416 protein-coding genes, 1 tRNA gene and 3 pseudogenes (2 of these 420 running past the window's edge) are annotated in these 451101 nt (G+C 67.7%); 153 read left to right on the forward strand and 267 right to left on the reverse strand.

The genetic code is table 11. The features are described 5' to 3' along the window. Positions 1-11 carry the 5' portion of a THUMP domain-containing class I SAM-dependent RNA methyltransferase gene (locus E5P2_RS25535; RefSeq protein ID WP_162569888.1) on the reverse strand. The gene continues 1216 nt to the left of window position 1, outside the view, so the window shows 11 of its 1227 coding nt (coding positions 1-11); its start codon is at positions 9-11; its stop codon lies beyond the left edge, outside the window. A 109-nt stretch (positions 12-120) separates the two neighbouring features. On the opposite strand from E5P2_RS25535, the gene E5P2_RS25540 reads away from it, so the two are divergent. The 7 genes from E5P2_RS25540 to E5P2_RS25570 all read left to right on the forward strand — a co-directional run bounded on the left by E5P2_RS25540 (position 121) and on the right by E5P2_RS25570 (position 6881). Continuing rightward, positions 121-789 (forward strand): response regulator, encoded by a 669-nt coding sequence (locus E5P2_RS25540; protein WP_162569889.1) that lies wholly within the window; start codon positions 121-123, stop codon positions 787-789. After that, the gene (locus E5P2_RS25545; RefSeq protein WP_162569890.1) at positions 789-2636 is read left to right on the forward strand and encodes a sensor histidine kinase; all 1848 of its coding nucleotides are present in this window, start codon (positions 789-791) and stop codon (positions 2634-2636) included. The genes E5P2_RS25540 and E5P2_RS25545 overlap by 1 nt, the downstream gene beginning before the upstream one ends. Positions 2637-2752: 116 nt before the next feature. Then, entirely contained in the window at positions 2753-3100 is a 348-nt protein-coding gene (locus E5P2_RS25550; protein WP_162569891.1) for a hypothetical protein, read from the forward strand. A gap of 54 nt (positions 3101-3154) precedes the next feature. Next, the gene (locus tag E5P2_RS25555) at positions 3155-4927 is read left to right on the forward strand and encodes a hybrid sensor histidine kinase/response regulator (protein ID WP_162569892.1); all 1773 of its coding nucleotides are present in this window, start codon (positions 3155-3157) and stop codon (positions 4925-4927) included. Between the two features lie 21 nt (positions 4928-4948). Next, positions 4949-5536: a cytochrome b gene (locus tag E5P2_RS25560; RefSeq protein WP_162569893.1), complete on the forward strand. Its 588-nt coding sequence runs from the start codon at positions 4949-4951 to the stop codon at positions 5534-5536. A gap of 182 nt (positions 5537-5718) precedes the next feature. Beyond that, a complete protein-coding gene (locus E5P2_RS25565) occupies positions 5719-6219 on the forward strand; it encodes a YceI family protein (protein ID WP_162570664.1) in 501 nt (166 codons plus the stop codon). A gap of 44 nt (positions 6220-6263) precedes the next feature. Then, positions 6264-6881, forward strand: coding sequence for a YceI family protein (locus E5P2_RS25570; RefSeq protein WP_162570665.1), 618 nt, complete (start codon positions 6264-6266; stop codon positions 6879-6881). Positions 6882-6893: 12 nt separating this feature from the next. Here the strand turns inward: E5P2_RS25570 and E5P2_RS25575 are convergent, their stop codons facing one another. The 7 genes from E5P2_RS25575 to argS all read right to left on the reverse strand — a co-directional run bounded on the left by E5P2_RS25575 (position 6894) and on the right by argS (position 14842). Continuing rightward, a complete protein-coding gene (locus E5P2_RS25575; RefSeq protein ID WP_162569894.1) occupies positions 6894-8492 on the reverse strand; it encodes a phospholipase D family protein in 1599 nt (532 codons plus the stop codon). A gap of 11 nt (positions 8493-8503) precedes the next feature. Further along, positions 8504-10102, reverse strand: coding sequence for an RNA polymerase factor sigma-54 (locus E5P2_RS25580; RefSeq protein WP_162569895.1), 1599 nt, complete (start codon positions 10100-10102; stop codon positions 8504-8506). 13 nt (positions 10103-10115) lie between these two features. Beyond that, positions 10116-10910, reverse strand: coding sequence for an LPS export ABC transporter ATP-binding protein (lptB, locus tag E5P2_RS25585; RefSeq protein WP_162569896.1), 795 nt, complete (start codon positions 10908-10910; stop codon positions 10116-10118). Continuing rightward, positions 10907-11614 carry a lipopolysaccharide transport periplasmic protein LptA gene (gene lptA / locus E5P2_RS25590; protein ID WP_162569897.1) on the reverse strand — a complete coding sequence of 236 codons (708 nt, stop codon included), beginning with the start codon at positions 11612-11614 and terminating at the stop codon, positions 10907-10909. Before lptA ends, lptB begins: the two co-directional genes overlap by 4 nt. A gap of 105 nt (positions 11615-11719) precedes the next feature. Continuing rightward, positions 11720-12367, reverse strand: coding sequence for a thiol:disulfide interchange protein DsbA/DsbL (locus tag E5P2_RS25595; protein ID WP_162569898.1), 648 nt, complete (start codon positions 12365-12367; stop codon positions 11720-11722). Between the two features lie 83 nt (positions 12368-12450). After that, positions 12451-13152 (reverse strand): SPOR domain-containing protein, encoded by a 702-nt coding sequence (locus E5P2_RS25600; RefSeq protein ID WP_162569899.1) that lies wholly within the window; start codon positions 13150-13152, stop codon positions 12451-12453. A gap of 16 nt (positions 13153-13168) precedes the next feature. Beyond that, complete coding sequence (argS, locus tag E5P2_RS25605; protein WP_162569900.1) at positions 13169-14842, reverse strand: arginine--tRNA ligase; 1674 nt, start codon at positions 14840-14842, stop codon at positions 13169-13171. A 130-nt stretch (positions 14843-14972) separates the two neighbouring features. Here argS and E5P2_RS25610 point away from each other — a divergent pair, with 130 nt between their 5' ends. Beyond that, positions 14973-15290, forward strand: a complete 318-nt coding sequence (locus tag E5P2_RS25610) for a PsiF family protein (RefSeq protein ID WP_162569901.1) — start codon at positions 14973-14975, stop codon at positions 15288-15290. Positions 15291-15360: 70 nt separating this feature from the next. On the opposite strand, the gene E5P2_RS25615 is transcribed toward E5P2_RS25610, so the two are convergent. From E5P2_RS25615 to E5P2_RS25640, 6 genes are read right to left on the reverse strand one after another with little or no spacing between them, the layout of a single operon-like run. Continuing rightward, on the reverse strand, positions 15361-17397 hold the full coding sequence (locus tag E5P2_RS25615) for a fused MFS/spermidine synthase (protein ID WP_162569902.1): 2037 nt from the start codon (positions 17395-17397) through the stop codon (positions 15361-15363). A gap of 6 nt (positions 17398-17403) precedes the next feature. After that, positions 17404-17862 (reverse strand): DUF2214 family protein, encoded by a 459-nt coding sequence (locus tag E5P2_RS25620; protein ID WP_162569903.1) that lies wholly within the window; start codon positions 17860-17862, stop codon positions 17404-17406. Then, positions 17859-18818 (reverse strand): LysR family transcriptional regulator, encoded by a 960-nt coding sequence (locus E5P2_RS25625; RefSeq protein WP_162569904.1) that lies wholly within the window; start codon positions 18816-18818, stop codon positions 17859-17861. Before E5P2_RS25625 ends, E5P2_RS25620 begins: the two co-directional genes overlap by 4 nt. Positions 18819-18865: 47 nt before the next feature. Then, on the reverse strand, positions 18866-19846 hold the full coding sequence (locus E5P2_RS25630; protein ID WP_162569905.1) for a Bug family tripartite tricarboxylate transporter substrate binding protein: 981 nt from the start codon (positions 19844-19846) through the stop codon (positions 18866-18868). A 3-nt stretch (positions 19847-19849) separates the two neighbouring features. Next, on the reverse strand, positions 19850-21052 hold the full coding sequence (locus tag E5P2_RS25635; protein WP_162569906.1) for a CaiB/BaiF CoA transferase family protein: 1203 nt from the start codon (positions 21050-21052) through the stop codon (positions 19850-19852). Beyond that, positions 21045-21977, reverse strand: coding sequence for a hydroxymethylglutaryl-CoA lyase (locus E5P2_RS25640; RefSeq protein ID WP_162569907.1), 933 nt, complete (start codon positions 21975-21977; stop codon positions 21045-21047). Before E5P2_RS25640 ends, E5P2_RS25635 begins: the two co-directional genes overlap by 8 nt. A 108-nt stretch (positions 21978-22085) precedes the next feature. Between E5P2_RS25640 and E5P2_RS25645 the strand changes: the two genes are divergently transcribed. Both E5P2_RS25645 and E5P2_RS25650 read left to right on the forward strand, forming a co-directional pair. Beyond that, positions 22086-22826 (forward strand): IclR family transcriptional regulator, encoded by a 741-nt coding sequence (locus E5P2_RS25645; RefSeq protein WP_162569908.1) that lies wholly within the window; start codon positions 22086-22088, stop codon positions 22824-22826. Between the two features lie 122 nt (positions 22827-22948). Then, positions 22949-25126, forward strand: a complete 2178-nt coding sequence (locus tag E5P2_RS25650; RefSeq protein WP_162569909.1) for a malate synthase G — start codon at positions 22949-22951, stop codon at positions 25124-25126. On the opposite strand, the gene E5P2_RS25655 is transcribed toward E5P2_RS25650, so the two are convergent. Continuing rightward, the gene (locus E5P2_RS25655; RefSeq protein WP_162569910.1) at positions 25047-25733 is read right to left on the reverse strand and encodes a hypothetical protein; all 687 of its coding nucleotides are present in this window, start codon (positions 25731-25733) and stop codon (positions 25047-25049) included. The two genes, E5P2_RS25650 and E5P2_RS25655, sit on opposite strands and share 80 nt — an antisense overlap. A 130-nt stretch (positions 25734-25863) precedes the next feature. Between E5P2_RS25655 and E5P2_RS25660 the strand changes: the two genes are divergently transcribed. Next, complete coding sequence (locus E5P2_RS25660) at positions 25864-26712, forward strand: helix-turn-helix domain-containing protein (RefSeq protein ID WP_162569911.1); 849 nt, start codon at positions 25864-25866, stop codon at positions 26710-26712. On the opposite strand, the gene E5P2_RS25665 is transcribed toward E5P2_RS25660, so the two are convergent. The 5 genes from E5P2_RS25665 to E5P2_RS25685 form a co-directional block, all read right to left on the reverse strand. Further along, the gene (locus E5P2_RS25665; RefSeq protein ID WP_162569912.1) at positions 26672-28306 is read right to left on the reverse strand and encodes a hybrid sensor histidine kinase/response regulator; all 1635 of its coding nucleotides are present in this window, start codon (positions 28304-28306) and stop codon (positions 26672-26674) included. The genes E5P2_RS25660 and E5P2_RS25665 overlap by 41 nt on opposite strands. Before the next feature lie 115 nt (positions 28307-28421). Next, complete coding sequence (locus E5P2_RS25670; RefSeq protein WP_162569913.1) at positions 28422-28898, reverse strand: oxidoreductase; 477 nt, start codon at positions 28896-28898, stop codon at positions 28422-28424. 100 nt (positions 28899-28998) lie between these two features. Further along, positions 28999-30024: an SDR family oxidoreductase gene (locus tag E5P2_RS25675; RefSeq protein ID WP_332107559.1), complete on the reverse strand. Its 1026-nt coding sequence runs from the start codon at positions 30022-30024 to the stop codon at positions 28999-29001. A gap of 207 nt (positions 30025-30231) precedes the next feature. Beyond that, the gene (locus tag E5P2_RS25680; RefSeq protein ID WP_162569915.1) at positions 30232-30507 is read right to left on the reverse strand and encodes a hypothetical protein; all 276 of its coding nucleotides are present in this window, start codon (positions 30505-30507) and stop codon (positions 30232-30234) included. Positions 30508-30876: 369 nt separating this feature from the next. Then, positions 30877-31737, reverse strand: coding sequence for a ProQ/FINO family protein (locus tag E5P2_RS25685; RefSeq protein ID WP_232080849.1), 861 nt, complete (start codon positions 31735-31737; stop codon positions 30877-30879). Between the two features lie 82 nt (positions 31738-31819). Between E5P2_RS25685 and E5P2_RS25690 the strand changes: the two genes are divergently transcribed. Further along, a complete protein-coding gene (locus tag E5P2_RS25690) occupies positions 31820-32413 on the forward strand; it encodes a fasciclin domain-containing protein (protein WP_162569916.1) in 594 nt (197 codons plus the stop codon). Positions 32414-32425: 12 nt separating this feature from the next. On the opposite strand, the gene E5P2_RS25695 is transcribed toward E5P2_RS25690, so the two are convergent. After that, positions 32426-33349: a LysR substrate-binding domain-containing protein gene (locus E5P2_RS25695; RefSeq protein ID WP_162569917.1), complete on the reverse strand. Its 924-nt coding sequence runs from the start codon at positions 33347-33349 to the stop codon at positions 32426-32428. Positions 33350-33431: 82 nt separating this feature from the next. On the opposite strand from E5P2_RS25695, the gene E5P2_RS25700 reads away from it, so the two are divergent. The 3 genes from E5P2_RS25700 (at position 33432) to E5P2_RS25710 (ending at position 35209) form a co-directional block, all read left to right on the forward strand. After that, positions 33432-33671 (forward strand): DUF2917 domain-containing protein, encoded by a 240-nt coding sequence (locus E5P2_RS25700; RefSeq protein WP_162569918.1) that lies wholly within the window; start codon positions 33432-33434, stop codon positions 33669-33671. Positions 33672-33733: 62 nt separating this feature from the next. Beyond that, on the forward strand, positions 33734-34993 hold the full coding sequence (locus tag E5P2_RS25705) for a 6-phosphofructokinase (protein ID WP_162569919.1): 1260 nt from the start codon (positions 33734-33736) through the stop codon (positions 34991-34993). Next, a complete protein-coding gene (locus E5P2_RS25710) occupies positions 34994-35209 on the forward strand; it encodes a cysteine-rich CWC family protein (RefSeq protein ID WP_162569920.1) in 216 nt (71 codons plus the stop codon). Here the strand turns inward: E5P2_RS25710 and E5P2_RS25715 are convergent. Continuing rightward, a complete protein-coding gene (locus tag E5P2_RS25715; RefSeq protein ID WP_162569921.1) occupies positions 35206-36483 on the reverse strand; it encodes a zinc-binding metallopeptidase family protein in 1278 nt (425 codons plus the stop codon). The two genes, E5P2_RS25710 and E5P2_RS25715, sit on opposite strands and share 4 nt — an antisense overlap. Before the next feature lie 88 nt (positions 36484-36571). On the opposite strand from E5P2_RS25715, the gene E5P2_RS25720 reads away from it, so the two are divergent. Beyond that, on the forward strand, positions 36572-38041 hold the full coding sequence (locus E5P2_RS25720; protein WP_162569922.1) for an MFS transporter: 1470 nt from the start codon (positions 36572-36574) through the stop codon (positions 38039-38041). A 146-nt stretch (positions 38042-38187) separates the two neighbouring features. After that, entirely contained in the window at positions 38188-38952 is a 765-nt protein-coding gene (locus tag E5P2_RS25725; protein ID WP_162569923.1) for a class II glutamine amidotransferase, read from the forward strand. Positions 38953-38956: 4 nt separating this feature from the next. Here the strand turns inward: E5P2_RS25725 and gshB are convergent, their stop codons facing one another. The 8 genes from gshB to leuS all read right to left on the reverse strand — a co-directional run bounded on the left by gshB (position 38957) and on the right by leuS (position 50278). Next, entirely contained in the window at positions 38957-39910 is a 954-nt protein-coding gene (gene gshB, locus E5P2_RS25730; protein WP_174259904.1) for a glutathione synthase, read from the reverse strand. Then, positions 39910-41178 carry a benzoate/H(+) symporter BenE family transporter gene (locus tag E5P2_RS25735; protein WP_162569924.1) on the reverse strand — a complete coding sequence of 423 codons (1269 nt, stop codon included), beginning with the start codon at positions 41176-41178 and terminating at the stop codon, positions 39910-39912. The genes gshB and E5P2_RS25735 overlap by 1 nt, the downstream gene beginning before the upstream one ends. Positions 41179-41209: 31 nt before the next feature. Continuing rightward, a complete protein-coding gene (locus E5P2_RS25740; protein WP_162569925.1) occupies positions 41210-43078 on the reverse strand; it encodes a potassium transporter Kup in 1869 nt (622 codons plus the stop codon). 156 nt (positions 43079-43234) lie between these two features. Next, positions 43235-44530: a glutamate--cysteine ligase gene (gene gshA / locus E5P2_RS25745; RefSeq protein ID WP_162569926.1), complete on the reverse strand. Its 1296-nt coding sequence runs from the start codon at positions 44528-44530 to the stop codon at positions 43235-43237. 133 nt (positions 44531-44663) lie between these two features. Continuing rightward, positions 44664-45956 (reverse strand): glutamate-5-semialdehyde dehydrogenase, encoded by a 1293-nt coding sequence (locus tag E5P2_RS25750; protein ID WP_162569927.1) that lies wholly within the window; start codon positions 45954-45956, stop codon positions 44664-44666. 91 nt (positions 45957-46047) lie between these two features. Beyond that, on the reverse strand, positions 46048-47109 hold the full coding sequence (gene holA, locus E5P2_RS25755) for a DNA polymerase III subunit delta (protein WP_162569928.1): 1062 nt from the start codon (positions 47107-47109) through the stop codon (positions 46048-46050). Then, on the reverse strand, positions 47109-47618 hold the full coding sequence (locus E5P2_RS25760; protein WP_162569929.1) for an LPS-assembly lipoprotein LptE: 510 nt from the start codon (positions 47616-47618) through the stop codon (positions 47109-47111). The genes holA and E5P2_RS25760 overlap by 1 nt, the downstream gene beginning before the upstream one ends. A gap of 5 nt (positions 47619-47623) precedes the next feature. Beyond that, a complete protein-coding gene (gene leuS / locus E5P2_RS25765) occupies positions 47624-50278 on the reverse strand; it encodes a leucine--tRNA ligase (protein ID WP_162569930.1) in 2655 nt (884 codons plus the stop codon). Positions 50279-50419: 141 nt separating this feature from the next. Here leuS and glgX point away from each other — a divergent pair, with 141 nt between their 5' ends. The 12 genes and pseudogenes from glgX (at position 50420) to E5P2_RS25825 (ending at position 66053) form a co-directional block, all read left to right on the forward strand. Beyond that, a complete protein-coding gene (glgX, locus tag E5P2_RS25770; protein WP_162569931.1) occupies positions 50420-52456 on the forward strand; it encodes a glycogen debranching protein GlgX in 2037 nt (678 codons plus the stop codon). Positions 52457-52521: 65 nt separating this feature from the next. Beyond that, positions 52522-53820 (forward strand): glucose-1-phosphate adenylyltransferase, encoded by a 1299-nt coding sequence (glgC, locus tag E5P2_RS25775; protein ID WP_162569932.1) that lies wholly within the window; start codon positions 52522-52524, stop codon positions 53818-53820. Between the two features lie 4 nt (positions 53821-53824). Then, positions 53825-55288 (forward strand): glycogen synthase GlgA, encoded by a 1464-nt coding sequence (gene glgA / locus E5P2_RS25780; RefSeq protein ID WP_162569933.1) that lies wholly within the window; start codon positions 53825-53827, stop codon positions 55286-55288. A gap of 32 nt (positions 55289-55320) precedes the next feature. Next, entirely contained in the window at positions 55321-57801 is a 2481-nt protein-coding gene (locus tag E5P2_RS25785) for a glycogen/starch/alpha-glucan phosphorylase (RefSeq protein WP_162570668.1), read from the forward strand. Between the two features lie 125 nt (positions 57802-57926). Then, positions 57927-58018, forward strand: a tRNA-Sec gene (locus tag E5P2_RS25790). 46 nt (positions 58019-58064) lie between these two features. Next, a complete protein-coding gene (selA, locus tag E5P2_RS25795) occupies positions 58065-59489 on the forward strand; it encodes an L-seryl-tRNA(Sec) selenium transferase (protein ID WP_162569934.1) in 1425 nt (474 codons plus the stop codon). Continuing rightward, entirely contained in the window at positions 59486-61252 is a 1767-nt protein-coding gene (selB, locus tag E5P2_RS25800; protein WP_162569935.1) for a selenocysteine-specific translation elongation factor, read from the forward strand. Before selA ends, selB begins: the two co-directional genes overlap by 4 nt. Continuing rightward, the gene (locus E5P2_RS25805) at positions 61249-62154 is read left to right on the forward strand and encodes an NAD(P)/FAD-dependent oxidoreductase (protein ID WP_162569936.1); all 906 of its coding nucleotides are present in this window, start codon (positions 61249-61251) and stop codon (positions 62152-62154) included. Before selB ends, E5P2_RS25805 begins: the two co-directional genes overlap by 4 nt. 99 nt (positions 62155-62253) lie before the next feature. Continuing rightward, positions 62254-63234: a Bug family tripartite tricarboxylate transporter substrate binding protein gene (locus E5P2_RS25810; protein WP_162569937.1), complete on the forward strand. Its 981-nt coding sequence runs from the start codon at positions 62254-62256 to the stop codon at positions 63232-63234. Positions 63235-63332: 98 nt separating this feature from the next. Further along, positions 63333-63650: a UGSC family (seleno)protein gene (locus E5P2_RS25815; protein ID WP_162569938.1), complete on the forward strand. Its 318-nt coding sequence runs from the start codon at positions 63333-63335 to the stop codon at positions 63648-63650. Between the two features lie 12 nt (positions 63651-63662). After that, positions 63663-65045: pseudogene (locus E5P2_RS25820) on the forward strand (hypothetical protein); the annotation flags it as partial. 30 nt (positions 65046-65075) lie between these two features. Then, positions 65076-66053: a Bug family tripartite tricarboxylate transporter substrate binding protein gene (locus E5P2_RS25825; protein ID WP_162569940.1), complete on the forward strand. Its 978-nt coding sequence runs from the start codon at positions 65076-65078 to the stop codon at positions 66051-66053. Positions 66054-66076: 23 nt separating this feature from the next. On the opposite strand, the gene E5P2_RS25830 is transcribed toward E5P2_RS25825, so the two are convergent. Both E5P2_RS25830 and E5P2_RS25835 read right to left on the reverse strand, forming a co-directional pair. Continuing rightward, entirely contained in the window at positions 66077-66862 is a 786-nt protein-coding gene (locus tag E5P2_RS25830; protein ID WP_162569941.1) for an SDR family NAD(P)-dependent oxidoreductase, read from the reverse strand. 7 nt (positions 66863-66869) lie between these two features. Further along, positions 66870-67649, reverse strand: coding sequence for an SDR family NAD(P)-dependent oxidoreductase (locus E5P2_RS25835; RefSeq protein WP_162569942.1), 780 nt, complete (start codon positions 67647-67649; stop codon positions 66870-66872). A 147-nt stretch (positions 67650-67796) separates the two neighbouring features. On the opposite strand from E5P2_RS25835, the gene E5P2_RS25840 reads away from it, so the two are divergent. Further along, positions 67797-68906: a transglutaminase-like domain-containing protein gene (locus E5P2_RS25840; RefSeq protein ID WP_162569943.1), complete on the forward strand. Its 1110-nt coding sequence runs from the start codon at positions 67797-67799 to the stop codon at positions 68904-68906. Between the two features lie 22 nt (positions 68907-68928). Here the strand turns inward: E5P2_RS25840 and E5P2_RS25845 are convergent, their stop codons facing one another. From E5P2_RS25845 to E5P2_RS25865, 5 genes are all read right to left on the reverse strand, one after another. Next, complete coding sequence (locus E5P2_RS25845) at positions 68929-69834, reverse strand: LysR family transcriptional regulator (protein WP_232080850.1); 906 nt, start codon at positions 69832-69834, stop codon at positions 68929-68931. Between the two features lie 184 nt (positions 69835-70018). Further along, positions 70019-70465 carry an ExbD/TolR family protein gene (locus tag E5P2_RS25850; protein WP_162569945.1) on the reverse strand — a complete coding sequence of 149 codons (447 nt, stop codon included), beginning with the start codon at positions 70463-70465 and terminating at the stop codon, positions 70019-70021. A gap of 23 nt (positions 70466-70488) precedes the next feature. Next, on the reverse strand, positions 70489-71184 hold the full coding sequence (locus tag E5P2_RS25855; protein WP_162569946.1) for a MotA/TolQ/ExbB proton channel family protein: 696 nt from the start codon (positions 71182-71184) through the stop codon (positions 70489-70491). Position 71185: 1 nt separating this feature from the next. Then, positions 71186-71986: a 4-hydroxy-tetrahydrodipicolinate reductase gene (gene dapB / locus E5P2_RS25860; RefSeq protein WP_443083564.1), complete on the reverse strand. Its 801-nt coding sequence runs from the start codon at positions 71984-71986 to the stop codon at positions 71186-71188. 96 nt (positions 71987-72082) lie between these two features. Further along, positions 72083-72637 carry an outer membrane protein assembly factor BamE gene (locus tag E5P2_RS25865; protein ID WP_162569948.1) on the reverse strand — a complete coding sequence of 185 codons (555 nt, stop codon included), beginning with the start codon at positions 72635-72637 and terminating at the stop codon, positions 72083-72085. An 85-nt stretch (positions 72638-72722) separates the two neighbouring features. On the opposite strand from E5P2_RS25865, the gene fur reads away from it, so the two are divergent. Beyond that, positions 72723-73142 carry a ferric iron uptake transcriptional regulator gene (gene fur / locus E5P2_RS25870; RefSeq protein WP_162569949.1) on the forward strand — a complete coding sequence of 140 codons (420 nt, stop codon included), beginning with the start codon at positions 72723-72725 and terminating at the stop codon, positions 73140-73142. Here fur and hprK read toward each other — a convergent pair. The 4 genes from hprK to E5P2_RS25890 form a co-directional block, all read right to left on the reverse strand. Then, a complete protein-coding gene (hprK, locus tag E5P2_RS25875) occupies positions 73139-74098 on the reverse strand; it encodes an HPr(Ser) kinase/phosphatase (RefSeq protein ID WP_162569950.1) in 960 nt (319 codons plus the stop codon). The genes fur and hprK overlap by 4 nt on opposite strands. Positions 74099-74126: 28 nt before the next feature. Continuing rightward, positions 74127-74594, reverse strand: a complete 468-nt coding sequence (locus E5P2_RS25880; protein WP_162569951.1) for a PTS sugar transporter subunit IIA — start codon at positions 74592-74594, stop codon at positions 74127-74129. Between the two features lie 94 nt (positions 74595-74688). Beyond that, positions 74689-75018 carry a ribosome hibernation-promoting factor, HPF/YfiA family gene (gene hpf, locus E5P2_RS25885; protein WP_162569952.1) on the reverse strand — a complete coding sequence of 110 codons (330 nt, stop codon included), beginning with the start codon at positions 75016-75018 and terminating at the stop codon, positions 74689-74691. Positions 75019-75241: 223 nt separating this feature from the next. Beyond that, positions 75242-77350 (reverse strand): ATP-dependent helicase, encoded by a 2109-nt coding sequence (locus tag E5P2_RS25890; protein WP_162569953.1) that lies wholly within the window; start codon positions 77348-77350, stop codon positions 75242-75244. Positions 77351-77531: 181 nt separating this feature from the next. Between E5P2_RS25890 and corA the strand changes: the two genes are divergently transcribed. Both corA and E5P2_RS25900 read left to right on the forward strand, forming a co-directional pair. Then, positions 77532-78518: a magnesium/cobalt transporter CorA gene (corA, locus tag E5P2_RS25895; protein WP_162569954.1), complete on the forward strand. Its 987-nt coding sequence runs from the start codon at positions 77532-77534 to the stop codon at positions 78516-78518. Positions 78519-78725: 207 nt separating this feature from the next. Next, entirely contained in the window at positions 78726-79697 is a 972-nt protein-coding gene (locus E5P2_RS25900) for a PDR/VanB family oxidoreductase (protein ID WP_162569955.1), read from the forward strand. A gap of 118 nt (positions 79698-79815) precedes the next feature. Here the strand turns inward: E5P2_RS25900 and E5P2_RS25905 are convergent, their stop codons facing one another. The 5 genes from E5P2_RS25905 to E5P2_RS25930 form a co-directional block, all read right to left on the reverse strand. Continuing rightward, a complete protein-coding gene (locus E5P2_RS25905) occupies positions 79816-80514 on the reverse strand; it encodes a Crp/Fnr family transcriptional regulator (RefSeq protein WP_232080851.1) in 699 nt (232 codons plus the stop codon). 266 nt (positions 80515-80780) lie between these two features. Next, complete coding sequence (locus tag E5P2_RS38305) at positions 80781-81278, reverse strand: bacteriohemerythrin (RefSeq protein ID WP_332107561.1); 498 nt, start codon at positions 81276-81278, stop codon at positions 80781-80783. 57 nt (positions 81279-81335) lie between these two features. After that, positions 81336-82325, reverse strand: coding sequence for a Bug family tripartite tricarboxylate transporter substrate binding protein (locus E5P2_RS25920; RefSeq protein WP_162569959.1), 990 nt, complete (start codon positions 82323-82325; stop codon positions 81336-81338). A 116-nt stretch (positions 82326-82441) separates the two neighbouring features. Beyond that, entirely contained in the window at positions 82442-83632 is a 1191-nt protein-coding gene (locus E5P2_RS25925) for a Rieske 2Fe-2S domain-containing protein (protein WP_232080852.1), read from the reverse strand. Beyond that, complete coding sequence (locus tag E5P2_RS25930) at positions 83633-84496, reverse strand: fumarylacetoacetate hydrolase family protein (RefSeq protein ID WP_162569960.1); 864 nt, start codon at positions 84494-84496, stop codon at positions 83633-83635. A 378-nt stretch (positions 84497-84874) separates the two neighbouring features. On the opposite strand from E5P2_RS25930, the gene E5P2_RS25935 reads away from it, so the two are divergent. Then, positions 84875-85990 (forward strand): porin, encoded by a 1116-nt coding sequence (locus E5P2_RS25935; protein ID WP_162570670.1) that lies wholly within the window; start codon positions 84875-84877, stop codon positions 85988-85990. A gap of 158 nt (positions 85991-86148) precedes the next feature. Continuing rightward, positions 86149-87687, forward strand: a complete 1539-nt coding sequence (locus tag E5P2_RS25940; protein WP_162570671.1) for an acetolactate synthase large subunit — start codon at positions 86149-86151, stop codon at positions 87685-87687. Positions 87688-87784: 97 nt separating this feature from the next. Here E5P2_RS25940 and E5P2_RS25945 read toward each other — a convergent pair whose 3' ends face one another. The 10 genes from E5P2_RS25945 to E5P2_RS25990 all read right to left on the reverse strand — a co-directional run bounded on the left by E5P2_RS25945 (position 87785) and on the right by E5P2_RS25990 (position 99089). Next, the gene (locus E5P2_RS25945) at positions 87785-88549 is read right to left on the reverse strand and encodes a 5'-methylthioadenosine/adenosylhomocysteine nucleosidase (protein ID WP_162569961.1); all 765 of its coding nucleotides are present in this window, start codon (positions 88547-88549) and stop codon (positions 87785-87787) included. Between the two features lie 123 nt (positions 88550-88672). Continuing rightward, positions 88673-90292 (reverse strand): ABC transporter substrate-binding protein, encoded by a 1620-nt coding sequence (locus E5P2_RS25950; RefSeq protein WP_162569962.1) that lies wholly within the window; start codon positions 90290-90292, stop codon positions 88673-88675. A gap of 14 nt (positions 90293-90306) precedes the next feature. After that, a complete protein-coding gene (locus tag E5P2_RS25955; RefSeq protein ID WP_162569963.1) occupies positions 90307-91344 on the reverse strand; it encodes a dipeptide ABC transporter ATP-binding protein in 1038 nt (345 codons plus the stop codon). Then, positions 91341-92351, reverse strand: coding sequence for an ABC transporter ATP-binding protein (locus E5P2_RS25960; RefSeq protein WP_162569964.1), 1011 nt, complete (start codon positions 92349-92351; stop codon positions 91341-91343). Before E5P2_RS25960 ends, E5P2_RS25955 begins: the two co-directional genes overlap by 4 nt. Next, positions 92348-93256: an ABC transporter permease subunit gene (locus tag E5P2_RS25965; protein WP_162569965.1), complete on the reverse strand. Its 909-nt coding sequence runs from the start codon at positions 93254-93256 to the stop codon at positions 92348-92350. Before E5P2_RS25965 ends, E5P2_RS25960 begins: the two co-directional genes overlap by 4 nt. Continuing rightward, on the reverse strand, positions 93253-94263 hold the full coding sequence (locus E5P2_RS25970; protein WP_162569966.1) for an ABC transporter permease subunit: 1011 nt from the start codon (positions 94261-94263) through the stop codon (positions 93253-93255). The genes E5P2_RS25965 and E5P2_RS25970 overlap by 4 nt, the downstream gene beginning before the upstream one ends. A gap of 53 nt (positions 94264-94316) precedes the next feature. After that, positions 94317-95999, reverse strand: coding sequence for a long-chain-fatty-acid--CoA ligase (locus tag E5P2_RS25975; RefSeq protein WP_162569967.1), 1683 nt, complete (start codon positions 95997-95999; stop codon positions 94317-94319). Then, complete coding sequence (locus E5P2_RS25980; protein WP_162569968.1) at positions 95999-97486, reverse strand: NAD(P)(+) transhydrogenase (Re/Si-specific) subunit beta; 1488 nt, start codon at positions 97484-97486, stop codon at positions 95999-96001. Before E5P2_RS25980 ends, E5P2_RS25975 begins: the two co-directional genes overlap by 1 nt. Positions 97487-97624: 138 nt before the next feature. Then, on the reverse strand, positions 97625-97945 hold the full coding sequence (locus E5P2_RS25985; protein WP_162569969.1) for an NAD(P) transhydrogenase subunit alpha: 321 nt from the start codon (positions 97943-97945) through the stop codon (positions 97625-97627). 13 nt (positions 97946-97958) lie between these two features. Continuing rightward, entirely contained in the window at positions 97959-99089 is a 1131-nt protein-coding gene (locus E5P2_RS25990; protein ID WP_162569970.1) for a Re/Si-specific NAD(P)(+) transhydrogenase subunit alpha, read from the reverse strand. A gap of 201 nt (positions 99090-99290) precedes the next feature. Between E5P2_RS25990 and E5P2_RS25995 the strand changes: the two genes are divergently transcribed. From E5P2_RS25995 to E5P2_RS26005, 3 genes are all read left to right on the forward strand, one after another. Continuing rightward, a complete protein-coding gene (locus E5P2_RS25995; protein WP_162570672.1) occupies positions 99291-100019 on the forward strand; it encodes a response regulator transcription factor in 729 nt (242 codons plus the stop codon). Between the two features lie 95 nt (positions 100020-100114). Beyond that, positions 100115-100540: a DUF4019 domain-containing protein gene (locus E5P2_RS26000; protein WP_232080853.1), complete on the forward strand. Its 426-nt coding sequence runs from the start codon at positions 100115-100117 to the stop codon at positions 100538-100540. 16 nt (positions 100541-100556) lie between these two features. Then, positions 100557-101039 carry an NUDIX hydrolase gene (locus E5P2_RS26005; protein ID WP_162569972.1) on the forward strand — a complete coding sequence of 161 codons (483 nt, stop codon included), beginning with the start codon at positions 100557-100559 and terminating at the stop codon, positions 101037-101039. Here E5P2_RS26005 and mnmA read toward each other — a convergent pair. Then, positions 101036-102160 (reverse strand): tRNA 2-thiouridine(34) synthase MnmA, encoded by a 1125-nt coding sequence (gene mnmA / locus E5P2_RS26010; RefSeq protein WP_162569973.1) that lies wholly within the window; start codon positions 102158-102160, stop codon positions 101036-101038. The two genes, E5P2_RS26005 and mnmA, sit on opposite strands and share 4 nt — an antisense overlap. Positions 102161-102282: 122 nt before the next feature. Here mnmA and E5P2_RS26015 point away from each other — a divergent pair, with 122 nt between their 5' ends. Both E5P2_RS26015 and E5P2_RS26020 read left to right on the forward strand, forming a co-directional pair. Then, positions 102283-104022: a long-chain-fatty-acid--CoA ligase gene (locus E5P2_RS26015; protein ID WP_162569974.1), complete on the forward strand. Its 1740-nt coding sequence runs from the start codon at positions 102283-102285 to the stop codon at positions 104020-104022. Next, positions 104019-105656: a WS/DGAT/MGAT family O-acyltransferase gene (locus E5P2_RS26020; RefSeq protein WP_162569975.1), complete on the forward strand. Its 1638-nt coding sequence runs from the start codon at positions 104019-104021 to the stop codon at positions 105654-105656. The genes E5P2_RS26015 and E5P2_RS26020 overlap by 4 nt, the downstream gene beginning before the upstream one ends. Positions 105657-105669: 13 nt before the next feature. Here E5P2_RS26020 and E5P2_RS26025 read toward each other — a convergent pair whose 3' ends face one another. The 7 genes from E5P2_RS26025 to E5P2_RS26055 all read right to left on the reverse strand — a co-directional run bounded on the left by E5P2_RS26025 (position 105670) and on the right by E5P2_RS26055 (position 112093). Continuing rightward, positions 105670-106650: an LLM class flavin-dependent oxidoreductase gene (locus E5P2_RS26025; RefSeq protein WP_162569976.1), complete on the reverse strand. Its 981-nt coding sequence runs from the start codon at positions 106648-106650 to the stop codon at positions 105670-105672. A gap of 43 nt (positions 106651-106693) precedes the next feature. Continuing rightward, positions 106694-107494 carry a DUF1266 domain-containing protein gene (locus E5P2_RS26030; RefSeq protein WP_162569977.1) on the reverse strand — a complete coding sequence of 267 codons (801 nt, stop codon included), beginning with the start codon at positions 107492-107494 and terminating at the stop codon, positions 106694-106696. A gap of 134 nt (positions 107495-107628) precedes the next feature. Then, positions 107629-108612: a Bug family tripartite tricarboxylate transporter substrate binding protein gene (locus E5P2_RS26035; protein ID WP_162570673.1), complete on the reverse strand. Its 984-nt coding sequence runs from the start codon at positions 108610-108612 to the stop codon at positions 107629-107631. Positions 108613-108646: 34 nt separating this feature from the next. Continuing rightward, complete coding sequence (locus E5P2_RS26040) at positions 108647-109654, reverse strand: Ldh family oxidoreductase (protein ID WP_162569978.1); 1008 nt, start codon at positions 109652-109654, stop codon at positions 108647-108649. After that, a complete protein-coding gene (locus E5P2_RS26045; RefSeq protein WP_162569979.1) occupies positions 109651-110580 on the reverse strand; it encodes a hydroxyacid dehydrogenase in 930 nt (309 codons plus the stop codon). Before E5P2_RS26045 ends, E5P2_RS26040 begins: the two co-directional genes overlap by 4 nt. Before the next feature lie 10 nt (positions 110581-110590). Beyond that, on the reverse strand, positions 110591-111766 hold the full coding sequence (locus E5P2_RS26050) for a UxaA family hydrolase (RefSeq protein ID WP_162569980.1): 1176 nt from the start codon (positions 111764-111766) through the stop codon (positions 110591-110593). Between the two features lie 45 nt (positions 111767-111811). Then, on the reverse strand, positions 111812-112093 hold the full coding sequence (locus E5P2_RS26055) for a flagellar biosynthesis protein FlgA (RefSeq protein ID WP_162569981.1): 282 nt from the start codon (positions 112091-112093) through the stop codon (positions 111812-111814). A gap of 122 nt (positions 112094-112215) precedes the next feature. Between E5P2_RS26055 and E5P2_RS26060 the strand changes: the two genes are divergently transcribed. The 3 genes from E5P2_RS26060 to E5P2_RS26070 all read left to right on the forward strand — a co-directional run bounded on the left by E5P2_RS26060 (position 112216) and on the right by E5P2_RS26070 (position 115211). Continuing rightward, positions 112216-112986, forward strand: a complete 771-nt coding sequence (locus E5P2_RS26060) for a GntR family transcriptional regulator (protein ID WP_162569982.1) — start codon at positions 112216-112218, stop codon at positions 112984-112986. A gap of 162 nt (positions 112987-113148) precedes the next feature. Further along, on the forward strand, positions 113149-113895 hold the full coding sequence (locus E5P2_RS26065) for an NADPH-dependent F420 reductase (RefSeq protein ID WP_197908554.1): 747 nt from the start codon (positions 113149-113151) through the stop codon (positions 113893-113895). Next, positions 113892-115211 (forward strand): NTP/NDP exchange transporter, encoded by a 1320-nt coding sequence (locus E5P2_RS26070; RefSeq protein ID WP_162569984.1) that lies wholly within the window; start codon positions 113892-113894, stop codon positions 115209-115211. Before E5P2_RS26065 ends, E5P2_RS26070 begins: the two co-directional genes overlap by 4 nt. A gap of 7 nt (positions 115212-115218) precedes the next feature. Here E5P2_RS26070 and ssb read toward each other — a convergent pair whose 3' ends face one another. After that, positions 115219-115743 carry a single-stranded DNA-binding protein gene (ssb, locus tag E5P2_RS26075; RefSeq protein WP_162569985.1) on the reverse strand — a complete coding sequence of 175 codons (525 nt, stop codon included), beginning with the start codon at positions 115741-115743 and terminating at the stop codon, positions 115219-115221. A gap of 86 nt (positions 115744-115829) precedes the next feature. Between ssb and E5P2_RS26080 the strand changes: the two genes are divergently transcribed. Then, a complete protein-coding gene (locus tag E5P2_RS26080; RefSeq protein ID WP_162569986.1) occupies positions 115830-117248 on the forward strand; it encodes a chloride channel protein in 1419 nt (472 codons plus the stop codon). Beyond that, positions 117202-117804, forward strand: coding sequence for a hypothetical protein (locus tag E5P2_RS26085; RefSeq protein WP_162569987.1), 603 nt, complete (start codon positions 117202-117204; stop codon positions 117802-117804). Before E5P2_RS26080 ends, E5P2_RS26085 begins: the two co-directional genes overlap by 47 nt. Here E5P2_RS26085 and E5P2_RS26090 read toward each other — a convergent pair. Next, positions 117792-118844 carry a DNA methyltransferase gene (locus tag E5P2_RS26090; RefSeq protein ID WP_232080854.1) on the reverse strand — a complete coding sequence of 351 codons (1053 nt, stop codon included), beginning with the start codon at positions 118842-118844 and terminating at the stop codon, positions 117792-117794. The two genes, E5P2_RS26085 and E5P2_RS26090, sit on opposite strands and share 13 nt — an antisense overlap. Before the next feature lie 266 nt (positions 118845-119110). On the opposite strand from E5P2_RS26090, the gene uvrA reads away from it, so the two are divergent. Beyond that, complete coding sequence (uvrA, locus tag E5P2_RS26095) at positions 119111-122134, forward strand: excinuclease ABC subunit UvrA (protein WP_162569989.1); 3024 nt, start codon at positions 119111-119113, stop codon at positions 122132-122134. Here uvrA and E5P2_RS26100 read toward each other — a convergent pair. The 4 genes from E5P2_RS26100 to E5P2_RS26115 are packed head-to-tail and all read right to left on the reverse strand — an operon-like array spanning position 122107 to position 125369. Continuing rightward, positions 122107-122340 (reverse strand): hypothetical protein, encoded by a 234-nt coding sequence (locus tag E5P2_RS26100; RefSeq protein WP_162569990.1) that lies wholly within the window; start codon positions 122338-122340, stop codon positions 122107-122109. The two genes, uvrA and E5P2_RS26100, sit on opposite strands and share 28 nt — an antisense overlap. Positions 122341-122354: 14 nt before the next feature. After that, positions 122355-122576 carry a hypothetical protein gene (locus tag E5P2_RS26105; RefSeq protein ID WP_162569991.1) on the reverse strand — a complete coding sequence of 74 codons (222 nt, stop codon included), beginning with the start codon at positions 122574-122576 and terminating at the stop codon, positions 122355-122357. Between the two features lies 1 nt (position 122577). After that, positions 122578-123924 carry a tetratricopeptide repeat protein gene (locus tag E5P2_RS26110; RefSeq protein ID WP_162569992.1) on the reverse strand — a complete coding sequence of 449 codons (1347 nt, stop codon included), beginning with the start codon at positions 123922-123924 and terminating at the stop codon, positions 122578-122580. Further along, a complete protein-coding gene (locus E5P2_RS26115; protein ID WP_162569993.1) occupies positions 123921-125369 on the reverse strand; it encodes an FAD-binding oxidoreductase in 1449 nt (482 codons plus the stop codon). The genes E5P2_RS26110 and E5P2_RS26115 overlap by 4 nt, the downstream gene beginning before the upstream one ends. A gap of 189 nt (positions 125370-125558) precedes the next feature. On the opposite strand from E5P2_RS26115, the gene E5P2_RS26120 reads away from it, so the two are divergent. Genes E5P2_RS26120 through E5P2_RS26130 form a run of 3 tightly spaced genes read left to right on the forward strand, consistent with a single transcriptional unit; the run spans position 125559 to position 129570 of the window. Further along, positions 125559-126269, forward strand: coding sequence for a response regulator (locus E5P2_RS26120; protein WP_162569994.1), 711 nt, complete (start codon positions 125559-125561; stop codon positions 126267-126269). 5 nt (positions 126270-126274) lie between these two features. Then, positions 126275-127249 (forward strand): ABC transporter substrate-binding protein, encoded by a 975-nt coding sequence (locus tag E5P2_RS26125; protein WP_162569995.1) that lies wholly within the window; start codon positions 126275-126277, stop codon positions 127247-127249. Continuing rightward, positions 127246-129570 (forward strand): hybrid sensor histidine kinase/response regulator, encoded by a 2325-nt coding sequence (locus E5P2_RS26130; protein WP_162569996.1) that lies wholly within the window; start codon positions 127246-127248, stop codon positions 129568-129570. The genes E5P2_RS26125 and E5P2_RS26130 overlap by 4 nt, the downstream gene beginning before the upstream one ends. 19 nt (positions 129571-129589) lie before the next feature. Here E5P2_RS26130 and E5P2_RS26135 read toward each other — a convergent pair whose 3' ends face one another. The 3 genes from E5P2_RS26135 to E5P2_RS26145 all read right to left on the reverse strand — a co-directional run bounded on the left by E5P2_RS26135 (position 129590) and on the right by E5P2_RS26145 (position 132391). Beyond that, positions 129590-130828 carry an MFS transporter gene (locus tag E5P2_RS26135; RefSeq protein ID WP_162569997.1) on the reverse strand — a complete coding sequence of 413 codons (1239 nt, stop codon included), beginning with the start codon at positions 130826-130828 and terminating at the stop codon, positions 129590-129592. A 23-nt stretch (positions 130829-130851) separates the two neighbouring features. Continuing rightward, on the reverse strand, positions 130852-131598 hold the full coding sequence (locus tag E5P2_RS26140) for an SDR family NAD(P)-dependent oxidoreductase (protein WP_162569998.1): 747 nt from the start codon (positions 131596-131598) through the stop codon (positions 130852-130854). A 175-nt stretch (positions 131599-131773) separates the two neighbouring features. Beyond that, positions 131774-132391 (reverse strand): TetR/AcrR family transcriptional regulator, encoded by a 618-nt coding sequence (locus tag E5P2_RS26145; RefSeq protein ID WP_162569999.1) that lies wholly within the window; start codon positions 132389-132391, stop codon positions 131774-131776. Between the two features lie 155 nt (positions 132392-132546). On the opposite strand from E5P2_RS26145, the gene atpE reads away from it, so the two are divergent. Then, a complete protein-coding gene (gene atpE, locus E5P2_RS26150) occupies positions 132547-132792 on the forward strand; it encodes a F0F1 ATP synthase subunit C (RefSeq protein ID WP_162570000.1) in 246 nt (81 codons plus the stop codon). A gap of 42 nt (positions 132793-132834) precedes the next feature. Here the strand turns inward: atpE and E5P2_RS26155 are convergent, their stop codons facing one another. Further along, positions 132835-133947 (reverse strand): NADH:flavin oxidoreductase/NADH oxidase, encoded by a 1113-nt coding sequence (locus E5P2_RS26155; RefSeq protein ID WP_162570001.1) that lies wholly within the window; start codon positions 133945-133947, stop codon positions 132835-132837. A gap of 145 nt (positions 133948-134092) precedes the next feature. Between E5P2_RS26155 and E5P2_RS26160 the strand changes: the two genes are divergently transcribed. After that, positions 134093-134716 carry a TetR/AcrR family transcriptional regulator gene (locus E5P2_RS26160; RefSeq protein ID WP_162570002.1) on the forward strand — a complete coding sequence of 208 codons (624 nt, stop codon included), beginning with the start codon at positions 134093-134095 and terminating at the stop codon, positions 134714-134716. A gap of 96 nt (positions 134717-134812) precedes the next feature. On the opposite strand, the gene E5P2_RS26165 is transcribed toward E5P2_RS26160, so the two are convergent. Next, positions 134813-135538, reverse strand: coding sequence for a protein-S-isoprenylcysteine O-methyltransferase (locus tag E5P2_RS26165; protein ID WP_162570003.1), 726 nt, complete (start codon positions 135536-135538; stop codon positions 134813-134815). Then, positions 135504-135989, reverse strand: coding sequence for a DinB family protein (locus E5P2_RS26170; RefSeq protein ID WP_162570004.1), 486 nt, complete (start codon positions 135987-135989; stop codon positions 135504-135506). The genes E5P2_RS26165 and E5P2_RS26170 overlap by 35 nt, the downstream gene beginning before the upstream one ends. 381 nt (positions 135990-136370) lie before the next feature. Between E5P2_RS26170 and tnpB the strand changes: the two genes are divergently transcribed. Further along, positions 136371-136784 (forward strand): IS66 family insertion sequence element accessory protein TnpB, encoded by a 414-nt coding sequence (tnpB, locus tag E5P2_RS26175; protein WP_162570005.1) that lies wholly within the window; start codon positions 136371-136373, stop codon positions 136782-136784. Between the two features lie 164 nt (positions 136785-136948). Here tnpB and E5P2_RS26180 read toward each other — a convergent pair whose 3' ends face one another. Further along, entirely contained in the window at positions 136949-138163 is a 1215-nt protein-coding gene (locus E5P2_RS26180) for an MFS transporter (RefSeq protein ID WP_162570006.1), read from the reverse strand. Positions 138164-138264: 101 nt separating this feature from the next. Between E5P2_RS26180 and E5P2_RS38390 the strand changes: the two are divergent. The 4 genes and pseudogenes from E5P2_RS38390 to E5P2_RS38395 form a co-directional block, all read left to right on the forward strand. Next, a pseudogene (locus E5P2_RS38390) lies at positions 138265-138669 on the forward strand (IS110-like element ISCARN28 family transposase); the annotation flags it as partial. A gap of 426 nt (positions 138670-139095) precedes the next feature. Continuing rightward, positions 139096-139296 (forward strand): hypothetical protein, encoded by a 201-nt coding sequence (locus tag E5P2_RS26190; protein WP_162570007.1) that lies wholly within the window; start codon positions 139096-139098, stop codon positions 139294-139296. A 149-nt stretch (positions 139297-139445) separates the two neighbouring features. Next, positions 139446-140036, forward strand: coding sequence for an undecaprenyl-diphosphatase (locus E5P2_RS26195; RefSeq protein WP_162570008.1), 591 nt, complete (start codon positions 139446-139448; stop codon positions 140034-140036). 136 nt (positions 140037-140172) lie between these two features. Then, positions 140173-140319 (forward strand): annotated as a pseudogene (locus E5P2_RS38395) (PIN domain-containing protein); the annotation flags it as partial. 282 nt (positions 140320-140601) lie between these two features. Here the strand turns inward: E5P2_RS38395 and E5P2_RS26205 are convergent. From E5P2_RS26205 to E5P2_RS26240, 8 genes are all read right to left on the reverse strand, one after another. Next, positions 140602-141420: a DUF2182 domain-containing protein gene (locus E5P2_RS26205; RefSeq protein WP_162570009.1), complete on the reverse strand. Its 819-nt coding sequence runs from the start codon at positions 141418-141420 to the stop codon at positions 140602-140604. Positions 141421-141429: 9 nt separating this feature from the next. Further along, a complete protein-coding gene (locus tag E5P2_RS26210; protein WP_162570010.1) occupies positions 141430-142032 on the reverse strand; it encodes a DUF1326 domain-containing protein in 603 nt (200 codons plus the stop codon). 305 nt (positions 142033-142337) lie between these two features. Continuing rightward, entirely contained in the window at positions 142338-143486 is a 1149-nt protein-coding gene (locus E5P2_RS26215) for a pyridoxal phosphate-dependent aminotransferase (RefSeq protein ID WP_162570011.1), read from the reverse strand. A gap of 68 nt (positions 143487-143554) precedes the next feature. Next, complete coding sequence (locus tag E5P2_RS26220; RefSeq protein WP_232080855.1) at positions 143555-144163, reverse strand: RraA family protein; 609 nt, start codon at positions 144161-144163, stop codon at positions 143555-143557. A 29-nt stretch (positions 144164-144192) separates the two neighbouring features. Further along, entirely contained in the window at positions 144193-144879 is a 687-nt protein-coding gene (locus E5P2_RS26225; RefSeq protein ID WP_162570013.1) for an RraA family protein, read from the reverse strand. 33 nt (positions 144880-144912) lie between these two features. Continuing rightward, the gene (locus tag E5P2_RS26230) at positions 144913-145581 is read right to left on the reverse strand and encodes an RraA family protein (protein ID WP_162570014.1); all 669 of its coding nucleotides are present in this window, start codon (positions 145579-145581) and stop codon (positions 144913-144915) included. Positions 145582-145620: 39 nt separating this feature from the next. After that, positions 145621-146520, reverse strand: a complete 900-nt coding sequence (locus tag E5P2_RS26235; RefSeq protein ID WP_443083534.1) for an amino acid ABC transporter substrate-binding protein — start codon at positions 146518-146520, stop codon at positions 145621-145623. Positions 146521-146574: 54 nt separating this feature from the next. Continuing rightward, complete coding sequence (locus E5P2_RS26240; RefSeq protein ID WP_162570015.1) at positions 146575-147555, reverse strand: Bug family tripartite tricarboxylate transporter substrate binding protein; 981 nt, start codon at positions 147553-147555, stop codon at positions 146575-146577. A gap of 193 nt (positions 147556-147748) precedes the next feature. Between E5P2_RS26240 and E5P2_RS26245 the strand changes: the two genes are divergently transcribed. Then, positions 147749-148663 carry a LysR family transcriptional regulator gene (locus E5P2_RS26245; protein WP_162570016.1) on the forward strand — a complete coding sequence of 305 codons (915 nt, stop codon included), beginning with the start codon at positions 147749-147751 and terminating at the stop codon, positions 148661-148663. Between the two features lie 75 nt (positions 148664-148738). Beyond that, on the forward strand, positions 148739-149098 hold the full coding sequence (locus E5P2_RS26250) for a hypothetical protein (RefSeq protein ID WP_443083535.1): 360 nt from the start codon (positions 148739-148741) through the stop codon (positions 149096-149098). Between the two features lie 13 nt (positions 149099-149111). Here the strand turns inward: E5P2_RS26250 and E5P2_RS26255 are convergent, their stop codons facing one another. The 7 genes from E5P2_RS26255 to E5P2_RS26285 form a co-directional block, all read right to left on the reverse strand. Further along, positions 149112-150209, reverse strand: coding sequence for an ABC transporter substrate-binding protein (locus E5P2_RS26255; RefSeq protein ID WP_162570017.1), 1098 nt, complete (start codon positions 150207-150209; stop codon positions 149112-149114). Positions 150210-150294: 85 nt separating this feature from the next. Continuing rightward, complete coding sequence (locus E5P2_RS26260; protein WP_162570018.1) at positions 150295-151182, reverse strand: ABC transporter permease; 888 nt, start codon at positions 151180-151182, stop codon at positions 150295-150297. Positions 151183-151197: 15 nt separating this feature from the next. Further along, a complete protein-coding gene (locus E5P2_RS26265; protein WP_162570019.1) occupies positions 151198-151992 on the reverse strand; it encodes an ABC transporter ATP-binding protein in 795 nt (264 codons plus the stop codon). Beyond that, on the reverse strand, positions 151989-152780 hold the full coding sequence (locus E5P2_RS26270; RefSeq protein ID WP_162570020.1) for an alpha/beta fold hydrolase: 792 nt from the start codon (positions 152778-152780) through the stop codon (positions 151989-151991). The genes E5P2_RS26265 and E5P2_RS26270 overlap by 4 nt, the downstream gene beginning before the upstream one ends. Further along, positions 152777-153184 (reverse strand): VOC family protein, encoded by a 408-nt coding sequence (locus E5P2_RS26275; RefSeq protein ID WP_162570021.1) that lies wholly within the window; start codon positions 153182-153184, stop codon positions 152777-152779. The genes E5P2_RS26270 and E5P2_RS26275 overlap by 4 nt, the downstream gene beginning before the upstream one ends. A 4-nt stretch (positions 153185-153188) precedes the next feature. Then, positions 153189-154790, reverse strand: coding sequence for an FAD-dependent monooxygenase (locus E5P2_RS26280; protein WP_162570022.1), 1602 nt, complete (start codon positions 154788-154790; stop codon positions 153189-153191). 2 nt (positions 154791-154792) lie between these two features. Then, positions 154793-155362, reverse strand: coding sequence for a GAF domain-containing protein (locus E5P2_RS26285; RefSeq protein ID WP_162570023.1), 570 nt, complete (start codon positions 155360-155362; stop codon positions 154793-154795). Between the two features lie 73 nt (positions 155363-155435). Between E5P2_RS26285 and E5P2_RS26290 the strand changes: the two genes are divergently transcribed. Beyond that, positions 155436-156407: a LysR family transcriptional regulator gene (locus tag E5P2_RS26290; RefSeq protein WP_162570024.1), complete on the forward strand. Its 972-nt coding sequence runs from the start codon at positions 155436-155438 to the stop codon at positions 156405-156407. A 19-nt stretch (positions 156408-156426) separates the two neighbouring features. On the opposite strand, the gene E5P2_RS38400 is transcribed toward E5P2_RS26290, so the two are convergent. From E5P2_RS38400 to E5P2_RS26305, 3 genes are all read right to left on the reverse strand, one after another. Next, positions 156427-156750, reverse strand: coding sequence for a hypothetical protein (locus E5P2_RS38400; protein WP_443083536.1), 324 nt, complete (start codon positions 156748-156750; stop codon positions 156427-156429). 98 nt (positions 156751-156848) lie between these two features. Continuing rightward, positions 156849-157196: an NIPSNAP family protein gene (locus E5P2_RS26300; protein ID WP_162570025.1), complete on the reverse strand. Its 348-nt coding sequence runs from the start codon at positions 157194-157196 to the stop codon at positions 156849-156851. A gap of 5 nt (positions 157197-157201) precedes the next feature. Beyond that, positions 157202-158176 carry a tripartite tricarboxylate transporter substrate binding protein gene (locus tag E5P2_RS26305; RefSeq protein WP_162570026.1) on the reverse strand — a complete coding sequence of 325 codons (975 nt, stop codon included), beginning with the start codon at positions 158174-158176 and terminating at the stop codon, positions 157202-157204. A gap of 68 nt (positions 158177-158244) precedes the next feature. Between E5P2_RS26305 and E5P2_RS26310 the strand changes: the two genes are divergently transcribed. Then, positions 158245-159174: a LysR family transcriptional regulator gene (locus E5P2_RS26310; protein WP_162570027.1), complete on the forward strand. Its 930-nt coding sequence runs from the start codon at positions 158245-158247 to the stop codon at positions 159172-159174. Positions 159175-159203: 29 nt separating this feature from the next. Here the strand turns inward: E5P2_RS26310 and E5P2_RS26315 are convergent, their stop codons facing one another. Genes E5P2_RS26315 through E5P2_RS26330 form a run of 4 tightly spaced genes read right to left on the reverse strand, consistent with a single transcriptional unit; the run spans position 159204 to position 163443 of the window. Continuing rightward, positions 159204-159758 carry a hypothetical protein gene (locus E5P2_RS26315; protein ID WP_162570028.1) on the reverse strand — a complete coding sequence of 185 codons (555 nt, stop codon included), beginning with the start codon at positions 159756-159758 and terminating at the stop codon, positions 159204-159206. Beyond that, entirely contained in the window at positions 159755-161890 is a 2136-nt protein-coding gene (locus E5P2_RS26320; protein ID WP_162570029.1) for an acetate--CoA ligase family protein, read from the reverse strand. Before E5P2_RS26320 ends, E5P2_RS26315 begins: the two co-directional genes overlap by 4 nt. A 7-nt stretch (positions 161891-161897) precedes the next feature. Then, positions 161898-162689, reverse strand: coding sequence for an enoyl-CoA hydratase/isomerase family protein (locus tag E5P2_RS26325; RefSeq protein WP_162570030.1), 792 nt, complete (start codon positions 162687-162689; stop codon positions 161898-161900). 4 nt (positions 162690-162693) lie between these two features. After that, positions 162694-163443, reverse strand: coding sequence for an SDR family oxidoreductase (locus tag E5P2_RS26330; protein ID WP_162570031.1), 750 nt, complete (start codon positions 163441-163443; stop codon positions 162694-162696). Between the two features lie 130 nt (positions 163444-163573). Here E5P2_RS26330 and E5P2_RS26335 point away from each other — a divergent pair, with 130 nt between their 5' ends. Then, positions 163574-164053, forward strand: coding sequence for a group II truncated hemoglobin (locus E5P2_RS26335; RefSeq protein ID WP_162570032.1), 480 nt, complete (start codon positions 163574-163576; stop codon positions 164051-164053). A gap of 163 nt (positions 164054-164216) precedes the next feature. On the opposite strand, the gene bluB is transcribed toward E5P2_RS26335, so the two are convergent. Both bluB and E5P2_RS26345 read right to left on the reverse strand, forming a co-directional pair. Continuing rightward, positions 164217-164876 (reverse strand): 5,6-dimethylbenzimidazole synthase, encoded by a 660-nt coding sequence (bluB, locus tag E5P2_RS26340; RefSeq protein ID WP_162570033.1) that lies wholly within the window; start codon positions 164874-164876, stop codon positions 164217-164219. 148 nt (positions 164877-165024) lie between these two features. After that, positions 165025-165288, reverse strand: coding sequence for a DUF1272 domain-containing protein (locus E5P2_RS26345; RefSeq protein ID WP_162570034.1), 264 nt, complete (start codon positions 165286-165288; stop codon positions 165025-165027). A 136-nt stretch (positions 165289-165424) separates the two neighbouring features. Here E5P2_RS26345 and E5P2_RS26350 point away from each other — a divergent pair, with 136 nt between their 5' ends. Beyond that, entirely contained in the window at positions 165425-166216 is a 792-nt protein-coding gene (locus tag E5P2_RS26350) for a hydroxyacylglutathione hydrolase (protein ID WP_162570035.1), read from the forward strand. A gap of 46 nt (positions 166217-166262) precedes the next feature. Here the strand turns inward: E5P2_RS26350 and E5P2_RS26355 are convergent, their stop codons facing one another. The 6 genes from E5P2_RS26355 to gtdA all read right to left on the reverse strand — a co-directional run bounded on the left by E5P2_RS26355 (position 166263) and on the right by gtdA (position 172620). Beyond that, the gene (locus E5P2_RS26355; RefSeq protein ID WP_162570036.1) at positions 166263-167144 is read right to left on the reverse strand and encodes an acyl-CoA thioesterase; all 882 of its coding nucleotides are present in this window, start codon (positions 167142-167144) and stop codon (positions 166263-166265) included. A gap of 2 nt (positions 167145-167146) precedes the next feature. Next, positions 167147-168499 carry an FAD-dependent oxidoreductase gene (locus E5P2_RS26360; protein ID WP_162570037.1) on the reverse strand — a complete coding sequence of 451 codons (1353 nt, stop codon included), beginning with the start codon at positions 168497-168499 and terminating at the stop codon, positions 167147-167149. Then, entirely contained in the window at positions 168496-169476 is a 981-nt protein-coding gene (locus tag E5P2_RS26365) for a Bug family tripartite tricarboxylate transporter substrate binding protein (protein ID WP_162570038.1), read from the reverse strand. The genes E5P2_RS26360 and E5P2_RS26365 overlap by 4 nt, the downstream gene beginning before the upstream one ends. Positions 169477-169529: 53 nt before the next feature. Continuing rightward, positions 169530-170750, reverse strand: coding sequence for a 3-hydroxybenzoate 6-monooxygenase (locus E5P2_RS26370; protein ID WP_162570039.1), 1221 nt, complete (start codon positions 170748-170750; stop codon positions 169530-169532). A 26-nt stretch (positions 170751-170776) separates the two neighbouring features. Further along, complete coding sequence (locus E5P2_RS26375) at positions 170777-171481, reverse strand: fumarylacetoacetate hydrolase family protein (RefSeq protein ID WP_162570040.1); 705 nt, start codon at positions 171479-171481, stop codon at positions 170777-170779. Positions 171482-171549: 68 nt separating this feature from the next. Further along, on the reverse strand, positions 171550-172620 hold the full coding sequence (gtdA, locus tag E5P2_RS26380) for a gentisate 1,2-dioxygenase (protein WP_162570041.1): 1071 nt from the start codon (positions 172618-172620) through the stop codon (positions 171550-171552). Between the two features lie 135 nt (positions 172621-172755). On the opposite strand from gtdA, the gene E5P2_RS26385 reads away from it, so the two are divergent. Together E5P2_RS26385 and E5P2_RS26390 are read left to right on the forward strand one after the other, a co-directional pair. Further along, positions 172756-173670: a LysR family transcriptional regulator gene (locus tag E5P2_RS26385; RefSeq protein WP_162570042.1), complete on the forward strand. Its 915-nt coding sequence runs from the start codon at positions 172756-172758 to the stop codon at positions 173668-173670. Between the two features lie 41 nt (positions 173671-173711). Further along, positions 173712-174176 carry an acyl-CoA thioesterase gene (locus tag E5P2_RS26390; RefSeq protein WP_162570043.1) on the forward strand — a complete coding sequence of 155 codons (465 nt, stop codon included), beginning with the start codon at positions 173712-173714 and terminating at the stop codon, positions 174174-174176. Between the two features lie 38 nt (positions 174177-174214). Here E5P2_RS26390 and fahA read toward each other — a convergent pair whose 3' ends face one another. Genes fahA through E5P2_RS26415 form a run of 5 tightly spaced genes read right to left on the reverse strand, consistent with a single transcriptional unit; the run spans position 174215 to position 179679 of the window. Further along, entirely contained in the window at positions 174215-175489 is a 1275-nt protein-coding gene (gene fahA, locus E5P2_RS26395; protein ID WP_162570044.1) for a fumarylacetoacetase, read from the reverse strand. Next, on the reverse strand, positions 175486-176793 hold the full coding sequence (hmgA, locus tag E5P2_RS26400) for a homogentisate 1,2-dioxygenase (RefSeq protein WP_162570045.1): 1308 nt from the start codon (positions 176791-176793) through the stop codon (positions 175486-175488). Before hmgA ends, fahA begins: the two co-directional genes overlap by 4 nt. 16 nt (positions 176794-176809) lie before the next feature. After that, a complete protein-coding gene (locus E5P2_RS26405) occupies positions 176810-177001 on the reverse strand; it encodes a DUF2783 domain-containing protein (protein WP_162570046.1) in 192 nt (63 codons plus the stop codon). A gap of 10 nt (positions 177002-177011) precedes the next feature. Further along, complete coding sequence (locus tag E5P2_RS26410) at positions 177012-178697, reverse strand: FAD-dependent oxidoreductase (protein ID WP_232080856.1); 1686 nt, start codon at positions 178695-178697, stop codon at positions 177012-177014. A 22-nt stretch (positions 178698-178719) separates the two neighbouring features. Then, complete coding sequence (locus E5P2_RS26415) at positions 178720-179679, reverse strand: MBL fold metallo-hydrolase (protein WP_162570048.1); 960 nt, start codon at positions 179677-179679, stop codon at positions 178720-178722. Positions 179680-179803: 124 nt separating this feature from the next. Between E5P2_RS26415 and E5P2_RS26420 the strand changes: the two genes are divergently transcribed. Further along, complete coding sequence (locus E5P2_RS26420; RefSeq protein ID WP_162570049.1) at positions 179804-180628, forward strand: IclR family transcriptional regulator; 825 nt, start codon at positions 179804-179806, stop codon at positions 180626-180628. Positions 180629-180672: 44 nt separating this feature from the next. Here the strand turns inward: E5P2_RS26420 and E5P2_RS26425 are convergent, their stop codons facing one another. From E5P2_RS26425 to tsaB, 6 genes are all read right to left on the reverse strand, one after another. Beyond that, on the reverse strand, positions 180673-181020 hold the full coding sequence (locus tag E5P2_RS26425) for a GFA family protein (RefSeq protein WP_162570050.1): 348 nt from the start codon (positions 181018-181020) through the stop codon (positions 180673-180675). 19 nt (positions 181021-181039) lie between these two features. Then, positions 181040-181684: a LysE family translocator gene (locus E5P2_RS26430; RefSeq protein WP_162570051.1), complete on the reverse strand. Its 645-nt coding sequence runs from the start codon at positions 181682-181684 to the stop codon at positions 181040-181042. Positions 181685-181754: 70 nt separating this feature from the next. Continuing rightward, complete coding sequence (gene pyrF / locus E5P2_RS26435) at positions 181755-182585, reverse strand: orotidine-5'-phosphate decarboxylase (RefSeq protein WP_162570052.1); 831 nt, start codon at positions 182583-182585, stop codon at positions 181755-181757. A 41-nt stretch (positions 182586-182626) separates the two neighbouring features. After that, entirely contained in the window at positions 182627-183382 is a 756-nt protein-coding gene (locus E5P2_RS26440; protein ID WP_162570053.1) for a uracil-DNA glycosylase family protein, read from the reverse strand. Further along, complete coding sequence (locus E5P2_RS26445; RefSeq protein WP_162570054.1) at positions 183379-183963, reverse strand: GNAT family N-acetyltransferase; 585 nt, start codon at positions 183961-183963, stop codon at positions 183379-183381. The genes E5P2_RS26440 and E5P2_RS26445 overlap by 4 nt, the downstream gene beginning before the upstream one ends. Further along, a complete protein-coding gene (gene tsaB / locus E5P2_RS26450) occupies positions 183960-184655 on the reverse strand; it encodes a tRNA (adenosine(37)-N6)-threonylcarbamoyltransferase complex dimerization subunit type 1 TsaB (protein WP_162570055.1) in 696 nt (231 codons plus the stop codon). The genes E5P2_RS26445 and tsaB overlap by 4 nt, the downstream gene beginning before the upstream one ends. A 117-nt stretch (positions 184656-184772) precedes the next feature. Here tsaB and dacB point away from each other — a divergent pair, with 117 nt between their 5' ends. Next, the gene (gene dacB, locus E5P2_RS26455) at positions 184773-186212 is read left to right on the forward strand and encodes a D-alanyl-D-alanine carboxypeptidase/D-alanyl-D-alanine endopeptidase (protein ID WP_162570056.1); all 1440 of its coding nucleotides are present in this window, start codon (positions 184773-184775) and stop codon (positions 186210-186212) included. A gap of 131 nt (positions 186213-186343) precedes the next feature. Further along, positions 186344-187708 (forward strand): lipase family protein, encoded by a 1365-nt coding sequence (locus E5P2_RS26460; protein WP_162570057.1) that lies wholly within the window; start codon positions 186344-186346, stop codon positions 187706-187708. 140 nt (positions 187709-187848) lie between these two features. Here the strand turns inward: E5P2_RS26460 and E5P2_RS26465 are convergent, their stop codons facing one another. Genes E5P2_RS26465 through purE form a run of 3 tightly spaced genes read right to left on the reverse strand, consistent with a single transcriptional unit; the run spans position 187849 to position 190614 of the window. After that, positions 187849-188847, reverse strand: coding sequence for an L-threonylcarbamoyladenylate synthase (locus E5P2_RS26465; RefSeq protein ID WP_162570058.1), 999 nt, complete (start codon positions 188845-188847; stop codon positions 187849-187851). Between the two features lie 49 nt (positions 188848-188896). Next, positions 188897-190063 carry a 5-(carboxyamino)imidazole ribonucleotide synthase gene (locus E5P2_RS26470; protein ID WP_162570059.1) on the reverse strand — a complete coding sequence of 389 codons (1167 nt, stop codon included), beginning with the start codon at positions 190061-190063 and terminating at the stop codon, positions 188897-188899. After that, positions 190060-190614, reverse strand: a complete 555-nt coding sequence (gene purE, locus E5P2_RS26475; RefSeq protein WP_162570060.1) for a 5-(carboxyamino)imidazole ribonucleotide mutase — start codon at positions 190612-190614, stop codon at positions 190060-190062. Before purE ends, E5P2_RS26470 begins: the two co-directional genes overlap by 4 nt. A 36-nt stretch (positions 190615-190650) precedes the next feature. Between purE and E5P2_RS26480 the strand changes: the two genes are divergently transcribed. Further along, a complete protein-coding gene (locus E5P2_RS26480; RefSeq protein ID WP_162570061.1) occupies positions 190651-191571 on the forward strand; it encodes a tetratricopeptide repeat protein in 921 nt (306 codons plus the stop codon). Positions 191572-191728: 157 nt separating this feature from the next. Beyond that, on the forward strand, positions 191729-192178 hold the full coding sequence (locus E5P2_RS26485; protein ID WP_162570062.1) for an META domain-containing protein: 450 nt from the start codon (positions 191729-191731) through the stop codon (positions 192176-192178). Here E5P2_RS26485 and E5P2_RS26490 read toward each other — a convergent pair. The 11 genes from E5P2_RS26490 to def form a co-directional block, all read right to left on the reverse strand. Next, positions 192168-193073, reverse strand: coding sequence for a phosphoribosylaminoimidazolesuccinocarboxamide synthase (locus E5P2_RS26490; protein ID WP_162570063.1), 906 nt, complete (start codon positions 193071-193073; stop codon positions 192168-192170). The two genes, E5P2_RS26485 and E5P2_RS26490, sit on opposite strands and share 11 nt — an antisense overlap. 94 nt (positions 193074-193167) lie before the next feature. Next, positions 193168-194232 carry a class II fructose-bisphosphate aldolase gene (fba, locus tag E5P2_RS26495; RefSeq protein WP_162570064.1) on the reverse strand — a complete coding sequence of 355 codons (1065 nt, stop codon included), beginning with the start codon at positions 194230-194232 and terminating at the stop codon, positions 193168-193170. Next, positions 194130-194642: an alpha/beta hydrolase gene (locus E5P2_RS37895; protein ID WP_232080857.1), complete on the reverse strand. Its 513-nt coding sequence runs from the start codon at positions 194640-194642 to the stop codon at positions 194130-194132. Before E5P2_RS37895 ends, fba begins: the two co-directional genes overlap by 103 nt. Next, positions 194554-194940 (reverse strand): alpha/beta hydrolase, encoded by a 387-nt coding sequence (locus E5P2_RS37900; RefSeq protein WP_232080858.1) that lies wholly within the window; start codon positions 194938-194940, stop codon positions 194554-194556. The genes E5P2_RS37895 and E5P2_RS37900 overlap by 89 nt, the downstream gene beginning before the upstream one ends. 53 nt (positions 194941-194993) lie before the next feature. Further along, positions 194994-196442, reverse strand: coding sequence for a pyruvate kinase (gene pyk, locus E5P2_RS26505; RefSeq protein WP_162570065.1), 1449 nt, complete (start codon positions 196440-196442; stop codon positions 194994-194996). 185 nt (positions 196443-196627) lie between these two features. Next, a complete protein-coding gene (locus E5P2_RS26510; protein WP_162570066.1) occupies positions 196628-197818 on the reverse strand; it encodes a phosphoglycerate kinase in 1191 nt (396 codons plus the stop codon). 113 nt (positions 197819-197931) lie between these two features. After that, positions 197932-198267 (reverse strand): AzlD domain-containing protein, encoded by a 336-nt coding sequence (locus E5P2_RS26515; RefSeq protein ID WP_162570067.1) that lies wholly within the window; start codon positions 198265-198267, stop codon positions 197932-197934. An 8-nt stretch (positions 198268-198275) separates the two neighbouring features. Continuing rightward, positions 198276-199016, reverse strand: coding sequence for an AzlC family ABC transporter permease (locus E5P2_RS26520; RefSeq protein WP_162570068.1), 741 nt, complete (start codon positions 199014-199016; stop codon positions 198276-198278). After that, complete coding sequence (fmt, locus tag E5P2_RS26525) at positions 199016-199966, reverse strand: methionyl-tRNA formyltransferase (protein ID WP_162570069.1); 951 nt, start codon at positions 199964-199966, stop codon at positions 199016-199018. The genes E5P2_RS26520 and fmt overlap by 1 nt, the downstream gene beginning before the upstream one ends. A 13-nt stretch (positions 199967-199979) precedes the next feature. Continuing rightward, on the reverse strand, positions 199980-200471 hold the full coding sequence (locus E5P2_RS26530) for a hypothetical protein (RefSeq protein ID WP_232080859.1): 492 nt from the start codon (positions 200469-200471) through the stop codon (positions 199980-199982). A gap of 2 nt (positions 200472-200473) precedes the next feature. Beyond that, positions 200474-200998 (reverse strand): peptide deformylase, encoded by a 525-nt coding sequence (gene def / locus E5P2_RS26535; protein WP_162570070.1) that lies wholly within the window; start codon positions 200996-200998, stop codon positions 200474-200476. Between the two features lie 162 nt (positions 200999-201160). Here def and E5P2_RS26540 point away from each other — a divergent pair, with 162 nt between their 5' ends. The 3 genes from E5P2_RS26540 (at position 201161) to E5P2_RS26550 (ending at position 204115) form a co-directional block, all read left to right on the forward strand. Next, positions 201161-202375, forward strand: a complete 1215-nt coding sequence (locus tag E5P2_RS26540; RefSeq protein ID WP_162570071.1) for a LysM peptidoglycan-binding domain-containing protein — start codon at positions 201161-201163, stop codon at positions 202373-202375. Between the two features lie 16 nt (positions 202376-202391). Further along, entirely contained in the window at positions 202392-203534 is a 1143-nt protein-coding gene (gene dprA, locus E5P2_RS26545) for a DNA-processing protein DprA (protein WP_162570072.1), read from the forward strand. A gap of 65 nt (positions 203535-203599) precedes the next feature. Further along, positions 203600-204115, forward strand: a complete 516-nt coding sequence (locus E5P2_RS26550; protein WP_162570073.1) for a DUF494 family protein — start codon at positions 203600-203602, stop codon at positions 204113-204115. 124 nt (positions 204116-204239) lie between these two features. Here the strand turns inward: E5P2_RS26550 and E5P2_RS26555 are convergent, their stop codons facing one another. The 9 genes from E5P2_RS26555 to E5P2_RS26595 form a co-directional block, all read right to left on the reverse strand. Further along, the gene (locus E5P2_RS26555) at positions 204240-206675 is read right to left on the reverse strand and encodes a DUF1631 family protein (protein WP_162570074.1); all 2436 of its coding nucleotides are present in this window, start codon (positions 206673-206675) and stop codon (positions 204240-204242) included. Positions 206676-206811: 136 nt separating this feature from the next. Further along, a complete protein-coding gene (secF, locus tag E5P2_RS26560; protein WP_162570075.1) occupies positions 206812-207765 on the reverse strand; it encodes a protein translocase subunit SecF in 954 nt (317 codons plus the stop codon). Between the two features lie 12 nt (positions 207766-207777). Then, complete coding sequence (secD, locus tag E5P2_RS26565; protein WP_162570076.1) at positions 207778-209655, reverse strand: protein translocase subunit SecD; 1878 nt, start codon at positions 209653-209655, stop codon at positions 207778-207780. 295 nt (positions 209656-209950) lie between these two features. Beyond that, positions 209951-210283 carry a preprotein translocase subunit YajC gene (gene yajC / locus E5P2_RS26570; RefSeq protein WP_162570077.1) on the reverse strand — a complete coding sequence of 111 codons (333 nt, stop codon included), beginning with the start codon at positions 210281-210283 and terminating at the stop codon, positions 209951-209953. 504 nt (positions 210284-210787) lie between these two features. After that, the gene (locus E5P2_RS26575; RefSeq protein WP_162570078.1) at positions 210788-211558 is read right to left on the reverse strand and encodes an enoyl-CoA hydratase/isomerase family protein; all 771 of its coding nucleotides are present in this window, start codon (positions 211556-211558) and stop codon (positions 210788-210790) included. Beyond that, positions 211555-213546 (reverse strand): acetyl-CoA carboxylase biotin carboxylase subunit, encoded by a 1992-nt coding sequence (locus E5P2_RS26580; RefSeq protein WP_162570079.1) that lies wholly within the window; start codon positions 213544-213546, stop codon positions 211555-211557. The genes E5P2_RS26575 and E5P2_RS26580 overlap by 4 nt, the downstream gene beginning before the upstream one ends. Positions 213547-213594: 48 nt before the next feature. Then, the gene (locus E5P2_RS26585) at positions 213595-215211 is read right to left on the reverse strand and encodes an acyl-CoA carboxylase subunit beta (protein WP_162570080.1); all 1617 of its coding nucleotides are present in this window, start codon (positions 215209-215211) and stop codon (positions 213595-213597) included. Positions 215212-215221: 10 nt separating this feature from the next. Beyond that, the gene (locus E5P2_RS26590; protein WP_162570081.1) at positions 215222-216130 is read right to left on the reverse strand and encodes a phosphatidylglycerol lysyltransferase domain-containing protein; all 909 of its coding nucleotides are present in this window, start codon (positions 216128-216130) and stop codon (positions 215222-215224) included. Then, a complete protein-coding gene (locus E5P2_RS26595; RefSeq protein ID WP_162570082.1) occupies positions 216127-216933 on the reverse strand; it encodes a TIGR03084 family metal-binding protein in 807 nt (268 codons plus the stop codon). The genes E5P2_RS26590 and E5P2_RS26595 overlap by 4 nt, the downstream gene beginning before the upstream one ends. Before the next feature lie 192 nt (positions 216934-217125). Between E5P2_RS26595 and E5P2_RS26600 the strand changes: the two genes are divergently transcribed. Then, positions 217126-218928, forward strand: coding sequence for an acyclic terpene utilization AtuA family protein (locus E5P2_RS26600; protein WP_269475703.1), 1803 nt, complete (start codon positions 217126-217128; stop codon positions 218926-218928). Between the two features lie 34 nt (positions 218929-218962). Here E5P2_RS26600 and E5P2_RS26605 read toward each other — a convergent pair whose 3' ends face one another. Further along, positions 218963-220492, reverse strand: a complete 1530-nt coding sequence (locus E5P2_RS26605) for an acyl-CoA carboxylase subunit beta (protein ID WP_162570083.1) — start codon at positions 220490-220492, stop codon at positions 218963-218965. A gap of 87 nt (positions 220493-220579) precedes the next feature. Between E5P2_RS26605 and E5P2_RS26610 the strand changes: the two genes are divergently transcribed. Then, on the forward strand, positions 220580-222202 hold the full coding sequence (locus E5P2_RS26610; RefSeq protein ID WP_174262702.1) for an AMP-binding protein: 1623 nt from the start codon (positions 220580-220582) through the stop codon (positions 222200-222202). Here the strand turns inward: E5P2_RS26610 and E5P2_RS26615 are convergent, their stop codons facing one another. From E5P2_RS26615 to E5P2_RS26635, 5 genes are read right to left on the reverse strand one after another with little or no spacing between them, the layout of a single operon-like run. Then, positions 222203-223057: a helix-turn-helix domain-containing protein gene (locus tag E5P2_RS26615; protein ID WP_162570084.1), complete on the reverse strand. Its 855-nt coding sequence runs from the start codon at positions 223055-223057 to the stop codon at positions 222203-222205. A gap of 33 nt (positions 223058-223090) precedes the next feature. Then, entirely contained in the window at positions 223091-224293 is a 1203-nt protein-coding gene (locus tag E5P2_RS26620; protein WP_162570085.1) for an acyl-CoA dehydrogenase family protein, read from the reverse strand. 29 nt (positions 224294-224322) lie between these two features. Then, complete coding sequence (locus E5P2_RS26625; protein ID WP_232080860.1) at positions 224323-225366, reverse strand: phosphotransferase; 1044 nt, start codon at positions 225364-225366, stop codon at positions 224323-224325. A 14-nt stretch (positions 225367-225380) separates the two neighbouring features. Beyond that, the gene (locus tag E5P2_RS26630) at positions 225381-226961 is read right to left on the reverse strand and encodes an acyl-CoA carboxylase subunit beta (RefSeq protein WP_162570087.1); all 1581 of its coding nucleotides are present in this window, start codon (positions 226959-226961) and stop codon (positions 225381-225383) included. Further along, a complete protein-coding gene (locus tag E5P2_RS26635; RefSeq protein WP_162570088.1) occupies positions 226958-228589 on the reverse strand; it encodes an AMP-binding protein in 1632 nt (543 codons plus the stop codon). Before E5P2_RS26635 ends, E5P2_RS26630 begins: the two co-directional genes overlap by 4 nt. Positions 228590-228732: 143 nt before the next feature. On the opposite strand from E5P2_RS26635, the gene E5P2_RS26640 reads away from it, so the two are divergent. Next, the gene (locus E5P2_RS26640; protein ID WP_162570089.1) at positions 228733-229410 is read left to right on the forward strand and encodes a GntR family transcriptional regulator; all 678 of its coding nucleotides are present in this window, start codon (positions 228733-228735) and stop codon (positions 229408-229410) included. Here E5P2_RS26640 and E5P2_RS26645 read toward each other — a convergent pair. Next, complete coding sequence (locus E5P2_RS26645; RefSeq protein WP_162570090.1) at positions 229407-231536, reverse strand: 3-hydroxyacyl-CoA dehydrogenase NAD-binding domain-containing protein; 2130 nt, start codon at positions 231534-231536, stop codon at positions 229407-229409. The genes E5P2_RS26640 and E5P2_RS26645 overlap by 4 nt on opposite strands. Before the next feature lie 121 nt (positions 231537-231657). Here E5P2_RS26645 and E5P2_RS26650 point away from each other — a divergent pair, with 121 nt between their 5' ends. Genes E5P2_RS26650 through E5P2_RS26670 form a run of 5 tightly spaced genes read left to right on the forward strand, consistent with a single transcriptional unit; the run spans position 231658 to position 239193 of the window. Further along, positions 231658-235239 carry an indolepyruvate ferredoxin oxidoreductase family protein gene (locus E5P2_RS26650; RefSeq protein ID WP_162570091.1) on the forward strand — a complete coding sequence of 1194 codons (3582 nt, stop codon included), beginning with the start codon at positions 231658-231660 and terminating at the stop codon, positions 235237-235239. A 29-nt stretch (positions 235240-235268) separates the two neighbouring features. Continuing rightward, entirely contained in the window at positions 235269-236408 is a 1140-nt protein-coding gene (locus E5P2_RS26655; protein WP_162570092.1) for a CaiB/BaiF CoA transferase family protein, read from the forward strand. 31 nt (positions 236409-236439) lie between these two features. Next, positions 236440-237588, forward strand: coding sequence for an acyl-CoA dehydrogenase family protein (locus E5P2_RS26660; RefSeq protein ID WP_162570093.1), 1149 nt, complete (start codon positions 236440-236442; stop codon positions 237586-237588). Next, a complete protein-coding gene (locus tag E5P2_RS26665; RefSeq protein ID WP_232080861.1) occupies positions 237585-238391 on the forward strand; it encodes an enoyl-CoA hydratase/isomerase family protein in 807 nt (268 codons plus the stop codon). The genes E5P2_RS26660 and E5P2_RS26665 overlap by 4 nt, the downstream gene beginning before the upstream one ends. After that, positions 238378-239193 (forward strand): enoyl-CoA hydratase, encoded by an 816-nt coding sequence (locus E5P2_RS26670; protein ID WP_162570095.1) that lies wholly within the window; start codon positions 238378-238380, stop codon positions 239191-239193. The genes E5P2_RS26665 and E5P2_RS26670 overlap by 14 nt, the downstream gene beginning before the upstream one ends. Here E5P2_RS26670 and E5P2_RS26675 read toward each other — a convergent pair. From E5P2_RS26675 to E5P2_RS26710, 8 genes are read right to left on the reverse strand one after another with little or no spacing between them, the layout of a single operon-like run. Next, positions 239183-241906, reverse strand: a complete 2724-nt coding sequence (locus E5P2_RS26675) for a LuxR C-terminal-related transcriptional regulator (RefSeq protein ID WP_162570096.1) — start codon at positions 241904-241906, stop codon at positions 239183-239185. The two genes, E5P2_RS26670 and E5P2_RS26675, sit on opposite strands and share 11 nt — an antisense overlap. Before the next feature lie 33 nt (positions 241907-241939). Then, on the reverse strand, positions 241940-243052 hold the full coding sequence (locus E5P2_RS26680) for an enolase C-terminal domain-like protein (protein ID WP_162570097.1): 1113 nt from the start codon (positions 243050-243052) through the stop codon (positions 241940-241942). 50 nt (positions 243053-243102) lie between these two features. Further along, complete coding sequence (locus E5P2_RS26685) at positions 243103-244188, reverse strand: mandelate racemase/muconate lactonizing enzyme family protein (protein WP_162570098.1); 1086 nt, start codon at positions 244186-244188, stop codon at positions 243103-243105. Further along, positions 244185-245174: an NAD(P)-dependent oxidoreductase gene (locus tag E5P2_RS26690; RefSeq protein ID WP_162570099.1), complete on the reverse strand. Its 990-nt coding sequence runs from the start codon at positions 245172-245174 to the stop codon at positions 244185-244187. The genes E5P2_RS26685 and E5P2_RS26690 overlap by 4 nt, the downstream gene beginning before the upstream one ends. Then, a complete protein-coding gene (locus E5P2_RS26695; RefSeq protein ID WP_162570100.1) occupies positions 245171-245917 on the reverse strand; it encodes an ABC transporter ATP-binding protein in 747 nt (248 codons plus the stop codon). The genes E5P2_RS26690 and E5P2_RS26695 overlap by 4 nt, the downstream gene beginning before the upstream one ends. Further along, on the reverse strand, positions 245914-247749 hold the full coding sequence (locus E5P2_RS26700; RefSeq protein ID WP_162570101.1) for a branched-chain amino acid ABC transporter ATP-binding protein/permease: 1836 nt from the start codon (positions 247747-247749) through the stop codon (positions 245914-245916). Before E5P2_RS26700 ends, E5P2_RS26695 begins: the two co-directional genes overlap by 4 nt. 4 nt (positions 247750-247753) lie before the next feature. Next, on the reverse strand, positions 247754-248647 hold the full coding sequence (locus E5P2_RS26705; RefSeq protein WP_162570102.1) for a branched-chain amino acid ABC transporter permease: 894 nt from the start codon (positions 248645-248647) through the stop codon (positions 247754-247756). Between the two features lies 1 nt (position 248648). Continuing rightward, positions 248649-249905 carry an ABC transporter substrate-binding protein gene (locus E5P2_RS26710; protein ID WP_162570103.1) on the reverse strand — a complete coding sequence of 419 codons (1257 nt, stop codon included), beginning with the start codon at positions 249903-249905 and terminating at the stop codon, positions 248649-248651. Positions 249906-250051: 146 nt separating this feature from the next. Between E5P2_RS26710 and E5P2_RS26715 the strand changes: the two genes are divergently transcribed. Then, positions 250052-250723 (forward strand): Crp/Fnr family transcriptional regulator, encoded by a 672-nt coding sequence (locus tag E5P2_RS26715; protein WP_162570104.1) that lies wholly within the window; start codon positions 250052-250054, stop codon positions 250721-250723. Positions 250724-250732: 9 nt separating this feature from the next. Here E5P2_RS26715 and E5P2_RS26720 read toward each other — a convergent pair whose 3' ends face one another. The 11 genes from E5P2_RS26720 to E5P2_RS26770 form a co-directional block, all read right to left on the reverse strand. Beyond that, positions 250733-251515: an SDR family NAD(P)-dependent oxidoreductase gene (locus E5P2_RS26720; protein ID WP_162570105.1), complete on the reverse strand. Its 783-nt coding sequence runs from the start codon at positions 251513-251515 to the stop codon at positions 250733-250735. 10 nt (positions 251516-251525) lie between these two features. Further along, positions 251526-252704, reverse strand: a complete 1179-nt coding sequence (locus tag E5P2_RS26725) for an acetyl-CoA C-acetyltransferase (protein WP_162570106.1) — start codon at positions 252702-252704, stop codon at positions 251526-251528. 106 nt (positions 252705-252810) lie between these two features. Next, entirely contained in the window at positions 252811-253713 is a 903-nt protein-coding gene (locus E5P2_RS26730) for a MaoC/PaaZ C-terminal domain-containing protein (RefSeq protein WP_162570107.1), read from the reverse strand. Further along, positions 253710-254513 carry an enoyl-CoA hydratase-related protein gene (locus tag E5P2_RS26735; protein WP_162570108.1) on the reverse strand — a complete coding sequence of 268 codons (804 nt, stop codon included), beginning with the start codon at positions 254511-254513 and terminating at the stop codon, positions 253710-253712. The genes E5P2_RS26730 and E5P2_RS26735 overlap by 4 nt, the downstream gene beginning before the upstream one ends. Beyond that, positions 254506-256647, reverse strand: coding sequence for a fatty acid oxidation complex subunit alpha FadB (gene fadB / locus E5P2_RS26740; RefSeq protein WP_162570109.1), 2142 nt, complete (start codon positions 256645-256647; stop codon positions 254506-254508). The genes E5P2_RS26735 and fadB overlap by 8 nt, the downstream gene beginning before the upstream one ends. 39 nt (positions 256648-256686) lie before the next feature. Next, positions 256687-257469: an enoyl-CoA hydratase-related protein gene (locus tag E5P2_RS26745; protein ID WP_162570110.1), complete on the reverse strand. Its 783-nt coding sequence runs from the start codon at positions 257467-257469 to the stop codon at positions 256687-256689. Next, positions 257462-259834, reverse strand: a complete 2373-nt coding sequence (locus E5P2_RS26750; protein ID WP_232080862.1) for an acyl-CoA dehydrogenase family protein — start codon at positions 259832-259834, stop codon at positions 257462-257464. Before E5P2_RS26750 ends, E5P2_RS26745 begins: the two co-directional genes overlap by 8 nt. A 13-nt stretch (positions 259835-259847) precedes the next feature. After that, on the reverse strand, positions 259848-261263 hold the full coding sequence (locus E5P2_RS26755) for a 4-hydroxyphenylacetate 3-hydroxylase N-terminal domain-containing protein (protein WP_162570112.1): 1416 nt from the start codon (positions 261261-261263) through the stop codon (positions 259848-259850). Positions 261264-261331: 68 nt separating this feature from the next. Further along, a complete protein-coding gene (locus E5P2_RS26760) occupies positions 261332-262933 on the reverse strand; it encodes a class I adenylate-forming enzyme family protein (RefSeq protein ID WP_162570113.1) in 1602 nt (533 codons plus the stop codon). A gap of 27 nt (positions 262934-262960) precedes the next feature. Beyond that, entirely contained in the window at positions 262961-263548 is a 588-nt protein-coding gene (locus E5P2_RS26765) for an NADPH-dependent FMN reductase (RefSeq protein WP_162570114.1), read from the reverse strand. Between the two features lie 29 nt (positions 263549-263577). Then, positions 263578-264819 (reverse strand): ABC transporter substrate-binding protein, encoded by a 1242-nt coding sequence (locus E5P2_RS26770; protein ID WP_162570115.1) that lies wholly within the window; start codon positions 264817-264819, stop codon positions 263578-263580. 127 nt (positions 264820-264946) lie between these two features. Between E5P2_RS26770 and E5P2_RS26775 the strand changes: the two genes are divergently transcribed. Beyond that, positions 264947-265672 carry a TetR/AcrR family transcriptional regulator gene (locus tag E5P2_RS26775; protein ID WP_269475704.1) on the forward strand — a complete coding sequence of 242 codons (726 nt, stop codon included), beginning with the start codon at positions 264947-264949 and terminating at the stop codon, positions 265670-265672. An 11-nt stretch (positions 265673-265683) separates the two neighbouring features. Here E5P2_RS26775 and E5P2_RS26780 read toward each other — a convergent pair whose 3' ends face one another. From E5P2_RS26780 to E5P2_RS26810, 7 genes are all read right to left on the reverse strand, one after another. Then, a complete protein-coding gene (locus E5P2_RS26780) occupies positions 265684-266661 on the reverse strand; it encodes a D-2-hydroxyacid dehydrogenase (protein WP_162570117.1) in 978 nt (325 codons plus the stop codon). 6 nt (positions 266662-266667) lie between these two features. Beyond that, positions 266668-267849, reverse strand: coding sequence for an alpha-hydroxy acid oxidase (locus E5P2_RS26785; protein WP_162570118.1), 1182 nt, complete (start codon positions 267847-267849; stop codon positions 266668-266670). A gap of 32 nt (positions 267850-267881) precedes the next feature. Next, positions 267882-268637 (reverse strand): ABC transporter ATP-binding protein, encoded by a 756-nt coding sequence (locus tag E5P2_RS26790; RefSeq protein WP_197908556.1) that lies wholly within the window; start codon positions 268635-268637, stop codon positions 267882-267884. Next, entirely contained in the window at positions 268630-270420 is a 1791-nt protein-coding gene (locus E5P2_RS26795; protein ID WP_162570119.1) for a branched-chain amino acid ABC transporter ATP-binding protein/permease, read from the reverse strand. The genes E5P2_RS26790 and E5P2_RS26795 overlap by 8 nt, the downstream gene beginning before the upstream one ends. A 2-nt stretch (positions 270421-270422) precedes the next feature. Then, the gene (locus E5P2_RS26800; RefSeq protein WP_162570120.1) at positions 270423-271304 is read right to left on the reverse strand and encodes a branched-chain amino acid ABC transporter permease; all 882 of its coding nucleotides are present in this window, start codon (positions 271302-271304) and stop codon (positions 270423-270425) included. A 33-nt stretch (positions 271305-271337) separates the two neighbouring features. After that, on the reverse strand, positions 271338-272555 hold the full coding sequence (locus E5P2_RS26805) for an ABC transporter substrate-binding protein (RefSeq protein ID WP_162570121.1): 1218 nt from the start codon (positions 272553-272555) through the stop codon (positions 271338-271340). Between the two features lie 82 nt (positions 272556-272637). After that, a complete protein-coding gene (locus E5P2_RS26810) occupies positions 272638-273477 on the reverse strand; it encodes a class II aldolase/adducin family protein (protein WP_162570122.1) in 840 nt (279 codons plus the stop codon). 179 nt (positions 273478-273656) lie between these two features. Between E5P2_RS26810 and E5P2_RS26815 the strand changes: the two genes are divergently transcribed. Next, complete coding sequence (locus tag E5P2_RS26815; protein ID WP_162570123.1) at positions 273657-274559, forward strand: SDR family oxidoreductase; 903 nt, start codon at positions 273657-273659, stop codon at positions 274557-274559. 83 nt (positions 274560-274642) lie between these two features. Here the strand turns inward: E5P2_RS26815 and E5P2_RS26820 are convergent, their stop codons facing one another. Next, positions 274643-278248: an indolepyruvate ferredoxin oxidoreductase family protein gene (locus tag E5P2_RS26820; RefSeq protein WP_162570124.1), complete on the reverse strand. Its 3606-nt coding sequence runs from the start codon at positions 278246-278248 to the stop codon at positions 274643-274645. Positions 278249-278359: 111 nt separating this feature from the next. Here E5P2_RS26820 and E5P2_RS26825 point away from each other — a divergent pair, with 111 nt between their 5' ends. Further along, positions 278360-278881, forward strand: coding sequence for an Lrp/AsnC family transcriptional regulator (locus tag E5P2_RS26825; protein WP_162570125.1), 522 nt, complete (start codon positions 278360-278362; stop codon positions 278879-278881). A 9-nt stretch (positions 278882-278890) separates the two neighbouring features. Here E5P2_RS26825 and E5P2_RS26830 read toward each other — a convergent pair whose 3' ends face one another. The 4 genes from E5P2_RS26830 to E5P2_RS26845 all read right to left on the reverse strand — a co-directional run bounded on the left by E5P2_RS26830 (position 278891) and on the right by E5P2_RS26845 (position 283299). Then, positions 278891-279595, reverse strand: coding sequence for a glutathione binding-like protein (locus tag E5P2_RS26830; RefSeq protein ID WP_162570126.1), 705 nt, complete (start codon positions 279593-279595; stop codon positions 278891-278893). Further along, positions 279592-281070: an amidase gene (locus E5P2_RS26835; RefSeq protein WP_162570127.1), complete on the reverse strand. Its 1479-nt coding sequence runs from the start codon at positions 281068-281070 to the stop codon at positions 279592-279594. Before E5P2_RS26835 ends, E5P2_RS26830 begins: the two co-directional genes overlap by 4 nt. Before the next feature lie 49 nt (positions 281071-281119). Then, entirely contained in the window at positions 281120-281509 is a 390-nt protein-coding gene (locus E5P2_RS26840; RefSeq protein ID WP_162570128.1) for a hypothetical protein, read from the reverse strand. Between the two features lie 122 nt (positions 281510-281631). Then, positions 281632-283299 (reverse strand): tetratricopeptide repeat-containing diguanylate cyclase, encoded by a 1668-nt coding sequence (locus tag E5P2_RS26845; RefSeq protein ID WP_232080863.1) that lies wholly within the window; start codon positions 283297-283299, stop codon positions 281632-281634. 140 nt (positions 283300-283439) lie between these two features. On the opposite strand from E5P2_RS26845, the gene E5P2_RS26850 reads away from it, so the two are divergent. After that, positions 283440-284288, forward strand: coding sequence for a PA4780 family RIO1-like protein kinase (locus E5P2_RS26850; RefSeq protein ID WP_162570130.1), 849 nt, complete (start codon positions 283440-283442; stop codon positions 284286-284288). 26 nt (positions 284289-284314) lie between these two features. Here E5P2_RS26850 and E5P2_RS26855 read toward each other — a convergent pair whose 3' ends face one another. The 3 genes from E5P2_RS26855 to E5P2_RS26865 are packed head-to-tail and all read right to left on the reverse strand — an operon-like array spanning position 284315 to position 287386. Next, positions 284315-285688, reverse strand: a complete 1374-nt coding sequence (locus E5P2_RS26855; protein WP_162570131.1) for an FAD-containing oxidoreductase — start codon at positions 285686-285688, stop codon at positions 284315-284317. Between the two features lie 13 nt (positions 285689-285701). Beyond that, a complete protein-coding gene (mctP, locus tag E5P2_RS26860) occupies positions 285702-287207 on the reverse strand; it encodes a monocarboxylate uptake permease MctP (RefSeq protein WP_162570132.1) in 1506 nt (501 codons plus the stop codon). Then, positions 287207-287386 carry a DUF3311 domain-containing protein gene (locus tag E5P2_RS26865; RefSeq protein ID WP_162570133.1) on the reverse strand — a complete coding sequence of 60 codons (180 nt, stop codon included), beginning with the start codon at positions 287384-287386 and terminating at the stop codon, positions 287207-287209. The genes mctP and E5P2_RS26865 overlap by 1 nt, the downstream gene beginning before the upstream one ends. Before the next feature lie 149 nt (positions 287387-287535). Between E5P2_RS26865 and E5P2_RS26870 the strand changes: the two genes are divergently transcribed. Both E5P2_RS26870 and E5P2_RS26875 read left to right on the forward strand, forming a co-directional pair. Further along, positions 287536-288096 carry a DedA family protein gene (locus E5P2_RS26870; RefSeq protein ID WP_162570134.1) on the forward strand — a complete coding sequence of 187 codons (561 nt, stop codon included), beginning with the start codon at positions 287536-287538 and terminating at the stop codon, positions 288094-288096. Positions 288097-288151: 55 nt separating this feature from the next. Beyond that, complete coding sequence (locus tag E5P2_RS26875) at positions 288152-289525, forward strand: sensor domain-containing protein (protein WP_162570135.1); 1374 nt, start codon at positions 288152-288154, stop codon at positions 289523-289525. Between the two features lie 42 nt (positions 289526-289567). On the opposite strand, the gene E5P2_RS26880 is transcribed toward E5P2_RS26875, so the two are convergent. The 6 genes from E5P2_RS26880 to mdeB form a co-directional block, all read right to left on the reverse strand. Next, positions 289568-290227, reverse strand: coding sequence for an aspartate/glutamate racemase family protein (locus E5P2_RS26880; RefSeq protein ID WP_162570136.1), 660 nt, complete (start codon positions 290225-290227; stop codon positions 289568-289570). Positions 290228-290277: 50 nt separating this feature from the next. Next, on the reverse strand, positions 290278-291468 hold the full coding sequence (locus tag E5P2_RS26885) for an amidohydrolase family protein (RefSeq protein WP_162570137.1): 1191 nt from the start codon (positions 291466-291468) through the stop codon (positions 290278-290280). Continuing rightward, entirely contained in the window at positions 291465-292289 is an 825-nt protein-coding gene (gene otnI / locus E5P2_RS26890) for a 2-oxo-tetronate isomerase (protein ID WP_162570138.1), read from the reverse strand. Before otnI ends, E5P2_RS26885 begins: the two co-directional genes overlap by 4 nt. 94 nt (positions 292290-292383) lie before the next feature. After that, positions 292384-293652 (reverse strand): 3-oxo-tetronate kinase, encoded by a 1269-nt coding sequence (otnK, locus tag E5P2_RS26895; RefSeq protein WP_162570139.1) that lies wholly within the window; start codon positions 293650-293652, stop codon positions 292384-292386. Then, positions 293649-294587 (reverse strand): L-threonate dehydrogenase, encoded by a 939-nt coding sequence (ltnD, locus tag E5P2_RS26900; RefSeq protein WP_443083537.1) that lies wholly within the window; start codon positions 294585-294587, stop codon positions 293649-293651. Before ltnD ends, otnK begins: the two co-directional genes overlap by 4 nt. 45 nt (positions 294588-294632) lie before the next feature. Continuing rightward, complete coding sequence (gene mdeB / locus E5P2_RS26905) at positions 294633-297278, reverse strand: alpha-ketoglutarate dehydrogenase (RefSeq protein ID WP_162570141.1); 2646 nt, start codon at positions 297276-297278, stop codon at positions 294633-294635. Between the two features lie 105 nt (positions 297279-297383). Between mdeB and E5P2_RS26910 the strand changes: the two genes are divergently transcribed. Further along, entirely contained in the window at positions 297384-297857 is a 474-nt protein-coding gene (locus E5P2_RS26910; protein WP_162570142.1) for an Lrp/AsnC family transcriptional regulator, read from the forward strand. 9 nt (positions 297858-297866) lie between these two features. On the opposite strand, the gene E5P2_RS26915 is transcribed toward E5P2_RS26910, so the two are convergent. Together E5P2_RS26915 and mltA are read right to left on the reverse strand one after the other, a co-directional pair. After that, on the reverse strand, positions 297867-299921 hold the full coding sequence (locus tag E5P2_RS26915) for a PhoX family protein (RefSeq protein WP_162570143.1): 2055 nt from the start codon (positions 299919-299921) through the stop codon (positions 297867-297869). Between the two features lie 218 nt (positions 299922-300139). After that, positions 300140-301279 (reverse strand): murein transglycosylase A, encoded by a 1140-nt coding sequence (mltA, locus tag E5P2_RS26920; RefSeq protein ID WP_162570144.1) that lies wholly within the window; start codon positions 301277-301279, stop codon positions 300140-300142. On the opposite strand from mltA, the gene E5P2_RS26925 reads away from it, so the two are divergent. Next, on the forward strand, positions 301278-301421 hold the full coding sequence (locus E5P2_RS26925) for a hypothetical protein (RefSeq protein ID WP_174259907.1): 144 nt from the start codon (positions 301278-301280) through the stop codon (positions 301419-301421). The genes mltA and E5P2_RS26925 overlap by 2 nt on opposite strands. A gap of 110 nt (positions 301422-301531) precedes the next feature. After that, the gene (locus E5P2_RS26930; RefSeq protein WP_162570145.1) at positions 301532-302185 is read left to right on the forward strand and encodes an OmpA family protein; all 654 of its coding nucleotides are present in this window, start codon (positions 301532-301534) and stop codon (positions 302183-302185) included. On the opposite strand, the gene E5P2_RS26935 is transcribed toward E5P2_RS26930, so the two are convergent. Genes E5P2_RS26935 through E5P2_RS26950 form a run of 4 tightly spaced genes read right to left on the reverse strand, consistent with a single transcriptional unit; the run spans position 302176 to position 309823 of the window. After that, complete coding sequence (locus E5P2_RS26935; protein WP_162570146.1) at positions 302176-302808, reverse strand: response regulator transcription factor; 633 nt, start codon at positions 302806-302808, stop codon at positions 302176-302178. The genes E5P2_RS26930 and E5P2_RS26935 overlap by 10 nt on opposite strands. 34 nt (positions 302809-302842) lie before the next feature. Next, complete coding sequence (locus E5P2_RS26940) at positions 302843-304873, reverse strand: sensor histidine kinase (protein WP_162570147.1); 2031 nt, start codon at positions 304871-304873, stop codon at positions 302843-302845. 4 nt (positions 304874-304877) lie between these two features. Beyond that, positions 304878-305693 (reverse strand): carbon-nitrogen hydrolase family protein, encoded by an 816-nt coding sequence (locus E5P2_RS26945; RefSeq protein WP_162570148.1) that lies wholly within the window; start codon positions 305691-305693, stop codon positions 304878-304880. A gap of 26 nt (positions 305694-305719) precedes the next feature. Next, positions 305720-309823: a YhdP family protein gene (locus tag E5P2_RS26950; RefSeq protein ID WP_162570149.1), complete on the reverse strand. Its 4104-nt coding sequence runs from the start codon at positions 309821-309823 to the stop codon at positions 305720-305722. A 25-nt stretch (positions 309824-309848) separates the two neighbouring features. Here E5P2_RS26950 and glnE point away from each other — a divergent pair, with 25 nt between their 5' ends. Continuing rightward, positions 309849-312644 (forward strand): bifunctional [glutamate--ammonia ligase]-adenylyl-L-tyrosine phosphorylase/[glutamate--ammonia-ligase] adenylyltransferase, encoded by a 2796-nt coding sequence (gene glnE / locus E5P2_RS26955; RefSeq protein ID WP_162570150.1) that lies wholly within the window; start codon positions 309849-309851, stop codon positions 312642-312644. 4 nt (positions 312645-312648) lie between these two features. Continuing rightward, positions 312649-313701: a septal ring lytic transglycosylase RlpA family protein gene (locus E5P2_RS26960; RefSeq protein ID WP_232080864.1), complete on the forward strand. Its 1053-nt coding sequence runs from the start codon at positions 312649-312651 to the stop codon at positions 313699-313701. 43 nt (positions 313702-313744) lie between these two features. Here E5P2_RS26960 and E5P2_RS26965 read toward each other — a convergent pair whose 3' ends face one another. Then, positions 313745-314602 carry a ferritin-like domain-containing protein gene (locus tag E5P2_RS26965; RefSeq protein ID WP_162570152.1) on the reverse strand — a complete coding sequence of 286 codons (858 nt, stop codon included), beginning with the start codon at positions 314600-314602 and terminating at the stop codon, positions 313745-313747. Between the two features lie 128 nt (positions 314603-314730). Between E5P2_RS26965 and E5P2_RS26970 the strand changes: the two genes are divergently transcribed. Further along, positions 314731-315315: a glutathione peroxidase gene (locus E5P2_RS26970; protein WP_174259908.1), complete on the forward strand. Its 585-nt coding sequence runs from the start codon at positions 314731-314733 to the stop codon at positions 315313-315315. A 279-nt stretch (positions 315316-315594) separates the two neighbouring features. Here the strand turns inward: E5P2_RS26970 and E5P2_RS26975 are convergent, their stop codons facing one another. Further along, positions 315595-316206, reverse strand: a complete 612-nt coding sequence (locus E5P2_RS26975) for a glutathione S-transferase N-terminal domain-containing protein (protein WP_162570154.1) — start codon at positions 316204-316206, stop codon at positions 315595-315597. A gap of 146 nt (positions 316207-316352) precedes the next feature. Here E5P2_RS26975 and purB point away from each other — a divergent pair, with 146 nt between their 5' ends. Both purB and E5P2_RS26985 read left to right on the forward strand, forming a co-directional pair. After that, the gene (purB, locus tag E5P2_RS26980; protein WP_162570155.1) at positions 316353-317732 is read left to right on the forward strand and encodes an adenylosuccinate lyase; all 1380 of its coding nucleotides are present in this window, start codon (positions 316353-316355) and stop codon (positions 317730-317732) included. Further along, entirely contained in the window at positions 317732-318292 is a 561-nt protein-coding gene (locus tag E5P2_RS26985) for a YaeQ family protein (protein ID WP_162570156.1), read from the forward strand. The genes purB and E5P2_RS26985 overlap by 1 nt, the downstream gene beginning before the upstream one ends. Before the next feature lie 125 nt (positions 318293-318417). On the opposite strand, the gene E5P2_RS26990 is transcribed toward E5P2_RS26985, so the two are convergent. Together E5P2_RS26990 and E5P2_RS26995 are read right to left on the reverse strand one after the other, a co-directional pair. Further along, a complete protein-coding gene (locus tag E5P2_RS26990) occupies positions 318418-318714 on the reverse strand; it encodes a putative signal transducing protein (protein ID WP_162570157.1) in 297 nt (98 codons plus the stop codon). 6 nt (positions 318715-318720) lie between these two features. Next, complete coding sequence (locus E5P2_RS26995; protein WP_162570158.1) at positions 318721-319182, reverse strand: DUF3717 domain-containing protein; 462 nt, start codon at positions 319180-319182, stop codon at positions 318721-318723. A gap of 414 nt (positions 319183-319596) precedes the next feature. On the opposite strand from E5P2_RS26995, the gene E5P2_RS27000 reads away from it, so the two are divergent. From E5P2_RS27000 to E5P2_RS27010, 3 genes are all read left to right on the forward strand, one after another. Next, on the forward strand, positions 319597-320334 hold the full coding sequence (locus E5P2_RS27000; RefSeq protein WP_162570159.1) for a TerC family protein: 738 nt from the start codon (positions 319597-319599) through the stop codon (positions 320332-320334). 49 nt (positions 320335-320383) lie between these two features. Continuing rightward, positions 320384-320860, forward strand: coding sequence for a hypothetical protein (locus E5P2_RS27005; protein WP_162570160.1), 477 nt, complete (start codon positions 320384-320386; stop codon positions 320858-320860). A gap of 63 nt (positions 320861-320923) precedes the next feature. Beyond that, positions 320924-321277: a phage holin family protein gene (locus tag E5P2_RS27010; protein WP_162570161.1), complete on the forward strand. Its 354-nt coding sequence runs from the start codon at positions 320924-320926 to the stop codon at positions 321275-321277. A gap of 48 nt (positions 321278-321325) precedes the next feature. On the opposite strand, the gene E5P2_RS27015 is transcribed toward E5P2_RS27010, so the two are convergent. Both E5P2_RS27015 and E5P2_RS27020 read right to left on the reverse strand, forming a co-directional pair. Continuing rightward, positions 321326-322420 (reverse strand): glycosyltransferase, encoded by a 1095-nt coding sequence (locus E5P2_RS27015; protein WP_162570162.1) that lies wholly within the window; start codon positions 322418-322420, stop codon positions 321326-321328. An 11-nt stretch (positions 322421-322431) separates the two neighbouring features. After that, a complete protein-coding gene (locus E5P2_RS27020; RefSeq protein WP_162570163.1) occupies positions 322432-323991 on the reverse strand; it encodes a M48 family metalloprotease in 1560 nt (519 codons plus the stop codon). A gap of 52 nt (positions 323992-324043) precedes the next feature. On the opposite strand from E5P2_RS27020, the gene moaC reads away from it, so the two are divergent. Further along, positions 324044-324571 carry a cyclic pyranopterin monophosphate synthase MoaC gene (moaC, locus tag E5P2_RS27025; RefSeq protein ID WP_162570164.1) on the forward strand — a complete coding sequence of 176 codons (528 nt, stop codon included), beginning with the start codon at positions 324044-324046 and terminating at the stop codon, positions 324569-324571. On the opposite strand, the gene E5P2_RS27030 is transcribed toward moaC, so the two are convergent. Next, on the reverse strand, positions 324523-326178 hold the full coding sequence (locus E5P2_RS27030; RefSeq protein ID WP_162570165.1) for a PglL family O-oligosaccharyltransferase: 1656 nt from the start codon (positions 326176-326178) through the stop codon (positions 324523-324525). The two genes, moaC and E5P2_RS27030, sit on opposite strands and share 49 nt — an antisense overlap. 303 nt (positions 326179-326481) lie before the next feature. Here E5P2_RS27030 and E5P2_RS27035 point away from each other — a divergent pair, with 303 nt between their 5' ends. The 10 genes from E5P2_RS27035 (at position 326482) to E5P2_RS27080 (ending at position 338214) form a co-directional block, all read left to right on the forward strand. Next, the gene (locus tag E5P2_RS27035) at positions 326482-326985 is read left to right on the forward strand and encodes a type IV pilin protein (protein WP_162570680.1); all 504 of its coding nucleotides are present in this window, start codon (positions 326482-326484) and stop codon (positions 326983-326985) included. Between the two features lie 16 nt (positions 326986-327001). Further along, a complete protein-coding gene (locus E5P2_RS27040) occupies positions 327002-327604 on the forward strand; it encodes a GspH/FimT family pseudopilin (RefSeq protein ID WP_162570681.1) in 603 nt (200 codons plus the stop codon). An 83-nt stretch (positions 327605-327687) separates the two neighbouring features. Further along, positions 327688-328053: a type IV pilus modification PilV family protein gene (locus E5P2_RS27045; protein WP_232080943.1), complete on the forward strand. Its 366-nt coding sequence runs from the start codon at positions 327688-327690 to the stop codon at positions 328051-328053. A gap of 1 nt (position 328054) precedes the next feature. Continuing rightward, positions 328055-329188 carry a PilW family protein gene (locus E5P2_RS27050; RefSeq protein WP_162570682.1) on the forward strand — a complete coding sequence of 378 codons (1134 nt, stop codon included), beginning with the start codon at positions 328055-328057 and terminating at the stop codon, positions 329186-329188. Between the two features lie 15 nt (positions 329189-329203). Continuing rightward, positions 329204-329899 carry a pilus assembly protein PilX gene (locus E5P2_RS27055; protein ID WP_162570167.1) on the forward strand — a complete coding sequence of 232 codons (696 nt, stop codon included), beginning with the start codon at positions 329204-329206 and terminating at the stop codon, positions 329897-329899. 40 nt (positions 329900-329939) lie between these two features. After that, positions 329940-333905 (forward strand): pilus assembly protein, encoded by a 3966-nt coding sequence (locus E5P2_RS27060; RefSeq protein WP_162570168.1) that lies wholly within the window; start codon positions 329940-329942, stop codon positions 333903-333905. Positions 333906-333912: 7 nt separating this feature from the next. Further along, positions 333913-334647, forward strand: coding sequence for an energy transducer TonB (locus E5P2_RS27065; RefSeq protein ID WP_162570169.1), 735 nt, complete (start codon positions 333913-333915; stop codon positions 334645-334647). A gap of 107 nt (positions 334648-334754) precedes the next feature. Next, positions 334755-335774: a UDP-glucose 4-epimerase GalE gene (gene galE / locus E5P2_RS27070; RefSeq protein ID WP_162570170.1), complete on the forward strand. Its 1020-nt coding sequence runs from the start codon at positions 334755-334757 to the stop codon at positions 335772-335774. Beyond that, positions 335775-336917, forward strand: a complete 1143-nt coding sequence (locus tag E5P2_RS27075; protein ID WP_232080865.1) for a glycosyltransferase — start codon at positions 335775-335777, stop codon at positions 336915-336917. It abuts the gene before it with no gap. Continuing rightward, entirely contained in the window at positions 336871-338214 is a 1344-nt protein-coding gene (locus tag E5P2_RS27080; RefSeq protein ID WP_162570171.1) for a sugar transferase, read from the forward strand. The genes E5P2_RS27075 and E5P2_RS27080 overlap by 47 nt, the downstream gene beginning before the upstream one ends. Here the strand turns inward: E5P2_RS27080 and E5P2_RS27085 are convergent. From E5P2_RS27085 to sucC, 13 genes are all read right to left on the reverse strand, one after another. Further along, entirely contained in the window at positions 338206-338979 is a 774-nt protein-coding gene (locus tag E5P2_RS27085) for a glycosyltransferase (RefSeq protein ID WP_162570172.1), read from the reverse strand. The two genes, E5P2_RS27080 and E5P2_RS27085, sit on opposite strands and share 9 nt — an antisense overlap. A 16-nt stretch (positions 338980-338995) precedes the next feature. Then, on the reverse strand, positions 338996-339778 hold the full coding sequence (locus E5P2_RS27090) for an alpha-1,2-fucosyltransferase (RefSeq protein ID WP_162570173.1): 783 nt from the start codon (positions 339776-339778) through the stop codon (positions 338996-338998). Between the two features lie 121 nt (positions 339779-339899). Further along, positions 339900-340451 carry an FkbM family methyltransferase gene (locus E5P2_RS27095; protein WP_162570174.1) on the reverse strand — a complete coding sequence of 184 codons (552 nt, stop codon included), beginning with the start codon at positions 340449-340451 and terminating at the stop codon, positions 339900-339902. A gap of 157 nt (positions 340452-340608) precedes the next feature. Continuing rightward, a complete protein-coding gene (locus E5P2_RS27100) occupies positions 340609-341277 on the reverse strand; it encodes a class I SAM-dependent methyltransferase (protein ID WP_162570175.1) in 669 nt (222 codons plus the stop codon). Between the two features lie 5 nt (positions 341278-341282). After that, positions 341283-342560, reverse strand: a complete 1278-nt coding sequence (locus E5P2_RS27105) for a lipopolysaccharide biosynthesis protein (RefSeq protein WP_162570176.1) — start codon at positions 342558-342560, stop codon at positions 341283-341285. A gap of 106 nt (positions 342561-342666) precedes the next feature. Continuing rightward, entirely contained in the window at positions 342667-344340 is a 1674-nt protein-coding gene (locus E5P2_RS27110; protein WP_162570177.1) for a PglL family O-oligosaccharyltransferase, read from the reverse strand. Between the two features lie 66 nt (positions 344341-344406). Beyond that, on the reverse strand, positions 344407-344901 hold the full coding sequence (locus E5P2_RS27115; RefSeq protein WP_162570178.1) for a pilin: 495 nt from the start codon (positions 344899-344901) through the stop codon (positions 344407-344409). Between the two features lie 208 nt (positions 344902-345109). Continuing rightward, entirely contained in the window at positions 345110-345916 is an 807-nt protein-coding gene (locus E5P2_RS27120; protein ID WP_162570179.1) for a 3',5'-cyclic-nucleotide phosphodiesterase, read from the reverse strand. 190 nt (positions 345917-346106) lie between these two features. Beyond that, on the reverse strand, positions 346107-346754 hold the full coding sequence (locus E5P2_RS27125) for an FHA domain-containing protein (RefSeq protein WP_162570180.1): 648 nt from the start codon (positions 346752-346754) through the stop codon (positions 346107-346109). Between the two features lie 69 nt (positions 346755-346823). Next, positions 346824-347630: a Stp1/IreP family PP2C-type Ser/Thr phosphatase gene (locus E5P2_RS27130; RefSeq protein WP_162570181.1), complete on the reverse strand. Its 807-nt coding sequence runs from the start codon at positions 347628-347630 to the stop codon at positions 346824-346826. 25 nt (positions 347631-347655) lie between these two features. Further along, positions 347656-348342 carry a TerC family protein gene (locus tag E5P2_RS27135; RefSeq protein WP_162570182.1) on the reverse strand — a complete coding sequence of 229 codons (687 nt, stop codon included), beginning with the start codon at positions 348340-348342 and terminating at the stop codon, positions 347656-347658. A gap of 95 nt (positions 348343-348437) precedes the next feature. Beyond that, positions 348438-349331, reverse strand: coding sequence for a succinate--CoA ligase subunit alpha (gene sucD, locus E5P2_RS27140; protein ID WP_162570183.1), 894 nt, complete (start codon positions 349329-349331; stop codon positions 348438-348440). A 10-nt stretch (positions 349332-349341) separates the two neighbouring features. Next, the gene (gene sucC, locus E5P2_RS27145; RefSeq protein ID WP_162570184.1) at positions 349342-350505 is read right to left on the reverse strand and encodes an ADP-forming succinate--CoA ligase subunit beta; all 1164 of its coding nucleotides are present in this window, start codon (positions 350503-350505) and stop codon (positions 349342-349344) included. A 184-nt stretch (positions 350506-350689) separates the two neighbouring features. On the opposite strand from sucC, the gene argC reads away from it, so the two are divergent. Beyond that, positions 350690-351613, forward strand: a complete 924-nt coding sequence (gene argC / locus E5P2_RS27150) for an N-acetyl-gamma-glutamyl-phosphate reductase (protein ID WP_162570185.1) — start codon at positions 350690-350692, stop codon at positions 351611-351613. 118 nt (positions 351614-351731) lie between these two features. Here the strand turns inward: argC and recX are convergent, their stop codons facing one another. Further along, entirely contained in the window at positions 351732-352181 is a 450-nt protein-coding gene (gene recX / locus E5P2_RS27155) for a recombination regulator RecX (RefSeq protein ID WP_162570186.1), read from the reverse strand. 9 nt (positions 352182-352190) lie between these two features. After that, the gene (gene recA / locus E5P2_RS27160) at positions 352191-353273 is read right to left on the reverse strand and encodes a recombinase RecA (RefSeq protein ID WP_162570187.1); all 1083 of its coding nucleotides are present in this window, start codon (positions 353271-353273) and stop codon (positions 352191-352193) included. 145 nt (positions 353274-353418) lie between these two features. Between recA and E5P2_RS27165 the strand changes: the two genes are divergently transcribed. The 3 genes from E5P2_RS27165 to E5P2_RS27175 are packed head-to-tail and all read left to right on the forward strand — an operon-like array spanning position 353419 to position 356096. Next, entirely contained in the window at positions 353419-353904 is a 486-nt protein-coding gene (locus tag E5P2_RS27165) for a MarR family winged helix-turn-helix transcriptional regulator (RefSeq protein WP_162570188.1), read from the forward strand. Between the two features lie 60 nt (positions 353905-353964). Next, entirely contained in the window at positions 353965-354636 is a 672-nt protein-coding gene (locus tag E5P2_RS27170; RefSeq protein WP_162570189.1) for a response regulator, read from the forward strand. Continuing rightward, positions 354633-356096, forward strand: a complete 1464-nt coding sequence (locus tag E5P2_RS27175; RefSeq protein WP_162570190.1) for a sensor histidine kinase — start codon at positions 354633-354635, stop codon at positions 356094-356096. The genes E5P2_RS27170 and E5P2_RS27175 overlap by 4 nt, the downstream gene beginning before the upstream one ends. On the opposite strand, the gene E5P2_RS27180 is transcribed toward E5P2_RS27175, so the two are convergent. From E5P2_RS27180 to E5P2_RS27190, 3 genes are read right to left on the reverse strand one after another with little or no spacing between them, the layout of a single operon-like run. Further along, positions 356093-356305, reverse strand: a complete 213-nt coding sequence (locus tag E5P2_RS27180) for a sporulation protein (protein WP_162570191.1) — start codon at positions 356303-356305, stop codon at positions 356093-356095. The two genes, E5P2_RS27175 and E5P2_RS27180, sit on opposite strands and share 4 nt — an antisense overlap. A 2-nt stretch (positions 356306-356307) precedes the next feature. Then, positions 356308-357105 carry a biotin--[acetyl-CoA-carboxylase] ligase gene (locus E5P2_RS27185; protein WP_162570192.1) on the reverse strand — a complete coding sequence of 266 codons (798 nt, stop codon included), beginning with the start codon at positions 357103-357105 and terminating at the stop codon, positions 356308-356310. Positions 357106-357107: 2 nt separating this feature from the next. Continuing rightward, positions 357108-357683 carry an SET domain-containing protein gene (locus E5P2_RS27190; RefSeq protein ID WP_162570193.1) on the reverse strand — a complete coding sequence of 192 codons (576 nt, stop codon included), beginning with the start codon at positions 357681-357683 and terminating at the stop codon, positions 357108-357110. Between the two features lie 85 nt (positions 357684-357768). Here E5P2_RS27190 and E5P2_RS27195 point away from each other — a divergent pair, with 85 nt between their 5' ends. After that, complete coding sequence (locus E5P2_RS27195; protein WP_162570194.1) at positions 357769-360717, forward strand: DNA topoisomerase III; 2949 nt, start codon at positions 357769-357771, stop codon at positions 360715-360717. Between the two features lie 14 nt (positions 360718-360731). After that, entirely contained in the window at positions 360732-360905 is a 174-nt protein-coding gene (locus tag E5P2_RS27200) for a hypothetical protein (RefSeq protein WP_174262703.1), read from the forward strand. Here E5P2_RS27200 and E5P2_RS27205 read toward each other — a convergent pair whose 3' ends face one another. After that, entirely contained in the window at positions 360906-361787 is an 882-nt protein-coding gene (locus E5P2_RS27205; protein WP_162570684.1) for a gamma-glutamyl-gamma-aminobutyrate hydrolase family protein, read from the reverse strand. It lies immediately after the preceding gene. Between the two features lie 173 nt (positions 361788-361960). Between E5P2_RS27205 and E5P2_RS27210 the strand changes: the two genes are divergently transcribed. Continuing rightward, positions 361961-363016 (forward strand): sugar phosphate isomerase/epimerase family protein, encoded by a 1056-nt coding sequence (locus E5P2_RS27210; RefSeq protein ID WP_162570195.1) that lies wholly within the window; start codon positions 361961-361963, stop codon positions 363014-363016. A 116-nt stretch (positions 363017-363132) separates the two neighbouring features. On the opposite strand, the gene E5P2_RS27215 is transcribed toward E5P2_RS27210, so the two are convergent. Further along, on the reverse strand, positions 363133-364233 hold the full coding sequence (locus E5P2_RS27215; RefSeq protein ID WP_232080866.1) for a S1C family serine protease: 1101 nt from the start codon (positions 364231-364233) through the stop codon (positions 363133-363135). A gap of 375 nt (positions 364234-364608) precedes the next feature. Between E5P2_RS27215 and E5P2_RS27220 the strand changes: the two genes are divergently transcribed. From E5P2_RS27220 to E5P2_RS27245, 6 genes are all read left to right on the forward strand, one after another. Then, a complete protein-coding gene (locus E5P2_RS27220) occupies positions 364609-364869 on the forward strand; it encodes a hypothetical protein (RefSeq protein WP_162570196.1) in 261 nt (86 codons plus the stop codon). A 48-nt stretch (positions 364870-364917) separates the two neighbouring features. Beyond that, on the forward strand, positions 364918-365187 hold the full coding sequence (infA, locus tag E5P2_RS27225; RefSeq protein ID WP_162570197.1) for a translation initiation factor IF-1: 270 nt from the start codon (positions 364918-364920) through the stop codon (positions 365185-365187). Between the two features lie 11 nt (positions 365188-365198). Further along, positions 365199-366602, forward strand: a complete 1404-nt coding sequence (dbpA, locus tag E5P2_RS27230) for an ATP-dependent RNA helicase DbpA (protein WP_162570198.1) — start codon at positions 365199-365201, stop codon at positions 366600-366602. Positions 366603-366637: 35 nt separating this feature from the next. Next, the gene (locus E5P2_RS27235) at positions 366638-366808 is read left to right on the forward strand and encodes a hypothetical protein (RefSeq protein WP_174259910.1); all 171 of its coding nucleotides are present in this window, start codon (positions 366638-366640) and stop codon (positions 366806-366808) included. 82 nt (positions 366809-366890) lie between these two features. Beyond that, positions 366891-367232 carry a hypothetical protein gene (locus E5P2_RS27240; RefSeq protein WP_162570199.1) on the forward strand — a complete coding sequence of 114 codons (342 nt, stop codon included), beginning with the start codon at positions 366891-366893 and terminating at the stop codon, positions 367230-367232. 94 nt (positions 367233-367326) lie between these two features. Continuing rightward, positions 367327-368238, forward strand: a complete 912-nt coding sequence (locus E5P2_RS27245) for a c-type cytochrome (protein WP_162570200.1) — start codon at positions 367327-367329, stop codon at positions 368236-368238. A gap of 10 nt (positions 368239-368248) precedes the next feature. On the opposite strand, the gene E5P2_RS27250 is transcribed toward E5P2_RS27245, so the two are convergent. Continuing rightward, on the reverse strand, positions 368249-369223 hold the full coding sequence (locus E5P2_RS27250; RefSeq protein WP_162570201.1) for a tripartite tricarboxylate transporter substrate-binding protein: 975 nt from the start codon (positions 369221-369223) through the stop codon (positions 368249-368251). Positions 369224-369291: 68 nt separating this feature from the next. Then, the gene (locus E5P2_RS27255) at positions 369292-370491 is read right to left on the reverse strand and encodes a M20 aminoacylase family protein (protein ID WP_162570202.1); all 1200 of its coding nucleotides are present in this window, start codon (positions 370489-370491) and stop codon (positions 369292-369294) included. A gap of 101 nt (positions 370492-370592) precedes the next feature. Between E5P2_RS27255 and E5P2_RS27260 the strand changes: the two genes are divergently transcribed. Continuing rightward, positions 370593-370808, forward strand: a complete 216-nt coding sequence (locus tag E5P2_RS27260; protein WP_162570203.1) for a hypothetical protein — start codon at positions 370593-370595, stop codon at positions 370806-370808. 18 nt (positions 370809-370826) lie between these two features. Here the strand turns inward: E5P2_RS27260 and E5P2_RS27265 are convergent, their stop codons facing one another. The 4 genes from E5P2_RS27265 to E5P2_RS27280 all read right to left on the reverse strand — a co-directional run bounded on the left by E5P2_RS27265 (position 370827) and on the right by E5P2_RS27280 (position 374934). Further along, a complete protein-coding gene (locus E5P2_RS27265; protein ID WP_162570204.1) occupies positions 370827-371138 on the reverse strand; it encodes a plasmid stabilization protein in 312 nt (103 codons plus the stop codon). A 108-nt stretch (positions 371139-371246) separates the two neighbouring features. Continuing rightward, positions 371247-373061: an IlvD/Edd family dehydratase gene (locus E5P2_RS27270; RefSeq protein WP_162570205.1), complete on the reverse strand. Its 1815-nt coding sequence runs from the start codon at positions 373059-373061 to the stop codon at positions 371247-371249. 5 nt (positions 373062-373066) lie between these two features. Further along, positions 373067-374086, reverse strand: a complete 1020-nt coding sequence (gene denD / locus E5P2_RS27275; protein WP_162570206.1) for a D-erythronate dehydrogenase — start codon at positions 374084-374086, stop codon at positions 373067-373069. After that, a complete protein-coding gene (locus E5P2_RS27280) occupies positions 374083-374934 on the reverse strand; it encodes a FadR/GntR family transcriptional regulator (RefSeq protein WP_332107570.1) in 852 nt (283 codons plus the stop codon). The genes denD and E5P2_RS27280 overlap by 4 nt, the downstream gene beginning before the upstream one ends. Before the next feature lie 141 nt (positions 374935-375075). Between E5P2_RS27280 and E5P2_RS27285 the strand changes: the two genes are divergently transcribed. The 4 genes from E5P2_RS27285 to E5P2_RS27300 are packed head-to-tail and all read left to right on the forward strand — an operon-like array spanning position 375076 to position 379320. Continuing rightward, the gene (locus E5P2_RS27285) at positions 375076-376149 is read left to right on the forward strand and encodes an ABC transporter ATP-binding protein (protein WP_162570207.1); all 1074 of its coding nucleotides are present in this window, start codon (positions 375076-375078) and stop codon (positions 376147-376149) included. Between the two features lie 37 nt (positions 376150-376186). Continuing rightward, positions 376187-377518: an ABC transporter substrate-binding protein gene (locus tag E5P2_RS27290; protein ID WP_162570208.1), complete on the forward strand. Its 1332-nt coding sequence runs from the start codon at positions 376187-376189 to the stop codon at positions 377516-377518. Positions 377519-377536: 18 nt separating this feature from the next. After that, on the forward strand, positions 377537-378448 hold the full coding sequence (locus E5P2_RS27295; RefSeq protein WP_162570209.1) for a carbohydrate ABC transporter permease: 912 nt from the start codon (positions 377537-377539) through the stop codon (positions 378446-378448). Then, the gene (locus tag E5P2_RS27300; RefSeq protein WP_162570210.1) at positions 378445-379320 is read left to right on the forward strand and encodes a carbohydrate ABC transporter permease; all 876 of its coding nucleotides are present in this window, start codon (positions 378445-378447) and stop codon (positions 379318-379320) included. The genes E5P2_RS27295 and E5P2_RS27300 overlap by 4 nt, the downstream gene beginning before the upstream one ends. 10 nt (positions 379321-379330) lie before the next feature. On the opposite strand, the gene E5P2_RS27305 is transcribed toward E5P2_RS27300, so the two are convergent. From E5P2_RS27305 to E5P2_RS37910, 4 genes are all read right to left on the reverse strand, one after another. Continuing rightward, positions 379331-381361 (reverse strand): AsmA family protein, encoded by a 2031-nt coding sequence (locus tag E5P2_RS27305; protein WP_162570211.1) that lies wholly within the window; start codon positions 381359-381361, stop codon positions 379331-379333. Positions 381362-381369: 8 nt separating this feature from the next. Then, the gene (locus tag E5P2_RS27310; protein ID WP_232080867.1) at positions 381370-382671 is read right to left on the reverse strand and encodes an NRAMP family divalent metal transporter; all 1302 of its coding nucleotides are present in this window, start codon (positions 382669-382671) and stop codon (positions 381370-381372) included. Positions 382672-382792: 121 nt separating this feature from the next. After that, positions 382793-382966, reverse strand: a complete 174-nt coding sequence (locus tag E5P2_RS37905) for a hypothetical protein (RefSeq protein WP_232077347.1) — start codon at positions 382964-382966, stop codon at positions 382793-382795. A gap of 6 nt (positions 382967-382972) precedes the next feature. Beyond that, on the reverse strand, positions 382973-383128 hold the full coding sequence (locus tag E5P2_RS37910; RefSeq protein WP_232080868.1) for a hypothetical protein: 156 nt from the start codon (positions 383126-383128) through the stop codon (positions 382973-382975). Positions 383129-383350: 222 nt separating this feature from the next. Here E5P2_RS37910 and E5P2_RS27315 point away from each other — a divergent pair, with 222 nt between their 5' ends. Further along, on the forward strand, positions 383351-383830 hold the full coding sequence (locus tag E5P2_RS27315; protein WP_162570212.1) for an FKBP-type peptidyl-prolyl cis-trans isomerase: 480 nt from the start codon (positions 383351-383353) through the stop codon (positions 383828-383830). Positions 383831-383949: 119 nt separating this feature from the next. On the opposite strand, the gene E5P2_RS27320 is transcribed toward E5P2_RS27315, so the two are convergent. From E5P2_RS27320 to E5P2_RS27345, 6 genes are all read right to left on the reverse strand, one after another. Further along, complete coding sequence (locus E5P2_RS27320) at positions 383950-384633, reverse strand: GntR family transcriptional regulator (protein WP_162570213.1); 684 nt, start codon at positions 384631-384633, stop codon at positions 383950-383952. 155 nt (positions 384634-384788) lie between these two features. Beyond that, positions 384789-385457: an amino acid ABC transporter permease gene (locus E5P2_RS27325; RefSeq protein ID WP_162570214.1), complete on the reverse strand. Its 669-nt coding sequence runs from the start codon at positions 385455-385457 to the stop codon at positions 384789-384791. A gap of 3 nt (positions 385458-385460) precedes the next feature. Next, positions 385461-386141, reverse strand: a complete 681-nt coding sequence (locus E5P2_RS27330) for an amino acid ABC transporter permease (protein WP_162570215.1) — start codon at positions 386139-386141, stop codon at positions 385461-385463. A 24-nt stretch (positions 386142-386165) separates the two neighbouring features. Further along, positions 386166-387017 carry a transporter substrate-binding domain-containing protein gene (locus E5P2_RS27335; RefSeq protein WP_162570216.1) on the reverse strand — a complete coding sequence of 284 codons (852 nt, stop codon included), beginning with the start codon at positions 387015-387017 and terminating at the stop codon, positions 386166-386168. Positions 387018-387074: 57 nt separating this feature from the next. Continuing rightward, on the reverse strand, positions 387075-388025 hold the full coding sequence (locus E5P2_RS27340) for an aminotransferase class IV (protein WP_162570217.1): 951 nt from the start codon (positions 388023-388025) through the stop codon (positions 387075-387077). 33 nt (positions 388026-388058) lie between these two features. Then, positions 388059-388841, reverse strand: coding sequence for an amino acid ABC transporter ATP-binding protein (locus tag E5P2_RS27345; protein WP_162570218.1), 783 nt, complete (start codon positions 388839-388841; stop codon positions 388059-388061). Positions 388842-389034: 193 nt separating this feature from the next. On the opposite strand from E5P2_RS27345, the gene E5P2_RS27350 reads away from it, so the two are divergent. After that, positions 389035-390096: a pirin family protein gene (locus E5P2_RS27350; protein ID WP_162570219.1), complete on the forward strand. Its 1062-nt coding sequence runs from the start codon at positions 389035-389037 to the stop codon at positions 390094-390096. Positions 390097-390131: 35 nt separating this feature from the next. On the opposite strand, the gene E5P2_RS27355 is transcribed toward E5P2_RS27350, so the two are convergent. Continuing rightward, entirely contained in the window at positions 390132-390383 is a 252-nt protein-coding gene (locus tag E5P2_RS27355; RefSeq protein WP_162570220.1) for a hypothetical protein, read from the reverse strand. Between the two features lie 172 nt (positions 390384-390555). Here E5P2_RS27355 and E5P2_RS27360 point away from each other — a divergent pair, with 172 nt between their 5' ends. Both E5P2_RS27360 and E5P2_RS27365 read left to right on the forward strand, forming a co-directional pair. Continuing rightward, complete coding sequence (locus E5P2_RS27360) at positions 390556-391296, forward strand: Crp/Fnr family transcriptional regulator (protein WP_162570221.1); 741 nt, start codon at positions 390556-390558, stop codon at positions 391294-391296. A gap of 120 nt (positions 391297-391416) precedes the next feature. After that, positions 391417-392124: a Crp/Fnr family transcriptional regulator gene (locus E5P2_RS27365; RefSeq protein WP_232077351.1), complete on the forward strand. Its 708-nt coding sequence runs from the start codon at positions 391417-391419 to the stop codon at positions 392122-392124. Between the two features lie 10 nt (positions 392125-392134). Here the strand turns inward: E5P2_RS27365 and E5P2_RS27370 are convergent, their stop codons facing one another. The 3 genes from E5P2_RS27370 to E5P2_RS27380 form a co-directional block, all read right to left on the reverse strand. Beyond that, complete coding sequence (locus tag E5P2_RS27370; RefSeq protein WP_162570222.1) at positions 392135-392407, reverse strand: DUF1488 family protein; 273 nt, start codon at positions 392405-392407, stop codon at positions 392135-392137. 7 nt (positions 392408-392414) lie between these two features. After that, on the reverse strand, positions 392415-392771 hold the full coding sequence (locus E5P2_RS27375; RefSeq protein WP_174262704.1) for a collagen-like protein: 357 nt from the start codon (positions 392769-392771) through the stop codon (positions 392415-392417). Between the two features lie 125 nt (positions 392772-392896). Next, on the reverse strand, positions 392897-393091 hold the full coding sequence (locus E5P2_RS27380; protein WP_162570223.1) for a hypothetical protein: 195 nt from the start codon (positions 393089-393091) through the stop codon (positions 392897-392899). Between the two features lie 14 nt (positions 393092-393105). Here E5P2_RS27380 and E5P2_RS27385 point away from each other — a divergent pair, with 14 nt between their 5' ends. Then, a complete protein-coding gene (locus E5P2_RS27385) occupies positions 393106-394587 on the forward strand; it encodes an MFS transporter (protein ID WP_232080869.1) in 1482 nt (493 codons plus the stop codon). Positions 394588-394633: 46 nt separating this feature from the next. Here the strand turns inward: E5P2_RS27385 and E5P2_RS27390 are convergent, their stop codons facing one another. Beyond that, on the reverse strand, positions 394634-395557 hold the full coding sequence (locus E5P2_RS27390) for a LysR substrate-binding domain-containing protein (RefSeq protein WP_232080870.1): 924 nt from the start codon (positions 395555-395557) through the stop codon (positions 394634-394636). 105 nt (positions 395558-395662) lie between these two features. Here E5P2_RS27390 and E5P2_RS27395 point away from each other — a divergent pair, with 105 nt between their 5' ends. Next, positions 395663-397165 carry a lyase family protein gene (locus tag E5P2_RS27395; RefSeq protein WP_162570224.1) on the forward strand — a complete coding sequence of 501 codons (1503 nt, stop codon included), beginning with the start codon at positions 395663-395665 and terminating at the stop codon, positions 397163-397165. Beyond that, positions 397162-398121: a Bug family tripartite tricarboxylate transporter substrate binding protein gene (locus tag E5P2_RS27400; RefSeq protein WP_162570225.1), complete on the forward strand. Its 960-nt coding sequence runs from the start codon at positions 397162-397164 to the stop codon at positions 398119-398121. Before E5P2_RS27395 ends, E5P2_RS27400 begins: the two co-directional genes overlap by 4 nt. Positions 398122-398161: 40 nt before the next feature. Here the strand turns inward: E5P2_RS27400 and E5P2_RS27405 are convergent, their stop codons facing one another. After that, on the reverse strand, positions 398162-399106 hold the full coding sequence (locus E5P2_RS27405; RefSeq protein WP_162570226.1) for a LysR substrate-binding domain-containing protein: 945 nt from the start codon (positions 399104-399106) through the stop codon (positions 398162-398164). A 126-nt stretch (positions 399107-399232) separates the two neighbouring features. Here E5P2_RS27405 and E5P2_RS27410 point away from each other — a divergent pair, with 126 nt between their 5' ends. The 4 genes from E5P2_RS27410 (at position 399233) to E5P2_RS27425 (ending at position 403617) form a co-directional block, all read left to right on the forward strand. Further along, positions 399233-400216, forward strand: a complete 984-nt coding sequence (locus E5P2_RS27410) for a Bug family tripartite tricarboxylate transporter substrate binding protein (protein WP_162570227.1) — start codon at positions 399233-399235, stop codon at positions 400214-400216. A 10-nt stretch (positions 400217-400226) separates the two neighbouring features. Then, complete coding sequence (locus E5P2_RS27415; RefSeq protein ID WP_162570228.1) at positions 400227-401384, forward strand: FAD-dependent monooxygenase; 1158 nt, start codon at positions 400227-400229, stop codon at positions 401382-401384. 170 nt (positions 401385-401554) lie between these two features. Beyond that, complete coding sequence (locus E5P2_RS27420) at positions 401555-402613, forward strand: aldo/keto reductase (protein ID WP_162570229.1); 1059 nt, start codon at positions 401555-401557, stop codon at positions 402611-402613. Positions 402614-402783: 170 nt separating this feature from the next. Continuing rightward, positions 402784-403617, forward strand: a complete 834-nt coding sequence (locus tag E5P2_RS27425) for a hypothetical protein (RefSeq protein WP_162570230.1) — start codon at positions 402784-402786, stop codon at positions 403615-403617. 7 nt (positions 403618-403624) lie between these two features. Here the strand turns inward: E5P2_RS27425 and E5P2_RS27430 are convergent, their stop codons facing one another. Then, complete coding sequence (locus E5P2_RS27430; protein WP_443083540.1) at positions 403625-404050, reverse strand: Lrp/AsnC family transcriptional regulator; 426 nt, start codon at positions 404048-404050, stop codon at positions 403625-403627. 96 nt (positions 404051-404146) lie between these two features. Between E5P2_RS27430 and E5P2_RS27435 the strand changes: the two genes are divergently transcribed. After that, complete coding sequence (locus tag E5P2_RS27435; protein ID WP_162570231.1) at positions 404147-405223, forward strand: ornithine cyclodeaminase; 1077 nt, start codon at positions 404147-404149, stop codon at positions 405221-405223. Positions 405224-405362: 139 nt separating this feature from the next. Then, the gene (locus E5P2_RS27440; protein WP_162570232.1) at positions 405363-410645 is read left to right on the forward strand and encodes a non-ribosomal peptide synthetase; all 5283 of its coding nucleotides are present in this window, start codon (positions 405363-405365) and stop codon (positions 410643-410645) included. On the opposite strand, the gene E5P2_RS27445 is transcribed toward E5P2_RS27440, so the two are convergent. The 6 genes from E5P2_RS27445 to E5P2_RS27470 form a co-directional block, all read right to left on the reverse strand. Further along, positions 410572-411219 carry a DNA-3-methyladenine glycosylase gene (locus tag E5P2_RS27445; protein WP_162570233.1) on the reverse strand — a complete coding sequence of 216 codons (648 nt, stop codon included), beginning with the start codon at positions 411217-411219 and terminating at the stop codon, positions 410572-410574. The two genes, E5P2_RS27440 and E5P2_RS27445, sit on opposite strands and share 74 nt — an antisense overlap. A 56-nt stretch (positions 411220-411275) precedes the next feature. Next, positions 411276-412208 carry a 2OG-Fe(II) oxygenase gene (locus E5P2_RS27450; protein WP_162570234.1) on the reverse strand — a complete coding sequence of 311 codons (933 nt, stop codon included), beginning with the start codon at positions 412206-412208 and terminating at the stop codon, positions 411276-411278. 4 nt (positions 412209-412212) lie between these two features. Beyond that, entirely contained in the window at positions 412213-412860 is a 648-nt protein-coding gene (locus E5P2_RS27455; protein WP_232080871.1) for a hypothetical protein, read from the reverse strand. A gap of 29 nt (positions 412861-412889) precedes the next feature. After that, on the reverse strand, positions 412890-414248 hold the full coding sequence (locus E5P2_RS27460; RefSeq protein ID WP_443083565.1) for a cytochrome-c peroxidase: 1359 nt from the start codon (positions 414246-414248) through the stop codon (positions 412890-412892). Positions 414249-414292: 44 nt separating this feature from the next. Continuing rightward, positions 414293-416611 carry a phosphoesterase gene (locus tag E5P2_RS27465; protein WP_162570235.1) on the reverse strand — a complete coding sequence of 773 codons (2319 nt, stop codon included), beginning with the start codon at positions 416609-416611 and terminating at the stop codon, positions 414293-414295. An 85-nt stretch (positions 416612-416696) separates the two neighbouring features. Continuing rightward, positions 416697-417374 carry a TetR/AcrR family transcriptional regulator gene (locus tag E5P2_RS27470; RefSeq protein ID WP_232080873.1) on the reverse strand — a complete coding sequence of 226 codons (678 nt, stop codon included), beginning with the start codon at positions 417372-417374 and terminating at the stop codon, positions 416697-416699. Positions 417375-417457: 83 nt separating this feature from the next. Between E5P2_RS27470 and E5P2_RS27475 the strand changes: the two genes are divergently transcribed. Continuing rightward, complete coding sequence (locus tag E5P2_RS27475; RefSeq protein WP_162570237.1) at positions 417458-417886, forward strand: VOC family protein; 429 nt, start codon at positions 417458-417460, stop codon at positions 417884-417886. 12 nt (positions 417887-417898) lie between these two features. Here the strand turns inward: E5P2_RS27475 and E5P2_RS38205 are convergent, their stop codons facing one another. Beyond that, a complete protein-coding gene (locus tag E5P2_RS38205; RefSeq protein ID WP_269475592.1) occupies positions 417899-418030 on the reverse strand; it encodes a hypothetical protein in 132 nt (43 codons plus the stop codon). Between the two features lie 82 nt (positions 418031-418112). On the opposite strand from E5P2_RS38205, the gene E5P2_RS27480 reads away from it, so the two are divergent. Next, complete coding sequence (locus E5P2_RS27480) at positions 418113-419138, forward strand: M14 family zinc carboxypeptidase (RefSeq protein ID WP_232080874.1); 1026 nt, start codon at positions 418113-418115, stop codon at positions 419136-419138. Further along, the gene (locus E5P2_RS27485; protein ID WP_162570238.1) at positions 419135-419893 is read left to right on the forward strand and encodes an alpha/beta fold hydrolase; all 759 of its coding nucleotides are present in this window, start codon (positions 419135-419137) and stop codon (positions 419891-419893) included. Before E5P2_RS27480 ends, E5P2_RS27485 begins: the two co-directional genes overlap by 4 nt. On the opposite strand, the gene E5P2_RS27490 is transcribed toward E5P2_RS27485, so the two are convergent. From E5P2_RS27490 to E5P2_RS27510, 5 genes are read right to left on the reverse strand one after another with little or no spacing between them, the layout of a single operon-like run. Next, on the reverse strand, positions 419872-420615 hold the full coding sequence (locus tag E5P2_RS27490; RefSeq protein WP_162570239.1) for a M48 family metallopeptidase: 744 nt from the start codon (positions 420613-420615) through the stop codon (positions 419872-419874). The two genes, E5P2_RS27485 and E5P2_RS27490, sit on opposite strands and share 22 nt — an antisense overlap. Beyond that, a complete protein-coding gene (locus E5P2_RS27495; RefSeq protein WP_162570240.1) occupies positions 420612-423914 on the reverse strand; it encodes a type I restriction endonuclease subunit R in 3303 nt (1100 codons plus the stop codon). The genes E5P2_RS27490 and E5P2_RS27495 overlap by 4 nt, the downstream gene beginning before the upstream one ends. After that, positions 423911-424603, reverse strand: a complete 693-nt coding sequence (locus E5P2_RS27500) for a restriction endonuclease subunit S (protein WP_162570241.1) — start codon at positions 424601-424603, stop codon at positions 423911-423913. Before E5P2_RS27500 ends, E5P2_RS27495 begins: the two co-directional genes overlap by 4 nt. A 12-nt stretch (positions 424604-424615) precedes the next feature. After that, on the reverse strand, positions 424616-426130 hold the full coding sequence (locus E5P2_RS27505; RefSeq protein ID WP_162570242.1) for a type I restriction-modification system subunit M: 1515 nt from the start codon (positions 426128-426130) through the stop codon (positions 424616-424618). A 16-nt stretch (positions 426131-426146) separates the two neighbouring features. Then, on the reverse strand, positions 426147-426749 hold the full coding sequence (locus E5P2_RS27510; RefSeq protein ID WP_162570243.1) for a restriction endonuclease subunit S: 603 nt from the start codon (positions 426747-426749) through the stop codon (positions 426147-426149). 99 nt (positions 426750-426848) lie between these two features. Between E5P2_RS27510 and E5P2_RS27515 the strand changes: the two genes are divergently transcribed. Next, complete coding sequence (locus E5P2_RS27515; RefSeq protein WP_162570244.1) at positions 426849-427847, forward strand: hypothetical protein; 999 nt, start codon at positions 426849-426851, stop codon at positions 427845-427847. Between the two features lie 32 nt (positions 427848-427879). After that, complete coding sequence (locus tag E5P2_RS27520) at positions 427880-428188, forward strand: putative quinol monooxygenase (protein WP_162570245.1); 309 nt, start codon at positions 427880-427882, stop codon at positions 428186-428188. Between the two features lie 33 nt (positions 428189-428221). Here E5P2_RS27520 and gap read toward each other — a convergent pair whose 3' ends face one another. Then, on the reverse strand, positions 428222-429223 hold the full coding sequence (gene gap, locus E5P2_RS27525; protein ID WP_162570246.1) for a type I glyceraldehyde-3-phosphate dehydrogenase: 1002 nt from the start codon (positions 429221-429223) through the stop codon (positions 428222-428224). 41 nt (positions 429224-429264) lie between these two features. Continuing rightward, positions 429265-431358 (reverse strand): transketolase family protein, encoded by a 2094-nt coding sequence (locus E5P2_RS27530; protein WP_162570247.1) that lies wholly within the window; start codon positions 431356-431358, stop codon positions 429265-429267. A gap of 102 nt (positions 431359-431460) precedes the next feature. On the opposite strand from E5P2_RS27530, the gene E5P2_RS27535 reads away from it, so the two are divergent. Beyond that, positions 431461-431850: an S-adenosylmethionine decarboxylase family protein gene (locus E5P2_RS27535; RefSeq protein WP_162570248.1), complete on the forward strand. Its 390-nt coding sequence runs from the start codon at positions 431461-431463 to the stop codon at positions 431848-431850. Positions 431851-431861: 11 nt separating this feature from the next. Then, on the forward strand, positions 431862-432581 hold the full coding sequence (locus tag E5P2_RS27540; RefSeq protein WP_162570696.1) for a nucleotidyltransferase family protein: 720 nt from the start codon (positions 431862-431864) through the stop codon (positions 432579-432581). A 13-nt stretch (positions 432582-432594) separates the two neighbouring features. On the opposite strand, the gene E5P2_RS27545 is transcribed toward E5P2_RS27540, so the two are convergent. Continuing rightward, positions 432595-434559: a hypothetical protein gene (locus E5P2_RS27545; protein WP_162570249.1), complete on the reverse strand. Its 1965-nt coding sequence runs from the start codon at positions 434557-434559 to the stop codon at positions 432595-432597. A gap of 243 nt (positions 434560-434802) precedes the next feature. Between E5P2_RS27545 and E5P2_RS27550 the strand changes: the two genes are divergently transcribed. After that, positions 434803-436188: an aminopeptidase P N-terminal domain-containing protein gene (locus E5P2_RS27550; protein WP_162570250.1), complete on the forward strand. Its 1386-nt coding sequence runs from the start codon at positions 434803-434805 to the stop codon at positions 436186-436188. Positions 436189-436205: 17 nt separating this feature from the next. Continuing rightward, entirely contained in the window at positions 436206-437429 is a 1224-nt protein-coding gene (locus E5P2_RS27555; protein ID WP_162570251.1) for an alpha/beta hydrolase family protein, read from the forward strand. Between the two features lie 46 nt (positions 437430-437475). Here E5P2_RS27555 and E5P2_RS27560 read toward each other — a convergent pair whose 3' ends face one another. From E5P2_RS27560 to E5P2_RS27580, 5 genes are read right to left on the reverse strand one after another with little or no spacing between them, the layout of a single operon-like run. Continuing rightward, complete coding sequence (locus E5P2_RS27560) at positions 437476-439068, reverse strand: FAD-dependent oxidoreductase (protein ID WP_162570252.1); 1593 nt, start codon at positions 439066-439068, stop codon at positions 437476-437478. 2 nt (positions 439069-439070) lie between these two features. Then, positions 439071-440630, reverse strand: coding sequence for a polyamine aminopropyltransferase (locus E5P2_RS27565; protein WP_443083566.1), 1560 nt, complete (start codon positions 440628-440630; stop codon positions 439071-439073). Between the two features lie 26 nt (positions 440631-440656). Then, complete coding sequence (locus E5P2_RS27570) at positions 440657-440875, reverse strand: DUF350 domain-containing protein (protein ID WP_162570253.1); 219 nt, start codon at positions 440873-440875, stop codon at positions 440657-440659. 25 nt (positions 440876-440900) lie between these two features. Beyond that, positions 440901-442388 (reverse strand): DUF4178 domain-containing protein, encoded by a 1488-nt coding sequence (locus E5P2_RS27575; RefSeq protein WP_162570254.1) that lies wholly within the window; start codon positions 442386-442388, stop codon positions 440901-440903. A gap of 15 nt (positions 442389-442403) precedes the next feature. Then, positions 442404-443459, reverse strand: a complete 1056-nt coding sequence (locus E5P2_RS27580) for an SPFH domain-containing protein (protein ID WP_162570255.1) — start codon at positions 443457-443459, stop codon at positions 442404-442406. Between the two features lie 163 nt (positions 443460-443622). Here E5P2_RS27580 and E5P2_RS27585 point away from each other — a divergent pair, with 163 nt between their 5' ends. The 4 genes from E5P2_RS27585 to E5P2_RS27600 all read left to right on the forward strand — a co-directional run bounded on the left by E5P2_RS27585 (position 443623) and on the right by E5P2_RS27600 (position 447240). After that, complete coding sequence (locus tag E5P2_RS27585; RefSeq protein WP_162570256.1) at positions 443623-445962, forward strand: NADP-dependent malic enzyme; 2340 nt, start codon at positions 443623-443625, stop codon at positions 445960-445962. Positions 445963-446144: 182 nt separating this feature from the next. Beyond that, complete coding sequence (locus tag E5P2_RS27590; protein WP_162570257.1) at positions 446145-446561, forward strand: ribonuclease domain-containing protein; 417 nt, start codon at positions 446145-446147, stop codon at positions 446559-446561. Further along, the gene (locus E5P2_RS27595; protein WP_443083438.1) at positions 446558-447040 is read left to right on the forward strand and encodes a barstar family protein; all 483 of its coding nucleotides are present in this window, start codon (positions 446558-446560) and stop codon (positions 447038-447040) included. The genes E5P2_RS27590 and E5P2_RS27595 overlap by 4 nt, the downstream gene beginning before the upstream one ends. Beyond that, positions 447019-447240 carry a hypothetical protein gene (locus E5P2_RS27600; RefSeq protein ID WP_162565135.1) on the forward strand — a complete coding sequence of 74 codons (222 nt, stop codon included), beginning with the start codon at positions 447019-447021 and terminating at the stop codon, positions 447238-447240. Before E5P2_RS27595 ends, E5P2_RS27600 begins: the two co-directional genes overlap by 22 nt. A gap of 130 nt (positions 447241-447370) precedes the next feature. On the opposite strand, the gene rsmA is transcribed toward E5P2_RS27600, so the two are convergent. The 3 genes in view from rsmA to E5P2_RS27615 are tightly spaced (at most 13 nt apart) and all read right to left on the reverse strand, a layout consistent with a single transcriptional unit that may run on beyond the window. After that, positions 447371-448144 carry a 16S rRNA (adenine(1518)-N(6)/adenine(1519)-N(6))-dimethyltransferase RsmA gene (rsmA, locus tag E5P2_RS27605; protein ID WP_162570258.1) on the reverse strand — a complete coding sequence of 258 codons (774 nt, stop codon included), beginning with the start codon at positions 448142-448144 and terminating at the stop codon, positions 447371-447373. Positions 448145-448157: 13 nt separating this feature from the next. Further along, entirely contained in the window at positions 448158-449573 is a 1416-nt protein-coding gene (locus tag E5P2_RS27610) for a peptidylprolyl isomerase (RefSeq protein ID WP_162570259.1), read from the reverse strand. An 8-nt stretch (positions 449574-449581) separates the two neighbouring features. Continuing rightward, a protein-coding gene (locus tag E5P2_RS27615; protein ID WP_162570260.1) for an LPS-assembly protein LptD crosses the window boundary here: on the reverse strand, positions 449582-451101 show its 3' portion. Its footprint extends 1027 nt past the window's final position; the window shows 1520 of its 2547 coding nt (coding positions 1028-2547); the start codon falls outside the window, past its right edge; the stop codon is at positions 449582-449584.

The following is a 451101-nucleotide window of genomic DNA, read 5'->3' on the forward strand; positions in this document are numbered from 1 at the left end:
AGTTCGTTCATGGCGCGATCAAGGGAGGCAGTATCCCATGCACCCATAGCGCCTTTGCGCTATGGCCATGCCGTGTCCACGCAGGGACAATGGCCGGCATCCATCGCCCGAGGAGCCGCCATGCCCACCAGCGTGCTGATCGTCGAAGATGAACCGGAGTTCATGCGCCGCTTCGCCAACGCAGTGCTGGCGGACCCCGAACTGCACCTGGCTGCGGTGGTGTCGACCGGCGCCGCCGCGCTGAGCGTGCTCGATGCAGAGGCGCCGGATGCGATGCTGGTGGATCTCGGGCTGCCCGACATGGACGGCGTCGAGGTGATCCGCCACGCGGCGCTGCACCGGCCCGGATGCGACGTGCTGGTGGTCACCATGTTCGGCGACGACGAGCACGTGCTGGCCTCGATCGAGGCCGGCGCCACCGGTTACCTGCTGAAGGACGCGGTGGCCGAGCGCATTGCCGCCAGCATCCACGAACTGCGTGCCGGCGGCTCGCCGATCAGTCCGGGGATCGCGCGCCGCGTTCTGGCGCGCTTCCGTGTCGGCGCCCTGCCCGCGGAACGTGCCGAGCCGGCCGCTGCGGCGGCGAGCGCCGCACCTTCGCCGCTGACCGAACGCGAGACCGAGATCCTGCGCCTGACGGCCAAGGGCCTGAGCTTCGAGACCATCGGCCAGCTGATCGGCATCTCGCCCCACACGGTCGTGGCGCACGTCAAGAAGATCTACCGCAAGCTGGCCGTGCATTCGCGCGGCGAGGCGGTCTACGAAGCGAGCCAGATGGGGTTGCTGTGATGCGGCGTGCGTGGGCAGCGGCCGTGCTCGCATCGGCGCTCGCCTGCATCGCTGCAGCGGCGCAGACGCTGGTGCCGTACGACGCAGCAGTGCTGGTCTCGGCGAGTCTCGCGCCACCATCGCCCGATGCGGCCTGGCAGCCGGTCGCACTCCCCGACGACAGCGCGTATTCGCGCCCCGGCCGCGACCGCACGCAGGCCTGGTACCGCATCGGCTTCGACGCGGCCGATGCCGTCGCCGCGCCCGAGGCCTGGGCCGCCTACCTGCCTTACCTCTACGACGGCGGCAGCGTGTGGCTCAACGGCGCGCTGCTGACGCACATGCCCGAGAACACGGTCGCGTTGCGCGCGCGCTCTTACCGGCCTTACATGATCCCTTTTCCCTCGGCGCTGCTGCACGCAGGGCGCAACGAGCTGATGGTGCGGGTCGCGCCCTCGCCGACCTACCCGGTGCGCTTTGCGCATGTCGAGGTCGGGCCGCAGGCACGGGTCGTGTCGCTGTACGACCGACGGCTGTTCTGGATGCGCGCGGTGCCGCAGATCACGGTGCTGTTCTCGCTCGGCGTCGCGGGCTTCGTGCTGTTCATCTGGTGGCGCAGGCGCAGCGAAGTGCTCTATGGATTGTTCGGCCTTGCAGCGGCGCTCTGGGGCATTCGCACGCTGAACTTCATCATCGATGCGCTGCCGCTTTGGGAATGGCAATGGTGGCGCATCGCGTATCACTGCGCGACCGGCGGCTTCGTCGTTGCGATGGCGCTGTTCACGCTGCGCTTCGCAGGCTTGCGCAGGCCCCGGCTGGAGCGTGCGCTTCTTGCGTACTGGGCCATCGGGCCGCTGTGGTTCGCGCTGCAGGGCTTCGCGGCCGAGCCGCTGGTCGCGCGCGTGTGGCTGGGCGGCATGATCCCGGTCGGCGTGGCGATCATCGCGCTGTCGTTCTGGGCCGTGGTGCGGCAGCGCACGCTGCTGTCGGCGGTGATGCCCGCGGCCATGGCCTTCGCGGTGCTGGTCGGCATCCACGACTACCTGATCAACTGGGATTCGGGCGTGATCGGCCGCTTCTTCCCCGACTGGGCCGGGCATCGCATCTACCTGCTGCACTACGGCTCGATCATGCTGCTGCTGGCGATGGGCGGCGTGCTGACGGCGCGCTTCGTGCAGACGCTGGGTTCGCTGGAGGAGCTGAACCGCAGCCTGGAAACGCGCGTGGCCGACCGCGAGCGCGCGCTGGCCGCCAACTATGCGCGCGTGGCCGCGCTGGAGCGCGAGCATGCGGCCGCGGAAGAGCGGCAGCTGATCATGCGCGACCTGCACGACGGGCTCGGCTCGCAGCTCTTCACTTCGCTGTCGCGCGTGGAGCGCGGCGACATGGACGGCGATCAGATCGCCGCCGCGCTGCGCGCCTGCATCGCGGACATGCGGCTCGCGCTCGACGCGCTGGCGTCGGAAGAGCACGACCTCGGCACCGCGCTCGGCAATTTCATGTTCCGCTGGGAAGCGCAGCTGATCGAGGCCGGCGTGCGTTCGAGCTGGGCCATCGACGTGCCCGACGGCGCATCGACGCTGTCGCCGCATGCCGCATTGCAGCTGCTGCGTGTGGCGCAGGAGGCGCTGACCAACGTGCTGCGGCATGCGCGCGCCACGCGCGTGCAGGTGCGGCTGCACCGGCAGGACGGCATGCTCGCACTGGAGGTCGAGGACGACGGCTGCGGCCTCGACGGATCGGCCTCGCCGCCGGGCCGCGGCATGGGCAACATGCGTTCGCGCGCCCAGCGCCTCGGCGGGCTGCTGGACTTTCGCTCGGGCGCGAGCGGCACCTGCATCGTGCTGCGCCTGCCGATCGCCGCCTGACGCGAACGCGGGATCGCACAACGCGAAGGCGGCATTTTCGGCCGCGCCCTCACTGCCTAGATTTGCATCAGCGCGCCGCCCATGGCGCGCGGTCCGCAAACCCGCAGGAGAAACGTATGCAGGTCTTCGCCATGATCCCCCACTTCCTCGGCTCCTTCACCGCCGTCATCGCCTGGATCTACCTGGTGTCGAACTCGACACGCGTCTTCAGCTACCTGCCGCAGATCCTCGCGATCTGGCGCTGCCGCGACGGCGCGCGTTCGATCTCGCTGTGGTCGTGGACCTCGTGGTCGATCTCGCACGTCACGGCCGGGCTGTACGGCTTGGTGGTCGCCCACGATGCGTACCTGGTGCTGATCTCGGTGCTCAACCTGGTCGGCTGCGCCGCGGTCACGCTGGTTGCCGCGCGCCGGCGCGGGCTGCTGCGCGGCTGGCGCGCCGACGCGCAGAGGACGGCCGCGTGACACCGGATCCCGCGCGGTGGCCGTATAGTGCCGGCAGCCCACTTCCGCCGCACGATGACGACCCAGCCCGCCAAAGCATCGCTCTCGCCATCCGGCCGCTTCCATATCCAGCGCGAGGTGCTGCGCCTGAGCACGCAGCCCAGCGGCCCCGTGCTGCTGGTGCAGTTCCTGCTCGATTGCGGCGTGGCGGCGCTGTTCGCGTGGCAGTACTCGGTCCCGCATGCCCTGATCTGGATCGCGCTGATCGCGGCCACGACGGCCTACCGCGGCTTCTTTCCGCAGCGGCTGCCGGCAACGCTCACGCCCGCCAACCTGTCGCATGCGCTGCGCGTGCACACCCTGCGCATCGCGCTGCACGAGGGCGCGCACGGCGCCGCGGGCGTGCTGCTGTTCAATCCCGCCGACGGCACTTCGCAGCTGCTGCTGGGCGTGGTGATCATGGGCATGACGCTGTCGTCGGCGTTCTCGGTCTCCTACCACACGCCCGCGATGCAGCTCGCGATCACGCTGCTGCTGACGCCGGTGATCGTGATGGGCCTGGCCTTCGGCGCGCCGCCGATGGTGGCGCTGGCGGTGCTCGGCGTCGGCCTCCTGGCGATGGTCTGGAAGCTGGTGGCCGAGCGCTCGCGCCAGCTCGAGGAGAACATCGGCCTCAGGCAGAACGAAAGCACGCTGCGCGAGCAGGCGCTGGCCGGCCTGCGCGAATCGCAGCAGGCGCAGGCCGAACGCCTGCGCTTCTTCTCGGCCGCCAACCACGATCTGCGGCAGCCGGTGATGGCGATGGGCCTGCAGGCCGAGGTGCTGCGCCAGCAGCTCGATGCCGGCGCGGACACGCCCACCGTGCAGGCCACCGTGGCCTCGCTCTCACGCGCGCAGCAGGCGCTCGAAGGCCTGACCAACCAGCTGCTGGAGATCGGACGCATCGAAGCCGCCGCCGATCCGCTGACGCCCGCCGCGCTCGCGCTGGCGCCGCTGCTCCACGAACTCGCGCGCCAGGCCGGCAGCGGCCGCGTGCGCGTGCGCTGCCCGGCCGATGCGGTGGCCTGGACCGATGGCGTCGCACTGCGGCGCATCCTCGGCAACCTGGTCGACAACGCGCTCAAGTTCACGCCGCAAGGCCGCGTGCTCCTCGCCTGCCGCCGGCGCAGCGGCGGCTGGCGCGTCGAGGTGCGCGACGCGGGCATCGGCATCGCCTTCGAGGCGCAGGAGCGCGTCTTCGGCGACTTCGAACAGGTCGGCAACGTCGAGCGCAACCTGCAGCGCGGACACGGGCTCGGGCTGGCGATCGTGCGCCGGCTCGCGCAGCGGCTCGGCCTGCAGGTCAGCTTGCGTTCGCGGCCGGGCCAGGGCTCGGTGTTCGGCTTCGTGGTGCCGGCCGCGCCGGCCGACGCGCGCCTTGCGCAGGCGGCGAGCGACGCGCCGCCGCAGGCCACCGCCGCCCCGGACGCCAACGCCGGCCTGCGCGCCGGATTGGCCGTGCTGGTGGTCGAGGACAACGCGGTGGTCGCCGACAGCATCGCCGCGCTGCTGCACCTGTGGGGCGCGCGGCCGCGCGTCTACGGCAGCGCCGCCGAGGCGATCGCGCTGGCCGATCTGCCGTCGATCGACATCGCGCTGTGCGACATCCGCCTGCCGGGTGAACTCGACGGCATCGCGCTCGCCGAGCAGCTGCAGCGGCAGCGGCCCCAGCTGGCCATCGCGCTGATCTCGGCCGATATCGACGAAGCGACGCAGAAGCTCGCGCGCGACCGCGGCTGGGGTGCGCTGCGCAAGCCGGTGCAGCCGCAGGCGCTGCGCGAGTTGCTGCTGCTGTGCGCAAAAGTCTGAGCGGCGGCTTATGCTCCACGCATGTCCGCCGAGCCGCTGAAGCATCCCGTGGCCAGGCCTCGCCCCGGCGGCGGCCGTCGCTACGGCGCGGTGGCGATCGCGCTGCATTGGCTGCTCGCGCTGATGATCGCGGCGTCGTTCAGCGTCGGGCTGTACATGGCCGGCCTGCCCTTCTCGCCGCTGCGGCTGCGGCTCTTCAACTGGCACAAGTGGGCCGGCATCACCATCCTGACGCTGTCCGCCGTGCGCCTGCTGTGGCGCCTTTCGCATCCACCGCCGCCCCTGAGCGCGCGCATCGTCGACGCAATGCCGGGCTGGCAGCTGTCCGTCTACCGCAGCACGCACCTCCTGCTGTATCTGCTGTTCTTCGCGGTGCCGCTGCTCGGCTGGGCCTACACCTCCGCGCTCGGGCTGCCGGTCGTGCTGTTCGGCGTGCTGCCGCTGCCGGACTTCGTGGCAGTCGACAAGGAATTTGCCGAAGCGGTGCTCAAGCCGATGCACCAGGTCAGCGCCTTCCTCCTGGCCGCGGTGGTGGGGGTGCATATCGGTGCCGCGCTCAAGCACCGCTTCGTCGACCGCGACGATTTGCTGGATCGCATGTGGATATGAAGCTCTCCCCCAGGCTTGCCCACTTCGTGTGGCCGCCTTCCCCCTCGGCGGGGACAACACCTGCGGCCCGGCGGAGCCGGTTCCGCGGTGTTTCCCGGAGGGGCCTGGCTTTGCCAGCCGGGCGGGCCTTGTGCGCCGTTGCATTGTTTGCCGTCGCAGGGCTGGCCAGCGCTGCCGGGCCGATGGCCAGGCTGGTGCCCGGGCAGGGGCGGATCGCCTTCGTGACCAAGCAGATGGGCGTGCCGGTGGAAGGCACGTTTCAGCGCTTCGATGCCCAGATCGCCTTCGATCCGAAGAAGCCCGAAGGCGGCAGCGTGGCGCTGCAGATCGACGTCGGCAGCGCCACGCTCGGCCTGCCGCAGAGCGATGCCGAACTGCCGAAGCCGGCCTGGTTCGATGCCGCCCGCTTTCCGAAGGCCAGCTTCCAGTCGAACGCGATCAAGGCGACCGGCGGCGGGCACTTCGAGGTCATGGGCAAGCTGACGATCAAGGGCACCGCACAGAACGTGACCGTGCCGGTGGACATCGCGCAGAGCGGCGGCCAGTCCGTGGCCACCGGCACGCTGACCCTGCAGCGCCTCGCGTTCAAGGTCGGCGACGGCGAATGGACCGACACCTCGATGGTGGGCGACGACGTGCAGGTCCAGTTCAAGCTGGTGCTGACCGGCCTCGGCCCGCTGTAACGGCAGCGCCCCTTTCCACATCCAATGCCATGCGAAAGCCCTCCATGAAGCCGTTCATCCTCCTCGCCGCACTGGGTGCCATGGCGACGCTCGCCGCCGCGCAGCAGGCGCCCGAAGCAGCCGCCAAGCCGAGCGGCGGGCCGGTCAAGGGCGGCACCTATGTGGTCGACCCGACCCACACCTTCGTGATGTACGAGATGGGCCACTACGGCACCACCACCAACCGCGGCCGCTTCAGCACCAAGGACGGCTCGGTGAAGATCGACAACAGCGGCACCGGCGGCAAGGTCGACATCACGATGGACATCGCCTCGATCAACACCGGCGTCGACCTGCTCAACCGCCACGTGCTGAGCAAGGACTTCTTCAACGTCGCCGAGTTTCCGACCGGCCGCTTCGTTTCCGACCAGATCGCCTTCAGCGCCGACAAGGTCACCGAGGTGGCCGGCACGCTGACGCTGATGGGCCAGACGCGCCCCGTCACGCTCAAGGCCAGCCGCTTCGGCTGCTACATCAGCCCGCTGATCAACCGGCAGGTGTGCGGCGGCGACTTCGAGACCACGGTGCAGCGCAGCCAGTTCGGCATCCTGTGGGGACTGAACTTCGGCTTCGAGGACAAGGTGCACTTGCTGGTGCAGGTCGAGGCCATCGATATCCAGTAGTCCTACCGAGGGCTACAACAGACTCTCGGGCGCCAGCGGCGCGAGCAGTTCGAGCATCACGCGGTCCCACAGGCGCGCGTCGGGTTCCTGCGTCAGCACCTGCTCGGTGCCGCCGTCGGTGCTGACCCACTCGAGCCGTTCGCTGCTGGGCGTGAAGCGCACGCGGTAGGCGCCCTGCTGCTTCAGCACCTCGATCAGCTTCAGCAGCTGCTGCGCCATCTCGGGGCTGTAGATGATGAGTCCGATCTCGGTGTTGTGCGTGTCCGAGCGCGGGTCGAAGTTCATCGAGCCCAGGAACAGCGTGCGCCCGTCGAAGACAGCCGCCTTCGCGTGCAGCCGACCGACCTGCGAACCGAACAGGCCCAGCCGCACGCTGCGCCGCGTGCGCGCCGAACTGAGCTCGTACAGCTCGGCACCGAGCCGCAGCATGTCGGGCCGATAGCGCCGGTAGCCGGTGTGGACCACGGGCTCGTCGGTGGCCGCCAGCGAGTTGGTGACGACGCTGATCTTCACGCCGCGCCCGCGGATCTCGCGCATCACCTCCAGCCCGGCCTTGCCCGGAATCAGGTAGGGTGACACCAGTGTCACGTCGGAGCGCGAACGCCGCATCTGTTCGACCACGTTGTAGCGCACGCTGTCGACATCGAGCAGCGGCACGCCGCCGTAGGTCACGGGCTTGTCGATGACGCGGTCGGGCGAATCGGCATAGGCCTCGGCAAGGTTCCAGATCAGGTCCAGCTTGCCGGCCTTGATGTCCTCGGGGATCGGGCTGTAGCCGAGCACGTCGTTCGGCGCCGAGGAACGCGGCGCCGGCGTGGTCGCCGGGCCGGTCTTCTCGTCGAAGCTGCGCCGCAACGCGTCGGGCGAAAGGCCGGTCGCGACGACGGTCTGGATCGGCCGCACGTAGTCGCTGTTCCAGTACTGGTCGAACAGACTCGCCAGCCGCGGGATCAGCGCGCCGGCCACGAAGGTGTCGATGTCGAGGAAGTTGGCGCCGGCCGTCTGGGTGAAATACTGGCTGCCGATGTTGCGCCCGCCGGCCACGCCCATCGCGCCGTCGGCGATGAAGAGCTTGTTGTGCATGCGGTGGTTGACGCGGTCGAAGTCGAACAGCGAGGCAGTAAAGCGCTTCACGAGGCTGCCGCGGCCGGCCGGGAAGGGATTGAACAGCCGCAGCTCCACGTTCGGCGTCGCGGCCAGGCCGAGCAGCAGTTCGTCCTCGCCGGAGGTGTAGAGGTCGTCCATCAAGAGGCGCACGCGCACGCCGCGCTCGGCTGCATCGCGCAGCGTTCGCAGGAAATAGCGGCCCGTCTCGTCATCCTCGATCTGGTAGTACTGGACGTCGAGCGTGCGCTCGGCCCGGCGCGCCAGTTCAAGGCGCGTGTTGAGCGCGAAATCGCCGCCGGGCATGAGGCGGAAGCCGCTCAGGTCCGGGTCCGGCGACGAGGCCTGCGCGATGCGGCCGAGCGCGGTGTCGGCCGATGCCGGGACGGCCTTCGAGGGCGTGTGCGCGAACTCCCTCGGCAGCATCGCGCAGCCGCTGGCCAACAGCATCATCAGCGCCGCCAGCCCCAGGCCCAGCCAGCGCGACAGGAACCCCGGGCCGTTCATCGCGTGAACCCCTAGAGGGCCTTGCGCAGATTGGCCGGCGCGATGCGCAGCGCCTCGCGGTACTTGGCCACGGTCCGGCGCGCGCATTCGATGCCCTGCTCCTTGAGCATCTCGGAGACCTGGCTGTCCGACAGCGGCTTTCTCGTGTCCTCGGCGCTCACGAACTGCTTGATCAGCGCGCGCACCGCGGTGCTCGACGCGTTGCCGCCGGTCTCGGTGCCGAGTGCCGAGCCGAAGAAGTACTTGAGCTCGACGGTGCCAAAGGGCGTCGCCATGTACTTGGCGGTGGTCACGCGGCTGATGGTCGACTCGTGCAGGCCGAGCTCGTCGGCGATCTCGCGCAGCACCAGCGGACGCATCGCGAGCTCGCCATGCACGAAGAAGCTCTTCTGCCGCTCGACGATCGCGTTGGACACGCGAAGGATGGTGTCGAAGCGCTGCTGGATGTTCTTGATGAACCAGCGCGCCTCCTGCAAGCGCTGCGACAGCGCCTGGCTGCCCTCGCCCTTGTGCTGCTTGAGCGCGCCGGCGTAGATGTCGTGCACGCGCAGGCGCGGCATGACCTCGGGATTGAGCATGACGCGGAACTTGACGTTCGTGCCTTGGCCGATGCGCGTGACGATCACGTCGGGCACGACGACGTTGCGCTCGACATCGACGAAGCGGCGCCCCGGCTTGGGCTCGAGCCTGGCGATCACCTGCAGCGCGGCACGCACCGTGTCTTCGCTGCTGCGGGTGAGCGTGGCCAGGCGCTTGAAATCGCGCCGCGCGAGCAGCTCCATCGGCTGCTTGCAGACGGCGATCGCGATCTTGCGGATCTGCGCCTCCTGGTCGCCCTCGTTCGCATGCGCCAGCGCGCGCAGCTGGATCGTGAGGCATTCGCCGAGGCTGCGGGCGCCGACGCCGACTGGCTCCAGGCTCTGCAGCAGACCGAGCGCGACCTGGAAGTGGTGCACCAGCTCGTCGAACTGGTCGTTGTCTTCGCCCGCGAGGCCGGAGGCGAGCGCCGGCAGCGAGTCCTCGAGGTAGCCGTCGTCGTTGAGCGACTCGATCAGGAAGCGCAGCGCGGCGCGGTCGTTGTCGTCCAGCCGCAGGCCCAATGCCTGGCGGTGCAGGAAAGATTGCAGCGACTCCTGGCTGCGCGCCAGTTCGGTGGCATCGGCACGCTCGTCGTTGCCGAGGTTGTTGGCGCGCGCGGGCGCGTCGCCGCCCCACTCGCTGTCGTCGGGTGCCACATCGACGGTGCCATCGCCTTCCCAGCCGGGCTCCCCATCCGTGCTGTCGGCCGTGGCCGGCGCGTCGGCTTCGGCCGCGGTGCTCGTGCTGCCGACGCCGGCGTCAGCCAGCGGCGCGGACGGGCCGGACGGCAGCTCGCCGTCGCCCTCGGCCAGGCGATCGTCGTCGCGCACCGGTGCATCGGCCGCGTCGAGCCCGAACTCCTCGCGCTGCGCTTCTTCGGCGGTGCGTTCGAGGAACGGGTTGTCGTCGAGCATCTGCTCGACTTCCTGGCTCAGCTCGAGCGTGGACAGCTGCAGCAGCCGGATCGACTGCTGCAGCTGCGGCGTGAGCGCGAGATGCTGAGAGACTCGAAGCGAGAGACCCTGCTTCATCGGATTGCCGTCCCTACATCCGGAAATGCTCGCCCAGGTACACGCGCCGCACCTCGGCGTTGTCGACGATCTCCGAAGGCGTGCCTTGTGCCAGCACATGCCCGTCGCTGATGATGAACGCGTGATCGCAGATGCCCAGCGTCTCGCGCACGTTGTGATCGGTGATGAGCACGCCGATGCCGCGTTCCTTCAGGAAGCTGATGATGCGCTGGATCTCGATCACGGCGATGGGGTCGATCCCGGCGAAGGGCTCGTCCAGCAGGATGAAGCGCGGCTGCGTGGCGAGGGCGCGCGCGATCTCGACCCGGCGGCGCTCGCCGCCCGACAGGGACAGCGCCGGCGAATCGCGCAGATGGTCGACCCGCAGGTCGGACAGCAGCTCGGCCAGTCGCTCTTCGATGCGCAGCTTGCTCAACGGCAGCGGCCGGCCCTTGTCGTCGGGCTCGCGCTGCAGCTCGAGCACGGCGCGCACGTTTTCCTCGACCGTGAGCTTGCGGAAGATCGAGGCTTCCTGCGGCAGGTAGCTCAGGCCCATGCGGGCGCGGCGGTGGATCGGCATGTGCGCGATCGGCTCGCCGTCGATGGTGATGACGCCGGCATCGGCGCGCACCAGCCCGACGATCATGTAGAAGGAGGTGGTCTTGCCCGCGCCGTTGGGTCCGAGCAGTCCGACCACCTCGCCCTTCTGCACGCCCAGCGAGACATCCTTGACGACCTTGCGGCTGCCATAGCTCTTTTGCAGGCCGCGCGCCTCGAGCCGGCTGCTCGCTGCGCCCGTCGCTTCGCTCATGCCGGCGGTTTCGATCACTTGCGTGGCTCTCCATCCAGCGTGGTGCTGGAACGCAGCCCCGTGCCCGGCGCGGCCACCGGCGCCGGTGCGGCCGGCTTGGCCGCAGGCGCGGAGGCGCCCGCGGAAGCCGGCGCCACCGGCGGTTGGGCCTTGGGCGTCAGGATGGCCTTGACCCGGCCGGATGCCGGCGCCGACACGCCGGCATCCGGCGGCAACGTCGAACCATTGACGGTGAAGGTGTCGTTGCTCTGGTCGTAGACGATCAGCGGACCGCTGCTCTCGTCGTTGACCTTGGCGCCGATCAGGCGGCGCATCACCGCACGGCGGATGAACTTCACGTTGTCGGCGCGGCTGTCGTATTCGATGACTTCCGATTCGCCCTCGATCCACTCGTCGACGCCGGCATCGCGCTTTTGCTTGTAGTAGGCCAGCTTGCCGGGCGCGGCCGTGACCACGCCGTACTGGTAGCCCTCGGGATCCTGCCGCACGTCGATGCGCGCGCCACGGATGATGATCGTGCCCTTGGTGACCACCACGTTGCCGGTGAAGACGCTGGTCTGCTTGAGGTCGTCGTAACGCATCGCGTCCGACTCGATGTTCATCGGCTTGCTGCGATCGGCCTTTTCGGCCAGCGCGGCCGAGCCGAAACCGGCCAGCGCCAGCGCGAGGAAGACGGTCCGGGAAAGAAAACGAAAGGAGTAGGAAGGAGATCGCGAGGTCATAAAGGCACGAAACTTGCTCGACGATTGTATGCGGCCGATGAGCGGTCCCGCGCGGTGATGAAAAAGCCCGCCGAAGCGGGCTTCTCGAGAGGGGCGAGGAGGGCGTCAGCCCTTTCGGGCTTCGCCGATCAGGGCTTCCGTGACCTGCAGCATCTTGTCCAGCGAGCCGGCAGTGTCGCCGTCGATGTACCAGCGTCCGGCCACACCCAGGGCCGGCACGCCGGCAACCTGGTAGTCGCCCGTGAGCTGCGTCGCACGCTTGGCCTTGCCGACGATCGAGAAGGACTTGAACAGATCGGCGAATTTCTTGGCATCGAGGCCCGGCTGCTTTTCGGACCAGGCCAGGATCGCGGCGTCGCCGAACAGGTTCTGGCGCTCCTGGTGGATGGCCTGGAACAGCTTGAGCTGGTAGTCGTCCACCTTGCCCATCGCCTCCAGCGTGTAGTAGAGGCGCTGCTTGGTTTCGGTGTCGTTGCCGACGAAGGGCACCGGGATGCGCCTGAAGGCGGCTTGCGGCGGCAGGCGCTTGAGCCAGGCTTCGAGCTGGGGCTCGAAGGCCGCGCAATGCGGGCAGTTGTACGAGAAGAACTCGACCACCTCGACCTTGCCCGGGGGCGAGTCGACGGGCGCGGGCTTGCCGAGCACGATGTAATCGGTGCCGGCCTTGGGCGGCCGGTTCTGCGCCAGCGCAGGTATGGCCAGCGGCAAAAGACCGAGCGAGGCAGCGGCGAGCGAAAAGTCACGACGTTTCATTCAGAAATTCTCCTGTGCGGCTGAAAGAGCCCGCGGCCGGGTCGGGAGTTCCCGGGCCGCATGAAGTAAAGGGAAAGAGGCGATCAGCGCTGAACACGCACCAGGGCGGCCTCGAGTCCGCCGCCGTCGAGCCGCTCCCTGAGCCGGTCCGCGTCGTCCTTCTTGTTGAACGGACCCACGCGCACGCGGTAGACGGTGCGGCCGGCCTGCTCGCGCTCGGTCACCCGCGCCTCCACGCCCATCAGCGACAGCTTGGCGCGCTGGGCCTCGGCATCGTCGTTGGTTCGGAAGGCGCCCGCCTGCACGAAGTACAGGAAGGGGTCGCTGGCGCCGGCCGTCGCCGTGTCGCCGCTCGAGCGGGCCTTGGCCAGATCGCCGAGCGGATCGTTCGACGGCGGCAGCGCATTGGCTTCGGCCGGCACCGGCGCCGTGCGCGAGGCGGCACGCGGCGGCGTCACGGCGGCCGAGGCTGCGCGGGCGCTCGGCGCGACCACCACCGGCACGGCAGGCGTCGGCGGATTGAGCGGCCCGACCGAAGCGGGCTGCGGTGCCGAGGCCACCGGCGCGCGCGCGCCTGCCTTGCCGGCGAGCGGCCCGTTGGGATCCCAGTCCTTGTTCTTGCGGGCCTCGGCCTCGTCCTGCTCGGCGCCGCCGCGCTGGGTCTTGGTCATGAACGGGATCGGCACCTTGGTCACGTAGACCGCGATGCCGAGCGCCACACCGAGCCCGAGCACCAGGCCGATGATCAGCCCGATGACGATGTTGCCGCTTTGTCTTTGTTTCATGTTGGGGAAATCGAAATCACATCTTGCGCGGTGCGCCGACGCCGAGAATTGCGAGACCATTGTGCAGCACCTGCGCAGTGGCGGCGACCAGGGCCAGGCGGGCGAGCTTCACGGCTTCGTCGTCGACCAGGATGCGCTCGGCGTCGTAGTAGCTGTGGTAGCTCGCGGCCAGCTCGCGCAGGTAGAAGGTAACGTCGTGCGGCGCGAAGTCCTTGGCCGCGGCCGCGAGCATGTCGGGGTAGCGGGCCAGTTGCAGCATCAACGCCTGCGCGGCCGGGCTCTGCAGCGGCGCGAGGTCGACGCCGGCAAGCGTCGCCGCATCGCCGCCCCACGCGGCCAGCACCGAGCAGATGCGCGCATGGGCGTACTGCACGTAGTACACCGGGTTGTCGTTGTTCTGCGCCAGCGCGAGGTCGATGTCGAAGGTGTATTCGGTGTCGGGCTTGCGGCTGAGCAGGAAGAAGCGCACGGCGTCGGTGCTGGTCCACTCGATCAGGTCGCGCAGCGTGACGTAGCTGCCGGCGCGCTTGCTGATCTTGACCTCCTCGCCGCCGCGCATCACGCGCACCATGGTGTGCAGCACGTACTCGGGATAACCCGCGGGAATGCCGACACCGGCGGCCTGCAGGCCGGCGCGCACGCGCGCGATGGTGCCGTGGTGGTCGGTGCCCTGGATGTTCACCACCTCGTGGAAGCCGCGCTCCCACTTGGCGATGTGGTAGGCGACGTCGGGCACGAAGTAGGTGTAGCTGCCGTCGCCCTTGCGCATGACGCGGTCCTTGTCGTCGCCGTAGTCGGTCGACTTCAGCCACAGCGCGCCGTCCTGCTCGTAGGTCTTGCCGGCATCGATCAGCCGGCGCACCGTCGCCTCGACGCGACCGCTGGTGTAGAGGCTGGATTCGAGGTAGTAGTTGTCGAAGCGCACCTGGAAGGCCTTGAGGTCCAGATCCTGCTCGTGGCGCAGGTAGGCGACGGCGAACTGGCGGATCGAATCGACGTCGTCGACATCGCCGCTGGCGGTGTATTCGCGGTCGTCCGAGCGCACGGTCTTCTTCGCCTTGAAGTCCAGGGCGATGTCGGCGATGTACTCGCCGTTGTAGGCCTGCTCGGGCCACTCGGCGTCGCCCGGCTTGAAGCCCTTGGCGCGCAGCTGGGTGCTGGTGGCCAGCGTCTGGATCTGCACGCCGGCATCGTTGTAATAGAACTCGCGGTACACCCCGGCGCCCTGCGTCGCCAGCAGGTTGCAGATCGCGTCGCCGAGCGCGGCCTGGCGGCCGTGGCCCACGTGGAGCGGGCCGGTCGGATTGGCCGAGACGAACTCGACCAGCACACGGTCGCTGCGAGCCGGCTGTCGGCCGAAAGCCTCGCCGGCGGCCAGCACCTCGCGCACGATCTGCTGCTTGGCCGCCGTCTTGAGACGGATGTTGAGGAAACCCGGGCCGGCGATCTCGACCGCCTCGACCCACTGCCCGAAGGCCGGCGTGGCGCGCAGCGCGGCGCTGATCTCCTCGGCCAGTTCGCGCGGCTTGCGCTGCAGCGGCTTGGCCAGCTGCATCGCCGCGGTGCTCGCGAAATCGCCATGCGCCGCCACCTTGGGCGACTCGAACGCGGCTTTGCTGCCGGCGCCGGGCGAGAAGGAATCGAGCGTGTTCGCGAGCGCCGCGAGCAGCTCCTGTTTGACCAATAGCATCGACGGATTTTACCGGCGACCCACCGGACCCCGGCCGCGATGGTCATCCGCGGGACGCCGACGGCCGTTAGCATGAGCAGTCCCGGGACCGGGGCTGCCTTTCCAATCCAACTTCTGTAGGACGTACACGATGAAAAAGCTCCTTTCCGCGATCGCCATGGGCGCCTGTCTTTCCTTCGGTGCGGCCCACGCGGCCGACAAGGCCCCCACCGCACAGCAAAGCAAGATGGGCACCTGCAACAAGGACGCGGGTGACAAGAAAGGCGACGAGCGCAAGGCCTTCATGAAGGACTGCCTGAGCGCCAAGCCCGCCGCCGCCGCGCCGGCCAAGATGACGCAGCAGGAAAAGATGAAGAGCTGCAACGCCGACACGAAGGCCAAGACGCTCAAGGGCGACGACCGCAAGGCCTTCATGAAGACCTGCCTGAGCGCCGGCCCCGCGGCCTGATCCGCCCGGCACGCCCTCTGAAGCCCCGCACGGTTCGATCCGCGGGGCTTTTTTCTGTCCGCCGATCGCGTTACTTCAGCACGCCGAACAGGTTGTTGAAGTCATCGGTCCAGGCGCGCAGGCCCGCGATCGGTGCGATCGCGGAGGTCGCCCGGCCGATCGCGCCGCGGGCCAGCACCTGCGGATCGCGCGCGACCAGCACCCAGTCGGTGTTGCGCAGCGCGACGCCCGAGGGCTCGTCATGCACCAGCGCCGCATGCAGGCCCTTGGCCAGCGCGATGCGCTCGACCACCGGCGCAAGCGCGAGGAAGCGGTTGGTGACGTGGAAGGCGATGATGCCTTCGGGGCGCAGGTGCCGCAGGTACACATCCATCGCCTCGGACGTGATCAGGTGGATCGGCACCGAATCGCCCGAGAACGCGTCGACCGCCAGCACGTCGAAGGCCTGCGCGGGCTCGCGCTCCAGCGCCAGCCGCGCATCGCCGAGCACGCGCTCGATGCGCGCCCGGCTGTCGGCCAGAAAGCTGAACTCGCTGTCGGCCAGTTCGAACACCTGCGGGTTGATCTCGTAGACGCGGTAGACATCGCCGGCACGGCCGTAGGTCGCGAGCGTACCGGCGCCGAGGCCGATGAGCCCGACGCGGCGCGGTGCAGCCGGCGCCGCGGCGATGGCCAGCCCGATGCCCGACCCCGGGCCGTAGTAGGTGGTGGGATCGCGGCGCCGGTCGGGCGCGAGGAACTGTTCGCCGTGCTTGACCGAGCCGTGGTACATCTGGCGCACGTTGTCCCCGGGCGCTTCGCGCTGCGTGTCGAGGGTGACGAGGGTGCCGTAGAAGTTGCGCGCCATGCGGCGCGCGCCGGTGGCGTCGTCCTGCACCTGCCGCGCCAGGAACCACGCGCAGCAGCCGGCCAGCGCGAGCGAAGCTGCCATCGCGACACGCCGGCGGCGCCAGAGCACGGCAGCGGCGAGGGCGCACAGCACGAGGCCGATCCCGAGTTCATAGTAGGCCGGCAGCAGATGCGGCGCGACGAGCCCCACGCTCACGCCGCCGATCGCGCCGCCGAGCGAGAGCATCAGGTAGAAGCGCGTGAGATAGGCGCTGGCCGGCCGCATCCCGGCCATCTCGCCGTGCAGGAACATGCACAGCGCGAACAGGCCGACCCCATAGATCGGCAGCGCCGTGCGCAGGTCGGCGCCGAGGTCGTCCTGCAGCCCGAACGCGCACAACACGAGCATCACTGCGGCCAGCGGCAGGCACACCGCACGGCGATACCAGCGATCGCTTTCGAAGGTGAGCACGAAGCTCAGCAGATACACCGAGAGCGGCAGCACCCACAGAAAGGGAATGGCCGCGACGTTCTGCGTGATGTGGTTGGTGATGGCCAGCAGCAGCCACGAACCCAGCGCGGGCAGCGCCAGCCACATCAGGTAGTCGGCGACACGCGGCTTGGGCGCTGCCGCATCGGCTCGTGGCGCGTCGGCGACGGCCGCAGGCGTGCCGACGGCCCAATGCCGCGACACATGCAAGGTGGTGCCCGCGCAGAGCAGCACGAACACACCATAGGCCATCGACCAGCCCCAGGCCTGCTGCAGCAGCGTGCTGCGCGGCTCGATCAGCACCGGATAGCAAAGCAGCGACACCAGCGAGGCCAGGTTCGAGAGCGAGAAGTAGCGGTACACCTGCGCGCCCCAGGGCGTGCGCGCGACCCACGACTGCACCAGCGGACCGGTGGTCGAGAGCAGGAAGTACGGCAGTCCGATGGTGCCCAGCAGCAGGCCGAGAATCCACAGCGTCGGATCGGCGGCGCCGTCCGGCTTCCAGCGCGCGCTGGTCACGATCGGCAGGAATGCGAGGCTGGCGAGCAACAGGCCGACGTGCAACCGGGCCTGCATGCGCACGCCGAGGCGGCGCGTGATCCAGTCCGAATACGCATAGCCCGCCAGCAGCACGACCTGGAAGAACACCATGCAGATCGACCACACCGCGGCCGAGCCGCCGAACCACGGCAGGATCTGCTTGGCGATCAGCGGCTGGACGAGGAACAGCAGGAACGCACTGGTGAAGATGGTGCCGGCGAACAGTGCCTTGACGAAGGCCGGCCGCATCGGGCGCTAGCTCCGTGCGCCGAAGCCGCGTGCGAGGAACACTGCCGCCAGCGGAATCACCGCGATGATGTGCGCCTGGACCATCACCAGCCTGCGGGTCTTGCGGATGTCGGCCTCGTCCGGCAGCGTGCCGTTGGCACGCAGCGTCTTGCGCCAGCGCAGGTAGGTGAGCGTCGGGAAGATCGAGGTCACACCGACGATGATGAAGAGCGTGAGCTTCACGTGCAGCAGCGGATTGGTCCAGTACCACGCGGTGCCTTTGATGCCCCACCAGGTGCGCGCGACGCCGGTGACCAGGACCCCGATCGCGGCGATGCCGTAGATCATGTCGACCCGGGCCAGCCGCTCGACCACGGCCGCATTCATCCACTGCACGCGGCACAGCGCGGCCTCGCTGGCGATGAAGACGACCATGGTGAGGATCGCCAGGATATGCAGGTAGGCAAGAATGGCTTCGAGTGTCATCGCGGTGGTTCCTGAAGAGTAGCCGGCGCTGCGATTGTGCCGCCCCAGAACTCCGGCCGCGCATAGTGCGCCTTCAGGAAATCCAGCCACAGCCGAACCCGCAGCGGCAGGTGCTTGCGCTGCGGGAACACGGCATAGATGCCGTTCGGCGGCGCCGCGAACTCGTCGAGCAGCGGCACCAGAAGGCCGGCGTCGATCTCGGCCTCGACCTCCCAGGTGCTGCGCCACGCGATGCCGTGGCCGGCCAGACACCAGTCGTGCAGCACCTGGCCGTCGGAACAATCGAGCGGCCCGCTCGGCCTGAGATGGATCACCTCGCGCTCGCCGCCCTCGATGGGCACGCTGAATGCCCAGCCGCGCGTCTGCGATGCGTCGCTCGACAGGCTCAGGCAGGCGAAGCGCGCGAGCTCGCCCGGGTGCCGCGGCGCGCCATGCCGGCGCACGAACTCGGGCGTCGCCACGCACAGGCGCCGGTTGTCCGCGAGCCGCATGCTCACCAGCGACGAATCGGGCAGGTCGCCCACGCGCACCGCGCAATCGAAGCTCTCGCCCGCCATGTCGACCAGGCGGTCGCTGAGGTTCAATGAGATCGTGACCTCGGGATGCAGCAGATGGAAGCGCGGCACCAGCGGCGCGACATGGCGCCGGCCGAAGCCTGCCGGCGCCGTCACGCGCAGATGGCCGCTGGCCTTGACGCCGCCTGCGCTCACGCTGGCCTCGGCGTTCGCGAGCTCGACCAGCATGCGCTGGCAATCCTCGAGGAAGGCGCTGCCCTCGTGCGTGAGCGTGAGCCGGCGCGTGGTGCGCAGCAGCAGCTTGACGCCGAGCCGCTCTTCCAGCGCATCGAGGCGCCGGCCCATCACCGCAGGCGCGACGCCCTCGGCCCTGGCCGCGGCCGTGAGGCTGCCGCGCGTGGCGATCGCGACGAAGGATTCGAGTTGCGTCAGCCGGTCCATCGCCGTCGATTATCCCGATCGGCCCGAGCCATGGAGCCGCGGTCCGGTCACTCGGGCTGGACGCCCGCCTCGCGCACCGCGGCGCCCCACTTGGCATGCTCGGACTTGATGTACTGCGCGGCCGTCTCCACGCTGCCGCCGACCGGCGTGCTGCCTTCGGCCAGCAGCTGCGAAATGGTCGCCGGCTTGGCCAGCGCCTTGTCGACGGCGGCATTGAGCTTCTTGACGATCTCGGGCGGCGTGCCGGCGGGCGCGACGATGGCCTTCCAGTCGACCGCTTCGAAGCCCTTGTAGGTCTCGGCCACGGTCGGCACGTCGGGCATCACCGGCAGGCGCTTGGCGGAAGTGACGGCCAGCGCGCGCAGCTTGCCGGCCTTGACCATGCCGAGCGCGCCCTGCGGCGTGGCGAACATGTAGTCGGTCTGGCCGCCGAGCAGGTCGGTCAGCGCCGGCGCGGCGCCCTTGTACGGCACGTTGAGCACCTTGAAGCCCACATGCTTGGCCAGTACCTCGCCGGCCATGTGACCCAGTGTGCCGGTGCCGGCCAGCGCCTGCTTGAGCTCGCCGGGCTTGGCCTTGGCGGCGGCGACCACCTCGGCCAGCGTCTTGTAGGGCGAGTCAGCGCGCACCACCAGCACCACCGGCTGCGAGGCGACGATGGAGACCGCCGTCACGTCCTTCAATGCGTCGTAGGGCATCTTGGGGAACAGGGTCGGGTTGATCGCGAGGTTGGCGGTCTGGCCCATGCCGATCGTGTAGCCGTCGGGCCTGGACTTGGCCACCACGTCGATGCCGATGTTGCCGTTGCCGCCAGCGCGGTTGTCGACCACGAAGTTCCACTTCGTGTCCTCGGTGATGCGTTGCGCGATGAGCCGCGTGACGGCATCGGTCGCGCCGCCCGGCGTGTAGGGCACGACGAAGCGCACGGGCTTGTCGGGCCAGGCCGTGTCGGCCAGCGCGGATGCGGCCGGCAGCAGGGCCAGCGCAGCGGCGCAGGCGACGAGCGCACGGCGAGTGGGGAATGGCATGGTTCAGTCTCCTTGGGTGATGTGGCGGGTCTTGAGGGCAGCGATCTGGGCGTCGCTGTAGCCGACTTCGCCGAGCAGTTCGTTCGTGTGCTCGCCGAGCAGCGGCGGCTGCAGCCGGATGCCGGGACGCCGGCCGTCGAGCGTGAAGGGCGCGAGCGGCACCTTCGACAGGCTGCCGTCGTTCATGCGGACCGGCGCCAGCCCGCCGGTGGCGTTGAGGTGCGGATCGTCGAACAGCGCCTGCGGCTTGGTGATCGGCGCGAAGGGCAGCTCGTTCTGCTCGAAGGTCGCGCTCAGTTCGGCCGCACTGTAGGGCGCCAGGTACGAGCGCAGGATCGGCATCATCCAGTCGCGCGCCAGCACGCGGTCGTTGTTGGTCTTCAGGCGCGGATCGGCCAGCATCTCCTCGAGGCCGAAGGCCCTGCAGAAGATGGTCCATTGCTTGTCGCTGACGGCGGCCAGGAAGATCTGCTCACCGTCCTTGACGGTGAAGACGTCGTACACCGCCCAGGCCGAGATGCGGCTCGGCATCGGATCGGCGGCCTTGCCCGTCGCCGCGAACTGCATCATGTGCTGCGCGACGAGGAACACGTTGTTCTCGAACAGCGCCGACTGCACCTCGCAGCCCTGGCCCGTGAGCTCGCGCTGCCGCAGCGCGGCCATCGCGCCGATGGCGCCGAACATGCCGCCCATGATGTCGTTGACGCTGGTGCCCGCGCGCAGCGGATCGCCGGCGCGGCCGGTCATGTAGGCCAGGCCGCCCATCATCTGCACCACCTCGTCAAGCGCGGTGCGATGGTCGTAGGGGCCGGGCAAGAAGCCCTTGTGGCTGACATAGATCAGGCGCGGGTTGAGCTTCTTCAGGCTTTCGTAGTCGAGGCCGAGCTTCTTCATCGTGCCGGGCTTGAAGTTCTCGCTCACGATATCGGCGGTGGCGATCAGGCGCAGCGCGGCCTCGACGCCCTCGGGCTGCTTGAGGTCGAGCGCGATGCTCTTCTTGTTACGGTTGAAGGTCGGGAAAAAGCCCGAACCGGAACCCAGCAGCCGCCGGGTGCTGTCGCCGTCGATCGGCTCGACCTTGATGACCTCGGCGCCGAGGTCGGCCAGCAGCAGGCCGCAGGTCGGGCCCATCACCATGTGGGTGAACTCGACGACGCGGATGCCCTGATAAGGCAGGGGCTTGGAGGCGGGGCTCGATTCAGACATGGGCGCCTTTCTGGATGAAGTTCTTGGGCAGGCCGGCTTCGGGCGTCATGCCGTAGACCGGCTCGCCCGGCAGACCGGCGATGAGCGGCGCGCGCGCCGCGATGAGCCTGGCGATGTCGATGCCGGTGGCGATGCCCATCGCCTCGAACATGAAGACCAGGTCCTCGGTCACGACGTTGCCCGACGCGCCCGGCGCATAGGGACAGCCGCCGAGGCCGCCGAGCGAGGCATCGAAGGTGCGCACGCCCTCTTCATAAGCCGCGAGGCAGTTGGCGAGGCCGAGCCCGCGCGTGTTGTGCATGTGGGCCGCGCCGGCCTTGTCGCCGATCTCGGCGAACAGGCGCTTGAACAATCGCCGCACCTGTGCGGGATTGGCATAGCCGACCGTATCGGACAGGCCCGACTCGTCGGCGCCGGCCGCGACGCACTGCGCTGCGAGCCGGATCACCTCGTCTTCCGGCACCTCGCCCTGCAGCGTGCAGCCGAAAGCGGTGGAAATGCCGGCCTCGAGCTTGACGTGCGGCGCGATGGCCCGGCGCAGATCGGAGATCACGCGCACCTCTTCCACCATCTCCTCGCGCGTCTTGCGCACGTTGGCCAGCGAATGGGCCGCACTCGCGGAGACCGGCACCGTGAGCTTGTGCACGCCCGCGGCCAGCGCCGCCTCGGCGCCCTTGCGGTTGGGCACCAGCGCCATCACGGTCAGGCCGGGCAAGGTGACGGCATGGCGCACCACCTCTGCGGCATCGGCCATCTGCGGCAGCAGGCGCGCGGGCACGAAGGAAGCGACTTCGATCTCGCGCACGCCGGCCGCGTGGAGCGCATCGATCCAGCGCAGCTTGTCGTGGGTGGGCATCGTGGCCTTGACAGACTGCAGGCCATCGCGCGGGCCGACTTCGCTGATGAGGACGTCGGGAGCTGTCATGGGTGTCTTGTCTCCTGCGGGGCTGTGCTTGACAGTTCTATCTTACAGAACTATATTCTGTTTAACAGAATTAGATCCTGAATCGCCCTCCACTGTCAAGTCCGGCCCATGCCCCGCAAAGCCCAAACCGAATCGGTGTCCGACCTGAACGCAGCGCCCGGCGGCGCCGCCGCGGTCGACCGCGCGCTCAGCCTCCTGTCGACGTTCCAGCCCGGCGACGAGGCGCTGACGCTGGCCCAGTTCGCCGAGCGCACCCAGCTCTACAAGAGCACCGTGCTGCGGCTGCTCGCGTCGCTGGAACACGCGCGCCTGATCCACCGGCAGGACGACGGCCGCTATGCGCTCGGCATGGAGATCGCGCGGCTGCACGCGCTGTATGCCGCCTCGCTCTCGCTCGACAACATCGTGCCGCCGGTGCTGCGCGGCCTCGTCGCCGCCACCGGCGAGAGTGCCGCCTACCACGTGCGCCAGCAGCAAGGCGCCAGCTGGGCACGCCTGTGCCTGTACCGCGTCGACTCGCCCCATGTCGTGCGCGACCACGTGCGCGCCGGCGACCTGCTGCCCGCCGACCGCGGCGCGGGCGCGCGCATCCTGATCGCCTTCGGCCCCGAGGCCGAACGGCCGCGCGACGGCAAGGACGGCAAGCTCTGCGACACCATCCGACGCCAGGGCTACTGCGCACTGGTCGGCGACCGCTCCGCGGAGCTGGCCGGCATTTCGGCACCCGTGTTCCGCGCCGACGGTTCGCTCGCGGGCGCGGTCACGCTCACGATGCCGGTCCATCGCTACGACAAGCGCTTCGTGCAGCCGGTGCGCGATGCGGCCGCCCGGCTCACCGGACGCGTCTGATTACCCTCTGTTTGATCATCAATCAAACGCCTTTCGGCTTCTTAATGATTTGACGTGTATCTAATAAAGTAGAGGCCTGCCGCGCGCGCGCTTTTCCTTTCGTCCCTTTGGGAGCCTTTTTCATGACCGAACCACGCACCACCGTCCACGGCCTCCAGGTCGCGACCGAACTCCATCGCTTCATCGAACAGCAGGTGCTGCCCGCCGCCGGCGTCGACAGCGCGACCTTCTGGAAGGGCTTCGACGCGATCGTGACCGAGCTGGCGCCGAAGAACCTCGCGCTGCTGGCCGAGCGCGACCGCCTGCAGGCCGAGATGGACGCATGGCACAAGGCGCATCCCGGCCCGATCGCCGACATGCCGGCCTACCGCGCCTTCCTCGAATCGATCGGCTACCTGTTGCCGCAACCGAAGGACGTGAAGACGACGACGGCGAATGTCGATGCCGAACTCGCACTGCAGGCCGGCCCGCAGCTGGTGGTGCCGATTCTCAATGCGCGCTATGCGCTCAACGCCGCCAACTCGCGCTGGGGCTCGCTGTACGACGCGCTCTACGGCACCGATGCGATTCCCGAAAGCGGCGGCGCCGAGAAGGGCAAGGGCTACAACCCGGCGCGCGGCGCGAAGGTGATCGACTTCGCGCGCGGCGTGCTCGACCAGGCCGCGCCGCTCGCCAACGGCTCGCACCGCAACGCGACGGGCTACGCGGTCAAGGACGGCCGGCTGGTGGTCGCGCTGCAAAGCAGCAGCACCGGCCTGGCGGACCCGTCGCAGTTCATCGGCTACCAGGGCGACGCGTCGGCGCCGAGCTCGGTGCTGATCAGGCACAACGGCATCCACCTCGACATCCGGATCGACCGCAGCACCACCATCGGCCGAAGCGATGCGGCCGGCGTCAGCGACGTGATCGTCGAAGCCGCGCTGTCCACCATCCTCGACCTCGAGGACTCGGTGGCCGTGGTCGATGCGGCCGACAAGGTGCTCGCCTATTCGAACTGGCTCGGCATCCTGCAAGGCACGCTGACCGAGGAAGTGTCCAAGGGCGGCAAGACCTTCACACGTGGCCTCAACCCCGACCGCGAGTACACGGGCGCCGACGGCAAGCCGGTGAGGCTGCACGGCCGCTCGCTGATGTTCGTGCGGAATGTCGGCCACCTGATGACCAACCCGGCGATCCTCTACGGCGACGGCAAGGAAATCCCCGAAGGCATCATGGACGCGGTCGTCACCACGACCATCGCCACCGTCGACCTGAAGCGCAAGGGCAACTCGCGCACCGGCAGCGTCTACATCGTGAAGCCCAAGATGCATGGCCCGGCCGAGGTCGCGTTCGCGAGCGAACTGTTCGGCCGCGTCGAGCAGCTGCTCGGCCTGCCGGCCAACACCGTCAAGCTCGGCATCATGGACGAGGAGCGCCGCACCAGCATCAACCTCAAGGCCTGCATCGCCGAGGCCGCCGCGCGCGTGGCCTTCATCAACACCGGCTTCCTGGACCGCACCGGCGACGAGATGCACACCGCCATGCAGGCCGGCCCGATGCTGCGCAAGGGCGACATGAAGAGCACGCCGTGGATCGCCGCCTACGAGAAGAGCAACGTGCTGGTCGGCCTCGCGTGCGGCCTGCGCGGCAAGGCGCAGATCGGCAAGGGCATGTGGGCCATGCCCGACCTGATGGCCGCAATGCTCGAGCAGAAGATCGCGCACCCCAGGGCCGGCGCCAACACCGCCTGGGTGCCCTCGCCCACCGCCGCCACGCTGCATGCCTTGCATTACCACCAGGTCAACGTCGCCGAAGTGCAGAAGGAGCTCGAGAAGATCGACGCCAATGCCGAGCGCGACAACATCCTGAACGACCTGCTCCAGGTGCCGGTCGCACCCGAGGCGAAATGGTCGGCCGAGGAGCGTCAGCAGGAGCTCGACAACAACGTGCAGGGCATCCTCGGCTACGTGGTGCGCTGGATCGACCAGGGTGTCGGCTGCTCGAAGGTGCCCGACATCCACGACATCGGCCTGATGGAAGACCGCGCGACGCTGCGCATCTCGAGCCAGCACATCGCCAACTGGCTGCTGCACGGCGTGGTGACGAAGGCGCAGGTCGACGCCACCTTCCAGCGCATGGCGGCCGTGGTGGACAAGCAGAACGCGGGCGACCCGCTCTACCGGAACATGGCCGGCCACTTCGACACCTCGGCCGCCTACCAGGCCGCGCAGGACCTGGTGTTCAAGGGCATCGAGCAACCCAGCGGCTATACCGAGCCGTTGTTGCACGCGTGGCGCTTGAAGGTGAAGGGCAAGGCCTGAGCTTCTCGATCAGCGCCTGCTTGACTTCATCGAGCTGGCGCGCGAAGGCACCATAACTGTCGGTGCCCCTGCCGAAGCGCTCCTCGGCGCTTTGATGAATGCGGCCGAAGATCTCCTCGATGGCGGCGCGCTCGGGATCGTGGAACCGGGCCTCGGCGCTGGCGCCGACATAGCGGATCTGCATCTGCACGCCGCTCAGCCGGTTCTCGCTCGCGCGGCGTCGCAAGTTGTCGTTGGCCGAGACATCGACATCGGCCAGCCGATGCACGATCACGCTTTTCTCGTCCACTCTCTGAACCAGATAGGCGCCGCTCGAAATCACCGGCCCGGTGTAGCAGCCGTTCTCGCGCGGCGCAGCGAGTTCGACGCCGGCGCCCCAGTGCGCCTGCGCATCCTGTCGCAGCGTATACGGCAACTGACTGGCTTCATGCAGACGGCGCCCAACGCCGCTCCGCACTCGCCTTTCCCGCAAACGCGACACATCCTTTTTAGGATTCATGGCCTCTCCTGTGTGACAGCAAATTAACTTCTTGGCCCGATCCGCTGAAGCGGATTCTGTTGGCCCTTCACCGGTCTCGCTGCATGCCGAGGCGGCAACTAAGATCACGCGGTCGCACCTGAGCAGTGAGTCAAGTGAAGCTCGCGAGATGCGCTAGTTAGCGCGCATTATGCTGATTCTCAGGCATTGAATGACGAAAAAATCGCGCGTCCAGCGCGAGCCATCAGGGAGAGCCGCCATGACTGATTCCATTCACCCGGTCGATCCGACGTCCGAGACCCTGGCCGCCCAATGCGTCCGGGCCTTGCTGGACCGCCACGCCGTGCCCCGACGCAAGCATTCGACGGTCGTGACCGAGGTCCTCAAGCTCTCGTATTCACAAGGACATCGCCGCCTCACCACCGACGCCACGTGGACGCTCGAAGAGTTGCGCACGCTCGCCGAGCACTTCGGCGAGTCGCTGGCTGGCATGGTGTCCCTCGGGCAGCTGGGCGAGTTGCTGCGCGGCACGCTCAGGATCGGCACGACGAGCATCGCATGCCGCTTCGCTCGCGGCGCGCCGATCCACAAGCCGCGCCCGGGCGCTCTCGTCGCGGCATGGGTTGAATCGGATTGGCATGTGGTGCCGGCCGAGGACAACCTGACGCGGCAGGCGTACGACATCGTTCGGCTGGTGATCGAGCCCTCTTCGGCCGCGAGCCGCTGCATTGCGGTACTCGACGACCACACCGACAGCGCCGAGACGATCGCCGGTTATCTCAAGTCGGCCGGCTACGACGCCGCGCCCTTCACCGACCTCGCCTCGATCATGGCCGCGTCCGAAGACGGCCACTTCGACGGCTATGTATTGGACTGGATCATCGAGACTAACGGCCGCAAGGACACGGTGCGCGAACTCGTCGGGTCGATCCGATCGCGCGATGCGCATTGCCCGATCGTTGTCCTGACCGGAGAAGTGGAGACCGGCACGGCCGACGAATCCGACATCGCGACGGCCATGGCCAGATACCGGCTCAAGTTCTTCGAGAAGCCGGCGCGGCTTTCGATTATTTCTGCTGCGCTGGCGGAATCCTTTGCGGCTGCATGAGAGCAGCGATCTGTTCGCGGCGAACAGGCTTCTCGAGAACGATGTCGAATGCACTCAGGTCGTTTTTCCGCGCGCGGCCTGACGCCATTGCAACCACGCGCGCATGGCCACTCAGGCTGCAGGCCCTGACTTTCGCCACCATCTCGGCGCCGGACTTGCGGAGCATCTCAAGATCGATCAGAACTGTGCCGTAGCAATGCGCGGCGAGCAGGTTCAGCGCGACGGCCGTGGAGCTCGCCCTGTCGCAGCGCAATGCCAGCTCCGCGCATGCATGCGCCATCTCTTCCATGCGCTCCGAGCTGTCGTCGACGATCAGAAGCCGCCGTTCTCCACTGCCTTCGACCGGCGCGCGATCTTCAGCCGCCACGGCGGGAATGACCAGATCGACGGTCGTTCCACCGCCCCTCGTTTCCGAGACTTGAATCGAGCCGCCGAGCTGCTGGAGCAAGGCCCGCACCACCGCCAATCCGATACCGCGCCCTCTGCCAGGCTGATGCGGCACCGGCTCAAGTCCCTGCGTCACCGTGCCGATCGCATTCGCGGGAAGGCCGGGACCGGTGTCCGCCACGCGAAGACACAGTGCAGCCTTCAATGTGTCGAAGGGCAGCAGCGTGACGGCCACGCGGCCCTGGCTCGTGTACTTGACGGCGTTGTCGATCAGGTTCTGCAGCAGCTGGCCGATGCGCGCACCGTCGGCCACGGCGAAGATGGGATCCGAAGGCGTTTCCACCGTCAGCTTCAGGCCCTTGGCTTCAGCAGCCTCCGTCGCATCCTCGACCATCTCCCGAACCAGCGCCGAGGCTTCGAAGACCTCCGGCCTCAGCTCGATGCGGCCGGTCTGTCCGCGCGCCAGCGTCAGCAGATCCCTGAGATGCACGGCGAGTTCGTCGGCCGATCGCCGAATGCGCCGGGTCACCGACGCTTGCTCCGGCAAGGCCTGCTGGCTTTCTTCGAGAACGTCGAGTGCGGAGATGATGCTTTGAAGCGGGGATCGGAGCTCGTGGCTGACCATGCTGAGGAATTGGGTCTTGGCTTGTACGGCGATGTGCTCGGCTTCGAGGGCGCGTTCGCGTGTCCTTACTTCTCGCAGGTATCTAGACAACGAAAGACTTGCGCTCAGGACCCATAGCAGCATCAACCCAAAGTCAATCCGTACCGCGATCCAGAGAAGGTGCCGCTGCGTCAGCAGGCTCTCCAATGTTGCACTGCGCGCCTGCAGCTCTTCCATATTGACCTCGGTCGCGAGAGTCAAGATAGTGTTCTCGATGTTGGCGAACTCCTTGACCAGTTCACCCGCATGCGCGCGCGATTCTTCAGGCGAGTCGAGCATGGGATCTACACGACGATGGAACGCAACAATCTCCTGCCTGCCAACTGCAAATCCGGGAATATTCTCGAAATAGGCAGTCAGCTCCGATTCGCTGGTCAGAATCAATTCTCTTGACATCAACACAGCGCCTCGCTTCGATAGCTCGTCGTCGCCCACGTCGCCATGGAGGGCAAGGATTTCAATCGCTTCACGCACACGCAGGTAGGCCATTTCGTATTGCGCGACTGTCCAGTAATAGCCTTCGCCAGGTCCTGTGCTGTTCATGATCCTCTCGTCCAATCGCGAGATCTGCGAGCTGACGGCAACAAACGAGATTGCAATGGTCGCCAAGGCAGCAATGACAATGCCGTATCCGCGCGGCCGCGCAAGCCACGCAGTACTATTCGACAACGGTGATGTTCCGTACCTGCCAGATGAATCTGGCCTGCGCGAACAGTTTGTTGAGCGCGTCCGGGTATTTGTCTCTTGGATACATCACAAACAGTGGGCCAAGATCGCGCGCAGTCATGCGCTTTCCGTCTCGACTGTGCGCAAGGATGGGGCCATAGGTTCTGAGGTCCGACATAGGAATGCGGGCACTGTAGTTATCGAGGGCCTGCACGTCCAGGCGCGACCCAGCCGCCTCGACGTGCATGAGCACGTCCGCCAACAAAGGACCATCGAACTTCGATCGAGGAGTCCAGATGGTCGCCGTTGTGATGGAGGCGTGTGGGAGCGACATAAATTCCGCTTCACTGAATCGGTATGTCCTCTCTTTTTCATCCGTGAACTTGGCGATGCTGCCGCCGACGATCAGGAAGGCATTTCGGTCCTCGATGGAATGCCCAATTCGCGGCAAGGCACCGAATGCAGCCATCGTCACAAGTTGCCTTCTGTGAAGCATGGTTCCTCCCTTTTCAATGCCTGTCGCGGACTATCCGTTCAAAATCTTGTTGTACCCACGCCGGTCCATCCAGCTATCTATTTTTTCCACTGGCGACCGCCAGCACTTGGCCAGTCACATAGGGCGTATCGATGGCCAGGCGAACGACAGCGCCCGCGAGCTCTTCCAGAATTCCGATCCCGCTCAACGGTACGGATTCGCGGATCCTTCTCACGCGGTCGATATCGATCACGCCCTCCGCATAGCGCAAGGTGCCGAACTGCACGACATTGCAACGCACATGCGGCGCCCAGTCGTTCGCAAGCGTAAGAATCATCGACTGGAGTGCGCCCTTGGCAGTGGCGTAGGACACGTGTCCCTTGGGTGGACGATCTACCGCGATATCGGCAATCGCAACGACCGATCCAAGCGGTAGAGGCTGCCCGGGTCGCGGCCGCAGCGCGGCGAGGATGGCTGCGTGGGCGGTGACATGGATGGCAATATCGATGTCCGCGCGATTCGAGTCGCCGACATCGCTGGGCCGGTAGGTCGAAGCATTGCAAACCAGAATCGTCACACCCTTGTCCGCAAGCCATGCCGGGACCACGAAGTCGTCAGCTGCAAAGTCCGCGGACCAAAGTTCGGTGGTGCCTGGCCGCAAAAGTTCGAGTTCCGCGCGCAAGGCCTTTGCCTTGCCGAGAGACTCGTCTGTGTGATGAATCACGACCGACAGGCCGCGCGCATGAAGTGCACGAACGATGGCCGCGCCCCCGCGACCCGATCCGCCCGTGACCAAGGCCCATGAGTGGACTGTGCTGCCATGCCGAGACGAATTTCCGACGGGGGAAGCCAAGCGCTCTCTTGCCTCGACGTGATGCTCAGAAACTTGGACCGCATAGTTCCCATTGGGGCGGACAAGCGACAGGCGCGGCTGCTGATCTTTGCAGGTGCCCTTGGTAAGTCGCGACCAAACCAAACGCAGTATTGCGGCCCGCCGAAATTGCCTATGGTTCACTGTGACTCCCTGGATGTGCCATCGCTTGCCGAGCGTTGATGAAGCGTGAGACGCGCTCTTCGGATACGGCGCCCAAATAGTCAACGCGAATCGAGCGACGCACACGACGACTCACCACAACCCCGATGCTCTATTCCGAATGACATTGCGAGTTGGCGATCATCGGGGCATTCGACAAGGATGAACATCAAAAAGGCGGCCAAAATCAGCAAATAACTTGCTACTTGCGAGTCAACGTCTCCATGACTTTTGAGCAGAGTGCCGCACAGGACGAATCGTGTGCGGCGTCACGTCAGAAGCTGCCCGTATGGATCACGCTTTCTTCGACCGCTTCGCCCGACTGGCTTTGGCATTGCGCTTCGACGCACCCATGAGCATTGCGTGGAGAACGGTTGGATGTTTGATCGGATTACCCTCTGCATCTTTCTTTCGAAAGCGACCTTTGGCCTTGGCGAACAGTTTCGCGGCAGGGCACTCCGGGCAATGCTCGTAGCCATTGGTCATGGCGCCGGTCTTGGTACAGGGGAACGACTCCCTGATGGTCTCCGGGACGCAGACGATCGCCTCTCTGCCTTCGTTTTTCTTCATGCGCAACCTCTCTTTTTGGACGGTGTTTCGGTTTCGAGCGAGTGACGCTGAGTGCAGACGTACCCAAGGTCCATGCCCGGCGCAGATAGTAGGAACGTTTTTGAGCGCGCAGAGCGCTGCACGACAATTTGCGATATTTGAATTGCGCAGCAGCGTTGATGGACTCGGGGTCGACATCACGCTCAGTGAATGGCGCTTGTGCGATGCGTCTATGCTTTGGCGTCTTGCCGTTGGACGCAAGCTGGCGAGCAGCGCAAAGTGCGGCTCTTCGGCAATGCTTCACTTTGCGCCGGCACACCGCGCTCCAGGCCCGAGGGGTTTCGCACGGCGAAGCTCACATTGGGCTTCAACCTCAACGCGAGCTTCTGATCACGGCGATACGGGGGCCTTCGCCGCACGGGCTCGATCCAGGGTCTTCCCAACCTCCTTCGGGTCCATGCCATACATCTCCGCAAACTCCGCCACCGTCTTGCCGCTGGCCTCGAAGGCCCGCAGCAGCGCCTCGCGCTTCGCGGTGCGCGCGCCCAGTTCGGCGAAGGCCTCGTCGAGCGCGGCGGCCGATGCCTCATCCTGCGTGCGCACGACCCCCATGTAGTCTTCCCGCGAGAGGCCCGAGCCCTCGATGGCCGCGATCAGTCGATCGCGCAGCTGCGGCCGCAGGTCTTCCTGGGTGCGGCCCTGCCGGCGGCGGAACACTTCGAGGATCGCGTGATGGACATGCTCAGGCGCGACGTCTTCCACCGCCACGCCTTGCAGATCATGACGCTTGTAGCCCGCAGCCACGGCCTCGAGGTAGCGCGTCGAGCGCGCATGCAGCCCGAGCGCGAGCTTGAGGTCCTCGCGTTTGAATTCCTCGCCGTGCAGCGCGAGCAGTTCCTGGTACACGCCAAGCTTGAGCGGCAGGAAGCGGGCGCCGAACATCTTCGGATAGAGCTCGAACAGGCGCTGGAGCACGGGGTGGACCTTGCGCGGCCGCTGCTGCGGCCCCTTCGGCGGCGGGTTGTTGCGGCGCGCGCGGGCGCCTTCCTTGCGGGTGGCAACGGGTTCTGCGGCGGTATCGGTGGTCATCGAGCGATCGGGGTTCTTTGTCTGCGGCCGGCACATGCCGGCAGGAAGGGTAGCCCCGAACTGTAATGCCGCGCCGACACCTTCGGCGCGGGTTCGCAACCGATCCCGAATTGGATTCAGGGGTTTCCTCCTACAAACCGTTCGCGCCGCGGCCGCGTACATCCGTCGGGCGCTCTCGTGCCGCCGCTTCCTGCGGTGGAGTTCACGGGCACTCGATCTTCAACTCCAGCCAAAAGGTATCTCCATGAAAAAACTCATGATCGCAGTCGGTGTCTCGGTTCTCCTCAGCGCGTGCGCGGGCGGCATGGGCATGAAGGACGGCATGTCGGGCAGCAGCATGTCCGGCAGCAACATGTCGAATCCGATGGTCGGCGGCGCGCCGATGTATGCCAACAAGGACATCGTCGACAACGCCGTCAATTCGAAGGACCACACCACGCTCGTCGCTGCCGTGAAGGCCGCGGGCCTGGTGGACACGCTCAAGAGCCCCGGCCCCTTCACTGTCTTCGCACCGACCAACGAGGCCTTCGCCGCACTGCCGGCCGGCACGGTCGACACCCTGCTCAAGCCCGAGAACAAGGCGACGCTGACCAAGGTGCTGACCTACCACGTGGTGCCCGGCCGGCTCGATGGCCCGGCGCTGATGAGCATGATCAACGCCGGCGGCGGCAGGGCGATGCTGAAGACGGCCAGCGGCGGCACGCTGACCGCGACCATGAGCGGCGGTCACGTGATGATCACGGATGCCAAGGGCGGCACCGCGACGGTGACGATCGCCAATGTCTACCAGTCGAACGGCGTGATCCACGTCGTCGACAAGGTGCTGCTGCCGGGTTGATCCGGCGGCGCTTCAAGTGCGCTCGACGGCCTCGGCTTCGGCCCGCAGCCAGCGCATGAAATCCTGCGCGTCCGCGTTGCCGGCCGCGCGGCGCGAGCTTTCGATGAAGTAGCCGCGGCGCGAGCTCGCGCCTTCGCCGAAGAGGCCGACCAGGCGGCCCGTCTGCAGCAGCTCGCGCAGGAGAGGCAGGCGGCCGATCACCACGCCCTGGCCGGCCACGGCGGCCGCCACGGCATCCGTGTAGAGCGTGAAGCGCATCGTGTTCTTCATGCGCAGATCGCTGAGGCCCATGACCTGGAGCCAGGGCTCCCAGTCCGCGGTGGGCGCGCCATGCTGCGGCGGTGCGTCGACCGTGAGCAGCGTCTGCTCCGCCAGGTCGGCCGGCGTGCGCAGCGCCGCGGCGAGCTGCGGCGCGCACAACGGCACCAGCGACTCCTCGAACAGGGCGGTGCCGATGCCACGATCGATCGGCACGAAGCGCACCGCGATATCGAGGCGGCTGCGTTCGAGCTCCTGCACCTCGAGCGTGGCCGAGACGCGCACGTCGACCAGCGGATGATCCGCCGTGAAGCGCGCCAGCCGGGGGATCAGCCAGAAGGAAGCAAAGCCCGGCGTGGTGGTGATCGCGACCTGCCGCGGCGTCGATGCGACACGCACCCGCGCGGTGGCGTCGCGCAGGCGCTCAAGGCTCTCAGTCACCGCGCGCTGCATGACCGCGCCCGCCTCGGTGAGCGCGAGCGCGCGATGGCGGCGCTCGAACAACGGCACGCCGATGCTGGCTTCCAGTTGCTGGATCTGGCGGCTCACGGCCGACTGGGTGAGGGACAGCTCGGTCGCCGCGCGCGTGAAGCTGAGCGTGCGCGCGGCCGCCTCGAAGCTGCGCAGCAGTTCCAGGGGCGGCAGCTCGGCCGCGGGCTTCACATTCTCTCGGCGCATGCAATGAGTTCCGAATGACCGTTTGAGACGAGGGGATCGGCTCACTATATTCATTCGCATGGAGAATGCAAAGGAGTCCGCCATGATCATCGACCTGGACCGTTTCCAGATCAGCCTGTCCAAGCGCGCCATCTTCACGCTGCCCGATGCGGCCGGCGTCGGCATCGAATGCCGCAGCGGCAGCGTGTGGGTCACGCTCGACGACGATCCGCGCGACATCGTGCTGGCCGCCGGCGAGCGCTTCACGGGCGGCGAGCATCGGCGCGCGCTGGTGTCGGCGCTGGAGCCTGCGTGCATCGCGGTGTCGGACTCGACGTCATGAAAGAAGTGCTCATGCGAGCAATGAGATTGAGCTGAGGCGCGTCCCTGTCGGAGAATGCGCCCATGAGCACTCTCCTCAATGCCTTCTATGCCCAGTCCGGCGGCGTGACCTCCGTGATCAACGCCTCGGCCTGCGGCGTGATCGAAACCGCGCGCCAGCACGCCGACCGCATCGGCACGGTCTATGCCGGCCGCAACGGCATCCTCGGCGCGCTGGCCGAGGACCTGATCGACACCAGCCTCGAATCCGCCGAGGCGATCGCGGCCTTGCGTTCCACGCCCTCCGGTGCCTTCGGCTCGTGCCGCTACAAGCTCAAGTCGCTCGAGAAGAACCGGCGCGAGTACGAGCGGCTGATCGAGGTCTTCAAGGCGCACGGCATCGGCTACTTCTTCTACAACGGCGGCGGCGATTCGGCCGACACCTGCTTCAAGGTGAGCCAGCTGTCGCAATCGCTCGGCTATCCGCTGCAGGCGATCCACGTGCCCAAGACCATCGACAACGATTTGCCGTTGACCGACTGCTGCCCCGGCTTCGGCTCGGTCGCGAAGTACGTCGCGGTCTCGACGCTCGAAGCCTCGATGGACGTGCGCTCGATGGCCGCCACCTCCACCAAGGTCTTCGTGATCGAGGTGATGGGCCGTCATGCCGGCTGGATCGCGGCGGCCGGCGGGCTCGCGGCGGACCAGGGCATTCCGGTGGTGATCCTGTTCCCCGAGATTCCGTTCGATCAGCCGGCCTTCCTGGCCCGCGTCGATGCGCTGGTCAAATACCACGGCTACTGCACGGTGGTGGTGTCGGAAGGCTGCCATCACCCCGACGGCACCTTCCTCGCCGAGCAGGGCAGCAAGGACGCGTTCGGCCATGCGCAGCTCGGCGGCGCGGCGCCGGTGGTGGCGCAGATGGTCAAGGAAGCGCTGGGCCACAAGTTCCATTGGGCCGTGGCCGACTACCTGCAGCGCTCGGCGCGCCACATCGCCTCGGCCACCGACGTGAAGCAGGCCTACGAACTCGGCCAGCGCGCCGTCGAACTCGCGCTCGAAGGCCGCAACGCGGTGATGCCGACCATCGAGCGGACCTCCGATGCGCCCTACGCCTACCGCATCGGCAGCGCACCGCTCGACGCCGTGGCCAATGCCGAGAAGTTCATGCCGCGCGACTTCATCTCCGATGACGGCTACGGCATCACGGACGCATGCCGGCGCTATCTGCTGCCGCTGATCCAGGGCGAGGACTATCCGGCCTATCGCGACGGGCTGCCGGTGTACGTGACGCTGCAGAACACCTCGGTCGCAAGGAAGCTGCCCGCCTTCGAAATCGCCTAGATGGACGCGACGGCGCAGCCCGATCCTTCACGCTGCCCGCTGTGCGGCGAGGCGAACCGCTGCGCGATGGAGATCGAACGCGAGACAGGCCGCCCGCAACCGCCCTGCTGGTGCATGCAGGCCGACTTCAGCAAGGCCTTGCTGGCGCGCGTACCCACGGCCATGCGCGGGCTGGCCTGCATCTGCGCGCGCTGCGCGGCCGAGGCGATGGTTTAGGACTGAACCACGGGGGCGGGCGCGGGCGGCTCGGACGAGTGCGCGTGTTCGCGCTGCTCGGTGATCACCTGGTGGATGAACTGCAGCTTGCCCACCGCCGTGCGCGGCAGCACGAAGGGGTAGTAGTCGGGCTGGCCCATGCTGCGCGAAAGCTCGTTGAGCACATTGGTCAGGCGCACCCAGCCGTTGAGGAAGTCGAGGAAATTCTGCGCGCCGGGATGCTCGGGCTGCCACAGGTCGGCGGCAGTGAACAAGTCGCTCGCCAGCTCGACGTTCTGTGCATCGACGCCGAAGCTCATTGCGGTGTCGGCGGTGTCGGCCATGTGCAGGTAGTGGGCCCAAGTCTCGGCCCAGTCCTCCCAGGGGTGCGAGCTCGCATAACTGGTCACGTAGCGGTCGCGCCAGTCGGGCGGCGGGCCGTTCTCGTAATGCTGGCGCAAGGCGGTCGCATAGTCGGCACGCTCGTCGCCGAAGAGCTGGCGATAGCCTTCGAGCCACGGCGTCGGGAACACCAGCAGGTCCCAGTAGTAGTGGCCGATCTCGTGGCGGAAGTGGCCCAGCAGCGTACGGTAGGGCTCGCGCATCTCGGCCCGGATGCGCTCGCGCACCGCATCCTCGGCCTCCTCGGCATTGAGGGTGATGACGCCCTCCTCGTGGCCGGTCATCACGTGCGGGCCGCCCGGCATGTTGCCGAGGAAATCGAAGGCCAGGCCGTGCGCCGGATCGCTCAGGCGCGTGCGCACCGGCAGGCCCAACGCCAGCAGCTGGGACACGAGCGTACGCTTGGCCCGCTCCAGCTTGCGCCACAGCACGCCATTGCTCTCGACCGACAGATCGGGAATGGTGCGCGTGACGCTGCACGACAGGCAGAAGCCGGGCGACAGGCCCTCGGTGCTGAACGCGGGATCGTCGCCCTCGCGCGGCGCCGGCACCATCCAGTTGCAGCCGGCCGCGGTCATCAGGTTGGCGCAGCGGCGGTACTGCAAGCCCTGCGCGTCGCCGAAGACGGTGAAGGTGTCGGACTCGGTGCCCTCCTGCACGACCGGCGCGAGCGGCACCACGCCGAGGCGCTCGATCACGTAGCCCAGCGGCGTCTTGCACGCGAGGCACTGGCTGTTGCCGAGGAACACCGGCCGGCCGCACTGGCATTGGTAGGCGCGGCTGACCGTCGGCGCCTGCAGCTCCGATGCGAGCGAGGGCGGCGCCTCGGCGGCGTCGGCAGCGGCCTCGTCCGCTGCTCGAACGGGGGATGAGGATGAAGGGGGGGACTGCATGGAGATCCCATTGTCCGCGCACGCGGCGCGCCGTTTTCGTGCCCAAAGGCCGATATCCTTGTAGGACGGCCCGAGCCGGCAGCCCTCCATGAACAACCCCCTGCAAACCCTGAGCGCCCGCTACGGCGCGCGCTATCGCTGGCTGCTGCTGATCTCCGTCATGGTGGGGGTGATGGCATCGATCATGTCGTCGACCATCGTCAACGTCGCGATCCCCGGCATGAGTCATCACTTCTCGCTCGGGCAGGCACGTGCGCAATGGGTGAGTTCGGGCTTCATGGTCGCGATGACGGTGTCGATGCTGACCACGCCCTGGCTGCTGGCGCGCTACGGCTATCGGCGCACCTACGTCGGCACGATGGTGATGCTGCTGGTGGGCGGCATGACGGGCGGGCTGGCGAACGCCTTCCCGCTGGTGCTGATCGCGCGGGTGGCCGAAGGGCTCGCGGCCGGCGTGGTGCAGCCGATCCCGGCCATCATCATCCTGCGCGCCTTCGAGCCGCACGAGCAGGGCCGCGCGAGCGGCCTGTTCGGCATGGGCGTGGTGCTGGCACCGGCGATCGGGCCGAGCATCGGCGGCGTGCTGGTCGATCTGTTCGGCTGGCGCTCGATCTTCTTCATGGTCGTGCCCTTCTGCCTGGTCTCGATCTGGCTGGCCTACAAGTTCGTGCCGACCACCGCGCCGGGCGGCGTGGTGGCAGCGCCCAGCGACGGGCTCGACTGGCGCGGCCTCACGCTCGGCACCGTCGGCACGCTGTGCCTGCTCAACGGCCTCGTGCAGCTGCGCGGCGATGCACCGCTCGGCGCGGCGCTGCTGCTGGCCGGCGCGCTGGCGGCCTTCGCCGCCTTCCTGGCCTGGCAGAAGCGCTTCGCCGCCGCGGGCGGCACGCCGCTGATGAACCTCGCGCTGTTCCAGCACCGGCAGTTCGCGATGGGCAGCCTGGTCGCCTTCATCTACGGCACCGCGCTGTTCGGATCGACTTACCTGCTGCCGGTCTACATGCAGGTCGGGCTGCAGCTCTCGGCCTCGCTGGTCGGCACCATCCTGCTGCCGGCCGGCATCGTGCTGGCACTGACGATCGCCGGGGTCGGCCGGCTGGCCGACCGGCAGCCGACGTGGGCGCTGGTGAGCATCGGCCTCGCGCTGCTGGCCGCCTCGTTCGCGCTGATGACGGTGCTGCACCTGGGCAGCGGCGTGTGGCTGCTGGCGCTCTTCGCCACCGTCGGCCGCATCGGGCTCGGCTTCATCCTGCCGTCGCTCAACCTCGGCGCGATGCGCCCGCTCGAGAAGGCCCTGATTCCGCAGGGCGCGAGCGCGATCAACTTCCTGCGCATGCTGGGCGGCGCCGCGGGCGTGAGCCTGTGCGCGGTCGTCCTCGAATGGCGCCTCGCGGCGCACGGCGACTCGTTCGCCAACGCCGACTCCAGCCCCGAGCGCCTGGCGGCCTTCGACGAAGTCTTCGGACTGCTGGCCGCCCTGTGCGCGCTCGCGATCTGCGCTGCGTGGCAGCTGCGAGAAAAGACCCCGCGCAACCCCGATGCCCTGCCAGCCAGATAGCAGCGCAATCGCTCGCTCATCGGCCGCGGAACGCGCCGCGTTCGTGAGCTGCCGCGGATCCGGCTCCGCCGGTCCGCCGGCAGCGCCCCCTGAAAGAGGGTGGGCGGCCACACGAAGTGGGCAAGCCTGGGGGTAAGCTCTACCTCATGTGTCAGCTGCTTGGAATGAACTGCAACACGCCCACCGACGTGACCTTCAGCTTCACGGGCTTCGCGCAGCGCGGCGGGCGCACCGACCATCACGCCGACGGCTGGGGCATCGCCTTCTTCGAGGACCGCGGCCTCCGGCACTTCGTCGACCATCAGCCGGCCTGCGAGTCGCCGGTGGCCGAACTGATCCGGCGCTATCCGATCCAGAGCCGCAACGTCGTCGCCCACATCCGCAAGGCCACGCAGGGCGCGGTGAACCTGCAGAACTGCCACCCCTTCGTTCGCGAGCTGTGGGGCCGCTACTGGGTGTTCGCCCACAACGGCGACCTGAAGGACTTCCGCCCGCGCCTGCACGGCAGCTTCCGTCCGGTCGGCAGCACCGACAGCGAGCATGCCTTCTGCTGGCTCATGCAGGAACTGGCCAAATCGCATGCGGGCGTGCCGAGCATCGCGGAGCTGACCCTCACGCTGCGCGAACTGGCGCCGCGCTTCGCGCGCCATGGCACCTTCAATTTCATGCTCTCGAACGGCCAGGCGCTCTGGGCCCACGCGTCGACGAACCTCTGGTATGTCGAACGCAAGCATCCCTTCCTGACCGCCGAGCTGTCCGACGAAGACCTCAGCATCGACTTCGCGCAGCACACCACGCCGGACGATCGCGTCGCCGTGGTGGTGACCGCGCCGCTCACGACCAACGAGACCTGGACCGCATTCGCGCCGCAGGAGCTCGCCGTGTTCGTCGACGGGCAGCGCGCCGGCTAACCCACTAGCTTTTCGAGGGCAGGGTCGCCTCGAGCGCGTCGATGAACATCGCCGGCACGTCGAAGCCGGTCTGTTCCGTGATCTCCTGGAAGCAGGTCGGGCTGGTGACGTTGATTTCGGTCAGCGAGCCGCCGATCACGTCCAGCCCGATCAGCAGCAAGCCGCGCGCATGCAGCACCGGCCCGATCGCCTCGGCGATGCGCAGGTCCTGCGCGCTCAGCGGCTGCGCCACGCCCTTGCCGCCGGCCGCCAGATTGCCGCGCACCTCGGTGCCCTGCGGAATGCGCGCGAGGCTGAAGGGCACGGGCTTGCCGCCGATCACCAGCACCCGCTTGTCGCCCTCTGTGATCTCGGGCACGAAGCGCTGCACCATGATCGTCTCGGCGCCGTCCTTGTTGAGCGTCTCGACGATCGAGCCCAGGTTCAGCGCATCGGCCTTGACGCGGAAGATGCCCATGCCGCCCATGCCGTCCAGCGGCTTGAGGATGACGTCGCCGTGCTCGGCGTGGAAATCGCGCACCGCCGAGGCACTGCGCGTGACCAGGGTCGGCGTCGTGAACTGCGCGAACTCCATGATCGCCAGCTTCTCGGGATGGTCGCGCAGCGCGCGCGGCTTGTTGACGACGTGCGCGCCTTCGCGCTCGGCCTGTTCGAGCAGGTGGGTGGCGTAGATGTACTCGGCATCGAAGGGCGGGTCCTTGCGCATCACGACGACGTCGAAATCCTTCAGCGCCATCGACTCGCGCAGGTCCTCGTGGTACCAGTCGTGCGGATCGCCGGTCAGGGTGATCTGCTGCACCGTCGCGCTCACCGGCTTGCCCGAGGACCATTGCAGGTCCTGCGGCACGCAGGCCGCGATGCGATGGCCGCGGCGCTGCGCCTCGCGCATCATCGCGAAGGTGCTGTCCTTGTAGATCTTGAACAGGTCGAGCGGGTCGGCCACGAAGAGGATGTGCATCAGAAGGTCTTTCCGCCGGTCGGCGTGGAGGGCGTCGCGTCGGCAGCGGCGCGGGCGTCGGGCTCGATCTTGCCGCCGATGGCGATTTCCCTGCTGGCAAAGGGTCTGCGGCCGAGCTGCTGGATGCCGAGCGCGACGGCGCCCGCCACCACGCCCCAGAACGCGGAGCCGACGCCCGCGATGGTGATGCCCGACAGCGTGACGAGGAAGGTGATCAGCGCGGCTTCGCGATGCGATTCGTCGCGCACCGCCGCTGCCAGGCCGCTGCCGATGGTGCCGAGCAGCGCCAGCCCCGCGATGGCGATGACCAGTTCCTTCGGGAACGCGGTCAGGATGCCCGTGACCGCGGCGCCGAAGAGCCCGATCACCACGTAGATCGCACCGCAGCTGACCGCCGCGGTGTAGCGCCGCGCCGGATCTTCGTGCGCCTCGCGGCCCATGCAGATGGCCGCGGTGATGGCGCTGAGATTGAGCGCGAAGGCGCCGAAGGGCGCGAGCACCAGCGTGACCAGCCCGCTGAGCGTGATGAGCCTGGAGACCGGCATCTCGTAGCCCGCGGCGCGGACGGCGGCGACGCCCGGCAGGTTCTGCGAGGCCATCGTGACCACGAACAGCGGCAGCGCCAGGCTGACCGCCGCCTGCCAGCTGAAGACCGGCATCGTGAACACCGGCTTGGCGATGCTGAAGTGCACCGCGCTCCAGGCCAGCTGGCCACGCGCGGCGGCGAAAGCGACCGCCACCGCGAGCGTGAGCGGCACCGCGTAGCGCGGCAGCCAGCGCTTGGCGACGAGGTAGGTGCCGAGCATCAGCAGCACCAGCGGCAGCGCCGTCCTGGCGGCGATGAAGGCGTCGAGGCCGAAGCGCGCCAGCACGCCGGCGAGCAGCGCGGAGGCGATGGCCATCGGGATCCGGTTCATCACGCGCTCGAACCAGCCGGTGGCGCCCGCCAGCGCCATCAGCACGGCGCACACGATGAAGGCGCCCACCGCCTCGTTCATCGTGTAGCCGGCACCGGCGCTCGCGAGCACCGCGGCGCCGGGCGTGCTCCAGGCGATCATCACGGGCTTGCGCAGCCACAGCGAAGGCAGCGCCGAGGCCAGCCCCATGCCGAGGCCCAGCGCCCACATCCAGGAGCTGATCATCTCGGGCGTGGCGCCGAAGGCCAGAGCGGCCTGGAACACGATCGCCACCGAGCTCGTGAAGCCCACGAGCACCGCGACGAAGCCTGCGGTGAAGGCCGACAGGCTCAGATCCTTGAAAAATCGCATGCGCGGAATTGTGCCGGGGTCGCGGGCGAGCCTAGATTTCGATCTTGGAGCCCAGCTCGACGACGGCATTGTTCGGCAAGCCCAGGAAATCCGCCACGCCGCTCGCGTTGTGATGCATCTGCGCGAACAGCTTCTCGCGCCATGGCGCCATGCCGCTGCCCAGGGTCGGAATCACGACGTCGCGCGACAGAAAGTAGCTGGTCGACATCGGCTCGAGCTGGCAGCCGCGCAGGCGCGCATGTTCGAGCGCGCGCGGCAGCTCGACGTCGTTCTTGAAGCCGTAGTGCACGATCACCTGCCAGCAATGGTGGCCGAGCGGCTCCATCTCGATGCGCTTGTCCATCGGAATCCACGGCACCTCGTGGTTGCGCACGGTGACGAACAGGTTCTGCTCGTGCAGCACCTTGTTGTGCTTGAGGTTGTGCAGCAGCGCATTCGGCACCACGCCGGGCTCCGCGGTCATGAACACGGCCGTGCCGTCGACGCGCGCCGGCGGCGTGACGAACACCGAATCGAGGAAGCTGCGCAGATCGATGGCCTCGGCGAGCTGCGTTTCGCCCATCAGGCGGCGGCCCTCCTTCCAGGTGATCATGAGCGTGAAGATGCCGCCGCCGATCATGAGCGGGAACCAGCCGCCCTCGAACAGTTTGAGCAGGTTGGAGGCGAAGAACAGGAAGTCGACCACGAAGAAGGCACCGGTCGCCGCAATGCACAGCGCCAGCGGGTACTTCCAGGCATAGCGGATCACGAAGAAGGTCAGCACGGTGGTGATCAGCATGTCGGTGGTGACGGCGATGCCGTAGGCCGCGGCCAGGTTGCTCGACGAGCGGAACATGACCACCGCCAGCACGATGGCGACGAACAGCCCCCAGTTGACGAACGGGATGTAGATCTGCCCCGCGGTGCGCACGCTGGTGTGCTCGATGTTCAGGCGCGGCAGGTAGCCGAGCTGGATCACCTGGCGGGTGACGCTGAAGGCGCCCGTGATGAGGGCCTGCGACGCGATCACCGTGGCCGCCGTGGCCAGGAACACCAGCGGCACCAGCGCCCACTCGGGCGCCATCATGAAGAACGGGTTCTTGACCGCCAGCGGGTTCTCCAGCAGCAGCGCGCCCTGGCCGAAGTAGTTGAGCGTCAGCGCCGGCATCACGACCGAGAACCAGGCGATGCGGATCGGCCCCTTGCCGAAGTGGCCGAGGTCGGCATAGAGCGCCTCGGCGCCGGTCACGCACAGCACCGTCGCGCCCAGGATGATGAAGCTGGTGACCGGGTTGCCCCAGATGAAGCGCAGCGCATAGTGCGGGCTCAGCGCCTTGAGGATTTCCGGATGCACGACGATCTGCGACACGCCGAGCAGCGCGATGGCGCAGAACCAGGACAGCGTGATGGGGCCGAAGAAGCGGCCGATGCCCGCGGTGCCGCTCTTTTGCACCGCGAACAGGCAGAACAGCACGACCAGGGTGACCGGGATCACGTAGTGCCCGAAGTGCGGCGACACCACCTCCAGGCCCTCGACCGCCGACAGCACCGAGATGGCCGGCGTGATGACGCCGTCGCCATAGAACAGCGAGGTGCCGAAGATGCCCACCACCAGCAGCACCCGGCGCAGCCGCGGCTTGTCGGCGACCGCGCGCGAGGCCAGCGCCAGCATCGCGACCAGGCCGCCCTCGCCTTCGTTGTCGGCCCGCAGCACCAGCACCACGTACTTCAGGGACACGATGACCGTCAGCGTCCAGAAGAACATCGAGAGGATGCCGTAGACGTTCTCGATCGTGAAGGGAACATGGCCGTGACCGAACACCTCCTTGACCGCATACAGCACGCTGGTGCCGATGTCGCCGTAGACAACGCCGATGGCCGCGAGGATCAGCGCGGCGGAGGAAGATTTGGAACGGGACACGAAGTCGGTGCAAAGGGTCGTCCGGCGCCGTGATGCTCGCCCGGGCGCGCCGGCCGCCTCGCAAGGTTGCCGCTTCGCCCTCCGCCCCCTCGTTTGCGTTGCTGTGGGGTCGCTATTTTGCAGCCGCCGGGCGGCCTCGCAAGACGCGGCCGGAAATCATTCGTAGATTTCGGCGTCCGGGTTGGTGGCTTCGAGCTCGTAACTGGCCGCCACCATCGCCAACCGGGCGATCACGCCGTACATGTAGAACCGGTTCGGCGCGCTGGCACCGGGCTTGGCGCCGGGTTGCGGTAAGTGCGCACTCTCCGAAAAGGCCAAGGGCACGAAGCTGGCGCCCGGCATGTTGAGGTTTTCGTCCGGGCTGCGCTCGGCGTTCACGCGGTAGAAGCCGCCGACCACGTAGCGGTCCATCATGTAGACCACCGGCTCGGCCACGGCATCGTGCACGCGCTCGTTGGTCAGCACGCCCTCCTGGACGATCACCTCGCTGCGCTCCGCGCCCTCGCCGGCGGCACCGGCCTTGCCGCGCGAGCGGCGGCCGAGGGTCTCGAGATCCTTGACGTCGCGCACCGTCATCACGCCCATGGCACCCGCGCCGTTGTCGGCCTTGACGACGACGAAGGGCTTCTCGTTGATGCCGTATTCCTTGTACTTGCGGCGGATCTTGGTGAGCATCGCGTCCACATGGCTGGTCAGCACGTCCATGCCGGTGCCATCCGCGAAGCTGACCTCGCCGGCCTTGGCGTACATCGGATTGATCAGCCATGGGTCGATGCCCAGCAGCTTGCCGAAGCGCTTGGAGAGCTCTTCGTAGCTGTGCAGATGGTTGCTCCTGTGGCGCACCGACCAGCCGGCGTGCAGCGGCGGCAGCAGGTACTGCTCGTGCAGATCCTCGAGGATGCCCGGGGTGCCGGCCGCCAGGTCGTTGTTGAGCAGGATGGTGCAGGGGTCGAAATGCTTGAGGCCGAGGCGCCGCTTGCCGCGCACCACCGGCTCCAGGCACACGGTGTCGCCGTTCGGCAGCTCGATCTTCTTGGGCGACTTGATCGCGGGATCGATCGAGCCCACGCGCACGTTGAGCCCTGCCATGTGAAAAATACGCACCAGCTGGGCCACGTTGGCCAGGTAGAAGGTGTTGCGCGAATGGTTTTCCGGAATCACCAGCAGGTTGCGCGCCTCCGGGCAGATCTTCTCGATCGCGGCCTGGGCGGCCTGCACCGCCAGCGGCAGCATCTCGCGGGTCAGGTTGTTCCAGCCGCCCGGGTAGAGGTTGGTGTCGACCGGCGCCAGCTTGAAGCCCGCGTTGCGGATGTCCACCGAGCTGTAGAACGGCGGCGTGTGCTCCATCCACTCGAGACGGAACCAGCGCTCGATGGCCGGCATGGAGTCGAGAACGCGCTGCTCGAGTTCGTTGATGGGGCCGGTCAGGGCGGTGACGAGATGGGGGACCATGCGGCGGCCTTATTGTGCGTTCTGCGGCGAAAGGTGGACTGGAATTGTAGGATTTGGGGACGACCTCGAAGATGACAACCGCGTCATCTTCCATCCCCTTCGGGAAACGCCGCGAAGCGAGCAAACCTGGGGGTCAGCTTCTCGTGTTGCCCTGGCCCAGCACGATGTATTTGAGCGAGGTCAGCCCTTCGATACCCACCGGCCCGCGCGCATGGAATTTGTCGGTGCTGATGCCGATCTCCGCGCCGAGCCCGAACTCGAAGCCGTCGGCAAAGCGCGTGCTCGCATTGACCATCACGCTCGCCGAGTCGACCTCGCGCAGGAAGCGCTGGGCGTTCACGTGGTCGCGCGTGACGATGGCATCGGTGTGATGGCTCGAATAGCGGTTGATGTGCGCGATCGCCTCGTCGACATCCGCCACCACCTTGATGCTGATGACCGCGGCCAGGTATTCCTCCGACCAGTCGGACGCCACCGCGTCGACGACCGCCGCGCCCGCCGGCAGCACGCCGCCGGCGCGCAGGATCCGCGCGGCGGCGCGGTCGCAGCGCATCTCCACGCCCTTGGCCGCGAAGATCGCGCCGATCTCCGGCAGGAAGCGGTCGGCGATCGAGGCCGCGACCAGCAGGCCTTCGGCCGCGTTGCAGGGGCTGTATTTCTGTGTCTTGGCGTTGTCGACGATGTTCACCGCCATGCCGAGCTCGGCCGTGTCGTCCACGTAGACGTGGCAGTTGCCGTCCAGGTGCTTGATGACAGGCACCTTGGCATCGCGGCTGATGCGCTCGATCAGCCCCTTGCCGCCGCGCGGGATGATCACGTCGACGAACTGGGGCATCGCGATCAGCTGGCCGACGGCTTCGCGGTCGGTGGTCTGCACCAGCTGCACCGCCTCGACCGGCAGGCCTGCCTCGGCCAGCGATTCGGACACCAGCCGGGCCAGCGCCTTGTTCGACTCGATCGCTTCCGAGCCGCCGCGCAGGATGGCCGCGTTGCCGCTCTTGATGGCCAGGCTCGCGGCCTCGATGGTCACGTTGGGCCGGCTCTCGTAGATCATGCCGAAGACGCCGATCGGCACCCGCATCTGGCCGACCCGGATGCCGCTGGGCTGCTGGCGCATGCCGATGATTTCGCCGATCACGTCGGGCATGGCGGCCAACTGCTCGCAGCCGAGGGCGACCGTCTCGATGGCCTTGGGCGTGAGCTTGAGGCGATCGACCATCGGCGCCGACAGGCCGGCGGCGGTGGCACGCTCGACATCGCGCGCATTGGCCGGCGCCAGCGCGGCGGCGTTGTCGCGCAGGCGACGCGCGAGCGCGCGCAGGGCCTTGCTCTTGGTGGCGGCGTCGGCCCGTGCCATGAGGGCCGAGGCCGACTTGGCCTGCAGGCCGAGGGTCTGCATGTGTTCGCTGACGTTGAACGCGTTCATGGCCGCATTTTCCCATGCGAAGGTCCGCACGCGAAGAACGCACGGAAACGCTGCGTTCGCAAAACAAGAACCGGCGCCGCCGGTGGCGCGATCAGCCGCGCGCGGGCGCCGCGCAGGCACGGCACAGCATCAGCGCCAGCCGCTGCAGCGCCTGCCAGCCGCTGGCCGGCCAGTCGGGCTGCTTCAGGCCCTTGACGATGCCGTCCACGATGTGCGCCGCGCGCAGCAGGCGCGCGAGCAGGCGGTCGTCCAGGCGCGGCAGCACGCGCTCGAAGGCGCGTTCGCGCGGGCCCCAGATGCGGTTCTCGCGCAGCGCCATCGGCAGCGGCCGGCCGGCGGCCATCGCGTCCTTGATGCGCTTGAGCGCGCGGATGTCCTCGGCCAGCGTGTAGTGCACCAGCACCTCGGCCTCGCCTTCGGCCTGCAGGCCGTCGAGCATGCGCGCGACGCGCTGCGGCTGGCCGGCGAGCACCGCCTCGGACAGCTTGAACACGTCGTAGCGCGCGACGTTGTTGACCGCGCCTTCGACCTGCTCCCAGCTCAATTCGCCCGGCGGATGCAGCAGCGCGAGCTTCTGGATCTCCTGGTGCGCGGCCAGCAGGTTGCCTTCGACCCGGTCGGCGAAGAACTGCAGCGTGCGCTGGCCTTCCTCGCCGCCCTTCACCCGCTGGCCCTGCTGCGCGAGCCGCTGCGCGATCCATGGCGGCAGCGCGGCGCGCTCGACGGTCTCGACCTGCAGGCTGACGCCGCGACTCTCGAGCGCCGAGAACCAGGCGCCGGTGCGGGTCGCCTTGTCCAGGCGCGGCAGCATCACCAGCGTGAGGGTGCTGTCGTTGCCCGGCGCCGACTCGGCGATCTGCTGCAGCGCGACACTGCCGTCCTTGCCCGGCTTGCCCGAGGGGATGCGGATCTCGACAATCTGCCGGTCGGCGAACAGGCTCAGCGAGCCGCCCGCCGCGAGCACCGCGCTCCAGTCGAAATGCGCGCCGGCCACGGTGTACGAACTGCGTTCGGTGTAACCCTGCAGGCGCGCCGCGGCGCGGATCGCATCGGCCGCCTCCTGCGCGAGCAGCGGCTCGTCGCCATGGATCACGTAGAGCGGCTGGAGGCCGCGCTGCAAATGGGCTTCCAGCTGTGCGGCGCCCAGCTGCATCAGTTGGCCTTGGCCGCCGCGAGACGGCGCATCATCTGCTGGGCGATGTCGTTCTGCATGTCGACGTACAGCAGCTCGGTCTCGCTGGCCTTCGCGAGCGCAGCGGTCTCGTTGTAGGTGATGTCGCGCGTCTGCGTGATCGTGGTCGGCGCGAGCAGTTCCTTGCCGGCCTGGCCGCGCAGCCGGAAGCGCACCGTCAGGCGCAGCTGGATTTCGCGCACCTGGCCGGCGGAGTTGGTCGAGGTGACGAGCTGCTCGCGGTTCTCGGCCAGGATCTCGAGCACCGCATCGGCCTTGGCGGTCTGGTCGGCCGGCAGCAGCTCCACGTTGCCGGCCGCGCGCAGATTGCGCCGCACGCTGTTCGTGAAGGCCGAGCTGCCCTGCACGACCAGGGTCTTGAACGGGAAGACGGGTGCCTTGCGCAGTTCGAAGCCGCAGCCCGCCACCGTGACGGAAAGCGCTGCGGCGAGCAGGAAGCCGCGGCGCGGCAGCGGATGGCGTGTGTTCATGCTTTTCATACCACCACGTTGACCAGCCGCCCGGGCACGACGATGACGCGCTTGACCGCGGCGCCGTCGGAATGCTTGGTGAAGGCTTCGCTGGCCAGCGCGATCTTCTCGATCTCCTGCTTGGACGCGGCAGCCGGCACGCGCACCGAACCGCGCAGCTTGCCGTTGACCTGCAGCATCAGCTCGATCTCGTCCTGCGCCAGTGCATCGACGTCGACTGTGGGCCATGGCGCATCGAGCAGATCACCCCATTCGCCGTCGTAGCCGAGCTGCTGCCAGAGCTGGTGCGTGATGTGCGGCGTGGCCGGATAGAGGCAGCGCAGCAGGATGCCGAAGCCTTCATGCACGGCGGCGCGGTCGCCGGCGTGCGGCGTCGCGGGCTTGAAGCCTTCGAGCGCATTGAGCAGCTTCATCGCACCCGACACCACCGTGTTGTATTGCATGCGCTGGTAGTCGTAGTCGATCTGGCGCAGCACGGTGTGCACTTCGCGCCGCAGCGCCTTGGCCTCCTCGCTGAAGCCGGTGAGCTTCGCAGCGGCCTTGACGCGGGTGCCATCGGCGCTGCCGCCGGCATGCAGCGCGACGCCGAAGTTCCAGAGCCGGCGCAGGAAGCGCGAGCTGCCCTCCACCGCGGCGTCGTTCCATTCGAGCGTGGCCTCGGGCGGCGCGGTGAACATGGTGTACAGGCGCGCGGTGTCGGCGCCGTATCTCTCGATCAGGTCCTGCGGGTCGACGCCGTTGCGTTCGCTCTTGCCCATCTTGCCGACGCCGCCGTAGTCGACCTGCGTGCCGTCGGCCGCGGTGCCGCCGACGATGCGGCCCTGGGCGTCGAGCACGGGCGTGACTTCGGACGGCGGGAAGTAATCCTTGCCGCCCTTCTCGTTGCGCTTGTAGAAGATATGGTTGAGCACCATGCCCTGCGTCAACAACTTGGCGAAGGGCTCGTCGACCTTCACCAGGCCGAGGTCGCGCATCACCTTGGTCCAGAAGCGCGCATACAGCAGATGCAGGATCGCGTGCTCGATGCCGCCGATGTACTGGTCCATCGGCATCCAGTACTTCGCGCCCTCGCCGACCATGGCCTCTTCGTTCTTCGGGTCGCAGTAGCGCATGAAGTACCACGAACTGTCGACGAAGGTGTCCATGGTGTCGGTCTCGCGCCGCGCGGGCTGGCCGCAGACGGGGCAGACCACGCCGGCATGGAAACCCTCGTGCCTGACCAGCGGATTGCCCGAGCCGTCGGGCACGCAGTCGGTCGGCAGCACGACCGGCAGGTCCTTCTCGGGCACCGGCACCGCGCCGTGCGTGTCGCAATGGATGATCGGGATCGGCGTGCCCCAGTAGCGCTGGCGGCTCACGCCCCAGTCGCGCAGGCGCCAGGTGGTCTGCATCTCGCCCAGGCCCTTCTGGCCGAGCGCATGCGCGACGGCCTTGACGGCCTCGGTGTACGACATGCCGCTGAAGTTGTCGGAGTTGATGGTCACGCCGCGCTGCTTGTCGGCGTACCAGTCCTGCCAGCGGTGGTAGTTGAAATGCGGCTCGTCGTCGACCAGCACGACCTGGATGATCTCGATGCCGTACTTGTTGGCGAAGGCGAAGTCGCGTTCGTCGTGCGCAGGCACGCCCATCACGGCGCCGTCGCCGTAGCCGATCAGCACGTAGTTGCCGACCCACACCGGCACCTGCTCCTCGGTGATCGGGTGCATCACCGTCAGGCCGGTGGGCACGCCCTTCTTTTCCTGCGTGGCGAGCTCGGCCTCGGTGGTGCCGCCGTTGCGGCATTCCTCGATGAAGGCGGCGACCTTCGGATTCGTCTTCGCGGCATGCAGCGCCAGCGGATGCTCGGGCGCGACGGCGCAGAAGGTCACGCCCATGATGGTGTCGGCGCGCGTCGTGAAGACGTACATGCGCCCGCCCTGGATCAGCGCGCCATTCTCGTCCTGGATGCGATGGGTGAAGGCGAAGCGCACGCCTTCGCTCTTGCCGATCCAGTTCTCCTGCATCAGCTTGACGCGCTCGGGCCAGCCGGGCAGCTTGTGCTGCGTGTGCTCGAGCAGCTCCTCGGCGTAATCGCTGATCTTGAGGTAGTAGCCGGGGATCTCGCGCCGCTCGACGGTGGCGCCGGTGCGCCAGCCCTTGCCGTCGATCACCTGCTCGTTGGCCAGCACGGTCTGGTCGACCGGATCCCAGTTGACGACCTGCGTCTTGCGGTAGGCGATGCCCTTCTCGAGCATCTTGAGGAACAGCCACTGGTTCCACTTGTAGTAGGACGGATCGCAGGTCGCGATCTCGCGGCTCCAGTCGATCGCCAGCCCCATGGCCTGGAGCTGGCTCTTCATGTAGCCGATGTTCTCGTAGGTCCACTTCGCCGGCGGCACGCCGTTCTTGAGCGCCGCGTTCTCGGCCGGCAGGCCGAAGGCATCCCAGCCCATCGGCATCAGCACGTTGTAGCCGCTCATGCGCAGGTAGCGCGTGAGCATGTCGTTGATCGTGTAGTTGCGCACGTGGCCCATGTGCAGCTTGCCGCTGGGGTACGGCAGCATCGAGCAGGCGTAGTACTTCTTCTTGCGCGTGTCCTCGGTCACGCGGTAGGCGTCGGCCGCGGTCCAGTGGGCCTGGGCGGCCGATTCGACGTCGCTGGGTTTGTAGCTGGGATTCATTGGGCTTGGGACAGGCCCCGGCGCCGGGCGGCCGGGGAAGGCGGATTATCGCGGGTACGGCGATGGCGCACTTGGCGCGTGCCACAATGATTTTCGAATCCCAAGGGCACGCATGGTCAAGGACAACCTCCCCGCAACAACATGCTGAGCACAGGCACCCCTTGGCCGCTGGGCGCCACCCCCACTTCCGAAGGCATCAACTTCGCGCTCGCCGCCCCGAACGCCACCGGCGTCTGGCTGTGCCTGTTCGACGGCACGGGCCAGCACGAGCAGCAGCGCCTGCCGCTGCCGGCCTGCACCGACGGCGTCTGGCACGGCCGGCTGCCCAGCGGCCGGCCGGGGCTGGTCTACGGCTGGCGCGTCGACGGGCCCTGGGCGCCGCACGAGGGCCAGCGCTTCAACCCGGCGAAGCTGCTGCTCGATCCGTATGCGCGCGAGGTGGTCGGCCGCTATGGCGGCGAGGCGCTGTTCCTCGGCCACGATCCGGCGCAACCCGAGCGCCGCGATCCGCGCGACAACGCGGGCATCGCGCTCAAGGCCCGCGTCGCGGCGCCGCTGCCTGCCGGCGGCCCGGCGCGCCCGCGCATCGACCCCGGCCTGCGCGTGCTGTACGAGCTGCACGTGCGCGGCCAAACGCGCCTGCATCCCGCCGTGCCCGAAGCCCTGCGCGGCACCTACGCCGGCCTGGCCGAGCCGGCCGTGCTCGACCCCCTGCAGCAGCTCGGCATCACCACGCTGAGCCTGATGCCGGTGCAGCAGCGCGCCGACGAAGAGCGTCTGCTGGCCATGGGCCTCAGCAACTACTGGGGCTACAGCCCGATCGGCTGGTTCGCGCCCGAGGCGCGCTACTGGAGCGGCCGGCCCGGCACCACGCCGGCGACCGAATTCCGCGCCCTGGCCGATGCGGTGCATGCGCGCGGGATGGAACTGGTGATCGACGTGGTCTACAACCACAGCGCCGAGACCGACGAGCTCGGGCCGACGCTGAGCCTGCGCGGCATCGACAACGCGCTTTACTACCACCTGCGCCCGGACGACCGCGCGCTCTACGAGAACTGGACCGGCTGCGGCAACTGCCTGAACCTGGCCGAGCCGCGCGTGCTGCAGCTCGTGATGGACAGCCTGCGCCATTGGGTGAGCGAGCTCGGCGTCGACGGCTTCCGCTTCGACCTCGCGCCCGTGCTGGCGCGCCGCACGGGCGGCGAGTTCGACCCCCGCGCGCCGCTGCTGGCGGCCATCGCCCAGGATCCGGTGCTGGCCGGCACACTCATGATCGCCGAGCCCTGGGACCTCGGCCCCGGCGGCTACCGGCTGGGCGAATTCCCGACCGGCTGGCTCGAATGGAACGACCGCTTTCGCGACACGCAGCGCGCCTTCTGGCTGCACCGCGGTACCGGCCTGGGCGACTTCGCGCAGCGCTTCACCGGCTCCAGCGCGGAGTTCGCGCATGACGCACGTGCACCGACCGCGAGCGTCAATTTCGTCACCGCGCACGACGGCTTCACGCTGCGCGACCTGGTGAGCTACGACGAGCGCCACAACCTCGCCAATGGCGAGAACAACCGCGACGGCAGCGACCGCAACCTGAGCCGCAACTTCGGCGTCGAAGGCGACACCGGCGATCCGGCCGTGCGGGCCGAGCGCCGCCGCCTGCAGCGCGTGCTGCTGGCGGCGCTGCTGCTCGCGCAGGGCACGCCCATGCTGCTGGCCGGCGACGAGATCGACCACACCCAGCGCGGCAACAACAATGCCTACTGCCAGGACAACGAAACCACCTGGCTGGCCTGGGACCGGGCCGACGCCGGCCTCGCCGCCTTCGTCGCCCGCGTGCTGGCGCTGCGCCGCGAGGCCGAGCCGCTGCGCAGCAACGCCTGGTGGCCCGGCACGCCGCGGACCGGCGCCGCCGCGCTGCGCTGGCTGACGCCCGAGGGCCGCGCGATGACGCCGGCCGATTGGGAACGCGCCGACCGCCATGCGCTCGCGATCGTGTTCGACGCCGTGGCGCCCGCGCCGGGCTGGCTGCTGCTGGTGAATGCCGAAGAGCACCTGGTCGAATTCGAGCTGCCGCCCGGCAACTGGACGCGCCGGCTGGCCAGCGATGCCGACGACGACGGCGCCTTGCCGCTGCAAGGCCCCCAGCTGCTGCTGCCCACCAGCCTCTGGGTCGCAAGAACGTAGAAGCCAAGCGCACGCCGGGGTGCTAGGCTGGGCCGACCGAAGAACATCACCACCACCGGAGGCACATGATGGGAACCACCGCGCAACCCCCACTGCAGGCCCACCAGCTCGTTCGCCGCACCATCGCCCTGGTGCTGGCCGGCGGCCGCGGCTCGCGTCTCAAGCAGCTGACCGACCGGCGCGCCAAGCCGGCGGTGTACTTCGGCGGCAAGTTCCGCATCATCGACTTCGCGCTCTCCAACTGCCTGAACTCCGGCATCCGCCGCATGGCGGTGGTGACGCAGTACAAGTCGCATTCGCTGATGCGCCACCTGCAGCGCGGCTGGAGCTTCCTGCGCGCCGAGCTCAACGAGATGGTCGACGTGCTGCCGGCCCAGCAGCGCACCAGCGACGAGCACTGGTACCGCGGCACGGCCGATGCCGTGTTCCAGAACCTCGACATCATCCAGACCCGCTCCACGCCGCATGACTACGTGGTGGTGCTGGCGGGCGACCACATCTACAAGATGGACTACTCGATCATGCTCTCCGACCACGTCGCGCACGGCCTGGGCTGCACCGTCGGCTGCATCGAGGTGCCGCGCATGGAGGCCACCGCCTTCGGCGTGATGGCGGTCGATGCCGATCGCCGCATCACCAGCTTCCTCGAGAAGCCGGCCGACCCGCCGGCCATGCCCGGGCACCCCGACATCGCGCTGGCCAGCATGGGCATCTACGTGTTCGATTCCGAATACCTCTACCAGCTGCTCGAGGAAGACGCCGCCAATCCCGACTCCGAGCACGACTTCGGCAAGGACATCATTCCGCGCGCCGTGGCCCAGGGCCGCGCGGCGGCGCATCCCTTCGGCATGTCCTGCGTGACGCGCGGCCCGGTCGGGCCCGACGCCAAGGCCTACTGGCGCGACGTGGGCACGATTGATGCATTCTGGGCCGCCAACCTCGACCTCGCGTCGGTCACCCCGGAGCTCGACATCTATGACACCGACTGGCCCATCTGGACCTACCAGCGCCAGCTGCCGCCGGCCAAGTTCGTGGTCGACCTCGACGGCAACAACGGCATGACGGTCAACACCATCGTCTCCGGCGGCTGCATCGTCTCGGGCTCGCAGGTCAAGGATTCGGTGCTTTTTTCGGGCGTGCGCGTGCATTCCTTCTGCGAGATCCTCGAGGCCGTGCTGCTGCCCGACGTCGAGGTCGGGCGCCGCGCCAAGCTGAGCAAGGTGGTCGTCGACCGCGCCTGCGTCATCCCGGAAGGCATGGTCGTCGGCGTCGATGCCGAGGCCGATGCCGCCCGCTTCGAGCGCACCGACAACGGCGTGGTGCTGATCACGCGCGAGATGCTCGCGCGCCTGGCAGCGCAATAGCTCGATGCGGATCCTGCAGGTCAGCGCCGAACTCTTCCCCTTGCTCAAGACCGGCGGGCTGGCGGACGTCGCCGGCGCGCTGCCGATCGCGCTGGCGGCCGCAGGCCAGGACGTGCGGGTGCTGCTGCCGGGCTTCCCGGCGATCCTGGCCGGCCTGGACGACATCGCGCCGCTGGCCGAACTCACGACGCCGTGGGGCGACAGCGTGCAGCTGCGCACGGGCTACGTGCCGGGCGCCGGCGCGGCGCCGGCCATCCGCGCCTACGTGATCGATGCACCGGCCCTCTACGACCGGCCCGGCAATCCCTACGAGGATGCGAAGCGCCAGGCCTATGCCGACAACCACCGGCGCTTCGCCCTGCTGGGCTGGGCCGGCGCGCAGCTCGCGCAGGGGCTCGATGCAGGCTGGCAGCCCGAGGTCGTGCATGCGCACGACTGGCATGCCGCCCTGGCGCCGGCCTACCTGGCCTTCGCGCCGCCGAACGGCCGTCCGCGCGTGGGCAGCGTGTTCACCGTGCACAACCTGGCCTACCAGGGCCTGTTCGCGGCCTGGCATTTCGCCGAGCTCGGCCTGCCGCCCGCGGCCTTCGGCGTCAACGGCCTCGAGTTCTACGGCCAGCTCTCGTTCATGAAGGGCGGCCTGTGCTTCGCCGACCGCATCACCACCGTGAGCCCGACCTATGCGCGCGAGATCCAGACGCCCGAACAGGGCTTCGGCCTCGACGGCCTGCTGCACAGCCGCGCCAGCGTGCTCGGCGGCATCCTCAACGGGGTCGACGACGCGGTCTGGAACCCGGCCACCGACACGCTGATCCCGCACCGCTTCGACGTGCGGCGCCCGGCCGGCAAGGCACGCTGCAAGGCCGCGCTGCAGGAAGAGCTCGGCCTCGCCGCCGAGCCCGATGCGCCGCTCTTCATCGTGGTCAGCCGGTTGACCGAGCAGAAGGGCCTGCACCTTGTGCTCGGCGCGCTCGACGTGCTGCTCGCGCAGGGCGGGCAGCTCGCGCTGCTGGGCAGCGGCGATGCGCCGCTCGAAGCCGCGTTCCGCGAGCGCGCGGCCCGCACGCCGCGATCGGTCAGCGTCACGCTGGGCTACAGCGAGCCGCTCGCGCACCGCCTGTTCGGCGCCGGCGACGTGACCCTGGTGCCATCGTTGTTCGAACCGTGCGGTCTGACACAGATGTATGGACTGAAGTACGGTAGTCTTCCGCTGGTGCACCGCGTCGGCGGCCTGGCCGACACGGTGGTCGATTGCACGCTCGAAGACATGGCCGATGGCACGGCCACCGGCTTCGTGTTCGACCCCTTCGACATCGAAGGCTGCACGCGCGCCATGCGCCGGGCTTTCGCGCTGCATGCGCGGCCCGCCGACTGGCGCCGCGTGCGCGCCCATGCCATGCGCCGTCCGGCCGACTGGGCCGCCGCGGCGGCGCGCTACATCACCGTCTACGAGGAGTCTCTCTCTTGAGCGCACAAACCATTCAGCTGGCCGAGTCCCCGATGACCCTCAAGGACTTCGCCTACGACCATCCCGATCGCGATGTCGCCGCCTTCAAGCGCGCCGTCGCCAACAAGCTCATCTACGCGGTCGGCAAGGACCCGGTCGCGGCCAGCCAGGACGACTGGCTGCATGCGACCGCCGCCGCTGTGCGCGACCAGCTGGTCGAGCGCTGGATGACCACCACGCGCGCCAACTACGCGCAGGACCTCAAGCGCGTCTATTACATGTCGATGGAATTCCTCATCGGCCGTACCTTCACCAACGCGCTGCTTGCGGTCGACCTCTACGACACGGTGCGCGAGGCGCTGGCCGACTTCGGCGTCGACATGGAGGCGATCACCGAGCGCGAGCCCGATGCCGCGCTCGGCAACGGCGGCCTCGGCCGGCTGGCCGCGTGCTTCCTCGATTCGATGGCCACGCTCGGCGTGCCGGGCTTCGGCTACGGCATCCGCTACGAGTACGGCATGTTCCGGCAGAAGATCGTCGACGGCCAGCAGGTCGAGACGCCCGACTACTGGCTCACGCGCGGCAACCCGTGGGAGTTCGCGCGGCCGGAGGTCAACTACCGGGTGCGCTTCGGCGGCCACGTGCAGCGGCGCGAAGGCACGTCCGCGCGCGACGGCGCGGCCGACTGGGTCGACACCTACGACGTGCTGGCCGTCGCCTACGACACCATCATCCCCGGCTACGGCACGCAGGCCACCAACACGCTGCGCCTGTGGTCCGCGCGCGCCACCGAGGAGATCGACCTGTCGGCCTTCAACCGCGGCAACTACATGGCGGCGGTGGAAAGCAAGAACCATTCGGAGAACGTCTCGCGCGTGCTCTACCCCGACGACTCGACGCCATCGGGCCGCGAGCTGCGGCTGCACCAGGAGTACTTTTTCGTCAGCGCCAGCGTGCAGGACCTGCTGCGCCGCCACCTGCGCAACCACAAGAGCTTCGACGACCTGCCCGACAAGGTCAGCATCCACCTCAACGACACGCACCCGGTGCTGGCCGTGCCCGAGCTGATGCGCCTTTTGATCGACGAGCACGGCCTGAACTGGGACACCGCCTGGTCGCACACGCAGAAGGTCTTCAGCTACACCAACCACACGCTGATGCACGAGGCGCTCGAGACCTGGCCGGTCGAGATGCTGGGCCGCATCCTGCCGCGCCACCTGCAGATCATCTACGACATGAACGCGCGCTTCCTCGCGACGGTGACGCAGAAGCTCGGCAACGACGTCGAGCTGCTGCGCCGGCTCTCGCTGGTCGACGAGTCGGGCGAGCGGCGCGTGCGCATGGCCTACGTGGCGGTGCTGGCGAGCCATTCGATCAACGGCGTGTCGGGCCTGCATTCGGAGCTGATGAAGCAATCGATCTTCGCGGACTTCGCCAAGCTCTTCCCGGAACGCTTCAACAACAAGACCAACGGCGTGACGCCGCGGCGCTGGCTGGCGCAGGCCAATCCGCCGCTGGCGGCGCTGCTCGACCGCCGCATCGGCCGCGGCTGGCGGCGCGACCTGACGCAGCTGTCGGCGCTGCGGCCGATGGCCGAGCAGCCGGCCTTCGCGCGCGCCTTTCGCCATGCCAAGCGCGAGAACAAGCTGCGCCTGGCCAACTGGGTCGAGCAGCATCTGCACATCGACCTCGACACCGACGCCATGTTCGACGTCCAGGTCAAGCGCATCCACGAATACAAGCGCCAGCTGCTCAACGTGCTGCACGTGGTCACGCGCTACCAGCACATCGTCGCCGCGCACGAGGCCGGCCGGGTGGCCGACGTGGTGCCGCGCGTGGTCGTGTTCGCGGGCAAGGCGGCCTCGGCCTATGTGGTGGCCAAGCAGGTGATCCGGCTCATCAACGACGTCGCGGCGACCATCAACAACGACGGCCGCGTCGGCAAGCTGCTCAAGGTCGTGTTCCTGCCCAACTACAGCGTGAGCCTGGCCGAGATCATCATGCCGGCGGCCGACCTGTCGGAGCAGATCTCGACCGCCGGCACCGAGGCCTCGGGCACCGGCAACATGAAGTTCGCGCTCAACGGCGCGCTCACCATCGGCACGCTCGACGGCGCCAACGTCGAGATGAAGGACAACGTCGGCGACGACAACATCTTCATCTTCGGCAACACCACGCCGCAGGTGGCGGCGATCCGCGCCAGCGGCTATCAGCCGCGCGACATCTACGCCGCCAACCCCGACCTGCAGCGCGCGCTCGACGCGATCCGCGACGGCGCCTTCTCGCCCGCCGAGCCGGCGCGCTACCACGGCATCTACGATGCGCTGGTCGATTGGGGCGACCACTACCTGCTGCTGGCCGACTACGCGAGCTACATCGAGACGCAGGCCAGGGTCGATGCGCTCTACCGCGATGCCGATGCCTGGACGCGCAAGGCCATCCTCAACGTGGCCGGCATGGGCGCCTTCTCGTCGGACCGCACCATCGCCGAGTACGCGCACGAGATCTGGCACACCAAGCCGGTGGTGCTGTAGCCGCGCCGCCCGAAGGGCCGCCTGCGGGCGGGCGGCCCGCGCCTTCGGTTCGAAAAACCAAAGGGTGTTTTTGGTATTCGCGCATTGGCGGCGGCCCGCGCAGTCCCTAGGATGGTCCGCATCCTGGAAGGGACACACTCCCGGTGGAGTGGCCGGACTTCAAACCCGGAGTGGATCGCTGGCGATCCTGTGTGGGTTCGACTCCCACTCTCTTCCGCCGAGTCACTTGCCATGAACGCGCGCGCCACCGCCACCCTTCCATCATGCTGACTTCGACCAGCCCGGCGCGCCGCGCCATTCCCGCGGTCGATGCGCTGCTGAAGGCGCCGGCCTTCGAGGCGCTGGCGCGGGACTTCGGCCGGCCATCGGTCCTGGCCTGCCTGCGCCAGCTGCTGGCCGAACAGCGCCGCCGGCTGGCGGCCGAGCGCGCGGCCACGGCGCCCGACGAAGAATCGCTGGCGGCCGAATGCGGCGAGCGGCTCGCGGCTGCCGCGCGGCCTTCGCTGCGACCGGTGTTCAACCTGACCGGCACCGTGCTGCACACCAACCTCGGGCGCGCGCTCTACCCGGCCGAAGCGGTGGCCGCAGCGACGCAGGCGATGCTGCGGCCCGTCAACCTCGAGTACGACGTCGACGGCGCCGGCCGCGGCGAGCGCGACAGCCACGTCGAGGAGCGCCTGCTGCGCCTGACCGGCGCCGAGGCGGCCGTGGTCGTCAACAACAATGCCGCCGCGGTCTACCTCATGCTCAACACCGTGGCGGCCGGCCGCGAGGTGGTGGTGTCGCGCGGCGAGCTGGTCGAGATCGGCGGCGCATTCCGCGTGCCCGAGATCATGGCCAGTGCCGGCTGCGTGCTGCGCGAAGTGGGCACGACGAACCGCACCCATCCGCGCGATTTCGAATCGGCCCTCGGCGAGCACACCGCGGCGCTGATGAAGGTGCACGCGAGCAACTACGAGATCCGCGGCTTCACGGCCGAGGTCGATGCGGCGGCCATGGCACGCATCGCCCACGCAGGCGGTCTGCCGATGATCGAGGACCTCGGCTGCGGCATGCTGGTGGACCTCGAGGACTTCGGCCTGCCGCACGAGCCGACGCCGCGCGAGGCGCTCGCGGCCGGCGTCGACCTCGTCAGCTTCAGCGGCGACAAGCTGCTCGGCGGTCCGCAATGCGGCGTCATCGTCGGCCGCAAGGAACTGGTCGCGCGCATCCGCCGCAATCCGATGAAACGCGCGCTGCGGCTGGACAAGGTCCGCCTCGCGGCACTGGAAGCCGTGCTCGCGCTCTACGACGATCCGCAGCGCCTGCGCGCGCGGCTGCCGACGATGCGCCTGCTCACGCGCGGCCATGACGAGATCGCCGCGCAGGCGACGCGCCTTTGCGCTCTCGTGCAGGACGCCGTGGGCTCGGACGCCGAGGTGAAGATCGCCGACTGCGCGAGCCAGATCGGCAGCGGCGCACTGCCGGTCGACACCTTGCCGAGCGCGGGCCTGCGTCTGACGCCGGTGCATCCGCGCGGCGCCGGCGTGGAAGCGCTGGCAACGGCATTCCGCCAACTCCCCGTGCCGGTGATCGGCCGTATCCGCAACAACGCGCTGTGGCTGGACCTGCGCTGCCTGGACGCGGCGCAGGAAGCGGAGTTCACCGGCCAGCTCGTGCACCTGCAGCGCCTGCGGGACGAAGCGTGATCGTCGCCACCGCGGGCCACATCGACCACGGCAAGACGACGCTGGTGAAGGCGCTCACCGGCGTCGACACCGACCGGCTGCCGCAGGAGAAAGCGCGCGGCATCTCGATCGACATCGGCTTCGCCTACTGGCGCGCGCCCGGCGGCGCGCTGCTCGGCTTCGTCGACGTGCCGGGCCACGAGCGCTTCGTGCGCAACATGCTGGCCGGCGTCTGCGGCGTCGACTACGCGATGGTGGTGGTCGCCGCCGACGACGGCGTGATGCCGCAGACGCGCGAGCACCTGCACATCGTCGACCTGCTCGGTATCGGCCGCGGCATCGCGGTGATCACCAAGGCGGACCGCGTCGATGGCGCGCGGCTTCAGGCCGTCGAGCGCGAGGTGCGCGCGCTGCTGGCAGGCACGTCGCTCGAGGGCGCGCCGCTGCGGCCGGTCTCGGCCATCGGCGGCCAAGGCATCGCCGCGCTGCGTGACGAATTGGCCAGTGCGGCATCGGGTTGCCGGCGCAGCGCGGTCCAGGGACGGCGCCTGCGCTACGCGATCGATCGCGCATTCACCGTCGCCGGTGCCGGCACGGTGGTCACCGGCACGGTGTTCGACGGCATGGTGCGCACCGGCGACCGGCTGCTGCTGTCGCCGGGCGGGCGCGAGGTGCGCGTGCGCGGCATCCAGAAGGACGGCGCGGCGGCAGAGCGCGCCGAGGCCGGCGAACGCTGCGCGCTCAACCTCGCGCGCGTCGAGCTGTCGCAGGTGCAGCGCGGCGACTGGGTGCTGCATCCCGAACTGCACGCACCGACGACGCGGCTGGACGTCGAGCTGCAGGTGCTGGCCGCCGAGGCGCATGCGCTGCGCCACTGGACGCCGGTGCATCTGCATCTGGGCACGCGCGACGTGACCGCGCGCGTCTCGCTGCGGCGCGGCGAATCGGTGGAGCCCGGCGGTCGCGCCTTCGCCCGCCTCGTCGTCGACCAGCCGATCTCCGCGCTGCATGGCGATCGCTTCATCGTGCGCGACCAGTCCGCGCAGCGCACGGTCGGCGGCGGCCGGGTGCTCGATGCGTTCCCGGCGCCGCGCCGTCTGCCTGCCGAGGCACGCCTGCGGCAACTGCGGGCGCTGGCTCTGCCCTCGGCGCTCGAAACCTTGCAGGCGCTGGTGGCCGGCGCGCCGGCCGGGGTGAACGCGGCGGCCTTTGCGCGCAATGTCAATCTCGATCCGGAGGCCTTCGCGCGGCTGTTGAAGCAGGCCGGACTCGCGAGCATCGGCACGGGCACGCAGGCGCTGGTGCTCACGCCGGCAGCCGCCGACGCAAGGCTGGCGCGCAAGCCGCAGGAGATGCCGGCCGACAACCCCGAGCACCTGCGCCTGTGGCAACTCGCGCAACCCGCACTGAAGCAGGCCGCGCGCACGGGCCTGAGCGTGGTGCAGCTGGCGCAGGCGCTGGGGGTTCGCGACTCCGTGCTGCGCGACATGCTGCATCGCAAGGCACAGGCCGGCGACGCGGTGCGCGTCAACGACGAGCGCTTCTACCTGCGCGCGACGACGGACGAATTCATCGAGGTCGCGCGCGGCGTCGCGCAGGCCATGCCCGAGGGCCGCTTCACCGCGGGCCAGTTTCGCGACGGCGCCGGCATCGGCCGTGCGCTCGCGGTGCAGGTGCTCGAGGCGCTCGACCGCCTCGGCATCACCCGGCGCGTGGGCGACGTGCGCATGCTGCGCGCGGACCCATCCTCTGCATCATCCGTCCAAGGAGAAAGATCCTCATGAGCGACACCTCATCGCACGACGTCGTCGTGATCGGCGCCGGCGCGGCCGGTCTGAATGCCGCGCTCGCGACCCTGCGCGCCGGCCTCGGCACCGCATGGCTCGAAGCGCAGATGTTCGGCGGCCTCGTGCTCAACGTGAACGAACTGGACGGCGCCATCCGGGGCAGCGGCGCTGAACTCTCGTCCACCTGGGCGGGCGACGTCATGGAGCTCGGCGGCGAGAACCTCGAGGCGGTCGCGAGCGGCATCGAGCGCGACGGCGATGCGCTGGTGGTCGTCAGCGATGCGGGGCGCCATCGCGCGCGCGCCGTCATCGTCGCTTCCGGCGCAGCGCTGAAGAAGCTCGGCGTGCCGGGCGAAGCGGAACTCGAGCACAAGGGCGTGTCGCATTGCGCCGACTGCGACGGGCCCTTGTTCCAGGGTCAGGCGGTCACGGTGGCCGGCGGCGGCGATTCGGCGCTGCAGTCGGCGATGGTGCTGTCCGGCTTCTGCAGCACGGTGCACCTGGTGCATCGGGGCGGCGCCTTCCGCGCGCAGCCGCATTGGATCGAGGCCGTCGGCGCAGCGGCCAACATCGAGGTCCACTGGCACAGCGAAGTCACCGAAGTGCTCGGCACCGATGGCGTCGAAGGCGTGCGCGTGAACGGCGAGGCGATTCCGTGCAGCGGCTTCTTCGCCTTCGTGGGGTTGCAGCCGGCGAGCGGCTTCCTGCCCGCAGCCATCGCGCGCGATGGGCGAGGCGCGGTCGTCACCGCGCAGAACCTGGAGACGGCGATGACGGGCGTGTTCGCCGCCGGTGCCGTGCGCGCGGGCTGCGGGGGTTCGCTGGCCGAGGCCGTGGCCGACGGTGAAGCCGCGGCGCGCGCGGTCGTCGCGCAACTGGCGGCGCACACGAAGGCCTGATCGGCCGCGCGCGGGCCGGCGTCATTCGGATATTGCGAAAAGACCCTTTGCGCCCCGGTCTGGTGCGCGCCGAGGCTGCTCTCTACACTGGGCCGCACCATGCACCGCAAACTCTTTCTTGCCGCGCTCGCAACGGCTGCGTTCGCCCTCTGCGGCGGCGCGGCCGCGCAAGGTTTTCCCAGTGCCCGGCCCGTCACGCTGGTGTCGCCCTTCCCCGCGGGCAGCGGCAGCGACCTCGCCGCACGCGCCGTGGCGCCCGGCCTGTCGGACGCGCTGGGCCAGTCGGTGGTGGTGGAAAACAGGGCGGGCGCGGGCGGCTCGATCGGCGCGCAGTACGTCGCCAAGTCGAAGCCGGACGGCTACACGCTGTTCCTCGCCAGCCTGAGCTTCTCGGTGCTGCCGAGCCTGATGGAACTCGGCTTCGATCCGGCCAGGGACTTCGAAGCGGTGACGCTGATGGGCGAGCAGAGCATGGCCTTCGTCGTGCCGCCCTCGCTGCCCGCGAACTCGATGGCGGAACTCGTGGCGCTGGCGAAAGCCAGGCCGGGCAAGCTCAACTACGCGTCGGCCGGCATCGGCAGCATCGGCCACCTGACGGGCGAGCTGCTCAAGAACGAACGCGCGCTCGACATCGTGCATGTGCCGTTCAAGGGCACGCCCGAAGCGATGACGGCGATCATGACCGACGACGTGCAGATGGGCCTGATCGCGATGCCGACCGTCGAGCCGCAGATCAAGGCCGGCAAGGTCAAGGCGCTCGGCGTGACGGGCCGCAAGCGCTACCCCGGCCTGCCCGACGTGCCGACCCTGGCCGAGGCGGGCTTCCCGAGCATGAGCGACTCGGTCTGGTATGCGGTGCTGGCGCCCGCGGGCACGCCGCCGGAAGTGATCGCACGGCTCAACGCCGCGTTCCGCCAGGCGCTGACCCAGCCCGACACCGTGCAGCGGCTGGATCGCTCGGCCAAGACCGAGGCCGCCTTCAGCACGCCGCAGGAAGCGACCGCCTACGTGCGCGCTCAACTGGTCAAGTGGAACGGCGTGGCATCGAAGGCGGGCCTGAAGCCGGAACACGCGAAGTAGAAGGAAAAAGCGAATGCTGTTTTCCACCGCGCGCATTGGCACCCCGAGGGGCCGTGCCTAACATCGACCGCAGCAGCCCACCGAAAGGATCGCACCCCATGGAAACGATGTCCGTCATCAGCCCGATCGGCGCAGAAGCCGTCGAGCAGAAGAACCTCGCCAAGCGCCTGGACACCCTCAACGGCAAGGTGGTCGCCGAAGTCTGGAACGAGGACTTCAAGGGCGACATCATGTTCCCGATCTATCGCGAGCTGCTCAAGGAGCGCTTCCCCGACGTGAAGATCGTTCCCTACACCGAGATCCCGTATGCGTCGCTGAAGGGCACTCCGTCCTACCAGCGCGAGGTGCTCAACCAGATCACGGCCGCGCTGAAGGCCAGGGGGGCCGACGCCGTCATCACCGGCAACGGGGGCTGAGGCACCTGCACACCGGCCGCGGTGCGGCCGGCAGCAGAAGCAGAGAAGATCCTGGGCATCCCGTCGGCCGTGGTGTCGATGCCGGGGTTCAACATGGTGGGCCAGCTCGCCGCGAAGGCAGCCGGCGTGCCGGACGTGCCCGTGGTCGAATACCCGGGCGCGGTCGGGGTCGACCATGCGGAGATCCGCGACAAGATCAGGAACGTGCTGTTCGAGCGCATCGTCAACGCGCTCACCAGGCCGATCAAGCCGCGCACGCCGGGCAAGACGAGCGAGTGGGATTCGAAGCGGGTGGTGTTCGAGGGCAGCTTCGAACAGATCAATGCGCACTTCCACGAGATGGAGTGGAGCGACGGCCTGCCGATCGTGCCGCCGACGCTCGAGCGCGTGCAGGAATTCCTGCGCTACACCGACCGTTCGCCTGAAGAGGTGATCGCGGTGCTGCCGCAGATGAACCTGCGCGCCACCGTCTGGAACATCGCGGCCAACGGCGTGATGGCGGGATGCAAGCCGCAGACCATGCCCGTGCTCATCGCGCTGGTGGAAGCCCTGCAGGAGGACCAGTACAACCTCGACAACATCGGCACCACCTGGGGCGTCATGCCCTATGTCTTCCTCAACGGGCCGATCGTCAAGGAGCTGGGCTTCAACGATGCGGCGGGCCTGATCTCGCGCGGCGCGAATCCCTCGCTCGGGCGCGCGCTGGGGCTCATCATCCGCAACATCGGCGGCTACCGCCCGGCGAAGAACCAGATGGGGACCTTCGGCTACCCGATCAACTTCGCCTTCGCCGAGAACGAGGATCTCAATCCGTGGGAGCCGTACCACGTCGAGAAGGGCTTCGACCGCCGCGCGAGCACGGTCTCCGTGAGCACGACGATGAACTGGGGCTTCCAGCCCTCGCCCTACACGCGCGACGACCAGGGCGGCGCGGAGTGCGCGCTGATGCAGATGTGCCGCGACGCGCTGCGCAAGCCGGCGCTCGCGCTGTTCTCCGAACGCGGCCCGACCGGCTTCGTGAACGACATCGTGTTCGTCCTCGCGCCGCCGGTGGCCAAGGTGCTGGCCGAAGCCGGCTACTCGAAGGACGACATCCGCCGCTACATCTGCGAGCACGCCACCGTGCCGCGCCGCTACATGGACTTCGAGCTGAAGTACACGATGGCGGAAGTCCACACCATCGAGGAGAAGATCCAGCTCGGGACCTTTCCGCCGGAATTCGCCGTGGGGCCGGACGACCCGATCAAGGTCATGCCCGGACCCGAGTACATCGAGATCCTGGTGGCCGGCGACCCCGGCCGCAACCGGATCAAGACGCTCGACTCCGGCTACACGCGCGTCACCACGAAGGAGATCAAGTTGCCCGCCAACTGGGCCAGCCTGCCGAAGAACTGAGGTCGAAGAACCCGAAGCCGGAGACAAGACATGAACCCCTCTCGCCGCAAGATGGCGCTGGCGGCGGTGGCCGGCGCGCTGCTGCTGCCCGCGCTGGCCACCGCCGAGGCCGCCTGGCCCGACAAACCGGTGCGCGTCATCGTGCCGTGGGCGCCGGGCGGCATCACCGACATCCTCGCGCGGCTGGTCGCCGCCAGGATGTCGGCGCAGCTCGGGCAGCAGTTCGTGATCGACAACCGCGGCGGCGCCGCCGGCAACATCGGCGCCGAGATGGTGGCCAAGGCGCCGGCGGACGGCTACACGCTGCTGCTCACGAACCCGGGCGCCTTCACGACCAACCAGTACCTCTACAAGGACATGCCGTACAGGCCGGAAGACTTCGCGCCGATCATCGTGCTCGCGACTTTTCCGAACGCGCTGATCGTGAACAAGGACCTGCCGGTGAAGTCGGCCGAGGAGCTGATCGCCTATGCGAAGAAGCATCCCGCGAGCCTCAACGGCGGCTCCTCGGGCACGGGGAGTTCGGGCCATCTGTCGCTGGAGATGTTCAAGGCCATGACCGGCGCGCCGATCCAGAACGTGTTCTACAAGGGCGCCGCGCCGACCAAGGTCGACCTGTCCGCGGGCCGCATCCAGGTCGTGCTGGACAACGTGCCCGGCTACCTGAGCGAGTTGCAGTCGGGCAGCGTGCGGATGCTGGCCGTCGGCACCCGAACGCGCTTGCCCACCTACCCGGACGTGCCCACGCTGGACGAAGCCGGCGTCAAGGGCTACGAGTCGTCGGTGTGGTACGCCATCGCGGCGCCGAAGGCCACGCCGCAGGCGATCATCCGCAAGGTCCATGCCGCGGCGCAGGCCGCGCTCGACACGCCCGACGTGCAGGAGAAGCTGCGCCAGCTGCAAGGCATCGTCGTCGGCGGATCGCCCGCCGATGCGGCGAAGTTCTTCGCCGTGGAATCGAAGCGCTGGAAGGCCGTCATCGATCGGGCGGGCATCAAGGCCGAGTGAAGGTCGAGTGAGCGCGCGGCGCGCTAGCCGCGGCGAAAGAACCCGGCCGCCGCGCCGCTGTCCAGCAGCAGGTTGTGGCCCGTGATCGAGCGCGCCGAGGTGGACGCGAGGAACACGGCCGCATCGGCGAAATCCTCCGGCGTCGGCAGCCAGCCGAGCGGCATCGATGCCGCGACCTCGCGCACCGCCTGATCGACGTCCCTGGCGCCGACCGCTTCCAGCTGCGTGCGCAGGAAGGGCGTGTCGCTCGACGCCGGCGCGATGGCGTTCACGCGCACGCCCTGCGGCGAATACTCGAGCGCCAGAGCCTTCGTCAGCCCGACGATCGCATGCTTGGATGCGGTGTACACGCTGCGCTGCGCCCGCGCGGTGACGCTCTGCAGCGAGCTGGTGAAGATCAGGCTGGCGCGCGGGCTGCGCACGAGGCTGCGCAGCGCGGCCTGCGCGCAGTAGATCGTGCCGAGCACGTTCACCTCGACGATGCGCCGGATGCGTTCGGGGTCGGCCTCGGTGAGCGGTCCCGCGTAGCCCAGGCCCGCATGCGCGAGGAACACGTCGATCGGCGCGCCGAAGAAGGATTCGGCCTGCGCCACCAGCGCCGCGCAGGCCGCGGGGTCGGCGATGTCGCACACCCGCGCCGTCGCGCGCACGCCGCTCGCATCGATGGCCTGGGCACAGGCGCGCGCGGCCTCGCCGTCGATGTCCGCCACGACCACGCGCGCGCCCTCGGCGACGAAGCGCTTCGCCGCGGCCGCGCCCAGTCCGCGCGCCGCGCCGGTCACGACGGCGTGATAGCCCTGCAGCTGCATGGCGCGCTCAGGCGGTCTTGCCGCCGTCGACCAGCAGCGAGGCGCCATTGACGAAAGAGGCCTCGTGCGACAGCAGGAACAGCGCCGCGTTCGCCACCTCCTCCGGCCGCGCGGCGCGGCCCAGCGGGTTGCCGGCGCTGCGCACGCGCATGAGCTCGTCGATGTCCTTGCCCTTGGTCTCCTCCTCGTCGGGACGCGACACCAGCACGCGCAGCATCGGCGTGTCGGTGGTGCCGGGGCAGACCACGTTGAAGCGGATGTTGTCCGGCCCGTAGCGCTTGGCGAGCGAACGGGCCAGGCCGATCAGCCCCCACTTGGCGACCGAATAGAGCGGACTGAAGGGCGAACCGATCACGCCGGAGGTCGACGAGGTGAACAGCACGCTGCCGCCGCCGCGTTCGCGCATCATCGGGATCGCCTCGATGACACTGGCCAGCGCGGCGCGCACGTTGAGGTTCATCGCGACGTCGAACTCGTGCAGGTCCAGCCCCTCGACGCGCGACACCGACGGGTGGCCGGCATGGGCCCACAGGAAATCCAGCCGGCCGAAGCGCTTCTTCGCCTCGTGGACCATGCCGCGCGCGAAGTCCTCGTCCATCAGGTTGCCGGCGAGCGCGAAGGCCCGGCCGCCTGCGGCCTCGATCACGGCGGCGACTTCGCCGGCCTTTGCCTCATCGAGGTCCACCACCGCCACCGCCGCGCCTTCGGCGGCGAAGCGAAGGGCGCCTGCACGGCCCATGCCGGAAGCGGCTGCCGTGACGATACCGAACCGGTCGGCCATGCGCATGCTGATCTCCTCGTTGAAGTCGCGCCACTGTAGGATCGCAGGTCGCCGCGCGAAAGCGCGATTCGGCGAAACCAGTTTTCGGTTTTTGCGCCTCCCGCTTCGGGCGGCGCGGGACCATGATCGCGAGCATCTCAAGAGGAGACCTTCATGCACACACGCCGCCATTTCCTTCGCCAGGCCTCTGCCGCTTCCGCCGCGGCGGCCTTGCCGCTGGCGCTGCCGGAGTTCGCCTTCGCGGCGCCGCAGCGCAGCTTCGAGCCCGGCTCGCAGCGCTGGCGCACCTTCGACGTGACGACGCAGGTCGAGCTGGCGCTGCCGCCCGGCGCCGCGCAGGTCTGGGTGCCGGTGCCTTCGATCGACACCGACTGGCAGAAATCGCTGTCCACGCGCTTCTCGAGCAATGGCCAGGCCGCCATCGCCTGGGATGGCGCGCAGGGCGCGCAGATGGTCCATGCCCGCTTCGAACCGGGCACAGCGAAGGCGATGCTCGAGGTGACCAGCCGCGTGAGCACGCGCGATCGCGCGGTCGACTGGAACGCACGCGGCCAAGTCGCGGACGACGCGGCCACGCATGCCGCATGGACGCAGCCGACCGCGCTGATCCCCACCGACGGCTTGGTGCGCACGGCCGCGCTGCATGCCACGCGGGGTGCAGAGGGCGATGTCGCGAAGCTGCATGCGATCTACGACTGGATCGCGAGCAACGTGTACCGCGAGCCCTCCGTGCGCGGCTGCGGCGAAGGCGACGTGAACGCCATGCTGAAGCTCGGCAGCCCCTCGGGCAAATGCGCCGACATCAATGCGCTGTTCGTCGGCATGTGCCGCTCGGTCGGCATTCCCGCGCGCGACCTCTACGGGGTGCGCCTCGCGCCCTCGGCCTTCGGCTACAAGGAACTCGGCGGCAACTCCGCTCAGCTCGCGGCGGCGCAGCACTGCCGCGCGGAAGCGTACGTGAAGGGGCACGGCTGGGTCGCCATGGATCCTGCCGACGTCACCAAGGTCATGCGCCAGGAAACGGCGGCCTGGATCCGGGACGTCTCGGACCCGGTCGTCGCGCCCGTGAACAAGAAGCTGTTCGGCTGCTGCGAAGGCAACTGGATGGCCTACAACGACGCACACGACGTCGTGCTGCCGGGCGCCAGCGGCAAGCCGATGGGCTTCCTGATGTACCCGGTGGCGGAGACCTCCGCAGGCCGCGTGGATCCGTACGCGCCGGAGCAATTCCGCTACAGCATCTCCGCGCGCGAAGTCGCCTGAGCCGCGGCGCGCGCTGTCTTCTTCAGGCGCGCTGGGCGCGCACGCCGATCACGGCGTTCGCGCTCGGTCTGCGCTGCGCATCGAACACCTCGAAGAGAAAGTCGGTGAAGGCCTTCACCTTCGCCGAGCCGACGCGCGACTTCGCCATCACGACGTGGAAGGTCCGCATGCCGGTCGTCCACTCGGGGTAGACCTGCACCAGCGTGCCTTCGGCGAGCGAACCGTTCACGAACACGTCCAGCACGTACGACACGCCCGCGCCCTGCTGCGTCGCCATCACGAGCGCGTCGCTGCTGTTGAAGTGAAGCGGGCCCTCGGGACGGATCTCGATGTCTTGCGCGTCCTTGCGGAGCCGCCACGGATTCACCGAGCGGCGTTCTTCCGGCAGGATGCCGATGCAGCCTCGGCGGTCCAGGTCGCCGGGATGTTCCGGCAGCGTGGCGACGATCTGCGGCGCGCAGCACACCACGTAGCGACTCTCGTAGATCGGGCGAGCCACCAGGTCGGCATCTTCCACCTGGTCCATGCGGATCGCCACGTCGATGCCGCGCTCGATCAGGTGGTGCGGCTGGTTGGTCAGCGTGACCGCCGCGGCGATGTCCGGGTAGCGCGCGGCGAACGCCGGCAGCGCGGGACACAACAGGGTATGGCCGAGGGAGATCGGCGTCTCGATGTGCAGCCGGCCGCGCAAGCCGCCGACCTGGCTGCGGATCTCGTCCTCGATGCGCGCGACGCTGCCGAGCAGTTCGCGCGCACGCAGCAGCAGGGTCTGGCCTTCTTCGGTGACGCGCAGGCGGCGGGTGTCGCGATCGATCAGCGTGACGTCGAGATGCCGCTCCAGGTTGCGCACACAGGTGGTGACCGTCGCATTCGCCAGATCCAGCGACTCGGCCGCACGCGAGAAGCTACCGCATTCGGCAACGCGCACGAAAACTTCCATGCCCCAGAGACGATCGATCTTCAGCTCCTGCAGCGAAGATCCATTCTAGGCCGCCCCGTCTCTCGAGCCCGATGACTTGTTCCAGGAATACCTCGGAACCGGCTTCGCTGGGCCGCTGGTATGGCCCCCGGAAAGGGGGTGGGCGGCTACGCGAAGCGAGCAAGCCTGGGGGTCATTTCTTTTCCGTCACGAAGCCGATCCTGCTCAGGCCGGCCTTGTTGGCGATGCCCATCAGCTCGACCACCTTGCCGTAGGGCACGGTCTGATCGGCGCGCAGCTGCACCTCGGTGTCGCGGCTGTCGGCGGCAGCCTTCTCGAGTTGCTGCGCGAGCTGTTCATCGGTCACCGGCTTGTCGTTCAGGTACACCTTGCCGGCCGCATCGACCACCAGGCTCACGAACCTGGGCGCGTCGGTCGCGTCGCCGGCATCGGTGCGCGGCAGGTCGAGCTTGATGGAGCTGGCCATCAGCGGCGCCGTGATGATGAAGATCACCAGCAGCACCAGCATCACATCGACCAGCGGCGTCACGTTGATGTCGGACAACGGGCGCTGGCCGCCGGCGCCGGTGGCGCGGCCGCCAGTGGCTGCGCTGCCGAGCGAGGTGCGACCGAAGGCCATGGGCGCGCGTTCCGTTCGGGGGGCTAGGCCGGCATTGCCCGCGCGGGCGGCAGCGGCGCTTCGCGCGGCGGCTCGCCGAGCATGCCGAGCAGGTCGTGCGCAAAGCCTTCGAGCTCGGCCTCGATCCGCCCCACCACGCGGCCGAACACGTTGTAGGCGAGCACGGCCGGGATCGCGACGGCCAGGCCGAAGGCCGTCATGATCAGCGCCTGGCCGACCGGTCCGGCGACCTTGTCGATGGTGAAGCCGCCCGTCTCGCCGGCAATGCCGGTCAGCGCGAGGTAGATGCCCCAGACCGTGCCGAGCAGGCCGACGAAGGGCGCTGTGGCGCCCACCGTCGCCAACAGGATCTGCCCGGCCTGCAGGCGCCGCAGCGCCGCATGCAGCGCATCGCGCAGCGCGCGCGTGAGGCGCTGGCTGCGGTCGCCCGCACCACCGAGCGTGCCCGCATCGGAGCGCGCGGAGAGGTTCTTGACGGCGCTGACCGCGGGCCAGACCAGCGCCGCGCGATCGAAGGCGCGCAAGCTGGCCTCGGCATCGCCGAGCGAGGGCGACTGCCAGAAGGCGGCGATGCTGCGCAGCACGTCGCGCGTGCCGCCGCGCAGCAGCCAGGCCTTCCAGAGGATCACGACCCAGCTCGACACCGACATCGCGAGCAGCAGCGCTGCCACCGAGCGGCTGACGGCGTCGCCGTGGGCCAGCAGCTCGAGGACGCTCATCTCAGCGGAGCCCCAGCACGTCGGCCATGTCGAACAGCCCGGCTCGCTGGCCGGCCAGGAAGCGCACGGCCCGCAGGCTGCCCTGCGCATAGGTCGTGCGGCTGGCCGACTTGTGCGTGATCTCGATGCGTTCGCCGGTGCCGGCGAACAGCACCGTGTGGTCGCCGACGATGTCGCCGCCGCGGATGGCGGAAAAGCCGATGGTGGAGGGATCGCGTTCGCCGGTGATGCCTTCGCGCGCGTAGACGGCGCATTCCTTGAGGTCGCGGCCGAGCGCCTCGGCGATCACCTCGCCCATCTTGAGCGCGGTGCCCGAGGGCGCGTCGACCTTGTGCCGATGGTGCGCCTCGATGATCTCGATGTCGTAGCCGGTGGAGAGCGCCTTGGCCGCCATCTCGAGCAGCTTGAAGGTGACGTTGACGCCGACGCTCATGTTGGGCGCCATCATGATCGCGACCTCCTTGGCGGCCTCGGCGATCTCGGCCTTCTGCGCGTCGCTGAAGCCGGTGGTGCCGATGACGAGCTGCACGCCGAGTTCGCGGCACATGGCCAGATGCGCCATCGTGCCCTCGGGCCGCGTGAAGTCGATCAGCACCTGGGCATCCTTCAGGCCCTGGCGCAGGTCGGCCACGATCGGCACGCCGCTCGCAAAGCCGAGAAACGCGGCCGCGTCGCTGCCGATGGCCGGGCTGCCCGCGATGTCGAGCGCACCGGCCAGCCGGCAGTCGGGCGCCTCGCGCACGGCCTCGATCAGCATGTGGCCCATGCGGCCGGAAGCGCCCGCGATCGCCACGCGCCGCAGCGGCGGGGGATTGGATGAAGAAGAGTCAGTCACGCGTTTCAGCCCTCGGGGATGCGGAATACGGATGCGGACCGGCCGGCGCGGCCCGGCGCGCGCTCAGCGCGCGGTTTCGAGCGGGGGATAGCTCGGCGGCAGCGGCGGCAGGGACGCGGGCGATGCCTCGGCGGCCTGCTTCTCCTTGGACGGCTCGTATTTCTTGAGCTCGTCCGGCTTCGCTTCCAGGTCCGGCACCTTGCCGCTGTGCTTGCGCACGTCGAGTGTGGCGACGAACTCCTGCTCGCTCGGCATCGGGTCGCCCGAGAAATGGTCGAGCACCTCGTCCTTGAAGAACAGCGTCAGCCGGCGCTCCTGCGGCTCCACGCCCTGGCGCCGGATCGTGAACACGTAGTCCCAGCGGTCGGAATGGAAGATGTCGTTCAGCAGCGAGGTGCCGAGGATCTCGCGCACCTGCTGGCGCGACATGCCGGGCCTGAGCGCCTCGACCTGCTCCTTCGAGACGAAATTGCCCTGCACCACTTCGACCTTGTAGGGCGTGATGGTGGTCAGCGCGCTGCGGGTGCGGTCGGTGAAGCTGCTGCAGGCGCCAAGACTCAGGCTCGCCGCGACGGCGCCGATCAGCAGCCAGAGGCGGCGTTGGGGAATGGCAGGCATGGCAAGAAGGGTAGGCGATATGATCGGCTCATTGTAGCGGTTGGCCCCTGGCGAGCGCCCCGCGCACCGCAGGAGAGGAACCACCATGGCCAACATCGACGAACTCAAGAACACGGGCCTGAAGGCCACCCTGCCGCGCCTCAAGATTCTCGAGATCTTCCAGAACGGCGGCCAGCGCCACATGACGGCCGAGGATGTATTTCGCGTGCTGCTCAACGAGCACTCCGACGTCGGCCTCGCCACCGTCTACCGCGTGCTGACGCAGTTCGAGCAGGCCGGTATCCTGGAGCGCAGCCATTTCGAGAGCGGCAAGGCGGTGTACGAACTCAACGAGGGCAAGCACCACGACCACCTGATCTGCACTTCGTGCGGCAAGGTCGAGGAGTTCTACGACCCCGAGATCGAAAACCGGCAGCAATCGGTGGCAAAGGACAAGGGCTGGATCCTGCAGGACCACGCGATGTCGCTCTACGGCCTCTGCGCCGATTGTGTAAACAAACGCTAATCGAGATCCCTGGCGCTTTCCATCGCCTTGTGGTGGCGCGCCACGAAGTCGGCATAGGTGTCGATGCCGCGCAGCTGCAGGATGGAGTTGCGCACCGCCGCCTCGACCAGCACGGCGATGTTGCGGCCGGCCACCACCTGGATGATCACCTTGCGCACCGGGATGCCCAGCACGTCCTGCGTGAGCGGCGCCGAGGGCATGCGCTCGTAGTCGCGCTCGAAGCTGTCGCGCCGCACCAGGTGCACGATGAGCTTGAGCCGCATCTTCCGGCGCACCGCGGTCTCGCCGAAGATCGCGCGGATGTCGAGCAGGCCGATGCCGCGCACCTCGAGCAGGTTCTGCAGGAGCTCGGGGCAGCGGCCTTCGAGCGTGTTCTGGTTGATGCGGTAGAGATCGACCGCGTCGTCGGCCACGAGGCCGTTGCCGCGCGAGATCAGCTCCAGCCCGAGCTCGCTCTTGCCGAGGCCCGACTCGCCGGTGATCATCACGCCCAGGCCCAGGATGTCCATGAACACGCCGTGCATCGAGGTGCGCTCGGCAAAATGCTTGGACAGATAGGCGCGTAGCAGATCGATCACGAAGGCCGAGGATTCGCGCGTGGCGAACAGCGGCAGCTGGGCGCGCTCGCAGATCGACAGCAGCTGGTCCGGCGCGGGCTGCCCGTCGGCCAGCACCAGCATCGGCGGCTCGAGCGTGACGATGCGCGCGATGCGCCGTTCGCAGTCGGCGGCCGTGCCGCGCGTCAGGTAGGCAACCTCGCGCGCACCGAGGATCTGCACGCGGTACGGATGGATGTAGTTGAGGTAGCCCACCAGGTCGGCGGCCGACTGGGCGCGGCTGATGACCTCGGCATCGAAATGACGCTCCGAGGCGCCCAGTCCCGCGAGCCATTCCCACCGCAGCGAGCCGCGGAATTCCTCGAACATCGCATCGGCGCTGATGACGGTGGGCTTCATGCGCCGGACCGTCCCGGTGGGCCGCGCTTCACGCGACCTGGGCGGATTGCCATCCTGCGATCAGTGCGTGCAGCTTCGCGGCGTCCGAGCTGGACTTGATCTGCTCGCGCAGATTGGCGTCGCTCAGGAGTTCGGCAATCTCGGAAAGAATTTCAAGGTGTTTCTGGGTGGCCGCCTCGGGCACCAGCAGGAAGATCAGCAGCACCACGGGCTGCTCGTCCGGGGCGTCGAAGCCGATCGGGTTGGCGAGCTGGAACACCGCGGCCATCGGCGACTTGAGCCCCTTGATGCGCCCGTGCGGAATGGCCACGCCATGGCCGAGGCCGGTGGAGCCCAGGCGCTCGCGGGCAAAGAGGCTGTCGGTGATGAGGGCGCGGCCCAGGCCGTGGAGATTCTCGAACAGCAAGCCGGCTTCTTCGAAAGCACGTTTCTTGCTGGTGGCGTCGACGCTCACGAGCACTTGAGCGGGCGGCAGGATGGACGCGAGTCGGTTCATGTTGGGGCGGGGCGGGGGCGATTATGCACCTGCCCCAAAAAAAGCAAAGGGCCGCTTGAAGCGGCCCGCAAGAGTATTTGCCCGGAGAAGGGGACTACATCACACGTTTGGGTGCTTCGTGATGATGGTCCTGCAGGCGGTCCTTGTGCCGCACGACCTGCCGGTCGAGCTTGTCGACCAGCTCATCGACCGCGGCATAGAGATCAGCGTGGCTCGACTCCGCGAACATGTCATTGCCCTTGACGTGGATGTTGCACTCGGCTCGTTGCCGGCGTTCCTTTTCCTTTTGCTTTTCCACCGTGAGGATCACCTTCACATCGACCACCTGGTCGAAATGGCGGGTGATCCGGTCCAGCTTGCCTGTAACGTAATTGCGCAGAGCGGGGGTGACGTCGAGGTGATGACCGCTGATCGTCAAATTCATGAATGACCTCCTGGAATTGACGGTTGGGGAAATGACCACGCCCCTGGAAGGGGGCCTGGCCGGCGAAACGGGGGGATGGAGAGAGCGGGGAAAGGAGAAGGAAGAGGGGAAGGTCGGTTCACTATGCCCATGCTGTCATCGAATTGCAATCCCCTTTTTTCGATGCCGCCAGATGCATGCTGGACAGGCATTCGTTGCTATCGAAATGAGAGTGAGGCCTGCCTCAGCGCCAGGCCGCGCGCATGCGGCCGAGCAGGTCGATGGCCGCAGCCGGTGCCGGCACATGCGGTGCGCGCTCGGGCGGTGGCGGCCAGGTCCGCTGGTCGAAGCCCTCGGCATCGGCGGCGGAAATGAAGCGCGTGCGGCCGGCATAGAGATGGCGGTCGCCGCGTGCCGCCTGCTGCGTGACGTAGAAGCGCTGCGGCACCAGCAGGTGCAGGTGGTCGCGCGCCCGGGTCATCGCGACATAGAGCAGGCGCCGCTCTTCTTCGAGCTCCTGCGCGCCCTGCGCGACATCGGCGGGAATGCAGCCGTCGACCACGTTGAGCACGTGCACCGAGGTCCATTCCTGCCCCTTGGCCGAATGGATGGTCGAGAGGATCAGGTAGTCCTCGTCGAGCAGCGGCGGCCCCGGCCGGTCGCTCGTCGCCTCGGGCGGGTCCAGCGTGAGCTCGGTCAGGAAGCGCTCGCGCGAGGCGTAGCCCGAGGCCAGCCGCGCGAGCTGCTCGACATCGCCGCGCCGCAGCACAGCGTCATCGTGCAGGCGCTCCAGGTGCGGCAGGTACCACTGCAAGGCCAGGTCCATGTCGGCCGGCCATGCGAGCGTGGGCGCGCGCAGGGCCGCATAGATGGCGGCGAAGCGCGCCCACTCCGCCTGCGCGGCCGAGGGCGGCACGAAGGCCCGCACGGCTTCGGCCGGATCGGCGGCTTCGGCCATCGCATCGAGCAGCCGCGTCGACGTGACCGGGCCGATGCCCGGGATCAGCTGCGTCACGCGAAAACCCGCCATGCGTCCGCGCGGGTTCTGCGCGAAGCGCAGCACCGCGAGCAAGTCCTTGACGTGCGCGGCTTCGAGGAACTTGAGCCCGCCGTACTTGACGAAGGGGATGTTGCGCCGCACCAGCTCGAGCTCGAGCGCCGCGCTGTGCGCCGAGGTGCGGAACAGCACCGCCTGCGACTTGAGCGCCAGGCCGCCCTCGCGGTGCGCGAGCACGCGATCGGCCACGAAGCGCGCCTGCTGCGCCTCGTCGGCCACCAGCACCAGCTGCGGCCGGCCGGCCGAGGGCTTGTCGGTCCACAGCGTCTTGGCATGGCGCTCGGCGGCCGCGGCGATCACCGCGTTGGACACATCGAGGATCGGCTGCGTCGAGCGGTAGTTGCGCTCCAGCGTGACGATGCGCGCGGGCTGCCCGAACTGCTGCGGAAAGTCGAGGATGTTGCGCACGGTGGCGCCGCGGAACGAATAGATCGACTGCGCATCGTCGCCGACCACGGTGACGCCGCGGCCCTCCGGCTTGAGGGCGCGCAGGATGCTGGCCTGCAACAGGTTCGTGTCCTGGTACTCGTCGACCAGCACATGGTCGAAGCGCGCGCCGACCTGCGCCGCCAGCGACGGCTCGGCCACCATGCCGGCCCAGTAGAGCAGCAGGTCGTCGTAGTCGAGTACGTTCTGCTGCTGCTTGGCATCGACATACGCGCCGAACAGCCGCTTGAGTTCGGCCTCCCACTCGGCACACCACGGAAAGGCCTGCTTGAGCACCTCGGCCAGCGGCGCGCAGGTGTTGACGGTGCGCGAATAGATCGAGAGGCAGGTGCCCTTCTGCGGAAAGCGCCGCTGCATCGCCGACAGGCCGATGTCGTGGCGCACCAGGCCCATCAGGTCCTCGGCATCGCCGCGGTCGTGGATGGTGAAGTTCTCGCCGAGCCCGATCAGCGCCGCGTATTCGCGCAGGAGCCGCGCGCCGATGCCGTGGAAGGTGCCGGCCCACGGCAGCGCCGGCGGCGCCTCGGCGCGCAACCCGAGCACGCGCGCCAGCACCTGGCCGGCGCGGCGCTCCATCTCCTGCGCGGCCCGGCGCGAGAAGGTCAAAAGCAGGATGCGCTGCGGATCGGTGCCGCGCGCGATCAGGTGCGCCACGCGGTGCGCGAGCGTGCTGGTCTTGCCCGAGCCGGCGCCGGCGATCACGAGCAGCGGGCGTTCATCCTGTGCCGCGCCCAGCGCGGCATCCAGGCCATGATCGACCGCGGCGCGCTGCGCCTCGTTGAGCTGCGCGAGCGCGGCCGCGAGCCGTCCGCTCTGGGACATCGGTGCGGGTGGCGCGACGCTCTGCATCACCGCGACTTTACTGGATGCCCATCCAGATCCGCAGCGCGAATGCACCGGGTGCGGTGACATAATCGCGCCTCGCTGCGCACGGAGACTACGCATGGGCACCGATCCCGGCAGCTTTCAAATCCCCGGTGAGCGCCCCATTCCCCCATCCTCTTCGCCCAGACATTCACGGGAGTGAACCTTGCTCAACATCTTCACGCTGGCCAACGGCCGCCTCGTCCAGGAAGAGATCGAGGCGCTCGAAGAGCTGTCGCAGTTCCAGCCGATCTGGGTCGATCTCGAATCGCCCACCGTCGAGGAAAAGCGCTGGATCAAGCAGTACTACGGCCTGTCCATCCCCGAGGATGCGATGGACGAGGACATCGAGGAGTCGGCGCGCTTCTACGAAGAAGACAACGGCGAGCTGCACATCCGCAGCGACTTCCTGATCGACGACGACGAGAACCCGCGCTCGGTGCGCGTGGCCTTCATCCTCAACCAGCACAACACCGAACTGCGCAGCCGCGGCGTGCTGTTCTCGATCCATGACGAGGACGTGCCGGTGTTCCGCCTCCTGCGCATGCGCGCGCGGCGCGCGCCGGGGCTGATCGAGGACGCCAAGGAAGTGCTGCTCAAGCTCTTCGATGCCGACGCCGAATACTCGGCCGACACGCTGGAGAACATCTACGACGAACTCGAGATCGCCGGCAAGAAGGTGCTCGAAGGCAACGTGAGCGACGAGCTGGCCGGCGAGGTGCTGGCCGCGATCGCACGGCAGGAAGACTTGAACGGCCGCATCCGCCGCAACGTGATGGACACGCGGCGTGCGGTCAGCTTCATGATGCGCAGCCGCATGCTCAACGCCGAGCAGTTCGAGGAAGCGCGCCAGATCCTGCGCGACATCGAATCGCTCGACAACCACACCGCCTTCCTGTTCGACAAGATCAACTTCCTGATGGATGCGACCGTCGGCTTCATCAACATCAACCAGAACAAGACCATCAAGATCTTCTCGGTGGCCAGCGTGGCGCTGCTGCCGCCGACGCTGATCGCCAGCGTCTACGGGATGAACTTCAAGCTCATCCCGGAGCTGGACTGGGCCTATGGCTATGCCTATGCGATCCTGCTCATGATCGCCAGCGCGCTCGGGCCGATGTGGTATTTCCGGCGGCGCGGCTGGCTCAAGTAGGGCCTGTTCGCACATCCATCGCCGCCGGTGTCGTTGCCGGCTTCGAGAGGACATGGGTCGTGTGACGCAAGGGAGCGTCAGGCCCCTGCACCGAGTCCGGCCTGCCGTCAGTGCCGACGGCGTTGTCACAGTTGAGATTGCAACTTTCAACACAATTGCGCACAGGCTCCGTTCGCAAAAAACTCAGCACCATCACAGAATTGATGCATGAGGACACACAAGGCCAGACTGCACGCGATCGAGAGTCTCGCGAACCAGATTCTCAGCTTTGATTTTCGGCCGATCGATGACGAAAGATGGCCTATCGCTACCGCAGGCGCACACATCGATGTGCATCTTCCGATCGGAATTGTTCGCAGCTACTCACTGGTCAATGAGCCCGGGGGAAGCCATCGATATGTGATTGCTGTCAATCGCGAAGCGTTCGGTCAGGGTGGATCTCGCTTCATGCACGACCGACTTCAAGTCGGTGATGTTCTTACTGTCTCCGAACCACGAAACAACTTCACGCTCCGCGAGGACGCTTCGCACACGGTTCTTATTGCGGGTGGAATCGGTATTACCCCGCTCTGGAGCATGATCCAGCGCCTGGCGCAACTCAAAGCATCCTGGACTCTTTACTACTCGGCGCGCACGCGCGAAAACGCGTCGTACGTAGATCAAATTCTGTCGATGGCAACGACCTCGGGCGGCCAGGTCTATCTCAATTTCGATGGCGGCGATGCGAACAGGATGTTGAACATTCGCGCAATCATCGAAGCCACCCAGAGCGACGCCGACGTGTACTGCTGCGGCCCCTTTCCATTGCTCAGAGCTTTTGACGCCGCTACTGCAGATCGTGAAGCGCGTCTGATGCACCGTGAATATTTTGCTGCGCCCGCCAATGCCACAAGCACTGAAAGTGCGCAAGATCAACGGTTTAACGTGCGGCTGGCGAGATCAAACAAGATCGTGCCAGTAGGGCCTGGAAGTACGATCCTTGACGCACTGCTGAACGCGAATATCGACGTTCCTCACTCGTGCATGAGCGGGATATGCCGCGCTTGCGAGACGAAGGTCCTTGCAGGGGTTCCAGATCACCGCGATTACGTTCTATCTGATTCCGAGCGAGCAAGTGGCACGACGATGATTGTCTGCTGCTCAGGCGCCAAATCGCGAGAGCTCATACTGGACCTCTAGCCATGCTGGAAGTCGACGCAGTGGAGAAGTGCGAGCCGATGCGTCGAGGTATTTGTCCCAGTCTTCCCGGACAGGATGGCGGCCCATCCGGGCAAGGCGGTCATCATGTCCAGCATCGCTAGTCGATTTTTTGCGACATCTTTTGAAGCTTCTCCATATCGGTGATCGATATCTTTCCGTACTGAACATCAACCGCGCCCTCTGCAGCCATGTCTCGCAATGCACGGTTTACCACTTGCCGCCGGGTGCCCAGCATGGTCGCAATTTCGTCCTGGGATAAATTGATCATCGCAGAAGTCCGACCGCCAGCGCTGCGTGCATTGATTGACGTCAGCAGCCCTGCAATCTTTGCCTGGATGCTATGGACGGCAGCGCTTGCGTAGAGCGTCAATGCTCGACGGTGTCTCGTCTGCAGCGCGGCAAAGAGTGAAAACGACAAGCGTCCGTCTCGAGCAACCATCTCGCGCAGCAACGCCCCGGGGATGCGAACAAGCACGGTCTTTTCTTTGCAAGTGGCCGTGTGCATGTGGGGCGTTTGTGTGATCACCGGCCCCAGTCCTTGGAACGCACCCGCAAGATGCAAACCTGCCGTGAAATCTCGCTCTTCTGGTATCGCCCGCGAAAGATTCATCCATCCGTTGACAAGAAGGTAGAGATAGTTTGCCGGGTCACCCGATTGATGGATGCATGTACCAGGCTCGGCGACAAGCAGGTCGGCTGCCTCAATGAGGCGATCCAGGGATTCTTCCGGCCACGTGGAGAAGAGTTCCGATTGGGCAATCGTCAAGCGCACGAGGACATTCGTCATCACCGCCATGCCCCGCCGTCCAGCGTGCTCGCCATGTGGCTTCGGTCCATGCTGAGCCTGCACGGCAGCGCAGCGCCTTGTCGATGCGGAAACTTCGAGATCGCCACCGGCGCTCCATGAACGTTCGTGGGGCATCATACTGCTCACTCACAGCCACCGGCGCCGGTTTGCGATGACATAGATGAGCACGCCGCACATCTTCGCCTCGATGCCACCACGTCCTTGCGATTGGATACCTGGATGCGAACAGGTCAGAGAGGCTGTGCGCGGACTTGTCAGGACTGGCTTCGACCTGACCCACCCGGGAAACTCCGCGCGATCCGCACCGGCGCGCCCCCGAAACGCGATTGAGTGCGCTCGGCAGCCAAGCCCGCGTCCATCTCGCCCACATGCTCTGGCAGCCAGCGCAGCAATTCAAGCGAGAGACTCTTTGCAAGGCGCTCCACCACCGCTGAAGCGGTTTCATCGCTGCGAATGATGGCCCATACCTCGTCCAGCGACTTCATGACTGCAGCATGCTCATCGAGATGGCAAATCGCATTGCTGCCACCCAAGTGCCGAAGGTCGCCATCCTCACGATCAAAATGCGCGCGGGCGTGGACGCGCAGCCGATCCAGTTTGTCAGCCGCTTCCTCTGGCCTGCTGTCAAGCAGCGCGAGAATGAGATCCTGCAGATGGGCGTGGTCGCGATCGAGGCCTTCGTCTCCCAGATTCAAGAACAACGGCGTCCCCATCGGATCGCCGTTGTTCAAATTTTGCGTGGACTCATGCATCGCAAGTGACGCCAGGGTTCGCGCGGCTGCGCCACCGCTTCGATTGTGCGTAGCGTGTCATCTCAGCTCGATCTTCGACGCGTTGATGACGCCCGCCCACCTCTTGATCTCGCTGGCCATCAGCGCCGATGCCTGCAAAGCCGTGCTACCCAGAATCCTCGTTCCATTGGCCTTCATCTGAGTCACAAACGCGGGAGCCGCCAGGGCGCTTCGAATTCCTTGGTTGAGCCGATGGACGATCGATTCCGGTGTTTGCGCGGGCGCGACAACCATCGACCACGATGTAATCTCGTAGTCAGGGATCCCGAGTTCCTTCATCGTGGGTACCTCGGGCCAGAGCTCGGATCGCTTTGCGCTGCAGATCGCCAGGGGTTTGACCATGCCGCTCGAAATCAGGCTGCGCATTGGGGCCGCATACTCGAGCGCGAGGTCCACATCCCCGGCCACCAGCCCGTTGACAAGTCGACTGGCCGCCCCAAAGGGGGCGATGACGTATTCAAGCTGCGCGCGTGACTTGAGCAGCTCCGCACTCAAATGCTGGAGACTTCCAAGCGTGTTGACGCCCACCGTCATGGCGGATCCACGCTCCTTCGCTTCACGGCGGAAATCTTGAAATGTCTCGAACTTCGAATTGCTCGGCACAAGGACGAGAAGTTCATCGCTGCTGACCGTCGAAACCTGGACGGAATCCTTGAGCATGTCGTATGGAGCGGGCTTCAAGAGGGACTGAGAGATCGCCACGCCAGCGCCGACAAATAGAAGCGTGTGCCCGTCCGGTGCCGATCTGGCCAGCAGCTTGACAGCCGTCACGCCTCCCGCGCCTGGACGATTGTCGACGACAACCTGCTGACCCAGTGTGCTGCCCAACTGTTGCGCGAGAGCACGAGCCGTGGTGTCAGAGGCATTTCCCGCGCTGAATGGCACAACGAGCGTCACCGGCCTGCCGGGATAGGCTTGGCTCTGCGCGTATCCGACACGAGGCCCGCTGATGGTCCATGCCAACGGCAATGCGCCGGCCGCCTTTAGTATTTGTCTCTTGCTAATCATCTTTATGCCGCGGTGTTGACTTGGTTCACGAAGAGAGTCGATGGCGACCCCGCGAGACCGCGGGAAATACGATCGATCTCTTCAACAGGCTGTTCACTCAAACTCCGGTCGACACCCTAAGCTTCGGTTTCGGCCTTCTTGTATTCGAACAGCTTGGATGGCTTCTCCAGCCGCCGCCACTCCTTGGTCGGAGTGCCGGCCTGCAGCGCATCGATCTCCCGGAAGATTATGCGGCGCAGCAGCGCGATGCCACGATCAGAAGACCCAAGGCGTTCACTCACCCGATCGACGATTGCACCTTGCCCGACAAGGGCCACATAGTCCTGGGCGCTGGTCAGCCGCACCAGCGGATCGTCGGGATACTGCCCGGCGAAAAGTTCGTCGTGATAGTCGGCCGAATTGTAGTCCGCGCACTCGTCCGCATAGCGTCGCTGCTCCTCGTCCGCCTCCGGCGTGGTGGAAGGCACTGCACGCAGGGACATCCGAATGGTGTGGAAGTCATCGATCGGAACCATCCAGTTCGCGCTCTCGGCCCACGGCAGACCCTCTTTCACATTGGGGATGGTCACGTGATTTCCGTAGGGAAATGTCCAGTCACTGATCCGCACTTGAGACTTCCCATCCATCGTGCGCACCGCGGTTTGGCGAATTCCGGCTGACGTCTCCTCATAGTCGAGTTCGGGAATGCCGGTGGTGATCGCATGGCCAAACGCACCGACCCTTCCGATCTGGTGTGCAAAACTGACGTGTACCGCGTCGAGCGAGTTCTCTGCGTGCTGAAGCCAGCTGCAAGGCCAGATCTCCTGGCGTTGAAATAGCAGAACGTTCGGCTCTTCGAATCTCGGCTTGCGAGGAAGATCGAAGATCGGGGGCTCTCCCTCTCCCATGTACGCGAAAATCAGCCCGCAGTACTCATGAACGGGATAGGCATCGATCCGAATGCCAGTTTCACTGCCAGGTCGCTCTGCCGGCCGCTCGACGCATTGCCCGCTACCGTCGTACTTCCAGCCGTGATACATGCAGCGCAGTTGCTCGCCCTCGATCCAGCCCGTGTGAAGCTTCGTCAAGCGATGTGCGCAGCGATTGGCAACGAGATAAGCACGACCCGACTCCCCCCGGTAAAGGGCCAGATCTTCACCCAGCAGTCGCACGGCCTTTGATTTGCCCGCGGTCACGCTACTCGAAAGCGCGAAAGGATGCCAGAACTTGCGCAGCAACGTCCCCATCGGAGTGCCGGCGGACGTTTCGGTCAATTGCCTCATCCGAGACGCTTGTTGAACCAGTTTGTTGTCGATTGCCTGTTTCATTTACCCCACCTTCACGGACAAAGCTTCGAGCGTGCCGACCTGGATCTCGAGCTCGTCGCCGGTTCTGAGAAAGCGGCTCCGCGCCATGCCGACGCCAGCTGGCGTTCCCGTTGCGATGACGTCACCGGGCAGCAGCGTCATGTAGGAGGACAGCGTCGCGATGATCTGCTCTGTCGAGAAAATCATCTCTTTCATGCTTGCGCTTTGCACCACCGCTCCATTCAGCCGCGTGGTGATCGTCAGTTCCCGCTCACGCAACGCACCCAGTACCTCGGGGCCGCAGGTGATCGTGGGTCCGAGTGCCGAGGCGCCGTCCAGGCCCTTGTTCGCAGTCCAGTCCGGCCAATACGTGGCGTCGGGCCCGGGCGTGCCGATCGCGATCTTGCCGAGGTCTCGGGCGGACCCGTCGTTCAGAGCGCATACGCCAGCGACAAAACTCAAGGCGGTATCAAGTGAGGCATCTTTGCAAGGCTTGCCGATGACAACAGCAATCTCCCCTTCGTAGTCAAGCTTCGAAGTGATGGCCTTGTTCGGATTGAGCGTCCCGCCATGAGCAACGAAATTGGAAGGCGCCTTGTAGAAAATCAGGGGGCGCTCGGGCGGAGCGGCCTTTGCTTCGGCACCGTGGGCCGAATAGTTGATGGCGATCGCGAAAACGCGGCCGGCCGGATGGAGTGGCGGCAACATCTCTACGGCATCCACAGGGATCCGTCTTTTCGCAGGCAATTCCTGGCCCTCGGGCGATAGCGCGAGCGGAAGCTCATCGCCGTCACACACGACCTCGACATCGCCTCCATCGATTCGTCCGATCAGGATTTGGCCATCGAATCGAAATCGGCCAAGGTTGAAGTTCTTTCTCGTCATTTGAATCCTTGCATTTCAAACTTGAACGAATCAAGTGTCTGCAGGGCCAACGCTCCAAGCAATCGAGAATGTGATTCAAATGTCCCGTTTGTTGCAATGCTCAGATTTCGAACGCGGCATTGTCCTCAGCAACGAGACAGTCCACCTTCCGATCCCTTCGTCTCTGCCAGTTCGCGGTTTGTCATCGCCAACGTGACGACGCCGTGAGAAGCGAGTTCAATGGCCGCTCTCCATTTTCTGCTTGCGCGGATGCTCTCCTTGAGTGGCCGACAGGCGGTTCGCAACAAACAGGACAATCGGCCGATATTTCCGATCGATCGGCGCTCCTCGACTGCACACAATCGGCGGCTTCATTCATACAAAATCAGGAGCCAAGCGATGGGTGCAAGTCGGAGATTTTTTTTGGAGATACCACTGTTTTCTCTGGCTGTCGCAGCTTCTGCCGGCTCGGCGTTCGCTCAATCAACTTCGTCTGTGGTCATTTGGGGCCTCCTGGATGCAGACGTGAGTCATTTCAGCCAGGGCGGCTTGAGCAAAACGCTACTCAGTACAAGCGGGAACGCAGGCAGTCAGCTTGGATTCCGTGGCACCGAAGACCTTGGCGGAGGAATGTCTGCCAATTTTTGGCTTGAATCCGGTTTGTTGAACGACACCGGCGAGATCTTCAGTTCCACATACTTCGCGCGTCGCAGCACGGTCGGTCTGGCGGGTCCATTTGGCGAGATTCGACTCGGTCGCGATTACACGCCAACCTGGAGCAATCACAACGCATTCGATCCGTTCAACACCAGCGGTGCAGGCGCCGGATCCAACATCACAACGCGGGGATCAAACCCGATGACGTTGATTCGTGCAAACAATTCGATCTCGTATCTGTGGGGCTACGACCCGAATCGCCCAGCGAACACCGGTCGCGGTGTGTACGCTCAGCTGATGTATGCGCTCCCGGAAAACACCCATGGCCGGCCTGCGCTGGGCCGGTACGCGGGTGGGCGTCTGGGGTACGCTGAGGGCCCCATCAACGCGGCCATTGCCTACTCGCGGTCCGAGGGCACCCCCTACGCAGCCGATGCGATTGCCGGCTTCAGCTCGTTCAAGGAATTCAGTCTGGGCGCTGCGTATGACTTTGGAGTGGGCAAGCTGATGGCACACGTCGGCACCAACACATCGGATGTCCCTGGAACCAAGTACACGCACTGGGGGATCGGCGGTCGGATCTACGCCGGCGCGGGATACATCCCAGTCTCTTACAACAGCATCAGACAGAGCGGTGCCACCGGCGCAGGCGCCAATCAGTTGGCCGCGGGTTATGTGTATTTCTTTTCCAAGCGCACGGCCGTTTATGCAACGGTCTCGCATATCAGGAACAAGAACAAGGGCACTTGGACATTCAGCGGCTCCAACGGCGGTGACAACCCAGGCTTCGCGACGGCCCCCGGCTTTGCCTATGGCAGCGGTACAGGCTACGACGTCGGCGTCAGGACCAGTTTCTAGTTCGTTGCCGCTGGCGCAAGCCGGTTGACGCCTTGTCGCGATGTGCGGGGGGTGTTGTTATGCGCGCGTCAATATTTGCGCCTGTCCTGAAGGAAGAAATCGAGATGGAAATGACTGCGAACGGCCGATGGAACTGCGAACGCAGCGGAGAGGGCGAAATGAACGGCGCGGAGAGTCTGGTCAAAACGCTGTTGGCCTGCGGCGTGGACACCTGCTTCGCCAACCCTGGGACGAGCGAGATGCAGTTCGTTGCCGCACTCGATCAAATCCCTGGGATGCATTGCGTTCTCGGTTTGTTTGAAGGCGTCGTCACGGGTGCCGCCGACGGCTACGGCCGAATGGCCGGAAAGCCCGCAGCCACGTTGCTGCACTGCGGTCCGGGCCTGGCAAACGGGCTGGCCAACCTGCATAACGCGCGCCGCGCGCAAACACCCGTGGTGAATATCGTTGGAGATCAGGCCACGCATCACCGCCCGCTGGATGCGCCCCTCACCACCGATACCGAAGGCTGGGCACGTCCCGTTTCGACGTGGGTCCGAACCGCCACGAAAGCGGGGTTGGTGGGTGCCGATGCGGCCCGCGCCGTGGCTGCTGCGTGCGCTGCTCCCGGCGGTGTGGCCAGCTTGATCCTGCCCTCCGATGTCTGCTGGGAATCGGGTGGAAACGTGGCGATGCCCATCGCGAATACGCCAGCGCCCAAGGTCTCACCCCATGCGATCCAACAGGCCGCGCGCATGCTGCGCTCGCAGCGGCCCACGCTGATCGTGTTGACTGGCGCGGCGGTAGGTGAAGCGGCGCTGGCCACTGCGCACCGCATCTCGGCTGCCACTGGTGGCCGCCTTGTCATGGAGCGCACCAATGGACGGGTGGCGAGAGGGCGCGGCCGCTTTGGCGTTGATCGCATGCCATATTCCGGTGACCAAGCTCGATCAGAGATGGCTGGAATCTGCAACCTCATATTGGTCGGGGCCTCGACGCCGGTGACCTTCTTCGCCTATCCAGGGCAGTCGCCGCGTCCGTATCCAATGGATGCCGACGTACATACGCTCGCCCGTCCGGAGCAAGACCTCTCTGATGCGCTGGAGCGCCTGGCGGACGAGTTGGACGCGCCGGCCGTGAGCGTGCCGTATTCGAACTCGTCTCACGAGTTGCCCAGGGGTGCGGTGACTCCTGCTGCCGTGGCGCAGATGCTGACGGTGCTGTTGCCCGAGCAGGCCATCGTTGTCGACGAAAGTGTGAGCTTCGGTCGCGCCTTCTACCCTGCTACCGAGAACGCCGCGCCACACGACTGGCTGCCCCTCACCGGGGGAGCGATCGGTGGCGGGCTTCCGCTCGCTACTGGCGCCGCGGTAGCCGCGCCAGGTCGCCGAGTGGTGGCGCTGCAGGCAGACGGCTCTGGCATGTATACGCTGCAATCGCTCTGGACCATGGCACGCGAGAAGCTTGATGTCACAGTGGTGGTCCTGGCCAACAGGAAGTACGCCATCTTGCTGGGTGAGCTTGCCGGCGTCGGTGCCAATGCGGGAAAGACGGCGCTTGACATGCTCGACATCGGGAATCCGAATCTCAATTGGGTGCAACTGGCCCATGGCATGGGGGTGGAAGCTTCCCGCGCCGAGGATATGGAGCGGTTGGCGGAGTTGTTCCGGATGGCAAACGCGCGGCCAGGGCCGTTTCTGATCGAATTGCTGATATGAAGGCGCCGTGCATCAAAGCTTGCCGCAAGGTGCTTGCGGTGGAGCGATCCCGCACTCTTGCCGAACCGGGGGGCATCTATGTGTGAACAGGCCCTCGTCAAGCCGGCACAGCCAGCGTGCGCAGCCACGCATCGATCAGCGCCAGGCTGTAGCGGCTCGCGACCGCGGCGACGAAGCGCGTGAAGTCCGCATGCGCCGCGTCGTCGGCGCGGTCCGAGATGGTCCGCACCGCGGCGAAGGGCACGCCGTAGTCGTGGCACACCTGGGCGACGGCCGCGCCTTCCATCTCGACCGCCAGCGCGTCGGGCAGGTCACGGCGCAGCGCCGCGCTCTCGGCGGCGGTCGACACGAAGCGGTCGCCGCTCACCAGCAGCCCGCGATGCAGCTTCGGCGCGGCGAGGCCGAAGTCGTCGACCACCGTCTGCCCGAGCAGCGCCGCGGGCTTGCGCAGCAGCCTGGCCGTCACGGCCGCGAGTGCATCGCTGATCGCGGTGTCGGTCGCGAAGCGCGCGTGGCCCGTCAGCGGCACCTCGTATTTCGGGAAGATCGGCGAGGCGTCGAGGTCGTGCTGCAGCAGCCGGGTGGCCACCACCACGTCGCCCACCGCCACGTTCGGCGCGAGCCCGCCGGCGACGCCGGTGAACACGATCGCGCGCGCCCGAAAGCGCTCCAGCAGCACCGTGGCGGTGGTGGCCGCAGCGACCTTGCCGATGCGCGAGAGCACCGCGACCACCGGCTGCCCGTGCAGGTGGCCGAGCCAGAACTCGCGGCCTGCCACGCGGACGCGGTGCTCGTCGGGCATCGCGGCGAGCAATGCCGCCAGTTCTTCGTGCATCGCCGCAACGATCGCGATCGGATTCATCTCACCGCGTCCCTTCCATCACTGTCCCCTTTCAGGGCCACCGCGGAACCGGCTTTGCCGGGCCGCAGGCGGCGCCCCCGGCAGGGGGGTGTCCGAGCCACACGAAGTGGGCGAGGCTGGGGGTTACTTGATATCCACGCCATAGAAGGTGTGACGCCCGAACGGGCTCAGCTTGAAGTCGACCACTTCCTTGCGCACCGGCTTGAGCTGCACCGCATGGGCGATCGTGAACCACGGCGCCTGCTCCTTGAAGATCACCTGGGCCTTCTTGTAGAGGGCTTCGCGCTCGGATTGCTTGGACACGTTCTTGGCCTTCACCACGAGGTCTTCGTAGGGCTGGTAGCAGAACTTCGCGACGTTGCTGCCGTTCGATTGCGCCGAGGCGCAGCCCAGCAGCGTGTAGAGAAAGTTGTCCGGGTCGCCGTTGTCGCCGGTCCAGCCCAGCATGCCCATCTGGTGCTCGCCGGCCTGCATGCGCTTGCGGTATTCGCCCCATTCGAAGGTCTTGATCTCGGCCTTGACGCCGATCTTCGCGAGGTCGGCCTGCATCAGCTCGGCGATGCGCTTGGCATTCGGGTTGTAGGGCCGCTGCACCGGCATTGCCCACAGGTCGGTGGTGAAGCCGTCGGCAAGGCCGGCCTGCGCGAGCAGTTTCTTCGCGGCTTCGGGATCGTAGGGATCGTCCTTGACCGCATCGTTGTACGACCACATGGTCGGCGGGATCGGGTTCTTGGCCGCGACGCCGGTGCTGAGGTAGACGCCGTCGATGATGGCCTTCTTGTTGATCGCCATGTTGATGGCCTTGCGCACGCGCACGTCGTCGAAGGGCTTCTTGGTCGTGTTGTAGGCCAGGTAGCCGACGTTGAGACCGGGCTGTTCGAGCACCTGCACGTTCGGGTCCTTGCGGATGGCGTCGAGGTCGGCCGGATTGGGGTACGGCATCACCTGGCATTCGTTCTTCTGCAGCTTGGCCCAGCGCACCGAGGCGTCGGGCGTGATGGCGAAGATCAGGTCATCGATCTTGGCCTTGCCGCCCCAGTATTGCGGGAAGGCCTTGAAGCGCACGATCGCGTCCTTCTGGTACTGCACGAGGTAGAACGGGCCGGTGCCGATCGGGTCCTGGTCGATCTTCTCGGGCGTGCCGGCCTTGAGCATCGCGATCGCGTATTCCTTCGACTGGATGCCGGCATAGGGCATCGCGAGGTTGGCGAGGAAGGGCGCCTCGGGCTTGTTCAGCACAAAGCGCACCGTGTAGTCGTCGAGGCGGTCGATGGACTTCAGCAACTTGGGCATGCCCATGTCGTTGAAGTACGAGTGGTTGGTGCTCGTGACCTTGTAGTACGGGTCGCTCTCCTTCCACTGCCGCTCCATCATGAAGATCACGTCGTCGGCATTGAAGTCGCGCGTCGGCTTGAAGCTCTTCGAGGTGTTGTGCCACTTCACGCCGTGGCGCAGCTTGAAGGTGTACTCCAGGCCGTCGGGCGAGATGGTCCAGCTCTCGGCCAGGCCCGGCACGACCTTGGTGCCGCCGCGCTCGAATTCGACCAGGCCGTTGTAGACCTGGGTGGTGACGTCGAAGGAAGTCCCCGTGGTGTTGACCGCCGCGTAGAAATTCTCCGGACTGCCTTCGGAGCAGAAGACCAGCGTCTTGGCCGATGCGGCGCCGCAGGCGATCGCCAGTGCCGTCAGCGCGGCGATGCGCAGAGGGCGCGCGCGGCGCGAAGAGAGAAAAGCTTGTTGCATGTCGGTCGACTCCTTCAGGGTTGTGGCCGCGCGGACGCGGGCGGGGCTTCGAGAAACTTTTCGGCATGGTGGCAGGCCACCTGCCGTGCGTCGAGCAGGCGCATCAACGGCCGCTCGATGCGGCAGCGCTCGGTGGCATGTGCGCAGCGCGTGTTGAACACGCAGCCGGGCGGCGGCGCGAGCGGCGATGGCAGCTCACCCTTCAACACGATGCGCCCGGTCGTCAGACCCGGCGTCGAGGCCAGCAGCGCCTGCGTGTAGGGATGCAGCGGCCGCGCGAAGATCTGCGCCTTGGGCCCCTGCTCGACCGCATGGCCGAGGTACATCACCAGCACGTCGTGAGCGATGTGGCGCACCACGCCGAGGTCGTGCGAGATGAAGAGATAGGCCAGGCCGAGCTCGGCCTGCAGATCGGCCAGCAGGTTCAGCACCTGCGCCTGGATCGACACGTCGAGCGCCGACACCGGCTCGTCGGCCACCACCAGCTTGGGGCTGAGCATCAGCGCGCGCGCGATCGCGATGCGCTGTCGCTGGCCGCCCGAGAACATGTGCGGATAGCGGTTGGCGTACTCGGGCCGCAGGCCGACGCGCGCCAGCATGTCGCGCACGCGGCGCGTGCGCTCGGCCTTGTCGAAGGGCATGTGGATGGCCAGCGGCGCGGCCAGGATGTCGCCGACCTTCTTGCGAGGATTGAGCGAGCCGTACGGGTTCTGGAACACCAGCTGCACGGTGCGGCGCAACTGCTGGCGCTGGCCGGTGTTCATGGTGGCGACGTCGATGCCGTCGAGCGCGAAGCGGCCGGCCGTGGGCGCCTCGATCAGCGCGACCATGCGCGCCAGCGTCGATTTGCCGCAGCCGGATTCGCCGACCACCGCCAGCGTCCGGCCGGCTTCCAGCGCGAAGGACACGCCGCCCACCGCCTGCAGCCGTGCGGGCTCGCGCAGGAAGCCGCGGCGGATGCTGTAGACGCGCTGGAGTTCGTGCGCCTCGGCCACGACCGCGCGCGGGCGCTCGGCGGCGGCGGGGGTGGCCACGACGGCGGTGTCCGTCATGCGTCGCGCTCCATCGCGTTGTCCAGCGCCATGGCCGCGTCGCGCTGCGGATCGCCGAGCGGATAGTGGCAACGCACCGCGCCGCCCTGCCACTCGCGCAGCTCGGGCCGCACGGCGCGCGAGTGCGCGGTGGCGTACGCGCAGCGCGGCGCGAACAGGCAGCCGCCGGGCCGGTCGTGCACGCCCGGCACCATGCCGGGGATGGTGGCCAGCCGGCCTTCGGCCGCGCGCTCGGGCAGCGCGGCCAGCAAGGCCTCGGTGTAGGGATGCTGGGGCGCCGCGAACAGGCGGTCGACGCGCTGCTGCTCCACCACCTGGCCCGCATACATCACGACCACGCGCTGCGCCATCTCGCTGACCACGCCCATGTTGTGCGTGATCAGCACCAGGCCCATGTCGCGCTCCTTCTGCAGGCTGCGCAGCAGGTCGAGGATCTGGGCCTGGATCGTGACGTCGAGCGCGGTGGTGGGCTCGTCGGCGATCAGGAGGCGCGGATTGCAGGCGATCGCCATCGCGATCATCACGCGCTGGTTCATGCCGCCGGACAGCTGGTGCGGATAGCTGCCCAGGCGCGAGGACGCGGCCGGGATGCCAACCTGTTCGAGCAGCTCGGTGGCGCGCATCCTCGCCTCGCGCTTGCCGAGGTGCAGGTGCAGGCGCAGCGTTTCCATCAGCTGCCAGCCGATGGTGAAGCAAGGGTTGAGGCTGGTGGTCGGCTCCTGGAAGATCATCGCCACGTCCTTGCCGATGAGCCCGCGCCGTGCCGTGTCGGAGATGCCGAGCAGGTCGTGGCCGCCGAAGCGCAGGTGCGCCGCGCGCACGCGGCCGGGCCAGCCGATCAGGCCCATCAGCGCCATCATCGTGACGCTCTTGCCCGAGCCCGATTCGCCGACGATGCCGAGCACCTCGCCCTGCTCCAGGCGCAGGCTCACGCCGTCGACGGCGTGCAGCGTGCCGCCTTGCGTGGGGAACTCCACGTGGAGATCGCGGATGTCGAGAAGGCTCATCGCTTGAGCTTCGGATCGAGGGCATCGCGCAAGCCGTCGCCCAGCAGGTTGAACGCGAGCACCGCGGCCAGGATCGCCAGCCCCGGAAAGGTCACGACCCACCAGGCGCGCAGCACGAACTCGCGCGCGTCGGCCAGCATGGTGCCCCATTCGGGCGAAGGCGGCTGCGCGCCGAGGCCGAGAAAGCCGAGCGCCGCGGCATCGAGGATGGCGGTCGAGACGCCCAGCGAGGCCTGCACGATCAGCGGTGCGGCGCAGTTGGGCAGCACCTCGCTGAACATCAGGCGCAAGGTGCCGGCGCCGCTGACGCGCGCGGCGGTGACGTAGTCGCGCGCGATCTCGCCGATGACCGCCGCGCGCGTGATGCGCACGTAATGCGGCAGCACCACGATCGCGACCGCGAGCATCGCGTTGATCAGGCCCGGCCCGAGGATGGCGACGATGACGATCGCCAGCAGCAGGCTCGGCAGCGTGAGGACGACGTCCATCAGCCGCATGATCGCGATCTCGAGCACACCGCGCGCGAAGCCGGCGATCAGGCCCAGCGCGATGCCGACCACCACCGAGATCGCCACCACCGCGACGCCGATCGACAGCGACAGCCGCGCGCCGTACATCAGGCGCGAGGCGATGTCGCGGCCGATCGCGTCGGTGCCCAGCAGGTGCGCGACCGAGCCGCCCTTCTGCCAGGCCGGCGGCAGCAGGAAGGCCGTGCTGTCGGTGGTGTTGGGCGTATGCGGCGCGATCCACGGCGCCAGCAGCGCGATGAGGAACAGCGCCACGATCACGCCGAGCCCGATCACCGCGCCGCGATTGGCCGAGAACGAGGTCCAGAACTCGCGCCACGGCCCGGGCGGCGCGCTGCTGGCCTCGACGATCTTCGAAGGGGTGGCGATGCTGTTCATCGGGCCTGCCGGATGCGCGGGTTGATGAAGCCGTAAGCGAGATCGACGCCGACGTTGACCAGCATCACGATGCCGCCGAGCAGCAGCATGCCGCCCTGCAGCACCGGATAGTCGCGCCGGCCGATGGCCTCGATCAGCCACTTGCCGACACCCGGCCACGAGAAGATGGTCTCGGTCAGGATCGCGCCGGTGAAGAGCACGCCGACCTGCAGTCCGATCACGGTGATCACCGGGATCATCGCGTTGCGCAGCGCATGCACCGCGACCACGCGCAGCGGCGCGAGGCCCTTGGCGCGCGCGGTGCGGATGTAGTCCTCGCCCAGCACCTCGAGCATGGCCGAGCGCGTCATGCGCGCGATCACCGCCAGCGTGTTGGTGCCGAGCACGATGGCCGGCAGCACGATGTGCGAGGCCGCCGACAGGAAGGCGCCCTTGTCGCCCGAGAGCAACGAGTCGATCAGCAGGAAGCCGGTCACCGGCTCGATGTAGTACTCGACCGCGATGCGGCCCGAGACCGGCGTCCAGCCCAGCTGCACCGAGAACAGCAGGATCAGCAGCAGCCCCCACCAGAAGATCGGCATCGAGTAGCCGGTGAGCGAGACCGCCATCACGCCGTGGTCGAACACCGAGTTGCGCTTGACCGCCGCGAGGATGCCGGCCGGGATGCCCACCAGCAGCGCGAACCCGATCGCGCACAGCGCCAGCTCGACCGTGGCCGGGAACAGCGCCTTGAACTCGTTCATCACCGGCTCCTGCGTGATGACCGACTTGCCGAGGTCGCCGTGCAGCACGCGGCCGATGTAGATGCCGTACTGCGTGAGCACCGGCTTGTCCAGGCCGTAGTCCTTGAGCAGCTGCGCATGGCGCACCGGGTCGATGCCGCGCTCGCCGGCCAGCGTCTCGATCGGATCGCCGGGCACCAGCCGGATCAGGAAGAACGCGAGCAGCGTCATGCCGATGAAGGTCGGCACGAGCAGGCTGGCGCGGGTCAGGATGAAGCGGAGCATCGGGCCTCAATATGCAAGACCGATGCCGAGGCCGGTCCCCGGCCGAACCCTTACTACTTCCTGTTGTTGTCGCGCAGTTCGCGGCGCAGGATCTTGCCGACCGGCGTCTTCGGCAGGTCGGCGCGGAACTCGATCACGCGCGGCTGCTTGTAGCCGGTGAGGTTGGCGCGGCAGAACTCGCGCACCTGGGCTTCGGTGAGCGCGGGGTCCTTCTTGACGATCACCAGCTTCACCGCCTCGCCGGTCTTCTCGTCGGGGATGCCGACGGCCGCGCATTCGAGCACGCCGGGGATCTGCGCCACCACATCCTCGATCTCGTTCGGGTAGACGTTGAAGCCCGAGACCAGGATCATGTCCTTCTTGCGGTCGACGATCTTGAAGTAGCCGCGCTCGTCGGCCACGCCGATGTCGCCGGACTTGAAGTAGCCGTCGGGCGTCATGACCTTGGCGGTCTCGTCGGGGCGCTGCCAGTAGCCGGCCATCACCTGCGGGCCCTTGATGGCGATCTCGCCGGGCTGGCCGGTCGGCACCTCATGGCCGTCGTCGTCGAGCAGCGTGAGCCAGGTGCTGGGCAGCGGCACGCCGATGGTGCCGGTGTAGGCGGTGCTGGTGGTCGGGTTGCAGGTGGCCGAAGGCGAGGTCTCGGACAGGCCGTAGCCCTCGCAGATCGGGCAGCCCGTCTTCTCGAGCCAGAGCTTGGCCACCGCGCCCTGCACCGCCATGCCGCCGCCGACCGAGACCTTGAGGTTCTTCCAGTTGACGGTGCCGAAATCGGGATGGTTGGCGAGGCCGTTGAACAGCGTGTTGACCGCCGGGAAGCTGTGGAAGGTGTGCTGCGAGAGTTCCTTCAGCACGGCCGCGAGGTCGCGCGGATTGGGGATCAGGATCAGCTTGCCGCCGGTGCGCATGGTGAGCATCATGCCCACGGTGAATGCGAAGATGTGATAGAGCGGCAGCGCACAGACGCTGGTCGGCTGCTCGCCGGCCGGCACCTTCTGCATGACCGGCTCGTTCCAGGCCTCGGACTGCAGCACGTTGGCGATCACGTTGCGGTGCAGCAGCACCGCGCCCTTCGAGACGCCGGTCGTGCCGCCGGTGTACTGCAGCACCGCGACATCGTCGGGCCCGACCGCGGGCGGCTGCAGCGTGCGGGCTGCGCCCTTCTCGAGCGCGTGGTTGAAGCGCAGCGCACCCGGCAGGCTGAAGGCCGGCACCAGCTTCTTGACGTGGCGCACCACGTAGTTGACCAGCGTGCCCTTCAGAAGGCCGAGGCGGTCGCCCATCGAGGCCAGCACCACGTGCTTGATCGGCGTCGCCTCGATGCACTGCTGCAGCGTGACGCCGAAGTTCTCCATGATCACGATCGCCTTGGCGCCCGAGTCCTTGAGTTGATGCTCCAGCTCGCGCGGCGTGTAGAGCGGATTGACGTTGACCAGGATCAGCCCGGCGCGCAGGATGCCGGCCACCGCGATCGGGTACTGCGGGCAGTTGGGCATCATCACCGCGACCCGGTCGCCCTTGGCGAGGCCGAGGCCCTGCAGGCAGGCGCCGAAGGCCCGGCTCAGCTTGTCGACCTCGCCGTAGCGCAGGTCACGGCCCATGAAGCTGTAGGCGACGCGGTCGGCGTACCTGGAGAAGCTCTCCTCCATGAGCGCGACCAGCGACGCATAGCGCGACGCATCGATGTCCGCCGGCACGCCGGGCGGATAGCTGCCGAGCCAGGGCCGCGCCTGCATCACTCGATCGCCTTGCCCATGTCCTCGACGACCTTCTTGGCGTCGCCGAACACCATCATGGTCTTGTCCATGTAGAAGAGTTCGTTGTCCAGCCCCGCATAGCCCGCGGCCATGCTTCGCTTGTTCACGATCACCGTCTTGGCCTTGTACGCCTCCAGGATCGGCATGCCGTAGATCGGGCTGCCCTTCACGTGCGCGGCCGGGTTCACCACGTCGTTGGCGCCCAGGATGATCGCCACGTCCACCTGGCCGAACTCGCCGTTGATGTCCTCCATCTCGAAGACCTGGTCGTAAGGCACCTCGGCCTCGGCCAGGAGCACGTTCATGTGCCCCGGCATGCGCCCGGCCACCGGGTGGATCGCGTACTTGACCGTGATGCCCTTGTCGGTGAGCTTCTGGGCCAGTTCCTTGACCGCATGCTGCGCTCTCGCGACCGCGAGGCCATAGCCCGGCACGATCACCACCGTCTCCGCATTGCCCAGCACGAAGGCCGCATCGTCGGCGCTGCCGCTCTTGACCGGGCGCTGCTCCTTGGCACCGGTAGAGGCCGTGGCCGCCTCGCCGCCGAAGCCGCCCAGGATCACGTTGAAGAAGGACCGGTTCATGGCCTTGCACATGATGTAGCTCAGGATCGCACCCGAGCTGCCCACGAGCGATCCGGCCACGATCAGCATCGCGTTGTTCAGGCTGAAGCCGATGCCCGCGGCCGCCCAGCCCGAGTAGCTGTTGAGCATGGAGACCACCACCGGCATGTCGGCGCCGCCGATCGGGATGATGATCAAGACGCCCATCACGAAGGCCAGCAGCAGCATGGCGAAGAAGGCGCCCCAGCTTTCGGTGGCGACGAACAGCAGACCCAGCGCGATGGTCAGCAGACCCAGCACGAGGTTGAGCATGTGCTGCCCCTTGAACTGGACCGGCGCACCCTGGAACAGGCGGAACTTGTACTTGCCCGAGAGCTTGCCGAAGGCGATGACGGAGCCGCTGAAGGTGATGGCGCCGATGGCCGCGCCCAGGAAGAGCTCCAGCCGGTTGCCGCCGGGGATGGCGTAGCGCAGGAGGCCGTCGATGAGCACGGCGCCATCGGGCGTCGGTACGCCCACGGTGGCGGCCACGGACAGCGGCGTGATGCCGAAGGCCCAGGGTTCGGCCACGGCCGCCACGGCGATGAAGACGGCCGCGAGACCGATCATGCTGTGGAAGAAGGCCACCAGCTCGGGCATCTGGGTCATCTCGACGGTCTTGGCGCGCCAGGCGCCGTAGCCGCCGCCGACCACCAGGCCCAGCAGCACCCAGGCCAGGCCCAGGGGGTTGCCCGCGGCCAGCTGCACGATCAGCGCGCCGGTGGTCAGGATGGCGATGGTCATGCCGACCATGCCGAAGAGGTTGCCGCGGATCGATGTCGTGGGATGGCTCAGGCCTTTGAGGGCCTGGATGAAGCAGACGCTCGCAATGAGGTACAGCAGGGTGACCAGGTTCATGGACATATCAGTTCTCCCCCAGGCTTCGCGCACTTCGTGTCGCTTTCGCCAACCCCCTCACCGGGGGCAACACCTGCGGCCCGGCAAAGCCGGTTCCGCGGTGTTCTTGGCCTGCGCTTGCATCGGCTTCGTATCGTGCGGCGCTCATTGCGCTTCTCCCTTGGCGGGCGCCTTGCGCTCTTTCTTCCTGAACATCTCCAGCATGCGCCGGGTGACCAGGAAGCCGCCGAAGACGTTGACCGCGGCCAGGGCCACGGCCAGCACGCCCATGGTCTTGCCAAGGCCGGTTTCGGTGAGGGCAGCGGCCAGCATGGCGCCGACGATGACGATGGCCGAGATGGCGTTGGTGACGGCCATCAGCGGGGTGTGCAGGGCCGGGGTGACGGTCCACACGACGTGGTAGCCCACGTAGATGGCCAGCACGAAGATGATCAGGTTGATGACGGTGTGGGAGACGGGGTCCATGGCTGTTCCTTGGTCACTTCCGGGTCACTTGGCCGTCCTGCGCCATGCGGCAGGCGGCGACGATGTCGTCTTCGAGGTCGATCTTCAAACCACCGTCCTTGGGCAGGATGAGCTTGAGGAAGTCGAGGACGTTGCGCGCGTAGAGGGCGGAGGCGTCGGCGGCGACCATGGCGGCGAGGTTGGTCTCGCCGACGATGGTGATGCCGTGCTTGACCACCGTCTTGTCGGCTTCGGACAGCGGACAGTTGCCGCCCACGCCGTCGGGGCCCTTGCCGGCGGCGATGTCGACGATGACCGATCCGGGCTTCATGGACTTGACCATGTCCTCGGTGACGAGGGTGGGCGCGGCGCGCCCGGGGATGAGGGCGGTGCTGATGACGACGTCGGCCAGGGCCACGCGCTTGGCGACCTCGACCTGCTGGCGCGCCAGCCAGCTCGCGGGCATGGGCTTGGCGTAGCCGCCGACGCCGACGGCGGCTTCCTTCTCTTCGTCGGTGTCGTAGGAGACTTCGATGAACTTGCCGCCGAGGGACTCGATCTGTTCCTTGACGCTGGGGCGCACGTCGCTGGCTTCGATCACCGCCCCAAGGCGCTTGGCGGTGGCGATCGCCTGCAGGCCGGCGACGCCGACGCCCAGGATGACGACGCGGGCGGCCTTCACCGTGCCGGCCGCTGTCATGAGCATGGGGAAGAAGCGCTGGTAGTGGTGGGCCGCGAGGATGACGGCCTTGTAGCCGGCGATGTTGGCCTGCGAGCTGAGCACGTCCATGCTCTGGGCGCGGGTGGTGCGCGGGGCGGCTTCCAGGGCGAAGGCGGTCACGCCGGCTACAGCGAGCCTTTGCAGGCCGGGCGCATCGAAGGGGTTGAGCATGCCCACGAGGATGGCGCCGGGCTTGAGCAAGGACAGCTCGGCCTCGCCAGGGCTGCGCACCTTCAGCACGATGTCGCAGCCGAGCGCGCCTGCCGCATCGGTGATCTGCGCACCGGCCGCTTCGTAGGCCGCATCGGTCAGGCTCGCAGCCACGCCGGCGCCGCTCTGCACGCGCAGCGCATGGCCCTGCGCCACCAGCTTCTTCACTGTCTCCGCCGTGGCGGCGACGCGGGTTTCTCCTGGCCAAGTCTCGCTCGGCACGCCTATCAGCATGGGATTCTCCTCGGGCAGCGTTGTAATTCGCGGCAGAGCTTACATGAAGAAGCGGGCACTGCTGCCGCCGCGCGGCACCGGATCTGCAGTCGGGCCGCAACAGGCTGGCCCGCAATTGCATCCATATGTACACTGAGCCTTCGCACGCAAACGGCACCCGGAAGGCCGGCGACGCGACACAACGAGATACAGGGAATGGACATGCGAATTGCAGCGCTCGACGGCGAGGCGCGCCAGCGCGACCTCATCCAGCACGCGATGGAGAGCGTCGGCCACGTGTGCCGGGGCTTTCGCGATGGCAAATCGCTGCTGCGCGAATTGCCCGAGCGGGGCTTCGACCTTCTGATCCTCGAATGGAATCTCGCTGATACCCGGGGGCTGGGCCTCGTCAGCTGGATCCGCGAACAGATCGACAGCCGCCTGCCCATCCTGTTCCTGGTCGATCGCCACGACGAGAAGGACATGATCGACGGCATGGCGGCCGGCGCGGACGATTTCACCGTCAAGCCGATTCGCGTCGGCGAGCTCCAGGCGCGGGTCGGCGCGCTGCTTCGACGCACCTACCCCGGCCCGCACGAGCCCGAGCAACTGTTCGGCGCCTACCGCTTCTGCGCCGCGACGCGCACCCTGAAGGTCCGGGGCAAAGCGGTCGAACTGAGCCATCGCGAGTACGAGCTGGCGCGCTTCCTGTTCCAGAACCTCGGCCGCCTGCTGCCGCGCGACCACCTGCGGCAAGCCGTCTGGGGCGACAGCCTGGAGCCGTTCTCGCGCTCGCTCGATACGCACATCTCGCGCCTTCGCAGCAAGCTCGAACTGACCCCCTCCAACGGCTTTCTCCTGTCGGCCGTCTATGGCCTGGGCTATCGCTTCGAAGCGATCGACGGCGACGCGCTCATGCCGCTCGGCCGCTGGTCGAACGCAGACGAATGAACGATATACAGTGGCAGCTGCTCCTGCCTTTTCAGCAGCTGCGGCGCGAACGCCGAAGCAAATGGCAACCGAGAGGAATGACGACGATGAGCCGAATGATGAAACCATGGGCGCTTGCCTTGCTGCTGTGCAGTTGGCTGCACGTCGCAGCCGCGCAGGACGTGGAGCCCAGCGACATGGTGCGCGGCGGATTGCAGGTGGTTCAGATGATCGACCAGAACAAGACCGGCGAACTCTGGGACGGCGCCGCCGCAGGCGCCAAGACGCATGTCAACCGCGCCGATTTCATCGCCCAGATCGCCAAGGTGCGCACGCCGCTGGGCGGCGCGCTGCAGCGCACCTGGGTCGCCATCAACCGCCAGGTCGTCGGCAACGGCGATGCCGAGCTGGCCGGCCAGTACGTCAGCGTCGAATACGAAACCCGTTTCGCCGGCAAGGCGCCGGGGACCGCGCACGAGCTCGTGAGCTTCCACCTGGACAACGACGGGGTCTGGCGCTTCTCGGGCTATGTCCTCCGCTAGGCCCACTGACACCCCCATGGACGAGCGCTGGAAGCCGAACGCCACCGTGGCCGCGGTGATCGAGCAGGATGGCCGCTTCCTCCTGGTCGAGGAAGAAACCGCCGACGGCCTGCGGCTCAACACGCCCGCCGGCCACCTCGACCGCGGCGAGTCGCCGGCCGAAGGCTGCGCCCGCGAAACGCTGGAAGAGACGGCCCACCACTTCACGCCCACGGCGCTGCTCGGCATCTACATGGCCCGCGCGCGGCAATCCGAAGACATCACCTACCTGCGTTTCGCTTTCGCCGGCACGCTGGGCGCGCGCGATCCGGGCCGCGCGCTCGACCACGGCATCGTGCGCACCCTGTGGATGACGGCCGAAGAGATCCGCGCCAGCACGGCGCGGCACCGCAGCCCGCTGCTGCTGCAATGCGTGGAGGACTATCTGGCGGGTCAGCGCTACCCGCTGGAACTGATCCATGTGCACGCCTCGGTGACGGCGCCCGAGCGGGATCGTTAGCTGGCGACAGCTCCATCCGCGCTGGCGATCACTCCGCCGCCCAGGCAGACCTCGCCCTGGTACAGCACCGCCGACTGGCCCGGCGTCACCGCCCATTGCGGCTCGGCGAACGCGAGCCGGAACGCGCCGTTGGCGCCTTCGCCCAGCGCACAGCCCGCGTCGGCCTGGCGATAGCGCGACTTGGCCGCGTAGGCGCCCGCCGCCGGCGCGTGGCCTGCGACCCAGCTCGCATCGTCCGCCACCAGCGCCGGCGACAGCAGCCACGGATGGTCATGGCCCTGCACCACCCAGAGCGTGTTGCTGGCCACGTCCTTGCGCGCGACGAACCACGGCGCGTGCTCGCCCGCGCCGCGCTGCGCGCCCTTGGCCTTGATGCCGCCGATGCCCAGCCCCTGACGCTGGCCCAGCGTGTAGAAGCTCAGGCCCTGGTGCTCGCCGATGCGCCGGCCGCGCTCGTCCTTGATCGGCCCGGGCTCCTTCGAGATGTAGCGGTTGAGGAACTCGCGAAACGGGCGCTCGCCGATGAAGCAGATGCCGGTCGAGTCCTTCTTCTTCGCGTTTGGCAGGCCGATCTCGGCGGCGATGCGGCGCACCTCGGTCTTGTGCAGCTCGCCCACCGGGAACAGCGTCTTCGCAAGCTGCTGCTGGTCGAGCCGGTGCAGGAAATAGCTCTGATCCTTGGCCGGGTCCAGCCCCTTGAGCAACTCGTGCCGGCCGCTGGCCTCGTTCAGCCGCACGCGCGCGTAGTGGCCGGTGGCGATCTTCTCGGCGCCCAGCCGCATCGCATGGTCGAGGAAGGCCTTGAACTTGATCTCGGCATTGCACAGCACGTCGGGATTGGGCGTGCGGCCGGCCTGGTATTCGCGCAGGAACTCGGCGAACACGCGGTCCTTGTAGTCGGCCGCGAAATTGACGTGCTCGATCTCGATGCCCAGCACGTCGGCCACGCTCGCCGCATCGATGAAGTCGATGTTCGACGAGCAGTATTCGCTGTCGTCGTCGTCTTCCCAGTTCTTCATGAAGATGCCGATGACCTCGTGGCCCTGCTGTTTCAGCAGGTGCGCGGTGACCGCGGAATCCACTCCGCCGCTCAGACCCACCACGATGCGCTGCTTCTTCATAGGCCGGCGATTGTCCCAGGCCGGCCAAGCCGGTGCCGGCATCCGGGAAATCACCGACCCGAAGGTGACACGCGCGCGGGACGCACCCACCCACAATGGACGGCCAAACCTGGAGACAAACCATGGTCACGACCTCGCCTTCCGGCACGACGCCCTGGACCCGCTCCTATCCCGCCGGCATGCGCTGGGATGCCGAGCTGCCGCAAAAGCCGGTGCAGCAGATCTTCGACGAGGCGGTGGCGCGCTGGCCCGAGCGGCCGGCGATCGAATTCATGGGCCAGGTCCTCGACTACCGCACGCTGGGCGAGGCCGTCGACCGCGCCGCCAAGGGCCTGCAGGCGCTGGGCGTCGGGCCCGGCGTCCATGTCGGCCTGTTCCTGCCGAACACGCCGCACTATCCGATCGCCTTCTTCGCGGTGCTGAAGGCCGGCGGCACGGTGGTGAACTACTCGCCGCTCGACGTCGAGCGCGTGCTGGCGCACAAGGTCGAGGACAGCGAGACCGACATCCTGGTCACGCTCGACCTGGCCTCGCTCTATCCGCAGATGGCCCGGCTGCTCGACCATTCGCGCCTGAAGAAGCTGATCGTCGGCAGCCTCACCGACTACGGCGCGGCGCCCGATGCAGTGCGTGCGCACCTGCAGGCCTCGGGCCAGCTGGCGGCCGTGCCGCAGGACGACCGGCACCTGCCGTTCACGCAGCTGCTGCAGAACGACGGCCGCTACCAGCCGCATCCGCTCGGCCCGCTGGAAGACGCCATCGTGGTGCTGCAGTACACCGGCGGCACGACCGGGCTGCCGAAGGGCGCGATGCTCACGCATGCCAACCTGTCGTCGGCCTGCGCGCAGTACTTCGAATCGACGCAGGGCGACCCGCCGATCCTGCAGGAAGGCGTCGAGCGCATCCTGGTCGTGCTGCCGCTCTTTCACATCTACTCGCTGAGCGTCAACATGCTGCTCGGCCTGCGCCTGGGCGCGCACCTGGTGCTGCACACCCGCTTCGACCTCGACGCGGTGATGAAGGACCTCGCGGACAAGCAGATCACGCTCTTCCCCGGCGTGCCGACGATGTTCACGGCGATCGTCAACCATCCGAAGGCGGCGACGATGAACCTGCGTTCGCTCAGGTTCTGCGGCTCGGGCGGCGCGCCGCTGCCGGTCGAGATCGAACACCGCTTCTTCGAGCTCACCGGCTGCCATCTGAACGAGGGCTGGGGCATGACCGAGACCTCGCCCACCGGCACCTTCACGCCCGCGCGCGGCATGCGCAAGGCCGGCTCCTGCGGCATACCGCTGCCGGGCATCCGCCTGAAGCTCATGAGCCTGGACGACCCGTCGAAGGAGGTCGCGCTCGGCGAGCCCGGCGAGCTCTGCATCCGCGGCCCGAACGTGATGAAGGGCTACTGGAAGAGCGAGGCCGCGACCGCCGCGGCGATGACGCCCGACGGCTACTTCCGCAGCGGCGACGTCGCGAAGATGGATGCCGACGGCTTCTTCTTCATCGTCGACCGCACCAAGGACATGCTGCTGTGCGGCGGCTACAACGTCTACCCGCGCGTGCTCGAGGAAGCGATGTACGAGCACCCGAGCATCGCCGAGGTCTGCGTGATCGGCATCCCCGACGAATACCGCGGCCAGTCGCCCAAGGCCTTCATCAAGTTGAAGGAAGGCGCGCCCGCGTTCACACTCGACGAGTTCAAGCTGTTCCTGAAGGACCGCCTGGGCAAGCACGAGATGGTGGGCGCGATGGAGATCCGCGACGAGCTGCCCAAGACCGCGGTCGGCAAGTTGTCGAAGAAGGATCTGGTCGACGAGGAAGAGCGCAAGCGCGCACAGGCGGCATCGCCAAGGAGCACGACATGATTCATCTCAGCGGCATGGACGCATCGTTCCTGCACCTCGAAACCCCGGAGTCGCCCATGCACGTGGGCAGCCTGCAGCTGATCGACCTGCCGCCCGGCTACCAGGGCGACTTCGCCGAGGATGCGAAGAAATACCTGAGCGGACGGCTGCACCTGGCCTCGGTGTTCGTGCGCAAGCTGGCGATGATGCCCTTCGACCTCGCCAACCCGGTCTGGGTGGACGACGACGATCTCGACCTCGATCACCACATCCATCACGTGATCATGCCGCGGCCCGGCACGATGGCGCAGCTCGAACGGCTCGTCGGGCGGCTGCACTCGTCGCTGCTGGACCGCAGCCGTCCGCTGTGGGAGATCCACATCATCGAAGGCCTGCAGTCGGGCCAGGTCGCGCTCTACAGCAAGATGCACCACGCGGCGATCGACGGCCAGGCCGGCGTCGCGGTGGCGAAGGCGCTGTTCGACATCTCGGAGAACCCGGCGCCGATCAAGGTGCCGCGCGCCAACCGCCGCGCCAACTCCTCGCAGCTCGGCGTGGCCGAACTCGCGAGCGCCGCGCTGACCAACACCATGCAGCAGTACGTGAAGCTGATCAAGTCGATCCCGGCCACCGCCAAGGCGATCTCGAGCGTGCTGATGCCGGTGTCGGAGACGACGGGCCAGCGCAGCTTCGAACTGCCCAAGAGCTTCAAGGCCGCGCCGCGCACGCCGCTCAATGTCTCGATCACCAACCAGCGCTCCTTCGCCGGCCGCTCGGTGCCGCTGGCCGAGATCAAGCAGATGGCCAAGGCCACCGGCACCAGCCTCAACGACATCGTGCTGGCCATCTGCGCCGGCGCGCTCAAGCGCTACCTGGCCGACTACGACTGCCGGCCCGCCAAGCCGCTGATGGCGGCGGTGCCGGTGTCGCTGCGCAGCGAAGGCAACACCGACCTCAACAACCAGGTGTCGATGATGCTGGTGAGCCTGGCGACCGACATCAGCGACCCGCTGGAGCGGCTGGCCGCGATCCACGACTCGTCCAGCGAAGGCAAGAAGCTCACCGGCAACGTCAAGGCCGCGATACCGACCGACTTCCCCTCGCTCGGCGTGCCTTCGCTGATGGCCGGGCTGGCGGCGCTCTACGGCCGCTCGGGGCTGCCGGACAAGCTGCCGCCGATGGCCAACGTCGCGATCTCCAACGTGCCCGGGCCCTCGTTCCCGCTCTACTTCGCGGGCGCCAAGCTGGCGACCTACTACCCGGTGTCGATCCCGGGCCACGGCATGGCGCTGAACATGACGGTGCAGAGTTACAACGGCTCGCTCGAGTTCGGCCTCACGGCCTGCCGGCGCGCGGTGCCCGATATCGCCGACCTCGCGGACTACGTGGTGGCCGAGCACAAGAAGCTGCTGGGGCTGGTGACGGCCAGGCATGGCGACGCGGCGGCAAAAGCTTCGCCCGCGGCTGCCGCCGTTGCGCCCGCAGCAGAACCGGCACCCGCAGCGGCACGCAAGCCCGCGAGAAAAAAGACGGTGGCCGGCAAGGCGGCAGGTGCGAAGAAGGTCGCGGCCAAGGCAGTTCGCGGCAATGCGACGAGGCCCGTGCCGCGCAAGACGGCAACGCCTTCCGTGAAGCGCGCCGCGAGCTTGAACTGATCGAAGGCCGGCCTCAGGCGCCCAGCCCGGCCACGATCTCGTAGGACTTCAGCCGCGCCTGGTGGTCGAACACCTGCGAGGTGATCATCAGTTCGTCCGCGCCGGTCTGGGCGACGAACTCTTGCAGCCTCGCCTTCACCGTCGCCGGCGCGCCGACCGCGGAGCACGACAGCACCGAATCCAGCAGCGCGTTCTCCGCCGGGCCGACCTTGTCCCGGTAGCCGGCCACCGGCGGCGGCAGCCGGCCGGGCCGGCCGCTGCGCAGGTTCACGAACGCCTGCTGCCAGGAGGTCGCGCGGAACGCGGCCTCCTCGTCGCTGTCGGCCGCGAACACGTTGAAGCCGAGCATCACGTAGGGCCTGTCGAGCTGTGCCGAGGGCTTGAAGGTCTCGCGGTAGATCCGGACCGCCTGCATCAGCTGCTGCGGCGCGAAGTGCGAGGCGAAGGCATAAGGCAGGCCCAGGTGCGCCGCCAGCTGCGCGCCGAAGGTGCTCGAGCCGAGGATCCAGACCGGCACCTCGAGCCCCATGCCCGGCACCGCACGCACGGCCTGCCTCGGTTCCTTCGACATGAAGTCCATCAACTCGACCACGTCCTGCGGAAACTGGTCGGCATCGGATTGCAGGTCGCGCCGCAGCGCGCGCGCGGTGCGCTGGTCGGAACCGGGCGCGCGCCCGAGGCCGAGGTCGACGCGCCCCGGGTACAGCGAGGCGAGCGTGCCGAACTGCTCGGCGATCACCAGCGGCGAATGGTTGGGCAGCATGACGCCGCCGGCACCGATGCGCAGCGTCGAGGTGCCGGCGCCGATGTAGGCCAGCAGCACGGCCGTGGCCGCGCTCGCGATGCCCGGCATGCCGTGGTGCTCGGCCAGCCAGTAGCGCCGGTAGCCCAGCCGCTCGCCATGCTGCGCGAGGCTGAGCGAATTGCGGAACGACTGCGCGGCGTCGCTGCCTTCGGTGATCGGGGAAAGGTCGAGGATGGAAAGCGGAACCATCCCGCGATCTTGGCGCGAATCGGCGCAGCCGGCCCGCGCAGGGCTATTCGGACCTTGCCGTGCGTCGGGCGTCGGGCGCCATCGCGCCGGCCTCCGGCAGGCGCCTGCGAAAGCTGGCGCGCCGCAGCAGTTCGGCATGCGTCGTCAGCAGCAGCTCGTGGCTCTGCGCGACACGGTGCCACTCGACAAGGTCGAAGCGGCCACGCACGCCCATGCCCAGGATCGCCGACAGCGAATAGTCGGTCCACGACATGTAGTGCGACCGGGCGGCGTGCTGCAGGCGGGCCAGCGCGCTTTCGGCCATCGAGCGCGACAGGTAGCCGGCCGCACGGCCGAGGCGCACCACGTAGGCGGCCTGCTGCACGTCCCACGCCACCATCGAGAGATGCCGGGCATCGACGCTCTCGGCCGAGACGATGCCGGCATCGGCCAGGAAGGCCACGCCGTTGCTCAGCGCGCGGTAGGTGTCCGAGTCGACCTGCCGCCCTTCACGCCATGCGGCCCAGGCCTCGCGCTCCTCGGCTTCGGCCGTCCCGGGCGAACCCAGCCAGGACTCGATCTTGCGGCGGCACTCGATGGCGGTGATGAGCTTCCACTGCTGGGCCAGCATGCGCCGGCTGCGCGGCGCCGACAGTGCGCTCGACAGTTGCTTGAAGTCGTCATCGGCCAGCACGGCAAGGTTGGCGCTCAGCAGGCAACCGAACAACTGGTCCGCCGAGGCCTGCTCGGCCGGCATCCATGGCGGCGGCACGCTGCGACGCAGGGTCGTCCATTCGAAATGCCGCCAACCGAAATAGGCAAGCAGCAGCAACGCACCGACGAGCATCGTCCACAAGAATTCCATCTTCCACTCCCTGACCCGGTGCCGCGCCGCCGCTTGGATGCGCCGAGGTCGACCCGTGCCTTGCGGCAAATGATACCGGGGAGTGCGCGGGAAACGATGAAGCGCCGCTGCTGCGCCGCAGCAACGGGCAGGGCTCAGCTCGGCTGGATGTTGGCGGTCTGGATGACGCGGGCCCAGCGCGCGATTTCCTCGGTCAGGAAGGCGGCGAAGCGATCCGGCCCGCGCGCATCGACCACGAAGCCCTGCTGCCTGGCGCGCGCTTCGAAGTCGGAGGCGCTCACGATCTTCAGCACCTCGGCGCCGAGCTTGCGCACCGCGGCGTCGGGCATGCCGGCCGGCGCCATCATCCCGGTCCAGTTCTCGACCTGCAGCTCCGGCATGCCGGCCTCGGCCGTGGTCGGCACCTCGGGCAGGGACGGATAGCGCGCCTTGCTCGCGATCGCCAGCGCGCGCAGCTTGCCGCCCTTCACATGCGGAATCGATTCCGGGAAGTTCGAGAAGATCACGTCGAGCTGGCCGCCGATCAGGTCGGTCATCGACGGCGCGCCGCCCTTGTAGGGCACATGCTGGATGCTCGACTTGTTGAGGTCGTTGAAGAGCGCGAGCGTCAGGTGCGGCGGCGTGCCGTTGCCGCTGGAGCCGGCATTGAGCTGGCGCATCCTGGACTGCTCCATCAGGTCCTTCAGCGTCCTGATCGGGCTGGCCTCGGGCACCACGATCAGCATCGGGCTGCCCGCCAGCAGCGCGACCGGGCGCAGGTCCTTCTGGAAGCTGAACGGCGACTTCGGAAACAGCGTCACGTTCGCCGCGTGCGTGAGCGTGATCGCCAGCAGCGTGTTGCCGTCGGGCGCGGCCTTGGCCACCAGGTCGGCGCCGATCTGGCCATTGCCGCCGGGCTTGTTGTCGACGACCACGCTGACCTTCCAGTGCTCGCCGAGCTGCTGGCCGATCTGGCGCGCCATCACGTCCGTCAGGCCGCCGGGCGGGAAAGGCACCACATAGCGGATCGTCGCGTCCGGGCGCGGATAGTCGCTGCCCTGCGCCCATGCCGGCGCGCCCGCCAGCGTGCCGGTTGCGGTCAGCGCGGCCGCGCCTTGCAAAAGGTCTCTTCGTTTCATCATGGCTTGTCTCCTTCTTGTCGTGTTCTGCGGTTCAGCGCGGCGCGCGCCATTGCGCGAGCAACGCGTCGGGCACCTCGAGCCCGTCCTGCTCGGCCCGCCGGCGCAGCGCCTCGCGCCGCGCGCCCGGCAGGCGCACGCCCTCGTCGCGCAACATCTCGGCGACCAGCACCTCGATGCGGTCGAGGTAGCTCGCCGAGCCGGCCAGCGCGCCCGGATCGATGACGACGAAGGCCTGGCCGATGCGCGGCCGGTTGCCCTCGTCCTCGAAAAAGCTCGACGCCTCGAAGCCGAACTGCGCGCCGATCAGCGCGGTGACCAGCAGCTCGACCACCAGCGCCAGCATCGCGCCCTTGGGACTGCTGGCGGCGCCGATCGGCAGCATCGAGCCTTCGAGGCCGGCCTTCGGATCGGTGGTCGGCTGGCCGTCGCGGTCGAGCGCCCAGCCGAGCGGAATCGGCTGGCCCTGCTTGGCCGCGACCATCAGCTTGCCGCGCGCCACCTCCGACAGGCTGAGGTCGATCATCAGCGGCTCGCTGCCGCGGCGCGGGAACACCGCCGCCACCGGGTTGGTGCCGAAGATCGGATGCCGCCCGCCGGCTGCCGGCATCGCCGCCGGCGAATTGGCGAAGCCCAGCCCGACCATGCCGGCCTCGGCGACCGCGCGCAGATGGTCGACGACCACGCCGCAGTGATGGCTGTCGGCCACGCCCGCAATGCTGATGCCGGACTCGCGCGCGCGGCCGATGGCCTCGGTCACCGCCATCTCGCAGGCCGCGAAGGCGAGGCCTTCGTGCGCATCGATCAATGCGGCACCGCCCTTGGCATGGCGCAGCGTCGGCAGCGCCTCGCCATTCACGCGCCCGTTGCGCAGGTGCGTGGCGTACTGCGCGACGCGGCCGAGCCCGTGCGAGCCCAGGCCCTGGGCCTCGGCCAGCACCAATGCGCGCGCCGTCGCGGCCGCCATCGTCTCGTTGGCGCCGGCCAGGCGCAAGGCCCGGGCAACCGCATCGCGCGCCTCGTTCAGCGTGAGTTTCGTCATGCGTGCAAAGCCTCCAGCACCTTGCGCGCGACCAGGCTGCTCACGCGCTCGTTCGATTCGACCGTCACGCCGGCGATGTGCGGCGTCAGCAGCAGGTGGGGGCACTCAGCGAAGTGCGGCGATGCGGCCAGCGGCTCGGCATCGAACACGTCGAGCGCCGCGCCGCCGAGACGGCCCGCGCGCAGCGCCTTGGCCAGCGCGGCTTCATCGACGATGCCGCCGCGCGAGCTGTTGATCAGCACCGCGCCGGGCTTCATCGCCGCGATGCGCGCCGCATCGAACAGCTGGCGCGTCGAATCGACCAGCGGCACATGCAGGCTGATGACATCGGCCTCGGCCACCAGCGCGTCGAGCCCGACGCAGCGCGCGCCGCTCTCGGCGAAGGCCGGATGCGCGCTGTCCATCATCGCGTCGAAAGCGATCACCCGCATGCCGAGCGCGCGCGCCATGCCCGCCGTCAGCTGGCCGATCGAGCCGAAGCCGATCAGCCCCAGCGTCTTGCCCGAGAGCTCGCGGCCGTTCGACAACGCATGGCGCGGCCACTGGCCGGCCGCCACGGCCGCGGTCGATGCGTAGGCGCCGCGCAGCAGCAGCATCGCACTCGCGATCACATACTCGGCCACGCTGAGCGCATTGGCGCCGGTGGCCGGGATCACGCGCATCCCGCGCGCCTCGCAGCCGGCCACGTCGATGTTGTCGAGCCCGACGCCGAGACGCCCGACCACGCGGCAGCGCGCCAGCGCAGCGAGCAGCTCGCCGCGCACCTGCGTGCGGTTGCGCACGATCAGCGCATCGGCATCGGCCGCCTCGCGATCCAGGCGCGCGCCGTCGTCGACCAGCGTCGGGTCGTACAGCACGTCGTGCTGCGCGCGCAGTTGCGCGACCGCGGCCTCGTCCATGAATTCGGCGATGACGATCCTTGTCATGCGTCGCCGCTCAGGCCGATTCGTACAGGCGCGTCAGCACGAACTCGCGATGGCCCAGCGCCTCGGCCGCGGTGAGCCGCCCGTTGGCGGTGCGCAGCATGCATTCGAGCAGCTGGTCGCCGGCCTGGTCGAGCGTCATCTCGCGCTGCAAGAGGCCCGAGGTGTCGACGTCGACGTGCTCGCTCATGAGACGCACGGTGCGCGGGTTCGCGCAGATCTTGATCACCGGCAGGATCGGATTGCCGATCACGTTGCCCTGGCCGGTGGGGAAGAAATGCACCGCATAGCCCGAAGCCGCGCACAGCGTGACCATCTCGGCCGCGGCGCTCGACGAATCCATGAACCAGAGGCCGGGACCGGTCGGCATCTCGGCCTTGTCGAGCACGCCGTCGACCATGCATTTCTTGCCGATCTTCTGGATGTTGCCGAGCGCCTTTTCCTCGATCGTGGTCAGGCCGCCCGCGATGTTGCCCTTGGTGGGCTGCGAGTCGGAGAGGTCGCTGGTCTTGTGGCGATTGATCATGTCCTGGTAGCGGTCGAACATGAACATGAAGCGTTCCTTGACCTCGGGCGTGCGGCAGCGCGCGGCCACGATGCTCTCGCCGCCGGTGATCTCGGAGGTCTCGCCGAACACCAGCGTGTTGCCGGTTTCGTAGAGCTTGTCGAAGGCATTGCCGACGGTCGGGTTGGAGCCGCAGCCGGAGGTGGTGTCGCTCTCGCCGCACTTGGTCGAGACCCAGAGTTCGTGGATGGCGCAGGGCTCGCGCTGCTTCTCGCTGGCCGTCTGCACGAATTCGCGCGCCACCTTGCTGGCGCGCAGGATGGTGTCGTGGTCGCCATGGCCCTCGATGCCGAAGCCGGCGACCGGCTTGCCGGTGGCGGCGATGCCGTCGACCACCTTCTGCGTCCAGCTGTCCTCGATGCCGATCACGACCACCGCGGCCACGTTCGGGTTGCAGCCGGCGCCGATCAGCGTGCGGAAATGCAGGTCGAGGTCGGCGCCGAACTGCAGCCGGCCGTAGGGATGCGGGATCGCGAGCGCGCCCTTGATGTTGTGCGCGACCGCTTCGGCGGCGGCATTGGACAGGTCGTCCAGCGGCAGGATGATGACGTGGTTGCGCACGCCGACGCGGCCGTTCTCGCGCCGATAGCCGAGGAAGGTGGTGTCTTTGGAAATGACGGACATGGTGGGTCTCTTCGTGGATGGGGATGAAGGGGTGGACGCGCGCGCTTACCAGCGCTTGGTCTTGATGTTCTGCACGTGGGCATGGCCGCCGGCCTTGATCGGTGCGACCACACGGCCCATGTCGATGCCGTATTTCCACACCGTGTCGCCAGGGTTCATGTCCTTCAGCGCGACCTTGTGGCCGATCGGGATGTCCTGCGTGGCGTCGACGCGGATCATCTTGTCCTCGTCCATGATCCAGCCGTTGAGCGACATGCCGGCCTTGACGCCCTCGACCACGACGACGGCCACCGTGTCCTTGGCGTCGTGCAAAACGAAATGAATCATCGTTGTCTCCTGTTTCACTGAAAGTTGCAGTGCACGGAGTGTCCGCGCTGCCATTTCCGAGTGTCAAACAGGTCATTCATATGACTTGAAGGAGTCTTGGGTCGGCAACGACAATCGGCTGCATGAGTCCACCGAGCGCCCCGACCATCTTCAGGCCGATCTCCCCCGGCACGGCCGATGCGCCGCTGTACCGCGTGGTCAAGCGCTCGCTGTTGCGCGCGATCGAATCGGGGCGCTACCCGGCCGGCGCGGTGCTGCCGAGCGAAGCCGAACTGTCGGCCGCGCTACGCGTCTCGGTCGGCACGCTGCGCCATGCGGTGGACGACCTGGTCGCCGAGCACATCCTGGTGCGCCGGCAGGGCCGCGGCACCTTCGTCGCGCTGCATGATTCCGACCGCTTCATGTTCCAGTTCTTCCACGTCGAGCGCAGCGACGGCGTGCGCCACGTGCCGCAGCTGGAGCTGGTCGCGTTCGAGCGCGTGCGCATGGACGAAGAACCCGCGCAGGCGCTGGGCCGCAAGCCCGGCGAGCCGGCCTTCCAGATCGACAACCGGCTGCTGCTGCAAGGCCGCGCCGTGATCCACGACCGCCTCACACTGCCGGTACTGCTGTTCAAGGGCCTCACGGAAAAGCGCTTTCGCGAACGCACGAATACGATCTACCACCTCTACCAGACCGAGTTCGGCATCACCGTGACGCGGGCGCGCGAAAGAGCGCGCGCGGTGGCGGCCGACCGCAGCACGATGCGCATGCTCGGCATCGCGTCCGGCGCGCCGGTGATGGAGGTGCGGCGCACGGCACTGACCTTCGGCGACAAGCCGGTGGAGTACCGCGTGTCGACCATCGACACGGCGCACCACGAATACGTGCACCTGCTGTCGAGGCCCGCATAGCCTTGTGCGCCGCGGCGGCCATTCGCCACGCCGCTTGCATGCCCCGCCGCGTCGGACGATGATGCGTCGGCGAGCGGGCCGCGTCACCTGCCGCGATCCACGTCCCGCCGCCCCGACGCAGGCCACTGTCGAGCCCGACGCACCGGGCTCAGGGAGATGTCGATGTTCGAACTCGAAGCCCTCGACCGCCGCCGCGCCCTGCTGCTTGCAGGCGGCGCCCTGGTACTGGCCACGGCGCCATATGCACGTCGCACGTTCGCACAGCCGGCAGGCGGCGCGAAGCCGCGCATCGGCGTCATCGGCTCGGGCCACATCGGCGGCACCATCGGCGGGCTGTGGGTCAAGGCCGGCCATGCGGTGCTGTTCTCGTCGCGCCATCCGGAGGAACTCAAGGACCTCGTGGCCGGGCTCGGTCCGCTGGCCAGCGCCGGCACCGTGGCGCAGGCGGTCGACTTCGGCGACGTGCTGTTCGTCGCCCTCCCGTACGGCGCATTGCCGCAGCTCGGGAAGGACTACGGCAACGCGTTCAAGGGCAAGGTCGCGCTCGATGCCTGCAACGCCGTGAGCAGCCGCGACGGCGCGGTCGCGGAAGAGGTGGAACGCGACGGCATCGGCGTCACTTCGCAGAAGTACCTGCCCGGCTCGCGCGTGGTGCGCGCGTTCAACACGATGTCGTACATGATCTTCGCGCGCGAGGCGAACCGGCCCGATCCGAAGCTCGCGATCCCGATCGCCGGCGACGATGCCGCCGCGGTGCAGACGGCGGCGGCGCTGGTGCGCGATGCCGGCTTCGATCCGGTGATCGTCGGCAAGCTCGCGGACGCGCGCCGCTTCCAGCGCGGCAACCCGGGCTACGGCCAATCGGTGACCGCATCCGAACTCAGGCAGAAGCTGTCGCTGCCTTCATGACCCTGCTGCATCGCGCGCTGCGTCGGGCGGTCCCGGCCACCCCTCAGGAGCTCGCGGCGGCGTTGTGGTCCTTCGCGTATTTCTTCGCGCTGCTGGCCGGCTATTACGTGCTGCGGCCGCTGCGCGACCAGATGGGCATCGCGGGCGGCGTGAGGAACCTGCCGTGGCTGTTCACCGCGACCTTCGTGACGCTGCTGGTGGCGCAACCGCTCTACGGCGCGCTGGTGGCGCGGCTGCCGCGCGCGCGCTTCATTCCGGTGGTCTGCCATTTCTTCGCGCTCAATCTCGCCGTGTTCTGGATACTGCTGATCCTCGGCATCGCGCCGGCCATCGTGGCGCGCGTGTTCTTCGTCTGGGTCAGCGTGTTCAATCTCTTTGCGGTCGCGGTGTTCTGGTCGTTCATGGCGGACCTCTTCACCAGCGAGCAGGGCAAGCGCCTGTTCGGCTTCATCGGCGCGGGCGGCACGGCGGGTGCGCTGCTCGGACCGGTCATCACCATCGCGCTGTCGGTGCCGCTCGGTCCGGCCAACCTGCTGATCGTCGCCATCGTGTTTCTCGAGCTGGCGGTGCTGTGCGTTCACCGGCTCGAGCGCAGCGCGACGGCGCGGCCCGATCACGCCCAACAGCCGGACGCGCGCAAGGTCGGGGGCAGCGCGTTCGCCGCCCTGCCCGAGCTGATGCGATCGCCCTATCTGCTCGGTGTCGCGGCATGGGTCAGCCTGTTGTCCTTCGGCGCGACCACGCTGTATTTCGCGCAGGCCCATGTGGTCGCCGCGGAGGTCCATGGTGCCGGCGCGCAGACGCGCATCTTTGCGAGCATCGACCTCGCGGTCGGACTGCTGTCGCTGGCGACGCAGGTCTTCGCGACCGGCCGGTTGCTCAAGCGCTTCGGCACGGGCGTGGCGGCCGGCGCGTTGCCGGCGGTGTATGTGGCCGGCTTCGCGGCGCTGGCGCTGATGCCGGTGCTTTCCGTCGTCGTGGTCGTGCAGGTGGCGCAGCGCTGGATGAACTTCGCGCTGGCCAATCCGGCGCGGCAGGTGTTCTTCACCGTGGTGGATCGCGAGGAAAAATACAAGGCGAAGAACCTGATCGACGTCGTCGTCTATCGAGGGTCGGATGCGCTCTACGGCTGGGTGTTCGACAGCGTGCAAGCGCTCGGGTTGAAGCTTGGCGCGATCGCGTTGTGCGCGCTGCCGGTGGCGGCCGGGTGGCTGGTGCTATCGGCTGCGCTGGGAAGGGTGCAGGAGCGGCGCGCGGCCCGGTTGGCCGGCGACGCCGAGCGCGACGGGCCATTGCCGGCGCGCAATCAAGGCTAGGGACGGCTCAGAACGGAATGTCGTCGTCCATGTCGTCGAAGCCCGACGACGATTTCGCAGGCGCCTGGCGCGGCGCCGCCGCTGCGGGCGCACGGGCCGCTGCCGCGGGCGGGCGCGAATAGCCGCTACCACCACCACCGCCGCCACCTTGCGAATACCCGCCGTCGTCGTCGCCGCCCGACGGCCCGCCCTGCCCTTGCCGGCTGCCCAGCATCTGCATCTGGTCGACGCGGATGTCGGTCGCGTACTTCTCGACGCCGTCCTTGTCGGTGTACTTGCGCGTGCGGATCTGGCCTTCGATGTAGACCTGCGAGCCCTTGCGCAGGTACTGCGCGGCGATCTCGGCCAGCCGGCCGTTGAATACCAGGCGGTGCCACTCGGTGGCCTCGCGCATTTCGCCGCTCTGCTTGTCCTTCCACTTGTCGGTGGTGGCAAGGGTCGCGTTGCAGACCTGGTCGCCGCTGGGGAAGGTGCGTGTTTCCGGGTCGCGCCCGAGATTGCCGACGAGGATGACTTTGTTGACCGATGCCATGTGCACTGCCCCTGATGAATGGTTGAAGAGGAGGAAAGCGAAGATTGTGCCGCATGCCGAGCGGCGAGAATCTGGCCCCTGTGACCATGAACCGCGAACCCGACTTCCTCGAGAACCTCCGTGCCGAACTGTCGAGCGGCCGCATCTGGCTCGACCGCGCCATCGTGCTGGCCTACGCGGCGGCCGCGGGCCTGTTCGTGGTCGCGCTGAGCCTGTCGACCACCTGGGTCTTCGATCGCTTCCAGCAGGGCTTCGAGCGCTGGCCCTGGGCCGTGCTGGTCTGGACCCCGGCCGTGACGGCCGGCATCGCCTGGGCCACGCGGCGCTGGTTTCCCGGCGCCAGCGGCTCGGGCATCCCGCAGGTCAAGGCGGCGCTGGACCCGGCCATGCCGCCCGAGCGGCGCTGGCTGATGGTCTCGCTGCGGCTCACGGTGGCCAAGATCGGCCTGGCGGTGGCCGGCTTCGCGGCGGGACTCTCGATCGGCCGCGAAGGGCCGGCGGTGCAGGTCGCGGCCGGCGTGATGCAGCATGCGCGCCGCTGGCTCTCGCCGGCCACGACGATCGATGCGCGCGCGCTGCTGCTGGCGGGCGGCGCGGCCGGCATCGCGGCGGCCTTCAACGCGCCACTGGCCGGCGTGCTGTTCGCGATCGAGGAGCTGGCGGGCCAGCTCGAGTCGCGTGCCAGCGGGCTGATCATCACGGCCATCGTGCTGGCCGGCCTGGTCGCCGTCTCGGTGTTCGGCAACCTGAGCTATTTCGGCGTGATCAAGGTCCCGCGCACCGGCTGGGAACTGCTCGCGCCGGGGCTGCTGGTGGCGCTGGCGAGCGGCGCCGCGGGCGGTATCTTCTCGCGGCTCTTCGTCGCCTCGCTGACCGGCGCGCCGGGGCGGCTGAACCGCTGGCGCGCGCGCTGGCCGATCCGCTTCGCCGCGGCCGGCGGGCTCGCGGTCGCGATCATCGGCCTGGCCACCGGCGGCGTGACCTTCGGCGCCGGCTCGGAAGCCGTCAAGCGCATGCTCGCGGGCCATGACGAGCTGACGCCGCTCTACACGCTGCTCAAGTTCATCGCCACCTGGATCACGGCCTGGTGCGGCGTGCCAGGCGGCCTGTTCGCGCCGGCGCTGTCGATCGGCGCGGGCATCGGTGACGCCATCGCGCAGCTCGCAGGCCCCACGCTCGGCCCGGCACTGATCGCGCTCGGCATGGCCGGCTTCCTGGCCGCCGTGACGCAGGCGCCGCTGACCGCCTTCATCATCGTGATGGAAATGGTCGACGGCCATTCGATGGTGCTGAGCCTGATGGCCTGCGCGATGCTGGCCAGCCTGGTGTCGCGCATGATCGGGCGGCCGCTGTACGAGACGCTGTCGCAGTACCTGGTGGCGAATGCGATTTCAAAGCCCGCGACAGAATCCATCAGCGTGTCAGAATCCAGCGCGTCAACTTCACACGACTCAGCTCATGCCGGTCACGTGCAACCGCCTCGATCCAACGAAGCTCAACCATGAGCTGGCGCTTCCATTTCAATTGCGGATCCAGGATTTTCTGTCGGCAACGCAGGACGTCTACGACTTCTTCTTTGACGTGAACTCCAATCTGGCTGCGAAAGGTCTCGATCGACTCGACGACATGCTGCGGCCGGCGATCATGTCGGGTCTTTTGTCCGACATGCTGACCGCAAGTCTGGCCAAGCACTCACGCACGCTGACGGTGAATGAATACTTCAATGGCCATCCGGACCTCGTGGTGCGTGGGCACTACGCGGGCAATGCGGCCAAGGCAGGAGAACAAGGCGTCGAGATCAAAACGACAAGAAAACGCGGCGGAGCGGTCGACACACATGGCGCACGAAATCAATGGATGTGCGTCTTCGTGTATGCGGTCGACGACAAGACCGAACCGGCGATCGATCGATCGCCACTTGCCTTTACCGAGATTTATCTCGGCGAAGTGCGCATTGCGGACTTCAGAAAGAACGCTCGAGGCGAGTTGGGTACGCGCACTGCAACACTGCACGCAGAAGGCATCGCCAATCTTCGAAAAAACTGGATCTATCGCGCCTGACTGCGTCGCTCGCTGTCTTCCGCGATGGTCAATGCAGCGAGTTTCGGTAGCGCTGCCGTTGCGATCTTGAAGTAGCTTGGATCCCGTTCGATACCGATACTTTCATAGCCAACAGCCTCGGCGGCAGCCAAGGTCGATGCGGCCCCGGCAAAGGGATCCAGGACGACACCCTGACCCAGGGGCAAGACGCCACGGACGAGTTTTCGAAGAAAAGCTTGCGGCTTGAGGCTTGGGTGGGGCGCATGCTTTCTCTCGGAGGCACGCGTAGGTGCGGATTCGATCACGTCACCAAATGGCCTGCCGGAAGAAATGCGGCGAAATCCGCCCGTTCCCCATTTGCGCAGGTTGTCCTGAACTCGCCCGTCGAGCGGCTTGCGAAACATCAGCCAGGGCTCCCACATGGACCGAGGCATGACGCTCACGCCATCGAATTCGACATGCGCCGCCTTGGGTCGGTCGCCGCCTCGCATGGTCATCACCAGACGGACGATTTCGCCACGGCGCTCCAGTCCTGAACGGCTCAATGCCCCGGACACCAGATAAGACAGCAACGGATTGCTGGCGACGACGACGTTGGCGCCTGGGACGAGCACACGCATCAGGTCTCGGCCCCAGGCCAGGAAGAATCTCTCGAGTTCCAGGAGTTCCGATGGCTTCAGAACGGTGAAGCGAGGCAAGGGCGCGCGCTGGGAACCGTCAAAGCTCGGAGGAATCCGCCAGACGCCGCCTCTGCCTTCCCTCAGCTTGGCTTGTTCAGTCGGCGTGTATTCCAGGAGCCCATAGGGGGGATCCGTCACCACAGCGTGAACCGAGTTGGGAGGCTGGACGCCGAGCCACGTCATGCAGTCGTTCAGATAGAGTGTCGCGCCCCCGAATTGGAAGCAAGTCGGCGGGGGAGACGGCGCAGCGTCACGCGGTGCGGCATCGAACCCCGCAAGGGCATACTGCGCCCGCTCCATGCGAGCAAACAATGCCGGCGTATTCAACTGAAGGTATGAGCGAATCGAGGACGGTGCGACCTCCCCGATCAATGCGCTCACGTCCCGGGTAATCTGTTGAACGCTTGCCCCGCCGTTTCGGCCCTCCAATGCGCTGACAATCGCATCCCTCACTTCGCCCGGTCGTCTGCGCACTTGTGGAACTCCATCCATTTGATGAAGTGTGGATTGTAGACGTCCAGACGTCTGGCTAGACGAGCAAGGCCGCTCTTTCGAGGGGCACGAACAATCACTACGGGCCCCAACCCCCGCGTGCCCTGAAATCCCCGGGGACTTATCATGCTCGGTTGCCCAGAACCGACCGCCCCGTGAATTCCCCCACCGACGATGCCTACCTCGGCGCCGTGCTCGCGCAGCAGCGCATCAGCATCCGCGGCGCACGCACGCACAACCTCAAGAACGTCGACCTCGACATTCCGCGCAACAAGCTGGTGGTGATCACCGGCCTGTCGGGCTCGGGCAAGTCGAGCCTGGCCTTCGACACGCTCTATGCCGAGGGCCAGCGCCGCTACGTCGAGAGCCTGTCGGCCTACGCGCGCCAGTTCCTGCAGTTGATGGACAAGCCCGACGTCGACGTCATCGAGGGCCTGTCGCCCGCGATCAGCATCGAGCAGAAGGCGACCAGCCACAACCCGCGCTCCACCGTGGGCACGGTGACCGAGATCCACGACTACCTGCGCCTCCTGTATGCGCGCGCCGGCACGCCCTACTGCCCGATCCACCACCTGCCGCTGCAGGCGCAGACGGTGAGCCAGATGGTCGACGCCACGATCGCGCTGTCCGACGAGCCGCGCCTCTTGATCCTGGCGCCGGTCGCGCGCGAGAAGAAGGGCGAGTTCCTCGAACTCTTCGCCGAGATGCAGGCCGCCGGCTATGTGCGCTTCCGCGTCGACGGCGAGACCTTCGAATACAACGACCTGCCCAAGCTCAAGAAGACCGAGAAGCACGACATCGACGTGGTGATCGACCGCCTGCGCGCGCGCCCCGACATGCAGCAGCGGCTGGCCGAGAGCTTCGAGAACGCGCTGCGCCTGGCCGAGGGCCGCGCGATCGCGCTCGAGATGCACGAGGACGGCAGCACGAAGGAGCATTTGTTCAACGCCAAGTTCGCCTGCCCGATCTGCCACTACGCGATCGCCGAGCTCGAGCCGCGGCTGTTCTCCTTCAACTCGCCGGTCGGCGCCTGCCCGAGCTGCGACGGCCTCGGGCATCGCGAGTTCTTCGATCCGGCGCGCGTGGTGGCCTTCCCCACGCTGAGCCTCGCGAGCGGCGCGATCAAGGGCTGGGACCGGCGCAACGGCTATTACTTCAGCATGCTGGAGAGCGTGGCCAAACACTACAAGTTCGACCTCGACACGCCTTTCGAGGAACTGCCTGCCTCGGCGCAGCAGACCGTGCTGCACGGCTCGGCGGCGGAAGAGATCAAGTTCAGCTACGTGATGGACAGCGGCCAGCAGGCCGGCAAGAAGCTGATCCGCAAGCATCCCTTCGAAGGGATCATCCCGAACATGGCGCGGCGTTACCGCGAAACCGATTCGGCGATGGTGCGCGAAGACCTCTCGCGCTTTCGCAACATGCAGCCCTGCCCCGACTGCGACGGTACGCGGCTCAAGCCCGAAGCGCGCAACGTGTTCCTGATCGACGAGTCCGGCCCCGAGCCGCAACGCATGGCGATCTACGAGATCAGCCGCGTGACGCTGCGCGAGAGCCTGGCCTATTTCCAGGGCCTCAAGCTGCGCGGCGCCAAGGCCGAGATCGCCGACAAGGTGGTGCGCGAGATCGGCCTTCGGCTCAAGTTCCTCAACGACGTCGGCCTCAACTACCTGAGCCTGGACCGCAGCGCCGAGACGCTGTCGGGCGGCGAGGCGCAGCGCATCCGGCTGGCTTCGCAGATCGGCTCCGGCCTGACCGGCGTGATGTACGTGCTCGACGAGCCGAGCATCGGGCTGCACCAGCGCGACAACGACCGGCTGATCGGCACGCTGCGGCATCTGCGCGACATCGGCAACAGCGTGATCGTGGTCGAGCACGACGAGGACATGATCCATGCAGCCGACCACGTGATCGACATGGGTCCGGGCGCCGGCGTGCACGGCGGCCAGGTGATGGCGCAGGGCACGTATGCCGAAGTGGCGGCCAACGCGGATTCACTGACCGGCCAGTACCTTTCGGGCACGAAGAAGATCGCGGTGCCGGCGCGCCGCACGCCCTGGCTGCCGGTGGTCGCGAAGCCCGCGTTCAACGAGGGCAAGAAGGCTTCGCGCTTTCCGCAGAGTCCCGCGGCCGAGCGGCGCGCCGCGCGCGAGGCCGCGCACCTGGCCTCGCAGACCGACCTGCAGGAGATCCGCGTCATCGGTGCCAGCGGCAACAACCTCAAGGACGTCAACGTCGCGTTCCCGGTCGGCCTGCTGACCTGCGTGACCGGCGTCTCCGGCTCGGGCAAGTCGACGCTGGTCAACGACACGCTCTACAGCGCCGTCGCGCGCACGCTCTACCGCGCGCACGAGGAGCCGGCCGCGCACGAGGCGATCGAGGGCATCGAGTATTTCGACAAGGTCATCAACGTCGACCAGTCGCCGATCGGCCGCACGCCGCGCAGCAACCCGGCCACCTACACCGGCCTGTTCACGCCGATCCGCGAGCTGATGGCCGAGACCCACACCGCGCGTGAACGCGGCTACGGGCCGGGGCGCTTCAGCTTCAACGTGGCCGGCGGCCGCTGCGAGGCCTGCCAGGGCGACGGCGTGGTGAAGGTCGAGATGCATTTCCTGCCCGACGTCTACGTGCCCTGCGAGGTGTGCCACGGCCAGCGCTACAACCGCGAGACGCTGGAGGTCCAGTACAAGGGCCGCAACATCGCGCAGATCCTCGACATGACGGTCGAGACCGCGCACGATTTCCTGAAGGCCGTGCCGACCATCGAGCGCAAGCTGCGCACGCTGCTGGATGTCGGCCTGAGCTACATCAAGCTGGGCCAGGCCGCGACCACGCTGTCGGGCGGCGAGGCGCAGCGCGTCAAGCTCGCGCTGGAACTCAGCAAGCGCGACACCGGCCGCACGCTCTACATCCTCGACGAGCCGACCACCGGCCTGCACTTCGCCGACATCGAGCTGCTGCTGAAGGTGCTGCACCAGCTGCGCGATGCGGGCAACACGATCGTGGTGATCGAGCACAACCTCGACGTCATCAAGACCGCCGACTGGGTCATCGACATGGGTCCCGAAGGCGGTGCCGGCGGCGGCACGGTGGTGGGCGTCGGCACGCCGGAAGCCATCGCGGCCACCGAGGCGAGCCACACGGGGCGCTATCTGAAGCGGCTGCTGCCGGCCTGAGACTCGCCGGCGCTGCTCTTGCACACGATCGGCACCTGCTCCGGAGAAGGAAGGCGCTGCGGGATGACGACCATCGCCACCGCGCTCGCCACACCGGCAACGGTGATCGCGATCGCCACCAGCGCATCGCGCAGCTCGGTGCGGGCGTCGGGATGCGACGGCTCGGCCGCATCGGTCTGCGTCGCTTCCGGATGAATGGGTGTCATGAGCGTCTCCTGCCTCACCACTCGTCACGGATGCGCGGCCACTCGGCGGCGGCGCGATGCGAAAGGCCGATGTCGCGCAGCGTGCGTTCATCGATCGAACGCAGGTCGCGCCGGGCAAGGGCGCGCCGATGCAGGGCAACCCACGCGTCCGAGAGGCGACGCCATGCGCGCGCAGGCCATTCGAATTCGAGTGCGGATGGAAGGGTGCGAGCGATACGGTTCAATGAAGAGGACATGTCATTCTCCTGACGCGGACCGGGCCGCCACATGGATGGGCTTCGATGCGATCACGATAGGGATCGCGGGCAGGCGGCGCACTCCGGGTCTTGGGTTCGAATCCACGCGGCCGGGCAGCCGGATCGGACGGCGGACCTGTTCGATGGCATGGAGCAAAGTCAGGTGCAGCACGTCGCGCTGCGCATGGCTGCCGCCCAGGCGATGGACCCAGGCCGGCAGGCCGGCGAGCAGGTTGATCGCGCGCGCGTGGTCGCCGCGGCCGAAGGCCATCAGCGCGCGGCAGGCCGGCAGGCCCAGCAAGCGCGTGGTCTTGCCGTGACGCGTCGGCAACGATTCGCGGACCGCCAGGAAACGCTCCATGCGCCGTGCGCTGGCCTCGTCACCCGCACCGACGAAGGCCAGCATCGCGTGCAGATCGGTGAAGCTGCAGAACGCATCGTCGATGCGCGGCGACCAGGCCTGCGCGAGTTCTTCCCAGCGCACACCCACATCGTGGCCGCGAAGCTGCAGACGCCACAGCAGCGCGGACGCATCGATGAGATCGGCGACCCCGCCGGGCCGGCCGGGCCTCACGCGCTGGTCGTAGATCGCCAGCGCATCGTCGACGCGGCCCACCTCGATCAGGAACAACGCCAGGTGCCACCAGCAATGCGTGGCGACGACGCTGTCCTCGGACCAGCAGGCCCGGTGCGCGTCCATCCAGCGCACGCCCGCAGCGGCACGGCCGGTCATCTCGAAGACATGCGCCATCACGTGGTGCGCCCGCGCGTCGAGCGGGTTCGATGCCAGCGCCGCACGGGCGACGCTTTCGGCACCTTCGCAGTCTCCGCACTCCACGAGACCGAAGGCGTGCATCGACAGCACCGCGTGGTGGCCGGGCATGCCGTCCGACCAGGCCGGCAGCACCTCCGCGACGCGGCGGCTCAGGCGCTCGGTGTCGCCGGTCAGGTAGTCGAAGGCATGCGCCGCATGCAGGGCCAACGCATCGTGCGGATGCTGGCGCAGCAGCTCCGCGAGCGTGTCCCGCGCGAAGTCGTAATCGTCCGCCAGCACACCGGCGATCGCCGCCAGGTGGGTGGCCTCGCGCTCGTTGGCCGGAAGGACGGCCGCGTGCTCCAGCACCGCCTGTGCCGAGCGCACACGCTTCGGATCGCGGCTGCACAACAGCGTGTAGGCCTGCAGGATGTGCGGCATCACGAACGCCGGCGCCTGCGCCATCGCCTGCTCGAGCGGCGTGCTGGCGCCGCTGCGCCAGGCCAGCGTCGCGGCCAGCGCGCCTTCGTACAACGCCAGTGCGGCCGGCGTGGCGCCCGAGATGGCGAGGCCACGCGAATCGAGTTCGCTCATGACGCGACCTCCCGCTGCGCACCACCCGCCGGCACGATGTTCAGGTTCATGCGGAACAGGTTGCCCGGGTCGTAGCGCTGCTTGAGCGCCTGCAGGCGCGGGTAGTTGCTGCCGTAGCTCGCGGCCACGCGCTCGGCCTCGTCCTCGGTCAGGAAGTTGACGTAGCCGCTACCGGTCGCGTGCGGCGCGGCGTCCTCGAAGGCCTGGCGCGCCCAGGCGCGCACCCGCTCGTCGTCCCGTGCATCGGACCAGCGGCCGTGCACGTTCATGATGAAGCGCGCGTCGCGGCCGACGAAGGCCGTGGCTGCCGGATCGACGCGCGACATCGCACCGCCCAGTTGGGCCACGAAGACCTCGCACTCGGGTCCGGGCAGACGCGCCGCGGCGGCCATGATGACGTCGAGCGCCGCATCGCTCAGCGCGCTGAAGTTGTTGGACTTCCAGTAGTTGCGGCCGCCCGGCGTGAGCAGCGGATCGAAAGCGCCCTGGAAAGCCGCATACGGTGTCGGCCCGAGATGCGATGCCAGCGGCGTGCCGAACTGCAGCACCGGTGCCGCGGCGCGTTCGCCTTGCGCGATGTCGCCGCTGTAGACCAGCGGGAAGATCACGACCTCGGTGCCATGCGCCGACGCCGGAATGAAGGGCAGCGGCGGCGCCTTGCGCATCACCGTCCACACGCTCAGTGCTTCGGGCGCGCCGGCGCTGAAGTCGGGCCATGCGCGCAGCACCTGCCGCGCCTGTGCGAACGGATAGACCACCAGACCGGCGTAGACCTCGGGCCCGACCGGATGCAATTGCAGCTCGAACGAGGTGACGACACCGAAGTTGCCGCCGCCGCCGCGCAAGGCCCAGAACAGATCGGGCTCCGCGCTCGGCGAGACCGCGTGCTCGGCGCCATCGGCCGTCACCACCGTGGCGCTCAGCAGGTTGTCGATGGTCATGCCGTGGCGGCGGCTCAGCCAGCCGAAGCCGCCGCCGAGCGTGAGGCCGGCCGCGCCGGTGGTCGAGTTGATGCCCAGCGGCGTGGCCAGACCATGGGCCTGCGCTTCGCGATCGACATCGCGCAGCAGGGCGCCCGGGCCGACACGCGCGGTACGGGCCGCGGCGTCGATGCTGACGGCGGACATGCCCGACAGGTCCAGCATCAGGCCACCCTCCGCCACCGCATTGCCGGCGATGTGATGACCCCCGCCGCGCACGCTCAGGAGCATGCGATGGGTCGCGGCGAAGCGCACGCCGGCCTGGACATCGCTGGTGCTCAGGCAGCGCGCGATCAATGCGGGATGGCGGTCGACGGTGGCGTTCCAGACCCGGCGCGCTTCGTCGTAGGCCGGGTCGCCGCGTCGCAGCAGGCCGCCGCTGATCTTCAGCGCGAAGGTGTCGACGACGGATTGCGGGACTTGCTGGGCCTTCTTTTCCAGCGTAAGGTAAGACAGCGATTGCATGGTGTGCTCCTCGGTGAAAGTGGTTTCGGGACGGAATCGATTCTGAAAAGCACGTGCGTTCGCCTTGCATCAGCGGCGCGCCTTTCTTGTTTCGTTTGTTTCACGCGCTGCCTGCGCCGTGCACGACGGCCCCGTATCGATCTACCCTTTCAAGTCACCAGGGAGAGTGAGCGAGGAAGAGGAGGGTTCATGAACCCGAAGGCCCAGATCCTGGTCGTGGACGACGAGCAGGAGATCCGCGAAGTCATCGTCGAGTACTTCGTATCGCATGGCTATGACGCCATCGGCGCCGCCAGCGCCGACGCCGCGCGATCGCTCGCGGCCGAGCATCTGATCGATCTGGCGCTGGTGGACATCCACATGCCCGGCGAGGACGGCCTGAGCCTGGCGCGCCATCTGCGCGAGCGCTATGCGCAGGTCGCGATCGTGATGCTGACCTCGGCCGACACGGTGGTGGACCGCATCGTGGGCCTCGAGATGGGCGCCGACGATTACGTGTCCAAGCCCTTCGATCCGCGTGAGCTGCTCGCGCGCGTCCGCAGCGTGCTGCGCCGCACTTCACTGTCACGCCGCGCCGAACTGGGCGCCGAGCGCGTGCGGATCGGCCGCTGCGTGCTCGATCTGGCAGCGCATCGCCTCACGGACCCGGAAGGGACCGAAGTGCCGATGTCGCCGCTCGAGTTCGACCTGCTGAAGGCGTTGGCCGAACATCCGAACCGCCCGCTCTCGCGCGAACGGATCCTGGATTCGACCGGGCAGCGCGAATGGGCACCGTTCGACCGCAGCGTGGACCTGCGCATCATGCGTCTGCGCAAGAAGGTCGAGCCGGATCCCGAGCATCCGAAGTACATCCGGACGATGCGCAACGCCGGCTATGTCTTCCTGCCGAACGGGGAGTGAACACCATGAAGACCTGGCTGCGCCGCACACTGCTTTCGTGCGCACTCGCAGGCATCGCGCTCGTGTTGGCGGGCTGCGTGCGCGAGCCCGAACCCGCGCTGCGCATCGGCACCAACGTATGGATCGGCAGCGAACCGCTCTACCTGGCGCGAGAGCTCGGCTACCTGGCGCCCAAGACGGTCCAGCTGCTGGAGTACCCGTCGGCCAGCGAAGTCCTGCGCGCGTTTCGCAACCAGGCTATCGACGGCATGGTGATCAGCCTGGACGAGCTGTTCGGGCTCGCGGTGGAAGGCATGATGCCGCGCGCGATTCTGGTGGTCGATGTGTCGAACGGTGCCGATGCGATCGTGGGCCGCGCCGGCATGAAAACGATGAAGGACCTGCAGGGCAAGCGCGTCGCGGTGGAGAGCGGCGCGCTCGGCGCGTTCGTGCTGAGCCGGGCGCTGGCGCTCAACGGCATGCAGGCGAGCGATATCACGGTCGTGCAGATGGAATCGAACGAGCAGCCCAGCGCCTTCGAGAAAGGGCAGGTGGATGGCGCGGTGACCTTCGATCCGTACCGCGCCCAATTGCTTCAGAACGGCGGCGCGACGCTCTTCGACAGCACCCGGATCCCGGGAGAAATCGTCGACATGGTGGTGGTGCGGCAGAGCGTGCTCGACAAGCAATCCAAGACCGTGCAGACGCTGCTGGTCGGCTGGTTCAAGGCCATCGACTACCTCCAGCGCGAGCCCGCCGATGCGGCCCGGCGGATGGGCATCCGGCAGCAGACCACGGGCGAGCAGTATCTCGCGGGCCTGCGTGGCCTGCACATCCCGTCGCGCGAGGAGAACCTGAAGATGATCGGCGGCGCGACACCGGAACTGGTGCCGGCCGGACGCCGGCTCATGGACCTGATGCTGCAGGCGAAGCTGCTGCCCGTCGGCTTGAAGATCGAGGAAGTGCTGGCACCCGCGCCGCTGGAAGGCCTGCCGCCGTGAAGCTGCGCGTGTCGACCTCGCTCAAGTTCACGGTGCCGCTGATCCTGCTCGGCTTCGCCGCGGCACTGAGCACTTTCATTCTTCTCTACCACGTCCCCCAGGCCGAGCGCGCCACCGAGGATCGCAGCCGGGAGCGGATCACGCAGGAGATGTCGCGCCTGCAGAGCACGCTGGAGTACCTCTCGCTCAAGGGCGACCTGGTCACCGCGCAGCACGAGATCGCGGTGCTGGCACACAACCATGACATCGTCTTCGCTGTGCTGACGAACGAACACAACATCGTCGTCGCCGCGACGCGAAGGGCATGGCTCGGCAGGCCGGTCGCGGAGGTCCTGCCGGCCTTCGATTTCGGCCAGGCCGCGGGCGCCATCCGCGAGCATCGCGCGCGAGTGACGCAGGACCCGACCGGCACCGAGCTGCTCGCCTACGCCGGCATCCTGATGGGAAGCCCCGGGCGCGCGGAGTTGCGTCCTTCGCAACGCGGCAGCCTGTTCCTGGCCTCCGACCTCGCGGGGCCCAGGGCCGAGGCGCGCGCGCAGGTCATTCAGCAGTCGCTCTATTGGGGAGGATGCGTGACCGCATTGGCCTTGACCATGTGGCTCGTGTTTCACTTCCTGCTGACCCGCCGCACCGCGCGGCTGGTGCATGCCGCGGAGCAACTCGCCGCCGGCAACCTGTCGGCACGCAGCCGCCTGCGTGGCAACGACGAACTGGGCCGGCTGAGTCGCGCCTTCGATGCGATGGCAGAGAAAGTCGCCGACACGCAGACCCGATTGCACCACGACATCGCCGCGAGGGCGCGCGTGCAGCAGGCGCTGCAGAACAGCGAAGCCCGGCTGCAGCAGATCCTCAACAACACGACCTCGGTCGTCTCGGTCAAGGACACGCAGGGTCGGTTCCTGTTCGTCAATCGGCAATGGGAACATCTGTTCCATCTGCGGCAGGCCGAGGTGCTCGGCCGCACCGTCGACGAGGTGCTGCCGGAGATCAGCGCCCAGGCCCTGCGAACGAACGACCTGGCGGTGCTGGAGCGGAACGGCCCGATCGAGTTCGAGGAGACCGCGCCGCTCGACGACGGCCTGCACACCTACATCTCGATCAAGTTCCCGCTGCACGATGCCGACGGCACGGCCTACGCGGTGTGCGCCATCTCCACCGACATCACCGAGAAGAAGCGATCCGCGGAGGAACTGGCACGGCAGCGCGAAGCCCTCTATCAACGCGAGAAGCTGGCCGCGCTCGGTTCACTGCTGGCCGGCGTGGCGCACGAGCTCAACAACCCGCTGGCCGTGGTGGTGGCGCGCGCGGTGCTGCTGGAGGAACAGGGCGATGCCGGCGCACGGGCGATGGCGACCAAGATCCGCGTCGCGGCGGAGCGATGCGCCCGCATCGTGCGCACCTTCCTCGGCATGGCCCGCCAGCAACCGCCCGAACGCGGACCGGTGGCGATGAACGACGTGGTGAGCGCGGCCCTGGACATGGCCGCGTATGCGATGCGCACGAGCGGCGTCGAGGTGGTGCTCGATCCGTGCGACGACCTTCCGCCGATCCTCGCCGATGCCGACCAGCTGCACCAAGTGCTGCTCAACCTGCTCATCAACGCGCAGCAGGCCTTGCAGAACCAGCCCGGGCCGCGCCGCGTCCTGCTGCGCACGCGCCACGATCGAGCGGCCGGGCGGGTCTGCGTCACGGTCTCGGACAACGGGCCCGGCATTCCGGAGCCGCTGCGTGTCCGCGTGTTCGAACCCTACTTCACCACCAAGCCCACGGGCATCGGCACCGGCGTGGGACTGGCCGTCAGCCTCGGCATCGTCGAGGCGCATGGCGGCGAACTCACGGTCGAGTGTCCGCCGGGCGGTGGCGCCGTGTTCACGGTGGCGCTGCCCATCGGGCCCGTGCACGCGAGCGGCATCGGTGCCGTGCCCTCACCCACTGCGAAAGCGAAATTGCGCAGAATCCTGATCGTCGATGACGAGACGGAGATCCGCGAGACGCTGGCCCAGATCCTGATCGGCGCGCAGCACCGCGTCGTCGCCGTCGAATCCGCGCACGACGCGCTGGAACGCATGGCGCAGGAGCACTACGACGTGATCCTCACCGACATGCGCATGCCCGATCTCGACGGACGCGGCCTGTACAGGGAGATCGAGCGCCGCTGGCCGCGGCAGGCCGAGCGTGTCGTGTTCGTGACCGGCGACACCCTGTCCGCGGCATTGAACGACTTCGTTCAGGAAAGCGGCCGGCCGGTGATCGAGAAGCCCTTCCTGCCCAGCGACGTGCGTCGCGTTGTGGCCGAAGTGGCGGCCGTCGAGAACTGTTGAGCGAATCGCCGCGTCGCACCTATCGCAAGCACGGTGCAGCGACCGGCGCGCGCACAGGCAGCCTGACGTTCCAGGCCACGAGCACGACGCCCAGCAGGCCGATCAGCCCGATCCCGGGCGCGCCGACATCGATCGCGGCGCGCAGCCCCCACGCGGTGGCCGAGATGCCGAGCGCCATCGCGATCGCGCCCATCAGCAAATAGCCGATCAGGAAGATCGCCGACAGCGTACCGGCGCGGTGGGCGGGCGATGCACTGGCATTGATCATCGTCAAGCCACCGCGGAACTGCAGGCTGTAGGCTGCGCCGCCGAACGCGAGTCCGACCAAGAAGACCGGCAGCGAATGGTTGTTGGCCGACAGTGCGAGCAACCCCATGCCAGTGGCCGATGAGAGCCCGCCGAGCACGATGCTCGCGTTGGCCGAGAGCCGCTTCGCGGCGAGCGTCACCGCGCCGGTGACCGTTGCGAAGAGCGCGATGGCCGCGCCGTTGACGAGCGCGTTGGCGGAGCCGATGAGGTCGTGCGCGACCTGCGTACCGAGCGACAGGAACAGCGCGCCCAACGCATAGCCGCCCGTCACGGCGACCGCGGAAATCGCGAAGGGCCAGCGGATGCTCTTGGGCACGCTCACAGCGCCCGGCCGCCAGCGCGCGGCACCGTCGATCGCGGCATGCCGCGGCAGGAGCCAGGTGGCGCCGAACAGCATGGCGAGGACTGCGAAGAGCACCCAGAAATTCAGATGGGTCGGGAACGGCGCGTACTGGATCAGCCCGCCACCGATCAGCGTTGCGGCCGCGAGCCCGACCGCGGTCGCGATGGTCGCGACCGCATTGGCTCGTTCCGACTGACCGGCCGCGCTGAACTCCACCAGCGCCGCGGTGGCCGGACTGGTCGACAGGCCGACGCCGACGCCCATGAAGAAGCGCCCGATGAAGATCCACGCCACGCTCGGCGCGGCAGCGAACAGCAACACGCCCAGCAGCGAAGCGGCAAGGCCGAGCAGCATCGTCGCGCGGCGCCCGATCTGGTCGGACAGGTTGCCGAACAGCAGCAAGGCCGCCACCACCGTGATCGGATAGACGGCGAAGATCGAGGTGATCACCGTCGGCGTCAGATGCCATTGCGCGGCGTAGAGCGGATAGGTGCACGCCGGCGCGGCGCTGGTCCAGAGGGTGTGGCCGACGACGGCGGCCGAGACCCAGAAGCTGGCCCGGCGGCCGAGGGTGAACGAGGTGCCGGCAGTGGCGAGCGTTGTCATGGTCCGGGTTCCTTGGTCGGCGCTCACAGCGCCGTCTTGCCGCCGTTGACGCCGACGATCTGGCCGGTGATGAAACCTGCCTTGTCGGAGGCGAGGAAGACGATGGTCTGCGCGATTTCCTCGGGCTTGCCGGCGCGCTTGGCGGGCACGCCCGCGATCAGGTTCGCCATCCGGTCGGCATTGCCGGTGAAGCGGTTCAGCATGTCGGTGTCCACCGGGCCGGGCGCGACCGCATTCACGCGCACGCCCACGGCCGCGCCTTCGAGCGCCGCGGACTTGGTCAGGCCCTCGACCGCGTGCTTGCTGGCGACGTAGAGCGACGCGCCCGCGACACCACGGGTGCCCATGGTCGACGAGAGGTTGATGATGCTGCCGCTCCGCTGCGCCAGCATCACACGCAGCTCGTGCTTGAGGCTCAGCAGCGTGCCGAGCACGTTGGTGTCGAAGGTGGCGGCATAGGTCTCGGCGGATTGCGCCGTCAGCGCGCCGGGAGTGCCTTCGGTGCCGGCGTTGTTGACCGCCACGTCGAGCCGGCCGAAGCGCGCCACCGTGCGGTCGACGAGCTGCTGGACTTCAGCCTCCGAGCGCACGTCGGCGCGCACGAACTCGGCCTCGTTGCCGAGCGCGCGCAACTCGGCGGCGAGCGCCTCGCCGGCTCCCTCGCGGCGGCCCGAGACGACGAGGCGGGCGCCCTCGCGCGCAAAGGCCAATGCGGTGGCACGGCCGATGCCCGTGAGAGCGCCGGTGATGAGGACGACGGGAGCGGACATGGTGATTTCCTTCGCGGGATCGTTGCGGCCTGGGCTGACTGCCGGGGTACTAAATATGGACGAACGTATTAAATAAGTCAAGCTCGGACCGCAGACTTTTACGAAACGGATTCGGTTGGGGGCAAGGCCGGCAGCGCCGGTCGAACGATCCGGCAGCGGCGGCCGGCTTCCCGGATCAGCCGCAGTCGGCCAGCGGCTCGGCCGAGCCGGTGCGGCGCAGCACCATCGTGAACAGGATTTCCTTGAAGCGCTCCACCGGTACCGTGCTGCGCTCGGCCTTGGAGAGCAGGTTGGCGCCCTGCATCGACGACACGATGAAGGCCGCCACCTCGTCGCAGTCGAGGCCAGGCGAAAGTTCACCAGCCTTGACAGCCGCCCGCAAACAGTAAGCGAGCGCCAACCTCACCTCACCGAACACCTCGAGCAGGCGCTGCCGGATCCGCTCGCTGTGGTCGGAGGCCTCGGCAGTGAAGTTGCCGTACAGGCAGCCGTTGCGCATCTGGTCGCGGTTCAGCCGGTCCTTGGCGGCGTCGATGTAGGCCCGCAGGCGCTGCAGCGGCGGCAGGGCGTCGTTGCGCAGCGTCTGCTGAATCGTCTCGGCGTTGCGGGAGCGGTAGAGCTCGATCACCTCGAGGCCGAAGGCCTCTTTCGACTCGAAGTGGTTGGTGAACGAGCCCTGCGGCACCCCGGCCGCCCGCACGATGTCGCGCACGCTGGCATTGGCAAAGCCGTGCGCATGGACGACCTTGAGGCCTTCCGTGAGGATCTTTTCTCGGTGGGAATGCTTGGGCATGAAATCAATATAGTCGTCCGTATTGGATTGTCAAGCCCAGTCCGGCGCCATCAGGCCATGACCCCACAGGTCATCGACCCCGCGCGCCCCCTGGACGACAGTGGACCCAAGCCGGCACCGCAGGGGTTCCGGTAGCAACCAGAAAGCACACCCTCATGACGAACGGTTTCGACATCCTCCCACTCGCCGTCGGCCTCCTGATCGGCATCGCTGCCGTGGGCTCCTGCATCGGCATCGGCATCGTCGGCGCGCGACTGCTCGAAGGCACCGCGCGGCAGCCGGAGCTCAAGGACACGCTGCAGACGCTGTTCTTCCTGATCGCCGGCGTGACCGACGGCGCCTTCATCATCGCGACCGGCATCGGCCTGTGGTTCGCGACGGCCAACCCCTTCAAGGGCTGACGAGCCGCGGGCGCGTCACGTCAGCTCACATCGATGGAACGATCAGCGCATGCCGATGCGCGCATCGCCGAACAGCGCCTTCAGCTCGCGCGGCTGCGAGCGCCAGTACTGGGGCGGCGCCTCGACCTGCCCGCCGAGCTCGGCCGCCGCGCGCCACGGCCAGTGCGGCTCGAACAGGATCGCGCGGCCGAGCGCCACCATGTCGGCGCGCCCTTCGGCCACGATCGCTTCGGCCTGCTTCGGCTCGGTGATGAGCCCGACCGCGATGGTCGGCAGCCCCACCTCGGCCTTGATGCGCTCGGCCAGCGCCACCTGGTAGCCCGGTCCGAGCGGAATCTTCTGCAGCGGCGACACGCCGCCCGAGGACGCATCGATGAAAGCACAGCCGCGCGCGGCCAGCGCGCGTCCGAAGGCCACCGTCTGTTCGATGTCCCATCCGCCCTCGACCCAATCGGTGCCCGAGACGCGCACGCCGACCGGGATGCGCTCCGGCACGACCGCGCGCACCGCGTCGAACACTTCCAACGGAAAGCGCATGCGGTTCTCCAGCGAACCCCCATAGGCATCGGCGCGCTGGTTGGCGATCGGCGACAGGAACTCGTGCAGCAGATAGCCGTGCGCCCCATGCAGTTCGATCGCGTCGATGCCGAGCGCCACCGCGCGCTGCGCTGCGCGCGCGAAGGCCGCCTTGATGCGCGCGAGGCCGGCGGCATCGAGCGCGAGCGGTACGGGCTCGCCCGGCGCATGCGGCAGCGCGGATGACGCGACCGTCTGCCATGCACCTTCATTGGGTGCGAGGCACTGGCCGCCATCCCAGGGCGCGTGGCTGGAGGCCTTGCGCCCTGCGTGGCCGAGCTGGAGGGCGACGGGGATGTGCGAGTGGCGACGGATCGCTGCCAGCACACGAGCCAGCGCGGCTTCGTTGTCGTCCGAATAGAGGCCGAGGTCACCGAGGGTGATGCGGCCGATGGCTTCGACGGCGGTGGCTTCGATGACCAGCAGGCCTGCGCCGGAGAGCGCGAGCTGGCCCAAATGGATCATGTGCCAGTCGGTGGCGCTGCCCTCCTCGGCCGAGTATTGGCACATGGGGGAGACCATGATGCGGTTGCGGAGGGTGAGTGGGCCGAGGCTGTGTGGGGTGAAGAGGGCGCTCATGGCGTGGGCTTGGTGGGGAAGGAGGACTTATATCGGGGGTTCGTGGGGTGTGCTTGTGAAGGGGCTTGAGGGGACGATGGGCACCGATTCCAGAATAAAATCCGAGCGATAACTCGCATTGTTCATTCCCTTTTGGAACGTCGACATGGCACGCAGGGCACTGACAAAACCCAGGAAGCACGCCTCTCAAGAGAGATCGCGCGCGACCGTCGACGCGCTGGTTGAAGCGACAAGTCGCATTTTGGTCAAGGAGGGCTTCGACAAGGCCAGTACCAATCGGATCGCCGCGGAAGCGGGCGTGAGCATTGGCTCGCTCTACCAGTACTACCCCAGCAAAGAGGCACTCGTTGCGGCCGTCATCGATCGCCACAATCAGGACATTGCGCGAATCGCCCGTGCCGCCATGGAGGAAGTCGCCTCGCAGCCGGTAGAGAAGGCGGTGCGCAGGCTTGTCGCCGTGGCCATCGAGGCGCATCGCATCGACCCCAAGCTGCATCGCGTCCTTGCAGAGCAGATCCCGCGCACGGGACGCCTTGAGAATGCAGCAGGCTTCAATCGTGAAAGCCATTCCTTTTTCGTGACCTATCTCAAGACTCACCGTGCCGAGCTCCGCGTGACCGACTTCGAACTTGCGGCCTTTGTGTGTGTGACGGCCATCGAAGCGCTGGCCCATACTGCCGTGCTGCACCGCGCTGAAATGCTCTCCGACAAGGCGTTGAGAACGCTTGGCGACGAGACTGCGCGCCTCGTGGTCGGCTATCTCCAATAGTCGTGCTCCCCGGAAGAACTCACGCTGCTTCAAATATCACTGCGCTGCCACAGGCTTCCTCTGGAGAGACGACCAGCTTTCCATTCGGCGTATCGATCATCTGCTGCAAGTGCGAGACTTCGGATAGGGGCTGACCGTGGGCGACATAGGCTTCGCGCACTTTCTCGATGTCGTCGGTACCGAGGTGCATGATGTGCAGGCCTGTTGCGAGATCACATCATCAAGCTGCGCGGTGATCAGACTTGCGTCCTCTCGAGGCTTTCGCACCCAGTAAAGAATCAAGACCGCAACGAGCGCGGCCCCACCTGAAACCCAGTTGGGCAGCAGCGCCACCTGGGCCAAGGCCATGAGAAAGAAGGAGGCATACATTGGGTGGCGAATCTTTCTGTATACGCCCCGAGTGATCAACTGGTGATCCTGCGCCAATTCCAAGGTCACGGACCAATTCTTCCCGAGGCCCGCATGCGAACGCCAGAAAAGCCATATGCCCGCTGCCATGAGAGAGGTGCCGGGCCAGATCGAGAATGCCGGAAGATGGTAGTTCGCCGAGCTGAAAGCGGGAGAAGCGGCGACCACCAGCGGAATCCCGACCTGGCACCAGCCGACGAACACCACCAGCGACTTATCCACGATGGTGGCATTGCTCACCGACTTTTCACTCGATGGCAACCTGAGCTTGAACGCTGTGCGTCTAGCCACATAGGCGGATATGCCCATGAAGAAGACGATGATTGAAAGTGTGGACGGCACGGTTGATTGTCTTTGCGTATGAATCTGCTCATCGCATTCAGGTCGCGGCTTCGAGAAAGTCCGTGATTCCATCCCGGCTCGGGATGATGCCTTTCAATTGAAGAACGGCGCCGGCATTGCCTCGGTGATAGTTTCCGTGCAGGCATACATGCAGAATGATTTCACCTCGCGTCATGCGGGCGGGCTTTCCGCTGGTGAAGACGAAGTCGATCGGCTGCTCAAAATCGTTCTCTTCGAGGCTGCTCACATAAGAGACGTACCAGTCGTCGACTTCCCGCGTGCTATTCGCGAGTGTCTGGAGTTCCGGCATCTCTTCGGACCGCGCCGCGCGAAACGCATGAGGCAATCCTTGCAGGTGATGCTGGAAGATTCTGTCGACCACATGGATATGGTCCAGGATGCGAAACATGATGGAGGCATCCTCCGGGCTCAGCTGGTCGAGATTCCGGTTCGCCGCTTCGTAGAGACCGCTATCGGCCCATCGCTTCATGGCAACAAGCTGTGCGTAAGGTTGACGGAGCACGAGGGGTGCTCCTGCGTGATGGGGACCCGCTCCACGGATCCGTCCTGTCAATGAGATTTTCCCGGCGCTCATAGCTACTCCTGTTCAAGTGCGTTGCGTGCAGAAATAATACGAGCGAACACTCGTATTTTCTACTCGCATTCGGAACGCTGGCATGGTGCGCGAGCCACCTGACGAGACACGCAAGCATCCCTCTCACTGCTCGCATTTCGATCTGCAAGACGTCATCGGTATCTGTCCGGCCAAGTCATCTTGATCTCGACGAAGTGTCATAGGAGGCTCTACTCCACTGGACTTCGTGACACGTGGACACTTCCGTTTTGAGCGCGGCTGGCCGCCGCCGCAGGCGCAAGCACAGCGCCGAGTTCAAGGCCAAGCTCATTGAGGCCTGCTCTCGGTCATCTGGCCGATGAGCGCCGCAGCAGAATTCGCTACCTGGATGCGCGAGGTTCTCAAGTGATCCGAGCTGACGCGCGGTGGCTGTCGGTCGAGCCAATGGACATGCGAGCCGGGACCAACACCGCCTTGGGTCGGGTCGTGGCGGTGTTCGGAGCCGCTCATCCGCGCCACGCCTACGTGTTCGCCAACCGCCGGAGCGATCGGCTCAAGGTACTCGTGCATGACGGCATCGGCATCTGGCTGTGTGCCCGTCGCCTTCACCTGGGCGGCTTCGTGCGAGCCTCGCTGACCAATAGGGTACTCAGCCAGGCGCAGTTCGACGCTCTGGTGCTCGGGCTGGTTGCGCCGAGTCCATGCCGTCACATGGTTTACAGACAGCCATCCTTTTTGCCATGACCATTGCGTCGGTCGCGCCAGGGCAGACGTAGTTGGCCAGCGCCGGCTGCGAGAGCAGCAGCGACAGGACCACTGCGAACGCGGTCATGCAGCGATGGAAGTGGCGACGGAACATGCGTTCGAGAATGCAGCGGTAGCGCCTTCGTTGCGCTGGACCCTGCGAACTATCGTTCCCTTGTATAGGCGGGCTCAGAGCCATGACCGGGCTGCCAGCCCAAGACAAAAAGCGCCGCCAAGCAAAAGCCTGCGCCAGCATAGAAGGTCGATGCCGCTCCGAAAGCGTCCCAGAGGACGCCCGCGAATGTGCTTGCGAAGAGCATTGCGAGGCCGCTGACAAGATTGAACATCCCATACGCGGTGCCGCGCAAATCCTCTGGCGAAGTGTCGGCAACCATGGTGGCAAGCAGGCCTTGCGTCATGCCCATGTGGACGCCCCACAGGGCGACACCGCTGAACAATGCAATCCAGCTCATGCCGGAGGCGAGAACAAGGTCCGCCGCAAGAAGCACGACGAGCCCAACGCCCAAGAGCCTGCGGTGATTCATCGCGTCGGCCAGTTTCCCAAACGGGTAGGCGGACGCTGCGTAGACCATGCTCATGGCAACCATCACCAGGGGGACCAAAGCCGCAGGGATGCCGGTCTGCTGTGCCCGCAAGACGAGAAATGCCTCGCTGAACCTTGCCAACGTGAAAACGGCGCCGACACCAACCACCCACCAATACGCGCCGGGGAGCGTTTTGAGGTTCTCTCGGCGAATGGGGTTAGGTCTCGCCTGGGACCGGTCGCGCTTCGGCTCGTGCAGTCCAAACAACAGAAGCGCCACGGCCAGGAAGGCGGGAACGGTCGCCACCCAAAATACTGCTCTGAAGTCGTTCGCCCACAGCAGCATCAGGCCGACAGCGACAAGCGGCCCGATGAACGCGCCGACTGTGTCGAGCGATTGCCTCAGGCCGAATGCGGCTCCTCGCACGTGCTTGGGCGCGAGGTCAGCCACCATTGCGTCGCGCGGCGCACCTCGAACTCCCTTTCCAACGCGATCCAGCAGGCGACCGGTGACCACTGCACCAAAGCTTGTCGCCATGGCAAAAAGCGGCTTGCTGACAGCGCCGAGGGCGTACCCCGCCACGGCCAGCCCCTTGCGTTTGCCGAGGTAGTCACTCAAGGAGCCAGAGAAGACCTTGACGATGAGCGCGGTCGATTCAGCCAGTCCTTCAACGAGCCCGACGGCAAGGACACTGGTGCCGAGCGACGTGACCATGAACATGGGAAGCAGGCTGTGAATCATCTCGGAGGAGATGTCCATCAGCATGCTGACAAAGCCTAGTACCCAGACGCCGGCGGGAATTTGCCGCAATGTTGATGAAGTTGGCTGGGTCATGAAGAATTGTCGCCGCTCAACCATCGGCTGGCGCTGTAGGCGGCTCTAGACATCATGGTCGCTCGATAGGCCGCGGAGGGCTCGTCTCCGGTATCGTGGATTGCGTCCTCCGAGAGGCGCCGAGCCGGTTTGTGGTGCTCAAGGCGTTGCGCAAGTACGGCCCGCCAGGGCAAGTCAGCGTGGTCTGCGAGGCCGGGCCGGCGGGCTATGGGCTGTATCGCGCGTTAAGCGCACAGGGCTACCGTTGCGAGGTCATCGCGCCTTCGCTGGTGCCGCGCCGAGCGGGCGAGCTAGTCAACTTGCGTCTGAAGGCTCGTCGGCAACTCAAGGCCTTCTTGCTGCGACATGAACGACGCTATCCGGGCAAGACCTCCTGGACCGGGCTGCACGAGCGCTGGATCACCCGGCAGCGCCTCGATCACCCGGCGGACCCGATCGCGCTGACCGAGTACCCGTTGGCTGCACAGGCCGCACATGAACGAGTGCAGCGATTGGGTGCGGCACTCGCGCACAAACGCCTACCGGACGGTCGACATCACGGTCGCACGGCACCTTGGTTGATCACGCCATGACAACATGGAGCAATTGTCCAGAGCGCGCCGCTGCATATCGCTGAGCCTGGGTTGCTCTGCAGGGGGCGGCCCCTGCCAGTAACCAGGCTCGTACTCGGCCGGCCGAGGCGGCGCGTAATACGCCGGTTGCGGATCGTAGTAGACGGGCGGAGGGGGGGCGTAATACGCAGGGGGCGCGGGTTGATAGTAGACGGGCGGCGGATTCGAATACACGGGAGCCGGCTCGTAGTAAACAGGACCGCCGACGCCGATGGACCAACTCACCTCGGCGTTGGCCCAACCGGCCGCCGAGAGGGTAACGGCGGCGACGGAAACCGAGAAGATCAGTTTGACAAACCCAGGTCGATTCATGCTCACGGGATGCTCCGAAAGAAGGGCGAAATCGCCGATGTCAGTCACAAACGCTTCACTGGGCGGGGCGGTGGACACGAACAGCTGGACAACCTGGTGGGCCATGCGATCCGCTACACGCCGCCGGACTGCCGGATCGATTCTTTCGCGGTGAAGAAGGCCGCCGGGCATCCGGTGCGCCGGGCAGCGGCCTGGGGCTTGCGATCGTGAGCGCGATTGCCCAGCATCACGCGGCGCGTGTCGTTCGCGTTCCCACCTTAAAGGTTCATTTTCGATGCGCTGCCCGGCCAGCCATGGATCGATGAGCGTGTGCGACTTAAGTCGTTCTTAAGCAGGGATCACCGAGGATCCGACTCGACATGATCCTCAGCAACGCACACCTGTTCGAACTCCTCAACGCGGGGGCGCAGCCCGCGCCGCTGATGCTGGCGTTCGCGCGCTTTACCGCGCAGTGGCTGATCATGGCGCTACCCGTCGTCGCGGCCCTGCTCTGGCTACGCGGCGACCATCGCATGCGCCTCGATCTGCTGCACGTCGCGTTGTCGGGGCTGATCGCACTCGGCATCGCGCAGCTCATAGGCTTGGCATGGCCCTCGCCGCGGCCGTTCGCACTTCACATGGGCTACCAGTACCTGGCGCACGTGGACGACCCAGGCCTCCCCAGCGACCACGTCATGCTGATATGGGCCATCGCGCTGGCCACGCTGAGCTCGGCGCGAGGATCCTGGCTGGTGTTCCCGCTGTTGACGATCGGCCTGCTGGTGGGTTGGGCCCGGGTCTACCTGGGCGTTCACTTTCCCTTCGATGTCGCCGCTGCACTGCCCGTGGCCGCACTCGGCGCCGCTGCAGCATGGGGGCTGAGTGCCCGACTCGAAAAGCAAATGGCGGCGCTGTTGAAGCTCTACGATGCCTGTGAAAGCGCTGTGCTCCATTTCCTGCATCGCGAGTAAGCGCCTCGATCAGCGCGCCTTCTGCTTTCAAGCGCCCCCTGTTGCTGCAGGCCCGCGACACGCCGAACGAGCTCAAGGGCGACGTGTATGCCATCGTCGCCGAGGCGGTGGAGTGGGCGCGCTCGCGTCAGCACTGATGCGCGTTGCCCTGGACACGAACGTTCTGCTCAGCGCACTCATCTCGCCGCATGGCCCGCCCGATACGACTTACCGCGCCTGGCGCGCTGCGCGCTTCGAAATCGTGACCTCGGCGACCCGGCTGGATGAGCTGCGGCGGGCCAGTCGCTACCCCAAGTTCGAGGCGGTGCTCCAGCCTTATCGCATTGGGGCGATGGTGAGCAACCTGCGGCGCGCCCTGGTGTTGGAGCGGTTGCCAACAGACATCGAAGCCGACGTGGTGCGCTACTTCCATCTCGACGATGAAGATCGCGAGCGGATCGCCGGCGGGAGGCTGCCGTGCACATGCCTACGGTTTGCCTCGAGCAGCGGATGGCTTGCGTGCATTTCTCGTCTTGCGTGCAGGATGACCTGCCATCCGGGCTGGTTGTCGGATGCGTTGCGAACCTCAGGCATGGGCCACCACGACGACCAGCGCCCAGCCCAGCAGCGCGACGCCCAGCGGCGCGCTCAGGCGCCGGCCCCAGGGCATGTTCTTCTCGATCGCCATCACGGCGGCCAGCACCAGCATCCAGCCCAGGCTGCCGGTACCGAAGGCGAACATCAGCAGCATCAGTGCCCAGCAGCATCCCACGCAATACAGGCCATGGTGCGCGCCCAGCAGGAAGGCCTGGCGCGCGGGCGCCGGGCCGTGCCAGCGGGCGATCACGAAGCCCAGCGGCGTGCGGCATTTGTCGAGGCACTGGTACTTGAGCCGGCTGAACTGGAAGGCGCCGGCCAGCGCGATGACGGCCGCGCCGATCAGCCAGCCGTGCCAGGCCAGCGTGGGTGATTTTGCGAGCAGGGACAGCAGCGCCGCGTGCAGCCCATGGGCCAGCAGCCCGAAGGCGCCCCATGCCACCATGTAGCCGAGACCGAGCAGCAGCATCAGGCGGCGATGGTCCGCGCGCCGCGCGGTCATGCGGTCGAACACGTCGAACAGGGGCAAGGTGGTGGGCAGCATCATGGCAGCGGTCATCAGTACCCAGGCAAGGGCATAGAGCAATCCGGGCAGCCACCATTCACCGGCGGGCAGGGCGCGGCACAGGAAGGCGGCCGGGCCTGAGGCCATCCAGTCCCCGTGCTCGAGGTAGCGTCCCCAGGGGCTGCGCGCCCAGGCCCACAGCACCACCCACGCCAACACGACCAGCGCAGCCAGCAGCGGCAGAAACACGCGGCGGTGGCGCGCGGGGCCGGCCAGCGGTACCGCACGCGCGGCGGCAGGCATGGCGGGCGCTCAAGCGTCGAACACGAAGGTGCTTTGCAGCGCGTTGTGGTTCTTGATGTCCAGGTCGATGCCCAGGGCGGCGTTCTTCGAGCGGTAGGTCGGCGCCTTGCCGACGAAGACCGGCGCACCCGGCACGGTCGAGAACACGGTGTCGGACAGCACGGTCTGGCCGCCGGTCGCGCCGCGGTAGGGCTCCAGTTCGGCGTAGTAGTCGCTGCCGATCGACAGCTTGCCGCTGCCCTCGTTCACGTGAAAGTCGATCTTGGCGCGCTCCACCGACACCACGGTGCCGATCAGCTTGGCGAGATCGGCGATCGGCCCGCCGGCCTGGCCGGTGTAGACCTTGAGCAGCATCTCTTCCTGCGCCTTGGAGGCGTTGTCGTCCACGAAGATCGCGGCCGTCCAGTTGCCCTGCAGGATGTTGCCGGGCACATGGGCCACGGCGGCGATGGTGTTGCCGCCGACGTCGAGGCCATCGACCGTGCCCTTGTCGATGCGCCAGGCGACGATGGTGTCGCAGGTCCCGTTGTCCGGATCCTCTCCGATCCAGCAGGGACACAGGACGTTGCAGTTGCAGACCTCCAGCAGGCGACCTTCCAGGTGATAGCTCATAGCAAGCTCCTTGTGCGTTGAATGGCGAGCCTCACTGACTCGGAACTTGTCGCCGCGGCTGAGGCGGCAAGGAGAAAAATGCTACGCCGCCGCGCGCGGCGCGTCCATGTGCCAAATGGCCGAGGCCCCCGGGGCCTGCTGCGAACCGGCGGCACGGACCGGTCGACCTGGCCGTCCGAGGGGACGGGCGCGGCGGCGGGCGGCGTTACATGGATGCCCCCTGTTTGCCGAGCTTTCAGTTGATGATGACGTGAAGGGTTCGATTGCCATGCAGTTCACGGCGCGCATGCAGCAATCGGTGGCTGTCACTCGCAATGCAGGCAAAACTCGCCAATGGCATCGATGGCCTTGAGAAGAGCGGCATTGTCCAACGCATAGGAAATTCGAAAATAGGGAGCCGATCCAAAAGCGCTTCCAGGTACCACCGCCACGCCGGCTTCACCGAGAAGCGCATCGGCCACGTCTTCGTCCGTATTCAGCTTCGTACCCGCCGCAGTCGTTCTGCCCATGAGGCCTTCGCACGACGCAAAAGCGTAGAACGCCCCTTTCGGCATTGCGCACGACAGGCCCGGCGCAGCATCAAGGCCTTCCACCACCCAATTGCGGCGACGTTCAAATACGGCACGGGATGTCCGAACGAATTCCTTCGGGCCTTGCAGCGCCGCGAGCGCCGCGTACTGCGCAATCGTGCAGGCACCCGATGTTTGTTGGCCCTGCAATTTCTCCATGGCCTCGACAAGCCAGCCCGGGCCTGTGGCGAACCCGATGCGCCATCCCGTCATGGCGTAGGCCTTGGAAACGCCGTTCATCGTCAGGATGCGATCCTTGAACGCGGGTCGCACCTGCGCCAAGGTGTTGAAGATCTCGCCGTCAAAGATGAGATGCTCGTAGATGTCATCGCAGAGGATCAGGACATCCGGGAATTCGACCAGCACATCGGCGAGCCGATTCAGTTCGTCGCAGCTGTAGACCGCTCCGGTCGGGTTCGACGGCGAGTTCAATATCAACCAGCGACTCTTGGCACCCAGCGCTGCTCGCAGCGCGTCCGGCGTGAGTTTGAAGCCGACATCTTCGGCGCAGGGCACGATGACGGACTCGCCGCCGCAGATCTGGACGATCTCGGGATAGCTCACCCAGTAAGGCGCAGGAATGACGACCTCATCGCCGTCGTTGAGGGTCGCGGCCAGGGCATTGAAGATGGCCTGCTTCCCGCCGCTGGTCACGAGCGTGTCCTGCCAACGCACACCGGCCATCCCGTTTTCACTCCTGAATTTTGCGGCGACGGCCTCTCTCAGCGGGCGGATGCCTGCGACCTGGCTGTAACGGGTATGTCCTCCGCGAATCGCGGCGATGCCTGCTTCGCACACATGCGCCGGGGTGTCGAAATCGGGCTCTCCCGCGCAAAGCGAAATGACCTGCGTGCCTGCGGAACGCAGGGAAGCCACGCGATCCATGACGCGATACGTCGCGGATGGACGGGCCGCTGCCAGCCGGTCGTTCAGACGTTGCGAAGCTGGCTGAGTCACTGCCGGGTTCCATCCTGAAGGCCAAGCAATTCGAACGTGGTCTTGCCCTTCGCCAACTGCCGCATGAACTCTTCCTCCTTGCCGGCCCTCTGCTGTCCCTTCGACAGAGCTGCCTCGACCCGGTCGACCGGCAAGATCAACACGCCGTCGTCGTCGGCCACGACCAGATCACCGGCCTTGACGGGCGTGCCCGCGAGATGGATCGGCAGGCCCACCGATGGCGCGCTGGCCTTGACCGTGCCGCGCATCGAGATGCCGCGCGTGAACACCGGGAAGCGCCGCGCTGTCATGGCCGCAATGTCTCGAACGCCGCCGTCGATGACCAGTCCCTCGACGCCTGCGGCTTCGGCGGCGACGGTCAGCACTTCGCCCCAGTAACCAGTGACAAAGCCGCCCGCTCCGACCACGAGAACGCTGCCTCTCGGTACGTTCTTGAGCGCGATGTGAATGGCAAGATTGTCTCCCGGCGAGCATTCGACCGGGTATGCAGGCCCGGCGATGGACGCGCCCGCCCAGAGGGTCCGGATCGCGGGGTCCACCGAACTGCTCGTCAGACCCGAGGCCTCGTACAGCGTCGACGTTCCCAGTTTGCGCGCCAGCGTCATCTGCGCGGCAGAAAACGGCGATGGAGACTTCATGAGTCCCTCCGCTGCAGCTTGTGGTACCCAAGGGCCTCGCGCGCCTGGCCGATCGTGTCGCCCTTCGCGATGCGTTCGCGGATCGCCGATTCCGCCTTCTCCACCTGGCGCGCCGCTTCGGCAACCTTGCGCGCATGCTCGCGGGGAACGATGACGACGCCGTTGGCATCAGCGAACACGATGTCGCGCGAAGCGACGCGCACTGTCCCGATGCCGATCGTGGTGTTGATCGATTCGACTTGAACGCGGTCCTTGCCGGTCCGCATGAAGCGCCCTGCGGAGAACATGGGATAGCCGTCGTCAAGAGCGCGATTGACATCGCGGCAAACGCCGTCGATCACGGTACCCGCGATCGCCCGCAGCGAGGCGTACTGCGTCATGATGTCGCCCCAGACCGTGCAGTCCGTGCGGCCACCGTTGTCGATGACCACCATATCGCCTTCGGCGACGTCGTCGATGAAGTCGCCGACACTCCCGGCAGGCGAGCTTGCAGGCACATACTTGACGGTGAAGGCCGGTCCGACGACAGGGGTCGAGTAATTGGCCAGCGGCATGATGCCAAATGCCTGTCCGTGGATGCCCAGCTTGTCCAGGGCGTCCGAAACACCCGGTGTGTCCAGGCCTGAAAAAAGTGCCGTCAATTCCTGATCCTCGGCATTCGCCTTCTTGGGGTTGTCACTCATCACATGGTCCTTGGGTTGGCGGCTCGGCGCCGGTCAGCCGCGAGCGGCAATGGCTTCGAATTCCTTGTCGTGCATGACGTCCTTCACGGACCGTCCGCTGCGAACGGCAAGCACCATGCCTTCCTGCCGCCTCGCGATGCGCTCGGCCATGTCGAGCACCTCTTCGATGCGCCGAGCCGGGACGAACGCGGTTCCGCAACGGTCCGCAATCACGAAGTCGCCTTCGCTGACGGTCACGCCTGCCATCTTCACCGGCTGGCCGGAACTCAGCTGAATGATTCGATTGCGGGCACTGATCATCGTGATGCCGCGGCCGTAGACCGGGTAGCCGATCGACTCGCTGCCCTCGATGTCCCGGCTCATCCCGTCGATCACCGAGCCGCGGATCTTCTTGACCTTGGCCGCATTGGCAATGATGTCGCCCCAGCAGGAGATTCCCTCGGGCCCTCCGGCGATCACCAGGACGCGATCATCCGTGGCGACTTCGTCGATCACCGGCGTGATCAGATGAACGGTCGGGGCGCTTCCGGTCTTCGGCCCGACCTGGATGGTGCTCGCGAGACCCACCACTTTGGGGCAGTCCCACAATGGCCGAAGTCCATAGGTTGCGCCCTCCAGGCCGAGAAAGTCGAGTGCGTCCGAGATGGTGTTGGTATCGAGTGCCTCGAGGCGCTCGAGGGCGGTGGGGGTCTGCTGGGTCATTGCGCTGGATGTGATGTGCTGTCGAACGATTCGAACCGCTTACTTCGCAGCAAGGCTTTCCATGGGAAGGTCGCTGGGATCGGCCCACAGTCGCTGCAGTGTTTCCGGAGGCGGCATGTTGAGCCGCACACCCCTCGGAGGAATCGGTCCGATGAACCACTTGTCCCACAATTTCTTCATCTCGCCGGAGCGGATCAGATCTCGAATGGTCGCATCCGCGAGGGCCTTGAAGGCAGGATCGTCCTTGCGCATCATGATCGCGATCGGCTCCACGTTCAGCACCTCGCCCACGACGACGAAATCATCGGGGTTCTTGGATGTGGCAATGGTGGCACTCAGCAAGCCGGCATCGATCACCCACGCATCGGCGCGTCCCATCTCCAGCATGAGGAAGCTCTCGGCATGGTCCTTGCCGAGGACATCCTTGATATCGAGTCCGGACGCTCTGGCGTACTTGCGCAGGTGTTGCACGGAGGTCGTCCCGGTCGTGGTGACGACTGTTTTTCCTTCCAGATCCTTGACGGACCGGATGCCCGAAGTCTTGCGCACGGCCATTCGCACTTCCTCCACATAAGTGGTCAATGCGAAAGCCACATCCTTCTGGCGCGCCAGGCTGTTCGTCGTCGATCCGCATTCGAGGTCCACGGTGCCGTTCTGAACGAGCGGGATGCGGTTCTGTGAAGTGACCGTTTGGTATCGAACGTTGATTTTCGGGAGCTTGAGTTCCTTTTGAGCCGCTGCAATGATGCGTTGGCAGATTTCCACCTGGAAGCCCACAGGCTTTTCACCGTCGGGCATATACGACATCGGAACGGAAGCGTCTCGCACGCCCATCGTGATGGATCCTGACGACCTGATCTTGTCGAGCGTCTGGGCCGTGACCGGTACGGCAGCCGCCGTGGCGACGAATGTGGCGAACGCGATGAGCAGTGTTTTCACGAAGGGAGCTCCAGTTTGACGGGATGAACCAGTTGATCGTCGAGTGCCAGGCGCTCAATTCGCCGAGGCTCGGATGTTCGATTGCCTGGCGATGGAGCGATAGAGAGCGCTCTCCTGGCGAATGAGGTCGGCGAACGCCTTGCGGCCGGAGCCGACAGGTTCCAGTCCGTTGTCGCGCATGGCTTGCCTGAACGCTGCATCGCCGGCCACCTGCCGCGCAGCCTTTTCGAGCCGGGCAGCCAACGCTTCCGGCAGCCCCTTGGGCGCCCATAGCCCATACCAGGTGTAGAACTCGAGCCCTTTCAGGCCGGTCTCCTCCGTGGTCGGAATTTCCGGTGCCGATGCCAGCCTGGTACGGCCGGTGACGGCGAGTGCCTTGAGCTTTCCGCTCTTGACCAACGGGACCGAGGTCACCGCCGGGTCGAACATCGCAGTGACCTGGCCGCCCATGAGATCGGTGATCGCCGGTGCATTCCCCTTGTACGGGACGATGAGAATGTTGACGTTCGCAACCCGATTGAAGAGTTCCTCGGCAATGTGGCTTGCCGATCCGATGACCGACGTGGCGAAGGTGATCGAATCGGGTCTGGCCTTTGCCAGCTGCGCCAGTTCGATCGGCGTCCTGACCGGCAGGGACGGCGTCACGATCAAGACCAGAGGCCCCTTCGCGACCTGGGAAATGGGGGTGAAATCCTCCAGCGCCCTGTACGGGCTCTTGTCGGAGATCTCGGGATTGATCACATGCGCCGAGGGATTCAGGAGCAAGGTGTAGCCGTCCGGCCTGGCGCGCATGACGTCGAGCGTCCCGATGTTTCCGGAGGCCCCGGGCCTGTTGTCGATGACGACAGTCTGACCGAGGGATTCGCCGAGTTTGATCGCGAAGCGCCGCGCCACGGCATCGGCGGAACCGCCCGCGGGATAGGGCACCACCATTCGGATCGGCCGGTTCGGCCAACCGTCATCGCCGTTCGCTTGCGCCAGCGCGGGCGATGCGAGCGCGGCGAGAAGCGCCGTACCCGCCGCCACGGCAAGCACCTGGCGCCTCGTCGACTTCCATGGACCCTGCGCGGCCGGCATGCCGGCCGGGACTGCACGGCCCCTGTCAGCGTCGCTACAGAAAGATGAGGTTTTCACATGTCGCCTTTGCCGGAGAAGGCGCCATGGTGTGGCCTGGGCCTCGATAGGTCTATTCCCAAGATCGGAAGCTTTTGATACGCTTTCCGTATCAATGATCAACTTCCGCCTCGTCAAGCACCTGTATCTCTTTGCCGTCGTCGCGGAGGAGCGTCATTTCAGGCGGGCGGCGGAACGGCTCGGCATGTCGCAGCCCCCCTTGAGCGAACAGATCCAGACGCTCGAGGCCTCTTTGAAGGTCAAGCTGTTCCAGAGGTCGAGTCGCGGGGTGCAGCTGACCGCCGAGGGCGCTGCCATCCTTCCTGCAGTGCAGCGCCTTGTCGCCCACATGGAAAAGCTGGATGTCTCCGTGAAGGAGGCGATCGCCGGCAAGGGCCGCGTGCTGACGATCGGTGCCATCACCTCCGCGATGACGGATCCGCTGCCGACGATCATCGAGCAAGTGAAGATCGCATTGCCGGACATCAAACTGGCGGTCGTGGAAATCGACAGCGCGGATGCGATCGAGGCTCTGGAGAGCGGCTCCATCGATTTCGCGCTCGCCCGGATCGAGGGCACCGTCGGAACGGCCATTCGATCTCGACCGCTGTTGACGGACCGCTTGGCGGTGGCCCTCCCCGCCTGGCATCGACTTGCGAAGCGCAAGGCCTTGCGCATCAATGAACTCGCCGACGAGGACTTCGTGATGTTTCCCCGCGCCGTCAGCCCCTCCTTCTTCGACGGAATCATCGCCGCTTGCCATGCGCATGGCTTCACGCCACGTCTTCTGCATGAAGCGCGATCGGTGGCTTCGCAGGTTGCGATGGTCGGCTGCAGTCAGGGCATCGCGCTGGTGCCCAGCGGCTTGAGGTCGCTGGGTTCGGACGCGGTCTCGATCAAGCCACTGCGCGAGGTCATCGAAATCGTGACCATCGCGCTGGCCTGGAGCGGATCGAATGCAGATCCAACCATCGCAAGGGTGATCGACGTAGCGCTCGGCACCAACGCCTCTGCGCCAGGACATGCATAGACCTGCCCGCCGGACCGAATCGTCCCGGTGCCAACGCGTCAAGGAAGTCGATCACTTCAAGGCGCACGTTTCGCCATGTGCAGCAGCGCACCCCTCCAGGACCCCAAGCTCCTGCGCCGACTCCTGCGCGCCAAAGACCGCATGGACGCCTTCTCCCACGAGCCGCGGCCCATCCACCGCCTTGCCCAAGTCAAAGAGACGCCGGGCGCGGTCCGCGAAAGCCGGCGCGCCGCGGCGAACGCGCTGGACCTCGTGCCGGCCTGCTTCCTCAGCGCCGCGCACCGGCCCGATCTCAGGACCGCCGTTTTGGAGAAGCGGCGCCGCAAGGCGGCCGATATAAACGTCTCCGAAGAAAAGGAGATCCCATGCGCCGTGGATGCGGGTTTTCGCGATCCGTCGGGCAACGGCTGGAAGATGATCGAGCCGCGCCGCTGAGGCGGCACGATGTCTACGACTTGAACGACTTCGCCATGTCGACGATGGCCTGCTTGTCGAAGGCGTTGATGTCATCGATCAGCTCGTTGGTGAAGAGTCGGTTCGGGTCGCCCAGTTGGTCGGCGAGCTTGGGGTCCTTGCTGCTTTCGGCGGTCATCTCGATGTTGGTCTTCCACTCGGCGAGCGACGACGCGCCGATGCGCTGATCGGGGTCGTCGGGACGGCGCATCCAGCTGTTCCTGCGGTCCTTGAGGATGAAGGCCAGCTCCTTGCGCGCATCGTCCTCGCTGCGGCCCTTGGGCTTGCTTTCGGGATACACCGCCCAATGCAGGTCGATGCCCGCGTTGAGGTTGTTGTAGGAGAAGAGGGTGGACTTGGCGATGCCCTGGAACAGCGCCACCAGCGCCTTGCGCTCCTTCTTGAGGAGGTCGCGCGTCACGCACAGCCAGCCCGATCCCACCTGCGCGAACTTCGGCGTCAGCGGCACATAGCGCAGTTGGGTGCCCACCAGCTCGATGCGCGCGGCCGCGGTGTCGAAGGCCACCAGCGCATCGACGCGGTCGTTGTCGATCGCGGCACCGGCCGGCGCGCCGTCGCCGATGGCGATGTACTCGCACTTGTCGTCGCTGAGTCCCATCTCGGCCAGCATGGTCTTGGTGACGACGATGCCGGCGTCGCCCTGGTTGCGCACGCCGATGCGCTTGCCGGCCAGGTCGGCCGCCGTCTTGATCGGACTGCCCGGCTTGACCACGATCACGTTGGCATTGCGCGGCAGCCACTTGTAGACGCTCACGAAGTCGAGGCTCGGGTCCTTGGCCATCGCCGGCAGCAGGATGCCGGGCACCGCGGGGCCGAAATCGACGTGGCCGGCACGCAGCATCTGCATCGCCTGCGTCATGCTCGACATGTTGACGTACTCCACGTCCACGCCATGGGGCTTGTAGAAGTTGAGCCGCGGGTCCTGGCCCGCGGTCACGAAGCACTGCTGCGGATCATTGACCGCGGCCGTGTTCGCCACTCTCATGACTCGCAGCTTCTGCGCCAGTGCCGGCAAGCTGCCGGCGAGACCGAGGGCACCGAGGCCCAGGCCGAAATCGCGTCGCGTCCACATGGTCCACTCCTCGCCGGCACTGCGCCGGCACATTGCAAGAAACAAGCATCGCGCGGCTGGAAGCGCCCGCCGCACAAGGGCGCATTCAAACGTTCACGGCGGGCTGCGAGCTGTCGGCCGGCATCCAGTGCAGCACCCGCCGCTGCACGCGGCGCAACAGGGCCGTCAACAGAATGCCGATCACCGAGAGCACGACGCACACCGCGAAGCTGCCGGCGGTGTCGGCCTGCGCTTCCATCTGCAGGATCAGCACGCCCAGCCCGGCCTGCGCACCGACGAACTCGCCCACCACGGCGCCGACCACGCTGAAGGCGGCGGCCATGTTCAGGCCCGCGAAGATGTAGGGCAAGGCGCTCGGGAACTTGGCCTTGCGAAAGATCTGCCAGCGTGTGGCCGACAGCGAGCGCAACAGGTCGATGCGGTCGGGGTCCACCGCCTTGAAGCCCGCGATGCTGGTCACCAGCACGGGAAAGAAGGTGAGCAGGCAGATGATCATCACCTTGGAGCTGATGCCGAAGCCGAGCCAGACCACGATGATCGGCGCCACCGCCACCTTGGGCACGCTCTGCAGTGCGGCCACGTAGGGGCCCAGCAGCGTCTCCAGCTTCGGCATCTGCGAGACCACGATGCCGATCGCCAGGCCGACGCCGCCGCCGATGAAGAAGCCCAGCAGGATCTCGCCGAGGGTGACGCCGCCGTGGTACCAGAAGCCGTCCTTGGCCATCGGTCCGGTGGCCAGACCGCGCCACAGCGCGACGACGATGTCGCTCACCGGCGGGATCAGGTACTTCGATGCCTTGAACAGCCGCGTCGCCGCTTCCCACGCGCCGAGCAGCGTGATCAACAACAGGATGGATTGCACGCGCGTCGATGCCAGCGGGTTGGCGCGTCGCGGTCGCGGCGCCTGCGCCGGCCTGGCAGCGGCGTCGTGGGTCTGCGGGGTGGAACCGGAGCTCATCATGGCGGTGGTCATGGCAGTGCCCTTTCTTCAATCGAACGAAGCGGCATGCGAGAAGCGCTCGCGGATCGAAGCGGACGCCGACGCGAAGGTCGGGTGCGACATCGCTTCCATCGTCCGCGGCCGCGGCAGGTCGATGGGCAGCACGCGCTCCAGCGTGCCGGGGCGCGGCGACATCACGAACACGCGGTCGCCGAGGAACACGGCCTCGGGGATGGAGTGCGTGATCAGCACCACGGTCTTGCCGCTTTCCATCCAGATGCGCTGCAGCTCGAGGTTCATGCGCTCGCGCGTCATCGCATCGAGCGCGCCGAAGGGCTCGTCCATCAGCAGGATCTTGGGATCGTGCAGCAGCGCCCGCGCGATCGAGGCGCGCTGCTGCATGCCGCCGCTCAGCTGGCGCGGCAGCTTGTGCTCGAAGCCGTCGAGGCGAACCATGTGCAGCAGCTGCATGGCGCGTTCGCGTGCCTTCTTCGGCTCCAGCCCGAGCACTTCGGCCGGCAGCATCACGTTGTCGAGGATGGTGCGCCAGGGCAGCAGGATGGAACTCTGGAACACGACGCCGATGTCGCGCCGCGTGCCGTGGATCGGCTGGCCGTCGAGCATCACGTGGCCGATCTGGTAGTCGAGCAGCCCGGCCAGGATGCGCAGCAGCGTGCTCTTGCCGCAGCCGCTGGGACCGACGATGGTGACGAAGCTGCCCTGCTGGATGGTGCAGTCGATCTCCTTGAGCGCGAGCACGCCGTCGCTGCCGCCGCCGAAGGTCTTCGACAGCCCCTCGATGCGGATGTAGTCGGGCCTTGCCGCGGCGGATGTCGTGTTCATGCCTTGACTCCTGCGGGATTCAGGAAACGAATCATGTGATGGGCAAGCGCTTCGGGTGACTGCATCGCCGTCACATGCCCGGTGGCCGGCAGCAGCACCGCATCGGCGCCGCGGATGCGTCCTGCCATCGCCAGCGTCACGGTCGGCGGCACCACGCGGTCCAGTTCGCCGGCCAGCACCAGCGTCGGTGCGACGATGTCGGCCACGCCCTTGTCGAGCGTGGTCGCCACGGTCGCCGTGCGGCGGATGGAGCGCGCCGATTCCGGGCGCGCAGTCGCAAAGATGCGCCGCAGCTCCGGCCGCTGCTGCAGAAAGGCTTCGGGGAAGAACCAGGTCGCCAGTTCCTCGGCCGTCTCCGGCAGACCGCGCCGCAATTCGGCGAGGCGACTCGCATCGGGACACAGCTCCGCATACGGCCGCGGCAGCGCCCAGGTGCTGGCCAGCACGAGCCGATCGACCGAGCGCGGATGCAGCAGCGCCAGCGCCTGTGCCACCCTGCCGCCATACGACGACCCGAACACGTGTGCCCGCTTGAGGCCCAGCGCCTTGATGAACTGCTGCGCATCGTTCGCCAGGTCCACCAGCATCGCCGGGCGCTCAGGCCCCTGCGTCTCGCCGCAATCGCGCTGGTCGTAGGCGATCACCGTGAAGTGCTTCGCCAGATGCGGCACCAGCGCGGCGAACATCTGGCGCGAGGCTTCGGCGCCATGCATCAGCACGAGAGCCGGACCATGGCCCTCGCGGTCGAAGGCCGTGCGCAGCTCGCCGGCCTGCACGAACTCGGTCATGGCGCGCCTCCTTCTTCCTGGTCCATCCAGAAGGTCATCTCGACCTTCAGCCCGCGCGGGTCGTGCAGGAAGAGTTGGTGAATGCCCCAGCCGGGAATCGGCGCCTCGGTGAAGGGCACGCCGAGCGCGCCGAGGTGCTCGCGCATCTCCTTCAGTCCGCGCGAGCGGAAGGAGATGTGGTCGACGTGCCCGGTGACCGGCTGCGTCGCCGCGTCGGGCGTCGCCAGATGCGCATACAGATGCACGATGGGCTGGCCGTCCGCATAGAGCCAGGCGCCGGGCGCGGGAATCTCCGGCCGCGCGCCGATCTGCAGCCGCATCACGCGCGTGTAGAAGTCCACGAGCGGCGGCAGCTCGTCCGGCGTGCAGCGGATCGTGTAGTGATGGAGTGCGGTGACGGGCATGGCCTCAATCCAGCAGCTTGGCGAGCGCGGCCGACAATTCGGCGGCCGGGTCCGGGGGCGTCCATGGCATGCGGAAGGCGACATGGCCATCGGGCCGCACGAGCACCGCGCCGCGCAGGCCGAGCAGCAAGCCATCCTTCTCGTGCGAGTCTTCCAATTGATGCGCCTGCACCGTGCGCCCCTGGTGGCCGGAGACGGCACGCGCGGCTTCCATCCATGCGTCGGCCTTCGGTCCCGCGACCAGCACGAAGTCCTTGTCGAACCAGTCGAGCGTGGTGTGGCGCCGCGCCAGGTCCAGCCAGAGGTGCGGAAAGCGCGCGCCGGGCTTGTCGGTGGGCTCGTACCAGCGCGCGCGCATCACGTGCCGGCCGGTGCCGTCGGGAATCACCGCGCCGTCCTCGTAGCAGAAGCCCAGCGACTGCCCGATGCTGTGGATGTGGTTGTCGCTGTCGCGGATCCAGAAGTCGATGCGGTCCGCATTGCCGGAGCGCAGCGCCTGGTCGCACTGGGTGAAGCGCGTCGCGTTGTGCAGGCTGAAGTCGGCATTCGATTCGGCGACGGGTCGGCGCTCGCGCTCGTAGCTCTCGAGCAGGCGCGGGCCGGCGCGGCCGGTGAGCACGAAGGCCAGCTTCCACGCGAGGTTGTGCGCGTCCTGGATGCCGGAGTTCATGCCGTAGCCGCCATTCGGCGGAAAGCGGTGCGCCGAGTCGCCCACCAGCAGCACGCGGCCCTTGCGGAAGCTCGCGGCCACCTGCCGGCTCAGGCGCCAGACCGAGCGGTTGATGACCTTCACGTCGAGGTTGGGCACGCCGGAGACGGTGCGGGCGAGCTGCACCACCTCGTCGTCGTTGCGCTCGCCGACGCGCTCGTCCACCTCGCGTCCCACGGGCAGCAGGTTGAGCCATCGGTCGCGGCCGTTGGTGTTGAGCACGGTCGTGATCGGGTACGGCGAATCCTTCGCATACACGCGCCAGCCGGCGCAGGTGGCGGCGTCGCGCACCTGCGAGAGATCGGCCTGCCAGAACTCGTTGGCCATCACGGCCAGCGTGGCCGGGCCGCGCATCTCGATGTCGGCCTGCCGGCGCACCGCGCTGGCGGCGCCGTCGGCGGCGATCAGGTACTGGGCCTGCCAGGTGATCGTTTCGCCGTTGTCCAGCTTGCGCGCGGTCACCGCGATGCCGCTCGCGCCCTCGTCGTAGTGCAGGAACTCGTGGCCGAACAGGAAGCGGCCGACCTCGCTCTTGCGCGCGAGGTCCATCAACTCCATCTCGACCGTGTCCTGCGACTGGATGATCTTCCAGCACGGCGAGTGGCCGAGGTTGGGCTCGGGGTTGGTGCGGCCCCACTCGTGGCCGCTCATCGATTCGCAGAAGGAGAAGAAGTCGGCGCCGTCGGGCAGCGCGTGGCGCTTCATCAGGCCGTCGATGCCCCACTGGCGGAAGATCTCCATCGTGCGGGTGTAGGTGCCGCGCGCCTTGGGATGGTCGGTCGTCGTCGGGCTGCGTTCGAGCAGCACGAAGTCGATGCCGAAGCGCTGCAGCAGGATCGCCATCGACAGGCCCACCGGCCCGCCGCCAACGATCACGACCGGGACTTTGCTTTGCATGGTCAAGTCTCCATGGGAGAGGAAAGGGACAGATCCGTGAAGCGGTACGACAGGCCGGGCACGGCCGGCACCCAGCGCGCCGCAGCGAGCGCCAGGAGACGAACGCCCAGGACTTCGTGCGGCAGCCACGCGGGGCGGGTGCCGAAGACATTGAAGGTGGCATAGCAGAGCCGGCCCTGCAGCAGCGGCACGTTGATCACGCTCTGCAGGCCCTGCGGGCGCATCTGCTCGAAGTCGTCGAAGTGGCGTGCCAGCACGTCCGCGCCCTCGCCGACGAACGTGCGGCCCTGCACGAAGATGCATTCGGTCCACGGCGTGAGCGTCTTGCGCTTGGCGCCGTTCACCGGATAGCGCTCGCCTTCGGACGAATAGAAGCGGCGCAGCTGGATCTCGTTGGCCGGGCCCTTCGCGGTCGTCACGTTCTGCTGGATGCTGAAGATGCTGTCGCCCGCGATGAGGCGCCGGAACAGGTCCACCTGGCGCAGTGCCGCATCGGCATCGCGCGCCTCGGCCAGCACGTCGAGGAGGTTCGCCGTGAATGCGGTGAGGGCCGATGCGTGGGCTGCGGGCATGGGGAAAGTCTAGGCTTCGCAATTCACCGAAGTGGATTAAATTCTGATGACGCGATAACCCTGGAGTTATGCCTTGCCGACTGCCCGCGACCCCGCCGCCGACCTGCAGCACGCGCTGCTCACGCGCCTGAAGCTGCGCCAGCTCTCGCTGCTGCAGGCCGTCGACCGGCATCGCACGCTGGGCCGCGTGGCCGCCGAGATGCGGCTCAGCCAGCCGGCCATCACCAAGGCGCTGCGCGAGGTGGAAGACATCTTCGGCAACCGGCTCTTCGAGCGCACCAGCCGCGGCCTCATGCCCACGCCGGCCGGCGAAGCCGTGCTGCACTACGCGCGGCGCTGGCTCGCGGAACTGGAGTCCACCACGCGCGTGCTCACCTCACTCGAGGCCGGCCGCAGCGGACGGCTGCGCCTGGGGCTGACGCAGCAGGTGCCGCAGCAGCTGCTGTCCGCGGCGCTCACGCACCTGCTCGATCGCACGCCACGCATGGCGGTGATGACGCGCGAAGGCACGACGGACGAACTCGTCGCCGGCCTCGTCGCGCGCGAGCTCGATTGCGCGATCGGCCGCTCGTACGACGGCGACGCGACGGGGCTGGTGCAGCAGGCGATCTACCAGCAGGAGCCCTGCCTGGTGGTGTCGGCCAAGAGCGTCAAGCGCCTGTCGCGCGGGCCGCTGGACTGGGCGCGCCTCGCGCAGCTCGACTGGATCCTGCCGCCGCCGAACACGCCCATGCGCCGGACCTACAACGCGATCTTCGTCGGCGCCGGCGTGCAGCCGCCGGTGCCGATGCTGGAGAGCACCTCGATCCGCAGCATGGAGATGGTGCTGCGCACCGAGCCGAACGCCATCTCCATCCTGGCCCGCGACGTGGTGGCCGAGATGGAGCGGGCCGGGCACTGGGCCGCGCTGCCTTATCGCTTGAGCTGGAACCTGCCGCCGGTGAGCTTCTTCACCTTGCAGGAACTGGAGGCGCATCCGATGGTGCGGTCGTTGCGGGCTGCGGTGGAGGAAGAGGCGCGCGGGATGACGCGCAAGGCCGGGTGAAGGGCGACGCGATGTCAGGCTACGGCGAGACCGCCAGAAAGCCGCTGATCAATCCCACCGTCATCGCCGTGCTCTCTTCCATCAACCAATGGCCCGCATCCGGCACGACCTCCTTCCGCACATCGGTCGCCGCATTGCGCAACATGTCGCCGGTGTCGCCGAAGCCATGGAGGAGCACGACGGCAGGGCCGCTTCCGCCCGAGCGCACGAAGAGGCTTGCGCCATCCGCCATGGCGACGGTGCGGGTCTTGAAGCCCGGCGGGAATGCAGGCCCTGCGCCGGCACGGCTGGCAAAGAGTCCGGCGATCGACAACACCATCAGCAACGCGAGACGATTCTTCATGTTGGAACTCCGGTTGGCGAGCCGATCGGTCCGACGCAGTGTGAGGCCTTCGCAGGTCCGAAGCCAGCCCCGAAGATGTCCGGTCGGAGGCGGCGATGTCAGCGCGCGTCATGGCGTCCCTCGGCAAGCGTTGTCGGCGCCCCGGCGAGCGGCTTCAGCAATCTGTTGTGCTGATGCCGGACCCATCCGCGTTCGCCGGTGCTGCGCCGATAGTCCAGCCACTCGGCGTCGCGATAGAGGGCTTCCCTGCGCGTCTCGCGATCCGCCATGCTCTCGTAGCGCCACAGATGGACGAACTGGTTGAGCTCTCCCGTCTCCGTCGTGAAGTAGGCGAAGGGCTCGCCCAGGTGCTTGCGCATGATCGGCAACGCCACCCGAAGATGCTCGGCCAGGTATTCCGAGAGCAGGCCGGGGGCGATGGTGTAGGTCCGTTCGTCGATGATCATCACGCTCACTCCGCACGAATGTGCTTTTCCTTGATGATGCCGCTCCACGTTGCCAGGTCACGCTGCGTGACGGCGCCAAGCTCCTGCGGCGTCGACGTGACGGCGTCCAGGCCGAGGCTCGCGTAGGTGTCGCGGCAGGCCGGCGAAGCGACTGCGCGAACGATCTCGCGGTTGAGCTTCTGGACGATCGCCGGCGGCAGATGCGCGGGGCCGAACACGGCGTACCAGGCAGAGGCCTCGAACCCGGGCAGGCCGGCCTCGGACACGGTCGGCACATCGGGCCATGCCGGCAGGCGCTGCGGCGATGTCACGGCCAGCGCTTTCAGCCGACCGTCTCGCACCATCGGACCGAGGGCCGCCGTGCTGTTGAAGACGATCGACACGCGGCCGGAGATCAGGTCCGACACGATCTGGCTGCTTCCCTTGTAGGGCACATGCAGCATCTCGACCTGCGCGCGTTGCTCGACCAGGACGCCGACCATGTGCTGCATGGTGCCGATGCCGGCGGAAGCGAAGCTGATCTTTCCCGGCTTTGCCTTCGCCAGCGCCAGCAGTTCCTTCAGGTTGTTGGCCTCGAAATCGGGCGCAGCCGCCAGCATCAGCGGCGTACTGGCGACCATGGAAATCGGCGTGAAGTCGCGCAACGGGTCGTAGGGTATCGCAGCGTAGAGCGCCGGATTGATGGCCTGTGTCGCGGTCGTGGTCAGCAGGAGCGTGTAGCCATCGGGCGCGGCCTTGGCAACGTAGTCGGCGCCGATGTTGCCCGCGGCGCCGGCGCGGTTTTCCACGATGATGCTGCCGAGCGCCGGGCCCATCTGCTGCGCCAGGAGGCGCGCCAGAATGTCGGGGCCGCCCCCGGGCGCGAAGGGCGCGATGATACGGATCGGCCTGGCCGGCCAGACGGCTTCTGCAAAAGCCCGGCCGACGAGCGAAGACAGAACCAGGACGGAACTGGCGCGGACCAAGGATCTTCTGTTCATATGAGTCTCCTGAAATTTTCTCTCTGCGAATGCGGGCGTCGCGACGCCTGGCGGCTCGAGGCATGCGCGTGACCGAGTCGATCAAGCCGCTCGACCTCGGCCTGTTGCGCTGCCTGGACGCACTGGTGGCCGAGTCGCATGTGTCCCGCGCGGCCGACAAGCTGGGCATGGGCCAGCCGGCGATGAGCCGCGTGCTCGGCCGGCTGCGCGAGCTGTTCGGCGATCCGCTCCTGATCCGCGGCGCGACCGGGATGATTCCGTCGCCGCGTGCCGTCGAGCTGGCGGTCATCGCGCGGCGCATCCTCGCCGACGTCGATCTGGTGCTGGGTGAGTCGATCCATTTCGAACCCGCGCTCTGCACGTCGACCTTCCGCATCATCGCGACCGACTACACGCACGCGACATTTCTGCCCTTGCTGACGCGCAGCGTGCGCGAGGAAGCGCCGTCGGCGACCTTGTCGATCAAGCATCCGGTCCATCCGAAGGCACTGGTGCTGGCCCTCGAAGAAGGCGATATCGAACTGGCCATCGGGCACCTCGAGGAGCCGCCGCCGAGCCTGCGCAGCGTGCCGCTGTTCGTCGACCGCATCGTCTGCCTGATCCGCGGCGGCCATCCCTACCTGGACGGCGGCCGCAGCGTCGAAGACTTCGTCGCACTGCCGCACATTCTCGTCACGCCGGCGGGCTTCGGTCATTTCCAGTCGAACATCGATCACGTGCTTGCGGAGACCGGCCTCAAGCGCAACGTCGGCATGCTGAGCCAGCATTTCATGGCAGCGCCCTACATCGTCCAGTCGACCGACATGGTGGTTCTCATGCCCCGTCGCCTGGCGCAGCACTACCTCGAGGGCACGGACCTGGCGATGATCGACCCGCCGCTGCCAGTGCCGAGCTACCGCATCTTCATGTACTGGCACGAGCGCAGCCATCGGGATCCCGGGGTCAAGTGGCTGCGAGAGCTGGCGCGGCGCTGCGCGCTGGCGATGCCGCCGCCCTGAGAATGCCATCCGGAACATCGCCGCGCGCCTCAGTTCGCGGGCCGGCCCTGACCCGGTACCCAGCCGCGATAGAACTTCTCGTAGACGTCCGGCGGCACCACGATCCCGGTGTGCGGATCGCCACCGTGGTCGAAGATGGCCATCATGTGACCGTCGTGGTCGTCCAGGTTCTCGAAGGTGCGGAACACGCCGGGCGGCACGCTGATCATGTCGAAGGGCTCCAGCACCGTGCTCTCTTCCAGATGCTCGCCCCACAGGACCTTGAAGCGCGCATCCATCGGGATGAAGACCTCGTTGTACGGATGCGAGTGCACGGTCGGCCGGATTCCCTTGCCGAGGCAGGAGATGGAGACATGGAAGTTGTGCGCCTGCGTGAGCGGCGCAGGCCCGCCCAGCGCACCTGGGGAGATGACGTAGTTCACCGAGCGCCGCCCTTTCTGCTGCCTGAGATCGGGGAAGGCGTAGGGATCGGGCTCGAGCGCCCGGAAGCGGGCAATGCGACTCGCCATCTCGGCGGTGCTGACCTCGGCGCTATGGCCCGGCGTGCGCAGGTGGGCTGGATTGATCCGGCTTTTCGCATTCATGCGTCGACTCCTTCGGGTTCCGATTTGCGTTGAACCACCACGGCATCGAGTGCCACGCCGCCCTCCGCGTGCAGCCGCCACGGATTGACTTCGATGCTCTCGATTTCGCCGGCCCGCGCAGCGACATGGTCGGAGAAGGACGCGATCGCCGCTGCGACTTCCTCGATGCGTATGGCCGCGCTGCCGCGGACGCCGCCGAGCAGGTCCGCGACCCGCGTCTGCTCGATCATGCGGCGCGCCTCCGCGGCATCGAAGGGTGCGGCGCGAAAGACGACGTCCCTGAAGACCTCGACCCAGGTGCCGCCGAGGCCGAACATCACGACCATGCCGAAGACCGGATCGAATTGCGCGCTCAGGATGGCGTCGATGCCGGGGCGCGCCATCGGCGTGACCAGAACACCGTCGATGCGCGCCTGCGGCAACTTGCCCCGTACGGTGGCCACGACCGTTTCCCAGCAGGGGCCGACGTCCTTGGCGGCGACATCGAGCACGACGCCGCCCGCCTCCGTCTTGTGCAGGATGTCGGCCGAGACGATCTTCAGTGCGTAGCGCGGCGCGCCCAACTCGACGGCGGCGGTTTGCGCCGCGGCCGCGGATCGCGTCACGCGCTCCGCGGGCACTGCGATGCCGGCAGCGGCCAGCACGGCCTTCGATCGCGCTTCGTCGAGCACGGTCCCGCTTCCTCGCCGTGCGGGGCCGAGGCTGCGTGGCCGTCGCACCACATCGGACACGGCAGCGCCGATGCGGGTCACGGCCTGGATCGCGGCCACGGCGCGCTCCGGTGCCTCGAAGAGTGCCACGCCATGCTGTTCGAGTTCCTCGCGGACCGTGGGTGGGGCCAGCATCGACAGGATGAAGCGGGTGCCGGGCTGCGCAGCGACGAGTGCCAGCAGGGGCCCACGCAGCTGCGCCCAGTGCACCGGATTACGGCCGACGTGCGCGAGGAAGGCGAGCACCGTGCCGGGCCGCACCTGCTCGACCAGCAAGCCCATGGCGCGCGCCACCAGGGCCATGTCGCCGAGGACGGACGTCGAGGTGTCGAGCGGGTTGGATGCCGTGGCCGCCGGCAGCCATTCGGACATCTCGGCCCTGGCCGCAGCCGGCAGGCCCGGCAGCTGCAGGCCGGCTGCGCTCGCCGCGTCGGCGATCAGCACGCCGACACCGCCGGAGGTCGTCAACACGGCGAGGCGGCCGTCTTCCCGGCGCAGGTCGCGCCGGCGGTCGACGCACAGCGCGTAGGCGACGTCGATGAGGCCATCGAGCGTTTGCGCGCGCCACGCGCCGTACTGGCGCAGGATGCCGTCGAAGACGGCGTCGTTGCCCGCCAGCGCGCCGGTGTGGGTGGCCGCGGCCTGCGCGCCGGCCGCCGAAGCACCGGCCTTCATCACCAGCACCGGCTTGCCGGCGGCTCGCGCGAGGCGCAGCGCCTCGATCAGCCGGTCGCCGCTGCGGCAACCCTCGAAGGTGGCCACGATGACCCGGGTGGCGTTGTCCTGCGCGAGGTAGGCGATGCATTCGGCGACGTCGACGTCCGCTTCGTTGCCGGTCGCGATCATGTGGCTGAAGCCGAGTCCGCGCGCCTGCGCCAGTCCGTAGCAATAGGAGCCGAAGGCACCGCTCTGCGACGCCAGGCCGATGTTGTTGCCATCGCGGCGCAGCGCCGGCCATGCGCCGTCGAGCGCCGTGGCGAAGGTGCCGAAGAAGCCGTCGACGGCATTGAAGAGCCCGAGGCTGTTCGGCCCGATCATGCGCATGCCGGCTTCGCGCGCCGTGCGCAGCAGCTCGTCCTGCTCGGCCATGCGGCCGGCGTCGGCGAATCCCGAGCTGAAGACCTGCACCGCCTTGACACCCTTCGCGGCGCAGTCCCGGAATGCCGGCAGCACGTCCCTGGCGGCCAGCGCGATGATGGCGTGCTCCACCGGCCCGGCCGCCGCGAGCGTGCGGAAGACAGGCAGCCCCTGCACGGTGTCCGCCGCCGGATGCACCGGGACGAGGGTCCCGCCGAAACCGGCACGTTTCAGGAATGCCAGCGGCCGGCCGCCGACCTTGTTCTCGTCGTTCGAGGCGCCGATCATCGCCACCGAGCGCGGCGCGAACAGCGGCCGCAGGCTGGCCAGGTCGAAGGTGCTCATCGCCGGCCTACCTTCCCTTGAAGACCGCGGGCCGCTTCTCGCCGAAGGCATGAACGGCCTCGGCGTGGTCGCGGGTCATCTGGGACAGCGTCTCCATCAGCAGGCCGTTCTCCATCGTGCCGTGGGCCAGCTGGCGGATCGTGTGGTTGATGGTGCGCTTGGTCCAGCGCAGCGCGAGGGGCGCAACCTTGCAGAGTCGTTCGGCGATGCCGTAGACCTTGTCGTCGAGTGCATCGTCGGGCACGCAATGGCCGATGAGCCCGATGCGCGCGGCCTCCTCGGCCGGGATGTTGTCGCCCAGAAAGAGCAGTTCCTTGGCCTTCTGGAATCCGACCAGCAGCGGCCACATCAGCGCACCGCCATCGCCGGCGACCAGGCCCACCTTCACGTGCGGGTCGCCGATGACCGCGCCCTGCGCTGCGACGGCGATGTCGGCGTAGACCGCGAGGGTCGCGCCGAGACCGGTCGCGGCGCCGTTGATGCGCGCGATCAGCGGCTTGGGCAGCTCGAGCATGCCGGTGAAGATCTCGCGGGCTTCTTCGGCCGTGTCGACCCACTTGCTGCGGTCGTCGATCTTCTCCTGCATGGCGACGATGTCGCCGCCCGAGCTGAAGGCAGCGCCGGCGCCGGTGAGCACCACCACGTCGCATGCGGGGTCGCGCGCGGCGTCACGGAACACCGTCGACAGCTCGCGGTGCATGCGCACGTTGGCTGCATTGCGAACCTCGGGGCGGTTCATGGTGACGGTGAGGATGCGGCCGCGATAGCCGAAGTCCAGGTGTTGGTAGTGTTCGTACATGGGTTCATCGCCCTCCGGCGACGGGCAGGGTCGCGCCCGTGATGTAGCTGGCTTCGTCGGACAGAAGCCAGACGATCGCCTGCGCTGCTTCCATGGGCTCGCCGGCGCGCCCCATGGGCATGCGTGCGGCATAGCGCTGCAGCCGGTCGGCATCGCCTGCGGTCGCGTGGATCTCGGTGGCGAACAGGCCCAGGCTGACCGCGTTGACGCGAACACCCTCCTGCGCCACCTCGGCGGCAAGGCCGTAGTTGAAGGCCTCGAGGGCGGCCTTGGCCGCGGCGTAGTGCACCAGCTCGCCAGGGCTGCCGCTCCTGGCTGCCATCGACGACACGTTGACGATGGCGCCGCCAGCGCCGCCGTGCCGGGTCGATGCGCGGCGCAGGAACGCTTGCGCGCAGAGGAAGGCGCCGACCACATTGACCTCGAGGGTCCGGCGCAGTGTGGCCTCGCTCAGCTGCTCGACCCGGGAGATCCGGCCGGGCACGCCGGCATTGTTGACCAGCGCGCGGACCGGCCCGAGTTCCTCGGCGACCTGATCGAACAGGCGCTCGACGTCGCCGTGCCGGCTGTTGTCGGCCTGCACCGCAATGGCTCGGCCGCCTTCGGCCCGAATCTCCGCGACCACCGCGTGGGCGGCCTCCTGGTTCGACGCGTAGTTCACGCCGACGCTCCAGCCGCGCCGGGCCGCGAGCCGGGCCGTCGCTGCGCCGATGCCGCGCGAACTGCCCGTGATGATGATTGTGGGTGATGCCATCAGGTCGTCTCCGTTGTGGGGAGCGAGTCTCCCGGCCGAGGCCCCAGCTGCCCATGGCAGGCGGCGCACATCGGTTATGCGCGACGCGCCATACCGGGCGCCGGCAACCCGGCGGAGAATGACCCGCACCATGCCCCCAACCACCGAAACCCGGGTTCCGACGCTCTACGAATGGCTCGGCGGCGCGCCCGCCCTGCTGCGCCTGACCGCGCGCTTCTACGAGCACGTGAAGGCCGACCCGCTGCTCGCCCCGGTCTTCGCGCACATGGGTGAAGACCATCCGGCCCACGTCGCCGCCTTTCTCGGCGAGGTTCTGGGCGGTCCCGACGCGTACTCGCGGCACCACGGCGGCCATCCGCACATGATTCGCCAGCACTTGAACCGTCACCTCGAGCAGGCACAGCGGCGGCAGTGGGTGGGTCTCTTGCTGCAGACGGCCGACGAACTGGGCATGCCGGACGACCCGGAATTTCGATCGGCGCTGGTCGGCTACCTGGAGTGGGGTTCCCGGTTGGCCGTCATCAACTCACAGGCCGGCGCCGAGGTCCAGGAGGATGCGCCGATGCCTGCATGGGGATGGGGTGAGGTGAAGGGGCCCTACAGAGGGTGAGCATCGGATCGAATGGATGCTTGGCGCTTCGACGCAGAAGTTGGCAGCTGTGCGCTGGATGGCTGTGAAGGGCCCCTACCGGCTGTACGCCTCGCTCCGAAGCGGGCATTCAACGTGCGCGTTCAGCGGGCACGGCGCGGGCTGGACGGTGCGCGGCGAATGTTCAGTCGAAAAGCTCGTTGTCGTCCATTCTCCAGTGGTCATCGAAAACCAGGGTTGCGAGATCTGCACGAGTCCGCCATTGCTGTGTCTCCAGCATGGGCCGGGGATAGAACTCGTCGACTCGCCCCAGGCAGAGGATGGCCACGGGGCGGCTGCCTGACGGCATCTGGAGCAAGTCTCGCAATGCCTCGGGATCGAACATCGAGACCCAGCCCATGCCGACATCCTCTACGCGTGCGGCAAGCCACATGTTTTGAATCGCGCAGGCGACCGAAGCGAGATCCATGTCAGGCATCGTGCGCCGCCCGAAGACATGCTGCTCGCGTTTGTCGCAGAGTGCGGCGACGAGGATCTCCGCGCATTCACGCATCCCCTCGACCTTGAGCCTGAGAAACTCTTGTTGCCGTTCGCCGAGCGCGCTCGCTGTTTCGATCCGCTCTGCTTCGACGAGCGCCAACATTTTCCGGCGCACTTCGACGGACTTCACGCGAATGAAACGCCACGGCTGCATATAGCCCACGCTGGGGGCGCAGTGGGCCGCTTCGAGCAGGCGCGTCATGAGCGCCTCGTCGAGCGGGTCACTGCGGAAGTGCCGCATGTCGCGGCGCGCTGCGATCACTTCGTACAGGGTGTTGATCTGGGTCGGGGTGAATCTGGACATTCGATCGATCAGCCAAAAAATGCGATTCGGGGCGCCAGCATAAGGCTCGATGAATTCAACCGATGCGCTGAGTCGTTTGGATCACACCACAGCCGCCGCTCGTGACCGGCTGCTGATGGCCGAGGGCCGTCATCAGCCACGACCGCACCTACCGACCTCCCGCCGACCGCGCAGCCGCGCAACCTTCAGGCTTGAACACGCGCGTGGTCGAAGCCGGGTATTTCTCAAGCTTGGCGGCCGGCCGCCGCGGGCGCTGGAGCAATTCTCCGCCGCAGTTCGGACAGATGCCGGCGAGGCGCTGTTCGGCGCAGTCACTGCAGAACGTGCACTCGAAGGAGCAGATCCGAGCCATGGCCGAATCGGGCGGCAGATCTCGGTCGCAGCACTCGCACCCGGGACGCATTTGAAGCATGACGAAATCTCCGCAAGCTGGGTCGAGCGAGCTTAGACGAACCTGGCCGGTGAATCCGAACGGCGGCAGCCCGCGCTCGAACGCGCGTCAAGGTGGCATGATCGCGCGACGTCGAACCTGAGACCTGGAGCACCCCGTGATCGTCGAGCGCATCTGGACCGGCAATGCCTACCGCAACTACAACTACCTGATCGCCTGCCCCGAGACCGGCGAGGCGCTGGCGATCGATCCGCTCGATCACCAGAAGTGCCTGGCCGCCGCCAAGGACAAAGGCTGGCAGATCACGCAGATCCTGAACACGCACGAGCACCACGACCACACCGGCGGCAACGCGGCCGTGGTCGCGGCCACCGGCGCGAAGCTGATCGCGCACCACAACGCCGGCGCGCGCATCGCGGGCGTGGACCGCGGCGTGAAGGCGGGCGATGTGATCAAGGTCGGCAAGACGGTCGAGCTCGAATGCATGGACACGCCCGGCCATACGATGTGCCACATCTGCCTGCGCTCGCACACCGAGCAGCCGGCGCTGTTCTCCGGCGACACGCTGTTCAATGCCGGCGCCGGCAACTGCCACAACGGCGGCAATGCAGAAGACCTCTACACCACCTTCGTCGATCAGCTCGCGAAGCTGCCGGGCGGCACGCGCGTCTATGCCGGGCACGACTACCTCGAGAACAACCTCAAGTTCACGCTCGCGCGCGAATCCGACAACGCAGCGGCCAAGGCGCTGTTGCCGCGGGCGACGGGCCACGATCCGGCCAGGGCGCACGTCACGACGCTCGACGAGGAAAAGCAGATCAACACCTTCCTGCGCCTGAGCAGCCCGAGCGTCATCGCGGCGCTGCGCGAGGCCTTTCCCGATCTGCCCGAGAAGCCGGATCCGAAGACGGTGTTCGTCAAGCTGCGCGAATTGCGCAACCAGTGGTGAGCCGCACGGGCGACGCCGGCTCGGACTGACACAGCGCGCGGCGCGCTCAGCCGCGCACGCGCAGCATCCCCTCCTGCGCCGCCGAAGCCACCAGCCGCCCATCGCGCGTGAACACGCTGCCGCGGCACAAGGCCCGCGCCCCGCCCGCGCTCGGCGAATCGAGCACGTACAGCAGCCACTCGTCCATGCGGAAATCGCGGTGGAACCACATCGCATGGTCAAGGCTCGCGGCGCGCACCTTGCCGCCGAAGAAGCTCAGGCCGTGCGGGCGCAGGGCGGCGCGCAGCAGGCCGTGGTCCGATGCATAGGCGAGCAAGGCGCGGTGCACGATCGGATCGTCGGGCAGCGGCGCGGTGGCGCGCATCCAGATCGCGCTGCCGGCCGGCCGCGGTACGGGCGCGAGCAGGTCATTGCTGTCGGTGCCGCGGTATTCGATGGCCTGCGGCTCGGTGCCCTTGACGCGCCAGGCCGCGGGCAGCCGGTCGCCGAGCGCGATGCGCTGCTGCAGTTCGCTTTGCAGGCTTTCAGGTTCCGGCTCCTCGGGCATCGCGGCCTGGTGCTCGATGCCCGAGGCCGCGCTTTGAAAGGACGCCGACAACTCGAAGATCGTGCGCTCCTGCTGGCGCGCGACCACGTGGCGCGTGGTGAAGCTGCGGCCGTCGCGCACGCGGTCGACCGTGTACTCGATGGGCGCGTGTTCGCCCGGCAGCAGGAAATAGGCGTGCATCGAATGCATCGGGCGATCGGCCGCCACGGTGCGGCTCGCGGCGACCAGCGCCTGCCCCAGCACCTGGCCGCCGTACACGCTCCGCGAGCCGATGTCTTCGCTTTGCGCGCGAAAGCGGTCCTCGCCCAGCGCTTCGAGGTCCATCAATGCGACGAGCTCGGCGACGCGGCGGGCGGCGGCGGTGGTGGCGGGATCGCTCATCGTCAACGGTCCAGGTCCGCGCCGTCGGCGGCGAGCTTGCGCTGCAGCGCCGGCACGTCGACCGCGGCAAAGGCATCCGCGCCCAGCACCGCCGCAGCGGTGCCCGCGGCCTGCCCCATCACGAAGCAGCCGCCGCTGGCGCGCGCGGCCGACTGGCCCTCGTGCGTCATCGAGGCGCAGCGCCCGGCGACCAGCAGGTTGTCGACGCCGCGCGGCACCAGCATGCGCCAGGGCAGCTGGTTGAAGGTGCGGCGCTCGTCGCGCGGGAAGGCCCACTCGATCTTGCCGGCCGCATGCATTTCCATCGGCCAGGCGTTGATGCCGATGCTGTCGTCGAAGCGCGCGGACGAGAGGATGTCCTCGCCGGTCAGCGCGTAGAGGCCTTCGATGCGCCGCGTCTCGCGGATGCCGACCTGCGGCGCGATCTCGACGATGGCCGATTGCTCGAAGCCCGGCACCTCGGCCTTCAGGAAGCGGAAGTACTCGCCGATCTGCCGCCGGCCTTCGACCTCGCCGTCGCTGAGTTCGCGCGCGTCGACGCCGTTCATCGCGCCGCCCGCGGCATTGCGGATCTGCGTGACGTTGGCGCGCCATTCGCGCGGGTCGATCTGCGGCCGCAGGATCGCGCCTTCGCGCGGAAAGCGATAGGCCTCGGGGTCGCGTTCGCGCGCCTTGGCCATGAGATCGTTGATGGCCTTGAATTCGCCGACGGCCGCCAGCGCGCGCGCCGCATCGACATGGCCGACGCGGAACATGGTGGACGGAAAGAGCCCGCTGCCATGGCCGTCGCCGACCGCGAAGGGCACGCCCGCGAAGGCGGCGACATCGGCATCGCCGCTGGCGTCGATGAAGGCGTTGGCGCGGATCGCCTGCCGGCCGGACTTGGTCTCGACCACCAGCGCCGCGATGCGCTGGGGTCCGTCCATCAGCACGTTCGCGGCCCAGGCATGGAACAGCAGCTGCACGCCGGCGTCCAGCAGCAGCTGGTCGGCCGCGCACTTGTAGACCGAGGTGTCGTAGGAACGCACGCGAATGCGGCCCTGCATGCCGTCCTGCGGCTTGTTGAGGCCGCCCATCGCCTCGATGCGCGCGAGCAGGTCGTCGGCCACGCCGTGCACCAGCTGCGTCATCTCGCCCTCGCGCTTGCCGTAGAGCCCCGCGAAGTTGGTGACGCCGCCGGCCGTGCCCATGCCGCCGAGAAAGCCGTAGCGCTCGATCAGCAGCGTGCGCGCACCATGGCGCGCCGCGCTCACGCCGGCCGCGATGCCGGCCGGGCCGCCGCCGACCACCACGACGTCGAACTCGCCGAAGACCGGCAGGCTGCGCGCCGGTTCGAGCAGCGAGGTGGCGGTCATTGGAGCTTGATGCCCTTGGCGGAGATGATGGACTGCATGATCGCCGTCTCGGCCGCCACGCGGCTCTTGAGACCTTCGGCCGAAGTGCCCACTGCCTGCCAGCCCTGGTTGAAGAGCTGGCGCCGCGTGTCGGCATTGCGCATGACCTCGGGCATGACCGCGGCCAGCCGGGCCTGCGCGGCCTTGGACAGGCGCGCCGGTCCGATCAGCGCGGTCCAGACCTCGAGATCGAAGTTCTTCAGGCCGGCATCGGCCAGCGGCGGCACTTCGGGCGCCAGCGGGCTGCGGCCGCTGGTGAGGCCGATGGCCTTGAGCTTGCCCGCGTTGACCTGCGAGATCGCCAGCCCCGGCGGCACCAGCGCCATCTGGATCTGGCCGCCGAGCAGCGCCGTCACCACGCCCGGGTTGCCCTGGAAGGGAATGTGCTCGGCCTGCACGCCGGGCATCCTCGTCTTCAGCAGCTCCATGCCCAGGTGGCCGACCGAGCCGACGCCGACCGAGCCGTAGTTCCACTTGTCGCCGCCCTTCTTCGCGGCGGCAAAGAAGGCCGCGCCGCCGGGCTCCGTGGGCGGTGCGACCAGCACCAGCGGCGCGGTCGCGATCAGCGAGATGTAGCTGAAGTCGCGCGCCGGGTCGTAGGGCAGGTGCGGATACAGCATCTTGGCGGAGGTGAGATTGCCGTTGATCACGATGCCGAGCGTGTGGTCGTCGGTCGCCTTGGCCACCTGGTCGGTCGCGATGTTGCCCGACGCACCGGAGCGGTTCTCGACGATCACCGGCTGGCCTAGCGCCCTGGCGAGCGGATCGGAGATGGCGCGCGCCGCCATGTCGGGCGTCGAGCCGGCCGGGAATCCGACCAGGAGGCGCACCGGCTTGGTCGGCCACGCGGGGGCCTGGGCCAGCGCAGCCAGCGGCGCGGCGCCGAGGCTCAGGCTGCAGGCGGCGATCAGGAGTGCGCGTTTCTTCAGGGACGGCATGAACGGTTTTCCTTTTTTCTGTGTAAGAGAAGAAGCTCGATTTTGCCTTCGCATCACGACCGGGCCGGCGACGCATCCGCAAGGCAGTGCGCGGGGTCCCACGCATAGAGCCATTCGACCGCATCGTAGTAGCGTTCGGGCGAGCGGCCGGTCCACAGGCTGTTGCGCACCAGGCGCTCGACACCCTTCGCATGGTAGAGGCGTCCCATCTCGCGCACCGACAGCACCACGCGCGCGGTGCGTGCCACGCGCGCCGAGGCATAGAGGCGGAAGGCGGCCGGCAGGTCGAAGCCGCAGGCCTCGACCGCGGCGCCGAGCGTGACCGCGTCCTCGAGCGCCATGCAGGCGCCCTGTGCGAGGTACTGCATCATCGGATGCGCGGCATCGCCGAGCAGCGTGGCCGGGCCGTGGCTCCAGTTCGCGATCGGCTCGCGGTCGGCGGTGCTCCAGCGCCGCCACGAGGTGGGCCGCTCCAACAGCTGGCGCGGCCGCGCGTGCACGCCCTCGAAGTACGACATCACCTCCTGCTTGCTGCCATCGGTGACGCCCCATTCCTCGTGCTCGCGGCTGTGGAAGGTGACGACCAGGTTGTACTGCTCGCCGTGGCGCAGCGGGTAGTGCACCAGGTGGCAATTCGGCCCGGCCCAGACCACGGGCGCATTCCAGCGCAGGTCCTCGGGCATGTCGGCGGCCGGCACCACGGCACGGTAGACCACGTGGCCCGAGACGCGCGGTGCATCGCCGACCAGCTTCTCGCGCACCACCGATTTCACGCCATCGCAGCCGACCACCGCATCGGCAGCAAAGCGACGCCCGTCGCGCGTGACGGCGACCACGCCGCCGTCGCCGATGTCGAGCGCCTCGACCTGCGCCGAGGTGTGGAAGCGGATCAGCGGATGCTGCCGCACCGCCGCGTGGATCGCGCCGTGCAGATCGGCGCGATGGCTCACCGCATAGGGATTGCGAAAGCGCGCGCGGAAGGCCTCGCCCACCGGCACCGAGGCGACCTCGCTGCAGTCGACCGCGTCCATCATCACCAGGCGGTCGGTGAACACCGAACCGCGCCGCACGGCCTCGCCGACGCCGAGCGCATCGAGCGCCGCGAACGCGTTGGGACCGAGCTGCAGGCCGGCGCCGATCTCGCCGATCGCGGCGCTCTGCTCCAGCAGCTCGATCGCGATGCCCAGCCGCGCCAGCGCCAGCGCCGCGGCCATGCCGCCGATGCCGCCGCCGATCAGCAGCACCGAGGGTTTGTCGTTGGGTGTCGTGTGCATGATGGTCTTCTCCCCGCGTTTCGAATTCAGTCGATGCGTACGGTGACCGGCTCGAGGCCGTCGATGCGCACCGTCAGCGTCTGGCCGGGCCGCACCGCGCCCACGCCTTCCGGCGTGCCCGTGAAGATCAGGTCGCCGGGCTGCAGCGCGAACAGGGTAGACAGGTGGGCGATGACTTCGTTCACCGACCAGATCAGGTGGCGCAGGTCGCTCTTCTGCCGCACCTCGCCATCGACCTCGAGCACGATCGCGCCCGAGACGATCTCGCCGGCCTCGGCCAGCGGGCGGATCACGCCGACCGGCGCCGAGAAATCGAAGGCCTTGCCGATCTCCCAGGGCCGGCCCTGCTCGCGCATCTTCATCTGCAGGTCGCGGCGCGTCATGTCGAGGCCGGCCGCATAGCCGTAGATGTGCGCCGCCGCGTCCCCGATCGCGATGTCGCGGCCGCCTCGGCCGATCATCGCCACCAGCTCGGCTTCGAAGTGGTAGTTGGCCGTCTGCCCCGGATAGGGAATGCCGACGGTGTCGCCCGCGGGCACCGGCACGATCGAGGCATCGTCGTTCGGCTTGCAGAAGAAGAAGGGCGGCTCGCGGTCGGGATCGAAGCCCATCTCGCGCGCATGCGCCGCATAGTTGCGGCCGACGCAGTAGACGCGGCGGACCGGGAAGAGGTCGGTCGTACCGGCGATGGGAAGACCGACGACGGCCGGCGGTGAAAAGACGAAGGACATGGGAACTCCTGCCGCATGCAGCGGCGCATGGATGGATGAAAAAGACTTGCCGCCAGAGCGGCGGAAGCTCAGGCGTCTTCGAGGAAGGCTTCGCGCAGGATGCCCATCGCTTGCTGCACGGGGCGGTCAGAGAAGCTGAACAGCACGACCTCCTCGCTCGCCGACAAGCGCAGCGGCGCCCACGAAGGCACGACGAAGGTATCGCGCGGCCCGAAGTCGAAGCGCTGCCCGCCGATCTCGGCCGTGCCCTGGCCTTCGACCACGCTGTAGACCGTGCCATCGGTCGCGCGCTGTGTCTTGCCCTGGAAGCCGGCCGGCAGCAGTTGCAGCTGGGTGCCGATGGTCGGCATCGGCGAACCACCGGTGAGCGGATTGATGTAGCGCAGCTTGTGGCCCAGCCAGGCATCGGGCGCTTCCTGCTTCTGCAGCTGCGCCAGCGCCTCGCGGCTGCGCGCATAGGGATAGTTGAAGATCGGAGAGGTCATCGACACATGGTCGTGCCGCACCGGCACCATGTTGTGGCCGAAGCGCGCGAGGCTGTGGCCTTCGGGCCGCGCGACATGCTGCACCTTGGCATCGTCGTTCTCGGCGAAGCCCGCATCGAAGAAGCGCAGCATCGGAATGTCGAGCCCGTCGAGCCAGACCACCGGCTCGCGCACGCCCGCGATGCCTTCGTTGCCATGGTCGTGCCAGGCCCACGAGGGCGTGATGATGAAGTCGCCCGGGTACATGGTGGTGCGCTCGCCCGCGACCGTGGTGTAGGCGCCCCGGCCATCGACGATGAAGCGCAGCGCCGACTGTACGTGGCGGTGCGAGGGCGCCACCTCGCCCGGCATGATCAGCTGCAGGCCGGCGTAGACCGACTGCGTGATCGACGAGCGGCCCGGCAGCGCCGGGTTCTCGAGCACCAGCACGCGCCGCACCGCTTCCTCGGCGGTGATGAGATCGGCCGATTCCATCAGCAGCGGCCGGATCTCGTCGTAGCGCCAGAGCGCCGGCACGCAGGGCGTCTGCGGCTCGCGCGGCACCAGCGCATGCAGCGATTCCCAGAGCGGGGTGAGGTTCAGCGGGCGGATGCGCTCGTAGTAGGCGCGGCGCTCGGCCGCATCGGTGCGTGCGGGCTGGGTGGCGGTGGTCATGGGGATGTGTCTCCTGGCGGCAGGCGCCGATGCGCACATTGTTGGCCTCCCCTACTATTTGTTCAAGATGCAGGGGAAATACCTTGAATCTCGATTTTCGATAATGGGGTCCCGCATCCCCGAGGAAGGATTCCGATGGCAAAGCTCGATCTCGAATGGTTCGGCGTGTTCGACGAGATCTACAAGACCGGCAGCGTCTCCAAGGCCGCCGACCGGCTCGGCATCGCGCAGGCTGCGGCCAGCACGATGTTGAACAAGCTGCGCGCGCATTTCGACGACCGGCTGTTCACGCGCACGGCGCAGGGCATGCAGCCCACGCCCTATGCGCAGCGCATCTGCGTCCACGTGCGCGAGGTGCTGTCGCGCATCGAGCAGGCGCGCGGCAGCCGCGGCGGCTTCGATCCGGCCCAGGCACGGCGCGATTTCCGCATCTGCATGACCGACATCAGCGAGGTGGTGCTGCTGCCGACCCTGCTCGACCACCTGCGGCGCGTCGCGCCGGGCGTGCACATCGAGACCGAGATCATCTCGACCGAAAGCGGCCGCCGGCTGGAAGACGGCGAGGTCGATATCGCGGTCGGCTTCATGCCGCAGCTGGACGCGGGCTTCTACCAGCAGACGCTCTTCATGCAGAACTTCGTCTGCCTGGCGGCGCGCAACCATCCGCGCATCGGCGCGCGGCTCACGCGCAAGCGCTTCGAGGCCGAGGCGCACGCCATCATCTTGTCGTCCGGCACCGGCCATGCGATCGTCGACAAGACGATCGCGCGCCTCGGCCTGCAGCGCAACGTGGTGGCGCGGCTGTCGAGCTTCCTGAGCGTGGCGCGCATCGTGGCGCACACCGAGCTGATCGTGATCGTGCCGCGCATCCTCGGCGAGGTGCTGGCGACGCAGGAGCCGGTGCAGCTGCTGGAGCCGCCCTTTGCGCTGCCTTCCTACGCCGTCAAGCAGCACTGGCACGAGCGCTTTCATGCGGATGCGGGCAACGCGTGGCTGCGGCGCACCATGGCCCAACTCTTTGGTCCCCAAACCGTCCCGGCGCTCGCATAATCGCCGCGGGCGCCTCCTCCAACTCATCGCCCGGGCACGCCATGTCTTTCATCACCCTGCGCTTCCTCGCTGAACCCAGCACGATCAATTTCGGCGGCAAGGTCCACGGCGGGACCGTGATGAAGTGGATCGACGAGGCCGGCTATGCCTGCGCCACGAGCTGGGCCAAGCGCTACTGCGTGACGGTGTTCATCGGCAGCATCCGCTTCCATCGGCCGATCATGATCGGCGACCTGGTCGAGGTCGAAGCCCGGCTGGCCTACACCGGCAAGACCAGCATGAACATCTCGGTCGAGGTGCGCAGCGGCGACATGAAGGGCGGCGAGATGCAGCGCACCACCGAGTGCCTGATCGTCTTCGTCTCGGTCGATTCGCATGGCCGCACGCTGCCGATCGATGCCTTCGTGCCCGGCACGCCGGGCGAGATGGCGCTGGCCGAGCGCGCCCGCACGCATCTGGAGGCCTCGCGCGCAGCCGCGGGCGTCGCCTCGGGCGCCAATGCCTAGGCGCGCCCGCGCGGCGCAGGATCGACCGCGGCCGGCACTCAGCCGGCCGGCAATACCGTGCCGCTGACCTCGCCCAGGCCGATGCGCACCGCGCCCACCCGCTCGCAGTAGCCGCGCAGGCTCAGCGTGTCGCCGTCTTCGAGGAAGGTGCGGCGCTCGCCGTTCGGCAGGCTGATCGGCTGCTTGCCGCCCAGCGTGAGTTCGAGCAGCGAGCCGGCCTCGTCGGCCTTGGGGCCCGACAAGGTGCCCGAGCCCAGCAGATCGCCCGGCTGCAGGTTGCAGCCGTTCACCGTGTGGTGCGCGATCAGCTGCGCGGCGGTCCAGTAGGCGGCCTGCGTGGTGTTGCCGCGCGTCAAGCGCACGGCGGCCTCGCCGGCTTCGCGCATCTTCGCGGTCTGCAGCCAGACTTCGAGCGTGATGTCGAGCGCGCCGCTCGCGCGATTGACGGGCGCGTCGAGGTAGGGCAGCGGCTGCGGGTCGCCGGCCGGGCGCTCGAACCTGGCGCGGAAGGGCGCGAGCGCTTCCATCGTCACGATCCAGGGCGACAGCGTGGTCGCGAAGTTCTTGGCCAGGAAGGGGCCGAGCGGCTGGTATTCCCAGGCCTGGATGTCGCGCGCCGACCAGTCGTTGAGCAGCGTCACGCCGAACAGATGCTGCTCGGCATCGGCGATCGCGACCGGCTCGCCGAGGGCATTGCCCTGCCCGACGACAAAGCCGAGTTCGAGCTCGTAGTCGAGCCGCTTCGACGGCCCGAAGGACGGCGCCTCGGCATCGGGCGCCTTGGTCTGGCCCTGCGGGCGCTTGAAACGCTGGCCGCTGACGGCGATCGACGAGGCGCGCCCGTGGTAGCCGATCGGCACCCACTTGTAGTTGGGCATCAGCGGCTGGTCCGGGCGGAACAGCTTGCCGACGGTGGTGGCGTGATGGATGCCGGTGTAGAAGTCGGTGTAGTCGCCGATGCGGCACGGCAGGTGCATCGTCACGGCGTCGCGGCGCACCAGCGCGCCTTCCCATTCGGCCTGCTTCGCGCTGCCCTCGGCCAAGCCTGCCGACAGTGCGGCGCGCAGTCCCCGGCGCTGCTCGATGCTGGCGGCCAGCAGCTCGTTCATGTTGTCGGTGTCGATCAGCCGCGCGAGGCGCAGATCGAGGATCCGGTCGCCGATGGCGACGCCGATGCGCGGCTCCCAGCGCGGCGCGCGGCTGTAGGTGCCGAAGGGCAGGTTCTGGATCGGGAAGTCGCAGCCTTCCTCGTTGGCCGATGCGACCCAGCTGCGCAGTTGCGGGTCGTGGGTGGCGTTGAGCGTGTCGTTCATGGCTTGAATGAATCCTTGAGGCCGGCCCAGCAGTCGGCGTAGTCGGTGTCGAGCGCCGGGCTTTGCAGCGCGAACTCGGTCGGAATGAAACGGTAGCGGCTCTCGAACATGAAGGCCAGCGTGTGGTCCAGCTTGTGCGGCGCCAGATCGGCCTGGCTCGCCTTGTCGAAGGCCTCTTCGTCGGGGCCGTGCGGCACCATCGAGTTGTGCAGGCTCGCGCCGCCCGGCTTGAAGCCCCCGGGCTTGGCGTCGTACTGGCCGTACACGAGGCCCATGAATTCGCTCATCAGGTTGCGGTGGTACCAGGGCGGACGGAAAGTGTCCTCCATCACCAGCCAGCGCGGCGGGAAGATCACGAAGTCGCAGTTGGCGGTGCCGGGCGTGTCGCTCGGCGAGGTGAGCACGGTGAAGATCGACGGGTCCGGATGGTCGAAGCTGATCGAGCCGATCACCATGAAGTTGGCGGTGTCGTACTTCACCGGCGCGAGATTGCCGTGCCAGGCGACGACGTTGAAGGGCGACTGCTGCATCGGCGCCGACCAGAGGCGGCCGCCGAATTTCTTCACCAGCTCGTAGCCGCCGGCATCCTGCTCGAAGGCCGCGACCGGGGCCTGGAAATCGCGCGCGTTCGCGAGGCCGTTGGATCCGATCGGGCCCAGCTCGGGCAGGCGGAACTGTGCACCGTAGTTCTCGCAGATGTAGCCGCGCGACAGACCGTCCGGCAGCGCGACCTTGAACACGACGCCGCGCGGCACGAGCGCGATCTCGCCGGGCTTGACGTCGAGCACGCCCATCTCGGTGGTGATCACGAGCCGGCCCTGCTGCGGCACGAAGAGCATCTCGCCATCGGCATCGACGAGCGCGCGGCGCTCCATCGAGCGGCTCGCGAGGTAGACGTGCGCGGCCACGCCGGTTTGCGCTTCGGCATCGCCGTTGGCGGCCAGCGTGCGGATGCCGTCGACGAAATCGACCTCGGCCGCCTCGAAGGGGATCGGCGCCCAGCGCATCGGCTCGGGCGGCAGCGCGATGGCGCGGTCGGCGCCGGTCTTCCAGTGCGGCTGCACATAGGGCTGGTAGCGGCCGGACACGACCGAGGGCTGGCGCCGGTACAGCCAGCTGCGCCGGTTCTCATGGCGCGGCGCGGTGAAGGCGGTGCCCGAGATCAGCTCGGGATACAGGGCGAAAGGCGCGCGCTGCGGGCTGTTGCGGCCCTGCGGCAAGGCGCCGGCCATGGCCTCGGTGGCGTGCTCGTTGCCGAAGCCGCTCTGGTAGCGGCGCCCGGTGTCGGATGCGTTCGTCGTCATGGCGTCCTCTTGAAATTCACGCGGATCGCGCCGCGGCCGCGAAGGCCTCGCGCAGCACGGCGAGCGATCCGATGTGGTTGGCCAGCACCAGCACCAGGCGCGCGTTGAAGGCGTGGCTTTCTTCGCTCGACAGGTTCTGGTGCGCCTCGATCAGCGCTTCGTAGAAGTCGTCGGGCGCGTCGAGGTGGGGGGTGGTGATCAGTTCCATGATGCGCTTTCTATGCCTTGGCCAGTGCGCGGTCGCGGGCCGCGCGCAGCGCCTGCGGCGTGGGCTGGCGCCAGCGCGCGCAGACGTGCTGGTCGGGGCGCAGCAGGTAGACGGTGCCCGGCTGCGCGTCGTAGCGCTCGGCGGCGAGCTCGCCCGCGCCACAGGCCGCGACGCGCGCCACGTGCAGCGGCAGTTCGGCCTCGGAGATGGCCTGCAGGCTGCGCTGCGCTGCCTCGCCGTTGCCGAAGACCAGGGCCGTGAAGCGGGTCGCGGCGGATGCGGCGGATGCGTCGGACACGGGTGCGATCTCGCGCAGCAGCCAGCCGGTACTGCCGTCGGCGCGCACGATCGGCGCATCGGCGGCTGACGCGCCCGGGACCATGCGTCCTGCGAACGCATCCACGTCCGGCGTGTTGAGCGGCGAGGCGTCCAGCGTGGTCGCGACCGAGAGCCGGCCGCTGTTCACGAGCGCGCGGGCGAACGGATGGCGCTTGGAGAGTTCGAGCACGGCGTCGCGGAACAGGCGGCTGACATCGCTCTTCGGCGTGATGAAGTCGGTGGCGCGCGTGGAGTGGCGGATGTTCTCGTCGGCCGCGGCCTCGCGCTCGCTCGCATAGCTGTCGAGCAGCGCATCGGGCGCTTCGTGCTTCAGCACGGCGGCGAGCTTCCAGCCCAGGTTGTCGGCGTCCTGCACGCCCGAGTTGGCGCCGCGCGCGCCGAAGGGCGACACGCCGTGCGCCGCGTCGCCCGCGAACAGTACGCGGCCAAGGCGGAAGCGCGCCATGCGCTGGCAGGCGAAGGTGTAGACGCTGGCCCAGACGATGTCGAAGCGCAGGCCCGGGTGGCCGATGCTGTCGAGCAGCGCGCGCACGCGCGGGATGATGTGCTCGTGCTTGCGCTCTTCCACCGGATCGGCCTCCCAGCCGAGCTGGAAGTCGACGCGCCACACGCCGTCGGCCTGCTTGTGCAGCAGCGCGCTCTGCTTCGGATGGAAGGGCGGATCGAACCAGAAGCGGCGCTCGGTGGGCAGGTCGGCATCCATCGTGATGTCGGCAATCAGGAAACGGTCGCGGAACACGCGCCCGTGGGCTTCCTGCCCGAGCAGCCGCCGCAGGTCGGAGCGCGAACCGTCGCAGGCCGCGACGTGGTCGGCGGCGAGCTGGTAGCTGCCTTCGGGCGTCTCGACGGTGAGCAGCGCGTGGTCGGCGTGCTGCGCGATGCCGACCACCTTGCTGCTCCAGCGCAGGTCGATCAGCGGCAGCGCGGCGGCACGCTCGGCGAGGTAGCCTTCGACGTAGTACTGCTGCAGGTTGATGAAGGCCGGCCGCTCGTGCCCGCTCTCGGGCAGCAGGTCGAAGCGGTACACCTGCTCGTCGCGGAAGAAGACCTTGCCGACGCTCCACGACACGCCCTTGGCGACCATGCGATCGCCGCAGCCGAGGCGGTCGAACACCTCGAGCGTGCGCTTGGCAAAGCAGATGGCGCGCGAGCCGGTGGACAGCGTGCAGTCGTTGTCGAGCAGCACCACGGGCACCTGCCGCTGCGCGAGATCGATCGCCAGCGCGAGGCCGACGGGGCCGGCGCCGACCACGATCACCGGATGGTGCACGGGCGTGTCGGCGTCCTGGTCCGGATGATGGCGGTAGTCGAAGCGCAGCGACTGGTAGTCGGTGACGCCTGATGCGGGTGCATCCACGTTCTGGGTCTCCTTGTCTTGCTCAGCCTTCCAACGTCTTCCACATCTCGATGTCGCGCTCGGCCGTCCAGATGCGCGGATCGGCATGGCCCGAAGCCTCGTCGTAGGCGCGGCTCACGTCGAAGGGCATGCAGTGGTCGAAGATCGCCCACTGGCTGTACTTGGGCTTGAGCTTCGCGTAGGTGTCCTGGTAGATCGTGTTGAGGTCGCGCCCGGCCTTCACGCCTTCCTGCACGCTGGCATACACGTCGGCGATGAAGCTGCGCGTGCCGGCCAGGCCCTTGGCGACCTGCTCGGGCGTGGTGAGCGCGGCACCGCGGCCGGGCACCAGCGCCTTCGGACCGAGCGCGGCGATGTTGTCCAGCGTGTAGGGCCAATCCTGGAAGTAGGCGTCGCCGGCATAGGGCGTGGCATCGAACTCGACCAGGTCGCCCGACAGCAGCGTGCGCTCTTCCGGCAGCCAGACGACCGTGTCGCCCTTGGTATGGCCACGGCCGAGCTGGATCAGCTGCACCTCGAGCTTGCCGAGCCACAGCGTCATCCTGCCGGTGAAGGTCAGGGTCGGCCAGGTCATGCCGGGCGGCACGGTCTCGACGTTCTGGAACAGGCGCGGGAAGCGGCCGATCTCGCTCGCCTTGTCCTGCTCGCCGCGCTCGACGATGAGGTCGCGCGTGTCCTGGCTGGCGATGATGTGCTCGGGCCGATAGCCGGCGGCGCCCAGCACGCGCACCGCGTGGTAGTGCGTGAGCACCACGTACTTGATGGGCTTGTCGGTCACCTCGCGGATGCGGCGCACCACGTCGGCCGCCATCGCCGGCGTGGCCTGGGTGTCGGCCACCAGCACGCAGTCGTCGCCGATGATGATCCCGGTGTTGGGATCGCCCTCGGCGGTGTAGGCCCAGGCGTGTTCGGAGATCTGGCTGAAGGTGACCTGCTTTTCCTCGAGGTCGGCCTGGCTGGCGAATTTCTTGGTTTCGGTCATCGTGGGTCTCCAGATGGAAATTTGTCTAAGGTAAATGAATTCGCATGGAACGAATGATCGGAGTGTAAATCCGGGATCAGTTAATGTCTAATGCCTTCTGTATCAACGAACGACGGCAAAGGCCATGGCCAACGACAACGACCGTGCGCAACGCGGCATCCAGAGCATCGAGGTGGGCGGCCAGCTGTTGCGTGCCCTGGTGCATCACGGCCGGCCGATGGCGCTGAAGGACCTGGCGCGCGAGGCCGACATGTCGCCCGCCAAGGCGCATCCCTACATGGTCAGCTTCGGCCGCCTGGGGCTGATCGAGCAGGACCGCGGCAGCGGCCACTATCTGCTCGGTCCGCTCGCGTTGCAACTGGGGTTGATCAGCCTGCAGCAGGCCGACCCGGTGCATCTCGCGACACCGCTGATCGCCGAGCTGGCGCAGCGCATCGGGCAGACGGCGGCGATCGCGGTCTGGGGCGCGCGCGGCGCCACCATCGTGCGCATCGCCGAGTCGCCGTCGCCGGTGCACGTGGCCATGCGCCATGGCACGGTGTTCTCGCTCGCCAACACGGCCTCGGGCCGGCTGTTCGGCGCCTACCTCGACGGCGCGGTCGTCAAGCGCCTGCTCGACGAGGAACGCCAGCGCGCGAAGAGCGCGGCACCCGCACGGCGCGCGGGCATGCCGCCGCAGCCGGCGCTACCGGACTGGAAAAGCTTCGAGGCGCAGCTGCGCGAGGTGCGCGCGCACGGCATCAGCCGCTCCGAGGGCGAGATCGTGCCCGGGGTCAGTGCGATGTCGGCGCCGGTGTTCGACCACACGGGCGCGATCGTGCTGGCGATCACGGCGATCGGCCCGACCGCGATCTTCGACACCCGATGGACCGGCGAGATCGCGCAGGCGCTCAAGGCCTGCGCGGGCCAGGTGTCGCAGAGCCTGGGCGCGGCGCCCGCAGCGGCTTGAGGCGCAAGGCGCTCAGAGCGCGTGGCGCGCCAAGCGCGGCGCGTTCACTTCGAGAGGCCGTCGAAATGCTGGACCGGCACCGATTCGAGCGCGACGCCTTCGAGGCAGCGGATGTTGACGGCCGCCATCCTGTTGCCCTTCGGATCGGTGCCTTCCCCGAAGGGATGGATGCCGCAGGTGGGGCAGAAGTGGTGCCGGATCACGTGCTTGTTGAACAGGTAGGTGGCCATGTCCTCCGGCGGCGTGCGCAGCCGCAGGCTGTCGCGCGGCACGAACCACATCAGCGAGCCCTTGCGCGCGCAGATCGAGCAATTGCAGGCCATCGCGCCGTTGATTTCGCCATCGACCTCGAACGCGATGCGGCCGCAGTGGCAGCTTCCCTGGTAAGTCATCGTCGATCTCCTTTCTGCTTCATGCACGGTAGGCCGAAGCCACGAGCTTCAGCCCGAGCGACACCATGACCGCGCCGGCCGCGCGGTCGACCCAGGCCTTGTAGCGCAGGTAGGTCTGCTGCGGTCCGCGCGCCGACAGGGCGAGCGCCACCAGCGTGTACCAGCTCGTCTCCAGCAGGCTGACGACCGCCACCACGGCGATGCCGAAGCCCAGGCCCGATGCCGGCGGCAGGAAAGCGGCGAAGACGCTGGCGTAGACGATGGCCGTCTTGGGATTGCTGATCTGCGTGGCCAGGCCGGCCAGCAGCGCGCGCGCGAAGTGAGGGTGACCCTCCGCCGACGCCGCACGCTGTGCAGTGGCGAGCGCGAGCGGCTGCTTCGCGCCGAGCCAGATGCGCACGCCGAGCCAGGCCAGGTAGAGGCCACCTGCCGCCTTGAGAAGAACGTACAGCTGCGGAATCGCAAGCAGCAGCCCCTGCAAGCCGGCCAGCGCGGCGATGGCGAAGGAGGCGCCACCGATGCCCATCCCGATCGCCGCGGCGACGCCTTCGGTGCGCGACAGCGAGACGGCCGTGCGCGCCACCATGACGAAGCTCGGTCCGGGACTGACGACACCGACGGCGAGCGCGCCGGCGATGCCGAGCAGGGGCAGCAGGGGTTGCAACGAAGTCTCCTGGGTCTGGGGTCGGACCCGGAGATTACATCGCCCGGGCCACGAGGCCCACAGTCTTCGCTCAGGCCTTGCCCTTGGCCGCTTCGAGGGCGTCGCGCGTGCGGGTCGCCTCGCGGCGCGCGGCCTCGGCGAAGTCGTCGCCGTTCGATGCGTAGCAGATGGCGCGCGATGAATTGACCACGATCGGCGCATCGGCGCGCCAGCCGGCACGCACCGTGGCCACCGCATCGCCGCCCTGGGCGCCGACACCCGGGATCAGCAGCGGCACCGTGGGCGCAAGCGCGCGGACGCGCTCGATCTCCGCCGGATAGGTGGCGCCGACCACGAGGCCCAGCTGTCCGTTCACGTTCCACGGCCCCTGCGCCAACCTGGCCACGTGTTCGTAGAGGAAGGGTTCGCCTTCGACGCCCGCGAGGCGCTGGCCCTGCAGATCGGCGCCGCCCGGATTGCTGGTGCGGCACAACAGGAAGGCCCCCTTGCCGGCGTGGCGCAGATAGGGCTCGACCGAATCGAAGCCCATGAAAGGCGACAGCGTGACTGCATCGGCGCCATAGCGCTCGAAGGCCTCGCGCGCGTACTGCTCGGCGGTCGAGCCGATGTCGCCGCGCTTGGCATCGAGGATCACCGGCACCTGCGGCGCGTTGCGGCGCAGGTGTTCCATCAGCTGTTCGAGTTGCCCTTCGGCCCGGTGCGCCGCGAAGTAGGCGATCTGCGGCTTGAAGGCGATCGCCAGGTCGGCGGTGGCATCGACGATGCGCGCGCAGAAGTCGTAGATGCGGCTGGCGTCGCCCTGGAGGCGGGCGGGGAATCGGGTCGGTTCGGGATCGAGGCCGACGCACAGCAGCGAGCCGTTCAGGCGCTCGGCGGCGCGCAGCTTGTCGAGGAAGTTCATGCGCGGAATTCTAGGCCGCGACCCGGACGCCGCCGGGCCGCTCAGCGCGCCAGCTGTTCGGCGGCCAGGCACAGGTCCGACCAGGCGCGTGCCTTGTCGGCCGGATTGCGAAGCAGGTAGGCCGGGTGGTAGGTCGCGACGAACGGCACGTCCTGCATGCCCGTCATGACCGCCAGCGGCGCGACGCGGCCGCGCAGCTTGCCGAGCGGTTCGCTGCTCTGCATCAGGCTCTGCGCGGCCAGCGGCCCCATGGCCAGCACGATGCGCGGCGCCAGTTCGGCCACGGCTTCGGCGAAAGCCTCTGCCAGCGGGCGCGGGCTGGCGGGCTGCCCGGAGGCCACGCCGCGGTGGGTGCGCATCAGGTGCACGGGCAGCGCGCCGTCGTGCAGCTGCAAGGCGCGCAGCATGTTGCCCAGCAGGCGCCCTGCATCGCCCGCGAACGGCTCGCCGTGGCGGCCGTCGAGTTCGGGCGGCATGTCGGCAACGATCAGCCAGCCGGCCTGCGCTGCGCCTTCTTCGCCGTAGAGCCGGCGCGGCGCTTCGGCCAGAATGCCCGCGCCGTGCGGTGCAGCAACGGCCGGTCGCGCGGCGGGCGTCGCGCCGGCAGGCACCGCCGCAGCGGGCCGGGCGCGCACCGCCGCCATCGGCGCAGGAGGCGCCGCGGCGGCCGCAACCGGCCGGAGTTCGGCGGGCTGCTCGGGCTGCGTCACCAGCGCCGTCGGCCACCAGACCTTGACGCCCATCTCGTCCAGCATCGCGCGCTGGCGCGCATCGAGCTTCAGTGTGTGCAGCGTCATTTCAATGCGCCCCAGGCGCTGACGGGTTCGTTGAGGCGCAGGCTCATCACGACCGCGTCCTCGCGCGCGTTGCCGTAGGCGGGGTAATAGCCCTTGCGCACGCCGACCCGGCGAAAGCCGTGCCGCTCGTAGATGGACAGCGCGCGCAGGTTGCTGGCCCGCACTTCGAGCCACAGCCATTGCGCGTTCTGGCTGCGCGACCAACCGCCCAGCGCCTCCAGCATCAGCGGCGCCCAGCCCTGGCCCTGGAAGGGCGGTGCGACGGTGATGTTGAGCAGGTGCACCTCGTCGACGCCCTTCATCGCGACGAAGTAGCCGATGATGACCTCGGCCGGGATGGTGCGCGGGCTCGGCAGGCCCCATCGCGGGCGGCGGCCGCGCACTGACGCCGGCGCGGGCTCGGCGTCGAATCCGGGGCCCACGAGGCACTGGCAGTGATAGCCGGCGGTCATCGAATCGGCGAAGTTGGCGCGCGTCCACGGATGGCTGTAAGCGTCGCGCTCGATATCGGCGACGGCAGGCAGGCGCTCGAGCGTGATCGGCTCGAGGCGGGCTTCGCGGGATTGCAGGACTGCGCTCATGTCAGGGTCTTGGAGGCCGCCTTGATCGCGGCACGCTCTTCGGTGGTCTGCGCCACTTTATCGCGAACATAGAACGGCCACGCATCGGCCGGTGCAACGGTTGCGCCGGCCGCGAGCAATTCGGGGGCCAGGCGCAGCATCGCGGCCGCGGCGGGCAGCACGTCGCGGCGCGCCGCCGCCGGCGGCAGGCGCTCGCCATAGGTGCCGAAGGCATTGCCCGCGAGCGTCCAGCCGGCGGGTACCACGATCTGCTCGGGGGCGAGCAATTCCACCTCGACGATGCCGCCGGGCGCGGCAACGTCGAAGTCATGGTGCGCCGCATAGACCTGGTCCATGCGCGCGTCGAGCACGGCGACGACGCGCCGGTCGCCGAAGCGATGGCGGGCCTCCTCGGCCACCGCCCGCAGCGTATCGACCGGCAGCAGCCGCACGCCCGCGCCGAAGCCCAGGCCCTGCGCCACCGAACAGGCCGTGCGCAGGCCGGTGAACGAACCGGGGCCGCGGCCGAAGACGATCGCGTCGAGATCGGCCAGCCTCAGGCCGGCCTCGGCCAGCAGGCGCTGGATCAGCGGGATCAGCGTGGTCGACGATTGCGGTCCGCCCGCGCCGCTGTGCTCGAGCAGCGCATCGCCATGGCGCACCGCGACCGAAAGGGTCTCGGTGCTGGTGTCGAAGGCCAGCAGCCTAGGCATCGCCGGCGCTCCGTCGGAAGGCGCGTGCGAAGGTTGGAAGAGAGGCGGGCATGCCTCGATTATCGAGGCCCGCCGGCCCGCACGCGCGGCCTCGGCGACGGCCCGGATAATCACGCGATGCCTCTCGCCCCGCCATCCGCAGCGCAGCGCGCCTGCCGCACGTTTTTTCTCGTCCTGGCGCTGGCCGCACCGGCCTGGACGAGCGCCCTCGCACAGAGCCTGCCGAACGACGTCGATGCCGCGCTGGCGCGTGCCAAGGTGCCGCGCGACGCGGTGACGATGCTGGTGGCCGATGCCGACGGCACGCGCCCGCCGCGGCTCGCCTGGCGTACGCAGGTGCCGGTCAATCCGGCGTCGGTCATGAAGCTGGTCACCACCTACGCGGCGCTCGACCTGCTCGGCCCGGCATTCACCTGGACCACGCCGGTCTACGTCGACGGCCCGGTGCAGAACGGCGTGCTGAACGGCAACCTCTACATCAGGGGCCAGGGCGATCCGACGCTGGTGCTGGAGCGCCTGTGGCTGCTGCTGCGCCGCGTGCAGGGGCTGGGCATCCGCACCATCCGCGGCGACATCGTGCTCGACCGCAGCGCCTTCGAGCTGGCCGACACCGATCCGGCGGCCTTCGACGGCGAAGGCCTGCGCCCCTACAACGCGGCGCCCGATGCGCTGCTGATCAACTTCAAGTCGGTGGTCATGACCTTCGTGCCGAACCGCGGCACGCAGACCGCACAGGTCAATTTCGAGCCGCCGCTGGCCGGCGTGGCGATGCAGGCGAAGGTGCCGCTGTCGAACGGCGAATGCGGCGACTGGCGCGCCGCGCTGGGCGGCGAGTTCGCGGACCCTGCGCGCATGGGCTTCGCCGGCAGCTATCCGGCCGCCTGCGGCGAAAAGGTGTGGCCGGTGGCCTATGCGGATCCGCGCAGCTACGCGCTGCGCGCGGTGGGCGGGCTGTGGGCCGAGATGGGCGCAGGGCTCACGGGCCAGGTGCGCGATGGCCGCGTGCCGCCCGCGCTCGCGCCCGCCTTCGAAGTCGCCTCGCCGCCGCTGGCCGAGGTGATCCGCGACATCAACAAGTACAGCAACAACGTGATGGCGCAGCAGCTGTTCCTCACGCTCGGCTTGCAGCAGAAGAAGCGCGGCACGCTGGAAGCGTCGCGCAGCACCTTGCGCCAATGGTGGAACGATCGCATCGGCACCGGCGAGGGCCAGCCGATCTTCGACAACGGCTCGGGCCTGTCGCGCGACGAGCGCATCAGCGCGGCCGCGCTCGCCCGGCTGCTGCAGGTGGCCTGGCGCTCGCCGGTGATGCCCGAACTCATGTCCTCGCTGCCCGCCTCGGGCGTCGACGGCACGCTGAAGAAGCGCGCGCTGCGCTCGGGCGGCGCCGCCCACATGAAGACCGGCACCCTGCGCGATGCGGCGGGCGTCGCGGGCTACGTGCTCGGCGCCAGCGGCCATCGCTGGGTGGTCGTCGCGATCGCCAACAACGGCAACGCCACCGCGGCACGACCGGCCTTCGATGCGCTGGTCGACTGGGCCTCGCAGGACAACTGAGGCAGCGCGGCGTCGCCGAGGCGACTCCCGCATCGCACCGGCTCGGGGTTTCCCTCGTCCTTCTTTGCAAAGGGCGCGCCTAGGATCGTGCGCATTGCGCCTTTCGCACCCATTCCACGGAGGAGACATTCATGAAGCGTCTGCATCTTCTGAGCGCCGTTGCCACGGCAAGTCTGTTGGTCGCTGCCTGCGGTGGCGGGGGTGACGGCGGCGGTGGCCTCGGCCTCGGTGTCGGTGTGGGCGGCGGCGCAGTGGCCGGGCCGGGCACCGGTGCCTTGAAGGAACCCGCCACCACGCTGGTGACGCTGACCGCCGCGCAGATCGACGCTGCCACTGCAGCCAACGGACTGCAGGCGATCAGCGGCAAGGCCAAATGCGACGTGAAGGTGGTGGCGCTCAACTACAGCACCGTGGGTCCGAAGGGCGAGGCGACCAACGAATCCGGCGTGCTGCTGGTGCCGACCGGCACGGCCTGCACCGCCGCCGCGCCACTGGTGGCCTATGCCAAGGGCACGGACGTGCAGAAGCCGCGCACCCTGGCCAATCCGCAGGATTCCGAAACCTTCCTGCTGATCGCGATGTATGCGGCGCAGGGCTATGCGGTGACGGCGACCGACTACCTGGGCTATGCGAAGTCGACCTTCCCCTACCACCCCTACCTGCATGCCGATTCGGAAGCGCGTTCGGTGCTCGATTCGCTGCGCGCGGCGCGTGCCGCGATGCTGAGCGCGGGCGCGACCTTTTCCGGCAAGGTGATGTTCACCGGCTATTCGCAGGGCGGGCATTCGTCGATGGCGGCGCAGCGCGCCGCCGAGCGCGACAACCCGCTCGAATTCAACGTGGTGGCCGGCGCGCATCTGGCCGGGCCGTACAACCTGTCCGGATCGTTCAAGCTCACGGAAGCGATCGCCGGCTACCAGTTCTTCGTGCCTTTCATCGTGACCTCCTACCAGAAGGTCTACGGCGACGTGTACACGGACGTCAATGCCGTCTTCAAGCCGCCCTACGCAGCCAACATCGAGAACCTGCTGCCGAGCCCGACGCTCAACTACACGACGCTGGTGACCACCGGCGCGCTGCCGGGCGCCAACGGCGAGACGCCGGACCAGGCGCGCGACGAGCTGTTCCAGGCGAGCTTCCTGACCGACGTGCGGACCAATCCGAACAACGCGCTTTTCCTCGACGCGAAGAAGAACGACCTGTTCGGCTGGAACCCGCGCGCCAAGACGCTGCTGTGCGGCGGCGCCGGCGACCCGACCGTGCCGCCGGCGGTGCATCTGATCCCGATGAAGGCGGACTTCGACTCGCGCGGCGTGACCACGGTCACGACGGTCGACGTCGACGCGCAGGTGCAGGCCGCCTTCGGACCCGGCGGCAAGGCGCCCACCGATCCGACTTCGGCCGCGTATGCCACCTACTTCGGCTCCTACCACGGCACCTACGAGCCGCCGTTCTGCCACGCCCGGGCGCGCGCATTGTTCGACACGGTGAAATAGGCTCGCCCCAGACTGCCGGCCGCGCACCGCGCGCCGAGTTCGTGGGCCGGCGCGGAACCGGCTCAGCCGGGCCGCAGGCTGCGGCCCCCTGCAAGGGGGTAGGCGAAGCGACACGCAGTGCGCGCAGCCTGGAGGTGTACCTATGCAGCCGCTCTGTGCAGACGGTCGCGCACGCCTTCCCATTCGGGCTCGGCGGGGGGCGTTTCGACCCAGATCAATTTGACGCCTTCGTCGTCGAAGGCGCGCAGCACCGCGAACAGCTGCTGCGCCGCGGCGGCGGCGTCGTCGGGCATGCGACGCTGCACGATGCGCTGCGAACGGCTCTTGAGCGCGGTGCGCGACCAGACCGCGATGTGGGCGGCGTTCGCGCCGAGCAGGTCGAGGCCGGTCTGCAGTGCCTTGGCATCCATCAGGCGCAGCTTGGCGCTCGGCGCGTAGTGCGATTCGAGCGTGCCGGAGGCGCGCGGGTCGGGCGCGGCGAGATCGTCCTTGTCGCGCAGCGCCTCGCCGCAGGCCGCTTCGATGCGGGCGCGCGTGATGGCGCCCGGGCGCAGGAGCACCGGCGCGCCGCGGCTGCAGTCGACGATGGTCGACTCGATGCCGACCTCGCAGGGGCCGCCGTCGATCACCAGCAGTTCGTCGCCGAATTCGTCCTGCACGTGCCGGGCCGTGGTCGGGCTGACGCGGCCGAAGCGGTTGGCGCTCGGCCCCGCCACCCCCTGCACGCCCTGCTCGGCGCAGGCCGCGAGCAGCGCCTGCGCCACCGGATGCGAAGGGCAGCGCAGCCCGATGGTGTCCTGCCCGCCGGCCGCAGCGGCAGCGACGCCGGGCTGCCGCGCGACGATCAGGGTCAGCGGACCCGGCCAGAAGGCGAGCACCAGCTTTTGCGCGAAGGGCGCCAGCGGCAGCGCGAAGCGCGACAGCGCCTCGGTGCCTTGCGCACCGGCCGCCACGTGCACGATCAACGGATGGTCGCTCGGCCGCCCCTTGGCCGCGAAGATGCCGGCGACCGCGGCCTCGCTGGCCGCATCGGCGCCCAGGCCATAGACGGTCTCGGTCGGGAACGCGACCAGGCCGCCGGCACGCAGCACGCGCGCGGCCTCGTCGATGGCATCGGGCGTGCGGCCGTCGAGGATCATCGGCCCGGGCCGCAAGGCGGGAGCAACGGGTGAGCGTGGAGACCCATCGTCACTCCGAGAGCGGGATCGGCAGGCCGAGCAGCGCAGCGGCGAAGTCGGCGGTGCTGCGGACTTCGCCAATGTCGGCGCCCGTGATGGTGAGATGACCCATCTTGCGGCCGCGGCGCGCCTCGGCCTTGCCGTACAGGTGCAGATGGATGCCGGGCAGCGCGAGCACGTCGGCCCAGCGCGGCGCCTGCTCGGTGCCGTCGTCGAGGAACCACAGATCGCCGAGCAGATTCAGCATGATCGCCGGACTGTGCTGGCGCGGCATGTTCAGCGGCAGGCCGGCCAGGGTGCGCACCTGCTGCTCGAACTGCGACATGTCGCAGGCGTCCATCGTCCAGTGACCGCTGTTGTGCGGGCGCGGCGCCATTTCGTTGACGACCAGTTCGCCGTCGGCGAGCACGAAGAATTCGACACACAGCACACCGACATAGTCCAGCCCCTGCGCGATCGACTGGGTCGCCGCCACCGCCTGCCGCGCGATCGCGTCGGGCATGCTGTCCGCATGCACCTCGGTCACGGCCAGCACGCCGTCGCGATGCAGGTTGCGCTGCGGCGGGTAATGCACGATCTGGCCGTCGCCGCCGCGCGCGACGATCACCGAGCATTCGAAATCCAGCGGCAGCAGCTTCTCGAGCACGCAGGGCACGTCGCCCGTGGCCTCCCAGGCCGCGGCCAGCTCGGCCCGCGTGCCCACGCGCTGCTGGCCCTTGCCGTCGTAGCCGAGCCGCGCGGTCTTGAGGATGCCGGGAAGCAGGTCGCCGGACACGGCGGCCAGCTGGTCCGCCGTCTCGATCACGGCATGGGGCGCGCAGGCGACGCCGCAGCGCACGAAATGCGCTTTCTCGCGGATGCGGTCCTGCGCGATCGCCACCGCCTCCGCGGCGGGCGAGACCGGCCGCGCGACCGAGAGATGCACCAGCGCGGGCGCGGGCACGTTCTCGAACTCGGTCGTGATGGCATCGGCCAGGCCCGCCAGCCGCGCCAGACCGTCGACATCGGTGTAGTCGGTGTGGATGTGGTGGTGGCTCACGCGCCCCGCGGGGCTGTCGGGATCGGGGTCGAGCACGGCCGTGAAGTAGCCCATGCGCTGGGCCGCGTGCACGAACATGCGGCCCAGCTGGCCGCCGCCCAGCACGCCGAGGGTGGCGCCCGGCAGCAGCGCGCTCACAGCGCGCCCCCGCCCTGCGGCGAGAACGGCGACACAGCGCCCTGGCCGGCCGGCGCATCGAGCGGCGGCAGGGTCATTGCCTGGGCGGCCTGCGTCTGCTTCGCGCGGAAGGCGTCCAGCTGGGCGCGCAGGGCCGGATTGCCCACCGCCAGCATCGCGACCGCGAACAGGGCCGCGTTGGCCGCGCCGGCAGGGCCGATGGCGAAGGTCGCGACCGGCACGCCCCTGGGCATCTGCACGATGCTGTAGAGCGAATCCACGCCTTGCAGGTGCCTGCTCGCCACCGGCACGCCGAGCACCGGCACCGGGGTCTTGGCCGCCAGCATGCCCGGCAGGTGGGCCGCGCCGCCGGCACCGGCGATGATGGCGGCCAGGCCTCGCGGGGCGGCGTTTTCGGCATAAGCGAACAATTCGTCCGGCATGCGGTGCGCCGAGACCACCCGGGCTTCGTGGGCGACGCCGAATTGCTGGAGAATCTCGACCGCATTGCGCATCGTCTCCCAGTCGGAGTTCGAGCCCATGACCACGCCGACCTGAATTGCTTGCTTCATGGTTTCAATTTTACGTTTCACCCTCAGCTTCCCACGATGATCGACATCACCCTCGAAAACTTCCAGACCGAGCTGATCGACGGCTCCATGACCACGCCGGTGCTGCTGGACATCTGGGCCGAATGGTGCGGCCCCTGCAAACAGCTCGGCCCCGTGCTCGAAAAGCTCGAGGCCGAGTATGCCGGCCGCTTCGCGCTGGCCAAGCTCGATGCCGACAAGGTGCCGCAGATCTCGCAGCAATTGAGCCAGATGTTCGGCGTGCGCAGCATCCCGTTCTGCGTGATGTTCAAGGAGGGCCAGCCGGTCGACGGCTTCGTCGGCGCCATCCCGGCCGAGCAGATCCGTGCCTTCCTCGACAAGCACGTGCCGGGCGCGGACGAGGTCGAGGCGCTCGAACAGGAAGAAGCCGCCCAGGAGGCGCTGGCCGAAGGCGATACCGAGGGCGCGCTCGAGCGGCTGCAGCATGCGGTGGCCGCCGATCCGGCCAACGACGACGCGCGTTTCGACTACGTGAAGCTGCTGCTGCAGGAAGGCCGCATCGACGATGCCAAGGTCGCCTTCGCACCGGCGATCGCCAGGACCACGCAGGTGCGCCGCTTCGATGCGCTGCAGCGCTGGATGGATGCGACCGACTTCGCGTCGCCCGCCCAGGGCGCGGCGCCTTCGCTGGCCGATGCCGAGTCCCGCATCGCGGCCAACAAGCGCGACTTCGAGGCCCGCTTCGACCGCGCCCGGCTGCTCATGGCCGCGCAGCGCTGGACCGACGCGATGGACGAGCTGCTCGACATCCTGATGCGCGACAAGAGCTGGAGCGAAGAGCTCGCTCGCAAGACCTACATCGCCATCCTCGAGATCATCGAGCCGCCCCGGCCCAAGGTGGCGGATGGCCAGATCCCGCCGGACGATCCCACGGTCGCGACCTATCGGCGGCGGCTCAGCAGCGTCGTCCTGAGCTGATCGGGGCGGCCGCCGGCCGGCACGCGATGCGGCACGGAGCGGCCATGGAACGGAACGTTGCGCCCGGTCCGGACTCGCAGTGGGAGTGGCGTTGGCGCGACGTGCCGCCTCGCATACGATGGAGCCGAATCATTTCGTTGCAAAAGGAAAACCGGCCATGCGTTCCTTGTTCCTCACGGCGGCATTGCTCGCCTGCGCACTGACCACCGGCTGCGGCAGCGGCATCAACCTCGACGAGCCGATCGAAGGGCCGGTCTGGCAACTCGACCAATTGGGCGACATGCTGATCGAACCGAGCAGCGATCCGCAGCGCATTGCGCGGATCCAGTTCGACGGCAGCAGCGGCCGCGTGAGCGGCTCGGGCGGCTGCAACCGCATTTCGGGCACCTTCCAGCGCAGCGGCAGCGCACTCAAGCTGAGCCAGATGGGCGCGACCCGCATGGCCTGCGCCGACGAGGCGACCCGCATCAACGAAAGCCAGTTCTTCGCTGCGCTGCAGTCCACCGCCAGCTACCGGCTGCAGGGACGCTCGCGGCTCGCGTTGCTGGATGCGAACGGACGCACGGTCGCGACGCTGAGCGCCGGATCGGCGCCCGTCAGCCGGTGAGCCGTTCCAGCGCTTCGCGGTACTTGGCCGCCGTCTTCTCGATCACCTCGGCCGGCAGGCGCGGTGCCGGCGGCGTCTTGTCCCAGGGCTTGCCGTTGATCCGGGTCGCCTCGAGCCAGTCGCGCACGAACTGCTTGTCGTAGCTCGGCGGATTGGTGCCGGCGGCGAGCGCCGCATCGTAGCCTTCGACCGGCCAGTAGCGCGAGCTGTCGGGCGTCAGCACCTCGTCCATCAGCACCAGCGTGCCGGCCTCGTCGAGGCCGAACTCGAACTTGGTGTCGGCGATGATCATCCCGCGGGCCAGCGCGATCTCGGCGGCCGCCTCGTAGATGGCGATGCTGGTCTCGCGGATCTGCTGCGCGAGCTTGGGGCCGACCACCTCCACCACCTTGTCGTAGCTGATGTTCTCGTCATGGTTGCCCGCCGCCGCCTTGGCCGCCGGCGTGAAGATCGGCCGCGGCAGCTTGCTCGCGTTGCGCAGGCCCTCGGGCAGCGGCACGCCGCAGACCGCGCGGCCCTCCTGGTATTCCTTCCAGCCGCTGCCGGCCAGGTAGCCGCGCACCACGGCCTCGACCGGGATCGGCGTGAGTCGCTTGACCAGCATCGAGCGGTCCTTGACCTGCGCCACCTCGCCCGGCGCGACCACGCTCTCGGGCGCCTCGCCCGTCAGGTGGTTGGGGCACAGCGCGCCGAGCCGGTCGAACCACCACAGCGCCATCTGCGTGAGGATCACGCCCTTGCCGGGGATCGGCTCGCCCATGATCACGTCGAAGGCCGACAGGCGGTCGCTCGCGACCATCAGGATGCGGTCGCTGCCGACCGCGTAGTTGTCGCGCACCTTGCCGCGCGCGAGCAGCGGAAGGCTCTGGATGGAAGAGGTGTGGACGGTGGTCATGGCGGAGTGACGATGTCGATGGTCGAGAGACGACGCAGATTGTGCGCGCAGAAAAAAGCCACCGCGAGGGTGGCTTCCCGGGCCAATGGAAGGCTCAGATCACTTCTTGTGCGAGTTCGCCTTTAGCGTACTTCGCGGCGACGATTTGCAGCGTGTCGCCCTTGATCTTCGGCCCCTGCCCTTCGCAGCCGAACTCGATGTAGCGCTGCTTGCAGATCTGCTTGGCGGCCTCGCGCGCCGGCTTGAGCCATTCGCGCGCATCGAATTTCTCGGGATTCTCGGCCATGAACTTGCGCACTGCGCCGGTCATGGCCAGGCGGATGTCGGTATCGATGTTGATCTTGCGCACGCCGTACTTGATGGCTTCCTGGATTTCCTCGACCGGCACGCCGTAGGTTTCCTTCATGTTGCCGCCGAACTGCCGGATGATGGCCAGCAGATCCTGCGGCACCGACGACGAGCCGTGCATCACCAGGTGGGTGTTGGGGATGCGGCGGTGGATTTCCTTGATGCGGTCGATCGCCAGGATGTCGCCGGTGGGCTTGCGGGTGAACTTGTAGGCGCCGTGGCTGGTGCCGATCGCGATCGCCAGCGCATCGAGCTGGGTCCTCTTCACGAAGTCGGCCGCCTGCTCCGGATCGGTCAGCAGCTGCTCGCGCGTCATCGTCGCGTCGGTGCCGTGGCCGTCTTCCTTGTCGCCCTTCATGGTTTCGAGCGAGCCCAGGCAGCCCAGTTCGCCCTCGACCGTCACGCCGACCTTGTGCGCCATGTCCACGACACGGCGCGTGACGTCGACGTTGTAGTCGTAGCTGGCGATCGACTTGCCGTCGGCTTCCAGCGAGCCGTCCATCATCACCGAGGAGAAGCCCAGATTGATCGCGCCCTGGCATACGTCCGGGCTCTGGCCGTGGTCCTGGTGCATCACCAGCGGCACGGTCGGGTAGGCCTCGATGGCCGCCAGGATCAGGTGCTTGATGAAGGGCTCGCCGGCGTACTTGCGCGCGCCGGCACTGGCCTGCAGGATCACCGGCGCGCCGGTTTCCTTGGCGGCTTCCATCACGGCCTGCACCTGTTCGAGGTTGTTGACGTTGAACGCCGGAATGCCGTAGCCGTTGGCGGCGGCGTGGTCGAGCAGTTCGCGCATCGAGACGAGTGCCATGGGAATACCTCGCGGGAATAAGAAAAAAGACAGTAGGGACTTCCGGTCGATTCTAGCGAGCGACCTTGTCGGACGGCGCCGATCAGGGTGACATGGCCGAGGTCGTCGAACTCCCGCAGCGCCACTTCGACGCCGGTTGCGCGCAGCTTGTCGGCCATCTGTCGGGTATTTCGCACCGGATCGACCAGCGTGTCCTCCGTCGCCGCCATGAGCAGCGTGCGCGGCGCGCCGGACGCGGCATGCACGATCGGCTGCGATGATTGCGGCGTGTCCGGCCAGTTGAAGGCCACCTGCGCTTGCGGCTGCCCGATCGGCAGGAAGTCATAGGGCCCGGCCAGACCGATCCAGCCGGCCAGCTGCTTCGGACTCGCGCCCACCGCGTTCAGCCAGCGCGCGTCGAGCACGACCATGGCCGCGTTGTAGGCGCCCGAGCTGTGGCCCCATGATGTAGACCTGCCGCGGATCGGCGCCGAGCTGCGCCGCATGGTCGAGGCCCCATTTCACGGCCAGTGCGCTGTCCTCGACGAACGCCGGGTAGGCGACCTGCGGCGACAGCCGATAGTCCGGAATGACGACCACGGCGCCGGGCACCAGGCTGTTGACGATCCCGAGCGGCGAGCATGCCGCCAGCGCGGCCGCACCCATGGCGAGCACGCCGAGCTGCAGTGCGCGAGGGTGGATTCGGAAGAAAAACGGATGAGACTTCATCCGGGCAGTACGCATGCCGCCCGGCAGCGGTTTCGCGGGAACGCGCCGCGTCCTCAGCCGACCCGGCAGATCTTCAGCATGTTGGTGCCGCCGGGCGCACCCATCGGCTCGCCGCAAGTGATCGCATAGACGTCGCCGGTCTGCACGATGCCGCGCTTCTTCAGATGGGCTTCCGCCCGTTCGAGGGCGGTGTCGCGGTCGCTTTCCGAATCCATCAGCAGCGGCCGCACGTTCCGGTAGAGCGCCAGCTTGCGCTGGGTCGCCAGCCGCGAGGTCAGCGCGTACATCGGGATGTGCGCGCGGTGGCGGCTCATCCACAGCAAGGTCGAGCCCGACTCGGTCAGCGCCACGATCGCCTTGGCGCCCAGGTGGTGGGCGGTGAAAAGCGCACCCATCGCGATCGACTGGTCGATGCGGGCATAGGTCTGGCCGCTGAAGTCGGCATCGAGGTGCGGATCTTCCGCGGCCTCGGCGGCCTCGCAGATGCGGCTCATCTCCTGCACGGTCTCGAGCGGATAGCGGCCGGACGCGGTCTCGGCCGAGAGCATCACCGCGTCGGTGCCGTCGAGCACGGCGTTGGCCACGTCGCTGACCTCGGCGCGCGTGGGCACCGGGTTGGTGATCATCGATTCCATCATCTGCGTGGCGGTGATGACGACCTTGTCCATGTCGCGCGCCATGCGGATCATCTTCTTCTGCAGTGCGGGCACGGCGGCATTGCCGACCTCGACCGCGAGATCGCCGCGCGCGACCATGATGCCGTCGCTGGCACGCAGGATCTCTTCCAGCTTGGGGATCGCCTCGGCACGCTCGATCTTGGCGATCATCCCGGGCTTGTGGCCGAACTCCGCGGCGGCCACGTTGCACAGCTGGCGCGCCATTTCCATGTCGGTCGCGTTCTTGGGGAAGCTCACGGCGACGTAGTCGGCCTGGAAGCTCATCGCGGTCTTGATGTCTTCCATGTCCTTGGCCGTCAGGGCCGGCGCGGTGAGGCCGCCGCCCTGCTTGTTGATGCCCTTGTTGTTCGAGAGCTCGCCGCCCAGGCGCACCGTGGTGTGCACCGCGTCGCCCTTGACGGCATCGACCGTGAGCACGATGAGCCCGTCGTTCAGCAGCAGGCTGTCACCGGGCTTCACGTCGCGCGGCAGATCCTTGTAGTCGAGCCCCACGGCACCGACGTCGCCCAGCTCGATGCGCGAGGCATCGAGCACGAACTTGGCGCCCGGCTCGAGCCAGATCTTGCCTTCGGCGAACTTGCCGACACGGATCTTCGGCCCTTGCAAGTCGGCCATGATCGCGACCTCGCGGCCGGTGCGGCGCGCGGCCTCGCGCACCATCGCGGCGCGGTTGATGTGGTCCTGCGCGGTGCCGTGGCTGAAGTTGAGCCGCACCACGCTGACCTTGTAATGAATCATCTGCTCCAGCAATTCGGGCGTGCTGGACGCCGGGCCGAGCGTGGCGACGATCTTGGTGGCATGACGGGGAAGGCGAGGCGTGCTCATTCGGGTCTCCGGTTGTATTCGCTACTGTATACACTTTGGCCGCCAGCGGCTAGTACGCAATTCCAGCGCCCTGGCCTGCCCCTTTCCAGAAACACCGCGGATCCGGCTTGGCCGGTCCGCCGGTGTTGCCCCCGGGCAGGGGGTTGGCGTAGCGACACGAAGTGCGCGAAGCCTGGGGGCGAGCCCTATCCAGCTCTTTTTTCCAGGATCTCGAAGGCGGGGAGCGTTTTGCCCTCCAGCACCTCGAGAAAGGCGCCGCCGCCGGTCGAGATATAGCCGACCTTGTCCTCGATGCCGTACTTGGCGATCGCGGCCAGCGTGTCGCCGCCGCCGGCGATCGAGAAGGCCGCGCTGTCGGCGATGGCCTGCGCGATGGTGCGCGTGCCGTTGGCGAAGGCATCGAACTCGAACACGCCCACCGGGCCGTTCCAGACGATGGTGCCGGCCTCGCGCAGCTGCGCGGCCAGCAGCTCGGCGGTCTTCGGGCCGATGTCGAGGATCAGGTCGTCGTCGGCCACGTCGTTCGCGTCCTTCACCGTCGCCGGCGCATCGGCCGCGAAGGTCTTGGCCGTGACCACGTCGACCGGGATCGGCACGGCCGCGCCGCGCGCGCGCATCGCTTCGATCACGGCCTCGGCCTGGTCCTGCAGGTCGGGCTCGGCGAGCGACTTGCCGATCTTCAGGCCGGCCGCCAGCATGAAGGTGTTGGCGATGCCGCCGCCGACGATCAGCTGATCGACCTTGTCGGCCAGGCTCTCGAGGATGGTGAGCTTGGTGCTGACCTTGGAACCGGCGACGATCGCGACCAGCGGGCGCTTCGGCTGCGCCAGCGCCTGGGTGATGGCATCGATCTCGGCCGCCAGCAGCGGCCCGGCGCAGGCCACGGGGGCGAACTGCGCGATGCCGTAGGTGGTGGCCTCGGCGCGGTGCGCGGTGCCGAAGGCGTCGTTGACGTAGATGTCGGTGAGCGCGGCGAGCTTGCGCGCCAGCGCCTCGTCGTTCTTCTTCTCGCCCTTGTTGAGGCGGCAGTTCTCGAGCAGCACGACCTGGCCCGGTTTGACGTCGACGCCGTCGACCCAGTTCGACGCCAGCGGCACCTCGCGGCCCAGCAGTTCGGCCAAGCGCTCGGCGACCGGTGCGAGCGAATCCTCCGGCTTGAACTGGCCTTCGGTCGGCCGGCCGAGGTGCGAGGTGACCATGACCGCGGCGCCGGCTTCGAGCGCCAGCCGGATGCAGGGCACCGAGGCGCGGATGCGCGTGTCCTCGGTGATGCGGCCCGCGTCGTCCTGCGGCACGTTGAGATCGGCCCGGATGAACACGCGGCGGCCGGCGGCTTTGCCCTCTTTGCAGAGGTCGGTGAATCGAAGAACGTTCATGGGTGGAAACGGAAGTGAAAGCGGATGAAGGGGACTTCGAGAGCCAGCGGCCATTGTAGGTTTCGCATCTCGCCGCGACAGCGGCGCTGCCTCCGCGTGAGGGCACGCAGGCCCTACCAGCCCAGCCCCAGGTGCAGCGGCAGGTAGACCGCCATCCCGACCCCCATCGTGCCGAGCACGCCGCGGCGCCAGATGTAGCAGAGCGCGCCGGCCGCGGTGCCGTAGAGCCGCGCGTCCTGCCAGGTGGCGACCAGATGGCCCTGCGTCATGACGATCTCGGGCGCGATCACCGCGGCGAGCGCGGCCGCCGGCGCGTAGTGCAGTGCGCGGTGCGCCCACTCGGGCAGGCCCCAGGGGCGATCGAAGATGAAGAAGAAGCAGCGCGTGAGCACGGTGATGCCGGCCATGCCGAGGATCACGGCCAGCGTCCACAGATCGGTTCCGCCCATGCCACCGCTCATGCATCGTCCTCCGCCACCGGATCGAGCCCGAACTGCTTCTCCAGCCAGAAGCACAGCAGCACCGCGACGCCGATGCCGGCGACGATGTTCAGCTTGAGCGGCAGGGCGAAGGCCGCGACGGCCGTCGCGCTGGCGATCAGCGCGGCCAGCACGCGCAGGCGCGTGGTCGCCATGGAACAGACGATGGCGACCAGGCTCAGCACGCCGGCGAAGCCCAGGCCCCAGGATGGCGGGATCAGGTTGGCCAGCGCGATGCCGAGCAGGCTCAGTCCCATCCACGCGCACCAGGTGACGCAGTAGTTGCCGGTCAGGTAGGCCTCCTGCGCCCGCTGCCCGGGCTCGGTCGCCGCCGGCGCCGGGTAGCGCCGGGTGAACATCGCATAGCTCATGTCGGCGGTGAGATAACCGTGGGTCATGCGGCGCCAGCGCGGCATGTGCATGAGATAGGGCCGCAGGTGCAGGCTGAAGACGACGAAGCGCAGGTTGACACAGAAGGCCGTGGCCAGGATGACCCCGATCGGCGCACCGGCAATGAGCAGCGGAATGGCCGCAAGCTGCGAGCTGCCGGCGTAGACCAGGAGCGTCATCGCCACGGACTCGAACACGCTCATGCCCGACTTGACCATGGCCACGCCGGTCATCAGACCCCACGCGCCGACGCCGAGCGCGACCGGCGACATGTCGCGCAGGCCGCTACGGAACTCGGGCAGGCGCCGGATGGACGGGGAGAGGAACATCAGCCGAACACCTGCCCAGGCTTCAGATCGAAGCCGCGCAGGAAATCGGCCACCGGCAGGCGCTTGCCGCCGGCACGCTGCAGCTCGGTGACGACGACCGTCGAATCCGCCGCGGCGATCTCGATGCCGGCCGGGCCGACGGCGAGGATGGTGCCGGGCCTGTCGGCGACTTCACCGGGGCGTGCGTGCGCGGCCCAGAGCTTGAGCGTCTCGCCGTCGAGCAGGCTGCTGGCGCCGGGGAAGGGATCGAAGGCGCGGACGCGGCGCACGATCGCGTCGGCGTGCTGCGACCAGTCGACCTGCGCCTCGTGCTTCTCGACCTTGTGCGCATAGCTCACGCCATCGGCCGGCTGCGGCTCGGCGTGCAGCGTACCGGCCTGCGCCTGATGGAGCGCCTGCACGATCAGCCGTCCGCCGAGTGTCGCGAGCCGGTCGTGCAGGCGCGCGGTGCTGTCGTCGCCGATCGCCAGCGCTTCGCGCAGCAGCATGGCGCCGGTGTCGAGGCCGGCGTCCATCCGCATGATGGTGACGCCGGTCTCGGCATCGCCGGCTTCGATCGCGCGATGGATCGGCGCCGCGCCGCGCCAGCGCGGCAGCAGGCTCGCGTGGATGTTGAGGCAGCCCAGGCGCGGCGCGTCCAGCACCCATTGCGGCAGGATCAGGCCGTAGGCGGCGACGACCATGAGGTCGGGCTTCGCTTCGTCGAGGACCGCGCGTGCAGCGGCCGCGTCGTCGGGGTACTTACCATCCAGCCGCAGGCTGCGCGGCTGCGCGACGGGCCAGCCGCGCTCCACGGCAAACTGCTTGACCGGCGAAGCCTGCAGCTTCATGCCGCGGCCCGCGGGCCGGTCGGGCTGGGTCAGCACCTGCACGAGTTCGAAACCGGCGGCGGCAATGGCCTGCAGCGCGACGCGGGCGAACTCGGGCGTACCCGCGAATGCGATCTTCATGCGGCCTTTGCGCTCACAGGGACAGATGATTGCGCCGCATGTCGTCGCCGGTGTGGTAGCGCTGGACCACGCCCGCCGGATCGATGTAGATATAGAGGAAGCGGGGGTTGTTCAGCGACATGAAGTGCCATGTCCACACGACACCGTCGAAGGAACTCACCCGCGTGATCTCCAGCGGACGGCCATAGGTGCGCAGCACGTCAGCCTCGCGCCAGACACCGGGCTTGATCGTGCGGTCGAACAGGCCTTCGGACAGCTCCTGGCGTATGGACACCACATGCCCGCTGGCGTCGAGGTCGACGTTGTTCACTTCGAAGCCGGCCGGCGCGCGGGAATATTGCAGGCGCTCGCCGCCGTTGGGCAAGGGATAGGTCGCGGTCGGCGACCCGAGTCGCTGCAGGGCCTCGGCGCGCGACGTGCCGAGCGGCAGTCTGGTCGGCTCGCTCACGCAGGCGGCCAGCGCCAATGCGGCGGCCATCGCCAGGATGAAACGCCGGCCTCTCATGGTCAGCGTTCCTGCTCGAGCCGCTGGTCCTCGCGCTGCTGCTTGAGCAGCTTGCTCTTGATGCGGTTGCGCTTGAGGGGCGAGAGGTATTCGACGAAGACCTTGCCGAGCAGGTGATCGAGTTCGTGCTGGATGCAGACCGCGAGCAGGCCGTCGGCCTCGATCGTCTGTGGCTCGCCCTCGGCATCGAGCGCGGTCACGCGCACGGCGGTGGAGCGCTCGACGCCGTCGTAGATGCCGGGCACCGAGAGGCAGCCTTCCTCGTTCAAGACCTTCTCGTCGCTGGCCCAGACGATTTCGGGATTGATCAGCACCAGCGGCTGGTTGCGCTCCTCGGAAATGTCGATCACCACCAGGCGCTCGTGCACATCGATCTGCGTGGCCGCCAACCCGATGCCATTGGCGTCGTACATCGTCTCGAGCAGATCGACGACCAACGCCTTGATGCGCGCATCGACGCCCTGCACGGGCCTGGCGACCGTGTGCAGCCGTTTGTCGGGGAAACTCAGGATGGTTCTCTTGGCCATGAAAACGAGGAAAAGTTGTCGCTATTTTCGCCATTTCCGCGACTGCCCGAGGGACCGCACCTTGATAAACGTTGCCCAATCAAGGGCTTCAGCGCAAAATTCGTTGCAAATTGTGAGGATTCGTATGCCCTCCGCGGCGCAGTGCGTGCACACCATCAAACCATGAAAAAACTCCGAATCGACGAAGGCCTGCGTCCGACCCTCCTTGCTGCGCTGGCGATGGTTGCCATGGTGGGCACGGCCACGACGGCCGCGGCGCAGAACTATCCCATCACACCGCAGCAGCGGGCCACCGCGCAGCAAACGGCGCAAGCCGGCATCCCGGTCGGCGAACTCACACCGAATGCGCCGGACGAATACACCGTCAAGCCCCGCGACACGCTCTGGGCCATCTCCCGCCTCTATCTGCGCAGCCCGTGGCGCTGGCCCGAGCTGTGGGGCATGAACATCAGCGACATCTCGAATCCGCACCGCATCTACCCCGGCCAGGTCCTCTACCTCGACAAGACCGGCGGCCGGGCCCGGCTGAGCACGCGCCGGGGCGGCGCCGGCGCGCCCGAAGGCACCATCAAGCTGAGCCCGCGCACCCGCTACGAGTCGCTCGGCGACATGGCGCTGCCGACGCTCAATCCGAGCCTGATCGAGCCCTTCCTCACCGAGCCGATCGTGGTCGACGAACAGACCCTGCTCACCGCGCCGCGCATCGTGGCAGGCAACGACAGCCGCGTGCTGCTGGCGCGCGGCGACCGTGCCTACGCGCGCGGCGACAAGAATTCTCCGCTGGTCGAGGCGCCCGGCCCGATCAAGACCTTCCGCGTGTTCCGCGATGCGACGCCCTTGAAAGATCCGGGCACGGGAGAGATCCTCGGCTATGAAGCACAGTATGTCGGCAAGGCGACGCTGCAGCGCGGCGAGTCGACTGCGGAGGACGAGGTGGACGGCAAGCAGGTCGTCAACGTCGTGCCCGCCACCATCGACATCGTGGCCGCGCGCGAGGAAATCCGCGCCGGCGACCGCCTGCTGCCCGAGCCGCCGCGCCAGCTGCTGAGCTACGCGCCGCACGCGCCGGCGGATCCCGTGGTCGATGGCCGCATCGTGTCGGTGTACGGCAGCGCGGTCGAATTCGCGGCACAGAATCAGGTCGTCGCCATCAACAAGGGCACGCGCGACGGCATCGAGAACGGCGACGTGCTTGCCATTCTCAAGAACGGCGAAACCATCGTCGACAAGACCGGCGGCGGCAAGGACACCCTGAAGCTGCCCAACGAGCGCATCGGACTGCTGATGGTGTTCCGGCCGTTCGAGAAGGTCTCGTACGCACTGGTGCTCGAGATCAGCGACGCGCCGCGCCCCGGCGATCGGCTGGTCAATCCCTGAGGCCTCAGACCTTCACGTGGAGCGCGAAGAACTCGCGGACTGGCTGCGGCTCGCGCTGACGCCAGGGATCGGGAACACGGCCGCGCGCAAGCTGCTCGCGGCCTTCGGCCTTCCGTCGGGTGTCTTCGCGCAAGCGCGCGCAGCGCAGGAACAGGTCGTGACGGTGGCACAGGCCGATGCGCTGGCGCACGCGCCGGCGACGCTGTCCGCGCTGGTCGATCAGACCTCGGCATGGCTGCAAGGTGTGGAAGCGCATGGCGCCACGCGGCGCATCGTGACGCTGGGCGATGCGGGCTATCCGGCCTCGCTGCTCGAAACCGCCGACCCGCCCCTGATGCTCTATCTGCTCGGGGCGCCCGCTTTCGATCTCACGCAACTGGAACGCAGCATCGCGATCGTCGGCAGCCGCAATCCGACGCCGCAGGGTGCGGCGAACGCACGCGCCTTCGCACGGGCCTTCGGCGAGGCAGGCATCGCGGTCGTCTCGGGGCTTGCGCTCGGCATCGACGGCGCGGCGCACGAGGGTGCACTCGACGCGGTCGCCGGCGCGCCGGACCGGCTGGCGACCGTGGCCGTGGTCGGCACCGGGCTCGACCGCGTCTACCCCGCGAGACACCGCGCGCTGGCGCATCGCATTGCCGCACAAGGCCTGCTCGTGAGCGAATATCCGCTCGGCACGCCGCCGCTCAGCCAGAATTTTCCCAAGCGCAACCGCCTGATTGCCGGACTCTCGCGTGGCACCCTGGTGGTGGAAGCCGCGCTGAAATCGGGTTCGCTGATCACCGCGCAGTTCGCAAGCGAGCAGGGCAAGGACGTGTTCGCCATTCCCGGCTCCATCCATGCGCCGCAATCGCGCGGCTGCCATGCGCTGATACGCCAGGGCGCCAAGCTGGTCGAATCGGTGCATGACGTTCTCGAAGAGCTTCGCCTGGAGAAGCTCGCCATGGAGACTTCCACCGCCGCGGCCCCCGGGACCGCACAGCCCGAAGAACACGGACTGCTGCCTGAACTGGGCTTCGATCCGGTCAGCCTCGATGCGCTGTGTGCCCGCACCGGCTGGAGCGCTGCCGCCTTGCAGGCTCAACTGCTCGAGCTGGAGCTCGCCGGCCGTGTGGCCCGCCTTCCGGGCGGCCTGTTCCAGCGGATCGCACAAGGCTGAGCCGCAAGGCGTCGCAATGGTGCAACGCGGCGGGCACCGTCGCGCGAGTGGGCTATATTGGCCGCATGTTCGAAGTGCTCGTGTTCGTCTACGAAAACTACTGGCGCGGCGACGCGTGCCCCCAACCCGAGCAGTTGGGCCGCAAGCTCAGTGCACAAGGCTTCGATGCAGAAGAGATCCGCGATGCCTTGCGATGGCTCGACGGCCTGAGCCTCGCCACGCAAGGCGTTCAACTGGCACGCCATGCCGACGAGGCCACCGCCACGGTCACCTTGCGTGGCATCGGCGACGCCGTCCTGCCGCAATCACCGGATTCGATGCGCGTCTATTCGATGGCCGAGCAGGACCATCTGGGCGCCGAATGCCTGGGCTTCATCCGCTTTCTCGAATCGTCCGGCATGCTGCCGGCCGGCATGCGGGAGATCGTGATCGAGCGCGCGATGGCCACGCCGGGCGACCCGTTGGCGCTCGACGAACTCAAGATCATCCTGCTGATGGTGCACTGGAGCACCGGCATCGAGCCCGATGCGCTGGTGCTCGATGAACTCTGCGACGACACCACCGACCGCCTTCCGCACTAGTTGCTCGCCCCCAGGCTTGCCCACTTCGTGTGGCCGCCTACCCCCTGCCGGGGGGCAACACCGGCGGACCGGCGGAGCCGGATCCGCGGTGTTTCACGAAGGGACCTGGCCGCGCCGGCCGGGGCTAGTTCAATAGCCGTTCTGGATTTGCGTCCAGCTTGGCCAAGGCCTCGCGCGTCGCGCGGACCGTCAGCGTTTCTTCCTCGGCCGGCACCAGCAGGCCCGCTTGCAGATAGGACGCCAATCGGCCAACCTGGATCAGGAAGCTGCGGCCGTCGCTGGAGGCGAACAGGTGCAGCTGCTTGCGCTCGCTGCGCCAGACGAACTGGACCTGGTTCACGCGGTCGTTGTGGTCGAGCATGAACCACGTTCCCACCTGGAGATCGTGCGCCCAGGCGAGCATGTCCTCGCCGACCTTGGTGCCGGTGTCGGGCACGACCTCGATCGAGGCCGCGTCGACACCCAGCAGCAGCTCGATGCTCGCGGCATCCAGCGGCAGGTCGGTGGCGCCTTCGTCGGTCACGAAATCCTCGAGGTTGGCCAGGCGCTTGGCCATTGCCTCGATCTGGGCCGGCGGGATCGACTCGGTCTTGGACAGGAAGGCATCGGACAGGGTGGCGCCGATGGTCTTGATGTGCGCTTCCTGCGGATCGCCCACGATGCCCAGCAAGCTCATGCCCTGGCGCAGGCGCTGCAACAGCTTGGGCAGGTCCTGGATCACGCGGGTGCGGTCGTTGCGATTGGGCTTGGCGCTGGCCGCCCACACCAGATCGGATGCGGCGCGCTTGAGCGTCACCGTCTGTTCGTCCTGCCCGCCGTAGCGCAGGGCCGCGATCGCCAGCACCTCGGCCCAGACCTTGAACAGGAACTCGCGGATCTCCTCGCGCACCGGCATGTCGTTGAGCATCTTGCGCAACTCGATGGTGTACTGGATCGCCATCGTTTCCTTCTGCTCGACCTGCTGCGCCACGCTCATGACCCGCTGGGTCGAGTCGCTCTGCGTCAGGTACTTGTTGAGGAAGACGACGAATTCGTCGAACACCAGCTTGAACACGCGCTGGCCGGTTTCCGGATACTGCTCGATGACCTGCACGACGCGGCGGATCTCGCCCTCGAGCGCGCTGCCCGAGATGGCCGCCGCATCGAAGCCCATCACGCAGGAGCCCATGCGGTCGATCAGCATGCGTGCGGGATGCTGCAGCGTGCCGAAGAATTCGGGCTCCGCGATCGCGACGCGCAGCACCGGCATCTGCAGGCGCGCGAACCACACGCGCGCCGAGAAGGGAATGCGTTCCTCGGCCAGGATGGCCTGGAACATCAGGGCCACGATCTCCACCGTGGCCTTGTCCGCGGTGGTCGGCGCCTTGCGCTTGAGCTCGCTGGTGCGCCGGCGCAGTTCGGCGGCCGTCTGATGCAGCGCGGTGGCCTCGTCGCCGACCACGTACCGCGAAGCCATCATCTGGTAGGCCGCCTCCGCATCGGCGATCGCCGCGGCGAAAGCGGGCGCACCCGCCGCCACGCCCATGCCGGCGCCGCCCGCACCGCCGCCCGCACCACCGCCCATGGCGCCTTCGCCGAAGCCGCCCGCCCCCGGCACGCGCGGCTGGGTGATGTCGCCGCCGATGCGCGCCGTCACGAAGCGCTTGAGGTTGAGCAGCACGCCTTGCGCCCGCTGGCGCGCGATCACCAGCGGCGAGCCGCCGGTCGCGTCGGCGCCGGTCACGCCGGAGCCGCCCATGCCGGACGACCCGCGCCCCATGCCGACGCCGATCGCCGCCGGCGCGAAGCTGCCGGGCGGCGCATTGAAGCCGCCACGCCCACCCTGGTGAGGCGCCGCGCCCATGCCCATCGATGCGCTGCCCGGGCCGCCTGCGAAGCTGCCGCCGAGCGGCATCGGATTCGACACGTTGCCGCCGGTGCGCTTGACGAAACTCTTGAGATCGATCTCGGGCATCACGCCCTTCTCGATCAGGAAGGCATTGGCGTCCTTGTAGGCGGCGACCACCACGTCGACCATGTGAAGCTGCACCGAATCCTGGACCTTGGTCCAGAGACCGCGGCTCAGGCCGGCCGCCAGCCACTGGTCGACCAGCACCTTGGCGAGCGCTTCCGGCTTGAGGATGTCCTTGGCACCGAGTTCGGAAGTGTTTTCCAGGTGCTGGATGCGCAGGCGCAGGTCGTTGAGCTCGAAGCTGGCCTTGTCCTGGATCACCTGCGCCAGCCGCGATGACAGGATGCCGGGCTCCACCACTTCGTCGCCGATCAGTTCGAGGCGCGACAGCGAGTTGGTCGGCGTATCGTCGACCGCGCTGTTGACCAGCGCCTTGCGCCAGGCCGTTTGCGAGAGGGAAGCCCAGTTCGTCGCATGGGATTCGAACAACAGGAAGCCGTCGCGGTTCTCCTGCATCTCCCGCGCATTGCCGGTCTGGCTCGCCAGCGCCGTCAGCCGTTCGCGGATGGCGCGTGCGACCGGTGCGATCACCCCTTCGGTGGCGGCGACGAAACGCTCACGGGTTTCGCGTGCGAGCTGCAGGGAAGAGGCGTGGGACCGCGTGGTCATGGAAGGTCAGGACGGCAATTTAAACGATTCGAGGAGCGTAAACCCGCATTGCCAAGCGTAACCGCGCGCGCGCCTCGGCCCATGCTCGGCAACCCCAAGACCCTGCGCCGCGTCTCCCCGGACGCGGCCACTTTCTTCACACCACCGCGCCGGTGTTCGGATCATCCGGGTCACCCTCGCGCTTGATCGGTGCCTTGATCAGGTCCTCGCGCTTGACGCCCAGCCACATCGCAAGCGCCGCAGCCACGAAGGCCGACGAGTAGATGCCGAACAGGATGCCGATGGTGAGCGCCAACGCAAAATAGTGCAGCGTCGGGCCGCCGAAGAAGAACATCGACAGGACCACCAGCTGCGTGGAGCCGTGCGTGATGATGGTGCGGCTGATGGTGGACGTGATCGCGTTGTCGATCACCTCGCGCGTGCTCAGCTTGCGGTAGCGCCGGAAGTTCTCGCGCACCCGGTCGAAGATGACGACGGATTCGTTGACCGAATAGCCCAGCACCGCCAGCACCGCCGCCAGCACCGCCAGCGAGAACTCCCACTGGAAGAAGGCGAAGAAGCCCAGGATGATCACCACGTCGTGCAGGTTGGCCAGCACGGTGGCGAGCGCGAACTTCCATTCGAAGCGGAAGGCCAGGTAGATCATGATGCCGGCCACCACCATGCCGAGCGCCTTGAGCCCGTTGGTGGTGAGCTCTTCGCCGACCTGCGGGCCGACGAACTCGTTGCCGCGCAGCGTCGCCGACGGATCGACCGCCTTCAGCGCGTCGATCACCTGGGCGCTCTGCTGCGCCGAGGTCTGGCCCTTCTGGACCGGCAGGCGGATCTGCACGTCGCGCGAGGTGCCGAAGTTCTGCACCTGCACGTCCGCGTAGCCGAGCTTCGAGATGGTCTCGCGCACCTTGCCGGTGTCGGCCGACTGCTGGTAGGCGACCTCCATCACCGTGCCGCCGGTGAACTCGACCGACAGGTGCAGCCCGCGGTGGAGCAGGAAGAACACCGCCAGCGCGAAGGTGACGAAGGACACCACGTTCAGCACCAGCGCGTGGCGCATGAACGGAATGGTCCGGTGGATGCGGAAGAACTCCATCTTGCTGTTCCCTTATTTCGCTTCGGCCACGGCCTTGGTGTCCGGCCGCCAGACGGTGCCGATCGACACCGTCTTGAGCTTCTTCTTGCTGCCGTACCAGAAATTGACCAGGCCGCGCGAGAAGAACACGGCGGAGAACATCGACGTGACGATGCCGATGCAGTGCACCACCGCGAAGCCGCGCACCGGGCCGGAGCCGAATGCCAGCAGCGCGATGCCCGCGATCAGCGTGGTCACGTTGGAGTCGAGGATGGTGCCCCACGCGCGGTCGTAGCCCGCATGGATGGCCGCCTGCGGCGAGGCGCCGTTGCGCAGCTCCTCGCGCACGCGCTCGTTGATCAGCACGTTGGAGTCGATGGCCACGCCGATCGCCAGCGCCATGGCCGCGATGCCGGGCAGCGTGAGCGTGGCCTGCAGCATCGACAGCACCGCCACCAGCAGCAGCAGATTGACCGCCAGTGCGATCGACGAGAAGACGCCGAACAGCGCGTAGTAGAGGCACATGAACACCATGATCCCGGCGAAGCCGTACATCACGCTGTCGAAGCCCTTCTTGATGTTGTCGGCACCCAGGCTGGGGCCGATCGTGCGCTCCTGGATGATTTCCATCGGCGCCGCCAGCGAGCCGGCGCGCAGCAGCAGCGCGAGGTCGTTGGCCTCGACCACGGTCATCGCACCCGAGATCTGGAAGCGGTTGCCCAGCTCGCCGTTGATCGACGGCGCGGTCAGCACTTCGCCCTTGCCCTTCTCGAAGATCAGGATCGCCATGCGCTTGTGGTAGTTCTCTCGGCTCACGTCGCGCATGATGCGGCCGCCCTTGGCGTCCATCGTGAGATCGACCTTGGGCTGCTGCGTCTGCGAATCGAAGCCGGGCTGCGCGTCGGTGAGGTTCTCGCCGGTCACCAGCACCTGCTTCTTGACGATCACGGGACGGCCATTGCGCTCGAGGAATTTCTCCGAGCCGAAAGGCACCGGCCCGGTGCCCAGCTCGGCCGCGCGGCCCTCGGTGCTTTCGTCGACCATGCGCATCTCGAGCGTGGCCGTGCGCCCGAGGATGTCCTTGGCCTTGGCGGTGTCCTGCACGCCGGGCAGCTGCACCACGATGCGGTCCAGCCCCTGCTGCTGGATCACCGGCTCGGCCACGCCGAGCTCGTTGATGCGGTTGTGCAGCGTCGTGATGTTCTGCTTCAGCGCCGCATCCTGCAGGCGGCGCGCCGCCTCGGGCTTGATCGAGGCCACGAGCTTCCAGTCGGTGCCGTCCTGGCTCTCGACCGTCGTGAGGTCGGGCAGCTGATCCTGGATCAGGCCCTTCGCCGCGTCGCGGCCGGCGGCGTCGCGGAAGCTCAGTTCGATGACCTGGCCGTTGCGGTTGACCGCGCTGCCGCGCACGCCCTTGTCGCGCAGGCCGGTACGGATATCACTCGCGAAGGATTCGGCCTTCTTGTCGATGGCGCCCTTCATGTCGACCTGCAGCAGGAAGTCCACGCCGCCGCGCAGATCGAGGCCGAGGTACATCGGGTAGGCATGCAGCGCCGTGAGCCAGGTCGGCGAGCGCGACACCAGGTTGAGCGCCACCACGTAGCCCGGGTCGCTCGCATCCGGCACCAGCGCGTGCTGCAGCACGTCGCGCGCCTTCAGCTGGTCGTCGGTGTTCGTGAAGCGCGCGCGCAGCGTGGTTGCATCGCGCGTCAGCAGGTCGGGCGCCAGGTCGGCCGCCTTCAATGCTTCCCGGACGCGATCCTCCATCGCGGCATCGACCTTGACGGTCGACTTGGCCGCCAGCACCTGCACCGCGGGCGCTTCGCCGAAGAAATTGGGCAGGGCATAGATCAACCCCACGAGCAGCACGATCACGATGACCGTGTACTTCCACACCGGATAACGGTTCACTTGGCTCCCCCCAGAAATGGGGCTCCCCCCCAGGCTTCGCGCACTTCGTGTCGCTTCGCGAACCCCCTGCTGGGGACGCTGCCGGTGGCCCGGCAGAGCCGGTTCCACGGCAGCCCGCGAACGCGGCGCGCTGCGCGCGGCCGCTCGGATAAAAGATCACTGGTCATTGGATTTGGCCGGCGAAGCCCGGCCCGTTGGTGAAACACCGCGGAACCGGCTTCGCCGGGCCGCTGGTGTTGCCCCCGGCAGGGGATGGGCGAAGCGACACGAAGTGCGCGAAGCCTGGGGGCGAGCATTACTTTATTGCGCCTTTGGGGAGGACTTGGACTACGGCGCTGCGCTGGACCTGCACTTCGACGCCCTTGGCGATCTCGATGGTGAGGTACTGCTCGCCCATCTGGGTGATCTTGCCGAGCAGCCCGCCGGAGGTCGCGACTTCGTCGCCCTTGGCCAGCGCCTCGATCATCGCGCGGGCTTCCTTCTGGCGCTTCATCTGCGGGCGGATCATCACGAAGTAGAGCACCACGAACATCAGCACCAGCGGCAGCATGCTGCCGAGGGAGGACAACATGTCACCGCCCCCTGCAGCAGCGGGCGCGGTCTGGGCGAAAGCAGTAGAAATGAACAAGGGTGTCTCCAGCAAAGGGAAGAAATAAGAGCGCGGCGCCCCACAAGGGTTCCGCGGTTCGCGAACGCCTGACGCGGCCACGCAGCGCGGGCCGGGCCGCGCACAGCACTCAGCATTGTATTGGGGAGCAGGCTCCCCTCAGGCTTACCCACTTCGTGTGGCCGACAACCCCCTGCCGGGGGCAACACCGGCGGCCCGGCGAAGCCGGTTCCGCGGTGTTCCACGAACAGGCCCCTCTTTGCTGGCCGACGGAGGACCTAGGAGTCTGGGCGGCAGAAGCCTTTGAGAAGGCTTGCCGGTGAGGCCCGTTCAGTTTGGCGGAGGCCATGTGCGGCGTGTGTGACGGCCCGCGCAGGCTGAACTGCCTGAACCCCAGGAGGTTCTTGATCCAGCCATTCCTGCAACGTCTCGGCAGGCAGCATCATCTGTTGCGGCTCGCAGGGCAGGTAGCTTGCGGCCATGGCCTCGAGCGCGGCACCACTCCGCGATAGCACTGGCTTGGGTTCAACGGCCCGTCCACACGGGCGTCCTCTTTTGATTGAAGGAGGCCAAGCCTTCCTTTGCGTCTTCGGTCATCGCAAGCAATGCGATCTGACCCTCAGCGTAGGCAATGCCTTCCTCGAAAGACATTGACGACAAAGTGCGCATCGCATACTTGCCTCGGCGCAAGGCGGTCGGGGACTTGTCGACGAGCCGATCGACGAGCCCCTGCGTCTTGACGTCGAGTTCGCTGGCTGCCACCACGTGATTGAGCAGGCCGGCGTGAAGCGCCTCGTTCGCCCCGAAGGGTTCGCCGGTGAGGCACCACTCTCGCACGATGCGACGCGGCACGATCGACTGCAGCAGGCTCAAGACCTGCATCGGAAAGAGGCCGATCTTCACCTCTGGCAGGCCGAAGTTCGCGTGGTCGGCCGCGATCGCCATGTCGGTCATGCAGGCCAGGCCGATGCCGCCCGCCATGCACGCGCCGTTGATGCGCGCGATGCTCGGCAGGGTCGAGGCCTGCACCTCGCGCAGCATGTCGGCGTAGTCGATGTTGGGCTGCGAGAGGTCGAAGGCGAAGCCCGCGCCGGGCTGCAGGTCGCCGCCGGCGCAGAACGACTTCTCCCCCGCCGCAGTCAGCACCACCACGCGCATGTCGCGGTCCGCATGCGCCTCGCGCCAGCCCGCGCGGATGCCGGCGATCACCTCCTTGTTGAGCGCGTTACGCTTGTCGGGCCGGTTGATCGTGATCCACAGCGCGTGACCGCGCTTCTCAGTCAGCACAGCGCTCACAAGGCAGCCTCCTGCTTGACGGCGGATTCGATCTCCGCCACCACGCGGCTGGCGGCCACTTGGTCGCCGGTTTTGACGTGCAGCGCGGCGATCCGGCCCGCGAGCGGCGCGGCGTGGATGTGCTCCATCTTCATCGCCTCCAGCGTAACGACCGGCTGCCCGACCTCGACTGTGTCGCCGACGGCCGCCAGAACGGCGACGACGCGGCCGTTCATCGAGGCGCGCAGCTTGCCGTCGCCGCCCGCGTCGCTCTGCCGAGCCGATGCCGTGCGGGTCTTGTCCTCAATGCGCATCGGCACGCCGCGATAGTGCAGCAGCAGCAGGTTGCCGTCGCGATGCAAGGCTGCGCGCTCGAACAGCCCGTCGCAGATGAAATACGCGGTGTGGCCGACGATACCGTCGAGTTCGATCACGACGTTCGAGCCCTGGAGGTCGACCTCGAAATGATTCTGCCCGGTCAGTACGATGCCGGCGATCCGCGGCTGCCCGTCCTGCTCGAAGCGCAGCGAGACCGGCAGGCTGTGCGTCATGCGCCGGCCCAGAGGCCGCGGCCGGTCGCCCAGCGTCTCGTAGAGCAACACCGCGGCGATCGCAGCGGCGCGCCGCTGCAGCACGGCATCGGGTGCCAGCAACGCGTCCTGATGCTGGCCGACGAAGGCCGTGGTGGCGCCACCCGCCGCAAACACCTCGTGTCCGAGACAGCGCTGCAGGAATGCCTGGTTGGTGGTCACGCCCAGCGCCACCGCGTCCTCGAGGCCCGCCAGCAGCTTGCGGCGCGCAACATCGCGGTCTTCGCCATGGCTGATCATCTTGGCGATCATGGAGTCATAGAAAGGCGGGATCCGGGCGCCCGCGCGCATGGCGTGCTCGACGCGCAGCTGCGGTGGCATGTGCCAGAGCGCTATCGTGCCGCTCTGCGGGATGAAGCCCCTGGCCGCGTCTTCGGCGCACAGGCGGACCTCGATCGCGTGACCGCTGAACTTCACGTCCTCCTGCCTCATCGGGAGGGGTTCACCGCTGGCGACACGCAGCTGCAGTGCGACGAGGTCGAGGCCGGTGATCGCTTCGGTCACCGGATGTTCGACCTGGAGCCGGGTGTTCATTTCCATGAAATAGAAGCTGCCTTCGCGATCGAGAAGGAATTCGAGCGTGCCGGCGCCTTCGTAGCGGATCGCCTTGACTGCGCGGACCGCCACCTCGCCCATGCGCGCCCGCAGTGCCTCGTCGACCGCCGGCGAGGGCGCTTCCTCGATCACTTTCTGATGCCGGCGCTGGACGGAGCAGTCGCGCTCGCCGAGATGAATCGCATGACCGTGGCGATCGGCGAAGACCTGGATTTCGATGTGCCGCGGCTCGACGATGGCGCGTTCGAGGATCACCTCTGGATTGCCGAAGGCACTTTGCGCCTCCGAACGCGCACTGCGCAGCAACTCGCCGAACGCCTTGGCCGAGGACACGAGGCGCATCCCGCGACCGCCCCCGCCGGCCGTCGCCTTGATCATCAGCGGGAAGCCGATATGCGCCGCTTCCTTCGCGAGCCGATCCTCGCTCTGGTCTTCGCCCTGGTAGCCGGGGATGCACGGCACGCCGGCGGCCGTCATCAGCGCCTTTGCACCGGCCTTGTTCCCCATGGAGACGATCGCTTCCGGCGAGGGGCCGATGAAGACCAGTCCCGCATCCTTGCAGGCTTGCGCGAAGTCCTCGTTCTCCGCCAGGAAACCGTAGCCCGGATGCACCGCGTCGGCGCCGCTCAGCTTCGCCGCCTCGACGATCGCCGGAATGCGCAGGTACGACTGCGCTGGCAGTGGCTCGCCGATGCACACAGCCTGGTCGGCCTCGCGCACGTGCCGCGCGTCGGCATCGGCCGTCGAGTAGACCGCGACGGTACGGAAACCTAGCGCGCGCGCCGTGCGGATGATGCGCAGCGCGATCTCGCCGCGATTGGCGACGAGGATCTTGCGGAACGGGGTGGCGAATGACGATGTCATGGATGAGTCCTGGTGGATGCGCTGCGAACGGCGGAGCTTTCAGGTCGATCAGGGCCGTGCGACCGAAAACTGCATCTTCCGGGGCTCCCGCGCCTCGGCGTCGCGACAGATCGACAGCACCTTGACCAGGACTTCGCGCGTGTCGCGCGGGTCGATGACCGCATCGTCGAGCATGCGGGCGCTCGTGGTGAAGACGCTCATCTGGCTGTCGAAGTGATCGATGATGCGTTTCTGCATGGCATCGAGCCTGGCTTGGTCGACTTCCCCCTTTCGCTTCATTGCCGCCTCCGTCACGATGGCCATGGTCCGCGCCGCCTGCTCGCCGCCCATCACCGCCGTCTTGGCGTTGGGCCAGGAAAGGCAGAAGCGCGGATGAAAACCGCGGCCGCACATGCCGTAGTTTCCCGCCCCGAAGGACGCACCGCAGTAGATCGTGATCTGCGGCACCGTCGCATTGGTCACCGCCTGAATCATCTTGGAACCGTGCTTGACGATGCCCGCTTCCTCATAGGCCTTCCCGACCATGAATCCGGTCGTGTTGCTGAGGTAGAGCAGCGGCGTGTTCGACTGGCAGCAGGCCTGGATGAAGTGCGTGGCCTTGCTGGCGCCGGCCGGATCGATCGGGCCGTTGTTGGTGATCACGCCGACCGGCATGCCTTCGATCCTGATGTGTCCGACCACTGTCGCGCTGCCGTAGTTCTCGCCGAACTCGAGGAAATCGGAGTCGTCGGCGATGCGGGCGATGACCTGCTTCATGTCGACCGGGCGCTTGTGGTCCATCGGCATGATGCCCAGCAACTCCTCGGCGTCGTGGCGCGGCGGCTTGAAGCCACGCGCCGGCGCTTTGGGTTCGCGGTCCCATTCGATGCTGGCGAGGATCTCCCGGGCGATGCGGATGGCATCGCGGTCGTCCTCGGCCAGATAGTCGCCGAGGCCCGAGATCGAGGTGTGCATCAACGCGCCGCCCAGTTCCTCCTCGGTCGCGATCTCACCCGTGGCGGCCTGGAGCAGTGGCGGGCCCGCGAGAAACGCTCGCGAGCGTCCGCGCACCATCACGATGTAGTCCGAAAGCCCGGTCTGGTAGGCACCGCCGGCCGTCGACGATCCGTGCGTCACGGTCACGACCGGCAGGCCGGCCGCCGAGATGCGCGCGATGTTGCGGAACAGGTTGCCGCCGGTCACGAACTCCTCGACCTTGTAGGTCATCAGGTTGGCGCCCGCGCTCTCGACCAATTGCACGTAGGGCAGCTTGTTCTCCAGTGCCAGCTCCTGCATGCGCAACTGCTTCGGAATGCCCATCGGCTGCAGGGCACCGGCATCGATGCCGGAATCGGATGCATTGATCATGACGCGCACGCCCGACACCCAGCCGATGCCGCCGATGACGCCGCCGCCGGGCACGCTTTTTTCAAGATCGGGATCGTCCAGCCCAAGGCCGGCCAGCGAGCCGATTTCGAGGAAGGACGTGCCGGGGTCGAGCAGCAGCGACAGCCGCTCGCGCGGCAGCAGCTGGCCTCTTTTCTCGAAGCGCTCGCGCGACCGTGCAGAGGCCTCGATGCTGCGCTGCGCATAGGCACGCACGCGTTCGATCAGGGCCAGCATGCCGCTGCGGTTGGCGACGAAGGAATCGCTGTCGGGAGAAACTGTCGACTCGATGATGGCCATGCGCGGCAGCTTAGGCGGTGCGCGCCTTCAGGTCTTGTGCCGAGGCGCTGTGGACGCGCAGCTTGGGCAGCAGGGCATGCGGCGCATAGGACATCTTGGAGCGCCGGAAACCCACGATGCCCATGTCCTGCTCGAAGTTCAGCCATTCGACGGGCCGGCCCGATTGCGCGCCGAAGCTGCGCGCGAAGTGCTGGAACATCCAGGGATAGATGCCGTCGTGGCTGTGCAGGCCCTTGGCGAAGCGGATGGCCTGCACGCCGGGCTGAAGCGTCTGCGCCAGCAGGAAGCCGATCGGCCGCCCCTCGGCCAGGAAGACCTGCCCCTGCAGGTCGAAACGGCCGGCGTGCGCGATGGCCTCGAGGCAGGGCTGCTGGTCGGCCTCGCCAGCTGCCTTGGACTTCTGCGCCATCCAGCCTTGCAGCACTTCGCGCGCCGCATCGGCGGTTCGCTCGCTGAAAGCCATGCACGATGGGGAATGCGCCGAGAGAAACTGGCGCAGCAGATTGCGCTTCTTGGCCAGGGCTCGACCTTCGTAGCGAGCGAAGGCCGAGGCTGCGTAGAGATAGTCGGCATCGTCGCGGGATGCCGAGATCCTGAATGCATCGCCGGGCAGCGCAGCCGCACTCGATGGTGATACCGGGTACAGGCAGCCGTGTGCCTGGATCAGCGCGCGCAGCACCGCGATCGGCGCCCGCCCCGGATCGAAGAGCGGGAAGAAATGCGTCGCGCCGTCATAGGCAAGGCCCGAGACACCGGGCCATTCGCCATCGATGAAGCGGTAGCAATGCACGTCGCGAAACAGATAGAGATTCGAAAAGCTCCAGTCCGAGAGACAGTGCTCGCCCGTGCCCTCGCGCAACGCCGCGAGCGCCGCTTCGATGCGCGGCTGCAGCTCAAGCCGGATCGGCTGCCCGGTCAAGCCGCGAACGCCGGCTTGCGCGCGCCGGGCGGCGGCGCGTCGGCTGGCGGCCCCGCAAAACACTGCGCGATCGACAGCCATGCGTGCGCCGAACCTGCGCTGTATTCGAGCGCAGTGTCGGCCAGGTTGCGGCGCTGGGTGACGAGCAGGCAGAAATCCTCGGCCGGACCCCGGACGAATTCACCCGACGCCGGATCGCCCCAGGTCCATGCGCCGCCGCCCGGCGCGGCGAGCGAGACGAAGGGAATGGGCCCGGGCACCGGCAGGCCGCGATTGACGAAGCTCCAGCCGAAGGTGGTGAAGCCGATGTGCGCGATGTGCCGCAGCCGGTGCGTGGCCGGCCTGCGCCGGCCCACGACATCCCACACGTCCTGCCCGTGAGCCCAGGTCTCCATCAGCCTCGCGGTCGCGAAGGAGCGCGCGCTCATCGTCGGGCCGTACCACGGCAGCCGCGCCTTCGGGTCGAGCTCGGCGAGCAGGTCCACGAGCCTGCCGGACAGCGGCTCCCAATGCGCGAGCAGCGCGGCACCATCGAGATGTCCGTACTTCTCGCGTGCGATGGCGCTGATTTCCTTGCCGGTCGCAAGCGACGAATCGAGCGTGGCCGTGTCGCGCGCGAAGGCCTCGGGGTCGGTGGCGGAGAGCAGCGAAGTCTGGTCGAAGAAACACAGGTGCGCGATCTCGTCCCAGGGGGTCCAGCCGTAGAAATCGCTCTTCAGCCGCCACTGCGCCGGGCTCAGGCTGCGAACGAGATCGGCGAGTTCGCGGTATTCCGCGCGGAGATCGTCAGTGCCTTGCTTCATCGTGCTGGTTGTCTCGCTCGCCCATGGCAGCGCGTCGACGTGGCGCGCGAGTTCATTGTGCGCGAAGAAGCGGCGAAGCGCCCGGGCGTGCCGAGCCGCGGGCAGATCCGGCCGGCGAATGACGAGTCGGCGCAAGACCGGCGGGCACGACCCCGGTAGAGTGGGCTGGCCGGACAAGGAAAGGACGCGCACGTGAAGAAGAGCGAGACAGAACGGGTCATCCGCATCGGCGGCGCATCGGGCTTCTGGGGCGACAGCATGGTGGCGGCGCCGCAGCTCGTGCAGGGGGGCAGGATCGACTATCTCGTCTTCGACTACCTGGCCGAGACGACGATGTCGATCCTGGCTTCGGCGCGCCAGCGCAAACCCGAGATGGGGTACGCGACCGACTTCGTCGACATTGCGATGAAGTCCGTGCTGGCGGAGATCAAGCGCCAGGGCATCAAGGTCGTGAGCAATGCCGGCGGCATCAACCCGCGTGGCTGCGCCGCGGCCTTGCAGTCGCTCGCCGCCACGCAGGGCATCGCGCTCAGGATCGCCGTCGTGGAAGGCGATGACGTCGCCGGGCGAATGCCCCAACTGCGCGCCCGCGGCGCGCACGACATGTTCACCGGCGAGCCGCTGCCGGCGCAGGTGCTGAGCGCCAATGCCTACCTCGGCGCGACCCCCATCGCCGCAGCACTCGCGGCCGGCGCCGAGGTCGTCATCACCGGGCGCTGCGTCGACAGCGCCGTCACGCTCGGCCCGCTGATGCACGAGTTCGGCTGGCACGCCACCGACTTCGACCTGCTCGCCTCGGGCAGCCTCGCGGGCCACATCATCGAGTGCGGCTGCCAGGCCACGGGCGGGCTGCACACCGATTGGGAAGAGGTACCCGACTGGGCCCACATGGGCTACCCCGTCATCGAATGCCATGCCGACGGGAGCTTCGTCGTCACCAAACCCGAGGGCACGGGCGGCAAGGTGAGCGCCGCCAACGTCTCGGAACAGATGCTCTACGAGATCGGCGACCCGGGTGCCTACCTGCTGCCCGACGTGTGCTGCGATTTCAGGCATGTGACGATCGAGCAGATCGGCGAGAACCGCGTGCGGGTCGGTGCGGCCAAGGGACGGGCCTCGACGCCCTTCTACAAGGTGTCCGCGACGCAGCTCGACGGCTATCGCTGCGCCGGCAGCATGGTGCTGGTGGGAATCGATGCGGACAGAAAGGCGCGCCGCACGGCCGAAGCAATCATCGAGCGCACGAGCGACATCCTGCGGGCACAGGGCCTGCCGCCGTTCACGTCGACCTACATCGAAGTGATCGGTTCCGAGTCGCTGTACGGACCGCACTCGCGCACGCGCAACGTGCGCGAGGTCATGATGCGCGTGGTCGCCAACCATCCGGCCAGGGCGGCCCTCGAGATCTTCGCGCGCGAGATCTCGCCCTCGGGCACCTCGTGGGCGCCGGGCACGACCTCGCCGGGCGGCGGGCGTCCGCCGGTGTCGCCGCTGATCAAGCCCTTCTCCTTCCTGCTCGACAAGGCCGAGTTGCCCATTGCGTTCGATCTGGACGGAAAGCGGGATGCCGTTCCGGTGGTCGCAGGCGATGGCGACGGGCGCGCAACCGCCCCGCCCGCTGCGCCGGCCTGGATCGATCCGGACGAGCCTTTGCGCGAGTTGCGGCTGATCGACCTGGCTTATGCGCGAAGCGGCGACAAGGGCAATCTGTCGAACATCGGGATCGTCGCGCGCCGACCCGAGTGGCTGCCATTGCTCTGGTCGCGCCTCACGCCGGATCTCGTGCAAGGCTACTTCAGCCACCTGGTGCGCGGCAAGGTCGAGCGCTTCTACCTGCCCGGCACGCATTCGATGAACCTGCTGCTGCATGACGCGCTGGACGGCGGAGGCCCTTCGTCGATGCGGATGGATCCGCTGGGAAAGGGCATGGCGCAGATGCTGCTCGACATCCGTCTGCAGGTGCCGGATTCCATCGCAAAGCTCGCCGGCCGTTGACCGCGGATCCCGCGCGCGCGGCGCGCACGGACCTTCAGAACGGCTCGATGAAGCGCTTGCGCTCCGAGCGCGGCGCCGCGGGCGGCAAGGTATCGAGCGTACGCAGCAGCAGCTCGCGCGTGTCCGCGGGATCGATCACGTCGTCGTAGCCGAAGTGGCTCGCGGCCGCCACGGCGGTGTGCTCGTCCTTCAGCGCCTGCGTGAGCCGCGCATGCAGCGCGGCGCGCTCGGCGGGGTCCTCGATCGCATCGAGTTCCTTCCCGTGGATGATGTTGACCGCGCCTTCGAGGCCCATGCCGCCGTACTCCGCGGTCGGCCATGCGAGCAGGATCGCGGGATCGAGCGGCTGCGAACCCATGATGTAGTAGCCGAGCCCGTAGGCCTTGCGCAGCACCACCGTCATCAGCGGCACCGTGGCGTTGGCGATCGCGGCCAGCAGCCGCGCGCTGTGGCGGACGAGGCCGGTGCGTTCGGCATCCGGCCCCACCATGAGGCCGGGCGTGTCGCACAGCAGCAGCAACGGAATGTCGAAGGCGTCGCAGATCTGCACGAAGCGCGCCGCCTTCACCGAACCGTCGCTGTCGATCGCGCCGGCCAGTTGCGTCGGCTGGTTCGCGACCACGCCCACCGCACGGCCGTTCAGGCGGATGAAGGCGGTCACCACGCAGGCGCCGAAGAGCGGCTTGATCTCCAGCACGCTGTCGATGTCGGCCAGCGTGTCAACCACGCTTCGCACGTCGTAGGACCGCTTGGGGTTCTCGGGCACCAGCTCCCGCATCGGCAACTGATCGGCGGCGCCGCCGGGCGCCTGCGCGGGGCCGAAGTAGCCGAGATAGCGCCGCGCGACCTCGGCCGCCTGTGCCTCGTCGTCGACGACGAGATCGACCACGCCCGATGCCTGGTGCACCTCCATCGAACCGATTTCCTCCGGCGTGTAGCGGATGCCCAGTGCGGCTTCGACCAGCGGAGGGCCGGCCATGCCCAGCGCCGCGCCGCGCAGCCCGATCAGCAGATCGCACATGCCGGCCAGATTGGCCTGGCCCGCGAATGATCGGCCGGGCACCACGCCGACGGTCGGCACCCAGCCCGACAGCCTCGCGAAGACGACGAAGGTCGGTGTCTTGCCGCGCGCCGGGATCAGCATGTCGTGCGGTCGCGCGCCGCCGCCGTCGAGCCACATCAACACCGGCAGCCGGAACTTCAGCGCATGCTCGAACATGCGCGTCATCTTCTGGTGATTGATGGCGCTCTGCGTGCCGGCATGCACGGTGAAGTCGTAGAGCAGCAGGTCGACCGGCCGCCCGCCCATCTGCGCGGTGCCCATGACCAGCCCGTCGGCCGCGCCCTCCATCGCGGCGACGGCGGGCCGTGCGAGGCCGCCGTATTCGACGAAGGTGTCGGGATCGGCCAGCAGGTCGACCACCTCGCGCACGGTGCGGCGCCCGCGCTTGCGCTGGCGCGCGACCGCATCGGGCCGCGCCGCGTCGAGCCGCGCGGCCTGCGCGTCGATCACGGCCTGAAGGTCGGGCCGCGGGCGGGGCGTGCCGGCGCTTGATTTGTTCATCGGATGAATTCTCGCTGGCGCACGATCTAGGGTTGGACCCCATGCGGGTTGGTAAAGTGTCCGCCAAGATTGCCAGACAATCAAGTGATGCCATCGATAGCTTCCACGCCATGGTCCGACCCCCGCGTGCCGCCAGCCGACCGCTGCGTGCTGCGGCCGGTGCTCGAACGCTGGGCAGCGGATCGTCCCGACCAGGTGTTCGCACGGTTCGAGGACGGCGGCGAGTGGACCTATGCGCAGACGCTCAAGGTCGCGCGCGAGGCCGCGGCCGGCCTGGCCTCGATCGGCGTCGAGGGCGGCGACAACGTGATGTCGTGGCTGCCGAACGGGCGCGATGCGCTGCGCGTCTGGTTCGGCGCCAACCATCTGGGCGCGGTGTACGTGCCGATCAATACCTCTTACCGCGGCCGGCTGCTCGAGCACGTCATCGGCAATGCGCAGGCCCGGGTCATCGTGCTGCATGCGGAACTCGCGCCGCGCCTCGATGGCATCGATCTCGGCACCTTGACCGACGCCGTGGTGGTCGCAGGCAGCGGGGTCGACCTGGGCCCGCTGAAGGTACACGAGGCCGGCCTGCTCGCGCGCGACGGCAGCCAGCCGCCGCCGGCCGAGACGATCGAACCCTGGCACGACCAGTCGATCATCTACACCTCGGGCACCACCGGCCCGTCGAAAGGCGTGCGTTCCAGCTACCTGCACCTCTACTCGGCGTCTTGGGATCCGGTTCCGTATCTGGACGACACCGACCGCTACCTTATCGCCCTGCCGCTCTTCCATGTCGGCGGCACCGTGCCGGTGTATTCGATGCTGCTGCGTGGCGGATCGATCGCGGTGACCAGTGGCTTCAAGGTCGGCGGCTTCTGGGAGACGGTGGCCGCCACCGGCAGCACGTTCACCGTCTTGCTCGCCAGCATGGTCACGCTCCTGACCAAGGCGCCGCCGTCGCCGAAGGACCGTGAACACGGCATGCGCCATGCGCTGATGATCCCGCTGTCGGTGGACACGGAGCAGTTCAAGGCACGCTTCGGCTGCACGATCTACACCGCCTACAACATGACCGAGATCTCGTCGCCGCTCATGTCCGGTGCGCAGCCGAAGGTGCTCGGCAGTTGCGGCCGGCCGCGCGACGGCGTCGAGGTGCGCATCGTCGACGGCAACGACTGCGAAGTCGCGCGCGGCGAGGTCGGCGAGTTGATCGTCCGCACCGACCGGCCGTGGGCGCTCAACCATGGCTACTACCGCAACGCCGAAGCCACCGTCGAGGCCTGGCGCAACGGCTGGTTCCACACGGGGGACGCCTTTCGCATCGATGCCGAGGGCAACTACCACTTTGTCGACCGCATGAAGGACGCGATCCGCCGCCGCGGCGAGAACATCTCGTCCTTCGAAGTCGAGGCCGAGGTATCGACCTTTCCCGGCGTGCAGGAGGCCGCCGCGGTGGCGGTGCCCAGCGAGCATGGCGAAGACGAAGTGCTGGTGGCGGTGGTCGCGCAGTCGGGCGCTTCCATCGACTGGGCGCTGCTCGTGGCGCACCTCGTGCCGCGCATGCCGCACTACATGGTGCCGCGCTACTTCCGCGCGATCGAAGCCCTGCCGAAGACGCCGACGCAGAAGGTGCAGAAGCACGTGCTGCGCCGCGACGGCGTGACGGCCGATACCTGGGATCGCGAGGCCGCCGGCATCCGGCTGCGGGGGCAGAAGCTGTCGTGATCAGGCCGCGAGGCCGCAGCGCGGCCGGGCCGCATCGCCGCTGCCGTACAGCACGAGCCGGCGGCAACCGGCGAAGATCGACTTCGGCGTGAGGCCGAACACCTGCCGGACCGAATGGCTGAAGTGCGTCGAATCGGTGTAGCCCACGTCGAGCGCGACGTTCGCGAGGCTGTCGTTCTGCTTCACGCGATAGAGCACGCTGCGGGCGCGCTGCCAGGAACGGAAATTGCGGAAGGACGAGCCCACCTCGTCCTTGAAGAGATGCAGGAAGCGCGACACCGACAGGTGCGCGGCGAGCGCGCATTCCTCGGCCGAGGTGTGCCTGTTCGGGTCGCGCTTGATACCGTCGAGCGCGGCGCGGATGCGGCGATCGATCGCGCGCGGCGCCAACGCCGCGCCGAAGAACTCTCGGTCGAAATCGGCCGTGCTCCCGTAGACTCCGCCGCCGCCGAATTGGACGCGCTCCAGCGCGGCGCGCAGCCGGCTTTCATCCTCCTCGGAGCGCACCGCGCCGCTTGCGCCACGAAAGCATGGTGCCAGCGAATCGCGCTCGATCGTCTCCGCCTCGATGAGGATGCTGAGGATCATTCTTTCGCCGGAAACGATCCGATGCGGCACGCCCGGCGGCACGACCGACAGCGTCGTCTCCTGCCCGGCGGCCCCACGCCCGGGTTCGAGGGAAATGCAGTGCGGACGGGAGGCCGACAGCGACAGATAGATCGACCACGCACCCAGGTTGCGCACCGAAGGCTCGCCGAGCAGCCCGACATAGAACACACGATCGGCATCGAGCCACATCATGGATTGCCAGCGCCGAGCGACGGCCGCTGCAGGTGGAGTCTTGAACTGTTCCATGTTCCGTCCGGGTCTCTCTTCGGGATCGCCGCCTCAACGGTACTTTGCGAGTTCCATTTTGCCAATCTGCGCCTGGTGCACCTCGTCCGGACCATCGGCCAGCCGCAACAGCCGCGCGGTCGCGTAAGCGGATGCGATGCCGACGTCGTTGTTGGTGCCGCCGCCGCCGAAGGCCTGGATGGTCCAGTCGATCACCTGGCAGGCCATCTGCGGCGCGGCCACCTTGATCATCGCGATCTCGGCCTTGGCCACCTTGTTGCCGACCGTGTCCATGCGGTGTGCCGCGTTCAGCGTGAGCAGGCGCGCCTGCTCGATCAGGATGCGCGACTGCGCGATGCGCTCGACCGTCACGCCCTGCTGCGCGATCGGCTTGCCGAAGGCCACCCGCGACAGGCTGCGCCTGCACATCAGCTCCAGCATGCGTTCCGCCAGCCCGACCAGCCGCATGCAGTGATGGATGCGGCCCGGCCCGAGCCGTCCCTGCGCGATCTCGAAGCCCCTGCCCTCGCCCAGCAGCATGTTTGACGCGGCCACCCGCACGTCCTTGAAAGTGACCTCGGACGCACGGTCGGGCACGCCGTAGAAGCCGAACACCGCGATCGGCCGCACCACCGTCACGCCCGGCGTGTCGAGCGGCACGAGGATCATCGACTGCTGCTTGTGCCGGTCGGCGTTGCCGGGGTCGGACTTGCCCATGAAGATCGCGATCTTGCAGCGCGGATCGGTCGCGTTGGTGGTGTACCACTTGTGGCCGTTGATGACGTACTCATCGCCGTCGCGCACGATGCTCGACGCGATGTTGGTCGCATCGCTCGACGCGACTGCCGGCTCGGTCATGGCGAAGCACGACCGGATCTCGCCGGCCAGGAGCGGCTTGAGCCAGCGCTCCTGATGCTCGGGCGATCCGTAGCGCGCCAGCACCTCCATGTTGCCGGTGTCGGGCGCCGAGCAATTGAACACCTCGGGCGCCAGATGCGAGCGGCCCATGATCTCGCACAGCGGCGCGTACTCGAAGTTGCTCAGGCCCGCGCCGTGCTCCGACGCGGGTAGGAAGAGATTCCACAGCCCGGCCGCGCGCGCCTTGGGCTTGAGCTCATCGAGGACCGGCGCCACCTTCCACGGCCCGAGCTCCTCGGTCTCCTTGTAGTAGCGCTTCTCGTTGGGATAGATGTGCTCTTCCATGAAAGCCGCGAGCCGCTTCTGGAGATCCTGGACCTTGGGGGAGAAATCGAACACGTGATGCCTCTTGCTTGCTGATGCGCGCGCTAGCGCTGCGATGCGGGAAAGTGAGCCTCGACCTGCTTCCAGGCCGCCTCGGCGATCGGCCTTGCGCGCGCGCCGGTCTCGCGCGCCTGGCTGCTGGACGCCGTGCCGTCGGCCGCCCGCCTCAGGATGCCGTGCAGGATCGCGGCCAGCCTGAACATGCTGTAGGCCAGATAGAACTCCCAGTGCGCGGGATCGATGGGCGCGCGGCCGGTGCGGCGGCAATAGGTCTGCAGGTAGACCTGCTCGTCGGGGATGCCGAGCGCCGCGTAGTCGGTGCCGGCCATGCCGCGGAACTGCGACGCGGTGAGCCGCCACGGCAGCGCGTGGTAGGCGAAGTCGGCCAGCGGATGGCCCAGGGTCGACAGCTCCCAGTCGAGCACCGCCAGCACGCGCGGCTCGGTCGGATGGAAGATCATGTTGTCGATCCGCAGGTCGCCGTGGAAGATGCAGGTGCTGTCGTCGAACGGCACGTGCCGGGGCAGCCATTCGATGAGCCGCTCCATCGCCGGGATTGCGGGCGCCCCGGGCGACACTGCCTCGTGGTATTGCCGGGTCCAGCGTCCGATCTGGCGGTCGAAGAAATTGCCGGGTCGGCCGTAGTCCCCCAGACCGACGGCCCGATGGTCGACGCGATGCAGCTCGGCGACCACGCGGTTCATGTCGTCGTAGATGGCAGCGCGCTCGGGGTTCGAGAGCCCCGGCAGCGTCGGGTCCCAGAAGATGCGGCCGTCGACGAAGGCCATGACGTAGAACGGCGTGCCGATGACCTCCGCGTTGCCGCAGAACCCCAGCGCCGGCGCGACCGGGACCCGCGTATCGCGCAAGGCGCTGATCGCGCGGAATTCGCGGTCGACCGCGTGGGCCGAAGGCAGCAACACGCCATCCGGCTTCTTGCGCAGCACGTAGCGCGTGCCCTTCGCGTCGGTGAGCAGAAAGGTGGGGTTGGATTGGCCGCCTTCGAAGGGCTTGCGCTGCAGCGGGCCCTCGAAGCCCACCACGTTCGCGTGCATCCAGGCTTCCAGGCGTTCGTTCGTGTCGTTCATCGGCTTTCGTTCATTCAGATCGGAGAGATGCCGTGCGGCTTGTCGGGCCAGGCCCGGTGCCGCTTGCGCGGCAGGCATCGTTCGAGGGCGGCGTGCACGACCCAGCGCGTGTCCCTCGGGTCGATCACGTCGTCGATGCCGAAATGCTCGGCCGCGTGCAACGCGCCCAGCTGTTCCTTGAAGCGCCCGATCAGCTCGGCGCGCTGGGCCGCGGGGTCGGCGGCCGTCTTCACCTGCTTCTGGTAGGCCACGTCCACCGCGCCTTCCACCGACATGGCGCAGATCTCCGCCGTCGGCCAGGCGACGCACAGGTCGGCATCGAAACTGCGCCCGCCGCACATCGCGATGTAGCCCAGGCCGTAGCCCTTGCGCAGCACCACCGACACGCGCGGCACCGTCGCCTGCCCCAGTTCGAACAGCAGGCGCGCGCTGCGCCGGGCCAGCGCGGTGTCCTCCGCCTGGCTGCCCACCAGAAAGCCCGGCACGTCCACCAGGTAGACCAGCGGCAGGCCGAATCCGTCGCACAACGAAACGAAATGCGCCCCCTTCTCGCAGGCCTTCGCATCGAGCGTGCCGCCCAGGTGCAGCGGCTGGTTGGCCACGATGCCGACCACCCTGCCCTGGATGCGCGCGAAGCCCGTGACGAGGTTGGGCGCAAAGCCCGGCTTGATCTGGAACAGCGAGGCTTCGTCGACGATGCCACGCACCACGTCGCACACGTCGTAGGCCTTGCGCGGGTTGTCGGGCATCCGATCGAGCAGGGCCGCTTCGAAGCCCGCCTCCGTTTCGCGCGCTTCGACCGAAGGCGCGGGCAGGCGTGCATTCGACGGCAGGTAGGCGAGGTAGTCGCGCACGCAGGCGAGCGCCTCGGCGTCGTCGCCGGCCGCGATGTCGGCCAGGCCGTTCGCATCCGTCTGCACATGCGCGCCGCCCAGGGTGTTCTTGTGGGTGACCTCGCCGGTCGCCGCTGCCACCAGCGCAGGCCCGGCGATGCCCATGGTCGAGGTGCCGCGCACCATCACCACGAAGTCGCACAGGGCCGCGAAATTCGACGGACCCGCGAAGCCCGGGCCCATGATCACCGCCACCGTCGGCACCCAGCCCGACAGCGCGACCGCGGTCTGGAAGTAGCGCGAGCCCTGCGCGAAGTGCCGGCTGTCCAGTCCTTCCTGGATGCGATGGCCACCGCCGTCCAGCAGCAGCACCATCGGGCAGCCGTGCTCCAGCGCATGCGTGGCCATGCGCTCGACCTTGGTCTCGCCGATGCGCCCGTTCGAGCCCCCGAGCACCGTGAAGTCGAAGGCGCAGACGCACACGGGCCGGCCGTCGACGTGGCCATAGCCGGTCAGCACACCGTCCATCGGCGCTTGCAGATGCCCGGTGTCGAAGGTGTCGCGCTTGGGCTCGACCAGGCCGCCGACCTCGTGAAAGCTGCCGTGGTCGAGCAGCAGCGCAATGCGCTCGCGCGCCGACAGCTTGCCGAGTTCGTGCTGCCGCGCAATGGCCGTCGCGCGCGCGCCGTCGCCCAGGCCGTCGCGCTTGTGCGTGAACTGCTCGAAGGCCCACCGGGTCGCGCCCGTGGATTCGTCGCTCATCGCCGGCTCTTCGGCGCCGCGGGATCGCTGGCACGGTCGTAGGTAGCGGCGGTAAGGCCCCATTCGCGCAGCTGCTGCTTGCGGATCTTGGCCGTGGGTGTCTTGGGCAGCTCCGCCATGAACTCCACGTAGCGCGGCACCATGAAGTAAGGCAGCCGGTCGTCGAGAAACGCGAGCAGCGCACCCGCCTCCACCTGCGCGTCTCTTCGCAGCACCACGCAGGCCTTGATGTCGTCCTCGGTCGCATCGCTCGGGACCGCGATCACGGCACATTCGAGCACTGCCGGATGCTCGCCGATCTCCTTCTCGACCTCGAAGCTCGACACGTTCTCGCCACGCCTGCGCATCGCGTCCTTGATGCGATCGATGAATACGTACTGCCCGTCGGGATCGCGGCGGAAGGCATCGCCGGTGTGCAGCCACTGGTTGCGCCACGCGGCGGTGGTGGCGACGGGCATGTCGTGATAGCCGTCCATCACCATCCAGGGTTCGTGCGTGCGCAGGACCAGTTCGCCGCTCGTGCCGTCGGGCACGGGGCGGTCGTGCTCATCGACCAGCGCGACCTCGAAATCGGGCCGCGGCCAGCCGACCTTGCCGGGCTGCGCCATGCCGATGGGCGCGCGCAGCACCGTCGAGCCTTCGGTCAGTCCGTAGCCCGTGCACACGGCCTCGATGCCGAAGCGCTTGATGAACTCTTCCAGCTGCGCCATGACCGGCACCATCACGACGCCGCGCAGCGGATGGTCGGCATCGTCGGCGCGCGGCGGCTGGCGGTACAGGAAGTTGGCCATCGCGCCCAGCAGCATGGTGCAGGTGCATCCGTACTTGCGCACATCGTCCCAGAAGGTGGTGGCCGAGAAGCGCGGGAGCAGCACCGCACTGCCGCCGCCGATCAGGCTGCCGTAGATGGCCGCCCACTGCCCGCCGATGTGGAAGAGCGGCAGCGTGCACAGCTGCACGTCGTCCGCGCCCACCAGGCCCAGCACCGTCGGCGACGCGTAGCCGTAGGCATGGGCGTGCGTCACGCGCACGCCTTTCGACGGCCCGGTTGTGCCGGAGGTGTACAGGATGCCCAGGAGGTCCCACGGATCCACATGCACGGGCGCCTCGCGCGGCCCGCGCAGGGCCTCCCACGGCAGAACCCTGAAGCGCGGCGGCAGCGTGGCCGCATGCGCCGACGCGTCGCCGCGCACCACCACGTGCTCGATCTTCTCCAGCCGGTCGGCCACGTCGGCGAGAACGGGCAGGTAGTGCGCCTCGATGACGATCAGCTTCGCGCCCGAGTTGTTGATCACGTGGGCCAGGATGGAACCCTTGTACGCCGTGTTCACCGGCACTTCGACCCGGCCGCTGAGCGACAGCGCGTACCAGGCGATCACGTAGTCGAGGTGGTTGTCGAGCATCAGCAGCGCGAACCCCTGCCGCGCCAGGCCCAGCCGGCTGAAGCCCGAGGAGAACGCGAGCGATTCCTCGTGGAGCTGCGCATAGCTCATGCCTCGCTCGGTGTCGCGCACCGCCAGCTTGTCGGGGGAGACACGCAAGCGGGCTTCGAACGCCGCGCCGAGCGTGCGCGCCTCGAGCGGCGGCATCGAGTGCGGCGAGGATCCGTCATGAAGCGTTGAAGTCATGCCTTGTCTCTTCTGCGTTGCGGCGTCGCACCCGCTGCGTTGCGCATGATTGTCAGCCGATATTGCCAGACAATCAACACCGCGAAACGGCGCTCTGCCAGAATCTTCGGATGACGCCCCCTCGCACGGCCCCCCCATCTCCAGTGCAAAGAAGTACCCCTTCCGCGCACCCGCCCAGTACGCCCGATCGTGTCGCCGACGCCATCGGCCGGGCGATCCTCACGCGGCGCTTCACGGTCGGACAGCGGCTGATCGAGGCCGACCTCACGCGCGACCTGGGCGTGAGCCGCAGCACGGTAAGGGAAGCCTTCCGCATCCTCGCGTCGAGCGGGGTGGTCGAGCTGACACCGCACCGCGGCGCGGTGATCCGGTCGTTGACGCGATCGGACGCAGAGGGCCTGCTGGGGGTGCTGGAGGTGCTCACGGGTCTGTCGGCGCGCCTGGCCGCGGCCAACATCGGCATCGGCACCAACGCGAAGCGCTTCGAGGCGGCGGCGCGCAAGCTCGTCGAGGCGCAGACGCCCGCGCAGTTGGAACGCATCCTGGACGAGAGGGCCAATTACTACCGCGTGATGTTCGACATCGCGGACAACGCCGAGCTGTCGCGGGTCATGCCGCACACGCGCGCGCATCTGTTCCGCGCCCAGTTTCACGGCGTGATGACCACGGCGGACCTGCGGGCCATGGTGGCGGAGTACCGCGGCATCACCGTCGCCATCCTCGAAGGCGACCCGGCGAAGGCCGAAGCGCGGGCGCGCCGGCACATCCGGAAGACCGGGGAACGGACGCTGCCGCGCATGTCTGCCTTCACGCTGAGTTAACGGCCTGTTTCGCCGAGATCGGAGACGCGCCGATCGCGCGCGGCACACGAGGCGAGCAGCGGCGAGACCGCCCAATAGCCGAACGCGTTCCCGCGCGTGGCAGCGTAGTGCGCCATGCGTTCGACGATCTTCGGCAGACCGATCGCATCGGCCATGAACATCGGGCCGCCCTGGTGGTCGGGAAAACCGTAGCCGGCGGTCCACACGATGTCGATGTCGCCGGGCCGGTAGGCCATGCCCTCCTCGAGGATTCTGAAGCCCTCGTTGATGAGCGGGTAGAGCAGGCGCTCGACGATTTCCTGACGCGCGATCTCGCCGCGCTGCGCGATCCCATGGGCATCGGCCATCGCGCGCGCGATCTTCGCGGTTTCCGGATCGTCGACGGGCCTGCGGCCCTCGTACCGGTAGTAGCCGCTGCCGGTCTTCTGCCCGAAGCGGCCCAGCTCGAACAGCCGGCGCACGACCGCGCGGTAGCTGTCGTCCGGCGGCAGTCCACCCGCCTTGCCGTATTCGATGACCGTCTTGGCGCCCACGTCGATGCCGGCCATGTCGAGCATGCGGCAGGGGCCCATCGCCATCCCCAGCGCCTCGACGGCGCCGTCGATCTGCGACGGGCTCGCGCCCTCCATCATCAAGAACTCGGCCTCGCGCATGTAGACCTCGGCCATGCGGTTGCCGATGAAGCCATAGCACACGCCGGAGACGACCGCGACCTTGCCGATCCGGCGCGCGAGTTGCATCACGGTGGCGAGCACATCGGGCGCGGTGTGCGCGCCGCGCACGACTTCGAGCAGCCGCATCACGTTGGCGGGGCTGAAGAAATGCATACCGACCACGTCCTGGCCTCGACCGGTCGCGGCCGCCAGTGCGTTCACGTCCAGCGTGGAGGTGTTGGTGGCGACGATGGCGCCGCGCTTGCAGACCGCGCCGAGCCGCGCGCAAACTTCCTTCTTCAGGTCCATGTTCTCGAACACGGCCTCGATCACCAGATCGCAATCGGACAGCAGCGCGTAGTCGAGCGAGCCCGAGAGCAGCGCCATGCGTTCGCGCACCTGTTCGGCAGTGAGTCGTCCCTTGGCCGCAGTGGCTTCGTAGTTGGCTTGCACGATGCCGAGTCCGCGATCGAGCGCAGCCTGCGTGCTCTCGACCAGCACTGTCGGGATGCCCGCGTTGGCGAAGTTCATCGCGATGCCGCCGCCCATCGTGCCGGCCCCGACGATGCCGACCTTGCGGATGGCACGCAACTGCACGCCCTTCGAAAGGCCGGGAATCCGGGCCGCCTCGCGTTCGGCGAAGAACAGGTGGCGCAGCGCCTTCGATTGCGGCGAGCGGATCAGCGCTTCGAAAAGCCGGGCCTCGATCGCTTCGCCCTCGGCGAAGGGCAAGGCCGAGGCCTGCACCGCTTCAACGATGGCCCGCGCCGATGGATAAGAAGGCTTCTTGCGCACCGCGTCGGCCAGCGCCTTCGCGAAGAAGTCGGCCGGCAGCGCATCGCGTGCGACCTGTCTTTCACTGATGCGGCGCGGCCCGGCGTTGCTCGCGACGATCTCTTTCGCATAGTCGAGCCCGAGTTGGAGCGGCGACTGCGCATCGCGCACCTCGTCGACGATGCCGGCCGCCTGCGCGGCGTCGGCGCCGATCATGCGGCCCGACGAGATCAGGTCGAGCGCCAGTTCGATGCCCGCGAGCCTTGGCAGGCGCTGGGTGCCGAGCGAGCCCGGCAGCAGGCCGAGCTTGACTTCCGGCATACCGAGCCGCGTGCCCGGCGACGCCGTGCGCCAATGACAGGCGAGCGCCAGTTCGAGGCCGCCACCGAGCACGGTTCCATGCAGCGCGCCGACCACCGGCCGGTCGAGGCCCTCGAGGCGCGCGAGCACCCGGTTGAAGGGCAAGGCCGAGAAGCCCGGCTGGTCGAAGCTGCCGATGTCGCCGCCCGCGACGAAGGTGCGGCCCTCGCAATGCACGAGCAGGGCGCCGAGTGTCCGGTCGGATTCGAAAGCGTCGAGCGCCGTCGATAGGCCAGCCACCACGGCGGGCGAAATCGCATTGACGGGCGGGTTGTCGATGGTCATCACGGCGATGTGGCCGTGGCGGGAAAGCGTGACGGGTGCGGGGGTCGATGGCATGCCCGAGATCGTGAGTCCGACCGGCCGCGGCGACCTCGTCGCTTCGGACGATTCCCGCATCGGCCCGCGCCGCCTAACATGTGTCCGGACCCAAACCCGCGTTGACGAGCACGATCAGAGGATGAACTCCACCACAGACGCCCTCTATCTGACCACTCTCGACGATCGCTACGACGTCGAAGAGGGCCGCATCTTCCTGAACGGGATGCAGGCCTTGCTGCGGGTGATGCTGGACCAGCGGCGCACCGACCTGCGCAATGGCCTGCAGACGGCCGGCTTCGTCAGCGGCTATCCGGGATCTCCCGTGGGCGGAGTGGACGACGTGATGGTCGACAACCGTGATCGCCTGGCCAGCAACCACATCGTCTTCCAGCCCGGACTCAACGAGGAACTCGCCGCGACAGCGGTCTTCGGCACGCAAACGCTGCATGCGCTGCCGGGCGCCAGGTACGACGGCGTCTTCGGCATGTGGTACGGGAAATCGCCCGGCGTCGATCGGGCCGCCGACGCACTGCACCACGCGAATTTCAGAGGCGTCGGCCGCAACGGCGGCGTGCTCGTGGTCGCGGGCGACGACCCCCATGCGCGCTCGACCATCTACCCGAGCGATTCCAACTGGCTGATGGCCGGCAGCTACATGCCGATCCTCGCGCCGGCGAGCATCCAGGAAGTGCTCGATTTCGGCCTTCACGGTTTCGCGATGTCACGCGCCTCCGGGCTCTGGGTCGGGTTCAAGCTGGTCACCGACGTCGCCGACAGCTGCGCGAGCGCGCTCGTGGGTCATGACCGCGTGCGGCCCGTCCTGCCCGAGGTCATGCTCGACGGCGCGCCGGTCAGCCCGAAGATCCGGATCAACGAGGCCGGTCCGCCGCTGCTCGAAGCGGAGCGCCAGATCTACTACGGGCAGCTCGAAGTCGTGCGCGAATACGCGAGGCTCAACGGGCTCAACCGCATCGCCTGCGATCCGCCGGGCGCGCGCATCGGCATCCTGACCTGCGGCAAGACCTACGTGGACGTGCGACAGGCCCTCACGAACCTCGGCCTGACCGAGCAGGACCTGCATGCCATGGGCATCCGGATCATGACGATGGGGCTGCTCTATCCCGTCGAGCCGACCCTGCTGAAAGCGTTCGCGCGGGGTCTCGACGAGATCGTCGTGGTCGAGGACAAGCGGCCGATGCTGGAGCTGTTCCTGAAGGACCTGCTCTACGCGCTGCCCGACCGTCCGACGGTGGTCGGCAAGCAGGACGAGTCCGGCGCGGACCTGCTTCCGGCCCACGGCGAGCTGTCGGCCGACCGGATCGCGACGGCATTGGCGAAACGCTTCGCGCGCCGCGGCCTGGTCGCCGCATCGCCGGCTTCGACGCCCGACGGCGGCGCCGTGAAGGCCCTGGTCCCGATGCAGCCGCTGGCCGCGTTGCCGGTGCTGCCTTCCAGAACGCCCTACTTCTGCTCGGGCTGCCCGCACAACCGCAGCCTGCGGGTGCCTGAAGGCGCCGTGGTTGGCGCCGGCATCGGCTGCCATGTCATGGCGCTCTGGATGGGCCCGGTGTACGGCGAGGTCACCGGCTACACGCAGATGGGCGGCGAAGGCGCGCAATGGGTGGGCCTGGCGCCCTTCACGGACCAGCGCCATTTCTTCCAGAACCTGGGCGACGGCACCTTCCATCACTCGGGCAGCCTGGCGATTCGCTTCGCCGTCTCCGCCGGGACCAACCTCACCTACAAGATCCTCTACAACCGCGCCGTCGCGATGACCGGCGGGCAGGACGTCACCGGCGCGCTGGGCGTGCCCGCGATGGTCGACCTGCTGAAGGCCGAGGGCGTCAAGAAGATCATCGTCACCACCGACGACCCCGGCAAATACCCCGGGCGCAAGGCGGGCAGCGCGGAAGTCTGGCATCGGGACCGCCTCGTCGAGGCGGAAGCCGAGCTCGCCGCGATCCCCGGCGTGACGGTGCTGATCAACGACCAGCAATGCGCCGCCGAGAAGCGGCGCCTGCGCAAGCGCGGCAAGCTGGCCTACCAGCCCAGGGTCGCCGTCATCAACGAGCGCGTCTGCGAAGGCTGCGGCGACTGCGGCCGCAAATCGAACTGCCTCAGCGTGCAGCCGCTCGCCACCGAGTTCGGCCGCAAGACGAAGATCCACCAGTCCTCCTGCAACCAGGACTTCTCCTGCCTCGAAGGCGACTGCCCGTCCTTCGTGACGATCGAAAGCACCGACGGCACGCTGCCGAAGCCGGCGAAGAAAAAGGCCGTGCCCTTTCCGCAGGAGCTGCACCTGCCCGAGCCGCAGAGCGTGGCGCGCCAGGGCCACTTCGCCGCCGGCCTGATCGGCATTGGCGGGACCGGGGTGGTCACGGTCAACCAGATCCTCGGCATGGCCGCCTTTCTCGACGGCAGCGACGTGCAGTGCTATGACCACACCGGTTCGAGCCAGAAGGCGGGCCCGGTGGTGTCGCACCTGAAGATCTTCGAGCGCGGCGCGGTGGTGTCGCCGACGGTGTCCGCAGGGGCCGCCGACCTCTACCTGGCCTTCGACGCGCTCGGCGCGGTGACCGCGGCCAACCTCGCGATGACCTCGCCCGAGCGCACCATCGCCGTCGTCTCCACCAGCACGGTGCCGACCGGCGAGATGGTGTCGAACGTGCAGCGCAGCTATCCCGCGCAATCGGACATCACGCAGCGGATCTTGCAGAGAACGCGCGGCGACCGCAGCCTGTTCTTCGACGCGCAGGGCCTGGCCGAAGCGCTGCTGGGCGACCACATGGCGAACAACCTGCTGATGGTCGGCGCCGCATTCCAGCTCGGCGCGCTGCCGATCCGGGCGGCCTCGATCGAGGCGGCCATCCGGCTCAACGGCACGGCGGTCGAATCCAATCTGAACGCCTTTCGGTGGGGCCGGCTGCAGGTCGCCGATCCAGAACGCGTGCAACAGGCCATCGTGCAGGTGGATGCCGAATCCGCGCGGAGCTTCTCCGGCGACGTCGTGAGCCGCGTGCTCGCCACCGGCGCGACCGGCGAGCTGGCCGAGACCCTGAAGCGCCGGGTCGCCGAGCTCATCGAGTTCCAGGACGAAGCGTATGCGCAGCGCTATCTCGACGATCTCGCGCGCATCCTGTCCGCGCGCCGCGACCCGCGCCTCGCGATGGCGGTGGCCCGCAACCTCTACAAACTCATGGCCTACAAGGACGAGTACGAGGTCGCGCGGCTGCACCTGCTGGCCGAATCGCGCGCCGCCCTCACCCGCGATTACGGCGACGGTGCGCGGATGTACTGGCATTTCCATCCGACCTTTCTGCGCGCGCTCGGTGTTCGCAAGAAGCTGCGCCTCGGCGCGTGGTTCCGTCCGGTGCTGGCGATGCTGCGCGCGATGAAGAAGCTGCGCGGCACGCCTCTGGATCTGCTGGGTACGGCGCGCCTGCGCAGGATCGAGCGGGCGCTGCCCGCCTACTACGTCGCCCAGCTCGAAGCGGCCTGCGCCCTGCCCGATGCCGACCTCGATCTGCTCGTCGAACTGGCGGACGCACCCGACCTGATCCGGGGTTACGAAGACGTCAAGCGCGAGAGCCTCGTGACGCGCTATCTGCCGCGTGTCGCCCAGCTCCAGCGCCAGCTGGGCATCCAGGTCGCGCCCGGCACCGAGATTTCGAAACTCGCCGTGGATGCCACGGCCGCCGAGCCATCATTGAAGGCCGCCTAGATCGCAGAGCCGAAGAGGAGGAGAGTGGAATGCCCGGACCGTTGCATGGATTGAAAGTGGTCGAGATGGCGGGGATCGGACCCGGTCCCTTCGCCGCCATGATGCTGGCCGACCTCGGTGCGGAAGTCATCCGCATCCTGCGGCCCGGCCAGGGGGACGACCTGGAACGCCGCTTCGACGTCATGGCGCGCGGCCGCCGCGCGTTCGTGCTCGACCTGCGGCAACCCGAATCCGTGCGCAGCGTGCTCGAACTCGTCGCGCATGCCGACGTGCTGATCGAAGGCTATCGTCCGGGCGTCATGGAGCGCCTCGGCCTCGGGCCGGAGGTCTGCCTGCAGCGCAATCCGCGGCTGGTCTTCGGCCGCCTGACGGGATGGGGCCAGGACGGGCCGCTCGCGAATGCGCCCGGCCACGACATCAACTTCATCGCGCTCGCCGGCGCGCTGCATGCCATCGGCCGCTCGGGCGAGGCACCCGTGATACCCCTCAACTACGTCGGCGATTTCGGCGGCGGCGGCATGCTGCTCGCCTTCGGCGTGATGTGCGCCGTCCATGAAGCGCGATCCTCGGGCAAGGGACAGGTCGTCGACGCCGCCATGACCGACGGCGCCGCGCTGCTCGGAAGCTGCTTCTACGGACTTGCCGCGGCAGGCAAATGGAACGCCATGCGCGGCGAGAACTTCCTGGACGGCGGCTCGCACTTCTACGACACCTACGCCTGCGCCGACGGCAAGTACGTGTCCGTCGGCGCGCTGGAGCCGCAGTTCTACGCCAAGCTGTGCGAGATCTGCGGCATCGACGATCCACTCTTCGACCAGCAGATGGACCCGCGGGCGTGGCCGATGCTCAAGCACCGGCTCGCGGATGTCTTCAGGACCCGAACGCGCGACGCGTGGTGCGCGCTGCTCGAAGGCAGCGATGCCTGCTTCGCGCCGGTGCTCGATTGGGACGAGGCCCCGCGCCATCCCCACAACCAGGCGCGCAGGACCTTCATCGAGGTCGACCAGGTCGTCCAGCCCGCGCCCGCGCCGCGCTTCAGCCGGACGCCCTCCTCGGTGCCGACGGTGGCGCCATCGCCCGAGACCGACCTGACGGACATCCTCCGAAGCTGGCGCACCGAAGACCCTGCGCCAGCCGCGCGCGACGCCGCCGGCATCGCCACCCACTGAACACAGAACCCGAACCGAGCAGGACCTGCACATGCCCATCGATTTCCACCCGGCATGGATCGACGGCGATCTCGCCACGTACCGCGACACGGTGACGCGCTTCGTCGATTCCGAGATGCTTCCAGAGGACGCGGCAGCGCGCGAACAAGGCCACGTCGGGCACGCGCTGTGGCGCCGCGCCGGCGAGCTGGGGCTGCTCTGCTCGGACATTCCGGAGGAATACGGCGGCGGCGGCGGCGACTTCCGCCACGAGGCCGCCTTCTACGATGCGATGTCCCGGCGCGGACTGACGGGCATGAGTCCGTCCGTGCACAGCATCGTCGCCCACTACTTCCTCAACCACGGCACCGAGCAGCAGAAGCAACACTACCTGCCGCGCATGGCACGCGGCGAGCTGGTCGGCGCCATCGCCATGACCGAACCCGGCACCGGCTCCGACCTGCAGGGCATCCGCACGCGCGCCGAGCGGCGCGGTGACAGCTACGTCATCAACGGCTCCAAGACCTTCATCACCAACGGCTTTCTCGCAGGCGTGATTCTTGTGGTGGCGAAGACCGATCCGTCCAAACGCGCGAGCGGCACCTCGATCCTGATCGTCGAGACGAAAGAGGTCGAAGGCTTCCGGGTCGGCCGCGTGCTCGACAAGATCGGGCTCAAGGCGCAGGACACCTCCGAACTCTTCTTCGACGACGTGACCGTGCCGGCCGACAAGCTGCTGGGCGGCAAGGAAGGCCAGGGCTTCTACCAGCTGATGTCCGACCTGCCGTACGAGCGCACCATCATCGGCGTGCTCGCGGTGGCGGCGATGGAAGGCGCCTACGAGGCCACGCTCGACTACGTGCGCCAGCGCCAGGCCTTCGGCCAGCCGATCGCGGAGTTCCAGAACACCAAGTTCAAGCTGGCCGAGATCGCCACGACGATCAAGGTGGCACGCACCTTCGTCGACCGCTGCGTGGCCGAACTGGTCGCCGGCACGCTCGACACCGCCACCGCATCGATGGTGAAGATGTGGACCTCCGAGGCGCAGGGCAAGGTGATCGACGAATGCGTGCAGCTGCACGGCGGCTACGGCTACATGAACGAATACCTCGTGGGCCGCATGTACGTCGACGCACGCATCCAGCGCATCTACGGCGGAACCAATGAGATCATGAAAGAAGTGATTTCGCGCGCCCTATGACCACCATGCAATACCGCACACTCCTCGTCGCCACCGAAGGCGCTCTCGCGCGCGTCACGCTGAACCGGCCGGAACGCCTGAACGCACTCGATCCGCGCATGGTCGAGGAACTCACGCACTTCTTCGGCGGCCTGACGGCGCGCTCGCCGGAGCGGGTCGTGATCCTGACCGGCGCCGGCCGCGCCTTCTGCGCCGGACTCGACCTGAAGGACATGCAGCCCAGCGGCGCGCGGCGCGGCGTCGAGGACATGCTGGAGACGCAGCGCGGCCTGCGCGACATCATGCTGGCGATGCGGCGCTGCCCGCAGCCGATCATCAGCGTGGTCAACGGCGTCGCCAGCGGCGGCGGCTTCGCGCTGGCGCTTGCTTCGGACGTCCGCCTCGCGACGCCCGAGGGACGCATGAACGCTTCCTTCATCCGCATCGGCCTGAGCGCCTGCGACGTCGGCGTCAGCTACTTCCTGCCACGCATGGTCGGCTCCTCGGTCGCGGCCGAATACCTGCTGACGGGCCGCTTCATGGATCCGCAGCGCGCCTATGCGCTGGGCCTGGTCAGCCGCGTCGGACCGCTGGAAGAGCTGGAGGCCGAAGCCCTCGCCATGGCGCGCGACATGCTGCGCGCCACGCCGCTCGGCCTGCGCCTGACCAAGGATGCGCTGGGGCTGGCGGTCGACGCCGGCTCGATCGATGCGGTGATCGGCCTGGAGGACCGCAACCAGGTGCTGTGCACGCAGGGCGAACACTTCGCCGAAGGCATCGCCGCCTTCCTCGACAAGCGCGAGCCCGACTATGGCCGGCGCTGAACCGGTGCTGCTGCGCGTCGAGCGCCCGCTGGCCGGCTGTGCCCTGCTCACGCTCGACCGCCCCGGCGCCATGAACGCGCTGTCGATCGCCTTGCGGCGTCAGCTGGCGAGCGCCTTCGAAGCGCTCGCCGCGGACCAGGACACACGCGTGGTCGTCCTCACCGGCGCCGGCCGCGCCTTCTGCGCCGGACTCGATCTCAAGGAACTGGGCTCGTCGCCCGACACCGGCGCGTCGCTCGCGCCCACGGCCGACATCGATCCGGTCGGCGCGATGGCGCGCTTCGAGGGGCCGGTCATCGGCGCGATCAACGGGCCGGCCATCACCGGCGGCTTCGAACTCGCGCTGGCCTGCGACCTCCTCGTGGCGTCCACCGCGGCCACCTTCGCCGACACCCATGCGCGCGTGGGCGTCATGCCGGGCTGGGGCCTGTCGCAGCGCCTGCCGCGCCTGATCGGCGCCGGCCGCGCGAAGGAGATGTCCTTCACCGGCAATTTCATCGATGCGCCGACCGCGGCCGCCTGGGGCCTGGTGAATCGCGTGGTGCCGCCCGAGGACCTGCTGCCCGAGGCGCTTCGGCTCGCGGCCGACATGCTCTCGACCGTGCCGGGGACGCTTCAGGCCTTCAAGCGGCTCATCGACGACGGGCTCGGCGGCACGCTCGCCGAAGGGCTGGCGCTGGAGCGGCAGCGCTCGCGCGCCTGGGCGTCGACCATCGACCGCACCGACATCGAACGCCGGCGACAGCAGATCGCCGACCGGGGCCGTGCGCAGGCCGGCGCGTCGCCGGGCCTCAGGGAATGACGCCGAGCCGGCGCGCCATGGCCACCGCCTGCGTGCGGTTGTGTGCGTCGAGCTTCGAATTGATGTTGCGCAGGTGCGTGCGGACGGTGCTGTCCGACACGAACAGCTTCTCCGCCATCGCGCTGTTCGAATAGCCTTCGGCCAGCAGCTGCAGCACGCGGATCTCCTTGCGCGTCAGCGGGTCGGGCATCGGCCCGTTGCCCAGCGGCGATGCGCCCGCCGGCGTCGCCGGCGCGATCGGTCCGAGTGCCTGCGCCAGCCGCCTCAGATAGTCGGTCAGCACCGGATCGCCGCTCGGCCTGGCGCCCGCGTGCTGCTGCGCCACCAGCGCGTGGATCGGCGCGCGCAGGATGTCGCCCTCGTCGAGCACCAGCCGGACGAAGCCTTCGGCGCAGGCCGCGGTGAGCGCGTCGCGCAAGGGCTGCATGGCGAGCGCCGTGTCGCCGGCCCGGTAGAGCGCGGCGGCATGCAGCAGTTGCAGCTTGAGCGCACGGCGGTGCCGCGCATCGGCCCGCGCCAGCCGGGCGGCCTCTTCCAGCTGGCGCGCGGCCAGCGCGGCATCGCCCGCATGCAGCAACCAGCGCATGCGGGCGATCTCCATGGTTTCGAGGTCATTGGCCAGAAAGCGCAGCCGGCCGACGCGCTCCCAGAGCGCCGCGTCGCCGGCCCGGTCGAGCTCGTCGCGCGCCGCGCGCTGATGACCCTGCAGCAACTGCACGCGTGCGCGCTCCAGCTTCGCGCCGGCCACGACGCGCGGCAGCTGGCCCTTGTGCCCGACGTACTCGAGTTCGGTGAGCAGTTGCAGGCCGTGGTCGACATCGCCGCGCCAGAACGCGATGCGCGACAGCGTCGTATAGCCCTGGATCACCAGATCGGGCAGCCCGACGTCGCGCGCCAGCGGCAGGTAGACCTGCAGAAGGTGCGCCGCCTGGTCGATCTGGTCATTCTCGTAGAGCGCCGCCGCATAGGGCACACCTGCCCAGGCATTGCCGCTGGTATGGCTGTAGGCGCGTCCCGGAACGGCGGTGACGGCGAGCCGGAAGCGCGCTGTGGCCTGCCGCAGCCGAGCCTCCTGGAGGTCGATCAGGCCTTCAGCCGCCTCCGAATACATCAGGTTGAATTCGCTCGCGTTGACGCCCTGCCCGCGCCGCGCGGAGTCGATGAGGCGGCGCGCCTGGTCGTGCTCGCCCATCACCGAGACGATGGTCGCCATCGCGTTCGCGAGCACGTTGTCCGCGAACGGCACGACGCTCGGCAGAAACTGGAGGCTCCGGCGGCCGACCGGATAGGCCTCCTCGTAGCGGTCCATCATGGCCAGGAGGCAGGGCTTCAGGGCCCGCACGTGCGGCGCCAGCGCGGGCGCGGTCGAGGCCGACAACCCGCTGCGTTCGAGCATGTCCATCGCCTCCGGCGCGCCGCGCGTGAAGCAGACGGACCAGATGTGCACCAGCTGCAGTTCGGGATGCTCGGCCAGCGCATCCGCCGGCAGGGCCGAGAACCATCGCGCCAGCAGGCGCATGCGGCCCTGCGCGAGCAGCTCGCCCGCATGCGCCCGCAGCAACGCGATCGCATGGGCGTTCTGCATGCCCTCGATGGCATGGTCGATGGCCGGCACGGGCCGGCCCTGCAGCTCGTACCACTCGGCCGCCGCCGAATGCAGCCGCCGTGCCTCGCCGGGCATCTCGCGCGACAGCTGGTCCTGCAGGAACTTGGCGAAGAGGCTGTGGTAGCGGTAGGCGATGGCGCTGTCCCCGAGCCGCACCAGCAGCACATCGGCGCTCTCCAGCTCGTGCAGGATGCGGCTGCTGTCCACCCCCGGCACGAGCGCGTCGCAGAGCGAAGGCTCCAGGTGCTTGAGCACGCTGGTGCGCAGCAGGAAGTCCCGCACCTGCGGCGCCTGCCGCGCAAGCACGTCTTCGGCCAGGTAGTCAGCGACCGACTGCTCGGTGCCCGAGAAGCGGTCGATGAAGTCTCCTGGCGATTCGCTGCGCTCCAGCGACACCGAGGCAAGCCAGAGCGCCGCGATCCAGCCCTCGGTCTTTCGGTGCAGGCGCGACAGGTCCTCGAAGGCGAGCGGCGCGGCACGCCGGATGGTGAAGAAGGCGGCCGCCTCCTCGATCGAGAAGCGCAGCCGGGCCGCGTCGATCTCAAGCAGCTGGCCGCGCGCCCGCATCCGCCCGAGCCGCAGATCGGGCAGGCTGCGCGATGCGATGACGAGGCGGCCATGCGGCGGCAGGTGATCGATCAACTCGCGCAGCAAGCCGAGAACGCCGGCTTCCTGGATCGACTCGACGTCGTCGAGGAACAGCGCGAAGGCGCCGGTCTGCCTGGCGATCCGCGAGAACAGGCGCAGCGCCAGATCGCCGACCGTGGAGCCTTCGGGCAGATCGACGCCCGGCTCCTCGATGTCGGCGTCCTCGGTGATCGCGGCCACCACCGCCTCGAGCCCGGCCAGGAAGCGCGAGGCGTCGTTGTCGGCGCGGTCGAGCGTGAGCCAGGCCGTGGCGACCGACATCGACTGCAGGCGCTCCCGGCACTGCAGCAAGGCCGTGCTCTTGCCGAAGCCGGCCGGTGCGCGCAGCAGCACCAGCTTGACGCCGGTCGCCGCGCAGACTTCGTCCACCACCTGCTGGCGGAAGACGTGCCGCTGCAGCGCGGCGGGCGGCGTGAGCTTCGCGCCGAGCAGGCTGCGCGGTGCCGATGCCCCCTTCACCGCGATCCCCGCGCGATCGCGGCGCTGCCGGTGTCAGATCTCCGCGACCTTGTAGCGTTCGACAAGGTCCCAATCGATGCGCGCGCCGATGCCCGGCCCCGGCGGCACGTGGGCGAAGCCTTCCTTGTCGATGTGGATCTTCTCGACGCCGCCGAGCGTGAAGAGCGACTCGGGCACGAGCTGCTCGAAGAATTCGCTGTTGGCGATGGACGCAATGACATGGAGGTTGGCCGCGTCGATGATGGTGTTCGCATTGGTGTGGATTTCGAGGTTCATCCCGAATGCCTCGCACAGCCCGGCGATTTTCTTCACCGGACCGATGCCGCCCTTGAACGATACATCGGCGCGCACGATGTCGACGGCCCGCGTCGTGATGTATTCGGGCGCGCTGTAAAGCGAGCCCCCGACCACTTCCACGCCGGCGATCGGAATGTCGAGCTTTTCGGCCAGCATGCGGTAGCCGTGCAGGTCGAAGTCGCGCAGCGGCTCCTCGTACCAGTGGTACTTGAGCTGTTCGAGCACCTTGCCGACCATCAGGGCCTGCGCATGGTTGTAGTTGCCGGCGACGTCGACCATCAGCGGCCATTCGCTGCCGACGGCCTCGCGCACGGCGATGCACAGGTCGACGTCGCGGCGCGCCTCGCCCCACACGTGCAGCTTGTAGCCCTGGTAGCCCGCCTCCTTGTACTTCAGCGCCTCCTCGACGTAGAGCTGCGTGTTGGCGTGCTCCATCGAGCTTGCATACACGGGCACCTTGTCGCGCACGCCGCCCAGCAGCTGGTAGAGCGGCGCATTCAGGCTCTTGGCATAGAGATCCCACAATGCCACGTCGACCGTGCCGATCGCGAACTGCGTCGTGTAGAGCAGCCGGTCGCGGCGCCACATGTCCTGCCAGATGGCCTCGCGGTACGCCGGGTCCTTGCCGATCAGGAGCGGCCGCAGCCGGTCGGCGATCGAATGCGCCAGGCTCAGGCCGCCGTAGGCGCTGACCACCTCGCCGGTCAGGCCTTCGTCGGTCGTGATCTGCACGGCCAGGAAATCGGTGACGTAGGCGCCGATCGACTGCCCGCCGTAGAGCGTGGGCGTCTGGAAGCCTTGCGGAATCGGCGGCCTGAACGAAACCAGCCGGACATCTTTGATCTTCATGGTGTGGTTCTTTCTCTGGATGGGGTCGGATGTGAAGCCCGCGAGGCGACTCAGATCTCCTTGACGGTCAGCTTCTTGATGGCGTCCCAGTCGATGTCGTAGCCGAGGCCGGGCTTGGTCGGCGCTTCCACCATGCCGTCCTTGGTCACGCGGATGGTGTCCTTCATGCCGACGTCCAGGATGCCCTGCGGCACCGGCAGCTCGAAGAGGTCGCAGTTGTGGATCGCCAGCATGACGTGCAGGTGCGCCGCCTGGACCAGCGTGGTGCCGTAGCTGTGCGGCTCGTACTTCGCGTTGAAGGCCTCGCACAGCGCCGCGGACTTGCGCATCGCCGAGATGCCGCCGATCCAGTCGCCGACCGAGCGGATGCTGTCGCACACGTGGCCCGTGAGGTATTTGGGATAGCCGCGCAGGCCTTCGAGCACGCTCTCGGTCGCGGTGATCGGCATCTTGAAGCTGCGCGTGAGGTCGGCCAGGCCGAGCAGGTCGGAGTCGGCGATCGGCGCCTCGAACCAGTAGAAGTCGAGTTCCTCCAGCACCTTGCCGACCTTGAAGGCGCCGAGCCGGTCGTACGCATTGACCGGGTCGAGCATCAGGTCCATCTTGCCGCCGAAGGCCTTGTGGACGGCGCGGCAGACCTCGATGTCCTTGTCCGGCACGCCGAAGGCATGGAGCTTGAAGGCGCGAAAGCCCTGCTCGTAGCACTCCTCGGCGATCTTCACGTACTCGGGCACGGTGTCGTACATGATCGTGCTCGCATAGGCGCGCATGCGATTGCGCGCGGCGCCGAGCAGGCGGTAGATGGGTTCCCCGTGGTGCTTGCCCAGCAGGTCCCAGAGGCAGATGTCGACCGCGCTGGCGACCGCGCCCGGTGAACGCAGCGAATCGGTCAGCTTGTACGAGATCTGCTCCACGTCGTGCGGGTCGCGGCCGATCAGCAGGTCGCGCAGGCCGGGCAACGCGGTCTCGACCAGGCCCGGGTCCATCAGCCAGGAAATGAATTGCCCCTCGTGCCCTTCGTCGCTGCCGATGCGCAGCAGCACGTGGTGGATGGTCATGGGCGACCATTCCTCCTTCCAGCGGAACTTGCGCTCGTTGGGCTTCAGGATGTGGGCCTTGACACTCGTGATCTTCATGGGAGTTCTCCTGGGTGAGCGATCGATGGCGATCGCGGTGGTGGAACGACCAGGCCGGCGGGACGCATCCCGCGCAGCACCTGGTCGATGTCGTTGGCAGCGGAAAGCGAGAGCCGCCGGTAGGCGGCACGCGTGATGCCGGCGCAATGCGGCGACACGACGACGTTGGGCAGCGCGAGGAGCGGCGCATCCACGGGCGGCGGCTCCGGCTCGAAGACATCGAGGCCGGCACCGGCGAGCCGGCCCGCCACCAGCATGTCGTGCAGCGCCGCGCTGTCGACCACGCCGCCGCGCGAGGTGTCGATCAGCCATGCGGTCGGCTTCATGCGGCGCAGTTCTTCGCGGCCGATGAGGCCGCGGGTCGACGGCATCAGCGGCACGTGGACCGACACCACGTCCGCGGCCGCGAGCGCATCGCGCAAGGGCAGGGTGCGTCGCACGTTCGGATCGTCGACCGGCGTGCCGCTGCGGGTCACCGCGATCACGTCCATCTCGAAGCCGCGCGCGGCGATGCGGGCCAGCGCGCGGCCGATGGCGCCGAAGCCGACGATCGCGAGCGTGCGGCCGGAGAGTTCCTCGTAGGCCTCGGCCTCCCTGGGACCGAATCGTCCTTCGCGCAGCGCGCGGTCGATCTCGACCAGCCGCTTGGCCAGGCACAGCATGTGGCCGATCGCATGCTCCGCCACCGACAGCGCGCCCGCACCGACCGCATGCGTGACCGCGATGCCGGCGTCGGCCGCGGCCTGGAGGTCGATGTGGTCGACGCCGGATCCGGCGGCCGCGATGACCTTGAGGCGACCGGCCCGCTCGATCATGCGCGCGCTCACGGTCAACGGCGGATAGCAATAGAGCGCATCCGCCTCGGGCAGGCGCTCCTCGACCTGCGCCGGGTCCTCGAGTTCGACCACGCGGTAGCGCGCCGAGAGCAGGTCGCGGCCGGCGGCATGCAGCAGCGGCAGCCCGAGCACCAGCGGCGCATCGTTCAAGACGCGGCCTCCGGCACGGCGTGGCCGAGGTAGGCGTTGCGAACCACGTCGGTCGCGGCCAGTTCCGCCGGACTGCCGTGCGCGATGAGGCGGCCGCTCTGCAGCACGTAGGCATGGTCGACGAAGGCCAGCGCCTTCTCGACCACCTGCTCCACCAGCAGCACCGCGACGCCGCGCGCGCGGATGGTCGCCAGCGTCTGCAGCACCTCGTCCACCAGATTGGGCGCGAGGCCCAGCGAAGGTTCATCGAGCATCACCAGGGCGGGCCGGCGCACGAGCGCCTGCGCGATCGCCAGCATCTGCTGCTGGCCGCCGCTCAGGCCGCCCGCGGTGAGTTCGCTCTTCTGCCGCAGCACCGGGAAGAGCTGGAACACCTCGTCGATGCGCGCCTGGGCCTCGCCCTTGGAGACGCGCGAGCGGTACATGCCCAGCAGCAGGTTGTCCATCACCGTCTCGCGGCGGAAGATGCGGCGCCCTTCGGCCACGTGCGCGAGGCCCTTCGGCACCAGGGCCTCCGCACTGCTGGCGAGGATGTCGACGTCGCCGAAGGACGCGCGTCCGGCGCTCGGCTTCAAGAGCCCCGACAGGCCCTTGAGCAGCGTCGACTTGCCGGCGCCGTTGGCCCCGAGCAGCGCGACCGCCTCGCCGCGGCCGACCTGCATCGTCGCGTCCTTCACGACCGGGACGATGCCGTAGCCCACGGAAAGCTTCTCGGCGCGCAGGATCGCCTCGGGCCGGCTCATTTCTTCGCTCCGGTATAGGCGCGCACCACCTCGGCGCTGTTGAACACTTGCTCGGCCGTGCCTTCCGCGAGGATGCGGCCCTGGTCGAGCACGGTCACCGAATCGGCGACGTCGGCCACCAGCTCGATGTGGTGCTCGACCATGATCAGGGTCGTGCCCATCTGCCGGATCGCACGCATCAGGTCGCCGAGTTCGTCGAGCTCGTTCATCGACAGTCCCGCGGCCGGCTCGTCGAGCAGCAACAGCTTCGGCTGGCCGATCAGCGCGCGTGCGATCTCCACCAGGCGCTGCTGCCCGTGCGGCAGGCCGGCGGCGCGCTCGTGCGCACGAGCGGCGAGGCCGACCAGGGCCAGCCAGCGCAGCGCCTCGGCATCGAGGTCCGCGGCCTCGCGCCGCGCGCGCGGCAGGCGCAGGGCGAGCTCCAGCCCGCTGGACTGCTCCCGCACGTAGCCGCCGAAACGCACGTTCTCGCGCAGGGTCAGTTCGCCCAGCAGCTTGGGTGTCTGGAAGGTGCGCTGCACGCGCATGCGCGCGATGGAGGTCGGGCCGCGGCCGGTGATCTCGGCGCCGTCGAGGCGGATCGAGCCGCTGGTGCACGGGTAGAAGCCCGAGATCATGTTCAGCAACGTGGTCTTGCCCGAGCCGTTGGGGCCGACGATCACGTGGATGCTGCCCGGCCGCACGTCGAGCGACACGCCATCGAGCGCGCGCACGCCTTCGAACTGCTTGACCAGGTCACGCACCTGGATCCCGACACCGGTGACCCGTTCGGCGGGCGCCGCCGCCGGGTCGCGCGGCGTTGCCCCGGCGCTCGGGCCGGTGGAACGCTGGCCGACCCGGGCCGCCGCGCGCCTGGCGGCGCGTCGTTCGTCGAGCGCGGCGATCGCGCCTGCCAGGCCTTCCGGCAGGAAGACCGAGAACACCAGCAGCCCGACGCCGTAGGCGATCATCCGGTACTCCTTCAGGCTGCCCAGCATTTCGGGAAGCACGTAGAAGGCGGCCACGCCGAGCAGGGGTCCGGCCAGCCGGGCGGGTCCTCCGAGAACGACGACGAACAGGAAGAAGATCGAGAAGTCGAAGCTGAAATCTTCCGGCGTCACCACGCCCTTGGCGCTGGCATAGAAGGCGCCGGCCAATCCGGCGATGGCGCCCGACATCGCAAACGCGAACAGCCGCAGCCGCGCGGTCGAAACGCCGTTGGCCCGGGCCCGCACGTCGCCCTCGCGGATCGAGCGCAGGGCCCATCCGAGCCGCGAGTCGATGATGTTGTGCGTGACCCAGCACAACAGCGCCACGGCCGCGAGCACCAGCGCGAACAGCCCGAAGCCGTCCAGCTTGAAGCCCAGCACCGAGGGCTTGGCCACGCCGACGATGCCGCCGTAGCCGCCGGTGAACGAACGCAGGTCGTTCAGCATCGCGGTCACGGCCAGCGAGAAGGCGATGGTGATCAGCACGAAGTACCAGGACGACAGGCGAAGCGCAGGCAATGCCAGCAGCGTGCTGAAGACCAGGCCCACCGCGGCCGACAGCAGCATCGCGGGCCAGAAGTTCCAGCCGTAGTGCACGGTCGCGATGGCGGTCGCATAGGTGCCTACGCACACCAGCGCGCCATGGGCGATCGACACGATGCCCGCGTAGCCGGTGAGCAGGTTGAGTCCGACCGCCGCCAGCACGTAGATCGCGGCGAAGGTCATCAACAGCAGGTAGTAGGAATTCCAGAGCGCCGCGCCGATGCCGGCCAGCACGAGCAGCGCCGAGATGACCATGATCCACGGCGGCAGCGGGAACTGGCTGACCGGGCGCGGCGAAGCGGAGGCGATGCTCGAATCCATCGCCTCAGACCTCGCGCAGCGCACGGCGGCCGAAGAGGCCGAACGGACGCACCAGCAGCACCACGAGCACCACGCCCAGGAGCAGCAGCTGGCGATAGCCTGGCGTCAGCTGGACCGAGCTGATGCTCTCCACGCATCCGAGCATCAGCCCGGCGGCCAGCGCGCCCCAGTTGCTGCCCACGCCGCCGATCGCCAGCACCATGAAGCCCTTCACCAGCAGGCCGAGGCCGATCGTGGTGCTGGCCAGCAGCAGCGGCGCGGCGACCACGCCGGTCAGCGCCGCATAGGCGGCGGCGAGGGCGAAGGAGGTCATGGTCAGGCGCGACGGGCTGATGCCGTTGAGGCGCGCGGCGTCGCGGTCCTCGGCCACGGCCAGCACCGCCTTGCCGGCCAGCGTGTGGCGGTAGACCCATTCGACCAGCGCGATGCTGGCGGCGGCGATGAGGATCACCGCCACCTGCTGGGTGGAGAAGGTCAGCGAGCCCCATTGCACGGTATCGAGGGTCGCGCCCGGCACCGGCGGCACGACCTGCGCGTCGGAGCCCCAGACATGGTCGCCGACGTTGATGACGATGATCGAGAACGCCAGCGTGCTGATGATCCAGCCGTGGTGATGCGAGGGCCGCCGAATGAGCGTGGCCACCGCCACGCGTTCCTCGAACAGGCCGATCGCGGCCACGACCGCCATCACGCCGACGATCGCCAGCGCCCAGGGGATGTGCTTTTGCGTCATCAGCGCCCACGCGAACATCGAGCCCAGCATCACCAGCTCGCCCTGGGCCATGTTGAACACGTTGGTCGGCTTGTAGGCGATGTTGAAGCTGACCGCGACCATCGCGTAGATGGCGCCCATCGTCAGGCCCGTGGTCAACAGCGCGAGCAGGTCCTCGAGCAGCATCTCAGACCCCGGCTGCGCGGCGACGGAACAGGCCGTGGTACTCCTTGCTGAGCGGCTCCTCCATCGAGTTGGACACCGCCATCGCCACCACGCTCTGGTCGTAGGCCGAGTGGCGCTCCTTCGTGAAGCTCATCTTGCCGTAGAGGCCGTCGATCGCGCTCGCTGTGTCGAGTGCGTTCTTGATCTGGTCGCTGTCCCAGGACTTCGCCTTCTCGACCGCGTACTTGAGCGCATACAGGTAGTCGTAGAACGGCGTCGTGGCGGCGGGGCCGAGCAAGGCCTCGGACACGTCGTTGGCCAGCAACTTCTTGCAGAAGGCCTTCACGCGTTCCGGTGGCTGCTCGGTGTCGGTGTAGGTCAGCAAGCGGAAGGTGGCCGCATAGACGTCGTTGTAGCGCGCGCTGTCCGGAATCGCGCCCGGCGTGCCGGCGAACAGCAGCCCCGTGTGCCCGACGATCAGGGGCTTCCAGTTCATGCGCGACAGGCCGACCAGCATCTGCGTGATGTCGACGTTGTTCGACACCTGGGCATCGATCGCCTCCGCGCCGTCGCTGCGCAGCTTGCGCAGGAAGGGCGTCATGTCGGCGACCTTGATCGGGAAGATCTGTTCCGAGACGACCTGCATGCCGCGCGCGGGCAGCTCCTTCATCATCGCGTCCTTCATCGAGACGCCGGCGGCCGAATCCTCGATCAGGAGGCCGACCTTCTTGATGCCGCGCTTTTGCAGCAGCTCCGCATGCCGGTAGACCTGCGCCGCCGCGGTGAAGTTGAATTGGTAGTGGTAGGGAAAGCGCGTGCCGTCGCCCATCTCGGTCGCGGTCGCGTAGGCGGCCTGGATGACCTTGGCCGACGTCGACACCTCGAGCGAGGCCAGCGTCTGCGAACTGCCGATCGGCCCGACGATGATCTTCACGCCCTGGTCGACCAGCTTGCGCGTCGCGATCGGCGATTGCGACGGATTCGCCTGGTCGTCGACCTCGACCTTGACCAGCTTGCGTCCCAGGATACCGCCCGCGGCGTTGATCTCGTCCATCGCGATCTGCCCGGCGAGGTAGAGCGGCCCGAAGCTGCTCGCGAGCGGCCCGGTGACCGGCTTGATCCATCCGATCTTCACGTCGTCGGTCTGCGCCGACGCATGCAGCGGCAGCAGCGACGTGCCGCTGACGAGGCCGCCGAGCGCGGAGGCCAGGACCGTGCGCCGGTTGACGCCCGAGGAAGTCGAGGAAGTCGAAAAAGAGGATGTCTGCTCAAAATTCATGTCTGTCTCCTTTTGATTTGTGTAGGCGGCTTGATTGCGTGCGTCGTGCGCGCCCATCGCCTCATGCATGCGAAGGTTGCCCGAACGGCGGCGCGGGAAATGTAAAGAGTTGACAATTTGCGGGCTTGTCCTAGGCTCCTCCTTCCATGAAAGTGCCAGCCAGTGTTCAGCGCAACGAATGGTTCACGCGACTCGGCGCGGAACTCCAATCCGAGTTCATCCATCGCAGCGTCACGCGCCACTACGCGCTCGGGACCCTGATCTACGCCACGGGCTCGGCGCCCAACGGCTACCACATCGTGCTGCGCGGCGAGGTCCGGCTCGAACACTATGCAAAGAGCGGCAAGATCGCCTTCTACCAATCGCTGCGCGCGGGCGACGGCTTCGGCCTCTTGTCCGAACTCGACAAATCCCCGCGCTTCAGCGACGCGCGCTCGTGGGGCGACACCAGCGTGATGCAGTTGCCGCACGAGGCGCTGCAGGACCTGTATCGCAAGAATGCACAGGCGCGCGAGGCCTTCGTCGCGCTCATCTGCGCCAACCTGCACACCACGCTCGGGATGCTGGTCGAATCGCACAGCGCGCCACCGAAGGCGCAGATCGCCAGCATCCTGGTGGCGACCTTCAGCCGCAATGCCGACGACCCGCGCGGCCAGCCCAAGCTCACCCATGAGGCCGTGGCAGCCCTGGCGGGTGTGTCGCGTCCGACCGCAAGCAAGGTGCTCCATGAACTCCGTGACCTCGGATTGATCGCGTTGCAATACGGCAAGGTTTCCGTGCTCGACCTGGCCGGCCTCCAGAAGATCGGCGCCTCCTGACGAAGGCGCCTAGCGCGGCGGCATTCGGATCGCGCCGTCGAGCCGTATCGATTCGCCGTTCAGGTAGACGGTGGTCACGATCGTCTGCACCACCGCCGCAAATTCTTCCGGCTTTCCGAAACGCTTCGGAAAGGGCACCGATGCCGCCAGCGTCGCCTTGACGTTCTCCGGCGCCGCCATCATCAGCGGCGTGGCGAAGATGCCCGGCAGGATGGTGTTCACACGGATGCCGTCGTTCATCAGGTCGCGGGCCACCGTCAGCGTCAGGCCGACGATGCCGGCCTTCGAGGCGGCATAGGCGGCCTGCCCGACCTGGCCGTCCTGGGCGGCCACGGAGGCGGTGTTGACGATCACGCCGCGCTCGCCGTCTTCCAGCGGCGCCAGCGTCAGCATGCCCGCCGCAGCCTTGGCCGTGCAGCGGAAGGTGCCCACCAGGTTGATCTGGATCAGCCGATCGAATTCCGCGATCGGGAAATGCTTGGGCGCGCCGGTCGCGCGATCGATGCTCGCGGTCTTGAACGCGTTGCCGATGCCGGCGCAGTTGACGAAGATGCGCTCCTGCCCGTGGGCCGCACGCGCCCGGCCGAAGGCGGCATCGACCTGTTCGTCCTGCGTCACGTCGACCCGGCAGAAGACGCCGCCGATCTCGCGCGCCAGCGACTCGCCGAGTTCGGCGTTCATGTCGAAGATCGAGACCTTCGCCCCCTTGCCCGCGAGCAGGTGCGCAGTCGCGGCGCCCAGACCGGACGCGCCACCGGTGACGATGGCGGCGATGTCGGCATCGATGCGCATGACGGCTTCCTCAGAGACGCTCGACGATGGTCACGTTCGCCATGCCGCCGCCTTCGCACATCGTCTGAAGCCCGAAGCGCTTGCCGCGCTGCCTCAGGGCGTTCAGCAGCGTGGTCATCAGCTTGGTGCCGGAGGCGCCCAGCGGATGGCCGAGCGCGATCGCGCCGCCGTTCACGTTCAGCCGCGACGGGTCGGCACCGGTCGCCTGGAGCCAGGCCAGCGGCACGGGCGCGAAGGCCTCGTTGACCTCGTACAGGTCGATGTCGTCGATCTTCATGCCGGCCTTCTGCAGGGCGCGCTGCGTCGCGGGGATCGGCGCCTCCAGCATGATCACCGGATCGTGCCCCATGACGCTCATGTGATGGATGCGGGCCAGCGGCTTCAGGCCCAGCGTCCTCAGGCCGCGCTCGTTGACCACCATCACGCCGCTGGCGCCGTCGCAGATCTGGCTGGCGGTGGCGGCGGTGACGCGTCCGCCCTCGGCGATCAGCTTGACGGAGGCGATGCTTTCGAGCGTCGCTTCGTAGCGGATGCCCTCGTCGGCAAGATGCATGTCGCCGGTCTCCACGCCATCGGCCTGGCGCACGGCCACGGGCACGATCTCGTCCGTGAAGCGCCCCGCCTTCGTCGCCTCGATGGCGCGCCGGTGGCTCTGCAGGGCGAACTCGTCGAGTTGCAGCCTCGACAGGCCGTAGTTCTTGGCGATCATCTCCGCGCCGGTGAACTGGCTGAACTCGATGTCCGGATAGCGGCGCGCCATCGCCGGTCCGACGTAGAAGCCCATGCCGTTCTTCAGCGGCAGGGTCGACGGCATGCCCATGGGCACGCGCGTCATGCTTTCCACGCCGGACGCGATCACCACGTCCATCGTTCCCGACATGACGGCCTGCGCCGCGAAATGCAGCGCCTGCTGCGAGGAGCCGCATTGCCGGTCGATCGAGGTGCCGGGCACGCTCTCGGGCAGGCGCGAGGAAAGGACGGCGTTGCGGGCGATGTTGATGGCCTGCTCTCCGGCCTGATCCACGCAGCCCATGATGACGTCGTCGACGGCGGCGGGATCGATGCCCGTCCGGTCGATCAAGGCATCGAGCACCTGGGCCGCCAGATCGGCCGGGTGCCAGCCGGCGAGCCTGCCGTTGCGGCGGCCTCCGGCCGTGCGCGCGGCCGCGACGATGAAAGCTTCGGACATTGTGAGGTTCCCGTGTTCGATTCGATTCGCTTCGATTGTTGGGATCGAAGGCCGCACGGGCTTCGTCGAATCGGACGATTTCGACGAAAAGGAAGCTCGCCAACCGTCAAGGCGCGCCGGCAAAGTCCAGGGTGCCGCGGCTCAGCACGAGCCTGCCGGAATCGAGCTCGCGGGTCTCGAAGACGGCTTCGCCCGCCGCCTGGCGCCAGACGCGGGTTTCGAGCGCCGCGCCCGGCTCGACCGCCGCGCTGAAGCGAACACCCAGCCGAAGCAGCCGTGCCGGGTCGTCGCCGCACACATGACGGATCAGATCGAGCCCGATGCTGCCGAAGGTGCAGGCGCCATGCAGGATGGGGCGCGCGTAGCCCATGCGACGCGCGAATTCGGGATCGAGATGCAGCGGATTGAAATCCCCGCTGAGCCGGTAGATCAGCGCGGCGCGATGCGACAGCCGCGTCACGAAGCGCCATTCGGGGTCTCGCTGTGGAGCCGGCGCCGCGGCCGGAGACCCCGGCCGGGCCGCACCGGGCTCGACCGTGCCTGAAAAGCCGCCGTTGCCGCGCAGCACATACGAGCCGCGTTCGACCGAGATCAGCCCGCCGCCCTCGGCATGCAGCAACCGGCGTTCGTACTTCAGCACCGCGCCGGTCTGCGGCCCGCGATCGAGCAGGTCGCAGATGCGCGTCTCGGCCCGGACGACGCCGCCGGGCGGCAGCGCGCCGTGCATCTCGATCGCGACTTCGCCGTGCAGCACGCGGGCCAGATCGATGCCGGTCCGCGGGTCGCGCAGGAAATCGCTGCCCTCGACACCCAGGGTGATGGCCATGGTCGGCAGGACCTGGAGCTGCTTCTCGTAGACGTAACGCAGCGCGGCGGCGTCGACCTCGTTCGCCCCGGCACCGACGCCGACACCGAGGGCGTAGAGCATGCAGTCGCGCGCGTCATAGCGATGCGAGACCGCCTGCACCGGCAAGGCACGCAACAGCTCGGCATCGAGGCGCGGATTCATCGGCTCGGGAATCGCGGCGGACGTTTCTCGAAGAAGGCCTTCACGCCTTCCTGGAAGGTGTCGCGGTCGATCAATTCGTGCTGGCGCCGCGCCTCGTGGTCGAGCTGCGCCGCGAGACCGTTGTTCTGCGCGGCATCGAACGCACGGCGGATTTCCTGCACGCCCAGCGCCGGCAGCGCGGCCAGCCGGCGGGCCATGTCGAGCGCCTTGTCGTCCAGCTGGTCGTCGGCCACGCAGGACGCGATCAGGCCCCACGACTCGGCCTGCTCGGCACCCAGCCGATCGCCGAGCAGCGCCAGCGCGGTGGCGCGCGCCTTGCCGAGCAGGCGGGTCGTGAACCAGGTGCTGCCGGCGTCCGGCACCAGGCCCAGCTTGGGCATGAAGGGAAGATAGAAGTAGGCGGAGCGCGCCGCGACCACGACATCCGCCGCCAGCGCCAGGCCCACGCCGGCGCCCGCGACCGGGCCCTGCACCGCGCAGACCACCGGCACCGGAAGGTCATGGATCTGCTGGACGATGGGGTTGGTCAACGCCCTCATCATGCGTTCGGTCTGGCCGCCGACGGTCTCGCCCGGCGCGGCCTTGCCGAGCGATGCCAGGTCGGCGCCGACGCAAAAAGCCTTGCCGGTCGCCGACATCAGCACGGCCCGCACCGACACGTCGGCCCGCACCTTGTCCAGCGCGGCAAGCAGTTCGCGCTGCAGGTCGATGCTCAGCGCGTTCATGCGCGCCGCATCCGCGAGCACCACGCGCGCGATGCCGTCCTCGACCGCGTACTGGATCAGATTGCCTTCAGCCATGGTAGGTCTCTCCTTCGGCCGCCATGCGGCGCATCCTGTCGGTGGCCCGATACGCCGGACCGAGGTGGGCGTACTTGTCGCTCTGCGCGACCACGGCCGGCATGCCGAGCCAATCCGCATAGTGCAGCGCGCCGCCCAGGTACGCCGGAAAACCCACACCGAGCAGCAGCGCCATGTCCAGTTCGGCGGCGCTGCCGACGATGCCGTCTTCCAGCGCCCTCCCCGCTTCGAGCACCAGCGGCAGCATCAGGCGCTCGACCAGTTCGGCATCGTCGAAGTGGCGCGTGCCCTGCGGCTGGATCTCGGCCAGCAGGGCGTGGCTGTCCTCGGCCAGGCTCTTGCGCGGCTTGCCGGCCGGATCGGTCTCATAGCGGTAGAAGCCCAGACCGCTCTTCTGGCCGAGACGGCCGCGCGACACCATGAGCTTCAGCGCGTTGTGCGCGAGCGGCGGCATCCGGTCCGGATAGCCGGCCGAAATCACGTCGACCACATGGGCGCCCGTGTCCATGCCGACCACGTCCTGCAGCAGCGCCGGCCCCATCGGCCAGCCGAAGGCCTCGAGCGCGCGATCGACCTGGACGAAATCGGCACCGTCCGCGACCACCTGCAGGAACGCGCAGGTGTAGTGCGTGAGGATGCGGTTGATCAGGAAGCCCGGGCAGTCCTTCACGACCACCGGCGACTTGCCCATCGCCACCGCATGGGCGACCGCGGTCGACACCGCAGCATCCGAGGTGCGTGACCCGCGGATCACCTCGACCAGCCGCATCACGGGCACCGGATTGAAGAAATGCATGCCGACGAAATTCGCGGGCCGCGCGAGACCGCGCGCCAGGTCGTCGATGCGCAGGCTCGACGTGTTCGACGCGATGATCGCGTGCGCGCCCACCTGCTTCTCCGTGTCCGCGAGCACCTGCAGCTTCAGCGCGAGTTTTTCGGGCACGGCCTCGATCACGAGGTCGGCCTCGGTGAAGCCCTGGGTGTCGAGCTGCGGCACGCACAGCGACGCCACCCGATCGGCGTCCGCCTGCGACTTGCCCCGCTTCATCCAGCGCGCGAGCTGCTTGCGGAACTCGTCCATCCCGCGTTCGAGCTGCGCTGCGCTCACGTCCTTCATCCGCACCGCCACGCCCGCGAGCGCCGTCGCATACGCGATGCCGCCGCCCATGATGCCGGCGCCGAGCACCGCAGCCTTGCGTACCGGCAGCGCGCCGGCGGCATGTTTTTTGAAGCCCTTCTTCAAGGCCTGGTCGTTGAGGAAAGTCCGGATCAGCGAGCCTGCGGCCTGCGTGAGGGCGATGCGCGCGAAGACGCGTGCCTCCGCGGCCAGCGCACCCGCGCGGTCCAGCGGCGCGGCCGCTTTCATCAGTTCGACCGCCGCCAGGCGCGCGGGCTGATGCTTGCCCGAGATCGCTTCGGCCCGCGCGGCGGCCTGGTCGTAGGCCGCCAGAGCGGCCGGAAGATCCGTCAGGGCATCCAGCTTGCGCTGGCGCCTGGCGCGCCAGTCGACCTCGCCCGCGATCGCCTTGCGCAGCAGGGCGGTCGACGCGTCTCGCAGCGACTCGGGCGGTGCGATCGCATCGACCACGCCGTTGCGCAGCGCAGTCTCGGCGTTGAACGCCGCACCGCTGGACACCCACTCGGCCGCGACCGCCGCACCGGCCACGCGCGGCAGCCGCACCGTGCCGCCGAAACCGGGGAACAGGCCCAGCTTGACCTCGGGCACGCCGACCTGCGCGGTGGTCGACATGACCCGCAACTGCGCGGCCAGCGGCAGCTCCAGGCCGCCGCCGAAGGCGTAGCCGTTGATCTCGGCCAGCGTGGGCACGCCGAGGTCTTCGAGCGCCACGAAGACCTCGTTGGAACGCTCGATGTGCGCGACCAGCTCGCTCTGCGCCATGCGGAAGGTGTCGGTGAATTCGGTGATGTCGGCGCCGACGATGAACACGTCTTTCGCGCTCGTGATCAGCACGCCGCGCACGCCGGGCTCGGCGGCGATGGCGGCGATGGCCTCGCGCAGCTCGCGCACGGTCCGGGCGTCGAACTTGTTGATCGACTCGCCGCCGCGGTCGAAGCACAGGTGGACGATGCCGTCGTCCCGCAGATTCGCCTTCAGGTTGTGGCCTTGGTACATCGAGAATGTTCTTTCAGCATGAAGCGTTGATGCGGCCGCTCATCGGCCGGTCCAGCGGGGCGGACGTTTTTCAACGAAGGCCCGCGAGCCCTCGATCGCATCCGCGCTGACGCCGATGCGATCCCACAGTTCCTCGGACAGGCCGCGCATCGCGTCGGCATCCGTCTCCATCGCCAGCCGCGCCACGCGCAGGCTTTCGCGCACCGCGAGCGGCGCGTTGACCGCGATGCGGCGCGCCAGTTCCACGGCCCGCTCGACGGCCTGCCCGGCCGGCGCGAGCGCGTTCAGCAGGCCGAGCTCGCAGGCCCTGCGCGCGTCGATCTCGCCGCCGGTGAGGATCAGTTCGATGGCCACGCGCGCAGGCAGGGACTGGACCAGCCGATAGAGCCCGCCGCCGGCCGCCGCGAGTCCGCGCGTGACCTCCGGCAGGCCGAGCGCCGCGCCTTCGTCGGCCACGATCAGGTCGCAGGCCAGCGCGATCTCGCAGCCGCCCGCGAGTGCCTTGCCGTTGAGCGCGGCGATCCAGGGCTTGCGCCGCGACGCATGGACGAAGCCGGCGAAGCCGTTGCCGTCGCGCAGCTGCAAAGCCCGGCCGGCGGCGACTTCCTTCAGGTCGGCACCGGCACAGAACACGCTGCCCGCACCGGTCAGCACGACGGCGCGAACCTCATCGTCGGCATCGAGCCGCGCCACCTCCCGGCCGAGCGCGGCGACGACCGCACCATTGATGGCGTTGCGCGCGGCGGGGCGATTGAGAGTGACGAGCGCGACGTGCCCGGGCAGGCGCTCGGAAAGCACGGCCGGCGCGTCGGACTCAGTCATCGCCCATCTCCGCGAAGCGCGCCGCATGATGGTGGCCGTTGCCCCATTCGATCTCGAAGGCATGCAGCCGCTTGAAGAGGCGGCCGATCTCGCACTCCTGCGTCATGCCGATGCCGCCGTGCAACTGGACTGACTGGCTGCGCACGAAGAAGGCCGCGCGGCCGATGCGTGACTTGCCGGCAGACACGATCCGCTCGCGCGAGGGCATGGCGGGCTCGCGGCTTTCGAGCGCCGCGACCGCGCGCCGCAACATCGCGCGCGACAAGGCCAGCTCGCCGTACATCTCCGCCACGCGGTGCTGCAGCGCCTGGAAGCTGGCGAGCGGTGCACCGAACTGCCGTCGCGTCTGCAGGTAGTCGAGCGTCGAGCCGAAGAGCGTCTCCATGGTGCCGACGGCTTGTGCGCAGGCCATCGCGGTAGCGCGCAGGATCGCCTCGTCGATGCGCAACGCGGCGGCATCGCCGGACGCGATCAGCGCATCGCTTGCGAGTTCGACCCGCTCGAAGCTCAGATCGGCGACCACCTGCCCGTCGACGCTGCGATAGGGGTGCGCCTTCACGCCGGACGCACCGGCGGGGACCAGGAAGAGCGCGACCGGCGCGGCGGCATCGGCCGCGCCTGTGATCGACCTCGCCGGCACGATGAAGAATTCCGCCATCGCGCCGCCCATGACCGCGCATTTGGCGCCGTCGAGAACGAAGCCGTCGCGCATCGCAGCGGCCCGGGTCGCGACGCTGCGTGCGCCCGGCGCGCCGCCGTCCCCGACCTCGAGGTGCGCGAAGGCGAAAACCTGCTCGCCCGACACCAGACGCCCCAGCGCTTCGCGGCGGCGCTGCGACGGCCACTCGGCCGTTGCGAGCAGATGCGCGGCAGATACGCAGCACGAACCGAGCGGTTCCGCCACGCCGCCACGCCCCAGCGCGGCCATGACGACCGCGAGATCGTCGAGCGAACCGCCCTGCCCGCCCATGGTTTCGTCGATGCCGAGTCCGAGGAAGCCGGTGTCCGCCAGTCGCAGCCAGCGCCGCCGCGCCAGGTCCGCATCGCCCTTCTCGAAGTCGCGCCACGACGTTTCGCGCCACAGCGCGGCGAAGCGCTCGGCGCTCTGCTGCATCTGGGCCTGATCCTCGGAGACCGGGCTGGCGACGGCCTGCCTGCCGCCGAACAGCAGCTTGGCGATGATGTTCTTCTGGATCTCGGTCGAGCCGCCGTAGATGGTCGCGGCGCGCCGGAACAGGTATTCGGCGAGCACCCCCGGCGCATCCGGCGCGTCCCCCGGGCCGGGCAGCCAGCGCTCGCCGGCCTCGGCCCGGCTCTCGTGCGGGAAGAAGGCCGCGCCGTGGGCGCCCAGCGATTCGACTTGCAGTTCGAGCAGGCCCTGCATGAGTTCCGTGCCGTGGATCTTCAGCGCCGAGGGCGTGAGCGGGCTGTGGTCGTCGAGTTCGATGGTGCCGACCGCCGCCGACTCCAATGCGATCAGATCGATCTCCAGGCGCGCCATCCGCTGCCGGAACACGGGCTCGTCGTACAGGCACACACCGTGCCTCGAAGGCGAGGGCGCGTTCTTCGCCATCGCCTTCAACGCGGCCAGGTAGCGCTTGTTGCGCGGCACGTCGGCGGTGGTCACCCGTTCGTTGCCCAGCAGGAACTTGGCATAGTCCCAGCCGCGTCCTTCTTCGCCGACCAGGTTCCGAGCCGGCACGCGCACGTCGTCGAGGAAAACCTCGCACAGGCTCTCGCCCTCGTCGATCGACTGGATGGGGCGCACCCGCACGCCGGGCGATCGCATCGGGATCAGCAGGAAGGAGATGCCGAGCTGCGCCTTGGCCTGGGTGTCGGTGCGCACCAGGCAGAACAGCATGTCGGCCATGAAGGCCTGCGAGGTCCAGATCTTCTGGCCGTTGACCACGTAGACGGCATCGGCGCCCTCGCCCTCGCGCACGGCGCGCGTGCGCAGCGACGCGAGATCGGACCCCGAGCCTGGCTCCGAGAAGCCCTGCGCCCAGAACTCCCTGCCCTCCCGGATCGGCGCCAGGTAGCGCGCCTGCTGCGCCTGGGTGCCGAAGGTGTAGATCACCGGCCCGACCAGCGACACGCCCTGGATGTTGTTCGGTGGCGCCCCCGCCAGCATTAGCTCTTCCTCGAACAGGTAGCGCTGCATGCCGGACCATCCGGGCCCGCCATGCGCCTCGGGCCAATGCGGCACCGACCAGCCGGCGCGCGACAGGATCGCGGTGATGCCCAGCATGTCCTCGCGCGAGGGATGCACGTCGCGCCGGCCCCGTGCGGCCATGTCGGGCGGCAGGTGCTCGCCCAGGTACGCCCGGATCCGGGCCACGAAATCGGCGTGGCTCGGCGCGCTCACGTCGGCCTGCCGCTCACTCCGATGCATCCGCGCCGGCCGCGCTCAGTGCCCGTTTCTTGGCCTGGTCCATGTTGTACGAGCGGCGCATCATGACGCGCTGCGCCGGCAATCCGCCGCCCGCCTGCAGCGCCACGACGAACTGCCAGCCGCCGTAGGCGTCGGCGGTGAGATCGCGGATCAGGTTGTAGACGCGCATGCGCGTCTCCACGTTCACGCCGGCCTTGGTATAGAGGTACTTGCGGATGTACTTGCCCGACTCCTCGTTGCGCAGGTCGGCTTCGAGCGGAAGCGTGAGCACCAGTCCGCCGCCGAGGTCGTGCAGATAGCGCACCGTCTGGTGGTAGTTGGCCGCGTAGTAGTACTTGGCGGCGTTGATCGCCAGCGTGTTGGGAAACACCATGCCCGAGGGCGTCTTCTCGTAGTGGCGGCAGGCATAGTCCAGCGACATGCGCAGCATCTCGGCATAGGCGATGAGTTCGGCGACCGAGTTCTGCGTGACCGGATCCGAGTCCTTGCCCTGCATCTCGTTGACCAGCTGCGCCAAACCGACGAAGAGTTCCGACAGCCGCACCGCCTCCACCATGCCGCCGGTGCGTTCCCACAGGCCGAGCGACTGCGCCAGTTTGCTCGCGAGTTCGACCTCGCCCGCCAGGAACACGCGGTCCCAGGGCACGAAGACATCGTCGAACACCACGAAGCCCTCGGGCATGCCATGGTGCGAGCTGGCCGGGTAGTCGAAGGGATTGAGGTCCGGCCCGGCGACGCTGCGATTGATGATCTTGACGCCGGGCGCGTTCACGGGGATCGAAAACGACACCGCGTAGTCGGTCTCTTCGGCCTTCATGCCCTTGGTCGGCATGACCACCAGCTCGTGCACCAGCGAGGCGGCCGTGATGTGCAGCTTGGCGCCGCGCACCACGATGCCGTCCTTGCGCCGCTCGACGATGCGCAGGTACAGGTCGGGATCGTCCTGCTGCGCGGCGCTGCGCTTGCGGTCGCCCTTCGGATCGGTGATGACCTCGGCCGCGCGCAGGTCGTTGTCGCGGCAGTAGCGGTACATGCGCTCGATGTTGGCGCCGTACATCGGGTTGACTTTCTCGACCGCGTCCTTGACGCTCATCAGCGCCATGTACACGCCGGTGACCAGCGTCCCGATCGAGGTGTGGTTCATCATCTCGACGCGGGTGTTGAGATCGGCCTCGTCGCGAGGTATCTGGAAGATGCGGTGCGCCACCGAGCCGTCCTCGGTCTGGTACTGGCGCAGCGCGCCGTACTTCGGATCGTCGTAGCGGTAGTCGGCCTTGACCGAGTCGATCGGCATCCGAAAGCGCGGATGGGTCGTGATGTCGTCGATGCGCTCGCCGTCCCAGTAGGTGACGCGGCCGTCGCGCAGGCTTTCCACGTATTGCTCTGGCGTCTTGAGTGGCATTCGGTTTTCCTTTGGTCTCAGTTTGTCGAAGATGGGTTCGCAGGGCCTCGCGATTCGAGGTTCCGGGGTCAGATCAGCTTGCTTTTTCGCCCTTCCCAGTGGGGCTTGCGCAGCGCGGGCTTGTCGATTTTTCCGGCGCCGGAAAGCGGCAGCGATTCGGTGCGGATGTCGAAGGAGCGCGGGCACTTGTACTTGGCGATGCGCGCCTGGCAATGCGCCAGCAGCGCGGCCTCCTCGATCACGATGCCGGGCGACGGGCAGATCACCGCATGCACCGCCTCGCCCCATTTCTCGTCGGGCACGCCGATCACGCTGCATTGGGCGATGCCCGGATAGGCGTAGATGGCGGCTTCGACCTCGGCCGAGTAGACGTTCTCGCCGCCCGCGATGATCATGTCCTTCAGGCGGTCGACGATGTGGAAGATGCCCAGTTCGTCCATGTAGCCGAGATCGCCGGTGTGCAGCCAGCCGTTGCGAAGCGTCTGCGCGGTCAGCTCGGGGTTGTTCCAGTAGCCCTTCATCACCAACGGTCCGCGGACCACGATCTCGCCGGTGCGCCCCGTCGGCAGCTTGTTCTCTTCGGCGTCGAGCACGGCCATCTCGCAGGCGATGAGCGAGCGGCCGATCGAGTTGGCCTTGCCGAGCGCCCAGTTCTCCGGCCGCGTGTAGTAGGGCGGCAGCGACGAGACGCTGGCGGTCGATTCGGTCATGCCGTAGCACGGCGTGAAGCGCGCGTCCGCGAGGTATTCGCGTGCCTCGAGCACCAGCGCCTCGGGCATCGGCGACGAACCGTAGAGGATGGTCGTCATGGTCGACAGCTTTCGGCGCCGCATGTCGGGATGGTCGATCATCATCCGCAGCATGGTGGGCACGCAGGTCATGACCGTGATGCCGTGGGTCTCGATCGATTCCAGCACCTTGGCCGGCTCGAAGCGCGGCACCATGACGATGCAGCCCAGCGCATGCAGCACCGGCAGGCACAGCCCGGCGGCACCCACGTGGAAAAGCGGCGACATGATCATCGCGATCGACTGGTCGGTCAGGCCGATCTGCGCGGCGAAGGCCAGCGAGCTGCACAGCAGGTTGGAATGGGTGTGCATGACGCCCTTGGGCCGGCCCGTGCTGCCGCTCGTGTAGAAGAGGCACACCACGTCCTCGCTGTCGGCGACCGGATCGTGCGCCGGATCGAGCGGTGTCGCACGGGCGATCGCGTCCTCGTAGTCGCGCATGCCGGGCGGCGTCGGCGACGGCCCGATGAAGAGCACCTGCTGCATCGGGCGGAGTTCGAGCACCTGCTTCGCGAGCTCGAGGTTCTCGGCGTCGACGATCAGGATGCGCGTGTCCGAATCGGCCAGGATGGCGGCCAGCTCGGTCGGCGCCAGCCGGAAATTCAGCGGCACAAAGATGCCGCCCACGCAGGGCACGCCGAAGTAGAACTCGATGTACTGGTGGCAGTTGTTGGCCAGCATGGCAACCCGGTCGCCGGTCGCCATGCCGAGCGACTGCAGCGCAGCGCCCAGCCGGCGGCTGCGGTCGCCGAGCTGGTTCCAGGTCAGCGAAGCCGACGCGTCGACGACGGCGACCTTGTCACCCACCGTCTGGCAGGCCCGCCGGAAGGCCTGCGTGAAACTGAAGGCGCGCGCCCCCGATTCCGATGCACTCGCAACCATCTTCCTGTCTCCATTTTTTTGTGAAAGCTAACCGAGCATCTCGGCACAAGGCTCCATGCGGACGTACATCGCGCCGAACTCGCAGACCTGGCGCGCGACCAGTTCGAGCTGCTGCTGAACGGCGGCGTTGGTGCAGCGGCCTTCTTCGTCGAACGCGAGGTCGACCGAATTGATGCCTGCCGCAGCGGGCGTCGGCCAGCCACGCAAGGCGTGCACGATGCAGCGCACTGCGACGATGGTGGTGCCGATCGCCTGCGAACCGTAGGCGCAGACGATGCTGCCGACGGCGCGGCCCTCCAGATAGGGCCGCTCGTCGCCGCGCAGTTCCTCGACATAGTCGAGCGCGTTCTTCACCATCCCCGAGATCGAGCCGTGATAGCCGGGCGACGCCAGCAGCACGCCGTCGCTGCGCCGGATCGCCTCGATCAGCCGCCCGGCCTTCTCGCCCGGCGCCTTGCCGGTGTACATGGGCAGATCGAGGTCGGCACCCGCGAACAGTTCCGTGCGGGCGCCGAGCCGGCGGGCGTGGGCCAGGCTGGCGCGCAGCGCGAGTTCCGTCGACGAGTTGTCCCGGCCGGTGCCGCCGATGCCGACGATGTACGGTTTCCTGACCATGCCCTTGCTCCGGTTGGATGTGGCGACGCTCAGGCGCCCGGCGCGCGCAGCCGCAGCGCGCCCAGCTCCTTCGATCGCGGGTCGCGGCTCGAGGCCACGCTGGAGACGGTGATGTCGTTCAGCGACAGGCCACCATGCTCGGTCTCGGAGAAACCGAGCGTGCCGATCGCGCCCTTGTAGCCGCGCGTCGCATTGAAGGCCTTGCGCACCACGTCGACGTCGAAGCTCTTTTCCTGCTCGATCACCTGCTTGAGCAGATGCAGGAAATCGTAGTGCGGCGTGCCGGCCACGTAGGCCTCGATGCCCTTCACACCCGACGCCGCCTGCAGCTTCTTGGCCAGCGCGATGTTCTTGTCCGAGGCGGGCGCGCTGTCGGTGTAGGTCCAGTTGCGGTAGTAGACGCCGTAGACCGAGCGCAGACTCTGTTCCGGCACCAGATCGAACAACGAGTCGTTGAACAGGTTGACGTGGCCGAGGATCGGCGGAATCCAGCCCATCCTCGCCATGGCGGAGAAGGCCATGCTGATGTGCACGTTGCTGGACATCCAGACGATCACGCCTTCGCAGCCCGCCTTCTGGAGCGCCTGCACCTGCGTCGTGAGGTCGGTCGCGCTCATCAGGTAGGTCTGCGCGGACACCGCATCGACGCCCGTGAGTTCCTTGATCTTGCGCTGCGACGCGGCCGCGGCCGATTCGCCGAAAGGCGTCATCTCGCTCAGGATGCCGATCTTGCGGATCTTGAGCTGGTTCACCATGTACTGCGCCGCGACCTGCCCTTCCTGCGCCGTGGTGTAGACGCACAGGAAGTGGTACGGGTACTTGGTGCCGTTGGCCATGTCCTCGCCGTTCGAGATGCAGGTCTGGATCATCCGGGACTGGGTGCCGGTGGCCAGCGCCGAGAGCGACTGCGCCGAGCCCGTCGGCCCCACGACATAGTCGATGCCCGCCGACTTGAGCTTGCGCATGACGGCCGGCTCCTTCGCCGGCGACGCCTCGTCGTCTTCCTCGACGATGGTGAGCTTGCGGCCCATGATGCCGCCGGCCGCGTTGATCTCGTCGATGGCGATCAGGCCTCCGGCATAGAGCGGCGCGAAGGAGCTGGCGAGCTTGCCGGTGGTCGGGCGAATCCAGCCGATGCGGAATTCATCCGCCTGCGCGAACGCGCGCAGGGGAGCCAGCGATGACGCCGCGATGGCAGCCGCGGCGCCGCCGGCCGCGCGCAACACACGACGCCGGCTCTGCAGATGGCTGGGAAAGTTCCTGGGTTGCATGTCTCCGTCCTTTCGATGTTTTATGTGGATAGCATAAGATATGTTATTGAACAGCGCAATGCCGGATCGAGCATAAGTTGAGTTATGCTTTGATCAACTTCACTTCTCTTGTCAGACCAAAGGGCCTATGCGCGGCGTCGTCCGGAAAGACCAATCCCTCAAGCCGGTTTCGCCGAGGAAGCCTGCGACCCAGCACCCTGGAGCGACCGATTCCGCTCGGGCCGCCAAGTCCGCGACCGCGCGGCGATCCGCCGAATCGCCGGAAAGCAATGCGGGCGGCAGACTCAGCCGAGCGCACTGGATCGACGCGGGCGAGGCGGTGCTCTGCGAGTCCGGCATCACCGGCGTCAAGCTCGCGACCCTGACCGAGCGGCTCGGCGTATCGATCGGCAGCTTCTATCACCACTTCACGAGCTTCGAGCACTATCTGGGCGAGCTGGCCGACAACTACAGCGTCGAACGCGTGCGCCACGAACTCGAACTGGCCAGCGCGGGCGATCTTTCGCCGCTGGACCGCATCCAGCGCCTGCGCACCGTCAGCAACCAGCTGGGCACTTTCGAGCTCGACCGCGCGATGCGCGTGTGGGCGACCATCGACCCGCGCGCAGAGAAGACACTGCGCAAGGCCGAGACACTCGTGCTCGCCTTTCTTCGCCAGGCCTTCTGCGAGATGGGCTTCGACGAGGCCGATGCCCTGCTTCGGGCCCGCATCCTCCTGTCGGTGAACGTCGTCGCCGTCGGCAAGGCGGAATCGAAGACCCATGCCACGTACCTGCGGGACGTGCTGCATCTGCTCGCCGAAGAGACGCCGCGGCCATCGACCCCGAAGACGTCGAAGCCACCGCGCCGATAGGCCAGCGCGCTTCATCGCGCGGCATCCGCAATGGCAGGGCCCAGCGCGTCGAGGCGGTCCGACACCGGCTCGCCCCGCAGGCGCGCGCCCACGTTGGCGATCACCAGGTCGGCGATCCGCTCGTTGTAGCGCGCCGGCGCCGCGCCGCCGATGTGCGGAGACACGATGACGTTCGGCATGCGCCACAGCGGGTGATCCGCCGGCAAGGGCTCCGGATCGGTCACGTCGAGCACCGCGCCGGCGATGGCGCCCAAAGACAAGGCGCGAACGAGTGCCGCCTGATCGACGACCGGTCCGCGCGCGATGTTGACGATCACCGCGCTGCGCGAACACGCCGCCAGCGCGGCCGCGTCGATGAGCTGCCGCGTCGCGTCCGACAAGGGCACCACGACGATCACGACATCCGCCCCGGCAAGTGCCTCGTGCAGCCGCGCGACGGGGAACATCTCGTCCGCGGCCGGGTGCGGCTTTCCGCTGCGCGTCACGCCGACCACCGTCATTCCGAATGCCCTGGCGCGCGTCGACAATTCGGCCCCGATGCGGCCCATGCCGACGATCGTCATGCGGCCGCCGAACAGCATGCCCATACCGGCGCGGACCGACTCGTCCCATCGCCCTTGCGCCTGTGACGCCACCAACTGCGGCACGCGGCGCACCCAGGCCATCAGCAAGGCCATCGCATGTTCGGCGACGATCGGCGACCACGCCGCGCCGGCATTGCTGACCTCGATGCCGGGCGGCACGCCGTACAGCAGCAATTGCTCGTAGCCGGTCGAAAGCAACTGCAGCCAGGTGCACCGGTTGCCCTGCGCGCCCAGTGCTTCGGCCATGCGAGGTCCATAGCTCGAGCCGAGCATGACGATGCCGTCGACCTCGGCGCTCAGCGCGGGCAGTTCGTCGTCATCGGCCCAGACGAGCTCGACGCCGAGCCGGCCGATGCCCGATTCCAGGCTCGATCGGGCGACGGGGGACGACACGGCGATGCGCATGAGGATTCAGCCTTCAACCAGGTGTTGTCTTCCGAGCGACGCCGCGCTGGTGCAGCCCAGGAGACGGAGGGTCGTCTCGAGCTGTTCCTGCAGCAGCCGCATGACATGCACGACGCCGGCCGGCCCCGCCGCGCCGAGCCCGTACAGCGGCGCGCGGCCGAGCAGCACGGCGCGTGCGCCGAGCGCCAGCGCCCTGGCGATGTCGGCCCCGGTGCGGAAGCCGCCATCGACCAGCACCTGCGTCGTGCTGCCAACCGCCTGCACGACGGCTTCGAGCAGCGTCGCGCTCGCGGGCACGCCATCGAGCTGGCGCCCGCCGTGGTTGGAGACCACGATGCCGTCCACGCCATGTTCGACCGCCAGCCGCGCATCCTCGACGCACTGGATGCCCTTCAGCACGATCGGGCCCGGCCAGTGCTTGCGCACCCAGGCCAGGTCGGACCAGGCCAGAGACGGATCGATCGCCGGGATTGCCGGCGCGCCGATGGCCGCGGATCCGAAGCTCGCCGCGCCCTGGCGCGCCACCATGTTGACCAGCGCCGGCCTGCCGTGCACCGCCATGCGCCAGGCCCAGGCCGGCCGCAGGAAGACATCGCCCAGGAGCGATGGCGTGATGCGTATCGGCAAGCTCAATCCGTTGCGCCGGTCGCGCTCGCGATGGCCGGTGACCGGCACGTCGACCGTCAGCACCAGCACCCTGAATCCGGCGTCGCGCGCCCGCCGCATGATGTCTTCGCCGATGCGGCGGTCCTGCTGGACGTAGAGCTGCATCCAGAGCGGTCCGGCGCTGGCCGCCCGCACGTCCTCTATCAGCGAGGTGGAGGCCGTCGACAACGCGAACGGCACCCCGGCCCGGCTGGCGGCGGCCGCGAGATGCTCTTCGGCGCGCGGCCAGTACACGCCGTTCATGCCGGTCGGGCCGATCACGCAAGGCAGCGACAGGCGCTCGCCGAGCACCGTCACCGACGCATCGACGCGGCTGACATCGGTCATCACGCGGGGCTTGAACCTGAGCCGTGCCAGCGCGTGGCGGTTGTCCGCGTCGGTCAGCTCTTCGCCGGCTGCGCCATCGAGATAGTCGAAGGCGAAACGCGGCAGGCGCCGGCGCGCGACGCTGCGAAGGTCGGACACCGTGCAAGTCGACAGACGCCGCTGCGTGGGGGGCGACCAGCCGGACCATGCGGGCATCGTTCGACCTTCAGGCGGCGCGTTCGCGGATGTCAGACGGCGCCGTAGGCATGTTCGATCAGGCCGCTCGCCGTGACCTCGTCGGCCGTGCCACGGCCGATGACGCGGCCATGCTGCATCACGACGCAGGCATCGCAGATCTCGAGCGCGCGTTCGACCAGCTGCTCGACGAGGATCACGGTGCAGCCTTGGGAGCGCAGCTTCTGCAAGGTCTCGAGCACCTGATCCACCACCACGGGCGCGAGTCCCAACGAGGGCTCGTCGAGCATCAGGAGCCGCGGCGATCGCATCAGCGCCTGGCCGATCGCGAGCATCTGCTGCTGCCCGCCCGACAGGCCGCCGGCCGCGAGGTCGAGCTTTTCGGACAACACCGGAAACATCCCGAGCACTTCCGTCAGCCGGCCGCGCTCGTCCTCACGCGTCAGCCCGGCACCGTAGAGGCCGAGGTCGAGGTTGCTGCGCACCGACTGGTGGCGAAACAGGCGCCTGCCCTCGGCCACGTGCAGCAGGCCCTTCTGCACGATGCGTGCGGGAGACAGGCCGCCGATCGATTCGCCCTGGTAGCTGATCTCGCCCTTGGTGGGCGCAAGCAGGCCCGATATCGCCTTGAGCAAGGTGCTCTTGCCGGCGCCGTTGCTGCCGACGATGGCGCAGATCTGGCCTTCGACGACGGCGAGCGACACATCCTGCAGCACGCCGACACGCCCGTAGCCGACGTCGATGCCCGACACCGACAGCAGCGTCGCCGGCTCGCCGGCCGCCTTGTTCAGGGCTCGGACTTCAGGCAATCTTCTTCTCCGGTTCGACATCGACCGCGCGCCCGCCCATGTACGCCGACAGGACCTGCTTGTTCCTGAAGACGACGTCCGGCGGCCCCTCCGCCAGGACGGCGCCCTGGTCGAGCACCGTCACGGCCGTCGCCAGCTTGGCGACCAGATCGAGATGGTGCTCGACGATGAGCACCGTGGTGCCCGACTTCGAGATCGCCTCGATCAGGCGGCACAGGCCGTCGAGTTCGGTCATCGACAGGCCCGCCGCGGGCTCGTCGAGCAAAAGCAGCTGTGGCCGGCCGACCAGCGCCCGCGCGATTTCGGCCAGGCGCTGCTGGCCATGCGGCACCTCGCCGGCATCGGTGCCGGCGACATCGCGCAGGCCGACGAAGCTCAGGTAGCGCAGCGCCTCGGCCGTCAGTTGCTCGCGCTCCCTGCGGGCCGAAGGCAGGTCCAGTGCCACCTGCGCGAGATTGGTGGACTGGCTGGCGTAGGCGCCGAGCATGACGTTCTCGATCACCGACAGGCCCGGCACCAGCTTGGGCGTCTGGAAGGTCCTGCGGATGCCGCTGCGCGCCAGCCGTTCCGGCGCGAGGCGGCCGACATCGGCGCCATCGACCCGCACCGATCCGCCGTCGGCCGGATAGAAGCGCGTGATGACATTCAGGAGCGTCGTCTTGCCGGAGCCGTTCGGACCCACGATGGCATGGATGTGACCCGCAGGCACGTCGATCGACACGTCGCGCAAGGCGAAGACGCCGCCGAAACGCTTCTTGACGTTCTGCACCTGGAGATGCGCGCCCTTCAACCGCGGGATCGGCTCTTGCTCCACCACAGGCAATGTCACCACGGATGCCTTTTTCCAGAAGCGCGCGAGACCACCCGCGATGCCCTCCGGCATGAAGCGGATCAGCACGAGCAGCGCCGCGCCGTAGATCAGCATGCGCCAGCTCTGCAGGCTCTGGAGCAGTTCCGGCAGCAGGAAGAAGGCGATCGTGCCCAACAGCGCGCCGTGCAGGCGGCCAAGCCCGCCGAGAACGATCACGAGCAGGAAGAACATCGACATGTCGCCGGAGAAATCCTCGGGCGTGATGACCGTCTTCTGCACCGCGAAGAACGCGCCGGCGGCGCCGGCCATGAGCGCGCTCCAGACGAAGGCGAAGAGCTTCAGCCGCACCAGCGACACGCCGTTGCCCAATGCGGCCAGCGGGTTGTCGCGCAAGGCCTGCAAGGCCCGGCCGTAGCGCGAGTGCACGAGGTTGTGCATGAGGAACAGGCCGAGCGCGCAGAAGCCGAGCACCAGCCAGTACAGGTCGCGGGACGTGAATTCGTAAGCGCCGATCCTGGGCATCGGGATGCCGGTGACGCCCGCAAAGCCGTGGGTCAAGCCTTGCCACTCGACCAGCAGGCCCTGCAGCACGGTCGCGAATGCCAGGGTGATCAGCGCGAAGTACCAGGTCGACACGCGGAAGGCCGGAATCGCCATCAGCGCACCGCCGAGCGCGGTGCCGACCACGGCCAGCGGCAGGACCGTCCAGAACGACAAGTGATAGTCCACCATGCCGAGCGCCGTGATGTAGGCGCCGATCGCCACCAGTGCGCCGTGGCCGATCGAGGTCTGGCCGCCGAAGCCGGTGAGGAAATTGAGCCCCAGCGCGACCGCGAAATAGACCCACAGCTGCGTTCCGATGAAGAGCACGTAGTCGTCGCGCACGAAGATCGGCATCAACGCCAGCGCGATGAAGAACGCACCGACGAGCCGGGACTCGAGCCTTGTGCCGGAAAGCAGAGAGCGCCCCATGGTCACACCGTCCTGAGCACCTGCCTGCCGAACAGCCCTTGCGGCCTGATCAGGAGCACCAGCAGAAACATGGCGAGGCTGGCGGCATCCTGGTAGCCGGGCGACAGCGCGGCCGAGGCGAACACCTCGACCATGCCGAGCATGTAGCCGCCGACCACGGAACCGTAGTTGTTGCCGATGCCGCCGAGCGCAGCGGCCTCGAATCCCTTGATCAGCATCACGGCGCCGATCGAGACCGATGCGAAGACGATCGGGCCCGCGAGCACGCCGGCCGCCGCAGCGACCAGCCCGCTCAGCGCGAAGGACACCGCGGCCAGCCGGCCCGGGTCGATGCCGCGCAGGAGGCTGGCGTCGCGGTCTTCGGCGATCGCGAGGATCGCCTTGCCGGTTCGCGTGCGATAGAACTGCTCCGCCGCGATCACCAGGATCAGCACGAGAATGATCAGTGCCACCTGGTAGCTGCTGACCAGCACGCCGTTCTTCAGCATGGAGGCGGTCGACAGCAGCGGCGGTGCCGGCAGCGGCCGCGGATCGGGGCCGACCAGCTTGCCGACGATGTCCTCGATGATCATCGACGCGGCGAGCGTGCTGACGATCCACCCGTGCGCCCCGCCGCCGCGCTGCCGCAGGACCGGCGCCACCGCCTGCCAGTGGATGACCCAGGACACCAGCGCAATCACGGCCAGGGAAATGCCCGCTGCCAGATACCAGGCCACGCCGAACTTGGCCAGGAGCGTCGCGCAGAGCACCGCGCCCACCATCACGAGGTTGCCCTGCGCCACGTTGAAGGTGTTGGTGGGCCGGTAGACGATATTGATGCTCACGCCCACGAGCGCGTAGATGCTGCCGATCGTGAGCCCCTGGATGACGTAGCTGGGATCCATCGAGACTCTTTCAGAAGGAAGCGGAGGATGATCTCAGACCAGGCGCTCGCGGAACACGCTGTTGCCGGAGCGCGGATCCTTGGCCGACATGACGCTGGCCAGGACGATCTCGTCGGGTGTGACGCCACAGTGATTGTCGGGCGTGAAGCTGAGCTTGCAGCGCACGCCCTGGAAACCCTTGACCCGATCGAGCGCCGCCTTGACCTTGCGCGTGTCGAAGGTCTTCTCCTGCTCGATGACGCTCTTGAGCAGATAGATGAAGTCGTAGAACGGACCCGAGGCGACGTTGTACGGCGCGTTGACGTCGGGATAGGTCAGCATCTTCTTCGCGAAGTCCTGCTGGCGCTTGCCCGGCGGCTCGGATGCGGTCCACGACAGGCCCTTGAAGATCACCGCGCTCGCATTCTGCAGCGCCTCCTTGGGCACGAGGTCGAAGAGCGCCTCGTACATCAAGCCCGCATGGCCGGTGATCGGCGGGAACCACTGCTGTTCGGCCATCGCGTTGAGCACCAATGCCGCGGGCGGCGTGCTGCCGATGAAGCTGACGATGACTTCCGTCCCGGCCTTGCGCAGATTCGCGATGTACGGCCCGACCGTGCCGGAGTTCAGCGGAAAGACCTGGATCGTCGTCGGCTCCAGTTGGTAACGGGCCAGCGAGGGCTTGCAGGCCGCGATGGCGGCTTCTCCGGCGCTGGTGTTCTCGACCAACACGCCGAACTTGCGCGCGCCCTTGGCGTGGAAGTGATCGATGCACAGGTCCGCGATCATCTGCACCGAGTGGAACAGCACGTAGCTGTAGGGAAAGGTCACGCCATCCATCGGCTTGGTGCCGTTGGTGAAGCAGGCCTGCACCGTGTTCGCCGCCGTCGAAGTCGGCAGGGAGGCAAGGCACTGCGCATCGCCGGTCGGGCCGACCACGTACTGAACGCCGTCGCCCTGGATCTTTTTCATCACGCCCGGCTGCTTGGCGGGCGCCGCCTCGTCGTCGACCTCGATGCGCTCGATGGCGCGGCCGAGGATGCCGCCGGCCGCGTTGATCTCGTCGATCGCCATCAGCCCCGGCACGTAGAGCGGCGCGAAGCTCGACGCGAAGCGGCCGGTGGTCGGGCGCACCCAGCCGATCTTGAAGGGGTCGGCCGCGCGCGCGAGTCCCGCGGCGCCCAGGCCGGTGCCCATCGCCAGGCCGCCGGCCAGGCGAAGCAGCGAACGTCGGTCGATACGGCCGTCGGGCCGCGTGATCTGATCTTGCAAGGCTTGTCTCCTCAGGTTTTTCTTCGGTCCGTCGGGGTGAACGGTCGCGTCCACCGCCGTGGCAGCGCGCCGCCCGTCGCAATCAGTCGAGCAGGTCGGGCTGCTCGGCCACGATCCGCGCATACAGCGGCTGGAACTGGAAGTAGCCCGCTTCGGGCGCGCCCGCCAGGCCGGCCGTGTGCTCGGCGATGTCGGGGCTGATCAGCTTGGGTCCGCCCGTTCGCGCGGAGGCCGACTCGGCGTGGATCTGGACCTGGCAGGCACGGTCCATCGCGATGTACCACCAGGCGCATTCGTCCACCGTGCCGCCGACCGTCATCAGGCCGTGGTTCTGGAGGATCGCGGCCTTGTGGGGGCCCAGCGCCTCGGCGATCCGCTGACCTTCGTCGAGTTCCAGCACGACGCCGCCGAAATCCTCGTAGACCACGTGGTCTTTGTAGAAAGCGCACGAGTCGATGGTGATGGGGTCGAGCTTGCGGCCCAGCGCCGACCAGATCAGGCCCCAGGTCGAATGCGTGTGCGCCGCCGCGATGACGTCCGGACGCGCCTGATGGACGCGTGCGTGAATCACGAAGGCCGCGCGATTGACGTCCAGGTCGCCCTCGACCACGTCGCCGTGGTGATCGACCCGGATCAGGTTGGACACCTTGACCTGGCTGTAGTGGACGCCGAAGGGGTTGACCCAGAAGGTTTCCGGATACTGAGGATCGCGTGCCGTCACGTGGCCGGCGACCCCGTTGTCGAAGCCGAATTTGGAGAACAGGCGGAAGGTCGCGGCCAGGCGCTGCTTGCGATGCAGCCTTTCCTCACGGATCGTCGAGAACACCGGCGGCTTCATCGGAAGCACGTTGATCGCCTTGGACCGCTCCAGCGAAAGGGCCTTCGCGTCCGGTCGGAGGATGGACTTGTCGGGAGCGTTCATGGGTACTCCAATGTCTCTTGGGTGATCGATAGCCCACAGGCGCCTGCGAGCAAGGGGGAGACTAAATTCGTGCGTGGCCGCGGGCATCGTCGAAACGGACGATTCGATTGCAAAGCCGCACTGCATACCATCGCGGCATCGCCGTCCGCTTGCAGATGGCGCCATCGGAGACGCAACCCATGTTCCAGACCTCCCTCATGTCCGGCCAGCGGATTCTCGTGACCGGCGGCGGCACCGGCCTCGGCCGCGCCATGGCCGAGCGCTTTCTCTCGCTCGAGGCCGACATCGCCATCTGCGGCCGGCGCAAGGCCGTGTGCGACGAAACCGCCGCGGCCTGGCGGACCCGGTTCCCCGGACGGCGCATCGATGCCTTCGGCGTCGACCTGCGCGACGCGCAGGCGGTCGACGAGATGGTCGAGCGCCTGTTCGACGACGGCGGCTTGACGGGCCTGGTGAACAATGCAGCCGGCAACTTCGTCGCTCCGACCGAGAGCCTGTCGCCGCGCGCCTTCGATGCCATCGCCAACATCGTCTTCCATGGCACCTTCTACGTGACGCACGCTGTCGGCAAGCGCTGGGTCTCGAAAGCCAGATCCGGCGCCTGGCAGCCGGGTCAGCCCTGCCGCAACATCATGAGCGTCATCACCACCTGGGTCGACAACGGCAGCCCGTACGTGGTGCCTTCCGCGATGAGCAAGGCCGGCATCGAGGTGATGACCAAGTCGCTGGCGGTCGAATGGGCGCGCTACGGAATCCGGCTCAATGCCGTCGGCCCCGGCGAGATTCCGACCGAGGGCATGAGCAAGCGCCTGTATCCGGGAGAAGAACCTGGCGCGCGCACACGCGCCAGCAATCCCATGGCGCGCGTCGGCGACATGGACGAACTGCAGAACCTCGCGACCTTTCTGATGGCCCCTGGCCGATGCGACTGGCTCACCGGTCAGAGCATCATGCTCGACGGCGCTGGCGCCCTGGCCAACGGCGGCAATTTCTTCGAATTGCGCGAATGGTCAGATGCTGATTGGCGGAATGCGCGCGAACAGATCGAGCAACAAAATCAGAAGGATCGCCAATTGCGCTGAGAAGATTCCAGTATTCAATGCACAGGTCCATCGCGCCGCCCACACGCTGCTTGGGCACCCAGGGGTCGTGATCGGCGTCGGCACTAGGCCGCGGCTCGGGTCGCTTGGGGGTTGCGCCACCGCGCCATCAGCTCGGCCCAGCGCACGCGCGCCGCGGCGAGGTTGCGCTCCTTGACGTGGCCGTAGCCGCGGATCTGCTCGGGCAGGCTTGCGATCTCGAGGGCGGTCGCGTGGTTGGCGGCGTTGAGGCCGGCCAGGACTTCCTCGATGCTGGCGCGGTATTCGCCGATCAGGGCGCGCTCGGTCTTGCGTTCCTCGGTGCGGCCGAAGATGTCGAATGCCGTGCCGCGCAATCCCTTGAGCCGGGCCAACAGCTTGAAGCCGGTCAGCATGGCGGGGCCGAACTTCTGCTTCTGCAATTCGCCCTTGGCGTTCTTCTTCGCGATGATCGGCGGCGCGAGGTGGTAGTGGAGCTTGAAGTCGCCCTCGAACATGCCTTCGACGCGGTCGAGGAAGCTGCGGTCGGTGTGCAGCCGCGCGACTTCGTACTCGTCCTTGTAGGCCATCAGCTTGAACAGGTAGCGCGCGACGGTCTCGGTCAGGCCGGTCTTGCCGAGCGCCGCTTCGGCCTGCTGCACCCGGCCGACGAAGGCCGCGTACTGCGCGGCATAGGCCGCATTCTGGTAGCCCGTGAGGAATTCCGCGCGACGCGCCACCAGGGCCTCGACCGTCTCGCGCTTCTTGAACGCGATGATCTGGCCCGGCTGCACGCGCTTTTGCAGTTCGTCGGGGCGCTGCGCCGCCTGCCGGCCCCACGCGAAGGCCGTCTTGTTGTTCTCGACCGCCACCCCGTTGAGCTCGATCGCGCGAACCAGCGAGGCATGCTCGAGCGGAATCCAGCCCTTCTGCCACGCATAGCCCAGCAGCATCGGGTTGACGTAGAGGCTATCGCCCATCAGCGAGGTCGCGGCCGCATCGGCATCGAAGGCCCCGACGCCATCCACGCCGACCGCGCGAGCGATTTCCGCCGCGCAGGCGTCCTGCGGGTTCTGCCAGGCGATGTTGCGCACGAAGGCGGCCGTCGGCGCGCTGTGGCTGTTGAGCGCCACATGCGTGCGCCCTTCGCGCATGCGCGCCATCGTCTCGGCGTTGACGCTGACCAGCGGGTCGCAGGCCAGGACCAGATCGGCCGCGGCCGTGCCGACGCGCGTGGTGCGGATGTCGTCCTGCGTGGGGCCGATCAGCACATGGCTCCAGGTGGCGCCGCCCTTCTGCGCCAGGCCCGCCGCGTCCTGCGTGACGATGCCCTTGCCCTCGATGTGCGCCGCCATGCCCAGCAGCTGGCCGATGGTGATGACGCCGGTGCCGCCGACGCCCGCCACCACCACGCCCCAGACCTTGCCGCCTTCGAGCACCGGCAGCACGGGTTCGTCGAGCGCGCCGAGCTCGGCCGGCATCGACGCCTTGTCCTTCGCCTTCTTCTTCAGCTGGCCGCCCTCCACCGTGACGAAGCTCGGGCAGAAACCCTTGAGGCAACTCATGTCCTTGTTGCAGCTGCTCTGGTTGATGGTGCGCTTGCGGCCGAACTCGGTCTCCAGCGGCTCGACCGACAGGCAGTTGCTCTGCACGCTGCAGTCGCCGCAGCCCTCGCACACCAGTTCGTTGATGACCACCCGCTTGGCCGGATCGACCGCCGTGCCGCGCTTGCGGCGGCGGCGCTTCTCGGTCGCGCAGGTCTGGTCGTAGATGATGGCGGTGGTGCCGGCGATCTGGCGGAACTCGCGCTGGACCTCGTCGAGCTCGTCGCGATGCCGCACCCTGACGTTGTCGCCGGGCACGCGCACGCCCTCGTATTTCTCGGGCTCGTCGGTCACGACCACGACCTTGATGGCGCCTTCCGCATGCAGGCTCTCGGCGATCTGCAGCACCGAGTGGCCCTCGGGCCGCTCGCCGACCGGCTGGCCGCCGGTCATCGCGACCGCATCGTTGTAGAGGATCTTGTAGGTGATGTTCACGCCGGCCGCGATGCTCTGCCGGATCGCGAGCAGGCCGCTGTGGAAATACGTGCCGTCGCCCAGGTTGGCGAAGATGTGCTGGTCGGTGGTGAAGGGCTGCTGGCCGACCCATGGCACGCCCTCGCCGCCCATCTGCGTGAAGCCGATGGTCGAACGGTCCATCCAGGTCGCCATGAAGTGGCAACCGATGCCGGCCAGCGCGCGCGAGCCCTCGGGCACGACGGTGCTGGTGTTGTGCGGGCAGCCCGAGCAGAACCAGGGCTGGCGGCCGGCGTCCGACACGCCGCTGGCCGATGGCGCCGCCATCGCGCGTTCCTTGGCTTCGAGGATCGCCAGCTGGGCATCGATGCGCGCCGCCATGTCGGCGCCGGCCGCGGCCAGGAGGCCGGTCTTGCGCAGGCGCTGCGCGATCGCCTTGGCAATCAGCGCGGGATTCAGATCGGCATTGGCGCGCAGCAGCGTGTGCGCGGTCGGATTGGGCATCGACCATTCGCCGCCGGCGTAGCCCTCGGCCTGGTGCACCTCGCCCTCGTCGAACTTGCCGACCACGTTGGGCCGCACGTCGGCGCGCCAGTTGTAGAGCTCTTCCTTGAGCTGGTACTCGATGACCTGCCGCTTTTCCTCCACCACGAGGATTTCCTGCAGGCCGGTCGCGAACGCGCGCGTCAGCTGCGCTTCGAGCGGCCACACCACGCCCACCTTGTGCAGCCGGATGCCGAGCTGCCGGCAGGCCGCATCGTCCAGGCCGAGATCGATCAGCGCCTGGCGCGTGTCGTTGAAGGCCTTGCCGCTGGCCATGATGCCGAAGCGATCGTTCGGGCCTTCGATGACGTTGTGGTTGAGGCGGTTGGCGCGGATGTAGGCCAGCGCGGCGTACCACTTGTAGTGCATCAGCCGCGCTTCCTGCTCCAGCGCATGGTCGGGCCAGCGGATGTGCAGCCCGCCGGGCGGCATCTGGAAATCGGTCGGCACCACGATCTGCACGCGCTCCGGATCGATCATCGCGGTGGCGCTCGATTCGACGATCTCCTGGATCGTCTTCATGCCCGACCAGATGCCCGCGAAGCGGCTCAGCGCGAAGGCATGGATGCCGAGGTCGAGGATCTCCTGCACGTTGGCCGGAAAGAACACCGGCGTGCCGCAGGCCTTGAAGATGTGGTCGCTCTGGTGCGCGGCGGTCGAGCTCTTGGAGATGTGGTCGTCGCCGGCCACCGCGATCACGCCGCCGAACTCCGTGGTGCCGGCCATGTTGGCATGCTTGAAGACGTCCGAGCAGCGGTCCACGCCGGGACCCTTGCCGTACCAGATGCCGAACACGCCGTCGAAGCGGTTGGTGCCGGCCGGCGAGAAGCCGAGCTGCTGGGTGCCCCAGAGCGCGGTCGCGGCGAGCTCTTCATTCACGCCCGGCTGGAAGACGATGTTCTGTTCCTTCAGGAACTTGCTGGCCTTCCAGAGTGCCTGGTCGTAGCCGCCGAGCGGCGAGCCGCGGTAGCCGCTGATGAAGCCGGCCGTGTTCTTGCCGGCCTGCTGGTCGCGCAGACGCTGCAGCATCGGCAGCTTGACCAGCGCCTGCACGCCGGACATGAAGGCGCGGCCGTAGTCCAGCGAATACTTGTCGTCGAGCGTGACGGTTTCGAGGGCGCGGCGGATGTGCTCGGGCAGCGGTGCGTTCATCGTGGTGTCTCCATTCGATGCAAAGTGTATGCCTGCGGCTGTGATAGGTGTTTGCGTTCTTTGCCTCGCCAAGCCGCTGTTTTGAAAGGATCTTGCTTAAGATGCCGTTCCATGGAAAGCATTGACAAGTTCGACCTCGCGATCCTGCAAGAACTGCAGACCGACGCCCGCCTCACCAACGCCGAACTCGCCCAGCGCGTGGGCCTCTCGGCCGCGCCCTGCTGGCGCCGGGTGCGCGCACTCGAGAAGGCCGGCTACATCCGCGGCTACCACGCCGAGATCAACCGCCAGAAGATCGGGCTGGGCGTGCTGGCCTTCGTGCGCCTGGACACCGACCGCGCGACCGGCGACGTGACGCGCAAGCTCGAGGACGCGATCCGCAAGCTGCCGGAGGTGATTACCTGCCATTACATCAGCGGCTCGGGCATGTTCGAATTGCAGGTGGTGGCCGAGGACCTTGACGGCTTCTCGCGCTTCGCGCTCAACAGCCTGATGCACCTGCCCAACGTGAAAGACCTGCACACCAGCTTCTCGCTCGGCGAGGTCAAGGCCAGCCATGCGCTCCCGCTGGGCCATCTGGCGCCGAAACCGGCCCGGCCCGTGAAGGCCGCCCGCCGCGGCGCGAAGACGTAGCGGCCCGGTTCAGCCCCGCGCGGGGATGCCCAGGCCGCGGACCACCGCGGGCCGCGCAACGAAGGCTTCGAGCACCCGCGTGACCTGCGGATAGTCCTGGATCCCCACCAGCTCGCCAGCCTCGTAGAAGCCGATCAGGTTGCGCACCCAGGGGAAGGTCGCGATGTCGGCGATGGTGTACGCATCGCCCATGATCCAGGCCCGGCCCGCGAGCCGCTCTTCGAGCACGCCGAGCAGGCGCCTGGCCTCCGCGACATAGCGATCGCGCGGGCGCTTGTCCTCGTAGGCCTTGCCGGCGAACTTGTTGAAGAAACCGACCTGGCCGAACATCGGACCGATGCCGCCCATCTGGAACATCAGCCACTGCAGGGTCTGGTAGCGGCCCGCGTCGTCCTTCGGCATGAGCTGGCCCGACTTGCCGGCCAGGTAGACCAGGATCGCGCCCGATTCGAACAGCCCCAGCGGCTGCCCGTCCGGACCGTTCGGATCGAGGATCGCCGGGATCTTGTTGTTGGGGTTGAGCGAGCGGAACTCCGGCGACAGTTGGTCGTGGTGGTCGAAGGCCACCAGATGCGGCTCGTAGGGCAGGCCGGTCTCCTCCAGCATGATCGAGACCTTGACGCCGTTGGGCGTCGGCAGCGAATAGAGCTGGATGCGATCGGGATGGCGCGCGGGCCATTTGCGGGTGATGGGGAAGGCAGTGAGATCGGTCATGCAGGGTCCTTGGAGCCGCCAGTATGCATGCCGTGCGCGTCCAGCATCGGCGGGCGCCGGTCGGCGAAGGGCACGGCCCGGTGCCACGCATCGGCGATCTGCAGCACCTCCAGATCGGCACGCGGCCGGCCCATGATCTGCAAGCCCATCGGCAGGCCTTCTGCATTGAAGCCGGCCGGCACCGCGATCACCGGCAAGCCGGCCAGCGTGCCGCCGATGACCACCTCCATCCAGCGGTGGTAAGTGTCCATCGCGCGCCCGCCGACTTCCTTGGGCCATGCGATGTCGACGTCGAAGGGAAAGACCTGCGCACTCGGCAGCACCAGGTAGTCGCAGCGCTCGAACAGCCGGCCGAGTGCGCCGTACCAGGCCGAGCGGTCGCAGGTGGCGCGGTAGACCGCCTGCGCATCGAGATGCCGGCCCTGCTCGATTTCCCAGATCGCCTCCGGCTTGAGCAGCGCGCGCTGGCGCGCATCCGCGTACACCGGCCGCAGCCGGCCGGCCACCAGGAAGCTGCGCAGCGTGAGCCAGGTGCGCCACAGGCGTTCCATGTCGAAGTCCGGGCGGGCGTCCTCGACCGTGCAGCCGATGTCCTCGAAGTGGCGCAGCGATGCTTGGCACAGCGACAGCACGCCCGCCTCCATCGGCAGCCGGCCGCCGTAGTCGCCGAGCCAGCCGATGCGCGTGCCGGCGAAGTCGCGTGCCAGCGGTGCGGCGAAGCGCGCCGGATCGCCGTTCTGCGACAGCGGCGCACGCGGGTCGGGGCCGGCCTGGACCGACAGCAGCATCGCCACGTCCTGCGGTGTTCGGCCCATCGGGCCCTCGGTGCCCAGCTGCTGGAAGAACAGCTCGTCCGCCGGCCCGTGCGGAACGAGGCCCATCGAGGGCCGCATGCCGTAGATGTGCTGCCAGCCGGCCGGGTTGCGCAGCGACCCCATCATGTCGCTGCCGTCGGCGACCGGCAGCATCCGCAGCGCCAGCGCGGCCGCGGCGCCGCCACTGCTGCCGCCGGCCGAGCGCGCCGGGTCCCAGGCATTGCGCGTGGCGCCGAAGACGCCGTTGTAGGTGTGCGAGCCCAGGCCGAACTCGGGCGTGTTGCTCTTGCCGACGAAGATCGCGCCGGCGCGGCGCATGCGCTCCACCACCCACGCGTCGTGCGGCGGCACGTGCTGCGCGAGGGCGCGAAAGCCCATCGTGGTCGGGATGCCCGCGGTCGCCGCGAGGTCCTTGGGCGCCTGCGGAAAGCCGTGCATCCAGCCCATCGACTCGCCGCGCCGCAACGCCTCGTCGTGCCGATCGGCCTCTGCCAACAGACGCTCGGGATCCTGCAGCGACACCAGCGCATTGACCTGCGGATTGAAGCGCGCGATCTGCGCGAGGTAGGCCTGCATCACCTCGCGGCACGACACGCTGCGCGCGTGGATCGCAGTGGACAGCGCGGTCGCGCTCAGCGCGACGAGTTCGGTCGGATTCATGCGCGCAGTATCGGCCTCCACGGGGCCGGGCGCTCAAGGGCGCAGGCGCTCAGGGCTTCGCGGGAATCGGCGTCACGGTTTCGCGGAGGATGCCGCCGCCCATCACGCTGCCTTCCACCGTGGTCTGGCCGGTGCCGCGCATGCGGGCCTCGCACTCGGCGCGCGCGGAAGCCGGCTGCTCGCTGCAGCGTGCCGTGGCGTTCTGTTCTTCCACCCTCGGCGGCGGGCTGGTGAGTCCGTTGCGCGCGGCTTCCTGACGCGCCGCGCCCGCTTCGCGCAGGCAGGCGGCGCGGTCCTGCTGGACGCCATCGCAGGTGGCGCGCTCGCGCTGCAGCGTCGTGCCGCCCCCCGCGGGGTCCGCGGCCGAGGCGGCGCCGGCGAAAAGAAGACCGCCCGCCGCAAGGACGAGAGCCAGGGTGGAATGAACGGCGGATTTCATGAGAGGCGCTCCTTTTCGCAACGCCAGGACGGCGCTGCTGCGCTGCCAGTGTGCGGCCCGCAGGCGCCGGGGCTTGTGGGACGGGAGGAGCTGCGCGGCGAGTCCCAGGCCGCGCGGCGGGCTCAGGCTTCGAGCGCCGCCTTGGCCTCGAACATCTTGCGGTCGCTGCGGCGGAACAGCGTCTCCGGGGTGTCCTCGGCTTCGGCCAACGCGACGCCGATGCTCACGGTGACCCGGAGTTCGGGCGACCAATGGTCCCAGCGCAGGGCGGCCATCTTCGAATGGATCTGCCGGCACAGCGACTGCGCCGCCTCCACGGTCGTATGCGGGAACAGCACGACGAATTCGTCGCCGCCCAGCCGGGCGGGCAGGTCGGTCTGCCGGACCGAAGCCCGGATGGCATCGGCGACGGTCTTGAGCACGTCGTCGCCCGCCGCATGGGAGTAGGTGTCGTTGACGCACTTGAAGTCGTTGAGATCGATCAGCGCCAGGCACAGCGGCTGCTTCGAATTCGATTCGTTCTTCAGCGCCTGGGCCAGCGCAACGTCGAAGCTGCGGCGATTCGGAATCCCGGTCAGCGAATCCTCGAAGGACAGCCGCTCCAGCTCCTGCGAATGCTGGGCCAGCAGGCGCAGGTGCTGCTCGCTGGTGCGGATGTCCAGATGGGTCTGCACGACGCCGTGGCGGCTGTCGAGGATCTCGCTGCGCACGCGCAACTCGCGCCGGCGGTGCGCGCCCTCTTCCTCGAGCGCACGGGCGTACTGGCCCTGCGCCTTGAAGATCTGGGTCAGCAGCAGGTGGCCCACATTGGCCATCTGCTCGAATTCGGCATCGCCCGCCAGCTCGATCAGGACGGCGGCCTCGCGCTGGGCGCCTTCCATGTCCTGCCGGCCCCAGTGCAGCTCGGCGCGCACCCAGTGGCTGATGACGTTGGCCACCTGCGCGTACTTGGCCGGCTGGGCGCGGTCCTCGGCGGCGATCCATTCCTGCTCCGCGGCATCGAGGCGGCCTTCCCAGCACAGGCACAGCGCCAGGCTGGAGCGCGCGAAGCGCTGCAGGACGGAACGCACGCCGGGCAGCATCGGAAACGGCGAGCCCTCCTCGAACAGATCGCTGCAATCGGCCAGGCGCTGGCGCAGGGTGGCGGTGCTGGGCATCACGCCGGTGAAGTAGCGCTCGCTGGACAGCCGCATGACTTCCAACCAGGCCATGTTGGTGCGCGGCAGCAATACATTGCTCACGGGCGCGTAGAGCAGCGCAAGGCGCTCGGACTCGCGCAGCGAGGCCTCGGCCTTCGTGAAGCTCTTGCTCCAGAGGTAGGTGACGCCGAGGTAGTTGTGCAGGTTGACCTGGTGCGGCCCCGGCGCCAGCAGTTCGCCCAGCTTCACGCTGAGCAGCGCCGCCTCGACCGCCTCGGCATCGCGCCCCAGGATGCTGCTGGCATGCGCGAACAGGGACAGCGCCGAGGCCTCGCTGGAGATGTCGCCATCGAGCTGCGACAGCTGCACGGCCCGCTGCGCCGTCGCGATGGCACGGCGAAACTGCCCGAGCACGCGGTCGTACTGCGCCAGCGCCATCAGCGCCTGCGCCTGCATCGACCGGTCGCCCAGATCCTCGGCCGTCTTCAGCACCGACACCGCGAGGCTGCGCGCCGCCTCGACCTCTCCGCCCTCGAGCAGCCGCCGCGCTTCGTCGAGCGGTGCGGACGCCGAGGGTTCCGAAGATTGCTGTGCATCCATGCGGCGATTGTCCGGCATGGCGGGCGGCGTCAGGAAGAAGTGCGTCACCATTCAGCCACGCTGCTGTCGGCACTGCGCGACGGGAAGGCATGATGCGTCCATCCCGCTTTCGGGTTCGTTCAGGAATTCCGCATGTTGAAGAAGGTATGGCGCCAGGTCCCTGCAGCAGAGCGGCCGACGCGCATGCGCCGATGAAGACGCCCGCACGGCTGCAATCGCTGATCGACGAAGGCCTCATCGACACCGTGGTGCGGCAGCTGATGAGCGGCAAGGAGGCGATGGTCTACGTCGTGCGCCGCGGCGACGAGACGCTGTGCGCGAAGATCTACAAGGAAGCGACGCAGCGCAGCTTCCGGCAGGCCGTCGACTACACCGAGAACCGCAAGGTCAAGAATACGCGGCAGGCGCGCGCGATGGCCAAGGGCACGAAATTCGGACGCGAGGTCACCGAGGCGGCGTGGCAGAGCGCCGAGGTCGACGCACTCTATCGGCTGGCCGCCGCCGGCGTGCGCGTGCCGGCGCCGCACAACTTCTGGGACGGCGTGCTGCTGATGGAGCTCGTGACCGATGCCGGGGGCGATGCGGCGCCGCGGCTCAACGACGTCGCCTTCGCGCCCGAGCAGGCGCGCACGCACCACGCGACCCTGCTGACGGAAGTGGTGCGCATGTTGTGTGCCGGTGTCGTGCACGGCGACCTGTCGGAGTTCAACGTGCTGCTGGCGGCCGACGGCCCGGTCATCATCGACCTGCCGCAGGCCGTGGACGCCGCAGGCAACAACCACGCCAGGCGCATGCTGCTGCGCGACGTCGCCAACCTGCGCGGCTTCTTCGGCCAGTTCGCGCCCGAGCTGCTGGCCACCCACTACGGCGAGGAGATCTGGCAACTGTACGAGCAGGGCGCCCTGCGCCCGGGCTCGACGCTGACCGGCGTGTTCGTGCGCCAGGCCGGCGCGGTCGACCTCGAAGGCGTCCTGCGCGAGGTCGGCGATGCGCGTGCCGAGGAGGCCGCACGGCGCCTGCGCCTGCAGACCCGGAGCTGATCGCGCGGCCGGCGCGCCTCGCTTTGTCAGGGCTTCAATTCGCCGAGGACCGTCGGGATCAGTTCCGATACCGTCGGATGGATGTGCATCGTGCGCCGCAGCGCATCGCCCGTCGCGCCGGCCGCCATGGTGTCGAGGATGCCGTGGATGGCTTCGTCGCCGCCGACGCCCAGGATCGCCGCGCCGAGGATGGTGCGCGTATCGGCATCGACCACCACCTTCATGAAGCCGGCCGTCTCGCCCTTCTCCACGGCGCGGCCGACACGGGTCATCGGGCGCTGCCCGACCTCGATGCGCCGGCCCGAGGCACGCGCCTGGGCCTCGGTCAGGCCGACGCGGCCGAGCGGCGGGTCGATGTACAGCGCGTAGGCCGGGATGCGGTCGCTCACGCGGCGCCTGTCCTTGTCCAGCAGATTGGCGGCGACGATCTCGAAGTCGTTGTAGGCGGTGTGCGTGAAGGCGCCGCGCCCGTTGCAGTCGCCCAGCGCCCAGATGCCGGGCGTGGAGGTCCTCAGTTCGTCGTCGACACGGATGTAGCCGTGCGCATCGGTCTCGACGCCCGCGTGTTCGAGGCCGAGGTCGTCGGTGTTCGGCCGCCGGCCGACGGCCAGCAGCACATGGGAACCGCTCACCTCGGGTTCGCCGGACTGGCAATCGACGCCGACCGCGATGGCCTCGCCGTCGGGCCGCAAGCGGATGCACTCGGCATCGAGCCGCACCGCGATGCCTTCGCCTTCGAGGATCTCGCGGATCGCATGCGAGACATCCGCGTCCTCGCGCGCGACGAGGCGCGGGCCCTTCTCGACGATCGTCACCTCGGCGCCGAAGCGGCGGTACATCTGCGCGAACTCGAGGCCGATGTAGCTGCCGCCGATCACCACCAGATGGCGCGGCACGCGATCGAGTTCGAGGATAGAGGTGTTGGTGAGGAAGGCCACGTCCTCGACACCCGGCAGCGGCGGCACGGCCGCGCGCCCGCCCACGTTGATGAAGATGCGCGGCGCGCCGAGCGAATCGGCGCCGACGCGCAGCTCGGTCGCCGACACGAAGCGCGCATGGCCTTCGAAGACGGTGCAGCCCTTCATCTGCCGGAGCCACTTCTCGACGCCGTGGCGCGCGTCGCTCGACACCTTGTCCTTGCGCGCCTTGACGGCCGGCATGTCGATGCCCACCGGCGCGTCGATGGTCACGCCGAAGTCGCGCGCGCGGCGCGCCAGGTGCGCGGCGTACGCGCTCGCGACCAGCGCCTTGGTCGGCATGCAGCCGGTGTTGACGCAGGTGCCGCCGAACAGCTTGCGCTCGACGATCGCCACCGTCATTCCCGCCGCGACGAAGCGGCCGGCCAGCGAAGGGCCGGCCTGTCCGGCGCCGATCACGATGGCGTCGAACGCGTGCTTCATTCGCAGCCTCGCCCTACCGGGCCGGCACCGGCGCCGTCTCGCGCAACGGGCCGCCCTTGATCACCAGTTGCACCGCCACCGCCACCACGATATTGAGCGCCAGCGCGCTCAACCCGGTGTAGAGCGTGAAGCTGCCGCCGCCGACCACGAAGGTATGGACCGGCTTGATGCCGTCCGTGAACGCGAGCCAGCTGCCGCCGACAAGGCCGACCACCCAGCCGGCCAGCAGCGCCGGCGCGCGGAACCAGCCGACGAACAGGCCGAACACCACCGCCGGAAAGGTCTGCAGAATCCAGACGCCGCCGAGCAACTGGAGATCGAGCGCGAACTGCGTCGGCAGGAGCAGGATGAACACCAGCGCGCCGAGCTTGACCACCAGCGAGACGATCTTCGCGACCTTCGCCTCGCCGGCCGGCGTCACGTCGGGCTGCACATAGGCCTTCCAGAAATTGCGCGTGAACAGGTTGGCCGCGCCGATCGACATCACCGCCGCCGGCACCAGCGCGCCGATCGCGATGGCCGCGAACGCGAAGCCGCTGAACCACGACGGGAAGAGCGCATTGAAGAGCGCCGGCACCACGTCGTTGTTGCTCTTCACACTGAGCTTGGCCGCATAGGCCATGTAGCCCAGCAGCGCGATCAGGCCCAGCAGAACCGTGTAGGCCGGCAGGAAGACCGCGTTCTTGCGGATCGTGTTGGCGCTCTTCGCGGCGAAGATGCCGGTCAGCGTGTGCGGGTACATGAAGGCCGCCAGCGCCGAGCCCAGCGCCAGGCTCGCGAAGGGCAGGTACTGCGCCGGCTTGAGCGTGAGGCCGGTCGCGCCGCCCTTGGCCGCGAAGGCATCGCCGGCCGCATGGAACACGCTCGCGTAGCCGCCGAGCTTGATCGGCACCAGCACCACCGCCACCAGCACCACGATGTAGATCATCAGGTCCTTGACGAAGGCGATCAGTGCCGGCGCGCGCAGCCCGGCCGAATAGGTGTAGAGCGCGAGGATCACGAAGGCCGCCGCCAGCGGCAGCTCGCCGGTGAGGCCGAGCGCCTTGATGACGACCTCCATGCCGACGAGTTGCAGCGCGATGTAGGGCATGGTCGCAACGACGCCGGTGATCGCGATCGCGAGTTCGAGCGCGCGCGAACCGTAGCGGCCATAGACCACGTCGGCCGCCGTCACGTGGCCGGCGCGCTGCGCCGCATGCCAGAGCTTCGGCATGATCACGAAGACGATCGGGTAGACGAGGATCGTGTAGGGCAGCGCGAAGAAGCCGTAGGCGCCGACCGCATAGACCAGCGCCGGCACGGCGATCACCGTGTAGGCGGTGTAGAAATCGCCGCCGACCAGGAACCAGGTGATCCAGGTGCCGAAGTTGCGCCCGCCCAGGCCCCACTCGTCGAGGTGCGCGCCCTTGGACGCGCTGCCGCCGGTCTGCCAGCGCGAGGCCGCGAAGCCCATCACGGTGACCAGCACGAAGAAGAAGACGAAGACCGCCAGCGCGGTCCAGTTGATCTGGCCGTCCATCACTCGTCTCCCTGTTCGTAGTGATGGCGGTACACGATCCAGATCAGCAGGGCCGTGATCGGCACCCACAGCAGCTGGTACCAGTAGAAGAAGGGAAAGCCGAAGAGCGCCGGCAACTCGCTGTTGTAGAAGGGCAGCCACAACAGACCGACGAAAGGCAGCAGGAGCAGGATCCACATGTGCTGATCTCCTTGGAAGTGTTGTTGTTCAGGACACGCGCGAGGTGGTTATAGAGCAAAAGCAGCGCGCACGCGCGCGGCCGCCGGATTGGAACCGCGCCGCGACCGGGCGTTGGGCACCGGGCCCGCTTGACGGCATGATCGGGCGTATGCACCTGCATCTGTCCCATCTGCTCGAGCACTACGGCTACCTCGCCGTCTTCATCGCCGGCCTGTTCGAGGGCGAGACCATGCTGATGCTCGGCGCCTACGCCGTCCACGAAGGCTATCTGTCGCTGTGGCCGCTGGTCGCGTGCGGCGCGGCGGCCGCCTTCCTGACCGACCAGTTCTACTTCCATCTCGGCCGCCGCAATGGCGCAGAGCTGCTGGTGCGCCGCCCGAAGCTGCGCGCCCATATCGAGCGCGTCAACGGCTTCGTCGCCCGCCATCCGGTGGCGACGATCTTCCTGATGCGCTTCGCCTGGGGCTTTCGCGTCGTGCTGCCGGCCGCGCTCGGCATGGGCCGCATGCGCACGCCCACCTATGCGGCGCTCACCGCCATCGCGTCGGTGGTCTGGGCCACGGTGGTGAGCCTGTTCGGCGTCACGCTCACGGGCTGGATCCATGCTTCGGTCGGACGCCTGCGTCCGTATGAGCATCAGATCATCCTGGCCGCGCTGGTGATCACGCTGGTGGTCGCGCTGTTCCGGCAATGGCGATCGCGGCGCTGAGCGCAAGCCCCGGACGAAGCGCACGCATCCGTTACCATCCCTTTCGTCCTCCTGCATGAATACGAACGACAGCGCGTTTCTCACCGACGTCCTCGACCTGCTGCTCGACGTCGTCTGCGTCGTCGACACCGCGGGACGCTTCGTCTTCGTCAGCGGCGCCTGCGAGCGCGTGTTCGGCTACGCGGCCGGCGAGATGATCGGCCAGCCGATGATCGACTTCGTGTTCCCCGCCGACCGCCCCCGCACGCTGAACGCGGTCGACGAGATCGTCGCCGGCACACACAAGCCCCATTTCGAGAACCGCTATCTGCGCAAGGACGGGCAGATCGTGCACATCATGTGGTCGGCCCAGTGGTCCCCGGTGCGCCAGATGCGGGTCGCCGTCGCGCGCGACGTGACCGAGCGCAAGCGCGCCGAGTCGATGCGGGCGGCGCTGCATGCGGTCTCCGAGGCCGCCTTCGCCGCCAGGGACCTGGTGGCCTTGTTCCAGCGCGTGCACCACATCATCGGCGAGCTGCTGCCGGCCGCGAATTTCTTCGTCGCGCTCTATGACGAAACGACGGCCGAGCTGAGTTTCCCCTACCACGCCGACGACGGCTTCAAGGTGCTGGCGCCGCGCCCGCTGGACTCGGACACGCTCAGCGCCGAGGTGATCCGCACCGGGCGCGCCCTGCTTCGCACCTCCGACGCCCGGGCCGCGCTGCCGGCGCGCGTGCAGCTCGACGTCGGACCGGATTCGCTCGCCTGGCTCGGCGTGCCGCTCAAGACGCAGAAGAAGGGCGTCATCGGCGCGCTGGTCGTGCAGAGCTATTCGCCCGAGGTGCACTACGCCGAGCGCGACGTGGAACTGCTCGAGTTCGTCTGCGCCCAGGTCGCCGCGGCGATCGAGCGCAAGCAGATCGAGGCCTGGCTGCTGCACGCCTCCCAGCACGACGCGCTGACCGGTCTGCCCAACCGGGAGCGGCTGCAGGAGCGGATGCGCGCGGCGCTGGACGGCCCGCGCGGACACGCCGCGCCGTTCGCGCTGCTCTACCTCGACCTCGACATGTTCAAGCAGGTCAACGACCGCCTGGGCCATGCGGCGGGCGACCTGCTGCTGCAGCAGACCGCGCGCCGCCTCGAAGCCTGCATGCGCGGATCCGACACCGTCGGGCGGGTCGGCGGCGACGAGTTCCTGGTGCTGCTCGATTCGCCGGCCGCGCCGCAGCAGGCGCTCGAGATGGCCGAGCGCATCCTTGCCGCGCTCGGCCGGCCCTTCGACCTCGGCGGCGAGGTGGTGTCGGTCTCGCCGAGCATCGGCGTCGCGCTGTGGCCCGAGCACGGCGACGATCCGACGCGCCTGATCCGCCATGCCGACGAAGCGATGTACCGCGCCAAGCGGGAAGGCGGCAACGGCTTTCGCCTGGCAGCGAGCGCGCCGGGATCCTGAGGCGGGCGGATGGCCTGCATCAGGCCACGCGCGCCCGCCGCGTTACCGCAGCACGTTCGCGCGGCCGGACATCGCGGCCAGCGCGGCACGCAGCCCGGCCACGGGGCTGGTGAACGGGCGGCGGCCCGCGCCCAGCCGGGCCGCAGGCGCCATGGACGCCTGGGCCAGCGCCACGCGGTCCGCACCCGCGGCGTAGGCGGCCGTCACCGCGTCGGTGATCGATGCGGCATAGCGCTGCGCGTCGCCCTGCCTGAAGAGCGCCCACGCGCCCGCGACGAGCCGCACGTCCACCCTCGCGCCGGTGCGGCGCGCCGCTTGCGCGAACAGTGCCGTCGTCGGCGCCACGGTCGTCCCGGCCGCGCACAGCACGACGACCTTGCCGCCCGCGTCGACCGCGGCATCGGCCAGCGCCGCATCCGCGCGCAGCATCGGTACGCGCGAACGCGCCATCGCAGCGTCGATCGAAGGCCCCAGCGTGGAGCAGGTGAGCAGCACGGCATCCGCGTCCTCGCCCAGCGAAAGAAGCAGCGCACCGGTGGCCTCGGCGATCGCCGGCGTCAGACCGCCGGCCTTTTCGGCATCGAGCAGGAGTTCGGGCCGCACGACATGGCGAAGCGCGTCCTGTGCCAGGCCGAGCTCGGCCGCGGCGGCCTCGAAGATCGCGATGTTGCTGTCGGCGGTGTGAAGGCAGGCGATGCGCATGGTCGTGTCGTTGAGGCCGCCGCAGCATCGCCGCCAAAAAGCTGCGACGCCTATTCGGTGTGCTCGAGAGCCCGCCCCGCGCGGATCACGGTACGCCGCCGGCCGTGCCGGTCCAGCAGCTCGTGTTCGTCGCTCGCGGCCAGCAGCACGAGGTCGGCGGGGCAGCCCTGCGCGATGCGGCCGTCCCAGGCCAGCCGCATCGCGCGCGCGGGGTTCACGGTGATCGCATCGAGCCAGTCGGCGGCCGGCGCGAGGTGCGCCATCTGCACGCCGAGGCCGAAGGTCTCCAGCAGGTCGTAGCCGCCGTAGGGATAGAAGGCATCCTGCACATTGTCGGTCGCGAGGCTCGCGCGCACGCCCTGCGCCGCGGCCTCGCGGATGCGGGTGATGCCGCGCGGCACGGGCGTGCGGTCCCACGCGCCCTGCAGGTAGAGGTTGGTGGTCGGCAGCGCGATCAGATGGATGCCGGCCTCGGCGCACAGGCGCAGCGTGTCGGTGGCCGCCGCGTCGTCCTGCGCGGACAGCGAACAGGCATGGCCGCACACCACGTGGCCGTGCAGTCCGCGTGCGATCACCAGGTGGGCGATGGTGCGCAGGCCCGTGGCCTCGGGATCGAGCCCTTCGTCGACATGGAAGTCGAGCGCGAGCTGGTGTTCCTGCGCCAGGTCGAACACGCGGCCGAGCTTGTGCACGATGCCCGGGTTGCGGTAGACGAAGGCGCCGAGCACGCCGCCGGCGCGCTGCACCGATTGCGCGATGCGCCGGCCCACCTCGGCATCGGCGAACACGTCGAGCGGCGTGAGCGCGACGAACTGCAGCTCGACGCGGCCATGCCATTGCTCGCGCAACTGCTCGAAGACCGCGAGCGACACCGGCGGTTCGGCGCCCTGCCAGTCGAGATGCGTACGCAGCGCGCGCGTGCCGGCGGCCCAGGCTTCGTGCAGGGCGCGCAGCATGCGCGAGCGCAGCGCATCGGCGGTCCAGTGCACGCGATGGGCCGCCATGCGCTCGATGGCCGTGAACAGATGGCCCTCGGCCGCACCGGTCTCCTGCACCGTGAAGTTCTTGTCGATGTGCGCATGGGCATCGACCGTGGCGCTGAGCAATGTGCCGCGCGCCGGATGCGGGCTCGGCACGATGCTGGCGACCTGCGCGCCGGCCAGCGTGACGTCGAACACATTCGCATCGCCCGCCGTGAAGCCGCGCAGGCGCGGCGGGATGCGCACGGCTTCGAGCTTCATGGGCGCGGCGTGCGGGGCAGCGCGCGCATCCATGCCAGGCCGTCGGAGGTGCCGTTCGCGACCGCGCCGCGGCGCGGCCGGTATTCGCAGCCGATCCAGCCGTCCCAGCCGCATTGCGCCGAGACCTCGTCGATGACGTCGAAGAGATAGGGATGGTTCAGCTCGCCGAGATCGGGCTCGTGCCGCTCGGGCACGCCGGCGATCTGGAAGTGCGAGACGCGGCCGGTCGGCAGGTACTTGCGGATCTTCATCGCCACGTCGCCCTCGACGATCTGGCAGTGGTAGAGGTCCATCTGCACCTTGAGGTTGGGCGCGCCGACCCGCTCGACGATCTCGTGCGCATGGTCCTGCCGGTTGAGGAAGAAGCGCGGGATGTCGCGCGTGTTGATCGGCTCGATCAGCACCTCGCGCCCCGCCTTGGCCGCCTCGGCCGCGGCCCAGCGCAGGTTCTCGATGTAGACCGGCTGCACCGTCTCGCGCTCGATGCCCTGCGGAACCAGGCCGGCCATGAAGTGAATGCGCGGGCAGTCGAGCGCCGCCGCATAGTCCAGCGCCTTGTGCACGCCCTCGCGGAATTCGGCCTCGCGCCCGGGCAGGCAGGCGAGGCCGCGATCATCGCGCTGCCAATCACCCGGCGGTCCGTTGAAGAGCACTTGCCGCAGGCCATTGGCCGCCAGGCGCGCAGCAAGCTCGCGCGGGTCGTAGGCATAGGGGAACAGGTATTCGACGGCATGGAAGCCATCCCTGGCGGCGGCCTCGAAGCGGTCGAGGAAATCCAGCTCCGCATAGAGCATCGACAGGTTGGCGGCGAAACGGGGCATGACGGCAATCTCTCTCTGACCAGCGAGCGCCGGCAAGACGGCGCAGTTCATCGACCTCGGGCGGGGCCCAGGGGGTCGGCCTGCCTGCCCGACCTCATCCCAGGACTTTAAAGGCTTTCGAGAAGAAGTCGTCAGTGCCGAAGTTTCCGGACTTGAGCGCAACGTGGAGATCCACACCGCCCGCAGCCTCGGCGCGCGCGTGGCACCACGGCACGCCGGGATCGATCTGGGCGCCGATCTGCAGCTGCGCGATGCCGAGCGACTGCACGCAGGCGCCCGAGGTCTCGCCGCCCGCCACGATGAGCTGGCGCACGCCGTGCTCGACCAGTGCGCGCGCGATGGCGGCGATGGCGTGCTCCACCATCGCGCCGGCTTCTTCCACGCCGAGCCGGGCCTGCACCGTTTTCACCGCGACGGGATCGGCGGTCGAGTAGACCAGCACCGGCCCTCGGTCGAGCCGCGGCGCGGCCCACGCCAGCGCCTGCGCGACGACGTCGACGCCGGCCGCGATCTGCAGCGGATCGACCGCGAACGCCGCACCGCCCGCTGCAATGAAGTGCTGCACCTGCCGGTGGGTCGCGAGCGAGCAGCTGCCCGAGACCACCGCACGCTGCCCAGCCGCCGGCGGCAGCGCGCCCGCGATGGATGAGGGCGCGAGTCCGAAGTTGGCAGCAAGGCCGATCGCCACGCCCGAGCCGGCCGTGACCAGCGGCATGTCGGCCAGCGCCGGGCCGAGCCGCAGCAGGTCGTCGTTGGAGACCGCATCGACGATCGCGATGCCCACGCCTTCGCTGCGCAAGTGCGCGATGCGCTCGCGCACCGCGGCGGCGCCCTGCGCCACGCTGCGGTGGTCGATCAGACCGACCTTGCGCCGCGTCTGCGCCTGCAGCACGCGCACGAGGTTGGGGTCGGTCATGGGCGTGAGCGGATGGTTCTGCATGCCGCTCTCGTCGAGCAGCACGTCACCGACGAACAGGTAGCCCTTGAACACGGTGCGCTGGTTGTCCGGGAAGGCGGGCGTGGCAATGGTGAAGTCGCAGCCGAGCGCATCCATCAGTGCCTCGGCCACCGGGCCGATGTTGCCCCGGGAGGTGCTGTCGAAGGTGGAGCAGTACTTGAAGTAGATCTGCCGCGCGCCCTGTGCGCGAAGCCAGCGCAGCGCGGCCAGAGACTGCGCCACCGCATCGGCCGGCGCGATGGTGCGCGACTTGAGCGCGACCACCACCGCATCGACCTCGGCAGCCGGCGGCGCGGCCGGCACGCCGATGGCCTGCACCACGCGCATGCCGGCGCGCACGAGGTTGTTGGCGAGATCGGTGGCGCCGGTGAAGTCGTCGGCGATGCAGCCGAGAAGAAGTTTCATGAAGCAGAGGACAGCGACGGCAGCGTGATGCCCGGGAAGATCTTGATCACCGCGCTGTCGTCCTCCTTCGCGAAGCCGGCGCTCGAGGCCTGCATGAACATCTGGTGCGCGGTGGAAGCGAGCGGCAGCGGAAACTTGCTCGCGCGCGCGGTGTCGAGCACGAGGCCGAGGTCCTTGACGAAGATATCGACCGCCGACAGCGGCGTGTAGTCGCCCGCCAGCACGTGCGCCATGCGGTTCTCGAACATCCAGCTGTTGCCCGCGCTGTGCGTGATGACTTCGTAGAGCGCTTGCGCATCGACGCCTTCGCGCAGGCCCAGCGCCATGGCCTCGGCCGCGACCGCGATGTGCACGCCGGCCAGCAATTGGTTGATGATCTTCACCTTGCTGCCCGCGCCGGCGCGGTCGCCCAGGCGATAGACCTTGCCGGCCATCGCATCGAGCACGGCATCGGCCTTGGCATAGGCCTCCGGCCGCGCCGCGCTCATCACGGTCATCTGGCCGCTCGCCGCCTTGGCCGCGCCGCCGGAGATCGGCGCATCGACATAGTGGATGCCGGTGGCGTTCAGGCGTTGCTCGAACGCGATCGATGCCTGCGGATCGACCGTCGAGCACATCACGAACACGCTGCCGGGTTTCATGGCGGCGGCCGCGCCGCCATCGCCGAACAGCACGGCCTCGGTCTGCGCTGCATTGACCACGACCGAGACGACGACGTCGCAGTGGGCGGCCACCTGCGCCGGCGTGGCCCAGGCGACACCGCCCTGTTCGGCGAACACGACGGCCGCGCCGGGGCGCGCGTCGCACACGTGCACCTCGTAGCCTTTGCCGCGCAAGGTCGAAGCGATGCCTGCGCCCATGGCACCAAGGCCGATGAGTCCTGCTCTTGCCATCTGGATTTCCTCGAGGAAGGGACGGGCATCATAGAAAAGCACCGTCCCGCCCGGCAAGAGGAGTTGCCCGCGGAGGGCGCGGCGCGCTCAGCCGGCCGCGAGCGCGTGGCGTGCCGCGTGCGCGATGCTGTGTGCATCGACGCCGAAGAAGCGGCGCAGCGCGGCGCGCGTGTCGCTGCGCCCGAAGCCGTCGGTGCCGAGCGTGAGGTAGCGCCGGCCTGCGGGCAGGAAGGCGCGCACGCTCTCGGGCACGGCGCGCACGTAGTCGGTGGCGGCGACGACCGGGCCGCTGCTACCGGCCAGCTGCCGCGCGATGAAGGGCGTGCCCGCCTCGGTCTCGCCGGCCAATGCGCGCTCCTCGCAGGCGCGGCCGTCGCGTGCGAGTTCGCTCCAGCTGGTGACGCTGAACACCTCGCAGGCGATGCCTTCCGCGGCCAGCGCCTTCGCGGCCTTGATGACCTCGGTGAGGATCGCGCCCGAACCGAGCAGCGTGACCCGGGGCGTCGCGCTGTCCGCCGGATAGCGGCCAAAGCGATGGCAGCCGCGCAGCACGTCGGCATGCGCCTCGGCCGGCAGGCTGGGCTGCGCGTAGTTCTCGTTCATCAGCGTGACGTAATAGAACACGTCCTTCTGCTCGACCATCATCTCGCGGATGCCGGCATCGACGATGACGGCCATCTCGCCGGCGAAGGCCGGGTCGTAGGCCTTGCAGTTCGGAATGGTCGCGGCCACGAGGTGGCTGGTGCCGTCCTGGTGCTGCAGCCCTTCGCCGCCGAGCGTAGTGCGGCCCGAGGTCGCGCCGAGCAGGAAGCCGCGCGCGCGCTGGTCGGCCGCGGCCCAGATCTGGTCGCCCACGCGCTGGAAGCCGAACATCGAGTAGTAGATGTAGAAGGGCAGCATCGCGAGGCCGTGCACGCTGTAGCTGGTGGCCGCGGCGGTCCAGCTCGCGATGGCGCCGGCCTCGCTGATGCCTTCCTCGAGGATTTGGCCGTCGGTCGCCTCGCGGTAGCTCAGGATCGAGTCGATGTCTTCCGGCGCATAGCGCTGGCCCACGCTGGAGTAGATGCCGACCTGCTTGAACAGGTTGGCCATGCCGAAGGTGCGCGCCTCGTCGGCCACGATGGGCACCACGCGCGGGCCGAGCGCCTTGTCCTTGAGCAGCGCGCCGAGCATGCGCACGAAGGCCATGGTGGTGCTCATGTCCTTGCCCGCGGCCTCGATCGCGAACTTCGCATAGGCCGCGAGTTCGGGCTTGGGCACGATCTCGCACGCGGTCTCGCGCCGCGGCATCGAGCCGCCGAGCGCCGCGCGGTGCGCCTTCAGGTAGCGCATCTCGACGCTGTCCTCGGCCGGCTTGTAGAAGGCGAGCGAGGTCGCCTGTTCGTCGGTCAGCGGCAGGTCGAAGCGGTTGCGGAATCCGATCAGGTCGGCGCTCTCGAACTTCTTGTGCGAGTGCGTTGTCATGCGGCCCTGGCCGGCACCCATGCCGTAACCCTTCTTGGTGTGGGCCAGGATGACGGTCGGCTGGCCGCGGTGCGCGGCGGCCGCGGCATAGGCGGCATGGATCTTCACGAGGTCGTGGCCGCCGCGCTTGAGACGGTCGATCTGCTCGTCGGTCATGCCTTGCGCGAGGCGCGCGAGTTCCTCGTTCTGGCCGAAGAAGGTGTCGCGGTTGTAGCGGCCGTCCTTGGCCGCGAAGGTCTGCATCTGGCCGTCGACGGTGTCGGCGAAGGCGCGCGCGAGGGCACCCTGCGCATCTCGCGCGAACAGGCCGTCCCAATCGCTGCCCCACACGAGCTTGATCACGTTCCATCCCGCGCCCGCGAAGAGCTTCTCGAGCTCGTCGATGATGCGGCCGTTGCCGCGCACCGGGCCGTCGAGACGCTGCAGGTTGCAGTTGACGACCCAGACGAGGTTGTCGAGCTTCTCGCGCGCGGCGAGCGTCAGGGCGCTCATCGATTCGGGCTCGTCCATCTCGCCGTCGCCGAACACGCCCCACACTTTTCGGCCTTCGCCATCGAGCAGTTGCCGGTGCGTGAGGTAGCGCATGAAGCGCGCGTGGTAGATCGAGCTGATCGGACCGATGCCCATCGAGCCGGTCGGGAACTGCCAGAAGTCGGGCATCAGGTAGGGATGCGGATAGCTGGAGAGGCCGCGCGCGCCCTCGCCCTGCGTGAAGGCGGGCGCGCTGAGTTCCTGGCGGTAGTGCAGCAGATCGTCCTCGCTGAGCCGCCCTTCGAGGAAGGCGCGCGCATACACGCCCGGCGCGCTGTGCGGCTGGAAGAACACGAGGTCGCCGCGGTGACTCTCGCTTCGTGCGTGAAAGAAGTGATTGAAGCCGGCCTCGAAGAGGTCCGCCGCGCTGGCGTAGCTGGCGATGTGGCCGCCCAGCTCGCCGTACGAATGGTTGGCACGCACCACCATCGCGAGCGCATTCCAGCGCATCAGCGAAGCCAGGCGCTCCTCGATCGCGAGGTCGCCCGGGAAGGCGGGCTGCGCCTCGACCGCGATGGTGTTGACATAGGGCGTGGAGAGCTCGGGCTGCCAGCCGATGCGCCGGGCGCGGGCCAGCTGCGCGAGCTCGTCGAGCATCCGGCGCGCGCGCTGCGGGCCTTGCGTCTCGGCCAGCGCGGCGAAGGCGTCGCGCCATTCGGCGGTTTCTTGCGGATCGGGGTCGTGGGGTGGCATCTCGAGCAGGGCGCGCAGTTGGTCGGAGAAGATCGGGGCGTTCATTCCCGCAATTTAAGCCGCGGTCGATGGAATGAGCTGCCGTTCCCGCGGCATCATGCACCTTTGCGCAGCATAAAATTCCGCAGAGTGAAGGCACCCAAGCATCCCATGCAGCTCGACGCGATCGACATCCGCATTCTGGACGAACTGCAGCGCGACGGCGCGCTCTCCAACGTCGCGCTCGCGCGCAGCGTCCACCTCTCGCCCTCGCCGTGTCTGGCGCGCGTGAAGGCGCTCGAGACCGCGGGCGTGATCCAGCGCTACGTGGCGCTTGCGAGCGCGGCCGCGCTCGGGCTCGGGCTCAACGTGTTCATCTCGATCAGCCTGAAGACCCAGAGCAAGCAGTCGCTGGCCGAGTTCGAGCAGCGCATCGCGGAGCACGACGAGGTGATGGAGTGCTACCTCATGACCGGCGACAGCGACTACCTGATCCGCGTCGCCGTCGCCGACATCGCGGCGCTCGAGAAATTCATCCTCGAACAGCTCACCCCGATCGCCGGCATCGAGAAGATCCGCTCCAGCTTCGCGCTCAAGCAGGTGCGCTACAAGACGGCGCTGCCCTTGCCGGCCACGCCATCCTGAAGCCGCGGGTCAGGCCTTCTTCGACAGGCGCGGCTGCATCGGATCGGCCGTGAGGTAGCCGACCGCGGCGCCGAAGCGGTCCTTGTAGTTCGCGCGCACCAGCGGATCGAGCGTGGGCTGCACCTTCGCGTGGAGGGCGCTCCAGTCGCCCGCGTGCTGGAAGTTGCTCATGATGTAGGTCCAGCCGTTGAGCTCGTCGACCGCATGCAGGCCGGTCGACTCGCCGCCGGCGGGGACCGACAGCAGGCGCGAGAGCTTCTTCGTGTCGATGTTGTAGGCCCAGAGGAAGTTGTTGATGTGGCTGCCGCTGTCCTCGCCGATGAACAGCGTGCGCATCTTCTCGGAGAACTTGAGGTTGTCCGGGTTGCCGATCCTGTCGGGGTTGGAGGTGTTGCCGAGCGCGTCGGCCGTGATGTCCTCGCCGACGATCAGCGCGCGCGTCTGCGTCGGGACCCAGTCGCTGTCGATCGCCGCGCCATCGCTGTCCTTCTGGCCGCCGGCCAGATCGTGCGCCATCACGCCGCCCGCCGAAAGCTTCTTGGCCAGCGCCACGTTGGTATCGACCGTCCAGCCCTTGCCGTTCTTGACCATCGAGTCCTGGATGTTCTGCAGCGCCGAGTAGGCGACCTTGTCCTTGATGTTGACCGTCGTGCCTTCCATCTTGGTGAAGGCCATGCTGGCGCCCTTCAGGTTGGCGTAGCGGTGCGTCTCCAGGAAGGCGGCGGCCTTCTCCATGCCGGGCTTGAGCTTGATCCAGTTGGCCTTGCCGTCCATGAAGACCAGCGTGTAGCTGCCGTCGACCGGCGTCACCGGGGCCAGCGGAATGACGTCGTTCTTGTTGGCGTCCTGCACCGCGAACACCGAGTCCACGATGTCGGCGGCCGTGAGCGAGTCGGCCAGGGCCTCGACTTCGGCACTGGTGGCGTGGCCGAGCTTGATCCACGAGAGCTTGGTGGCCGCGGCCGCCGGGTCGATCGAGTAGCCGGCGTCGTAGCGCGCGACGTACAGCGTGCCGGCCGACAGGTCCTTCGCCTTGTCGGCGACGAACATGAAGAAGCCGCCGTTGGTGAAGTCGTCGCCCATGATCGCGGTGCGCATGTCCGGCATGACCTGGATCAGCTCGTGCGAGATACGGCCGAGGCAATAGTGCTTCTTGACGCTGCCGGTGCCATCGGGGTTCACGGTGACCTCGGGCAGATGGCCGTAGTGGTAGGGGTTGGCCTTCGTCGGGTCGCCGAACACGTTCGTGCTGTAGGCCGTGAACTGGGCGTTGGCGGCGATGGTGGTCGCGTCGGGCTCGTACTCCTCGCTCGACAGGTGCGTGCCCCACGGCGACAGGCTGGCGCCGCAGGTGATCCACAGGCCGTGTGCGCCCGACATGTCGACGTTGTGGTACTTCACGAGGCTGAGCTTGCCGGTGGCCGGGTCCTGGTCGAGCGTGAGCACGGCGATCGGCGAGGGCAGCACGCCGTAGGTGCTGGCGCCGCCCTGGTCGCGCGTCGTGTATTCGAACTGGACCACCGCGAACACGGTGTTGCCCTTGACGCCCGGGACCTTGGCGTCGGGCAGCACGAGCAGGGAGGTGCCGTCCGGCGCATCGGAAAAGAACTGCCGCTCCTTGCCCGCCACCGAGCGGTCGATGATCGGCTGGTTCTGGATGTCGTAGTAGCCGCCGCTCAGGATCGTGCCACCCTTGCCGTCGGGCACGGCATCGCCGGTGATGAAGAAGGGCTGGTAGGCGAGCCTGAATTCCTGCGCGCTGCCGTCGTCGAAGGCGATCTTCAGCGTCGACCCCACGGTCGTGGTGGCCATCGCCTCGGGCTTGCTCAGCGACGGCGCCGCCATGCCGGTGAATTCGGCCGAGACGTAGCCGGGAGCCGGCGCCGGGGCGGGCGCGGGCGCCGGAGCGGGTGCCGGCGCGATGGGCGGAAAGCCGGCGCTGCCACCGCCGCCACCGCCACAGGCGGTGAGGAAGGCGATGCCGCCCAGCGGGAGCATGGGTGCGGCACTCAGGAGTTTCAGCGCCTGGCGGCGGGAGGCGTGGGGGGCTTTGGCATCGGGCATGGGGATTTGCAGGTCGGGAAGGAAGGGAGGGTTTCGACCAGAAGTCAGCTTCTGGTCAGAAAGCCAAACTTAGTGGCCCTCCGTGACGCCGGCGTTGAATGTCGATGACAGCGGCGTGACTTCGCGCCCTCGATGCCCGACCCGAATGGACCGGGCCTATGGCATGCAACGACTACAAGAGCACAAAAATAAAGGCACGGCCCTCTGGGCGGGCGCGGCTACTTCGGCCACAGGGCCCAGAGACGCAAGGGCTGGTTCATCCGCGCCGCGAGCCGCCCAGCCTCGGCACCGGTGCCGGCAAAGTAGTCGGCCCGCACCGCACCGACGATCGCGGTGCCCGTGTCCTGCGCCACCACCAGCTTCGCCAAGGGCACCGCCGGCCCGGGCGAGGCGAGCCAGACCGGCGTGCCGTAGGGAATGCTGTCGCGGTCGACCGCGATCGAGCGGCCCGGCGTGAGCGGCACGCCCTGTGCGCCCACCGGCCCGGAAGACGCATCGACCTCGTTCAGCGCTTCCTCGCGAAAGAACACATAGCGCGGATTGCTCCACAGCAGCTGCGACAGGCGCTGCGGGTTCTGCGCGACCCATTGCTTGGTGTCGTCGGGCCACAGGCTGACCTTGCCCGCGCCCTGGCTCGTGAGCCACTGTTGCACGCTGCGGTAGGGCTGCTCGTTGGTGGCGGCGAAGGCCACGCGCACCGTGTGCTGCGAGCCGTCGACCTCGGTGATGCGCAGCCGCCCCGAGCCCTGGATGTGCAGCATCAGCACGTCGATGGGATCGGCCAGCCACGCGATTTCGCGACCGCGCAGCGCGGCCTGTGCCTCGGGCAGCGTGTCGATCTCCTGCCGCGTGTACCAAGGCCGGCGCGCGACCAGGCCGGCCGGCGCCTGGTAGACCGGCACGTTGTACTTGGCAGTCTGGCGCCGCGAAGCCTCGAACAGCGGCTCGTAGTAGCTGGTGAGCTTGCCTTCGCTCTGGCCGCCGAGCGATTCGATGCGGTAGGGCTGCAGCTTCTGCATCATCCAGTCGCGCTGCTCGTCGGCGCCGGCCAGCGCGAGCTGCCGCACGTCGCGGCACAGCGGCGCGAAGGCGGCGTTCGGACGTCCGCAGTTGGCGACCATCGCGACCCAGCCTTCGTACAGCGCGTCATCGTTGAAGCCGGGCAGTTCGGACCAGGGAACCGGCACCCAGCGGCTCTTGGGATGTGCGAGCGAGCCGGTGAGCGGCCCCAGTTCGCGCGGCGGGCTGACGCCCGGCGCCGGCTCTGGAAAGGGCGCGGGCGGCCGCGTGCTGAAGGAACAGCCGGCCAGCATTGCTACGATCGCGAGCCCAACCAGCCACTGGAGTCCATTTTTCATGGGTCTGATTTTGCTTGAGGCGCTTGCAGCCGGCGTCGTGTTCATTCTCATCGTGTGGTGGACCATGTTCTCGGGCCGCAAGCGCGGCGAACTGCACGACGACGATGACGACGCACCACCATCACCACCGCCGCGCGACTGAGCGCGATCCACATGGCGTTACATGCGGAAACCACCGTCCGCCGCGATCGCTGCCAATTCACTCGCAATAATCATTGCGACCCAGAACCCAAACCATCGAAAGGGACCGAGATGAAAAAATTCGTACTCGCCACGACCGCCGCGGCACTCGTGCTGTCGGGCTGCGCCGGCATGAGCGACACGCAGCGCAACACCGGCATCGGTGCCGGCGCGGGTGCGCTCGCGGGCGCGGCCATCGGATCCGCGACCGGTGGCAATCGCGGCGCGATCGGCACCGGCGCGGTGGTGGGCGCGCTGGCCGGAGCGGCCGGCGGCTACCTGTGGTCGCAGCGCATGGAAGCGCAGAAGCGCCAGATGGAAGCGGCCACGCAGGGCACCGGCGTGACGGTGACGCAGACCGCCAACAACGAGCTCAAGCTGGCGATCCCGAGCGATGTCTCGTTCGACGTCGGCCGCGCCGCGATCAAGCCCAACTTCGCGCCGGTGCTCGACCAGTTCGCGAGCGGCCTGCGCGGCAATCCGAACGCCGAGGTGCGCATCATCGGCCACACCGACAGCACCGGCACCGACGCGATCAACAACCCGCTGTCGGTCGAGCGCGCTGCCAGCACGCGCGACTACCTGGTCGCACGCGGCGTGCCGGCCACCACGTTCCGCATCGAAGGTCGCGGCTCGCGCGAGCCGATCGCCGACAACGGCACCGATGCCGGCCGCGCCCAGAACCGCCGCGTCGAGATCTACGTCGGCGAACGCTCTCAGGGCTGAAGGCCGCGGAGTACGTTGGCCAACTCGACGGCCGACTTGACCTCCATCTTCTCGAACACGCGCGCGCGGTGCACTTCCACCGTGCGCACGCTGATCGAGAGCTGATCGGCGATCAGCTTGTTGGGCAGGCCCTCGACCACCAGCCGCATCACGTCGCGCTCGCGGTCGGTCAGTTCTTCGACGCGGTGCATCAGCCGGCGCCGGGCGCGCTGCGCCTCGACGGCGCGCAGCGAGGCGCCGAGCGCACCTTCGATGCGATCGACCAATGCGTTGTCCGAGAACGGCTTCTCGCAGAAATCGAAGGCGCCGCGCTTGACCGCATCGACGGCGGTCGGCACGTCGGCATGCCCCGTCAGGAAGATCACCGGCATGATGTCCAGCAGCCCGCGCTCCGCGAGCCGGTCGAACAGCACGAGCCCGCTGGTCCCCGGCATGCGCACGTCCAGCAACAGGCAGTGCGGCTGATCGGACAGCGGCTCGCCGGCCAGGCGCGCTTCGAATTCCTCCGCGCTCGCGAAATGCTCGCTGGACAGCCGGCGCGAGCGCAGCAGCCAGGCCAGCGCCTCGCGCACGCTGGCGTCGTCGTCGACGATGAAGATCAGGGCATCGATCAGAGGTTGCATGAAGTGATGTACGTGGATTCGGCCGGGTGCGCGCTCATGCTATCGGCAAGGTAAAGCGAAAAACGGTGCCGCGCGGGCGATTCGGCTCGAACATCAGCGCGCCGCCGTGCTGCTCGACCACGGTGCGGCACAGGCTCAAGCCCAGGCCCATGCCGTCGGAGCGCGTGGTGAAGAACGGGGTGAAAAGGCGCGCCGCCACCTCGCCGCTGATGCCGCTGCCGAGATCGGCCACCGAGAACTCGAGCCAGCGGCGCGCATCGGGTGCCGCAGCAGCGGTGCCGATGGCGCGCGCGCGCGCCACGCGCAGCCGCAGCACGCGGTCGACGAGTTCGGGCATGTCCATCGCCTGCATCGCGTTGCGCGCCAGGTTCAGCAGCACCTGCTCGACCAGCGTGCGGTCGCACACCACCCGCGGCAACCCATCCTCGAGCACGACCTCGATGGCGACCCCCAGCTTGCGCGCCTGCAGGCCGACCAGCGGCAGCACCGCATCGAGCAGCACCTGCGGCGCGACCGCCTCGCGCGTGCGGTCGCGCCGGCGCACGAAGTCGTGCACGCTGCGGATCACCTGGCCGGCACGGTCGGCCTGCTCGGCGATGCGGCGCACCGCCATCGCCACCTCGTCGTGGCCGCTGCCTTCCAACAGGTTGAGCGAGCCGCTCGCATAGCTGGCGATGGCGGCCAGCGGCTGCGTGAGTTCGTGGCTCAGCAGCGAGGCCATCTCGCCGACGGTGGCCAGGCGCGCGCTGGCCTGCAGCCGCTCCTGGCTGGCGCGCGAGAGTTCCTCGATGCGGCGCTGTTCGCTGAGGTCGATGAAGGCGCTCATCCAGCCGGTCTGCGCGCGCTGCGCGTTGCGCAGCGGCGCCTCGAAGATCAGCACCGGGAAACGGCTGCCGTCCTTGCGCATGAAGACCGATTCGAAGCCTTCGCGCGGCGGCACGCCGCCGGCCAGCCGCATCGCCTGCCGCTGCTGGTATTCGTGCGCCAGCTCGGTGGGCCAGTAGGGCGCCTCGCCGCCGCTTCGCATCAGTTCGTCGACGCTGAAGCCGACCATCTCGCAGAAGGCCGGATTGACGTAGGTGATGCGCCCCATCAGGTCGCGCGCGCGCAGGCCGGTGATGACCGAGTCTTCCATCGCCTTGCGGAACGCGAGCGCATCGGCCAGGTGGCCTTCGGCGCGCAGGCGCATGCGCGTGTCGCGCGCGAGCAGCACCAGCACCGACACCAGCGCGATCGAGATGGCCGTCACCAGCGCGGTCAGCAGGTTCGGGAACAGATCGGGCGCGGCGCGCCAGCCGTCGACGCGCAGCATCAGGGTGGCGCCGGGCAGGTCGACCAGCTGCTGCGAGGTGAACACGCGCGTGCCGACGCGACGCGGCACGCCGATGGCCACCAGCCGGGTGCCGTCGGCCTCGGTGAACGCGACTTCCTGCCCGCGGCTGAGCGTCGGCGCGACCAGCTCGACCAGCAGGTCGCGCAGCGAGTAGGTGGCCACCAGGTAGCCGCCGGCGTCGATCGGCAGGCACAGCTCCATCACCTCGAGGCCATTGCCCTGCGCGAGCGAGACGTAGTGGCTCGGCGAATAGGCCAGCGAACCGAGCTTGCGTGCGGCGGTGCAGGCGAGTGCGATGTCGGACTGGTCTGCCCCGCGGCTCGGCGGGTCGAACATGCTGCGGCGATAGGGTGTGTCGGCCGCGCCGACCGGCGCCAGCGCCGCATCGCGCCATTCGATGCGCAGCCATTCGCGATGCTCGCGCAGCAGGGCCGCCGCCTGGTCCAGCCAATGCTCGCGGCTGGGTGCGCCGGCCTGGGTGGCGCGCAGGTTCTGCGCATTGCGCTGCAGTCCGCTGCGCAGGTCCGCCACCGCGTCGGCCGTGTCGCGGTCGAGCGTCGCCTGGACCTGGCTGACTTCATGGCGGCCGGCCAGCCACACGACGGTGACCAGCAGCGCGAACACGAGCACGGCCAGCAGCGCCCACAGGAACCAGCGCCGCCACAGCGACCGGAGGCCCGAGAAGGCAAGGCCGAGCGTGCGGGCGGCGGCGGGCAGCGCGAGCGAGGACACGGCGTCAGAGCACCCGGTGCGAGAGGACGGGCAGTTGCACGCGCGCGCTGTCCACGCGCCCGGCCTCGATATCGAACAGAACCACGCCCTCGCCGCTGGCCTGCTGGGCCGTCACCACGCCCCACGGATCGACCACCATCGACTGGCCCCAGGTCCGGCGGCCGTTCTCGTGCGTGCCGCCCTGCGCGGGCGCGACCACCCAGGCGAGGTTCTCGATCGCGCGGGCGCGCAGCAGCACCTCCCAGTGCGCGGCGCCGGTCGTGTGGGTGAACGCGCTGGGCACCAGCAGCAGATCGGCGCCCTGGCGCGCGAGCTCGCGGTAGAGCTCCGGAAAACGCAGGTCGTAGCACACGCTCAGGCCCACCCGCCAGCCGTGGCCGTCGCGCGAAGGCAGCTCGAAGGTCACGGGCTGGGTGCCGGGCGCGATCACGCGGCGCTCGTCGTAGCGCTCGCGGCCGTTGTCGAAGAAGAACAGATGGATCTTGTCGTAGCGCGCCACGCAGTTGCCGTCCGGCGCATAGGCCAGCGAGCTGTTGAAGACATGGTTGCGGTCGCTGGATTCCAGCGGCAGCGTGCCGCCGACGATCCACAGGCCGAACTCGCGCGCGGCATCCGCCAGGAAGCCCTGCACGGTGCCGGCGCCGGCGGTCTCGCGCAGGTCGAGCTTGTCGGTGTCGCGCGCACCCATCATGCAGAAATACTCGGGCAGCACGGCGAGTTCGGCGCCGGCGGCAGCCGCCTCGCCGAGCAGGTCGTGCGCACGGGCCAGGTTGGCCTCGCGGGCGATGGCGGACACCATCTGAATCGCTGCGACTTTCATGGCTCGTGTCTCCGTTCGTGGTTCTTCTATCGGGCGGGCGGCGCGCTCAGGGCTTCGGGCAGCAGGCGGCGCGGCACCTTCGTGATTTTGGGGTCGGTCCAGGTGCCGTCGATATGGAATTCCTGCGTCGTCGCCGCGATCAGCGGCTTGCTCAGCACCATCTGCGCGAGGAAGGTGCCCAGGCCGATGGCGGGATTGATCGCGGTCGCCACCAGCGCCGCGGTGCCGGCATTGATCTCGGGCACCACGACCACGCGCAGCTCCTGTGTCTCGTGCGCGATGTCGGCCGAGCCGTCCATCAGCACGGCGGCATTGACGCCCTTCATCTGCAGGTTGTTGGTGGTGGCGACGCCGCGCGCGACCTTGGCATCGCCGCGCAGGAAATCGAAGGCGAAGCCCTGGCTGAAGATGTCGCGGAAGTCGAGCGTCAAGCGGCGCGGCAAGGCCTGCAGGCTGAGCACGCCGAGCAGCTTGGCGATGCCGGGCTCGGCCTTGAGGAACTGGCCGGACTCGACGTTGACCTGCAACTGCCCGCCCAGGCTCGGATAGTCGAGCGAGAAGGGCGAGCCGACCCATTGCAGCTGGCCGTCGAGCCGGCCGCGGCCGCGCCGCACCACGTCCTTCATGCCGAAGCGGTTGAGCAGCGCACCGGCATCGCTGATCTCGAGCTTGAAGTCCATGGTGGTGCGGCGCGGCTCGATGTGGCCGCCGACAGGCGCCGCGCCCGGTGGCGCCACCCAGCTGCCCTGTGCGGAGAAGGTGGCATCGGGCGTGGTGAAGGCCAGCTTGTTGAGCCGCCATTCGCGGTCTGCGCCGCCGCGGTTGACGGCGTCGATCTCGGCGCGGCCGAGGCGCCGGCCGAGCAGTTCGAAATCGTCGACCACGATGTCGAGGGCGGGCAGCGTGCTGGGCTGCTCGTCGAGCAGCGACTCGACCGCGGTGGCCTCGCTCGGCGCGATCTTGAGCCGCGCGAGCCGGGCGTAGAGGCGTCCGGCCTGCGCCGGGCGGTATTCCGCATAGCCGCTGAGTTCGGTGGCATCGATGTTGCCGCGCCAGAGCGCGCCGTCGCGCGTGGCGCCGAGCACCACGTCGTGCAGCGTGCGTCCGCCGACCACGAGTTCCCGCGCGCGCACGGCGAGCGTGTTCGGCACGTAGGACGAGGCATCGTCGGCCGCGCCCGTGTTCTCGGCCGCCTCGGGCGCCTTGCCGGTGGCCTCGCCGAAGAGCGCCTGCCACGCCGGCACGTCGAGCCGCGCGAGCTGGATGTTGGCGGCCACGCCGCGCTCCGGCAGGGCGGCGGATTCGTCGGACGCGAGGCCGACGGCGATGCTGCCGCGCAGCACGCGAGCCTGGCTGCCCGAGATGTCGCGCACATAGGAGGCCGATCCGACGCGGCCGAGTTCGACGCTGATCTGGTCGCGCACCGGCGCCGAAGCGCCAGCGGCGCGGGCGTCGCGCTGCACGATCTTCTTCTCGATGCGAAGCGACATCTGCTCGTCGGCCGACTTGACCAGCGGCGCGGGCAATTGCAGCGACAGCCCCTGCAGGTTGCTGGTCAGCGAGAACTCGGAGGCGCCGTCGCGCGCCGAGAAAGCCGCAGCGTAGGCCGTGCTGCCGCCGGCATGCTTGGCCAGACGTGCCAGCCAGTCGACCTCGCCGGCCGCGCGCAGGCCCTCAGCACTCGCGGTGCCTTGCGCGCGCAGGCTCAGCTCCTGGGTGGCGCCGTAGCGGCCGCCGCCATCCACGCGCACCGCGCCGCCCACGGCCCGGGCCCGCACGTCCGCCAGCGAGAAGCCGCTCTCGGTGAAGTTCAGCGTGCCGCGCACCTGGCTGAAGGCCGGCGCCTCGGGCACCAGCTGAAGGTCGTTGTCAGCGAGCGTGATGCTGGCCTGGACCTTCGGCTTGTCGAGGCTGGCGAGCGGCAGTTCGAGATGCAGCCGGTAGTCGGCGCTGCCGGTGGCGCGGGCGCGCGCCAGCGCGGCGCCGGTCTCGCCGGCCAGCGGCGTGCCCACGCGCAGCAGCTCGGCGAGCGGGCCCTTGGCCTGCGCATCGAGGCGCAGCAAGGGCGCGCGGTGGGACATGTCGGCGATCTGCGCGTCGGCCTTGGCGACCTCGATGCCGGGCGCGCCGGCGATGCGTCCGTGCGCATTGCGCACCTGCATGCCGGCGCGTTCGAAGACCAGCTCGCCGGCGAGGCCGTTGAGCGCGGGCCAGGACTTGGCCGAGCCCGGCGCCGGTGGCACGTAGGCATAGGTCACGTCCGCCACGCGCGCGGCGATGCGGAACTCGCCTTGCCGCGGATCCATGAAGGGCATGTCGTGCAGGTCGCCCTTGACCTTGAAGTCGACGCTGCTGGCCGTGCCCTTGACGACCGCGTCGCGCACGTAGTCGCGCGTGTGCTTCGGGATGTGCAGCGGCAGGTAGCGGAACACGCGGGTGCCGTCGGCGCGTGTCAGCTTGCCCTGCAGGTCGAGCACGCCGGGAAAGCGCGAGCCACCGCGCGACTGCGCCGGATCGCTGGTGCGCCAGCTGGCCTGGGCCTCGCCCTCGGCATCGGCATTGGCGAAGCGCAGGCCGGCGACCTGGAGTTGCGCGTTGCCGCCATCGAACTTCCATTGCAGCTGGGTGGAGAGCTGGTCGACCGGGACCACCGGCTCCTCGAACACGCCGGGCAGGTCGAGCGCGCCGTTGGCGATCGAGACCGTGGCGCTGCCGCCGGCCTGGGTGGCGTCGAATTCGATCGTCGCGCCGCGCACGCCGGGCGTGCCGGCCTGCGGTGCGGCGTCCGCCGCCGCCGACGCGGCGCTGGCCGCCGGCACTGCAGGCGTCGCGGCTGCGGCAGGCTGCGATGCGATGCTGAACGCGCTCATCCGGCCGCGCGCCTGGTACTTGTCGGGCGCGCCGAGCGAGCCCTGCCAGCTGGCGTCGATGCGCTCGACCAGTCCGCGCGGGCCGTAGTCCTCGATCAGCTTGCGCGTGGCTTCGCCGAGCGGCAGCCGGTCGGCGATCATGGCCAGCGCCGCGAGGTCGAGCCGGTCGGCGCGCAGCGCGCCGCGTTCCGCGGCCTGGCCCTTCGCGGGTGTGTGCTGGAACCAGAGATTGCCGCCGGGCCAGCGCATGCCGTCGGCGGTATCGAACTGCAGGTCGGTGGTGGAGAACTCGAGCGTGTCGTCGGTCAGCCGGCCCGCAAGACGGCCGCTGACGTCGCGCAGCACCAGCGGCTGCAGACCCTTGCCGAGCGAGGTGTCGATGCGCGCCAGCGCCAGGTCGACGGCGCCGCCCGCGATCTCGCCGTCGCGGATGTCGGCCCACAGGCGCACCGCGCCCTCGCCTTCGTGGATCCGCGCATCGAGATCGACGTAACTGCCGAGACGCGTGACATTGAAATGCGGAAGCTCCGCGTAGGCTTCACCGCTCCAGCTCTGCCAATTGCCGCTGCGCATGGACAGCAGGGGCTGGCGGAACTGGCCGCGAAAGGTGAAGCGATCGCCCCAGCCGGCGGGCGGCGTGGCGTCGAGCCGCAACGCATGACGCCGGCTGCCGTTGCGGGCGATGAACTGCACGTCGGTCAGCAGGATCGGATCGGCGCCGCGCCGTTCGTCGGTCCAGCGCACGATGCCGCCCCGGATGACGAACTCGCGCTGCGCGAAGAACCAGTCGGCGGCGTCGCCGTTGCCGCTGTTCGTCTCGGTCGACATGTCCAGCCCCGCCACGTGGAGCCGGCCTGCGGCGTCGCGGCGCACGTCCAGCTGCGGCTGCTCGATGTAGAGCTGCTCGAAATTCAGCCGCCACAGGGAGCGCGGCGACACGCTGGCGACCACCCGCGCGAGGCGCAGCGCATCGCGGTGCTGCGCATCCTGCAGTACCACGTCGCGCAACTCGAAGGAAGGAAACAGGCCGCTCGAACTGGCGCTGATCGACCCGATGCGTACGGGTACCCCGATGGCCCGGCTGGCTTGCGCCTCCAGCGCACCACGGTAATCGCCGATTCGCGGCACAATCCAGCTGTGTAGGACAACGACTGACAGCGCAAGCAGCAGCCATGCACCGATCAGCAAACCCAGAAGCCAGCGCGCCGTGACAGCGGTGATCTTGAGCAGACGTGAAGGGGAAGACGTCGTGTCGTTCATTGAGGATCGCGCTGTGCCAGGAATTATGACCGCCAGTTCCAAGCCCGGTTCCACCGAAACCGACGCCACCGCGCGTCGGCCGAATTCGCCGACGCTGTCCGACTACTCGCGCTTCGTGCAGCGGCTGCGGCGCCGCTATGCCGGCGAACTCGCGCTGCTGCCGCCGGGCGAGCCGGTGCACGCGCACATGGCCGCGGCCTTCGATGCCTTGCGAGAGCGCGGCGACAGCACCGCCGATGCGCTGCGCACCGTGCGGCAGCTGGTGATGGAGCGGCTCGTCACGCTGGACTGCGACGCGCAGGCGCCACTCGCGGTGGTCACCACCGCGGTCACGCAACTGGCCGAGTTCGCACTGGATGTCGCCTGCCGCGAGGCCTGCGCCGAACTCGACGCGGTGCATGGCGTGCCCCTCGGTCCCGAGGGGCGGCGGGCGCAGCTCTGGGTCGTGGGCATGGGCAAGCTCGGCGCGCGCGAGCTCAACGTGTCGAGCGACATCGACCTGATCTATCTCTACGACCACGACGGCGAGACCGCGGGCAATGCAGAAGGCCGCGCGCGGCTGTCGAACCAGGAATACTTCGCGCGCGCGGTCAAGCGCATCTACGCGCTGGTCGGCGACATCACCGAGCATGGCTTCGTGTTCCGCGTCGACCTCGCGCTGCGACCCAACGGCAACTCCGGCCCCAGCGTGGTGTCGCTCGACGCGCTCGAGGAATATTTCCAGGTACAGGGCCGCGAATGGGAGCGCTTCGCCTGGATGAAGAGCCGCGTGGTCGCGCCGCGTTCGGTGGTGGTGGACGGTTCGGCCCAGGCGCTGCGCGGCGTGGTGCTGCCCTTCGTATTCCGCCGCTACCTCGATTACAGCGTGTTCGATGCCTTGCGCACGCTGCACCGGCAGATCCGCGAACAGGCCGCGCGCCGCAGCGCCGGCCGGCCCGAACGGGCGAACGACGTCAAGCTCTCGCGCGGCGGCATTCGCGAGATCGAGTTCACGGTTCAGCTGCTGCAGGTGGTGCGCGGCGGCCAGTTCCCCGAACTGCGCACACGGCCCACGCTCGATGCGCTGCAGCGCGTGGCGCGCGCCAACCTGATGCCGCAGGAAACCGCCGATGCGCTCGCCGCGGCCTACGAGTTCCTGCGCCGGGTCGAACACCGCATCCAGTACCTCGACGACCAGCAGACGCATGCGCTGCCGGTGAACGACGACGATCTGCGCTGGATCGCGCAATCGATGGGCTATGCCGACTGCGGCCCCTTCCTCGCGCAGCTCGACACGCACCGCGAGTTCGTCGCCCAGGAATTCGACAAGCTGCTGGGCGAGAAGAAGCCCTGCACGCGCTGCAACGGCGGCAATTCGACCACGACGCCGGCCGACCTGACCGACCTGATCGAGCAGCTGCCGCCGGCCTTCGCCGAACGCATCCAGGCCTGGCGCGACAACCCGCGCGTGCTGGCGCTGCGCGACGACACGCGCGCGCGCCTGCGCCAGCTGATCCAGCGCACCGCGCAATGGCTGCGCGAGCCCGACAGCGAGGCCGCGGGACACATCAGCCACCATGTGGACGCGGCATTGCGCTGGGCCGACTGGATCGAGCCGCTGATGCGGCGCGAGAGCTACATCGCGCTGCTGGTGGAGCGGCCCGCGGTGCAGGAGCGGCTGCTGCGCCTGCTGGGCTCCGCCAGGTGGCCGGCGCGCTACCTGATGCAGCATCCCGGCGTGATCGACGAACTCGCCAGCGACGAGATGCTGGCCGGACGCTTCGTGGCCACCGAATTCGAGCGCGAGCTGGAAGACCGCCACCAGGCGCTGACCCGGACCGGCGAGGCCGACGAGGAACGACTCCTCAACCTGCTGCGCCATGCGCACCATGCGGAGCTGTTCCGCACGCTGGCGCGCGACGTCGATGGCCGCATCACCGTCGAGCAGGTGGCCGACGACCTGAGTGCGCTGGCCGACACGGTGCTGCGCATCACCGCGCGCTGGTGCTGGCCGCATGTGCGCAACCCGCACCGCGCGACGCCGCAGTTCGCGATCATCGGCTACGGCAAGCTGGGGGGCAAGGAGCTCGGCTACGGCAGCGACCTCGACATCGTGTTCGTCTACGACGACGACGACGAGCGTGCCAGCGAGGTCTACCCGGCCTATGTGCGCAAGCTGATCAACTGGCTCACGGTGCAGACCCGCGAGGGCGACCTGTTCGAGATCGACACCGCGCTGCGACCCAACGGCAACTCGGGCCTCCTGACGACGAGCTTCGAGGCCTACGAGAAATACCAGCTGGGCCGCGGCAGCAACACCGCGTGGACCTGGGAACATCAGGCCATGACGCGCGCGCGCTGCATTCCCATGACCGCCGTGCAGGACGGCGAGGACGGCATGGCCTTCGGCGCGCGCTTCGACCGCGTGCGCGAGGCCGTCATCACCGCACCGCGCGATCGCGAGGCGCTCAAGGCCGAGATCGTCGCGATGCGCGACAAGGTGCGCGCGGGGCGGCCGGTCAAGGCCGATCGCTTCGACGTCAAGCACAGCGCGGGCGGCATGGTCGATGCGGAATTCGCGGTGCAGTTCCTCGTGCTGTCCGCCGCGCGCGAGCATCCCGAACTGGTGCCCAACCTCGGCAACATCGCGCTCTTGCTGCGCGCCGAGAACGCCGGGCTGCTGCCCGAAGGCATCGGCCGCAACGCGGCCGCCGCCTACCGCGAACTGCGGCGCGTGCAGCACCGGGCGCGGCTCAACGAAGAGCCGACACAGGTGCCGATGGGCTCGCTCGCAACCGAACGCGGGGCCATGCTGGCCTTGTGGAAGGCGGTGTTTGGCTAAGGGCTTGCAGCGGCGACCCTCCGCGGGGGCGTGGATCGCCGCCGCCACGCTCGCGTTGCTCGCGGGCTGCGCGAGCGGGCCGCGCGGCGGCTCGGGCATCGGCCGCGACGGCGCCGACGCCCGTCCGCCGGCGGGCCTGGCACAGGTTCCCGATGCCGAGCCGCGCATCGAGCCCATCCGTGCCAGCGGCAGCACCAGCAAGCCCTATGCCGTGTTCGGCCGGACCTATGTGCCGATCGTCGACGACCGGCCGTTCCACGAGACCGGCCTCGCCTCGTGGTATGGCCGCAAGTTCCACAGCCAGTCCACCGCCAGCGGCGAGCCCTACGACATGTATGCGATGACAGCCGCGCACAAGACGCTGCCGCTGCCGAGCTATGTGCGCGTGCGCAATCCGGCCAACGGGCGCGAGGTGATCGTGCGGGTGAACGACCGCGGCCCTTTTCACGAGGACCGGATCATCGACCTGAGCTATACCGCGGCGCTCAAGCTCGACCTGCTGCGCGGCGTGGCGCCGGTAGAGATCGAGCGCATCACGAACGAGGACATCCGCACTGGCGCCTGGCGGCGCGACAACACGGACGCGGCGGCACTGGCGCAGCGCGCGCCGGCCGCCACGCCGCCTTCGCTGTCGTCTTCGTCCGTACCCGCACCGGACAGCGTCGCCGTGCCCGCGGTGTTCACGAGCCCGGTGGTCGCGCCGCCGCAGGCCGAGCCGACGGCGCTCGCGGCCCTGCCGCCGCTGGCGCCGGAGGCGATACCGGCCGCAGCGCCGACCCCGCCATCCTCCTCATCGCCGCGGGCGGCTCCCGCCTCGGCGCCGCCGGGCTTCTGGGTGCAACTGGGCGCGTTCAGCCAGAATGACGGCGCCCTGCGCTTGCAGGCGCAAGTGGCCCACGACCTGCCATCGCTGGCGGCCACGCTCAACATCTTCAGCGAACGCGGCACGCACCGGCTGCAGGCCGGGCCCTATGCCTCGCGCGAGCTGGCGCGCGATGCGGCGGAGCAGGTGCGCAACGGCCTGCAGATCGCACCGATGATTGTCGAGCACCGCTGACCATCGAGGCCCGCCGCCGCGGCGCCCAGGCCGGGGGCGAGCTTCAAGCGCCTTGGTATTCGGGCCTCGGACCCAGCGAAGCCGCGAGCTCCTTGCGGTAGCGATTGAGTTCCTGCACGGTCTTGAAGCTGCGGTTCATGAGCAGGCTCAGGTTGTGCAGGATGCGTTCGCCGACCTTGTTTTCCCACACGGTATCGAACTTGATCTGCTTGTCGAGCCAGTGCTCGAGCCACTCCGGATCGGGCACGCGGCTCTGAATGGTGTCGTTGGGGAACAGCGCCCGGTTGACATGCAGGTTGGTCGGGTGCAGCGCCTGCGCGGTCCGGCGCGCGCTGGCCATCAGGACGCCGACCTTGGTGAAGGCCGAACGCGCCTCGTCACCGAACTTTTCCAGCGCGCGCTTCATGTAGCGCAGATAGGCGCCGCCATGGCGCGCTTCGTCCTGGCTCAGCGTGGTGTAGATGTGCTTGATGACCGGCTCGGTATGCCACTCGGCCGCACGGCGATACCAGTGGTTGAGGCGGATCTCGCCGCAGAAATGCAGCATGAGCGTCTCGAGCGGCGGCGCGGGGTCGAAATCGAAGCGCACATCGTGCAGCTCCTGTTCGGTCGGCGCATGCTTCGGGCTGAAGCGCTTGAGGTATTCCATCAGCACCAGCGAATGCTTCTGCTCCTCGAAGAACCAGATCGACATGAAGGCCGAGAAGTCGCTGTCGTGCCGGTTGTCGCGCAGGAACATCTCGGTGGCCGGCAATGCCGCCCATTCCGTGATCGCATTCATCTTGATGGTGGTGGCCTGCTCGTCGGAGAGCTTGCTTGCATCGAAAGACTGCCACGGAATATCCTTGTCCATGTCCCATCGGACGGATTCGAGTTGTCTGAAGAGTTCCGGGTAGAGCATCAATGTCTTTCTTTGGCCGACGGATTTTAGTCGGGGGGTTTGGCGCGCCGATGACAAGCGCGCGATGATGCGAATACGCGCGCCGGGGTGGGCGCGAATCCATGCTCCTTTCACCGAGGAAACCCGCCATGCGAATCTCCCTCCGGCCGTCAATGACTCTTTCTGCGGCAGCCCTGTGTGCGGCTTGCCTGCTTCCGACCGGCGCCAGCGCCCAGACACAGGCAGCGGCGAGCTGTCCGGCCATCCTGCAGCACACCTTTCTGCGCTTGCAGGACGAAAAACCCCAGGCGCTGTGCCAGTACGCCGGCAAGGTCGTGCTGGTCGTCAATACGGCGAGCTTCTGCAGTTTCACGCCGCAATACAAGGGGCTGGAAGCGCTCGACAGCAAATACCGCGCGCGCGGCTTCGTGGTGCTCGGCTTTCCGTCCAACGATTTTGCGCAGGAATCCGGCTCCAACAAGGAAATTGCCGACTTCTGCGAGAACACCTTCGGCGTGAAATTTCCGATGTTCGCCAAGTCCTCCGTGCGCGGTGCGGACGCCAATCCGCTGTTCAAGCAATTGGCGCAGATCTCCGGAACCACGCCCAAATGGAATTTCTACAAATACCTGATCGATCGTGACGGCAAGGTCGTCGATTCCTATTCGAGCCTGACTTCGCCGGAAGACCGCCGCTTCGTCAGCGAACTGGAAAAGCAACTCGGCCCGAACTGACACGGAACGGTTTCGTCGTCATGGGGCAGTTTGTCACAAATGCTTACCAATGCCGCGGGAACCCCACCGGGGGGCTTCGCTCATAACGGTTCCGGGTCTTCCTGGCCCGGACTTTTTTCATGTTGCGAGGTCTTCCGGGCGCCTGCCGCCCGGTCGAAATCCCGGGGCGATTCTCCTCCTCCTCCCTCCCTCCCTCCTTCGCGTCGGGGCGCCTCGCAACATTTTTGTATTCCTGCCGGAGTTCAAAAAAGAAGGCGCCTTGCGGCGCCTTCTTCATCATCAGGGCTGGGTGTCGGCGAAGCTGGGTCGCAGCATCAGCTTGTCATAGAGACGCACGAGGTTGGGATGGTCGGCACGCCAGTCGACTTCCGGAAAGCGAAACCCGATCCAGCCGAGCGCGCAGCCGACCGCGATGTCCGACAGACTCAGGTGGATGCCGCTGCAAAAGGGCTTCTCGGCCAATCCCTTGGCCATCGCGGCGATCCCGCCTTCGACCTTGGCGCGCTGGCGGTCGATCCAGGCTTGGCTGCGCTCGCCATCACTGCGTTTCGCCCAAGTCGCCTCGAGGCGCCAGAGCACGCCGGCGTCGACCACGCCGTCGGCCAGCGCCTCCCAGGTCTTGACTTCGGCGCGCTCGCGGCCTTGCTGCGGGATCAGCTTGCCGACCGGCGACAGGGTATCGAGGTATTCGACGATCACGCGTGAATCGAACATGGCCTCGCTGCCGTCCATGATCAGGCAGGGAACCTTGCCCAGCGGATTGGAACTCGCGATCGAGGTGTCCTCGGACCAGACGTCTTCGATCACGAACTGGTAGTCGAGCCGCTTCTCGGCCATGACCACGCGCACCTTGCGCACGTAGGGGCTGGCTGCGGATCCGATCAGTTTCATGCGGGCTCTCTCCCCCTCGGGGGTCGTCGTTGTGGCACTTCGATTCTAGGTGAAGGCGCACGCCGCGGAATCGTGCCTTTGCCGAGGGCCGGCGCCGCCGCGAGGGACGAAATTGCTTCCCCCGGGACGCCACCTAAAATTCGGCCATGAGCTTCTCCACTGTCTCCGCCCTTTCCCCCCTCGACGGTCGCTATGCGGCCAAGCTCTCGGCATTGCGGCCGCTGATGAGCGAACAGGGCTACATGCACCGGCGGGTGCAGGTCGAAGTCGCCTGGTTCATCGCGCTGTCGGACTGCGGCTTTCCCGAATTCAAGCCGCTCACCGGCGGCGCACGCAAGTACCTGCTCGGCCTGGTCACGAATTTCTCCGAGGCCGATGCGGTCGCGATCAAGCAGATCGAGAAGACCACCAACCACGACGTGAAGGCCGTCGAATACTGGATCAAGTCGAAGTTCGAGGCGCGGCCCGAACTGCTCTCGGCCTCCGAGTTCGTCCACTTCGCCTGCACCAGCGAGGACATCAACAACACCAGCCACGCGCTGCAGATCCAGGCCGCGCGCGAGAAGGTCATGCTGCCGGCGATCGACGGCCTGATCGCGACGCTGCGCGAGATGGCTGGCAAATTCGCCGCCGTTTCGATGCTCTCGCGCACGCACGGCCAAACGGCCAGCCCGACCACCGTCGGCAAGGAACTCGCCAATGTCGCCGTGCGCCTGGCGAAAGCGCGTGCGCAGATCGCGTCGGTGCAGCTGCTGGGCAAGATGAACGGCGCGGTCGGCAACTACAACGCGCACCTCGCGGCCTGGCCCGAATTCGACTGGGAGGCGTTCAGCCGCAAGGTCGTCGAGACGCCGGCGCCGCTCGGCCTCGGCCTCAGCTTCCAGCCCTACAGCATCCAGATCGAGCCGCACGACTACATGGCCGAGCTGTTCGATGCGGTGGCGCGCGCCAACACGATCCTGATCGACTTCTCGCGCGACGTCTGGGGCTATGTGGGTCTGGGCTATTTCAAGCAGCGACTGAAGCAGGGCGAGATCGGTTCGTCGACAATGCCGCACAAGGTCAACCCGATCGATTTCGAGAATGCCGAGGGCAATCTCGGCCTCGCGAATGCCTTGCTGCGGCATCTGAGCGAGAAGCTGCCGATCAGCCGCTGGCAGCGCGACCTGTCCGACAGCACCGTGCTGCGCAACGTCGGCGTCGCCTTCGGCTATGCCGTGCTGGCCTACGCGAGCCTCGCGACCGGCCTCGGCAAGCTCGAGCTCAACGAGGAGGCGCTGGCCGCCGACCTCGACGCTTCGTGGGAAGTGCTGGCCGAGCCGATCCAGACCGTGATGCGGCGCTTCGGCGTGCAGGGCGCCTACGAGCGGCTGAAGGAAGTCACGCGCGGCAAGCGCGTCACGGCCGAGGCACTGCATGGGTTGATCCGATCGCTCGACATCCCCGAGGTCGAGAAAGAGCGACTGCTGGCGATGACGCCGGCCAGCTACACCGGCAAGGCGGCCGAGCTCGCGCGGCGGGCCTGATGGCCCTCAAGTCCACGATCTTCAAGGCGAACCTCGCCGTCGCCGACATCGACCACAACTACTACGCGGACCACGCGCTGACCCTGGCGCGGCATCCCAGCGAGACCGACGAGCGGATGATGATCCGCCTCGTCGCGCTGGCCCTCAATGCGTACAAGCTGCAAGACGTCTGCCACGGCGACGGCACGCTGGCCTTCGGCGCCGGCCTGTCGAATCCCGACGAGCCCGACGTCTGGCTGCGCGACTTCACCGGCGAGATCAAGCTGTGGATCGAGGTCGGCCAGCCCGAGGACAAGCCCATCATCAAGGCCTGCGGCAGGGCCGACGAGGTCATCGTCTATTGCTTCAATCATGCGGCCGAGATCTGGTGGCGCGGCATCGAGAACAAGCTCACCCGGCCGCAGAATCTGAGCGTGTTCCGCGTACCCACGCTCGCATCGCAATCCCTCGCCGCGCTCGCGCAGCGCTCGATGCAATTGCAGGCCACGGTGCAGGAAGGCGCGCTGATGCTGGGCGATGGCACGCACAGCATCGATATCGAGCTCGTGCGACTGAAGTAACGCCGCCGGCGCGTCCCCGTTCCCGTCCCTTCCAGAAACACCGCGGAACCGGCTTTGCCGGGCCGCAGGTGTTGCCCCCTGCAAGGGGGTTGGCGAAGCGACACGAAGTGCGCGGAGACTGGGGGTTACATCATTTTCCCGCAGCGCCAGCACTGCTCGAAGCCGCCCTCGACCAGCTCGCCGCAGCTGCATTGCCAGCGCCGCTGCGGACGGTGTTGCAACTCACGCAGAAGGCGTTCGGCAAGAGCGAACTGGGCCTCGTCCTCGACCCAGATTTCCGGCAGGCACTGATCGGGCGGCAGCTGGCCCGCTGCGCCGCCGAGGTATTCGCGCTGGACCGACACGGCGACACCGTCCTCGCGCAGCGCATGCGCCCAGAGCGTCGCGATCGCCAGATTGGGAGCTTGGGCGAGGCGGCGCATGAGGACTCAGCCCGCGCCCTCGGGCGGCGCTTCGGCGATCGCGTCATCGGGCCACACGGGCTCGGCCTCGCGCGCCCGCTCGGCGTACTTGTTGAAGCGCCAGGCCGTGTCCTGCATGGTGATGCGGCGCCAGGTGGCGCGCTTCTCGCCCGGCGTCATGGCGGGCCAGTGCTGGACCTCGTCGAAGCTGCGCCCGCAACCCTTGCATTCGTCGTCGCCCTGACTGGTGGAGCAGATGGCGATGCAGGGCGTGTCGGGCGTGGTCTGGTACCAGGCCAGCCACGCGGCCCAGGCTTCGGACGGGAAGCCGACCTCGTCGACCTCATCTTCATGGTGGAACACCATGAGCGCGTAGACCTCGGCCAGCGCGCGCAATTCAGGCGCCAGAGTGATGCCATCGGGCGATGGCTTGAGCTCGCGCCAGTGGTTGATGGCGGCCTCGATGTCGGTGATGTGAATGGCGGCCATGGACGGTCTGGAAAGGCGAGCGGGCATCATAGACCGGCAAAGGCCCGCGACCACCGAAGGTTATGGATGCTACCAAAACAATAGCAACAAATGCCCAGTGGACGCGCGTTGTAGATTCATTTTTCTTAAGCCCTCGAAAAAATGCGTTGCCACGCCGACGCCCGGCTGCTCTAATTCCGGCACACGAAGGGGAGTAGCTCCCGTCCGCTTTTCATCAGAGCGGGTATCGTCAGGTCGTCAATACGAAGCATCAAAAACTTCCGGCCTGTCGGGCAGCCCACGCTGCCGAGCAAGACCTTCGATTTGAACCTGCGCAGGTTTGATCGAAGCGATTGCAAGTCCCGGAGCCCCCGGTCCTCATTTCAGCCGCTTCATCCGATCTGCCCGGAATGGATCGAACGAACAGAGGACTTCATGGAACAGTTTCTGACCCCCGAATTCTGGGTCGCCGTCGGCCAGATCATCATGATCGACATCCTGCTGGGCGGCGACAACGCGGTGGTGATCGCGCTGGCTTGCCGCAAGCTGCCGCCGGCACAACGCACACAGGGCATCCTGTGGGGCACCGCGGGCGCCATCGTGCTGCGCGTGGTGCTGATCTTCTTCGCGCTCACGCTGCTGGCAATCCCGTTCCTGAAACTGGCCGGCGCCATCCTGCTGGTATGGATCGGCATCAAGCTGCTGGTACCCGACGCCGACGATCCGCACGGCAGCATCACCGCCAGCGACAAGGTGTGGGCGGCGGTCAAGACCGTGATCGTGGCCGACCTGGTGATGAGCGTGGACAACGTGATCGCCATCGCCGGCGCCGCACAGGGCGCGAGCGACGGCCACCAGATGCCATTGGTGATCTTCGGCCTGCTGGTCAGCATCCCGATCATCGTCTGGGGCAGCCAGCTGGTCATCAGGCTGATGGACCGCTTCCCCGTGATCATCACGCTCGGCGGCATGCTGCTCGGCTGGATCGCCGGCACCATGGCGGTGTCCGATCCCGCGCTGGTCGACACGGCGCAATGGACCTGGGTGCCCAAGGTGCCGCCGACCGACGCCGCGAAGTACCTGGCCGGCACGGCCGGTGCGCTGCTGGTGCTGGCGATCGGCAAATGGATCGCCGCGCGCAACCCGAAGTCGGCGAACACGGTCACCGCCTGATCCGCGGCCGATGCCTCTCTCACTCTCAGCCACGAAAGAAGGAGCACCCATGGAAAAGATCATCCTCTACGTCGATGACGCGGCCTACGCGCGCGAGTTCATCGCCGGCCTGGCGGCCGATGCGACCCAGGCGGCCCATGCCAGAGGCCCGCACCACTGGGTGCTGGTGGCCTGCGCGCCGCGCATGACGCATCGCATCAGCAAGTGGGTAAGCCACAGCGCGCGAGAGAACTGGCGCGCCAAGTGGTTCGCCAAGGTGCAGGACCAGTTGGTGCCGCTGCTGCAATGCGAAGGCGATCTGGTGACCGCGCTCGTGGCCAAGGGCCCGCTCACCGAGCTCACGCAGCGGCTGAAGCAGGAACACGGCGCCGCGCGGGTGGTCGATGCGCGCCGCCCGAAGATCGGGGCCGAGCTCGAACCGGTCGCGCCGGGCCAGCCGCCCGCGAGCCATTCGGGCTGGGTGCTGCCGGGCGCGATGCTGGGCATGGGCGCGCTGCTGGTGCTGGCCAACGAGTTCGCGGAATAGGCCGCTGCATCCGGTGCACGGCGTCAGGTTTGCGGCGCCATGCCCGGTGTATCCTGCGCCGCTATGCGACTTCTCATCAAATGGCTGCTCAGCGCATTGGCGCTGCTCGCGGTGACGTACGTCTACAGCGGCGTGCAGGTGACGAACTTCAGTTCGGCGCTGATCGCCGCGGCAGTGATCGGGCTGCTCAACATGGTCCTGCGGCCGGTGCTGGTGGTGCTCACGCTGCCGGTCACCATCGTCACGCTGGGCCTGTTCCTGTTCGTCATCAACGCGCTGCTGTTCTGGGCCGCGTCGGGCCTGCTCGCGGGCTTCCATGTCAACGGCTTCGTCTCCGCCTTGATCGGCTCGCTGCTTTATTCGGTGATCGGCCTCATCATCGAGGCCGCACTCGGCGGGCTGTTCTCGAAGCGTTGATCGCTGGCCGGCCATCCGGCATGGCACGGGCCGCCGCGCGGCCCGACCTCAGGCGGCATGGCCACGCCCCTGACGCTCGATCGTGATGTCGATCGCCTGCCGTATCCGTTCATACATCTTGCGGCTGCTGAATGGGGCCACCGATGCACGAACCGCGTCGGCGACGGGAAGCAGGGAACGATCATCGACCAGGGTCCGGATACGGCGCGCGAGCGCATCCTCGTCGCCGACCGGATAGAGCCAACCGTTGCAATCCGGCTGGATGATTTCGGTCGGGCCCGAGGGACAGTCGCTGCTGAGGCAAGGAATGCCGTGCGCCATGGCTTCGATCAACACCATCGGAAAACCCTCGAAGGCAGAACACATGACAAGCAGGTCCACCGTCCCGACCGCATGCCAGGGATCGGACTGCCATCCCAGCCAGTGCAGGCGATCGGCGATGCCGAGCCGCTCGGCCAAGGCCTGCAGCTGGAAGACATCGTCTTCGGACTCTCCCTTGCCGACGAGAACCAATTGCCAATCGCCCGTCACGCGTGCAAGCGCGCGCAGGAGATCGTCGGTGCGCTTCTGTCTTCCGACCATGAGACGCCCTGCATGCAGCAGGCGCAGCGGCCCGCCGGTCGAGCGGGCAAGCCGTGCCGCCGAATCGATGCGCACGCCGTTGTAGACGAGGTGCACCCTGTCGGCATCGACGCCGGCGGTCTCCTTCACCGCCGTGGCGATCTGCGAGCTGATGCAGAGGTGGCCATGGGCAAAGCGAAGAAGGCTGGTGCGCTGTTTGTGCGCCGTCGAAAAATGCAGCCACGCCATGACCGGCCGCCGCAGGCGCGCCAGGAACAGGCTCAACCTCAGCAGCGGAATGCTGGAGCCATAGATCGCGATCACGACGTCGGGCCGATGGGTCCTGCAGGCGCCGATGACTGCGGGCAGGCCGGGGATCATCTGCCACTTGAGCGACCTCGGTCCGTTCGCGACCTCGGTATAGAGCAGCCCATCGTGCCAGTGTGCATCCAGAACGCTCGGGCTGAGCGCAAGAATGCGCACTCGATCGCCGACGGCTTCGGCTTCCTCGGCGAGCATTCGCACGCAGGTCTCGATGCCACCAAGGCCGGACAGCGTGCCGACGACGACCAGGATTTCCATGCGGCGGCGCCCTATTTGAGCGGGGGTTCGGCCGCCTGCTCCTTCACCAGCGCCTCGACCGCGCGCTCGCGGGTGTCGATGATCGACGCCTCGTAGTGGTCGATCGGCGTGCCGCCCGGTTTTTCCTCGCTCTTGCGCACCAGTTCCTGGGCGGCCTTGAGACGGTCGCGCGCGCCCGGGTAATCGAGGATCGCCACGTTGGCCTCGGCGTCGGCGCGCACCGCGCGCAGCGTGTCGTTCTGCGCGTTGTAGAGACTGGACAGCGTGCGCCAAGTGGTCGCGTCGCGCGGATGAACCGCCACCCAGTCGCGCAGCGGCGCCACCATCGGCGTCGGGTTGTGCGTGGCGACCGCAGCCTGAGCGGCCAGCAGCATCTCGGGCCGGTCTTTGGCCTTGGGATCGAGCAGCGCCGCTGCCTTGGGCGCCGCGCCCGCCGCGAGTTCGATTTCGGCGGACAGCAGGCGGGCCAGGCGCGAGCCCGCCGCATCGCCGGCCGTCAGCGTGACGAGCCGCTGTGCCTGCGCGCGCGCCGCCCTGAAATCGCGCAGCGCGTTGGCCGACAGCGCCGCCGCGTAGAGCATGCCGGCCTGTTGGGCGGGCGCGCTGCGCGCGAACTCGCCGCTCGATGCCGTGTCGACCCAGAGCCGCAGCATGTCGACGCCGGGCCGCGCCAGCACGCGCGCCCGGGCCGAGATCATCGCGTGGTCCATCGTCAGCGGGATCGCGGCGGCGGCGTTGCCGGCCTTGAACTGGAAGCGCGCCTGCATGTCCGCCATCCGCTCGCTGGTGAGCGGATGGCTGCGCAGGTACGGATAGGAGCCGTTGTCGTTGAGGCGCGCGGCGTATTGCAGCTTCTCGAACATCGCGGCCGCGCCCTGCGGCGCGAAGCCGGCCTGCGTCATCACGCCGAAGCCGATGCGGTCGGCCTCGCGTTCCATGTCACGCGAGAACGCAAGCTGGTTCTGCGCGAACAGCGCCTGGCTGCCGACCAGCACGGCCTGGCCAGCATCCGGATTGCGGCTCTTGGCCGCAGCGATCATGCCGAGCACCATGCCGGCCAGCACCAGCGGCGTCTGCTTGCTCTGCCGCGCCATGATGCGCGAGATGTGGCGCTGCGTGATGTGCGACATCTCGTGGCCGAGCACGGTCGCGAGCTCGTCCGGGCTGCCGACCACCGCGATCAGGCCGAGGTTGAGGCCCATGTAGCCGCCAGGCAGCGCGAACGCATTGATGTCGCGGTCGCGGTCCAGCAGGATGGTCCAGGCGAATCGCTCGTCGAGTTCGGGCGTGAGCTCGCCGCGGGTGCGTGCCGCTGCGAGCAGCCGCTGCCAGATGCCGTCCACGTACTCGAGCAGGACGGGGTCGTCGAGGTAGTCGGGATCGCGGTAGATCTCGCGGGCGATCTGGTCGCCGAGATGGCGCTCGGCGCTGGCGGTCATCTCGCCGCCGTCGCCCAGGCCCGGCAGCAACTGGGCGCGGGCCGGCGCAGGCAGCGCGAGCTGCGAGGCGATCAACAGCATCGCGCACAGGGTGCGGAAGAAATCAAGGGGAAAAGGAGTCACGCGTGGCATTCCTCGTCTATGGCTCGGCCTCGTATGATGCGGCACTCTGCCGAACGTTCACATGAGTTCTCTCACCCATTTTGACGCCCAGGGCCAGGCCCATATGGTCGACGTGGCCGCCAAACCCGCAACCCATCGCGTGGCCGTGGCGACGGGCTGCATCGAGATGCAGGCCTCGACGCTGGCACTGATCGAATCGGGCAGCGCGAAGAAGGGCGACGTGCTGGGTGTCGCGCGCATCGCGGGCATCCAGGCCGCCAAGAAGACCAGCGACCTGATTCCTCTGTGCCATCCGCTGGCGCTGACGCGCGTGGCAGTGGCCTTCGCGGTGGCGGGCGGCGAGGTTCCGCAGGTGGCTTGTACCGCCACCGTCGAGACGGTCGGGCCGACCGGCGTCGAGATGGAAGCCCTGACCGCGGTGCAGGTCGCGCTGCTCACCATCTACGACATGTGCAAGGCGGTGGACCGCGGCATGCGCATCACCGATGTGCATGTGCTCGAGAAGCATGGGGGCAAGTCGGGGAGCTACGTCGCTGCCGATCAATCGGGCGGCTCTTCCAGCGGCTTGCCGGCGAGCCAGCGCACGTAGTCGTTCGGAAACGCGTCCTTGAAGCGCGCTGCCTGCGCGAAGGCCTCGTCGTCGCGTCCGAGCAGCGTGGCGCTTTCGATCAGCTTGATGATGACGCGCGGCTCGGGCGAGAAATGAAGCATCTGCAACGCCAGCGCATGCATCCTGGCGGCGTTGGCCTTGTCTACCGGAGTCAGCGTCAGCTCGGCGAATTGCACCTGCCTCGCAAAGAGCCACGAGCCCTGCAGCTTGGCCAGCGTGTCGTCGCGGTAGGCGGGCAGGCGTTCGTCGCGCGCGAGATAGATCTGGCTGATGCGGTTGTAGTCCCAGCCTGTGTAGCCGACGACCGCCAGCAGGAGGACCGCGGCGCCCCTCGACAACACAGGGATCGCACGCCATGCCGGCCTCGGCTTTTCCGCCGCCGGCCAAAGCAGCCCAAGACAGAGCCCGAACACCAGCTGGAACGGTCCGTACCAGAGCGGATATTCCAGCAGGCTGTGCAGCAGGATCGCCGCGAGCATGCCCCAGGCCATGAGCCGCGTCGAATCGGTTTCGCGCCACGGACGCGCAGCGAACATCATCCAGCCGAAGTTGCCGCAGATCAGCACGGCAGCCGGTACGCCGAGCTCGACCGCGAGGTGCAGCGGCAGGTTGTGCGCGTTGTCCAGGATCAGCATGAAGCGCGGGCCGCTGTAGAAGGTCGCGTAGTGCGCGTAACTCAGCTCGCCCCAGCCCCAGCCGCGCCACGGATGCCGGGCGATCAGCGCCAGCACGTTGTGCCACAGCACGGCGCGGCCGTGAGCATCGGATTCGCCCTCGCGCAGGCGGCCGAAGATGCCTTCGACTTCCGGGCCGGCCAGCGTCGGCAGCAGCCACGCGAAGAAGAAGTACACGGCGATGATCGCCAGCAGAAGCCAGGGCGACGGCAGCCGAAAATCGCTCTTGCCCGCACGTAAAGGCTGGCGCTCGCGCCATGCCAAAAAGGCCGAGATGATGCTGATCGACACGACCTGGATCAGCCCGGTGCGCGATGTCGATGCGGCAGCCGCTGCGATGAGCAGAATCCCTGCCGGCCACAGCGCCGTGCGCACGCCGCGCCCATGGGTCGCGTACAGCCACAGCGCAGCGATCAGCGCCATGCCGATCAGCGTGGCGAACTGGTTGCGCTGGCGCAGGTTGCCGTAGGCCTCGCCGAGCTTGGGTGCCGTGGTCCAGGGCGCCAGCGCATCGGCCATCCCGTAGTACTGCAGCAGGCCGAGGATGGCGCTGACGAGGCCTGCGATGAGCAGACCCCAGCCGAAGGCCCCGGCCAGCCACTTCGGCGAGCGCGCCAGCCCCGCGCCGACGCACGCGGCGAGGCCCACGACGCCGACTGCCGCGGCGGCCGACAGACCGGGAACCGTACCGGGTCCTCGCCCGAGCAGCACCCACGCTGCGCCGAATGCCAGCCAGGCGGCCAGACGAGGCGCGAGCGCTGCGGCCGGTCCCACGATCACGAGCAGCGCCGAGCAACTCCAGGCCGCCAGCAATTGCCACGTGTTGACCGATGGGCCTGCGGCCCATGGAAAGAGAAAGGGCAGCGCGATGAGCAGTGCGCAGGTCCATGCCCTGGCCAGCTGCTGTGGCATGAGGAGCGCCTGGCCCAGCGGCTTCGGATCGATCAGGGTCGCGATGTTCCTGTCCTTTCGGCAGCAGTGTGTCCGGCCATGGGATGTGCGGCCTGCGCGGTGTCTGCCATGAAGTTCGGCAATTCGAAGCTGGGCTCTAGTTCATTCAAAAGTTCACGCTTTCAACACCATGAATTGACAAAAGGCGCTTGCCGGCAGATGGACGGCAACGCCATGAAAGCCTCGCTTGTGACAATTGGTGACCGCCATTAAGACATTCGATTGAAAGTCACCACAGTGCAAACCGCCTGCCACTCACCATCGATGGCCGCTGGCCCTTTCAGCCGTGGCGCAGCACCTCGCCGCCTTCGGACGTCGGGGTTCACGCTGATCGAAGTGATGATCACGATCGCGATCGTAGCGATCCTGGCTTCGATCGCAGTTCCTTCCTACATCGACTACATCCGCCGCGGCCAGATCCAGGAGGCCTTCGGCTTCCTCTCCGATTTCCGGACGAAGATGGAGCAGTACTACCAGGACAACCGCAACTACGGCACCGCTGCCACGGCTTGCGCATCGGACCCGACCGCCAACGGCTGGAACAACTTCGCGCCGAGCAGCGCCAAGTATTTCACCTTCGGATGCAAAGCCGACACCGCTGCCGGCGACTCCACGCAGCAGAGCTACATCATCACCGCCACGGGCAGCGCAGGTCGGGCGATCGGCCATGTCTACACGATCAACCAGAGCGGCGATCGCGGCACGACGATGTTCAAGGGTGCGACCGTCAACGTGACCTGCTGGCTCTCGAAAGATCCCACCTGCTGACCCGCGGAGCAGAACCATGCGTCAACGCGGCTTCACGCTCGTCGAACTGATCGTCACCATCACGGTGCTGGCGATGATCCTCGCGATGGCCATGCCCACCGTCGCCAACTGGACGGGCAACACGCGCATCCGGAACGTCGCCGACTCGCTTCAGAACGGCCTGCAGATCGCACGCGCCGAGGCGGTCCGGCGCAACCAGAGCATGTCCTTCTGGCTCGTCGCGGTCGGTGATCCCACGACCCTGAGCAACGATTGCACCCTCTCCAGCACCAGCGGCTCCTGGGTGGTGAGCATCAACTCGCCGGTGGGCCATTGTGCCGACGCCCCTTCGACCACTTCCTCGCCGATGCTCGTCACGGGCCGGGCATCCGGTGGCGGCATCACGGTCGCTGCCTTTCAGGCCGACAACGCTACCGCCGGCATGGCCGTCACCTTCGATGGTTTCGGACGGATCGCTCCGACCGCGGGCGCGGGCACGATCGGGTTTATCAACGTGACCGGTGCGACCGGCAGCGTCAACCTGAGCATCGTGGTCTCGCCGGGAGGGCTGGTGCGCATGTGCGATCCGCGCGTGACCGACACCAAAGACCCGCGCCTCTGCGTCCCCCCAAGCCCGTAACGGAAATGCACGCCCAAAAGAAATTCCTCCAACGACCACGGGCCGCCGCGCCCCGCCGCGTCCAGGGTGTTGTCTTGATCGAAGTGATGGTGGCGATGCTGCTGTTCATGCTCGGCGTGCTCGGCCTGGTCGGCCTGCAGGGCGCGATGACACGCGCACAGACCGATTCCAAGGTGCGTGCCGACGCGGCCTTCCTGGCCAGCGACGTGGTCGGCCGCATGTGGTCCGACCTCGCCAATATGGCGAGCTACGACGGCACCGGGTGTGCCTCGCAGGCGCGTTGCAAGGAGTGGCAGACCAAGGTGGCCAACGATCTGCCGAGAGGAACCGGCACTGTGGCAGTCACCGCGACCACCGGCGACGTGGCGATCACCATCAACTGGACCATGCCGAACGGCGACGCCCATCAGTACGTCACGCACACGACGGTCGCGAAATCCGGGAGCTAAGATGAAACTCACCCAACGGGCCGGGCAACGCGGGTTCACGCTGGTCGAACTCATGATCGGCCTGCTGCTGGGCATGCTGACCGTGCTGGTGATCTCGCAGGTCCTCGCAGTGGCCGAAGGCAAGAAGCGATCGGTCGCGATGGGCAGCGACGCGCAGGTCAACGGCGCGATGTCGCTCTACACCCTTCAGCGCGACATCGAGATGTCGGGCTACGGCGCAACCTCGAGCCTGGACGCGCTGGGCTGCCCGGTGAAGGCGAAGTTCGACGTGAGCGGCTCGCCGTTCACCTTCACGCTGGCGCCGGTCGTCATCAACGATGGCGGCGGCGATGCGCCCGACTCGATCACCGTCCTGCGCGGGCGAACCTCGGGCTTCTCGGCACCCATGGCCCTGTCGGGCGCCCATACCGCGACGGACAACCATTTCACGGTGGTCTCGTCGTTCGGCGCGGTGGTCAACAACATGATGATCGCCGTGCCGAAGCTGCAGGGCGCCAGCAACTGGTGCAGCCTGTTCAACGTGACCTCGGACACCGCCTCCCCCGCGACCACCCTGTCGCCGACGGTCGTGCCGCATGTCGCCGGCACCAGCGGCAAATGGAACCAGAACAGCGTCTTTCCGCCGAGCGGCTACGTCAAGGACGACTACCTGCTGAACATGGGCTCGATGGTTCTTCGCACCTATTCCATCAACACGGTCAACAACGCGAACAACCTCCAGGTCAGCGAGCTTTCGCCCGTCACCGGCGTCAACGCTTCGCAGGATCTCTACCCGCAGATCATCAACCTGCAGGCGCTGTACGGCAAAGGCACGCTGGATGCCAGCGGCAACATCGCGGTCGATACCTACGACAACATCACGCCGCTCACCAACGCAGACTGGCAGCGCGTGGTCGCCATCCGGATTGCCTTGGTGGCGCGCAGCAACCAGTTCGAGAAGGATGAGGTCACGCAGGCCAACCCGCTGTGGGACGTCGGCACCTCGGCCACCATCACCGGTCCCACGACGACCACGTGCAACGGCACCAGCAAGTGCATCACGCTCAAGGTCGACGGGCTGGACCAATGGAAGCACTACCGCTACAAGGTCTACGACACGATCGTGCCGCTGCGCAACGTGCTCTGGAATTCCTGAGTCACCACCATGCACATGCACGCATCCATCGCTCGTTCGCGCGGGTCCGCCCAGCGCGGGATCTCGCTCCTGTTCGCTCTTCTCGCACTGGTCGCGTTGTCGCTCGGAACGCTGGCGCTGGTTCGCTCCGTCGACACCGGCAGCCTGCTGCTGGGCAACATCGGCTTCAAGCAGGATGCCACCGCGGCGGCCGACCAGGCCGCGCGCCAGGCCATCGACTGGCTCACGCTCAACAACGCCAGCCTCAACACCGACCTCGCCACGAGCGGCTATTACGCGAGCACGCAGGAACTCGCGGCGGACGGCGTCACCATCAAGCCGCCGGTCGATGTCACCGGCCAGATGCTGGCCGGCACGGCCAATCGCCAGCTGGTCGACTGGGACGCCAACAATTGCAAGGCCGCAGCCAGCGGCTCGTACACCGGTTGCACCCTGCTGCCGGCGAGCATCGCCGCCACCATCAACGGCAACCAGGCGAGCTATATCGTATTCAGGCTCTGCTCCAAACCCGGCGACTTCACGACCGACACGAGCATCACTTGCGCCCAGCTTGCGACCAGCGCCCCCGCGTGCGGGTCCAAGGGCGCGCTTGACTACGGCGGCGGAGCCCCGCTCCCCTGCGCCACGTCCAGCACCTACTACCGCATCGTCGTGCGCGTGCTCGGCGCGCGCAATACCGCCAGTTTCACCGAGACCATCGTGCATTTCTGATGAGGGGGCGCCATCGGCGCCAGCAGAGGAATCCAACGCCATGAAGAACAAAGCCATTGCCGCCTTCGCCCTGGAGCCCCATGGGCGCGCCGCCCGCTGCGCGCGCTTGTCGCTGCTGGTCTGCGCCCTGACGATCGCGGCATTTGCGCCGGCGGCCAAAGCGGGCTTGACGGACCTGTCGAACCAGCCGCTGGCCACGCGTCCCACCGTCCAGGCCAAGCCGAATCTCCTGTTCATTCTGGATTCGTCGGGTTCCATGAACTGGAGCTACATGCCCGATGATCTGGGGCAATCCCAGAATACGAGCGATCAGCCTTACACGAACTGGTACGGTTACTGGTCGGCTCAATGCAACGGCGTGGCCTACGACCCCACGACGACTTACAACCCGCCGCTGAATGCGGACGGCACGTCCTTCCCTAACGCCAATTTTTCGGCAGCGAAGGCCGACGGCTTCAACGCGTCGAGCTCCACGACGAACCTCGCCAACAGCTATTACTACAGGTACAGCGGCAGCCAACCGAAGATGGGCTGGACTTACACGGCCAGTGGTGTCATCTCCAACACCTTCTTTACCGAGTGCAGCACCAGAACTTCGGTGCCGAGTTCCATTTTCACCAAATGGGTGATGACCAGCTCGTCGTCCGACGCGCAGAATTACGCCAACTGGTATTCGTATTACAGCCATCGCTACCTGCTAATGCGCACCGCGATGGGTCGCGCGATCTCGGCACTCGATGCGAATTACCGAGTCGGCTTCACCACCATCTATGACACCGCGGCGGTGGATGGCACCAACTACTTTCGCGACGTCAAGGATTTCGACGCCACCCAGAAGGCTAACTTTTACAGCAGTCTGTATGGCGTAGCGCCGAACGGCAGCACGCCCCTGCCTACCGCCCTGGCCGAGGCCGGTCTTTATTTCGCCAAGAAGATCCCGCGCCAACAGTACGACCCGATGCAGTATTCCTGCCAGCGCAACTATGCGCTGCTGTCCACCGACGGTTACTGGAACAGCAACAACAGCGTGCGACTGGATGGCCGAACTGCCATCGGCCAGCAGGACGGCACGGAAGATCGACCGATGCGGGACGACACTAGGAGCATCGTGACCACGGTGACGCCCTGGACCGCACCGGCAACCAGGAACCAAACGTCCAGCAAGCAATCGCGCACCATCACCTGGACGAGAACCACCGTTTCGTCCTCCGGTCCCGGGACCAAGTCCAACGGCGGCACATCAAAAAACAGCTGCACGAAGACCGGGTATTACTTGGTCTCGACCAAGACCCAGACCGCGACCGAGAAGCAAACCCAGCAATTCTTCACGCCGCAGTCCGGCACGTCGCAATACAACGTCACGACGGTCACCACCGACGGCACCCTGACCTCCACGAATCAGAGCACAGCCGCAGTTCCGGCCTGGAGCAGCGGCAATACCACCGTCGTCATCACCGATACCAGCACCACCACCAATCCCACCACTACGGACCCTATCGACCCCCCTGCGGCCAGCTACAACGCCGGGAGTTCGACCAACACGGCCTGTCAGACCGCCCCGGTCAGCAGTGGGCCCACGGATGCGATCACCAACACCGGCAACTGGTCCCCGTCGACACTCACCTACACCACGGATTCGCCGGTCATCGGCACTTACACGGCAGGCACCTCGACCTCAACGCCATCGACGTCGGGCGGCTCGCCCAACACCCTCGCCGACGTCGCCGAGTACTACTACAAGAACGACCTGCGCAACAGCGCGCTGGGCAACTGCACTTCGACCAGTTCAGGCAGCAGTCAGGACGTCTGTGCCGACATCGTGCGGCCGGTGGGCACCGACTTGAATACGATGCAGCACATGAATACCTTCACGATCGGTCTCGGTGCGAGCGGTACGTTGCCCTACGACAGGAACTACCTGACTCAGACGGTGGGGGCCTTTGCCGACCTCAAGAGCGGAGCCGTGAACTGGCCGACACCCAACCCCAACGGTGACGCCACCAACATCGATGACCTCTGGCATGCCGCCGTCAATGGCCGCGGCCAATACTATTCGGCGCTCAACGCCAGCTTGCTCGCCGACGCCATCAATGGGGTTATCACCACCGTTCAGCAGGTCGCGGGCTCGGCCTCGGCGGCCTCGACCAGTTCCCTCGAACTGGTGGCAGGCAACAACAACCAGGTCTACCGGGCCAGCTACACCACCGGGACCTGGACCGGCGACCTGCAGGCCTTCACACTCAATGCGGCGGATGCCAGCATCGCCGCGACACCGAGCTGGTCCGCGCAGACGATCCTCGACACCACGCCAGCCACGAGCCGCAAGATCTATTTCAGCGGTGCGAGCGGACTGCAGAGCTTCACCTACAGCAACCTGAGCGCCGCGCAGCAGGCGTACTTCGACAACTTCTGCTCCCAGGCTGCGGTGGCCACGCAGTGCGCGACGCTCACGACCGCCGACAAGACGCTCGCCAACACCGGCGCCAATCTCATCAACTACCTGAGCGGCGTGCGCAGCTACGAGACGGCCGTGGCGACCGCATCCACCGGCATCAGCACCACCAGTTCGGCGCTCTACCGCGCGCGCGACCATGTGCTGGGCGACATCATCAACGGCGCGCCGGTCCACGTCGGCAAGCCGCCCTTCACCTACGGCGATGCCGGCTACGCCGACTTCGTGACGGCGCAGAGCCTGCGCAAGAACGTCGTCTACGTCGCCGCGAACGACGGCATGCTGCATGCCTTCTCGGCCGATCCTTCCGACGGCGGCACCGAACTCTGGGCCTACGTGCCCACCGCCGTGATGCCCAATCTCTACAAGCTGGCCGATGCAAGCTATGCATCGAAGCACCAGTACTATGTGGACGGCGCGCCGGTGATGGCCGACATCCAGGTCGGCACTACCTGGAAGACCATCCTGGTCGGCGGCCTCAACGACGGCGGGAGCAGCTACTACGCGCTCGACATCACCGACCCGTCGAACCCGAAGGCGCTCTGGGAGTTCACCGATGCCAACCTGGGCCTGAGCTTCGGCAATCCCGTGGTGACCAAGCGCGCCGACGGCACCTGGGTGGTCGCGTTCGCTTCGGGCTACAACAACACCTCGGGCGACGGCCAAGGCCATCTGTATGTGCTGAACGCCAACAGCGGCACCAAGCTGCTCGACATCTCGACCGGCGTTGGCAGCAGCACCGACCCGAGCGGCCTGGCGAAGATCAACACCTGGATCGACAACCCGGCCGACAACACCGGCAAGCGCTTCTACGGCGGCGACCTGAAGGGCAACCTCTGGCGCTTCGACGTCGACAAACTGGTAGCGCCGAACCAGGCCGCGATGCAGCTCGCCAAGTTCCAGATCAACACGACGACACCGCAGCCGATCACGACCAAGCCCGAGTTGGCGCAAGTCTCCGGCAAGCCCGTGGTCCTGGTCGCGACAGGGCGCTACCTGGGCGTCTCCGACATCACGGACATGACGCAGCAGAGCATCTACGCCATCAAGGACCCGCTGACCGCCACCGGCTGGGGCGACGTGCGCGCGGATACCGCCGACTTCGTCCAGCAGACCTTCACGGTGGACAACACGACCACGCCACCTTCCGCTTCCGTCACGAATCTCACGGTCGACTGGACGACCAAGGCCGGCTGGTGGGTCGACCTGCCGCACGCGGGGGAACGCGTGAACACCAACCTGACCCTGCAATTCAACACGCTGGCGATCGCGACCGCCATCCCGAACGGCGATGCCTGCGCGTCGGGCGGCTCGTCCTGGCGCTACTACCTCGACGTGACCAACGGCGGGGTGATCACCACCAACCCCACGGGCGAGCAGTGGAGCAGCAACTCGCTGATCGTCGGCTTGACCTGGGTCAAGGACAGCAACGGCAACATACGCATCATTACGCAGGGCAGCAACGGCGACCTCAAACCCGACACCCCGCCGATCCCCCCGATCACGGGCAGCGGCAGTGCGCACCGGACCTCATGGCGCGAGCTGTCGGACTGATTCGCCGATGACGGCCCTGGCATCGACGACGCTGCCAGGGCCGGGATTCGCGGCGAGCCGGCTCCGTGCCGGGCGCTGGGTGCTGCCGGTCTGCGCCATCTTCTCGTTGGCGCTGCATGCGTCGCTGCTTGCCGTCCATGTCGCGCCGAGGCAAGCGGCACACGGCGCGGGCGGCAATCCGCGGACCCTCCAGGTGCGTCTGCAGCCTGCGCCGACCGCCGCGCCTTCCGTGACCCCGATCGCGCCGCAGCGGCCGGCTGTCGCAGAGCCGGTCGTTGCAGCGACGCCCGCCGCGCGTCCAGCGCCCCGCGTCGAAGCAGTACCCATCGCCGAAACGGCCGCACCACCGGTTGCAACGCCGCCGCCGGCTGCGGGCGCGGAGGCCGCAGCGCCGATCGCCATCGCCTCCTCGGCCGTGGCCACAGCCGACCGCGACGACTATGTGCCGCGCCCGCTGTTGTCGGTCCCGCCCGTCGCCATGACGCCGGTCCTCCTCGCGGCGCCGCCGGGCGAGACGGCCCTCGCCCGCTACGTGGGCATCCTGTCGCTCTTCATCGACGAGCAAGGCAAGGTGCAGGACGTCATCGCCGACAAGCCCGACCTGCCTGCCGCGTTCGAGCAGGCTGCGCGGGAAGCCTTCATGGCTGCGCGGTTTGCACCGGGGCAGATCGATGGACGGGGCGTCAAGTCGCGGCAGCGCGTGGAGGTGGTGTTCGACAATACGCCGCTGGCGGGTCGGTGAGATGCGCGCTCTTTTTGAGCAAAAGACCGGTTCCTGAGCCGCGCTGACTTCGATTTTTTGGATCGAGCGATCCATTCAAGATAAATTCGAGCTCGAAAGCGCGAGTCATGACACCTTCCATCCTCATCACCGGCGGCGCCGGCTACATCGGCTCGCACACCGCGGTGGCGCTCATGGAGGCCGGCCACAAGGTGGTCATCCTCGACAACCTGTGCAACAGCGATGCGCGCGTGCTCGACCGGTTGCGCCGGCTGGCGGGCAACGCCTTCGAGTTCGAACAAGGCGACGTGCGTGATGCCGCGCTGCTCGACCGTGTCCTGGCGCAGCATGCGGTGAACAGCGTCATCCACTTCGCCGGCCTGAAGGCGGTGGGCGAATCGGTGGCCCAACCCTTGCGCTACTTCGACAACAACGTCGGCGGCACCTTCAGCCTGCTGCAGGCGATGGAGCGCGCGGATGTGCGGCACATGGTGTTCAGCTCATCGGCCACGGTCTACGGCGACCCCGAGCAGGTGCCGATTCCCGAAACCGCACCGCTGAAGGCCACCAACCCCTACGGCCGGACCAAGCTCGTCTGCGAAGACATGCTGCGCGACCTGCAGCGCGCCGATCCGCGCTGGAAGATCGCGATGCTGCGCTACTTCAATCCGGTCGGTGCGCATCCGAGCGGACTCATCGGCGAAGCGCCCAGCGGTGCGCCCAACAACCTGATGCCCTACATCGCCCAGGTCGCCGTGGGCCAGCGCGACTGCCTGAATATTTTCGGCGACGACTATCCCACGCCCGACGGCACCGGCGTGCGCGACTACATCCATGTGATGGATCTGGCGCGCGGCCATCTGGCCGCACTGGAGCAGTTGGCGAAGCGGCAGCAATCCATCACCGTGAACCTGGGCACCGGCGCCGGCGTCAGCGTCAAGCAGCTCGTCGAGACCTTTGCGCGGGTGACCGGGCGGCCCATTGCCCATCGCTATGTCGCCCGCCGTGCCGGCGACGTCGCGGTCTGCTATGCCGACACCACGCTGGCACGCGCCACGCTGGGCTGGCAGGCCGAGCATGACATCGCCCGCATGTGCGAGGACGCGTGGCGCTGGCAGTCGATGAATCCCACGGGCTACACGAACTAATTGGAACGCGCCTCCCATCCTCTGAAGGTGATGCAGGTCATCACCAAGGGCGAAAGCGGCGGCGCGCAGACGCACCTGCTCGCGCTCTGCCTGGCGCTGGCGCCGCGCGTGCGCTTCGTGGCCGCGATCGGCGGCGCGTCACCACGCTCGATGCTGGGCGATGAATTGCAGACGCTGGGCATTCCAGTATGCGCCGTGCCGCAGCTCGGCAATTCGCTGTCGCCGCTGCGCACGCTGGCGGCGGTGCGCGCGCTGCTGTGTCTGGTGCGCGAGCACCGGCCCGACACCCTCCACGCGCACAGCTCGGTGGCCGGCGTGGTGGCGCGCATCGCGGGGCGCATCGCCGGCATCCCGGTCATCTATACGGTGCACGGCTTCGGCTTCAAGCCCGAGATTCCGCGGCTGCAGCGCTGGGCTGCCTGGATGGCCGAATGGACCTTGGCGCGACTGACAGCGCACATGGTCTGTGTCTCGAGCCACGAGATGCAACTGGCCCGCCGCCTGCCGATTGCGCGAGGCCGTCTCAGCGTCATTCCCAATGGCGTGGCGGATACGCCCGAGCGTGCGCAACCGGATCACGCGCCGGCACGCATCGTGATGGTCGCGCGTCTGGCGCGACCCAAGCGGCCCGACCTGCTGCTGCACGCGCTGGCCTTGCTGCGCGCCCGGCTCGGCCACGAAGTGCCGGCAAGCCTGATCGGCAGCGGACCGGACATGGCGGCCCATCGCGCCCTGGCCCGGCAACTGAAGCTGCAGGCGGTGGACTTCACCGGCGATGCCGACGACGTGCCGAAGCGGCTGGCGCAGCACGGTGTCTTCGTCCTGATGTCCGACCATGAAGGCCTGCCCATCTCGGTCATTGAAGCCATGCGCGCCGGACTTGCGATCGTGGCCAGCGATCTCCCCGGCATGCGAGAACTGATCGACGACGGCACGCATGGGCTGCTGGTGGCCAACGAGGCCGGCGCGCTGGCCGAAGCACTTCTTGCGCTGACCGCCGCGCCCGCACTGCGCGCCCGCCTCGGCCATGCGGCGCGCCAGCGCTACGAAGCCCGTTTCACGCCCGCGCCCATGGCCCGCGCAGTGGAAACGCTCTATGGTCAAATCGCCCGCCATGAGCCAGCCAGCGACCCCGCGCGTTGAGCAACAACAAGGCACCCTCGCGTCGTCGACGGCGCGGCGGCAAGGCGCGCAGCTCGGCTGGTCGCTCGCAGGCATCTCGACGCTGCTGCTGAGCTACCTGATCGCGGTCGGACTGCACAAGGCCGCTCTGGTCACGTACCAGTTCCCGCAGACCGTGCTGTGGTGCGCGTTGCCTTACATGCTGGCCGCGCATTGGCTCTATCGCGGCTCCGGCCTGCCGGCCGCCGAGCGCAGCAGCCTGCTGGTGGTCACCACGGCCATCCCCTTCCTGCTGACGCCGCTCAGCTTCGCGCTGCTGCAGCGGCCTTATTCGCGCGGTGCGGTGGTGCTGGTCTATGTGCTGTCCACGGCCTGGTTCGTGCTGGGCGATTGGCTACATCGGCGGCGTCACGCACAACGGCTGCTCTACCTGGATGCCGGAGTGCCGGCGCGACTGCAGCGTCTGATCGGCAAGGAGCTTTCGCGCAATCCGTCCATTCGCCTGGAGCCGTGGCCCAGCGACGCCTCGGCATCCGGGCCGATGCCGGCCGGCGACGGCGTGGTCCTCGAGCGCCATGTGCCGCCCAGCGATGGACGCAGCCAGCTGCTGAGCAGCCTCAAGCTCCATCATGTGCGGCTCTACAGCGTGGAGGCGGTGGCCGAACTCCTGAGCGGCCGGAAGATGCTGCCCGAGGGTGAGGAAGACGACCTGTGGCAGATCGATGGCAATCCGGCCTACGACGTGGCCAAGCGCGCGATCGACGTCGCCCTGGTCCTCCTTTTTGCTCCGCTGTGGGTGCCGTTGACCGCGTTGGTGGCATTGGCCGTGAAGATCGATTCGCCGGGCGCCGCGCTGTTCAGCCAGATGCGCGTCGGCTTGCATGGGCGGCAATTCAGGATCTGGAAGCTTCGCAGCATGCGGCACGAGACGCTCGACGCCAGTGCTCGCTTTGCCGTGGTCGATGACGAGCGCATCACGCGCCTGGGTCGCTTCATCCGGCGCGCACGCCTGGACGAGTTGCCGCAACTGTGGAACGTGCTGCGCGGCCACATGAGCCTGATCGGCCCGCGCCCGGAACAGGAGCGCTTCGTGCGCGAGTTCGCGCAGCGGATTCCCTGCTATCCCTATCGCCACCTGGTGCGGCCTGGCCTGACGGGATGGGCACAAGTGCAACAGGGCTATGCGGGCAATGAGGAAGAGACTGCGATCAAGCTCAGCTATGACCTTTACTACGTCACGCATTACTCGTTGGCGATGGATCTGCTGATCTATTTCAAGACCACCAGGATCGTGCTCACGGGGTTTGGGTCACGCTGAGCGAAACAGCAGCTTCGCCAAGGTCCACAGAAGCGCCGGCGCCCACAGCAAGCCACCGCCCGTGACCAATTGTCGCGCCTGACTGGCCAGCACCGAGGCATAGGCCTGGCGAGACCCGCGCGCGTCGCCCGTCGAAGCTGCGCTGTAGTGCAGACAGACCTCCGGCAGATTGGCGAAGCCGCAATCGGGCCGGCGGCTGGCGCGCAGCCACAGGTCGTAGTCCTCGGCGTGCAGTCCTCCGTGGTAGCCGCCCAGATCCAGAATGGCCTGGCGGCGGTACATCACGCTGGGATGGCACAGCGGGTTGCCCCAGAATAGCGCGCGGCGAATCCGCGCGTCTTCGATCGGCAGCTGCAGGCTTCGCGTCACTTGCCCGCGCGCATCGACATGGTCGTACCAGGTCCCCAGGATCGTGGTTTCCGGGTGCGATTGCATCCATGCGACCTGTCGCTCGAAGCGATGCGGCAGTGCCAGATCGTCGGCGTCCATGCGCGCTACCAGCGGCGCCCGGCACGCGTGAAGGCCCAGATTGAGACTGAAGATCAGGCCGCGGACCGGCGTCGTCAGCACGCGCAATGCGGGCCATGTGCGCACGAGGTCGTCCAGATAGGCCTGCTCTGCGTCGCCGATCTGCAGGCCGTTCACAACCAGCACGAGGCTGCCTGGTTTCAGGGTCTGGTCGAAGCAGGAAGCCAGCGCGCGTCGCAGCTCGGCATTCAACCGGTGCGTGCACATGAGGACATCGAACCCGGCGGCGGCTGTCATGGAGCAGCAGAGCGAATCAGACTCTCGTCCATCGCTTCGGAATCCGGTATTGGGCATAGGGATCGTCGTGGACGAACCAGGCGGACGGCGCGCAGATCATCTGCTCGGCCCGACCGCGCCGTTCGGACAGCCATGCGCCCCACCAGCTGAACGAGCTGTTCGCAATGATGTGATGCCGGCACAGCGACATCAGCTGCAGATCCTGCCAGGCGTCGAGGCCCTGGTTGTGGTCGACGAACACGATCTCGCCGTGCAGGAAGTTCAGCGCACCACGGCACCATGCGATGTCATCGGAGAACACGACCCACAGAGGCTGGCCGTGGCGATCCTCGATGCGCCGCGCAGCTTCCTGGTAGTAGGCCATCGGCAAGGTGCCATGAAATCGCGCAGCAGATGGCAGATTGACATAGTCGCCGCGCCGCACATGGATGGCCGCGGAAGGCCTGGACGCTACGGCTTCGCTCAGCTTCTGGCTTTGCGAAGACAGCGCGCGCAGTGGCACCAGATCCTGACTGATTTCCGTCGCATACCTGGCAAAGCAGGTTTCGCTTTGCCAGAAGCCTGCGAGCAAGGTGTCGCCTCGCGTCTCTCGAAGCAGGTTCGGATAGAGCGCTGGGGACTCGGTCAATACGTCGAGCCGCGTCATCCATGCGCCGGGTCTGCCCCAACGCATGGCACGCCGGCACTTCAGCGCTTCGGCCCGTGTCGCAGGACGCGCGTGAATAGCGTACGCGCTCAACTCATAGTGTCGGCGTGTGACTCGCCTGCTGGTGGATTCCAGGGCCGAGAGATCGAGCACCAGCTCTGCGCCCGATGCCAGGGAAAAGGCGCGGCCGCATGCGTATTGGAACAACTGGTTGCCCAGTCCGCCGTTGAGCCGACTGATGATCATGCGCTTCGCCTACTCCAGAGAGCATTCGTCACAAGCGCGTCCATGATTCCCACACAAAGTGATAGCACCAGTCCTGGCGGTGCGTACGGGCCAATGCTGCCCGAATCCGATTACGCCGCGCAATGGCATCCCGGGCAAAGTCGTGAAATTGGACTTGCAGATGGCGTACCCGCACGATCTTTCCTGTTTCGATCAGGTGTTCCAGTACATCGAACTCGCCGCCTTCGATGTTGAGCTTCAGCAGCGCAACTTCCTGAATATTGAATTGATCCAGAAACTCGTCGAACTGCTCCAGGCGGATGGTCTCCAGTTGACCCGTGGTGTCGCGCGCAATCGAGGATGCATCACCATCCAGCGAAATGCACAGCGTCTGCGGCGATGAAGACAGGCCATAGTTGAAGCAATGGATTTTTTCATCGCTTGCGAATCTCGCCTGGCACTTGGCAAAGAAGCTTAGAACAGGCTCGAACAGATAGACCGTGCAACTGTACTTCTCGTGGATCGCCGCGCTGAAGTCTCCGACGAATCCGCCAAGATCGAACACCATGTCCGCGCTCCCCAGCGGGTAGCTCAGTCGCAAGGTCTGGTCGCCTCGATCCCGTCTCCAACGCACGACGTCTCGTGCCTGCTGGTCGCGCAGGATCCAGCCTTTCGCATACAAGCGAAGTTGACCCAGCCACGCTCTCAATCCGGATGGAACGTACGACCTGATGCTCGACAAAGGGGACAAAGGCATCTCAAATGAGCCTGGTGAGTATCTGGCTGATGGCGCCGGCCCAGCGGGATCGCCGCGAGAGTTTTTCTCCAGGACTCATCAAGGCGTCGACCGAACTCGCCCGTCGTACCTCGAATGGCGCATCGAACTCGAATCCTTGAAAGAAGTAGTCCGGATTCAGCTTGATCACATCCATCCAATTGTTTTCCAGCATCGGGCGCAACCTGGCTGTCACAGGTTCGAAGGCCTTGAACGGAAGATCGGCCTTCGGAATGTAGGAAAGAAGCCGCGTCCGGGGTTCATAGCCGACAACATGGCGATGAACATCGAAGTCGAACATGTACTCGTAGGTCATCTGGGGAAACTCCAGATAGCCTCGCCCTGAGCCCACGCGAAAAATCTCTTGCATGAAAAGCTCGGGCGACGGCACGTGCTCGATCACGTGAGAGGCAATGACGTAGCCGAACGCATCGTCGGCAAAGGGGAATCGACCACCATCGTAGAACGAGACTGGCTTGCCCCGGAATTCAGGCGCTGCGACCACATCACCGCGCTGGCGCACCCGCTCTTCCTCTGTCGCCATGCTGAGCTCCAGGTAGTGGGTGGCGCCGGCAAACGGAGTCGATCCCGGGCCAATCTCCAGAACCTTGGCGCCGTTCGGAATGGAGCAGATGCGTTGCGGAAAGAACATGGAGATCAAACAATCTTGCGAAACCAACTCAGGCTCAACAGCAAGCCGAGCGCGTTGATCAACAACCATCCCGCGGCGGCTCCCATGATTCCCTCATGCCTCACCAGCACGGGGGTCAGCAATGCAGTGAGCACCACGGAGCAAATGCTGATGATCAACGGCATCCTGTAGTTTGCCTCCAGCATCCATCCGACATAGCCGACCTGGTAGATGACATTGAGCAGAGTTCCTATCAACAACACCAGCAATACAGGATAGACGGCAACTGCAATTTCGTCGTTGCGCAGCCACAGATTCAGCACCGCATGACCCAGCCAAATGTAGAGGGCCATCGTCAATGCGGCGCCCGCCACCCCCAGCGTCAACCAAGTCAGAAAGATCTTGCGTATCTGTGATTTGTTGCCATGGACAGCAAGCAGTGTCGGAAAGACCGCCTGAATCATAGGGTATGTCAAAGACAGCAGCCCCAAGGCCGCGCTTGATGCGATCGCGTAGATGCCGACCTGGTCCAGGGTCACCATCTTGGTGAGGATCAGCTTGTCCATTTGCGTCGTGAGGCCCGAAAGGACCACCGCCAGCGACATCTTCACCGCGCCGGGCAGCAGGTGTCTGATCTCCGGCCAGGAAGCGCTGCCTCGCCAGCCGTGCGTGCCGACAGCACGCCATGCCATTGCATAGCGCACCGCACCCTCGGCCATCGCGACGATCACATACCAGACCAACAGCCATTGCAGCGAATGCCACAACCAGACGACCCCTGCGCCCACGCCATAGCGAAACACATGTCCAATTGCGATCGAGACATTGAGAGGACGATGCAGATCCACAGCGAGAAGCAAACTGCGAGGCAATGCGGCGAAGAGCTGTGTCCCGACTAGCAATGCGCTCGTCATCAGCAGTTGCGTGGCCTCCTGGGAATGAATGTCGGCAGTCAGATTGAGCCAGTGCCTGGCAATCCAACCGCTGGACATCGCCAATGCGAGTGCCAATGCCACGGCGAGCGCGCCGTACAGAGCCTGGCAGCTTGCCAACAAGGATCGAACCGGCTGCGACTGCTGGCCATGCTCACGCGACCGGAGTGCGAACTCTCGCACAAGGACCTGACTAAGACCGCCATCCACCATGATCAGGAGCGCCATGACGGTCATCACCACGCTCATCATTCCCCACTGGGCCTTGCCGAGCACGCCCAGGTAGACGGGCAGCGCCAGCAGCGGTCCCAGCGCGGCGGCGATGGTTCCGAAGTAGTTGAAGAATATGGACTCGACGAGTTTGGATTTCAATGGAGCATCCGTGGCCATGACAGACTTGAGTAGTCACGCACGAAGCGCTTTATTTGTGAACCAGTCTCTAGGAAAAGTCCATCCCAAACCACATTCATCCAAGCGTTCACGGCAAGCTTAGGCGCTTCAACTCAGGGTATTTGGTGGCTGCGAGCCCCGCGACCTGCTCCTTCAATTGCACATACATTTCATCGCCCCATATATGCCTCAATATCTGGATTTGGTGCGCTGCTTCTACTGGCTGTCCGTTCAAAGCCAGCGCCAACGCATAACGAAACAGAACAGGTGGATAGCCGAATCGCTCGGCCACCTTGCGCATCCGCTCCAACTGGTCGGCCTGCATGCCGGGCGTGGCCTCCGTGCGAGCAAATTTCAGGAAGGCTCCCAATTGGGTAAGCACAGGTAATTGAACTGCTGGTGTCACGATGCGGTCTGTGCCAATGCGTGCCGACTCTAGCCGCAATATGCGATAGTTGCCTTCGGCCTTCAAGTAGTCCACAGAAACCGCCACAAAGACAGCGCTGACCATCAGCGTGAAGAGTAACTTGGCCCGGAGGGGTATCCACAACGATGCCCCCTTCGATGGCGATAGCCCGTCGACGGCTCCCATTGCCAGTCCAACCGGAATCAAGAAGCTGGCGTAGTCCAACGGATATTCGAGCATCCCGTGAGTAATGACTCCTCCCGCCGCTGCCAGCAACCACACGGCCCGCGCATCTCGGCAGGCATGTATGCGGGTGACAAACCACCAGACCAACACTCCGATGATGAGACCACCGAAAGGTATGCCGTTCCACAACAACAGATCCAGGATTAAATTGTGGCTGTGCTCGAAATACTCGCCGATGATCGGGTGATCCTGCGCTACGCGCTGCTGGGCCGCGCCCACCTGCTGCCAGCCGTAGCCCCACAGCGGTTCTCGCCCAATCGCATCGAGCATCGCATGCCAATATGGCAACCGCTGTCCAGTTCGCATCTGATCGTTCAGGGCACGCCCGGCCGGCAACAGCAGTGCATCACAGACCTTCGGCCATAGCAGCGCACCTGCAACAAACAGCGCACCCAGCGCCAACAATTGCGCGCGCGTGGCGCGCAGACCTGCGCGTTCCCGAAGGACGAGCCCCCAGATGACAAGCAAGCCAATTTGCAGCCAGCCTGTACGCGACTGAGACATCACCATGCCCAGCAACAAAAAGACGGCACTCGGCCAGAAACCGGCATCGTGCACTTTTTGACGCTGGTGCAGCCAGAGCAAGCCGCAGAGCCCCAGAAAGCACACAGTACAGAAGAGATTGGGTTGAGCAACGTTGGCGAATGGCCGACCGCCGGGCGGCAAATCGACCGCATAAATGCCCAGGTTCAAAGCACCAGTCCACTGCACAAGCGCAATGCCGACGGACAACAACGCCGCAAAAAGCCAGGCCCCTGTCAGAGTGATTAGCCCATCGCTTCGATTGGAAGAAGCGACCATTGCGCCGCCGGCCAGCACGGCGGCTACCCATAGCCAGACATAGAGCGCGGCCATTACAGCGTCACCGGCAAAGAGCAGCTTGCCAGTCATGAACTGAACAAAAATCACCATGCCACAGACGACTGCCACGCCTGACAGTTGCCAGGACATGCGGCTACCAGCGACTGAACCGACCGCGGGACGAACCACCAGCAATGTCAACAGCAATCCGATGATCGCCAATGCATCGCCCCACGCCGCGGGCCACGGCAAGTAGTGATTGGGCACCAGCCATGCGGCGGCAGTCAGGGCGACAAGGAACTCCGTCAATCTAAGACTCATAAGGGCAAAAGAAAAGGCAGCCGAAGCTGCCTTTTTAGGCTACCCCAATATCACTTAGCCGCGGCAAGAGCCAGGCAAGTACTTCTGCACGATGGTCGTACCATCACTAGCAGAACCACACCGCCAGCTACCAACCTGTTGCGAGGTACCCCCGTAGGTCAGCGCCGTACCACTAGAATCCGTGGGGACAAGCGTGAGGAACTTGCCATCAACACCATTCGTGTCGATCCCACCTGCTGCGGTGACCTTGATAGCACCATTCAGATCCGTATGGACGGCCATCACATATTTGGAGGTTTGGCTGGCCGATTCACAGCCCCAGTTGTCGGCAGTCATCAACGAGGCCGTGCCCGTTTGATAGACCTCGGAAATGCTGGTACGGCAAGAAGATGCCGCCAGAATAATTTCAGTCACCTTCGCCCGCTTGGTGTAGTCCTGATAAGCCGGCAGCGCCACAGCCGCCAAGATACCAATGATCGCCACAACGATCATCAACTCGATAAGGGTGAAACCCTTTTGCACATTGCGTGCGATGGAACGACGGTTCATTCACAAACTCCAGGTTGGTTGACAGCAGAGGCCCGAGGATGCCCCCGGTGCGCCCTTCTATCCGCAGCATCTGTGCCATGCCCTGGAACACCCTGCGAACCGCCTCCGGCTGCGCATTTGTTCACGAACGCGTTACAACGCGTGACAGGAATTGTTGTACGCCGCGCACAGGGCCTGACAATTTTGTCGGGCCACGCAACCAATCGCGTCAGATGAACAGCACGCCGTCCGCCTGCAGCCAGCGAATGTCCCGTGCCTGCTGCCCCTGCATTTCCCATCCGGTCGCGAAGGCGTCGATCTGGCTCATGATCTCTTCCGTCTCCGCCGGCTTGGTGTGGGTGATGTAGATCGGGTAACTCTTCCCGGGCGCGATTCGGTTCAGTTCGTCCGCCAGGGTGGCGGGCGAGAGATGCAGGGCGCGCTCGGCCAGGGCCTGCTCGCGGTTGCTGAAGGCCGTCTCGATCACGAGCATGGCGACGTCGAGTTCGTTCACGCGGTCCCAGAAGGGCGCGTTGCGTTCGGTGTCGCCGCTGAAGACCCAGTTCGGCCCCCCCTGCGCCGGGCGAACGGCAAAGCCGCAGGCCGGCACCGTGTGGACCGCCGGCAGCACCTCGACCTGCTTGAGGTCGCGCGTGCCCAGTTGCAATTGCTGGCCGATCGCGATGTCGTGAAAGCTCACGAAGGGCGCCTCGCGGCTCGGGATGCTCGCGAAGTCGGGCCAGATGACGTTGTTGAAGACATAGGCGCGCAGCGCCTCGATGGTGGCGCGCAGCGCATGCACGCGCAGTGGCTTCTCGCGGCGGCTGGCCACGGCGTCGAGCATCAGGGGCAGGGCGGCGATGTGGTCGAGGTGCGAGTGGGTCAGCACCACGTCGTCGATGGCGGCCATCTCCTCGAGGGTGAGGTCGCCGACGCCGGTGCCGGCGTCGACCAGCAGATCGCTGTCGACCAGGAAAGAGGTCGTGCGGCAGTTCTTGGCGATGGCGCCCGAGCACCCCAACACACGCACCTGCATCTTGCGACAACCTCGTTTTCTGACAGCGCCTGGCTGCGACTTCGTTACGGACCGGGTTGCGCCATTTCCCGCCGTAGCCTTCGGGCAGCAACGACAGCGAGGCTATACGCAGTGCGCAGCACCGGAAAGGACTTATTTGGCATCTCGCGCCACCTGCGCGAGGCCGATACAGACTGTTGCAGTTGGCGCCTCAGCCGGCGACGAACTGCATGCGGGTGCCGCCGAGTTCGAGCACGTCGCCGTCCTGCAAGGCCACGGCTTCGTTGCCGAGCGGCTCGCCGTTGAGCGCGGTGCCGCCATCGATGGGGGCCACGACGTAACCGTGCAGGCGCCGCGTGACCGCGGCGACGGCGACGCCGGGCTTGCCGATCGTGGTGACGACTTTCTGCAGGCTGACCTCGCGCCCCGCGCCGCTGCCGGAGAGGACGCGGATGACCGCGACGCCGGGCGCGCCGAGCGACGCAGAGACCGTGGGTGCGGACGAAAGGGGCATCGGGCCGGAGGATGTGGCGATGCTGGCGCGGCCCACGGCCGCGCCTTCGGAGGCCGGGCCGCCGACCAGGTAGCGGATCTTGTACTTGCCGACCTCGATGGTGTCGTTGTCCTCGAGGGCCTGCTTCTTGACGGCGCGTCCATTGACGTAGGTGCCGTTGGTGCTGTTGAGATCTTCCAGGTAGACATCGCCGCCGATCATGTGCAGCACGGCGTGCTCACCGCTGATCGCCAGATTGTCGATCACGATGTCGTTGTAAGGCCGCCGTCCCAGCGTGGTGCGGTCCTTGGCGAGCGTCACCTCCTTGATGACGACGCCGTCGATCGAAACGATCATTTTCGGCATGGCCGACTCCTGGATCTCGGTTTCTTGTTCACTTCAAGGGCCCTTGCGGCAGGCAGCTCCTGGAAATTGCTAACTGGATGCCGGCGCTTCGCTTCTGGCGGCTCGGGCGAGGACAACCGAAATATTGTCCCTGCCGCCATTCTCGTTTGCCGTCGCAACCAAAAGTGTTGCTTTCTCCGACAGCCCGATATCTTGTAACAGAAGTGTGAAAAGCTGCGCGTCGGACACCATCTCACTCAAACCATCTGAACATAGCAGGAAAAGGTCGCCGGCCTGCACATCGTGTTCATGCATTTCGAGATTGACCTGGCGCTCGATGCCGAGCGCGCGCGTCACCAGGTTGCGGTGCGGCGACTGGAGGGCCTGTTCGGGGGTGATGGCGCCGGCGTCGAGCTGCTCCTGCAGCAGCGAGTGATCACGGGTGAGCAGCTCCAGCTTCCGATTGCGCAGCCGGTAGCAGCGCGAGTCGCCGATGTGCCCGACGATGGCGCGCTGCGGACCGAAGGCGGCCAGCACGAGGGTGGTGCCCATGCCCTGGAGCTGCACGTTGGCGACGCCGGCCTCGAGGATGGCCGAATTGGCTTCGTCGGTGCCGGCCTGCAGCGCACGGCGCAAGGCGCGGGCGTGGACCATCGGCCCGGCATGCGCCAGCCAGCGGCCGAAACTGGCTTGCAGCAGCGCGATCGCCATGCCGCTGGCCACTTCGCCGCCGTTGTAGCCGCCCATGCCGTCGGCCAGCAGCACCAGGCCCAGCGAGGCGTCGAAGGCGATGGTGTCTTCGTTGTTGGCGCGCACCCGGCCCGGATCGGTGAGTGCGGCGAAGTCCCAGGCCAGCGCGCCGGTGCCGGAAGAAGCGGGAGCGCCAGTGATCGCCATGGATGGAGTCGGGTGGAAAGTCAGGTCAGGCGGCCGCCGCATGGCTCGAGCGTGTGCGCAGCCAGCGACCGGTGAGCACGACGAAAACCGCACCCACCGCGGCCGCAGCGTAATGCAGCCACGGATTGTCTTCCAGCGAATCGTGCAGCGACACGTCGCTCACGATCGTCTCACCCGCGACCCAGCCGATGAGCGCGGCACCCAGCATGACGATGATGGGAAAGCGCTCCATGAGCTTGATCATCAGCGTGCTGCCGAAGATCACGAGCGGAATGCTGATCGCCAGGCCGAGGACCAGAAGGACCATGCTGCCCTGCGCCGCCGCGGCCACGGCGATCACGTTGTCCAGGCTCATGATCAGATCGGCCAGCAGGATGGTGCGCACGGCCGCCAGCATGCTGCCGTAGCGCTTTTCCTCGCCCTCGTCCTCTTCCTCTTCACCGAGCAGCTGCACGCCGATCCACAGCAGCAGCAGGCCGCCGACGATCTGCAGATAGGGCAAGGCCAGCAGCTTGGCGGCCACCACGGTGAGCACGATCCGCAGCACCACGGCGGCGCCCGAGCCCAGCAAGACCGCCTTGCGCTGTTGATGCGGCGGCAGCGCGCGGGCGGCCATTGCGATCACGACCGCGTTGTCGCCCGAAAGGATGATGTTGATCCAGATGATCTTGACGAGACCGATCCAGAAGTCGGCGGTTTGCAAATAGTCCATGTGTCTCCTCGGTACCGCTCCATGTATTGAAAAAGCGCCCGCAACATGAATTGCGAGCGCTTCGTCCTGCCTTGGTGAATCAGGCGGTCATCATCTCAGAGCAGCGCCTTCAGGCGCTTGGCCAATTCCGAGAAGTTGCGCGTGACGGTGAAACCCGATTCTTCCATGATGGCGAGCTTGGCGTCCGCCGTGTCGGCGCCGCCGGAAATCAGCGCGCCGGCGTGGCCCATGCGCTTGCCGGGAGGCGCGGTGACGCCCGCGATGAAGCCGACGATCGGCTTCTTCATGTGGGCCTTGCACCAGCGCGCGGCTTCGGCTTCGTCCGGGCCGCCGATCTCGCCGATCATGATGACGGCATCGGTATCGGGGTCGTCGTTGAAGGCCTTCATCACGTCGATGTGCTTGAGGCCGTTGATCGGGTCGCCGCCGATGCCCACGGCGCTCGACTGGCCGAGGCCGATTTCGGTGAGCTGGGCCACGGCTTCATAGGTGAGCGTGCCCGAGCGGCTGACCACGCCGATGCGGCCCTTGCGGTGGATGTGGCCGGGCATGATGCCGATCTTGATCTCGTCGGGCGTGATCAGGCCGGGGCAGTTCGGGCCGAGCAGCAGCGTTTCCTTGCCGCCGGCGGCCACCTTGGCCTTCATCTTGTTGCGCACCTCGAGCATGTCGCGCACCGGGATGCCTTCGGTGATGCAGATGGTCATGTCCAGGTCGGCTTCGACCGCTTCCCAGATCGCGGCGGCGGCGCCGGCCGGCGGCACGTAGATCACCGACACGGTGGCGCCGGTCTGCTTGGCCGCCTCCTTGACGGAGGCGTAGATCGGGATATTGAAGATCGACTCGCCGGCCTTCTTCGGGTTCACGCCGGCCACGAAGCAGTTCTTGCCGTTCGCGTATTCCTGGCACTTTTCCGTATGGAACTGGCCGGTCTTGCCGGTGATGCCCTGGGTGATGACTTTGGTGTCTTTGTTGATGTAGATCGACATGACTTGTTCCTTAGGCTTTGACCGCTGCCACGACCTTCTGGGCCGCTTCCGCCATGGTGTCGGCGCTGATGATCGGCAGGCCGGAGTCGGCCAGCAGCTTCTTGCCTTCGACTTCGTTGGTGCCCTTCATGCGCACCACCAGCGGCACTTGCAGGTTGACCGCCTTGCAGGCCGCGATCACGCCGGTGGCGATGGTGTCGCACTTCATGATGCCGCCGAAGATGTTGACCAGGATGGCCTTCACGTTCTTGTTCTTCAGCATGATCTTGAAGGCTTCGGTCACCTTCTCGGGGGTGGCGCCGCCGCCCACGTCGAGGAAGTTGGCCGGCTCGCCGCCGAAGAGCTTGATGGTGTCCATGGTCGCCATCGCGAGGCCGGCGCCATTGACCAGGCAGCCGATGTTGCCGTCGAGGCTGATGTAGGCGAGGTCGAACTTGCTGGCTTCGACTTCGGCCGCGTCCTCTTCGTCGAGGTCGCGGTAGGCCACGATCTCGGGATGACGGAACAGCGCGTTGGCGTCGAAGTTGAACTTGGCGTCGAGCGCCTTGATGTTGCCGTTGCCTTCGAGGATCAGCGGGTTGATCTCGACCAGGGAGGCATCGGTCTCCATGTAGATCTTGTAGAGCTTCTGGAGCACGTCGACCGCCTGGGCCTGCGAAGCCTCGGGGATGCCGATGCCGGCAGCGAGCTTGCGGCCTTGCGCGTCGGTCAGGCCGACCGCCGGATCGACGTAGTCGGTGATGATCTTCTCGGGCGTGGAGTGGGCCACTTCCTCGATGTCCATGCCGCCTTCGCTGGAGACGATGAACGCGACCTTCTGCGTGGCGCGGTCGGTGACGGCAGAGACGTAATACTCTTTCTTGATGTCGGCGCCGTCCTCGATCAGCAGGCGGCGGACCTTCTGGCCTTCGGGGCCGGTCTGGTGCGTCTTGAGCTGCATGCCGAGGATTTCGCCGGCGAGTTTCTTGACCTCGTCGATGGAGCGCGCGAGCTTCACGCCGCCGCCCTTGCCACGGCCGCCGGCGTGGATCTGGGCCTTGACCACCCACACGGGGCCGCCGAGTTTCTGGGCGGCTTCGACCGCCTCCTGCACCGTGTACGCCGGAATGCCGCGCGGCACAGGCACACCGAACTTGGCAAGAATTTCCTTGCCTTGGTACTCGTGAATCTTCATGAGGGTGTCTCTCGGAACGAGGTTGAGAACGGGAGAGTTGTTGGCTGTTGTCCGCGGGCCACGACGCCCGGATGGCGGGGGCGGCGAACAACCAGGGACTGTATCATGGTGCGCCGCACCAACGTGCGGATCCGTTCCCGCGGTCACACCCGGTTTCCACAGAGGCAATTCCAAGGCCCCCACCATGCCCAAGGTCTTCATCGACGGCGAGGCCGGCACCACCGGCCTCCAGATTCGCGAGCGGCTCCAGACGATGCCGGAGATCGAACTCGCGAGCATCGCGCCCGAGCTGCGAAAGGACGCAGGCGCCAAGGCCGCGCTGATGGCCGGCGTCGATCTGGTCGTGCTCTGCCTGCACGACGACGCGGCCCGCGAATCGGTGGCCCTGATCGACCGCATCGAGGGCCGCCGTCCCAAGATCATCGACGCATCGACCGCGCATCGCACCGCGTCCGGCTGGGTGTTCGGCTTTCCCGAACTGGTCGCCGGCCAGAGCGCGGCGGTCGCCAAGGCCGAGCGGGTGGCCAACCCCGGCTGCTACGCGACCGGCGCGATCGCCATCGTGCGTCCGCTGGTCGATGCCGGCCTGCTGCCGACCGATCATCCGATCGCGCTGCCTTCGGTCAGCGGCTACTCCGGCGGCGGCCGCACCATGATCGAAGCCTACGAAAAGGGCGAGGCGCCGCTGTTCGAGACCTATGCGCTGGGGCTCAAGCACAAGCACATCCCCGAGATCATGAAATACACCGGCCTCAGCCGCCGGCCGGTCTTCATTCCCTCGGTGGGCAACTTCAGGCAGGGGATGCTGGTGCAGTTGCCGCTGCATCTGGACGACCTGCCCGGCCGCCCGAAGTCGAGCGACCTGCACGATGCGCTGGCTGCGCACTATGCGAAGAGCAACACGCCGGAGCAGTTCGTGAAGGTGCTGCCGCCAAGTGCGGACGGCAAGATCGATGCGCTGGCGCTCAACGACACCAACCAGCTCGAGATCCGCGTGTTCCCGAACGAGGACCATCGCCATGCGGTGGTGATCGCGCGGCTGGACAACCTGGGCAAGGGTGCCAGCGGCGCCGCCGTTCAGAACCTCAAGCTGATGCTGGGCCTCTGACCCGGGCCTTCGCCCTGGCCGCTGGCGCGCTCAGGCCGCTGGCCCAGTCCGGCAGCCGCAGCGGGTCGGCCGCACGACGCGCTGCGTGATGACGCGCGACGCGAACGAATCCGGTGTGTCAGTCATCGAAGTCCGTCCTCAGCACCTTGGCCACCACCGAACCCGAGAAGCCGCGCGCCAGCAGGAAGCGGGTTTGTCTGGCGCGCTCTTTCGCATCTGCCGGCGGCGCATCGAAGCGGCGTCGCCACAGCGCCGTGGCCCGCTCCACTTCGCTGGCCTGCAGACCGGCCACCGCCTCGACGATGGCCTCGGGCGCGATGCCTTTGGCCTGCAGTTCCTGCCGCACCCGCAGCGCGCCGAGCCTCGGTGCGCGCTGATGGATGACCGAGGCGACGACACGCGGTTCGCTGATGAAATCCTTCGCCGCCAATTCGTCGAGCGCGCGCGCCAAGGTGCCGGGTTCTTCCTCATATTTGGCGAGCTTGCGTTCGAGCTCGGCGCGCGAATGCTCGCGCTGGCTCAGGAGGCGCAACGCACGCCCCTTGAGCGAGGGCGCAGCGAATGCCACCTGCGCCTCTTACTTCTCGGCCTTCTCGGGCTTGTCGGCCGCGCCGTCGGCCGCTTCGGCCAAGAGCGGAATGCCCAGCGATTCGCGCACCTTGTTCTCGATCTCGCGCGACAGCGACGGGTTCTCGCGCAGGAACTCGCGCGCGTTGTCACGGCCCTGGCCGATCTTCTCGCCGTTGTAGGCGTACCAGGCGCCCGACTTGTCGACGATCTTGGCGGTCACGCCCATGTCGATGATTTCGCCTTCGCGGCTGATGCCCTCGCCGAACAGGATGTCGAACTCGGCCGTCTTGAAGGGCGGCGACACCTTGTTCTTCACCACCTTGACCTTGGTCTCGTTGCCGATGGCCTCGTCGCCCTTCTTGATGGTGCCGATGCGGCGGATGTCCAGCCGCACCGAGGCGTAGAACTTCAGCGCGTTGCCGCCGGTGGTGGTTTCGGGCGAGCCGAACATCACGCCGATCTTCATGCGGATCTGGTTGATGAAGATGACCATGCAGTTGGTCTTCTTGATGGTGGCCGTGAGCTTGCGCAGCGCCTGGCTCATCAGGCGGGCCTGCAGGCCGGGCAGCGAGTCGCCCATCTCGCCTTCGATTTCGGCCTTGGGCGTGAGCGCGGCGACCGAGTCGATCACGATCAGGTCGACCGCACCGGAGCGCACCAGCGAATCGACGATCTCGAGGGCCTGCTCGCCCGTGTCGGGCTGGCTGATGAGCAGGTCGGACAGGTTGACGCCGAGCTTCTGCGCGTACTGCACGTCGAGCGCGTGTTCGGCATCGACGAAGGCGCAGGTGCCGGCCTGGCGCTGCATCTCGGCGATGACCTGCAGCGTGAGGGTGGTCTTGCCCGAGGATTCCGGTCCGTAGATCTCGATGACGCGGCCGCGCGGCAGGCCGCCGACGCCGAGCGCGATGTCGAGGCCCAGGGAGCCGGTGGAAACCACCTGGATGTCTTCCAGCGCCTCGCCCTCGCCCAGCCGCATGATCGTGCCCTTGCCGAACTGCTTTTCGATCTGGGCCAGCGCGGCCTGGAGGGCCTTGGCCTTTTCGCTGTTGGCGACCGAGATGCTTGCGCCCTTGACGACTGCGTCCATTGGAAAGCTCCTTGAATATCAATGGGTTGTGTGGAGGGCATCCGCTTTCTGCTTTTAATCACAGCCTGGATGCTTGAACAGTAGTGTAGGGGTGGATAGATCGAGAAAAACTGATTTTTTGGTCAGTTTGCTTTACCATTTGCGAATGGCCGATCCTGCCTTTCCCGCCGACCCCGACACTTGGCGCCAGACACATCTGGGCCGCCTGCTGGGCCATGCGATGCGCCGCTTCGACGAGCGCGTACTGGCGTTGATGGCGCACGATGCCGATGTGCCGCTCGCGCTGTCGAACCTCGCCGCACGCGCGCAGGTGAGCGCGGCGCACGTTCACATCACCCGCCACCTCGCGCGCGAAGGCTCGCGGCTCACCGTGCTGGCCGAGCGCGCCGGCATGACCAAGCAGGCCATGGGCGCACTGGTCGACCAGTGCGAGGCCTGGGGCCTGGTGACGCGCGGCCCCGATCCGCGCGATGCGCGGGCGCGGCGCGTGCTGTTCACGGCCGACGGCCTGGCCTGGCTCCAAGCCTTCCGCCACGCGGTGGCGCAGGCCGAACAGGAGTTTCGCGCCAGCGTCGGCGACGAGATCGCGACCGTGGTCACCCTCGGCCTCGAAGCCTATGCAGCGGCCTAGAATTCGGACGGGGAATGTGGTCAGACGGCCTTCCAAAGGCCGCGACATGTGGAGACTCGCATGCGAATCCTGATTGCCGAAGACGACCAGGTCCTGGCCGATGCGCTGCTGCGCAGCCTGCGCAATGCCGGCGCCGCGGTCGACCACGTGGCCAGCGGCTCGCAGGCCGACGCCGCGCTGATGACCAACAGCGAATTCGATCTGCTGATCCTCGACCTGGGCCTGCCCAACCTGCACGGCCTTGAAATCCTCAAGCGGCTGCGCGCCCGTGGCTCGCAGCTGCCGGTGCTGGTGCTGACGGCCGCCGACAGCGTCGAGGAGCGCGTCAAGGGCCTCGACTACGGCGCCGACGACTACATGGCCAAGCCCTTCTCGCTGCAGGAGCTCGAGGCCCGCGTGCGGGCCCTGACGCGGCGCGGCATGGGCACCACCAGCAACGCCATCAAGCACGGGCCGCTGGTGTACGACCAGGCCGGCCGCGTCGCGACCATCGACGGCAAGATGATCGAGCTGTCGGCGCGCGAGCTCGGCCTGCTCGAAGTCCTGCTGCAGCGCGCCGGCCGCCTGGTGAGCAAGGACCAGCTGGTCGAGCGCCTGTGCGAATGGGGCGAGGAGGTGAGCCTGAACGCGATCGAGGTCTACATCCACCGCCTGCGCAAGAAGATCGAAAAAGGGCCGGTGCGCATCGCCACCGTGCGCGGGCTCGGCTACTGCCTCGAAAAAATCGCTTGAAGCTTTTCCAGCGCGCGCAGCGCTCGCTCTTCGGCGAGATCCTCGATTGGATGCTCACGCCGCTCCTGCTGCTGGTACCGGTCAGCATCGGGGTCACGTGGCTGGTGGCGCAGGGCATCGCCAACGCACCGTACGACCGGGCGCTGGAATACAACGCCCAAACGCTGGCGCGCCTCGTGAAGGTACGGCCGAACGGCGTGGACTTCGTGCTGCCGCAGCCGATGCGCGAGATCCTGCGGGCCGACGGCACCGACCGCGTGTACTACCAGGTGCTCGACGAGCAGGGCCAGCTGCTCAGCGGCGAGCGCGATGTCCCGCGTCCCAACTCCGACGATCCGCCCGTGCCGGGCACGGTGTACCTGCGGGATGGCGAGATGCGCGGCAAGCCGGTGCGCGTGGCCTCGCTCTGGGTGGTGGGCGCTTCGCCCGACACGCCGCCCGTGCTGCTGCAGGTGGCCGAAACGCGGCAGAAGCAATCCGTGCTGGCGATGGAAATCATCAAGGGCGTGCTGCTGCCGCAGTTCGCGATCCTGCCGCTGGCGGTGCTGTTGATCTGGCTGGCGCTGGTGCGCGGCATCAAGCCGCTGTCGGTGGTCGAGGCTCGCATCCGCGAGCGCCGGCCCGACGACCTGAGTCCGCTCGACGAATCGTCCGTGCCGCTCGAGGTCGTTCCGCTGGTGCTGTCGGTCAACGAGCTGCTGGGCAAGCTCAAGGACTCGATCGGCACGCAGAAGCGCTTCCTGGCCGATGCGGCGCACCAGCTCAAGACCCCGCTCGCAGGGCTGCGCATGCAGGCCGACCTCGCGCAGCGCGAAGGCGCGAATGCCGACGAGCTCAAGCAGTCGCTCAAGCAGATCGGCCGCGCCAGCGTGCGCGCCACGCACACGGTGAACCAGCTGCTGTCGCTGGCGCGCGCGGAGGGCAGCGGCGCCAGCATCGGACGGCAGCCTTGCGATCTCGCGCGCCTGACGATCGAGGTGGTGCGCGAAGCGGTACCGCGTGCGATCGAGAAGCGCATCGACATCGGCTATGACGGTGCCGAAGCGGGCGCCCCCGGCGTCCTGCTCGAAGGCAATCCGACGCTGCTGAAGGAGCTGGTGCGCAACCTGGTCGACAACGCGCTCAACTACACGCCTTCCGTGCCCGAGCGGCCCGGCGTGATCACCGCACGGGTGCTGGCCGACCCCTTCGGCCGCATCATCGTGCTGCAGGTCGAGGACAACGGTCCCGGTATTTCCGAGAGCGAGCGCGAGCTGGTGTTCGAGCCCTTCTACCGCGTGCTCGGCAACGAGGCCGATGGCTCGGGGCTGGGCCTGCCGATCGTGCGCGAGATCGCGCGGCAGCACGGCGCGACAGTGAGCCTGGAGGATGCGCATCCCGGCCAGCGGCCGCCCGGCACGCGCTTCAGCCTGCGCTTCGATGCGGGCACCGGCGATCGCCGCAGCATCGGCACCAGCTAGGACCCGGGTGCCGACGCGGGCATCCCCGGCGCCGCAGGTGCATCCTTGTCGATTCGCAGCACCTCCGGCCGGATCTGCTGCAGCAGGCGCTGCGGCTCCCGCTCGCTGAAGCGCGCCGGCTCCATCCCGAACATGGCGAGCGCACCGTGGGTCCAGGCGTAGTACCCCAGGTTCGCGAGCAGCAGAAGAACGGCAACGACGCGCAGCATCGTCAGGGCTGCGTACGGCGCGGCCGCACGCTGACTTCGGAGCTGCTGACCGTCTTCATGCCCGATGCGGTGCGCACCAGCAGCTCGCCGCCCCAGCCCACGCCTTCGCAATGGCCCTCGGTGCCGTCACTGAGCGTCACCTCGCGGCCATGCAGGGTGTCGCGCGCGGCGAAGCGCTCGGCGAAGGCCGCGAAGCCCTGCGCCGCGAACAGCTGCACATTGCGCACCAGCGGCAGCACGACTTCGCGCAGCAGCTCGGGCGCCGTGGCGAGCGGACGCCATTGCCGGATCCAGGCAGGCTCGGTGGACAGGCCCGCGGCTTCGCGCGCACCGACATTGAGGCCGATGCCGATCACCAGATAGCGCTCGGCCGCGTCGGGCTGCAGCAGTGCCGTCTCGATCAGGATGCCGCCGAGCTTGCGGTCCTCGACCCACAGGTCGTTCGGCCACTTGAGCCTGACGCCCGCCGTATCGGAGGCATCGAGGCTTTCGGCGACGCTGACGCCGACCGCCAGCGAAAGTCCCGACCAGTCGCGCGGTGCCAGCGGCAGCCCGAGGGAAAAGGTCAGCGATGCGGGCGCGCGCGCGTGCTGCGCGCTGTGCCAGGTACGGCCCAGCCGGCCGCGGCCGGCGGTCTGCCGCTCGGCCACCAGCAGCACCGGCGCGAAACGCCCGGCGCGCACGCGGCGCATCAGCTCGGTGCTGGTGGAATCGATCTCGGGAACGACCTCGACTGCGAGGCCCGGCAGCAGCGGCGCCAGCGCTTCGGCGATCTCGTCCTCGAACCAGGCGTCGGCCATGTTCAGTCCTTGCCGGCTTTCGCGCCCTTGTTCTTCTTCGCGTCGCCGCCCTTGCCGTTCTTTCCGGCCTTGGCCTTGGCCTTTTTCTTCTTGCTCTTCTTCTTGTCGTCGGACTTGGGCGCCAGCAGCGTGCCGCGGCAGAGCTTCGATCCGCACCAGCAGGGGAATTCGGCCTTGAGCTTCTTGGTGTAGGGCTCGTCGATGATCAGGCCGTAGTCGTAGCTGAGCTCTTCGCCGGCCGGTATGTTGCGCAGCGCCTTGATGAAGACGCGGCCGTCCGTCTCGTCGGCTTCGCAGTTGGGTTCGCAGGAATGATTGATCCAGCGCGCCGCATTGCCGTTGACGACAGCATCGATCACGCGCCCGTCATCGATGTGGAAGTAGAACGTATGGTTGGGCTGCGAAGGATCGTGCGGATGGCGGCGCAAGGCCTCCTTCCACGTGATGATCTCGCCCTTGTATTCGATCAGCGTCTCGCCCTCCGCAATATCCTGCACGGCGAACACGCCGTTGCCGTGGACGGCCGAGCGCCGCGTCTGGATGCGGCGACCGCCGGAAACGAGAGATTTGGAAGGCATCGCCGAAGTCTGTTAGTTTGAATATGTACGCATGCGCGTGCGCGCACGCACGCGAGAAGCGCCAGATTGTAAGGATGACTTGTTGATGAAGACTTTGGTAATTGCAGAGAAGCCGTCGGTGGCCCAGGACATCGTCCGCGCGCTCACGCCCGTGGCCGGCAAGTTCGACAAGCATGAGGAGCATTTCGAGAACGACCGCTACGTCGTCACGAGCGCAGTCGGCCACCTGGTCGAGATCCAGGCGCCCGAGGAATTCGACGTCAAGCGCGGCAAGTGGAGCTTTGCCAACCTGCCGGTGATTCCGCCGCGCTTTGACCTGAAGCCGGTCGACAAGACCAAGACCCGCCTCAATGCGGTGGTGAAGCAGGCCAAGCGCAAGGACGTGACCCAGCTCGTCAACGCCTGCGACGCGGGCCGCGAGGGTGAGCTGATCTTCCGCCTGATCGAGCAGTACGCCGGCGGCAAGGCGCCGCTGGGCAAGCCGGTCAAGCGGCTCTGGCTGCAGTCGATGACGCCGCAGGCGATCCGCGACGGCTTCGACCAGCTGCGCACCGAGCAGCAGATGCAGGGCCTGGCCGACGCCGCCCGTTCGCGTTCCGAGGCCGACTGGCTGGTCGGCATCAACGGCACGCGCGCCATGACGGCGTTCAACTCGCGCGACGGCGGTTTTTTCCTCACCACCGTCGGCCGCGTCCAGACGCCGACGCTGTCGGTGGTGGTCGAGCGCGAGGAGAAGATCCGCAAGTTCGTCAGCCGCGACTACTGGGAAGTACATGGCAGCTTCCTGGCCGAGGCCGGCGAATACCCTGGCAAATGGTTCGAGCCGGCCTGGAAGAAGCCGCCGCCCGGCCCCGACGGCGTGCCCGATCCCGAGCAGCGCGCCGACCGCGTCTGGAACCAGCGCGAGGCGCTCGCGATCGCCGAGGCCGCGCGCGGCAAGCTGGCCAGCGTCACCGAGGAGAGCAAGCCCACCACGCAAGCCTCGCCGTTGCTGTTCGACCTGACCTCGCTGCAGCGCGAGGCCAACGGCCGCTTCGGCTTCAGCGCCAAGACCACGCTCGCGCTGGCGCAGAGCCTGTACGAACGCCACAAGGCGCTGACCTATCCGCGGACCGACTCGCGCGCGCTGCCCGAGGACTACCTGCCCGTGGTCAAGGACACGATGGGCATGCTCGCCCACAGCGGCATGAAGCACCTCGCGCCCTTCGCGCAGCAGGCGATCGACGGCAACTACGTCAAGCCGTCCAAGCGCATCTTCGACAACGCCAAGGTCAGCGATCACTTTGCGATCATCCCGACGCTGCAGGCGCCGAGCGGCCTCTCGGATGCCGAGCAGCGGCTCTACGATTTCGTGGTGCGCCGCTTCCTGTCGGTGTTCTTCCCGAGCGCCGAATACCAGGTGACCACGCGCATCAGCACGGTCGAACACGCCGGCAGAAAGTACCCGTTCCGCACCGACGGCAAGGTGCTGGTCAAGCCGGGCTGGCTCGCGATCTACGGCAAGGAAGCCCAGGATGACGAGAAGGAAGACGACAAGGACGGCAAGCGCCTGGTGCCGGTCAAGCCCGGCGAAATGGTGAAGGTCGAGTCGGTCGAGCCCAAGGGCCTGAAGACCCGGCCGCCCGCGCGCTATTCCGAAGCCACGCTGCTGGGCGCGATGGAAGGCGCGGGCAAGACCATCGACGACGACGAACTGCGCGAGGCGATGCAGGAGAAGGGCCTCGGCACCCCGGCCACGCGCGCCGCCACGATCGAAGGGCTGATCGCCGAGAAATACATGCTGCGCGAAGGCCGCGAGCTGATCCCGACCGCCAAGGCCTTCCAGCTCATGACCCTGCTGCGCGGCCTCGGCGTCGAGGAGCTCTCCAAGGCCGAGCTCACCGGCGAATGGGAATACAAGCTGGCGCAGATGGAACACGGCAAGCTCAGCCGCGACGCCTTCATGCGCGAGATCGCCGAGATGACGCAGCACATCGTCAAGAAGGCCAAGGAGTACGACCGCGACACTGTGCCGGGCGACTACGCGACGCTGTCGACGCCCTGCCCCAACTGCGGCGGCGTGGTGAAGGAGAACTACCGCCGCTACACCTGCACCGGCAAGCCGGGCCAGGAGCCGTGCGGCTTTTCCTTCGGCAAGTCGCCCGCCGGCCGCACCTTCGAAGTGGCCGAGGCCGAAGCGCTGCTGCGCGACAAGCACATCGGCCCGCTCGAAGGCTTTCGCTCGAAGGCAGGCTGGCCCTTCACGTCCGAGATCATCCTCAAGTTCGACGAGGAAGCGAAGAACTGGAAGCTCGAGTTCGACTTCGGGGACGACAAGAATGCCGAGACCGGCGAGATCGTCGACTTCAGCGGCCAGCAATCGCTGGGGCCGTGTCCCAAGTGCGGCGCGCGCGTCTTCGAATACGGCAGCAACTACGTCTGCGAGAAGTCGGTGCCGACGGTCGAACAGCCGACGCCGAGCTGCGATTTCAAGACCGGCAAGATCATCCTGCAGCAGCCGGTGGAACGCGCGCAGGTCGAGAAGCTGCTCGCCACCGGCAAGACCGACCTGCTCGACAAGTTCGTCTCGATGCGCACGCGCCGCGCGTTCAAGGCCTTCCTCGCCTGGAACAAGGACGAGGGCAAGGTGACTTTCGAATTCGAGCCCCGCACCAGCAAGTTCCCGCCGCGCAAGACCTTCACCAAGGCAGCACCCACGGCTGCCGCGAAGAAGACTGCAGCGCCCGTCGCCAAGGCTGCGAAAGCCGCACCGGCGAAGAAGGCCGCGGCCAAGAAAGCCGCTGCGCCCAAAGCGCCGCGCAAGCCCGGCGCCGGCCTGAAGCCGAGCGACGCACTGGCCGCGGTGATCGGCGCGGAACCCGTGGCGCGCACCGAGGTCATCAAGAAGCTGTGGGACTACATCAAGGCCCACGGACTTCAGGATAAGGTGAACAAACGTGCCATCAATGCCGACGCCAAGCTCAAGCCGGTCTTCGGCAAGGACCAGGTGACGATGTTCGAGCTCGCGGGTATCGTGGGCAAGCATCTCGGTTGAACAAGGGACATTCCATGAAGACGCTCATTGCACTGTTGTTCGCGACGACGCTGTGCGCGCTCGCCGGCTGCGCATCGCGCGGCGTCGGCGCCAGCGACGGCGACCGCGCCGCCACGACGACCGGTGGCAGCGGCATCACCGTGTTCGGCACGGTGGATGCGGCGGTCAGCGGGACGCGCAACCGCTGATCAGCGCATCAGCAGCGCCTGCTTGAGCATCCGCGCCGCGCGGTTGCGGATGCGGCCGGGCGCGCTGCGCAAGGTCGACTTGGGACTGACCTTCGCGGTCGCGCAGGCCCACAGGAAATCCTGCAGGATCGCCGTGTCGTCGACGGTGTCGGTGCTGCCGAACTTGTGGAACTCCGGATGCCATTGCGTCGCCGCGATGTAGCTGCGGCCGCGCTCGGGCCTGCGGCGGATCGCCTCGGGCACGCGGTCGGGCAGGCTCCAGGCCTCGACCTCGAAGCCGGGTGCCAGGTCCTTCACGCCCTGGTGATGGATGCTGTTGACGCGCGCCGTGTCGATGCCGGGATAGAGTTTGGACAGGCGCGAGCCGGGTGTGATGCCGATCTCGTGGAAGTTCTGGTCGTAGGTCACCGGATCGCGGTGCCGCAGCCCGTCCGGATGCTGCGCCTCGATGTCCTGGTAGAGCGTGCCGCCGAAGGCCACGTTGATGAGCTGCAGCCCGCGGCAGACGCCGAAGATGGGCTTGCCTGCCTGCTCGAAGGCCTCGACCAGCGCGAGGTCGTAGAGGTCGCGGATGCGGTCGCCGACCCATGCGTCCTTCAGCGGCACCTCGCCGTAGCTGCCGGGCCAGACGTCGGCGCCGCCGTGCATCACCACGCCGTCGAGCCACTCCGCGTAGTGCGACAGCTTGGTGTCGCCGCGCGCCGTTTCGCCGGTCGGGCAGGGCACCATCACCACCATCGCGCCGGCCGACATCAGCCAGTGCGTGATCGACTGCTCGACGTACTGCAAGGTCTTGTTGGTGAACAGCGAACGCGCGGGGTCGGCATGGGAGAAGCAGGCGGACAGCCCGATCTTCAGACGACCGGAAACGGTTTGTGACATCGCATTCAGCGCCGCGTGCGGCACGCAGCCCTTGGTTGACGGAACGATCATTGTGCTGCGTTCCGATAGCCCCCGCAGGCCCCGAGGCCCCGACGGCACGTCGGACGGTGCCGTACGTGACTATGATTTTGGAAGCCGCCATACGGGCAACGCTTTCACCGAGGAGACGACACATGAAGACCATCCAGGGTCCGGCCATCTTTCTGGCCCAGTTCGTGGGCGACGCCGCACCCTTCGATTCGCTCGACGCGATCGCGGGATGGGCTTCGAAGCTCGGCTACAAGGGCGTGCAGATACCCAGCTGGGACGCGCGCCTGTTCGACCTGAAGAAGGCCGCCGCGAGCAAGACCTATTGCGACGAAGTGAAAGGCACGCTGGCGCAGCACGGGCTCGAGATCACCGAGCTGTCGACCCACCTGCAGGGCCAGCTCGTCGCCGTGCATCCGGCCTACGACGCGGGCTTCGACGGCTTTGCCGCGCCCGAGGTCCGCAACGATCCGGTCCGGCGACAGCAGTGGGCGGTCGAGCAGCTGCATTTCGCGGCGCAGGCTTCGGCGCATCTCGGCCTCACGGCGCACGCGACCTTCTCGGGTGCGCTGGCCTGGCCCTATCTCTATTCGTGGCCGCCGCGTCCGCCGGGCCTGATCGAGGAAGCCTTCGACGAGCTCGCGCGCCGATGGAAACCGATCCTCGACGCCTTCGACGAGGCCGGCGTCGACGTCTGCTACGAGATCCATCCGGGCGAGGACCTGCACGACGGCGTGACCTACGAGATGTTCCTCGAGCGCGTGGGCCAGCATCCGCGCGCCTGCCTGCTGTACGACCCGAGCCACTTCGTGCTGCAGCAGCTCAACTACCTCGACTACATCGACCACTACCACGAGCGCATCAAGATCTTCCACGTGAAGGACGCGGAGTTCAATCCGACCGGCAAGCAGGGCGTGTACGGCGGCTTCCAGCCATGGCTCGACCGGGCCGGGCGCTTCCGCTCGCTCGGCGACGGGCAGGTCGACTTCGGCGCCATCTTCTCGAAGCTGGCCGCCTATGACTTTCCCGGCTGGGCGGTGCTTGAATGGGAATGCTGCCTGAAGCATCCGGAGGACGGTGCGCGCGAGGGCGCCGAATTCATCGCGCGGCACATCATCCGCGTGGCCGACCGCGCCTTCGACGACTTCGCCGGCGGCAACGCCGACGCCGCGGCCAATCGAAAGATGCTGGGCATCGGATAGCCCCGCCCCGGCGCGAGCCAGAAACACCGCGGATCCGGCTCAGCCGGTCCGCCGGTGTTGCCCCCGGCAGGGGGTTGGCGAAGCGACACGAAGTGCGCGCGGCCTGGGGGCGAGCCCTAAATGCTTTCAGGCTTTCGCAGCGTCTGCATGCGGTCGATCGCGTGGACCTTGATCTTGCGAACCTCCGAGCCCTGGCGCACCGTGAGCACCACATCGCTCTCGGGCGCCGGCCGCTTCCACAGCTGCTTGTAGAAGGCCTCGAGGGTGCGGACCTCGACACCGTCGATCTCCAGCACCACGTCACCGGGCTGCAGGCCGGCCGCCAGCGCGGGGCCCGAGCGATCGACACGCACGATCTCGACCTGCCCGTCGTGTTCCGATGAAGAGATGCCGAGCCACGGCCGCACGCTCGCGCGCGTCGTGCCCGTGGCCTGCATCTCGGCGAGCACCGGACGCAGCAACTGCACCGGCACGAACATGTTGCCCGGCGGCCCATGATCGGGGCCGCCCGTCTCCATCACGAACAGGCTGCCGATGCCGAGCAGTTCGCCATTGCGATTGAAGAGCGCCGCGCCGCTGTGGTTGATCACCGGCGGGCTGGTGAAGAGCGCGGTGTCGATGTAGTACTCCCAGTAACCGGAGAAGGGCCGCGTCGCGACCAGCCGCGTGAACGCGACCTCGGTGCCGCTGCTGCTGCCGGTCGCGACCAGGAGCGGCTCGCCGGCCTTCACCGAGCCGACACCGGCGAACGGCACCGGCTCGATGCCGCGCAGCGGCACCAGCGGCCGCACGAGGCCGAAGCCGGTGGCGAGGTCGTAGGCGACCTCGCGTGCCGGCAGGACATGGTCGTCCTGCGTGACGATCTCGATCGTCTCGGCCTCGAGCAGCAGGTAGCCGATGGTGAGGATCAGTCCGTCGGGGCCGATCACCACACCCGATCCGACGCGCTCCCGGCCCAGGCTGTCGGCGGACCTCGCGCCGCCGATCGCGGCCACGCGCAGCGCCACGACCGCATCGCCGGCGCGCTGGAGCGCCTGGACTTGCGCGCTGCCGGGTCGGCCATCGGACCGGGAGACGAGGGTGGCGGCCAGCAGGCCCGGGAAGGCGAAGAACAGCAGGACGCCGGCGATCAGCAACCGGCCCCCCCATCGTGCGGCGCGCAGGGCCACAGGCCCGGACGGCGGCATGAACCGAACCGGCGATCCGTGAATTTCCATGGCAGCGCTCCTGGGAACGATGGTGCCGCCATGGTGCGCCGCGAGCGAGCGGCTCGCAAGCCCGTGCCGCGCACCATAAACAGCAACACTCGTGCCAGATCGGCTAGAATGCAGGGTTCGTTTCGATATCACGACGAAGCACGTTTCGTCATCGCGCCGGCTGACCTGGAATCTCCAGGCCTTCACTCACAAGCCGGCCCTCACAGTGTGTTGGTGCGCCAGACCGGGCGCCCATGATTGCCACCACTGCCTTCGTACTTGTTGAAGCGAACAGCGCGCTGTCCGCTCCGGTGGGCGCCATTTCCGGCCGGCCTGCGCTTTTGTTTTTTCAATTATCTTCAGCGCTGTCGCGGCGTCGCGGCACGCAAGGCTTTCATGGACATCATTCAACACAGCATCGCGGTGGGCAAGTACCTTGTCTCGCCGCTCGTCAAGGATCTGGACGACGGCCGCTTCGCGGCTTCGGTCTCGATCCGCTCCGGGCACGGCAGCGGCACGCACGATCGCGTGATGCGCTTCACGCCGCGCTTCGCCAACCAGGCCGCCGCCATCCGCTACGCCCTCGACCAGGGACTGGCCTGGGTGCGCGAACGCACCCTGCCCCGCGGCACGGCGATCCCCTGCGCGGCCTGCTGAAGCGGCCCCACAGTTTCAACCCATCACGACCATCATTCAGAGGACCACATGCCCAAGGAAGAACTGATCGAAATGAACGGCGCAGTGACCGAAGTGCTGCCCGACTCCCGCTACCGCGTGACCCTGGACAACGGTCACCAGCTCATCGCCTACAGCGGCGGCAAGATGCGCAAACACCACATCCGCATCCTGGCCGGCGACAAGGTGTCGCTGGAGCTGTCGCCCTATGACCTGACCAAGGGCCGCATCACCTTCCGTCACCTGGAACGCCGCGGCCCACCGCCGGTCAACTCCAACAACAACGCGCCGCGCCGCTGATCGACGCCCGCGTGACCCCCACAGGATCCGCCGCCGACTTCGCTTCGCTGCCGCTCACGCCGCAGACGCTGGCGAACCTGACGCAGCTCGGCTATCTGCAGATGACGCCGATTCAGGCGGCCAGCCTGCCGGTGGCGCTGCTCGGCCGTGACCTGATCGCGCAGGCCAAGACCGGCAGCGGCAAGACCGCCGCCTTCGCGCTGGCGCTGCTCGCCAACCTCAACCCGCGCCGCTTCGCCATCCAGTCGATGGTGCTGTGCCCGACGCGCGAACTGGCCGACCAGGTGACGACGGAAATCCGCCGCCTGGCCCGCGCCGAAGAAAACATCAAGGTGGTCACGCTTTGCGGCGGCGTCGCCTTGCGCGGGCAGCTCGCGAGCCTCGAGCACGGCGCCCACGTCGTGGTCGGCACGCCGGGCCGCATCATGGACCACCTCGAACGCTGCAGCCTGAAACTCGAAGCCCTCAACACGCTGGTGCTCGACGAAGCCGACCGCATGCTCGACATGGGCTTCTTCGACGACATCGCCAAGGTCGCCCGCCAGTGCCCGAAGGAACGCCAGACGCTGCTGTTCTCGGCCACCTACCCCGAAGGCATCGCCAAGCTCAGCGCGCAGTTCATGAAGAGCCCGCAGCAGATCACGGTGCAGGTGCAGCACGAGGAAGGCAAGATCCGCCAGCGCTGGTACGAGGTGAAGGACAGCGAACGGCTGCACGCCGTGAGCCTGCTGCTCAACCACTTCCGCCCGGCCAGCACGCTGGCCTTCTGCAACACCAAGCAGCAGTGCCGCGACCTGGTCCAGGTGCTGCAGGCCCAGGGCTTCAGCGCGCTGGCGCTGTTCGGCGAGCTGGAGCAGCGCGAGCGCGACCAGGTCCTGGTGCAGTTCGCCAATCGCAGCTGTTCGGTGCTGGTCGCCACCGACGTCGCAGCGCGCGGCCTCGACATCGCGCAGCTCGAAGCGGTGATCAACGTCGACGTGACGCCCGATGCCGAGATCCACATCCACCGCATCGGCCGCACCGGACGCGGCGATGCCGAAGGCCTGGCATTGAGCCTCGCCGGCATGGACGAGATGGGCAGCGTCGGAAAGATCGAGCAGCTGCAGGGCCGCGAGTCCGAATGGCATCCGCTGGCCGAACTCACCGCCGATGCCCAAGGCCCGCTGCGGCCACCGATGGCCACGCTGCAGATCGTTGGCGGCCGCAAGGAGAAGATCCGCGCCGGCGACGTGCTGGGCGCGCTCACCGGCGAGGCCGGCTTCGCCAAGGAGCAGGTCGGCAAGATCAACGTCAACGAGTTCTCCACCTACGTGGCGGTCGACCGGCGCATCGCGCGCGAGGCCGCGCACAGACTTTCCACCGGCCGCGTCAAGGGCAAGACCGTGAAGGTACGGCTGCTCGACGATGTGGCCTAATCACGTCCTTCGATTTCTTTTTATCCGAGCGTCCCATGCCCAAGAAAATCCGCACCGAGGCCGATCGCCTGGCCACCCCCAAGCCCGTTCCGCAACCCGGCTACAACGTCCCCAAGTCGGGCGGCGGCCAGAAGGTCAGCCTGGAGCGCGGCACCGCGACCCGCAGCAAGAAGAACCCCGGCAAGCGGGCCAAGAAGGGCGGTTGAGCGGGCTGCGCCTTCTCGGCGCGCCGCCGACTCCGAAAACGCGCCCCCCGGGCGCGTTTTTCATTGGAAGCTCACGCCCCCCATGTCCGACGACTACCAGATCGACATCCCGCCTTCGTTCTTCGCGGTCTACACCGACGCGCGGCAGCGCCTTGCCGAGCCGATCGCCGTCGTGCGCGCGCGCTACGAGGTGTGCGAGGACCTTGCCAATCACCTGGTACAGCAGGCGCAACTGCTGCATCACGTCGAGGTGCCCTCGGAAGACGAGATCCTGCGGCGCATCCACGCCGGCCTCTGCACGCCCGACGCGGGCGTCCCGGCGGGCGAGGCCGAATGGATCGTGCGACGGCTGGCCGAGCTGCTGAACTGGAACTGTCCGCCGCTCGGCGATTCCGGCGATTCCCCCGAGCCCGACACGCCCTAGTCACGGCCGGCCGGACGCCGGCGCCGCCGCGTGCACTCCCCGCGCGGGCCCGAAAGTGATTCAATGCGGCAAATTCGCCGGAGAAGGAGACCGCATGACAACCACAAGTTCCCGCCGCTGGCTGCGGCGCACCGTGATCGGGCTCGCGCTGCTGATCGCGCTCGCAGCGTTGGCCCTCTTCGCCGGCGACCAGCTGGCGCGCCACAGAATGCAGCGCAAGGTCGAGGTCCCGGTGACGGCGGTCGCCTTCCGCGACGACGCCGCGGCGCTCGAACGCGGCCGCTATCTCTTTGCCTCGCGCGGCTGCGTCGACTGTCATGGTGCGCAGGGCAACGGCCGCCTGTTTCTCGACGACGGCAAGGGCATGCGCATCGCGGGACCCAACATCAGTCCCGGCCCCGGCAGCGCGGTCGCCGCCTATGGCCCAGCGGACTGGGAGCGCACCATCCGCCACGGCGTGACCCCGCAAGGCCGGGCGCTGATGGTGATGCCGAGCGAGGACTACAACCGCCTCACCGATGACGACCTCGCTTCGCTGGTCGCCTACCTGCGTCACCTCGCGCCGGCCGAGGGCGGCCCTGCGGTGGTCGACCTGCCCCTGCCCGTGCGTGCCCTCTATGGCTTCGGCGTGATCCAGGACGCCGCCGCCAAGATCGACCACACGCGCCCGCCCGAGCAGCCCGTGGCCGACGACATCAGCGTGGCCCATGGCGCCTACGTCGCCAACATGTGCCTCGGCTGCCATGGCCCCAGGCTCGAAGGCGGCAAGATACCCGGCGGCCCGCCCGACTGGCCGCCGGCCGCCAGGCTCTCGCCCGGCGAAGGCAGCGTGATGGCGCGCTACGCCGATGCCGACACCTTCGCGCGTCTTTTCAAGACCGGCCTGCGGCCGGACGGCAGCGCGGTCCAGGTGATGCCCTTCGGCTCGCTGCGCGAGATGAACGACACCGACGTGCGCGCGCTCCACCTCTACCTGAAGAGCCTCGCGCCGAGCAAGCCGGGCTGAGCGCCGGCGCTCAATCGATCCTCGCGCCCGAGGCCTTGACCACCGCACCCATCGCGCGCCAGTCGGCTGCCAGCAGATGCTGGAACGCAGGCGCATCGGAGCTGCGCGGCTCGATGCCCAGGCGCAGGAAGCGGTCCTTCATCGCCGGATCGGCCAGCACCTTGTCGACCGCGGCGTTGAGCCGGTCGACCTCCGCCTTCGGCGTGCCTGCGGGCGCGAGCAGGCCGATCCACGAATCGAATTCGTAGCCCGGCAGGCCGCTCTCGGCCACCGTCGGCAGGTTCGGCAGGAAGGGGCTGCGCAGCCTGCCGGTCGAGGCCAGCGGCTTGATGCGGGCATCGTTCTGCAGGCCCATCACGCCGATGCTCGACGAGGTCACCGCCTGCACGCGGCCGGCCAGCAATTCGGTGATCGCCTCGCCGGTCGACTTGGTCGGGATGTGCGTCATCTCGAGCCCGGCCTGGGCGAGGAACGAGGCCATCGCCAGGTGCGTGGCGCTGCCGTTGCCGGCCGATGCGTAGTTGTACTTGCCCGGATGCGCCTTCACCTCGCGGATGAACTCGGCGATGTTGGACACGTTGAGTGCGCTCGACGCCACCACCACATAGCCCGCGTTGCCGAGGTTGGCGACGCCGACGAAATCCTTCAGCGGGTCGTAGGCGAGCTTGCTGTAGAGATAGCCCGCGATGTGATGGCTGGCCGCCGCCAGCAGCAGCGTGTTGCCATCGGGCGCCGCCTTGGCCACCAGCGCCGCACCCACCGAGCCGCCTGCGCCGGCCCGGTTCTCGACGATCACCGAGGCATTCAGCGCCGCGCCGAGTTCGCCGTTGAAGGCGCGCGCCACCGTGTCCTGCACGGCGCCGGTGCCGAAGGGCACGACGATGCGGATCACGCGTTGCTGTGCATGCACAGCGCCGGCCATGCCGAGCGCCATGCCGGACAGCGCGCCGAGGGCCAGGGAACGTCGAGAGAGGAGGCAGGACATCGTCGGGATCGCTTTCACGTCGGGGGAGAAGAAAGCCGCGGCGGCGCGGCGCGGAACCCGTCGAGCTCTCAGCCGCCGGCCGGCAGCCAGCGCTCGACCAGCTTCACGAAGTAGCTGGCGCCGATCGGAATGATCTCGTCGTTGAAGTCGAAGGAGGTGTTGTGGATGATGCACGGCCCGGGTCCGTGGCCGTCCAGCCGGTGATCGCCGTCGCCGTTGCCGAGGAAGGCATAGCAGCCCGGCCGCGCCAGCAGCATGTGGGCGAAGTCCTCCGCGCCCATCACGGCCGGGAAGTCGTCGGTGACCATGTCCTCGCCCACCACCTCGCGCATCACACCCGCCGCGAAGCGCGCCTCGGCCGCGTGGTTGACCACCGGCGGCGAGGCGCGCACGAAGCTCACCTCGGCCGTGCATTCGTGCGCGTCGGCGATGCCCTGGGCCAGCGTGTGCAGCCGTTCCTCGATGCGGTCCAGCGCCGCGATCGAGAAGGTGCGCACCGTGCCGCCGACCGTCGCCGTGTCGGGGATCACGTTGGGCGCGTCCGAACCCTGCAGCTGCGTCACCGCGAGCAGCGCGCGCTCGGTGCTCGCGATGGTGCGCGGCACGATGGTCTGCAGCGCTTGCGCCAGCGCGATCACGGCAGCCACCGGATCGATGCCGGTGTGCGGCATCGACGCATGCGTGCCGCGGCCGCGCAGCGTGATGCGGTAGGTGTTGCTCGAGGCCATGAGCGCACCCTCGTTGAGCGCGAAGCGGCCGACATCGCCGACCGGAAAGTTGTGCAGCGCGAACACCGCGTCGCAGGGAAAGCGGTCGAACAGGCCATCCTGGATCATCTTCTTCGCGCCGGCCTTGCCCATCTCCTCGGCCGGCTGGAAGATGAAATTGACCGTGCCGTCGAAGCGCGCGCCCTTCTGCGCAAGGTGCCAGGCCGCGGCCAGCAGCATGGTGGTGTGGCCGTCATGGCCGCAGGCATGCATGCGACCGGCATTCGTCGACCGGTGCGCGAACTGGTTGGCTTCGTCGAGCGGCAGCGCATCCATGTCGGCGCGCAGGCCGATGCTGCGCGTGCCCGTGCCGCGGCGCAGCACGCCGACCAGCCCGGTGCCGGCGATGCCGCGGTGCACCTCGATGCCCCACTCGGTCAGCAGCCTGGCGACCTTCTCGGAGGTTCGATGTTCTTCGAAGCCCAGTTCGGGATGCGCATGGATGTCGCGACGGATGTCGACGAAGCGGCTCACGTCCGCGAAGGAATCGGCGATGTTCATGAAGACCGATTCTGAACCAGCCCGCCCGTCTTCGCGCAATGACTGGCCCGATCGGGCCGCTCGGCCTACGATGGCATCTCACGACCTGCCGGAGTGCCACCATGAGCAATGAGCTGCGCAACAAACTGCACGAGTTGCAGGAACTGTCGAACAACGCGCCCGATCCACAGACGCGCGCAATCATCGAGGCGCTTCGGCTTCAGACCGCGATCCTGAACGAGCGCCTGTTCCGCATCGAGCTGCAGATGGCCGGTCTCGCCAAGCGCCAGAGCGGATCCGGCGCGATCCCCGAACCCAGCGAATCCGCGGTCGCCTGATCGCCGCCGGGCCGGCGCTCAGCGCGCCCGCTCGGCGTTGCGCTTGCGCGTGGCCGCGGCCTTCTTCGCCGAGGCCGAGCGCTCGGCCGCGCTGCGCGATGCGGACGCCTCGCCGCCCAGGCGTCCGCCCTTGTGGGCCGGCGCATGGTTCTCGGCCTTGCCGCGGCCGGAGCCGCTCTTCTTGCCGCCGCCGGTCTCGGCATTCACCGTCGCCCACGCACGTCGCGCGGCCTCGCCCTTGGCGACGCCGCGCTTCTCGTAGCCTTGCTCGATGTGCTGCGCCTCGCGCTTCTGCTTGTCCGAGTAGGACGATTTGTCACCTCTTGGCATGGTCGCTCCTTTCAGCGTTGGAGCGATGCATGCTGCGCGCTGCTGCCGTGTGGCGAGTAGGAAGGCGCAGGCCCTGCGCGTCGGAACGCGCTGGCGCGCGCCTTGGTCCTAGTGGTTGTCGCGCGGAATCCCGAAGGTCGCATGCACCTTCTGATACTTCACCGCCGGCTTGAGCACCATGCCCCCCGACAGCTCATCAACGATCCCGCGCTGGATCTCCTGCCATGGCGTCTGGCTCGGCGGATACGCATAGCCGCCCGCCGCCTCCAGCTTCGCACGGCGCTTGGCAAGTTCTTCGTCGGACACCAGCATGTTCGCCGTGCGCTTCTTCAGGTCGATGCGCACGCGGTCGCCGGTGCGCAGCAACGCCAGGCCGCCACCGGTCGCCGCTTCGGGTGAGGCGTTGAGAATCGAGGGCGAGCCCGAAGTACCCGACTGCCGGCCGTCGCCGATGCAGGGCAGCGCGGTGATGCCCTTCTTGAGCAGGTAGTCGGGCGCGCGCATGTTGACCACCTCGGCCGCGCCCGGATAGCCCACCGGCCCGACACCGCGCATGCACAGGATGCTGTGGGCATCGATCTTCATCTTCGGATCGTCGATGCGCCGGTGGTAGTCCTCGGGGCCGTCGAACACGATGGCCGTGCCTTCGAAGGCCATCGGGTCGGCCGGGTTCTCGAGATAGCGCGCATGGAATTCCGGCGTGATGACGCTGGTCTTCATGATCGCGGAGTCGAACAGGTTGCCCTTGAGGTTGAGGAAGCCCGCGTTCTTCTTCATCGGCTTCGCGTAGGGGAAGATCACCTGGCGGTCGCTGGTGAAACGGCCTTCGCAGTTCTCGATCAGGGTCTTGCCGTTGACGGTCAGCGCGGGCTGGATCTTGCCCTGCGCGATCAGCTCGGCCACCACGGCGGGCACGCCGCCGGCGCGGTAGTAGTCCTCGCCGAGGTACTCGCCGGCCGGCTGCAGGTTGACGATCAGCGGGATCTTGTAGCCGTGCTTTTCCCAATCGGCGGTCGTGAGTTCGACGCCGATGTGGCGCGCGATCGCGTTCAGGTGCACCGGCGCATTGGTCGAGCCGCCGAGCGCCGAGTTGACGACGATCGCGTTCTCGAACGCGGCGCGCGTGAGGATGTCCGAGGGCTTGAGGTTCTCGCGCACCATCTCGACGATGCGCTTGCCGGTCATGTATGCCATCTCCTGGCGGTCGCGGTAGGGCGCGGGAATGGCCGCGCTGCCGGGCAGCGTCATGCCCAGCGCCTCGGCCAGCGAGTTCATCGTCGACGCCGTGCCCATCGTGTTGCAGTGGCCGGTCGACGGCGCCGACGACGCGACCAGCTTGAGAAAGCCCTTCTCGTCGATCTCGCCGGCGGCCATCATCTCGCGCGCCTTCCAGACGATGGTGCCGGAGCCGGTGCGCTCGCCCTGGTGCCAGCCGTTGAGCATCGGCCCGGCATTGAGCGCGATGGCCGGGATGTCGACCGTGGCCGCGGCCATCAGCTGGGCCGGCGTGGTCTTGTCGCAGCCGGTGGTCAGCACCACGCCGTCGATCGGATAGCCGTACAGCACCTCGACCAGCGACAGGTATTGCAGGTTGCGGTCGAGCGAGGCGGTCGGCCGCTTGCAGGTTTCCTGGATCGGATGGATCGGGAACTCGAAGGCGATGCCGCCCGCATCGCGGATGCCTTCGCGCACGCGCTCGGCCAGCACCAGGTGATGGCGGTTGCAGGGTGCGATGTCCGAACCCGTCTGCGCAATGCCGATCATCGGCCGGCCGGACTGCAGCTCGTCGAAGCCGAGGCCGAAGTTCATCGTGCGCTCGAGGTAGAGCGCCGTCATGTCGGCATTGGCCGGATTGTCGAACCAGGCCTGGGAGCGCAGCGCGAACTTCTTCTTTTTCGATGGGGTCGGTGGGGTGGATTTCATGGTGTTCAGCGGTTCATGCCCTGGAGGGTCTCGTTCGCGTTCGGCAGCGCGGCGCAATCATCGATGTACTGGCGCACGATGTCGGCGAAATTGTCGTGCGGCCGCAGGCCCAGGCGCGCGGCGCGCTCGGCGGTGGCACCGCGCGGCCAGTTGGCGACGATGCCGGCGATGCGCTCGTCGCGCTCGAAGCGCACGCGTGCGCGCACGGCCGGGCCGGCCACTTCCTCCAGCGCGTCGAGCATGTCGCTGATGCGCACGTTGAGCGCCGGCAGGTTGAGCGCCAGCCGGCCGCCGAAGGCCTCGCGGCTGGTTTCGTAGACGGCGATCAGGCCATCGACCGTGTGTGAGGGCGAAGTCATCGGATGCGAGACGTCGGCCGACACCGGGCAGATCGATTCGACCCCGGCCAGCGGCTCGCGGATGATGCCGCTGAAGAAGGAGGACGCCGCGCCGTTCGGCTTGCCGGGCCGCACCGTGACCGTCATCAGCCGCGCGGCGCGGCCGTCGATGTAGCCCTTGCGCGTGTAGTCGGCGATCAGGTGTTCGCAGATCAGCTTCTGCACGCCGTAGGACGTCTGCGGTGCCGGCAGCGTGTCGTCGGCCACCAGCGCCGGCATCGGCACGGCCGGGTCGGGCCCGAACACCGCCACCGAACTCGAGAACACCAGCCGTGCCACCGGGCCGCCGGCGTTCACGTGGGCGCGCAGCGCGTCGAGCAGTGCGCGCGTGCTGTCCAGGTTGGAGCGCAGGCCGAGATTGAAGTCGGCCTCGCATTCGCCCGAGACGGCGGCGGCGAGATGGAACACGCCGTCGAAGGATTCGGCGCGCAGGGCATCCGTCTGCATCAGCAGCGGACCGGTGCGGGCTTCGACCCGCGCATCGGCCACGAGGTCGGCCGGCGGCGGCGCGATGTCCGTCAGCACCATGCGCTCGATGCGCTGACCGTCCAGGGTGCCGCGGCGCAGCAGCGTGCGCGCGAGGCGCGCGCCGAGGAAACCGCCGCCGCCCGTGATCATCAGTTTCATGGAGATTCCTTCGTGGCTTTCGTTGTCTTTCGCAAAGAGGGCGAGGGCACGCCAGCGCGCTGGGCCCGGACCGCCGCCTTGCGGCGCCGGCCGTCGATGATGCCGCCTTCGACCAGCCGCTGTTCGCCGCGGATCAGGTGTTCGGTGGCGCGCCGCCGCGCGGCCGCCGGATCGCGCGCGGCGATGGCCTCGAAGATGGCGCGGTGCTCGGACTGCACGGCTTCCATGAAGTCGCGCCGCCGCGCCTCGTTGCCGCGCGTGATGCGCATGCCCTCGCGCAGGTACTGCTCCAGGAAGCCGAGCAAGAGCCGGAACTGCGGATTGCCGGTGGCCTCGCCGATCACGCGGTGGAAGGCCAGGTCCTCGGCCACGCCGTCCTGGCCGGCCGCGGCGGCGGCATCGATGGCCTTGAGCGCGCGCCGCAGTGCCGCGATCTGCGCGCGGCTCGCGCGCTCGGCCGCCAGCGCGGCGATCTCGCCTTCGAGCACGCGGCGCACCTCGACCACATGGACCACCGCCTGCACCGAGGACAGCACCGCCGGATCGAAGGCCAGCGCCTGATGGGCCGGCGGCTCGGCCACGAACACGCCCGAACCCTGGCGCGACTGCACCAGCGCCTTCGACTTGAGCTGGTGCACCGCCTCGCGCACCACGGTGCGCGAGACGCCGTGCGCCAGCGCCAGCTCGCGCTCGGTCGGCAGGCGGTCGCCGGGCGCGAGCGCGCCCGATTCGATTTGCGCGCACCAGTGCGCTGCCAGCCGGTCCGACAGCCGATCGACGATCAGCTTGAGGGGCTGGGAGGGGGTGGTTCTCGGTGCGGCGGGGGGAAAAGCGAGGGCGGTTATCAGGTTATCGTACCAATTTGCAAGGACCGGTTCCTAACGGTTTGCCCTGATGCGCGCTCGGATTGCCGTGCCAATACTGCGCGCTGGCGATGCGGGTTCCTCCGCACCGCGGCGCCGACGCGCGAACTTTCAGGACTCCAGTGCATGGCCAGTGTCACGATCCAGGCAGTCAAGAAGAACTTCGGTGATGTCCCGATCCTCCATGGCGTGGACATCGACATCCGCGACGGCTCCTTCACCGTGCTGGTCGGGCCGTCGGGCTGCGGCAAGTCGACGCTGCTGCGCATGATCGCGGGGCTGGAGCAGATCAACGGCGGCGAGATCCGCATCGGCGACAAGCGCGTCAACGACCTGCCGCCGAAGGAGCGCGACATCGCGATGGTGTTCCAGAACTACGCGCTCTATCCGCACATGACCGTACGCGACAACATGGCCTTCGCGCTCGCGCTGGCGAAGATGGACAAGACGGCCATCGATGCCAAGGTCAAGCAGGCGGCCGAGATCCTGGCGCTGATGCCGCTGCTCGACCGCTACCCGCGCCAGCTCTCGGGCGGCCAGCGCCAGCGCGTCGCGATGGGCCGCGCGATCGTGCGCGATCCGCAGGTCTTCCTGTTCGACGAGCCGCTGTCCAACCTCGACGCCAAGCTGCGCGTGGCGATGCGCAGCGAGATCAAGGAGCTGCACCAGCGGCTGAAGACCACCTCGATCTACGTCACGCACGACCAGATCGAGGCCATGACCATGGGCGACAAGATCGTCGTCATGCGCGACGGCCGCATCGAGCAGACCGGCAGTCCGCTGGAGCTCTACGACCATCCGGCCAACCAGTTCGTGGCCGGCTTCATCGGCTCGCCGGCGATGAACTTCCTGCCCGGCATCCTGCGGCGCGGCGCGGGCGCGGCGCGCGTGGAGCTGCCCGACGGCACGCAGCTCGATGCGCCGCTCGCGGCCGGCGGCGCCGATGGGCAGCCTGTCGTCTACGGCACGCGGCCCGAGCATCTGACGCTCGCCGACGGCGGCGGCATTGCGTCGCAGGTGGTGGTGATGGAGCCGACCGGCATGGACACCTTCGTCGCCTGCCGCCATGAAGGCACCGAGCTCTCGGCCGTGTTCCGCGAACGCCACGACTTCGCGCCCGGCACCACGATCCATCTGCAACCCGATCTTCAGAGAGCGCATCTTTTCGACGCCAGCACTGGTCAGCTTCTGGTGGCTTGAGTTTCACCCTGGTCCCGTCAACAACAAGGAGACATGAATGAGTGACTTCAGCAACAACCGCCGCAGCATCCTCAAGGCCACGGCCGGCGCGGCGGCGGCCTCGCTCGGCGTCGGCAGCATGGTGTTCTCGCCGCTCGCGAACGCGCAGACGATGAGCTTCAAACCCGAGAAGGGCGCCAAGCTGCGCGTACTGCGCTGGAGCCGCTTCGTGCAGGGCGACATCGATGCCTACATGGCGAACGTCAAGAAGTTCAGCGAGACCACCGGCATCGAGGTGCGCGTCGACAACGAAGGCTGGGAAGACGTGCGACCCAAGGCGGCCGTGGCGGCCAACACCGGCGCCGGGCCCGACATCATCCTGTCGACCAACGACGACGCCGACCTGTACCCCGACAAGCTGCTCGACGTCACCGACCTGGCCGACTACCTCGGCAGGAAATACGGCGGCTGGTACCCGGCCGGCGAAGCCTTCATGCGGCCCGACGGCAAGAAATGGATCGGCCTGCCGCTCGGCGCCTCGGGCTCGCTGATCGTGTACCGCGAAAGCATGGTCAAGGCCGCGGGCTTCGACACCTTTCCCAAGAATACCGACGACTTCCTCAAGCTCTACAAGGCATTGAAAGACAAGGGCACGCCGGGCGGCATGGCGCTCGGCAACGCGACCGGCGACAGCACCTGGACCAACTGGCTGATCTGGGCCTTCGGCGGCAAGCTGGTGGACAAGAGCAACAAGGTGGTGATCGACAGCCCCGAGACGCTGAAGGCGCTGGAGTACGGCAAGGAGCTGTATGCCAACTTCATTCCGGGCACGCTGTCGTGGCTCGATCCGAACAACAACAAGGCTTTTCTCGACGGCCAGATCAGCGTGACCAACAACGGCATCTCGATCTACTACGCGGCCAAGAACTCGCCCGATCCGAAGCTCAAGGAAATGGCCGCCGACATCAACCACGCGGTGTTTCCGATCGGGCCGGTGGGCGTGCCGACCGAATCGCATCTGTTCTTCAACCAGATGATCATGAAGTACACCAAGTACCCGCAGGCCTCGAAGGAGTTCCTGCGCTTCATGATGGAGAAGCCGCAGTTCGACGCCTGGCTCGAAGGCGGCGGCGGCTACGTCGCGCAGCCGCTGCGCGCCTACGAGGCCAATCCGGTCTGGACCGCCGATCCGAAGAACACGCCCTACCGCGATTCGGTCAAGAACCTGCGCCCGGGCGGCTACGACGGCAAGCTCGGCTATGCATCGGCCGGCGCAGCGGCGGACTTCATCATTCCCAACATGGTGGCCGAGGCAGCGAGCGGCGCCAAGACGCCGAAGGAAGCCGCGGAACGCGCGCAGAAACGCGCCGAGCGCTACTACAAGGTCTGAGGCCGCAGCCCCGCATCGATGACCACGCGACTCACCCGGCTGCAGAACAGCCGCGGCGGCCTCAGCTTCCTGTTCATGCTGCCGGCCGCGGCGCTGCTGCTGCTGTTCCTGACCTATCCGCTCGGCCTGGGCACCTGGCTCGGCTTCACCGACACCAAGGTCGGACGCAGCGGCGAGTGGATCGGCCTCGAGAACTACGAGTACCTGTGGGGCGATGCGGTCACGCGGCTGGCGCTCTTCAACACGCTCTTCTACACGGCGGTGGCGAGCGTGTTCAAGTTCCTGCTCGGCCTCTGGCTGGCGGTGCTGCTGAACAAGAACATCCGCTTCAAGACCTTCTTTCGCGCCGTCATCCTGCTGCCCTACATCGTGCCGACCGCGCTGTCGGCGATCGCCTTCTGGTGGATCTACGACTCGCAGTTCTCGATCATCAGCTGGGCGCTGGTGAAGATGGGCCTGATCGACCAGTACATCGACTTCCTCGGCGATCCGTGGAACGCGCGCTTCGCCGTCATCGCGGCCAACGTGTGGCGCGGCGTGCCCTTCGTCGCGATCACGCTCCTGGCCGGGCTGCAGACCATCTCGCCGAGCTACTACGAGGCCTCGGCCATCGACGGCGCATCGCCCTGGCAGCAGTTCCGCCACGTCACGCTGCCATTGCTGACGCCGATCATCGCGGTGGTGATGACCTTCTCGGTGCTGTTCACCTTCACCGACTTCCAGCTGATCTACGTCATCACCCGCGGCGGCCCGCTCAATGCGACGCACCTGATGGCGACGCTGTCCTTCCAGCGCGCGATCTCGGGCGGCGCACTCGGCGAGGGCGCGGCCATCGCGATCGCGATGGTGCCCTTCCTGCTGGCCTGCGTGATGTTCAGTTTCTTCGGCTTGCAGCGCCGCGCATGGCAACAGGGGGGATCCGATAAATGAGCAAGCCCGGCCAGATCGATGTCGTCGGGATGAGCTACCTCGACTCGGTGCCGCGCAAGGCGGTGACGGTCTACCTGCCGCTGCTGGTGTTCCTGATCGTGCTGCTGTTCCCGTTCTACTGGATGGCGATCACCTCGGTGAAGCCGGATGCGGAGCTGCTCTCGCGCGAAGGCAATCCGTTCTGGGTCATCGGCCCGACGCTCGCGCACTTCCACAAGCTGCTGTTCGAGACCGAGTACCCGCAGTGGCTGTGGAACACGGTGCTGGTGTCGGTGGTGTCGACCTTCTTCTCGCTCGCGGCCTCGGTGCTGGCGGCCTATGCGATCGAGCGGCTGCGCTTCAACGGCTCGCGGCAGGTCGGCCTTGCGATCTTCCTGGCCTATCTGGTGCCGCCGTCGATCCTGTTCATTCCGCTGGCCAACGTGGTGTTCAACCTCGGCCTGTTCGATACGCGCTGGGCGCTGATCCTGACCTACCCGACCTTCCTGATCCCGTTCTCGACCTGGCTCCTGATGGGCTACTTCCGCTCGATCCCGGCCGAGCTCGAGGAGTGCGCGCTGATCGACGGCGCGAGCCGCTGGCAGGTGCTGGTGAAGATCGTGCTGCCGCTGGCCGTGCCGGGGCTGATCTCGGCCGGCATCTTCGCCTTCACGCTGTCGTGGAACGAGTTCATCTATGCGCTGACCTTCATCTCGTCTTCGGAGATCAAGACGCTGCCGGTGGGCGTGGTGACCGAGCTCGTGCAGGGCGACGTCTACCAGTGGGGACCGTTGATGGCCGGCGCGCTGCTGGGCTCGCTGCCGGTGGCCTTCATCTATTCCTTCTTCGTCGAGTACTACGTCTCGGGACTGACCGGCTCGGTCAAGGAGTGAGCGGCGGCGGCTATTTCTTTTTCTTCGCCGCCGCCCTCGCCTGCTTCTGCGCACCGCCGACCTGCCGCTCGACGGCGGCGCAGTTGGTGTTGACGCCGGGACCGGTCTCGATCAGCGGCAACAGCGCGGCGAACGGCGCCGCGGCCGCCAGTGCGAGCGCGCCGCCGGCCCGCGCGAGCAGCGGGCCTTTCTCGATCTGGAAGTCCGGCTTGCGGAAGCTGCCGTAAAGCCGCACCGGCGTGCGCAGCGAGAGGATGCCCACGCGCTTGGGCTTCGGCGCGATGGTGAAGTCGAAGCGCTCGCGCGCCAGGTCGAAAGTGCCGCTGCCCAGGATCTGGGTCTGCTCGGTATCGATCAGGAACAGCGACGACGTGCCCTGGCCGTCCTTGATGTCGAAGGCCATGCCGCCGCAGTTGACCTCGATCGTCTTGTCGCCGCCGACCAGCAGCTCGAGCACCTTGCCGCCGTTGAGCGAGCTCGCCGCGTCGAGCAGGTTGGAGATGCGCCCGCCGGCGATCGCGGCGGCGATGCGGCCATTGGATTTCGCGGCCGCGTCGGCGATCGAGTTGCCGGTGCCCTTGAGCTCGATCGTCGCGCCGACCGTGCCTGCGCCCTGCGCGATGGCTTCCTTGTCGGGCACCAGCCGGTCGACGCGAATGCCGCGGAAGTTCGCCTGCAGCTCGGACTTGAGCGTCGGCTCGCGCGCATCGAGCAGCACCTGCGAGGCGATGGTGCCGCCGGCGAAGCCGAAGTCCAGCGGCGTCAGCTTGAGGATCGAATCATGCAGATGCAGCGAGGCGTGGATGCTTTCCAGCGGCAGCGCGTTGGGCATCTCGAGCCGGGCCGCGTCGAGGCTGACGTCGGCATCGATCTTCTGCAGCCGGCTGCCGTCGAAGCTGCCTGCGGGCAGCAAATGATCGGGGTCGGTGGCCTGCTCGGTCGCCTTGGCCGCGGGACGGTTGCGGGTCTGGGCCTGCGAGGCGACGGGCTTGCCGCCGCTCTCCCTGGTCTGCACGCCGATCAGCGGGCCGAGGTCGGCGAGCTTGAGCAGCTTGCTGTGCAGGTCGGCCGTGAGCAGCGGACGCGGCGTCTTGTCGACATAGGTGCCATGGCCGGTGACGTCGGTCGCGCCGATCCTGCCGGCCAGGTCGTCCATGGTGTAGGTCTTGCCCTTGAGGATCAGGTGGCCCTGCAGTTCGTACGGCGGCGAGGCCGGCAGCGGCAGCAAGAGGAAGGGATAGAGGTTGGCCAGCGTGCGGCCCCGGATGCGCAGCTGCGTGTCGATGGCCGAGATGTTGTCGGCGTCGGCGATCGTGCCTTCGACATCGACGCGCGTCGTGCCCGCGACCAGGCTGCCCTTGAGCGGAAAGGGCACGCCCGACTCCTGGAAGCTGAGCACCTCGCCGGTGAGCGCCGTGCCCGAGAAGGCGGCGTCGTGGTATTTGCCTTTGAAGTCGTATTGCGTGGTGTAGCGGTCGTTGATCGGCTTGGCCTTGGCATCCTTCACCTGCGCCTGGGTGGCCGGGTCGAAGGTGCTGCCCTGGATGTCGATCGAGAAGGGCATGCCGTAGTCGATGTAGCGCAGACGGCCCTGGTCCACCGACAGCGTGCCGATGCGCAGCTTGCTCGGCGACTTGTCGGAAGGGTCGGAGAGGATCCAGTTCTTGCGGTCGTCCGGCTGCCGCTCGAACACGAGCTCGGGATGGGTGAGCGCGACGCGCGGGATCAGCACCTTGCCGGGCAGGTCGCGCAGCGAGACCGAGAACTCCAGCGTCTCGATCTGCGCCATCGCCTTCTCCTTCGACCAGGCCGCGTTGCCGAAGTAGACGTCGCGCATGCGGATGGTCGGCGTCAGCGTCCAGCCGAGCGTGACGTGCAGGTCGGAGATGCGGAAAGTGCGCTCGGTCTTCTGCGAGATGTAGCGCTCCAGCGGATGCCGGAACCAGTTCCAGTCGAACAGCAGCACGAGCAGCACGAGCGCGACCGCGACGCCGGTCCAGACCGGATGGCGTCGCGGGAAACCGGTCCATGCCCTGTTCATCGCGCGCCTCAGGCGATCGACACGATCAACAGCGACACCGACGCGGCCGCCATCGCCGCCGTGGCCAGCCAACCCGCGACCCGCCATTTGGCGGGCAGTACCATCTTGCCCATGACCTGGGTGCTGGTGGCGGCGATCATCACTGCCACCATCACCGGCACCGAGATCACCGCGTTGATCACCGCCGCCCAGTAGAGCGCCGAGATCGGATTCAACCCCGAGACACTGATGGCGAGCCCGACGACCATCGCCAACGCGAGGATGCCGTAGAAGCTGCGCGCCTTCGCCAGCGGCAGGTCGAGCCCCTTGCGCCAGTGGAAGTAGCTGGCCACCGCATTCGCCGCCGAGCCGGCCAGCACCGGCAGCGCCAGCATGCCGGTGCCGAGGATGCCGAGCGCGAACAGCACGAAGGCGGCGTCACCGGCGATCGGGCGCAGCGCCTCGGCCGCCTGCTTCGTGGTCTCGATGTGGGTCAGGCCGTGCGCGTGCAGCGTGGCGGCGGTCGCGGTGATCATGAAGAAGGCGATCAGGTTCGAGAAGCCCATGCCGATCGCCGTGTCCAGCCTGAGGCGCCGGAACTGGCGCCGCGCCTGCTCCGGCGCGATGCGCAGCGGATGGTCTTCCGGCACGCGGTTGATCTCCTCCACCTCCTGCGAGGCCTGCCAGAAGAAGAGGTAGGGACTGATGGTGGTGCCGAGGATGGCGACGATGGTGGTGACGTAGTCCCTGTTCCATTGAAAGGAAGGCGCGAAGGTGCCCTTCATCGCGGCCGCCCAGTCCACGTGCACCGAGAACACCACGCCCACATAGGCGAACAGCGAGAGCGTCAGCCACTTCAGGATGCGCACATAGCGCTCGTAGGGCAGGAACACCTGCAGCACCAGCGACAGCGCGCCGAAGCCCAGCGCGTATGCGCCCGCCGGCCCGGACGCCACCATCGCGGCCGAGTCGCCCATCGCGCTCAGGTCGGCGCCGAGGTTGATCACGTTGGCGACCAGCAGCAGCGTCACCAGCGAGGCCACCAGCCAGCGCGGACAGAAGCGCGCGAAGGTTTCGGTGAGGCCCTTGCCGGTCACGCGGCCGATGCGCGCGCTGGCGAGCTGGATGCCCATCATCAGCGGATAGGCGAGCAGCAGCGTCCAGCCGACGCCGTAGCCGAGTTGCGCGCCGGCCTGCGAGTAGGTCGCGATGCCGCTCGGGTCGTCGTCCGCCGCGCCGGTGATCAGGCCCGGCCCGAGCTGGGTCCACCAGCGTTGGCTGGCGGCGGGGACCGCGATGTCAGGCGTCGCGGGCAGGGGCGGATGGTTCACGAAGACTCCGTTCAATCGCGTACGGACCTTCGCCTGCGCGGCCGGCCCGGGCCATCGGTGCACACCGCGCAGCCTTGTGGGACTTCGTCGAGTCTGCCCGGCCGCGCGGGCTCCAACAGGGCTAAGGCACGGGCACCATGTCACCAATGCGCGGGAACGGCGGCGCCGTCGAAGGCCCGGCGCGCAGCGCGCAGAAGGGCCGGCCTTCGACCGTTGCCCAGACGCAGGCGCGGATGCATTCGATGACGATGCCGGGATCCTGCGTCGGCGGCACGGTGCGGATCGGGATGCGCATACCGGCCTACAAGCCCGAGTGGCACATGTGCAGCACCACGTACCCCAGCGAACGCCAGAAGAGGGCTTCGCCCTGCGCGGTGCAGAAAACGACGCTGCCGTTGGGGCCGAAGCATTCGAAGCCACGCACGTTGCCGGCAGGAACCGAGTTGATGTTGTCCATGATGCGGCTCTCCTATGGCCTTGAGTTGTAGGAGCGGATGCGCGCGGCGGCCAGCGGGCCCTGGCCCGGAACGGCGTGGTCCTTTGGACGCAGACGCTGTCCGCTTTCATCCGCCGTGCGCTCGTCATGCGCGCCTACAGGCGTCGGAAGGCGGCGATGGCCGGGGCGCGTTCGCGCTTCGACGGAAAATGGCGGCCTTTGCGTCTCCCATCCGAACAGCCCATGAAAATCCTGAAAGACACCGCCGTGACCCTTCGCTACAAGGTCGCCGACCTCGGCACCGGCAAACTCATCGAGCAGGGCAGCGACCCCATGGTCTATCTGCACGGCGGCTACGACAACACCTTCCCGAAGATCGAGGCCGCACTGGAAGGCCAGGAGCCCGGCTTCCAGGCCACCCTCGCACTGCAGCCCGAAGACGCCTTCGGCCCGCGCGACGAATCCCTGGTGCGGACCATCTCGAAGGCCGACTTCCCGCCCGGCGTGAAGGTCGGCGGCCAGCTCGAGGGCCGCAACGATCAAGGCGAGCCGCAGGTCTTCACCGTGATGAAGATCAAGGGCCCGCAGGTGATCCTCGACGGCAACCACCCGCTCGCGGGCAAGGCGCTCAAGTTCAGCATGACGGTGACCGGCGTGCGCGCCGCGACCGAGGAGGAGATCGCGCACCGGCATGTGCATGGGGATCACGGGCATCATCACTGACCCTGCGCGCCATCCAGCGCGAGCCGCCCTTCATTTTTCCCGCGCCTGCCGATAGCCATCGGAAGACACGACGACACGCAGGCCTGATCAGCCGGCCGACCGGCCGGTGCGGCGGCGCCTCAGGCGCGCTGCGGCAGGTCGCGCAGCGCGTGACGGATGGTCGCCAGCCCGCGCAGCAGGTGCCGGTCCAGTTCCTCGAGCATCGCATCGAGGTCGTCGCCCGTGGCCAGGGTCATGAACAGCCGATGGTTCTCCGCGAAGTCGGGCTTGGGCGCGTGCGTGAGCTGGCAGATCGTGAAGCCGAGCTGGATCTTCTGCGTCAGCTGCCCCCACACGTCGAGCAGCAGCTTGTTGCCGCAGCGCTCGTAGACCAGGCCGTGGAAGTGCGCCTCGGCGGCGCTCTCGCGCTGCAGATCGTTGCTTCTCGCTGCGTCGGCCAGTGCCTCATAGCGCGCGGCCATCTCGCTGCGGAACGCGTCGTCGCGCTGCGGCCAGAGGCGGATGAAGGCCTGCTTTTCCATGATGCGGCGCACTTCGTAGACATCGCTCATGGCCTGTTCGTCGATGTCGGTCACATAGGTGCCGGCATAGGGACGGTTGACCAGCAGCCCGGTTTCGATGAGCTCGCGGATGGCTTCGCGCAGCAGCCCGCGGCTGACGCCGAACTGGGTCGCGAAGTGGCTTTCGATCAGCTGCGTGCCGGGCGCGATCTTGCCGGTGAGGATGGCGCTGCGCAGCGTCTGGGCCACGTAGTCCCGCCGCGTGGCAGAGGGCGCGGGTGCGAAGTCGGGGAGAGTTTTCATATCGAGAGTTCAACCAGGTTCGCACGACGCGCGACACGTGAAACGCGAGGCCCAAGCCTGGAACACCGCGGAACCGGCCTTGCCGGGCCGCTGGTGTTGCCCCCGGAGAGGGGGTGAGCGGCCACACGAAGTGGGCAAGCCTGGGGGTGAATCATCTAATTCCCGCGCAGGGCGAGGCGCTTTTCTATCCGGCTCGCAAGGTAGGCACCCGGATAGATGAGGACGAAGTACACCACAGCCACCGCGGTGAGGATCTCGAGCGGCCGGTAGAAGGCGGCGCTGAGCGCGCGGCCCTGGTACATCAGCTCGTGCACGGCGATCACCGATGCGATCGAGGTGTTCTTCGCCAGCTCGATGCCGCGGTTGGTGAAGGCAGGCAGCATGCGCTTGAACACCTGCGGCAGCACCACGCGGCGCAGCACCTGCGCCGGCTGCATGCCGATCGCGCGCGCGCCCTCCCACTGGCCGCGCGGCAGCGAGGCAATGCCGCCGCGGAAGATCTCGGAACAGTAGGCCGAGGCATTGAGCATCAGCGCCAGCAGCGCCGCGACGAAGGGGCTCAGCTGCCAGCCGGTGACGATCGGGAACGCATAGAAGAACCACACGAGCTGAATCAGCACCGGGACGTTGCGGAACAACTCCATGTACCCGCGCGTGGCCGCGCCCAGCGCGCGGTTCTTCGACAGCGCGCCGAGCGCGACGACCAGGCCGATGAGCATCGCCGACGGAAACGCCACCGCCCACAGCCCCGCGGTGACGCCGATGCCCTTGAGCAGCACGGGCCAGTTCTGCAGGACGGCCGAGAAGTCCCAGGTGAATTCCATGCCTCAGCTCCCCATCGGCCGCGTCGAGACGGCGAGCCGGTGTTCGAGCAGCCGCGCGCCCACGCTCAGCGCCAGCAGCGTGAGGAAGAAGATCGCAGCCACCACGGTGTAGACCTCCAGCGGGCGGAAGGTGATCGAGTTGACCTGCATCGCCTGGTAGAGCAGGTCGGAATAGGCGAGCGTCGAGGCGAGCGCGGTGGTCTTGATGAGCTCGAACGAGCGCTCCATGAAAGGCGGCAGCATGCGCGCCAGGGCCTGCGGCAGCACCACGCGCCGCAGCGCCTGGTGCGAGGCCATGCCGATGGCGCGCGCAGCCTCCCACTGGCCGCGCTCGATCGACACCAATCCGCCGCGGAACACCTCGGCGAAGAAGGCACCCGACTGGGTCGACAGCGCGATGACGGCCGCGACGTACGGATCGAGGCTCACACCGATGAGCACCGGCAGCGCATAGAAGGCCCAGAAGAAATGCACCAGCGGCGGCGTGTTGCGGTAGAACTCGATGATCCACAGCGCCGGCTTCGCAAGCCACGCCCGGCCCGACAGGCGCAGCGCTGCGAGCAGCGCGCCGAACACCACGCCGAGCACGATCGCGACCGCGGCGATCTTCAGCGTGCCGGCGAACCCGGCCAGCAGCATGTCGCGGTGCGACCAGACGCCGCTGAAGTCCCACTGGTAGTTCATGCCGTCGCACCCGCTCTCGTGCCGCTACTGGCCCAGGGTTTCCTTCATCACGCCCGGCACGGTCGCCGGGTCGATGCCCTTGGTCTTGAGGTACTGGCCATAGAGCGCCTGCGTCTGGCCCGACGCGTAGAGCTTGCCGATGATGGTGTCGAGCTGGTTGCGAAAGCCCGGGTCGGCCTCGCGCCGAATGCCCACGCTGGTGGGCAGTGCGACCACGGGCTGCGGCACCTGGACGCGGCCCTTGCGGATCTTCGAGTAGGCGATCACCAGCGCCGGGTGATAGAAGCCGATGGCATCGACGCGGCCGGTCATGAAGGCGGCCACCGTTTCGTCGGTGTTGGTGAAGCGCTCGATCTTGGCGTTCGGCAGGCGCTTGGTGAGGTCGCGGTCGGTCGCGGTGCCGAGTGCGACGCCGATGCGGACTTCGGGCTTGTCGAGGTCGGACCAGTTCCTGGCGACGAGGCCGTCCTTCGCGAGCACGCCCTGTGCGTACCAGAGCAGCGGGTTGCTCGGAAAGTCGACCGCCTTCTTGCGCTCGTCGGTGGCGTCGAGCACGAACATCGCATCGATCTGGCCCGCCTGCAGCGCGGCCACACAGTTGCCCCAGGTGGTTTCGACCGGCGTCATCTTCACGCCCATGTCCTTGGCGACCTGCTCGCCGAGCAGCACGCCGAGACCGGTCCACTGGCCGGACGAGGGATCGCGGTAGTACCACGGATCGCCGGGCGCGACGCCGATGCGCAGCTCGCCGGACTGCTTGACCTTCTGCAACGTGGCGGTCTGCGCAGCGGCGCCGAGGCTCGCGAGGGAAAGCGATGCGCCGAGCGCAAGGGTCAGGGCACGACGCTGGCGCTGGAAAGAGGTCTTGGCGTTCATGGGGTTTCCTGTGGTGGAGGGAGCGGGTTGAAAGAATGCGCGCACACGTTCGCGCGCTCAGGCGGGCCGGTCCAGCGGCCAGTGGACGTCGTCGGCGCGCGCGATGTATTGGCGATACAGCGCATCGAGCCGCTGGATCACGGGCCCCGGCGGCAGTGCGCGCCCATCGACCGAGGCCACGGGCGTGAGGCCGGCCAGCGTGCCGGTGACGAAGGCCTCGTCGGCCGCGTAGACCTCGGCCAGCGTGAAGTCGCCTTCGTGCACCTCGATGCCCGCTTCGCGCGCGAGGCGCACCAGGGTCGCGCGCGTGATGCCGTTGAAGCAGTAGCGGCCCGAGGAGGTCCACAGCGCACCGCGGCGCACCACGAAGAAGTTGGTGGAATTGCAGCTCGACACGAAGCCGTGCGGATCCAGCATCAGTGCCTCGTCGGCGCCGGCCTGGATCGCCTGGATCAGCGCCTGGATCAGGTTGAGCCGGCTGTGCGAGTTGAGCCTGAGGTCGAACACGTCGGGCGCGCTGCAGCGCATCGTCGAGGTGAAGAGCCGGAGCCCGCGCTGCTTGGCCTCGGCCGTGACCACCTTGTGCTCGGCCACGCAGACGATGGTGGCGCCGCCGATGATGAAGCGCGGATCCTGGTTGGGCGTCTTCTTCACGCCGCGCGTGATCATCAGCCGCGCGTGCGCGCCGTCGCGCATGCCGTTTCGGACGAAGGTGTCGATCACCAGCTGCTTGACCTCGGCGCGGGTCTTGCCGATGTCGAGCGCGATGGAACGCGCGCCGTCGAACAGGCGCTCGATGTGGGCGTCGAAGGACACGACGCGGCCGTCGACCAGCCGCACGCCTTCCCAGACGCCGTCGCCGCACACGTAGCCGGCATCGAAGATCGACACGGTGGCCTCGTTGCGCGGCACGAACTCGCCGTTGAGATAGACCCGCACCGCGTCGTTGCGCGCATCGGGCGTGTAGGCCTGGGAGCTGGTGGTCGAAGGGGTGCTGGCGGCTTGCATGGGGTTCCTGGGCTGTATCGGTCGGATCGGGATTCAGAAGCGGAAGGCGGTGAAGCGCTCGAGGAAGCGCTGCGTGCGCTCCTCTTTCGGGTGCTTGAGCACCTCGTCGGGCGTGCCGCTTTCGTGCAGCAGGCCGTCGGCGAGGAACACCACCTTGTTGGCGAAGTGGTAGGCGAAGCCGAGCTCGTGCGTGACCAGCAGCATGGTCCGCCCTTCCTCGGCGAGGTCACGGATGGTGGCGAGCACTTCGCCCACCAGCTCGGGGTCGAGCGAAGAAGTCGGCTCGTCGAACAGCAGCATCTCGGGTTCCATCGCGAGCGCGCGGGCGATCGCGACCCGCTGCTGCTGGCCGCCGGAGAGATGGCCCGGGTAGGCATCCGCCTTGTCCGAGAGGCCGACCTTGCCGAGCTGCCTGAGGGCCTGCTCGCGCGCCAGTGGCGCGGCGATGTGCTTGACGGTGACGAGCCCTTCCATCACGTTCTGCAGCACCGTCATGTGCGGGAACAGGTTGAACTGCTGGAACACCATGCCGACCTGCCTGCGCATGTCGCTCAGTTCCGAACGGCCATAGCGCATCTCGCCGTCGCGCCCGGCCGGCCGGCCGATCGGCTGCCCCTTGAGGATGATCTGGCCCGCGCTCGGCATCTCCATGAAATTGAGGCAGCGCAGCAGCGTGCTCTTGCCGGAGCCGCTCGACCCGATGATGGCGATGCGGTCGCCGCGCTGGACGTCGAGGTCGATGCCGCGCAGCACGTGGTGATCGCCGAAGCGCTTGTGCAGGGCCTGGATGCGGAGGACGGGATCGGCGTCGGTCATGAGTCGGGGAGTGTACGAATTGTCGAACAATCGACAATCGGTAGTTCTACGAATGATGCAACTCGCATGCCAGCCCGTCGGCGGCGGCATGCACTCAGCCCGCGGCGATGTCGGCCTTCAGCGTTCCATTCGCAGGCCAGTGCGTTCCGGCTGTCGCTCTTTCGGGCGGCGCTTTCACCCCCATTTGCAAGCCATGACCACCACCAGCCCCATCCCTCAGATCAAGGCCCTCGGCTTCCCCTGGGAAACGATCGATCCGTTCCTTTTCTGCGTCTACCACGACGACGCCTACCCGAAGGCCAATGCCGCGATGGGCCCCGACGCCTCGCTGGCAGGACGCGACCTGGGCCAGGACTTCAGCCGCAAGGACGGCTGGAGCATGTACCACGGCCACCCGGTGCCGGGCTTTCCGGGGCATCCGCACCGCGGCTTCGAGACCGTGACCATCGTGCGCAAGGGCCTGATCGACCACTCGGATTCGCTCGGCGCGGCAGCCCGCTTCGGCGGCGGCGACGTGCAGTGGCTGACGGCCGGCAAGGGCATCGTCCATTCGGAGATGTTCCCGCTGCTGGACGCGGCGGCGCCGAATCCGCTGGAGCTGTTCCAGATCTGGCTCAACCTGCCGGCGCGCAGCAAGATGGCCGAGCCGCACTTCACGATGTTCTGGTCCGAGGACATCCCGCGCTTCACCGCGACGGATGGCGAAGGCCGCCGCACCGAGGTCGCGAGCATCGCGGGGCGCATCGCGCCGGTGGACGGCGAGCCGGGCCAGGGCGGCCCGCTGGCGCCGCCGCCCGATTCATGGGCCTCGCAGCCCGACGCCGATCTCGCGATCTGGACGATCCGGATGGAAGCGGGCGCGCGCTGGACCGTGCCGCCCGCGACCGGCGAGGGCACGCGCCGCAGCCTCTACTTCTTCAAGGGCCGCTCGGTGTCGGTGGCCGGCCAGGCGGTGGACGGCCATGCCGCCATCGAGTTGCGCGCGGATGCCGCGGTCGAACTGGTCAACGGCGACGAGGCGAGTGAATTCCTGGTGCTGCAGGGCCGGCCGATCGGCGAGCCGGTGGCGCAGTACGGCCCGTTCGTGATGAACACGCAGGCCGAGATCGCACAGACGATGGCCGAGTTCCGCCGCACCGAGTTCGGCGGCTGGCCGTGGCCCGACCACGCACCGGTGCATGGCCGAGACCCGGCGCGCTTCGCGCGGCATCCGGACGGGCGCGAGGAAAAGCCGCTGGCAGATCCGGCACGCTGAGGGGCGGACGGACCGCTGCCGCAGCGCCGGTCCGCTCAGATCGTCCTCGAAGCCTCGGCGCCCGCAACCGTCATGCCGAGGGCGAACTCGCTCCGCGACGCGGAGGCCTGATGGTCGATGTCCGCGCGCAGGATCTCGTCGAGCATCGGCAGCTTGCCGCTGTCCAGCCGCGCTGCGACCACCGACACGACCGCGCCATGCAGGATCGGCCTCATGGTGCGTCCGTCCAGGTAGGCGCGGACCAGCGCGTCCGCGGCGAGTTCGGATGGAGTCATTGCGGGGGTCATGGTGCGACTCCGTTCGGTTGAAGATGAACTGCAACGGTACCGCCCGCACCCGGCTTTCACCGTGCGGTAGCACACCGACAGCGGCGAATTTCGGCGCGCTGGTTGGTACGGCAACGCACAGACGCGACTACAGTCGCTGGCGACAATCGGCACTTCCCGACTCCCTGCTCCCATGGCATCGACTCCACACCCTTCTTCCCTGCGCTCCGCTTCGAGGCACAACGGCCTGCTGGCGGTCATGCCTTCCGACGTGCGCACCGGCCTGACGCCGATGCTCGAGCTGGTTCCGCTGAAGTTGGGCGAGGTGCTCTACGAATCGGGTGTGATCCAGGAGTACGTGTTCTTCCCGACCGATTGCATCGTGTCGCTGTTGTACGTGCTCGAGAACGGCCAATCGGCCGAGATCGCGGTCGTGGGCTTCGAGGGAATGGTCGGCGTGTCGCTGCTGATGGGCGGCGGCAGCACGCCGAACCGTGCGGTGGTGCAAAGCGCGGGGCACGCGTTTCGCCTGAGCGCCGGGCAGATCAAGGAACTGGTCGAACGGGGAGGACCGTTGCTCCATCTGCTGCTGCGCTATACGCAGACGCTGATCACGCAGATGTCGCAGACGGCCGTCTGCAACCGTCACCATTCGCTGGAGCAGCAACTCTGCCGCTGGCTGCTGCTGAGCCTCGACCGACTGCCCGGCAATGAACTGGTCATGACGCAGGAGCTCATCGCCAACATGCTCGGCGTGCGCCGTGAAGGCGTGACGGAAGCAGCCGGCAAGCTGCAGCGGCTGGACCTGATCCGGTACGCGCGCGGCCACATTACCGTGCTCGATCGGCCGGGCCTCGAACGGCAGGTCTGCGAGTGCTATGAAGTGGTGAAGCGCGAAACCGATCGCCTGCTGCCGCGCGAAACCGCCACCTGAGCCGGTTCCTTTTGACGCCCAGGAGCACCTTCGTGCGCCCGCGCACAGACGCAGACCGCGCAGTGGGCAAGACTGCCGTGCAAGCGCATTCCCGCGCCTGATCCTCGAGAAGGCGACTGGGTGATTTCAGAACCGATCGGTCCCGCTTTCAACCGCCTGCTCGAAGCATTGCCGGCCAGGGACAGGGAGCGCCTGCTCGGCCGATGCGAGAACGTCTCGCTGGCCGTGTCGCAGGTTCTCTGCGAACCCGGCGACGCCCTGCGTCACATCCACTTCCCGACCAGCGCTTTCGTGTCGCAGGTCGCCACCGTGGACGGTCACGAGGGCCTTCAGACCGAGATGATCGGCAACGAAGGCGCCTTCGGCTACGAGCTGGCGTTCGACGTGAGCCAGGCCCGGCTTCGAACGCTGGTGCAGGGCGCCGGCATGGCATGGCGCCTGACGGCGAAGTCGCTGCAGCAGGAGCTCAGGCAGAGCGCGGCGTTGAAGCGCGTGCTGAACCGGTATGTGTGCGTGCTTCTCCTGCAGTCCGGCCGCTCCGGTGCCTGCAGCCGCCTGCACCGGGTCGAGGAACGCCTGGCGCGCTGGCTGCTGACGGCCGAGGATTGCGCGCACTCGCCGCACCTGGCGTTCACGCATGTCTTCCTGGCGCACATGCTGGGCGTGCGCAGGGTCGGCATCACCAATGCGGCGACCGCCTTGCAGTTGCGGCGCCTGATCGACTATCGGCGCGGCGTCATCACGGTCATCGACCGCGCGGGGCTGGAGGCTCTGGCCTGCGGCTGCTATCGGGCCAACCTGGACACCTACGCCCGCCTGATGGGATGAGGCGCACGCGCTATTCGATGCCCTTGCCGATCGGCTCGTGCAGGTCGAACTCGCGCAGCATCACCGGCTCGGCCGAGCCCTGGGCCACCCGCCGCCGCACGGCGGCATCGATATCCGGTGCGTGGCTGGTGTAGGTCTCCAGCGGCTGGTCGCCGACGGCGCCTGGCCGGAAGCAGTGGTGCAAGGTTTCCTTGCCGATGCTCGCGCCCAGCAACTGTCCATCGACCAGCACCCAGAAACGCACGGAGCCCGAAGCTTCATGAAAGAACGGTGGATGCGACATCGATGACTCAGCGCGTGGGCGGCACGACCACCACGGTGCTGCCGCCCGAACCCATGCGGCCGGTGTTGCCCGTGCTGCCGGTATTCCCCCTGGCACCCGTCGCGCCGGTGTTGCCCTGGTTCCCGGTCTCGCCCTGTGCGCCGGTGTAGCCGGTGTTGCCCTGATTCCCCGTCGCCCCCGTGTCTCCTTGATTGCCGGTCTCGCCCTGTGCGCCGGTGTAGCCGGTGTTGCCCTGGTTGCCGGTTGCGCCCTTGGCGCCCGTGTAGCCCGTGTTGCCTTGGCTTCCCTGCGGGCCCATGGGGCCGGTGCATGCGCCCAGTCCGAATGTCGCGAGCAGCAGGAGGGAGGGGATGGCATATTTCATGGCGTTTCCTTTGAGTGGTAGGCAGCCAAGATGGCCACGCAGTCCACTCTGACCGGCGCAGACACGCGGCGTCTGTTCGGTGCCACGCATAGACACAAGATGTCGCGCCGTCCTACGCGATGCCCTCAGCGCAGGGTCGGCCCCTGCGTCGCGGGCCGTGCGCCGTCGCACTCGGCCAGCAGCGTGCTCGAAGCCCTGACGCGCGCCGTCATGCGCGTGTTCAGCGAGGTCCACCCGCGGTACATCGGCACCACGACAAGCCACCCGATCCCGATCACGCCGCCGAGCGCTCCCATGTATTGCCAATGCATTGGTTCCATCGATTGTTCCTGTTGTGTCGAAGCTGCCCTGCGCGGACCAGCGCCAGCTTGCACCGTCCTTCGGCATCGGCAAATGCGACGGAGGTCGAGTCGGACAGCATCGGGGCGCGAAAGTCGCCGGATCCTCGACCTACTGCACGCTGGGCGCGCCGCCGCCGCAGCTCGAAGGGCACTGCGGCCGCGGCCGGCAGCATGCCGGCACCCGTGCTAAGGTGGCGCGCCTCGCCAGGGTTTACCCGGATACCGTCCCAGAGATCCCCCACGTGCCTCTTCCACAAGCCCCCGTGCCCACCGGGCCTTCCTCCGCCGCTGCGCCGCCCGGGCTGTCGAGCGGCCAGATGCTGCTGTTCGCCGTGGCGTGCGGCCTGTGCGTCGCCAACATCTACTTCGCCCAGCCGCTGCTCGGGCCGATCGCCGCCGCGCTGCAGCTGCCGGCCGGGCTGGCCGGCCTGATCATGACGCTGACGCAGCTCGGCTATGGCGCGGGCCTGCTGTTGCTGGTGCCGCTGGCGGACGTGATGGAGAACCGGCGCCTCATCGTGCTCGCCATGGGCGGCGCGGTCATCGGGCTGGCCGGCATCGCGCTGTCCGACTCGGCGGCGAGCTTCCTGGCGGCGTCCTTCATCGTCGGCGGCTGCGCGGTGGCGGCCCAGGTGCTGGTGCCGCTGGCCTCGCACCTCGCGCCCGAAGCGACGCGCGGCAAGGTGGTGGGCAACATCATGGCCGGACTGCTCGGCGGGATCATGCTGGCGCGGCCCTTCTCGAGCATCGTCGCGGCGGCCTTCGGCTGGCGCGCCGTGTTCTGGATCTCGGCCGCGCTGATGGCCCTGGTGGCGCTGGTGCTGTGGCGCGCCCTGCCCCAGCGCCGGCCGCACGGTGCCGGCGGTTATGCGCGCACCATGGCCTCGCTGCCCGGCATCATCGGGCGCACGCCGCAACTGCGCCGCCGCGCTTTCTACCAGGGCATGATGTTCGCGGCCTTCCAGGCCTTCTGGACGGCGGTGCCGCTTCTGCTGGCGCGCGAATTCGGCATGGGCCAGGGCGGCATCGCGCTGTTCGCGCTGGCCGGCGCGGCGGGCGCCCTGGCGGCGCCCTGGGCGGGCCGGCTCGCGGATCGCGGGCTGACCCAGCCGGCCACCGGCGCGGCCATGCTCGCTGCCCTGCTGTCGTTCATCATCGGCGCGGTGTCCGTGCACTTCCATTCGCTGGCCGGGTTGGTGCTGGCCGCGGTGCTGCTCGACGGCGCGGTGCAGCTGTGCCAGGTGCTGAGCCTGCGCACTCTCTTCATGCTGGCGCCCGAACTGCGGGGCCGCATCAACGGCCTGTTCATGACGCTGATCTTCCTGTGCGCGGCCGCGGCCTCGGGGCTCGCGGCGGCGATCTACACCTTCCATGGCTGGGGCGGCCTGAGCCTGCTGGGCGCCGCGTTCGCGGTCGCCGCGCTGTTGTTCTACAGCACGGAATTTCGTCGGCGATCGATGCTGCCGGCGACCTGAGGCGGCGTCTGCGCCTCGTTCGCGATCGGCAGCCAGGACGCGTTCATCAGCGAAGTTTCGATGCCATGGCCTCACGCGACCATTCGGGAGCGACCATCTGGATGAAGTCGAACGCGAACGATTTCAGCAAGTGATCCTTTCGCAGGCTGATCATTGCGCTCGAGGAAGGAAACAGGTGGCCGACGGGCACGCAGCGCAGGTCCTTGTCCACCGCGGCGTTGAACGCCATCTTCTGGAGTACCGCGACGCCGACGCCGGCGGCGACGTAGGCCTTGATGATGCTGGCGTCCATGGCGCGCATCACGACCCACGGGGTGATCCCATGCCTTTGAAACTCGTGCTGGACGACCGAGCCGGATGTGTAGCTGTTGTCGTAGGTGATCAGCGGCCATCGCGCGATGTGTTCCATCGTCAGCCGCCCCATCCTCAGCAAGGGATGCCGTGGCGGCACGATCAGGCAGCGGTCGATGTCATAGGCCTTCACCGAAACGACGCCTTTGGGCATCGGATCCGGCAATGAGCACAGGCCGACATCGATCGTTCCCGCGGTCACGCCCGCCAGGACCTGCGCCGGCGGGCCCACCGTGAACTCGAGCTTCACCCGCGGATAGACGGAAACGAATCGCTTGGTCACTTCGATCAGCGAATACCGCGCATGGACATGCGTGGTTCCCACGCGCAACGTGCCTTCACTGTCGCCCGGCACTTCCCGCTTCAGCCGCGTCAGTGCCTGGGCGTCCTGCAACACCCGTCCGCACAGCGAAAGCGCTTCTTTGCCCGCATCGGTCAATGCCGTCAGCCGGTTGCCGGAGCGCACGAAGATCTCGATGCCGATTTCCTTTTCCAGCGCGCGAACCATCTTGCTGACGCCGGGCTGCGTCGTGTGCAGCGATTCGGCCGCGCGCGAAACGTTGAAGCCGCTTGCGACGACCTGGCGCACGCACCGCAGCTGCTGAAATGTGATGGGCACGGCTCCTTCCGGATATTCGATTGAAGGAATGATAGCGGCCTAAATATTCATTTCACACAATGGTCGCCGAAGCGAAGAATCGCTGTCAATCCCACCATTCCCGAGATGAAATCCGTGCAGGAGTCCGCCCAGCCCCATGACGTCAACGCGAGCTTTCGAGGCGGCGGTCGCTCCGTCGAATATCTCGATCAGATCAACAAGGCCTCCATCGTCGCGCTGGCCGAAGCGCGAACGGTGTCGGCCGATGTCGCCAGCCGCATCGCGGCCGGCATCCTGACGCTGATCAGGGACGAACAAAGCCGGCCCCGGCAGTGGTCGGCGGACTACCTCGACTACGAACCCAAGCTGCTCGCTGCCGTGGGTCCCGACGGCTCTCGCCTTCATTGCGGACGCAGTCGACAGGACATCTCGGCGACCATCGCGCGAATGAATCTTCGCGCGGGCCTGCTGGACGGATTCGAGGCCCTGGTCCGTGCCCGGCACACCCTTCTCTCTCTTGCGGCGCAGCACAAGCGCACCATCGTGCCCGCCTACACGCATGGCGTTCAGGCACAGCCGACGACCTTGGCGCACTACCTGCTGGGCATGGCCGGCGCGCTGGCGCGAAGTGCGGCCCGCCTGCGGGCTGCGTACACCCACGTCAATCAGGGGCCCCTGGGCTCGGCGGCCCTGACGACATCGAGCTTCGGGCTCGACCGGCACCGCCTCGCATCCCTCCTCGGGTTCGACGCCCTGGTCGAGAACGCGTACGACGCCAACCATTTCGCGCCGGTCGACACCAGCCTGGAGCTTGCGGCGGCATTTGGCATCGCGGCCGTCCAGATCGGCCAGTTCGCACAGGATCTTCATGCGCAATATGCAGCGCCGGCGCCCTGGATGACCTTGCAGCAGGGCGAGCTCGTGGGGGTCAGCAGCATCATGCCGCAGAAGCGCAACCCTGCCGCACTGGAGCAGTTGCGCGTGCAAAGCAGCATGCTGCTCGGGGACATGCAGGCCGTGGCGCTGATGGCGCACAACGTGCGCTCCGGCATGTTCGACTATCGGTCCTACGACCCTGTGCCGAGTGCCCGCGCCCTGGCGGTGTTCGAGCTCCTGCGCAAAGTTCTCGATGGCCTCGTGGTCGACAAGGAGCGCGCGCTGGCCGAGGTCCAGGCCGACTATTCGACGGCCACCGAGATCGCGGATGCCCTGATGCAGCGCGCGAACGTGCCATTCCGGATCGGCCATCAGTTCGCGTCTGCACTGACGGACTTCGGCCGCGCCCGGAAGCTCGCCATGCGCGAGATCCCCTACCGCGAGGCGGCACGGATCTACGAGGCCATGAGCTCGCATGCGTTCCCGCTGGACGAGAACGACTTCGCCGAGGTCTCCAGCCCCGAATACATGGTCTTCGGGCGCAAGGGCGCCGGGGGTCCGCAGATTGCCGCGGTGGAGCACATGCTGGCTTGCCATCACGCGGATCTCGAGACCGATCGCGCGTGGACGCAGGCGCGGCGGGCTCGCCTGTCCGATGCCGACATGCAACTGGACGCCGCGGTCACGGAGATCGCGGCCAACGGCATGACCTCTTCAACGACCTTCCATTCGACCTTCGAGACAACTTCATGAAAAAACTTCTCTTGCTGCTGGCCGCCCTGGCGCTGTCCTTGTCGACCACGGCGGCGCCCTATCCCGACCGGCCGGTGCGCATCGTCGTCCCCTATTCGCCGGGCGGCGGCGGCGACGTGGTCGGGCGTCCGCTCTCGCAGGAACTGGGCAAGCAGCTGGGCGGCTCGTTCATCATCGACAACCGCGGCGGCGCAGGCGGCAACATCGGCATGGAGAACGTGGCGAAGTCGCCGGCGGACGGCTCTTCGATCGTGCTGGCCCTCACCTCGCAACTGGCCATCAACCAGGCGCTGTATCCCAAGCTGCCCTATGACGCGCTGAAGGATTTCGTGCCGATCACGCTGCTCGGCTCGGCGCCGTATTTCCTCGCGGTCAACGCGTCTGTGCCGGTGAAGACCCTGCCCGAGTTCATCAAGCTCGCGAAGGAGAAGCCAGGGGCCATGTCCTATGCATCGACCGGCAACGGCAGCGGCCTGCACCTGTCGATGGAGTTGCTCAAGTCGATGGCCGGCATCGATCTCGTGCACGTGCCCTACAAGGGCGGCGGCGCGGCACTGACCGACCTTCTTTCGGGCAATGTGCAGGCGATGTTCGTCAGCTACGGGACCGGCGGCGCGCAGATCAAGGCGGGCAAGATCCGCGTTCTCGCCGTGTCGTCGACGCAGCGCTCGCCGGCACTGCCGGATGTTCCGACGATCGCGGAGGCGGGCGTCCCAGGCTATGAGTCCGGAGTCTGGTATGCCCTGCTTGCCCCTCGCGGCACGCCGCCTGACATCGTCAAGCGCCTGCACGACGGCTCGGTGGCCGCGCTTCAATCGAAGGATCTGCGCGAGCGCTTCGCGTCGGACGGCGTCAAGCCGATCGGCTCCACGCCGGAAGAACTCACGAAGTACATCCAGTCCGAACGAGTCAAGTGGTCCGAAGTCGTCAAGCGGTCGGGCGCAACGGTGGAATGAGGGGCTGAGGGCCGGCTGCGAGACGCCGCGTCCCACGCGTTCAGCCGGTTGCCGACGCCGGAAAAAGGGTCGTGATCAACTCGTCCGCGAGCCGATTCGAGTCCTTGCCTTCGGTGCTCAACCACTGGCAGAACGCGTGCACGAGATCCTTGCGGCGCGAGAAGGGAGAGGCCAGGTAGTGATAGTCCCTGGTGTCCACATCCTGCAGATCGAGCGGCATGCACAGGCGGCCGGCCGCCACGTCGTCGGTCACCAGCGGCGAAGGCACGAGCGCGACGCCCAGACCATCGAGCGCGGCCTGCATCGCGAAGTAGATTTCCTCGAAGACCAGCTCCGAACGCGGCCGCAGACCGGTGACGCCTGCCTTGGCGAACCAGTCGGACCACTCGTCCGCCTTCGAATGCAGCAGCACATGCCCTTGCAAGTCCGACGGAGAGCGAATCGGTTGCTGCTCGAGGAGTTCGGGCGCGCACACCGGCACGAGGCTCGCGCTCAGGAACGGCACCGCGGCGTGCTTCGGCGACCGCTGCTGCAGGCGGCGAATGATGATGTCCACGCCGCTGGGCGGCAGGTCACCGAGCGGCGACTTGCCGGTGGTCAGCCTGATTTCCACCTCGGGCCGGCGGCGCTGAAACGACGACAGCCGCGGGATCAGCCAGCGCATCGCGAAAGTCGGCGGCACATTGATCAGCAAGGTCGCAGGACTCGCATGGCCGCGCACCTGATGCACGGCCGTTTGCAGGCGCTCGATGGCAGGTGCCACGTCCGCGAACAGCGCGCGACCCGCGTCCGAGAGCGCGAGGCGGTTGCGGTGCCGGTCGAACAGCGCGACCCCGAGCTCGTTCTCGAGCCCGCTGATCTGGCGACTGACGGCCCCGTGCGTCACCCCGAGGTCCCTGGCCGCCTGCGACACGCTCAGATCGCGCGCCACCGCCGCGAAGGCTCGCAGCGCATTGAGTGACACGGCTGCAGGAGGACTCGGCATTCCGCGATTCTTGCACGCAGGACCCTGTGAGGAAATCTCACGGTCCAGCGCTTGCGCGTGACTTGTCCCGGACCGCCGCAACCCGGACACTTGCGTCCCCAAGGATCCGATGGACAAGCAATGGCAATGGAGAAGTTGACGAAACGCATGTCGGCCGTCGATCGGCGCAGCTTCCTGACGGCAGCGATCGCCCTCGCGGCCGTCCCGGCCGGCGCGCAGCAGGACTTTCCGAACAAGCCGATCCGGATCATCTCGCCCTATACGGCCGGAGGTCTGGGCGACACGCTGCCCAGAGCGCTCAGCGTGGTGCTGAGCCCGCGCCTGGGCCAGCGCGTGCTGGTCGAGAACCGGCCCGGGGCCAGTCAGATGATGGGGACGCAGTTCGTGGCGCGCGCCGAAAACGACGGCTACACGCTGCTGTGGGCCAGCACCACCAACATGGCGATCAACACCATCGCGCAGACCCGGCTCGGCTACGACCCGCAAAAGGATTTCGCGCCGATCGGCGTCTGCTTCACCTCACCGCTCTATCTGCTGGTGAACCCCCGCCTGCCCGTGAAGTCGGTCAAGGAGTTGATCGCCTACGCCAAGGCCCACCCCGGCAAGCTGACCTTCGCGTCCGGCGGCAGCGGCTCGACCAACCATCTGGCCGGTGAGCTGTTCATGCAGCAGACGGGCATCCGGATGCTGCATGTGCCCTACAAGGGCGCCGGTCCGGCGATCGTCGGCGTGATCGGCGGAGAGGTCGACCTGATGTTCGAAGGCGCGGGCATCGAGCACGCGCGGCACGGGCAGTTGCGCGCACTGGCGGTCGCCAGCCGCCAGCGCACGCACGGCGCACCGGATGTTCCGACGATCGCCGAAGCGGGCGTGCCGGGTTTCGATGCCAGCGTCTGGTTCGGCCTCGCCGCGCCGGCCGGCACGCCGCCCGCCGTGGTCGCCAGGCTGGCGAGCGGGCTGCAGGAGGCGCTGAAAGACCCGGCATTGGTCAGATCGATCGGCGATGCCGAAATCACGCCCTCGTCGCCGCAGGCGATGGCGGATCTCGTGCGCACCGACACCGACAAATGGCGCAAGGTGGTCGTGGACGCCCACATCGTTTTTGAATGAGGACCGATCGATGAACAAGCTTCCCGTGGTCGTGCTCGGTGCCGGCATCGGCGGCCTGGCTGCGGCCGCCGCCCTGCGCCGGGTGGGTACCGAGGTGATCGTGTACGAACAGGCGGCGCGATTCGCGCGCGTCGGCGCGGGCATCCAGCAAAGCCCCAATGCCATGAAGGTGCTGCGCGGCCTCGGGCTCGAGCAGCGCATCCGCGAGCTCGCATTCAACCCGCGGACCTCGCTCAATCGCGATGCCTACAGCGGCGACACCACCAACGAGTACCCGCTCGGAAAACCGATCGAGTCGCGCTATGGCGCGCCCTTCCTCGCGCTGCACCGCGCCGATCTCCACGCAGCACTGGCATCCATCGTGCCCGAGCACTGTGTGCGGCTCGGGCACAAACTGGTCGGCATCGATCAGGACCAACGGGCCGTGCATCTTCGGTTCGCCAACGGGGAACAGATCCAGGCGCATGCCGTGATCGCAGCCGACGGCGTTCATTCGATGGTGCGCGAGCATGTCGCGCGCGATGCGCAGCCGCCGCGCTTCACGGGCCGCGTCGCTTACCGGACGACCTTCCCGGCACGGCTTCTCAAGGGCGTGGACATCGGAGAGTCGCGTACCAAATGGTGGGGCGAGGACCGGCACATCGTCATCTACTACGTGACCGCGCAGCGCGATGAGGTGTATTTCGTGACCAGCCAGCCCGAGAAGGCCGACTGGATGACGAAGGAATCCTGGTCGGCCGAGGGCGACGTGGACGAGCTGCGCGAGTCGTTCGCGCGTTTCCATCCGGATGTCCGGGCGGTGCTCGCGTCCGCGCCCGAGGTCCACAAGTGGGGGATCTTCGAGCGGGATCCGATGTCGATCTGGCACCGCGGCCGCGTGACCCTGCTGGGCGATGCCTGCCACCCGATGACGCCCTACATGGCATCGGGCGCGGCGATGGCGCTCGAGGACGCGGCCGTGCTCTCGCGTTGCGTGCAGGAGGTCGGGCTTGCCAACCCGGACCAGGTCTTCGCGGTCTTCGAAGCGAGCCGCAAGCCGCGCACGTCACAGGTCCAGGCCGGTTCCAGTGCCAACACCTGGATGCGCAACAGCACCAATCCCGACTGGCTCTACGGCTATGACGCGTGGACCGCGCCGTTGACGGGCACGCAGCCGGTCGCTGCCTGATGATCGTGGCGGCCTGCAACAGGGCGGTGTCGCGCTTCCTGGTCGCGCTGGACATCGGGCATTGACTTCGCGCGGGCGCGCCTGCAGAAATCGCCGCGAGCGCCTATGCTGATCGGCTTTTTCCGGGCCGCGAGCCCGGCCTTTCGGCGATTCCCGTGGAGTACTTCACCATGCGTCACCATCCCCTCGGCCGCACCGGCCTCTTCGTATCGGAACTGTGCCTCGGCACCATGACCTTCGGCGGCGGCGAAGGCATCTGGGGCAAGATCGGCGCGCTGCAGCAGACGGATGCCGAGCGGCTGATCGGCCAGGCGCTCGATGCCGGCATCAACTTCATCGACACCGCCGACGTCTACTCGGGCGGCCTGTCCGAGCAGATCACCGGGCAGGCGCTGAAGAACCTCGGCGTGGCGCGCGACCAGGTCATCGTCGCGACCAAGGTGCTCGGCGAAACCGGCCCCGGGCCGAACGCGCGCGGCGCATCGCGCGGCCACATCATGGACGGCGTCAAGGCCAGCCTGAAGCGGCTGCAGCTCGATCACATCGACCTCTACCAGATCCACGGCTTCGATCCGGCGACGCCGATCGAAGAGACCGTGCGCGCGCTCGATCAACTGGTGCGGCAGGGCCACGTGCGCTACGTCGGCGTCTCCAACTGGGCGGCATGGCAGATCGTCAAGGCCCTGGGCGTGGCCGAGCGCCTGGGCCTTGCGCGCTTCGAGTCGCTGCAGGCCTATTACACCGTCGCCGGGCGCGATCTCGAACGCGAGCTGATCCCGATGCTGAAGAGCGAAGGCCTCGGCCTGATGGTGTGGAGCCCGCTGGCCGGCGGCCTCTTGAGCGGCAAGTACGGACGCGGCCAGCAGGGCGAGGAAGGCAGCCGGCGCGTCAGCTTCGACTTCCCGCCGGTCGACAAGGAGCGGGCCTACGACTGCATCGACGCCATGCGCCCCATCGCCGCGGCGCACGGCGTGTCGGTGGCACAGATCGCGCTCGCCTGGCTGCTGCACCAGCCGCAGGTTACGAGCGTGATCGTCGGCGCCAAGCGGCCCGAGCAGCTCGCCGACAACATCGCGGCCACCCAGGTCGCATTGAGCGCGGCCGAGCTCCAGCAGCTCGACCAGGCAAGCCGCCTGCCTTCGGAATACCCCGGCTGGATGCTCGAGCGGCAGGGCGAGGGGCGGCGCAAGCAGGTCGCCGATGCCGAGGCACCGCGCAGCCAGGCCTGAGGCCGACACGCGGGAAGAAGTCCTACAGCCACAGTCGTCCGGGCCGCCTTGGTCCCGCATGCCGCCGCGTCTAGCGTGACAGCGCCCATGGGAGCGTGGCGACAGACGGAACAAGGCCGGTGCCGGCCAAGCCGCGCGCAGTGTCTTGCCATCTTGTGTGGAGGTTTTGGATGTCATCGATTCGTTCCGCCCGTCGCGCGCGCCGGGCCACGTGCTTGTGCGCTCTTGCGGCGCTCGCGGGTTCCGGTCTTCTGGCCTCGACACCGGCATTGGCCGACCCGTCGCCGGCGCTCGACCGCTTCAGCTTCTCGGTCGGCGCCTATGGCGCGGACCCGACGATCAATGCCACCGTGCTCACGCCGTACGGCGCGCTGAACTCCGGCGACATCCAGCGCGGCCGCGTGACGATGCCGCGCATCTCGGCCGACCTGCTGATCGGCGATTCGCAAGGCCTGTCGCTCGACTATTTTCAATACAGCCGCGGCTACACGGGGGCGCTGGCCAGCAACTTCGCGATCGGCCCGGGCACGGTGACCACCATCGGCAATGCCAACGTCGACTTCAAGCTCGACTTCGGCCAGCTGGCCTACAGATGGTGGATCGGCTCGGGCAACACGGTGCTGGGCCTCGGCGCCGGCGCCGCTTACTACAAGGCCACCCTGCGCACCAATGCGGTGGCCGGCCTGAACGGACTCACGGCCGCCTTCAGCCAGCAAGACAGCGACGACGCGATCGCCCCGCTGCTGGAAGTGGGCGTGCGCCATGCCATCACGCCCGACCTGCGCCTGTTCGCGGACGCCTCGGGCATCCGCAAGTTCGGCGGCAAGTTCAGCGGCAACATCTACAACGCCGCGCTGGGGGTGGAGTGGTTCCCGCTGAAGAACGTGGGCGTCGTGGCGTCGTACAACCTGACGAACATCGATCTGCAGCGCGACGGCTACCTCGCCGAGCGGCTGCGCGTGCGCCTGCACGGGCCCACGGTCGCCTTGAAGGCGCGCTTCTGAGGCCTGCCTAGCGGTAGGTCGCGAGATGGATGCTGGTTTCGGTGCTGCGGATGCCCTTCAGCAGCCGGATGCGCTCCAGCACCTGCGACAGCTCCGCCATCGATGCGGCGTGCAGATCGGCCAACAGATCCCAGCGGCCATTGGTGTCGTGCAGCGCGGCCACGCCGGGCTCGCCGAGCAGGCTGGCGATGACCTGCCGCGTCTGGTTGCCCTCGACCAGGATGCCCATCCAGGCGCGGATCTCGTCGGACCGCATCTCGGGCCGCAGCTGCACCGCATAGCCGACGATCACGCCGCCGTCCTCCAGCTTGCGCAGGCGGTTGTTCACCGTGCCGCGCGAGACGCCGAGCCTGTGGGCCAGCGTGGCGACGGGCAGGCGCGCATCGTGGCGCAGCAGCGCGATCAGTCGGTGATCGAGTTCGTCGATGTCCATTTGGTCAATGCGTCCTGTCGTTTCGTCAGCCAGCCATGCGAATGGTGCAATCTTGACGCTTCTTTCTGCCGCCGGGACGCGGGAGACTGGCTCATCATGTCCGAGCTGCAAGATATCTCCACCCTCTACCTCGGCGCACCCGACGTGGCGCGCATCGTCGCCCGCAAGGGACTGTCCGCCTGTCTGGCCGACGTGGCCGCGCGCATCGGACAGGACTTTCTTCGCTGGCCGGCCTTCGACAAGTCGGCCCGCGTCGCCAGCCATTCGAAGGACGGCGTCATCGAGCTGATGCCGGTGGCCGATGACGCGTTGTACGCCTTCAAGTACGTCAACGGCCATCCGAAGAACCCGATCGCCGGCCTGCCCACCGTGATGGCCTTCGGCGTGCTGGCCGAGGTCGCCACCGGCGCGCCGCTGCTGCTGGCCGAGCTGACGCTGGCGACCGCCATCCGCACGGCCGCCATGTCGGCCGTGGCCGCGCGCGCGTTGGCGCGCCCGGACAGCCGCACCATGGCGCTGATCGGCAACGGCGCGCAGAGCGAGTTCCAGGCACTCGCCTTCCGCGACCTGCTGGGCATCACCACGCTGCGCCTGTTCGACACCGATGCGCGCGCCACCGACAAGCTCATGCGCAACCTGCACGGCCAGGGGCTCGCGCTGCTGCCTTGCGCCAGCACCGCCGACGCGGTGCGCGGCGCGGACATCGTGACCACGATCACTGCCGACAAGACACTCGCGACCATCCTCACGCCGGACATGATCGCGCCCGGCATGCACCTGAACGCGGTCGGCGGCGACTGCCCCGGCAAGACCGAGCTGCACCCCGAGGTGCTCCGGCGCGCGACCGTGTTCGTCGAGCACGCGCCGCAGACACGCATCGAAGGCGATCTGCAGCAGATGCCGGCCGACTTCCCGGTCACCGAGCTGTGGCAAGTGCTGAGCAGCCAGCGTCCGGGGCGCGCCGATGCAGCGCAGGTGACGGTGTTCGATTCGGTCGGCTTCGCGCTCGAGGACTATTCGACGCTGTGCTTCCTGCGCGACGCGGCCGAAGAATTCGGCATCGGCGAAAGTCTGCAGCTGGTGCCGCAGATGGCCGATCCGAAGAATCTGTTCGGCGTGCTGGGCCGCAGCGCGGACGGCTCGGCCCGCACTGAACAGTTGCAGCGAGCTTGAACCGGTTGCGAGATCTTATTTTTTGTCACATCTCCCTCGGTCGAGGGATGTGTCAGCCGGCATTCAGCTACAACATAATCAAGAGCGCTTTCGCTTAACTCCCGTCGGGCTTTCCAGCGCGACGCGGCTTGCCAGGTCCATGTTCCAACCCTCTTCGCCCGATCTTGCCCGACAGGCACCTCCTCTCGCCGCTTCGCCGCAGACGCTCGCCTCGGTGTTCGAGGTGCAATGCGCGGCCCATGGGGACAAGCTGGCCTACGGCTTCCTCGCCAGCGACCTGAGCCTCGCGGAACAGACGAGCTACGCACAGCTGCGCCGCGACGTCCACGGCCTCGCATCCTGGCTCACGACCTGCACGCTGGCAGGCGACCGCGTGCTGCTCGCCTTCGCGCCGGGGCTGGACTTCGTGCGCGCGTTCTGGGCCTGCATGCTGACCGGCCGCGTCGCCGTGCCGGTGCCGGCACCCGACCTGATCCGCATGCACCACGCGGCACCGCGGCTGCGCAGCGTGATCGCCGATTCGCGCGCGGCCGTCATGCTGACCACCGGCAAGCTGCTCGATGCCGCGGCCGCCGTGCTCGACCCCGCCACCTTCGCGATGACGCGCTGGCTGGCGCTGCCCGATCGCGCGCGCGATGCGGCCAACGCACGGGCCTTCGCGCCGCCGCCGCTCGAAGCGTCCACCCTCGCCTACCTGCAATACACCTCCGGCTCGACCTCGTCGCCGCGCGGCGTGCGCCTGAGCCATGCGAACGTGCTCGCGAACGCGCGCGCGGTGCTCGACGCCAGCGGCGGCGATGCGGGCAGCCGCGGCCTCAGCTGGCTGCCGCACTTTCACGACTACGGCCTGGTCTGCGGCGTGCTGACGCCGGTGATCACCGGTGCCAGCAGCTTCCTGATGTCGCCCATCAGCTTCCTGCGCAAGCCGCTGCTGTGGCTGGAAGCGATCTCGGCCTTGCGGATCACGCACACCGGCGCGCCGAATTCCGCCTACGCGGCCTCGCTGCTGGCGCTCGGGCGCAAACCTTTCGACGGCCGGCTCGACAGCCTGGTGTCGATGAGCTGCGGCGCCGAGCCGATCCATGCCGATACCGTCGAACACATGCTCGCCGCCTTCGCGCCGTCGGGGCTGCGTCCGCAGGCGCTCAAGCCATCGTACGGACTCGCCGAGGCCGTGCTCGGCGTGACATCGGTCGCACTCCATGCCGAGCCGCGCATCGTCGCGGCGGATGCGGGCGCCTTGCTGGCCCATCGCTTCGAGCCGGTCGCGCACGATGCGCCGCAGGCGCGCCGCCTGGTCGGCTGCGGCCCGGCGATGGCGCACACCGAGATCGTGATCGTCGACACCGATGCGCTGCGCGCGCGCGCCGACGGCGGCATCGGCGAGATCTGGGTGCGTTCGCCCGGCGTCGGCAGCGGCTACTGGATGCAGCCGGAGGCCAGCGAAGCGGCCTTCGGCGCCCACCTCGCCCACGGCGACGGCCCCTTCCTGCGCACCGGCGACCTCGGCTTTCTGGACCAGGGCGAACTGTTCGTCACCGGCCGCCTGAAGGACCTCGTCATCGTCCACGGCGAGAACCACTACCCGCAGGATCTGGAATGGAGCGCCGAGCGCGCGCACCCGGACCTGCGCCGCGGCCACGGTGCCGCCTTCGCGGTCGACACGCCCGGCGGCGAGGCGCTGGTGCTGGCGCTCGAACTCGAACTGCGCGCCTTCGCGCCCGATGCCGAGGCCATCTTTCGCGAGGTGCGGCGCGCCATCGCGGTGGAGCATGGCCTGGGCGTACACGCGATCGTGCTGCTGCGCCCGGGCAGCCTGCCGCGCACCTCGAGCGGCAAGATCCGGCGCCAGCATTGCCGCAGCGCATTCCTCGCGGGCGAGCTGACGGCGGTCGCATCGCACATCGGCGGGACGGGCGACGAAGAACCGCTGATCGTCGGCCGCGACGAAGACGCGCCCGCCGCCGGCCCCGAAGCCGCCACGCGCCGCACGATGCCGCGCAACGACGACGAGCGCGCGATCCACGCGATCTGGTGCGAGGTGCTCGGCACGCGCGCCTTCGGCATCCACGAAAGCTTCTTCGAGCTCGGCGGCAGTTCGCTGCGCATGACGCAGGTGCTGTCGCGCATCAATGCCCGCTTCGACATCGAGTTGCCGTTGATCGAACTCTTCGAGCATGCGAGCGTGGCCGCGATGGCGGCGCAGGTCGCGCAGCATCGCAACGGCGCGCCCGTCCCGCAGGCCGGCATCGTGCGCGTCGCGCGCGGCGTGGCGTTGCCGGCTTCGCTGTCGCAGCGCCGCATGTGGGTGATCCAGCATTTCGATCCGGCCTCGACCGCCTACAACGTGCCGATCGCGATCCGCCTGCGCGGCGCGCTCGATCCTGCCTTGTGCCAGCGGGCCTTCGATGCGATGGTGCGGCGCCACGAAGGCCTGCGCACCTGCTTCGTGATGGGCGAGCACGAGCCGATGCAATGGATCGAGCCGCATCTGCCGGTGCCGATCGAGCACGTCGACCTGCGCCACCTGCCGGCCTCGGAGCGCAACGCGCATGCGCGCACCCTGCTTGCACAGCGGCTCGCGCAGCCCTTCGACCTGTCGAAGGCGCCGCTGCACCATCCGATGCTGCTGCGCCTCGGCGAGCGCGAGCATGTGCTGTTCTGGCTGCTGCACCACGCGATCACCGACAACTGGGCCGGCGCGCTGCTGATGCGCGAGGCGCTGGCCGCCTATGGTGCGCTGGCCGCGGGCCGCGCGCCGGTGTCGGCCCCGCCGGCCATCGGCTATGCCGACTATGCGGCCTGGCAGCGCAGCCCCGAGGCCGCGGCGGCCCGGCGGCCCCATCTGCACTACTGGACCGAGCGGCTGCGCGACCTGCCCGATCTCGATCTGCCGACCGATTTCCCGCGCCCCGCGAAGGCCCGCTTCAAGGGCGCGCGCGTGTCGGCCGACCTGCCGCCGCGGCTGCGCGAGGCCGTACACGCCTTCGGCAGCCGCGAGGCGGTAACGCCTTTCGTCATCTTCCTCTCGGCCCTCGCGCTGATGCTCGGGCGCGAGGCGAAGAGCGAGGACGTGCCCATCGGCACGCCGATCGCGAACCGGCATCGCTTCGCGTCCGAGCAGCTGGTCGGCACGCTGGTGAACACGCTGGTGATGCGCACCGACCTGTCGGGCGACCCGAGCTTCGCGCAGCTGGTGAACCGCGTGCGCCGCAACGCGCTCGAGGCGCATGCGCACCAGGACGCGCCTTTCGACGAGCTGATCGACGCGCTCGGCCACGACCGCGCGCTGCGCCCGCAAGGGCCGGTGCGCGTGCTCTTCAACGTGCTGAACGCGCCGGTCGGCCAGCTCGATTTCTTCGGGCTCGAAGTCGAGGAGTTCGACTTCGAACGCAGCGCCGCGCAGTTCGATCTCTCGGTCCACATCGACACCGAGTTCGCGCAGCGCATCCATCTCGAATATGCGACCGACCTGTACGCGCCCGTCACGGCCGCGCGCATGCTGGAGAACTACCTCGCGCTGGTCGAGCGGCTGCTCGCGCAGCCCGAGCGCCGGCTGTCCGAGTTCGAGATGCTGTCGCCGGCGCAGATGAACCTGCTGCGCCATGGCTGGAACGGCGCGCGAGCGCCGCTGCCGGCGCAGCCGCTGGTGCACCGCTATCTCGATCTCGGTGCGCCCGAGCGGCGGGCGCGCGTGGCCGTGATCGACGCCGAGGGCGAAGCATCGAGCTACGGCGACATCGAGGCGCGCTCGAACCGGCTCGCGCATGCGCTGCGCGCGCGCGGCATCGGGCGCGGGCAGCGCGTCGGCCTCTGCATCCAGCGCAGCCCCGACATGCTGATCGCGCAGCTCGCAGTGATGAAGGCGGGCGCGGCCTATGTGCCGCTGGACCCTGGCTATCCGCGCGATCGCCTGCGCTACATGGCCGTCGATGCCGACCTCTCGGCCGTGCTGATGCACCGCAGCGCGGGCGAGATCCTCGAAGGACTCGAACTGCCGATGCTGGCGCTGGAAGACGCGCAGCTGGTGCACGGCCAGTCGCCGCTGCCCCTCGCACCGGACCCGGCGCTGGACGCGACGCCGGCCGACGAGGCCTACGTGATCTACACCTCGGGCTCGACCGGCCAGCCCAAGGGCGTGCGCGTGCCGCACCGCGGCGTGGTCAACTTCCTCGCCGGCATGGTGAAGATGCCGGGCCTGGCGGCCGAGGATTGCGTGATGGCGATCACCAGCCCTTCCTTCGACCCCTCGGTGCTCGATCTGCTGCTGCCGCTGGCAGTCGGCGCGAAGGTCGTCATCGCCTCGCATGCGCAGGCGCACGATCCGGCCGCGCTGCGCGCGCTGCTCGAACGCCATGGCGCGACGCTGCTGCAGGCCACGCCCTCCGCATGGCGCCTCTTGATCGATGCCGGCTGGACCGGCACGCCGCGCTTCCGCGCGCTGATCGGCGGCGAGGCGCTGCCGCCGATCCTGGCCGAACGCCTGATGGAGCGCAGCGTCGAGCTCTGGAACATCTACGGTCCCACCGAGACCACGGTCTGGACCACCGCCTGGAAGGTCGAGTCGCCGCGCCACGGCATCGCCATCGGACGGCCCATCGACAACACCACGGTGTGGGTGCTCGACGAGCACGGCCATGCCTGCCCGATCGGCGTGCCCGGCGAGCTCTGCATCGGCGGCGCGGGCGTCACGCCGGGCTACTACCGCCGCGACGAGCTGACGGCCGATCGCTTCATCGCCGATCCCTTCAGCGGCGAGACCGGCGCCCGCCTCTACCGCACCGGCGACCTCGGACGCTGGCGCCACGACGGCCTGCTCGAACACCTCGGCCGCGCGGACCACCAGGTCAAGCTGCGCGGCTACCGCATCGAGATGGGCGAGATCGAATCCGCGCTGCTCGACCATCCGCAGATCGCGCATTGCGTGGCCGTGACGCGCGCGCAGAGCGAGGAGGACGTGCGGCTGATCGCCTACGTGGTCGCGCACGGCGATGCGCCGCCGAGTCCCGCGGTGCTGCGCGAGCACCTGCGTTCACGGCTGCCGCAGTACATGATCCCGCAGCACTTCGTGGTGCTGGCCGAGATGCCGCAGCTGCCCAACGGCAAGGTCGACCGCAGCGCGCTGCCCGCGCCGGCCGTCGAGAGCCTGCTGGCGGACGGCCGCAGCTACCTCGCGCCGGTCACGCACAGCGAGCAGGTGATCGCAGGCATCTGGTCGGAACTGCTGGGCCTCGAACAGGTGGGACGCAACGACAACTTCTTCGACCTCGGCGGCCATTCGCTGCTGGCGATGCGCGCGGTGACGGCCATCGAGGCGCTGCTGGACTGGAAGGTGGCGCCGAACCGGCTCATCTTCGAGAGCCTGCAGCAGATCGCGCACGCGGAGAACCTGGAAGCGCGGCGGCGCGAAACGGCCGGCTGAGAAAGCGCGAGCCCTGCTCGCCGAAACGCCAGGGCACGTCGATCGCCTTCGTGAGGCCGATGCGCGGCCCGGCCTCGACCCTCACGGCCGGATGATCGCCGGGCGCTGCCTGCAGCTCGAAGGGCGGCGCATCGAGCGGCAATCCGTAGAAGCCGGCATCGATGCCGAGCGCCTGCCCCAGGCGCCCCGGCCCCGAACACAAAAGCCGGATGTCCTCGACCCCGCGCCGCTGGCGCATGCGGTCGAGGCCCGCGGTCGGCATCAGCGCGCGGATCAGCACGCCGGCGCCATGCCCCTCCTCGCGGCAGACGAAATTGAGGCACCAGTGGATGCCGTAGGAGCGATAGACATAGACGTGCCCCGGCGGCCCGAACATCGCCGCGTTGCGCGCGGTCGGACCGCCGAAGGTGTGCGAGGCCGGATCCTCGCGGTCGTAGGCCTCGGTCTCGACGATGCGCCCGCCCACGCCGTCGACCAGCACCGTGACGCCGATCAGTTGGCGCGCGACCTCCTGCGAGGGCGCGTTGAAATCGACGCCCGCGAGCGCGGCGGGAACTGGGGGCTTGCGATGCATGGCTGCGGTCCGATGGCTTCGTCCAAAGACGAAGCAGTGTCCCGCAAGTCGCCGCTTCAGGCCGCGCCGGCTGTCGCCGCGCGGGCCTGCGCCTGCGCCGCCGACACGAAGGGACGCTGCCGCATCCACTTGGTCGCCACCCATTTCTCGCCGCGCACGACCGCGCTGCTGCCATGCAGCGACGCATGATCGAGCTGATCGAGGCTGTTGCAGTACTCGAAGTAGACCGCGTGGCCGCGCTGCGGCGAGACCGCCCAGCCGGCCTCGGGGAACACCGTCTCGCCGCCTTCGGGCACGTCGTTCAGGTAGCAGACCATGGTGCTGACGCGCTGGCCGCTGCGCGCGATGGAGGCCTGGTTCGCGGGGTTCGAGCGCAACAGGAAGTCGCAGTGCGGCGCGCTGCCCGCGCCGCGCGGGTAATGCAGGATCTGCAGCCCCTCGCCATGCGCAGGCGGCAGGTTCATCAGCTCGGCGATGCGGCGGTCGAGTCGCGCGACGAGCGCGTTTTCGAGCGGCCGGAAGAACATGCCGAGGCTGCTGCGCAGGCCGGTCACCACGTCGTGCCCGGTCTGCGGATCGACCAGGGTCGAGGGCTGCAGGCGCGGGCGCGCCATCTCGATCAGCTCGGCGCATTCGTCGGCATCGAGCACGTTGTTCAGCACCGCGAGCATCGGCTGCGCGGCGCGCGCGGCGACGCGCACGATGCGGTCCGAGGTCGCGATCGCGGTGCCGGGCCGCAGCCTCGGCGCCTCGTGCCGGTAAGCGGGCAGTGTCGTGTCGGCAGATGTCGCCAGCTCGACGCTGTCGCGCGGCACCGGCAGGCCTCGCGCACGCGCCTGCACGAAGGCATCGACGATCGCGCGCGCTGCCTCGGGCGCCATGCGCTGGCGCTGCATTTCCTCCAGCAGGCCGGCCGGCGCATGGCCGGCATCCAGATGCTGCTGGATCCACAGGCCCAGCTCGGGCGTGAAGCGGACGATGCTGCGCATGCCCTCAGAGGTCCGCGGCCACCCAGCCGGCATCGGTCAGGCGGAAGGTCTCGGTGAGCTCGGCGCTGCCGGCGCCGCGCACCACGTTGGCCACCACCGGGAACACCTTCTGCGCGTCGGCGTCCTGCATCCAGGGCGCGGGCTCGGCCTTGTAGGTGTAGGTCACGACCATCTGATGGGCGCCGAGTGCGGCATTCCAGCGCAGCACCTTGTCGAGGCTCAGACGCGCGGCGCAGAAATTGCCCTGCGATGCCTTCCTGCCGTCGGCCTGCACGGTGTCGCGCACGAGGTAGAACGGATGCCCCGCATCGGTGAGCGCGTAGCGGCGCACCTTCATGTGGTGCGAGATGCCGTCGTCGTCCTTCAGATCGATCTCGGCCACCGAGGCGGCGACGAGCCCGAGCTTCTCGAGCACCGGCATCTGCACGGCGTTGCGCGCGCCGGATTCGATCTCGCGCTCGGTCACGTCGATCGGCCACTGGCTCTTGCCGAGGCAGAGGTCGCCGCGCTTGGCGAGGTAGGTGTTCATCGCCGCGGTGAAGTTCTCGGCGCTGGCGTCGGTCGGCTTGCTGCAGGCGGCGAGGCCGAGGGCACCGGCCAGCGTGAGGACGGCGCAGAGGATCGGCGGCATGCGAATGGGTTCGTGGGTCATGGTGCTTCGGAATGGAAAGTCGGTGTTCGTCACTGGATGCAGGCACCTGAGGTCGGTGCTGTGGCCGGCGGCTTGTAGCCATCGGTCAGCGTCTTGAGAAAGCAGATCAGGTCGGTGATGTCCTGTTCCGACATCGGCGGCGTGCTGTGCGCCGCGCGGCCGTCCATCGGCAGCTGCGTGTCGATGTTGCTCACGAAGGTCGGCGGCAGGTCGTCGTACTTCTTCACCGTGCCGCCGGTGTATTGCGTGGTGATCAGGCCATAGGTCGGGAAGCCCGCATCGGGCGTGGCCCTGGGCGTGCCGCCGACGGTGGGATACCAGAGCTCGGGCAGCGTGTCGCGCGTGTTGTAGAAGCGGATCACCTGCTCGAGCGAATGCATCACGCCGTTGTGGAAGAAGCTCTGGCGCAGCGCCACGTTGCGCAGCGTCGGCGCCTTGAACATGCCGCAGAAGGTGTTGCCCGGCGCCGGCGGATGGTCGGTGCGCAGCGGACCGCAGATGCCGATGTCGAAGTGGCTCGGGTCGGCATTCGCGGGGATGGCCGTGTTGCGCGGCACGCCGATGGCTTCGTAGGAGAAGTCGGTGAACAGCGCCGAGCTGCCGTTCAGTCCCGCGCCCTGGTAATGGCAGGAGGCACAGTTGCCGGTGTTCGGATTGGCGAACACCTTGAGCCCGCGCGCCTCGGCCACGGTGAGGTTGCCGCCGATCTTGTTGCCGGCATAGAGATCGAACTTGCTCGAGTAGGGATGGAAGCTCGGGTCTTCGAGCTGATAGGCCTGCAGCGCGTTGCGCGCGTTCTGGAATGCCGCATTCGTGTCGGCGAAGGCGTCGGCGCCGAAGGCCTGCTTGAAGAGGCCCGCGTACGGCCCGGCCTGCAGCCTGGCGACCACGTCGGCCGCGCTCGCATTCGCCATCTCGTTGGGGTCGAGCAACGGGATCTGCGCCTGCGCGGCCAGCGTCGGCGCGCGGCCGTCCCAGGTGAAGCCGCCGCCGGGGCCGGGCACGCTGATGCCGTCGGGGTTGTCGAGCAGATCGGCATAGGGCGGCGTCACGTCCTTGTAGCGCAGCGAAGGCACGGCGCGCGTGCCGCTGCGGTTGAGCTGGGTGCCGCCGAGCTGCACCGACAGATCGTTCGGCGGGCCGTAGGCCGAGTCCGGATCGTGGCAGGTGGCGCAGGACATCTTGCCGGAGCCCGACAAGGTCTGGTCGACGAACATCCGGGCACCGACCTGCGCGGCCAGGCTCAGCGGGGTGCTCGGCGATGCGGGCGTGGCGGTCGATGCGGAGCTGCCGGCCGCAGGCGGCAGCGCAGCGACGGGCACCGAAGCGCCGCCGCCGCTGCCGCCGCCGCAGGCGGTCAGCGCACTGCAGAGGACGACGGCAGGAATGAAGCAGGCGGCGCGCGTGGCGCCGCGGCCGGCCGGCACGCCGGCTACTTCAGCGCCCAGACGTTGGTCTGGTTCGCATCCGGGCCGACCTGCGGCGGCACCGCGACGTCGGCCGATTGCTTCTGGGTGTAGCCCGCCGCCGCGACCCAGGCGTGGTTGATCGGACGCACCGAGTCGAAGTGGGTGTCGGCGCTGCCGGCGTACTCGGGCAGGTTCAGGATGTTCTGCGCGATGAAGCGCTCGGTGTACTTCGAGCGGTTCATGTACGAGCCGTCGACCGCCGGATCGGCCAGCTGGAACATGTCCTGGAAAGTGCGCACCAGCGCGAAGTGGCTGTAGACGTCGCCGTCGGCCACGCCCTTGGGCGCATTGGGCTGGTTGGTCAGGATGCCGAAGATGCTCTGGCCGTGGCCGCGGTTGCCCTTGGTGTAGTTGTTGACCGACGCGTCCGGCGAGAAGCTGCCGTCGGCGTTCTGCACCAGCGGCTTGGCGACGGTGCTGTTCGAGACGTTCCAGCCGCAGCAGGAGTTGAAGCCGGCGGTGGCATTGCCTTCGTCGAACATCAGCACGATCGCGACGCGCTTCTGGCGGTTGGCCCACAGCGGCGAGGCCTCGATCTTCTTCACCAGCGCGTCGACGTAGTTGTCGCCGCGCGTGATGATCGCGCCGCCGGTGGCGACCGGCACGTTGTTGGCCACGCTGCTGCAGTCGCTCGCGGTGACGGCGGCCGGGTTGCCGCCCACCGTGCCGGTGAGGGTAATGCCGTGCATGTCGTCGCACTGGTCGGGCACGACGAAGTTCAGCGTGCCGACCTTGCCGCTCGCGAGGTCGGTGCCGAGCTGGTCCATGTCGTAGCTCGCGGGGATCGCGTACTTGGTCGAGTTGACCTTCAGCACGTCGTCCCACTGGCCGCCGCCCATGGTGCGGTTGCTGTACTTCCATTCCGGTGCGCTGCGCACGTTCTGGTAGGCCATGCCCGGATGGTGCTTGGTCTTGTAGAGGCCGGCCGGCAGCGGCAGGTTCAGGCCCACGGTGCCGATGGCGGTGGTGTTGCCGGCCAGCGTGCCGGGTGCGTAGACGTGGTCCTGCGCGATCACGGCCGGATCGGCCACGCTGTCGGTGCGGAAGTCCTGGCCCGGGTTCAGCGACTCGTTGTAGGTGCGCCAGGTCAGGCCGGCCGCGGCGAGCGCGTTGAAGAGGTTGGGCTTGCCGACGATGTTGTGGTTCACCGCCGCCGCCTGCGTGCAGGTGGTGGCGAAGGGCGAGCTGGCGAGGCCGGGCGCGTTCTTGTCGGGCACCGGCAGATCCTGCACCGCATTCGCGCCGGTGGCGTCGCAGTTCCACTGGCTGTCGTCGGTGATGCCGAAGTCGTCGGCGCCACCGAGCGCGGTGTAGTTGGGTTCGCTCGGATTGCCGGTCGCGTAGTAGGCGGTCAGCTGGTTGCCGGCCTTCAGCAGCGCGTTGATCTTGGGCGCGAAGGCCGAGTTGACGATCGACGAGGTCGCCTTGTTCTCGAGCATCACGACGAACACGCTGTCGTAGCGCGGAATGCCTTCGACGTTGAACGCGGCCTGTTCGGCCTGCGCGAAGGTGATGGGCTTGCGCGGATCGGCGCCGGTCGACGCGGCGTTCGGCGTGACGCCGGCGAGCTTGCCGAGCGTCGGGTCGCCGCCGGGCTGCGCGAGCGCGTCGGGATAGAGGTCGCCGCGGTCGAGCTTGGTGATGGCGTAGGTGAAGCGGTTGTCGAGCGGCTTGGACTCGGCGAGCATCGCGGTCTGGTCGGCACCGGTCACGGTGTTGACGTCGGCGACCAGGTTGGCGGCCGTGACGCCCAGGCGTGTCGCGAGGTTCTGCTTCTCGGTGGCGTAGTCGGTGCCGTTGGCTTCGGTCTGGCGCAGGATCTCGGACGACAGCGGGCTGATCACGATGGTGCCGGCCGCCTGCTCGTTGACCTGGTCGAGCGAGACGCGCAGCAGGTCGCGGCTGGCGACCTTCGCGCCGCTCACGCTTTGGATCGCGTCGGTGCCGATGTCGGCGGTGAGTGCCGCGTTGGCGGGCACGGTCAGCGTGAAGTGGCCCTTGGCATCGGTCACGACCGGGTTCTCCGACGACTCGCAGTGGCCGTTGCTGTTGGCATCGACGCACACCTTGGCGCCGACATAGTAGGCCGGCGCGATGGTCGGATCGGTGCTGCTGCCGGGCGTGAACTGGGTGGCGGTGACGACGCCGCTGAGGGTCACCTTCGGCGTGGTGACCGGCGGAATGAAGCCGCCGTTGCCGCTACCGCCGCCACAGGCGGCGAGGATCGATGCAGCGAGGACCGTGAGCGACGTGAGAAGGACGTTCTTGGGATTTGTTGGCATGGTGTCCGGACGTGGGTTGTTTGGCCGGACGGACTGTAGGCAGCGGCTGTGACGACCGCATGTCAGGTGGATGAAAGGCGCGGCGCTACAGCCCCTTCTCGACCATGTCGAGCAGCCGCTGCCCGAGCGCCTCGGTCTGCACGCGCGGCATGCCGCGCAAGGGGCCGTCGATGACGAGCAGCGCGAGGCCGTGCACCGCCGACCAGGCCAGGTACTCGGCGCCGGGGCGGCGCTCGGGCGGCATCACGCCGGCCTCGACGAGGCGATCGAGCGCCGCGCCGAGCAGCTCGAAGGGATTGAGTCCGCTCTGGCCGCCCTTGGCCTCTTCGGGTGCGCCTTCGACGTCGACCGGCGCGCCGAACGCGGTGCGGAACAGCCCGGTCTCGGTCTGCGCGAAATGCAGGTAGCCGGTGCCCACCGCGCGCACGCTGGCACGTGCGAAATCGGCGCGCCTGCGGCCGGGACGCAGGGCCGCGAGCTCGGTCTCCATCGCCGCGGCCACGGCCGACAGCGCCGCCGCGCGCACGGCACCCAGCAGCGCCTGCCGGCTCGCGAAGTGGCGGTAGGCGGCATTGGGCACCACGCCCGCGCGCCGCGTGGCCTCGCGCAGCACCACCGCGTCGGGCCCGCCGCTGCGCGCCAGCTCGACGCCGGCCTCCAGCAGCGCGCGCCGCAGGTCGCCGTGGCGGTAGGTGCTGCGCACGGGCGGATGGGTGCTGCGGGCAGAAGGGGTTCGGGTGCGGGTGGCCATTGTCGTTGTCATGTGGACAGCGTTCATTGTCTCTGCTATGGTTTGTGTACGTTGTACACAATACAGCGCCCTCACTCAACCCTCAAGGAGATTCCATGAACCTTCAGCCCTATCTGTTCTTCGAAGGCCGCTGCGAGGAAGCGCTCGACTTCTACCGCGCCAAGCTCGGCGCGCAGCAGGTGATGCTGATGCGCATGAAGGAAAGCCCCGAGCCGCCGAACCCCGAGATGTGCCCGCCCGGCTCCGAGGAGAAGATCATGCATTGCTCTTTCACCATCGGGAACACGCAAGTGATGGCCTCGGACGGCCGCTGCTCGGGCAAGCCGTCGTTCCAGGGCATCTCGCTGGCGCTGTCCGCATCCACCGAGGCCGAAGCGAAGCGCCTGTACGACGGCCTCAGCGATGGCGGGCAGGTGCAGATGCCGATGACCAAGACCTTCTTCTCGCCGGCCTTCGGCATGGTGGCCGACCGCTTCGGCGTGTCGTGGATGGTGATGGCGGAGCCGGACGCCGCCAAGCCCTGAGCGCGCTGCGCCTCAATGCCGCGCGTGCAGGCGCGCGGCCCAGCGCGAGCGTGTGAGCGCGACGAATTCGACCGCGCCCCACAGCAAGGCGCTGCCGAGCCCGCGCAGGAGATGGCGTGTCGGTGGCAGGAAAGTGGAAGGCATGGGGCCACGCTAGCCGCCGCGTGTGACGGCTTGATGGCAGTCCTTGCCGCTATGCTGGCCGACCCGACTCCATGATCGCCGAGTGACCGCCACGGACCTGCCCGAACTGCTGGAACTGCAGGGCCTCGCCCAACTCGCAGGGCCCTTCATGGAGCAGCGCGTGCTGTGCGAAGTCGAAGCCGGCGGACAGCGCTTTCCGGTGCTCGCGTTCCTGCTCGGCAGCGCGAAGCCGGACCTGCCGGCGGTCGGCTTCTTCGGCGGCGTCCACGGGTTGGAGCGCATCGGCGCCGAGGTGACGATCGCCTACCTGCGCAGCCTGGTGATGCGGCTGCAGTGGGACGACACGCTGCACCGGCAGCTGGAGAACATCCGGCTGGTGTTCATGCCGCTGGTCAACCCGGGCGGCCTGTGGCTGGGCACGCGCGCCAATCCCAACGGCGTCGACCTGATGCGCAACGCACCGGTCGAATCGCGCGAACGCGTGCCGTACCTCGTCGGCGGCCAGCGCATCAGCGCCGCGCTGCCGTGGTATCGCGGCGCCCACGGCGCGCCGATGGAACCCGAGAGCGCCGCGCTGTGCGCCTTCGTCGAGGCCGAGCTGCTGGGCCGGCCGCTCGGCATCGCGGTGGACTGCCATTCCGGCTTCGGCCTCAGCGATCGCATCTGGTTTCCCTTCGCCCACACGGCGCGGCCGATCGCGCACCTGCCCGAGATGAACGCGCTGTGCGAGATCCTCGACGGGACCCTGCTGCACCACCGCTACGTGCTGGAGCCGCAGAGCCGCCAGTACCTCGCGCACGGCGACCTCTGGGACCACCTGTACCTGCGCGCCTGCCGCGAGGCGCAGGGCGTGTTCCTGCCGCTCACGCTGGAGATGGGTTCGTGGCTGTGGATCAAGAAGAACCCGCGCCAGATCTTCTCGCGCCATGGCATCTTCAACCCCATGATCCAGCACCGGCAGCAGCGCGTGCTGCGCACGCACCTCGGCTGGCTCGACTTCATCACGCGCGCCGCCGGCAGCCACGAACGCTGGCTGCCCGTGGACGCGCAACGCGCGCATCAGCGCGAACTGGCGATGGCACGGTGGTATCGCGGGGTGCACCGATGACCACCTGGATCCTGCTGCGCGGCCTGACGCGCGAGAGCGGCCATTGGGGCGCCTTTGCCGAGACGCTGCGCGCGCGGCTCGCCGACGCGCGCGTGCTGACGCTCGACCTGCCCGGCGCCGGCGGGCTCCATCGTCTGCGCAGCCCGGCGGACATCGAGGCCACGACGCAGCACTGCCGCCAGCAGCTGGCGGTCGAGCCGCCCTTCCATCTGCTGGCCATGTCGCTGGGCGCGATGGTGGCGGCGGACTGGGCCGTGCGGTGGCCCGGCGAGCTGGCCGGCTGCGTGCTGATCAACACCAGCCTGCGTCCCTTCAATCCCTGGTACCAGCGCCTGCGCCCGGCCAACTATGCGGCGCTGCTCGGACTCGCGTTCGTGCCGCAGGCGAGCCGCCCCCGCGAGCAAACCATCCTGCGACTGACCAGCCGGCACCTGGATGCGCAGACCGGCGCGGCCGTCGTCGATGCGTGGACGGCGTTGCGCGATGCGCGGCCCGTGTCGCGCGCCAACGCGCTGCGCCAGCTGCTCGCGGCCATGCGCTATCGTGCGCCGGCGCGGGCACCGGCCGTGCCTCTGCTGGTGCTCGCGAGCCGGCGCGATGCGCTGGTCGATGCGCGCTGCTCGCAACGGCTGGCGCGGCAGTGGCACGCCGACTTCGTCGAACATCCCTCCGCCGGTCATGACCTCGCGCTCGACGATGGGCCCTGGCTCGCCGACCAGGTCGCACGCTGGTCTCAGCACAAGGGCATGAGCTGATCGACCAGGCCGTCCAGCCGCTTCTTCACTTCGCGCCAGCCCGGCATGCAGGCATCGAGCAGCCGATGGAAGCGCGGTCCGTGGTGGTGTTCCTTCAAGTGGCACAGCTCGTGAAGGATCACGTAGTCGATGCATTCCCGCGGCGCCTTCACCAGGTGCGGATTCAGCGTCAGGCGGCCGGCGGGCGAGCAATTGCCCCACTGCCGCCGCATGGCCCGAAGACGAACCGGCGGCAGTGCGTGCACCCAGCGCAACGGCGCGGCGACGGCCGCCAGGCGCGAGGCCATCACCTCGCGGGCACGCAGCGCATACCAGGCATCGAGCATCGCATGCACCTGTGCCGCATCGGGCCGGGCCACGGCGACCTCGATGTGGGCGCCGCGCATGCGCACGCTGCCGTGGCGCGGCGCATCGGCCACGACCTTGAGCTGATAGCGCCGGCCCAGGTAGAGCAAGGATTCGCCGCTGACGTGCTCGCGCGCCGGGGCGCTGTCCAGGCGCTGCCGGATGTCTGCCACGCGCTGACTGATCCAGGCCGCACGCTGCCGGACCGCGGCGATGACGGCCGTGTCGTCGGCATCCTGCGGCGCATCGACGACCACGCTGCCATCGGGCTCGACATGGATCGCGATGCGCCGCGCCTTGCGCGCGGGCTGCGTGCGGACACGAAAGCGGATCAGCTCGTCGCCGTAGCGAAAGCTGCGCGAAGACGGCGCGTTCATCCGCGCCGGCTCAGGCCGACCCGCGTGATGTGCAGCACTTGCGTCACCACCTCGCCCGCCTTCTCGAGCCCGAGCGTGCCGTAGAGCAGCGTCAGCAAGCTCTTGCGAATGGCGGCCTCGATGCTCTGCGCGCTCAGCGAATGCTCGGCCACCGCGCGCTGCACGGCCTGGCCGATGGCCAAGGCATGGTCGACATACAGTCCGCGCTCTGCGGCATCCAGCCCGGCCGCTGCACCGTTGCCCAGCGCCATCAGGATCGCGCCGAAATAGGCGCGCGCCTGCGGGTTCGTCGCCAGCGCGTCGGGCAGGCCCGGCGTGGCGCGCTCCTCCACCCGGCGCTCGAACTCGCTGAACAGCGCGTACTGCTTGCGCGGATAGTCGAACATGGCCTCGGCCTGGGCGATCGCGTCGCCCAGCAACTCCGAGAACACCTTCTGCGCATAGGGGTCGTCGGCCAGATCCTGCTCGATGGTCATGCGCAGGCGGGTCTTGATGAGATCGGCCTCGTTGCGCGTCTTCTCGTCGGACCATCCATCACCGGCCTGTGCATCGCCGGGACTGGGGATCGCAAACACGCCGAGGGGTTCGCGCACCTCGGCGCCGAGCACCTGCGTGTCGACCAGCTTGCCGATCTGCGCTTCGTACGCGCTGTAGTCGACCGTCTCCATCGCATCGCGCCGCGCGGTCTGCCGCACGTCGACCAGAAAACGCAGATCCTGCTTGTAGCGCGCGATCAGCGCTTCCGAAAAACTCCGGTCTTCGAAGAAGCTGTGCGATGACAACGCAGTCTGCAGGCACAGGCCGAAGGCCGTGACCGCCGCCGAGAAATCATCGCGCAGCTTCTGCCGCGCGTCGTACGGTCCGCTCGGCGCGTCGGCTGCGATGCGCGGGCTCAATGCTTGCCGGAGTTGTTCGGGGTCGTCGCGGTTCGCCACGTCCTTGAAGAAGGACCACATGGCCTCGTGCAGTGCCGGCAATCGCTTGTATTCGGTGCTGACCTCGCGGTAGAGGCCTTCGAGGTCGGCCGCGTCGAAGCCGCCTTGGGTACGCGCCTCGAGATCCTGGTAGGCGCGGATCGCCGTGTCCAGTTCTTTCAGAATGCCCCGGTAGTCGACCAACAGGCCATGGCGCTTGGCATCGTGCAGCCGGTTCACACGCGCCACCGCCTGGATCAGGTTGTGCCCTTTGAGCGGCTTGTCGATGTAGAGCACCGCGTTGCGCGGCTCGTCGAACCCCGTGAGCAGGCGGTCGACCACGATCAGCAGATCGGGGTCGCCGGCCGAAGCGAATGCCTCCAGCGCACGGCGCTCGTACTGGGCTGCGTCCTCGCCGCCGTTCAAGACATTCTGCTTCCACCACTTCTGCACTTCGGCCATCGCGTCTTCGTCGATTTCGGTGTTGCCTTCGCGCGTGTCCGGCGGCGAAATCACCACCCTGCTGCTGACGAGGCCGGTAGCGTCGAGCGCCTTCTTGTAGCGGATGGCGTCGCGCTTGCTCGCGGTGGCGACCTGACCTTTCAGGCCCGGCTTGATCTTCTTGAAATTGGCGTTGAAATGCGTGGCGATGTCCCACGCGATCAACTCGATGCGATTCGCTGCGCCATAGATGGCACCGCGACTCGCGTATTTGCCCTTCAGGTCGGCGCGCTGCGCCGCCGTGAGCCCGGCCGTGATCCTGTCGAACCAGCGGTCGACGGCTTCCGAGCTGATGACCAGTTCGGGAACGCGCTCTTCGTAGAGCAAGGGCGCGACCGACTGGTCCTCCACCGCGCGCTGCATCGTGTAGGCGTGCACGATGGGACCGAACTTGTTCGCGGTCTTGTCATCCTTCAGCAGCGGCGTGCCGGTGAAGGCCACGCAGGCCGCGCGCGGCAATGCCTTCTTCATGCGCTCGTGCGTTTCGCCGCCATGGCTGCGATGGCCTTCGTCCACCAGCACGATGATGTCGGCAGCGTCGTTGCGGCACTCGACCAGCTTCGACGCCGTGTTGAACTTCTGGACCAGCGCGAAGCTGATGCGCTCGGTGCCCTGCCCGATGCGCCGCGCCAGGTCGCGTCCCGTGACGGCCTTGCTGCGCTCGCCTTCCTTCTGCGTCGCGACGGTCGAACCGAAGGCGCCGCTGGTCACGAAGTTGCGCGCCAGCTGCTGTTCGAGATCGAGCCGGTCGGTGACCACGATCACGCGGCAGGCCTTCAGTTCTTCGTGCAGCAACAGCGCCTTGGAGAGAAAGACCATGGTGAAGCTCTTGCCCGAACCCGTGGTGTGCCAGATCACGCCGCCTTCGCGCGCACCGCCGGGCCGCAAGGAAGCGAGCCGCTCGAGCAGCGAACGCACGCCGAAGAACTGCGGGTGGCGTGCGACGATCTTGCCCACGTGGCGGTCGAACAGAATGAAGCCGCGCAACAGTTCGAGCAGCCGCGACGGCGTGAGCAGGCTCACCAGCAATCGGTCCTGCGCGTTGGGCAGCATGGGCAGCGACCAGAGCGACTCGAGCCACTCGCGCAAGGCCGCGGGCTTTCCTTCGAACAGGGCGGCATGCGTGGCCGCAGGCAGCGGCGCGTTCTTGAGCGCGTGCACCTGCGCGTCGTCGAATTCCTCTTCCCTGTTCCAGCGCGCCCAGAACTTGGCCGGCGTGCGCGTGGTGCCGTAGCGGCCCTCGGTCTGGCTGATCGACAGCAGCAGCTGCGCATAGGCGAACAGATGCGGCACCTCGTCGTCGCGCTGGTTGCGCAGATGCTGGCTGATGCCTTCGAGCACCATCGCATCGCCGCTGCGCCGCGGACCGCGGGGCTGCTTGGCCTCGATCACCACCAGCGGGATGCCGTTGACGTAGCCGACGATGTCGGGCGCGCGATGGTGCGTGCCCTGGCTGGACAGCACGCGCAGTTCTTCGGTGATGTCGAAGCGATTGTGCGTGGCGTCGGCCCAGTCGATGATCGGCACCGTGGGCTGATGCTTCTTGCCGTCGGGCATGAACTCGGTGACCGTGATGCCGAACGCGAGCCTGGCATAGAGGCGCTCATTGGCCGCCAGCAAGCCATCGCCCAGGCCGAGCGTGGACAACTCGCGCAGGATCTGTTCGATGGCGCTCGGGGACAACGGATACGACTTGCCCTTGTAGTCGAAGCGGCGCGTGTGCAGGACTTCGACCAGGCGCGGCCTGATCAGCACTTCCCGCGTGCCGTCTCGCATCGCGAGGCACTCGGCCGTACTCAGGTAGCGCCAACCCAGGTTGCAGAGCATGTGCAGCGCTGAAATCCGGGCGCTGCATTGCTCGTGGGCCGGCGGCATTGCGCTCATGCTGCGTCCATGGCCTCTTTGTGTCTCACGGAAACGCGGCGCGTTCCAGTCAGCAGATCCGCCATCAGTGCGTTCTTCTCGGCATGAAGCTTGTCGATCAAGCGCTCGGTATTGACGAGTGCGCGATCCCAGGTCGCAAGAATTCTTGCGATCCGGCGCTGTTCGGGCAGCGACGGAAAAGCAAAGGGAAGGTCCTTCAGAAGCTGGGTGTCGAGGCGTCCAGTTCCATGGCCAGCCGTGTCGACCATCTGAAGGATCTCGCGCTTGTTCGCGAGCAATTGGTACGCAAGAAACGACGCGTCCAGATCCGATGCGGGAATCAGCGCTTTGACATCCTGGTTGAAGGCCATCTCCCGTTCTGCGATGCAAACGGGCAGGTCTTTGAACAAGGTCATCCCGCGCGTCAGAACCAGGACGGATTGTGCCGGCGCCACGGCTGCAGCAGCCTTGCCCAGTTCGCTGATGCGACGCGCAGTGCTGTCGATTCGAAGCGCTTTCATGTCTCGCGCGGTCACCCATGGAAACTCGCCGGACCAGAATGCTGCGTTGTTCAGGCTCGGCGTGCTGCCCGACATGAAGTCGGCGCATTCACCCAACGGCTTGCATTGCCAGCCAACTGGAAGCGCCGCGTGGCCTTTCTTCGTTGACAAGGTATCGCGACCCTTCGAGTTCGAGCGGCGGTCCTTCATGACGATCGATTCCTACTCATAGCCAAGTTCCTTCAAGTAGACGGCCATCTCTTCCTCGATCCCGATCCATTCTTTCTTGAGCTCCACTCTCTCGCGCCGCACTTCGGACATGTCGACGCTCATTGCTGACGCGGCACTATCGACATAACGAGAGATATTGAGATTGAACTCGTGTCCTGCGATGGTCTCCAGCGCCACCAGCGTCGCGTACTTTTCTACCGGGAGACGTGCAGCATAGGTAGTCAGCATTCGCTGCAAATCTTCCTCGCGCAGCGCGTTCTGGTTCTTGCCCGGCTGGAAGCTGCGACTCGCATCGATGAAAAGTACGCTGTCATCCGGCTTGTTCTTGCGAAAGACCAGCACCGCGGCCGGAATGCTCGTCCCGTAGAAGAGCTTTTCGGGAATGCCGATGACCGCATCGACCAGGTTTTCTTCAATGAGCTTCTGGCGAATCCGCCCTTCCGCGCCACCGCGAAACAACACGCCGTGGGGCACCACGACCGCCATGCGCCCGCTGCCCGCCTTCATGGTCTCGATCATGTGCAGGATGAAGGCGAAATCGCCCTTGGTGCGCGGCGGCACGCCGCGACGGAAGCGGCTGAACCTGTCGGTCTCCGCGCTTTCATGGCCCCACTTCTCCAGACTGAACGGCGGATTCGCGACCACGATGTCGAAGTGCCGCAGGCTGGTGTCGCTCGCCAGCAGCTTGGGATTGCGGATGGTGTCGCCCCACTCCACGCGATGGTTGTCCTCGCCGTGCAGGAACATGTTCATCTTGGCCAGCGCCCAAGTGCTGCCGATGGCTTCCTGCCCGTAGAGCGCATAGCGGCGCGAGCCGGTGCGCTCGCGGATCAGGCGGCCGCATTTCAGCAGCAGGGAGCCGGAGCCGCAGGTCGGGTCGCAGATCTCTTCGCCCTCCTTCGGATCCATGAGCCGCGCCATCAGCTCCGAGACTTCCGGCGGCGTGTAGAACTCGCCGGCCTTCTTGCCGCTCGTCGACGCGAAGTTCTTGATGAGGTATTCGTAGGCATTGCCAATGACGTCGAGCGTGCCGACGCGGCTCGGGCTGAGGTCGAGTTCGGGCTTGGCGAAGTCCTCGAGCAGGTGGCGCAGGATGTCGTTCTTCTGTTGTTCGTCGCCGAGCTTGTTGGCGTTGAAGCTGATGTCCTGGAAGACATCGCGCAGCTTGGCGATGTTGGCGTCTTCGATGGCGTGCAAGGCCTTGTCGATGCGCTCGCCGTTGCCGGGTTCGAAGCGCGCCTTGTACAGCGCATAGAAGCTGGCGCGTGGCGGCAGCACGAAGCGCTCGGTCTTGAGCAGTTCCTCGATGAGACCGGGCTCGGCGTGGGCGTATTCCTTCTTGTAGCTGTCGTAGTGGTCCTGCCAGACGTCCGACACGTACTTGAGGAAGAGCATGGTGAGGACGTAGTCCTTGTAGATGCTCGAGTCGACGGTGCCGCGGAAGGTGTCGCAGGCGGCCCAGACGGCGGCGTTGATGCTTTCCTGGCTGATGCGGGTCTGATTCATGAATTTCCCTGAGGTCTTATGAATGGCCCGAAGCGCTGACCAGCGCTTCGGCCATGGATTCGAACATGCTGTCGCGGTTGCGGATCAAGCGCACGTAGAGGCGCTGTTCGCTCCGGGCGAGACGGGCCAACTCGACGACGCGCGCCTGGTCGGCGAGCGGAGGCACGACGATGCGCAGCGCCTCGAGCACCGGCCGGCGCACGCTCAGCTGGCTCGAACCCTCCGCGGCGCGCCTGAGCGCGCGCTGGAAGGGCGCCCGGTTGATCTGCCAGGCGAGAAAGCCCGCCAGCAGCGCGCTGCCCGGCTTCACGCGAAGGTGGAACAGGTGCGGTCCGCAGACGGCGCCCTGCGGCGGCGCATCGAGGCAGATGGCATAGAAGCGCGTGCCGCGCGAGACGAACAGCACATCGTCCGGCAGCAGCCAGTCGGCCTTGCCGCGGCCGCCGAGCCGCGTGCGGGTGACGCGGTCCCAGTGGACGCCATCGAGCGGATCCATGTCCTTCATCTGAACGGCCCGCACGGGTCCGTCCTGCACTTCGTCGATGGGCCCGCGGAAGGGGTAGCCCGCATGCACGAACGCGGCCGCGCCCAGCGAAGTTTCAAATGCATGAACGAACATGATGCACATGCTAACTTGCAAAGCGGCAGCGCTTCACGCAAACTCAGGTTGCGAATAAATAGCATCAAACGATGTGATGCATAAAAAGGAGGATTCGCGATGGGCTATGAAGTGGACCTGCTGTCGTCCGCAAGCGGCGGCGGCGCGCTTTGCGTGCGATGGGGCCTGCCGGGAAATTACAAGGTGCTGGTCTACGACGGCGGCACGGCGGAATCGGGCGAGCGCCTGGTCGCGCACATCGAATCCAGCTATCTGAGCTCGCGGGTGGACTATGTCGTGAGTTCCCATCCCGACAGCGAGCACACGGCCGGGCTGGCGGTGGTGCTGCGCCGGCTGCAGGTCGGCGCGTTGTGGATGCATCGGCCCTGGACGCGTTCGGCGGCGCTGCGCGACAAGCTGCGCAGCGCCTTCCGCCTGGAAGAACTGGCCGGCCGCGGCAACATCCCGGTCCATGAGCCGTTCAAGGGCGCGCGCATCGGTCCGTTCGTGGTGCTGTCGCCAAACGAGCAGCACTACGTCGATGGGCTGCTGCCGGGCTTCGGTCAATCGCCGAGGCGCGCCGCGGCCTCCGGGCCTGCCGATCCCGGCGCGTTCTTTCTGAAGATGAAGGAGTGGGCCGGCGGCCCCTGGCGCTTCGAGGCGCTGCCGAACGATGCGGTCACCAGCGCGAAGAACGATGCCAGTGCCGTGCTCTATGCCAGCTTCGCCGGCAACGGGGTGCTGCTGACCGGCACGGCCGGGATCGGGGCGCTCTCGGCAGCGGCGCACTACGCCGAACGCCTGGGCATCCATCTGCCGTCGAGCCTGCGCTTCCTGCAGGTGCCCAACCATGGCCATCCCGGCAACGTGTCGACCGAGGTGCTGGACCGCATCGTCGGGGTGCGCGTGGCGAAGGAGGAGCGCTGTTACACCAAGACCGCCTTCGTCTCGGTGAGCCGCGATGCGCCGCAAGGCGCGGAACGGGTAGTGGCGGACGCGCTGGCGCGCCGCGGCGCGCTGACCTTCGCCACCCGCGGCGCGAGCCTTTATCACGGGCATGGCATGCCTGCGCGCAGATGGCGCACGGCCCGGCCCGCGCGAAACACCGATACGGCTTAAATTCGCGGCCTCAGCCCAAGGAGATTCTGCAGATGATTCATGTCGTCGCCGTCATCACGGCCAAGCCCGGTCAACGCGCCCGGATCCTGGAAGCCTTCCACGCCAACCGGCCTGCCGTGCTGGCCGAACAGGGATGCATCGAGTACGTCGCCACCTTGGATGCCGAAGGCATGCCGACGTCGCCGGGCACCTTCGGCGCGGACACCTTCGTCGTGATCGAGAAGTGGGAAACGCTGGATGCGCTCAACGCGCATGCGGTGTCGCCGCACATGGTCGCCTACGGCGCGAAGAACAAGGACTTCATTGCCGGCCGCGTGATCCATGTGCTGTCGCCGGTCTGAGCCTCCCATCGGCTCAGCCGGTGAAAGAGGCGCTTACCTGGCGACGACGCGCACCATCTCCAGGCACTTGTTCGAATAGCCCCATTCGTTGTCGTACCAGCTCACGAGCTTGACGAAAGTGCCGTCGAGGGCAATGCCGGCATCGGCATCGAAGATCGAGGTGCGCGGGTCGCCGCGGAAGTCGGTGGCGACCACCTTGTCCTCGGTGTAGCCGAGCACGCCCTTGAGCGCACCTTCGCTCTGCGCCTTCATCTCGGCGCAGATCTCCTTGTAGCTCGCTTCCTTGACCAGCTCGACGGTGAGGTCGACCACCGACACGTCGGAAGTCGGCACGCGGAAGCTCATGCCGGTGAGCTTCTTGTTGAGCTCGGGGATGACCACGCCCACGGCCTTGGCCGCGCCGGTGCTCGAAGGGATGATGTTCTCGAGGATGCCGCGGCCGCCGCGCCAGTCCTTGTTGCTCGGGCCGTCGACGGTCTTCTGCGTGGCGGTGGTGGCGTGCACGGTGGTCATCAGGCCGCGCTTGATGCCCCACTTGTCGTTCACCACCTTGGCCAGCGGCGCGAGGCAGTTGGTGGTGCAGCTGGCGTTGCTGATGATGGCCTGGCCGTCGTAGGTCTTGTCGTTCACGCCGTAGACGAACATGGGCGTGTCGTCCTTGCTGGGCGCGGACATGATGACCTTCTTCGCGCCGGCATCGACGTGCTTCTGGCAGGTTTCCTTGGTGAGGAACAGGCCGGTGGATTCGAGCACGATGTCGGCGCCGACCTCGTTCCACTTGAGGTTGGCCGGATCGCGCTCCTGCGTGAGGCGGATCTTCTTGCCGTTGACGACGAGGGTGTTGCCGTCGACCGTGATCTCGCCCTGGAAGCGGCCATGCACCGAGTCGTATTGCAGCATGTAGGCCAGGTAGTCGGGCTCGAGCAGGTCGTTGATGGCGACGATCTCGATGTCGTTCTTGAAGTTCTGCACCGCTGCGCGCAAGACGTTGCGACCGATGCGACCGAAGCCGTTGATGCCGAGTTTGATAGCCATGTGTCTGCTCCTGGATGGTTTGAAAACGGGGTCGATCGAGTTCAGCGCGCGAGCGCCGCTTCGACGGTGGCAGCGACGTTCTCTGCCGTGAAACCGAAATGCTTGAAGAGCGCGGGCGCGGGCGCCGATTCGCCATAGGTGTCGATGCCGACGACGGCGGCGACACCGTATTTCCACCAGCCGGCGGTGACGCCCATCTCGACCGCGATGCGCGGCGTGCCCGCGGGCAGCACGCTCTTCTTGTAGGCGGTACTCTGGCGGTCGAAGGTGGTGGTCGAGGGCATGGACACGACGCGCACGCCGATGTTCTTCGCGGCCAGCAGTTCCTGCGCCTTGAGCGCGAGTTGCACCTCGGAGCCGGTGGCGATGAGGACCGCGCGCGTCTTCTTGCCGCCGATCGGTTCGGCCAGCACGTAGGCACCCTTGCTGATGTCGCTCAGATCCTTCTTCGGTGCGTAGGCGATGTTCTGGCGCGACAGCAGCAGCGCCGTCGGATGCCTGGCGTTCTGCAGCGCGACGGCCCAGGCCACCGCGGTCTCGGCCGTGTCGCCCGGACGCCAGACGTCGAGGTTCGGGATCAGGCGCAGCGACCAGGCATGCTCGATCGACTGGTGCGTCGGGCCGTCTTCGCCGAGGCCGATCGAGTCGTGCGTGAAGACGTGGATCACGCGGTGCCTCATGAGCGCGGCCATGCGGACCGCGTTGCGGCTGTAGTCGCTGAAGGTGAGGAAGGTGCCGCCGTACGGGATGTAGCCGCCATGCAGTGCGATGCCGTTCATGATCGCCGCCATGCCGAACTCGCGCACACCGTAGTTGATGTGGCGGCCGATGATGTGCGGCGGCTCGGCGTTGTCGGCGGTGCTGCTCGGCCTGGCCTCGTCTTCGGCGCCCGGCTTGGACTGTTCGACCGCGCCCAGGATCACGGCACCGGTCTTCGGATCGAAGCGCAGCGGCGGCGTGCTCTTGGTGTTGGTGAGGTTGGAGCCCGTCAGGTCGGCGCTGCCGCCGAGCATCTCGGGCAGGGCGGCGGTGAAGGCTTCGAGCGCCAGCTGGCTCGCCTTGCGGCTGGCCACCGTCTCGGCCTTGGCGTGGGCGGCGACCACGGTGTCGAAGGCGACCTGGTTGAAGTCTTTCGGCAGCTCGCCCTTCATGCGGCGCGTGAATTCGGCAGCGAGTTCCGGATAGGCAGCGGTGTAGGCCGCGAAGCGTCCGTCCCATTCGGCCTCGACCTTGGCGCCGGCTTCCTTGTGGTTCCAGTCGTCGTACACGGCCTGCGGGATCTCGAATGGCGGGTAGGGCCAGCCGATGGCGGCGCGCGTGAGCGCGACCTCTTCGACGCCGAGCGCCTCGCCGTGCGCCTTGGCGGTGCCGGCGCGGTTCGGGCTGCCCTTGCCAATGGTCGTCTTGCAGATGATGAGCGAAGGCTTGTCGGTGTGCTTCTTGGCCTTCTCGATGGCCTTGGAAACGTCCTTCTCGTCGTTGCCGTCGATCGGGCCGATGACGTGCCAGCCGTAGGCTTCGAAACGCTTCTCGGTGTCTTCGATGAACCAGGGCTTGACCTGGCCGTCGATGCTGATGCCGTTGCTGTCGTAGAGCGCGATGAGCTTGCCCAGCCGCCACGCACCGGCCAGCGCGGCCGCCTCGTGGCTGATGCCTTCCATCATGCAGCCGTCGCCGAGGAAGGCGTAGGTGTGATGGTCGACGATCTCGTGGCCCTTGCGGTTGAACTCGGCCGCCAGCAGCTTCTCGGCCAGCGCGAAGCCGACGGCGTTGGTGATGCCCTGGCCCAGCGGGCCGGTGGTGGTTTCGACGCCGGGCGTGAGGTCGACTTCGGGGTGCCCCGGGGTCTTGCTGCCGAGCTGGCGAAAGCGCTTGAGCTCGTCCATCGGCAGGTCGTAGCCGGTGAGGTGCAGCACCGCGTACAGCATCATCGATGCATGGCCGTTGGACAGCACGAAGCGATCGCGGTCGAACCAGTGCGGATTGGCGGGGTTGTAGCGCAGGTGTTCGCTCCACAGCGCCACGGCCATGTCGGCCATGCCCATCGGTGCGCCAGGATGCCCTGAGTTGGCGAGTTGAACGGCATCCATTGCCAGCGCGCGAATCGCGTTGGCCATCAAGGCTTGGTTGGCCATTTGTGGCTTTCTCTGGGAGCAGGTTAGGGGGAACCCGGGATTTTAACGGCCGGGGGCGCGGCCCCCGGCCGAGGGCCGCGCGGGACTGCTAGAGTCCCGCCCATGCATGGCCTGCACCTGACCGCCGACCTCCACGATTGCCGCTGCGAAATGCACTGGCTGCTCGATGCCGAAGCGCTCGGCGCGGCTTGCGTCAAGACCGCGCAGGCCGCCGGGCTGCAGGTGGTCGGCAAGCTCTTTCACGGCTTTCCGGCAACGCCGCAGGGGCCCGGCGGCGCGACGGCCACGGTGCTGCTGGCCGAGTCGCATCTGTGCGCCCACACCTGGCCCGAACAGCGCGGCGTCACGCTCGATGTCTACGTCTGCAACATCGGCGCCGACCATTCGAGGAAGGCCATGGCGGTGATGGAAGCGCTGGAGGCGATCTTCATGCCGACGCGCGTGGAGCGGCATGCGCTGAAGCGCGGCGCGCTCGGGGCCGCCACCGCGTGACGGTCAAGGCCATGATCCTCGCGGCCGGGCGCGGCGAGCGCATGCGGCCGCTGACGGACGCCACGCCCAAGCCGCTGCTCAAGGTGCGCGGCAAGCCGCTGATGCAATGGCCGATGGAGGCACTGGCGGCAGGGGGCTTCACGCAGCTCGTGGTCAACACCGCGTGGCTGGGTGAGCAGATCGAGCAGCGCTTCGGCACGCGCTGCGCGTGGGACACAGGCCTGGCGTCGACGCTCGGCTATTCGCACGAAGCCCGCGACTTCGGCGGCGCGCTCGAAACCGCGGGCGGGATCGTTCGCGCACTGCCATTGCTGGGCGAGGTCTTCTGGGTGGCCGCGGGCGACGTGTTCGCGCCGGACTTCGGATTCAGCCGGGCGGCGGTCGAGCGCTTCGTGGCCGGCGGCCGGCTGGCGCATCTGTGGCTGGTTCCGAATCCGCCGCACAACCCGAAAGGCGATTTCGGACTCGACGAAGACGGGCTGGCCACGGACGATGGCATCGCGGGCGCCGCAACCCGCTTCACCTTCTCGACCATCGGGCTCTACCGCGCCGCGCTGTTTGCGCCGCCCTGGTGCGACATCGCCGCGGGCAATCCGGATGGCGTCCGGGCTCCGCTCGCGCCACTGTTGCGCGCGGCCATGAGAAAGGCCCAGGTGAGTGCAGAACTCTACCTGGGCCCATGGACCGATGTGGGAACGCCCGAGCGACTTGACGCGCTGAACGCTCCCTGATGCCCGTCTGCCGTTACGGGATGTTCGAGGTGACGACCTGGAACACACCGCCAGGCAACGACAAGCTGCCGCCATATTCGAAGGGGCCGCTGCCGGAGACCGGACAACCGCTGGGCGGCTGGCAGGTCCACCCCGCTGTCACGTTGGTCCGGAAGATGACCGGGCCGTAGCGATAGTTCGAAATCTTCCTGCCGCCATAGTCGGCCACCGACAGCACGTACGACTCCGTGCCATGGTTTTCGTTGTCCTCCGCCGAAATCGGGTCCACGAGGCTGGCATCGGACAGCGACAGCGCGGGAACGCGCGGGATGCCGCTGTTGAAGTCGTTCGCGAAGCGCACCCAGTCGATGCGGCGATCGCCGCGCGAGGTGACGATCAGGTCGTGGTCGGCGCCGCCCTTCTTGACGTAGGCGATGCTGGTCGGATTGCGTCCGACCGCGACGGGGGTGGTGCCGGCGTCGGTGATATCGGTCGCCGTGCCGGCGGTCGTCGCGTTGAGGTAGTTGCCGAGCTTGTAGATGTGCAGCTGGCCGTCCTGCGTCGCGACCCAGGCGCGGGAGGTGCTGCTGAGCAGGCCCACCTTGACCGCCGACGGGCGCTGCGCCAGGGCCACCGTCTTGATGACGGTCGGCATCTGGGACGGCACCTGCGTGAAGGTGTAGGGCCACTGGTTGTCGGCCGGCCCGCGGCCATTGACGATCTTGTTGTTGAACGTACTTTGCGGATTGGCGGCAACGTTGAAGTACTGCTCGCGGTAGTAGCTGAACAGTGGACGCAGGTCGATGAAGGCCGCCTGCTGCTCCGACTTGGAAATCACGACCGCAATGCCGGTGCGTGCAACGGCGCCGCTGTTGGCACCGCTGTAGAAGCTGGTGCGGTTGCCGTCACTGCTCAGCGGGAGATTCCAGTACGTGTTGGTCGTGGCGTTGTAGCTGTCGACACTGACGCCGGTCGAGGCCGAAATCTCGGTCGGCGCCTTCATCGTGGTGGGCAGGTCGACATAGCCCAGCACCTTCATGTAAGCGAAGTTGCCGAGGTTGGGGAGACCGGGATAGACGCCGTTCCATTCGCCCCAGTTGTTGTACCAGGCGCCAGGGTTGTCAGGCGTGCAGGCATTGCACAGGCCGGCCAACGCGATCACCGCCACCTGTCCCTTCAGGTTGACTGTGTCCCAGACCGTGACCAGCGCGAATTCGCCGCTGTTGGTCACCGCGATCGCGGTCGGCACCTTGCCTGCCGCGAGCTGTGCCGTGCCCTGGTTGTACGCGGTATTGCTGCCGGCTGCGGCGATCAGGCCGCCCTGGAACACCATCAGATTGGTCACGCACCAGGTGTCGCGGCCATAGCAATGGCCAACCGCCACGGCGTCGCTGGTCTTGAGGCCAGCGTTGCGGTAGTTCAGCAGGTTGAAGTCGTTGATGCCGGAGTCGTTGGTGGCGGAGTACACCCCCTGGTACGTCGCCCAGCTGGGCTGGGGCCGCTCTGCAAACGTGTTGCTGGCCATGGAGATGGATTGCAGGCCAGCCACACCGCCGTACTGGGCCGGACTATCGGCCACGAAGGCGGTCTGCATGATGTTCGAGGAATAGTCGCCGGGGCTCGCCACCAGCGGTCCGCCGACCTGCCAGGTGCCGCAGAAGCCATTCGGAAACGGAAGGCAGTGGCGGTCGCCGCCGATGCCGGCCGGATTGTTGAGCGAGATCGGGTCGTACGACTGATCGGCCGGCGCCACGAGGGCCGTGCGCCCGGCATTGCTGGTCGTGCCATAGGCGGCCGGGTTCGGCCCGTAGCGATAGTCGATGCCGGCCGCCTTGCCCATGGCTGCAGCCGTCGACTGGTAAGCCGCCGCCGAGAACGTGCCGGAACTGCTGACGATCGCGTCGCCCAGCACCGGTCCGCTGCTGCCTGTGTCCGTGCTCGTGCCGGATCCTGCGGTCCCTGTACCGGTCGCGCCCGTGCCCAAAGTGGCAGCACTCAAACCGACTGCACCGATACCGCCGCCGCCACCGCCACCCCCACCTCCGCACGCGCTCAACGCACTCGCAGCAACAAGAAGCAGAAGTGCGCTTTTATGAATGAATTTCAAGAAAAACACCTCCAGATTGATCAAGATGAGCTTGTACGTGGGAGCCTTCCTACAGGGCAATCATTCTTGCAAATCTTTTCGTTGTTTGTTTCCCAGCGCCGCCAGGGTGTTACAAACGTATTGCATAGTGACGACATGACCGCAAATTCCCACGCTCTTCGCCGTGCGCGCCTTGCAGCCCAACTGGGTGCCGACGGCATCGCCATCATTCCGACGGCACCGGAACGCCAACGCAACCGCGACAGCGACTTCCTCTACCGGCATGACAGCTATTTCTTCTATCTGACGGGCTTCACCGAGCCGAACGCCTGGCTGGTGCTGGCCGGCGATGGCCGCGCCACGCTGTTCTGCGCGCCCAAGGATCCGGAGCGCGAGGTCTGGGACGGCTACCGACTCGGGCCTTCGGCGGCGCCGGCAGCGCTCGGCGTCGACGAGGCCTTCGCGGTCGACGAACTCGATGCCCGGCTGCCCAAGCTGCTGGAGAACAAGGCCGTCGTCTGGTATCCCTTCGCGACCTACAAGGGCCTCGAGTCGCGCATCGACGGCTGGCTTTCGGCCGTGCGCGCACGCGTGCGCTACGGCGCGCTCTGTCCGGAAGAGCAGCGCGACCTGTGCGGCCCGCTCGACGAGATGCGCCTGATGAAGGACGCCGGCGAACAGGACGTGATGCGCCGCGCCGCGCAGATCAGCGCCCGGGCCCACGTGCGCGCGATGCAGCTGTCGGCGCGCATGCTGCGCGAGGGGAAGGACGTGCGCGAATACCACCTCGATGCCGAACTGCTGCACGAATTCCGCCTGGGCGGTTCGCAATATCCCGCCTACGGTTCGATCGTGGCAGCGGGCGCCAACGCCTGCGTGCTGCACTACCGCGCCGACGTGGCGCCGGTGCGCGACGGCGAGCTGGTGCTGATCGACGCCGGGTGCGAACTCGACGGCTACGCGAGCGACATCACGCGCACCTTTCCCGCCAACGGCCGGTTCACCGGACCGCAGCGCGCGCTGTACGACCTGGTGCGCGCGAGCCAGGACGCGGCGGTCGCGGCGACGCAGCCCGGGCGGCGCTTCAACGATCCGCACGAGGCCGCCGTGAAGGTGCTGTCGCAGGGCATGCTGGATCTGGGGCTGCTCGACGCGAACAAGGTCGGCGGCATCGACGACGTGATCGCGCAGCGCGCCTACTTTCCCTTCTACATGCATCGCACCGGCCATTGGCTCGGCATGGATGTCCACGACTGCGGCAGCTACGTCGAGCCGACCGAGGTGGGCGAGGTGAGCGAGCGCAAGGACCCGCTGTCCAACGAGATCATCAAGAACCGTCCCAGCCGCATCCTGCATCCGGGCATGGTGCTGACCGTCGAGCCGGGCATCTACGTGCGCCCTGCCGACGGCGTGCCGGCGCAGTTCCACAACATCGGCATCCGGATCGAAGACGACGCCATCGTCACCGCCAGCGGCTGCGAGCTGATCTCGCGCGGCGTGCCGGTCGATGCGGACGAGATCGAAGCACTGATGCGCAACTAGCGCCGCAGACGCCGCCCATGGCCGATCGCCCCATGCGCAAGCGCTCCTGGCTTCTGCTGGTCCTCGTGCTGCTGGTCTGGTCCTACTTCGCCCGGCCGGTCTACGACTTCGCATGGATCGTCTCGGGCCGGCTGTACGACATGGCGGCCGCCAGGATCGGATCGCCGACCCTGCGCATGAAGCGCCAGGACGTGGTCGACCGCGCCCTCGCGCAGGGCGACGAGATCGCGGCCTACCTGCGCGCGCTGCGCGATGCGGTCCCGCCGGTCGCGGCATCGCCGGCGCTCGACTTCTCGAGCGCCGAAGCCTTCTCCCGGTCCGCCCAGGCTTCGCGGGCGCGCCTGAGCCAGAGCCTGCGCTATCCCCCGCCGGGTTTCGATGTGCCGCTCACGCAGCCGGTGGTTGAATCCGCCATCGGCGCCGATGAATTCGCGACCTACCGCGAACTGAAGATCCCGGTGCTGCCCGGCGTCTACGCCACGGGCATCTACATGCGTCCGAAGAGCGCGGACGACCAGAAGAAACTGCCGCTGGTGATTTCAGCCGCCGGCCGCGGCGGAATGCCCGCCGAGACCCCGGACGGCCTGCTGAAGGGCATGGGCAAGAGCCGCCGCAACCTGGCCTGGGACGCGCTCCAGCATGGCTACGCGGTCTGGATGCCGACCTATGTGCACTACGGCCGGGACGGCGATGACTTCAGGGACCGGCTGACCGTGCGCGCCTGGGAGGCCGGCACCTCGCTGCCGGCCATCGAGATCGCCAAGACGGTCAAGGCGCTGGACGTCCTGCTCAAGCGGCCCGACATCGATCCTCAGCGCGTGGCCATGATGGGCCACTCCTACGGCGGCTTCTACACCCTCTACACGACCGCGCTCGATCCGCGCATCCGCGTGGCCGTCGTGGCCGCGTACTTCAACGATCGCGAAGCCGTGCTGGATTCGTCCGAGCCGAACGGCTTTCTCGACTGGCGCTATCCGGATGCGCTGACGCTGTGGCGCGACCCGTCGGTCGCCGCGCTCGTCGCGCCGCGGCCGCTCCTGATCGAGGCCGGCAACCAGGACCCGCTCTTTCCGATCCAGGGCGCGCGCAAGGCAGCGCCGGAAGCGGCTGCGCTGTACCAGCGCCTGGGCATCGGCGATCGCTTCGAATTCCGGGAGTTCGTCGGCCGCCACGACTTCGACGGCGAGGCAGCAATGGCCTTCATCGACAAGCAGCTCGGCGGCGGCGCGGCACGCGACTGAGACCGCGGGCGCCACGGGTCTTCGTGGACATGCGTTCCATCGCCGCTCAGGCCAGCAATGCCGAGGCCGCCAGGTGTCCCCGCGTGAACGCCTCTTCGAAGATGGAGTAGCCCGACCAGTCGGCATGGGCGAACAGCAGGCGTCCGCTGCGCACCAGGCTTCGTGCCATCGACGACGCCCCGGTCCCGAGCAGGCCGGGTGAGGGAATGGCCATCGCATGCCCGTAGCGCGTGATGTCGATGCGCGTCGCCTGCGCCGCGAAATCGGGATGCGGGACCGAAAGCTCGGCCAGCAGGTCGTCGCGCCACGCGGCCCATGGCCGGTCGAGCAGCCGGCGGCGGCCGTCCGGACCGTCGTAGCCGCTGGGACCGAGCGGGCGGTACCAGCTCATCACGGTCGGGCCGGGCGTGGGGTCGAGGCTTTGATGGCGTGCATCGACATAACCGAGGCCGGCCGTGCCGTAGATCACGTTGTCCCAGCTCGGCGCCGGGCCGCGCCGGTCGGCCAGCGGCGCGCGCAGATGGACATTGGCAACCAGCCATGGCGCGTAGCGAAGATGTGCGGCGGCATGGCGCAGCAGCACGGGCGGTCCCTCGATCACGCGAACGGCGATGAACACCGGCAGCGCGACGATGCAGTGCTCGGCCTGCCACCGCACCACGGAATGCGAGGCGAGGTCGAAGCTGTCGACCTCGACGCCGTCGCGCGTTTCGGCAATGCGCACGACGGCCTGCGCCGCATGCAACCGTTCGCCCAGCGGCGCCGCGAGCCGGCGCGTGAGCCAGCCGTTGCCTTCGGGCCAGGTGAGCACCGCGTCGCGCTCGCCGCTGTCGTCGCCGGGCGCATGGAAGCCGTGCCGGCTCGCGAAGTAGTGGATGCCGGCCCAGGCCGAGACCTGCGTGAGACCGGCACCGTAGTCGTCGCGACAGCAGTAGTCGAGGTACCAGCGCAGATACCGGTCGTCGAGGCCAAGGCCGTCCAGCCAGGCGCCGAACGAGACCGCGTCGAGTGCCAGCAACGTGGCCGACAGCGGTGCCTTCAGCGTCGGGATCGAGAACTTCGCCTCGTGCTGCAGCCGGTCCACCTGCGCGGCGAAGCGGCGGTACTGCGCAAGCGTCGCCTCGCCGATGCCGTTGACGGGCAACAGGCCGTCCTGCCATTCGCCGCCGATGAAGAGACGCTCCTGCGGGCTGTGGCAGAGATGGCGTTCGTCGTACGCCCAACGGCCCGCAACGCGCTGCCGCAGACCCAGCTCTTCCAGCAGATCCTGGACCTCGGTCGCATCGTCGCCGGGCACCGGCAGGTAGTGCGCGCCGAGCGGACAGGCAATGCCCTCGACCGCGCCGCCGCGGCTGTTGCCGCCGGCCGTGTCCTCCAGTTCGAGCAGCGTGAAGTCGTCGATGCCGCCGAGTCGCAACGCGCGCGCTGCCGCGAGACCCGCGACCCCGCCGCCGGCGATCACGACGCGCGTGCGGCGCGTCTGCACAGGTCCATCCGAACGCAGCAGGCCATCGCGCAGCGCATGGCCGCGCGCCACGTCGATGCCGGTGAAGCCGCCTTCGATGGCTGGCGCCGACGCGTCGCATCCGCAAAGCGCGAATGCGCCCGCCGTCGCGCCGATGAACTCACGCCGCTTCATCGTCAATGCGCAGCAACTTTGCCCCATTCCTGTTCGTAGGTGGTGACCAGGATCTGGTTCGACAGGCGGTTCACTTCCGTCGGTACGCGCGCCATGTCGCGCGGAAAGTCGAACAGGAGGGGCAGCGTACCGACCGACAGGAAACGCAGGCCCGGCGGCAGCGCATCAGGCAGCCGATAAGGCCTCCGGCTCGCGATGATGTAGCCCCATTCACCGAAGCTCGGCACATGGGCGTGATAGGGCGTTGCGAGCAGCCCCACCGATTCGATCGTCGTGGCCACGGTCCAGAAACTCTTGCGCGCCACCAGCGGCGAGGTGGTCTGGATCACCGCGTAGCCACTCGCGGCCAGTCGTTTTTCGAGCAGCGCGTAGAACGAGCTGGTGTAGAGCTTGCCGATCGCGAAGTTGGTCGGATCGGGGAAGTCGACCACGATGACATCGAAGATGTCGCCCGGCTGCTGCAGCCACTGGAAGGCATCGGTGTTGACGATGTGCACCTTGGGCGACTTCAGCGAACCGCCGTTCAGTGCCGCAAGCGTTTCGTGCTCGGTGAAGAGCCGGGTCATGTTGGGATCGAGTTCGACCAGCGTGACGCTGTCGACGGAGGGGTACTTGAGGATCTCGCGCACCGCCATGCCATCGCCGCCGCCGAGCACCGCGATCTTCTTCGGCGCGCCGTGCGCGGCCATCACCGGATGCACCAGCGCCTCGTGGTAGCGGTACTCGTCGCGCTCGGCGAACTGGAGGTTGCCGTTGAGGAACAGGCGATGCCCGGCGGCATGCCCGCGCGTCACCACGATGCGCTGGTAGGGCGAGGTCGCGCTGAACACGATCGGGTCCTGGTAGAACTTGTCCTCGGCCAGGCTGGTGATGCGATTGGCGAACACGAAGGCACAAGCCAGCGCGCCGAGGGTCAGCGCGCATGCCACGCCATGCGCCCCCACGCGGCGCAGTCCATGGCGGAACATCCACAGCGCCCACAGCGCAACGGCCGCGTTCATGAGCCCGAAGAGCAGGCCGGTGCGGATCATGCCGAGCTGCGGCACCAGCAGCAGCGGAAATGCGATCGACACCGCGAGTGCGCCGAGATAGTCGAAGGTCAGCACCTGCGACACCAGATCCTTGAGCTGCACGTTGCGGCGCAGGATGCGCATCACCAGCGGGATCTCCAGGCCCACCAGCACGCCGACCGCCAGCACCAGGCCGTAGAGCAAGAGGCGGAACGCGCCCGGAATGTAGGCACTGGCCAGGAACAGCAGCGCCGGCAGCCCGCCGCCGACCAGCGCGACCATCAACTCGATGCGCAGGAAATGCGCGGGCAGCTGGCGCTCGAGATAGCGCGAAAGCCAGGAGCCCACGCCCATCGCGAACAGGTAAGTGCCGATGACGGTGCTGAACTGCAGCACCGAATCGCCGAGCAGGTACGAACTCAGCGCCGCGGCGGTCAGCTCGTAGACCAAGCCGCAGGCCGCGACCACGAACACGCTCGCGAGCAGCGCGATCTCGACGGCGCTGGGCGAGCGCCCGCGCGGCATCGGCGCGGCCTGCGCCTGCGTGTTCATCTCGGGCACGTCGGCCGCAGGGCGGCTCAATGGATTGCGGCGGCAACGATGATCGAGATGCCCAGACTCATCGCAGCGACCACGAGGCCGAGCGCGACATTCTGCTTCTCGACGATCTCGCCCCAGAGGTCATAGGGCGTGATCTTGTCGATGATCAGGAAGCACAGCCAGAAAATCACCACGCCGATGAGCGCGTAGACGAGTGATCCGAGGACCAGGCCTGGCTTCAACGATTCGAATCCCATGATGAGGACCTCCGGTAAAAAGACATTACTTGTGGCCGCCGCCACTCGAGTAGCCGCCGTACGACCCGCCCGAGCTGCGATAGCCGCTGCCAGCACCCGATGAACTGCTGCAGGTGCTGAGGATGATCAGCAGGACCAGGATCACCACGATGATCAGGATGATGGTGCCGCAACCCATCTTCGACGCCGAGCTCAGCGGCGTGGCATCGCTGCGCTTGAACATCTCCTTCTTGCCGTCGAGCCTGAAGGCCGCCGCGACCGCGGCGCTGTCGATCTTGCTGCCGCTCGACCAGGTCAGCTCGTTGGCGGAACGCTCCATCGACAGCAGCGCGGCGCCGTTGGCGAAGTCGCGGTTGAAGGTCTTCTGGCCACGCTGGACCTGCCAGTAGAACTCGCCGGCGACGTAGGAGGTCTCGGCGTTGTAGGCGTACTGCTGCTGATAGCGCGTGCCGAGGTAGCTCGCACTGCTGCCGTTCTCGGTCATGGTCGGCGCGCCGGTGGTGGGCTTGACCACGCTCCAGCCGTCCTCCGCATCGACCAGGAAGGTGAAGCCGCGCTTCTGGTTGTAGAGCAGGTATTCGTCCCAGCCGAACTGCTCGTCGTCGCCGGGCGCGGCGCCCATGCGGTGCTGGAAGCCGACCACCTGCCACTGCACACCCTGCAGCTGGCCCATGCTGCCGAGCGCGATCAGCGGACGCACCGGCTCGTCCTGCGTCGCGTGCCGCAGTTCGCCGCCGATGCCTTGCGAGAGATCGATGATGCTGTGGCACGAACCGCAGGTGATGCTCTTGCTGTCGGCGAGGTTGACGGTGACCGGTGCGCCGCAGTTCGGGCAGTTGAAGCTGCGGCCTTTCTCGTCCTTGGCCGAGTCGTCGCGCAGGCCGGTGAGCTGCAGGTCTTCGAGTTGTACCGCGCGCCCGAGGTACGCGCCCGGCGGATCGGCGTCGTAGTCGAGGGTGAGGACCAGTCCCTTGTCGTTGCGCAGCTCGACCACCGGGAACGGCCGTCCGAGCACGGGCAGCCGCGGCAGTTCGCCCTGCGCCGAGACGAGCGCCACCTGCTCGTTCGATGCGACGGTGTAGTTCTGGCCGTTGAACGCGGTGGTGGCGCCGACGCGCAGATCGGCAGCCGGCGGCGCGGCGCGCTGCAGGTCGAAGGGCAGGGCGAAAACGAAGGCGCCGTTGTCCTCGCTCAGGATGCCGGTGCGGTCGCCGTCGAGTGCGGCGATCCACTCGGTCCAGCGGCCGCCCTCGTAGCTGTACTGCAGGCGTCCGACCAGCGTGAAGGGCTTGTCCTGGATGCGGCCCGCCGCGAACAGCTGCAGCGGGCTGAAGTCGTCGAACAACTCCGCCATCTTGCCGGTGCGCGCGAGCGTGTCGCCCTGACGCACCACGGTGCTCTGGCAATAGGGGCAGACGGCATAGGCCGACTGCGCCGAGCGGAATTCGACCGGCGCGCCGCAGCCAGGGCAGGGCGCGCGGTAGTAGCGCTGGCTGCCGCTCTCTTCAGCCATGACAGGCTGGGGCGCTCACACCAGTTTTTTCAGCAGATCCGCCTTCTTGGCGTCGAACTCTTCCTGCGTGAGGATGCCCTTGGTCTTGAGCTCGCCGAGCTTCTCGAGCGTGGTCATCACGTCGGCCGGATCGACCACCGCGACGGCGGGCTGCTGCGTGGGTGCCACTGCCGCAGCAGCGGGATTCGCGTTGGGGTTGAGCCCCTGCGACAGGTTCTGTGCCAGCACCTGCCCGAGCGCAACGCCCGCGCCCAGGCCCATCGCATCGCCAGCGATGCCGCCGCCGCTGCCGGCGTTCTCGGCGAACTTGGGGATCGCCTGCGCGGTCTGGTACTGCATGAACTTGCCCATGTCGTTGCCGACCATGCCCATGCCGATCTTCTGATCGAGGATCTTCTGCAGCTCTTCGGGCAGCGAGACGTTCTGTACGGTGATGTTCTCGAGCTTGACGCCGATCTTGTTGAACTCGGGCACCAGCTGCGCCGCCAGCGCCTGCGCGAACTGGATCTGGTTGGCCGCGAGGTCGAGGAAGGGCACGCCGCTGGAGGCGATCGCGTTGCTGATGTTCTGAAGCACCAGACCGCGCAGCTGGCCATCGAGATCGGCCACCGTGTAGACATCGCGCGTGCCCGAGATCTCGGTGTGGAACTGCTTGGCGTCGCCGACGCGGAAGCTGTAGTTGCCGAAGGCGCGCAGCCGGACGGCGCCGAAGTCCTTGTCTCGGATCGTGATCGGCTGCGGCGTGCCCCACTTCTGGTCGACCTGCTGGCGCGTGCTGAAGAAGTAGACGTCGCTCTTGAACGGGGACTCGAAGAGCTTGTCCCAGTTCTTGAGGTAGGTGAGCACGGGCAGCGTCTGCGTCGTGAGCTTGTACATGCCGGGGCCGAACACGTCGGCCACCTTGCCCTCGTTGACGAAGATCGCAACCTGCGATTCGCGCACCGTGAGCGAGCCGCCGTTCTGGATTTCCATGTCCGCCATCGGGAAGCGCCAGGCCAGCGTGCCGTCGCCGGTCTCGGTCCACTGGATGATGTCGATGAACTGTTTCTTGATGAAATCCATCAGCGCCATGGTCACTCCTCGGAAGCGGTTTTGCGAGCTGGGCATATTGCCACATCGGCCTGGAAGCCCGACGTTTTCCCATGGGTTGCGCCTGTGCCATGTGGCCTATGCCGTCGACAGCGAGGTCTACAATCGGCGCCCCCTATAAGAAGCGTTGCAAGGAGCACGGCCCATGTCCGATCTGACCCCCCCGGTTCCCACGCCCGAAGACAAGCGCACGGAGCTGCGTCGGGCAGCCCTCAGGTACCACGAATTTCCGGTGCCGGGCAAGATCGCCATCGCGGCGACCAAGCAGATGATCAACCAGCGCGACCTGGCGCTGGCCTATTCGCCCGGCGTGGCCGCGCCCTGCGAGGAGATCGTCAAGGATCCGGTGAACGCCTTCAAGTACACCGCGCGCGGCAACCTGGTGGCGGTCATCACCAATGGCACGGCGGTGCTCGGCCTCGGCGACATCGGGCCGCTGGCCTCCAAGCCGGTGATGGAAGGCAAGGGCGTGCTGTTCAAGAAGTTCGCCGGCGTGGACGTGTTCGACATCGAGATCGACGAGAAGGATCCGGCCCGGCTGGTCGACGTGATCGCCGCGCTCGAACCCACCTTCGGCGCCATCAACCTCGAGGACATCAAGGCACCCGATTGCTTCTACGTCGAGCGCGAGCTGCGCAAGCGCATGAAGATCCCGGTGTTCCATGACGACCAGCACGGCACGGCAATCACGGTGGCCGCCGCGATGCTCAACGGCCTGAAGGTGGTCGGCAAGGACATCGCGCAGGTCAAGCTCGTGACCTCGGGCGCCGGCGCCGCGGCGCTGGCCTGCCTGAACCTGCTTCTCAAGGTCGGCCTGAAGCGCGAGAACGTGTTCGTGACCGATCTGGCCGGCGTCGTCTACGAAGGCCGCACGGAGCTGATGGACGACGACAAGCGCCAGTACATGCAGCGCACCGAGGCGCGGTCGCTGTCCGACGTGATCGACGGTGCCGACGTGTTCCTGGGCCTGTCCGCCGGCGGCGTGCTCAAGCCCGCGATGGTGGCGAAGATGGCGGCCAGGCCGGTGATCTTCGCGCTCGCCAATCCCAATCCCGAGATCTCGCCGGAAGACGCGCATGCGGTGCGCGACGACGTCGTCATGGCCACCGGCCGCACGGACTATCCGAACCAGGTCAACAACGTCCTGTGCTTCCCCTACATCTTCCGCGGCGCGCTGGACTGCGGCGCCACCACGATCACCGACGAGATGGAAGTCGCCGCGGTGCATGCCATCGCCGAACTCGCACAGGCCGAGCAGAGCGAGCGCGTGGCGGCGGCCTATGTGGGCGAGAAGCTCAGCTTCGGCGCCGAGTACCTGATTCCGAAGCCCTTCGATCCGCGTCTCATGATGAAGATCGCGCCGGCGGTCGCCCAGGCCGCCGCCGATTCGGGCGTCGCGCTGCGGCCGATCGCCGACCTCGACGCCTATCGCGACAAGCTGCAGAGCTTCGTCTATGCCTCGGGCACCACGATGAAGCCGATCTTCGACGCCGCCAAGCGTGCGCCGAAGAAGCGGGTTGCGTTCAGCGAAGGCGAGGAAGAGCGCGTGCTGCGCGCCGTACAGATCGTGGTCGACGAAGGCCTCGCCCGCCCGACCTTGATCGGGCGGCCGGCCATCATCGCGCAGCGCGTCGAGAAGTTCGGCCTCAGGCTGAAGGAAGAACTCGACTACGACGTCGTCAACGTCGAGCATGACCATCGCTACCGCGACTTCTGGCAGACCTACCACCGGATGACCGAGCGCAAGGGCATCACGGTGCAGATGGCCAAGATCGAGATGCGCCGCCGGCTCACGCTGATCGGTTCCATGTTGCTCCACAAGGGCGACGTGGACGGGCTGATCTGCGGCACCTGGGGCACGACGAGCCTGCACCTGCACTACATCGACCAGGTGATCGGCAAGCGCGTCGGCGGCTGCCCGAGCACGCCGCAGGATCTGCCGATCTATGCCTGCATGAACGGCTTGCTGTTGCCCGACAGGCAGGTGTTCCTCGTCGACACGCACGTCAATTACGATCCGACGGCCGAAGAACTCACCGAGATCACGACCATGGCGGCCGAGGAGATGATGCGCTTCGGCATCAAGCCCAAGGCGGCGCTGCTCTCGCACTCCAATTTCGGCAACAGCAACCAGCCGAGCGCCATCAAGATGCGGCGGACCCTGGAACTGCTGCGCGTGCAGGCGCCGTGGCTGGAGGTGGACGGCGAGATGCACGGCGACGTGGCACTCGACGGCAAGCAACGCGCCGCCGTGATGCCGCACAGCGCGCTGGCCGGCGATGCCAATCTGCTGGTCTTCCCGAACATCGACGCCGCCAATATTTCCTACAACCTCCTCAAGACGGCAGCGGGCGGCAACATCGCGATCGGGCCGGTTCTGCTCGGCGCGGCCAAACCTGTGCATGTTCTCACCGCCAGCACGACCGTCCGCCGGATCGTGAACATGACTGCACTCACGGTCGCGGATGCAAACGCCGAGAGGTAGGCGAAAGAGCGACAGCGGCCGCTAACTTCGAAAGCGCAGCTACGGCCCCTCTGCCTGCTCAATCTTTGAGCAGGCGCTTGCTATTTGCGCGCCGCTGGTGCACACTCCGGGCTTGAATTTGCGGGTTAACCCCAGGGTTGATTCGCTGGTTCGGCTCTCGCTCCCCTTCCTTCTGGTGCCCCATGGCGGCTTACGCCTCGATCACGTCCCCTGTCTCCAAGTTTGCGCTCACTAGCTTGATGCTGGTTGCGCTGATGACCGGAGTCCAGGCGCGTGAAAGAGTCGGTGCCGATGCCCGCGGACACCCGGCACTGGAATCGATTGCGCTGGCCGAATTGCCGGTACAAGGCCAGCGTACTTATGAGGCCATATTGAATGGTGGCCCCTTCAGGCACGAAAAGGACGGTGTGGTGTTCGGCAATCGCGAACGCCTGCTGCCGCAGGAGCGGCGAGGCCATTACCGAGAGTACACGGTCGATACGCCGGGCTCGCGCGATCGTGGCGCGAGGCGCATCGTCTGCGGGGGTGAGCGCACCGCGCCAACGGCGTGCTGGTTCACCGCGGATCATTATGCGAGCTTCAGACGGATCGTCCCATGAGCAATGAACTGGATTGGAGCGGCGCCCCAAGGCGTCCTGAAGAAATGATGACGACAACCATGGAAAAACCAGCGGAGATGACCTTATCCCTTCGTGCCGTGCGACCCAACATCGTGCAATCCATTCGCGCGTTCCGCGTGAATGATCTGCAGGAAGCGGCGCATGCGGCAGGGCAGCACTTTCTCTATGCGAACCTGGGCAATGCCCAGACCAAGCAGGACGTGCTCGACCTGATCGCGCAGCAATTCACCTTCCCGCAGCACTTCGGGAAGAACTTCGACGCGCTGTACGACTGCATGACGGACCCGCTGCACAAGTCCGGCCCGCAACCGGGTTTCGTGATCGTGCTCGAACAGATCCCTGCCAACGCCAAGTTCGACAAGGAAGCGCGCGAGCAACTGCTCGACATCTTCCGCGACGCCTCCGACTATTGGGGAGACCGGAAGATACCGTTCAGGTGCTTCTATTCTTTTCTGTAGCCCGTTCTGCACACACCAGCCAAGCAGAACGGGCGAACGAGGCTCAGCAGTCCGGTGCCGCACCGGTTTCCGGCATCGAACTTTCCACCAACGACCCCGCCGCCGAGAAGATGCCGACCGACAAGCTCGTCGATGTCTCGCCTCTGGCATTGCGCATGAGCAGCCCGTTCAACGCGGGATACTGGCTCGCAGCGGCGTAGTTGCTCGCCCCCGGCTGCGCGCACTGCGTGTCGCTTCGCCTACCCCCCGGCCGGGGGCGGCACCGGCCGACCGGCTAAGCCGAATCGGTGGTGCCCCTGGAATAAAAAAGCCCCGCAATGCGGGGCTTTTTTATGCGGCGACGGTCTGTGCCAGGGCTACGTATTCGGCCACGGGCACTTCTTCCGCGCGCCGCTGCGTGTCGAACGTGCCGTCGAATTCATGCGCTTCGAGCCACTTGCCCAGCGTATGCCGCAGCAGCTTGCGGCGTTGGCTGAAGGCCACCTGGACGATCTCGCCGAGTCGCGCCGCATCGAGCTGCGGCGGATCGGCGAGCGGCACCATGCGGATCACCGCGCTGTCGACGCGCGGCGGCGGCTCGAAGCTTTCTGGCGGGACGAACAGCACGTCCTCCATCGCATAGCGCCATTGCAGCATCACGCTCAGACGGCTGTAGTCCGATGTGGCCGGCCGGGCCACCATGCGGTCGATGACCTCCTTTTGCAGCATGAAGTGCTGGTCGGCGATCAGACGGGCGAACCCCAGAAGGTGGAACAGGATCGGCGTCGAGATGTTGTAGGGAAGATTGCCCACCACCCGCAGCTTCGTTCCCTGGCTGCCGCCCGTTGCAGCGGCCAATGCTGCGAAGTCGACCTTCAGCACGTCGGATTCGATCACCTCGAGCTGACCGTGGGCCCGCAGACGCTGCGCCAGATCGCGGTCCAGTTCGATCACCGTAAGTCGGCCCAGGCGCTCCACCAGCGGCTGCGTGAGCGCGGCCAGGCCCGGGCCAATCTCGACCATGGCATCGCCCGGCTGCGGCGCGATCGCGCGCACGATCGCATCGATGATGCCGGCGTCGGTCAGGAAATGCTGGCCGAAGCGCTTGCGCGCGATGTGTTTCACGCCGGCAGACGCGTCAGGATTGCGGCGGGTCGCGGTATTCGACGTAGGCCCGCGCGCGCACTTCCTGCGCCCAGGCCTCGAAGGCTTCGTCGATCTTCTTGTCACGCAGCACCGCGCGGGCGGCCTCGCGCTGCTCGGTCTGGCTGAGCTTCGCTTCGCGCCGCGCCACCACCTGGATCAGGTGCACGCCGAAGCGCGACACCACCGGATCGCTGATCTGGCCGGGCGCAAGGCGGTTCATGGCTTCCTCGAACTCGGGCACGAACTGGCCGGGGCGCGACCAGCCCAGATCGCCGCCTTCCTTGGCGCTGGCATCCTGCGAGTTGTCTCGCGCCAGACTGGCGAAGTCGGCAGTGCCCTTCTGCAGCCGCTCCTTGAATTCGGCCAGCTGCGCGACGGCCTGCGCCGTGGTGCGCTTGGGGTCGTTGCGCAGCAGGATGTGGCGCACCTCGGTCTGGGTGACGATCGCATCGCTTGCGCCGGGCTGGCTCTTGGCAAGCAGCTTGAGCACATGGAATCCCGCACCCGAGCGGATCGGCCCCACGATGCCATTGACCGGTGTCGACTGCGTCGCATCCACGAAGAGCGTCGGGTAGCGCTCGGCGCTGCGCATGCCGAGCGCGCCGCCGTTGGCACGGTCCGGCGAATCGGAGAGCTCCTGCGCGAGCTTGGCAAAGTCTTCGCCGGCGCGGGCACGCTGTGCCACGCTCTGGGCGCGTTGCTGCAAGGTCGCCACCTGTGCATCGCTGGCGTCCTCGGGCACCGCGATCAGCACCTGCGCGATGTTGATGTCCGGCGGCACCGCCGCATTGGTGCCGCTGCGCTGATCACGGATGAACTGGTCGACCTCGACGTCGCTGACCTTGACCTTGGACTCGACTTCGCGCTCGCGCAGCCGTGTCAACAGGAGCTGGTCGCGCAGGTCGTTGCGGAATGACTTCACCGAGATGCCTTCTTCACCCACGCGGCGCTGCAGCTCGACCATGGAAATCTGGTTCTGTCGCGCGACGGTCTGTTCGGCCTGGTCGATCGCGAGTTCGTCGACCTTGATGCCGGCATCCTTCGCCGCCTGAAGCTGCGCGCGCTCCGCGATCAGCCGCTCGAGCACCAGGCGCGTGAGCTCGGGCCGCGGCATGCGCTCGGCCTCGGGATTTTCCTTCAGGATGCGCGTCAGGCGCGTCTGCACTTCGGTGTTGGTGATCGGCTCCGAATTGACCAGCGCGACGATGTATTCGGCCGAGCGCTGCACCGGCGCGCCGGTCGCCGCAGCAGTCGACCGCGGCGCGGTCGTGGGCGGGCCGAGGCGTGGTCCGGCACGCATGATGTCCGTGATGCCCATGCCGGGACGCAATCCCTGGCCCTGCGCAAGGGATGAGGCGGCCAGCGCTGCAAGGCAGACCAGGGTCAGCGGGAAGCGGATGTTGTTCATGGCGGGGCTCAGTCGTAATTGGTGAAGCGGCTCGGCGCGGCGATCGGCGAACGCAAGGGCTGATAGCGCTGGATGTTCTGGGTCAGGGTCCGCAAGGGGCTCGAGCCGACGCTCGCGAAACCGACGAACTCGATCTGGAACATCAGACGCGTACTGGCTGTGATCTGGCCGGTGGTGATGCGTTCCAGCACGATGCGTCCGATCCAGCAACAGCCGTCGTATTCGACGCCGATCACACCGTCGGTGAGCTTGCGATCGAGCATGCTGTAGTTGAGGCGGCCGACCGAATACCAGCGCCCGCCGCCCTGGCCGCGCCCAGGGCCAAGATCCTTGCCCTTGTCGCCCCACAGATCGTTGAGCGGCCATTGCCAGCTGACATCGAATGACTTGTCGCCGTCGACGACCGCCGCCGAGCTGTTGGCCTGGTAGTTGTAGGTCGCCGAGAGGTTGTGGTACTGGCTCGGGTTGTAGCGCGCCGTGATCGCTTGACGCGACGAGGTGCGGTTGTCCGCGTTGTACTGGACGGTGGTGTCGAGGCTCCACTTCGGCGTCCAGTTGATCTGGGCGCCCAGCAGCAGGTCGCTGGCGCGATCGGTCACCGGCAGCGTCGCCGCCTGCCCGGCAGCGGCCGGCAGCGTGACGCGCTGGTCGCTGAAGCGCAGGCGCTGGGCGATGCCGAAACGCGCGGCCTCGGCGCCGGTGTCGGGGTCGATCAGGCGGGATGTCACGCCCAGCGTGAGCACGTTGGTGTCGGAGATGCGGTCGTTGCCGGAGAACGCGTTCTCCGTGTAGACCGTCGCGAAATTGAAGTCGTTGGCCGCCGAATCGTAGTTCGGCAGGTTGCTCTGGTTGCGATAGGGCGTGTAGACGTAGAAGGCGCGCGGTTCCAGCGTCTGGCGGAAGGCGCGGCCGAAGAAGGTCGCGTCGCGCTCGAAGACCATGCCGCTGTCCAGGCTGAAGGTCGGCAGCACGCGGGTTGCCGAGCTGCCCGGCTGAAGGCCAGGGTGTCCGAGCTGCGTCGCTTCCTGCGCGAGCTGCCCGGGCGATTGCGCCTCGAACTGGTAGGCGGTCGCGTTCAACATCACCTTCGGGATGATGAAAGTCCCCGGCGTCAGGAAAGGCCGGCTGACCGAGAGCTGTGCGAATTCGCGATCGCCGTTGGGCTGACCCTGTATCACAGGATCGCCGCGAAAGCGCGAGTAGGCGGTCTTGAGCGAAAGGTCGAGCCCGTGCCAGTCGTACTTGGTGTAATTGGCGCTGATCTCGGGCAGCTTGTCGTAGGGCGGAACGATCGGCGCCAGGTCGTACTGCAGCGTTTGATAGCTCTGGGCCGAAAAGGCGCCGCTCCAGTCGCCCTTGACCCAGTTGAGCGCGGCATCGTTCGACAGCAGCCGCTGCGTGAGGGACGGCGTGCGGGTGAAGTCGCGCCAGTAGTCGTTGTCGCTCACCCGGTTGATGTTGAGCGTGCCGGTGAGCGAATCCAGGTCGAAGGGCTTGGGATCGAAGGTCTGCTGGTGGTGCGTCCAGA

The sequence above is a fragment of the Variovorax sp. SRS16 genome, assembly GCF_901827165.1.
GTDB lineage: Bacteria > Pseudomonadota > Gammaproteobacteria > Burkholderiales > Burkholderiaceae_C > Variovorax.

What these genes read in the sequence shown, in the direction of transcription:
- E5P2_RS25540 (WP_162569889.1), top strand. Translation starts at nt 121, where the DNA reads ATGCCCACCAGCGTGCTGATCGTCGAAGATGAACCGGAGTTCATGCGC.
- E5P2_RS25545 (WP_162569890.1), top strand. Translation starts at nt 789, where the DNA reads ATGCGGCGTGCGTGGGCAGCGGCCGTGCTCGCATCGGCGCTCGCCTGC.
- E5P2_RS25550 (WP_162569891.1), top strand. Translation starts at nt 2,753, where the DNA reads ATGCAGGTCTTCGCCATGATCCCCCACTTCCTCGGCTCCTTCACCGCC.
- E5P2_RS25555 (WP_162569892.1), top strand. Translation starts at nt 3,155, where the DNA reads ATGACGACCCAGCCCGCCAAAGCATCGCTCTCGCCATCCGGCCGCTTC.
- E5P2_RS25560 (WP_162569893.1), top strand. Translation starts at nt 4,949, where the DNA reads ATGTCCGCCGAGCCGCTGAAGCATCCCGTGGCCAGGCCTCGCCCCGGC.
- E5P2_RS25565 (WP_162570664.1), top strand. Translation starts at nt 5,719, where the DNA reads ATGGCCAGGCTGGTGCCCGGGCAGGGGCGGATCGCCTTCGTGACCAAG.
- E5P2_RS25570 (WP_162570665.1), top strand. Translation starts at nt 6,264, where the DNA reads ATGAAGCCGTTCATCCTCCTCGCCGCACTGGGTGCCATGGCGACGCTC.
- E5P2_RS25575 (WP_162569894.1), bottom strand. Translation starts at nt 8,492, where the DNA reads ATGAACGGCCCGGGGTTCCTGTCGCGCTGGCTGGGCCTGGGGCTGGCG.
- E5P2_RS25580 (WP_162569895.1), bottom strand. Translation starts at nt 10,102, where the DNA reads ATGAAGCAGGGTCTCTCGCTTCGAGTCTCTCAGCATCTCGCGCTCACG.
- lptA (WP_162569897.1), bottom strand. Translation starts at nt 11,614, where the DNA reads ATGACCTCGCGATCTCCTTCCTACTCCTTTCGTTTTCTTTCCCGGACC.
- E5P2_RS25595 (WP_162569898.1), bottom strand. Translation starts at nt 12,367, where the DNA reads ATGAAACGTCGTGACTTTTCGCTCGCCGCTGCCTCGCTCGGTCTTTTG.
- E5P2_RS25600 (WP_162569899.1), bottom strand. Translation starts at nt 13,152, where the DNA reads ATGAAACAAAGACAAAGCGGCAACATCGTCATCGGGCTGATCATCGGC.
- argS (WP_162569900.1), bottom strand. Translation starts at nt 14,842, where the DNA reads ATGCTATTGGTCAAACAGGAGCTGCTCGCGGCGCTCGCGAACACGCTC.
- E5P2_RS25610 (WP_162569901.1), top strand. Translation starts at nt 14,973, where the DNA reads ATGAAAAAGCTCCTTTCCGCGATCGCCATGGGCGCCTGTCTTTCCTTC.
- E5P2_RS25615 (WP_162569902.1), bottom strand. Translation starts at nt 17,397, where the DNA reads ATGCGGCCGGCCTTCGTCAAGGCACTGTTCGCCGGCACCATCTTCACC.
- E5P2_RS25620 (WP_162569903.1), bottom strand. Translation starts at nt 17,862, where the DNA reads ATGACACTCGAAGCCATTCTTGCCTACCTGCATATCCTGGCGATCCTC.
- E5P2_RS25625 (WP_162569904.1), bottom strand. Translation starts at nt 18,818, where the DNA reads ATGGACCGGCTGACGCAACTCGAATCCTTCGTCGCGATCGCCACGCGC.
- E5P2_RS25630 (WP_162569905.1), bottom strand. Translation starts at nt 19,846, where the DNA reads ATGCCATTCCCCACTCGCCGTGCGCTCGTCGCCTGCGCCGCTGCGCTG.
- E5P2_RS25635 (WP_162569906.1), bottom strand. Translation starts at nt 21,052, where the DNA reads ATGTCTGAATCGAGCCCCGCCTCCAAGCCCCTGCCTTATCAGGGCATC.
- E5P2_RS25640 (WP_162569907.1), bottom strand. Translation starts at nt 21,977, where the DNA reads ATGACAGCTCCCGACGTCCTCATCAGCGAAGTCGGCCCGCGCGATGGC.
- E5P2_RS25645 (WP_162569908.1), top strand. Translation starts at nt 22,086, where the DNA reads ATGCCCCGCAAAGCCCAAACCGAATCGGTGTCCGACCTGAACGCAGCG.
- E5P2_RS25650 (WP_162569909.1), top strand. Translation starts at nt 22,949, where the DNA reads ATGACCGAACCACGCACCACCGTCCACGGCCTCCAGGTCGCGACCGAA.
- E5P2_RS25660 (WP_162569911.1), top strand. Translation starts at nt 25,864, where the DNA reads ATGACTGATTCCATTCACCCGGTCGATCCGACGTCCGAGACCCTGGCC.
- E5P2_RS25665 (WP_162569912.1), bottom strand. Translation starts at nt 28,306, where the DNA reads ATGAACAGCACAGGACCTGGCGAAGGCTATTACTGGACAGTCGCGCAA.
- E5P2_RS25670 (WP_162569913.1), bottom strand. Translation starts at nt 28,898, where the DNA reads ATGGCTGCATTCGGTGCCTTGCCGCGAATTGGGCATTCCATCGAGGAC.
- E5P2_RS25680 (WP_162569915.1), bottom strand. Translation starts at nt 30,507, where the DNA reads ATGAAGAAAAACGAAGGCAGAGAGGCGATCGTCTGCGTCCCGGAGACC.
- E5P2_RS25685 (WP_232080849.1), bottom strand. Translation starts at nt 31,737, where the DNA reads ATGTACGCGGCCGCGGCGCGAACGGTTTGTAGGAGGAAACCCCTGAAT.
- E5P2_RS25690 (WP_162569916.1), top strand. Translation starts at nt 31,820, where the DNA reads ATGAAAAAACTCATGATCGCAGTCGGTGTCTCGGTTCTCCTCAGCGCG.
- E5P2_RS25695 (WP_162569917.1), bottom strand. Translation starts at nt 33,349, where the DNA reads ATGCGCCGAGAGAATGTGAAGCCCGCGGCCGAGCTGCCGCCCCTGGAA.
- E5P2_RS25700 (WP_162569918.1), top strand. Translation starts at nt 33,432, where the DNA reads ATGATCATCGACCTGGACCGTTTCCAGATCAGCCTGTCCAAGCGCGCC.
- E5P2_RS25705 (WP_162569919.1), top strand. Translation starts at nt 33,734, where the DNA reads ATGAGCACTCTCCTCAATGCCTTCTATGCCCAGTCCGGCGGCGTGACC.
- E5P2_RS25710 (WP_162569920.1), top strand. Translation starts at nt 34,994, where the DNA reads ATGGACGCGACGGCGCAGCCCGATCCTTCACGCTGCCCGCTGTGCGGC.
- E5P2_RS25715 (WP_162569921.1), bottom strand. Translation starts at nt 36,483, where the DNA reads ATGCAGTCCCCCCCTTCATCCTCATCCCCCGTTCGAGCAGCGGACGAG.
- E5P2_RS25720 (WP_162569922.1), top strand. Translation starts at nt 36,572, where the DNA reads ATGAACAACCCCCTGCAAACCCTGAGCGCCCGCTACGGCGCGCGCTAT.
- E5P2_RS25725 (WP_162569923.1), top strand. Translation starts at nt 38,188, where the DNA reads ATGTGTCAGCTGCTTGGAATGAACTGCAACACGCCCACCGACGTGACC.
- gshB (WP_174259904.1), bottom strand. Translation starts at nt 39,910, where the DNA reads ATGCACATCCTCTTCGTGGCCGACCCGCTCGACCTGTTCAAGATCTAC.
- E5P2_RS25735 (WP_162569924.1), bottom strand. Translation starts at nt 41,178, where the DNA reads ATGCGATTTTTCAAGGATCTGAGCCTGTCGGCCTTCACCGCAGGCTTC.
- gshA (WP_162569926.1), bottom strand. Translation starts at nt 44,530, where the DNA reads ATGGTCCCCCATCTCGTCACCGCCCTGACCGGCCCCATCAACGAACTC.
- E5P2_RS25750 (WP_162569927.1), bottom strand. Translation starts at nt 45,956, where the DNA reads ATGAACGCGTTCAACGTCAGCGAACACATGCAGACCCTCGGCCTGCAG.
- holA (WP_162569928.1), bottom strand. Translation starts at nt 47,109, where the DNA reads ATGCAGCTGGGCGCCGCACAGCTGGAAGCCCATTTGCAGCGCGGCCTC.
- E5P2_RS25760 (WP_162569929.1), bottom strand. Translation starts at nt 47,618, where the DNA reads ATGAACACACGCCATCCGCTGCCGCGCCGCGGCTTCCTGCTCGCCGCA.
- leuS (WP_162569930.1), bottom strand. Translation starts at nt 50,278, where the DNA reads ATGAATCCCAGCTACAAACCCAGCGACGTCGAATCGGCCGCCCAGGCC.
- glgX (WP_162569931.1), top strand. Translation starts at nt 50,420, where the DNA reads ATGCTGAGCACAGGCACCCCTTGGCCGCTGGGCGCCACCCCCACTTCC.
- glgC (WP_162569932.1), top strand. Translation starts at nt 52,522, where the DNA reads ATGATGGGAACCACCGCGCAACCCCCACTGCAGGCCCACCAGCTCGTT.
- glgA (WP_162569933.1), top strand. Translation starts at nt 53,825, where the DNA reads ATGCGGATCCTGCAGGTCAGCGCCGAACTCTTCCCCTTGCTCAAGACC.
- E5P2_RS25785 (WP_162570668.1), top strand. Translation starts at nt 55,321, where the DNA reads ATGACCCTCAAGGACTTCGCCTACGACCATCCCGATCGCGATGTCGCC.
- selA (WP_162569934.1), top strand. Translation starts at nt 58,065, where the DNA reads ATGCTGACTTCGACCAGCCCGGCGCGCCGCGCCATTCCCGCGGTCGAT.
- E5P2_RS25805 (WP_162569936.1), top strand. Translation starts at nt 61,249, where the DNA reads ATGAGCGACACCTCATCGCACGACGTCGTCGTGATCGGCGCCGGCGCG.
- E5P2_RS25810 (WP_162569937.1), top strand. Translation starts at nt 62,254, where the DNA reads ATGCACCGCAAACTCTTTCTTGCCGCGCTCGCAACGGCTGCGTTCGCC.
- E5P2_RS25815 (WP_162569938.1), top strand. Translation starts at nt 63,333, where the DNA reads ATGGAAACGATGTCCGTCATCAGCCCGATCGGCGCAGAAGCCGTCGAG.
- E5P2_RS25825 (WP_162569940.1), top strand. Translation starts at nt 65,076, where the DNA reads ATGAACCCCTCTCGCCGCAAGATGGCGCTGGCGGCGGTGGCCGGCGCG.
- E5P2_RS25830 (WP_162569941.1), bottom strand. Translation starts at nt 66,862, where the DNA reads ATGCAGCTGCAGGGCTATCACGCCGTCGTGACCGGCGCGGCGCGCGGA.
- E5P2_RS25835 (WP_162569942.1), bottom strand. Translation starts at nt 67,649, where the DNA reads ATGCGCATGGCCGACCGGTTCGGTATCGTCACGGCAGCCGCTTCCGGC.
- E5P2_RS25840 (WP_162569943.1), top strand. Translation starts at nt 67,797, where the DNA reads ATGCACACACGCCGCCATTTCCTTCGCCAGGCCTCTGCCGCTTCCGCC.
- E5P2_RS25850 (WP_162569945.1), bottom strand. Translation starts at nt 70,465, where the DNA reads ATGGCCTTCGGTCGCACCTCGCTCGGCAGCGCAGCCACTGGCGGCCGC.
- E5P2_RS25855 (WP_162569946.1), bottom strand. Translation starts at nt 71,184, where the DNA reads ATGAGCGTCCTCGAGCTGCTGGCCCACGGCGACGCCGTCAGCCGCTCG.
- E5P2_RS25865 (WP_162569948.1), bottom strand. Translation starts at nt 72,637, where the DNA reads ATGCCTGCCATTCCCCAACGCCGCCTCTGGCTGCTGATCGGCGCCGTC.
- fur (WP_162569949.1), top strand. Translation starts at nt 72,723, where the DNA reads ATGGCCAACATCGACGAACTCAAGAACACGGGCCTGAAGGCCACCCTG.
- hprK (WP_162569950.1), bottom strand. Translation starts at nt 74,098, where the DNA reads ATGAAGCCCACCGTCATCAGCGCCGATGCGATGTTCGAGGAATTCCGC.
- E5P2_RS25880 (WP_162569951.1), bottom strand. Translation starts at nt 74,594, where the DNA reads ATGAACCGACTCGCGTCCATCCTGCCGCCCGCTCAAGTGCTCGTGAGC.
- hpf (WP_162569952.1), bottom strand. Translation starts at nt 75,018, where the DNA reads ATGAATTTGACGATCAGCGGTCATCACCTCGACGTCACCCCCGCTCTG.
- E5P2_RS25890 (WP_162569953.1), bottom strand. Translation starts at nt 77,350, where the DNA reads ATGCAGAGCGTCGCGCCACCCGCACCGATGTCCCAGAGCGGACGGCTC.
- E5P2_RS25900 (WP_162569955.1), top strand. Translation starts at nt 78,726, where the DNA reads ATGAGGACACACAAGGCCAGACTGCACGCGATCGAGAGTCTCGCGAAC.
- E5P2_RS25905 (WP_232080851.1), bottom strand. Translation starts at nt 80,514, where the DNA reads ATGGCGGTGATGACGAATGTCCTCGTGCGCTTGACGATTGCCCAATCG.
- E5P2_RS38305 (WP_332107561.1), bottom strand. Translation starts at nt 81,278, where the DNA reads ATGCATGAGTCCACGCAAAATTTGAACAACGGCGATCCGATGGGGACG.
- E5P2_RS25920 (WP_162569959.1), bottom strand. Translation starts at nt 82,325, where the DNA reads ATGATTAGCAAGAGACAAATACTAAAGGCGGCCGGCGCATTGCCGTTG.
- E5P2_RS25925 (WP_232080852.1), bottom strand. Translation starts at nt 83,632, where the DNA reads ATGAAACAGGCAATCGACAACAAACTGGTTCAACAAGCGTCTCGGATG.
- E5P2_RS25930 (WP_162569960.1), bottom strand. Translation starts at nt 84,496, where the DNA reads ATGACGAGAAAGAACTTCAACCTTGGCCGATTTCGATTCGATGGCCAA.
- E5P2_RS25935 (WP_162570670.1), top strand. Translation starts at nt 84,875, where the DNA reads ATGGGTGCAAGTCGGAGATTTTTTTTGGAGATACCACTGTTTTCTCTG.
- E5P2_RS25940 (WP_162570671.1), top strand. Translation starts at nt 86,149, where the DNA reads ATGAACGGCGCGGAGAGTCTGGTCAAAACGCTGTTGGCCTGCGGCGTG.
- E5P2_RS25945 (WP_162569961.1), bottom strand. Translation starts at nt 88,549, where the DNA reads ATGAATCCGATCGCGATCGTTGCGGCGATGCACGAAGAACTGGCGGCA.
- E5P2_RS25950 (WP_162569962.1), bottom strand. Translation starts at nt 90,292, where the DNA reads ATGCAACAAGCTTTTCTCTCTTCGCGCCGCGCGCGCCCTCTGCGCATC.
- E5P2_RS25955 (WP_162569963.1), bottom strand. Translation starts at nt 91,344, where the DNA reads ATGACGGACACCGCCGTCGTGGCCACCCCCGCCGCCGCCGAGCGCCCG.
- E5P2_RS25960 (WP_162569964.1), bottom strand. Translation starts at nt 92,351, where the DNA reads ATGAGCCTTCTCGACATCCGCGATCTCCACGTGGAGTTCCCCACGCAA.
- E5P2_RS25965 (WP_162569965.1), bottom strand. Translation starts at nt 93,256, where the DNA reads ATGAACAGCATCGCCACCCCTTCGAAGATCGTCGAGGCCAGCAGCGCG.
- E5P2_RS25970 (WP_162569966.1), bottom strand. Translation starts at nt 94,263, where the DNA reads ATGCTCCGCTTCATCCTGACCCGCGCCAGCCTGCTCGTGCCGACCTTC.
- E5P2_RS25975 (WP_162569967.1), bottom strand. Translation starts at nt 95,999, where the DNA reads ATGCAGGCGCGGCCCTGGCTCGGCAGCTATCCGCCCGGCGTGCCGGCG.
- E5P2_RS25980 (WP_162569968.1), bottom strand. Translation starts at nt 97,486, where the DNA reads ATGTCCATGAACCTGGTCACCCTGCTGTACCTCATTGCGAGCGTCTGC.
- E5P2_RS25985 (WP_162569969.1), bottom strand. Translation starts at nt 97,945, where the DNA reads ATGGACCCCGTCTCCCACACCGTCATCAACCTGATCATCTTCGTGCTG.
- E5P2_RS25990 (WP_162569970.1), bottom strand. Translation starts at nt 99,089, where the DNA reads ATGCTGATAGGCGTGCCGAGCGAGACTTGGCCAGGAGAAACCCGCGTC.
- E5P2_RS25995 (WP_162570672.1), top strand. Translation starts at nt 99,291, where the DNA reads ATGCGAATTGCAGCGCTCGACGGCGAGGCGCGCCAGCGCGACCTCATC.
- E5P2_RS26000 (WP_232080853.1), top strand. Translation starts at nt 100,115, where the DNA reads ATGATGAAACCATGGGCGCTTGCCTTGCTGCTGTGCAGTTGGCTGCAC.
- E5P2_RS26005 (WP_162569972.1), top strand. Translation starts at nt 100,557, where the DNA reads ATGGACGAGCGCTGGAAGCCGAACGCCACCGTGGCCGCGGTGATCGAG.
- mnmA (WP_162569973.1), bottom strand. Translation starts at nt 102,160, where the DNA reads ATGAAGAAGCAGCGCATCGTGGTGGGTCTGAGCGGCGGAGTGGATTCC.
- E5P2_RS26015 (WP_162569974.1), top strand. Translation starts at nt 102,283, where the DNA reads ATGGTCACGACCTCGCCTTCCGGCACGACGCCCTGGACCCGCTCCTAT.
- E5P2_RS26020 (WP_162569975.1), top strand. Translation starts at nt 104,019, where the DNA reads ATGATTCATCTCAGCGGCATGGACGCATCGTTCCTGCACCTCGAAACC.
- E5P2_RS26025 (WP_162569976.1), bottom strand. Translation starts at nt 106,650, where the DNA reads ATGGTTCCGCTTTCCATCCTCGACCTTTCCCCGATCACCGAAGGCAGC.
- E5P2_RS26030 (WP_162569977.1), bottom strand. Translation starts at nt 107,494, where the DNA reads ATGGAATTCTTGTGGACGATGCTCGTCGGTGCGTTGCTGCTGCTTGCC.
- E5P2_RS26035 (WP_162570673.1), bottom strand. Translation starts at nt 108,612, where the DNA reads ATGAAACGAAGAGACCTTTTGCAAGGCGCGGCCGCGCTGACCGCAACC.
- E5P2_RS26040 (WP_162569978.1), bottom strand. Translation starts at nt 109,654, where the DNA reads ATGACGAAACTCACGCTGAACGAGGCGCGCGATGCGGTTGCCCGGGCC.
- E5P2_RS26045 (WP_162569979.1), bottom strand. Translation starts at nt 110,580, where the DNA reads ATGACAAGGATCGTCATCGCCGAATTCATGGACGAGGCCGCGGTCGCG.
- E5P2_RS26050 (WP_162569980.1), bottom strand. Translation starts at nt 111,766, where the DNA reads ATGTCCGTCATTTCCAAAGACACCACCTTCCTCGGCTATCGGCGCGAG.
- E5P2_RS26055 (WP_162569981.1), bottom strand. Translation starts at nt 112,093, where the DNA reads ATGATTCATTTCGTTTTGCACGACGCCAAGGACACGGTGGCCGTCGTC.
- E5P2_RS26060 (WP_162569982.1), top strand. Translation starts at nt 112,216, where the DNA reads ATGAGTCCACCGAGCGCCCCGACCATCTTCAGGCCGATCTCCCCCGGC.
- E5P2_RS26065 (WP_197908554.1), top strand. Translation starts at nt 113,149, where the DNA reads ATGTTCGAACTCGAAGCCCTCGACCGCCGCCGCGCCCTGCTGCTTGCA.
- E5P2_RS26070 (WP_162569984.1), top strand. Translation starts at nt 113,892, where the DNA reads ATGACCCTGCTGCATCGCGCGCTGCGTCGGGCGGTCCCGGCCACCCCT.
- ssb (WP_162569985.1), bottom strand. Translation starts at nt 115,743, where the DNA reads ATGGCATCGGTCAACAAAGTCATCCTCGTCGGCAATCTCGGGCGCGAC.
- E5P2_RS26080 (WP_162569986.1), top strand. Translation starts at nt 115,830, where the DNA reads ATGAACCGCGAACCCGACTTCCTCGAGAACCTCCGTGCCGAACTGTCG.
- E5P2_RS26085 (WP_162569987.1), top strand. Translation starts at nt 117,202, where the DNA reads ATGCCGGTCACGTGCAACCGCCTCGATCCAACGAAGCTCAACCATGAG.
- E5P2_RS26100 (WP_162569990.1), bottom strand. Translation starts at nt 122,340, where the DNA reads ATGACACCCATTCATCCGGAAGCGACGCAGACCGATGCGGCCGAGCCG.
- E5P2_RS26105 (WP_162569991.1), bottom strand. Translation starts at nt 122,576, where the DNA reads ATGTCCTCTTCATTGAACCGTATCGCTCGCACCCTTCCATCCGCACTC.
- E5P2_RS26110 (WP_162569992.1), bottom strand. Translation starts at nt 123,924, where the DNA reads ATGAGCGAACTCGATTCGCGTGGCCTCGCCATCTCGGGCGCCACGCCG.
- E5P2_RS26115 (WP_162569993.1), bottom strand. Translation starts at nt 125,369, where the DNA reads ATGCAATCGCTGTCTTACCTTACGCTGGAAAAGAAGGCCCAGCAAGTC.
- E5P2_RS26120 (WP_162569994.1), top strand. Translation starts at nt 125,559, where the DNA reads ATGAACCCGAAGGCCCAGATCCTGGTCGTGGACGACGAGCAGGAGATC.
- E5P2_RS26125 (WP_162569995.1), top strand. Translation starts at nt 126,275, where the DNA reads ATGAAGACCTGGCTGCGCCGCACACTGCTTTCGTGCGCACTCGCAGGC.
- E5P2_RS26135 (WP_162569997.1), bottom strand. Translation starts at nt 130,828, where the DNA reads ATGACAACGCTCGCCACTGCCGGCACCTCGTTCACCCTCGGCCGCCGG.
- E5P2_RS26140 (WP_162569998.1), bottom strand. Translation starts at nt 131,598, where the DNA reads ATGTCCGCTCCCGTCGTCCTCATCACCGGCGCTCTCACGGGCATCGGC.
- E5P2_RS26145 (WP_162569999.1), bottom strand. Translation starts at nt 132,391, where the DNA reads ATGCCCAAGCATTCCCACCGAGAAAAGATCCTCACGGAAGGCCTCAAG.
- atpE (WP_162570000.1), top strand. Translation starts at nt 132,547, where the DNA reads ATGACGAACGGTTTCGACATCCTCCCACTCGCCGTCGGCCTCCTGATC.
- E5P2_RS26155 (WP_162570001.1), bottom strand. Translation starts at nt 133,947, where the DNA reads ATGAGCGCCCTCTTCACCCCACACAGCCTCGGCCCACTCACCCTCCGC.
- E5P2_RS26160 (WP_162570002.1), top strand. Translation starts at nt 134,093, where the DNA reads ATGGCACGCAGGGCACTGACAAAACCCAGGAAGCACGCCTCTCAAGAG.
- E5P2_RS26165 (WP_162570003.1), bottom strand. Translation starts at nt 135,538, where the DNA reads ATGGAATCACGGACTTTCTCGAAGCCGCGACCTGAATGCGATGAGCAG.
- E5P2_RS26180 (WP_162570006.1), bottom strand. Translation starts at nt 138,163, where the DNA reads ATGACCCAGCCAACTTCATCAACATTGCGGCAAATTCCCGCCGGCGTC.
- E5P2_RS26190 (WP_162570007.1), top strand. Translation starts at nt 139,096, where the DNA reads ATGCTCCGAAAGAAGGGCGAAATCGCCGATGTCAGTCACAAACGCTTC.
- E5P2_RS26195 (WP_162570008.1), top strand. Translation starts at nt 139,446, where the DNA reads ATGATCCTCAGCAACGCACACCTGTTCGAACTCCTCAACGCGGGGGCG.
- E5P2_RS26205 (WP_162570009.1), bottom strand. Translation starts at nt 141,420, where the DNA reads ATGCCTGCCGCCGCGCGTGCGGTACCGCTGGCCGGCCCCGCGCGCCAC.
- E5P2_RS26210 (WP_162570010.1), bottom strand. Translation starts at nt 142,032, where the DNA reads ATGAGCTATCACCTGGAAGGTCGCCTGCTGGAGGTCTGCAACTGCAAC.
- E5P2_RS26215 (WP_162570011.1), bottom strand. Translation starts at nt 143,486, where the DNA reads ATGGATCGCGTGGCTTCCCTGCGTTCCGCAGGCACGCAGGTCATTTCG.
- E5P2_RS26220 (WP_232080855.1), bottom strand. Translation starts at nt 144,163, where the DNA reads ATGACGCTGGCGCGCAAACTGGGAACGTCGACGCTGTACGAGGCCTCG.
- E5P2_RS26225 (WP_162570013.1), bottom strand. Translation starts at nt 144,879, where the DNA reads ATGAGTGACAACCCCAAGAAGGCGAATGCCGAGGATCAGGAATTGACG.
- E5P2_RS26230 (WP_162570014.1), bottom strand. Translation starts at nt 145,581, where the DNA reads ATGACCCAGCAGACCCCCACCGCCCTCGAGCGCCTCGAGGCACTCGAT.
- E5P2_RS26245 (WP_162570016.1), top strand. Translation starts at nt 147,749, where the DNA reads ATGATCAACTTCCGCCTCGTCAAGCACCTGTATCTCTTTGCCGTCGTC.
- E5P2_RS26250 (WP_443083535.1), top strand. Translation starts at nt 148,739, where the DNA reads ATGTGCAGCAGCGCACCCCTCCAGGACCCCAAGCTCCTGCGCCGACTC.
- E5P2_RS26255 (WP_162570017.1), bottom strand. Translation starts at nt 150,209, where the DNA reads ATGTGGACGCGACGCGATTTCGGCCTGGGCCTCGGTGCCCTCGGTCTC.
- E5P2_RS26260 (WP_162570018.1), bottom strand. Translation starts at nt 151,182, where the DNA reads ATGACCACCGCCATGATGAGCTCCGGTTCCACCCCGCAGACCCACGAC.
- E5P2_RS26265 (WP_162570019.1), bottom strand. Translation starts at nt 151,992, where the DNA reads ATGAACACGACATCCGCCGCGGCAAGGCCCGACTACATCCGCATCGAG.
- E5P2_RS26270 (WP_162570020.1), bottom strand. Translation starts at nt 152,780, where the DNA reads ATGACCGAGTTCGTGCAGGCCGGCGAGCTGCGCACGGCCTTCGACCGC.
- E5P2_RS26275 (WP_162570021.1), bottom strand. Translation starts at nt 153,184, where the DNA reads ATGCCCGTCACCGCACTCCATCACTACACGATCCGCTGCACGCCGGAC.
- E5P2_RS26280 (WP_162570022.1), bottom strand. Translation starts at nt 154,790, where the DNA reads ATGCAAAGCAAAGTCCCGGTCGTGATCGTTGGCGGCGGGCCGGTGGGC.
- E5P2_RS26285 (WP_162570023.1), bottom strand. Translation starts at nt 155,362, where the DNA reads ATGCCCGCAGCCCACGCATCGGCCCTCACCGCATTCACGGCGAACCTC.
- E5P2_RS38400 (WP_443083536.1), bottom strand. Translation starts at nt 156,750, where the DNA reads ATGAAGAATCGTCTCGCGTTGCTGATGGTGTTGTCGATCGCCGGACTC.
- E5P2_RS26300 (WP_162570025.1), bottom strand. Translation starts at nt 157,196, where the DNA reads ATGATCATCGACGAACGGACCTACACCATCGCCCCCGGCCTGCTCTCG.
- E5P2_RS26305 (WP_162570026.1), bottom strand. Translation starts at nt 158,176, where the DNA reads ATGAACAGAAGATCCTTGGTCCGCGCCAGTTCCGTCCTGGTTCTGTCT.
- E5P2_RS26315 (WP_162570028.1), bottom strand. Translation starts at nt 159,758, where the DNA reads ATGAATGCGAAAAGCCGGATCAATCCAGCCCACCTGCGCACGCCGGGC.
- E5P2_RS26320 (WP_162570029.1), bottom strand. Translation starts at nt 161,890, where the DNA reads ATGAGCACCTTCGACCTGGCCAGCCTGCGGCCGCTGTTCGCGCCGCGC.
- E5P2_RS26325 (WP_162570030.1), bottom strand. Translation starts at nt 162,689, where the DNA reads ATGTACGAACACTACCAACACCTGGACTTCGGCTATCGCGGCCGCATC.
- E5P2_RS26330 (WP_162570031.1), bottom strand. Translation starts at nt 163,443, where the DNA reads ATGGCATCACCCACAATCATCATCACGGGCAGTTCGCGCGGCATCGGC.
- E5P2_RS26335 (WP_162570032.1), top strand. Translation starts at nt 163,574, where the DNA reads ATGCCCCCAACCACCGAAACCCGGGTTCCGACGCTCTACGAATGGCTC.
- bluB (WP_162570033.1), bottom strand. Translation starts at nt 164,876, where the DNA reads ATGTCCAGATTCACCCCGACCCAGATCAACACCCTGTACGAAGTGATC.
- E5P2_RS26345 (WP_162570034.1), bottom strand. Translation starts at nt 165,288, where the DNA reads ATGCTTCAAATGCGTCCCGGGTGCGAGTGCTGCGACCGAGATCTGCCG.
- E5P2_RS26355 (WP_162570036.1), bottom strand. Translation starts at nt 167,144, where the DNA reads ATGAGCGATCCCGCCACCACCGCCGCCGCCCGCCGCGTCGCCGAGCTC.
- E5P2_RS26360 (WP_162570037.1), bottom strand. Translation starts at nt 168,499, where the DNA reads ATGACCGCCACCTCGCTGCTCGAACCGGCGCGCAGCCTGCCGGTCTTC.
- E5P2_RS26365 (WP_162570038.1), bottom strand. Translation starts at nt 169,476, where the DNA reads ATGCCGTCCCTGAAGAAACGCGCACTCCTGATCGCCGCCTGCAGCCTG.
- E5P2_RS26370 (WP_162570039.1), bottom strand. Translation starts at nt 170,750, where the DNA reads ATGCACACGACACCCAACGACAAACCCTCGGTGCTGCTGATCGGCGGC.
- E5P2_RS26375 (WP_162570040.1), bottom strand. Translation starts at nt 171,481, where the DNA reads ATGTCCTTCGTCTTTTCACCGCCGGCCGTCGTCGGTCTTCCCATCGCC.
- gtdA (WP_162570041.1), bottom strand. Translation starts at nt 172,620, where the DNA reads ATGACCACCGCCACCCAGCCCGCACGCACCGATGCGGCCGAGCGCCGC.
- E5P2_RS26385 (WP_162570042.1), top strand. Translation starts at nt 172,756, where the DNA reads ATGGCAAAGCTCGATCTCGAATGGTTCGGCGTGTTCGACGAGATCTAC.
- E5P2_RS26390 (WP_162570043.1), top strand. Translation starts at nt 173,712, where the DNA reads ATGTCTTTCATCACCCTGCGCTTCCTCGCTGAACCCAGCACGATCAAT.
- fahA (WP_162570044.1), bottom strand. Translation starts at nt 175,489, where the DNA reads ATGAACGACACGCTCAACGCCACCCACGACCCGCAACTGCGCAGCTGG.
- hmgA (WP_162570045.1), bottom strand. Translation starts at nt 176,793, where the DNA reads ATGACGACGAACGCATCCGACACCGGGCGCCGCTACCAGAGCGGCTTC.
- E5P2_RS26405 (WP_162570046.1), bottom strand. Translation starts at nt 177,001, where the DNA reads ATGGAACTGATCACCACCCCCCACCTCGACGCGCCCGACGACTTCTAC.
- E5P2_RS26415 (WP_162570048.1), bottom strand. Translation starts at nt 179,679, where the DNA reads ATGACCGAAACCAAGAAATTCGCCAGCCAGGCCGACCTCGAGGAAAAG.
- E5P2_RS26420 (WP_162570049.1), top strand. Translation starts at nt 179,804, where the DNA reads ATGGCCAACGACAACGACCGTGCGCAACGCGGCATCCAGAGCATCGAG.
- E5P2_RS26425 (WP_162570050.1), bottom strand. Translation starts at nt 181,020, where the DNA reads ATGACTTACCAGGGAAGCTGCCACTGCGGCCGCATCGCGTTCGAGGTC.
- pyrF (WP_162570052.1), bottom strand. Translation starts at nt 182,585, where the DNA reads ATGAACTTCCTCGACAAGCTGCGCGCCGCCGAGCGCCTGAACGGCTCG.
- E5P2_RS26440 (WP_162570053.1), bottom strand. Translation starts at nt 183,382, where the DNA reads ATGACGCTGCACACACTGAAGCTCGATGCGCGCCAGCGCGCGATGCTG.
- E5P2_RS26445 (WP_162570054.1), bottom strand. Translation starts at nt 183,963, where the DNA reads ATGAGCGCAGTCCTGCAATCCCGCGAAGCCCGCCTCGAGCCGATCACG.
- tsaB (WP_162570055.1), bottom strand. Translation starts at nt 184,655, where the DNA reads ATGCCTAGGCTGCTGGCCTTCGACACCAGCACCGAGACCCTTTCGGTC.
- dacB (WP_162570056.1), top strand. Translation starts at nt 184,773, where the DNA reads ATGCCTCTCGCCCCGCCATCCGCAGCGCAGCGCGCCTGCCGCACGTTT.
- E5P2_RS26460 (WP_162570057.1), top strand. Translation starts at nt 186,344, where the DNA reads ATGAAGCGTCTGCATCTTCTGAGCGCCGTTGCCACGGCAAGTCTGTTG.
- E5P2_RS26465 (WP_162570058.1), bottom strand. Translation starts at nt 188,847, where the DNA reads ATGATCCTCGACGGCCGCACGCCCGATGCCATCGACGAGGCCGCGCGC.
- purE (WP_162570060.1), bottom strand. Translation starts at nt 190,614, where the DNA reads ATGAAGCAAGCAATTCAGGTCGGCGTGGTCATGGGCTCGAACTCCGAC.
- E5P2_RS26480 (WP_162570061.1), top strand. Translation starts at nt 190,651, where the DNA reads ATGATCGACATCACCCTCGAAAACTTCCAGACCGAGCTGATCGACGGC.
- E5P2_RS26485 (WP_162570062.1), top strand. Translation starts at nt 191,729, where the DNA reads ATGCGTTCCTTGTTCCTCACGGCGGCATTGCTCGCCTGCGCACTGACC.
- E5P2_RS26490 (WP_162570063.1), bottom strand. Translation starts at nt 193,073, where the DNA reads ATGACCACCGTCCACACCTCTTCCATCCAGAGCCTTCCGCTGCTCGCG.
- fba (WP_162570064.1), bottom strand. Translation starts at nt 194,232, where the DNA reads ATGGCACTCGTCTCGATGCGCGAACTGCTCGACCACGCCGCCGCCAAC.
- E5P2_RS37895 (WP_232080857.1), bottom strand. Translation starts at nt 194,642, where the DNA reads ATGGTCGTGCTCGACGCGCGCTGGCTGAACGCGGTGGGCGCGAGTCCG.
- E5P2_RS37900 (WP_232080858.1), bottom strand. Translation starts at nt 194,940, where the DNA reads ATGAAGTCTCATCCGTTTTTCTTCCGAATCCACCCTCGCGCACTGCAG.
- pyk (WP_162570065.1), bottom strand. Translation starts at nt 196,442, where the DNA reads ATGAGCACGCCTCGCCTTCCCCGTCATGCCACCAAGATCGTCGCCACG.
- E5P2_RS26510 (WP_162570066.1), bottom strand. Translation starts at nt 197,818, where the DNA reads ATGAACGTTCTTCGATTCACCGACCTCTGCAAAGAGGGCAAAGCCGCC.
- E5P2_RS26515 (WP_162570067.1), bottom strand. Translation starts at nt 198,267, where the DNA reads ATGGGCGGAACCGATCTGTGGACGCTGGCCGTGATCCTCGGCATGGCC.
- E5P2_RS26520 (WP_162570068.1), bottom strand. Translation starts at nt 199,016, where the DNA reads ATGTTCCTCTCCCCGTCCATCCGGCGCCTGCCCGAGTTCCGTAGCGGC.
- fmt (WP_162570069.1), bottom strand. Translation starts at nt 199,966, where the DNA reads ATGAAGATCGCATTCGCGGGTACGCCCGAGTTCGCCCGCGTCGCGCTG.
- E5P2_RS26530 (WP_232080859.1), bottom strand. Translation starts at nt 200,471, where the DNA reads ATGAGAGGCCGGCGTTTCATCCTGGCGATGGCCGCCGCATTGGCGCTG.
- def (WP_162570070.1), bottom strand. Translation starts at nt 200,998, where the DNA reads ATGGCCAAGAGAACCATCCTGAGTTTCCCCGACAAACGGCTGCACACG.
- E5P2_RS26540 (WP_162570071.1), top strand. Translation starts at nt 201,161, where the DNA reads ATGAAAAAACTCCGAATCGACGAAGGCCTGCGTCCGACCCTCCTTGCT.
- E5P2_RS26550 (WP_162570073.1), top strand. Translation starts at nt 203,600, where the DNA reads ATGTTCGAAGTGCTCGTGTTCGTCTACGAAAACTACTGGCGCGGCGAC.
- E5P2_RS26555 (WP_162570074.1), bottom strand. Translation starts at nt 206,675, where the DNA reads ATGACCACGCGGTCCCACGCCTCTTCCCTGCAGCTCGCACGCGAAACC.
- secF (WP_162570075.1), bottom strand. Translation starts at nt 207,765, where the DNA reads ATGGAGTTCTTCCGCATCCACCGGACCATTCCGTTCATGCGCCACGCG.
- E5P2_RS26580 (WP_162570079.1), bottom strand. Translation starts at nt 213,546, where the DNA reads ATGACATCGTCATTCGCCACCCCGTTCCGCAAGATCCTCGTCGCCAAT.
- E5P2_RS26585 (WP_162570080.1), bottom strand. Translation starts at nt 215,211, where the DNA reads ATGGCCATCATCGAGTCGACAGTTTCTCCCGACAGCGATTCCTTCGTC.
- E5P2_RS26595 (WP_162570082.1), bottom strand. Translation starts at nt 216,933, where the DNA reads ATGAAGCAAGGCACTGACGATCTCCGCGCGGAATACCGCGAACTCGCC.
- E5P2_RS26605 (WP_162570083.1), bottom strand. Translation starts at nt 220,492, where the DNA reads ATGAACAAATCAAGCGCCGGCACGCCCCGCCCGCGGCCCGACCTTCAG.
- E5P2_RS26610 (WP_174262702.1), top strand. Translation starts at nt 220,580, where the DNA reads ATGCCATCGATAGCTTCCACGCCATGGTCCGACCCCCGCGTGCCGCCA.
- E5P2_RS26615 (WP_162570084.1), bottom strand. Translation starts at nt 223,057, where the DNA reads ATGGAACAGTTCAAGACTCCACCTGCAGCGGCCGTCGCTCGGCGCTGG.
- E5P2_RS26625 (WP_232080860.1), bottom strand. Translation starts at nt 225,366, where the DNA reads ATGAACGACACGAACGAACGCCTGGAAGCCTGGATGCACGCGAACGTG.
- E5P2_RS26630 (WP_162570087.1), bottom strand. Translation starts at nt 226,961, where the DNA reads ATGAGCGACGAATCCACGGGCGCGACCCGGTGGGCCTTCGAGCAGTTC.
- E5P2_RS26635 (WP_162570088.1), bottom strand. Translation starts at nt 228,589, where the DNA reads ATGACTTCAACGCTTCATGACGGATCCTCGCCGCACTCGATGCCGCCG.
- E5P2_RS26645 (WP_162570090.1), bottom strand. Translation starts at nt 231,536, where the DNA reads ATGCCATCGACCCCCGCACCCGTCACGCTTTCCCGCCACGGCCACATC.
- E5P2_RS26650 (WP_162570091.1), top strand. Translation starts at nt 231,658, where the DNA reads ATGAACTCCACCACAGACGCCCTCTATCTGACCACTCTCGACGATCGC.
- E5P2_RS26655 (WP_162570092.1), top strand. Translation starts at nt 235,269, where the DNA reads ATGCCCGGACCGTTGCATGGATTGAAAGTGGTCGAGATGGCGGGGATC.
- E5P2_RS26660 (WP_162570093.1), top strand. Translation starts at nt 236,440, where the DNA reads ATGCCCATCGATTTCCACCCGGCATGGATCGACGGCGATCTCGCCACG.
- E5P2_RS26665 (WP_232080861.1), top strand. Translation starts at nt 237,585, where the DNA reads ATGACCACCATGCAATACCGCACACTCCTCGTCGCCACCGAAGGCGCT.
- E5P2_RS26670 (WP_162570095.1), top strand. Translation starts at nt 238,378, where the DNA reads ATGGCCGGCGCTGAACCGGTGCTGCTGCGCGTCGAGCGCCCGCTGGCC.
- E5P2_RS26680 (WP_162570097.1), bottom strand. Translation starts at nt 243,052, where the DNA reads ATGAAGATCAAAGATGTCCGGCTGGTTTCGTTCAGGCCGCCGATTCCG.
- E5P2_RS26685 (WP_162570098.1), bottom strand. Translation starts at nt 244,188, where the DNA reads ATGAAGATCACGAGTGTCAAGGCCCACATCCTGAAGCCCAACGAGCGC.
- E5P2_RS26695 (WP_162570100.1), bottom strand. Translation starts at nt 245,917, where the DNA reads ATGAGCCGGCCCGAGGCGATCCTGCGCGCCGAGAAGCTTTCCGTGGGC.
- E5P2_RS26700 (WP_162570101.1), bottom strand. Translation starts at nt 247,749, where the DNA reads ATGGATTCGAGCATCGCCTCCGCTTCGCCGCGCCCGGTCAGCCAGTTC.
- E5P2_RS26705 (WP_162570102.1), bottom strand. Translation starts at nt 248,647, where the DNA reads ATGCTGCTCGAGGACCTGCTCGCGCTGTTGACCACGGGCCTGACGATG.
- E5P2_RS26710 (WP_162570103.1), bottom strand. Translation starts at nt 249,905, where the DNA reads ATGAATTTTGAGCAGACATCCTCTTTTTCGACTTCCTCGACTTCCTCG.
- E5P2_RS26715 (WP_162570104.1), top strand. Translation starts at nt 250,052, where the DNA reads ATGAAAGTGCCAGCCAGTGTTCAGCGCAACGAATGGTTCACGCGACTC.
- E5P2_RS26720 (WP_162570105.1), bottom strand. Translation starts at nt 251,515, where the DNA reads ATGCGCATCGATGCCGACATCGCCGCCATCGTCACCGGTGGCGCGTCC.
- E5P2_RS26725 (WP_162570106.1), bottom strand. Translation starts at nt 252,704, where the DNA reads ATGTCCGAAGCTTTCATCGTCGCGGCCGCGCGCACGGCCGGAGGCCGC.
- E5P2_RS26730 (WP_162570107.1), bottom strand. Translation starts at nt 253,713, where the DNA reads ATGAATCCGCGCCTCGATGCCGAGCTGTTGCGTGCCTTGCCGGTGCAG.
- E5P2_RS26735 (WP_162570108.1), bottom strand. Translation starts at nt 254,513, where the DNA reads ATGGCTGAAGGCAATCTGATCCAGTACGCGGTCGAGGACGGCATCGCG.
- fadB (WP_162570109.1), bottom strand. Translation starts at nt 256,647, where the DNA reads ATGTACCAAGGCCACAACCTGAAGGCGAATCTGCGGGACGACGGCATC.
- E5P2_RS26745 (WP_162570110.1), bottom strand. Translation starts at nt 257,469, where the DNA reads ATGACTGAGTCCGACGCGCCGGCCGTGCTTTCCGAGCGCCTGCCCGGG.
- E5P2_RS26755 (WP_162570112.1), bottom strand. Translation starts at nt 261,263, where the DNA reads ATGCCACTCAAGACGCCAGAGCAATACGTGGAAAGCCTGCGCGACGGC.
- E5P2_RS26760 (WP_162570113.1), bottom strand. Translation starts at nt 262,933, where the DNA reads ATGGTTGCGAGTGCATCGGAATCGGGGGCGCGCGCCTTCAGTTTCACG.
- E5P2_RS26765 (WP_162570114.1), bottom strand. Translation starts at nt 263,548, where the DNA reads ATGGTCAGGAAACCGTACATCGTCGGCATCGGCGGCACCGGCCGGGAC.
- E5P2_RS26770 (WP_162570115.1), bottom strand. Translation starts at nt 264,819, where the DNA reads ATGCAACCCAGGAACTTTCCCAGCCATCTGCAGAGCCGGCGTCGTGTG.
- E5P2_RS26775 (WP_269475704.1), top strand. Translation starts at nt 264,947, where the DNA reads ATGCGCGGCGTCGTCCGGAAAGACCAATCCCTCAAGCCGGTTTCGCCG.
- E5P2_RS26780 (WP_162570117.1), bottom strand. Translation starts at nt 266,661, where the DNA reads ATGCGCATCGCCGTGTCGTCCCCCGTCGCCCGATCGAGCCTGGAATCG.
- E5P2_RS26785 (WP_162570118.1), bottom strand. Translation starts at nt 267,849, where the DNA reads ATGCCCGCATGGTCCGGCTGGTCGCCCCCCACGCAGCGGCGTCTGTCG.
- E5P2_RS26795 (WP_162570119.1), bottom strand. Translation starts at nt 270,420, where the DNA reads ATGGGGCGCTCTCTGCTTTCCGGCACAAGGCTCGAGTCCCGGCTCGTC.
- E5P2_RS26800 (WP_162570120.1), bottom strand. Translation starts at nt 271,304, where the DNA reads ATGGATCCCAGCTACGTCATCCAGGGGCTCACGATCGGCAGCATCTAC.
- E5P2_RS26810 (WP_162570122.1), bottom strand. Translation starts at nt 273,477, where the DNA reads ATGAACGCTCCCGACAAGTCCATCCTCCGACCGGACGCGAAGGCCCTT.
- E5P2_RS26815 (WP_162570123.1), top strand. Translation starts at nt 273,657, where the DNA reads ATGTTCCAGACCTCCCTCATGTCCGGCCAGCGGATTCTCGTGACCGGC.
- E5P2_RS26820 (WP_162570124.1), bottom strand. Translation starts at nt 278,248, where the DNA reads ATGAACGCACCGCTGCCCGAGCACATCCGCCGCGCCCTCGAAACCGTC.
- E5P2_RS26825 (WP_162570125.1), top strand. Translation starts at nt 278,360, where the DNA reads ATGGAAAGCATTGACAAGTTCGACCTCGCGATCCTGCAAGAACTGCAG.
- E5P2_RS26830 (WP_162570126.1), bottom strand. Translation starts at nt 279,595, where the DNA reads ATGACCGATCTCACTGCCTTCCCCATCACCCGCAAATGGCCCGCGCGC.
- E5P2_RS26835 (WP_162570127.1), bottom strand. Translation starts at nt 281,070, where the DNA reads ATGAATCCGACCGAACTCGTCGCGCTGAGCGCGACCGCGCTGTCCACT.
- E5P2_RS26840 (WP_162570128.1), bottom strand. Translation starts at nt 281,509, where the DNA reads ATGAAATCCGCCGTTCATTCCACCCTGGCTCTCGTCCTTGCGGCGGGC.
- E5P2_RS26845 (WP_232080863.1), bottom strand. Translation starts at nt 283,299, where the DNA reads ATGGTGACGCACTTCTTCCTGACGCCGCCCGCCATGCCGGACAATCGC.
- E5P2_RS26850 (WP_162570130.1), top strand. Translation starts at nt 283,440, where the DNA reads ATGAAGACGCCCGCACGGCTGCAATCGCTGATCGACGAAGGCCTCATC.
- E5P2_RS26855 (WP_162570131.1), bottom strand. Translation starts at nt 285,688, where the DNA reads ATGAAGCACGCGTTCGACGCCATCGTGATCGGCGCCGGACAGGCCGGC.
- mctP (WP_162570132.1), bottom strand. Translation starts at nt 287,207, where the DNA reads ATGGACGGCCAGATCAACTGGACCGCGCTGGCGGTCTTCGTCTTCTTC.
- E5P2_RS26865 (WP_162570133.1), bottom strand. Translation starts at nt 287,386, where the DNA reads ATGTGGATCCTGCTCCTGCTGCCTTTCGTCGGTCTGTTGTGGCTGCCC.
- E5P2_RS26870 (WP_162570134.1), top strand. Translation starts at nt 287,536, where the DNA reads ATGCACCTGCATCTGTCCCATCTGCTCGAGCACTACGGCTACCTCGCC.
- E5P2_RS26875 (WP_162570135.1), top strand. Translation starts at nt 288,152, where the DNA reads ATGAATACGAACGACAGCGCGTTTCTCACCGACGTCCTCGACCTGCTG.
- E5P2_RS26880 (WP_162570136.1), bottom strand. Translation starts at nt 290,227, where the DNA reads ATGCGCATCGCCTGCCTTCACACCGCCGACAGCAACATCGCGATCTTC.
- E5P2_RS26885 (WP_162570137.1), bottom strand. Translation starts at nt 291,468, where the DNA reads ATGAAGCTCGAAGCCGTGCGCATCCCGCCGCGCCTGCGCGGCTTCACG.
- otnI (WP_162570138.1), bottom strand. Translation starts at nt 292,289, where the DNA reads ATGCCCCGTTTCGCCGCCAACCTGTCGATGCTCTATGCGGAGCTGGAT.
- otnK (WP_162570139.1), bottom strand. Translation starts at nt 293,652, where the DNA reads ATGAAACTTCTTCTCGGCTGCATCGCCGACGACTTCACCGGCGCCACC.
- mdeB (WP_162570141.1), bottom strand. Translation starts at nt 297,278, where the DNA reads ATGAACGCCCCGATCTTCTCCGACCAACTGCGCGCCCTGCTCGAGATG.
- E5P2_RS26910 (WP_162570142.1), top strand. Translation starts at nt 297,384, where the DNA reads ATGCAGCTCGACGCGATCGACATCCGCATTCTGGACGAACTGCAGCGC.
- E5P2_RS26915 (WP_162570143.1), bottom strand. Translation starts at nt 299,921, where the DNA reads ATGCCCGATGCCAAAGCCCCCCACGCCTCCCGCCGCCAGGCGCTGAAA.
- E5P2_RS26925 (WP_174259907.1), top strand. Translation starts at nt 301,278, where the DNA reads ATGGGTCTGATTTTGCTTGAGGCGCTTGCAGCCGGCGTCGTGTTCATT.
- mltA (WP_162570144.1), bottom strand. Translation starts at nt 301,279, where the DNA reads ATGAAAAATGGACTCCAGTGGCTGGTTGGGCTCGCGATCGTAGCAATG.
- E5P2_RS26930 (WP_162570145.1), top strand. Translation starts at nt 301,532, where the DNA reads ATGAAAAAATTCGTACTCGCCACGACCGCCGCGGCACTCGTGCTGTCG.
- E5P2_RS26935 (WP_162570146.1), bottom strand. Translation starts at nt 302,808, where the DNA reads ATGCAACCTCTGATCGATGCCCTGATCTTCATCGTCGACGACGACGCC.
- E5P2_RS26945 (WP_162570148.1), bottom strand. Translation starts at nt 305,693, where the DNA reads ATGAAAGTCGCAGCGATTCAGATGGTGTCCGCCATCGCCCGCGAGGCC.
- E5P2_RS26950 (WP_162570149.1), bottom strand. Translation starts at nt 309,823, where the DNA reads ATGAACGACACGACGTCTTCCCCTTCACGTCTGCTCAAGATCACCGCT.
- glnE (WP_162570150.1), top strand. Translation starts at nt 309,849, where the DNA reads ATGACCGCCAGTTCCAAGCCCGGTTCCACCGAAACCGACGCCACCGCG.
- E5P2_RS26965 (WP_162570152.1), bottom strand. Translation starts at nt 314,602, where the DNA reads ATGCTCTACCCGGAACTCTTCAGACAACTCGAATCCGTCCGATGGGAC.
- E5P2_RS26970 (WP_174259908.1), top strand. Translation starts at nt 314,731, where the DNA reads ATGCGAATCTCCCTCCGGCCGTCAATGACTCTTTCTGCGGCAGCCCTG.
- E5P2_RS26975 (WP_162570154.1), bottom strand. Translation starts at nt 316,206, where the DNA reads ATGAAACTGATCGGATCCGCAGCCAGCCCCTACGTGCGCAAGGTGCGC.
- purB (WP_162570155.1), top strand. Translation starts at nt 316,353, where the DNA reads ATGAGCTTCTCCACTGTCTCCGCCCTTTCCCCCCTCGACGGTCGCTAT.
- E5P2_RS26985 (WP_162570156.1), top strand. Translation starts at nt 317,732, where the DNA reads ATGGCCCTCAAGTCCACGATCTTCAAGGCGAACCTCGCCGTCGCCGAC.
- E5P2_RS26990 (WP_162570157.1), bottom strand. Translation starts at nt 318,714, where the DNA reads ATGCGCCGCCTCGCCCAAGCTCCCAATCTGGCGATCGCGACGCTCTGG.
- E5P2_RS26995 (WP_162570158.1), bottom strand. Translation starts at nt 319,182, where the DNA reads ATGGCCGCCATTCACATCACCGACATCGAGGCCGCCATCAACCACTGG.
- E5P2_RS27000 (WP_162570159.1), top strand. Translation starts at nt 319,597, where the DNA reads ATGGAACAGTTTCTGACCCCCGAATTCTGGGTCGCCGTCGGCCAGATC.
- E5P2_RS27005 (WP_162570160.1), top strand. Translation starts at nt 320,384, where the DNA reads ATGGAAAAGATCATCCTCTACGTCGATGACGCGGCCTACGCGCGCGAG.
- E5P2_RS27010 (WP_162570161.1), top strand. Translation starts at nt 320,924, where the DNA reads ATGCGACTTCTCATCAAATGGCTGCTCAGCGCATTGGCGCTGCTCGCG.
- E5P2_RS27015 (WP_162570162.1), bottom strand. Translation starts at nt 322,420, where the DNA reads ATGGAAATCCTGGTCGTCGTCGGCACGCTGTCCGGCCTTGGTGGCATC.
- E5P2_RS27020 (WP_162570163.1), bottom strand. Translation starts at nt 323,991, where the DNA reads ATGCCACGCGTGACTCCTTTTCCCCTTGATTTCTTCCGCACCCTGTGC.
- moaC (WP_162570164.1), top strand. Translation starts at nt 324,044, where the DNA reads ATGAGTTCTCTCACCCATTTTGACGCCCAGGGCCAGGCCCATATGGTC.
- E5P2_RS27030 (WP_162570165.1), bottom strand. Translation starts at nt 326,178, where the DNA reads ATGCCACAGCAGCTGGCCAGGGCATGGACCTGCGCACTGCTCATCGCG.
- E5P2_RS27035 (WP_162570680.1), top strand. Translation starts at nt 326,482, where the DNA reads ATGGCCGCTGGCCCTTTCAGCCGTGGCGCAGCACCTCGCCGCCTTCGG.
- E5P2_RS27040 (WP_162570681.1), top strand. Translation starts at nt 327,002, where the DNA reads ATGCGTCAACGCGGCTTCACGCTCGTCGAACTGATCGTCACCATCACG.
- E5P2_RS27050 (WP_162570682.1), top strand. Translation starts at nt 328,055, where the DNA reads ATGAAACTCACCCAACGGGCCGGGCAACGCGGGTTCACGCTGGTCGAA.
- E5P2_RS27055 (WP_162570167.1), top strand. Translation starts at nt 329,204, where the DNA reads ATGCACGCATCCATCGCTCGTTCGCGCGGGTCCGCCCAGCGCGGGATC.
- E5P2_RS27060 (WP_162570168.1), top strand. Translation starts at nt 329,940, where the DNA reads ATGAAGAACAAAGCCATTGCCGCCTTCGCCCTGGAGCCCCATGGGCGC.
- E5P2_RS27065 (WP_162570169.1), top strand. Translation starts at nt 333,913, where the DNA reads ATGACGGCCCTGGCATCGACGACGCTGCCAGGGCCGGGATTCGCGGCG.
- galE (WP_162570170.1), top strand. Translation starts at nt 334,755, where the DNA reads ATGACACCTTCCATCCTCATCACCGGCGGCGCCGGCTACATCGGCTCG.
- E5P2_RS27080 (WP_162570171.1), top strand. Translation starts at nt 336,871, where the DNA reads ATGGTCAAATCGCCCGCCATGAGCCAGCCAGCGACCCCGCGCGTTGAG.
- E5P2_RS27085 (WP_162570172.1), bottom strand. Translation starts at nt 338,979, where the DNA reads ATGACAGCCGCCGCCGGGTTCGATGTCCTCATGTGCACGCACCGGTTG.
- E5P2_RS27100 (WP_162570175.1), bottom strand. Translation starts at nt 341,277, where the DNA reads ATGTTCTTTCCGCAACGCATCTGCTCCATTCCGAACGGCGCCAAGGTT.
- E5P2_RS27115 (WP_162570178.1), bottom strand. Translation starts at nt 344,901, where the DNA reads ATGAACCGTCGTTCCATCGCACGCAATGTGCAAAAGGGTTTCACCCTT.
- E5P2_RS27120 (WP_162570179.1), bottom strand. Translation starts at nt 345,916, where the DNA reads ATGCAGGTGCGTGTGTTGGGGTGCTCGGGCGCCATCGCCAAGAACTGC.
- E5P2_RS27125 (WP_162570180.1), bottom strand. Translation starts at nt 346,754, where the DNA reads ATGCCGAAAATGATCGTTTCGATCGACGGCGTCGTCATCAAGGAGGTG.
- E5P2_RS27130 (WP_162570181.1), bottom strand. Translation starts at nt 347,630, where the DNA reads ATGGCGATCACTGGCGCTCCCGCTTCTTCCGGCACCGGCGCGCTGGCC.
- E5P2_RS27135 (WP_162570182.1), bottom strand. Translation starts at nt 348,342, where the DNA reads ATGGACTATTTGCAAACCGCCGACTTCTGGATCGGTCTCGTCAAGATC.
- sucD (WP_162570183.1), bottom strand. Translation starts at nt 349,331, where the DNA reads ATGTCGATCTACATCAACAAAGACACCAAAGTCATCACCCAGGGCATC.
- sucC (WP_162570184.1), bottom strand. Translation starts at nt 350,505, where the DNA reads ATGAAGATTCACGAGTACCAAGGCAAGGAAATTCTTGCCAAGTTCGGT.
- argC (WP_162570185.1), top strand. Translation starts at nt 350,690, where the DNA reads ATGCCCAAGGTCTTCATCGACGGCGAGGCCGGCACCACCGGCCTCCAG.
- recA (WP_162570187.1), bottom strand. Translation starts at nt 353,273, where the DNA reads ATGGACGCAGTCGTCAAGGGCGCAAGCATCTCGGTCGCCAACAGCGAA.
- E5P2_RS27165 (WP_162570188.1), top strand. Translation starts at nt 353,419, where the DNA reads ATGGCCGATCCTGCCTTTCCCGCCGACCCCGACACTTGGCGCCAGACA.
- E5P2_RS27170 (WP_162570189.1), top strand. Translation starts at nt 353,965, where the DNA reads ATGCGAATCCTGATTGCCGAAGACGACCAGGTCCTGGCCGATGCGCTG.
- E5P2_RS27180 (WP_162570191.1), bottom strand. Translation starts at nt 356,305, where the DNA reads ATGCTGCGCGTCGTTGCCGTTCTTCTGCTGCTCGCGAACCTGGGGTAC.
- E5P2_RS27185 (WP_162570192.1), bottom strand. Translation starts at nt 357,105, where the DNA reads ATGGCCGACGCCTGGTTCGAGGACGAGATCGCCGAAGCGCTGGCGCCG.
- E5P2_RS27190 (WP_162570193.1), bottom strand. Translation starts at nt 357,683, where the DNA reads ATGCCTTCCAAATCTCTCGTTTCCGGCGGTCGCCGCATCCAGACGCGG.
- E5P2_RS27195 (WP_162570194.1), top strand. Translation starts at nt 357,769, where the DNA reads ATGAAGACTTTGGTAATTGCAGAGAAGCCGTCGGTGGCCCAGGACATC.
- E5P2_RS27200 (WP_174262703.1), top strand. Translation starts at nt 360,732, where the DNA reads ATGAAGACGCTCATTGCACTGTTGTTCGCGACGACGCTGTGCGCGCTC.
- E5P2_RS27205 (WP_162570684.1), bottom strand. Translation starts at nt 361,787, where the DNA reads ATGTCACAAACCGTTTCCGGTCGTCTGAAGATCGGGCTGTCCGCCTGC.
- E5P2_RS27210 (WP_162570195.1), top strand. Translation starts at nt 361,961, where the DNA reads ATGAAGACCATCCAGGGTCCGGCCATCTTTCTGGCCCAGTTCGTGGGC.
- E5P2_RS27215 (WP_232080866.1), bottom strand. Translation starts at nt 364,233, where the DNA reads ATGGAAATTCACGGATCGCCGGTTCGGTTCATGCCGCCGTCCGGGCCT.
- E5P2_RS27220 (WP_162570196.1), top strand. Translation starts at nt 364,609, where the DNA reads ATGGACATCATTCAACACAGCATCGCGGTGGGCAAGTACCTTGTCTCG.
- infA (WP_162570197.1), top strand. Translation starts at nt 364,918, where the DNA reads ATGCCCAAGGAAGAACTGATCGAAATGAACGGCGCAGTGACCGAAGTG.
- E5P2_RS27235 (WP_174259910.1), top strand. Translation starts at nt 366,638, where the DNA reads ATGCCCAAGAAAATCCGCACCGAGGCCGATCGCCTGGCCACCCCCAAG.
- E5P2_RS27240 (WP_162570199.1), top strand. Translation starts at nt 366,891, where the DNA reads ATGTCCGACGACTACCAGATCGACATCCCGCCTTCGTTCTTCGCGGTC.
- E5P2_RS27245 (WP_162570200.1), top strand. Translation starts at nt 367,327, where the DNA reads ATGACAACCACAAGTTCCCGCCGCTGGCTGCGGCGCACCGTGATCGGG.
- E5P2_RS27250 (WP_162570201.1), bottom strand. Translation starts at nt 369,223, where the DNA reads ATGTCCTGCCTCCTCTCTCGACGTTCCCTGGCCCTCGGCGCGCTGTCC.
- E5P2_RS27255 (WP_162570202.1), bottom strand. Translation starts at nt 370,491, where the DNA reads ATGAACATCGCCGATTCCTTCGCGGACGTGAGCCGCTTCGTCGACATC.
- E5P2_RS27260 (WP_162570203.1), top strand. Translation starts at nt 370,593, where the DNA reads ATGAGCAATGAGCTGCGCAACAAACTGCACGAGTTGCAGGAACTGTCG.
- E5P2_RS27265 (WP_162570204.1), bottom strand. Translation starts at nt 371,138, where the DNA reads ATGCCAAGAGGTGACAAATCGTCCTACTCGGACAAGCAGAAGCGCGAG.
- E5P2_RS27270 (WP_162570205.1), bottom strand. Translation starts at nt 373,061, where the DNA reads ATGAAATCCACCCCACCGACCCCATCGAAAAAGAAGAAGTTCGCGCTG.
- denD (WP_162570206.1), bottom strand. Translation starts at nt 374,086, where the DNA reads ATGAAACTGATGATCACGGGCGGCGGCGGTTTCCTCGGCGCGCGCCTC.
- E5P2_RS27285 (WP_162570207.1), top strand. Translation starts at nt 375,076, where the DNA reads ATGGCCAGTGTCACGATCCAGGCAGTCAAGAAGAACTTCGGTGATGTC.
- E5P2_RS27290 (WP_162570208.1), top strand. Translation starts at nt 376,187, where the DNA reads ATGAGTGACTTCAGCAACAACCGCCGCAGCATCCTCAAGGCCACGGCC.
- E5P2_RS27295 (WP_162570209.1), top strand. Translation starts at nt 377,537, where the DNA reads ATGACCACGCGACTCACCCGGCTGCAGAACAGCCGCGGCGGCCTCAGC.
- E5P2_RS27300 (WP_162570210.1), top strand. Translation starts at nt 378,445, where the DNA reads ATGAGCAAGCCCGGCCAGATCGATGTCGTCGGGATGAGCTACCTCGAC.
- E5P2_RS27305 (WP_162570211.1), bottom strand. Translation starts at nt 381,361, where the DNA reads ATGAACAGGGCATGGACCGGTTTCCCGCGACGCCATCCGGTCTGGACC.
- E5P2_RS37905 (WP_232077347.1), bottom strand. Translation starts at nt 382,966, where the DNA reads ATGCGCATCCCGATCCGCACCGTGCCGCCGACGCAGGATCCCGGCATC.
- E5P2_RS37910 (WP_232080868.1), bottom strand. Translation starts at nt 383,128, where the DNA reads ATGGACAACATCAACTCGGTTCCTGCCGGCAACGTGCGTGGCTTCGAA.
- E5P2_RS27315 (WP_162570212.1), top strand. Translation starts at nt 383,351, where the DNA reads ATGAAAATCCTGAAAGACACCGCCGTGACCCTTCGCTACAAGGTCGCC.
- E5P2_RS27320 (WP_162570213.1), bottom strand. Translation starts at nt 384,633, where the DNA reads ATGAAAACTCTCCCCGACTTCGCACCCGCGCCCTCTGCCACGCGGCGG.
- E5P2_RS27325 (WP_162570214.1), bottom strand. Translation starts at nt 385,457, where the DNA reads ATGGAATTCACCTGGGACTTCTCGGCCGTCCTGCAGAACTGGCCCGTG.
- E5P2_RS27330 (WP_162570215.1), bottom strand. Translation starts at nt 386,141, where the DNA reads ATGAACTACCAGTGGGACTTCAGCGGCGTCTGGTCGCACCGCGACATG.
- E5P2_RS27335 (WP_162570216.1), bottom strand. Translation starts at nt 387,017, where the DNA reads ATGAACGCCAAGACCTCTTTCCAGCGCCAGCGTCGTGCCCTGACCCTT.
- E5P2_RS27340 (WP_162570217.1), bottom strand. Translation starts at nt 388,025, where the DNA reads ATGCAAGCCGCCAGCACCCCTTCGACCACCAGCTCCCAGGCCTACACG.
- E5P2_RS27345 (WP_162570218.1), bottom strand. Translation starts at nt 388,841, where the DNA reads ATGACCGACGCCGATCCCGTCCTCCGCATCCAGGCCCTGCACAAGCGC.
- E5P2_RS27350 (WP_162570219.1), top strand. Translation starts at nt 389,035, where the DNA reads ATGACCACCACCAGCCCCATCCCTCAGATCAAGGCCCTCGGCTTCCCC.
- E5P2_RS27355 (WP_162570220.1), bottom strand. Translation starts at nt 390,383, where the DNA reads ATGACCCCCGCAATGACTCCATCCGAACTCGCCGCGGACGCGCTGGTC.
- E5P2_RS27360 (WP_162570221.1), top strand. Translation starts at nt 390,556, where the DNA reads ATGGCATCGACTCCACACCCTTCTTCCCTGCGCTCCGCTTCGAGGCAC.
- E5P2_RS27370 (WP_162570222.1), bottom strand. Translation starts at nt 392,407, where the DNA reads ATGTCGCATCCACCGTTCTTTCATGAAGCTTCGGGCTCCGTGCGTTTC.
- E5P2_RS27375 (WP_174262704.1), bottom strand. Translation starts at nt 392,771, where the DNA reads ATGAAATATGCCATCCCCTCCCTCCTGCTGCTCGCGACATTCGGACTG.
- E5P2_RS27380 (WP_162570223.1), bottom strand. Translation starts at nt 393,091, where the DNA reads ATGGAACCAATGCATTGGCAATACATGGGAGCGCTCGGCGGCGTGATC.
- E5P2_RS27395 (WP_162570224.1), top strand. Translation starts at nt 395,663, where the DNA reads ATGAAATCCGTGCAGGAGTCCGCCCAGCCCCATGACGTCAACGCGAGC.
- E5P2_RS27400 (WP_162570225.1), top strand. Translation starts at nt 397,162, where the DNA reads ATGAAAAAACTTCTCTTGCTGCTGGCCGCCCTGGCGCTGTCCTTGTCG.
- E5P2_RS27405 (WP_162570226.1), bottom strand. Translation starts at nt 399,106, where the DNA reads ATGCCGAGTCCTCCTGCAGCCGTGTCACTCAATGCGCTGCGAGCCTTC.
- E5P2_RS27410 (WP_162570227.1), top strand. Translation starts at nt 399,233, where the DNA reads ATGGAGAAGTTGACGAAACGCATGTCGGCCGTCGATCGGCGCAGCTTC.
- E5P2_RS27415 (WP_162570228.1), top strand. Translation starts at nt 400,227, where the DNA reads ATGAACAAGCTTCCCGTGGTCGTGCTCGGTGCCGGCATCGGCGGCCTG.
- E5P2_RS27420 (WP_162570229.1), top strand. Translation starts at nt 401,555, where the DNA reads ATGCGTCACCATCCCCTCGGCCGCACCGGCCTCTTCGTATCGGAACTG.
- E5P2_RS27425 (WP_162570230.1), top strand. Translation starts at nt 402,784, where the DNA reads ATGTCATCGATTCGTTCCGCCCGTCGCGCGCGCCGGGCCACGTGCTTG.
- E5P2_RS27430 (WP_443083540.1), bottom strand. Translation starts at nt 404,050, where the DNA reads ATGGACATCGACGAACTCGATCACCGACTGATCGCGCTGCTGCGCCAC.
- E5P2_RS27435 (WP_162570231.1), top strand. Translation starts at nt 404,147, where the DNA reads ATGTCCGAGCTGCAAGATATCTCCACCCTCTACCTCGGCGCACCCGAC.
- E5P2_RS27440 (WP_162570232.1), top strand. Translation starts at nt 405,363, where the DNA reads ATGTTCCAACCCTCTTCGCCCGATCTTGCCCGACAGGCACCTCCTCTC.
- E5P2_RS27445 (WP_162570233.1), bottom strand. Translation starts at nt 411,219, where the DNA reads ATGCATCGCAAGCCCCCAGTTCCCGCCGCGCTCGCGGGCGTCGATTTC.
- E5P2_RS27450 (WP_162570234.1), bottom strand. Translation starts at nt 412,208, where the DNA reads ATGCGCAGCATCGTCCGCTTCACGCCCGAGCTGGGCCTGTGGATCCAG.
- E5P2_RS27455 (WP_232080871.1), bottom strand. Translation starts at nt 412,860, where the DNA reads ATGACCCACGAACCCATTCGCATGCCGCCGATCCTCTGCGCCGTCCTC.
- E5P2_RS27465 (WP_162570235.1), bottom strand. Translation starts at nt 416,611, where the DNA reads ATGCCAACAAATCCCAAGAACGTCCTTCTCACGTCGCTCACGGTCCTC.
- E5P2_RS27470 (WP_232080873.1), bottom strand. Translation starts at nt 417,374, where the DNA reads ATGACAACGACAATGGCCACCCGCACCCGAACCCCTTCTGCCCGCAGC.
- E5P2_RS27475 (WP_162570237.1), top strand. Translation starts at nt 417,458, where the DNA reads ATGAACCTTCAGCCCTATCTGTTCTTCGAAGGCCGCTGCGAGGAAGCG.
- E5P2_RS38205 (WP_269475592.1), bottom strand. Translation starts at nt 418,030, where the DNA reads ATGCCTTCCACTTTCCTGCCACCGACACGCCATCTCCTGCGCGGGCTC.
- E5P2_RS27485 (WP_162570238.1), top strand. Translation starts at nt 419,135, where the DNA reads ATGACCACCTGGATCCTGCTGCGCGGCCTGACGCGCGAGAGCGGCCAT.
- E5P2_RS27490 (WP_162570239.1), bottom strand. Translation starts at nt 420,615, where the DNA reads ATGAACGCGCCGTCTTCGCGCAGCTTTCGCTACGGCGACGAGCTGATC.
- E5P2_RS27495 (WP_162570240.1), bottom strand. Translation starts at nt 423,914, where the DNA reads ATGAGCGCAATGCCGCCGGCCCACGAGCAATGCAGCGCCCGGATTTCA.
- E5P2_RS27500 (WP_162570241.1), bottom strand. Translation starts at nt 424,603, where the DNA reads ATGAAGGACCGCCGCTCGAACTCGAAGGGTCGCGATACCTTGTCAACG.
- E5P2_RS27505 (WP_162570242.1), bottom strand. Translation starts at nt 426,130, where the DNA reads ATGAATCAGACCCGCATCAGCCAGGAAAGCATCAACGCCGCCGTCTGG.
- E5P2_RS27510 (WP_162570243.1), bottom strand. Translation starts at nt 426,749, where the DNA reads ATGTTCGTTCATGCATTTGAAACTTCGCTGGGCGCGGCCGCGTTCGTG.
- E5P2_RS27515 (WP_162570244.1), top strand. Translation starts at nt 426,849, where the DNA reads ATGGGCTATGAAGTGGACCTGCTGTCGTCCGCAAGCGGCGGCGGCGCG.
- E5P2_RS27520 (WP_162570245.1), top strand. Translation starts at nt 427,880, where the DNA reads ATGATTCATGTCGTCGCCGTCATCACGGCCAAGCCCGGTCAACGCGCC.
- gap (WP_162570246.1), bottom strand. Translation starts at nt 429,223, where the DNA reads ATGGCTATCAAACTCGGCATCAACGGCTTCGGTCGCATCGGTCGCAAC.
- E5P2_RS27530 (WP_162570247.1), bottom strand. Translation starts at nt 431,358, where the DNA reads ATGGCCAACCAAGCCTTGATGGCCAACGCGATTCGCGCGCTGGCAATG.
- E5P2_RS27535 (WP_162570248.1), top strand. Translation starts at nt 431,461, where the DNA reads ATGCATGGCCTGCACCTGACCGCCGACCTCCACGATTGCCGCTGCGAA.
- E5P2_RS27540 (WP_162570696.1), top strand. Translation starts at nt 431,862, where the DNA reads ATGATCCTCGCGGCCGGGCGCGGCGAGCGCATGCGGCCGCTGACGGAC.
- E5P2_RS27550 (WP_162570250.1), top strand. Translation starts at nt 434,803, where the DNA reads ATGACCGCAAATTCCCACGCTCTTCGCCGTGCGCGCCTTGCAGCCCAA.
- E5P2_RS27555 (WP_162570251.1), top strand. Translation starts at nt 436,206, where the DNA reads ATGGCCGATCGCCCCATGCGCAAGCGCTCCTGGCTTCTGCTGGTCCTC.
- E5P2_RS27560 (WP_162570252.1), bottom strand. Translation starts at nt 439,068, where the DNA reads ATGAAGCGGCGTGAGTTCATCGGCGCGACGGCGGGCGCATTCGCGCTT.
- E5P2_RS27565 (WP_443083566.1), bottom strand. Translation starts at nt 440,630, where the DNA reads ATGAACACGCAGGCGCAGGCCGCGCCGATGCCGCGCGGGCGCTCGCCC.
- E5P2_RS27570 (WP_162570253.1), bottom strand. Translation starts at nt 440,875, where the DNA reads ATGGGATTCGAATCGTTGAAGCCAGGCCTGGTCCTCGGATCACTCGTC.
- E5P2_RS27575 (WP_162570254.1), bottom strand. Translation starts at nt 442,388, where the DNA reads ATGGCTGAAGAGAGCGGCAGCCAGCGCTACTACCGCGCGCCCTGCCCT.
- E5P2_RS27580 (WP_162570255.1), bottom strand. Translation starts at nt 443,459, where the DNA reads ATGGCGCTGATGGATTTCATCAAGAAACAGTTCATCGACATCATCCAG.
- E5P2_RS27585 (WP_162570256.1), top strand. Translation starts at nt 443,623, where the DNA reads ATGTCCGATCTGACCCCCCCGGTTCCCACGCCCGAAGACAAGCGCACG.
- E5P2_RS27590 (WP_162570257.1), top strand. Translation starts at nt 446,145, where the DNA reads ATGGCGGCTTACGCCTCGATCACGTCCCCTGTCTCCAAGTTTGCGCTC.
- E5P2_RS27595 (WP_443083438.1), top strand. Translation starts at nt 446,558, where the DNA reads ATGAGCAATGAACTGGATTGGAGCGGCGCCCCAAGGCGTCCTGAAGAA.
- E5P2_RS27610 (WP_162570259.1), bottom strand. Translation starts at nt 449,573, where the DNA reads ATGAACAACATCCGCTTCCCGCTGACCCTGGTCTGCCTTGCAGCGCTG.